459 protein-coding genes, 9 tRNA genes and 6 pseudogenes (1 of these 474 cut by a window edge) are annotated in these 461,373 nt (G+C 39.6%); 187 read left to right on the top strand and 287 right to left on the bottom strand.

The annotated features are described in order from the left end of the window. Positions 1-769: 769 nt before the first annotated feature. The 16 genes from NYR17_RS04205 to mobA form a co-directional block, all read right to left on the bottom strand. Positions 770-946, bottom strand: coding sequence for a hypothetical protein (locus NYR17_RS04205; RefSeq protein WP_302506653.1), 177 nt, complete (start codon positions 944-946; stop codon positions 770-772). Positions 947-962: 16 nt separating this feature from the next. Next, positions 963-1,472 (bottom strand): hypothetical protein, encoded by a 510-nt coding sequence (locus tag NYR17_RS04200; RefSeq protein WP_302506652.1) that lies wholly within the window; start codon positions 1,470-1,472, stop codon positions 963-965. Then, on the bottom strand, positions 1,454-1,663 hold the full coding sequence (locus NYR17_RS04195) for a hypothetical protein (RefSeq protein WP_302506650.1): 210 nt from the start codon (positions 1,661-1,663) through the stop codon (positions 1,454-1,456). The genes NYR17_RS04200 and NYR17_RS04195 overlap by 19 nt, the downstream gene beginning before the upstream one ends. Continuing rightward, positions 1,656-2,105 (bottom strand): hypothetical protein, encoded by a 450-nt coding sequence (locus NYR17_RS04190; RefSeq protein WP_302506649.1) that lies wholly within the window; start codon positions 2,103-2,105, stop codon positions 1,656-1,658. Before NYR17_RS04190 ends, NYR17_RS04195 begins: the two co-directional genes overlap by 8 nt. Before the next feature lie 98 nt (positions 2,106-2,203). Beyond that, entirely contained in the window at positions 2,204-2,536 is a 333-nt protein-coding gene (locus NYR17_RS04185; RefSeq protein WP_302506647.1) for a hypothetical protein, read from the bottom strand. Continuing rightward, the gene (locus tag NYR17_RS04180) at positions 2,518-2,829 is read right to left on the bottom strand and encodes a hypothetical protein (RefSeq protein ID WP_302506645.1); all 312 of its coding nucleotides are present in this window, start codon (positions 2,827-2,829) and stop codon (positions 2,518-2,520) included. The genes NYR17_RS04185 and NYR17_RS04180 overlap by 19 nt, the downstream gene beginning before the upstream one ends. Before the next feature lie 311 nt (positions 2,830-3,140). Then, on the bottom strand, positions 3,141-3,383 hold the full coding sequence (locus NYR17_RS04175) for a hypothetical protein (protein ID WP_302506643.1): 243 nt from the start codon (positions 3,381-3,383) through the stop codon (positions 3,141-3,143). Then, positions 3,384-6,776: a hypothetical protein gene (locus NYR17_RS04170; protein ID WP_302506642.1), complete on the bottom strand. Its 3,393-nt coding sequence runs from the start codon at positions 6,774-6,776 to the stop codon at positions 3,384-3,386. Positions 6,777-6,854: 78 nt separating this feature from the next. Beyond that, a complete protein-coding gene (locus NYR17_RS04165) occupies positions 6,855-7,835 on the bottom strand; it encodes a hypothetical protein (RefSeq protein WP_302506640.1) in 981 nt (326 codons plus the stop codon). After that, entirely contained in the window at positions 7,819-9,726 is a 1,908-nt protein-coding gene (locus tag NYR17_RS04160) for a hypothetical protein (protein ID WP_302506639.1), read from the bottom strand. The genes NYR17_RS04165 and NYR17_RS04160 overlap by 17 nt, the downstream gene beginning before the upstream one ends. A gap of 64 nt (positions 9,727-9,790) precedes the next feature. Beyond that, positions 9,791-10,189, bottom strand: a complete 399-nt coding sequence (locus NYR17_RS04155) for a fibronectin type III domain-containing protein (protein ID WP_302506637.1) — start codon at positions 10,187-10,189, stop codon at positions 9,791-9,793. Further along, entirely contained in the window at positions 10,170-11,015 is an 846-nt protein-coding gene (locus NYR17_RS04150) for a hypothetical protein (protein ID WP_302506635.1), read from the bottom strand. Before NYR17_RS04150 ends, NYR17_RS04155 begins: the two co-directional genes overlap by 20 nt. A gap of 42 nt (positions 11,016-11,057) precedes the next feature. Beyond that, positions 11,058-15,740, bottom strand: coding sequence for a hypothetical protein (locus NYR17_RS04145; RefSeq protein WP_302506634.1), 4,683 nt, complete (start codon positions 15,738-15,740; stop codon positions 11,058-11,060). Between the two features lie 127 nt (positions 15,741-15,867). Next, the gene (mobC, locus tag NYR17_RS04140; RefSeq protein ID WP_302506632.1) at positions 15,868-17,865 is read right to left on the bottom strand and encodes a conjugal transfer protein MobC; all 1,998 of its coding nucleotides are present in this window, start codon (positions 17,863-17,865) and stop codon (positions 15,868-15,870) included. Positions 17,866-17,908: 43 nt separating this feature from the next. After that, positions 17,909-19,195, bottom strand: a complete 1,287-nt coding sequence (gene mobB, locus NYR17_RS04135) for a conjugal transfer protein MobB (protein WP_302506630.1) — start codon at positions 19,193-19,195, stop codon at positions 17,909-17,911. A gap of 5 nt (positions 19,196-19,200) precedes the next feature. Beyond that, positions 19,201-19,629 (bottom strand): conjugal transfer protein MobA, encoded by a 429-nt coding sequence (gene mobA, locus NYR17_RS04130; RefSeq protein ID WP_302506629.1) that lies wholly within the window; start codon positions 19,627-19,629, stop codon positions 19,201-19,203. Positions 19,630-20,268: 639 nt separating this feature from the next. Between mobA and NYR17_RS04125 the strand changes: the two genes are divergently transcribed. The 19 genes from NYR17_RS04125 to NYR17_RS04035 all read left to right on the top strand — a co-directional run bounded on the left by NYR17_RS04125 (position 20,269) and on the right by NYR17_RS04035 (position 36,402). Further along, entirely contained in the window at positions 20,269-21,030 is a 762-nt protein-coding gene (locus tag NYR17_RS04125) for a ParA family protein (RefSeq protein WP_302506628.1), read from the top strand. After that, the gene (locus NYR17_RS04120) at positions 21,027-21,476 is read left to right on the top strand and encodes a DUF3408 domain-containing protein (RefSeq protein ID WP_302506627.1); all 450 of its coding nucleotides are present in this window, start codon (positions 21,027-21,029) and stop codon (positions 21,474-21,476) included. The genes NYR17_RS04125 and NYR17_RS04120 overlap by 4 nt, the downstream gene beginning before the upstream one ends. Before the next feature lie 3 nt (positions 21,477-21,479). Then, positions 21,480-22,100, top strand: coding sequence for a hypothetical protein (locus NYR17_RS04115; protein WP_302506625.1), 621 nt, complete (start codon positions 21,480-21,482; stop codon positions 22,098-22,100). Between the two features lie 121 nt (positions 22,101-22,221). After that, on the top strand, positions 22,222-25,116 hold the full coding sequence (locus tag NYR17_RS04110; RefSeq protein WP_302506624.1) for an HsdM family class I SAM-dependent methyltransferase: 2,895 nt from the start codon (positions 22,222-22,224) through the stop codon (positions 25,114-25,116). Beyond that, the gene (locus tag NYR17_RS04105) at positions 25,117-25,782 is read left to right on the top strand and encodes a hypothetical protein (RefSeq protein WP_302506623.1); all 666 of its coding nucleotides are present in this window, start codon (positions 25,117-25,119) and stop codon (positions 25,780-25,782) included. A gap of 203 nt (positions 25,783-25,985) precedes the next feature. Further along, the gene (locus tag NYR17_RS04100; protein ID WP_014791693.1) at positions 25,986-26,297 is read left to right on the top strand and encodes a DUF4134 domain-containing protein; all 312 of its coding nucleotides are present in this window, start codon (positions 25,986-25,988) and stop codon (positions 26,295-26,297) included. 11 nt (positions 26,298-26,308) lie between these two features. Next, complete coding sequence (locus tag NYR17_RS04095) at positions 26,309-26,656, top strand: DUF4133 domain-containing protein (RefSeq protein ID WP_302506622.1); 348 nt, start codon at positions 26,309-26,311, stop codon at positions 26,654-26,656. Further along, positions 26,646-29,150, top strand: a complete 2,505-nt coding sequence (locus NYR17_RS04090) for a TraG family conjugative transposon ATPase (RefSeq protein WP_302506621.1) — start codon at positions 26,646-26,648, stop codon at positions 29,148-29,150. Before NYR17_RS04095 ends, NYR17_RS04090 begins: the two co-directional genes overlap by 11 nt. Positions 29,151-29,173: 23 nt before the next feature. Continuing rightward, on the top strand, positions 29,174-29,803 hold the full coding sequence (locus NYR17_RS04085; RefSeq protein ID WP_302506620.1) for a DUF4141 domain-containing protein: 630 nt from the start codon (positions 29,174-29,176) through the stop codon (positions 29,801-29,803). A gap of 48 nt (positions 29,804-29,851) precedes the next feature. Further along, entirely contained in the window at positions 29,852-30,895 is a 1,044-nt protein-coding gene (gene traJ, locus NYR17_RS04080) for a conjugative transposon protein TraJ (protein ID WP_302506987.1), read from the top strand. A 45-nt stretch (positions 30,896-30,940) separates the two neighbouring features. Then, positions 30,941-31,564 carry a conjugative transposon protein TraK gene (traK, locus tag NYR17_RS04075; protein WP_302506619.1) on the top strand — a complete coding sequence of 208 codons (624 nt, stop codon included), beginning with the start codon at positions 30,941-30,943 and terminating at the stop codon, positions 31,562-31,564. A 27-nt stretch (positions 31,565-31,591) separates the two neighbouring features. Continuing rightward, on the top strand, positions 31,592-32,884 hold the full coding sequence (gene traM / locus NYR17_RS04070) for a conjugative transposon protein TraM (protein ID WP_302506618.1): 1,293 nt from the start codon (positions 31,592-31,594) through the stop codon (positions 32,882-32,884). 27 nt (positions 32,885-32,911) lie between these two features. Further along, entirely contained in the window at positions 32,912-33,868 is a 957-nt protein-coding gene (gene traN, locus NYR17_RS04065) for a conjugative transposon protein TraN (RefSeq protein WP_302506616.1), read from the top strand. A 55-nt stretch (positions 33,869-33,923) separates the two neighbouring features. Continuing rightward, positions 33,924-34,439, top strand: coding sequence for a conjugal transfer protein TraO (locus tag NYR17_RS04060; RefSeq protein ID WP_302506614.1), 516 nt, complete (start codon positions 33,924-33,926; stop codon positions 34,437-34,439). 19 nt (positions 34,440-34,458) lie between these two features. Continuing rightward, positions 34,459-34,884, top strand: coding sequence for a DUF3872 domain-containing protein (locus tag NYR17_RS04055; protein ID WP_302506612.1), 426 nt, complete (start codon positions 34,459-34,461; stop codon positions 34,882-34,884). Between the two features lie 182 nt (positions 34,885-35,066). Further along, a complete protein-coding gene (locus NYR17_RS04050) occupies positions 35,067-35,297 on the top strand; it encodes a hypothetical protein (RefSeq protein ID WP_302506611.1) in 231 nt (76 codons plus the stop codon). Then, positions 35,294-35,728, top strand: a complete 435-nt coding sequence (locus NYR17_RS04045) for a PIN domain-containing protein (protein WP_302506610.1) — start codon at positions 35,294-35,296, stop codon at positions 35,726-35,728. The genes NYR17_RS04050 and NYR17_RS04045 overlap by 4 nt, the downstream gene beginning before the upstream one ends. Before the next feature lie 99 nt (positions 35,729-35,827). Further along, complete coding sequence (locus NYR17_RS04040) at positions 35,828-36,118, top strand: helix-turn-helix domain-containing protein (protein WP_302506609.1); 291 nt, start codon at positions 35,828-35,830, stop codon at positions 36,116-36,118. Then, positions 36,118-36,402: a helix-turn-helix domain-containing protein gene (locus tag NYR17_RS04035; protein ID WP_052910108.1), complete on the top strand. Its 285-nt coding sequence runs from the start codon at positions 36,118-36,120 to the stop codon at positions 36,400-36,402. The genes NYR17_RS04040 and NYR17_RS04035 overlap by 1 nt, the downstream gene beginning before the upstream one ends. A 334-nt stretch (positions 36,403-36,736) precedes the next feature. Here NYR17_RS04035 and NYR17_RS04030 read toward each other — a convergent pair whose 3' ends face one another. The 20 genes from NYR17_RS04030 to NYR17_RS03935 form a co-directional block, all read right to left on the bottom strand. After that, a complete protein-coding gene (locus tag NYR17_RS04030; RefSeq protein WP_302506608.1) occupies positions 36,737-37,543 on the bottom strand; it encodes a PRTRC system ThiF family protein in 807 nt (268 codons plus the stop codon). Next, on the bottom strand, positions 37,543-38,265 hold the full coding sequence (locus tag NYR17_RS04025) for a PRTRC system protein B (RefSeq protein ID WP_302506606.1): 723 nt from the start codon (positions 38,263-38,265) through the stop codon (positions 37,543-37,545). Before NYR17_RS04025 ends, NYR17_RS04030 begins: the two co-directional genes overlap by 1 nt. A gap of 4 nt (positions 38,266-38,269) precedes the next feature. Next, entirely contained in the window at positions 38,270-39,412 is a 1,143-nt protein-coding gene (locus NYR17_RS04020) for a hypothetical protein (RefSeq protein ID WP_302506604.1), read from the bottom strand. A gap of 6 nt (positions 39,413-39,418) precedes the next feature. Next, positions 39,419-39,580: a DUF7688 family protein gene (locus NYR17_RS04015; protein ID WP_302506602.1), complete on the bottom strand. Its 162-nt coding sequence runs from the start codon at positions 39,578-39,580 to the stop codon at positions 39,419-39,421. Positions 39,581-39,631: 51 nt separating this feature from the next. After that, positions 39,632-39,850 carry a PRTRC system protein C gene (locus tag NYR17_RS04010; RefSeq protein ID WP_014791671.1) on the bottom strand — a complete coding sequence of 73 codons (219 nt, stop codon included), beginning with the start codon at positions 39,848-39,850 and terminating at the stop codon, positions 39,632-39,634. A gap of 18 nt (positions 39,851-39,868) precedes the next feature. Continuing rightward, positions 39,869-40,387, bottom strand: coding sequence for a PRTRC system protein E (locus tag NYR17_RS04005; RefSeq protein ID WP_302506600.1), 519 nt, complete (start codon positions 40,385-40,387; stop codon positions 39,869-39,871). Positions 40,388-40,399: 12 nt separating this feature from the next. Further along, positions 40,400-41,053: a hypothetical protein gene (locus tag NYR17_RS04000; RefSeq protein ID WP_302506598.1), complete on the bottom strand. Its 654-nt coding sequence runs from the start codon at positions 41,051-41,053 to the stop codon at positions 40,400-40,402. A gap of 7 nt (positions 41,054-41,060) precedes the next feature. Continuing rightward, a complete protein-coding gene (locus NYR17_RS03995; protein ID WP_302506597.1) occupies positions 41,061-41,534 on the bottom strand; it encodes a hypothetical protein in 474 nt (157 codons plus the stop codon). Positions 41,535-41,606: 72 nt separating this feature from the next. Next, positions 41,607-42,680 (bottom strand): DUF932 domain-containing protein, encoded by a 1,074-nt coding sequence (locus NYR17_RS03990; RefSeq protein WP_302506596.1) that lies wholly within the window; start codon positions 42,678-42,680, stop codon positions 41,607-41,609. Between the two features lie 49 nt (positions 42,681-42,729). After that, a complete protein-coding gene (locus NYR17_RS03985) occupies positions 42,730-43,122 on the bottom strand; it encodes a single-stranded DNA-binding protein (protein ID WP_302506595.1) in 393 nt (130 codons plus the stop codon). 31 nt (positions 43,123-43,153) lie between these two features. Continuing rightward, positions 43,154-43,294: a hypothetical protein gene (locus tag NYR17_RS03980; protein ID WP_302506594.1), complete on the bottom strand. Its 141-nt coding sequence runs from the start codon at positions 43,292-43,294 to the stop codon at positions 43,154-43,156. Between the two features lie 500 nt (positions 43,295-43,794). Further along, complete coding sequence (locus NYR17_RS03975; protein ID WP_302506593.1) at positions 43,795-45,057, bottom strand: site-specific integrase; 1,263 nt, start codon at positions 45,055-45,057, stop codon at positions 43,795-43,797. Between the two features lie 549 nt (positions 45,058-45,606). Continuing rightward, on the bottom strand, positions 45,607-45,921 hold the full coding sequence (locus NYR17_RS03970; RefSeq protein ID WP_302506592.1) for a hypothetical protein: 315 nt from the start codon (positions 45,919-45,921) through the stop codon (positions 45,607-45,609). Then, positions 45,908-46,492: an antA/AntB antirepressor family protein gene (locus tag NYR17_RS03965; RefSeq protein WP_302506591.1), complete on the bottom strand. Its 585-nt coding sequence runs from the start codon at positions 46,490-46,492 to the stop codon at positions 45,908-45,910. Before NYR17_RS03965 ends, NYR17_RS03970 begins: the two co-directional genes overlap by 14 nt. A gap of 4 nt (positions 46,493-46,496) precedes the next feature. Further along, the gene (locus NYR17_RS03960; RefSeq protein WP_302506590.1) at positions 46,497-47,984 is read right to left on the bottom strand and encodes a hypothetical protein; all 1,488 of its coding nucleotides are present in this window, start codon (positions 47,982-47,984) and stop codon (positions 46,497-46,499) included. A 14-nt stretch (positions 47,985-47,998) separates the two neighbouring features. Continuing rightward, positions 47,999-48,172 carry a hypothetical protein gene (locus tag NYR17_RS03955; RefSeq protein ID WP_302506587.1) on the bottom strand — a complete coding sequence of 58 codons (174 nt, stop codon included), beginning with the start codon at positions 48,170-48,172 and terminating at the stop codon, positions 47,999-48,001. Further along, positions 48,144-48,431, bottom strand: coding sequence for a hypothetical protein (locus tag NYR17_RS03950; RefSeq protein ID WP_302506585.1), 288 nt, complete (start codon positions 48,429-48,431; stop codon positions 48,144-48,146). Before NYR17_RS03950 ends, NYR17_RS03955 begins: the two co-directional genes overlap by 29 nt. Positions 48,432-48,433: 2 nt before the next feature. Next, positions 48,434-48,739 (bottom strand): helix-turn-helix domain-containing protein, encoded by a 306-nt coding sequence (locus tag NYR17_RS03945; protein ID WP_302506583.1) that lies wholly within the window; start codon positions 48,737-48,739, stop codon positions 48,434-48,436. A 144-nt stretch (positions 48,740-48,883) separates the two neighbouring features. Continuing rightward, positions 48,884-49,738: a hypothetical protein gene (locus NYR17_RS03940; protein WP_302506581.1), complete on the bottom strand. Its 855-nt coding sequence runs from the start codon at positions 49,736-49,738 to the stop codon at positions 48,884-48,886. Positions 49,739-49,751: 13 nt separating this feature from the next. Next, positions 49,752-50,489: a tyrosine-type recombinase/integrase gene (locus NYR17_RS03935; protein ID WP_302506579.1), complete on the bottom strand. Its 738-nt coding sequence runs from the start codon at positions 50,487-50,489 to the stop codon at positions 49,752-49,754. 78 nt (positions 50,490-50,567) lie between these two features. Here NYR17_RS03935 and NYR17_RS03930 point away from each other — a divergent pair, with 78 nt between their 5' ends. Next, on the top strand, positions 50,568-51,446 hold the full coding sequence (locus tag NYR17_RS03930) for an IS982 family transposase (RefSeq protein WP_302506578.1): 879 nt from the start codon (positions 50,568-50,570) through the stop codon (positions 51,444-51,446). Here NYR17_RS03930 and NYR17_RS03925 read toward each other — a convergent pair. From NYR17_RS03925 to NYR17_RS03910, 4 genes are all read right to left on the bottom strand, one after another. After that, positions 51,427-52,044, bottom strand: coding sequence for a phage integrase SAM-like domain-containing protein (locus tag NYR17_RS03925; protein ID WP_302506576.1), 618 nt, complete (start codon positions 52,042-52,044; stop codon positions 51,427-51,429). The two genes, NYR17_RS03930 and NYR17_RS03925, sit on opposite strands and share 20 nt — an antisense overlap. Positions 52,045-52,631: 587 nt before the next feature. Next, on the bottom strand, positions 52,632-53,696 hold the full coding sequence (locus NYR17_RS03920; protein WP_302506575.1) for an McrC family protein: 1,065 nt from the start codon (positions 53,694-53,696) through the stop codon (positions 52,632-52,634). 11 nt (positions 53,697-53,707) lie between these two features. Continuing rightward, positions 53,708-53,893 carry a hypothetical protein gene (locus NYR17_RS03915; protein ID WP_302506573.1) on the bottom strand — a complete coding sequence of 62 codons (186 nt, stop codon included), beginning with the start codon at positions 53,891-53,893 and terminating at the stop codon, positions 53,708-53,710. Continuing rightward, the gene (locus NYR17_RS03910; RefSeq protein WP_302506571.1) at positions 53,880-55,607 is read right to left on the bottom strand and encodes an McrB family protein; all 1,728 of its coding nucleotides are present in this window, start codon (positions 55,605-55,607) and stop codon (positions 53,880-53,882) included. Before NYR17_RS03910 ends, NYR17_RS03915 begins: the two co-directional genes overlap by 14 nt. A 157-nt stretch (positions 55,608-55,764) precedes the next feature. On the opposite strand from NYR17_RS03910, the gene NYR17_RS03905 reads away from it, so the two are divergent. The 5 genes from NYR17_RS03905 to NYR17_RS03885 all read left to right on the top strand — a co-directional run bounded on the left by NYR17_RS03905 (position 55,765) and on the right by NYR17_RS03885 (position 59,988). Continuing rightward, entirely contained in the window at positions 55,765-56,613 is an 849-nt protein-coding gene (locus NYR17_RS03905; RefSeq protein WP_302506570.1) for a helix-turn-helix domain-containing protein, read from the top strand. A gap of 160 nt (positions 56,614-56,773) precedes the next feature. Further along, positions 56,774-57,694, top strand: coding sequence for an alpha/beta hydrolase (locus NYR17_RS03900; protein WP_302506568.1), 921 nt, complete (start codon positions 56,774-56,776; stop codon positions 57,692-57,694). 102 nt (positions 57,695-57,796) lie between these two features. Next, the gene (locus NYR17_RS03895; protein WP_302506567.1) at positions 57,797-58,432 is read left to right on the top strand and encodes an NAD(P)H-binding protein; all 636 of its coding nucleotides are present in this window, start codon (positions 57,797-57,799) and stop codon (positions 58,430-58,432) included. A 2-nt stretch (positions 58,433-58,434) separates the two neighbouring features. Beyond that, a complete protein-coding gene (locus tag NYR17_RS03890; protein WP_302506565.1) occupies positions 58,435-59,061 on the top strand; it encodes a flavodoxin family protein in 627 nt (208 codons plus the stop codon). A 27-nt stretch (positions 59,062-59,088) separates the two neighbouring features. Continuing rightward, entirely contained in the window at positions 59,089-59,988 is a 900-nt protein-coding gene (locus NYR17_RS03885) for an MBL fold metallo-hydrolase (RefSeq protein ID WP_302506564.1), read from the top strand. A gap of 97 nt (positions 59,989-60,085) precedes the next feature. Here the strand turns inward: NYR17_RS03885 and NYR17_RS03880 are convergent. Together NYR17_RS03880 and mce are read right to left on the bottom strand one after the other, a co-directional pair. After that, positions 60,086-60,159: transfer RNA gene (locus NYR17_RS03880), tRNA-Ile, on the bottom strand. Between the two features lie 67 nt (positions 60,160-60,226). Then, entirely contained in the window at positions 60,227-60,622 is a 396-nt protein-coding gene (gene mce, locus NYR17_RS03875; protein WP_302506562.1) for a methylmalonyl-CoA epimerase, read from the bottom strand. 110 nt (positions 60,623-60,732) lie between these two features. Between mce and NYR17_RS03870 the strand changes: the two genes are divergently transcribed. The 3 genes from NYR17_RS03870 to NYR17_RS03860 all read left to right on the top strand — a co-directional run bounded on the left by NYR17_RS03870 (position 60,733) and on the right by NYR17_RS03860 (position 63,458). Continuing rightward, complete coding sequence (locus NYR17_RS03870) at positions 60,733-61,092, top strand: ribosome-binding factor A (protein ID WP_302506561.1); 360 nt, start codon at positions 60,733-60,735, stop codon at positions 61,090-61,092. Positions 61,093-61,098: 6 nt separating this feature from the next. Then, positions 61,099-62,304, top strand: a complete 1,206-nt coding sequence (locus NYR17_RS03865) for an ABC transporter permease (RefSeq protein ID WP_302506559.1) — start codon at positions 61,099-61,101, stop codon at positions 62,302-62,304. Between the two features lie 92 nt (positions 62,305-62,396). Then, positions 62,397-63,458 (top strand): endonuclease, encoded by a 1,062-nt coding sequence (locus NYR17_RS03860; protein WP_302506558.1) that lies wholly within the window; start codon positions 62,397-62,399, stop codon positions 63,456-63,458. A gap of 172 nt (positions 63,459-63,630) precedes the next feature. Here the strand turns inward: NYR17_RS03860 and odhB are convergent, their stop codons facing one another. From odhB to rsmA, 17 genes are all read right to left on the bottom strand, one after another. Beyond that, a complete protein-coding gene (gene odhB / locus NYR17_RS03855; protein ID WP_302506557.1) occupies positions 63,631-64,863 on the bottom strand; it encodes a 2-oxoglutarate dehydrogenase complex dihydrolipoyllysine-residue succinyltransferase in 1,233 nt (410 codons plus the stop codon). A gap of 14 nt (positions 64,864-64,877) precedes the next feature. Then, the gene (locus NYR17_RS03850; RefSeq protein WP_302506556.1) at positions 64,878-65,465 is read right to left on the bottom strand and encodes a hypothetical protein; all 588 of its coding nucleotides are present in this window, start codon (positions 65,463-65,465) and stop codon (positions 64,878-64,880) included. 7 nt (positions 65,466-65,472) lie between these two features. Then, on the bottom strand, positions 65,473-68,268 hold the full coding sequence (locus NYR17_RS03845) for a 2-oxoglutarate dehydrogenase E1 component (RefSeq protein WP_302506554.1): 2,796 nt from the start codon (positions 68,266-68,268) through the stop codon (positions 65,473-65,475). 108 nt (positions 68,269-68,376) lie between these two features. Further along, positions 68,377-69,348 (bottom strand): polyketide cyclase, encoded by a 972-nt coding sequence (locus NYR17_RS03840; RefSeq protein ID WP_302506552.1) that lies wholly within the window; start codon positions 69,346-69,348, stop codon positions 68,377-68,379. 75 nt (positions 69,349-69,423) lie between these two features. Then, positions 69,424-69,708, bottom strand: a complete 285-nt coding sequence (locus NYR17_RS03835; RefSeq protein ID WP_302506550.1) for an ATP-dependent Clp protease adaptor ClpS — start codon at positions 69,706-69,708, stop codon at positions 69,424-69,426. A gap of 9 nt (positions 69,709-69,717) precedes the next feature. After that, positions 69,718-71,070: a hemolysin family protein gene (locus NYR17_RS03830; RefSeq protein WP_302506548.1), complete on the bottom strand. Its 1,353-nt coding sequence runs from the start codon at positions 71,068-71,070 to the stop codon at positions 69,718-69,720. A 146-nt stretch (positions 71,071-71,216) separates the two neighbouring features. Next, positions 71,217-72,089, bottom strand: a complete 873-nt coding sequence (gene atpG, locus NYR17_RS03825) for an ATP synthase F1 subunit gamma (RefSeq protein ID WP_302506547.1) — start codon at positions 72,087-72,089, stop codon at positions 71,217-71,219. 71 nt (positions 72,090-72,160) lie between these two features. Beyond that, positions 72,161-73,738: a F0F1 ATP synthase subunit alpha gene (gene atpA, locus NYR17_RS03820; RefSeq protein WP_302506546.1), complete on the bottom strand. Its 1,578-nt coding sequence runs from the start codon at positions 73,736-73,738 to the stop codon at positions 72,161-72,163. 17 nt (positions 73,739-73,755) lie between these two features. Continuing rightward, positions 73,756-74,295, bottom strand: a complete 540-nt coding sequence (gene atpH / locus NYR17_RS03815) for an ATP synthase F1 subunit delta (protein ID WP_302506545.1) — start codon at positions 74,293-74,295, stop codon at positions 73,756-73,758. An 11-nt stretch (positions 74,296-74,306) separates the two neighbouring features. Continuing rightward, positions 74,307-74,801, bottom strand: coding sequence for a F0F1 ATP synthase subunit B (locus NYR17_RS03810; protein ID WP_302506544.1), 495 nt, complete (start codon positions 74,799-74,801; stop codon positions 74,307-74,309). Between the two features lie 115 nt (positions 74,802-74,916). Continuing rightward, a complete protein-coding gene (gene atpE / locus NYR17_RS03805) occupies positions 74,917-75,126 on the bottom strand; it encodes an ATP synthase F0 subunit C (protein ID WP_004919949.1) in 210 nt (69 codons plus the stop codon). A gap of 46 nt (positions 75,127-75,172) precedes the next feature. Then, positions 75,173-76,234, bottom strand: coding sequence for a F0F1 ATP synthase subunit A (atpB, locus tag NYR17_RS03800; RefSeq protein WP_302506986.1), 1,062 nt, complete (start codon positions 76,232-76,234; stop codon positions 75,173-75,175). A 71-nt stretch (positions 76,235-76,305) separates the two neighbouring features. After that, positions 76,306-76,677 carry a hypothetical protein gene (locus tag NYR17_RS03795; protein ID WP_302506498.1) on the bottom strand — a complete coding sequence of 124 codons (372 nt, stop codon included), beginning with the start codon at positions 76,675-76,677 and terminating at the stop codon, positions 76,306-76,308. Positions 76,678-76,693: 16 nt separating this feature from the next. Next, positions 76,694-77,635 carry an NAD(P)H-dependent flavin oxidoreductase gene (locus NYR17_RS03790; protein ID WP_302506497.1) on the bottom strand — a complete coding sequence of 314 codons (942 nt, stop codon included), beginning with the start codon at positions 77,633-77,635 and terminating at the stop codon, positions 76,694-76,696. A 7-nt stretch (positions 77,636-77,642) separates the two neighbouring features. Beyond that, entirely contained in the window at positions 77,643-78,416 is a 774-nt protein-coding gene (locus NYR17_RS03785; protein WP_302506496.1) for a DUF3108 domain-containing protein, read from the bottom strand. Positions 78,417-78,544: 128 nt separating this feature from the next. Then, positions 78,545-79,894 carry a magnesium transporter gene (mgtE, locus tag NYR17_RS03780; RefSeq protein WP_302506495.1) on the bottom strand — a complete coding sequence of 450 codons (1,350 nt, stop codon included), beginning with the start codon at positions 79,892-79,894 and terminating at the stop codon, positions 78,545-78,547. Positions 79,895-79,918: 24 nt separating this feature from the next. Further along, positions 79,919-80,707: a 16S rRNA (adenine(1518)-N(6)/adenine(1519)-N(6))-dimethyltransferase RsmA gene (rsmA, locus tag NYR17_RS03775; protein ID WP_302506494.1), complete on the bottom strand. Its 789-nt coding sequence runs from the start codon at positions 80,705-80,707 to the stop codon at positions 79,919-79,921. Positions 80,708-80,805: 98 nt separating this feature from the next. Between rsmA and NYR17_RS03770 the strand changes: the two genes are divergently transcribed. The 7 genes from NYR17_RS03770 to rluF all read left to right on the top strand — a co-directional run bounded on the left by NYR17_RS03770 (position 80,806) and on the right by rluF (position 85,001). After that, positions 80,806-81,705, top strand: coding sequence for a cell division protein FtsX (locus NYR17_RS03770; RefSeq protein WP_302506493.1), 900 nt, complete (start codon positions 80,806-80,808; stop codon positions 81,703-81,705). A 5-nt stretch (positions 81,706-81,710) separates the two neighbouring features. After that, positions 81,711-81,986, top strand: a complete 276-nt coding sequence (locus NYR17_RS03765; protein WP_302506492.1) for a DUF3098 domain-containing protein — start codon at positions 81,711-81,713, stop codon at positions 81,984-81,986. A 72-nt stretch (positions 81,987-82,058) separates the two neighbouring features. Beyond that, entirely contained in the window at positions 82,059-82,874 is an 816-nt protein-coding gene (locus NYR17_RS03760) for an undecaprenyl-diphosphate phosphatase (RefSeq protein ID WP_302506491.1), read from the top strand. 3 nt (positions 82,875-82,877) lie between these two features. Then, a complete protein-coding gene (locus NYR17_RS03755) occupies positions 82,878-83,036 on the top strand; it encodes a hypothetical protein (protein ID WP_302506490.1) in 159 nt (52 codons plus the stop codon). Beyond that, positions 83,033-83,719, top strand: coding sequence for a tRNA pseudouridine(55) synthase TruB (truB, locus tag NYR17_RS03750; RefSeq protein WP_302506489.1), 687 nt, complete (start codon positions 83,033-83,035; stop codon positions 83,717-83,719). Before NYR17_RS03755 ends, truB begins: the two co-directional genes overlap by 4 nt. Positions 83,720-83,724: 5 nt before the next feature. Next, positions 83,725-84,270, top strand: coding sequence for a hypothetical protein (locus NYR17_RS03745; RefSeq protein ID WP_302506487.1), 546 nt, complete (start codon positions 83,725-83,727; stop codon positions 84,268-84,270). Positions 84,271-84,275: 5 nt separating this feature from the next. Continuing rightward, positions 84,276-85,001 (top strand): 23S rRNA pseudouridine(2604) synthase RluF, encoded by a 726-nt coding sequence (gene rluF, locus NYR17_RS03740; protein ID WP_302506486.1) that lies wholly within the window; start codon positions 84,276-84,278, stop codon positions 84,999-85,001. Here rluF and NYR17_RS03735 read toward each other — a convergent pair. Further along, positions 84,998-85,441, bottom strand: a complete 444-nt coding sequence (locus tag NYR17_RS03735; RefSeq protein ID WP_302506985.1) for a phosphohydrolase — start codon at positions 85,439-85,441, stop codon at positions 84,998-85,000. The two genes, rluF and NYR17_RS03735, sit on opposite strands and share 4 nt — an antisense overlap. 174 nt (positions 85,442-85,615) lie before the next feature. Here NYR17_RS03735 and uvrA point away from each other — a divergent pair, with 174 nt between their 5' ends. Continuing rightward, on the top strand, positions 85,616-88,390 hold the full coding sequence (gene uvrA / locus NYR17_RS03730) for an excinuclease ABC subunit UvrA (protein WP_302506485.1): 2,775 nt from the start codon (positions 85,616-85,618) through the stop codon (positions 88,388-88,390). Between the two features lie 94 nt (positions 88,391-88,484). Here the strand turns inward: uvrA and NYR17_RS03725 are convergent, their stop codons facing one another. From NYR17_RS03725 to NYR17_RS03715, 3 genes are all read right to left on the bottom strand, one after another. Continuing rightward, complete coding sequence (locus NYR17_RS03725; RefSeq protein ID WP_302506483.1) at positions 88,485-89,024, bottom strand: IS1096 element passenger TnpR family protein; 540 nt, start codon at positions 89,022-89,024, stop codon at positions 88,485-88,487. A 98-nt stretch (positions 89,025-89,122) separates the two neighbouring features. After that, positions 89,123-90,142, bottom strand: a complete 1,020-nt coding sequence (locus tag NYR17_RS03720) for a sensor histidine kinase (RefSeq protein ID WP_302506481.1) — start codon at positions 90,140-90,142, stop codon at positions 89,123-89,125. 12 nt (positions 90,143-90,154) lie between these two features. Next, a complete protein-coding gene (locus tag NYR17_RS03715; RefSeq protein WP_302506480.1) occupies positions 90,155-90,832 on the bottom strand; it encodes a response regulator transcription factor in 678 nt (225 codons plus the stop codon). A 201-nt stretch (positions 90,833-91,033) separates the two neighbouring features. Here NYR17_RS03715 and NYR17_RS03710 point away from each other — a divergent pair, with 201 nt between their 5' ends. Both NYR17_RS03710 and NYR17_RS03705 read left to right on the top strand, forming a co-directional pair. Further along, positions 91,034-93,640, top strand: a complete 2,607-nt coding sequence (locus tag NYR17_RS03710) for a TonB-dependent receptor plug domain-containing protein (RefSeq protein WP_302506479.1) — start codon at positions 91,034-91,036, stop codon at positions 93,638-93,640. 26 nt (positions 93,641-93,666) lie between these two features. Next, entirely contained in the window at positions 93,667-94,890 is a 1,224-nt protein-coding gene (locus tag NYR17_RS03705) for a hypothetical protein (RefSeq protein ID WP_302506477.1), read from the top strand. A 47-nt stretch (positions 94,891-94,937) separates the two neighbouring features. On the opposite strand, the gene NYR17_RS03700 is transcribed toward NYR17_RS03705, so the two are convergent. The 10 genes from NYR17_RS03700 to NYR17_RS03655 all read right to left on the bottom strand — a co-directional run bounded on the left by NYR17_RS03700 (position 94,938) and on the right by NYR17_RS03655 (position 108,877). After that, positions 94,938-95,882, bottom strand: a complete 945-nt coding sequence (locus NYR17_RS03700; protein WP_302506476.1) for a hypothetical protein — start codon at positions 95,880-95,882, stop codon at positions 94,938-94,940. A gap of 18 nt (positions 95,883-95,900) precedes the next feature. Then, positions 95,901-97,958: a TonB-dependent receptor gene (locus tag NYR17_RS03695; RefSeq protein ID WP_302506475.1), complete on the bottom strand. Its 2,058-nt coding sequence runs from the start codon at positions 97,956-97,958 to the stop codon at positions 95,901-95,903. Positions 97,959-98,609: 651 nt separating this feature from the next. Next, positions 98,610-99,644 carry an NAD(P)/FAD-dependent oxidoreductase gene (locus tag NYR17_RS03690; protein ID WP_302506474.1) on the bottom strand — a complete coding sequence of 345 codons (1,035 nt, stop codon included), beginning with the start codon at positions 99,642-99,644 and terminating at the stop codon, positions 98,610-98,612. A gap of 84 nt (positions 99,645-99,728) precedes the next feature. Next, positions 99,729-100,643, bottom strand: coding sequence for a gliding motility protein GldN (gene gldN, locus NYR17_RS03685; RefSeq protein ID WP_302506473.1), 915 nt, complete (start codon positions 100,641-100,643; stop codon positions 99,729-99,731). A gap of 111 nt (positions 100,644-100,754) precedes the next feature. Next, positions 100,755-102,305, bottom strand: coding sequence for a gliding motility protein GldM (gldM, locus tag NYR17_RS03680; RefSeq protein WP_302506472.1), 1,551 nt, complete (start codon positions 102,303-102,305; stop codon positions 100,755-100,757). Positions 102,306-102,361: 56 nt separating this feature from the next. Beyond that, positions 102,362-103,045 (bottom strand): gliding motility protein GldL, encoded by a 684-nt coding sequence (gene gldL, locus NYR17_RS03675; RefSeq protein WP_302506471.1) that lies wholly within the window; start codon positions 103,043-103,045, stop codon positions 102,362-102,364. A gap of 50 nt (positions 103,046-103,095) precedes the next feature. Further along, positions 103,096-104,508 carry a gliding motility lipoprotein GldK gene (gene gldK, locus NYR17_RS03670; RefSeq protein ID WP_302506470.1) on the bottom strand — a complete coding sequence of 471 codons (1,413 nt, stop codon included), beginning with the start codon at positions 104,506-104,508 and terminating at the stop codon, positions 103,096-103,098. Positions 104,509-104,725: 217 nt separating this feature from the next. Beyond that, on the bottom strand, positions 104,726-106,579 hold the full coding sequence (gene glmS / locus NYR17_RS03665) for a glutamine--fructose-6-phosphate transaminase (isomerizing) (RefSeq protein WP_302506469.1): 1,854 nt from the start codon (positions 106,577-106,579) through the stop codon (positions 104,726-104,728). A gap of 6 nt (positions 106,580-106,585) precedes the next feature. Continuing rightward, complete coding sequence (locus NYR17_RS03660; RefSeq protein WP_302506468.1) at positions 106,586-108,088, bottom strand: DUF4270 domain-containing protein; 1,503 nt, start codon at positions 108,086-108,088, stop codon at positions 106,586-106,588. 18 nt (positions 108,089-108,106) lie between these two features. Beyond that, positions 108,107-108,877 (bottom strand): glycogen/starch synthase, encoded by a 771-nt coding sequence (locus tag NYR17_RS03655; protein ID WP_302506467.1) that lies wholly within the window; start codon positions 108,875-108,877, stop codon positions 108,107-108,109. Positions 108,878-108,989: 112 nt separating this feature from the next. Here NYR17_RS03655 and panC point away from each other — a divergent pair, with 112 nt between their 5' ends. After that, a complete protein-coding gene (gene panC, locus NYR17_RS03650; protein WP_302506466.1) occupies positions 108,990-109,838 on the top strand; it encodes a pantoate--beta-alanine ligase in 849 nt (282 codons plus the stop codon). Between the two features lie 89 nt (positions 109,839-109,927). Here panC and NYR17_RS03645 read toward each other — a convergent pair. The 3 genes from NYR17_RS03645 to NYR17_RS03635 all read right to left on the bottom strand — a co-directional run bounded on the left by NYR17_RS03645 (position 109,928) and on the right by NYR17_RS03635 (position 110,183). Then, a tRNA-Lys gene (locus NYR17_RS03645) sits at positions 109,928-110,000 on the bottom strand. 19 nt (positions 110,001-110,019) lie between these two features. Next, positions 110,020-110,102, bottom strand: a tRNA-Leu gene (locus tag NYR17_RS03640). A gap of 8 nt (positions 110,103-110,110) precedes the next feature. Further along, a tRNA-Lys gene (locus NYR17_RS03635) sits at positions 110,111-110,183 on the bottom strand. Between the two features lie 103 nt (positions 110,184-110,286). Here NYR17_RS03635 and NYR17_RS03630 point away from each other — a divergent pair. Beyond that, a complete protein-coding gene (locus NYR17_RS03630; protein ID WP_302506984.1) occupies positions 110,287-110,814 on the top strand; it encodes a shikimate kinase in 528 nt (175 codons plus the stop codon). Here the strand turns inward: NYR17_RS03630 and NYR17_RS03625 are convergent. Further along, positions 110,783-111,217, bottom strand: coding sequence for an RNA-binding S4 domain-containing protein (locus NYR17_RS03625; protein ID WP_302506465.1), 435 nt, complete (start codon positions 111,215-111,217; stop codon positions 110,783-110,785). The genes NYR17_RS03630 and NYR17_RS03625 overlap by 32 nt on opposite strands. A 90-nt stretch (positions 111,218-111,307) precedes the next feature. Here NYR17_RS03625 and NYR17_RS03620 point away from each other — a divergent pair, with 90 nt between their 5' ends. Further along, on the top strand, positions 111,308-112,024 hold the full coding sequence (locus tag NYR17_RS03620) for a hypothetical protein (protein WP_302506463.1): 717 nt from the start codon (positions 111,308-111,310) through the stop codon (positions 112,022-112,024). Positions 112,025-112,059: 35 nt separating this feature from the next. Here NYR17_RS03620 and recG read toward each other — a convergent pair whose 3' ends face one another. Next, the gene (recG, locus tag NYR17_RS03615; protein ID WP_302506462.1) at positions 112,060-114,150 is read right to left on the bottom strand and encodes an ATP-dependent DNA helicase RecG; all 2,091 of its coding nucleotides are present in this window, start codon (positions 114,148-114,150) and stop codon (positions 112,060-112,062) included. Between the two features lie 182 nt (positions 114,151-114,332). Here recG and NYR17_RS03610 point away from each other — a divergent pair, with 182 nt between their 5' ends. Continuing rightward, entirely contained in the window at positions 114,333-115,250 is a 918-nt protein-coding gene (locus NYR17_RS03610) for a J domain-containing protein (RefSeq protein WP_302506460.1), read from the top strand. A 3-nt stretch (positions 115,251-115,253) separates the two neighbouring features. Then, the gene (locus NYR17_RS03605) at positions 115,254-115,541 is read left to right on the top strand and encodes a chaperone modulator CbpM (protein ID WP_302506459.1); all 288 of its coding nucleotides are present in this window, start codon (positions 115,254-115,256) and stop codon (positions 115,539-115,541) included. A gap of 81 nt (positions 115,542-115,622) precedes the next feature. Here the strand turns inward: NYR17_RS03605 and NYR17_RS03600 are convergent, their stop codons facing one another. The 9 genes from NYR17_RS03600 to NYR17_RS03560 form a co-directional block, all read right to left on the bottom strand. Further along, complete coding sequence (locus tag NYR17_RS03600) at positions 115,623-116,672, bottom strand: glucokinase (RefSeq protein ID WP_302506458.1); 1,050 nt, start codon at positions 116,670-116,672, stop codon at positions 115,623-115,625. Between the two features lie 102 nt (positions 116,673-116,774). Beyond that, positions 116,775-118,142, bottom strand: a complete 1,368-nt coding sequence (locus tag NYR17_RS03595) for a peptidylprolyl isomerase (RefSeq protein ID WP_302506457.1) — start codon at positions 118,140-118,142, stop codon at positions 116,775-116,777. A gap of 86 nt (positions 118,143-118,228) precedes the next feature. Continuing rightward, positions 118,229-119,149: a PfkB family carbohydrate kinase gene (locus tag NYR17_RS03590; RefSeq protein ID WP_302506456.1), complete on the bottom strand. Its 921-nt coding sequence runs from the start codon at positions 119,147-119,149 to the stop codon at positions 118,229-118,231. 43 nt (positions 119,150-119,192) lie between these two features. Next, a complete protein-coding gene (gldD, locus tag NYR17_RS03585) occupies positions 119,193-119,753 on the bottom strand; it encodes a gliding motility lipoprotein GldD (protein ID WP_302506454.1) in 561 nt (186 codons plus the stop codon). A 71-nt stretch (positions 119,754-119,824) separates the two neighbouring features. Continuing rightward, positions 119,825-120,478, bottom strand: coding sequence for a ComF family protein (locus NYR17_RS03580; protein WP_302506452.1), 654 nt, complete (start codon positions 120,476-120,478; stop codon positions 119,825-119,827). Between the two features lie 55 nt (positions 120,479-120,533). Next, positions 120,534-120,604: transfer RNA gene (locus tag NYR17_RS03575), tRNA-Cys, on the bottom strand. Between the two features lie 63 nt (positions 120,605-120,667). Next, positions 120,668-121,261, bottom strand: a complete 594-nt coding sequence (locus tag NYR17_RS03570; protein ID WP_302506451.1) for a hypothetical protein — start codon at positions 121,259-121,261, stop codon at positions 120,668-120,670. 26 nt (positions 121,262-121,287) lie between these two features. Further along, positions 121,288-121,953 (bottom strand): HD domain-containing protein, encoded by a 666-nt coding sequence (locus tag NYR17_RS03565; protein ID WP_302506450.1) that lies wholly within the window; start codon positions 121,951-121,953, stop codon positions 121,288-121,290. 57 nt (positions 121,954-122,010) lie between these two features. Beyond that, entirely contained in the window at positions 122,011-125,154 is a 3,144-nt protein-coding gene (locus NYR17_RS03560) for a UvrD-helicase domain-containing protein (protein ID WP_302506982.1), read from the bottom strand. A 111-nt stretch (positions 125,155-125,265) separates the two neighbouring features. On the opposite strand from NYR17_RS03560, the gene NYR17_RS03555 reads away from it, so the two are divergent. Further along, positions 125,266-126,093, top strand: coding sequence for a TerC family protein (locus NYR17_RS03555; RefSeq protein ID WP_302506448.1), 828 nt, complete (start codon positions 125,266-125,268; stop codon positions 126,091-126,093). A gap of 172 nt (positions 126,094-126,265) precedes the next feature. Here NYR17_RS03555 and NYR17_RS03550 read toward each other — a convergent pair whose 3' ends face one another. From NYR17_RS03550 to NYR17_RS03525, 6 genes are all read right to left on the bottom strand, one after another. Further along, the gene (locus tag NYR17_RS03550) at positions 126,266-127,651 is read right to left on the bottom strand and encodes a hypothetical protein (RefSeq protein ID WP_302506446.1); all 1,386 of its coding nucleotides are present in this window, start codon (positions 127,649-127,651) and stop codon (positions 126,266-126,268) included. A 19-nt stretch (positions 127,652-127,670) separates the two neighbouring features. Continuing rightward, positions 127,671-127,880 (bottom strand): hypothetical protein, encoded by a 210-nt coding sequence (locus NYR17_RS03545; protein ID WP_302506444.1) that lies wholly within the window; start codon positions 127,878-127,880, stop codon positions 127,671-127,673. Positions 127,881-127,884: 4 nt separating this feature from the next. Further along, on the bottom strand, positions 127,885-128,367 hold the full coding sequence (locus NYR17_RS03540) for a hypothetical protein (protein WP_302506442.1): 483 nt from the start codon (positions 128,365-128,367) through the stop codon (positions 127,885-127,887). Between the two features lie 70 nt (positions 128,368-128,437). Next, positions 128,438-129,412, bottom strand: a complete 975-nt coding sequence (locus tag NYR17_RS03535) for a DNA-processing protein DprA (RefSeq protein WP_302506441.1) — start codon at positions 129,410-129,412, stop codon at positions 128,438-128,440. A 12-nt stretch (positions 129,413-129,424) separates the two neighbouring features. Next, a complete protein-coding gene (locus NYR17_RS03530) occupies positions 129,425-131,179 on the bottom strand; it encodes an HAD hydrolase-like protein (RefSeq protein WP_302506440.1) in 1,755 nt (584 codons plus the stop codon). 11 nt (positions 131,180-131,190) lie between these two features. After that, the gene (locus tag NYR17_RS03525) at positions 131,191-131,556 is read right to left on the bottom strand and encodes a hypothetical protein (RefSeq protein WP_302506439.1); all 366 of its coding nucleotides are present in this window, start codon (positions 131,554-131,556) and stop codon (positions 131,191-131,193) included. 93 nt (positions 131,557-131,649) lie between these two features. On the opposite strand from NYR17_RS03525, the gene NYR17_RS03520 reads away from it, so the two are divergent. Further along, the gene (locus NYR17_RS03520) at positions 131,650-131,874 is read left to right on the top strand and encodes a helix-turn-helix domain-containing protein (RefSeq protein WP_302506438.1); all 225 of its coding nucleotides are present in this window, start codon (positions 131,650-131,652) and stop codon (positions 131,872-131,874) included. Between the two features lie 249 nt (positions 131,875-132,123). On the opposite strand, the gene NYR17_RS03515 is transcribed toward NYR17_RS03520, so the two are convergent. After that, positions 132,124-132,196 (bottom strand) — tRNA-Met (locus NYR17_RS03515). Between the two features lie 181 nt (positions 132,197-132,377). On the opposite strand from NYR17_RS03515, the gene NYR17_RS03510 reads away from it, so the two are divergent. From NYR17_RS03510 to NYR17_RS03490, 5 genes are all read left to right on the top strand, one after another. Next, positions 132,378-132,743, top strand: coding sequence for a BlaI/MecI/CopY family transcriptional regulator (locus NYR17_RS03510; RefSeq protein WP_302506437.1), 366 nt, complete (start codon positions 132,378-132,380; stop codon positions 132,741-132,743). Between the two features lie 2 nt (positions 132,744-132,745). Further along, positions 132,746-134,434 (top strand): M56 family metallopeptidase, encoded by a 1,689-nt coding sequence (locus tag NYR17_RS03505; protein ID WP_302506436.1) that lies wholly within the window; start codon positions 132,746-132,748, stop codon positions 134,432-134,434. Between the two features lie 12 nt (positions 134,435-134,446). Further along, positions 134,447-134,659 (top strand): hypothetical protein, encoded by a 213-nt coding sequence (locus NYR17_RS03500; protein WP_302506434.1) that lies wholly within the window; start codon positions 134,447-134,449, stop codon positions 134,657-134,659. Next, entirely contained in the window at positions 134,608-135,309 is a 702-nt protein-coding gene (locus tag NYR17_RS03495; RefSeq protein ID WP_367997964.1) for a GLPGLI family protein, read from the top strand. The genes NYR17_RS03500 and NYR17_RS03495 overlap by 52 nt, the downstream gene beginning before the upstream one ends. A 63-nt stretch (positions 135,310-135,372) precedes the next feature. Beyond that, positions 135,373-135,750, top strand: a complete 378-nt coding sequence (locus NYR17_RS03490; protein ID WP_302506432.1) for a hypothetical protein — start codon at positions 135,373-135,375, stop codon at positions 135,748-135,750. Between the two features lie 63 nt (positions 135,751-135,813). Here the strand turns inward: NYR17_RS03490 and NYR17_RS03485 are convergent, their stop codons facing one another. From NYR17_RS03485 to NYR17_RS03470, 4 genes are all read right to left on the bottom strand, one after another. Then, positions 135,814-137,403 (bottom strand): peptide chain release factor 3, encoded by a 1,590-nt coding sequence (locus NYR17_RS03485; RefSeq protein ID WP_302506431.1) that lies wholly within the window; start codon positions 137,401-137,403, stop codon positions 135,814-135,816. 226 nt (positions 137,404-137,629) lie between these two features. Then, positions 137,630-137,703 (bottom strand) — tRNA-Arg (locus tag NYR17_RS03480). Between the two features lie 27 nt (positions 137,704-137,730). Then, positions 137,731-137,805, bottom strand: a tRNA-Pro gene (locus tag NYR17_RS03475). Between the two features lie 17 nt (positions 137,806-137,822). Further along, positions 137,823-137,907 (bottom strand) — tRNA-Ser (locus NYR17_RS03470). Between the two features lie 130 nt (positions 137,908-138,037). Between NYR17_RS03470 and NYR17_RS03465 the strand changes: the two genes are divergently transcribed. Next, a complete protein-coding gene (locus NYR17_RS03465; RefSeq protein WP_302506429.1) occupies positions 138,038-139,072 on the top strand; it encodes an N-acetylmuramoyl-L-alanine amidase in 1,035 nt (344 codons plus the stop codon). An 83-nt stretch (positions 139,073-139,155) separates the two neighbouring features. Next, complete coding sequence (locus tag NYR17_RS03460; RefSeq protein WP_302506980.1) at positions 139,156-142,038, top strand: M16 family metallopeptidase; 2,883 nt, start codon at positions 139,156-139,158, stop codon at positions 142,036-142,038. Between the two features lie 67 nt (positions 142,039-142,105). On the opposite strand, the gene acs is transcribed toward NYR17_RS03460, so the two are convergent. From acs to NYR17_RS03440, 4 genes are all read right to left on the bottom strand, one after another. After that, on the bottom strand, positions 142,106-144,013 hold the full coding sequence (gene acs / locus NYR17_RS03455) for an acetate--CoA ligase (protein WP_302506427.1): 1,908 nt from the start codon (positions 144,011-144,013) through the stop codon (positions 142,106-142,108). A gap of 230 nt (positions 144,014-144,243) precedes the next feature. Continuing rightward, on the bottom strand, positions 144,244-144,393 hold the full coding sequence (locus NYR17_RS03450; protein WP_302506424.1) for a hypothetical protein: 150 nt from the start codon (positions 144,391-144,393) through the stop codon (positions 144,244-144,246). Next, positions 144,362-144,718 (bottom strand): hypothetical protein, encoded by a 357-nt coding sequence (locus NYR17_RS03445; RefSeq protein WP_302506423.1) that lies wholly within the window; start codon positions 144,716-144,718, stop codon positions 144,362-144,364. Before NYR17_RS03445 ends, NYR17_RS03450 begins: the two co-directional genes overlap by 32 nt. 18 nt (positions 144,719-144,736) lie before the next feature. Beyond that, positions 144,737-145,630, bottom strand: coding sequence for a hypothetical protein (locus tag NYR17_RS03440; RefSeq protein WP_302506422.1), 894 nt, complete (start codon positions 145,628-145,630; stop codon positions 144,737-144,739). A 382-nt stretch (positions 145,631-146,012) separates the two neighbouring features. Between NYR17_RS03440 and NYR17_RS03435 the strand changes: the two genes are divergently transcribed. From NYR17_RS03435 to NYR17_RS03415, 5 genes are read left to right on the top strand one after another with little or no spacing between them, the layout of a single operon-like run. Further along, positions 146,013-146,939 carry an aspartate carbamoyltransferase catalytic subunit gene (locus NYR17_RS03435; RefSeq protein ID WP_302506420.1) on the top strand — a complete coding sequence of 309 codons (927 nt, stop codon included), beginning with the start codon at positions 146,013-146,015 and terminating at the stop codon, positions 146,937-146,939. Between the two features lie 6 nt (positions 146,940-146,945). Beyond that, positions 146,946-148,034 (top strand): glutamine-hydrolyzing carbamoyl-phosphate synthase small subunit, encoded by a 1,089-nt coding sequence (carA, locus tag NYR17_RS03430; RefSeq protein ID WP_302506418.1) that lies wholly within the window; start codon positions 146,946-146,948, stop codon positions 148,032-148,034. Between the two features lie 13 nt (positions 148,035-148,047). Continuing rightward, positions 148,048-148,809, top strand: a complete 762-nt coding sequence (locus NYR17_RS03425; RefSeq protein WP_302506417.1) for a hypothetical protein — start codon at positions 148,048-148,050, stop codon at positions 148,807-148,809. Positions 148,810-148,814: 5 nt separating this feature from the next. Beyond that, positions 148,815-149,507, top strand: coding sequence for a hypothetical protein (locus NYR17_RS03420; protein WP_302506415.1), 693 nt, complete (start codon positions 148,815-148,817; stop codon positions 149,505-149,507). Beyond that, positions 149,494-149,811: a hypothetical protein gene (locus NYR17_RS03415; protein ID WP_302506413.1), complete on the top strand. Its 318-nt coding sequence runs from the start codon at positions 149,494-149,496 to the stop codon at positions 149,809-149,811. The genes NYR17_RS03420 and NYR17_RS03415 overlap by 14 nt, the downstream gene beginning before the upstream one ends. On the opposite strand, the gene NYR17_RS03410 is transcribed toward NYR17_RS03415, so the two are convergent. Continuing rightward, positions 149,792-150,154, bottom strand: a complete 363-nt coding sequence (locus NYR17_RS03410; protein WP_302506411.1) for a hypothetical protein — start codon at positions 150,152-150,154, stop codon at positions 149,792-149,794. The two genes, NYR17_RS03415 and NYR17_RS03410, sit on opposite strands and share 20 nt — an antisense overlap. 55 nt (positions 150,155-150,209) lie before the next feature. Here NYR17_RS03410 and NYR17_RS03405 point away from each other — a divergent pair, with 55 nt between their 5' ends. The 10 genes from NYR17_RS03405 to NYR17_RS03360 all read left to right on the top strand — a co-directional run bounded on the left by NYR17_RS03405 (position 150,210) and on the right by NYR17_RS03360 (position 162,679). Continuing rightward, positions 150,210-150,887, top strand: a complete 678-nt coding sequence (locus NYR17_RS03405; RefSeq protein ID WP_302506410.1) for a DUF6261 family protein — start codon at positions 150,210-150,212, stop codon at positions 150,885-150,887. Between the two features lie 148 nt (positions 150,888-151,035). Then, positions 151,036-154,215, top strand: a complete 3,180-nt coding sequence (carB, locus tag NYR17_RS03400) for a carbamoyl-phosphate synthase large subunit (RefSeq protein ID WP_302506409.1) — start codon at positions 151,036-151,038, stop codon at positions 154,213-154,215. A gap of 381 nt (positions 154,216-154,596) precedes the next feature. Further along, positions 154,597-155,433, top strand: coding sequence for an energy transducer TonB (locus NYR17_RS03395; protein WP_302506408.1), 837 nt, complete (start codon positions 154,597-154,599; stop codon positions 155,431-155,433). Positions 155,434-155,599: 166 nt separating this feature from the next. After that, positions 155,600-156,388: a ParA family protein gene (locus NYR17_RS03390; protein ID WP_302506406.1), complete on the top strand. Its 789-nt coding sequence runs from the start codon at positions 155,600-155,602 to the stop codon at positions 156,386-156,388. 10 nt (positions 156,389-156,398) lie between these two features. Further along, positions 156,399-157,289: a ParB/RepB/Spo0J family partition protein gene (locus tag NYR17_RS03385; RefSeq protein ID WP_302506405.1), complete on the top strand. Its 891-nt coding sequence runs from the start codon at positions 156,399-156,401 to the stop codon at positions 157,287-157,289. 1 nt (position 157,290) lies between these two features. Further along, complete coding sequence (locus tag NYR17_RS03380; RefSeq protein ID WP_302506404.1) at positions 157,291-157,884, top strand: DUF5683 domain-containing protein; 594 nt, start codon at positions 157,291-157,293, stop codon at positions 157,882-157,884. A gap of 162 nt (positions 157,885-158,046) precedes the next feature. Then, positions 158,047-158,745, top strand: coding sequence for a 4-hydroxy-tetrahydrodipicolinate reductase (dapB, locus tag NYR17_RS03375; protein WP_302506403.1), 699 nt, complete (start codon positions 158,047-158,049; stop codon positions 158,743-158,745). 22 nt (positions 158,746-158,767) lie between these two features. Continuing rightward, positions 158,768-160,381, top strand: a complete 1,614-nt coding sequence (gene lepB, locus NYR17_RS03370; protein ID WP_302506401.1) for a signal peptidase I — start codon at positions 158,768-158,770, stop codon at positions 160,379-160,381. Next, the gene (locus tag NYR17_RS03365) at positions 160,381-160,995 is read left to right on the top strand and encodes a WbqC family protein (RefSeq protein WP_302506400.1); all 615 of its coding nucleotides are present in this window, start codon (positions 160,381-160,383) and stop codon (positions 160,993-160,995) included. Before lepB ends, NYR17_RS03365 begins: the two co-directional genes overlap by 1 nt. Position 160,996: 1 nt before the next feature. After that, positions 160,997-162,679 (top strand): S8 family serine peptidase, encoded by a 1,683-nt coding sequence (locus tag NYR17_RS03360; RefSeq protein WP_302506399.1) that lies wholly within the window; start codon positions 160,997-160,999, stop codon positions 162,677-162,679. Between the two features lie 76 nt (positions 162,680-162,755). Here the strand turns inward: NYR17_RS03360 and ppk2 (NYR17_RS03355) are convergent, their stop codons facing one another. Together ppk2 (NYR17_RS03355) and ppk2 (NYR17_RS03350) are read right to left on the bottom strand one after the other, a co-directional pair. Then, positions 162,756-163,559 (bottom strand): polyphosphate kinase 2, encoded by an 804-nt coding sequence (ppk2, locus tag NYR17_RS03355; RefSeq protein ID WP_302506397.1) that lies wholly within the window; start codon positions 163,557-163,559, stop codon positions 162,756-162,758. Positions 163,560-163,574: 15 nt separating this feature from the next. Beyond that, complete coding sequence (gene ppk2 / locus NYR17_RS03350) at positions 163,575-164,429, bottom strand: polyphosphate kinase 2 (RefSeq protein WP_302506396.1); 855 nt, start codon at positions 164,427-164,429, stop codon at positions 163,575-163,577. A gap of 278 nt (positions 164,430-164,707) precedes the next feature. Here ppk2 (NYR17_RS03350) and NYR17_RS03345 point away from each other — a divergent pair, with 278 nt between their 5' ends. The 5 genes from NYR17_RS03345 to NYR17_RS03325 all read left to right on the top strand — a co-directional run bounded on the left by NYR17_RS03345 (position 164,708) and on the right by NYR17_RS03325 (position 168,905). Further along, the gene (locus tag NYR17_RS03345; RefSeq protein ID WP_302506395.1) at positions 164,708-165,037 is read left to right on the top strand and encodes a PadR family transcriptional regulator; all 330 of its coding nucleotides are present in this window, start codon (positions 164,708-164,710) and stop codon (positions 165,035-165,037) included. A 17-nt stretch (positions 165,038-165,054) separates the two neighbouring features. After that, entirely contained in the window at positions 165,055-166,704 is a 1,650-nt protein-coding gene (locus NYR17_RS03340) for a PspC domain-containing protein (RefSeq protein WP_302506393.1), read from the top strand. A gap of 200 nt (positions 166,705-166,904) precedes the next feature. After that, a complete protein-coding gene (locus NYR17_RS03335; RefSeq protein ID WP_302506392.1) occupies positions 166,905-167,477 on the top strand; it encodes a 1-acyl-sn-glycerol-3-phosphate acyltransferase in 573 nt (190 codons plus the stop codon). An 18-nt stretch (positions 167,478-167,495) separates the two neighbouring features. Next, positions 167,496-167,918 carry a PaaI family thioesterase gene (locus NYR17_RS03330; protein WP_302506390.1) on the top strand — a complete coding sequence of 141 codons (423 nt, stop codon included), beginning with the start codon at positions 167,496-167,498 and terminating at the stop codon, positions 167,916-167,918. Further along, the gene (locus NYR17_RS03325; protein ID WP_302506388.1) at positions 167,919-168,905 is read left to right on the top strand and encodes a chorismate-binding protein; all 987 of its coding nucleotides are present in this window, start codon (positions 167,919-167,921) and stop codon (positions 168,903-168,905) included. On the opposite strand, the gene NYR17_RS03320 is transcribed toward NYR17_RS03325, so the two are convergent. From NYR17_RS03320 to NYR17_RS03310, 3 genes are all read right to left on the bottom strand, one after another. Continuing rightward, a complete protein-coding gene (locus NYR17_RS03320) occupies positions 168,872-169,390 on the bottom strand; it encodes a GNAT family N-acetyltransferase (RefSeq protein WP_302506386.1) in 519 nt (172 codons plus the stop codon). The two genes, NYR17_RS03325 and NYR17_RS03320, sit on opposite strands and share 34 nt — an antisense overlap. 99 nt (positions 169,391-169,489) lie before the next feature. Next, a complete protein-coding gene (gene rpsA, locus NYR17_RS03315) occupies positions 169,490-171,271 on the bottom strand; it encodes a 30S ribosomal protein S1 (protein WP_302506384.1) in 1,782 nt (593 codons plus the stop codon). A 269-nt stretch (positions 171,272-171,540) separates the two neighbouring features. Further along, positions 171,541-172,200: a YceI family protein gene (locus NYR17_RS03310; protein ID WP_302506383.1), complete on the bottom strand. Its 660-nt coding sequence runs from the start codon at positions 172,198-172,200 to the stop codon at positions 171,541-171,543. A gap of 141 nt (positions 172,201-172,341) precedes the next feature. Between NYR17_RS03310 and ligA the strand changes: the two genes are divergently transcribed. Further along, a complete protein-coding gene (gene ligA, locus NYR17_RS03305; protein WP_302506381.1) occupies positions 172,342-174,354 on the top strand; it encodes an NAD-dependent DNA ligase LigA in 2,013 nt (670 codons plus the stop codon). Between the two features lie 57 nt (positions 174,355-174,411). Here ligA and NYR17_RS03300 read toward each other — a convergent pair whose 3' ends face one another. The 3 genes from NYR17_RS03300 to NYR17_RS03290 all read right to left on the bottom strand — a co-directional run bounded on the left by NYR17_RS03300 (position 174,412) and on the right by NYR17_RS03290 (position 177,794). Further along, complete coding sequence (locus NYR17_RS03300) at positions 174,412-175,824, bottom strand: alkaline phosphatase (protein ID WP_302506379.1); 1,413 nt, start codon at positions 175,822-175,824, stop codon at positions 174,412-174,414. A 101-nt stretch (positions 175,825-175,925) separates the two neighbouring features. Continuing rightward, positions 175,926-176,837 (bottom strand): geranylgeranylglycerol-phosphate geranylgeranyltransferase, encoded by a 912-nt coding sequence (locus tag NYR17_RS03295; RefSeq protein ID WP_302506377.1) that lies wholly within the window; start codon positions 176,835-176,837, stop codon positions 175,926-175,928. A 30-nt stretch (positions 176,838-176,867) separates the two neighbouring features. After that, positions 176,868-177,794, bottom strand: a complete 927-nt coding sequence (locus NYR17_RS03290) for a mevalonate kinase family protein (RefSeq protein WP_302506375.1) — start codon at positions 177,792-177,794, stop codon at positions 176,868-176,870. 247 nt (positions 177,795-178,041) lie between these two features. Between NYR17_RS03290 and NYR17_RS03285 the strand changes: the two genes are divergently transcribed. From NYR17_RS03285 to NYR17_RS03270, 4 genes are all read left to right on the top strand, one after another. After that, positions 178,042-179,355, top strand: coding sequence for a M16 family metallopeptidase (locus NYR17_RS03285; RefSeq protein ID WP_302506374.1), 1,314 nt, complete (start codon positions 178,042-178,044; stop codon positions 179,353-179,355). 14 nt (positions 179,356-179,369) lie between these two features. Beyond that, the gene (locus NYR17_RS03280) at positions 179,370-181,412 is read left to right on the top strand and encodes a M16 family metallopeptidase (protein WP_302506372.1); all 2,043 of its coding nucleotides are present in this window, start codon (positions 179,370-179,372) and stop codon (positions 181,410-181,412) included. A 242-nt stretch (positions 181,413-181,654) separates the two neighbouring features. Continuing rightward, positions 181,655-182,272, top strand: coding sequence for a hypothetical protein (locus tag NYR17_RS03275; RefSeq protein ID WP_302506370.1), 618 nt, complete (start codon positions 181,655-181,657; stop codon positions 182,270-182,272). Positions 182,273-182,342: 70 nt separating this feature from the next. Then, complete coding sequence (locus NYR17_RS03270; RefSeq protein ID WP_302506369.1) at positions 182,343-182,756, top strand: SRPBCC family protein; 414 nt, start codon at positions 182,343-182,345, stop codon at positions 182,754-182,756. A 52-nt stretch (positions 182,757-182,808) separates the two neighbouring features. On the opposite strand, the gene hemL is transcribed toward NYR17_RS03270, so the two are convergent. The 4 genes from hemL to NYR17_RS03250 form a co-directional block, all read right to left on the bottom strand. Next, on the bottom strand, positions 182,809-184,089 hold the full coding sequence (gene hemL / locus NYR17_RS03265) for a glutamate-1-semialdehyde 2,1-aminomutase (RefSeq protein ID WP_302506368.1): 1,281 nt from the start codon (positions 184,087-184,089) through the stop codon (positions 182,809-182,811). Positions 184,090-184,165: 76 nt separating this feature from the next. Continuing rightward, positions 184,166-185,239 carry a glucosaminidase domain-containing protein gene (locus tag NYR17_RS03260; protein ID WP_302506367.1) on the bottom strand — a complete coding sequence of 358 codons (1,074 nt, stop codon included), beginning with the start codon at positions 185,237-185,239 and terminating at the stop codon, positions 184,166-184,168. A gap of 40 nt (positions 185,240-185,279) precedes the next feature. Beyond that, positions 185,280-186,215: a 1-aminocyclopropane-1-carboxylate deaminase/D-cysteine desulfhydrase gene (locus tag NYR17_RS03255; protein ID WP_302506366.1), complete on the bottom strand. Its 936-nt coding sequence runs from the start codon at positions 186,213-186,215 to the stop codon at positions 185,280-185,282. Then, positions 186,194-186,517: a hypothetical protein gene (locus tag NYR17_RS03250; protein ID WP_302506365.1), complete on the bottom strand. Its 324-nt coding sequence runs from the start codon at positions 186,515-186,517 to the stop codon at positions 186,194-186,196. The genes NYR17_RS03255 and NYR17_RS03250 overlap by 22 nt, the downstream gene beginning before the upstream one ends. Before the next feature lie 45 nt (positions 186,518-186,562). On the opposite strand from NYR17_RS03250, the gene NYR17_RS03245 reads away from it, so the two are divergent. Then, the gene (locus NYR17_RS03245) at positions 186,563-186,733 is read left to right on the top strand and encodes a DUF5522 domain-containing protein (RefSeq protein WP_302506363.1); all 171 of its coding nucleotides are present in this window, start codon (positions 186,563-186,565) and stop codon (positions 186,731-186,733) included. A 6-nt stretch (positions 186,734-186,739) separates the two neighbouring features. Further along, positions 186,740-187,264 (top strand): DUF4136 domain-containing protein, encoded by a 525-nt coding sequence (locus NYR17_RS03240; RefSeq protein ID WP_302506361.1) that lies wholly within the window; start codon positions 186,740-186,742, stop codon positions 187,262-187,264. A 57-nt stretch (positions 187,265-187,321) separates the two neighbouring features. On the opposite strand, the gene NYR17_RS03235 is transcribed toward NYR17_RS03240, so the two are convergent. From NYR17_RS03235 to NYR17_RS03220, 4 genes are all read right to left on the bottom strand, one after another. Then, the gene (locus NYR17_RS03235) at positions 187,322-187,669 is read right to left on the bottom strand and encodes a hypothetical protein (RefSeq protein WP_302506360.1); all 348 of its coding nucleotides are present in this window, start codon (positions 187,667-187,669) and stop codon (positions 187,322-187,324) included. 12 nt (positions 187,670-187,681) lie between these two features. Continuing rightward, positions 187,682-188,041 carry a hypothetical protein gene (locus NYR17_RS03230; RefSeq protein WP_302506358.1) on the bottom strand — a complete coding sequence of 120 codons (360 nt, stop codon included), beginning with the start codon at positions 188,039-188,041 and terminating at the stop codon, positions 187,682-187,684. 127 nt (positions 188,042-188,168) lie between these two features. Further along, on the bottom strand, positions 188,169-190,070 hold the full coding sequence (dnaK, locus tag NYR17_RS03225; RefSeq protein WP_302506357.1) for a molecular chaperone DnaK: 1,902 nt from the start codon (positions 190,068-190,070) through the stop codon (positions 188,169-188,171). Positions 190,071-190,257: 187 nt separating this feature from the next. Next, entirely contained in the window at positions 190,258-190,659 is a 402-nt protein-coding gene (locus NYR17_RS03220; RefSeq protein WP_302506356.1) for a c-type cytochrome, read from the bottom strand. Positions 190,660-190,785: 126 nt separating this feature from the next. Here NYR17_RS03220 and NYR17_RS03215 point away from each other — a divergent pair, with 126 nt between their 5' ends. Genes NYR17_RS03215 through NYR17_RS03185 form a run of 7 tightly spaced genes read left to right on the top strand, consistent with a single transcriptional unit; the run spans position 190,786 to position 197,154 of the window. Then, the gene (locus NYR17_RS03215; RefSeq protein ID WP_302506355.1) at positions 190,786-191,286 is read left to right on the top strand and encodes a c-type cytochrome; all 501 of its coding nucleotides are present in this window, start codon (positions 190,786-190,788) and stop codon (positions 191,284-191,286) included. A 25-nt stretch (positions 191,287-191,311) separates the two neighbouring features. Further along, positions 191,312-193,315 (top strand): Sec-dependent nitrous-oxide reductase, encoded by a 2,004-nt coding sequence (gene nosZ / locus NYR17_RS03210; protein WP_302506354.1) that lies wholly within the window; start codon positions 191,312-191,314, stop codon positions 193,313-193,315. A gap of 51 nt (positions 193,316-193,366) precedes the next feature. Continuing rightward, positions 193,367-193,942 (top strand): hypothetical protein, encoded by a 576-nt coding sequence (locus tag NYR17_RS03205; RefSeq protein ID WP_302506352.1) that lies wholly within the window; start codon positions 193,367-193,369, stop codon positions 193,940-193,942. 33 nt (positions 193,943-193,975) lie between these two features. Further along, the gene (locus tag NYR17_RS03200) at positions 193,976-194,389 is read left to right on the top strand and encodes a nitrous oxide reductase accessory protein NosL (RefSeq protein WP_302506350.1); all 414 of its coding nucleotides are present in this window, start codon (positions 193,976-193,978) and stop codon (positions 194,387-194,389) included. Positions 194,390-194,404: 15 nt separating this feature from the next. Next, positions 194,405-195,655: a nitrous oxide reductase family maturation protein NosD gene (locus NYR17_RS03195; RefSeq protein WP_302506348.1), complete on the top strand. Its 1,251-nt coding sequence runs from the start codon at positions 194,405-194,407 to the stop codon at positions 195,653-195,655. Between the two features lie 22 nt (positions 195,656-195,677). Beyond that, positions 195,678-196,394 carry an ABC transporter ATP-binding protein gene (locus tag NYR17_RS03190; protein WP_302506346.1) on the top strand — a complete coding sequence of 239 codons (717 nt, stop codon included), beginning with the start codon at positions 195,678-195,680 and terminating at the stop codon, positions 196,392-196,394. Continuing rightward, positions 196,387-197,154, top strand: a complete 768-nt coding sequence (locus NYR17_RS03185; RefSeq protein ID WP_302506345.1) for an ABC transporter permease subunit — start codon at positions 196,387-196,389, stop codon at positions 197,152-197,154. Before NYR17_RS03190 ends, NYR17_RS03185 begins: the two co-directional genes overlap by 8 nt. 2 nt (positions 197,155-197,156) lie before the next feature. Here the strand turns inward: NYR17_RS03185 and argS are convergent, their stop codons facing one another. The 3 genes from argS to NYR17_RS03170 form a co-directional block, all read right to left on the bottom strand. Next, positions 197,157-198,920: an arginine--tRNA ligase gene (argS, locus tag NYR17_RS03180; RefSeq protein WP_302506343.1), complete on the bottom strand. Its 1,764-nt coding sequence runs from the start codon at positions 198,918-198,920 to the stop codon at positions 197,157-197,159. Between the two features lie 84 nt (positions 198,921-199,004). Next, a complete protein-coding gene (locus NYR17_RS03175; protein WP_302506341.1) occupies positions 199,005-200,504 on the bottom strand; it encodes a SusD/RagB family nutrient-binding outer membrane lipoprotein in 1,500 nt (499 codons plus the stop codon). An 18-nt stretch (positions 200,505-200,522) separates the two neighbouring features. Then, complete coding sequence (locus tag NYR17_RS03170; RefSeq protein ID WP_302506340.1) at positions 200,523-203,513, bottom strand: SusC/RagA family TonB-linked outer membrane protein; 2,991 nt, start codon at positions 203,511-203,513, stop codon at positions 200,523-200,525. 122 nt (positions 203,514-203,635) lie between these two features. Between NYR17_RS03170 and NYR17_RS03165 the strand changes: the two genes are divergently transcribed. The 4 genes from NYR17_RS03165 (at position 203,636) to NYR17_RS03150 (ending at position 208,152) form a co-directional block, all read left to right on the top strand. Continuing rightward, positions 203,636-204,220 (top strand): ribonuclease HII, encoded by a 585-nt coding sequence (locus NYR17_RS03165; RefSeq protein ID WP_302506338.1) that lies wholly within the window; start codon positions 203,636-203,638, stop codon positions 204,218-204,220. 108 nt (positions 204,221-204,328) lie between these two features. Next, a complete protein-coding gene (gene lpxK, locus NYR17_RS03160) occupies positions 204,329-205,354 on the top strand; it encodes a tetraacyldisaccharide 4'-kinase (RefSeq protein WP_302506336.1) in 1,026 nt (341 codons plus the stop codon). After that, positions 205,338-206,150, top strand: coding sequence for a purine-nucleoside phosphorylase (locus NYR17_RS03155; protein ID WP_302506334.1), 813 nt, complete (start codon positions 205,338-205,340; stop codon positions 206,148-206,150). Before lpxK ends, NYR17_RS03155 begins: the two co-directional genes overlap by 17 nt. Positions 206,151-206,229: 79 nt before the next feature. After that, the gene (locus NYR17_RS03150) at positions 206,230-208,152 is read left to right on the top strand and encodes an ABC-F family ATP-binding cassette domain-containing protein (protein ID WP_302506333.1); all 1,923 of its coding nucleotides are present in this window, start codon (positions 206,230-206,232) and stop codon (positions 208,150-208,152) included. Between the two features lie 13 nt (positions 208,153-208,165). Here NYR17_RS03150 and NYR17_RS03145 read toward each other — a convergent pair whose 3' ends face one another. From NYR17_RS03145 to NYR17_RS03120, 6 genes are read right to left on the bottom strand one after another with little or no spacing between them, the layout of a single operon-like run. Then, positions 208,166-209,401: a 3-phosphoshikimate 1-carboxyvinyltransferase gene (locus NYR17_RS03145; RefSeq protein WP_438826607.1), complete on the bottom strand. Its 1,236-nt coding sequence runs from the start codon at positions 209,399-209,401 to the stop codon at positions 208,166-208,168. Beyond that, on the bottom strand, positions 209,398-209,724 hold the full coding sequence (locus tag NYR17_RS03140) for a nucleotide pyrophosphohydrolase (protein WP_302506978.1): 327 nt from the start codon (positions 209,722-209,724) through the stop codon (positions 209,398-209,400). The genes NYR17_RS03145 and NYR17_RS03140 overlap by 4 nt, the downstream gene beginning before the upstream one ends. A gap of 17 nt (positions 209,725-209,741) precedes the next feature. Beyond that, the gene (gene hemW / locus NYR17_RS03135) at positions 209,742-210,866 is read right to left on the bottom strand and encodes a radical SAM family heme chaperone HemW (protein WP_302506332.1); all 1,125 of its coding nucleotides are present in this window, start codon (positions 210,864-210,866) and stop codon (positions 209,742-209,744) included. A gap of 9 nt (positions 210,867-210,875) precedes the next feature. Continuing rightward, the gene (locus tag NYR17_RS03130; RefSeq protein WP_302506330.1) at positions 210,876-211,829 is read right to left on the bottom strand and encodes a PorP/SprF family type IX secretion system membrane protein; all 954 of its coding nucleotides are present in this window, start codon (positions 211,827-211,829) and stop codon (positions 210,876-210,878) included. Positions 211,830-211,863: 34 nt separating this feature from the next. Next, a complete protein-coding gene (locus tag NYR17_RS03125) occupies positions 211,864-212,922 on the bottom strand; it encodes an RluA family pseudouridine synthase (protein ID WP_302506328.1) in 1,059 nt (352 codons plus the stop codon). A 27-nt stretch (positions 212,923-212,949) separates the two neighbouring features. Continuing rightward, positions 212,950-214,002: a PASTA domain-containing protein gene (locus tag NYR17_RS03120; RefSeq protein WP_302506327.1), complete on the bottom strand. Its 1,053-nt coding sequence runs from the start codon at positions 214,000-214,002 to the stop codon at positions 212,950-212,952. Positions 214,003-214,154: 152 nt separating this feature from the next. Here NYR17_RS03120 and NYR17_RS03115 point away from each other — a divergent pair, with 152 nt between their 5' ends. The 8 genes from NYR17_RS03115 (at position 214,155) to gcvP (ending at position 222,698) form a co-directional block, all read left to right on the top strand. Next, entirely contained in the window at positions 214,155-214,586 is a 432-nt protein-coding gene (locus tag NYR17_RS03115; protein ID WP_302506326.1) for a hypothetical protein, read from the top strand. An 84-nt stretch (positions 214,587-214,670) separates the two neighbouring features. Then, a complete protein-coding gene (locus tag NYR17_RS03110) occupies positions 214,671-215,483 on the top strand; it encodes an MbnP family protein (RefSeq protein ID WP_302506325.1) in 813 nt (270 codons plus the stop codon). A gap of 74 nt (positions 215,484-215,557) precedes the next feature. Beyond that, the gene (locus NYR17_RS03105) at positions 215,558-216,601 is read left to right on the top strand and encodes a cytochrome-c peroxidase (RefSeq protein WP_302506324.1); all 1,044 of its coding nucleotides are present in this window, start codon (positions 215,558-215,560) and stop codon (positions 216,599-216,601) included. Positions 216,602-216,611: 10 nt separating this feature from the next. Next, positions 216,612-217,592, top strand: a complete 981-nt coding sequence (locus tag NYR17_RS03100; RefSeq protein ID WP_302506322.1) for a hypothetical protein — start codon at positions 216,612-216,614, stop codon at positions 217,590-217,592. An 80-nt stretch (positions 217,593-217,672) separates the two neighbouring features. Next, a complete protein-coding gene (gene tpx / locus NYR17_RS03095) occupies positions 217,673-218,173 on the top strand; it encodes a thiol peroxidase (protein WP_302506321.1) in 501 nt (166 codons plus the stop codon). A gap of 47 nt (positions 218,174-218,220) precedes the next feature. Then, positions 218,221-218,850 (top strand): NAD(P)H-binding protein, encoded by a 630-nt coding sequence (locus NYR17_RS03090; RefSeq protein ID WP_302506320.1) that lies wholly within the window; start codon positions 218,221-218,223, stop codon positions 218,848-218,850. Positions 218,851-218,864: 14 nt separating this feature from the next. Next, a complete protein-coding gene (locus NYR17_RS03085; RefSeq protein ID WP_302506319.1) occupies positions 218,865-219,545 on the top strand; it encodes a J domain-containing protein in 681 nt (226 codons plus the stop codon). A gap of 294 nt (positions 219,546-219,839) precedes the next feature. Continuing rightward, entirely contained in the window at positions 219,840-222,698 is a 2,859-nt protein-coding gene (gcvP, locus tag NYR17_RS03080; RefSeq protein ID WP_302506318.1) for an aminomethyl-transferring glycine dehydrogenase, read from the top strand. A gap of 107 nt (positions 222,699-222,805) precedes the next feature. On the opposite strand, the pseudogene NYR17_RS03075 reads toward gcvP, so the two are convergent. From NYR17_RS03075 to NYR17_RS03065, 3 genes and pseudogenes are all read right to left on the bottom strand, one after another. Next, a pseudogene (locus tag NYR17_RS03075) lies at positions 222,806-223,114 on the bottom strand (DJ-1/PfpI family protein); the annotation flags it as partial. A 12-nt stretch (positions 223,115-223,126) separates the two neighbouring features. Then, positions 223,127-223,495 carry a hypothetical protein gene (locus NYR17_RS03070; RefSeq protein ID WP_302506317.1) on the bottom strand — a complete coding sequence of 123 codons (369 nt, stop codon included), beginning with the start codon at positions 223,493-223,495 and terminating at the stop codon, positions 223,127-223,129. 177 nt (positions 223,496-223,672) lie between these two features. Then, the gene (locus tag NYR17_RS03065) at positions 223,673-224,827 is read right to left on the bottom strand and encodes an OmpA family protein (RefSeq protein WP_302506316.1); all 1,155 of its coding nucleotides are present in this window, start codon (positions 224,825-224,827) and stop codon (positions 223,673-223,675) included. A gap of 238 nt (positions 224,828-225,065) precedes the next feature. Between NYR17_RS03065 and NYR17_RS03060 the strand changes: the two genes are divergently transcribed. The 4 genes from NYR17_RS03060 (at position 225,066) to NYR17_RS03045 (ending at position 228,060) form a co-directional block, all read left to right on the top strand. Then, positions 225,066-226,196, top strand: coding sequence for an acyl-CoA dehydrogenase family protein (locus NYR17_RS03060; protein WP_302506977.1), 1,131 nt, complete (start codon positions 225,066-225,068; stop codon positions 226,194-226,196). A gap of 96 nt (positions 226,197-226,292) precedes the next feature. Next, positions 226,293-226,763 (top strand): nucleoside triphosphate pyrophosphohydrolase family protein, encoded by a 471-nt coding sequence (locus NYR17_RS03055; RefSeq protein WP_302506315.1) that lies wholly within the window; start codon positions 226,293-226,295, stop codon positions 226,761-226,763. An 11-nt stretch (positions 226,764-226,774) separates the two neighbouring features. After that, complete coding sequence (locus tag NYR17_RS03050) at positions 226,775-227,449, top strand: thioredoxin (RefSeq protein ID WP_302506313.1); 675 nt, start codon at positions 226,775-226,777, stop codon at positions 227,447-227,449. Further along, positions 227,446-228,060, top strand: coding sequence for a DUF4230 domain-containing protein (locus tag NYR17_RS03045; RefSeq protein ID WP_302506311.1), 615 nt, complete (start codon positions 227,446-227,448; stop codon positions 228,058-228,060). Before NYR17_RS03050 ends, NYR17_RS03045 begins: the two co-directional genes overlap by 4 nt. 46 nt (positions 228,061-228,106) lie before the next feature. On the opposite strand, the gene rimM is transcribed toward NYR17_RS03045, so the two are convergent. The 4 genes from rimM to truA all read right to left on the bottom strand — a co-directional run bounded on the left by rimM (position 228,107) and on the right by truA (position 231,791). Beyond that, on the bottom strand, positions 228,107-228,628 hold the full coding sequence (gene rimM / locus NYR17_RS03040; RefSeq protein ID WP_302506309.1) for a ribosome maturation factor RimM: 522 nt from the start codon (positions 228,626-228,628) through the stop codon (positions 228,107-228,109). Positions 228,629-228,642: 14 nt separating this feature from the next. After that, on the bottom strand, positions 228,643-229,194 hold the full coding sequence (locus tag NYR17_RS03035; RefSeq protein WP_302506308.1) for a 30S ribosomal protein S16: 552 nt from the start codon (positions 229,192-229,194) through the stop codon (positions 228,643-228,645). Between the two features lie 96 nt (positions 229,195-229,290). Beyond that, a complete protein-coding gene (locus NYR17_RS03030) occupies positions 229,291-231,030 on the bottom strand; it encodes an ABC transporter ATP-binding protein (RefSeq protein WP_302506307.1) in 1,740 nt (579 codons plus the stop codon). A gap of 5 nt (positions 231,031-231,035) precedes the next feature. Beyond that, entirely contained in the window at positions 231,036-231,791 is a 756-nt protein-coding gene (gene truA / locus NYR17_RS03025; protein WP_302506306.1) for a tRNA pseudouridine(38-40) synthase TruA, read from the bottom strand. A gap of 200 nt (positions 231,792-231,991) precedes the next feature. On the opposite strand from truA, the gene NYR17_RS03020 reads away from it, so the two are divergent. Beyond that, positions 231,992-232,486, top strand: a complete 495-nt coding sequence (locus NYR17_RS03020; protein WP_302506305.1) for a metallophosphoesterase family protein — start codon at positions 231,992-231,994, stop codon at positions 232,484-232,486. Further along, positions 232,483-232,971, top strand: coding sequence for a Smr/MutS family protein (locus tag NYR17_RS03015; RefSeq protein WP_302506303.1), 489 nt, complete (start codon positions 232,483-232,485; stop codon positions 232,969-232,971). The genes NYR17_RS03020 and NYR17_RS03015 overlap by 4 nt, the downstream gene beginning before the upstream one ends. Positions 232,972-233,510: 539 nt before the next feature. Here the strand turns inward: NYR17_RS03015 and fmt are convergent. The 3 genes from fmt to ribB form a co-directional block, all read right to left on the bottom strand. Next, on the bottom strand, positions 233,511-234,461 hold the full coding sequence (gene fmt / locus NYR17_RS03010; protein ID WP_302506301.1) for a methionyl-tRNA formyltransferase: 951 nt from the start codon (positions 234,459-234,461) through the stop codon (positions 233,511-233,513). Then, a complete protein-coding gene (locus NYR17_RS03005) occupies positions 234,458-236,362 on the bottom strand; it encodes a RecQ family ATP-dependent DNA helicase (RefSeq protein ID WP_302506299.1) in 1,905 nt (634 codons plus the stop codon). Before NYR17_RS03005 ends, fmt begins: the two co-directional genes overlap by 4 nt. Before the next feature lie 66 nt (positions 236,363-236,428). After that, positions 236,429-237,550, bottom strand: coding sequence for a 3,4-dihydroxy-2-butanone-4-phosphate synthase (gene ribB / locus NYR17_RS03000; protein WP_302506298.1), 1,122 nt, complete (start codon positions 237,548-237,550; stop codon positions 236,429-236,431). 180 nt (positions 237,551-237,730) lie between these two features. On the opposite strand from ribB, the gene mfd reads away from it, so the two are divergent. From mfd to NYR17_RS02970, 6 genes are all read left to right on the top strand, one after another. Next, positions 237,731-241,090, top strand: a complete 3,360-nt coding sequence (gene mfd / locus NYR17_RS02995; RefSeq protein ID WP_302506976.1) for a transcription-repair coupling factor — start codon at positions 237,731-237,733, stop codon at positions 241,088-241,090. Positions 241,091-241,283: 193 nt separating this feature from the next. Continuing rightward, positions 241,284-241,724, top strand: coding sequence for a hypothetical protein (locus NYR17_RS02990; protein WP_302506297.1), 441 nt, complete (start codon positions 241,284-241,286; stop codon positions 241,722-241,724). Further along, positions 241,672-242,673 carry a methylmalonyl Co-A mutase-associated GTPase MeaB gene (gene meaB, locus NYR17_RS02985; protein WP_302506296.1) on the top strand — a complete coding sequence of 334 codons (1,002 nt, stop codon included), beginning with the start codon at positions 241,672-241,674 and terminating at the stop codon, positions 242,671-242,673. Before NYR17_RS02990 ends, meaB begins: the two co-directional genes overlap by 53 nt. Before the next feature lie 84 nt (positions 242,674-242,757). After that, on the top strand, positions 242,758-244,173 hold the full coding sequence (rlmD, locus tag NYR17_RS02980; protein WP_302506295.1) for a 23S rRNA (uracil(1939)-C(5))-methyltransferase RlmD: 1,416 nt from the start codon (positions 242,758-242,760) through the stop codon (positions 244,171-244,173). 3 nt (positions 244,174-244,176) lie between these two features. Then, entirely contained in the window at positions 244,177-244,665 is a 489-nt protein-coding gene (locus NYR17_RS02975; protein WP_302506294.1) for a DUF6452 family protein, read from the top strand. Next, positions 244,631-245,290, top strand: coding sequence for a DUF6048 family protein (locus tag NYR17_RS02970; protein ID WP_302506975.1), 660 nt, complete (start codon positions 244,631-244,633; stop codon positions 245,288-245,290). Before NYR17_RS02975 ends, NYR17_RS02970 begins: the two co-directional genes overlap by 35 nt. Here the strand turns inward: NYR17_RS02970 and coaE are convergent. From coaE to lpxB, 4 genes are read right to left on the bottom strand one after another with little or no spacing between them, the layout of a single operon-like run. Further along, positions 245,273-245,878 (bottom strand): dephospho-CoA kinase, encoded by a 606-nt coding sequence (coaE, locus tag NYR17_RS02965; RefSeq protein ID WP_302506293.1) that lies wholly within the window; start codon positions 245,876-245,878, stop codon positions 245,273-245,275. The two genes, NYR17_RS02970 and coaE, sit on opposite strands and share 18 nt — an antisense overlap. Positions 245,879-245,921: 43 nt before the next feature. Continuing rightward, the gene (locus tag NYR17_RS02960) at positions 245,922-246,788 is read right to left on the bottom strand and encodes an MBL fold metallo-hydrolase (RefSeq protein ID WP_302506292.1); all 867 of its coding nucleotides are present in this window, start codon (positions 246,786-246,788) and stop codon (positions 245,922-245,924) included. Positions 246,789-246,841: 53 nt separating this feature from the next. Then, complete coding sequence (gene ruvB / locus NYR17_RS02955; protein WP_302506974.1) at positions 246,842-247,864, bottom strand: Holliday junction branch migration DNA helicase RuvB; 1,023 nt, start codon at positions 247,862-247,864, stop codon at positions 246,842-246,844. 37 nt (positions 247,865-247,901) lie between these two features. After that, complete coding sequence (gene lpxB / locus NYR17_RS02950; protein WP_302506291.1) at positions 247,902-249,044, bottom strand: lipid-A-disaccharide synthase; 1,143 nt, start codon at positions 249,042-249,044, stop codon at positions 247,902-247,904. A gap of 447 nt (positions 249,045-249,491) precedes the next feature. Between lpxB and NYR17_RS02945 the strand changes: the two genes are divergently transcribed. Next, entirely contained in the window at positions 249,492-250,004 is a 513-nt protein-coding gene (locus tag NYR17_RS02945; RefSeq protein WP_302506290.1) for a DUF2480 family protein, read from the top strand. 78 nt (positions 250,005-250,082) lie between these two features. Beyond that, the gene (locus NYR17_RS02940) at positions 250,083-250,721 is read left to right on the top strand and encodes a DUF937 domain-containing protein (RefSeq protein ID WP_302506289.1); all 639 of its coding nucleotides are present in this window, start codon (positions 250,083-250,085) and stop codon (positions 250,719-250,721) included. Between the two features lie 91 nt (positions 250,722-250,812). Here NYR17_RS02940 and NYR17_RS02935 read toward each other — a convergent pair whose 3' ends face one another. The 4 genes from NYR17_RS02935 to NYR17_RS02920 form a co-directional block, all read right to left on the bottom strand. Further along, positions 250,813-252,009 carry an aminopeptidase C gene (locus tag NYR17_RS02935; protein WP_302506288.1) on the bottom strand — a complete coding sequence of 399 codons (1,197 nt, stop codon included), beginning with the start codon at positions 252,007-252,009 and terminating at the stop codon, positions 250,813-250,815. A 26-nt stretch (positions 252,010-252,035) separates the two neighbouring features. After that, complete coding sequence (locus NYR17_RS02930) at positions 252,036-252,887, bottom strand: diacylglycerol/lipid kinase family protein (RefSeq protein ID WP_302506973.1); 852 nt, start codon at positions 252,885-252,887, stop codon at positions 252,036-252,038. A 133-nt stretch (positions 252,888-253,020) separates the two neighbouring features. Continuing rightward, positions 253,021-253,401 (bottom strand): septal ring lytic transglycosylase RlpA family protein, encoded by a 381-nt coding sequence (locus NYR17_RS02925; RefSeq protein ID WP_302506287.1) that lies wholly within the window; start codon positions 253,399-253,401, stop codon positions 253,021-253,023. 312 nt (positions 253,402-253,713) lie between these two features. Then, positions 253,714-255,048, bottom strand: coding sequence for a trigger factor (locus NYR17_RS02920; RefSeq protein WP_302506285.1), 1,335 nt, complete (start codon positions 255,046-255,048; stop codon positions 253,714-253,716). A 258-nt stretch (positions 255,049-255,306) separates the two neighbouring features. Here NYR17_RS02920 and NYR17_RS02915 point away from each other — a divergent pair, with 258 nt between their 5' ends. Next, a complete protein-coding gene (locus tag NYR17_RS02915) occupies positions 255,307-257,340 on the top strand; it encodes a TonB-dependent receptor family protein (RefSeq protein WP_302506283.1) in 2,034 nt (677 codons plus the stop codon). A gap of 97 nt (positions 257,341-257,437) precedes the next feature. Here NYR17_RS02915 and NYR17_RS02910 read toward each other — a convergent pair whose 3' ends face one another. From NYR17_RS02910 to NYR17_RS02825, 18 genes are all read right to left on the bottom strand, one after another. Then, positions 257,438-258,289, bottom strand: coding sequence for a hypothetical protein (locus tag NYR17_RS02910; protein WP_302506282.1), 852 nt, complete (start codon positions 258,287-258,289; stop codon positions 257,438-257,440). A 125-nt stretch (positions 258,290-258,414) separates the two neighbouring features. Then, positions 258,415-259,797, bottom strand: coding sequence for an NADH-quinone oxidoreductase subunit N (locus NYR17_RS02905; protein WP_302506280.1), 1,383 nt, complete (start codon positions 259,795-259,797; stop codon positions 258,415-258,417). A 22-nt stretch (positions 259,798-259,819) separates the two neighbouring features. Beyond that, positions 259,820-261,304: a complex I subunit 4 family protein gene (locus NYR17_RS02900; protein ID WP_302506279.1), complete on the bottom strand. Its 1,485-nt coding sequence runs from the start codon at positions 261,302-261,304 to the stop codon at positions 259,820-259,822. A 4-nt stretch (positions 261,305-261,308) separates the two neighbouring features. Beyond that, positions 261,309-263,198, bottom strand: coding sequence for an NADH-quinone oxidoreductase subunit L (nuoL, locus tag NYR17_RS02895; RefSeq protein WP_302506277.1), 1,890 nt, complete (start codon positions 263,196-263,198; stop codon positions 261,309-261,311). 7 nt (positions 263,199-263,205) lie between these two features. Next, entirely contained in the window at positions 263,206-263,535 is a 330-nt protein-coding gene (gene nuoK / locus NYR17_RS02890; protein ID WP_302506274.1) for an NADH-quinone oxidoreductase subunit NuoK, read from the bottom strand. Between the two features lie 5 nt (positions 263,536-263,540). Next, entirely contained in the window at positions 263,541-264,038 is a 498-nt protein-coding gene (locus NYR17_RS02885) for an NADH-quinone oxidoreductase subunit J family protein (protein ID WP_302506272.1), read from the bottom strand. Between the two features lie 4 nt (positions 264,039-264,042). After that, positions 264,043-264,573: a NuoI/complex I 23 kDa subunit family protein gene (locus tag NYR17_RS02880; protein ID WP_302506271.1), complete on the bottom strand. Its 531-nt coding sequence runs from the start codon at positions 264,571-264,573 to the stop codon at positions 264,043-264,045. Between the two features lie 65 nt (positions 264,574-264,638). Further along, complete coding sequence (gene nuoH / locus NYR17_RS02875) at positions 264,639-265,706, bottom strand: NADH-quinone oxidoreductase subunit NuoH (RefSeq protein ID WP_302506269.1); 1,068 nt, start codon at positions 265,704-265,706, stop codon at positions 264,639-264,641. Between the two features lie 2 nt (positions 265,707-265,708). Continuing rightward, positions 265,709-266,740: a 2Fe-2S iron-sulfur cluster-binding protein gene (locus NYR17_RS02870; RefSeq protein ID WP_302506267.1), complete on the bottom strand. Its 1,032-nt coding sequence runs from the start codon at positions 266,738-266,740 to the stop codon at positions 265,709-265,711. 71 nt (positions 266,741-266,811) lie between these two features. Beyond that, positions 266,812-267,639, bottom strand: coding sequence for a hypothetical protein (locus tag NYR17_RS02865; RefSeq protein WP_302506266.1), 828 nt, complete (start codon positions 267,637-267,639; stop codon positions 266,812-266,814). A 16-nt stretch (positions 267,640-267,655) separates the two neighbouring features. Next, on the bottom strand, positions 267,656-269,017 hold the full coding sequence (gene nuoF, locus NYR17_RS02860; protein ID WP_302506265.1) for an NADH-quinone oxidoreductase subunit NuoF: 1,362 nt from the start codon (positions 269,015-269,017) through the stop codon (positions 267,656-267,658). A gap of 13 nt (positions 269,018-269,030) precedes the next feature. Then, positions 269,031-269,540, bottom strand: a complete 510-nt coding sequence (locus NYR17_RS02855; protein ID WP_302506263.1) for an NADH-quinone oxidoreductase subunit NuoE family protein — start codon at positions 269,538-269,540, stop codon at positions 269,031-269,033. An 86-nt stretch (positions 269,541-269,626) separates the two neighbouring features. Then, positions 269,627-270,850: an NADH-quinone oxidoreductase subunit D gene (locus tag NYR17_RS02850; RefSeq protein WP_302506262.1), complete on the bottom strand. Its 1,224-nt coding sequence runs from the start codon at positions 270,848-270,850 to the stop codon at positions 269,627-269,629. A 63-nt stretch (positions 270,851-270,913) separates the two neighbouring features. Next, on the bottom strand, positions 270,914-271,408 hold the full coding sequence (locus NYR17_RS02845; RefSeq protein ID WP_302506261.1) for an NADH-quinone oxidoreductase subunit C: 495 nt from the start codon (positions 271,406-271,408) through the stop codon (positions 270,914-270,916). Positions 271,409-271,475: 67 nt separating this feature from the next. Then, entirely contained in the window at positions 271,476-272,030 is a 555-nt protein-coding gene (locus NYR17_RS02840; RefSeq protein ID WP_302506259.1) for an NADH-quinone oxidoreductase subunit B, read from the bottom strand. A gap of 17 nt (positions 272,031-272,047) precedes the next feature. Beyond that, a complete protein-coding gene (locus NYR17_RS02835) occupies positions 272,048-272,413 on the bottom strand; it encodes an NADH-quinone oxidoreductase subunit A (protein ID WP_302506258.1) in 366 nt (121 codons plus the stop codon). 169 nt (positions 272,414-272,582) lie between these two features. Next, complete coding sequence (locus tag NYR17_RS02830) at positions 272,583-272,759, bottom strand: hypothetical protein (protein ID WP_302506257.1); 177 nt, start codon at positions 272,757-272,759, stop codon at positions 272,583-272,585. Positions 272,760-272,763: 4 nt separating this feature from the next. Beyond that, a complete protein-coding gene (locus tag NYR17_RS02825) occupies positions 272,764-273,888 on the bottom strand; it encodes a GTP cyclohydrolase (protein WP_302506255.1) in 1,125 nt (374 codons plus the stop codon). 91 nt (positions 273,889-273,979) lie between these two features. Here NYR17_RS02825 and NYR17_RS02820 point away from each other — a divergent pair, with 91 nt between their 5' ends. Beyond that, on the top strand, positions 273,980-274,666 hold the full coding sequence (locus NYR17_RS02820) for a zinc metallopeptidase (RefSeq protein ID WP_302506254.1): 687 nt from the start codon (positions 273,980-273,982) through the stop codon (positions 274,664-274,666). A 167-nt stretch (positions 274,667-274,833) separates the two neighbouring features. Here the strand turns inward: NYR17_RS02820 and NYR17_RS02815 are convergent, their stop codons facing one another. Continuing rightward, on the bottom strand, positions 274,834-275,439 hold the full coding sequence (locus tag NYR17_RS02815; protein WP_302506253.1) for an IMPACT family protein: 606 nt from the start codon (positions 275,437-275,439) through the stop codon (positions 274,834-274,836). 3 nt (positions 275,440-275,442) lie between these two features. Continuing rightward, positions 275,443-276,474, bottom strand: coding sequence for a bifunctional diaminohydroxyphosphoribosylaminopyrimidine deaminase/5-amino-6-(5-phosphoribosylamino)uracil reductase RibD (gene ribD / locus NYR17_RS02810; protein WP_302506252.1), 1,032 nt, complete (start codon positions 276,472-276,474; stop codon positions 275,443-275,445). A 297-nt stretch (positions 276,475-276,771) separates the two neighbouring features. Between ribD and NYR17_RS02805 the strand changes: the two genes are divergently transcribed. The 10 genes from NYR17_RS02805 (at position 276,772) to NYR17_RS02760 (ending at position 290,634) form a co-directional block, all read left to right on the top strand. Further along, positions 276,772-279,897: a SusC/RagA family TonB-linked outer membrane protein gene (locus tag NYR17_RS02805; protein WP_302506972.1), complete on the top strand. Its 3,126-nt coding sequence runs from the start codon at positions 276,772-276,774 to the stop codon at positions 279,895-279,897. A gap of 15 nt (positions 279,898-279,912) precedes the next feature. Next, positions 279,913-281,394 (top strand): RagB/SusD family nutrient uptake outer membrane protein, encoded by a 1,482-nt coding sequence (locus NYR17_RS02800; RefSeq protein ID WP_302506251.1) that lies wholly within the window; start codon positions 279,913-279,915, stop codon positions 281,392-281,394. 7 nt (positions 281,395-281,401) lie between these two features. After that, complete coding sequence (locus NYR17_RS02795) at positions 281,402-282,316, top strand: putative zinc-binding metallopeptidase (protein WP_302506249.1); 915 nt, start codon at positions 281,402-281,404, stop codon at positions 282,314-282,316. Then, positions 282,313-283,224 (top strand): DUF4302 domain-containing protein, encoded by a 912-nt coding sequence (locus NYR17_RS02790; protein WP_302506248.1) that lies wholly within the window; start codon positions 282,313-282,315, stop codon positions 283,222-283,224. The genes NYR17_RS02795 and NYR17_RS02790 overlap by 4 nt, the downstream gene beginning before the upstream one ends. Positions 283,225-283,236: 12 nt before the next feature. After that, complete coding sequence (locus NYR17_RS02785; protein WP_302506247.1) at positions 283,237-283,839, top strand: hypothetical protein; 603 nt, start codon at positions 283,237-283,239, stop codon at positions 283,837-283,839. Positions 283,840-283,854: 15 nt separating this feature from the next. Beyond that, entirely contained in the window at positions 283,855-285,021 is a 1,167-nt protein-coding gene (locus NYR17_RS02780) for a DUF4856 domain-containing protein (protein WP_302506245.1), read from the top strand. Positions 285,022-285,057: 36 nt separating this feature from the next. After that, positions 285,058-285,825, top strand: a complete 768-nt coding sequence (locus tag NYR17_RS02775) for a T9SS type A sorting domain-containing protein (RefSeq protein ID WP_302506244.1) — start codon at positions 285,058-285,060, stop codon at positions 285,823-285,825. An 85-nt stretch (positions 285,826-285,910) separates the two neighbouring features. Further along, the gene (locus NYR17_RS02770; RefSeq protein WP_302506243.1) at positions 285,911-287,080 is read left to right on the top strand and encodes an imelysin family protein; all 1,170 of its coding nucleotides are present in this window, start codon (positions 285,911-285,913) and stop codon (positions 287,078-287,080) included. Further along, entirely contained in the window at positions 287,070-288,440 is a 1,371-nt protein-coding gene (locus NYR17_RS02765) for an HTTM domain-containing protein (protein WP_302506242.1), read from the top strand. The genes NYR17_RS02770 and NYR17_RS02765 overlap by 11 nt, the downstream gene beginning before the upstream one ends. Beyond that, positions 288,373-290,634 (top strand): TonB-dependent receptor family protein, encoded by a 2,262-nt coding sequence (locus NYR17_RS02760; protein WP_302506241.1) that lies wholly within the window; start codon positions 288,373-288,375, stop codon positions 290,632-290,634. The genes NYR17_RS02765 and NYR17_RS02760 overlap by 68 nt, the downstream gene beginning before the upstream one ends. A gap of 52 nt (positions 290,635-290,686) precedes the next feature. On the opposite strand, the gene NYR17_RS02755 is transcribed toward NYR17_RS02760, so the two are convergent. The 6 genes from NYR17_RS02755 to ruvX all read right to left on the bottom strand — a co-directional run bounded on the left by NYR17_RS02755 (position 290,687) and on the right by ruvX (position 295,607). Beyond that, positions 290,687-292,507, bottom strand: coding sequence for a DUF349 domain-containing protein (locus NYR17_RS02755; protein ID WP_302506240.1), 1,821 nt, complete (start codon positions 292,505-292,507; stop codon positions 290,687-290,689). Between the two features lie 78 nt (positions 292,508-292,585). Further along, complete coding sequence (locus NYR17_RS02750) at positions 292,586-293,308, bottom strand: shikimate dehydrogenase family protein (RefSeq protein ID WP_302506238.1); 723 nt, start codon at positions 293,306-293,308, stop codon at positions 292,586-292,588. A gap of 40 nt (positions 293,309-293,348) precedes the next feature. Then, complete coding sequence (gene mazG / locus NYR17_RS02745; RefSeq protein ID WP_302506971.1) at positions 293,349-294,119, bottom strand: nucleoside triphosphate pyrophosphohydrolase; 771 nt, start codon at positions 294,117-294,119, stop codon at positions 293,349-293,351. A 55-nt stretch (positions 294,120-294,174) separates the two neighbouring features. Next, entirely contained in the window at positions 294,175-294,597 is a 423-nt protein-coding gene (locus tag NYR17_RS02740; RefSeq protein WP_302506237.1) for a DUF5606 family protein, read from the bottom strand. A 27-nt stretch (positions 294,598-294,624) separates the two neighbouring features. Then, positions 294,625-295,197, bottom strand: a complete 573-nt coding sequence (gene def / locus NYR17_RS02735; protein ID WP_302506235.1) for a peptide deformylase — start codon at positions 295,195-295,197, stop codon at positions 294,625-294,627. Beyond that, complete coding sequence (gene ruvX, locus NYR17_RS02730) at positions 295,194-295,607, bottom strand: Holliday junction resolvase RuvX (protein WP_302506233.1); 414 nt, start codon at positions 295,605-295,607, stop codon at positions 295,194-295,196. Before ruvX ends, def begins: the two co-directional genes overlap by 4 nt. Positions 295,608-295,810: 203 nt before the next feature. On the opposite strand from ruvX, the gene mtaB reads away from it, so the two are divergent. The 4 genes from mtaB (at position 295,811) to NYR17_RS02710 (ending at position 299,985) form a co-directional block, all read left to right on the top strand. After that, a complete protein-coding gene (mtaB, locus tag NYR17_RS02725; RefSeq protein ID WP_302506232.1) occupies positions 295,811-297,160 on the top strand; it encodes a tRNA (N(6)-L-threonylcarbamoyladenosine(37)-C(2))-methylthiotransferase MtaB in 1,350 nt (449 codons plus the stop codon). A gap of 190 nt (positions 297,161-297,350) precedes the next feature. Next, a complete protein-coding gene (pfkA, locus tag NYR17_RS02720) occupies positions 297,351-298,337 on the top strand; it encodes a 6-phosphofructokinase (protein ID WP_302506231.1) in 987 nt (328 codons plus the stop codon). A gap of 102 nt (positions 298,338-298,439) precedes the next feature. Continuing rightward, positions 298,440-299,444: a type I glyceraldehyde-3-phosphate dehydrogenase gene (gap, locus tag NYR17_RS02715; RefSeq protein ID WP_302506229.1), complete on the top strand. Its 1,005-nt coding sequence runs from the start codon at positions 298,440-298,442 to the stop codon at positions 299,442-299,444. A 97-nt stretch (positions 299,445-299,541) separates the two neighbouring features. Further along, entirely contained in the window at positions 299,542-299,985 is a 444-nt protein-coding gene (locus NYR17_RS02710) for a copper resistance protein CopD (protein ID WP_302506228.1), read from the top strand. Here the strand turns inward: NYR17_RS02710 and NYR17_RS02705 are convergent. The 27 genes and pseudogenes from NYR17_RS02705 to NYR17_RS02575 all read right to left on the bottom strand — a co-directional run bounded on the left by NYR17_RS02705 (position 299,980) and on the right by NYR17_RS02575 (position 321,608). After that, a complete protein-coding gene (locus NYR17_RS02705; RefSeq protein WP_302506227.1) occupies positions 299,980-300,543 on the bottom strand; it encodes a phosphatase PAP2 family protein in 564 nt (187 codons plus the stop codon). The genes NYR17_RS02710 and NYR17_RS02705 overlap by 6 nt on opposite strands. Before the next feature lies 1 nt (position 300,544). Continuing rightward, positions 300,545-300,904 carry a Sec-independent protein translocase subunit TatA/TatB gene (locus NYR17_RS02700; protein ID WP_302506226.1) on the bottom strand — a complete coding sequence of 120 codons (360 nt, stop codon included), beginning with the start codon at positions 300,902-300,904 and terminating at the stop codon, positions 300,545-300,547. Between the two features lie 42 nt (positions 300,905-300,946). Continuing rightward, a complete protein-coding gene (locus tag NYR17_RS02695) occupies positions 300,947-302,164 on the bottom strand; it encodes a TCR/Tet family MFS transporter (protein WP_302506225.1) in 1,218 nt (405 codons plus the stop codon). 147 nt (positions 302,165-302,311) lie between these two features. Further along, positions 302,312-302,968, bottom strand: coding sequence for a hypothetical protein (locus tag NYR17_RS02690; protein ID WP_302506224.1), 657 nt, complete (start codon positions 302,966-302,968; stop codon positions 302,312-302,314). 356 nt (positions 302,969-303,324) lie between these two features. Continuing rightward, positions 303,325-305,535 (bottom strand): multicopper oxidase family protein, encoded by a 2,211-nt coding sequence (locus NYR17_RS02685; protein WP_302506223.1) that lies wholly within the window; start codon positions 305,533-305,535, stop codon positions 303,325-303,327. Between the two features lie 13 nt (positions 305,536-305,548). Then, on the bottom strand, positions 305,549-306,262 hold the full coding sequence (locus NYR17_RS02680) for a heavy-metal-associated domain-containing protein (protein WP_018674570.1): 714 nt from the start codon (positions 306,260-306,262) through the stop codon (positions 305,549-305,551). A 51-nt stretch (positions 306,263-306,313) separates the two neighbouring features. Further along, complete coding sequence (locus NYR17_RS02675; RefSeq protein ID WP_018674569.1) at positions 306,314-307,147, bottom strand: DUF3347 domain-containing protein; 834 nt, start codon at positions 307,145-307,147, stop codon at positions 306,314-306,316. 455 nt (positions 307,148-307,602) lie between these two features. Further along, positions 307,603-308,647: pseudogene (locus NYR17_RS02670) on the bottom strand (transposase). Between the two features lie 173 nt (positions 308,648-308,820). Then, positions 308,821-309,321, bottom strand: a complete 501-nt coding sequence (locus tag NYR17_RS02665; protein ID WP_302506221.1) for a GNAT family N-acetyltransferase — start codon at positions 309,319-309,321, stop codon at positions 308,821-308,823. A gap of 227 nt (positions 309,322-309,548) precedes the next feature. Further along, positions 309,549-310,152, bottom strand: a pseudogene (locus NYR17_RS02660) (transposase). A 161-nt stretch (positions 310,153-310,313) separates the two neighbouring features. Next, complete coding sequence (locus NYR17_RS02655; protein WP_302506219.1) at positions 310,314-310,913, bottom strand: GNAT family N-acetyltransferase; 600 nt, start codon at positions 310,911-310,913, stop codon at positions 310,314-310,316. Positions 310,914-311,130: 217 nt separating this feature from the next. After that, on the bottom strand, positions 311,131-311,784 hold the full coding sequence (locus tag NYR17_RS02650) for a hypothetical protein (protein WP_302506217.1): 654 nt from the start codon (positions 311,782-311,784) through the stop codon (positions 311,131-311,133). A gap of 65 nt (positions 311,785-311,849) precedes the next feature. Continuing rightward, complete coding sequence (locus NYR17_RS02645; RefSeq protein WP_367997962.1) at positions 311,850-312,176, bottom strand: hypothetical protein; 327 nt, start codon at positions 312,174-312,176, stop codon at positions 311,850-311,852. A gap of 147 nt (positions 312,177-312,323) precedes the next feature. Beyond that, the gene (locus tag NYR17_RS02640; protein WP_302506211.1) at positions 312,324-312,434 is read right to left on the bottom strand and encodes an RHS repeat-associated core domain-containing protein; all 111 of its coding nucleotides are present in this window, start codon (positions 312,432-312,434) and stop codon (positions 312,324-312,326) included. An 84-nt stretch (positions 312,435-312,518) separates the two neighbouring features. After that, the gene (locus NYR17_RS02635) at positions 312,519-312,983 is read right to left on the bottom strand and encodes an Imm50 family immunity protein (RefSeq protein WP_302506210.1); all 465 of its coding nucleotides are present in this window, start codon (positions 312,981-312,983) and stop codon (positions 312,519-312,521) included. Between the two features lie 69 nt (positions 312,984-313,052). After that, the gene (locus NYR17_RS02630; RefSeq protein WP_302506209.1) at positions 313,053-313,484 is read right to left on the bottom strand and encodes an SMI1/KNR4 family protein; all 432 of its coding nucleotides are present in this window, start codon (positions 313,482-313,484) and stop codon (positions 313,053-313,055) included. Between the two features lie 80 nt (positions 313,485-313,564). Then, complete coding sequence (locus NYR17_RS02625) at positions 313,565-313,921, bottom strand: hypothetical protein (RefSeq protein ID WP_153827956.1); 357 nt, start codon at positions 313,919-313,921, stop codon at positions 313,565-313,567. A 272-nt stretch (positions 313,922-314,193) separates the two neighbouring features. Then, entirely contained in the window at positions 314,194-314,646 is a 453-nt protein-coding gene (locus NYR17_RS02620) for a hypothetical protein (protein ID WP_302506208.1), read from the bottom strand. Between the two features lie 182 nt (positions 314,647-314,828). Continuing rightward, positions 314,829-315,113: a hypothetical protein gene (locus tag NYR17_RS02615; protein ID WP_302506207.1), complete on the bottom strand. Its 285-nt coding sequence runs from the start codon at positions 315,111-315,113 to the stop codon at positions 314,829-314,831. An 87-nt stretch (positions 315,114-315,200) separates the two neighbouring features. Next, positions 315,201-315,428: a hypothetical protein gene (locus NYR17_RS02610; protein WP_302506206.1), complete on the bottom strand. Its 228-nt coding sequence runs from the start codon at positions 315,426-315,428 to the stop codon at positions 315,201-315,203. A gap of 28 nt (positions 315,429-315,456) precedes the next feature. Then, a complete protein-coding gene (gene arsB, locus NYR17_RS02605; protein ID WP_302506204.1) occupies positions 315,457-316,458 on the bottom strand; it encodes an ACR3 family arsenite efflux transporter in 1,002 nt (333 codons plus the stop codon). 3 nt (positions 316,459-316,461) lie between these two features. Continuing rightward, a complete protein-coding gene (gene arsC / locus NYR17_RS02600) occupies positions 316,462-316,866 on the bottom strand; it encodes an arsenate reductase (glutaredoxin) (RefSeq protein WP_047977621.1) in 405 nt (134 codons plus the stop codon). A gap of 24 nt (positions 316,867-316,890) precedes the next feature. Beyond that, positions 316,891-317,307 (bottom strand): hypothetical protein, encoded by a 417-nt coding sequence (locus tag NYR17_RS02595; RefSeq protein WP_302506201.1) that lies wholly within the window; start codon positions 317,305-317,307, stop codon positions 316,891-316,893. Positions 317,308-317,340: 33 nt separating this feature from the next. Further along, positions 317,341-317,760 carry a tetratricopeptide repeat protein gene (locus NYR17_RS02590; protein WP_302506200.1) on the bottom strand — a complete coding sequence of 140 codons (420 nt, stop codon included), beginning with the start codon at positions 317,758-317,760 and terminating at the stop codon, positions 317,341-317,343. 400 nt (positions 317,761-318,160) lie between these two features. Beyond that, positions 318,161-319,639, bottom strand: a complete 1,479-nt coding sequence (locus tag NYR17_RS02585; protein WP_302506199.1) for an MFS transporter — start codon at positions 319,637-319,639, stop codon at positions 318,161-318,163. A gap of 114 nt (positions 319,640-319,753) precedes the next feature. Then, positions 319,754-320,932: an acetyl-CoA C-acyltransferase gene (locus NYR17_RS02580; RefSeq protein ID WP_302506198.1), complete on the bottom strand. Its 1,179-nt coding sequence runs from the start codon at positions 320,930-320,932 to the stop codon at positions 319,754-319,756. A gap of 106 nt (positions 320,933-321,038) precedes the next feature. Continuing rightward, positions 321,039-321,608, bottom strand: coding sequence for a YceI family protein (locus NYR17_RS02575; protein ID WP_302506196.1), 570 nt, complete (start codon positions 321,606-321,608; stop codon positions 321,039-321,041). 144 nt (positions 321,609-321,752) lie between these two features. Here NYR17_RS02575 and NYR17_RS02570 point away from each other — a divergent pair, with 144 nt between their 5' ends. Further along, complete coding sequence (locus tag NYR17_RS02570) at positions 321,753-322,235, top strand: Lrp/AsnC family transcriptional regulator (protein WP_302506195.1); 483 nt, start codon at positions 321,753-321,755, stop codon at positions 322,233-322,235. Between the two features lie 12 nt (positions 322,236-322,247). Then, positions 322,248-323,570, top strand: a complete 1,323-nt coding sequence (gene mgtE / locus NYR17_RS02565) for a magnesium transporter (protein ID WP_302506194.1) — start codon at positions 322,248-322,250, stop codon at positions 323,568-323,570. A 9-nt stretch (positions 323,571-323,579) separates the two neighbouring features. Here the strand turns inward: mgtE (NYR17_RS02565) and NYR17_RS02560 are convergent, their stop codons facing one another. The 5 genes from NYR17_RS02560 to NYR17_RS02540 form a co-directional block, all read right to left on the bottom strand. Then, positions 323,580-324,815, bottom strand: coding sequence for a 3-deoxy-D-manno-octulosonic acid transferase (locus tag NYR17_RS02560; protein WP_302506193.1), 1,236 nt, complete (start codon positions 324,813-324,815; stop codon positions 323,580-323,582). Between the two features lie 78 nt (positions 324,816-324,893). After that, on the bottom strand, positions 324,894-325,277 hold the full coding sequence (locus tag NYR17_RS02555) for a DUF1648 domain-containing protein (RefSeq protein WP_302506192.1): 384 nt from the start codon (positions 325,275-325,277) through the stop codon (positions 324,894-324,896). Then, positions 325,277-325,996, bottom strand: a complete 720-nt coding sequence (locus tag NYR17_RS02550; protein WP_302506191.1) for a C40 family peptidase — start codon at positions 325,994-325,996, stop codon at positions 325,277-325,279. Before NYR17_RS02550 ends, NYR17_RS02555 begins: the two co-directional genes overlap by 1 nt. A gap of 3 nt (positions 325,997-325,999) precedes the next feature. Next, positions 326,000-326,647 (bottom strand): O-methyltransferase, encoded by a 648-nt coding sequence (locus tag NYR17_RS02545; RefSeq protein ID WP_302506190.1) that lies wholly within the window; start codon positions 326,645-326,647, stop codon positions 326,000-326,002. A gap of 104 nt (positions 326,648-326,751) precedes the next feature. Continuing rightward, positions 326,752-327,588, bottom strand: coding sequence for an OmpA family protein (locus NYR17_RS02540; RefSeq protein WP_302506189.1), 837 nt, complete (start codon positions 327,586-327,588; stop codon positions 326,752-326,754). Between the two features lie 172 nt (positions 327,589-327,760). On the opposite strand from NYR17_RS02540, the gene tilS reads away from it, so the two are divergent. The 3 genes from tilS to NYR17_RS02525 all read left to right on the top strand — a co-directional run bounded on the left by tilS (position 327,761) and on the right by NYR17_RS02525 (position 332,031). Next, positions 327,761-329,056 carry a tRNA lysidine(34) synthetase TilS gene (tilS, locus tag NYR17_RS02535; protein WP_302506186.1) on the top strand — a complete coding sequence of 432 codons (1,296 nt, stop codon included), beginning with the start codon at positions 327,761-327,763 and terminating at the stop codon, positions 329,054-329,056. Between the two features lie 6 nt (positions 329,057-329,062). Beyond that, positions 329,063-331,147: a protein-disulfide reductase DsbD family protein gene (locus NYR17_RS02530; RefSeq protein WP_302506185.1), complete on the top strand. Its 2,085-nt coding sequence runs from the start codon at positions 329,063-329,065 to the stop codon at positions 331,145-331,147. Between the two features lie 128 nt (positions 331,148-331,275). Continuing rightward, complete coding sequence (locus NYR17_RS02525; RefSeq protein ID WP_302506183.1) at positions 331,276-332,031, top strand: alpha/beta fold hydrolase; 756 nt, start codon at positions 331,276-331,278, stop codon at positions 332,029-332,031. 1 nt (position 332,032) lies between these two features. Here NYR17_RS02525 and NYR17_RS02520 read toward each other — a convergent pair whose 3' ends face one another. The 8 genes from NYR17_RS02520 to NYR17_RS02485 all read right to left on the bottom strand — a co-directional run bounded on the left by NYR17_RS02520 (position 332,033) and on the right by NYR17_RS02485 (position 340,867). Beyond that, positions 332,033-332,776 carry a sulfite exporter TauE/SafE family protein gene (locus NYR17_RS02520; RefSeq protein ID WP_302506182.1) on the bottom strand — a complete coding sequence of 248 codons (744 nt, stop codon included), beginning with the start codon at positions 332,774-332,776 and terminating at the stop codon, positions 332,033-332,035. Continuing rightward, positions 332,767-333,225 carry a FixH family protein gene (locus NYR17_RS02515; RefSeq protein WP_302506181.1) on the bottom strand — a complete coding sequence of 153 codons (459 nt, stop codon included), beginning with the start codon at positions 333,223-333,225 and terminating at the stop codon, positions 332,767-332,769. Before NYR17_RS02515 ends, NYR17_RS02520 begins: the two co-directional genes overlap by 10 nt. 47 nt (positions 333,226-333,272) lie before the next feature. Next, complete coding sequence (ccoG, locus tag NYR17_RS02510) at positions 333,273-334,715, bottom strand: cytochrome c oxidase accessory protein CcoG (RefSeq protein WP_302506179.1); 1,443 nt, start codon at positions 334,713-334,715, stop codon at positions 333,273-333,275. A 51-nt stretch (positions 334,716-334,766) separates the two neighbouring features. Beyond that, positions 334,767-335,645 (bottom strand): cbb3-type cytochrome c oxidase N-terminal domain-containing protein, encoded by an 879-nt coding sequence (locus NYR17_RS02505; protein ID WP_302506178.1) that lies wholly within the window; start codon positions 335,643-335,645, stop codon positions 334,767-334,769. Between the two features lie 13 nt (positions 335,646-335,658). Then, the gene (locus NYR17_RS02500; RefSeq protein WP_302506177.1) at positions 335,659-335,850 is read right to left on the bottom strand and encodes a CcoQ/FixQ family Cbb3-type cytochrome c oxidase assembly chaperone; all 192 of its coding nucleotides are present in this window, start codon (positions 335,848-335,850) and stop codon (positions 335,659-335,661) included. A 29-nt stretch (positions 335,851-335,879) separates the two neighbouring features. After that, complete coding sequence (ccoN, locus tag NYR17_RS02495) at positions 335,880-338,159, bottom strand: cytochrome-c oxidase, cbb3-type subunit I (RefSeq protein ID WP_302506176.1); 2,280 nt, start codon at positions 338,157-338,159, stop codon at positions 335,880-335,882. A gap of 5 nt (positions 338,160-338,164) precedes the next feature. Continuing rightward, positions 338,165-338,353, bottom strand: a complete 189-nt coding sequence (gene ccoS, locus NYR17_RS02490; RefSeq protein WP_302506175.1) for a cbb3-type cytochrome oxidase assembly protein CcoS — start codon at positions 338,351-338,353, stop codon at positions 338,165-338,167. A gap of 120 nt (positions 338,354-338,473) precedes the next feature. Next, positions 338,474-340,867 carry a heavy metal translocating P-type ATPase gene (locus NYR17_RS02485; RefSeq protein WP_302506174.1) on the bottom strand — a complete coding sequence of 798 codons (2,394 nt, stop codon included), beginning with the start codon at positions 340,865-340,867 and terminating at the stop codon, positions 338,474-338,476. 88 nt (positions 340,868-340,955) lie between these two features. Here NYR17_RS02485 and NYR17_RS02480 point away from each other — a divergent pair, with 88 nt between their 5' ends. The 4 genes from NYR17_RS02480 to NYR17_RS02465 all read left to right on the top strand — a co-directional run bounded on the left by NYR17_RS02480 (position 340,956) and on the right by NYR17_RS02465 (position 343,655). Next, complete coding sequence (locus tag NYR17_RS02480) at positions 340,956-341,669, top strand: Crp/Fnr family transcriptional regulator (protein WP_302506173.1); 714 nt, start codon at positions 340,956-340,958, stop codon at positions 341,667-341,669. Between the two features lie 54 nt (positions 341,670-341,723). Then, a complete protein-coding gene (panB, locus tag NYR17_RS02475; protein ID WP_302506170.1) occupies positions 341,724-342,539 on the top strand; it encodes a 3-methyl-2-oxobutanoate hydroxymethyltransferase in 816 nt (271 codons plus the stop codon). A 93-nt stretch (positions 342,540-342,632) separates the two neighbouring features. After that, positions 342,633-342,959, top strand: coding sequence for a hypothetical protein (locus NYR17_RS02470; RefSeq protein ID WP_302506169.1), 327 nt, complete (start codon positions 342,633-342,635; stop codon positions 342,957-342,959). A 6-nt stretch (positions 342,960-342,965) separates the two neighbouring features. Then, positions 342,966-343,655 (top strand): RluA family pseudouridine synthase, encoded by a 690-nt coding sequence (locus NYR17_RS02465; protein WP_302506168.1) that lies wholly within the window; start codon positions 342,966-342,968, stop codon positions 343,653-343,655. Positions 343,656-344,563: 908 nt separating this feature from the next. Here the strand turns inward: NYR17_RS02465 and rpsB are convergent. From rpsB to rplM, 3 genes are all read right to left on the bottom strand, one after another. Next, positions 344,564-345,319, bottom strand: a complete 756-nt coding sequence (gene rpsB / locus NYR17_RS02460) for a 30S ribosomal protein S2 (protein ID WP_302506166.1) — start codon at positions 345,317-345,319, stop codon at positions 344,564-344,566. A gap of 155 nt (positions 345,320-345,474) precedes the next feature. Continuing rightward, a complete protein-coding gene (gene rpsI / locus NYR17_RS02455; RefSeq protein WP_302506165.1) occupies positions 345,475-345,861 on the bottom strand; it encodes a 30S ribosomal protein S9 in 387 nt (128 codons plus the stop codon). Between the two features lie 5 nt (positions 345,862-345,866). Continuing rightward, a complete protein-coding gene (gene rplM, locus NYR17_RS02450) occupies positions 345,867-346,322 on the bottom strand; it encodes a 50S ribosomal protein L13 (RefSeq protein WP_302506164.1) in 456 nt (151 codons plus the stop codon). A 236-nt stretch (positions 346,323-346,558) separates the two neighbouring features. Between rplM and uvrB the strand changes: the two genes are divergently transcribed. The 4 genes from uvrB to NYR17_RS02430 all read left to right on the top strand — a co-directional run bounded on the left by uvrB (position 346,559) and on the right by NYR17_RS02430 (position 351,863). Continuing rightward, positions 346,559-348,559: an excinuclease ABC subunit UvrB gene (gene uvrB / locus NYR17_RS02445; RefSeq protein WP_302506163.1), complete on the top strand. Its 2,001-nt coding sequence runs from the start codon at positions 346,559-346,561 to the stop codon at positions 348,557-348,559. Positions 348,560-348,621: 62 nt separating this feature from the next. Beyond that, positions 348,622-350,274: a DNA repair protein RecN gene (gene recN / locus NYR17_RS02440; RefSeq protein WP_302506162.1), complete on the top strand. Its 1,653-nt coding sequence runs from the start codon at positions 348,622-348,624 to the stop codon at positions 350,272-350,274. Positions 350,275-350,295: 21 nt separating this feature from the next. Continuing rightward, a complete protein-coding gene (locus tag NYR17_RS02435) occupies positions 350,296-350,910 on the top strand; it encodes a MarC family protein (protein WP_302506161.1) in 615 nt (204 codons plus the stop codon). A gap of 17 nt (positions 350,911-350,927) precedes the next feature. After that, positions 350,928-351,863, top strand: a complete 936-nt coding sequence (locus NYR17_RS02430; RefSeq protein WP_302506160.1) for a Dyp-type peroxidase — start codon at positions 350,928-350,930, stop codon at positions 351,861-351,863. A 59-nt stretch (positions 351,864-351,922) separates the two neighbouring features. Here NYR17_RS02430 and NYR17_RS02425 read toward each other — a convergent pair whose 3' ends face one another. Then, positions 351,923-352,933, bottom strand: coding sequence for a DHH family phosphoesterase (locus NYR17_RS02425; protein ID WP_302506159.1), 1,011 nt, complete (start codon positions 352,931-352,933; stop codon positions 351,923-351,925). Positions 352,934-353,106: 173 nt separating this feature from the next. Between NYR17_RS02425 and rpmH the strand changes: the two genes are divergently transcribed. Together rpmH and NYR17_RS02415 are read left to right on the top strand one after the other, a co-directional pair. Continuing rightward, on the top strand, positions 353,107-353,262 hold the full coding sequence (gene rpmH / locus NYR17_RS02420) for a 50S ribosomal protein L34 (protein WP_004917131.1): 156 nt from the start codon (positions 353,107-353,109) through the stop codon (positions 353,260-353,262). 164 nt (positions 353,263-353,426) lie between these two features. Then, positions 353,427-354,137 carry a cell division ATP-binding protein FtsE gene (locus NYR17_RS02415; protein WP_302506152.1) on the top strand — a complete coding sequence of 237 codons (711 nt, stop codon included), beginning with the start codon at positions 353,427-353,429 and terminating at the stop codon, positions 354,135-354,137. A gap of 1 nt (position 354,138) precedes the next feature. On the opposite strand, the gene NYR17_RS02410 is transcribed toward NYR17_RS02415, so the two are convergent. From NYR17_RS02410 to NYR17_RS02400, 3 genes are read right to left on the bottom strand one after another with little or no spacing between them, the layout of a single operon-like run. Beyond that, the gene (locus NYR17_RS02410; protein WP_302506151.1) at positions 354,139-354,855 is read right to left on the bottom strand and encodes a tRNA1(Val) (adenine(37)-N6)-methyltransferase; all 717 of its coding nucleotides are present in this window, start codon (positions 354,853-354,855) and stop codon (positions 354,139-354,141) included. Continuing rightward, entirely contained in the window at positions 354,842-356,299 is a 1,458-nt protein-coding gene (locus NYR17_RS02405) for a sensor histidine kinase (RefSeq protein WP_302506150.1), read from the bottom strand. The genes NYR17_RS02410 and NYR17_RS02405 overlap by 14 nt, the downstream gene beginning before the upstream one ends. Before the next feature lie 6 nt (positions 356,300-356,305). Next, positions 356,306-356,884, bottom strand: coding sequence for a riboflavin synthase (locus NYR17_RS02400; protein ID WP_302506148.1), 579 nt, complete (start codon positions 356,882-356,884; stop codon positions 356,306-356,308). A 69-nt stretch (positions 356,885-356,953) separates the two neighbouring features. Here NYR17_RS02400 and pdxA point away from each other — a divergent pair, with 69 nt between their 5' ends. From pdxA to NYR17_RS02350, 10 genes are all read left to right on the top strand, one after another. Further along, a complete protein-coding gene (gene pdxA, locus NYR17_RS02395) occupies positions 356,954-358,042 on the top strand; it encodes a 4-hydroxythreonine-4-phosphate dehydrogenase PdxA (RefSeq protein WP_302506146.1) in 1,089 nt (362 codons plus the stop codon). 86 nt (positions 358,043-358,128) lie between these two features. Continuing rightward, complete coding sequence (locus NYR17_RS02390) at positions 358,129-358,668, top strand: YceD family protein (protein WP_302506145.1); 540 nt, start codon at positions 358,129-358,131, stop codon at positions 358,666-358,668. A 33-nt stretch (positions 358,669-358,701) separates the two neighbouring features. Beyond that, positions 358,702-358,905 carry a 50S ribosomal protein L32 gene (gene rpmF / locus NYR17_RS02385; RefSeq protein ID WP_302506143.1) on the top strand — a complete coding sequence of 68 codons (204 nt, stop codon included), beginning with the start codon at positions 358,702-358,704 and terminating at the stop codon, positions 358,903-358,905. 99 nt (positions 358,906-359,004) lie between these two features. Further along, the gene (accB, locus tag NYR17_RS02380) at positions 359,005-359,490 is read left to right on the top strand and encodes an acetyl-CoA carboxylase biotin carboxyl carrier protein (RefSeq protein ID WP_302506140.1); all 486 of its coding nucleotides are present in this window, start codon (positions 359,005-359,007) and stop codon (positions 359,488-359,490) included. A gap of 63 nt (positions 359,491-359,553) precedes the next feature. After that, a complete protein-coding gene (gene accC, locus NYR17_RS02375) occupies positions 359,554-360,909 on the top strand; it encodes an acetyl-CoA carboxylase biotin carboxylase subunit (protein WP_302506139.1) in 1,356 nt (451 codons plus the stop codon). A gap of 167 nt (positions 360,910-361,076) precedes the next feature. Continuing rightward, on the top strand, positions 361,077-362,330 hold the full coding sequence (gene rocD, locus NYR17_RS02370) for an ornithine--oxo-acid transaminase (protein ID WP_302506138.1): 1,254 nt from the start codon (positions 361,077-361,079) through the stop codon (positions 362,328-362,330). Beyond that, complete coding sequence (locus NYR17_RS02365) at positions 362,331-363,152, top strand: DUF5672 family protein (RefSeq protein ID WP_302506137.1); 822 nt, start codon at positions 362,331-362,333, stop codon at positions 363,150-363,152. It abuts the gene before it with no gap. Continuing rightward, on the top strand, positions 363,142-364,140 hold the full coding sequence (locus tag NYR17_RS02360) for a hypothetical protein (protein ID WP_302506135.1): 999 nt from the start codon (positions 363,142-363,144) through the stop codon (positions 364,138-364,140). The genes NYR17_RS02365 and NYR17_RS02360 overlap by 11 nt, the downstream gene beginning before the upstream one ends. Then, complete coding sequence (locus NYR17_RS02355) at positions 364,137-365,099, top strand: hypothetical protein (protein WP_302506134.1); 963 nt, start codon at positions 364,137-364,139, stop codon at positions 365,097-365,099. The genes NYR17_RS02360 and NYR17_RS02355 overlap by 4 nt, the downstream gene beginning before the upstream one ends. A gap of 7 nt (positions 365,100-365,106) precedes the next feature. Continuing rightward, positions 365,107-366,138, top strand: a complete 1,032-nt coding sequence (locus NYR17_RS02350; protein WP_302506133.1) for a glycosyltransferase — start codon at positions 365,107-365,109, stop codon at positions 366,136-366,138. Here NYR17_RS02350 and NYR17_RS02345 read toward each other — a convergent pair. Further along, a complete protein-coding gene (locus NYR17_RS02345) occupies positions 366,135-367,070 on the bottom strand; it encodes a glycosyl transferase family 90 (protein ID WP_302506132.1) in 936 nt (311 codons plus the stop codon). The genes NYR17_RS02350 and NYR17_RS02345 overlap by 4 nt on opposite strands. Positions 367,071-367,076: 6 nt before the next feature. Continuing rightward, a complete protein-coding gene (locus NYR17_RS02340) occupies positions 367,077-367,418 on the bottom strand; it encodes a phosphomannose isomerase type II C-terminal cupin domain (protein WP_302506131.1) in 342 nt (113 codons plus the stop codon). A gap of 113 nt (positions 367,419-367,531) precedes the next feature. Between NYR17_RS02340 and gltX the strand changes: the two genes are divergently transcribed. Further along, the gene (gltX, locus tag NYR17_RS02335) at positions 367,532-369,043 is read left to right on the top strand and encodes a glutamate--tRNA ligase (RefSeq protein WP_302506130.1); all 1,512 of its coding nucleotides are present in this window, start codon (positions 367,532-367,534) and stop codon (positions 369,041-369,043) included. Between the two features lie 69 nt (positions 369,044-369,112). Then, positions 369,113-370,069 carry an acetyl-CoA carboxylase carboxyltransferase subunit alpha gene (locus NYR17_RS02330; protein WP_302506129.1) on the top strand — a complete coding sequence of 319 codons (957 nt, stop codon included), beginning with the start codon at positions 369,113-369,115 and terminating at the stop codon, positions 370,067-370,069. Positions 370,070-370,144: 75 nt separating this feature from the next. Here NYR17_RS02330 and NYR17_RS02325 read toward each other — a convergent pair whose 3' ends face one another. The 8 genes from NYR17_RS02325 to NYR17_RS02290 all read right to left on the bottom strand — a co-directional run bounded on the left by NYR17_RS02325 (position 370,145) and on the right by NYR17_RS02290 (position 378,103). Next, positions 370,145-370,615: a DUF6702 family protein gene (locus NYR17_RS02325; RefSeq protein ID WP_302506128.1), complete on the bottom strand. Its 471-nt coding sequence runs from the start codon at positions 370,613-370,615 to the stop codon at positions 370,145-370,147. Between the two features lie 44 nt (positions 370,616-370,659). Beyond that, on the bottom strand, positions 370,660-371,388 hold the full coding sequence (locus NYR17_RS02320) for a TIGR00730 family Rossman fold protein (RefSeq protein ID WP_302506127.1): 729 nt from the start codon (positions 371,386-371,388) through the stop codon (positions 370,660-370,662). Continuing rightward, the gene (locus NYR17_RS02315; RefSeq protein WP_302506126.1) at positions 371,385-372,098 is read right to left on the bottom strand and encodes a nucleotidyltransferase family protein; all 714 of its coding nucleotides are present in this window, start codon (positions 372,096-372,098) and stop codon (positions 371,385-371,387) included. Before NYR17_RS02315 ends, NYR17_RS02320 begins: the two co-directional genes overlap by 4 nt. Then, positions 372,095-373,294 carry a bifunctional phosphopantothenoylcysteine decarboxylase/phosphopantothenate--cysteine ligase CoaBC gene (gene coaBC / locus NYR17_RS02310; protein WP_302506124.1) on the bottom strand — a complete coding sequence of 400 codons (1,200 nt, stop codon included), beginning with the start codon at positions 373,292-373,294 and terminating at the stop codon, positions 372,095-372,097. The genes NYR17_RS02315 and coaBC overlap by 4 nt, the downstream gene beginning before the upstream one ends. Positions 373,295-373,405: 111 nt before the next feature. Further along, the gene (locus NYR17_RS02305) at positions 373,406-373,729 is read right to left on the bottom strand and encodes a DNA-directed RNA polymerase subunit omega (protein ID WP_302506122.1); all 324 of its coding nucleotides are present in this window, start codon (positions 373,727-373,729) and stop codon (positions 373,406-373,408) included. 66 nt (positions 373,730-373,795) lie between these two features. Beyond that, entirely contained in the window at positions 373,796-374,680 is an 885-nt protein-coding gene (locus NYR17_RS02300; protein ID WP_302506121.1) for an outer membrane protein assembly factor BamD, read from the bottom strand. Between the two features lie 105 nt (positions 374,681-374,785). Beyond that, on the bottom strand, positions 374,786-377,176 hold the full coding sequence (gene lon / locus NYR17_RS02295; protein ID WP_302506119.1) for an endopeptidase La: 2,391 nt from the start codon (positions 377,174-377,176) through the stop codon (positions 374,786-374,788). Positions 377,177-377,773: 597 nt separating this feature from the next. Further along, positions 377,774-378,103, bottom strand: a complete 330-nt coding sequence (locus tag NYR17_RS02290) for a hypothetical protein (RefSeq protein WP_302506117.1) — start codon at positions 378,101-378,103, stop codon at positions 377,774-377,776. Positions 378,104-378,217: 114 nt separating this feature from the next. Here NYR17_RS02290 and NYR17_RS02285 point away from each other — a divergent pair, with 114 nt between their 5' ends. Next, positions 378,218-381,502, top strand: a complete 3,285-nt coding sequence (locus tag NYR17_RS02285) for a methylmalonyl-CoA mutase family protein (protein ID WP_438826606.1) — start codon at positions 378,218-378,220, stop codon at positions 381,500-381,502. Positions 381,503-381,723: 221 nt separating this feature from the next. Here the strand turns inward: NYR17_RS02285 and NYR17_RS02280 are convergent, their stop codons facing one another. Genes NYR17_RS02280 through NYR17_RS02270 form a run of 3 tightly spaced genes read right to left on the bottom strand, consistent with a single transcriptional unit; the run spans position 381,724 to position 383,390 of the window. Next, complete coding sequence (locus NYR17_RS02280) at positions 381,724-382,404, bottom strand: hypothetical protein (RefSeq protein ID WP_302506116.1); 681 nt, start codon at positions 382,402-382,404, stop codon at positions 381,724-381,726. Continuing rightward, positions 382,401-383,012 (bottom strand): hypothetical protein, encoded by a 612-nt coding sequence (locus NYR17_RS02275; RefSeq protein WP_302506114.1) that lies wholly within the window; start codon positions 383,010-383,012, stop codon positions 382,401-382,403. The genes NYR17_RS02280 and NYR17_RS02275 overlap by 4 nt, the downstream gene beginning before the upstream one ends. Before the next feature lie 27 nt (positions 383,013-383,039). Then, on the bottom strand, positions 383,040-383,390 hold the full coding sequence (locus NYR17_RS02270) for a PadR family transcriptional regulator (protein WP_302506113.1): 351 nt from the start codon (positions 383,388-383,390) through the stop codon (positions 383,040-383,042). A 159-nt stretch (positions 383,391-383,549) separates the two neighbouring features. Between NYR17_RS02270 and ruvC the strand changes: the two genes are divergently transcribed. Continuing rightward, positions 383,550-384,104 carry a crossover junction endodeoxyribonuclease RuvC gene (ruvC, locus tag NYR17_RS02265; RefSeq protein WP_302506111.1) on the top strand — a complete coding sequence of 185 codons (555 nt, stop codon included), beginning with the start codon at positions 383,550-383,552 and terminating at the stop codon, positions 384,102-384,104. A 93-nt stretch (positions 384,105-384,197) separates the two neighbouring features. Here the strand turns inward: ruvC and guaB are convergent, their stop codons facing one another. Both guaB and tsf read right to left on the bottom strand, forming a co-directional pair. After that, entirely contained in the window at positions 384,198-385,658 is a 1,461-nt protein-coding gene (gene guaB / locus NYR17_RS02260) for an IMP dehydrogenase (protein WP_302506110.1), read from the bottom strand. Positions 385,659-385,763: 105 nt separating this feature from the next. Next, entirely contained in the window at positions 385,764-386,732 is a 969-nt protein-coding gene (gene tsf, locus NYR17_RS02255; protein ID WP_302506109.1) for a translation elongation factor Ts, read from the bottom strand. A 135-nt stretch (positions 386,733-386,867) separates the two neighbouring features. On the opposite strand from tsf, the gene NYR17_RS02250 reads away from it, so the two are divergent. Continuing rightward, entirely contained in the window at positions 386,868-387,437 is a 570-nt protein-coding gene (locus tag NYR17_RS02250) for a DUF6759 domain-containing protein (RefSeq protein ID WP_302506108.1), read from the top strand. A 2-nt stretch (positions 387,438-387,439) separates the two neighbouring features. On the opposite strand, the gene NYR17_RS02245 is transcribed toward NYR17_RS02250, so the two are convergent. Then, positions 387,440-388,063, bottom strand: coding sequence for a TetR/AcrR family transcriptional regulator (locus tag NYR17_RS02245; RefSeq protein WP_302506107.1), 624 nt, complete (start codon positions 388,061-388,063; stop codon positions 387,440-387,442). An 83-nt stretch (positions 388,064-388,146) separates the two neighbouring features. Then, positions 388,147-388,467: a DUF4286 family protein gene (locus NYR17_RS02240; RefSeq protein ID WP_302506106.1), complete on the bottom strand. Its 321-nt coding sequence runs from the start codon at positions 388,465-388,467 to the stop codon at positions 388,147-388,149. A 159-nt stretch (positions 388,468-388,626) separates the two neighbouring features. On the opposite strand from NYR17_RS02240, the gene NYR17_RS02235 reads away from it, so the two are divergent. The 3 genes from NYR17_RS02235 to thiL all read left to right on the top strand — a co-directional run bounded on the left by NYR17_RS02235 (position 388,627) and on the right by thiL (position 391,214). After that, positions 388,627-389,535 carry a DUF3078 domain-containing protein gene (locus tag NYR17_RS02235; protein ID WP_302506105.1) on the top strand — a complete coding sequence of 303 codons (909 nt, stop codon included), beginning with the start codon at positions 388,627-388,629 and terminating at the stop codon, positions 389,533-389,535. A gap of 114 nt (positions 389,536-389,649) precedes the next feature. After that, a complete protein-coding gene (locus NYR17_RS02230; RefSeq protein ID WP_302506104.1) occupies positions 389,650-390,147 on the top strand; it encodes an acyl-CoA thioesterase in 498 nt (165 codons plus the stop codon). Positions 390,148-390,155: 8 nt separating this feature from the next. After that, the gene (gene thiL, locus NYR17_RS02225; protein ID WP_302506103.1) at positions 390,156-391,214 is read left to right on the top strand and encodes a thiamine-phosphate kinase; all 1,059 of its coding nucleotides are present in this window, start codon (positions 390,156-390,158) and stop codon (positions 391,212-391,214) included. Between the two features lie 221 nt (positions 391,215-391,435). Here the strand turns inward: thiL and NYR17_RS02220 are convergent, their stop codons facing one another. The 3 genes from NYR17_RS02220 to NYR17_RS02210 form a co-directional block, all read right to left on the bottom strand. Beyond that, positions 391,436-392,416 carry a pyruvate dehydrogenase complex E1 component subunit beta gene (locus NYR17_RS02220; protein WP_302506101.1) on the bottom strand — a complete coding sequence of 327 codons (981 nt, stop codon included), beginning with the start codon at positions 392,414-392,416 and terminating at the stop codon, positions 391,436-391,438. Between the two features lie 136 nt (positions 392,417-392,552). Further along, positions 392,553-392,972: a DUF2147 domain-containing protein gene (locus tag NYR17_RS02215; protein WP_302506100.1), complete on the bottom strand. Its 420-nt coding sequence runs from the start codon at positions 392,970-392,972 to the stop codon at positions 392,553-392,555. 162 nt (positions 392,973-393,134) lie between these two features. Continuing rightward, entirely contained in the window at positions 393,135-395,057 is a 1,923-nt protein-coding gene (locus NYR17_RS02210) for an LTA synthase family protein (protein ID WP_302506099.1), read from the bottom strand. A gap of 114 nt (positions 395,058-395,171) precedes the next feature. Here NYR17_RS02210 and NYR17_RS02205 point away from each other — a divergent pair, with 114 nt between their 5' ends. From NYR17_RS02205 to NYR17_RS02190, 4 genes are read left to right on the top strand one after another with little or no spacing between them, the layout of a single operon-like run. Then, positions 395,172-395,876 carry a CDP-alcohol phosphatidyltransferase family protein gene (locus tag NYR17_RS02205; RefSeq protein WP_302506098.1) on the top strand — a complete coding sequence of 235 codons (705 nt, stop codon included), beginning with the start codon at positions 395,172-395,174 and terminating at the stop codon, positions 395,874-395,876. Between the two features lie 24 nt (positions 395,877-395,900). Next, the gene (locus NYR17_RS02200) at positions 395,901-396,665 is read left to right on the top strand and encodes a 3'-5' exonuclease (RefSeq protein WP_302506096.1); all 765 of its coding nucleotides are present in this window, start codon (positions 395,901-395,903) and stop codon (positions 396,663-396,665) included. 35 nt (positions 396,666-396,700) lie between these two features. Then, on the top strand, positions 396,701-397,306 hold the full coding sequence (locus NYR17_RS02195; protein WP_302506095.1) for a fumarylacetoacetate hydrolase family protein: 606 nt from the start codon (positions 396,701-396,703) through the stop codon (positions 397,304-397,306). A gap of 58 nt (positions 397,307-397,364) precedes the next feature. Continuing rightward, the gene (locus NYR17_RS02190) at positions 397,365-397,802 is read left to right on the top strand and encodes a universal stress protein (RefSeq protein WP_302506092.1); all 438 of its coding nucleotides are present in this window, start codon (positions 397,365-397,367) and stop codon (positions 397,800-397,802) included. A 76-nt stretch (positions 397,803-397,878) separates the two neighbouring features. Here the strand turns inward: NYR17_RS02190 and NYR17_RS02185 are convergent, their stop codons facing one another. Next, positions 397,879-398,112 (bottom strand): DUF6341 family protein, encoded by a 234-nt coding sequence (locus tag NYR17_RS02185; RefSeq protein WP_302506089.1) that lies wholly within the window; start codon positions 398,110-398,112, stop codon positions 397,879-397,881. Positions 398,113-398,155: 43 nt separating this feature from the next. On the opposite strand from NYR17_RS02185, the gene NYR17_RS02180 reads away from it, so the two are divergent. From NYR17_RS02180 to NYR17_RS02170, 3 genes are all read left to right on the top strand, one after another. After that, positions 398,156-399,076 carry a DUF6427 family protein gene (locus NYR17_RS02180; RefSeq protein WP_302506087.1) on the top strand — a complete coding sequence of 307 codons (921 nt, stop codon included), beginning with the start codon at positions 398,156-398,158 and terminating at the stop codon, positions 399,074-399,076. Then, on the top strand, positions 399,073-399,657 hold the full coding sequence (locus tag NYR17_RS02175) for a DUF3109 family protein (RefSeq protein WP_302506086.1): 585 nt from the start codon (positions 399,073-399,075) through the stop codon (positions 399,655-399,657). The genes NYR17_RS02180 and NYR17_RS02175 overlap by 4 nt, the downstream gene beginning before the upstream one ends. A 107-nt stretch (positions 399,658-399,764) precedes the next feature. Further along, positions 399,765-400,331 (top strand): DUF2892 domain-containing protein, encoded by a 567-nt coding sequence (locus tag NYR17_RS02170; RefSeq protein WP_302506084.1) that lies wholly within the window; start codon positions 399,765-399,767, stop codon positions 400,329-400,331. 63 nt (positions 400,332-400,394) lie between these two features. On the opposite strand, the gene NYR17_RS02165 is transcribed toward NYR17_RS02170, so the two are convergent. Continuing rightward, positions 400,395-400,772 (bottom strand): DUF1573 domain-containing protein, encoded by a 378-nt coding sequence (locus NYR17_RS02165; protein WP_302506082.1) that lies wholly within the window; start codon positions 400,770-400,772, stop codon positions 400,395-400,397. A gap of 121 nt (positions 400,773-400,893) precedes the next feature. On the opposite strand from NYR17_RS02165, the gene NYR17_RS02160 reads away from it, so the two are divergent. The 8 genes from NYR17_RS02160 (at position 400,894) to NYR17_RS02125 (ending at position 411,000) form a co-directional block, all read left to right on the top strand. Next, positions 400,894-403,509, top strand: coding sequence for a valine--tRNA ligase (locus NYR17_RS02160; protein WP_302506080.1), 2,616 nt, complete (start codon positions 400,894-400,896; stop codon positions 403,507-403,509). 49 nt (positions 403,510-403,558) lie between these two features. Continuing rightward, positions 403,559-404,200 (top strand): DUF4241 domain-containing protein, encoded by a 642-nt coding sequence (locus tag NYR17_RS02155; RefSeq protein ID WP_302506078.1) that lies wholly within the window; start codon positions 403,559-403,561, stop codon positions 404,198-404,200. 17 nt (positions 404,201-404,217) lie between these two features. After that, positions 404,218-405,117, top strand: a complete 900-nt coding sequence (locus tag NYR17_RS02150; RefSeq protein WP_302506077.1) for a ribokinase — start codon at positions 404,218-404,220, stop codon at positions 405,115-405,117. Positions 405,118-405,128: 11 nt separating this feature from the next. Further along, complete coding sequence (locus tag NYR17_RS02145; protein WP_302506969.1) at positions 405,129-406,124, top strand: acyl transferase; 996 nt, start codon at positions 405,129-405,131, stop codon at positions 406,122-406,124. A 100-nt stretch (positions 406,125-406,224) separates the two neighbouring features. Then, the gene (trmB, locus tag NYR17_RS02140) at positions 406,225-406,902 is read left to right on the top strand and encodes a tRNA (guanosine(46)-N7)-methyltransferase TrmB (protein WP_302506075.1); all 678 of its coding nucleotides are present in this window, start codon (positions 406,225-406,227) and stop codon (positions 406,900-406,902) included. A gap of 315 nt (positions 406,903-407,217) precedes the next feature. Continuing rightward, positions 407,218-407,796: a GLPGLI family protein gene (locus NYR17_RS02135; protein WP_302506074.1), complete on the top strand. Its 579-nt coding sequence runs from the start codon at positions 407,218-407,220 to the stop codon at positions 407,794-407,796. Further along, complete coding sequence (locus tag NYR17_RS02130; RefSeq protein WP_302506073.1) at positions 407,789-408,478, top strand: GLPGLI family protein; 690 nt, start codon at positions 407,789-407,791, stop codon at positions 408,476-408,478. The genes NYR17_RS02135 and NYR17_RS02130 overlap by 8 nt, the downstream gene beginning before the upstream one ends. A gap of 68 nt (positions 408,479-408,546) precedes the next feature. Continuing rightward, a complete protein-coding gene (locus NYR17_RS02125) occupies positions 408,547-411,000 on the top strand; it encodes a hypothetical protein (RefSeq protein WP_302506072.1) in 2,454 nt (817 codons plus the stop codon). A gap of 274 nt (positions 411,001-411,274) precedes the next feature. On the opposite strand, the gene NYR17_RS02120 is transcribed toward NYR17_RS02125, so the two are convergent. Further along, on the bottom strand, positions 411,275-413,545 hold the full coding sequence (locus tag NYR17_RS02120) for an aconitate hydratase (protein WP_302506070.1): 2,271 nt from the start codon (positions 413,543-413,545) through the stop codon (positions 411,275-411,277). Positions 413,546-413,948: 403 nt separating this feature from the next. On the opposite strand from NYR17_RS02120, the gene NYR17_RS02115 reads away from it, so the two are divergent. The 3 genes from NYR17_RS02115 (at position 413,949) to NYR17_RS02105 (ending at position 417,334) form a co-directional block, all read left to right on the top strand. Continuing rightward, the gene (locus NYR17_RS02115; RefSeq protein ID WP_302506068.1) at positions 413,949-416,063 is read left to right on the top strand and encodes a TonB-dependent receptor; all 2,115 of its coding nucleotides are present in this window, start codon (positions 413,949-413,951) and stop codon (positions 416,061-416,063) included. A 149-nt stretch (positions 416,064-416,212) separates the two neighbouring features. Then, positions 416,213-416,707 carry an RNA polymerase sigma factor gene (locus tag NYR17_RS02110; RefSeq protein ID WP_302506066.1) on the top strand — a complete coding sequence of 165 codons (495 nt, stop codon included), beginning with the start codon at positions 416,213-416,215 and terminating at the stop codon, positions 416,705-416,707. A 6-nt stretch (positions 416,708-416,713) separates the two neighbouring features. Further along, positions 416,714-417,334, top strand: coding sequence for a hypothetical protein (locus NYR17_RS02105; RefSeq protein WP_302506064.1), 621 nt, complete (start codon positions 416,714-416,716; stop codon positions 417,332-417,334). A gap of 15 nt (positions 417,335-417,349) precedes the next feature. On the opposite strand, the gene NYR17_RS02100 is transcribed toward NYR17_RS02105, so the two are convergent. From NYR17_RS02100 to recJ, 3 genes are read right to left on the bottom strand one after another with little or no spacing between them, the layout of a single operon-like run. Then, positions 417,350-417,691: a DUF3817 domain-containing protein gene (locus NYR17_RS02100; RefSeq protein ID WP_302506063.1), complete on the bottom strand. Its 342-nt coding sequence runs from the start codon at positions 417,689-417,691 to the stop codon at positions 417,350-417,352. Between the two features lie 21 nt (positions 417,692-417,712). Then, entirely contained in the window at positions 417,713-418,297 is a 585-nt protein-coding gene (nadD, locus tag NYR17_RS02095) for a nicotinate (nicotinamide) nucleotide adenylyltransferase (protein WP_302506062.1), read from the bottom strand. Between the two features lie 9 nt (positions 418,298-418,306). Next, the gene (recJ, locus tag NYR17_RS02090) at positions 418,307-420,022 is read right to left on the bottom strand and encodes a single-stranded-DNA-specific exonuclease RecJ (RefSeq protein ID WP_302506061.1); all 1,716 of its coding nucleotides are present in this window, start codon (positions 420,020-420,022) and stop codon (positions 418,307-418,309) included. A gap of 108 nt (positions 420,023-420,130) precedes the next feature. Here recJ and NYR17_RS02085 point away from each other — a divergent pair, with 108 nt between their 5' ends. The 5 genes and pseudogenes from NYR17_RS02085 (at position 420,131) to NYR17_RS02065 (ending at position 429,253) form a co-directional block, all read left to right on the top strand. Continuing rightward, complete coding sequence (locus tag NYR17_RS02085; protein ID WP_302506059.1) at positions 420,131-420,748, top strand: TetR/AcrR family transcriptional regulator; 618 nt, start codon at positions 420,131-420,133, stop codon at positions 420,746-420,748. Between the two features lie 4 nt (positions 420,749-420,752). Beyond that, a complete protein-coding gene (locus NYR17_RS02080) occupies positions 420,753-422,102 on the top strand; it encodes a TolC family protein (protein WP_302506058.1) in 1,350 nt (449 codons plus the stop codon). A gap of 22 nt (positions 422,103-422,124) precedes the next feature. After that, entirely contained in the window at positions 422,125-423,189 is a 1,065-nt protein-coding gene (locus tag NYR17_RS02075) for an efflux RND transporter periplasmic adaptor subunit (RefSeq protein ID WP_302506057.1), read from the top strand. A 43-nt stretch (positions 423,190-423,232) separates the two neighbouring features. Then, positions 423,233-426,390: pseudogene (locus NYR17_RS02070) on the top strand (efflux RND transporter permease subunit). Between the two features lie 637 nt (positions 426,391-427,027). Continuing rightward, the gene (locus tag NYR17_RS02065) at positions 427,028-429,253 is read left to right on the top strand and encodes an outer membrane beta-barrel family protein (RefSeq protein WP_302506056.1); all 2,226 of its coding nucleotides are present in this window, start codon (positions 427,028-427,030) and stop codon (positions 429,251-429,253) included. 75 nt (positions 429,254-429,328) lie between these two features. Here the strand turns inward: NYR17_RS02065 and NYR17_RS02060 are convergent, their stop codons facing one another. From NYR17_RS02060 to NYR17_RS01870, 39 genes and pseudogenes are all read right to left on the bottom strand, one after another. Further along, positions 429,329-430,243 carry a dimethylarginine dimethylaminohydrolase family protein gene (locus NYR17_RS02060; RefSeq protein ID WP_302506055.1) on the bottom strand — a complete coding sequence of 305 codons (915 nt, stop codon included), beginning with the start codon at positions 430,241-430,243 and terminating at the stop codon, positions 429,329-429,331. 99 nt (positions 430,244-430,342) lie between these two features. Next, entirely contained in the window at positions 430,343-431,629 is a 1,287-nt protein-coding gene (locus NYR17_RS02055; protein ID WP_302506054.1) for a citrate synthase, read from the bottom strand. 483 nt (positions 431,630-432,112) lie between these two features. Continuing rightward, entirely contained in the window at positions 432,113-432,865 is a 753-nt protein-coding gene (locus NYR17_RS02050) for a hypothetical protein (RefSeq protein WP_302506053.1), read from the bottom strand. Positions 432,866-432,937: 72 nt separating this feature from the next. Beyond that, complete coding sequence (locus NYR17_RS02045) at positions 432,938-435,961, bottom strand: alpha/beta hydrolase (RefSeq protein WP_302506052.1); 3,024 nt, start codon at positions 435,959-435,961, stop codon at positions 432,938-432,940. Between the two features lie 4 nt (positions 435,962-435,965). Further along, entirely contained in the window at positions 435,966-436,562 is a 597-nt protein-coding gene (locus NYR17_RS02040; protein ID WP_302506050.1) for a hypothetical protein, read from the bottom strand. 24 nt (positions 436,563-436,586) lie between these two features. Beyond that, the gene (locus tag NYR17_RS02035; RefSeq protein ID WP_302506049.1) at positions 436,587-437,180 is read right to left on the bottom strand and encodes a DUF6252 family protein; all 594 of its coding nucleotides are present in this window, start codon (positions 437,178-437,180) and stop codon (positions 436,587-436,589) included. Positions 437,181-437,198: 18 nt separating this feature from the next. Further along, a complete protein-coding gene (locus NYR17_RS02030) occupies positions 437,199-437,753 on the bottom strand; it encodes a hypothetical protein (RefSeq protein ID WP_302506048.1) in 555 nt (184 codons plus the stop codon). A 256-nt stretch (positions 437,754-438,009) separates the two neighbouring features. Then, entirely contained in the window at positions 438,010-439,302 is a 1,293-nt protein-coding gene (gene eno, locus NYR17_RS02025) for a phosphopyruvate hydratase (protein WP_302506047.1), read from the bottom strand. Between the two features lie 173 nt (positions 439,303-439,475). After that, the gene (gene rplQ / locus NYR17_RS02020) at positions 439,476-439,970 is read right to left on the bottom strand and encodes a 50S ribosomal protein L17 (RefSeq protein ID WP_302506046.1); all 495 of its coding nucleotides are present in this window, start codon (positions 439,968-439,970) and stop codon (positions 439,476-439,478) included. Between the two features lie 9 nt (positions 439,971-439,979). After that, positions 439,980-440,975: a DNA-directed RNA polymerase subunit alpha gene (locus NYR17_RS02015; RefSeq protein WP_302506045.1), complete on the bottom strand. Its 996-nt coding sequence runs from the start codon at positions 440,973-440,975 to the stop codon at positions 439,980-439,982. Between the two features lie 28 nt (positions 440,976-441,003). After that, on the bottom strand, positions 441,004-441,612 hold the full coding sequence (gene rpsD / locus NYR17_RS02010; protein ID WP_302506044.1) for a 30S ribosomal protein S4: 609 nt from the start codon (positions 441,610-441,612) through the stop codon (positions 441,004-441,006). Positions 441,613-441,667: 55 nt separating this feature from the next. After that, positions 441,668-442,057, bottom strand: coding sequence for a 30S ribosomal protein S11 (rpsK, locus tag NYR17_RS02005; RefSeq protein ID WP_018675391.1), 390 nt, complete (start codon positions 442,055-442,057; stop codon positions 441,668-441,670). Between the two features lie 12 nt (positions 442,058-442,069). Further along, a pseudogene (gene rpsM / locus NYR17_RS02000) lies at positions 442,070-442,448 on the bottom strand (30S ribosomal protein S13). A gap of 17 nt (positions 442,449-442,465) precedes the next feature. After that, positions 442,466-442,583 (bottom strand): annotated as a pseudogene (ykgO, locus tag NYR17_RS01995) (type B 50S ribosomal protein L36). A 47-nt stretch (positions 442,584-442,630) separates the two neighbouring features. Beyond that, positions 442,631-442,846, bottom strand: a complete 216-nt coding sequence (gene infA, locus NYR17_RS01990) for a translation initiation factor IF-1 (RefSeq protein WP_052911416.1) — start codon at positions 442,844-442,846, stop codon at positions 442,631-442,633. 15 nt (positions 442,847-442,861) lie between these two features. Continuing rightward, complete coding sequence (gene secY, locus NYR17_RS01985; protein WP_302506041.1) at positions 442,862-444,238, bottom strand: preprotein translocase subunit SecY; 1,377 nt, start codon at positions 444,236-444,238, stop codon at positions 442,862-442,864. Between the two features lie 8 nt (positions 444,239-444,246). After that, complete coding sequence (gene rplO, locus NYR17_RS01980; protein WP_302506039.1) at positions 444,247-444,696, bottom strand: 50S ribosomal protein L15; 450 nt, start codon at positions 444,694-444,696, stop codon at positions 444,247-444,249. Between the two features lie 87 nt (positions 444,697-444,783). Then, the gene (gene rpmD, locus NYR17_RS01975; RefSeq protein WP_302506036.1) at positions 444,784-444,960 is read right to left on the bottom strand and encodes a 50S ribosomal protein L30; all 177 of its coding nucleotides are present in this window, start codon (positions 444,958-444,960) and stop codon (positions 444,784-444,786) included. Positions 444,961-444,971: 11 nt separating this feature from the next. Then, positions 444,972-445,493 (bottom strand): 30S ribosomal protein S5, encoded by a 522-nt coding sequence (rpsE, locus tag NYR17_RS01970; RefSeq protein ID WP_302506033.1) that lies wholly within the window; start codon positions 445,491-445,493, stop codon positions 444,972-444,974. A 13-nt stretch (positions 445,494-445,506) separates the two neighbouring features. Beyond that, positions 445,507-445,860, bottom strand: a complete 354-nt coding sequence (gene rplR, locus NYR17_RS01965) for a 50S ribosomal protein L18 (protein ID WP_302506031.1) — start codon at positions 445,858-445,860, stop codon at positions 445,507-445,509. A gap of 11 nt (positions 445,861-445,871) precedes the next feature. After that, positions 445,872-446,417, bottom strand: coding sequence for a 50S ribosomal protein L6 (rplF, locus tag NYR17_RS01960; protein ID WP_302506030.1), 546 nt, complete (start codon positions 446,415-446,417; stop codon positions 445,872-445,874). A gap of 18 nt (positions 446,418-446,435) precedes the next feature. Beyond that, positions 446,436-446,834 (bottom strand): 30S ribosomal protein S8, encoded by a 399-nt coding sequence (gene rpsH, locus NYR17_RS01955; RefSeq protein WP_302506028.1) that lies wholly within the window; start codon positions 446,832-446,834, stop codon positions 446,436-446,438. A 135-nt stretch (positions 446,835-446,969) separates the two neighbouring features. Further along, positions 446,970-447,239, bottom strand: coding sequence for a 30S ribosomal protein S14 (rpsN, locus tag NYR17_RS01950; RefSeq protein ID WP_004917337.1), 270 nt, complete (start codon positions 447,237-447,239; stop codon positions 446,970-446,972). 2 nt (positions 447,240-447,241) lie between these two features. After that, positions 447,242-447,793 (bottom strand): 50S ribosomal protein L5, encoded by a 552-nt coding sequence (gene rplE / locus NYR17_RS01945; RefSeq protein WP_302506027.1) that lies wholly within the window; start codon positions 447,791-447,793, stop codon positions 447,242-447,244. 9 nt (positions 447,794-447,802) lie between these two features. Then, a complete protein-coding gene (rplX, locus tag NYR17_RS01940) occupies positions 447,803-448,123 on the bottom strand; it encodes a 50S ribosomal protein L24 (protein ID WP_302506025.1) in 321 nt (106 codons plus the stop codon). A 20-nt stretch (positions 448,124-448,143) separates the two neighbouring features. Beyond that, positions 448,144-448,512, bottom strand: coding sequence for a 50S ribosomal protein L14 (gene rplN, locus NYR17_RS01935; protein ID WP_004917332.1), 369 nt, complete (start codon positions 448,510-448,512; stop codon positions 448,144-448,146). After that, positions 448,512-448,769 carry a 30S ribosomal protein S17 gene (gene rpsQ, locus NYR17_RS01930; RefSeq protein WP_302506966.1) on the bottom strand — a complete coding sequence of 86 codons (258 nt, stop codon included), beginning with the start codon at positions 448,767-448,769 and terminating at the stop codon, positions 448,512-448,514. The genes rplN and rpsQ overlap by 1 nt, the downstream gene beginning before the upstream one ends. Positions 448,770-448,781: 12 nt before the next feature. Next, complete coding sequence (rpmC, locus tag NYR17_RS01925) at positions 448,782-448,967, bottom strand: 50S ribosomal protein L29 (protein WP_302506012.1); 186 nt, start codon at positions 448,965-448,967, stop codon at positions 448,782-448,784. 12 nt (positions 448,968-448,979) lie between these two features. Further along, complete coding sequence (rplP, locus tag NYR17_RS01920) at positions 448,980-449,405, bottom strand: 50S ribosomal protein L16 (RefSeq protein WP_302506011.1); 426 nt, start codon at positions 449,403-449,405, stop codon at positions 448,980-448,982. A 111-nt stretch (positions 449,406-449,516) separates the two neighbouring features. Beyond that, positions 449,517-450,209 (bottom strand): 30S ribosomal protein S3, encoded by a 693-nt coding sequence (rpsC, locus tag NYR17_RS01915; protein ID WP_302506010.1) that lies wholly within the window; start codon positions 450,207-450,209, stop codon positions 449,517-449,519. 7 nt (positions 450,210-450,216) lie between these two features. Then, a complete protein-coding gene (gene rplV, locus NYR17_RS01910; protein ID WP_302506009.1) occupies positions 450,217-450,621 on the bottom strand; it encodes a 50S ribosomal protein L22 in 405 nt (134 codons plus the stop codon). 5 nt (positions 450,622-450,626) lie between these two features. After that, complete coding sequence (rpsS, locus tag NYR17_RS01905) at positions 450,627-450,905, bottom strand: 30S ribosomal protein S19 (protein ID WP_302506008.1); 279 nt, start codon at positions 450,903-450,905, stop codon at positions 450,627-450,629. Between the two features lie 2 nt (positions 450,906-450,907). Then, entirely contained in the window at positions 450,908-451,729 is an 822-nt protein-coding gene (rplB, locus tag NYR17_RS01900; protein ID WP_302506007.1) for a 50S ribosomal protein L2, read from the bottom strand. Positions 451,730-451,745: 16 nt separating this feature from the next. Next, positions 451,746-452,036, bottom strand: coding sequence for a 50S ribosomal protein L23 (gene rplW / locus NYR17_RS01895; RefSeq protein ID WP_302506006.1), 291 nt, complete (start codon positions 452,034-452,036; stop codon positions 451,746-451,748). A 3-nt stretch (positions 452,037-452,039) separates the two neighbouring features. Continuing rightward, positions 452,040-452,669, bottom strand: coding sequence for a 50S ribosomal protein L4 (gene rplD / locus NYR17_RS01890; protein WP_302506005.1), 630 nt, complete (start codon positions 452,667-452,669; stop codon positions 452,040-452,042). Continuing rightward, on the bottom strand, positions 452,660-453,286 hold the full coding sequence (gene rplC, locus NYR17_RS01885) for a 50S ribosomal protein L3 (protein ID WP_302506004.1): 627 nt from the start codon (positions 453,284-453,286) through the stop codon (positions 452,660-452,662). The genes rplD and rplC overlap by 10 nt, the downstream gene beginning before the upstream one ends. 217 nt (positions 453,287-453,503) lie before the next feature. Continuing rightward, positions 453,504-454,325: a GLPGLI family protein gene (locus NYR17_RS01880; protein ID WP_302506003.1), complete on the bottom strand. Its 822-nt coding sequence runs from the start codon at positions 454,323-454,325 to the stop codon at positions 453,504-453,506. 81 nt (positions 454,326-454,406) lie between these two features. Further along, positions 454,407-454,655 (bottom strand): hypothetical protein, encoded by a 249-nt coding sequence (locus NYR17_RS01875; protein ID WP_302506002.1) that lies wholly within the window; start codon positions 454,653-454,655, stop codon positions 454,407-454,409. Positions 454,656-455,265: 610 nt separating this feature from the next. Next, on the bottom strand, positions 455,266-455,730 hold the full coding sequence (locus tag NYR17_RS01870) for a hypothetical protein (protein WP_302506001.1): 465 nt from the start codon (positions 455,728-455,730) through the stop codon (positions 455,266-455,268). A gap of 310 nt (positions 455,731-456,040) precedes the next feature. Here NYR17_RS01870 and NYR17_RS01865 point away from each other — a divergent pair, with 310 nt between their 5' ends. Next, positions 456,041-456,472, top strand: a complete 432-nt coding sequence (locus NYR17_RS01865; RefSeq protein ID WP_302506000.1) for an OsmC family protein — start codon at positions 456,041-456,043, stop codon at positions 456,470-456,472. 74 nt (positions 456,473-456,546) lie between these two features. On the opposite strand, the gene NYR17_RS01860 is transcribed toward NYR17_RS01865, so the two are convergent. The 3 genes from NYR17_RS01860 to smpB form a co-directional block, all read right to left on the bottom strand. Further along, positions 456,547-457,287, bottom strand: coding sequence for a YebC/PmpR family DNA-binding transcriptional regulator (locus NYR17_RS01860; protein WP_302505999.1), 741 nt, complete (start codon positions 457,285-457,287; stop codon positions 456,547-456,549). Between the two features lie 96 nt (positions 457,288-457,383). Continuing rightward, the gene (locus NYR17_RS01855) at positions 457,384-458,829 is read right to left on the bottom strand and encodes an OmpA family protein (RefSeq protein ID WP_302505998.1); all 1,446 of its coding nucleotides are present in this window, start codon (positions 458,827-458,829) and stop codon (positions 457,384-457,386) included. A 77-nt stretch (positions 458,830-458,906) separates the two neighbouring features. Beyond that, positions 458,907-459,365, bottom strand: a complete 459-nt coding sequence (smpB, locus tag NYR17_RS01850) for an SsrA-binding protein SmpB (protein WP_302505997.1) — start codon at positions 459,363-459,365, stop codon at positions 458,907-458,909. Between the two features lie 114 nt (positions 459,366-459,479). Here smpB and NYR17_RS01845 point away from each other — a divergent pair, with 114 nt between their 5' ends. Together NYR17_RS01845 and ctlX are read left to right on the top strand one after the other, a co-directional pair. Beyond that, positions 459,480-461,105, top strand: a complete 1,626-nt coding sequence (locus NYR17_RS01845) for an ABC-F family ATP-binding cassette domain-containing protein (protein WP_302505996.1) — start codon at positions 459,480-459,482, stop codon at positions 461,103-461,105. 34 nt (positions 461,106-461,139) lie between these two features. Next, positions 461,140-461,373, top strand: the beginning of a protein-coding gene (gene ctlX, locus NYR17_RS01840) for a citrulline utilization hydrolase CtlX (protein WP_302505995.1). 687 nt of this gene lie beyond the right edge of the window; only the first 234 of its 921 coding nucleotides appear in the window; its start codon is at positions 461,140-461,142; its stop codon lies beyond the right edge, outside the window.

Raw genomic sequence — 461,373 nt, 5'->3', positions numbered from 1 at the left:
GTCTTCTATTCCTACGAGCCATTTTTTGATAAATTCGCAACAAAATGCGTTCCTACTTGCAATTTTTCTATCCCTACTGGGCAAAGTTGGGCTCCTACTGGGCATTCTTCTATTCCTACGAGCCATTCTTGTGTTCCTACTGGGCATTCTTCTATTCCTACGAGCCGTTTTTGCGTTCCTACGAGGCAAAGTTACGTTCCTACGAGCCATTCTTTGATAAATTCGTAACAAAATGCGATTTTTATTGTGATTTTTCTATTTCTACAAAGCAAAGGCGGAGAGCCGAGTGCATAGCGTGTTTTTTAATTGTGAAGCATACTCATAGTTAAATTTGGCAAGCTGATTTGGGGGACATTATATGATTCTCCATATCCCGTGTATATATACGTTTTCAACTTCTTTGGTTCCATCTGTATTGAAAAATATTATGTAAATATTACTTTTATTTTTGAGAGAATAACAACTAAAACATAAACTTTTAGCCCCTTCATTGTATATAATTTTTTCTCCCCATTTTTTTGTATTAATAATTTTTAATCTCAGATTCTCTAAATTAGAGATTGATAAATTAATATCGCCGAACAACTCTCTTAAATCATTATAATTACAGATTTGTTTAAGATTTTTATCCGCACCAATACTAAGTTGTAAATTAAAATTTTCGATTTCAATGTTTATAATGTTCTCGATTAATCCATTATGTATGTTTAACGAATAGTCAATTGGAAAAAAACATTTTTGCCATTTATTTTTGCTTGTTTTATTTCAACTACTTCCATACACCATTAATTAATTTTAGTTCTTTCCATTGTCCATTCTCAAATTTCCATTTTTCTAATATTTCAATATTCTCAGGTATTTGATGAAAACCTTTGGATGATTTTATTTGAGTTGCACCTCCTAGTTCTTCAAACCAAGGAGCTGCTTCTCCATATTGAAATTTCAAATCAGTTGGAGCATTTTTAATCTGAAATTTCTAAATACAGTTTTCTTTTAAGTTCTTCCGAAAGCTCTATTTCCCAAATACCGTGTACATAAAGTTGCGGATTTCTCCTACTCTCACCATCATCAAAATAATATATTATAATAAAATAATTATTTGCTACACTCGATTTTTTAAGGGATAAGGTTGCTATTAATTTATCTTTTTTTAACTCAAATGAAGCAGAAGGATAATTAAAATCTTTATCAAAAAATAAATCAAATTTCTTACAAAATTCTTCTACCTCATTATAGGTAAAATGCTCCCAGTAAATTCTTTTAGTAATTACTTCTTGAAAATCTCCAAATATTCCAATAGTAATATCCTCATTATTACTTTTAACTTTAATCAATGTCTCAAAAGAATAATCTCTCATTTCTTCATTTCCGTTAAGAAATTTTTTCACTGATGTTTTAAGAAATTTTCCCCATCTCTTTATATATTGAAATGTGGTTATTTCTTCTATAACTTTTATTTGATCTTTATCCATTTCCCATCCTTATATTCTAATTGTTCTATTATTTCTATATACTTTCTAATTCTTACATCATTAAAATCAATAGTTGATCTTACTTGGTCTCCTAATCCTTGTCTTCCAAACCAAGGGGCAGCTTCTCCATATTGAAATTTCAAATCAGTTGGAGCATTCGATTTTATATAATCCTTATTTGTTTCAATCATTTTGATCTACTAAAATATTAAATCCATAATTCTGTTTTATCAGGTTATTTATTCTTAGAATATTTGACATATCATTATTTAACTTTTTTAATTCTATATACTTTATATTAATTTTCTCTATTAATCTTTTAGGTATAATCCAGTCATTTTTTAATTTATTGTACACATATTTATATTTAAAATAGAAAAGAATAAAACCCAATAAATAAGTATAGTCTTCAAGAGTTAAGTTTATATCTTCCAGTATTTTAATAAAATCAGTATTAACTTGAGTATATAAAGTATCCTCATTATTTTCTAATCCAAAATTTAACATATCCATATATGTTGCAGTGATGTCATGTTCACCAAAATCTCTATCTAAAACAAAATATTTGCCTTTTCCTAATAAAAAATTCTTGGTTTCTCCGTTTAGTATTGATTCTTTGTAGGGATTCATCATTTTATATTTATATCATTGTTGTGTGAAAAATTTTCAGAATTAGCAATCACAGCATCTAACTTACCGTTTGGTAATCTGCCCCGCTGAATTCAACACATTTAACACATCTCGTTTTCAATTATTCGTTTTTTTATCAAATTAAAAATTAAACGGAAATTGGCTTCATTTGGCTGAAGAATTTTTTGGTTTTCAGATAAATTTAAATCCATTTCTTCCCCATTAATTTTAAACATACTTTCTAAATACCCTCTTTCACATCCTAGCAAAACGGTTACATTTTTATATTCATACATTTGAGCATAATAATAATACCCCATATTTTTTGAATCAATAAGTTTGAACTTAGGTAACTCCGAGCTAAAAAGCTTCTTAATTAACTCCATACCAAAATCAGGAGCTATTTTTTCATTATTTACCATATTACTTCCCATAAATTTGAATTTATTTTTTCAATTTTTTTTGCTTTTAAATTATTTTTAATATAATCAACCTCCCTTAACATAAATCCAGTTGCTTTATATGGATCATGTGAATAATAAAATTTACATCCAATCGATTTTTGTTCATCTAAAAATTGTTTATTAATTTTCCACATTTCATCATCATTCATAACAATTTTATAGGCTTCATCCCAACCGTCAGAACCTAAATCGAAATATGTGTAATCATCGCCTGCTCTTTTGATATATGAAGTTTCACCACCACCATCATATTTACCTAGCATTACCTGCTTATTTCCCTTTGAATTCGTTTTGGTTGCTCTGATTACATAATTATCAATTTGTTGTTGTGAAAAATGAGCAGAAGTTGTTTTAGTTTCATTTACTAAATCATCTAAAACTTGTTCTTGCTTATTTAGATTTTCTTTTGCAACATTATCTAATTCATCATATTCACCTAAGGATTTAGAGCGACTAAAATTCGATTTAAATTTTATATAAGAATCTTTTAATAAACTCCTTACCCCTTTATTTTCTTGTAAAAGCTTTTTAGTTTGGCTGGGTAAATTCTTGGCAAACTTGTTGTCTCAAAAAATTAGTCAAATATTATTCTTGTACCTATTTTTTTTATGCTGTCATTTTCAATAAAATTTATAATTCTTTTTTTTATATCTTTTGATAGACTGGTTGATTTTTCAAATACTATTAAATCAACATAAAAAGTAGGAGGAGAGAATATCAATTCTCCCGTAACTCTTATTGAAGTATTTATAAAATCATCACTATAATGTATGATTATTTCTCCTCTTGAAATGATAGAGTAAGTAATTATTTCCATTTATTTCTTGAATATTATTGTTTCTTTCATTGTTTCAGGATCAATCGTGGTTATCTTGGTTACATTAGGATTTTGTTTAAGTCTAGGAAGTTCTACTGTTTCCCAAATATTCCCTGGTCGTAAATTTTTACCCAAAACAGCTCTTACTTCGCCTGATACTTGTGTAGCGTATAAAGCACTTACATCTTCCCAAATTTTCACTGTGACAGGGTTACTAGCATCCCAAATTGGCATATCAATATTATATTTTGCTAATAATCCTTCTAAGGTATTACCACCTTTACTTTGGGCAATTTCAAGAGCCATATCCATTACTCCGTCCCCTTTTGATGTTCTACCAGACCAAAAGAAGGCACCATTTTTATCTGTTTTTAAGAATCGAGATATTTCAGCGGGAGTGTTAAATTCTCTTAAAACCTTGTCGCTTAATTGCCCCAAAATAGTACCTTGCTCCTCAATCGCTTTTCTAACTTCTGAATTAATATAAGATTCAGGAGATTTATACTTCGTAATAAGACTATTCCACTCCAAATATTTAGCAGAAAGTAAATTTACTTTATCACTTTTCTGTAATAAATTTGGTAATTTTTTTGCAAAGTTATAGCCTCCCTTGGCTAAATTTTTAAGACCAATAATGCTCATTGCATCGTTATAGACTTTTATGGCTTTGCCATAATTAGAATTTACATCAATAATTTCTGTATTTACGGCAATGTTCCCTGCAGCTCCTACGACTTCAGCCAAAGCCCAAGCACGGCGTACCCAGTGTACTTTGGTTGCTAATGCTGTGCCACCACTTAGAGCTATTGTAGCTACATCCAATGTAGTGATAATACCTTTTTGTAATAAGTCTTGAAATTTTTTCTCAGAGTAATAATGCAAAAATATAGCAGGAACAATATAGTAATTCGCAGTATCTCCCACTCCTACCAATGACTCTTGTACAATGTCTATCTGGTTATCTGGTATGTATACCAACACAGGTGCCAATGGAGAGACTTCTCCTATTTTTTCAACATCTCTTCCGCTTACAGTAGATGCCGTGCCATAGTTAGTGTAAGTATAAGATATTCGCTTTTCTCTATTGTAAATAATTACGGTATTACTAGTGCTATCATATTCACCCCTTTGGTAATAACTTACATAATCAGAAAAAAACAAATGTTGTTGAAACTTTCCTTCTTTAGGTTCCAATAACAAAATTCTACTAAAAATTTGCTCGTTACTCGTATTTCCTATTTCTCGGAAAATTTTTTCATTAAAAGATGTATTTTCTTCCATTTTTTTATACATCTTCAAAAGCAGATTTATAAAACCTGTGTAGTTATTTCCGTCCCAAAAGAATATAGAGTGATCGTCAAGACCATTTATAAGATTATTGAAAACCCCTTTTTCTTCTTGTAAAAAATTGATGAATTTACCAAGATCCTCTACTTTTATCTGTGAAATAATTCGTAAAAGAGCTTTTTCTTTTGCCTCTTTAATGGAATCGTTATCTGCTAAAATTTTGAGTAACTTTTCTATTTCCTCATAAGTCAGATTTTTTAACGAACAAATATCTACACTATTTATAGTTTCTACAATTAAATCTGAATTTTTAGAATTTTCTAAGATTCTATTATGTCCTTTATTTATTTGAGAGACATCTTTGCCAACACATGTATCTTCTAAATTTTGAGTGTTTACAGAATTATTTGCTATACAAGGAATTTTTTCCTTATATACTATTTTCCCTGCGTCTTTTACATTGGCTATATCAAAACCTTTTTTATCTTTTATATAATCCCAAGTAGTTGAATAGGTCTTATTATAACCACACTTACCATAATTCCAAAATAGTGTAATAGATGGATTTTTGTTCTTTTCACTTTGAGAAAGATAAATAATTGATAAAGGTTTAGAAATACCATCTGTATAATATCCTGGGGTCCCGCCATTGCTCTTCCAATAATACTCAGAACAGTCATTTTCATTCTTGCAAACATAAATACCATGTACAGCTCCATTAGGTTTTTTTATACTTCCTGAAATATAAATATTTGAACCTGAAAATTTAAATGGCTCCCAATTAGGTGTCAAATGTATTTCATCAAACTCCCCCTGCTCTTGCCCTTGGAAGGCATAAATCTTAAACTTAGGGTCGTTTACTTGTTTCCAGTCTGGGTATATAAAATTTGTGTTGGTGGTATTGTAGTCCATAAGGTTTTTCACCTCTCCTTGGGCTACATTCTTAAACTCCTTAAATGGGTGCTCTAACCGCAAGGCTCCGTGCCCTAGCTCGTGTGCTATGGTTCTTGCCTGTTGGTCATACACAAAACCAAACTGCCCACCCAATCGCATATAGCCGGCTTGTCCATTGGAAGATGGTCTATCCGTTACAAATATGTAATACGCCAAATCTACTCCTCGCTGCTGTTTGTAGGCTTCAATTACCTTATTTTGTGCAGGGCTGTAGCTAGACAAATCCCCAAAGACATCTTCCGAAGGTAATTTTCCATTTACTAAATAAGGCGTAATGTCAAAGGCTTCTTTAACGCTAATATCTACATCTATAGCTATTTTCTTATAGATATCTTTTACTTTCTGTATTTGGTTTCTGGATATACTTACTCCTGTCGTTGGAACGAGGTTTAGCTTAATTGTCTTAGGTGAGATATGAACTAAATTAAACGCTCCAGCTACTTGGTATTTATCTCCTTGCTTAATGATTGCTTGTACTTGTTCTGTAGCATAGCTGTATAAGCCTTTTAAAGTCAATCTATAATCATTTCCTACTTTTTTGGCATCTATCGGTACACCTTTAGAAGTTTTGAATATTAAACTATCCGCAGATATACTATTATCTGTAATCTCCACGCTTGCAATAAAGGGTTCCGTCTTTTTGTTTTCTACAGCTTTGAATGGAATTACTTTTCCGTTAAGCTTTTTATAATCACTATTCAATGCTTTTGCAGGCTGGTCAAAAGCGTATTTGGAATCACTACTGTTTTTAAAAGTTACTCTAATGCCTTCAGCTGTGATAGTCGTTGCATTTCCTTTAGCATCTACTCCGGCGGTATTTTGTGGGGTAGAAGCTCCGCCTTGAGCCATCTTTCCTGCTTGGGTAACATTGCCCTCTTCACTCACTGCCCAAACCTTTCCGTCTTTGTCGATAAAGGTATAATCTTTTCCGCCTGGTAGTACCTCTTGGCTGTCTTCTCCTGAACCTCTGTCGCTTTCATTACCTGCACCTGCATCGCCTATGATGATGATTCTTTTGGTTTTTTCATCATATTTTATTCCTTTGATGGTGTAGTTTACATTGGCAGATTGTAAATCTTGGGTAACAATCTCCTGAGCATAACCAAAAGTTATACTGAATATTAAAAATAATATGTATAGGAGGTTTTTCAAAACTATGATTATTTTCTTAGCTCCAACAAATTTAATAGATAACCAAAAGGGACAATATGAAGCAGAGTGTTTTTATTTTTATTTAATAGATTGAAAGTGTTTAATTACTTTATTATAGTCTGGTTTACCTTGGGTTTTAAAGGCTTTTTCTTCAAGGGGGAATGAAGTTAATTCTCTAAACGCATCTTCTTTTAATAACGGTAAATCTTTGTTTTGAGTTGTTATTTCTGCTTTTTCAAAAAAATCAACATAATAGGTTACAGGGCATTTTAACACTTTAAGTAGTAGTTTCGTTTTTAAGTTTTTATTGTAATATAATTTTCTGGCAAATAGATAGTCATCATAATTTAATTTTCCAGAATATAATGCTTCTGTAAAATATTTTTCAAATTTTTGCTGAGCTTCACGGTCATTCATTTCTATCAAAATTTTATTCCTGTAACTGGTCGGGGCAATATCATCCCAGTTTTCTTTTACAAAATTCCTTACTTCCTCCCATTGTGTAGGGTATAGAAAATCCACAATTTTCTTTTTCTCAAAATTCATATTACTATTCATAATATACTCTTGTTCAATCTTCAATCGATTTGCAACAGCAGATGCAAAAACTGTTTTAAAAATAGTGGGCGTACTTTCTATACTGTCTGTTAATTTTTTTAATCTCTTTGAACTACATTCATCACAAACATACCATTTTAAATAATTTCTTGTAAACTGCAATGAATCAAAATTCTTTTTAGATATATCTTTTCTAAATTTGTCTTCAAACTCCTTTATTCGCTGCCTTTTGTAGGCTTTTATATCCAAAAGACCGAGCAGTGATTTTTTTAATTCTACATCATTGCGGATAGAATCGTAAGAGGGAAAATCCCGTCTATTGACATAATCACCGATGGCAGAATAAGTACCCTTTTTTAACTTATCGTATGCCTCAAAAATATTGTTGTATTTTGCTATGGTATCTTTCATTTGGCGGATGGTATATTTCTTTATTTGAGCTGTTGAAATAATGGGGAAAATTACCAATATTAGGAATGAAATTCTAGTTTTTTTTCTCATTGTGTTTCTCTTTATTTTTATGATTTTTTATTGCTTTTTTCATTTGATATTCAAACCAAGACTTTCGTTTAATATTATAATCCATAAAGTTATTTTGTGTTTGAGATTGCGGAATCTTAATTGGAGTACCTTCTTTCCATGTATGCTCTAAGCCAAGCCAATGCCCCATTTCATGAGCAGTGGCATCATCTGCAGGATCTTTATATTTGAATAAAACTCCACCTTCATTACCTGTATAGTGAAAACCACCTAATTCGCCTCCATCTGGTAAAGTTACACTCCTATTGATAATAAAGAAATAGTCTTCTCCATCAATAATAGTATTTTCTTTTTGATATTCTTGTTTTAGTAGAGTTAATAATTCTGCACCTTCCTTACTCGTGTTTTTATAATTAGTAAGTAATGAATCTAGTTGTTTTCCTAATTTTTCATTTTTACTTAAATCCATTTTATAAGTAGGTTTGTCAATAAAATTAAAGAATAACTGATTCATAGATTTAGTTTTTAAAAAATTAAAAATCTGATTATCAGATACATTTCTATAATTATCTTTCCCCCATTTCACATATATTAATTGTAATTTTTTTTCTTCAACTGGATAACAATATAACTTAACTTTGCCGATAACTTTATTTTTAAACTTTGCATTTATATACATAGGAGGGTCATTATCATTCATAGTCGATAATGGTTTTACTTCTAAAAATGAATTATTTATATTAGTTTTATCAATCACAGCATTTGTTATTTCGACTCCCTCTCTTCTGTTTTCCATTTCTAATTCTATTTTAAAATTGCTATTATTTTTCACTTCATCCGGAAGTCCTTTTATCTTCATTTTTAGTTTCGCAATCTTATCTTTTCCTACAGCAACTACCGGTATATGATAATCTTTGATGCTAGATAGTAGTTCATAATTTTTCCTTACATTACTATTTTTTATAAATTCATCATCAAACAAAAAAGATTGGTCGTAGTCGTTAGGTAAACTAAATGACAAGACTGGTATCTTATAAAAATTGATTTTTAAATTTGCTATCTTTTTTCCTTCTTTTTTTATTTCTAATTTGTAGGTTTTATTTGATAAATCTTTATTTTGGATTACCACATTTACCAAATTTTTGCCTTTTGCTATTTCTTTTTTATCAAAAATCCAAACCAAGTCACCTTTTAAGCTTATTGTGTCAGATTCAGCTGTTTTAACAGAAATATTTAAGTCTTCCCCATCAAGCATCGCATTTATCATAGCACCGTTTTGATATTTATCTTCCTCATAAATAAATTTTATATTTTTATTTATTCCGCCGCTACTACCAAAAATATTTTTTATATTTTCTAAATCATTACTTCTATCGTTACCTGACTTACAGGTAACTTTCCCCTCTTCGTCGACAGCCCAAACATTGCCTTTGGCATCGGTAAGGGTATAATCTTTGCCGCCTGGCAACACATCTTGGCTGTCTTCTCCTGAACCTCTGTCGCTTTCATTACCTGCACCTGCATCGCCTATGATGATGATTCTTTTGGTTTTTTCATCATATTTTATTCCTTTGATGGTGTAGTTTAACGTAATGTCTTTTACTCCTTCATCTCCAAAGAGTTCTCCTATGCCTTCTGATACAAATGATATGGCACTTTCATTCGCATCATACGTAGTCTCCACCACACCGCTTATCAGTTGTTTATCGGTATTTAGTTTAATATTATTAAAGACTACTTTTATTTTGGCATCTCCTAAATAGGGCACTTGTATATAGCCTTCTCCGCTGTAAATGCCATTGCTACCCTGTGCTGATAGTACTGTTACTGGAAAATCTCCTGCCATAAAGACTTCATTGGTTCCTAATGCGGTTTGCAATGGGGCTTTATTGGTAAGATCTATAGATGGCATTACACCACACTGGTATTTACTACTTTCTTTTTCTTCGCTATCTGTTGTAAAATATTGTATCGCACTATACGCATATGCATTGCCAGAAGTCTCTCCCCTCTAGCGGTGAAGGGTTAAAATTCTGTAGATTTCCGCAAACTGTTCCTATTCTGTATTCATATTCAGTCTGATTTTCTAAGCCTGTGAGTATATATTTGGTCTGGTAACTTTCTTCGGTTTGCCAATCCGTATTGCTGTCTCTCTTTCGGTATTGTATACTGTATAATCCCGAGGGCTGTCCGGGCATTGTCCAACTAAGCTCCACGCGTCCTCTACCTGCATTTTTTGCCATTAAAAATGTAGGCACCTTACAATCTTCTACATAATCAAAATAAAATATCTCGGAGAGCCCATTGTTTTTATACACTCCATTATCTTCGGTAGGATTTGCGCCAACTACTGGATTACCGCTTACTGCTTGCACCTGCCAAGCATAGCGTTTCCCCTGGAATTAAACGCGTTTTCTCGGGACTATAATATAAACTTGTTGCATAAGTTTTTTCTTTCCATAATATAGGAGAGGATAAAAATCCAGCTACAGGACTGCGTCCTGCATCCCATAGTTCTTTTAAAATGAATATATAATGGGTATTGGGGGCGACTTGCCTTGGCATCCATTGAAATACGATTCCTTTGCTGCCTACGATATCGCCCTCAACTTGTACTTTTTCTGCATTCTGAGGGAGATTGAGTAGAGGAGGCTCATATTGTGTTAAATAGGCCTGTGCACAAGTCTTTGCGGAAAGATTGTGCTTGGTATAATAATCGTATGCCTGAAAGCAAAATTGATAAATTCCTTCTGGTAAAGTTTGTGCATATTGTGAAGCATTTAAGCCTGCTAAATTCTGCAACTCAAACAGAGATCTTAAATCAACATTGGTCAGCGTTATATTACTGCCTGGATACAGCGTAAAAGGAGACATCCCAGATACAAAACTTTGGCTAGTGGCTATAGGAACTGCGCCTAACGAACTTTCTAAGCTAAACTTTATGCCCGTGGGGTGTTGTGCCTCCTGCAAGTCTGTCATCATGACTTGTAAGCGCAACTTTGTCTGCGTACTTGTAGCATATTCACTCAGCTTTAAACTATAGGGTGGCAACAAGACTGGTACCATCTTTACAGGGTATTGTTGAGCCTTCAGTACCAATGGCTGAAAGGCTAACAAAAAACTAAAAATAATTGGAATAATTTTTTTAGGTATTCTAGCGTAGTTTCCCACTTGTTTTATATAATGATATAGTTTCTGCATTATAGGCTGTATTAAATTAATATATTTCTCCAATTTTTCACCTTATTTGTAATTATAGTAAAAAATCTGTTCAGTTCCTTTCTGATTTCCAGGTAATATGTAGCTTGCTTTTACCCCGTATTTTGTTTTTGGGATTATTCCATAATTCGATTCCAATAAAGCATTAATTCCTTCCGGTCTTTGAATTGAAGGTATCTCAATATATTTAGAGGCTGCTTTTGACACAATTTCATACCAGTCTGATTTATAATACTCAAAAAGATTATAAGCATAAGGAAATGTCTCTTTCAGCAAATAAAAGCCTTTGTCTGATTCTAAATAATGTAGATACGAAGTATAGATTGAGAAACCTTTAATCGGTGGAATTCCCGCAATATCTGAACTATTACTCTCCCGATTTAATGTAAGCCCTTCTAGTGGATAAGAATCATAAATGAGCGTTTTAAATTTATTGGCAAAGGCGTCGTTCATTAAAGCTGAAAGCTCTATCAAAGGTTTGTTGCCAGTATATTTTGTTCCTACGAGTTCTGCAATATCAAAATACTCCTCTGCATTCATATTATTCTGTAAACTCACTACGTCTGAGCTAATATGTTTCCAAAGAGGTGTAAAGTTTAACTTGGCTAATTTTTCTTTGAAAGTATTATATCTACTAGTCCTGAAGTTATAAGATAATCTTTCTATTCTTCCATCTTTAGAAATATTTTGTGCTGCTTTTGTGGTTATTTCTGTGCTAATGGAAGTCCCCTCTTTATCTAGGGTATTTTCTTTAGTTAGCTTTTTTATTTCGTTTTTATTTTCAGTTTGTTGGCTGTTATTTGCTATGATTGCAAAAGAAATATTTTGTTTTTTAGATAATTTAGGAACGGCAAAGCTTACCATATTATCTGACGTATTGTAATCAAAATCACTATTTAGAATCGTTTCTTTGTTTTTAAATTCGATAGAAGTCTTCCAAACAGGATCATCAAATAAATAATCTTGCCCTCTTTTTAGTTTTATATATCCTCTGTTAGTCTCTCCTGTGTAGTAATTTTCTTGTTCTACAACTGGATAAGCATACTCAATATTGCTCAGAGGGATTGTATTGGGGGCTGTCCCCGTAGTGAATTCTCTCTCTTCTATTTCAATAGCTTTTTTCCCGTTCACCATGACCACGTTATACATCCCTGATTTTTTCTCCACAAAACTTACTTGTGCTATAGCTTTTAATTTTTTATTAGGAGGAAGTACTTCTTCTGACACGAAGTTGGCTATGTCTTTAGCGTTTGGATATTCTATTTTTCCTCTTATTTCCTTTCCTTGTTCATCTACGATGGTCATTTTATCCAATATAATCTTGTAGGTATGATCTCCATCATCTTCTGGTATAATGATAGGCTCATCAACTTTGAAAGCAAAAGTCGCTTGAGGAATGGCAAAAACATCCACATCGGTAGCATTTTTTGAAGGGGTAAGGTCGGTAATTATTTTCATTCCATCTAAAACAGTGGCATTTTCTAACTTACATTCTTCTCCAAATTCTAACTTAAATCTAAAGTTTCCTTTTACTAATCCTCCCAAAAGGTTATAATGTCCTCCTAGATAACCTCTCGCCCAAAAAGGATTTGGCCCCCTTGCTTGTAAAAGGGTTGCTGCCCCAGCTTTAATAATAGGGATTTTTTTCTTCACAAACCATAGTTTTATTTTTATCCCTAATTCTCCTTGTAAATAAGCGTAAGCCTGCCCATTAGCATACCATCCATGTATCCCTATTTGGTGCCCACCTCTGTTCGTACATTTTGCCTCTTGACCATAATTCTTAAGCATGATATCTGTCCCTAAACCTGCTTGAAAACGAGCATAAAGGAACAATGCGGTCATATCCCCTGTATCAAACTTAAAATGAGAACCGAAAGCAAAACCTTTTCCTTCTCCAAGTTGATTCAGGTTTTTCATATAATCTATATCGTTTAATTGTAAACCTAAAATTTGAGCTACTTCTGCTGGTGGTGGCGGACTCCCTGGTATATGATTTCCTACCATGAAGTAACTACCTGATCGCACAAAAAATTTATCAAAGCCTACTTTGAGACCAATCATGTCATTAGGTGTTCCTATATGCAAATACCAATCATTTGGAGCAACATGTAAGACTGCATTGCCCGCTCTTCCGTTTTGTCCTATTCCAGCGATTACACCATTGGCTACATTTATATAGACATCTAAGTTGGCGTGAAATACACTATTATTGAAGTCGTAGTTCATGGCCAGCTTTGCATAAATATTTCCTTTAATATCTTCTGTTAGTGGGTATTGCTCATCAACATCTTGAATGTCTAAAAAGGTTTTTATATGATTCTCATTTTTTATATTATCTATAAACCTACTATTATTTATCCAGCTCCTAAATTTATTTTGCACGGTAGGTAATGGACCTCCAGAAGGAATAAGAGAAGATAAATCACTCATAATCGTTGCCTCTCCTATGAACCCTATATTAGCAAGCCCTCCATTGGCATTTGTAGTGATGTTAAATCCAGCCATAAAAGAAGCTACATCCTTATCCTTAACGGCTCCGTATACGCCTGCTCTTAATGCAACGCCCACAGATTCATCGGGAGTCATTACCAACGCCCTATCACTATACAACAAACTCATCTCCTTATCTGGAACCATCCTATAAAATGCCCCACCTGTAAATCCAGTTATCTTAACGGTAGCTCCCGTGGGAATATTCAGGTTATCTACACTTCCCTCAAATCCCCAATATCTAAAAGTACTATACCCAAAAATGGCATTAACTCCAACTTCTGCATCCTGTAACGACTTTATTTTAGCATTTAAAAAGGCTTTAAAGCCTTTTCCGTACAAGGGATCTTTGGACATAAACTCCAAGGTTCCCGATACAGTAGCGACCCCAATATCTACATTTCTTAAAGCAAATTTTGAAAGACTTAAACCGTCATACTCCCATCTTTGACGATTGTCCTCAGTAATGATAGCTCCGTTAATTTGCAAACCTCCTGAAGCTGAAAAACGCTTTTCTTGTAATCCTACACTAACTTCAAAACCTAAGTTTGCATAGTTTTTATCGGCCTCTATATATATTTTTTTTATGCTTGCCGGAAATCCTGCTAATTTTTGCTCTCCCTCTACACCAAAATATTTAGCCGTGATAAAAGGCATTTCTGTTTGCAGTGTTAGACTTTCGAACTTAATCCCTTTAAATCCTACATCATATTTATCTGTGGAATCCGGACTTTTTTCTGAAGCTTCCGCATTAGCTTGAATACTCATCGTTCCGTTTAGTATCGCTTTAGGGTAGAACCTTCGATTTCTAACCTGCATCTCAATAGAAGAGCCAGGAGCTATAATTGCTTTTGCTTTCCATATATCAAACTCTAATTGATTTATGGTGCTAACAGATATTAAATACTCGTCTTCTGTTATCACTCCTTCATACCCTAAATAATTGGACGAATCATCAGAGTTGGGACGAAGTTTTTGAACGGGTAATTGTATTTTTCCTTTTAAATCTGCCCCTACAATTCTAGAGGCTGCTAAATCTACTCCTATCTTATCTACTGAATAACGCCAAGCGTTTTCTCTACTTGTGATACCTTTCTCTAAAGAAATTACATTATTGGCAGAGAAACTGCCGGAAACTCCATAAGAATCTACTATTAAATTCTGAGCTTGAAAAGAAACTCGCCTATCTATATGTTCTTCATCTTTAAATTCTTGTGGAAGTCCTACATATAAAGATTTTATAAACAATCCCCTCCATGATGATTTACCTGCAATTAAATAGCCATTCCTCTCATAATATTCAGGAAATACAACATTGGGATCTGTACGTAAATCACTTAAATCTAAAACTGCATTATTGACTAAAAATGAAAAAAAACCTCTATCTTGTTTCTTTATTTGTGAGGTTATTGCAAAAGGGGTTAAGCTTACATTCACAAGTAGATCATTCCAATCACTTGCTTTTATCAAAAAATCACCACGAACACGTTGAGTTTTTCCATTTGAACCTATTTCTGGTAAAATATTCCCATTGTCATCTAATGGAACCAATATATTTCTAGAAATTTGTAAATTCCCTTTAAGAGACAATTCTTTTATCCCATAACAATCTATTGTTACATAACTATTACTATTCTCACTCTCTCCATTGGTTTTGTTAAGCCTGCCTCCCTCTATAGTAAGTAGCCATTTTTTCTGATTAAATGGAATATATACATCCCCCAAAAGCGATAACTTAGTATCTCCAATTATTCTGCCCTCATAAGATAGTTTGACATTTTCCGCTCCAAAATAAAGTACATTTTTCCCTCCTTCTAGCCCTCTTTGTGGCGTAATTACTCGTGCGTATATGTTTATTAAAGCATATTCTGGCGTAAATTTTGCCTTTGTCACAACCAACCCATACTCTGTATTTGATTTCCTCTCTCTAATTCCAATTGGAAACTCAGTTAATTCATTGGGATTGATTTTACTAATATACCTGCCTTCTTTGTCTATTTCCTCAAAAGCCCCCATGGCTTTCCCTTTTTCTTTCTCTAAACTTGGATCTTTTGAATAGGTTAAAATGTTATCAAATAAATCAGATTTTTCTTTAAATGATTCTATATTATTCCTTTCAGGAAATGAACTAATTGAATCTCTTATAATACTTCCTCCAAATAAATTTGAAACGAAAAATTGGATTAATAATACCGAGAGTAGAATTTTTTGCATAATTAGCACCTGTTTGTTGTGATTTTTTTATAAAAATCTCTAGAGTGCTAATGTAATCTTATTTTTCAGGAAAACAATTTTTTTAACATTTAATTTCCATGTATTCATAGTCTTATAGATAATCGTTTTATGTATCCTTCTCAATCAAATGTTGTAAATTAGGATCATTAGCAATTCTCTCCATTTCACTTTCTACAAGGGTTACAATATCGGCTTTGATTTGCTTGTAATTCGCTTCTACCTGCTGTTTCATTTCTTCATCACTGAATGATAAAATATCAGGTATTTTCTTATAAGCCTTTGTTTCTTTGGCTACCTTTTCATTATCTACTACAATTTGGGCGTGGAATATCTTTTGGTCAATACGCTGGTCGAAGTTATCCGATACCGAACCAACAAACATCCCTTGCGTAAGGTTGGATATTTTACTGGGCGGGATTAAACTATCCATTTGTGTACTAATCGAGGTGGATTTATCACTACGGTTAATCGTCATACTTTGGCGTTTTTGCAGAACTTTACCGAAACGCTCAGACAAGGTTTTCGCGGTTTCGCCGACGACTTGTCCGCTAAAAATATTACCTACTGTATTTTGGATTACCTTACTTTCTTTATCCCCATAATCGCGAGTAAGCTGCGAGAAGTCTTGGAAACCTAAACAAACGGCTACTTTGTTACTCCTTGCGGTGGCAATTAGGTTATCTAGTCCACGAAAATAAATCGTAGGCAGCTCATCAATGATTACAGACGATTTTAACTGCCCCTTTTTGTTGATAAGTTTTACAATCCTGGAATTGTATAAACCTAAGGCTGCTGAATAGATATTTTGTCTATCAGGATTATTCCCTACGCACAAAATTTTAGGCTCTTTCGGGTTGTTAATGTCTAATGAAAAATCATCGCCCGTCATTACCCAATACAATTGTGGTGAAATCATTCTTGATAAAGGGATTTTTGCACTCGCTATCTGTCCTTGTAACTGGTCTTGGGCTCCGCCTTGCCAAGCGTCCATAAAAGGTGATAAATAGTTTTCCAATTCGGTGTAGGAAGTTAAAATCGTAAAGATGTCTGCATAGGGTTTATTAAGTAATTCAATGGCGTGTGGAAAGGTGCAATACTTACCATTTTCATAGATTTTCAAAAACCAAATGATAGCCGCTAATAAAATGATAGGCGATTCAACAAAGAAATCCCCCTGTTTCTGTATCCAAGTTCGGTTAAGGTTGAGCATAATCGTATAAGCACTCTCATACGCATCGGATATATCCGTCATAAATTGAGGATTGATGGGATTACAGCGGTGGCTCTTACGAGGGTCATCGAAGTTTATGACATAAAATTGGGGCTTAACTTCGTATTTATCTAAATGTTTTAATAAATGGTTATAGGCAATCGTAGAAAGGTCATCAAATTTAAAATCGTAGATATACATTGAAAAGCCTTTTTCGATTTGTTGCTTGATATAATTGTTTACAATGGCATAGGACTTACCCGAACCAGGTGTTCCCAAAACAATCGTTGCACGAAAAGGGTTAATGACATTGATCCAGCCCTCGTTCCATTGTTGGTTGTAATAAAATTTTGTGGGTAGATTTACCGAAAACTCATTTTCCATGAGTTGTGTTTCTTGCATAAAGGATTCGTTCTCGATATTGAAAACATCTTCCATAAGGTTGCTTTTCAATAATCGGCTCATCCAAGCTCCAGCCATAAGTAGCGATATAAATCCAGCGGAAGTAGTCAATATATAGAGTATGGCTCGAACGCTAAAAGACAGAGGCAAATTCAAAATCCAAAAATTACCAAAGAATAGCAAAATACCACACGCCAAAGCGATATGAATTTGTCGCCAAGTGATTTTTTCATCTTTTACGCCTTTGGTACCCAAGCAACTTAATGCTAATAATATAACCGAAAATATTTTCGTATACAGTTGATGATTAAACAAGCCTGGATGTTTTTGAAAGTTCTGCAATACCTTATTGACAATACTTAATGTCCAGCCTTGCCGTTCAAAAAAGCCATAACAATACCAATAGAGGTGCATTAGCACCACAATAACACTTACGGCACGCATCATCTGCATTATTTTTGCCAAGCCTCTTAAATCGTCTTCGTTTTGCATTTTTATATAGATTTTAAAGATTAAAAAATGATTGATTGAAAAATTATTTTTTTCGTTGTTTAACTTTCTTTTTCTTACGCCTCATTCGATTGATAAAGGCTTCTTCTTCGTAATCAACTCCTTGCTCTTCGGGTAAAAGACTAAACAACGCCCTAATCGTTGGGTAATCGTACTCATACTCGTAATAGGTGGTTTCTTGATAATCGTTATCATTTAAAATTACCTCTGTATCTGCGCCATTCGGATTGAATTGTTGTGAATGGTTTTCGGGTGTGGTCTGCTGCTGTTCTTGTTGGGTAAAATGTTTATGAAAGAAATTAGCGGAAAGGTCTTTCCCCAATCGTGAACCATTCCAAACGCAACGGGAATTATGGTCGATAAAAGTTACTCCATATAATTTGCCTTGGTCGTTCTCACGAAAAACCACCGATATTTTATGCGGTATTAAAGCCTTTCTAAATTCTGCCTTGCTTTGGGTTGTTTTTAAAACGTTTTTAATATGCTGTTTAAGCGATGATTTATCCTGCTTTTTTAAGTGAGGCTTGTGCTTTTCCATTTGCTTTTCTAATGATGGAAGTCCCGCCTTTTTACCAAATAATGAGGATTTAAAGGGATTGCTCGCCTTTTCTCCGTTTTCATCCAAAGCAAAATACACCAATCCTCTCCGATGTTCTCCGTGTAATTCGCCTTCCACTTTTTCGGTGCCAATATTCAACAGCTGGAGCAAGGCGGTATATTCTCCCAGACTTTGAAATTGATAATACTGAGGGATATAACGAACAATAGAAGCCAACTGACTTTTGAGGTCTGCCTTGCGATAATCCACAGGTTGAAATAAGACTTTGTCTTCTCCTTCCTTTTTATCTAAGGCGGATTGCAACCCAAACTTTTCTTCTAATGCACGACACACTCGCATTGATTTTCGTTTCTCAAAAGCATCATTGATTTTTTTGCCCTGTTCATCTACGCAAACAGAAACAATATGAATATGCGTTCTTTCAATATCTGTATGTTTAAATACCACAAAAGGCTGATTGCCATATCCCATTTCTTGCATATATTCGGCAGCAATTTCTTTGAAATCTTGATCTGAAACTTCATCTTTTGGGTCAGGATTGATAGAAATGTGTAGGATTGGTTTTTCAGTTTTTTGATTGGCTACTAAATATGGTTCAAACGAACGAGCCAAAACAGAAGTATCCCATTGACCATCCAAAGGATGTATCATATGATGTGTGTGTAGAATATTGCCATTATCATCTTCCACTTTTTCATAATTGTACAAAAGCACTCCCAAAAGATTACTCCCTCTTCCAATTTTTGCCACCATATCACTCAGCTTTTTAAGTGTTTTTGTTCAAAGTTTTGCGTAATCTGTTTGATTTCTTCACTTAAAGCCACTAACTTTTTGGTCTGTTCTTCGAGTTTAAAAAGGTATGCCCCTGCCTTTTTTTCTGAAAAATGGCGGTAAAGTATCTTGACAATCTGGTTATAATTGACGCCTATTTTCCTAAATTGAGCGTTTAATTCGGTGAGTTTGGTATAAAAATCAATGGCAGTTTTATCAATTTTTACCGTTTTAATTTCTCTACTGAACAAAACCGAAGTGATAAAATGTGATTTTACCTTCAAGCCTGATTGCTCAAATAAGGCTAAAAACTTTGCGTTTTCTTCCTCATTCAATCGAAATACATAGCGATGACTGCGGGGATTTAATTTCTCCGGACGACCGCCTTGTGGTAGTTGCTTATTATCTTTTTCCATTTTATATCCATTTTAATATTAAAAAATCCGACTTCGGAGGAATTTTAGCCTCCTGCAGGGACAAGTTGGTTTTGAGTGCCGAAATAGGTTTTCGGTGCCTCAAAACACAACTTGCTCTGTTCGGGTGAACAGAAAACACTCACTATCGTTCGTGTTGTGAATAGCCTTTATTTTTGGTAAAAAGACCCTGTCTTTTTTAAAGGCTACCTATTATTCTGTTTCCATAGCAAAACAACGGATAAACAATGGGCTAACAATGATTTTTTAAGTGCCATAAAACGCCATAGAATGCCAATAAATACCGCCTATTTCAACCATATTCCTATTTGATGTTCCTTTGTGCGTACAAATGTATGTGCATACCTACATAGCTACCTACTTACGCAGGTAAGTATATGCGTAAATAAGTACATAAGTGAGTATGTATATCTATAAATCGGTATGTATTCAACTATGTAGATATGAATGTATAGATGTAGGTAAATGTATAAGTACTTATGTATTCAATTACATAAGTACGAATGTACCTAAATACAGATGTATATGAGTAAGTAAATATGTATGTGTATAGATAGATATGTCTGCATATAAGTATATAGATAAGTAAGAACATAAATTAAATATCCATTAAAAATGAGTATGAAAAAAGAACCCAAATTTGTCAGCTTTGCCACTCAAAAGGGCGGTGTAGGAAAAACTACTTTTACGATTTTAGTCGCCAGCTTGCTCCATTATCGAATGGGCTATAATGTAGTAGTATTCGATTGTGATTACCCACAGCATAGTATCAGCAATTTAAGAGAGCAAGATTTAAAAATCGTGATGCAGAATGAACATTTTAAACAGAAAGCTCACGAGCAATTCAGTACGATTAACAAAAAAGCCTATCCGATTATCACTTGCCAATCCAATGAGGCGATTCAAAAGGCAGATGAGTTTATCAACGAAACGCCTTATGATATTGATGTAGTGCTATTTGATATGCCGGGAACGGTTAATACCGCAGGAATCCTGACCGTTTTGTCCCATATCAATCATATTTTTGCGCCCATCACTGCCGATAGGGTGGTGATTGAAAGTACCCTTAGTTTTACAGAAGTACTTTCCAATATCATTGCTAAAAATATGGAGAGTGCTATACAAACCGTGCATTTGTTTTGGAACCAAGTCGATGGACGAGAAAAATCGCCATTGTATAAAATCTACGAAAATGTTATTGCAGAATTGAATTTGTCTATGATGCAGAGTTTTATCTCGGACAGCAAACGCTTCCGAAAAGATGGAAGTGGTAATCAGAAGTATGTATTTCGTTCCACCTTAATGCCTGCGGACGAACGACTCATGAGTGGTTGCCACTTGGATGATTTTATTAAGGAATTTGTAAAAATAATAGAAGTATGAGCAAGAAAAGAAATCCTATCAACGAAAGCGAGTTAATGGAGCTAATGGCAGGAAAAAGAGAGGAGATATCAGTTGTAAAAGATTCGGCTAAAACATCAGAGCCAATTAAAGATGAGATTGTTTCAGATAACGAAACTCAGAACATAGAACCTGCAAATATGCTCAAGCCTGAACAAAAGGCATCAACATCTACAAGGCTTAAGAAAACAGATGTAGAAACCTATGAAAGTTTGTTTTTTAGGTCTGGAGAAACTTCAGCAAGAAATGGAAAATCAGTGTATATCCGCCCCGAGTTTCATCGCAGGATTGTTCAAATAGTACAGGTAATTGGAGAGGACAAAATATCTATTTACAATTATCTCGATAACCTGTTAGAAGAACATTTTAATCGCTATGAAAAAGAAATTAAAAAAGCATTTAAAGACAAGTATAAACCAATATTTTAAGTTATGGAAAAGATTATTATTATCCTGTTGTTTATCATCATATTCTTTCTATTATGGGAAAGAAATTTTTTAAGACCCAAAAATAAAACTTCCAATCCCAAAAGTGGGAGTCCCCCAAAACCTAAAAAGGGAGAGTCTTATACAGTGATAGGTAAGAGTAAATTTGTTGCTCCCAAAGTTGATGAGCCAGCGAAAGAAACTACAGAGCCATCATCTTCAAACGAGGAATCTGTAAAGGTACAGCCGGAACCTAAAAAAACTTCTATTCCTGCACAAATTCCTGAAGAGGAACTGGAAGCGATATTTAGCAAAGAACTCAATGAAGACGAGGAAGAGGACCTCCGAGCGATGCGTACCCCCGAAGAAGACGATGATTTTGCTACGGGACTATCTTTTGAGGAATTAGCACAGGTAGAGCCTTTGTTCACAAAGAAAGAATTGGATAAAGAGGAAGAACAACAGGCTACCTCAATAGCCAAAAAACTCAGTGATACCGAATTACTAAACGAAATTGAAAAAGTATTACCACAAGCCAAAAAACGAGTTTCTGAACTATTAGATAGGGACTTAAAAAGTCCTCCTACAAAAGGTAAAGAGGACTTTGATATTGAGGATTTTGTGTGAGAGAAATATTAAAAGTAGATTTTTTTGAAAGTAGAGTATATAAATTAATCAAAAAAAATAAGTAGGAAAGAAGTATTTTCGTAAATTTGTCAAATATTTTAAACTGAGTAAATATTTTAAAATGATTAAAAACAGTTGTAATTTTCATCAATTGATAGCAAATCTTGGATTTGCTATGAGTGATGATTGTCTGTTTTTGGTAGAGGACATCAACTGTAACAAATCTCAAGTTAAATTTCATCTAGAAAAAGCTAATGAATTAGAAGCTTCGGCAGTTTATTTTAGAAAACAACTTAATGGAAGTTATAAACCTCAAGTATATTTATTTGATTTTACAGATCGTAATTTCGATCAATCAATGGAGGATGACTTGGCTAAAATTCAAACAAATATTTGGAGTAGTGGTGAAGTTCCATTAGCCTGCTTCTTTTACAATACAGAAATAAAGATTATTGATTGTACAAAACATATAACAGAAGATTATAAGCCAAAGTATTTAATAGAAAAACTTAAACTAACAGGTAGAGTTCATAAGTTATATAACGAACAATTTGCTATAAAAATAAAAAGTGGAATTTTTTGGGAGGAAGAAGAACTAAAAAATAAGTTTAAATTCCAAAATTCTGCTTATGATAAGTTGATTGACAATATTCGTTATGTGTCAAAAAAACTAACAACTGAGTTTACTACTATTTCAACTGAAATAGTTAATAAAATAATAGTTCAATCTATCCTAATAAAATATTTAGAGGAAACAATTGATGATAATGGTAATAAACTCTTATCGAAAAAGTATTTCCAGAAATATAATAAAGCATCATCCTTTAATGATGTTTTAAGGCAAGAAGGTAAATTTGTTGAACTTCTTTCGGATTTAAATCATAATTTCAACGGAAATGTTTTTAAATGGGAAAAAGAAGAGCAAAATCAACTAAAAAAAGTAGACTTATCTTTAATAGCAGATTTATTAAATACTGACAAAACAGACTTAGATTCAAAACAACTTGAATTAGGTTTTCCAAATTGGAGATATTTTGAATTTAAACAAATTCCTGTGGAATTAATTAGTCGCTTATATGAAGAGTTTTTAGCAGAGAATAAACAAGACAAAGGATTATATTATACTCCCTTGCATTTAGCAAAATTATTGATTGATGAATGCATTCCATTAAAAAAATATAAGGACTTTAATTTAAAGGAATACACAATTTTAGATCCTGCTTGCGGTTCGGGAATTTTTTTGGTAGTGGCTTTTAAGAGATTAGTGCAGATATGGCGACTCCAAAACAATATGAAGACTCCAAATATTAATGTTTTAAAGTCAATATTGAGAAATATTTACGGCGTTGATAAAGAAGAGCAAGCGGTACGGCTAGCATCGTTCAGTTTAAGTTTGGCTTTATGTAATGAATTAAATCCTTTAACGATTTTAAATGAATTGAAATTTGATGATTTAACGAAAACGAATTTAATTCATTCCGATTTTTTTGAATGTAGAGTCATTGAAGATAAAAAGTTCAATTTAGTAATTGGCAATCCTCCTTATGTTAGGGGAGGTACAAAAGATTTTAAAAAAAACACTACCAAATTTATTCAAAAAGAGATAGAAATTCCAAACAATCAAATCGCTTTGAAGTTTTTAGGTGATTCATACTCTTTCTTAAAGAAGGGGGGATTGCAATGTCTATTGGTAAAGTCTTCAGGAATACTATATAATACTGGATCAAGATTTTACCTAGAAACATTGCTTACAGAAACAAATGTTGTCCAAATATTAGATTTTACGGCTCTTGCAAGAAATAGATCATTATGGGACAACAAGAAAGTTTCTTTCTCTGTTGATGGGAAAAAGAAAGAAACTCCTCTAGAAGTGGAGACTGCTGCTGTTTTTATCAAAGAAGGAAAACCTAATTTTTCAAGAAACATATTACATTTAACCTTCAGAAGAACAAAAGCTACTAAAGAGCGAATAATTTTTGAAATAGATGACTATGACTTACATTTTGTAAATCGTCAAACTGCAATAAGTAATAAATTTATTTGGAAAAATAATCTATTAGGAGGAGGAAGAATAAAACAAATAATTGAAAAATTGTCTAACACAAAAAAAATAGAAGAATTTTTTAAAAATTATGGGATTTATGGGGAAGGAGCTGGAGGTGCTAAATCTTTACATAATGATGCTTTTTTAGGAGATAAAATAGAATCATCTTTTATAACACAACAGTATATATCATCTTTCGAAGGACTAAAAGAAAAAGAAGTTTACAAATATCCTAACTTTTTAATTAAAGAAAATATTGAATTACCTTTTTCATATAATGATAAACAAATAAAATTTTCAAATGAAATTGTTGGTTTTTATTCATCTGAAGAACAAAGGTTAAGACAATTAACATCTTATTTTGAAAACAATATTGATGTTTTGAAATTCTACAATATATGTACAAGTGGAAAATTACTTGTTTATAAAAATACAGCTTGTAAACAAGAAGATATATTAAATCTTCCTTTTGATTTTAATATAAATCTTTTATTATCCGAAATGGATAACAAAATCATTAGTGAAGTTAATAATATAATGCAAATGTTTCTTAGAAATGGAGAAAATTCAAAAGCCTTACAACCAATAAAACAGCATAATCTACTATCAATTATCTCAAATTATGGGGCTGAATTTTCACGAGCCTTAAATGCCATCTATCAAAACAAAAACCGCAAATTTAGATTATCTGATGTTGTTCAGTTAAAAAATTCATTAATAGCAACTGTTTTTAAGTACGATAATGAAAATATAGACCCAAAATTTGGCAACGATTTGTCCGAATTAGATATTCAAGGGCTTACAACTAATGATATTTCAGCTCATCTATCGGTAAATAGGATAATAAAATTATACCCTCAAAAAGATACCATTGTTTTTGTGAAACCAAATCAATATAGGTATTGGCTTTCATTAACGGCTTACCGAGATGCAGATAAATGTTTTTCAGATTTTTCAAATGCAGGTTTCTAGATGATAGCAGAAGAATACTCAAATATAAGTTCTCCTCTTTTTTTGACTGGTCAAAAAGATAGAACTATTGATTTTATTAATCAATGTCTTAAAAAATCTTGTAAGGCTTTTAAAAAGGCATTAAGCCAATCAAATTTAGCTCTACCTCTAAATGAAAACAAATATACACAAATATATGTAGAACAAGTAGAGGTTTTTATAAAATCACATCCTAATATTGGAGTAAAAAACCAATATTCAGATACATTCTTTGGAACGAAAGGTATTCCTGATTTTTATTTTCATAAAGTAGAGGAAGGGGTTCATAATAAGCCAATAATTGTATGGGAAGTAAAAATATTATCAAATTCTTTTGGGAAGAAACGAGAAAAAGAGTATGTAATTGGTGATAACAATAATGGAGGAATTGAACGTTTTAAAAATGAAAAACATGGAAAAGGATTGCCTGAATGTGGTTTACTTGGGTTTGTGCAGGATAAAGACTTTAATTATTGGCATAATACAATAAATAGTTGGATTATAGATTTATCAAAAACTAATGATATTTGGAAAGAAGATGAAATATTAAGTATGATAGAGCATAATAATGAATTCTGTACCTTTAGATCATTTGCACACAGGAGTAGTGATAAAGTTCACTTAATTCATTTATGGATTTTGTTATAAAGTAAATCTTTAATCTTTTTCCCATATCTCTTACTATCATAAATGTAATGAAGTTTTTGGTTCTCTGGCCTTTTTCTTACATAAAGTTCCCCCCCCTTATAAACCAGCCATTCCCCGCCAGCAAATTCCAAAACAAGCCAAAAGTATAATCGTTAAGAGTGTGCCTATACATTTGTGTTATAAATTTTAAAAAGCACAAAAAAATGGCAAAACAAACGTTCTTAAAAACAAGCTTAATGATTGCTTTGTTTTTAACTTCTTTTAGCCTTTTTGCCCAGCAGGGCAATGGCGTAGGTGGTATCAACGAAGCCACCAAAATGGTAACCTCTTATTTCGACCCCGCTACCAAACTTATCTATGCGATTGGTGCAGTGGTTGGACTAATCGGTGGCGTGAAAGTCTACAACAAATTCTCTAACGGAGATCCTGATACAAGTAAAACCGCCGCTTCGTGGTTTGGGGCTTGTATCTTTTTGATTGTAGCCGCTACCATTCTAAGGTCTTTCTTTTTATAAACGATAGTCCTATGGAAAGAAAGAAAAAGAATTTTGCCATCAATAAAGGCATCGGCAGAACGGTAGAGTTCAAAGGACTCAAAGCTCAATATCTGTTTATTTTCGCAGGTGGTTTATTGGGTGTCCTGCTACTTACGATGATACTCTATATCGTGGGCGTAAGTCCTTACATTACCATTGGTCTCGGTGTCCTATTGGCGGGGTTAGTCATCTGGCAGACTTTTTCGCTGAACCGAAAATATGGCGAACACGGCTTAATGAAAATAGCCGCCAATAGAAGACATCCTAAATTCCTTATCCACCGAAAGGCTGTCCATCGATTTATCCAACCTACTAATTCCCATACCCATGAGAAATAAATCCAAAACAGCAACATTGGAGAGTAAATTTCCTTTGTTAGCCATTGAAGAGGCTTGTGTGCTATCCAAAGAAGCCGATATTAGTATCGGCTTTGAGATAGCCCTCCCAGAATTATTTACAATTTCTTCTAATGATTACGACAATCTACACTCAATATGGCATAAAGCCATCAAAGTATTACCTGATTATTGCATTGTCCATAAACAAGACTGGTTTACCAAAGAAAACTACGAACCTAATATTCAAAAAGAAAATCTAAGTTTTTTGACGCGTTCATACGAAAGACATTTTAATGAACGCCCTTTTCTAAATCATCGTTGCTATCTATTCATAACACAAACCACAGAAAAGAGAATGCAAACCCAAAGTAACTTTTCCTCTCTTTGCAAAGGGCATTTTCTTCCAAAACAAGTAACTCAAAAGGAACATTTCACTCGCTTTTTAGAAGCCGTTGCACAATTTGAACGCATCTTGAATGATAGTGGATTTCTAAAACTCACTCGATTGACCGAAAAAGACTACATCGGCGATAAAAACTCCAAAGGCTTATGGGAACGCTATTTTAGTTTAACCCCAGACACCCATCAAAGTTTACAAGACATTTGTCTATCGGCAGAAGAGATGCGTATCGGTAATCAACGCCTATGTTTACACACCTTATCCGATACAGAAGATTTACCCGCCAAAGTATCCCCTGATAGTCGCTACGAAGGCTTATCAACTGATAGAAGCGACTGCCGGCTGTCTTTTGCCAGTCCAGTCGGTTTGTTATTGAGTTGCAACCATATTTATAATCAATACCTTTTTATTGATAATTCAGAAAAGAATTTACAACGATTTGAGAAATCCGCTCGGAACATGCACTCCTTAGCTCGGTATAGCCGTGCCAATCAAATCAATAAGCAATGGATTGATAATTATCTCAATCAAGCCCATTCTTTTGGTTTAACCTCTATTCGAGCGCATTTTAATGTCATGGCGTGGTCGGATAATCCACAGGAACTCCGCAAGATCAAAAATGATTGCGGTAGTGCTTTAGCTGCTATGGAATGTAAACCCCATCATAATACGGTTGATGTTGCCACTTTGTATTGGGCGGGTATTCCTGGAAATGCTGCGGATTTTCCGAGTGAGGAAAGTTTTTATACTTTTATTGAACCCGCACTGTGTTTCTTTACACAAGAAACGAATTACCATAGTTCGCCTAGTCCATTTGGCATCAAAATGTCGGATAGACTTACGGGTAAACCTATCCATTTGGACATCTCGGATTTTCCGATGAAAAAAGGAATTATTACCAACCGAAACAAATTTGTTCTCGGTCCTTCAGGAAGTGGTAAGTCCTTTTTTACCAATCATATGGTACGCCAGTATTACGAGCAAGGCACACACGTATTGATGGTAGATACAGGAAATTCTTACCAAGGTATTTGTGAACTGATTAACGCTAAAACCAAAGGTACAGACGGCGTGTATTTTACATATACCGAAGACAATCCGATTGCTTTTAATCCTTTTTATACGGACGATAATGTATTCGATATAGAAAAAAGGGAAAGTATCAAAACCCTCATTATGACCCTTTGGAAACGCGAAGACGAACCCGCAAGGCGTTCAGAAGAAGTAGCACTATCTAATGCGGTTAATCTCTATATCCAATACATCAAAGATGCCCCAGAGCATCAACCTTGCTTCAATGGTTTTTATGAGTTTGTAAAAAAAGATTATCGACTAGTCTTAGAAAAAAAGAATGTCCGAGAAAAGGATTTTGACTTGATGAACTTTTTGAATGTTTTAGAACCGTATTACAAAGGTGGCGAGTACGACTATCTTTTAAATTCGGACAAAGAAATGGATTTGCTCAATAAACGATTTATCGTTTTTGAAATTGATGCCATTAAAGACCACCCGATATTGTTTCCTGTCGTTACCATTATCATTATGGAAGTCTTTATCAATAAAATGCGAAGACTCCAAGGCATTCGCAAAATGATATTGATTGAAGAGTCTTGGAAAGCCATTGCCAAAGAGGGAATGGCAGAGTATATTAAGTATCTGTTTAAAACCGTTCGTAAATACTTTGGTGAAGCCGTAATTGTAACGCAAGAAGTGGACGATATTATTCACTCTCCGATTGTCAAAGAAAGTATCATCAATAACTCGGATTGTAAGATACTACTCGACCAAAGAAAGTATATGAACAAGTTTGAGGATATTCAAAGAATGCTCGGACTTACGGAAAAAGAAAAATCTCAAATTCTTTCGATTAATCAAAATAACGCCCCCAACCGATTGTATAAAGAAGTGTGGATAGGCTTAGGCGGTACGCATTCGGCGGTCTACGCCACGGAGGTAAGCCCCGAAGAATATTTAGCCTATACGACCGAAGAGTCCGAGAAATACGAACTCATGCAATTGACTAAAAAACTTGATGGCAACTTAGAGTTGGCCATTCGCCAAAAGGCACAAGAGAGACGAGAAGAACTTTATTAATGTAACCCCTAAATTTTAAATAAATGAAACGATTTATTATTAGCACATTAGCCGTTTTAGGAATCGGCACCAGTGTATCGGTAAATGCCCAATGGGTGGTAAGCGACCCTGGGAACTTAGCTCAAAGTATTGTGAACACAGCTCAAGAAATCGTACAGACTTCTTCAACCGCTACCAATACCCTTAAAAACTTCAAGGAAGTAGAAAAAGTGTACAAGCAAGGAAAGAAATACTACGATGCCTTAAAGCAAGTAAAAGCCATTGTGAAAGACGCACGAAAGGTTAGAGAAACCGTCTTAATGGTCGGCGATATTTCCGAAATCTATGTAACCAACTTTAAAAAGATGACCCAAGACCCCAATTTTAGTCCTGATGAATTAGAAGCCATTGCTTTTGGGTATTCTCAATTATTGGAAGAGAGTTCAGGCTTACTAAATGATTTAAAGAAAATCATCAATGCCACTTCGCTTTCTATGAATGATAAAGAGCGAATGGATATTATTGACCAAGTCTATAAAGAAGTCAAGGAATATCATAGCCTTATTCGTTATTACACGAAAAAAAACATATCGGTAAGTTATCTAAGAGCAAAAAAGAAAAATGAAACCAAACGCGTATTGGATTTATACGGAACAGAATCTAGGTATTGGTAATTCATTCTTATTTATTCACTACATAATTCTATACACATGCTATTAACCATTGATTTTACCAACCTACACGAGATGCTTCGCAATCTCTATGATGAGATGATGCCATTGGCTTCTCAGATGAGTTCCGTGGCTCGTGGGATTGCTGGACTAGGTGCTTTATTTTATATCGCTATGCGTGTCTGGCAATCCTTAGCACGAGCGGAACCTATTGATGTTTATCCGATGCTTCGCCCTTTTGCCATTGGACTAGCCATTATGTTTTTCCCGACCATTGTATTGGGAACTCTCAATACAGTTTTAAGCCCTATCGTAACGGGAACCCATAGCATATTGGAAGGGCAAACTTTAAACCTAAACGAGCTACAAGAGCAAAAAGATAAGCTGGAGCAAGAAGCCATGCGCCGAAATCCTGAAACCTCTTACCTAGTCGATGACGAAGAGTTTGATAAAAAGTTAGAAGAATTAGGCTGGTCGCCCAAGGATTTAGCTACTACGGGAGCCATGTATGCTGAAAGAAGTATGTATAAATTAGGCCAGCAAATAAAAAATATGTTCCGAGAATTATTAGAAATTCTTTTTCAAGCCGCTGCTTTAGTGATTGATACGATACGCACCTTTTTTCTGGTCGTCCTTTCTATCCTCGGACCGATCGCCTTTGCTTTTTCCGTTTGGGATGGGTTTCAATCCACCATGAGCCAATGGTTTACAAGATATATCAGTGTTTATTTATGGTTACCTATATCAGACTTATTCAGTGCCTTGCTTGCTAAAATGCAAACCTTAATACTTGCTAATGATATTGAGCAATTATCCGACCCCAATTTTATTCCTGACACTTCGAATACTGTTTATATCATTTTTATGATTATCGGTATCGTAGGATATTTCACCATTCCATCAGTAGCTGGTTGGGTGGTTCAAGCGGGAGGTATGGGCAACTTGGGGAGAAATATCAACCAAACGGCGCAAAAAGCTGGAAACATTGCCTCCGCAGGGGCTGGAGCCGCCGCAGGATATGTCGCAGGAAAACTCTTTAACAGAGGAGGAGGCGATGATCACGATAAAAATACAGAGGGGAATTTAGAAACCTAATGACTTTATCTCTTTCAAAATTATAAACTCAAACAGTAGTAAATTATGGAATTTAAAATTTTAAGAAACATTGAAACAGGATTTAAACAAATCCGAATGTATGCGATTATTTTTGCCGGTATGTGTTTAATCATCACGCTTTTCTCCATTGGTTACGCCTATTATTTTATGGAACAACAACGGAAGAAAATCTATGTTCTGGATAACGGGAAATCTCTCATTTTAGCCCTTTCACAAGATGCTAAGCAAAACCGCCCCGTAGAAGCCCGTGAGCATATTAGAAGATTTCACGAGTTCTTTTTCAATATCGCACCCGATAAAGCCGCTATTGAAAGCAATATGAAAAGAGCCTTTTTCTTAGCCGACAAAACCGCTTTCAACTATTACAATGATTTAGCCGAAAAAGGCTATTACAACCGTATTATCTCCGGGAATATCCGACAAAGAATACAAGTGGACAGTATTGTCTGTGATTTTGACCATTACCCTTATCAGGTACAGACTTATGCCAAGCAATACATCACTCGAGCCAGTAATATAACCGAGAGAAAATTAGTAACCGCTTGTCAATTGGTTAATTCTGTTCGTTCGGATAATAATCCCCAAGGCTTTATCATGGAGCAATTTCGAGTTATAAAAAAAGAAGATGTGCAAACCGTCGAACGCTAATTTAATCACCATTAAAAATAAAATCGTATGGAAGAGAATAAAACCAATCAAGAAGAGCCAGAGAAATTCAGTGTGCTACTTACAGATGAAGAGCAACAGGCACAAGAAGAACAGGAAGAAGCGCAAAGAGAAGAAAACCGAAAACAGCTCAAAAAATGGTTCATTTTTGCTTTGATGGGCTTGGCTTTCTTAGGCTGTATGTATCTATTGTTCTTTATGGGGAACGAATCTGAGGATAAGTTAAAGGGGGAGCAAGACCTTATCCCCGAACCTACGGAAATTTCACTTCCCGAAGATAAGGGGGAAGCCTACGAGCAAGACCTTTTAGAGCAAAAGCGTGAAGAAAAGCAAATGGCAATGCAGTCTTTAGGAGATTTTTCGCAAAGTGTACCTCCAGAAGATGATCCCATAAATGCGTCTATGACCTCTTACCAAAAAGTTCATAGAAACTTAGATGATTTTTACAGGGAGGATTCTGATGAGGAAAAAAAACAAATGCAAGAAGAAATCGACCAGCTTAAAAAACAACTGACAGCTCCCAAGCCCCAAGACCCTTTGGAAACTCAAATGAAACTTATGGAGCGTTCCTATCAACTGGCGAACAAATACAGTTTACAACAAGATAAACCAGAAATTTCTGATGAAACCTCTGAAACAAAAGCCAACGACAATGCCTATATAGGGAGTGATAAAGAAGCTCATATTACACCCGTATATAGCGTTTCTAATAAGGTCGTCAGCCAACTTCCAAGAGCCTTATCCGATGAGAAATTATTAGAAAATTGGGTACAACAGAACCAAAGAGGTTTTCATTCTATGGAAAGCCAAAAGGAAGAAAAGCCAATGCTAAAAAATAGTATTAAAGCGTGCATTCACACCGAACAATACATTGATAAAAATAATCGTATTCCTTTACGGCTTTTAGAGCCTATCCGCGTGGCTGGAATGGTTCTGCCCAAAGGTACGCTTTTGACCGCAATGGCAAAGATGGGCGAAGGAAGACTGTTGTTAGACATTCGTTCATTGGAGTATCAAGGGCGTATCGTTCCCGTATCGGTAACTGCCTACGACTTAGATGGACAAAGGGGACTTTATATCCCTTATACACCTGGTGCCAATGCTTTTCGTGAAGTCGCTGCTGGACTCAGTCAATCTTCTGGAACCAATTATACTTTTAGCTCTTCTGCCAAAGACCAAATTGTATCTGAAGTCGGAAAGGGGGTATTACAAGGCACAAGTTCGTACCTATCCAAAAAGATCGCTCAGCCTAAAATCAAAGTAAAGGCAGGGTATCAAGTTTTATTAGTTTCAAAACCTTAATTCATTCATTCAAAAAATTTAATATCTATGAAATCATTACACCCATTTTTAATCTCCATTTTCTCTCTAACAGTAGGAAATGTCAATGCACAAACAGAAACGCCAAACCTCGAAACGGATAGTATCTATTATGAAAATGATACAATCTCTGAAACTAAAGTGTCAGAACCTGTAACACCAGGAAAAATTGAACCTTATTTTTTAGAAGTGGCTTACGACAAAACAACGCATTTGATATTCCCTTCACCCATCACTTATGTAGATTTAGGAAGCGAAAACCTCATTGCCGACAAAGCCCAAAATTCGGAAAATGTTCTGCGTGTGAAAGCCACAACCCCCGACTTTCATCCCGCAACCAATTTATCCGTAATTACCCAAGACGGTCGTTTTTACCATTTTGATATTTTCTATAATGAAAATCCTTCGGTAACAACCATGGATTTTAAACGCATTATGAACGAGTATAATATTGAAGATTTTAGTACAAAAACGGATATTTTATTTACGGATATTGGAAACCAATCGCCTGCGGTGGCTCAACTCATTATGGAATCTATTTATCAGCAAAAACGAAACTTTATCAAGCATATCGGTTCTAAAAATGCAGGTATTCAGTTCTTACTTAGAGGAATCTATGTTTATCAGGGAAAATTATACTTTGATATGCGTATGAAAAATCAAAGTAGCCTGCCTTATCAGGTGGATTTTATCACTTTTAAAATCGTCGATAAATCCATAGGAAAAAAGGAAGTCGCCCAAGAAATCCCTATCCAAGCTTTACGCACCTATCATGAACTACAAAGAGTAGAAGCCAAAAGTAAAGCCAATGCCGTGTATATGCTAGAGCAATTGACCTTAGATGATGACAAATTACTCAAGGTAGAAATCTTTGAGAAAAACGGCAGTCGCTATCAGTCTTTTACCATTGGTAATGAAGACTTAATTTACGCAAGAGAGATACAACAATTCAATTTAAAACTATAACACGATGAAAAAATTATTATTAGTGATATGTGGTTGGCTTGGAGGGATCAGTCTGTTGAACGCTCAACGACTATTCCCTGGGCAACAAGGATTGGAGGCAAGTGTGAACTTGCTTCCAACTTCCTTGAAACTTGATACCAAAGCCTATGATATTCGATTAGGTTATGTTCGCTATACCCATGAGGGGGATTATTGGCAATTTGGAGTGGCTTATACTCGTAATGTGTATACCTATCGAGAGCAGGATTTACCCATTGAAACCTTTACTGCCGAAGGCGGTTACTCGCTAAGCCTTATTGGGAACAGTAGCAGAAGTGTATCGCTCAATGTTGGATTAAGTGGCGTGGTAGGCTACGAACTCATCAATCAAGGAAATCACACACTATTCGATGGTGCGGTCATCAATAATAAAGATGCTGTGGTTTATGGTGGATTAGCAAGGCTACGTTTAGAGCGTTACCTGGTAGGAGATCTACTTATTTTCCTGCAAGGGCAAACCCAAATGCTATGGAGTACACAACGAGAGCAACTGCGTCCGCATATAGGATTAGGATTTAGAATGACTTTATAAACTTTTAAAAATCAAAGAAATGAAATATTTTGTAAAAATTAGTATTGCAATGATAATCTTGTTAGGGCTTATGGCTTGTGAAGACAGACTGGAGATACAAACTCATTTTCCTTTTGAAGTCAAAACAATGCCTGTACCGAAGGATATTCAGCGAGGGCAAACGATAGAAATTCGTTGTCAAATCGTATCAGAACAAAAGTACAAAGATGAAACTTATACTTTGCGGTACTTTCAGTTTGAAGGTGATGGAACGCTGCAATTTGCCAACCAAGAGCCTTTCTTACCGAATGATACTTATGTAATCCCTGACCGAACTTTTAGATTGTATTATACTTCCCAATCTAACAATACACAAAGTTTTGAGGTTTGGATTGCCGATAGCAAAGGCAAAGAACAAAAACTGAGTTTTGAGTTTAATGCGAAGAAAGAGGAGAAAACGGAATAGAAATAATAGTCGTATATTTGCACCAACAGAACCCACCTGCATACCATAAGAACTGCTTGTGGGTCATTTTTTGCAATTCATCAATTTAGATTTCCTAAGTTACCATTAGTGAGTGTAATATTTTTCAATTTCTTGTTTTTTATAGAAAATCTTTTTTATCTTTGTTGAAAGATTTATCTGTTATGTCTAAAATACTAACCATAGAAGTGAACCCAAATACAAAAAAAGGAAAAGCCTTTTTGGAGATAGTTGATTTGTTTAGAAATCAATCAGGGGTTAAGGTGGTTAATATTGACCAAGAAATTCCTACAAAAACGACACAAAGCAAGGCTTCTTTTATAGAAAAAATCTCACAAGAAACCAATAGAAAATTAACCAAAAGGTTACTCGCAGAACATAATATTGTACTATGATTGTTATCACCGATAGTAATATTTTTTATAGTGCTATTATTGCTCCAAAGGGTAAAATTGCCAGTATTTTAAGAGAAAAAAGAACGATTCAATTTACCGCTCCTTCTTACTTGATTGAAGAAATTAAAGAACATGCACAAGATATTGCAGATTATCTAAAAATAAGCAAAAAAGAGGTGTTGGCAATTTTCCAAAATTTACTGGAAAATGTATCTGTTATAGGCACAAAAGAAATTCCTCAAAAGGATATTCTAAAAGCCGTAGATATTGTTAAGGATATTGATATAGATGATGTCTTTTTTGTTGCATTACACCTACACACACATCATAAAATATGGACGGGAGATAAGGAACTCATAAAAGGGTTGAAATTAAAAGGCTATGATATTTGTATCACCACCGAAGAGTTAAGCCAACACACCTATAAGTAATATAGCCCTTTCCAAAAACTGCCACCCACTTCCAAAAGCGACCGCCTTTACTTCACCGAATTGCATTCAAAGTATCTTCGCTAAAAAAGATACCAAATTATGGAGGTGATAGTTATTGAAAAAAAAATATTTGAACAAATCAATCAAAAATTAGGGGACTTACTCAAACAAACAAAGTCCGTAGTAGAAACACATCAAGCCATTTGTCAAAACAAAAAATGGCTGGATACACAAGAGGTCTGTCAATTGTTGGGTATCAGCAAACGCACCCTCCAAAACTATAAAGACCGAAATTTAATACCCTATTCATACATCAATCGAAAAAACTACTACAAGCGTAGTGATGTGCTGGAGTTATTAGAAAATCAAACTGCAAAAACTGAAATCTAATGGAACTCTATACAGAACAAACGGAAGAAATGGCTTCTTACCAAAAGCAAATACAAGAGCTTAATGAATATGTGAAGTTTTTGTTAGAGCATTTTAAACCTGTATTTAATGGGGAAATTTATTTATCTGGAAAAGAATTGTGTGAATTATTGCATATAAGCCAAAGAACCCTCCAACAATATAGAGATGATGGCTTTTTGCCTTACATTCAAATTGAGGGTAAAATTTTGTACAAAGAGAGCGATGTACTAAAAATATTAGAGAATAACTATAAGGCAATATAACGATTATCCAAAAGTTTACGAATTGTTTTTTTAGCATCAATGATTATAAGGCATTGAATATTCAAAAACCGACCGCTAATCCATTTCTAAGGTGGGGCTTTTTTTTGCTTCTTTTTCTTTGCCTCAGAAAGAAAAAGAAGTCCGCAAAAAATCTCAAGCGTTTTGCTTATGGAGAGTCGTACTTGTACGGTGTTATAAGCCATAGGCTTGTATCCTTTGGTTCTGTTCAAAAAAGTATTTAAAGAAATGAGGAGTGTAGCGATAAACCTGCGTTAGCAGAGATTTATCGATTAGCGACGAATGTATGCAAAGTCTTTTTTGAACCGCCCTTGCCTTACAATGGCAAAGGCTGAGTGCGGTAGTCCTTTAAATTCAAAAAGAAACCTCTGTGTTTTACAAATCCATTGCGAAACATACCCCAAAATAAAGAAGTACCCATTTGAGCAAGGGTTGAGTTAATAAACAAATCTTGCTTGTGTAAAGCCTCTGCAAGTGAACAACTCGGCGTGTCGTCTGTTTCTTCGGATTGCTTTAATAAGTCGGCAAATTCATCGGTAATAAAAGGGAGTTTCTCAATGGTTTTATATTTCTTTGACTTTGGCTGTGAGTGTTTTCCAATGGTGGATAAAATCACTTGTCCTGTTTGCTGGCTGTTTCCAAAATCAAACCAATATCTTGGTTGGTTGCCTTGAAAACGACTACTATTTTCTGAACAATCCTTTATAATGTCCGCAATTTCAAAGCGTGATGAAACACTATCGACACAAGTGATATATAAATTGCTGACAAGCTCGTGAGAATTGTTTTTCTGATAATCCTTTGCAAATTTAATAGTTTTTGCTTTCCAATTCGTGCCAAAAAATCGGTTTACCCTATTGATTAAAGCAATGGATTTGTACATACCCACCTCGCTCTCGGCAAAAAGTTGTCTGCCTAAATTGGCTTGACTAATCGTATCATTGTCCCATAATGTTAAGGCAAATCCTGCGTGTCCTAATTGCACCAAAGCGTGGTGCATTCTACCCAAAGCGGTTAAAACTTGCGAACCTGTGCCACCTGCACCAATCAAGTTAATACTAATAGGGTTCGTCGCATTGATAAGACTATTATCTGTGTAATGTATTTTATCTCTTGTATCCATTATAAAATATCTTTTAGAGTTTTATTATTTTCTTTCAATTCTTTGTTTGGGAATGGCTTTTCCGTATCGATAAGGCTTTTCCAAATATTGGTTATATTTCTCTTTGTTGGGCAATAATTGTCTAACAAATGGCTAAAATAACTTTCAAAAAAATAGGTTTCCCATAATTGCATAAATTCCTCCAATGAGGTTGATTTTTCAATATCTATACTTACACTCCCCATACATACATTAGCATTTTCGTAAACATTAAAAAAAGGCGCATAATACAATTTTGTATGTTCTTGAGGTCTGCGGTTAGACTTTAAAGCGTATATACTTAAACTTTGCTTGGTGGCTTTCCAAAGTAAAGGAGGAGTATAAGCCGTTCCGCTTTGCATTCCTAACCTTTCCACAAAATATAGGGTTCTCTTTTGTGCTTTGGTGTACCATATCAAACTCCCTTTTTCGCTTGGATTAATGTGCAGTACATTGGTGGGAATTACGCCTTTTGGCTTTAAAAATGTTTTATTTCTTTCCTCTTTGGTTGTTAAGGCTTTTGATAGTCGTTCGCTTTCTCGCACACTTAGAGGATGGGCATTCATCATCCTGCCTTGCTCATCAATATCAAAATGTTCGATATAGCAATTATTGTTTGTTGTATTCTTATAGACTACAAAGGCGGATTTTGGATAGTATGGTGTATTTATATCTTCTGTTAATTCTCTTATTTGTGTATTCATATTTTTAAAATTGATGTATTAAACGATATAGTTTTGGGATGCTATTAAATATTTGATTTTCAAAACAAAAATTTCGTTTACGCTCAAACTCTGTATTAAACTCTGCGTTAAAATCTCTACGGATAGTTGGTTCAATTTGTTCAGAATATTCGTTTAAAAAATTATTTACTATTTCCACAATTTGGTCAAATATCCAATCATCACAATTGGATATAAATCCGATATACTTATCTATGGTTATTGTATCATAATCATCGTGTTTTTGGGGATTATAATTGTCGTATCTGAAAATATTTTCCTTTGGATAAGTTTTGTAAAGTGTATAAATTTCTTCTGCAAAATTTTTAAATTCTTTTTCGTGGGAGGTCTTTGGCTTAAATTGATTAAGTCGGTGTTTGAAAAAATATAAATTCTTTTCATTCATAATCTTATGATAGATTATTTTCCCTATATACTTAGTTTGTTTTAATTTGGCTAATTCTTGTTCTCGTTCTTCAATATCGTAAAAATCTTCCTTTAGCCAGTCTTCCAATATATCATAATGATACCCTAAAAAGTCGCTTTCTTCAGTATAATAAGGTAGATTTATCACTCGCAAATAATAAGAATATACCGATAATAATAAGTTTGCTAATTGCTTATTTTTTCCGCTTTTGAGTAAAAAATATAATGGTTCAATAGGGATATAAAACAAAGTCATACCAGTATTATAAACTTCTGAAACCGACAAATAACAACCTTTTTGTGGGTGTTTAAAAAGGTGTAGTTTTATATCATTTTCTTGCTTTATCTGTTTTAATTGTTCTTCTGCATCTTTGAAAGCCAAATGAATATTCTTTGGATAGGGGTAATGTTCACTTTTTGTGGGGGTAAATTTGTAATAATGAGCAAGTTTAGAAAGGGAATTATAAAACTCCCTTTCATTAATTTCTATATATTTAGGTGAAAAAATATTTCTTAAAATAGCATTGGCACTTGCTCTTTGGGGACGCTTTTTTGCTTGTCTTTCTGTACCTCGTTTTGGTCTTTGGCTCGGTGTACCCATTCCAAAAACTCCGCCAGTTGTTGGCACAATTGTTCGTTGCGTTGTGTGTTCTTGGGTAGGTATAAATTTCCCTTGATGATATGTTTGTTTTGCATAATTCATTTTGTTTTATTTGATTGTTCCTTTTTTAATAAATTTCTTGTCTATGTAAAGTTGGATTTCTCCTTTTTTAAAGCCTTGATTTAAGGCTATATACTCGATATAATCGCCTTGAAAATTCTCGCCTATAAGGTTTTTAAAAATTACCCTAATCGCTGTTTTAATATCCATTGTCCGTTTTGGTGGATTTCTGCTCTGTCTTTTGTTTCCATAACTTAATGTTTAGCCTTTTGTTCCCATTACACTCTCAAATCTATAAACCACGCTATCTTCTACAATTTGAGGGGCAGACACTTTCGAGGTGGTAAGTATCGGATATTGATTGCTGTAAAAATTTAATACCGCATCGACACTCCATTGTGGATTAGGGTCTGCCAGTTCAATTTCTTGTCCGTTATCTTTAAGTTTAAATACTCTTTGTAGTTCTGTTGCTAATAACATAATCTCTGTTTTTTAAGTTTAATCTATTTCAAATAAATTCGGCTGAAACAATGCTGAAAGTTCCTTTCTTCGCTTTCTAATCTTTTCAGCCTGTTCGGGATATTCTTCTACACTGGGCAATTTCATCCATGCTTCTCTCGGTTTTTCTTGCTTAGCGAGTTCCTCTACCTTATCCATTAGTTCTTTGTATTTCTTGGCTCGTTTTTCTTTCTCTTTCTTTTCCCTGTCTGCTTTTTCTTTTTCCATTGCGGATTGCTTTTTGGCTCTTTCCTGTGCTTTTAGATAACTTTCCATATTTACCATAAGTTTTGATGTACTTTCAAGCGGTTGCACTATGGTAGCAAAAAATTGCTCGTCTAACTCTTCGGCTGTTCCTTTGATTGTTAGCGGTGGGATAAGGTTCTTCGCCTTATCGCCACACGCATCATTGTTTAATAAGACGGATATTACTATGTTTTCAGTCTCTTTTCTAATGGTTAGATGGAGTGTTCCCTCTATTTCTAATCCTGCTATTTGTTTAAAAAAATTTGTGTTCATTGTTCTTAAAATTTAATTGATTACTTTAGCTATTGAATATCCTTTGTCTGTGAATTGGTAATCTTCTTCCGCAAACATTTGTATGATATATTCATCAGCGGTTAGCCTTTCGTATTCTTTTTGCAATTCTTTGTATAGATATTGGTTTAAATCATCTAAGACACTTTCTGTCCATTTCAATAGTTTTTCAATTTGATATGCAATGTGTGGATATTCCTTATCATTATTTCTAAAAGTGTATTCCCAATCAAAATGTAGATAATAGTATCGGTGTTTATTATAGGTCTTAAAAGATAGGTCTATATATCCGCGTTTGATAAGCTCAAGCACTCTTTTATCCATATCCAATCTATCAAAATCAAATGCTTGGTTAGGGGCATAATCTTTCCATTTTTCTTCTCTAACGGCTTGTATGAAATTGCTTATATCAAGTATATTACACGCAAAACTACTTCCGTCGCCTTGAGAATAAAATCCACTAAAAAAGATTTCAAACGGATTTATATCTATTTCCAATTTTGAGCATATCTTCATAAAATCAAAATAAGTGTCTTGCCACCAACTTGTGGTATTAACTTCTTTGTGTCGGTACTCTCTCAATACTTTTTCTTGTACCTCTGTTTCTAATTCTTCATATTTATAGATTGATATCGTAATTTTTTCCATTGCTACTCTATTTTGTGTTGTTTATTCTATCTTCTAAAAGAATATCTAAGATTTCCCATTCGCTTTGATATATTTCATCTGCAAAAGTGTAAGTACCATCATCTTCATTCCATTGATACTGCTCAAAATCTTCATCTTCTAAATTATACTCTATGAGAGTCCCCTCTTTATAAATTGCTTGTCCGTATATTAAGTTCCCTAACTCTTCATACTCGTGTACAAAATCTGTGATACCCACCTTTTGGGCTATCTTGCGGACTTCTTCAAGGTTTGGTACCCACTTGGTTTCATATCTATAGATGCCCTCGCCTTGTTTGTCCACACTGAAAAAGTAGGTGTTTCCCTCCTTGATAAAGTTAGGTAGTTGTCCGCACTCCTCTTGCTGTTCCTTGTCAATCATCTTTTGAAAGATAGTATCTACCTCTTGGATTTGTTTTTCCGTTCCCTCAAAAGTCACTATATTACTGCACCAATTTGCCATTGTCTTGTAGTTTTATAAAGGCGGTTATGTTATATAACCGCCTTGGGGTTAGTATTTAATCTATTTTCGCTCTTAATTGTAATTAAACATATCCGCTCCGTGTTCTGCATATACGCTACAAAGGTCAAAGGCTTTTTGTCCTCGGCTTTGTGCTGTTCCGCCCATTACTAGGGATTTTAATTTGCTTTCTTCATCTCGGTAATTACATACATTTTGATAGTACCCAGTAACGGCGTTGTATGCTCCAAACAAAGTTCCTTTGGTAGTTTCCATTTGTTGGCTCTCACTTAATTGAGCATACATAAATGCGTCTTCTACGCTGTTTTTAAACATACTTGACAAGCCTTGGCTATTCCCTTTCTTTAGATGTTCTAATGTCTCCTTGTTCGGACACAATGCCAATTCTATTAACTTTCGCACTTCTCGGTCGTTTACTCGGATTTTTGCCCACTCGTTAAAGGTTCCCTCTAATCGGTTACTTAATTTATTAGCCAATCCCATTACCTTGTGTGCGTTGGCTAATCGCTGTTTTGCTCCTGAGGTATGGCGAATACGAATAACATTATTCATATTTTTAAATGCTGCATTTAATGTATTCTGACACACTATTCGAATAGGGGTAAAGGCGGCGGTGATACTTCCGCTTCCGTCGTGACTTGTGGTTAAGAAAATATACTTTTCCGTTACATCATCGCCGTTCCCCACTCGGATATAATCGGGTAATTTGGCTGTGATAAATATGCGTTCGCCTTTGCCTAATGCTCCTGCGGTTTCGTACAATATTCCATCGCCTCCTCCGACAATTTCATCAAAAAAGGCAAATGCCTCTTGGTTTTGTACGACTTGATAATCTTTACCCACTACGCCCAAAACCTCATTAGTATCCTCTCGCATCGTGGCAAAGGCGTTCGGCACTTCGATTTCACTGTCGTAAAACTCTATCCCCTGTTCGGTGGTTATGAGCCCTTTGCCTTTGGTGTATAAAGGCTCTTTGCTGACTTCAAAATTCAATCCTGCGTATTGTATGGCTTCTTTACTCGTTGGATGTTCACTTACGATTTGTCCCAATCCGTGCCACGCTTTTTCCTTTACACTGAAAAAACTATACTTCCCTGTTCTGCTGTTGTAATTAATGTTATGTGCCATTGTTCTAAAATTTTAAATGTTCCTAATTTGTTTTTTGTTATTCTGTTTATTAAAATGGTAAATCGTCTTCGGTTTCATCAATCGGTTGTGGCGTTATTACGCTCTTTCCGTTGCTGGTTTCCGTGCTTTGTCTTTGTCCACTTGCGTGTAACTTAATTTTTGAGGTATGAAAATTAAGCCCTGCTTTGGGGGCGCCGTCCTTGCCTAGCCACGCCCTCGCACTTACTCGCCCTGTGAGTTCCACTAATGCTCCTTTGGTAAGTATTTTAGCTACATTGGCTCCTTGCCAATACGCACAATCAAAAAAAGCGGTCTGCTGTATGTCTTCGCCCTGCTTGTTACGATAGTGGTCGTTTACGGCAATTGAAAAGTTTACTACCTTTCTGTCGTTAGGAAGTGCTTTCACTTCTGCATCTCTTGTTAATCGTCCTGTAATGTTCATCTTATTTAATTTTTAAAATTGATACTGCTTGTTAAATACTCATTCTCTCACAATCTGCCCACGCTTTGCTCTCTTGAGAGGTGGTGATGATTTTTTTTATTATTCGGTAATGAGAGGAAGAGCGGTTTCGTTTTAAATCCATTACTAATAAATCTACTTTTGTATGTTTCATATTGACCTTTTTTTTATTCGTTTAAAGAGTCGGAATATGCTGGTTTCGTTTCGAGGGCTTATAAAAAGTAGTGTTTAGCCTCTGCAAGGTTTTTCAGAAAAATACGCTCCTTGGAGGAAGATTTTTTTTGAAAACCCCAGGGCTTGACCTTGTAAAGGCGTTTAGAACACGGAGATACTTTTGCCCTTCGACTACGAAAAACCGCATTTCGACCATTTTATACCCGCGAAAAAAGGTGGAAATAGAAATCCTAATACAAAAGACAAGCATTAGGTAAATGGAGCCCATCGAAACGCTAAGCTCTGTATCGATTAACGAATATTTTTACCATTAGATAATGGTTTACTTCTAAATAAAATTACCGCTACAAAACAGGGAAGAAAGGGAATGTTTTGTAGCGGTAGTTTGGGTAAGTATAAAATTCTTAGTAGTTCTTTGGAGAGGGTTTTTCACAGAAAAATCATAGCCAATGGGCTACAAGAATTAAAAAAAAGCGGAGCCTAATGATAGTGAACGGACAGATTCTGGAGTTTTTGAGCGGCTATTTCCATGTCCTTACTGATTTTTGCACTGGTAATTTTGGCATAAATCTCCGTGGTATGAATATGTTTATGTCCTAGCATTTTACTGATACTTTCTATCGGAATATCCTCCGTAAGCATTAAGGTGGCAAAACTATGTCTTGCCCAGTGAAAAGTAATCGGCTTCTCTCGAAAAATACTACATTCATTCATGATTTTTTTGATGTATTTATTACAAGTAGTATTACTTGGAACAGGGAGTAAAGCGCCATTTTTGCCTAAACCTTCATACTTCTTTAAAATCATCTTGGGTATTTCTAATAATCGAACATTACACGCTATCTTTGACTTTTGTCGGCGTTTGACCAGCCATTGATTCCCATCAAAAAAATGTTGCTTGTGGCTTTGATTCAATTGCTTGATGTCTATATAGGCAAAGCCTGTAAAACAACTAAATAAAAATAAATCTCTTATTAATTCTAATTTGTCTCTTTCCCTTTTTGTGAAGTCTTGAGATGCTCTATAGTTTATGATTTTTTCTATTTCCGCTTTCAATAAATATCCCCTGTCCTTAGACTTTAGAGTGTTTTTATAATGACGAAAAGGGTCTATCAAAAGTAAATCTTCATTGATGGCTCTTTTAATGGTTCGCAAAAGCGGCCCCATATTACCGTAAATACTATTGTGATCTAAGCCTTTTTCGATCCTAAGATACGAATCATAATCATCTATAAAGGTTCTATCCAATTCTATCAAGTCTATATCCTCTCTGTAAAGTTTTTCTTTGAGAAATGACGCTAGATTTGCATACGCAGATTTATGCGTATTATAACTTGCCCGTGCTCTTAATTTTTTATCTACTTTAAGGGCAAAATCTTTGAGTAAGCCTTGGAAACATTTGAGCAAAGTATTGTCTGAATGCTCTCTGCCTAAATATCGGTCTTTTACTTTCTTGGCTGTTACATAGCCCTCATATTTGAGCATTTCGCTATAAATGTTCTGAATATCGTTTTCAATGGCTTTTAATTTCTTATTAATCTGTTTAGCTTCATGGGTTTTTCCACAGACCTTACTATTCTGTAAATCCAGTGAAGGGGATAAGCCTAACTTCGTGGAAAAGGGTTCGTTTTTTCCGTTAATGGTAATTCTTGCCATGATGGGAAGTGTGCCATCGGCTTTAGGACTTTTTCTTTTTAGGTAAAACAATACCGTAAAGGTTGTTCTTTGCGTTTTTTTCATCATTCTATAATTTGGGGTTACTAAATTAATTTCTATTGAGTAACAATGAAAGATGAAATATCATGCAAAGCACTGAAATATAGCCTCTTCTATAAAAAACTTTGAATGCTTATCAAGTAACTGATAAGTAACTCAACTTTGTCTTTTTAAGGCTAATTTCAGTGATTCTCTGTCGGCAAGTTAGAGGTAAACAAATAATTAATTCACTACTTCATAGATAGTTACGTTTTTTTACCTATTTTTGCTTTTTGGTTAATTGTTTTATTTAATCAGAAATAAAACGGTAGAAAATGGAAATAAACCGAAAATATTACAACGCACCTCAACGGAGTAGCTTTAACGCATTATTTTTTATCAAAATATACATATACCCCCCTCCTGCAAAATCATTGTTAAAAAGCTCCTTTGTATGCAAATAGAGGCAAAATATAGCGATTTTGGTCGTCGTCTCCCTCAAAATTGAGGCTTTTTAGCTTAAAAACTTGGTGCATAGCGTATTTTTTCAAAATAATTGTTTTTATTTTCTTTTTTCTTCTATTTCTACCCATTTTTTTATGCAATTTCGCTTATTTCCTCATCTAACTGCTTGATATACTGGGTTAAACTTATTAACTCTTTAGCTGTAATTTCGGGGCGGTCGGCTTTGTTTTCCAGTCGTTGCCTTAGGTTAATAAGCCTTTGCCGTCTGTCGGCTTGGGCTTGTAGTCTTAACCTCTCATATTTCCCCGCCGTTTTCTCATTTACACCCGCCAAATTTCCGCTTTCTTTTTGATTGTGTCCCTTTGCTCTACTCTCGCAATAAGTGGCAAAATTTAGCCTTGTTTGGGCTTCGCTGGGTCTCCCGCCCTTTTTCTTAGTTGTTTCCATATTCTTCAAAGTTAAAAGTTAGTTGTATGTATTCTATCTGTTTTATAGTGCTTTGTGCTTGTTTTATTCGTTCCCTATGCTTTCGGGCTTGGCGGTTTAGCTCTCGGCGTTGTAGCCTTATGGCTTCTAAACTTCGGTAAGCTTCCAGTTCGGCTAATAACTCTGTTTGTATTAGCTCTGTTTTTTGCTTGGCTACCTTTTCGCAATGGAGGAAATAACGGCGAACGCTTTCCCCCTGTGTGGTGTTAGTCATCATTGCTAAACGCTTTGCAAAATCCAAAGTTAAAACGAAGTCCCGAGCCTTTGAGCGGTTGCGGTATTGGTTGGGTTTATATTCTAACGGCATTACTTCGTTAAGGTCTGAGGTATTAACTCGTTGCATTTGACGAGTTAAGGGTATATAATCCTCTCCCTCTATTGCCCACCGATTACCTAAAATGTTTCTTTTTACCCAATGGGTATAATTACTTTCATCAAGTCCTAAACCTCTGTAAAGTTGTGAGCATTGCACGGCTTGTCTCCCGTCCGCCGTTTTGGTCAGTGCCAACAGCTGAAAATTTGTTTTTGTCATTTTGTTATAATTTTTGTTTGTTAATGTTTGTTATTTCCTTTATCAATCGTTTTGCCCTTAGCGTGGTAAAGCACACGGGCGGGGCGGTTTTATTGTCCGTTATGAGGACTTTTACTATTTGCCTAATCCATTCAGCGGGGGCGTTTATTTCGCTTTGGCTGAGGTGGTCGGCGTATTGCATTCCGTCCGCTTTGTAGATAACCAACAAAGGGAGGTCTAAGCCTTTGAGTTTCGGGAGTAGCTTTTTTAGTTCCCTTAATTCGTTGGCTCTTTGCTTTTGCCTTGCTTGGGTTCTCCGCTTCCCGTTATGGTGGTTCTTACATTTCAACCCGCAAAATTTGGCGGAGGCTTTTTTATTTTTCAGTTCTTTTTTGCAATTCATACAAATAGATTTTTTCGGCTTTTTTTTCTTACTTTTTTCTTTTCTATCATTAAGTATTTTTTTACTTGTATTTTCTAACAAATAAGTATTAGAATTATTAACCTGTATTAACCCTTTATCTAAATGGTTAAATCGTTCCCTTTTTTGATTTTCCAAAGGTTGCACACTCTCAGAAATTCCGAACGCATTTTTTAACTTATTCCATTTGGTTAAATCGTTCCCTTTTTCGGGGGTGCTTTCCGTTGCAAGTTTTAGGCACTGGGAATAAATAAGCTCGTTAATTATTGCCTTTGTATCGTTTCCGTTTCCATACTTTGCCCTTAACTTGCTTAGCGTTTGCCGTGCCGTGTGGTATTGCTTTTTATTTAGGTCTATCCAGTAAAGCGGATTAAAGGAATACAAGTATTTTTTTTGCTGGTGGGCTTTCATTAGCTTGTATTTTAGCCCTTTTTCCAAATAGACTATATCACGCCACACGCTTAGCAATATCCCCGATAAACCCGCCCAAACGCTCTTATTTTGGAGGTCTGCAAGTGTTTTTATTTCTAAGTTTTTCACAAACGCCATTTTTTTAACGCCAATCTCAAACCTCATAAGCTGGGAGGGTTTGCCCGTTTGCTGGTGTCCTTTATCGTATATTTTTACCATATATTGCTGGAAATCAAAGACCAACCCTAAGCCTTTGCCCTTTTCGGTATATTGTCCGAAAGTATGTTTTTTGTAAGCTTTGATATTCTCCAATACCTCCCGAACTGGGACGGGTAGCGAAACATTTACGCCGAACTCAAACCCTCTTAAAATCGCATTATTTGGCTTTATTTTCAAATCGTCCGCCAACTGGTCGCAAGTGGTTAAAAAGTCGCTATAATCATAGTCAAAGGCGTTATTTTCCCCATTATTGAAATACTTAGGGAACGACCCTCTAAGATTGCAGAAAGTCCCCGTATTACCCGAGATAATAGACAAACGCAAACCCTTTAAATCAGCATATTTGTTATTATGCGGTATTTCCCCAGTGGATAAATCCGCCCACGAACGAAACGACAAATTTTTATTATTTGTCCAGTCGCTGGGGTTGAGGTTGCACAATATTTTTACGCCGTCTATCATCTCGGGGCTGGGGTTTATTCTGTTTCTAATTCTATGGTTAAAAATTCTTCTAATACCTTTTGCAATTCGGCTATTTTTAGCCTTATTATTGCTTCATAAATAGGACTTTGTAAGTCCTTAGATACTTCCCATAATACGGGTAATTCGTCCAGTAGTTTTTTAATCGTTTCGGCGTTCGTTGTCTTCATATTGTGGGTAGTTCATTACTCGGTTATGGTTGTACTCGTCTGCTCTTTGCTGGGCGGTTTCTATCACTTCGGAAGTCCCACGCCCGTAGAGATGAAAAACATTGCTAAATATTTCGCTTTCTATTTCCTCTCTTTGCTGTTTGAGGGCTTTTAGCTTTCTTTCGGTTTCCTCTATATCGTGGCTTAGAGTTCTTGACATTTTACCTAACTGGATAAGGCGGGGCGTTCTTTCCTTTAAAAATTGTGTGTAATGTTTCATTTTTATTTGTTTTTAAATGGGTTAGTAGGGTTATTGTTAATGGTTGCCATTACTTCGGCTTCTTTGTATCGTATGCGGTTGCCTATTCGGTAAGCTTTTAAAAGTCCCTTTTTTGTCCAGTCGTGGAGCGTTGGGAGGGTTATTTTTAAAAGTTCTGCGACATCGCCACGGGTTAAAAGTTTTTCGGAGGTATCGGCTGAGGTTTCCGCCTTTGCCTCTTTTTCTGTTAGTGCATTAGTTAGCGTGTCCAATTTTTCTGCGAGGGTGGTTATATCTAACCCGTTGACCTCAATTTTAATAGCTGTCATATTTTTGCTGTTTTTTATTTTCTTGGGACAAAGGTTAAAAATGATAAAGCACGAAAAAACCCCTAAAAAAATTTAGGGGCAAATTTTTAGGGGCGTATAAAAATCCTATAAATAAAGGCTTTGGCTGATGTTTTAGTATTAAATTTATTTTTTTGTTTTTGTGGTTTTTTCTTTTAAAAAAGTTATCCAATCTTTTAATAATACTTCGGTATTTTCGCAATATTTAGCCCGTCCGTCCGACACTTTTAGATTTATATTATCTGCGAGGGTGGTTTTTGCAGGGGCGTTCTCAAATAAAGCTAATATTTGGGTTTGAAAATCTGAGGCGTTACCCTCAATAATTCCACGGTTAAATAGTACGCCAAACAAAGTGCCTAAGGTCTGTTTATTAGAGTTCCATTTAAACGGCTTTTTAGGAATAATCGGAGCAAACGGCTGAGGTTCGGGCGGTTGCTGGTCGCTTATCTTATTTATTTTTAATTGTAAGCAATCAAAAATAATAGCGTTTATTTCGTCTCTTAATAGTAAATCAGCTATACCCTCGTCTAAAATATCCTTATGAAGTGTATGTTTTTGGTCTATTAGATAACAAATAGCCTCATATATATCTGTTTCCGCCTTTTTATCTGCTTCTTTTAATTTATCATCTAAATAAATTTGCAATTCCGTTTCTCTTTTTATTGAAGTCCAAACATCAACGCCAAAAAATAGGCTTTCATTTCTACCAGCTTCTATATAATCTGAAAAGTGGTCAAAATATTTGCCCCATTCTTCGGGGGTGGGTTCTCGGTGTCTATTAGCATTCTCCCAAACACCCTCTTTTTTTTTCGCCCATTTCCTCAGTTCTTCCCGCTTTTGTATAATATCGGGGTTATAAAACGCCTTTTCTAAGTTTATATAAGTTTCATTAAATATTTGCATTGAGTAGCTGGGGGACGAATATTTATTATCTTTTTTAACACCCTCGTTATTTCTGTAAATTTCCCTAATATCTATCATCTTTAAATATCTTTTAAATTACTTTTAAAACTGGTTTTAATCCTTTTTCTTCGGCGCTTCGTTTGTAGAAGTTTCGTAATACCTCTGCATTTTCTGAGGCTGTTTTTTTGATATAATTCAAAAACATTGCTTCGGTTGTGTGTCCTGTAATCGCCATAATAACGGGGGTGGGTATTTGCCCATATAGATTAGTAGCAAATGAACGCCTACAAATATGGGAGGTCATCAGCTCGTATTTTGGGTAAAATCCCGACACTTTGCGGGTCGTTCCCTTATCGTCTATGATTTCCATTTTTGCCCCTTTGGTCGGCTCATCAAAACCTATTATTTGCCCTATCTCTTTTATATACTTATTAAATTTTTGGTCGCTTATTGCTTTCGGGAGGTTGCCCCCTCTCTTTTCCAGTGTGTGGGCTATTTGCTCATTTATAGGAATTTCGGCTATTTTACCCATCTTTTTAGCTTGTATTCTTATCGTATCATCTTTGATATGGGACAAGTCTAAACGCATAAAGTCGCTAACCCTTAGCCCTGTATTTAGCCCTATTATGAGTAAATCTCGGGCATTGTCTAATCTCGGGTTATCTCCAAAATCATAATTAAATATTTGGTCTATTTCCTTAGTGGTCAAATAAATATAGTCTGTTTGCTCTTTTGGCTTTACAAATTCTTTATGCTTGTAGTCTTTGGATACTGGTAACCCCTCAAAATCAATACTTCCACAAAAGAATTTTATATGCCCCTTGTGCATTTAGGAAAAAAAATAAAAAAAGATTGTTCATTCGACTAAAAAGTCGTATATTTAATTAGTTATCAATTGATTAAATACATGAACAATCTTATACAAAACTACAAAATTATTTTGAAAGAACTGAAAGAAACTTGCAAAAATATTCCTACTAAAAAGAAAATCCGAAAACCGAAATTGTCTGATATGGAATTAGTGGCACTGAATATTACCGCAGAATATATGTCAATAAACTCTGAGCTTCAGCTATTTAGATGCATCGCTGGAACAGAATTAGACAGCAAAATAGAAAGAAGCGTTTACAACAAAAGAAAACGAAAACTTTTTTCATACATCGAAAAAATAAGGAAGACCCTAAGTGAAAAATTCTCAGATTTTACCGATGTTTTTATCGTAGATTCAACCCCTATTGAAATTTGTAAAGTGAGTAGAGCCCATCGTTCCGCCATCTGCTCCACTGATGAAATACACCCCTCATTTGGGTATTGTGCTGCCAAAAAATCAAAGTATTTTGGGTACAAACTTCATGCGGTTTGCGACAAAAATGGCATCTTTCATTCCTTTGATTTTACACCTGCTAATGTCCATGATGTCAACTACCTGAAAGACATCAAAGAAGACTTTAAAAACTGTGAGTTAATCGGGGATAGAGGCTATATCAGCAAGGAAATTCAACTGGATTTATTTAACTGTTCTAACATCAATTTATCCGTTCCGATGCGGAAAAACCAGCATGATTTTATAGCGTTTCCAAAAGTCAAATCAAGAATTAGAAAACGTATTGAGACGAATTTTTCCCAGCTGTGCGGACAGTTTTTAATGGGCATCAACTTAGCCAAAACTTTTCAGGGATTCATTACAAGAATACTGTCAAAAATCACTTCTTTTACCATGATTCAGTATCTCAATTTTTTCGTATTCAAGAGAGATTTGAACAAAATTAAAGTGAATTTGTGCTAAATGCACAACGGGGTTTTATATATTTTATGATATTCCCTATTGTATTTTCTGAGAGTTTTTTAATATCTCTGCAATACCCTACAAAATCCCAGTAAAAAGATAATGTAATATCGGAGTGTTTTAAATTCGTCTTTTTGTAAGCTTCATAATCTAACAAATGGTTTAGCATTGTTTGATATGCTAAAATAGTGCGGGGGCTTAGCTTTTTACCTCTGTTCAGCTTATTAGGGGCGTTCTCTACAAACTTTTTAACCCATTCCACAAAATACACTTTTTCGGGTTGGCTATCATCTACACGATTAAAGAAAATAGCAACTTTCTTTTTTAGCCATTCTGCATTTATTGTTATCTCGCTATTAAATTCAATATTATAGGTTTCTGTTATATACTTTTTTAACTCTAACAATTTTGTATTTATAAAATCTTTGTCTATTGCCTCTACTTTATTTTTTACTTTTTCGTTTTTGCTATCCCAGTAGTTGTAATTTATCTGCACCCCCGTTGAGGTGGTTAAATCTATCTTTTTACTTTCCCAAAGCCTAATATAAATTTTTGATATTGGATTTTTTCGCTTTTTTATAAAAAATAGCACTTTCATAGCTTTAAAACTTTATGCGAATTTACAAAAAATCCCGAATATGTCCCGAAAAAACTTTAATTTATCTTTATTTTACTTTATTTCTCTTTTCTTTTAATACCCCTTAAATACTGGCTTTAACCCCTACAAACAAAGATAATTATAACGAATTTCATAAAATAGGATTTCGTCCCTGTGGGTCTACAAACATCACTGATAATCAATAGATTACAAGTATTGAGAACTAAAAAAAGACTATTGAAATTTCAATAGTCTTTTTTTTTGCATTTAACATTCTCCTTTTTCCAGCCATCTTCTGAGCTTTAAATCTTATTTTAAAAAATCCTCTCTGTGCTCTGCAAACAACCTGAAATAGGATTTCATATTTTCTAACTCATACCACTTGGAGACGGTTGCAGGCTCTGCATCCAAATTATAATTACCCAAACGAAAAAACTCAACATCAACACAAGGACAAAAGCCATTTCAATAATATGAGTAAAAACTTGAATATACTCAAAACATATTAAATTACAACAATCAAGAGTATAAAATATTATATTATGGTTTTAAAATATCCTTTTTTAATTTATTTTCATTCTCTATCATTAAAGAGATTCATTAAAATTATTTATTTTTTGTGGTATAGCCAATCCTATCTTTCTTAAGACACCTTTAGTTTTTTCAATTCTGTATTCCTCAAAGAAATGTTCATCTTTATTTGGAAAAGCTAAGAAACCTTTTAAGGAATTAAAACGATACATATAAGATATGGTTTTATAATAAATATTTATAGCTCTTTCGGAGTTTTCGTAATAAGATTGATGCTTTTCAAGTGGAATATATTTGGCATCTCCTACGATAACAGGATCAAAATGACTAACAAAATCAGGATAAATAGATTGAACTTTATTTTCAAAAAGATAATATTTATTTTTTCCTGTTTTATTTTCTGGATGTATAAAATTATCTTTCAAAACCGTATTCAAATACTCTTCCCAAAGCCAAGCCCCATCAAATAAAAGTCCATAAACCTTATCTTTTCTATTTCCATAAGTGATTTTCTCTTGCTTTAAAATTTTAATACAAATGCTTTGAAGTTGAGCATATTCCGTAAAATAAGGATGAACATTTATCTTTCGGTTGGCTAATATAATTTTATTTCGGATATTTCTATTGTACGACTTTTGTGTAACATAAATAAATTGATTTACAATACTATTAATTTCTTTATTTTTAAAAATATGAGAACCTAATGGGTGAGATTTTATATATTCTATTGTATGTCTTATCAACTGAGTTAAATTATTATCATAACTATATTCCCATAGATTATAGGCTATTTTTCCATTAAACGGAATGTTTTTTATCAAATGTCTTTTCATATCAAGGCTTCCTTTCATTTTAGCCTCATTATATCTATTGTATTGATACACTTTAAACATCCCTTGGCTGTAAGCTTTTCTAAGATAATAGGAAAACATATAGATTAAAAAGTTCCAAATATTTTCCTGATTTGTATTTTGATCAAAATCTAAAATATTTATTGACAGTACTTTTTGCAACATATAATGCAAAAAATAATCTTTTCCATCTTGGTTCGCAAACCTTGAAGCTATGACTAATCGTGAATCATTAACCCCTAAAAATCCCATAATATTAAAAGTTTTCAATTTATCTTTATCTAAAAAAAAACACAGGAATTCTGAATATCATCTCCATATTCTCCCCAATAAGATGGAAAAATAAGAAGTTCAGGATTTTCTTTTTGAAGCGTTTTTAATGGTTGGTTTGCGATAATAGATAAATCTTCTAATTTTACATCTTCCAAATCAAAAGCAACACCGCCATTATTATCAGTTGTTCTCATTTTGATGATAAGCTTCTTTTAATTCTTTTATTTTTTGTTCCATATCTGGCATTCCACGGAGGTATTCCTTTAATAGAGATTCAATTTTATAGTTCCAAATATGATCAACATCTTCCCGAGGATTACCATTAGTATCTAAAAAATAAGCGGCACCAATATGAAATGAAGAACTTAATTCATCAATATTTGAAATTTTATTATTTAGATTCTCCATTCTTACTCTAATGGATTCTGGTAACTTCATATTTTTCGCGCTTTCTTCTGCGGTTACTTCTTTCCAGATAAATCGCCTTCGCATAGCAAAATCAAATGTTTCAACACTTCTATCAATATCATTCATCGTTCCGATAATATACACATTATGAGGAACAAAAAAGCCGTTTTTAAAAACATCACCTTCACTAATAAGGTTTGAATACTGTGTTTTAACAGTCCCTATTTCTCCTCTATAATTGGGATCAATAGAGTAAAACAATTCTCCAAAAATTTTTGAAACATCTCCTCTATTAATTTCATCGATAAGAAAAACATATTTTTTATCACGATTTTCTAAAGCTTTTTTACAAAAAGTTTTAAAAACACCATCTTTTAATGCGAAACCCAATGGACCATTATGACTTGAAAAGCTGGGGCGGAGTCCTTCCACAAAATCAGTATAATCATAAGATGGATGAAACTGTACAAAACCTAATTGCTCCGAAACTTTTATATCTTCTGTTTCAATTATCTGTTTCGCAATGGTTTTAGCTAAAAAAGTCTTGCCCGTACCTGGCGCACCCACAAGAACCAAATTTTTATTTTCTTCAAGTAATTTTATATACTCCTCTATCATTTCTTTTTCTTTATGAAATTTGACAAAACCATAAAATCTATCAAAAAATTCTTTCAAACAATCATTCGGGTTTTTATTATCATAAATGCCTAATTCTTCTAAGCTTTTAGAAAGCACTATTTTATTTTTCTCACCTTGTGTTAAACAGAGTTCAGAAATACGGCTTTTATCTTCATTCCATTTTGCTCTAATATTATACCATGTGCCTTCCCACTGCAAATAGCATCTTTTACTTGTATATTCTCCGTTTAGAGCTGGATTAATCGATATATTGATTTTATAACCATCATACATATTCCAATCTTTAATTTGTGATTGTATCTGTTGATCTCCCGTACCCGTTTGTATAAATTGGCCATCAACTTCATATTTCATTATATATTTCTTATATCCTCTAATTTTATTATCTTTTGTTTGCATCCATTCCAAATAGGCAACAAAATATTCTAAGAGTTTTTTAAATTTCACATTATTATCATTCATATTATTAAATATAAAAATTTCAAAAATTGCTTTTGCTAATTCTGGCTTTAATGTCCATTGAAAAAGTCCATTAGGAAGGTTCTTTCCATCCATTGTAATTATCCAATACGCAGGCGTATCATCTATATTTTTAATCTCAAATCGATTTAATCTTTTCTGAACAGCCTTAGAAAAATTTATAATCGTTCTGTTAATAGACTGTGGATGAACGCCATATTTTTCCCCAAGATATTTACAGGTAGAGCTATGCCGTGGTTCTTTATAAAATTTAAGCAAAATATCTATATAGTTTTCTCTCGCTACAGAATTATCTTGGAGAATCTCTCTCCATTCTTCGGTTGAAATAGAAATATCGCGAACATATTCTCCGTTGACTATTTCAAGTCTTTTATACTGCATAATTGATTTTGGGCTCAATATACTAAAAAATTATACTTACTAAATGGAGTCGCCCTCCTACCAATCTGTAAAATATTTCATTTTTTCCGTAAAACATCCCCCTAAATCCCAAGACTATATTCTAATTTTGTATATTTACCGAAAACAGAGTTTTGGAATGAGCAAAATATACAACATACCATCTTTTCTGAAGTACCTCAACATCAAGGGCACTAACAACGATATGATACAAGTGGTTCATTATGATGAGCATTCTGATATTTTACTAAAATCGCCACCTGTTCAAATTGGTTTTTATCTGTTGGCATTAAAAGAAAATATAGAAGTACAATCTCCCATTGAGCATATGTCAGATTCTTATCTTTTTCTCAATAAACCTGGAGATTTCATAGAATGGGATTTACAAAATCCTTTTTCTGGATACGCTATTTTTATCAACCAAAAGCTATTGAACAAAACAGACCAAGAAATTTCTTTTGCCGATTATCACAGGCACGAAGCCTTATTTTTAACCACGGAAGAAAAAGAAATTTTATACGATTTATTCAAAAAAGCTCACCAAGAGTACAAAAAAGAGAACACACCGAAGGAAATATTGGCTTCCTACACCTCGCTTATTCTGTCTTATACACAAATTTACTACGAGCGTCAATTTGAAGCCCGAAGCCAAGTATACAACAAAGTGGTGGCTGATTTTTACCAACAGTTGGACACTTTCCTCAATAACCCCAATGGACTGTCAGAACTACCATCAGTAGCCTATTTCGCGGAAAAAGCCAACCTCTCTACCAACTATTTCGGGGACTTGATTAAACATTTCACGGGCACTCCGCCAATGGGGCACATCCACGAAGGAATTATACAATTAGCAAAAAATAAATTACGACATACCGAGCTATCCATAAGCGAAATTGCGTACAGTTTAGGCTTTGATTACCCCACTTATTTCACGAGATTCTTTCGGCAGAAGACTGGCATTTCGCCTAAAGCTTTTAGAAATCAATAATATATTTGAAGCTCACACCCCGCCTTTTTTATCCTTTTTGACCTCCAATATCAATCAGTAAAATATTTCGTTATTAAAGTAATCTGTTTTCGTTTTTATCCTTTGGGACGATGTAATTTTGTAGTATCAAAAAAGTTTAAACCATAAAAAAGAAAATAGTATGTCACAGCAAAAAATCAACTTTCAAAACAGCAACAATAGAAACATTACGATGTCAGCCGTTATCAATTTCCCTGAAGGATTTAACGAAGGTAAAAAATATCCAGCCATCGTGGTTTCGCATCCTGGAGGAGGTGTAAAAGAGCAAACCGCTGGATTGTACGCAAAGAAATTAGCAGAACAAGGCTTTGTAACCATCGCTTATGATGCTTCTTATCAGGGCGAAAGCACTGGAGAGCCTCGCCAGTTGGAAAATCCATACATCCGTACAGAAGATGTAAGCGCGGTAATCGATTATTTAACAACATTGCCTTATGTGGATACGGAGAACATCGGTGCTATGGGCATTTGCGCAGGAGCAGGCTATACTGCCAACGCAGCCATCAACGACCATAGAATTAAAGCCGTAGGGATCGTTAGCGCTGTTAATATCGGTTCAATGTTCCGTAATGGTTGGGAAAACAATGTGAAAGATGCCGATGCAATGCCTTATTTATTAGCGGGTGCCAACGCAAGAACCGCAGATATGAAAAGTGATAACCAAACTATGCCTTTAGCGCCAATGAAAGAAGAAGATGCCCCGAACGAAGAGTTAAGAGAGGCTTGGGAATATTACCACACCAATCGCTGCCAATCCCCAACAGCCCCAGGCTGGACGACCCTGAGAAGCCTTACACAAATCATCACTTATGATGCTTACAACAAGGCGGAAGCCTTTTTCACACAGCCTTTATTAGCCATTGTAGGAAGCGTTGCTGGCAGTGCTTGGATGAGTGACGACCTTATAGAGCGCGCCGCATCCACAGACAAAAGAAAATATATCGTAGAAGGCGCCAACCATATGACCTTATATGATAGCGAAAAAGAAGTGAATGAAGCCGCAGGGCAATTAGCGCTATTCTTTAAAGAGAAATTAGCGTAATCATTTCATTTAAATCGTCATCAACTGATAATAATCAATTCTGGTATATACGGCGACAATGCTGTATATACCTTTTTATAACTATATTATAACCAATATCATATGAAAAAGAAAGTTTTAATCCTCGGAGCCAACGGTGCTATAGCCAACCATGTTATAGAATTTCTCTTAAAAGATGAAAACATAGAGCTTACATTATTTGCAAGAAGCACTGTCCACATCAAATCTTTTGAAGCCTCTGCAAAAATTATCAAAGGCGATGTTTTAAACCCTAACGACTTGAACAACGCGGTTAAAGGGCAAGATATCGTCTACGCCAACCTTGCGGATGCGGTGGATCAAATGGCAAAAGAAATCGTATTGGCAATGGATACTCATAATGTAAAACGCTTAATATTTGTCACCTCTTTGGGCATTTACAAAGAAGTCGCAGGCAAATTCGGAGAATGGAACGAAAGAATGATCGGTTCCGCTTTAATCCCGTACCGCAAAGCCGCCGACATCATCGAAAAATCAGATTTAGACTATACTATTGTGCGCCCTTCTTGGCTAACCAACAACGATGAAACCGAATACGAAACCACGCAAAAAGGAGAACCTTTCAGAGGTACAGAAGTAGCAAGAAAAGCGGTAGCGGCATATATTTCAAACCTTATTGAAAACCCTCAAACCGACATCAAAGCCAGCGTTGGCGTCAATAAACCTGGCGTTTATGGCGATAAACCCGCTTTCTATTAAGAATGAAAAAATACAAAAAGATGCTTTGGATTGCTTTGGGGAGCGCCCTACTTTCGGCTTTAGGATTTGCGGCAACCATCGTCGGCATAGACAGCTATCAATATCAGCGAAACCAAAAAATCATTCAATCATTGAATGCCAACTACGATGCCAGCAATACATTGGTGGTTTTCTTTTCAAGGTCGGGCAACACGGAACTCATGGCGAGAAAAATTGCCGAAATCAAAAAAGCCCATATTGTTCCCATACAATCTGAAAGGGATAAAATTGGTGTTAGAGGTTGGCTAGAAGCTTTAATAGACGCAAGAGAAACCACAGCCGAAATCAGTCCTACAAAAATAGATTTATCCGCATATGACACCATTTATATAGGTTCACCAATATGGCTGTATAGCCCTGCACCACAGGTTTTTGAGTTCACCAAACAGAACGATTTCACAGGTAAAAAAGTGATTTTATTCAACTCAATGAACAGCAAATTTGAACAGCGGTATATTGATGATTTCAAGCGCATTATAGAACAAAATGGCGGCACTTTTGAAAAACACCTCTACATCATTCGTGGTAGAATGACACAACAGATGAGCACTGATGACTTCTTAAAAGAAGTAGAAAATAAATTAAAATAAATCACTTTTTTAACAAAAAAATAAATTATGAGTTTACAGGTTATAAAATCAAAAATTGGAAACGCTGAGATTCTCCAAATCGTAGAATGCGAAATTGGGGAAATGGTTAATGCATTGCTCCCTGACGCAACACCAGAAAATGTGAAGACAATTGAGTGGCTAAAACCGCCATATCGTACTGAAAACTTTGGCTTAGCAGCAAACTCACAGTGTTTTATTGTGAAAATCAACTCAAGAATTTTAGTTGTTGATACCTGCATTGGGAATGATAAAAATTTGATTGATGTTCCTGCATGGCAATTTTTTCAATTTAAATTTATAGAAACATTAGAAGCCATAGGTCTTGATAGAAATGCCGTGACCGATGTGCTGTGCACCCATTTACACATAGACCACATCGGCTGGAATACCTATCTGAAAGACGGTAAATGGCACCCCACTTTTCCAAATGCTAAATACCATTTTGCAAAAGACGAATATAATTATTGGAAAGATTATAGTAAGAATGACACCGCCACCGCAATCGCTTACGAAGAAAGCATAACCCCGGTAGTAGATGCAAAACTCGTCAATTATATTGCCACAGATGAAAACTTGGGAGATGGCATTTCCGTATTCCCCACACCAGGGCACACCCATTCACACATTAGTGTAAAAATTGAAGCTGGAGATGAAACATTCATCATTGGTGGCGATATGGCGCACCACCCGTGTCAATTTGCCCATCCAGAATGGTCATTGTCGGCGGACGCCGACCAAAAGCAACCCGCAAAGACAAGAAGAAAAGTTTTTGCAGAATTATCTGGCACGCCAGTATTATTCGCAGGGTCACATTTTAAATCTCCTTCATTTGGCTTAATAACCAAAGACGAAAATGGCGAATTTATCTTCAATGGAATTTCTAAAGAAATCAATCAAGATAAATAAGATTATAATTTCAAAGCAAAAAACTTGTTATAAAAAAAACATATCCGAATATTCCTTGAAAAGCACAAAAAAAATCGCCCTAAAATAGGGCGATTTGTGGTCCCACCTGGGCTCGAACCAGGGACCACCTGATTATGAGTCAGGTGCTCTAACCAACTGAGCTATAGGACCTCAAAATTCAGTGGTTAAATTTTGTGATTGCAAAAATAAGACTTTTTTTTGACCTACCAAATTTTTTTCACCTTTCTTGGCACAGCTCCACCAAAATACCATTGGTCGATTTAGGATGTAGAAACACAATCCATTTATTATCAGCACCTTGTTTCGGTACTTCGGAAATAAACTCAAAGCCCTCGCCTTTCAACCTTTGGATTTCCGCTTCAATATCCTCCACCCCTAAGGCTATATGATGAATGCCCTCGCCTCTTTTTTCTATAAATTTTGAAATAGGACTTTCGGAATTCGTTGCTTCTAATAATTCTATTTTTGTGTCTCCTAATTGATAAAAAGAAGTCGTAACCCCTTCTTCAGCCACGGATTCGTGTTTATCGTGAGGTTTTCCTAATAACTTCTTAAAAATATTATCTGATGCAGCAAGAGATTTCACCGCGATACCTAAATGCTCTATTTTCATAATTTTTACTTTTGATCCTCATCAATGCTACTCTTATTTCATCGCAAAACACAATGATTATAAAAATGATGATGATTTTTTCATACAAAAATACTAAATTTGCATCAGTTATGGAAAGTAATAGACAGCGAAAAATAGCCCAAATTATACAAGAAGACTTCTCTGAATTGTTTAGAAAACAAGCCGCAGAGAGCCAAAAACAATTCCTCATTTCGGTTTCTGATGTGAAGGTGACCGCCGATTTAGGCATTGCAAAAATCTACCTTAGCATCTTCCCACAGGAGTATAGAACGCCGATTATGAAAGAGATAGAAGCCAATAAATCTCAATACCGAAATTTTATCGGCAAGAAAATGGCGCACCAAGTTAGGGTAATTCCGCAACTTAATTTTTATCTGGACACCACCTTAGACGATGTGGAGCGCATAGAAAAGGAACTCAAAGGCGAAGGCGATAATCCTCAACTCTAACCTCCATTGAACGCCACGGCATTTCATATTGCAAAACGCTACCTCCTATCCAAAAAAGGCAGCCAAGCGGTCAGCTTTATTACGGGCTTGGCGGCATTGGCAATGATGGTGGCGGTTGCTGCCATGTTCATCATTATTTCCGTTTTTTCTGGGTTAGAGGAGATGAACCAAAGTTTAATCGAAAACCTACACGCCGATTTAACTTTAAGTAGTAAAAAGGGCAAAACTTTGCCTAATATCCAAAAAATCACCCAAACATTAGCTCAACAAAAAGAAATTTCTCATTTCTCTAAAACTATTGAAGAGAAAGCCTATTTAGATTATAATAATGTAGGAGAAATTGCCTATTTAAGAGGCGTAGATTCCGCCTATACGATGGTCAATCCTATTCACAACAGTGTTTTTTTCGGTCAATATCCTTCTTTTGAATTTAAAAACGAAGTGGTTTTAGAAAATGGATTAGACAACCGACTTTCCATTCCTGTAGGCTCTACGCAAGATTATGCCCAATTATTTATGCCCAAGGCTGGCAAAGGCATCATTTCCAAAGAATCTGATATTTTTAATAAAAAAGAAGTTTATATTACTGGCGTTTTCAACGGCAAAGACCAACTGAACAATTACATTATTGCCCCCATAGAGCTCGCCCAAGAACTTTTGGACCTGCCTAAACACAGCGCTTATCAGATTGTGATCAAGTTAGTGCCCAACGCCAACCCCGACGATGTAAAAAATGAATTAGAGCAAAAACTGGGAGGCGCAATCAAAATCACCACCAAAGAGGAAGAAAATGCCGCCTTCTGGAAGATGATTAACACGGAAAAATTGATGATTTATCTCATCTTTGCTTTGGTTATTTTCATCACTACTTTTAATCTCGCAGGTGCCATTATCATTTTACAATTGGATAAAAAAGAGCAATCCAAAACCCTGATTTCTTTAGGATTAACGGTGGCTAATATCAGGAAAATTTATTTCTATACAGGCTTGCTCATCGTGCTGTTTGGCGTCCTTTTCGGGCTGATAATAGGGAGTTTAATATGTTTTATCCAAATGCAAACAGGCATTTTTAAAGCCAGCGAAGTTCTACCATTTCCTGTAAAAATAGAACTTAAAAATTATCTCATTGTAGCACTAACCGCCTTGATTTTCGGTGGTGGTATTTCGTACTTTTTCTCCAAAACGAAAAAAGAATATTTTTCTAATTTTTAAATTTTTAATCGAGAAAGTCTTATCTTTGTCTATCAAAATAAGGCGCCCACAAGTGCTTTATCTTAACTTTTGAACTTTAAAAATTAACACGGATGAAAAAAATCAATTATTTATTAGCGCTGATGTTCGGAGCCTTGGCGTTAGCACAAGGTCCCGATGGCTATTATGAGGGCACTGACAATCTTAGCGGTTTTAATCTAAAAACCAAACTAAGCGAAATCATAACGCAAGGACATAGAGATAAAGGTTACGGTGGTCTCTGGACGGTTTATAAAACTTCGGATCTTGACCGTTATTATGAGAACGATAATAGCATTTTAGACATTTATTCTGAAAATCCTGCAGGAAAAGATGCTTATTTTTATGAGCCAGGGGATAAACAATGTGGAAATTATAATAAGGAAAGCGATTGCTATAACAGGGAGCATATTGTTCCACAGAGTTTATTTAATAAAAAATCGCCAATGCGAAACGACCCTCATTTTATTGTTCCTACAGATGGTTATGTGAACGCAAAAAGAGGAGATTTCCCTTTTGGAGAAGTCGGTAATGCAACTTGGACCTCTAAAAATGGTTCTAAATTAGGTAAAAATAAAACTCCAGGATTTGGCGGAACGGTATTTGAGCCTATTGATGAATTTAAAGGCGATGTTGCCAGAATGATTTTCTATTTTGTTACCCGATATGAGAAAGAAATGCCTGCCCTTAAATTTAAAAGTGGAGATATTTTGGATCCTTACGAAAAACGAGGTATCACCAATTGGGAGCTTCAAGTTTTGTTAAAATGGCATCAAAACGACCCTGTAAGCCCAAGAGAGATTGACAGAAATAATGCCATCTATGCATTTCAATTTAACAGAAACCCTTATATAGACCACCCTGAGTGGGTAGAAAAAATTTGGGGAAAATCATCACTACCAACGGATGAAGTGGCTGTAGAAAGCAAAACTCAAATTTTGGTTTATCCTAACCCTACCAAAAATGGAATGATTTTCATCAAAAATTGGAAAGATTATTCTAAAATTGATGTGTTCAATGTCAACGGTCAGAAAGTGCTCTCCCAACCATCAGCAGAGCAAATTCATGTGAATTTACCGAAAGGCGTTTATATCTTGAAAGCCGACCAAAATTCCACTAAATTGATTGTAGAATAATTTGAAAAATAACTTTATAACAAAATCTCCATTTCTATACAGAATGGAGGTTTTTATTTTTCTCATTTTTAGCTGAAGAAAGTGATGCGGTAAAGCTAATACTTTTCCCCAATAAAAAACCTCGCTCTAAACGAGCAAGGTTTTATTTTTATCCTATTGATTATCAGAATAATTAGAGTTCTAAACCTCTTCTTTCATCTCCGCCTAAAAGGAATTCTACAGGATTGTCAATCGCTTCTTTTACAGCAACCAAGAATCCTACAGACTCTCTACCATCGATAATTCTATGGTCGTAAGATAGCGCCACATACATCATCGGGCGGATTACCACTTGCCCATCTACAGCCACTGGTCTCTGGATAATGTTATGCATTCCCAAAATAGCCGACTGCGGCGGGTTGATAATTGGTGTAGAAAGCATAGAGCCAAACACCCCTCCATTGGTAATGGTAAAGGTACCGCCAGTCATCTCGTCTACGGTAATTTTTCCGTTTCTCGCTTTGTCTGCCAATTCTTTAATTTTGGCTTCTACGCCACGGAAAGACATTGTTTCTGCATTTCTAAGCACTGGCACCATTAAACCTTTCGGTCCTGACACCGCCACAGAAATATCGCAGAAATCGTAAGAGATCATTTGGTTACCATCTATCATAGAGTTGACCTCTGGATACATCTGAAGCGCTCTGGTAACAGCTTTCGTAAAGAAAGACATAAAACCAAGCCCCACGCCGTGTTTCGCTGCAAATTCTTCTTTGTATTGTTTTCTAATTCTAAAGATTTCGCTCATATCCACCTCGTTAAAAGTGGTGAGCATAGCGGTTTCATTTTTTACAGAAACCAATCTTTGGGCTAATTTTCTTCTCAGTGAAGATAATTTTGTGGTTTTAGAACCTCTGGAACCTGTGGTATCATTAACAGAGCCCATAGCCGCTACGCTGGCTTTTTCAGCATCATCTTTGGTAATTCTACCATCTCTACCGCTGCCTTGCACCTGCGCAGGATTAACGCCTTTTTCATCTAAAATTTTCTTTGCCGCTGGCGAAGGCGTTCCTGTCGCATAAGTCGCCGCTGCAGGAGTTTCTGTTTTTGGCGCTTCCACTTTTGGTTCTTCTTTTTTCTCTTCTTTTGGAGTCTCTTCGGTTTTAGCACCGCCTTCTGGCTTAGCGGCACTCATATCGATTAAGCAAACCACTTGTCCTACCTCTACCACATCGCCTTCTTCCGCTTTTAGGGTAATGATACCACTCTCTTCAGCTGGAAGTTCTAAGGTCGCCTTATCCGAATCTACTTCGGCAATAGGTTGGTCTTTTTCTACATAATCTCCATCTTGAACAAGCCAAGTGGCTATTTCTACTTCTGTAATAGATTCCCCTGGTGAGGGTACTTTCATTTCTAATATTGACATATTGAGGGTGTTTTTTATTTATTATTAACTATTTTTAAATGAGTCCATACTTCTTTCGGAAGTATTTTTTGTAATAATGAAGCGGGGGCTTGGTCGGTCAGTAAGAACTTCCATGCGGCTCCATCTTGTGATAATGCCACGGCTTCTATCTTAGATTGAACCAAGATTTGGTGGTGGGTATCATCATATTTTACATTTTCTTTACCGAATTTTCTTTCAAAAAAAGGTAAAATTTCATCTTTATTTTTTATAATCTGAGCATCTAAAATCTCCAAATTTAAACCTTGATTAGCGCTGAGGATACGGTACTTATCACCCTGTTTTTCAAAATCAAAATCTTGGATGTTGATTGCCATGGGGATCTGCATTACCGTTTTAAATTTTCTATTATTAAATAGTTTTTCCATAGACTCTACCAATTGTTTTTTAGGGTAAATCCTGAGGATGGCCTCTGGGGTATAACGGTCTATTGCTTCTGCATACTTCTGTTCTATCAACAATTGATGATAGTTTTCAAACTGGCTTATGAGTTCAGCATTTTTATTCTGAGCGCAAGCCATAGAACAACAGATTAAAAGCAGGAAATAAACTATCTTTTTCATCTTTCCTCTATGCGGTTACAGGTCTTTTGGTCGGTTCATCATTGGTATTAAATACCTTGTTGATGACTGCCGTTTGGTTGATTTCAAACTTCTTATGGCTACCTGGTGCTGGTGTACCACTTGCTACTGGGGAAATCACTTGAACATCTTGATTTCTAAAATTTCTCAAGATATAGCTCCAAGCGCCCATATTCTCTGGCTCTTCTTGTGCCCAAATGAAATCTTTTCTCTGATTATATTTATCTAATATCTCGTTGATTTTAGTTTCATCTAATGGGTAAAGTTGCTCCAATCTTACCAATGCCACTTTTTCATCATTGATTTCTTCTTTTTTCGCCAATAAATCGTAGTAGATTTTTCCAGAACAGAACACCAATCTTTCCACTTTGGCAGGGTCGGCGCTCGCATCATCTATCACGGGTTGGAAGGTTCCTTCGGCTAAATCTTCAATTTTAGAAACCACTTTCGGGTGTCTTAGTAGAGATTTTGGCGTCATCACCACCAATGGCTTTCTGAATGGTAATTTCATCTGTCTTCTCAACAAATGGAAATAGTTGGCAGGTACTGTACAATTCGCTACGAAAATATTATTGTTGGCACAAAGGGTTAAAAAGCGCTCCAACCTCGCTGATGAGTGCTCTGCCCCTTGCCCTTCGGAACCGTGAGGAAGTAACATCACCAAGCCATTTTGGATTTTCCATTTCTCTTCTGCCGCTACTAAATATTGGTCTACAATAATCTGTGCGCCATTCACGAAATCTCCAAATTGCGCCTCCCAGATGGTCAGCGTATCAGGCGATGCCATAGCATAACCATAATCAAAGCCTAAAACGGCATATTCCGAAAGCAACGAGTTATAAATATGGAACTGTCCGCCATTTTCTATATGCTGGAGCGGCGTATATTCCTCCTCAGCATCTTCGGTTTTTAGCACGGCGTGGCGGTGAGAGAATGTCCCACGCTCCACATCTTCGCCCGAAATACGCACATTATAGCCCTCGGCGAGGAGTGTTGCATAAGCTAAAAGCTCTGCCATAGCCCAGTCTAAGTTGTTTTCATCAATCATCTTAAGCCTTTGGTCAAACAATCTGGTGATTTTTCTAATAAAGGCTTTATCTTTTGGTAATGATGATATTTGTACCGCTAAGGCTTTCAGTTTTTCTGTATCAAACTGAGTATCAATAGCATTTAAAACTTTATTTCTGGTGGTTGGGTCTAAATATTTCGTCCAAACCTCTTTCATAAAGACATCTAAAGTGTTTTTAGCAATCTCCTTAGAGGCATCAAAATTTTCATCAAGTAAGGCTTTAAACTCCACCTCCATCGCTTTCATTTTCTCATTAGAAACGATGCCTTCTTTGATGAGAGTTTCTTTATAAATTTCCCTTGGATTAGGGTGTTTCGCTATAGCGCTATAGAGTTTAGGCTGGGTAAAACGCGGCTCATCGCCTTCGTTGTGTCCGTATTTTCTGTAGCCTAAAAGGTCAATGTACACATCTTTTCCAAAAGCAGCGCGATAATCAGCAGCAAATCTAATGGCGTGCACCACCGCTTCCACATCATCATCGTTCACATGCATCACTGGGGAATCCGTTACTTTGGCAATATCGGTACAATATGTGGACGATCTTGCATCTAAATAATTGGTGGTAAAACCGACTTGGTTGTTCACCACAATATGAACGGTACCACCTGTTTTATAGCCATCTAAGGTCATCATCTGCGCTATTTCGTAAACGATACCTTGCCCTGCAATAGCGGCATCTCCATGGATCACAATCGGTAAAACTTTGTTAAAGTCATTATGGTAAGTATGGTCTACTTTGGCTCTGGTAATCCCTTCCACTAAAGCCGCCACCGTTTCTAAATGCGATGGGTTAGGCGTTAGGTTGATAATTACCTCCTCGCCAGAAGCGGTTTTTATTTTTTTGGTAGATCCTAAGTGGTATTTTACATCGCCAGAGAATACATCTTCCTCAAACTCTTTGCCTTCAAACTCGGAGAAAATCTGCTTGTAAGATTTCCCGAAAATGTTGGTCAGCACATTAAGACGCCCACGGTGTGCCATTCCTAAAACCACCTCGTCTACGCCGTGTTTAGAGGCTCTACTGATCAGTTGGTCTAAAGCTGGAATAAGCGACTCGCCGCCTTCTAAAGAGAAACGCTTCTGCCCTACAAACTTGGTGTGCAGGTAGTTTTCAAAAGCGACAGCTTGGTTGAGTTTGGATAAAATCTCCACTTTTTCATCAGAGGAAAGCTGTGGATGGTTTTCGTTTTGAGAAATCCAATTTCGGATAAAATCTCTTTCCGCAATGTTTCTGATGTGCATATATTCTACCCCAATAGAATCGCAATAAATGCGCTGTAGATGCTTAATAATATCTGCAAGCGTTGCAGCGGCAGGCATTCCTGTTTGGGTGGCAGAGTTAAATTTGGTGTCTAAATCTGCCTTAGAGAGTCCAAAATTCTCTATATCCAGCGTAGGTTCATAGGTTCTTCTTTCCCTTACTGGATTGGTTTTGGTGAAAAGATGTCCTCGGGTTCTGTACGCTTCTATTAAATTAACGACTTTAAACTCTTTGCTGATATCATCTGGGATGGCCTGAACGGCTGATACATTAGGGTTCTGGTTAACGGCTTCTACAAAAGAATCCTCCTCCCCAAAGTTCTCCAAAGCGAAGTCATACCCTTGAAAAAAAGCCTTCCAAGAAGGCTCTAAGCTATCTGGGTATTTTAAATATTGCTGGTACATACTATCGATCAAGTGAGTATGGGCAGCATTAAGAAATGAAAATTTATCCATTACGACAGATTATCTGTTTAAAATTGATTGTGTTATATATTGCCACAAATGTATTAAAAAATTTTTATTCTATAAAACCTTAGTTTTCATTTTTAAATTTCCTTAAAATTAGTGCGATACTGGGAGTGCCAACTTCAACAAAACTGGGGCATTTTCCTGCGGCGGTTCTATAAAAGTTTCTTGTAAAAGCCCTGTTTTCAGGCTATCTGCGGTGGCTTTCTTCAGAAGTTTGTTGATGCTCTGCACACGCCCTTCATAATTGCCCTTGTAATACATCACATAAAGTTGAGAGGCTGGCAGCTGCTGGTAGGTAAAATTATTGTCGGTAATTTCCTCCCGTTTAGAAAGCGGCACGCCATAAAAATAGCTCACTTCTTTATTATTAAAGCTTTTGGCAGGCGTAATAAGCACTGGAATTCCAAACTCATCTTCTCTTTTTCCTAAATCATTATTGATGTAATTAAGGAGTTTATGATGATTTTTAACAATGTTTTTAAACAACTGGGATTTAGATTTGTTCTGCGCCGTAGAGTTGATGCCCACTAAAACGGCTGGTTCTTGTTGCTCCACCATTAGGCTATCGTATTTTATTTTGGCATTAATTTCGGCTCTATCCACCTTATTATTGAGTAGATTTTTTAAATTTTCCATACTCTTATCCACCAAATCTTCAAAATTATCTGCCGAGAACAGATTAACATAGCGTTTCAGCAATGGCATTTTTGGGGTATTCACCAGCCAGATAACCTCTGTGGCATTGCCTTTGGGTAGGAGCTTGACATCAATTTTTAGTGGAATATTAGAATCAGGATTAAAAAACTCGTATTTTAAAGTTTGGTTAGGATTCTCATACCTTAGGAAAACCATCCCGATGCCCCGCTTAGCCTCCACAAAATTCATAGAAGCGCCTTGACCTTCGTAAGGGATAAAATATTCAAATTTAAGCTGTGGATTTTCTACAAAATAGGCATTCCAACGCGTCATATTTTGAAAATTATTGAACTGTGGATAGACTTTTTCCAAAGGATAATCTATAGTTCTCTCTATTCTGAACGATTTGCTTTCATCTACAAAAAGCATAGAAATAGCATAACATACCGCAAGAAAAATGCCGATTATGAGACTTATTTTTAGCCAGCGCATCTTATCATTGAATTAAATAATTTCACTGGACAGCCCACGAGAAAGCAATTTTTTATGCATCGGTTCTATGAACTCCAGCGCTCCTGTTTTTACGGTGCATTTGCCTTTGTAATGGATTAAAAAGGTGCATTGTTCCGCCTGTTCCAAGGTGTGTTCGCAGATTTCCACCAAACAATCTATCACGAAATCAAAAGTATTGAAATCGTCATTATGAAGCACCAGCTTGTGCTGCGGCGCCGTATGCTCTAAAACCTCTATCTCCTCTTGAGTTTCTCTCTGTAGATTCTGAAATTTCATCGTTTATTATTATGCTTGTTGGTCGGCTTCTTCCGTGTCTTCGGCTGGCGTTTCATTGTAAGTTAATTCCACCAACTCTACACTTTTATTGTTCATTTTGAGGATTTTAAAGTGATAGTGGTCAAAATCAAACTCTTGGTTTTCCTCTGGAATTTCCTCCAAATGATGCAAGATAAACCCTGCCAAAGTATTAAACTCGCCCTCTTCTGGGAGCGGTTCTGGCAGATACTCATTGATTTCCTCCAAAGGTTGCGTGGCTTTTACCCAATAGATATTATCGCCTACTTTTTCCACTAATTTTTCTTCCTCATCTTCCTCATCTTGAATCTCGCCCACCAATTCTTCTAAAATATCTTCTAAAGTGATGATGCCTTCCGTACCGCCAAATTCATCAATCACAATGGCGATGTGCTGTTTTTTCAACTGGAAACTCTTCAAAAGATCAGAGATTTTCTTGCTCCCTACCACAAAATAAGCCTCCCGAAGGAAATTCCGAAGGTCATCGTGGGTTAAATTCCCTTTGGCTTTTATGTAAGCCCTGATGATTTCTTTGGTGTAAAAAATCCCGATAATCTTATCAATAGACTCCTCATAGACAGGGATACGGGAGTAACCGCTCTCCATAATGGTCTCGATAATCTCTTCCACCGTATCATCAATATCAATGGTTTGGATATTCTGGCGAGGCACCATAATCTGTTTTGCCGAATGGTCTGTAAAGTCAAAGGCATTTTTGATGATTTCGTAATTTTCTTCCTCTATCTCTCCACTGTCTGCACTTTGTTTTACCAATAATTGTAACTCTTCGGTGGAATGGATCTCGTGCTCCGAGGCAGGATTGATTTTAATCAACCTAAGGAAGGCGTTAGAAATGGAGTTCATCAACCAGATAAACGGTCGGAAGATGTTGTAGAACAATTTAAGCGGCGCTGCAATGAAGAGCGTGGTAGGCTCGGATTTTCTTATCGCGATAGATTTCGGTACCAATTCTCCGAAAACAATATGCATCACGGTGATGATCAGGAAACTCAGCACCACAGAAATGGTGGTGACCGTAGCGGCTGCCACCTTCATATCAAAATACTGGAAGGCATTTTCTATAATATGATGTAGGGCGCTCTCTCCCACCCAACCTAAGGCTAACGATGATAAGGTGATACCCAGCTGCGTGGCGGAAAGATAAGCATCTAAATTTTTGATAATACTCTCGGCTTGCTTTGCCATGGTATGACCTTCTGCAGCTTTAATTTGAATTTGGGAATAGCGTACTTTAACGATTGAGAATTCTGCGGCCACAAAAAAGCCATTGAGGAGTACTAAAAATACGGCTATAAGAATCTTGACTAAACTGTCGGGGTCCATTTATTTTATTTAAAAAACATAATTGCTGCAAAGATAATTAAATTTTTAAAACCACCCTATTGCAAACCGAAAAAATAAAAAAGCACCACTTTTCGTAGTGCTTTTTCTTATTTTTTAGCCTTTTTAAGGGTTACGAAAGGCTTGGGTTATCCATTTTTAAGTGCCTCGGCACCAGAAACGATTTCTAAAATTTCATTGGTAATGGCGGCTTGTCTGGCTTTGTTATAGAAAATAACCAAATCATTTTTAAGCGCTTGGGCGTTATCTGTTGCCTTATGCATTGCCGTCATACGCGCGCCGTGTTCAGAAGCTACAGAATCTAAAACCGCTTTATAAACCTGAGTTTTAATTGATTTCGGGATGAGAACATCTAAAATCTCGTTTCTACTCGGCTCAAAAAGGTAATCTACCTCTACTGTTGACTCTTTTTCATCACTTTCTTTGATGGAAATAGGGAGTAATTTTTCGGTTTGAACTTTCTGAGTGGCAGCGTTTAAAAACTGGTTATAAATCAAATAAACTTCATCAAACTTAGCCTCGCGGAAGTCTTTCATTACGCCATAAACAATATGGTTGGCTACTGCCTCAAAGCTGAGATTATCAAAAATATGGCTCTGATTGCTGTACGGCGTTCTGGTTTTTCTTACGGCATCAAAGACTTTTTTACCTACCGTCATAATCTCAACTTGCTTATCAGAATTTTTTGCCAATTGCTGGTTAAGTTCTTTGATAACGGAAGAGTTGAATGCGCCTGCCAAACCTCTATTAGAAGTAATTGCAATATAAAGTATTCTCTTAACCTCTCTTTTTTTAGCGTAGATGGACACTTTATCTGGGTCTGAGCTGGTGTTCACATTTTCTATGATTTCCTGCAATTTTTCAGAATAAGGTCTCAGCATCGTGATGGCATCTTGTGCTTTTTTGAGTTTCGCTGCGGAAACCATTTTCATCGCACTGGTAATCTGCATCGTAGAAGAGATGGAAGCGATTCGTCCTCGTATTTCTTTTAAATTTGCCATTTCTTATTCAATATTCTAAAACTAAGGTTTAGGCTGACTGGTGCGCCTTCCTAAACCTTAATTATTTATTCTTAGTTATATTTAGCCGCTAAATCATTCGCTGCACCTTTAAGCACATCGGTAATTTCATCATTGATTTTACCTGATTTAATCTGCGCCATAGTCTCTGGGTGCTTGGTTCTTAGGAATTCTACATATTCCTTCATAAACTCTTTAACCTTGTTTACTGGTACATTTCTCAATAAGTTTTCTGTACCAGCGTAAATCATTGCCACTTGGCTATCTACTGGAAGCGGAGAGTTAACTGGCTGTTTTAAGATTTCCACATTCTTCTCCCCTTTGGTAATTACGGCTAATGTGGCTGCATCTAAGTCTGAACCGAATTTAGCGAAAGCTTCTAATTCTTTGTACTGAGCTTGGTCTAACTTCAAAGTTCCTGATACCTTTTTCATAGACTTGATCTGCGCATTTCCCCCTACTCTGGATACGGAAATCCCCACATTGATGGCTGGACGCACCCCAGAGTTGAATAAATCTGACTCTAAGAAAATCTGCCCATCGGTAATTGAAATCACATTGGTTGGGATATATGCAGAGACATCCCCCGCTTGTGTTTCAATAATTGGAAGTGCCGTTAATGAACCGCCACCTTTTACCATTGGTTTTAATGATTCTGGTAAGTCGTTCATTTGTTTTGCAATTTCATCATCAGCGATGACTTTTGCTGCTCTTTCCAACAATCTGGAGTGAAGGTAGAATACATCCCCAGGGTAAGCCTCACGGCCTGGTGGTCTTCTTAATAAGAGTGATAACTCACGGTAAGCCACTGCTTGTTTAGATAAATCATCATAGATGATGAGCGCTGGGCGCCCTGTATCACGGAAATATTCCCCAATAGCGGCACCTGCCATAGGCGCATATACCTGCATTGGTGAAGGGTCTGAAGCGTTAGCTGCCACCACTACGGTGTAAGCCATAGCGCCTTTATCTTCTAATGTTTTTACGATTTGTGCTACGGTAGAACCTTTCTGACCTACAGCTACATAGATACAAAATACAGGCTCTCCAGCTTCATAGAATTCTTTTTGGTTGAGGATGGTGTCAATCGCTACGGTTGTTTTACCAGTTTGGCGGTCACCAATAATCAACTCTCTTTGCCCTCTCCCGATTGGAATCATAGAGTCTACGGCAACAATCCCTGTTTGGAGTGGCTCATTTACGGGTTGTCTAAAAATAACCCCTGGTGCTTTTCTTTCCAAAGGCATTTCATAAAGCTCACCACCGATAGGTCCTTTACCATCGATAGGGTTACCCAAAGTGTCTACCACTCTACCCAGCATACCTTCGCCTACTTTGATAGAGGAAATTCTATTGGTTCTTCTTACGGTATCGCCTTCTCTTACGGCTTTAGACTCGCCTAAAAGTGCCACCCCTACATTGTCTTCTTCAAGGTTAAGCACGATACCTTCTATACCACTTTCAAACTTTACAAGCTCGCCGTATTGTACATTTTCAAGTCCATATACGCGTGCGATACCATCTCCAATCTGAAGTACTGTTCCTACTTCTTCTACATTAGATTGGGTATCAAAGTTTGCTAATTGCTGTTTTAAAATTGCAGATACTTCTGCTGGATTTATTTCTGCCATTGTATGGTTATTTTTACTTAATTTAGTTGAAATTCTTTTTTCATTTGGATCAATTTAGACCTTACTGAAGTGTCCAATTGCTGGTCGCCCACCCTTAGAATATAGCCTCCTAAAAGTTCTGGCTTAATGATGACTTTTAAATCTGGTGTATTCTGGGAGTGTACCAAGTTAGAAGCCTTAAGGATTTTATCAATATTATCCTGAGAAAGCGGTGCTGCTGTGGTTAGGGTAACCCGCTGCACGCCGTTTAAATCTTCTACCTTATTGATAAACTCTTGGGCTATACCTTTTAAATGATTCTCTCTACCGTGTTTAATCACGAGGAAAATAAGCTTCTGGCTGGCAGGTGCTAAACCTTGGAACACCTGTTTTGCCACTTCTGTTTTTTTCTTATAATCAATGAACGGGGTTTGGAAAAAACGATTGAGCTCTTTACTCTCGTTCATAATCTTAACCACCGCTTTCATATCCGCAAAAACAGTAGAAGTCTGCTGGGTCTCTTGGGTAAAATCCAAAAGCCCTTTGGCGTATCTTTTTGCTACTTTAGATGTCAGCATAAGAGATGGGATTAGTTAAGATTAGATTGGTTTAACATTTTTTCTACCAAAGCATTTTGAGCCTCGTTGTTATCCAATTTTTGTTTAAGGATAGACTCTGCAATGTTAAGTGATAACGCACCCACTTGGCTTTTAATGTCTGCCATAGCTGCAGATTTTTCTGCTTCTATAGACTGCTTAGCCGCTGCAATCATCTTATCTCCTTCCACTTTCGCTGCGTCTTTAGCTTCGTTAACGATGCGGTCTTTAATCTCTCTCGCCTCTTTTAATATGGCATCTCTTTCCACCTTAGCTTCGCGGATGATTCTCTCATTATCGGCTTTGAGCTGCTCCATTTCTTTTTTAGCCAATTTAGCTTGGTTGAGCGCATCAATAATAGAAGTCTCTCTATCATTAACCGTTTTAAGAATAGGTTTCCAAGCAAATGCGGAAAGCAATCCTACAAGGATAAGAAAAACGACTAAGGTCCATATGAGGTTACCTTCTGAGGGAATTAGTAAATCCATTTTATAATATTTGTAATATAAGTTAAACGCCTAAATAGTTGAGTTAAATTGTAAAAAACTCTTTTTTAAGAAAAGCGGACAGACCAACCGTCTGCACGCTTTTCAAATGATAATACTATCCGTTACCAAGTAAAGCAACTACGATACCGAATAGACCTGCACCCTCGATAAGAGCGGCAGCGATAATCATTGCAGTCTGGATTTTTCCTGATTGTTCTGGCTGTCTTGCAATAGCGTCCATTGCGTGACCACCGATTTTACCAATTCCTAATCCTACACCAAGAACTGCTAAACCAGCTCCGATTGCTGCGATACTACCTGTCATAATTTAAAATTTAAAAGGTTTATAATAATTTAACTTGTTTTTATTTTTAATGATGCCCCTCTTCTACCGCCATACCGATAAACAATGCCGTGAGCAATGTAAAGATATAAGCCTGTAGCGCTGCCACTAACAATTCTAATGTGTTGATAAACAGCGTAAGTAAAATAGAAACTGGAGCGATAGCATAAGTCCCCATAATAAAAATAAGGGAAATCAAACTCAAAATAACGATGTGCCCTGCCGTCATATTCGCAAAAAGACGAATCATCAATGCGAAAGGCTTAGTAAACATCCCTAAAATTTCAACAGGAACCAAGATGATGTAAACCAAAACCTTACCTGCCCACGGCATATTGCTGCCCAGTGGGTCAAAAATATGCGACCAATACACCTTTCTACCGCTAAAAGTCACGATAACGAAAGTCAGCACAGAAAGCACCATCGTAAAGGCGATATTCCCCGATACATTGGCAGAACCTGGCACCAAGCCTAAAAGATTCACAATCCAAATGAACAAGAATAAAGTCACCAAATATGGTGTATATTTAAGGTATTTTTTAGTTCCAATATTTTCTAAAGCAATGTCATCTCTTACAAACAATACCAGCGGCTCCAAAAATTTAGCCACACCCTTAGGCACGCCATTTTCGGTATAGCTGGATTTCATCATCATTGCTAAAATGAATAAAATAAGCGCTGCAACAATCATCTGCACCACTATTTTCGTGATAGAGAAATCTAACGGAGTCTCGTTGGTTGGGTGTCCATCGTGCATATGCAGCGTCCCTTCAGCATCCGTTTTGTAGATTTTATTATGGTAAATTTTGTAATACTGACCGTCAATGTTTGCCACTTGATCTTCAGCGTGACCAAAGTGAGAAGAAGAAAAAACTTTAAGACCATTGTCCCACAAAATCACGGGTAGTGAGAACCCAATATGGCGCTCTCCCTCGCCCCAAAGATGCCAACTGTGAGAGTCCGCAATGTGGTGCATAATATCTGGCACAGGGTCATACTTCTCTCCTGCTTGTTTCGGTTCTGTAGAGGAGGCACTCGCCAAGCCCATCATAAAAACAGTCAAAAATAAAATAATTCTTCTGAAGTACATTTTCTTCATTTTATAGTTTGTGCAAAAGTATGAAATAGATTTTATATAGTCAAATTTCAAAAAATTATTTTTTATGATTTTTGTTTGGTCTTCGTTGCCGTATGTATCAACCTGATTATCAAAGCCGTTTCCAAGAAAAGATAAAACAAATAGAGCAATATCGCTGGCATTAGCACCGTTTTCACCTCTGGAAATTGGTAAAATAGAAATAAAAACGCTCCCATTTTGATGATTAAAAAAGTGAGGTACACCAACCCCATCATTTCTCGTTTAAAAAAGCCAGTGGCACCCACCGACACCAATCCTAAAAAATGAATAAAAGCGATGAGAAATTGTAATTTAATCGGAAATAAAAACCCTATCCACGCCAAAATCCCCGTGGCGATGGCAAAAACCACCCAATAAATCAGAATGGAAATGAGCAATGTTGGAGCGTATTTCATCGTTTCAAAAATAAGACTACAAGGTTAAATTTTCACAAGAGACGGCATTAAACTCTTGGATTAAACGCTCAAAAACCTCAGCCACAGGGAGCACCTCATCTATCAATGCTGAGACCTGCCCTATTTCTAACTCGCCTTCCTCTAAATCGCCCTCAAACATACCTCTTTTGGCTCTGGCACGCCCCAAAGTAGCCTTTAGAGCCTCCACATCTCTACCATTTTGATATAAAGCTTCCAAATCATAGAAGAATTTATTTTTGAGAAGCCTTACTGGCGCTAACTCCTTTAAAGTCAACTGTGTATCTCCTTCCTTGGCTTCCACTATTTTTTGTTTAAAATGATCGTGGGCGCTGGCTTCCGTGGTGGCAGCAAACCGTGAGCCGATCTGAACGCCATCAGCGCCTAAAATCATTGCGGCTTTCATCTGTGCGCCAGTGGCTATTCCACCAGCGGCAATCAGCGGTAAATCAATATGTCGCCGCACATTCGGTACCAAGCAAAAAGTCGTGGTTTCATCTCGCCCATTGTGACCGCCAGCCTCAAAACCCTCTACCACCACGGCATCTACACCCGCTTCTTGGCATTTATAAGCAAACTTAAGCGAAGACACAATATGCGTGACTTTCAAACCTTCTTTTTGTAGCGTCTCGGTATAAGTTTTAGGGTTTCCAGCGGAAGTGAATACGATCTTCACTCCTTCTTCTAAAATAATTTGAATAATTTCATCTAAATTAGGGTAAAGCATCGGTACATTAACCCCGAAAGGCTTATTGGTGGCTTGTTTACACTTTTGGATATGCTCCCTAAGCACATCAGGATACATACTCCCCGCACCGATGAGCCCCAGCCCGCCACAATTAGAAACGGCAGACGCCAAACGCCAACCGCTGTGCCAAATCATCCCACCTTGGATAATCGGATATTGGATTTGAAATAATTCTGAAACTCTACGGCTCATCTTTATTTTATTTTTTAAAGTTAAGTGGATATTTTACATTTTGATATTGGTCTAAACTGGCTTTTAGAGAGCCCACCGCCAACTCGGCTTTTATTTCTACAGGAATGTGGTTGGCATCATTGGTTACCCACATGGTAACGCCTTCTTTGTCTTTAAACACGCGCCCACTCATCACCGAAGGGATAATTTTTAAACAAGCCACCTTTCCAAATTTTGTTTTTTTAACCTCCGTGCCTGCCACACGCAACTGAAACGGAAAGAGTTCATCATCAATCCAAATATTCATTTTAAGCACACGCCCAATCTTTAAATCTTCTGGCGCTTGGCTTCGCAAATAATAAAACGCCGAAAGCATATCTTGCACACCTACCACGGTTTTAATGGTTTTGGAGCCGTTGGCTGGTGTTTTTTTATCGGTAAGGATTAAAGTCTGTTGGTCATGATTAAACACGGTTTCTAAATGCTGTCGGTAGCTGCCTTCGCGCACATTTCTCACATAGAAACTCGGCAAACCAGTGCTGATGTTGATAAAACTTTCATACACATCTTCCACCTTAAAAAACGCCTTTACAGCGCCTGTAGTATAGCCGTTGCCCTTCACATAAAAATGAGGACTGCCTTTGTAATTGGTTTCGGTCACATTGAGCGTGGCATAGCCTGCATTGAGCGGTCCGTAGTGGATGCGGTATTTCAGAAATTCGCCAGATTTAATGTTATTAACCTGCCCTAATAGCGCCATCCATCCGAAGATGCTGAATAATATGAATAAGATTTTTTTCATTGTTTTAAAATTTAATCTACGCCGCTGATGGTTGCAAAATACTTGCCAGATCCCAAAAGTCTCAAAAAACTCAGGATTTCTACAACAGCTCAAGTTAAAATTGAACGGGCTAAAAATACTAAATATTCTTAGATATGCAAAAGCATTTTTGCAATTCCGAAATATATTAAAACGCCCAAAATGTCATTAGAAGTGGTGATGAAGGGACCCGTGGCAATAGCAGGATCTATTTTATTCTTATTCAGCACGATAGGCACAATAGTTCCAATTACTGCCGCTACCAAAATCACCGCCAATAGTGAGATAGAAATCGCGATGGAGACCATCATTTCGTGGTGATTGATAAAGAGGTTGAAGCTCAGAATAATCATCGCCAAGATAACACCCGATGCCGCAGAAACGCTCACTTCTTTAATCAAAGTTTTAAAGGTGTCTTTGCCCAGCGTATCATTGGCTAAGCCTTGCACAATAATCGCTGAGGCTTGCACGCCAATATTCCCTGCGGTAGCGGCAATCAGCGGCACAAAGAACATTAAAGCAGGAACCGTTTGCAGTGCATTCTGGTTGCCTTGGAGCACCTGCGAGCCAATTAAACCACCCACCATTCCGATAAAAAGCCACGGCAAACGGGCTTTGGTTAAAGAAAAAATGGTATCCGTAGAGTCCACATCTCGGGAAATCCCCGATGCCAACTGGTAGTCTTTTTCGGCTTCCTCTGTGATGAAGTCAATCACATCATCTATGGTAATGCGCCCCACCAAATTGCCGCGAGCATCTACCACAGGCACCTCAAACAAATCGTATTTTTGCATAAAACGCGCCACCTCTTCCGCTGTATCTGTATCCATCACCGAGCGGATTTTAGGGTTATAAACCTCCGAAACTTTAGTAGAAGATGCCGTGGTCAAGAGTTTTTTAAGGCTCAACAGACCCAAAAGTTTATCATGATCATCCACCACATAGATGGAATAGACCTCGTCTAAATCTTCGGCTTGCTTTCGCATTTCCTTTACCGCTGCGATAATGGACAGGTTTTGATTGACCTTGACCAACTCCGTTGCCATCAGTCCGCCCGCTTCATCTTCATCATACCTTAATAAATCTACGATGCTCTGGGCGTGCTCTTCATCATCCAAGTGCTTAATCACCTCAGATTGCTGATGTTCAGGGAGTTCCGAGATGATATCTGCAGCATCATCAGAATCTATTTCGTTGATGATTTCATCGGCAATTTCTTGCGTAGAAAGCCCTTTCAGGAAGTGTTTTCGTTCATCTTCATCAATTTCCAAAAGCACCTCTGCGGACTTTTCATTGTCCATTAAATCATAGACCAAATGCTGTTCTTCATCATCTAAATCTTCAAAAATCGCCGCAATATCTGGCGCTTCCAAATCGGATAGAAGGAGGCTGATTTCTTTGGCGTTTTTCTCTTTAATGAATTTTTTAAGTAGGTCTTTGGTGGCGTGGGTATCTATCAACTTACGGATTTTTTAGGTTAGCATTTATGATGACGACAAAGCGTTTTTCCAGTCCAAAGTAAAAGCAATAAAATCTTCTACGCTGAGCTCTTCCGCACGCAAAGATAAAAAATTATGATTTAATAAAGACTCTGGAATGCCCAAAGGTTTCAGTGCATTGCTAAGTTTCTTTCGCCTTTGGTTAAATCCAGCCTTCACGATTTGTTTAAATAAAGCCTCATTCCCTGCCAAGCCTGCCTTGGGATTTCTTACCATTCTAATCACCCCAGATTTAACCTTTGGTGGCGGTGTGAAAACATTTTCGTGAACGGTGAAAAGGTAGCTGACTTCATAATATGCCTGCACCAAAACCGACAAAATACCATAGCTCTTGGTCCGAGGCACCGCCGCCACGCGCTCTGCCACTTCTTTTTGGAACATCCCCACCATTTCTGGAATCACCGTGTAATGGTCTATAATTTTGAATAAAATCTGTGATGATATATTATAAGGAAAGTTCCCGATGATGCCGAGTGGTTGCCCTCCGCCAAGGTCCTCCAATGGCGCTTTTAGGAAATCGCCCACAAAGTTTTGGTCGCTCAGTGCTTCTGGATAATGGTTTTTTAAATAAGCAATAGACTCTTGATCTATCTCTGCCAAAAGGACTTTGGCGGCATTTTGTTTCAGCAAATATTTGGTGAGCACTCCCATCCCTGGTCCTACTTCTAAAACCGAATGGATATGGTCTAAATGCAGAGCATTGACGATTTTAGCTGCAATATTTTCATCATTGAGAAAGTGTTGCCCAAGGTATTTTTTGGCTTTTACAGTCAAGGTAATTTATTTTTATGATTTAATTAACATTGATTTTCGGATAATCTGTGGCAAATTTCGGAAGATTTTTTCTATTTTTGACGAAAAATTTTACTTTAATGGCGAAGACAGTAGACGACTTTAACAAAAAAAGACTGAGATCCAGCAATATTACCGTAGCAATCAGTATTGCTTTGGTCTTGTTTTTAGTGGGACTTTTCGGGCTGATACTCATCAATGCACAGAAATATTCGGACTATATTAAGGAGCAACTGGTGGTTAATGCATTTTTTTCTGAAAATTATGATGCTAAGGATTCCCTCAAAATCGCGAAGCAAGAGCAAGAATCTATTAAAGCCATCCAAGCCTTGCCTTTTGTTAAGAAAACCACTTATATTTCTCGAGCTCAAGCCGCCCAAGAGGCTAAAAAAAGTATGGGCATAGACACCGATGCTTTGTTTGAGGAAAACATCTTCCCGCCCTCTGTAGAAGTGGCGCTAAAGCCTGATTATGTATCGCCAGAACAGATCAACCATGTGGTAGAAGAGCTCTCCAAAGTACCTGGCGTAGTGGAGGTTAAAAACAACAGCGATTTAATGATTGATGTTTACAACAACCTCAACCGCATTCTCACTTGGATTCTCGCGTTCTCCTTGGTCTTCTTGGTTTTAGCCATCGTCCTGATTAACAACTCCATTAGGCTAAAGATATTTTCTAAACGCTTCATCATCAAAACGATGCAGTTGGTGGGCGCTAAGCGGCGGTTTATCCTCAAACCGTTCATTATAGAAGCCGTAGTTTTAGGGCTTGTGGGAGCGGTTTTAGGACTCTTAGCCTTGTTTGGCGTGTGGTATTATTTTACCAACCAGATCGGCACACCATTCGTGCAAGACTTTGACCAATATTTACAACTGATCGGCATTGTGTTTGCTGTGGGCATTTTAATTACCGTACTCAGCACTATTTTTGCCACTTGGAGGTTCCTCCGCTCTAATATTGATGATTTATATTATTCTTAATTCCGATGAAAAACAACAACAACCCACCTCAAAAAGAGGTACAGAATACTTTTTATTTCGGCAAGAAAAATTATTATTTGATGCTTTTGGGCTTGCTTCAGATCATTTTAGGCTTTGTACTGATGATGGGCTATGGTGCTAATACCACGCCAGATGGTCATTTTGATGCCCAATATTGGAATGAAGATATTTTTTCTATCCGCCGCATTCGCATAGCTCCGCTCTTAGTAGTTACAGGATTTATCACCCAAGTGGTGGCGATTTTAAAAAGAAAATCTTAACACTTTAATAAACATCAAAACCTAATCAACCTCTCCAAAAGGTTGATTTTTTAACTTCATAATTAATTGAAAATGAATTTTTTAGAAGCCATTATTATCGCTATTATTGAAGGACTTACGGAATATTTGCCCGTATCTTCTACCGCCCATATGATTTTCACGAGTTCCATTTTTGGCATCCAAGAAGATGAATTTGTGAAGATGTTCCAAGTTTCCATTCAGTTTGGCGCTATTTTAGCCGTTATTTTAGTCTATTGGAAGAAGTTTTTTGATTTCAAAAATTTCAATTTTTATATCAAATTGGCGTGTGCCGTAGTGCCCGCCTTGGTATTGGGCAAATTATTTGATGATAAAATAGATGCCATATTGGGCAATCCTATTCCTATCGCCGTGGTGTTGGTCATTGGCGGGGTGGTTCTCCTCTTTATCGACCGTGTGTTTAAAAATCCTAAAATTTTCTCGGAGAAAGACATCAGCATCAAAAAAGCCGTTACCATAGGCTTTTGGCAATGCTTAGCGATGATGCCTGGCACCAGCCGAAGCGCCGCTTCCATCATTGGAGGGATGCAACAAAAACTCTCCAGAGAGGCTGCCGCAGAATTTTCATTTTTCTTAGCCGTTCCCACTATGCTCGCCGTTACCGTTTATTCTATTTTTGTAAAAGAGTGGGACTACCAAGGCGTTAAGCAACAAGGCTACGAAATGCTGATGCAAGGCGACAACCTCCAGCTTTTTCTTATCGGAAATGCGGTGGCGTTCATCGTGGCTGTTATCGCGATTAAATTCTTTATTGAAGTGATTAAAAAGTACGGTTTCAAGCCGTGGGGCTGGTATCGGATTATTGTAGGGCTGGCATTGTTGGCTTATTTCATTATCATAAAAAATTAAAAAATGATGAATGCTAAAACCGCCTTTCTCAACAAAAACGATAATGCCGTAGCCACTATTTTTGCACCTTACCAAAGGGAAAACAGTAGTAGAGGGCGATATTTAGACCGCATCCTCAAAGATCAAGGGCTCCAAAACGAGATAAAGCCATATGAACTATGAATTTAGAAGACCTACAAGCTGGACAGATCCTCCTGATTGACAAGCCCTTAGACTGGACTTCTTTCCAAGCGGTGAATAAAATTAAATTCGGTATTAAAAGGGCGTTTAAAATCAAAAAAATTAAAATAGGACACGCAGGAACGCTGGACCCCAGAGCCACAGGGCTTCTCATTGTTTGCACGGGCAAAGCCACCAAACAAATTCCGCAAATACAAGATGCCCCCAAGGAATACATCGCGGAAATTAAACTAGGCGCCCAAACTGCTTCTTACGACACCGAGGAGCCTGAAATCCATCATCAGCCCATAGACCACCTAACGGCGGAAATGATAGAAAATGCCATCTTGAGTTTCGTGGGGGAAATTGAGCAAACGCCGCCCATTTTTTCCGCTATCAAGATAGATGGTGAGCGCGCTTACCACTTAGCGAGAGCAGGCGAAACCGTTAAAATGAAATCCCGAAAAACTACCATTCATTATATTAAAGACCTCAGCATCGCCTTGCCATTGGTGCGTTTTACCGTAGGTTGCGCCAAGGGCACTTACATCCGAAGTTTGGCACACGATATTGGACAGAAATTAGGAGTGGGCGCCTATCTCACCAACCTCAGACGCACTAAAATTGGGGAATATCATATCTCCGATGCCAATACCAATTATCTTGATAAAGATTTTAAATTCTAAATAATATGATCAAAAAATTATCTTTTTTAATGTTTATTGGAGTTTACAGCTTAGGATTTTCACAAATTAAAAAAGGCGAAAGGCTCAAACCGATGATTAACATCAGCACTTTTGCGGCGCTCAATTTAGAAACCCTCAAAAAAGAAAGGGATTATTCCAGCAGCTATAATCCTAATTATCAATTCGGTATAGAGACAGAAACTGGTTATCAATTGCTGTCTTGGTGGGCGGTCTCTGGTGGCGTTAGATACCATTATATGGAGCCTCGTTTTCATCTTTTGTCTTATACTTTGGGGTCTTATTTTTTTGTAACGCCCACCGAGGATTTGAGTTTTGGCTACATCAACCTAAAATATGGTCAGCAGTTTAACCAATCTCTCATCAATAATGCGCAATTCATACATTTAGGCGCTGGACAAATTGACATTTCGGAAACTCGCCCACATTTGGCTCAAAAATTAGAAGTCTTTATTGAAAATCATCAACTGATAGATTCTCATTGGTTTATTGGGATTTCCTATGGTATTACCCTCTACCGCAACAAAAACTAATCGCAATGGCTGAAAAAATTAGAATCAATAAATACTTATCCGAGGTGGGTTATTGCTCCAGAAGAGAAGCCGACCGTTTATTAGAACAAGGGCGAATTACCATCAATGGGCAACAACCAGAACTGGGCACCAAGGTATCTGATGAAGATGAAATTAAAGTAGATGGACAGCGCATCAGAGAGCCTCAGGAACAGCCCGTGTACATCGCGTTTAATAAGCCCATCGGCATTGTATGTACCACCGACACCAAGCGAGAGAAAAATAATATTATAGACTACATCCGCCATCCCAAAAGGATTTTTCCAATCGGAAGGTTGGACAAACCCAGCGAGGGCTTAATTCTACTCACTTCTGATGGCGACATTGTCAATAAAATATTGCGCGCCAGAAACAACCACGAGAAAGAATATTTGGTCCGCGTGAACAAACCTATTACGCCTCAATTTTTAGAAAAAATGCGAAATGGCGTGCCTATTCTGGGCACGATAACCCGAAAATGCGAGGTAGAAAAAATTGATGAAATGCAGTTTAGAATTGTCCTCACCCAAGGGCTCAATCGGCAAATACGGCGGATGTGCGAATATTTGGACTACGAGGTCAAAAAACTCAAACGCCTTAGGATTATGAACATCTACTTAGACCTGCCTGTGGGGCAATGGCGCGACCTTACCGAGAAAGAACTAACAGAACTTCAGCGCTTATTAAAAGACTCCGCAAAAACAACGGATTAGTATTTTTCCGTAAGGTAGCGGTAAGCTTTCAGGTATTTATTGAACCTTTTGAGGTCTTTTTCTGTCAGTGGGCGGTTCACTCTGCGCAAATCCATATTATCCGTTAAATCATTGATTTTCACAGCAATTGCCAGCGATGATTGTTCTATCCGTTTGATAAAATCATCGTAATTCTCATCAGGATTGATTTTTGACAAACAGTCTATGGCGTGCAGAATAGGCTCTGGGAAACCTTGCCCCCGAAGATAATTGAGATCATACTCTGGGCAATCTTCCACCACATCGTGGAGGACTCCCACAATTTTTTCATCCAAAGTTTTGCCGTAGTTCATCACCCGCATCACATGAGAAATGTAGGGCGCTTTATATTTATCCGTCTGCCCACGGTGGGCGTTTTGGGCAATGCGTATGGCGCGGTGCAGTAGTTCTTCTTTATGCATCATAAGGTTAAAATTGTCATCAGCTCAACCCATCTCTAACACCGATGATTTGAACCATACAAAGGTAAATAAAATTGATTGTAGAAAGCAAATGATCAAAATTAAACTTCTTTAAATCTCGGATTTTGCTCAATTAAAATATCATCCTTATTTTTGTAGGCTTATTTGCTCGCTATGGATATTAAAAATCATATTTTCGTAAAAAACGCCCACCTCAACAACCTCAAAAACATTGATGTGCTGATTCCTAAAAACCAACTCGTAGTGATCACTGGAGTTTCTGGGAGTGGCAAGTCATCGCTCGCTTTTGATACCATCTATGCCGAAGGACAAAGGCGCTATGTGGAGAGTTTGAGTTCCTATGCGCGACAGTTTTTGGGGCGTTTAGAAAAACCTAAAATTGATGATATTAAAGGGTTGGCGCCTTCCATAGCCATACAGCAAAAAGTAATTTCCTCCAACCCACGCTCCACGGTGGGCACTTCTACCGAGGTGTACGATTACCTCAAACTACTGTTCGCCAGAGTGGGCAAAACTTATTCGCCGATTTCTGGAGAAGAGGTAAAAAAAGACACCGTAACCGATGTGATCCATTATATAGAGCAACATCCCAAAATTAACTTTCAGCTCTCGGCGCCTTTGGAATATAGCGTTTCGGATTTTGCACAAACGCTCAATAGCCTTAAAGTTTCTGGTTTTACACGCTTGGAAATCAATGGCAACCTTGCGGAAATTGAAGATTTGGAGAGCTTTAATTTTCAACCCGAAGCGGGGATGAATATTCAGTTGGTCATAGACCGTTTTGCCTATGAAGATGATGAGCATTTTCTGCAACGGCTGGCGGACTCTATCCAAACGGCGTTCTATGAAGGTAGAGGACATTGCCTCCTCAAAAATACAGATACTGGCGAAGTGAAGGCTTTTTCTAACCAGTTTGAGTTAGATGACATTTCGTTTTTGGAGCCTAATGTTCATTTTTTCAGTTTTAACAATCCTTATGGCGCCTGCCCTACTTGCGAGGGTTATGGCAAGGTCATCGGCATTGATGAAGATTTGGTGATTCCTAATAAAAACCTCTCCGTTTATGAAGATGCCGTGGCTTGCTGGAAAGGCGATAGTATGCGAGAATGGAAGTTAAAATTCATTAAACAAGCTCAAGATTTCCCCGTTCACAAACCTTATTATCAGCTGACCAAAGAGCAAAAACAATGGCTCTGGCGTGGCACTGGCAAGCGGAATTTCCCTTCCATTGACAACTTTTTTAGGATGTTGGAGGAGAACCTTTACAAAATTCAGTACCGCGTGATGCTCTCTCGCTACCGAGGAAAAACCACCTGCCCAGACTGCGAAGGACTTAGGCTCCGCAAAGAAACCGAGTGGGTGAAAATTGATGGGCACAACATCCAATCTATGATTGAGTTGCCGTTAGATGAGCTATTGCCTTTAGTTCAAAATCTAAAACTCAGCACTTATGAACAAGAGGTTGCCAAGCGCCTCCTCTACGAAATTACATCAAGGTTAGAGTTTTTGCTTAAAGTTGGGTTGGGTTACCTTACCCTCAACCGAACTTCCAACACGCTTTCTGGCGGCGAGAGTCAAAGGATCAACTTAGCCACCAGCTTGGGCAGTTCTTTGGTGGGCTCCATTTATATTTTAGATGAACCTTCCATTGGGCTACACTCCAGAGATACCGAAAATCTTATAGAAGTGCTCAAACAGCTTCGAGATTTGGGCAACACCGTTATTGTAGTAGAGCACGATGAGGACATTATGAAAGCTGCCGACTATATTATAGACATCGGTCCTGAGGCGGGCTATTTAGGCGGAGAATTGGTTTTCGCAGGTGATTTTAAAGCACTCAAAAATTCCAATAGCCTCACGGCGGAATACCTCACAGGGCGATTACAAATAGAAGTGCCCACCCAAAGGCGAAAGACAAAATCTTTCATCCAAATAAAAGGCGCAAGGCAGAACAACCTCAAAAATATTGATGTAGAAATTCCACTGGAAAATCTGGTGGTCATTTCTGGGGTTTCTGGCTCTGGCAAATCTACTTTAATGAAAAATATCCTCACCAACGAGGTTCAAATTCAGTTGGGGCAAGGTGGCAAAAAAGGCGATTATGACAGCGTTACTTTTCCGAAATCGCTCGTTCAGCATATAGAACTTATCGACCAAAATCCGATTGGGAAATCCTCTCGCTCCAACCCTGTAACTTATCTAAAAGCCTATGATGATATTCGGGATATTTTCTCCAAACAGCGCTCTGCAAAGGCGATGGGGCTACAGCCTAAGCATTTTTCATTTAATGTAGATGGCGGCCGCTGTGATGAGTGTAAAGGCGAGGGCGTGATTACCATTTCTATGCAGTTTATGGCGGATATAGAGCTGGAATGTGAACAATGCAAAGGCACGCGTTTTAAACCCGAGGTTTTAGAAGTTAAATTTGATGAGAAAAACATCGCTGATGTGCTAAATATGACGGTAGACGAAGCCATCCGTTTCTTTAGCGATAATGAACAGCCCAAAGTGGTTACCAAGCTGAAACCGCTTCAAGATGTGGGCTTAGGTTATCTTAAATTGGGACAAAGCTCCTCCACGCTTTCTGGCGGCGAGGCTCAGCGGGTTAAGTTGGCATCGTTTTTAGTGAAAGGGCACCATACAGACAAAACGCTTTTCATTTTTGATGAGCCTTCCACAGGCTTGCACTTCCACGATATTAAAAAGCTACTGACTTCGCTACAAGCGCTGGTAGAATTGGGGCATTCTGTAATTGTGATAGAGCATCAACCTGATATTATCAAATCCGCAGATTGGATTATAGACATCGGCCCTGAGGCTGGAAAACATGGCGGTAAAGTAGTTTTTGCAGGTACTCCAGAGGAATTGGCAAAGAATAAAATCTCAAAAACCGCCCCTTATATCGCTGAAAAATTAAATGAAAATTAAGTTTTTTCTCTCTTTCATTGTATTTTAATCATCAAAAAAGCCAACCGTAAATTTGCGGTTGGCTTTTTTGATTTTCAAGTATTCTTTATTGATTTTAGTAATAATCTTCGGTATCAAAACCATCATCAAAGCCTTCTTCGGCATCAAAATGGTCTTCTTCATCAAAGCCATCTTCAAACTCATCAAAATCATCAGTCATCATAATATGGGACGGTTTATCCGAAGATTTTGTAGGGGCTTTTAGTGGCATATTGCCATATCTAAACACCGTAATAGGGTAATTAACGGCAGGTTTTTCTTTCACATTTTCTAACAGCTCACAGTAGAATTCCCATAGATCAATAAAGCCGTATTTGAACAGCATTTTGCTACCTTTTTCGGGAAAAGCCTCGGTAATATAGATGTCAGACATAATCTCGCCATCGCCATCATCAGACATATCTTCTAAAGGAATGGCATTAAGCTCTGACCAATCTTCATCTGAAAAATAGAACGATGACAGCTCATCGCCTTGTAGGCTAAAAGCGCTTTTGATGCCGTTGTGCAAATTCCAAAGCGTTTGCTTCCCTCTGATTTCAATGTCCCTGAATACATTCTCCTTCGTGTCTAAAATAACTCTGATTTTACAAACCATAATCCTTAATAATTCTGCTTAAATTTCGTTTTCTAAAAATTTTCAGCAAATATAAAACAAATGAAATAGCAAGGAAATTTTTTTATTACTTTTTTTGTTTATGCTCGGTCCAATGAAAATATAAAACGTGTGCCTGACAGGTAACGGCTCTGCACTTCTATATTCTGACCGTGGGCTTCTAAGATGTGTTTCACAATGGCTAAGCCCAGCCCTGAGCCTCCTGCCCTTCTGTTTCGGCTGCTCTCCACGCGGTAGAAGCGCTCAAAAATACGAGGTAAAACCTCTGGCTTAATACCCATTCCGTTGTCTTTTACTTCTATCATCACCTTTTGTCCTTCCCCATTTACGCTGACTTCTATTTTGGCTTCATCTCGGTTGGCGTAGTATATTGCATTGGAAATCAGGTTGATGAGCACTTGTAGAATTTTTTGCTTATCGGCGAGAACCATCGTGGGTGCGGTATTTTTTAAGATGAGTTTGGCTTCCTTTTTTTCGGCTTCTATGTCCAATAAATCAAACACCTCTCGGATAACGGCATTAATTTCAAAAACGGTGTAATTGAGGGTGATTTCGCCCATCTCTAAGCGGTTGATCATATCTAAATCTAACACGATATTGAGCAACCTTTCAATGGATTGATTGACACGCTGCAAGTATTTATCTCTGATGTTTAGATCCTCCACACCACCATCTATCAGGGTTTCCACATAACTTTGAATGGAGAACAGCGGCGTTTTCAGTTCGTGGGAAACATTTCCAATGTACTCTTTCCGATATTGCTCCATCGCCTTCATCATATCTATTTCTGTGGTGGCTTTTTCATTAAGCCCAGAGATGCGCTCGCTGAGTTCTTTAAAGTTCATTTCCTCGCCTTGGGTGGCTATTTCATCAGGTAAAATGTGGGACATTTGTTTGATTTTCTTTCGCCCATAAGACTGGAATAAATAGTTGACCACGCCATAATTGAGCAAGAACATCACGAGGAGTGCCAGTGCCATCATATAGCGTTTTTCCATGGTCCAGCGGTAGGTGTTCAGGTATTCAAATAGGAAAACCACGCCCACCATGGTCAGGGTGAGGAAAAAAGCGGCTAAAAGGCTAAGCGTATTGGGTTTCATAGAATTTTTGGGCTACAGCGTGAGTTTATAGCCTACACCTTTTAATGTTTGTATGATTTTAGAGCCTAATTTTTCTCTGAGCCTGCGGATATGGACATCTATGGTGCGCTCTCCTACCACCACATCATTCCCCCAAACTTTTTCTAAAATCTCCTCTCTTTTAAAGACTTTATCGGTATTAGAAGCCAAGAGGGAGAGCAAATCAAACTCTTTTTTAGGCAGGATAAACTGCTGCCCATCTTTGGTCACACGGAAGCTATCTCTATCGATTTTTAAACTCCCCAAAGTTTGGATTCTGTTCTGGTGTTCCACTTTTTGGGTCAAGTTCATCAGGGCGTTAATTTTGGAAATAAGCACCTTGGGTTTTATCTGTTTGATGATGTAATCGTTAGCCCCCGCCTCATAGCCTGCAAGCTGGGAAAATTCCTCGCCACGCGCTGAAAGAAACACGATTAAGGTATGTTCCAGCCCACTGATTTTCCGTAAATCTTGGCAGGTTTCTATGCCATCTTTCTCGGGCATCATCACATCTAATAAGATAAGATGTGGCTGCATTTTTTTAGCTTTCTCTATGCCTTCTAATCCGTTATTCGCCACCTCTACGGCGTAGCCTTCTTTCTTCAAGTTATAAGAAATAACCTCCAAAATATCGGGTTCATCATCGATGAGGAGAATTTTTTTACCTTTCATTGATTCATTTTATGATTAGCCAAAAATACTATTTTTTTCCGACTGTCTGATGCTGCATCTCGGTTTTTAACATTAAGTTCATATAGCCCCAAATCCGTTAAACATTTTTTAAAATAAAGTTCATTTTTATGAAACAAGGTTTATGGCAGAAGTGCTGTTATTTTGCAGCAACCAAAAAATAAATCTGAAAAAAGAATCTCAATGAAAACGCATCAGTTAAGCCTTGCCGCCTTATTTTTATGCTCCTCCACAGGAGTATTATGGGGGCAAGAAGTCAGAAAAGACAGTTTAAAACAGGAAAAAACCATACAAAGCGTACAGATCACAGCCTCCACCAATAAGAAAACCGAAAAAGCGATTTTACAAGCCATCAAAAAATCCAATGTGCAGGTGCAAGCCATCGGTGCGGAGGAAATCTCTCGGAAGGGTATTTCTAATGTGGAACAGAGCTTAACCAAAATCACAGGGATTACCACTGTGGAGGGTAAAGGGCTCTTTGTGAGAGGGTTAGAAGAGAGATATAACACACTACTCATCAACGGGTTAGGTTCGCCATCTAATAATCCCTTCCAAAAAATCATCGCGCTGAAACAGTTCCCTACCGATGTGGTGGGCAAGCTGAACATCTACAAAACCTTTAATGCCGATTTGTATGCGGATTTTGCGGGTGCCACCTTTGATATAGAAACGCTGACTTTTGAAAAACCTTTTACCAAAGTAGAATTCAGCATTGGTATAGATACGCAATCTACGCTAAAAGATGGTTTTAAAATCAGCCAAAATGCCAATACTTTTAACGGCTATTTAGGGCTCAATGCTCGGGATAGACAGCTGCCACAGGAGGTTAAGGGCTACCGACCTTCCAACTTTATATTTAATGCGCAACAGAGTGTGCACGCCTTTAAAGACAGCTGGAATGTAGACCAAATTAAACCGCTACCGAATTCGGAGATTTCATTTACTACGGCACAGCGGCTGAGCACCAAGGGCGGCAAGTTGGGCTTACTCCTCTCCCTAAGCCAAGGGCAACAGTACCAATATCAGGAAGGCGAAAGCAACCTTTTGCAATTCTCTGGCTCCAGCATTGTTTACAACAATAAACTTATCAAAAAGGAATACGAGTACGAAACCCAATCTTCCGTGCTTTTGGGCTTAGACTACCACACGAAGAAAACCCATATTTTGCTCAATGGTATTTTTCTACAAAACAGCATCAATATGATCCAAGATCATTTTGGATACATAGACCAAGGCAACTCTGGGGAAGGACTTTTTAGAGTCAATCAGCAAGATATTTCCAGATTTTTAGATTTGCAACTTATCGGCTCTCAAAAATTGGGAGAGCGCCACCAGCTCAAAGCGGGCATCAGTTGGGTAAATAATGTGTATCAGCAACCCGATAGGAAGATTTTTTCAGGAAATCCATCAGCGCAGAACTCAGAGCTCATCAGTTTAAGTTACGGCGGTAACAACCTCATTAGACAGTATTTAGATGTTAATGGCAAAAATTATCTTTCGGCATTGGCAGAATATCAGCTGAAATTAGGGCAGAAAAATGAAAAAAACGCCTACCCTATTGTCCTGACCTTGGGCTATAACGGCTGTATGGACAGGCGGAGCACTTCTTATCGCTTTATCTATTCGGTGTATGATATCAATGCGCAACCTTCGGACAGAACTGTACTCATCAACCCAGATACGCCGCAAGCCACCTTTGACCAATCGGCAACCCAAGGCGCTTTCTACTACCGCGAAGGCTCTACTTCTGTATACCGAAATCATATGTATCAATTTGTGAATGCAGGTTACCTAAGCTTCCACTACAAGCCTTCCGAAACTTGGGATATCCTTTTGGGCGGTAGATTGGAGCATAATATCAACCTCACGCGGTATAAAGAGCTCGCCCAGTCGTTCAACAGCCCTTACCTTAATTTGAGTAGAAATCAGTATTATTTTCTGCCCTCTTTATCGGTGAAGAAGGAACTCACGGCACAGTCTAACCTCAGATTGGCATTGAGCAAAACCTTAACCAGACCCGTTCTTATAGAATATATGCCCATCACTTACATCAACCCAAATAACGAAAATATTTTAGGAAATCCACATCTTCAAAATAGTGAAAACTACAATTTGGATTTAAAATATGAGATTTTCCCATCTAAAGAGGAAATGCTGGCTGTGGGTGTTTTCGGTAAGAGAATAGTCCACGCCATAGAAAAATCTTATACCGCTTCTGCCAATTCCGATGGGCAGACCATTACCTTTTTTAATGCACAACACGCCGATGTAGCGGGTGTGGAAATAGAAACGCTATTGAACCTTAGCCGAATTTCGGAAAGCCTTAGCAATTTTTCTTTCGGATTTAATACCACCCTGATGTATACCAATGTGGAACGCAGCGCAGAAGAAATGAGCCAAGAATCTGACCGACAGAAAACGCTCAAAAGAGGACTACAAGGCGCCGCACCGTGGAGCATCAATGCGGATTTAAAATATCAAACCAAAAACCGTAACAACCTGCCACAAACCCTCTCTTTGGTGTACCAAGTTTCTGGTTCTAAAATCCATACATTGGGTTCTATCGGGATAGACCATGTGTATGAAAGACCGATGCATCAGCTGGATTTGGTGTATCAAAAAACCTTTTCTCAACAATGGAAAGCCAAATTGAGCGTGCTCAACATCCTCAACAATCAGTACCGATTAGAATATGGCGACAACAGCGATGTACCTGTGAAAGCCAACCTTATCCATACCAATTATATGAAAGGTACACGCTTTAACCTTTCATTAGAATACACATTTTAAACCTTAAACTATTAAAAATTATAAAAATGAAACATTCTTTTTTAAGCCTTTATGCCTTAAGTTTGGCTTTAACTCTGAGCTCTTGTACCGTGGAAATTCGAGAAGATCAAGACATTGCCACTCAAAATCAAAACCCTACGCCACCTTCATCAGAAGGGATCATGCAAGGTTCGGGGACTTTATCAGGTACCATTACCAAAGATTTGCTCATCAAAAAAGGAAATTATCAGTTGGAAGGTGTTGTAAAAGTTACCGATGGCGTAACGCTCACCATAGAAGCTGGCGCTAAATTCACGGCTAATTCTGCTATGGGCAGTAGCTTGGTGATTTTGCAAGGGGCAAAAATCAATGCGCAAGGCACTGCCGAGCAACCGATTGTTTTTACCTCTGACCACCAAACGCCAGGCGATTGGGGCGGTATAACACTCTATGGCAAAGCTCCTATTATGGCGAGCAATGGCGCTACCACCGCTATTTCTGAAGATGGCAACAACCTTTCCTATGGCGGTAACGACCCTGCCGACAGTTCTGGCGTAATGAAATTTGTTCGCGTGGAATATGGTGGCAAAAAAATCGGCGATGGCAAATCAGAAACCAACTCTATGACTTTTTACGCCGTAGGGGCAAGCACTGTTTTGGAAAACTTGGTATCCTACAAAGGCACCGATGATGGCTATGAGTTTTTTGGCGGTACCGTAAGTGCTAACAATTTGGTTTCTTACGGTAATTTTGATGACGCTTTTGACTGGCAAGATGGTTGGGCTGGACTTAACAATACCAATTGGTATGCTTATCAAACTAAAATCGGGAATTTTGGAATGGAAATAGAAGCCTCTGCCAACAAAGACAACACGGCGCCGAAAATCAATGGCATTACCCTCATTAGAGAAGCCAATACCACACCTGAAAAAGAGGGTTCTGCAGAAATTTCTGCCATTCAATTTAAAAAACAAGGTTCTGGAATTTTTAAAAATGTGTATATTAATGGCTATCAAGATATGGGCGGACAGAAAGCTTATGCGGTGCTTATTCAAGATGAAGACACTCAGAAAAATCAAGTGGAAAGCGGTAAAATTAGCGTATCACCGATCCAAGTGCTTCATTCCTCCCACCCCGATACTTGGGGCTATGCATTTGGTTTTAATCAGCCTAAAGCCATCACCCAAGATCCTAATGTGACCAAAGTAAAAATGGTTAGCGGTGCGTGGGCTATCGTAGATGGTGTAGACCTCCTAAAAGGACTTCAATAGTTCTTCCTTTTTCTATTTATAAGTTTTTTAAAAGCACTGGTGCTCGTTTATAACCAAAAAGGGCTGCCCTCTGGGTCTAACTCAAAAATTAAATTATACATTTCTTCTATCTCTTCTACCGTAGCATTAAACGCGGCGGCGGCATCTGGGAAGAAATAATCTCTTTTCAGCTCTTCTGTTTCTTGTAAATTGATACTGGAATAAATATTCACAGGAATTTCCAAAGATAAATCCGAAGCCGAAAAAAATGAATTGACTTTATCATTAAAATGATATGGCTGATTGGTATTTTTATTCAGTTTGTTGTCTACTTTAAAATGAGCTAAGACCACTTTTAAATTAAATTTTTGATAATATGTATTACTAGGGATAGTAATGTACCCCTTAAGTCCTATCGGATCTTTTGCCGAAGGATTACTGGCATCCCATTGGCGTTTCCTGATTTTCACCTCATCAGATTTAGGATTATAATCTTGGTCATAAGGGTCTGTATCACGGTAAACATAATTAAAAAGGTAAGGCTTGGTGGGGTCCTTTCGGCTCCCTGCTTTGGTCGCGACTACATCTTGAGCATAGAAAAAATGCTGATGAATTTTTGCCATATCGCCATCTACAAATTCATGATTCATCAACTCTCCTTTGTTATTATAATAATTGATAATCAATGCATAAGAGTTACCACCTAAAAAATAAATCGGCTGATCTGTATCTGCCACCACATTCCCTTCTTTATTATAAGAGAAAGTGATTTTTTGGGTTCGTTTAAAATATTTAATATGGTCAGGATAATCTGGATCGCCGTGAAAGGTTTCACCGTGTAAATGGCCTTCTTTAAAGATAAACTCCACTTTTGCCCACTCGCCATGACCTTTGTCAGTCACTTCATTAGAGGGTGTTACTGGGTGATCATCTCTGTTGCAAGATTGTAATCCTAAAGTTAGCGCTATTAAAAATATAGCCCAAAGTTGTGGTAAAGAAATGTTTCTTTTCATAGTTAAAAATATTTATAGTTAAAAATTGATTGTCATTTTCAGTTGAATATCTAAGCCTCTACCGTGTGCAAAATATTTAAAATGATCGGTATAACTTTTATACAATTGATTGGTTAAATTATTCACTTTCAGAAGAATAAAGCAAGTTTTGTTTTGATGATAATAAAACTCACTCCCCAGTTGTAGCCCTAATAAATGGTAAGCACTGGGCGGTGTGTCCGTAAGATCTTGCTGAGGATCAAACCGATGCTGCTCTGCATAATAACGATGGTTGAGAGAAATATAAAACTGTTTCATTATAGAATTCGGCACATACCATAGAATTTCTTGATAAGTTGACAATGGCGGAACCATCGGTAAATAACCTTTTGTTATTACATCATTGGCTATAGTTAATGCAGCATTAGCATTGTATTCCAAAATAGTTGTAGGTTGCCATTTCACAGTAATATCGCCACCTCGGAACAAGGCTTGGGTTTGCACCATATTAAATATAAAAGCTGGACCAGAAAACAATTGTTTATATTGCCTCTGTGGCTTGGTATAAATATAGTTTTTAATCGGTTGAACAAAAGCTGATATTCCAAATGAAAATTTAGGAATTTGATATTCTAATTTATTCGTCCATTTAAGCCCTCTTTCCGATTTTAAATCAGTATTGCCCACATAATAAATGGGCAAGCCGTGCTCCTTTCCATTAACATAAAGTTCGTAGGGTTCTGGGCTTCGCCACGCCATTCCTAAATCTGTTAGATAATGCCAATGTTGGTTGAACTGATAGTCTAAAACTACATCATAGGAAAAATTAGAGAATGATTTTTGCCCACCATACAAATCACCTAACCAATTATAGCCCAATGCATTAGTAGATCTATAATCATACCTCATTCCTAATGATGCCTTCCATTTATTTTTTTGAAAATCTGATATTATATAAGCTCCATAATTATGTAATTTATAATTAGGAATAGTTGGTGCCACCCCTGTTCCTGCCTTATTATAATTATTTTGATTGAGGTACTGCACCCCCATTTTCGTAGAAAAATTTGGTTTTTGGTAGAGCCAAGCACCCTCCAAATGATGGGATTCTAAAACTAAATCTTGGGTAGGAATAGAAGTTCTATCCCCTCGCCTGATTTCAAATTCCTTTCTTAAATTCTTCTGAAAATGGTACTTAAGTTCTACTTTATGTTGGGTATTGAACTGAATTTGTCCTGTGTAATTCAATACCCAATGCTCCACATTTTGCTTAGGCGCTTGGATTTGATATGAAAAAGGCAGTGTTTCCGTTGGTTGCCCCAAAAGAATTCTATCCTGTAACTCATCGGTATTACCTGTTGAAGCGCCATAAAAAACACCATTCTGTGCGGTCAGTTTAGACAAGGCGATTTTACTTTGAAACCCATTTGACCGATACCCCAACGTAGCGGCGGTGTTGTGCTGATAAATCCCCGTATTATTAACATAATAATCCCTTGTTTTATAATCGCCAGCCCGTTGATAACTTTGCTGAACTTGCCACGCCCACCGATTTTTGAAACTTCCTTGGAGCGTCGCATTGAGCATTGTTCTTCCATCGTTGGAACTCCCTGCAAGCCCTACACTACCTTTCAATTTTTGAGTATAAGACCATTTTTTGGGCTCCAATAAAATAACGCCTCCCAAAGCCCCCGCACCGTATTGAACGCTTTTAGCACCTTTAATAATTTTGATATGTTGAAACTCAGAAACATCAGCATCTATGCTATGCTGGTCAGACCAATCTTGCCCTAACAACTTTACACCATCCGCTACCACCAAAATTCTATTATTTTTTAATCCTTCAATAATGGGTTTAGAAATTTGGGCACCAGACTGAACCATTTCGATCCCTGGAGTATGGCTAATGGCATCTGCTAAAGAGCCACCGACATAGGTTTTGGCAATATTATTATGATGCGTAATATTCCCTATTGGCATACCTTTGCCAATACGAATGGTATCTATGGTTTTAGTTTTTATATCCGTTTTTTGGGAGAAAACTACCAAAGGCATACAAAGCCCTAACCACAACAACATTTGTTTATTTTTATTCACAATGTAACTGTTTAAATTATGAAATATCTAAAATAGAAATCTCATTATTATCGAGAAAAATCAAGTAGAAAATTGAAATACAATATATTAAGATAATGTATTAAAATATCTTGAATATAAAGTATTTTTCAATTTTAAGTATAAATCAATAAAAAAATCTAAGCTATAGGCGGACCCCTATATTGAGTATAAGAAATATAAGATTTAAAGTAATCATTTGAACCATACAATACTTTTTTTTCAATTTTACAATCAAAAAAACATAATGGTTCTAAATATTCTGGAAGAATATAAGGTGAGAAACAAAATACATCTTTATGGTACTCATGTTTGCTAAAATGTGAATCATGATGGCATTTCCCTAACAAACAATCATCAACATTCGTCTCTTCACTCAGTTGGCAGTGTTCAATTGTATTATGTGATGATGTAGTAGGCAACATAGCGCTGTAGCACACCAAACGAAGTAGTGCTAGAGCGAACACAACCCAATACAATCTAAAAAGCGATTTTTTATCTGTCATAAAATAACGGCACAAATATACACATTTCGTTATTTAATCAAAATGAAATAGAGCTTAAAATAAAATTTATAATATAAATCTCTCAATATGAATATTTTATTTTTTAACTGAAATTATACAGCCAAAACTAAAACCGTTGCCATAGCACCTCTTTGGGTAATGGTTGTTGGTATTCTATAAACCGATAAAGCCATTCCGAAAAATAGCAACCGTTCAAAACGCCTCTGGCGCCCAATCCATTGAACACATAGAGTTGCGGAAAGTCCTGATGAGCCCCTAAAAGCGGTCGGCGATCTTTTACCGTGGGTCTAAAACCATAATGGACAGCGGTGATGCGATAATCGTGAGGATAAATGGCTTCTAAGCCAGATTTTAGCTGTGCCACGGCGGTTTCATCAATGTCTTGCGAGGTCGCCTCACGGTCGTAGGTACCGCCATAATAATAACCGCCCTGACTTAGTGGAAATAAAAAATGTTTCTTCTTAATCGTCTCCGCCGAAGGTAGCTGTGTGGAAAGTTCAAGGCTCAAATGATGCCCTTTGTTGGCGTGAACCGCGATATTTTTAAAATAAGGATTTTCCAAAACGCCCATTCCTTCTGCAAAAATGAGATGCCGATAATGAAAGCCTTCATAAGTTTGAGCTTCTGGATTAAGTTTTTCATAATCAAAAGCCGCTTCAACTAAATATTGTTTATTTTTAAGATAATCTAAAAATATGCTAAAAAATTGTGAAACATTCAACCTCGCTGATTGCCAAACTTCACCCGTGCCAAAGGGATTTTCTATGCCTTCCAAAGTTTTAAAATCAGGATTGAGGAAAGGTTGCAATTCTGGATGCTTGGCACGCTTTTTTAGCCATAATTCTTTCTCTTTTTCATCGTGGAAAATACGATGGATAGGCTCTTCAATAAGAAAATCTTCATGGAGATAAGTTTTCATTTCTCCCAAAGTTTGCCGAAGTTGGTCTAATTGCTCTTGTGCTTTCCAAAAGGTCGTAAATTTCTTTAAAACCACAGGATTAACAATACCTGCCGACACTTGCGAAGCGCCTTTTTTCCCCGAAGAGTAAAGCTTAAAACTATGTTGGTTTTTGATGAGCTGATGGGCAAAAAACAAAGCCGCATAACCATCTCCCACAATGATATAATCTACATTTTCCATTTGAAACTGGTGTTAATTTAGCAAAAAACCCTAAGAAAAGCCTCAGGGTTTTAGATATCAAAAAGTTATGAATTTAAAAAATGATTAGTAATTCCACATATCATTTTCCATTTCCAAAATTTGGTTTTTAATCCTGTCGCTTTCTTCTAACTGCGCTTCGGCATCGTTAGGGATGTAATCTTTAATCACACCATTCCCCATACCATTTTCAGATTTATAGATAATAGAAGAAAATCTTCTGGCATTCAGAATATCATCAAAACTGATGTCTGACGATAAATTTTTGTTATTGAAAACCGTGGCGTTGGCTGTGATTTCTCTGGCATCTGGATAGAATACCCAGAAAAGATCAATCAGTTCTTCTTTATCTGCGAACTGCTGCCCCATGGTCTGTGGATCTGGTCCCATAGCTGCGATGCCCAACAAACGGTATTTCATCTGTCCATCTCTACGGTCTATGTACCACATCCCTTTGATTTTAAGCAACTTAACTTGATCAGATTTCGTTTCAAAAACATCGGTTCCAGCTTTTTTATCTTCCTCAGAGATGGTCTCACCGCTATTGATTTTATCGATCAACCAATCCGAAGTTACCACACGGCTCATTCTTTGCTGAATTTGCTCTGGAGAAAGCCTTACTGTAAATATTTCATCATCATAAACTTCTTTAATTTTACCGCTATTGATGCCATCTAACAACAACTGATAAAGGGATTTATTCTGAGAAACCAAACCATCAGAATTATAATAAAATGGCTGATTGATTTTCTCATTCATATCAATAATCTCCCAAACCACCATACTTCTAAGGATGTCTTTATCTTCTATAAAGCCGTAGTTTAGAGGCTCCACACGCGTAGAAACGATGGAATCTCCTACTTTCTCTTTATTTTCTTCTCTCAATCGGCGGAATTCCTCTGGAGATTTGGCATTCAGAATATTCTGTGCCCATGTAAAACCAGAAGCCAATAGCAAAGTGCTTAAAATGATTTTTTTCATCTGTATCTATAATTTTTTAAGCGGTACAAAACCTCCATAGTCAGATCTCCATAGAGATTTTATACGCTGCTTTAATTTTATTTTTACCTTCCGTGCCTTCTGGCACTTGTTTTATTGTACATTGATCACCACAGGTGAAATGTTTTTCAGCATTTGTCCTCCTAAGCCAGAAGCCGTTGCCTGAATATCATAAACATAGACCACATCTCCCGCTCTTAGGTTAGCCGTTTGTCCCGCAATAGAGCTTAGATTATTCCCACTCACAAAAGCGGCGGCTTTACCTGGTACTTTCACACGGAAGCCCGTTACAGTGAAGCTCACAGGGAACTCAAAATCTGGAATAGCTGCCGATACCGTTTGGTTCTTAATAGAACTTGCTGGCATAGACACCACATTTTGCCCTCTAATTTGCCCCTGAGGTGCAGGCACACTCTTCACACGGAAAGGGAATGTCGCCGTAGTAGCTTTACCATTCGGTAAAGTTCCAGAAACGGTAATATTGACCATATTCCCAGCGCCTGGGCGAATCACCCATTTGCCTCTACCTCCAGAAACCGAAGCTCCTGCTGCAGAGAGTTTAACCGCAGAATTATCTACGCCCAACATCGTGGCAGAAACGGGGTTATCTACACCGCGATAAAGGACATTCATTTTATCCGCAGATACCACTGCACCGCTTTGTAGCGCTACTTCTTTAGGCCCTGCTATTACACGATATGAGTGAGAAAACGGCAGTTTAATTTCTTTATTGTTGGCATCTAAAAACTTGATTTCGCCATTGAATGTAAAATCACCTACCGAGCTGGTATTGAGCGCCTTAAATCCTTGACCATTCGCTGTTCTATCTACACCAGAAATGGTCATTCCAGGTACAGAACTGGCATAGGTGCCCACCACCACTTTCGCTTCCGCTTTGTCGCCTTGTAAGATAACCGTTGGTGCAGCTACAATGGCTTCAAAAGCGTTGAACTTGATATCGGCATCTACTTTTTCTTTCAACATATTGGCTAACGCATCTGACTGCAAGTTTCGAGCTTCAGACTGGATCACCTCTAAATTGGCTAATGCTGCCACCAATGGTTGGTTATAAAATTTAGACAACAACCAATCTTTACCTCTTACTTTATCCGTGTTGAAAGAGGTGTTGGCTCTCTCTATAATCGCTTTGTTTTGAGCATTTTTAGGGAAAATCTGGAGTGTGGTTTTCTTCACATCTTCCATTAAAGATTTTAATGTTGCTGCATTTTTGCTTGGGCTATTTTCATTCGCTTTATCGAAGAAATAGAGCGTAGAAGCATCTGTATTGTTTAAAGCATTGAAATTAAAATCTTGATTGCCCTTCTCCTCACCTGCAAATTTTTGCATTTCTAACTTTGAACCTTCAATGAATTTCACCAAAGCATCTAGCTTGATTTTCAGTTGTTTATACTGTTCATAAGGTTGAGAGAAAGAGTCTGGAGAGTTTTCTGCTTTCTGCTGAAGGGTTTCTTCAAATATTTTATTTTTAGACTGCGTCAGTAGCGTGCTCTCTCTTAATGAGTCTTTGGTATCATTATAAGAGCGGATGATTTCCTGGTTAATCTGCATTGCCAACATTGCAATGAAGACCAAATACATCAGGTTAATCATCTTCTGACGCGGAGATAATTTTTCTTTTGCCATTTTAGTTTCTTTGGGTTAAAAAATTAAATTTAAAAACTGTGATTGAAAAGAAAAAATTACCCTTTCATCGCATTGAGCATACCGCCATACACTCTGTTCAAGTGGTTAAGATTAGAAGTCAATCCGTCTAATTCTTGGTTAAACTTCTCTGACTGCTCTGCTGATTTCTTTAAATCTGCCACATATTTCTGGTGGTAGTCCGCTTGAGATTTGCCATGCTCTAATTGTAATGCATACAAAGCATTGATGCTCTCTAAATGGCTGGCTGCCAATGTTAATTGGTCGCTATATTTTTGGGTAGAAGCCGTTACATCTACCGTTTGGTTAATTTGATCAACAGAAGACGAGAATTTATCAATCCCTGATTTTAGTTTTTCAAATAATTGAACATCTAATCTGGCTTCTGACAGCATTTGGTCTAATTTTTCAGAAAGCGAAACTTCTAATTTTTTCACTTCTTCCGTTTGTGCTGCTAAATTTTTTCTTGGTTTAGGTTGAGCATTAGGATCTATCAACTCTGGATATACATTTTCCCAAGCATATTTTTCCTCTTCTGCTGGTGGATTAAAGGCATATAATAAGAAAATTAAAGCCTCGGTAATCAAACCTGCACCTAAAATCCAATTGGGGTTAACCAGTCCGCCCAAAGTGGTATGCGTCATTTTAAAAAACGCCCCTAAAATAACGATTGAAGCCCCTATAGAATAGATAAAGTTCAATGTTTTGTCGCTTAATTTCATAATGTTAAAAAGTTATTGTTGTTGATTGATATGTGTTGTCTTTTAATTTCTTATTTTGATTTCCTTTTAAATCTTGCTGTTCCTTCTGGGATATCTTGTACCGTTCTAAACCCGATATAACTTCTCGCAGAGTCTTTTCTTTCCCAATCTCTGTAGCCCGTCATTAGCAAGTAGCCTACATCTTTCCAAGAGCCACCACGCACAGATTTTTTAGTATCACGATAGGCTTGTGTTGATAGATAAGGGTTGAGCGTAGATGAAAACTGATAGGTGGAATTGTTGTACGGAGATTCTGTCCATTCTGCCACATTCCCTGCCATATCGTAAAGCCCAAAACCATTTTTAGAGAAAGATTTTACAGGCGCGGTATAGGTATAAGTTCCTTTTTTCTCATCTTCTATATAGTTTCCTCTTTTCGGTTTGAAGTTGGCTAAATAACAACCTCTATCATCCATTAAATAAGGACCTCCCCACGGATAAGTAGCGTTCTCTTTGCCTCCTCTGGCAGCGTATTCCCACTCGGCTTCGGTAGGTAAGCGGAATGCCATAGGCGTTATTTTTCTTTTCTTAGATTTTTTGCTATCATCTCTTTTAGCCTTAGTTTTATAGTCGCAGAATGCTCTTGCTTGATCCCAAGTCACGCCTACCACTGGATAATTTTTATAAGCTTGATGCCAAAAATACCCATCATATAAAGGTTCATTATAAGCATAGTTGAAGTCTTTCATCCACACAGTCGTATCTGGATATACCGCGATGCTTTCTTTTTTGAGGTAGTTGGTGCTTCTCTTGCCGTCTTTTACCGCAGATTCCATATCTTCCCACTGATAAGCGTATTTTAATTTACGCGTGTCTATCAATCTTTCGTTGTTAATACGTTCTGCTGGTGGTAAATATAACGACTCTATCACCTCTGCATATTGCACATCAGGATAGTCGGAAGTGTTCCATTTTAAAGGTACGCTCCAGTCCAAACGCTTAGATTCATTATAACCATCTCTGCCGCCTTGAGATTCTAAATATTCTTGGTAAGCATTTGCATTGCCATCTTTTTTAGCCAGATAAGCATAATCCGAAATCCCAGTACCATTACCCCCACCAGAGGTTACATCTCCTGCCGCTTCGGCTAAGAGTGTTCTCGCGATGGAATCCCGAACATAGTTGATAAATAATCTGTACTGCGCATTAGTCACCTCCGTTTCATCCATAAAGAAAGAAGAAACGGTTACGGTTTTTAGAGGTGCTTTTTCTGGCATATTGGTGTAATCCATATCCGCCATACCCATTACAAAAGAACCACCAGGAATAGCCACCATACCATAAGGGCGCTCCGCCACAAAAGACTTAGACTTACCTTTTGGGATTAAATCCCCCTTGGTGTCAGGTTTTCCAGAAGATTTTCGCCCTCGAGAACACGATACCGCCAACGATGCGGAAAGAAGTACTAAAAATATTTTTTTCATCCGATGATGTTTATTTATTATGATAGATTTTATCTTATTAATACGCTTTATTTTCAGCGTGTAAAGATAAGTATTTTTTTTAATTTAAAAAATCTATTTTCTATTTGCTAAACGATATTTTACGCTAAATATTTTTTCTAACTAAAAAAATAGGCTTTTATTCCTTCTGAACAACAAGGTCAGCAAAAAATAAAAGCCTATCTGTATTAAAATAAATTTATTCTACAGTAACAGATTTCGCCAAGTTTCTCGGCTGGTCTACATTGGCACCTCTATATACAGCGATGTAGTACGCCAACAATTGCAACGGTACCGATGCTACAATCGGTGAGTAACATTCCGATGTTTCTGGGATTTCTATCACATAATCTGCCATAGAAGCCACTTGCTCGTCGCCTTTGGTTACCACAGCGATCACCTTCCCTTTTCGGGCTTTAATTTCCTGAACATTGCTCACCACTTTATCATAATGCTTATTTTTAGGCGCAATGATAACGATAGGCATATTTTCATCTATTAAGGCGATAGGACCGTGTTTCATCTCGGCGGCTGGGTAGCCTTCGGCGTGGATGTACGAAATCTCTTTCAATTTTAAAGCGCCCTCTAACGCCGCTGGGAAGTTGTAGCCTCTTCCTAAATATAAAAAGTTGGTCGCTTCCACAAAATCTTTGGAAATTTCCTTCACATAATCGTTGGTATCCGCTAAAACTTCTTCTATTTTTTTCGGTAAAGCATCTAATTCGGTAATCAATCTCATAAACTCCTGATTGCCAATATTGCCGTTGTGTTTTCCTAATTTTAAAGCGATAAGGGTCAAAATGGTCAATTGCGCCGTGAATGCCTTAGTGGATGCCACGCCAATTTCTGGACCTGCGTGGGTGTAAGACCCTGCATCTGAAAATCTGGCGATGGAAGAATCCACCACATTACAAATTCCATAAATAAAGGCACCTTTTTTCTTCGCCATTTTAATGGCTTCCATCGTATCTGCCGTTTCCCCTGACTGAGAAATAGCGATCACCACATCTTTATCCGTGATGATGGGGTTTCTGTATCTAAACTCTGATGCATACTCCACTTCTACGGGGATTCTGGCAAATTCTTCAATGAGATATTCTCCAATCAAACCTGCGTGCCAAGAGGTACCACAAGCGATAATGATGATGCGGTTGGCGTGGGTCAGTTTTTCTAAATGATCCCAAATTCCTGCCATTTTAATGATGCCCTCATCTACCAACAAACGCCCTCTCATCGTGTCGTGGATGGATTTTGGTTGTTCAAAAATTTCTTTAAGCATAAAATGCTCGTAGCCTCCTTTTTCAATTTGCTCAAGGTTGAGTTTAAGCTCTTGGATGGCGGGGTCTATTTTAGAATTGTCTTTAATGGTGCGGATTTCCACGCCTTTGTCTAAAGAAATGGTAGCGATGTGCCCTTCCTCTAAATAAATGGCTTCTTTGGTAAATTCCACAAACGGCGAAGCATCTGATGCGATAAAATATTCTCTATCGCCCAAGCCAATCGCCAAAGGAGAACCTAAACGCGCCGCCACCAAAAGGTTGGGATGATCTTTGTGCATCACGGTAATCGCATAGGCGCCATACACTTCGTTTAATGCATAACGCACGGCTTCAGAAAACTCTAAATCTGGGCGAGTATCGGTAAAATATTGAATTAAATTCACTAAAACCTCCGTATCCGTTTCGGACTGGAAAGTGTAGCCTTTTTCGGTGAGCATGGTTTTAATGGTGTCGTAGTTTTCAATAATTCCATTGTGTACCAATGCCACTTTTCCGTTATTAGAAATGTGCGGATGCGAATTTACATCGCTCGGCACGCCGTGTGTTGCCCATCGGGTATGCCCCATTCCGATATGCGAGGTATTTCTCAAATCTTCAGAAATAGCCACCAAATCTGAAACTTTACCTTTGGTTTTCTTAACTTCAAAGAGTTCTTGCGGCGTTTCTAACACCACCCCAGCACTATCATAACCACGGTATTCTAATCTTTTAAGTCCATTGATTACGATTTCATAAGCATCTCTATGCCCTGTGTATCCTACTATTCCACACATAATGTTTTATTTTTTAGCGTAAATGATATTAAGTTTTACTTTGTTGGTATCCGTTGTTTTAGAGCCTACTAAAACCAAACGCTGTGGCGCATAAGCTCTCGTATTGTAATTTTGACCTAATAAAAGCCCTTGGTTACTATAAATATAGTCTCCGATGTTGAGAACTAAATCTCTATTTTCGGCTTCTTTTTCTATGATGTTTTTTAAAGTCTGCGTAATGCTAAGATCATAATAGGCTGGATTTTTATCCAAATCATAAGATTTAATCAAACTGAAACCTCCTAAGCTGGAAAATGCCGCCATATCTGATAAAAACTCATTCAAATTAGCATATTTAACTAAAAATCTCGATGGTTTTTCATATGAATTGCTCCAAACGCTGGCATCGGTATAGAATCTTATTTTGGCTGATAGAATCCCTATTTTATCCTCTTTATATTGTTTTTTAATTTCCGAAATGGTTGCGGCAGGAATTTTCAGAACTGCCCCTGCTCCACCCATCCCTTGGAGGTACAAACGCTCATCGCCTTGGGTTTCATCAATGTTGTTCATTGCGGTTTGATAAGCCGTAGGACGCTGATAATCAATTTGGTTAAAATGCACATTCCCCGAGCCTAAATTAAACTGATACAAAGCCGCCGTTTTGGTGGTGGTTCCATTATTGGTCACATCGTGAGAGTAATACATTTTAATGGTCACATTGTTTGGCGAAAAGTTAAAAATATAGCCATCATTCTCGGCAACAGAAATTTTAACCCCTTTAAAATATCTGATAAAACTCGCCACATCTTGAAGATCAGCGCTGTTGTGTTGGTCTACAATTTTAGTTTGAAAAAAGTTCGTATTCAGAGGAATTCTTATCGCCTCATCTCGGCTAAACACCTCTTTTCCTTCTGTTTTAGAAGTGATTTTAACAGAGTTTACCTTTCCGTTAAACTCATAAGAACCCAATTCCGTACCTGTATTAACTCTAAAATCAGAATAATATTTTTTATCCGTTGAGTAGAGAAAATCATTCACTTCATGGACTTTAAGGGTAATTTTTTGCGTTTTACCGTATTTTTTAACAGGGTAAGTGGTCACCACTTTTTTAACATCTTCGCCGTTGAATTTTGCGTTTTCATCGGTTACTGTGGTGGCAGAATCCGAAACATAATTCGGTTTAATTTCTAAAGTCACCGAATCTACCTTGGCATTAACGCCAAAATCTGGGCTATAACTGCTGAGCCTTACTTGGGTCACATAATCGGATTTTTGAAGTCCAAAATTAGACTCATCAAAAGCGCCCAAAGTGGCTTGTGTGAGCTTAGAAGCATCAGATTGTATGGTATCGTGATGGTTTAAATGATAAGCCACCACATCATAACTCTGGGTAGCGCCATCGGTGGTATTATCCACAAAAAACTGTGTTCCTAAGTTATCCGCATCGGACTCACAATTCACTAAGACCAAACTTCCAAAACCTGCTATCAGCAATGGTTTCAAAACTTTTTTTATGTTCTCTATCATTGATTTTTAAATGTATTTTTAGTAAATAGTTCCCATTTCTTCTGGGTTAATGTACTCTTTTTGTGTGGCTTTAGCCTTCTCAAATCTGGAATAAAGCTCATCCACAAGGAATTCATCGCCTTTCACGATGATATCTACCAAGTTCATTCCTTCTTCTATAAAGCTATGAGTACTTGGTGACTTGAGCGCTTTCACTTTAGACATATTGTCAAATTTAAACTTCTCTAAAATGCTCGTTGCCAGCTGTAAATCATCTTCATTATAAACGGAAAGCACAAATTGGGTATCATCAAAATAAGAATCATTCTTATAATAATGCTTGAGGTAAATTGGAACGAAAGCCGACATCCAGCCGTTCAGGTGCACCACATCTGGCACCCAGTTGAGTTTTTTAATCGTTTCTATCACCCCTCTTGCGAAGAACATCGCCCGTTCATCATTATCTTCATACGGCTGCCCATCTTCGTCTTGGTAATCAAATTTTCTTTTAAAATAATCCTCGTTATCAATAAAATACACCTGCAGGCGTTCTCCAGGTAACGAAGCGACTTTGATAATTAAAGGTTGGTCTAAATCATTGATAATAATATTCATACCAGAAAGGCGGATCACTTCGTGCAGTTGGAATTTCCTCTCGCTAATGTAGCCAAAACGCGGCATAAATACACGAACATCATTACCCTCATTATACATTGTAAGTGCCATTTTGTTTACCGCCATAGACATCGTCGTATCTTCGTGATAAGGAAACATCTCTGTGGTAACATATAAAATTCTCTTATTTGGCATAATTTGTTTTTTTGTCTTTTTTTGAAAAAGATTGTTATTATGCAAAAATACAAAATTTTAAACTAATAAAATGGTATTAACATTTTTTTATAATTTTGGCGAAACAAATTTTATGAAAATATTACGCAATAAAACCGCCTTAGCCGCCTATATTTCGGAAGCTAAAGCCTCAAAAAAAAGCATTGGGTTCGCCCCAACTATGGGCGCCCTGCACCAAGGTCACCTCTCGCTATACGAAGCCGCAAGACCTGAAAACGACTTGGTGATTTCCTCCATTTTCGTGAATCCCACCCAGTTCAACAACCCTGAAGATTTAGAAAAATATCCCAGAACCATAGAGGAAGACCTCAAAAAATTAGAAGATTCTGGCTTGGTAGATGCCGTTTATATCCCAGAAATTTCCGACATTTACCCAGAAAAAGCCGTAGCGAAATCTTACGATTTTGACGGATTAGAGCAAGAAATGGAAGGCAAAATGCGCCCTGGACACTTTGATGGCGTGGGCACCGTGGTGGAAAGTTTATTCTCGCAAGTGCAACCCGACCGTGCTTATTTTGGCGAAAAAGATTACCAACAATTGGAAATCATCAAAAAATTGGTAGAAAAACAAAACTTACCCATCCAAATTTACGGCGTTCCTATTTATAGAGAAGCCAACGGATTGGCAATGAGCTCCAGAAACCAAAGACTTTCCGCCACCGAAAGAGCGGAAGCCAGTATTATTTTTCAAACCTTAACCCAAGTTAAAAACGACTTTAAAACCCTGAGTATTCCAGAGATTAAACAAAAAGTAGAGGCTATTTTTAAAGCTCAACCCCAATTTGATTTGGAATATTTCCTTATCGCTGATGAGGCTACTTTAAAAGAAGTACAAACCACAGAACCCCACCGAAATTATAGAGCTTTCATCGTAGTGAATGTGGGTGGCGTGCGGCTCATAGACAATATGCCTTTATCATAAAAAAAATCAAAAGCCTTCCGAGATGGAAGGCCTTTGAACACCAAATCACAAAATATTAATATGAAAAAAATTTACTTTTCAGCAAATCGTGACTCGGCTGGGATTCGAACCCAGGACCCATACATTAAAAGTGTATTGCTCTACCAGCTGAGCTACCGAGTCGGTTGTGATTTTTTCTGTGTGCCTGCGACTGGATTCGAACCAGCACATCCTTAGGATACCACCCCCTCAAGATGGCGTGTCTACCAATTTCACCACACAGGCTTCAATAGTGACTCGGCTGGGATTCGAACCCAGGACCCATACATTAAAAGTGTATTGCTCTACCAGCTGAGCTACCGAGTCTTACTCCAGAACTGTGATATTTTATCCGTTCCAAAAGTGGTGCAAAGATACAGATTTTTTTGTTATCTCAAAATTTTTCTGCAATTTTGTTTAAAAATATATGATGATTATTTCCCTATTAGGCTATATGGGCAGCGGTAAAAGCCACATTTCCAAATTATTAAGCCAAAAAATCAATTTTGAATTTTTAGATTTAGATGCTTATATTTCTCAAGATTTTGGGGCACCACTCCCCGAAATTTTCGCCCAAAAAAGTGAAATTTTCTTTAGAAAATTAGAAAAAGAAGCCTTAGAAACGGTGCTCACCAAGCCCAAAGATTTGGTTTTGAGCCTCGGTGGTGGCACGCCTGTCTATTATAATAATATAGAAACCATCAATCGGCACTCTGTGAGCATCTATCTGCGGACTTCCGTTGGCACCCTTGCCCAAAGGTTAGCGCAAGAAAAAGCGCAGCGCCCACTGATCGCCCGCCTTGCAGATGAAGACCTCTCCGAGTTCATCGCGAAACATCTTTTTGAGCGACAGCCTTATTATAGCCAGGCTCAAATCATCATAGATACGGATGGCAAAACGCCAGAAACCATCGTTCAAGACATCATCAATCTTCTTCCTCTAAAAGTGGAGCATTAAAGAAATCGTCCCAGTCATCATCGTTAAATGTGGCGTCTTCCCCTGCCATAAACTCGGACATCTCTCTGCGGTCTTTTTTGGTGGGGCGCCCTTCGCCTTTTTGGCGGTAATAATCTTGGGACATTTTCCGTAATTTAAGGAGTTCATATTGCTCTTTATCGGTCATATCCTTAATGTGAAGCGGCACCAACTTAGCCCCTATCCTACTTTTAGGAATCTGAATAACCTTAATTTTATAATCAATTTGATTTTTTCTAATCTTAATTTCATCACCTTCTACCACCTCCTTAGAGGGCTTTGCAAGCTGTTCTCCCACCCAAACGCGGTTCTTTTTAATCTCTTCCGTAGCGATACTTCTGGTCTTAAAAAAGCGAACACTCCACAAAAATTTATCTATTCTCATATTTTATTTCTATTTTTGCTGTCGGAACAAAACAATTGAATGGGCAATTTAGCAAATTGTATTCTAATAAACAAAGATTTCAGTTAAAGTATGAAAAAGAATATTTTATTTAGCCTCTTGGCTTTAAGTCTAGCTACAACAGCTTGTAGAAAAGATGATAACAATACGGTGGAAACGGTGGAAATCGGTACTCAGAACGATTACGACACCCAAGCCATCCAGCAATTTCTTAAAGATAACTATTTTGATAGCAAAGGGAAAATCGTGGCTTTTAAAGAAGATGATACCGCTGATGACAACGAAAAACCGCTCTCTGACTACAACCCACAAACTTTGGCTAATGGTACTGTTTACATCATCAACCCGAATGCGCAACCTGCCGCAGGCAAAACCATTTTGGAGAATGATAGCATCAGCCTAATGCACAAAACCATCACTTACACGGCAACCAATGAAAACGGTGTGATCAAATTGAGGAGCGCTTATCCTTTCTTTGATACCGTAGATAACAGCGGCGTTCCACAGGATGATCCTTCTTTTTATTATGTAAAAAAATCGGTTTTAGAAAAATCTGGGAAAACTCGGGGTTATTACGAGATAGAAGGGTTTAAAGAAGCATTGCAAAAATTCACCAGTTTTGATCAAGAGTCTGATGCCCCTTACCATATGCAAGGCGTGATTATTGTGCCTTCCAGAGCGGCATTTGCCCGTGATCCTCATTTTAATTATGTAGGCTATTCTCTGAATGACAGAACTTTTGTGTTCAACTTCCAAGTTTATAAAGCTAGCCCACGAATTTCGGACTAATTGTTAAAACTTAATACTATAATTATGGAGTGAAATCAACTGATTTTGCTCCATTTATTTTTACCCTTATACTGACTTAAATAATAGGCTCTCAGCGCCTGATGTTGAGGCTGTTGAAGGTGTGGATCTTGCACCAACAAGGCATTGACCACCATTTGTGCTTGTTTGATGACGGGTGCATCTTGGGTTAAATTCAGCTTTTTAAAATCCACAATACCACTCTGTTGCGTGCCCAAAATATCCCCAGGCCCCCGAAGCTCCATATCCACCTCCGAAATTCTAAAACCATCATTGGTTTCGCACATCGTTTTGATGCGTTTTCGGGCATCGGCAGAGAGTTGGTCTGTGGTCATCAAGATGCAATAACTTTGCTCAGCACCGCGCCCCACACGCCCACGCAACTGATGCAGCTGCGAAAGCCCAAACTTCTCCGCACTCTCTATCACCATCACCGAGGCATTGGGCACATTCACGCCCACTTCGATCACCGTAGTCGCTACCATAATTTGTGCTTTCCCCGAAGCGAAATATTGCATAGCATCATCTTTTTCCTGAGACTTCATTTTACCGTGGAGCATCACCGTTTCGTATTCTTTAAAGAATTCCATCACCTGCTCTAAACCTTCCATCAGATTTTTATAATCCAAAGTTTCGGACTCTTCTATCAGAGGATAAACAAAGTAAATTTGTCGCCCTTTTTTAATTTCATCTTTGGCAAATTGATACACCGAAAGACGGTCTTTTTCCCGGCGATGAGCGGTAATAATAGGCTTGCGCCCCACAGGGAGTTCATCAATCACCGAGACCTCTAAATCCGAATAAAAACTCATCGCCAAAGTCCGTGGAATGGGCGTTGCCGTCATAATCAAAATATGCGGTGGGATTTTATTTTTACCCCAAAGTTTCGCCCGCTGCGCCACGCCAAAACGGTGTTGCTCATCAATAATTGCCAAACCTAAATTTTTGAACTGCACCACATCTTCCAAAATGGCATGAGTACCAATCAAAATGGATAAAGCACCGCTCTCCAACTTTTGATGAATGTCCTTCCGTTCCGAGGTTTTAGTGGAGCCCGTAAGCAACTTCACCTCTATATTTGTTTTTTCCAAAAGCGCCTTTATGCCGTTATAATGTTGCTGTGCCAAGATTTCTGTGGGTGCCATTAGACACGCCTGAGCGCCATTATCCAGCGCCAAAAGCATAGAAAGTAGCGCCACCATAGTTTTACCAGAGCCCACATCGCCTTGGAGAAGGCGGTTCATCTGTATAGGCTTTTTCATATCGTTTCGGATTTCTTTGAGTACGCGCTTTTGGGCTTGGGTGAGATCAAACGGCAAATAATTTTGGTAAAAATGATTGAAAATATCGCCTACCTTAGGGAAAGGAATGCCCACAGTATTGGTTTTTTGAAACTGTTTTTTAAGCCCATACCCCAACTGAAAAAAGAAGGCTTCCTCAAATTTTATGCGACGCTCTGCCTCTTTAATCATTGGCTGATTTTTAGGGAAATGAATAGAATAATACGCCTCCAAACGCGGCATCAGCTTTAATGATGATAAAACAGATTCTGGAATATTCTCGTACATCAAACTCGGCAAATGCTTCAGTACTTCTGCTATGATTTGTTGGAAAAATCGGTTGCTAATGCCGCGTTTGGTCAATTTCTCACTGCCAGAATAAACGGGAAGCAAACTGCCATTTAGGGCTTTTTTTTCATCTATTTCTATCTCTGGATGCGGCATAGAGAACACCCCATTGAACCAATTAACCTTGCCAAAAATATACAATTCTTTGTTGATGGGTAACTGGGCAATCATCCATTTAGAATACCGGAACCACACCAACTCCAGCGTACCTGTGGCATCTATAAATTTTGCAGATAAGCGTTTTTGTCCTTTGCCATATGCGATTTCCTTCATCTCCACGATGCGCCCTTTCAGTTGAATTTCAGCTTCCATAGCTTTATGCAGCTCCGCCACGGTATAAACACGGCTTTTATCCAAATATCGAATGGGGTAAAACTGCAGCAAATCTTCTACTGTAGCAATACCCAGCGTATTTTTTATCCATTTGGCACGCTCTGCGCCCACGCCTTTCAAAAACTCTATGGAAGTCTCTAAATTCAATATTTTTTATCCCTTTTAAATGAAACCGCTAAAATAAGCATTTTAATAAAAATAAAGGAAATTGAAGTGGTTTTGAGGGAAGATGAAACCTTATTTTTTCATTACTTTTACCTTAATGTTAAGATGAGAGCTTTGCTTTTCTAATCCATTTTATGTAACTTTGAACCATTATTACAAAAACCATGGCGTATATAGACTATTATAAAATTTTGGGACTTGAGAAAACAGCCTCTCAAGACGACATCAAAAAAGCCTACCGAAAATTAGCCCGAAAGTACCACCCAGACCTCAATCCGAATGATAAAGAGGCGGAGAAAAGATTTAAGGAAATCAACGAGGCTAATGAGGTGCTGAGCAACCCCGAAAATCGTAAAAAGTACGATAAATACGGCGAACACTGGAAACACGGCGAGGAGTACGAAAAAGCCCAGCAACAACAGCAACAATACCAAAACTATAGCAAACAAGGCTTCTCTGGTGCTGACTTTGGCGACCAAGGGGATTTTTCGGACTTCTTCCAAAGTATGTTTGGCGGCGGCGCTGGTGGTGCTGGTTTTGGGCGCAGTAGCCGAGGGCGTGCTTCGGGGAAATTTAAGGGGCAAGACATCTCCGCAGAACTGACCCTCACGCTGAAAGAAGCCGCAGAAAAGCATCAACGGACTTTTGAAATCAACGGTAAAAAGGTGCGCATCACCATTCCAGCGGGCGTATATGAAGGGCTTCAAATCAAGCTTAAAAACTATGGTCACGAAGGCATCAACGGCGGTCCTAATGGGGATTTATACATCACTTTCCACATTACCGAAGATGCCCAGTTTAAGCGCGTGGGCAATGATTTATACACCACGGCAGACATTGACCTATATACGGCGCTCCTCGGTGGTGAGGTCATCGTGAATACCCTCAGCGGTAGCGTGAGCCTGAAAGTAAAACCTGAAACGCAAAACGGCACCAAAGTCCGTCTAAAAGGCAAAGGTTTCCCTGTGTACAAGCAAGATGATCAGGCGGGAGATTTATTCGTTACTTATCATGTGGTCCTGCCGACGCACCTCAGCGAGAAGCAAAAAGAATTAGTAAAAGAACTCAAAAATACACCTTAAATCATGAAAGATAGAATTTCTGCACAAGAATGTGTACAATTATACCAAATAGACCTTCATTTCATTGAGGCGTTGGAAGATTCTGGACTTATCCAACCCTTGGTGGAGGACAACATCAAATACATCATTTATGAGGATTTATCGGCATTAGAACGCTTTGCCAACTGGCATTATGATTTGGAAATCAATATGGCAGGCTTAGAGGTTATCCATCATTTATTGCAAAAAATAGAATCCCTACAAACCCAAAACCACCGCTTGCGTGTAGGGTTTACAGATGTGGCTTTATAAGCATTGCTTTTTCATATAGTGAATAAAAAATCCCTCGTTATTTCTGATAATGAGGGATTTTGTTTGATATAAAATGTCGTTCTACTGGGCATAAGCGCCATAATACGCCGCTCCCAATAGGGTAGTATTTTTGTTTTTCAATAAATAAATAGGCGTGGTATTGAGCACATTTTCCATTTTATCGCTAATGGTAAAAGTTTCGTAGAATTGAGGCTGTCTTAGCAAGTGCTCCAGCTGGTTGGCAAGGCTCCCTGTGATGATGAGCCCTCCTGTGGCTTTCAGCTTCAGTACTAAATTACTCGCCTCCCGAGCGACCAGCTCCACAAAGGTTTCTATCGCGAGTTTGCAAGCTCTATTTTCTCCACTGAGCCCTGCTTCTATAATGACCTCGTGGCGGCGTGGCGTGTTGTTGATTTTCTCCGTTAAAGCCATTGGAACCTCTTGGCGCCTTACATCTCTAATAAAACGGAAGAGATTGAACATCCCCTCGTTAGAAAGTACAGACTCCCAACTCACGATGCCATAGATGGCTTTTAGAAACTGGTATAAATCCAACTCGTGGTCGGCGCGCGGTGCAAACTCTGAGTGCCCACCCTCCGTGGCGAAAGGTCTTAAGCAAGCGCCGTCCCAAAACAAACCCGCCTCGCCCAAGCCTCTGCCTGGGGCTAATATAGCGACATTGCCTTTATTTTTGGTTTTAACCTCGTGGATGATGCTAAAATCTTCTTCCTCTACGCCTGTCAAGCCATAAGCTGTCGCCTCCAAATCATTAATGAGAAAGACTTCACGAACGCCAGTTTTCTCTCGGATGATGTTCACATCTAAATCAAAAGGCAGGTTGTCGGTGGAGCATTTATTGTCTATCACAGGACCTGGCACTGCCACGACAATGCGCTCTGGTTGCTCCTGCTGACTGTCTTTTAAAAATTGGTTGAAAATTTCACTAAACAGACCATATTCTGGTGTGGAATACTCATTTTGGTATTTTAGATTGAGCTGCCCTGCCACCATAGTATAGAATGCGATGCGGGTTTTATTTTGCTTCACATTAGCCGCTACCAAGCTGATATTCTGGTTTTCTTGCTTCGCTCTCCTTGGAAAATGGAGTGGAAATTGATTTTGAAAAGGCATATCTAAACTGTTTTAAAGTGAGGTTTCAAATATAATAGTTTATTTTGTTTTATGAAAATAAAAAATCCTTTCTTTTGAAGAAAGGATTTTTATATGCGGTTTTTATTTTACCAAAGATTGTTTATTCCAATCGGTTTTAAACTGACAATCTTTGTATCTATTGTCAATAGAAATGAAAGTGTCAGGAAGTTTCTGCGCAATCCATTTTTCTACAATATCGCCTTTTTTACGCTCCAATGCATAGGCTTTGATGCGCTCATAATCCGTGCTTAGATCTAAGGTATGGCTTGGGATTTCTTCCACAATTTTAATGATGCTCACCTCCTTTTTATCTGGCGTGGTGTTGTCCTCAAACGCATCGGTAATGTCATCTTTTTTAAGCCCTGTAATCTGGTAGCTGTAAGTGGTTGGCAGTTCTAACTTCTCCAATTTATCGGAGCCGTTTCTGTCTGCAATAACACCAGCATTAAACTTCGTGGCTTTATCATCAGAATACTTATAAGCTGCTTCTTTAAAGGTGATTTTGCCATCTAAAATCTGCTGTCTGATGTCATTGAGTTCCTTTTTAGTCTCGGCAATTTCTTCGGCGTTAGGTTCGGCTTTTAGCAAAATGTGTCGGGCATCGTAGTTGTTACCGCTCTTTTTTACCAACTGGATCAGGTGATAACCAAACTCGGATTCTACAGGTTTAGAGATTTCGCCCTCCTGTAAATTGAGCGCTGCTGCTTCAAATGACTTCACCATCGTTCCTTTAGAAATATTTTTATAAAGTCCGCCATTGGCTGCAGAACCTGGATCTTCGGAGTAAATTCTCGCCATCTGCTCAAAGCTCTCGCCGTTCTCTATATCTTTTTTAATTTGGTTGAGTTTATCGATAAGCTGCTGCTGATGTTCCTTAGATAACTTAGGCTTAATGCTGATTTTCGCTAAGGTCACCTCATCTTTTACCACAGGCAGTTGGCTTTTAAAAGTGTTGTAAAAATCCGTTACCTCGTTAGGCGTTACATTAACCCCTTGGGTAATTCTTCTGTATTTTTCTTGTCCGTAATATTGATCAGAATCAATTTGCTCTATGGCGGCTTTCATCTCATAAGAAGTTCGGAATTTATACGCCTCCAATAAGGCTTTTTCCGATGGAAACTGGGAGAGCAATTGCTGGTATTTGCCTTCGGCTTGCTTCTTGATCGCCTCCGATTGGTTTTCAATCAAAGTATCTCTTTTAGCCTCGTAGATGAGGAGTTTATTGTTGAGCATACTCTCTAAAAACTCGCAGCGGTTTACGGCTTTGGCGCCTTGTTGCTTGGCGTAGTTTTCTTGCTGTTCTATATCCGATTCTAAGACAATCTCATTGCCCACCACCGCAGCGATGCCATCTACCAACTGCCCAGGTTTCAACTGAGCACTAAGCGGCGAACTCAAAAGAGCCCAAACAAAGACCATCCAAGTGGTTATTTTATAGGTATGATTCATAAGGTATATATTTCTATGTTGCAAAAATATCATTTATAATAGATTTTACTGCATTATTTATTATAATTATTTCTTAAAATTTGGGTTTAAAACTGAATTTCAAAAGCGGTGAGCTGTTTAAACTCTTGGATTCTATTTTTGAGCATACGCTCGTTAATCTCCACCAAACGCTCCGTTCCAAATTTCTCTACCGTGTAAGAGGCAATGGCAGAGCCCACAATCAGTGCTGTTTTCATATTCTCAAAACTGAAATCTTGGGTCTTGGCTAAATGCGCTGCAAAGCCTCCCGCAAAGGAATCTCCCGCGCCCGTAGGGTCAAAAACCTCCTCCAAAGGCAGTGCTGGAATGGCAAAAACCTGATGTTCATCAAATAATAATGCGCCGTGCTCGCCTTTTTTGATAATCACAAAAGTAGGCCCCATTTGCAGGATTTTCTGGGCGGCTTTCACTAAGGAATATTCCCCTGAAAGTTGGCGGGCTTCCTCATCATTGATGCAGATAATATCCGTCTGCGCAATCATCTCCAAAAGCTGTTCCCAAGTGTGTTTCATCCAGAAATTCATCGTGTCTAAAATCACCATTTTGGGGCGTTGTTTCATTTTATTGAGTACCGATAGCTGCACGCTGGGGTGTAGATTACCGAGCAAAAGCACTTCGGCATCTTTGGCAACTTCTGGCACTTTGGGATCAAAGTTTTCCAAAACATTCAGCTCTGTGGCTACGGTATCTCTGGCATTCAAGTCGTTATGGTATTTACCAGACCAGAAAAAAGTTTTGCCTTCTTTGATGATTTCTACCCCATCGGTATTGATGTTTCTGTCTCTCATCATTTGTAGGCAATCTGGCGGAAAATCCCCACCCACCACGGATACCAAGCATACGCTGCTCTCCACCACGGAAGAGGCTAAACCGATATATGTGGCGGCACCACCCAGGGTTTTGTCCGTCTTGCCAAATGGCGTCTCTATGGCATCAAAAGCGATGGTACCTACTGCTAAAAGTTTCATAATGAAGGTTCTATATTTGTATTTTTGAAATCTATAAACAGGATTATTTCCATTGAAAAGTTTCTATTAAATGGTGTAAATCTCTTTTAATATAATCTACCGCAGGCGCCAGAGAATCAGGCTTTGGGCGGGTATTGAAGTACAAATTCCCAGTCACGAAATGCCGCGTGCTATCGGTCACAAAAAACTGAATGTTAGACGCCGTTTCTCCCTTTAACTCGTAGAAGTTTCCATAGACTTTTTTCTCTGGATAGCTGAAGGACTGCGTTTCTATCGCTGAGGCTTTGATGGTATGCTCATACACCATTTTTTCGGCTTCTTTTAGATGAAGGATAAAGTCGTTTTTAATTGGGAAATAAGTGAGGAACACATTGGCTTTCATCTTCGGATAAGACAGATTGTACCAACAAGGGCGCTGTTTTGCTGGGGTTATGGTGGCAAAAGTAGCGTATTCAAAAGTATAATTGCACGGATTTTGGAAAGTTTGATACCGAGGCTGGGGATATTCTAATCTCAACTCCCCTTTAGGTTTAGGGGTTACCGTGTCCTGACATTGGATTAAAAAAAGTAAACTCCCTAACACAAAAAATACTTTCCTAAACATGGTGCAAATATAATGCTTTTTTTGAGATACAAAGCCCTAAAATCAATCCGTGTTAAGCGAAACACCAGCGTTTATTCATCTACTGCCAAAACCAAAATGCTCAGCTGATAATCGGTGCCGTTTAAAAGTGCCTCAGCGGCATTTTTCATTGTGGAGCCTGTGGTATAAACATCATCAATAACGAGCAAATGCTGGACTTCTGGCGGCTGATCCAAAGAAAACAAATTGGTGAGGGCTTTGCGGTGGGTTTGGTCTTTTTTGGCTTGTGGCTTAGAGTAAAAATTGCGCTTCAAAGCCTGTGGCAGGTGGGGCACTTGCCATAATTCCGAAAGGGTATCCGCCAACAGATGCAGCTGATTATAGCCTCTTTGCCTTTGTTTTTTAGGGTGTAGTGGAATGGTAACAATCGCCTCAATATCTTTGGGTTCCATACGCTCGGCTATTTCATAAGCAAACCAACGCCCCAGTCGCGACATACCGTGGTATTTCAGTTGGTGTATCAATTTCCGAGAAAGCCCTATTTTTTGATAATACATCAATGCATAGGCATTATGAAGCGGTATTTGTTCCGCACACCTTTCGTAGAGGAGGTTACGGTCACCAAAAGTATCGTGAGTAAATGGGACTTGAAATGTACACGCCCAGCATATGACCGCCTCTGGCTCTATCATCCGCTGGCAGCCTATACATCGGTTAGGGAATATGACATCTAAAATTCTACGCATCACCCTACAAAAATAAAAAAAATCTCACACTAATCTAAGTATGAGATTTTTATTGAGGTTCCGAGCGGATTCGAACCGCTGTACAAGGTTTTGCAGACCTCTGCCTAACCGCTCGGCCACGGAACCTTATTAAGCGGTTGCAAATATAGGGATTTTATTTTATTTAGAAAACATTAGCGCTTATATTTTTTATTTTTTGTGTCTAAAAAATAAAATCATATTGATTAAGATGATTAAAAAACTGAAGATTACCACCACGGCATGGCGGTTATTCTCTTGTTTATGTAAGTCTATTTGGCGCTTGGCTATGGTGGATAATTTGGTGCTTTGGTTGAGGTAATGGTTGGCTTCTATATAGCGGTCTTCATTTTTATTGAGTACCATATGTTGGGTATAATACGCCAATGTCTTCCCCGAAAACCCGACCAACCAAAACTCATCAGATTGTTTCATCGGTAGATAAGCCACTCTATAATGCTCTGGGCGGATGTTTCCCCAATGTTCTACATGATACACCGCTTGCTGGCGTTCATCTTCCCCCACCTCTATGCTATAAAAATCCAAAGTCTGTGGATGCTTGTTCACAATCTGTATGGCTAAGCCCTCGCCAGTAGGCTGCAATAGGCTCTGCTTAACCAACCAATAGCCATAAAAAGCCAATGCCACGATGGTCACCAGGTTTCTATAAATCAGCAGCCGTCCCTTAAAATAAGTTCGCCCCAAAATAGAGGCTGGAAGGCCGAGCAATAATAATATCAATATAATAAAAGCTAATTGTTCCATAGATTGTGTTTAGGTGGTTATATGGGTTATATGGTGGCATCTTTGGCGTGCCATTCTTCATTAAAATCTTGTAAAAACTGGAGCATCTTTTGATGCCTTTTTTCCGCAATAGCTTGGGCGGTTGGCGTTTGCATCATCTCTTTTAATAAGAGTAACTTTTCATAAAAATGATTGATGGTGGTGCTTTTAGATTGCTGATAAGTGGCTTTATCAAAAGTGGTTTGTGGCGGAATTTCGGGATCGTGAATAGGGTTATTTCTATGCCCACCAAAATGAAAAGCTCGGGCAATGCCAATAGCACCAATAGCATCTAAGCGGTCGGCATCTTGTACAATTTTGAACTCTATAGGGAGCTCTGTTGGCTGCTGCTTGAGGTTCCTAAACGAAAGATGTTTCACAATGAACAACACCTGCTGAATCAGGTCTTCCGCTACCGCTTGACTGATAAGGTACGCACGGATCAGGCGCGGTGCCACGGTTTCGTCTCCGTGATGAAATTTGGCATCTGCTACATCGTGCAAAAGCGCGGCAATAGCGACCACCAAAGGATCTCCACCTTCCTGCTCCACTAAGCGACAAGCCATCTGATACACGCGCTCCGTGTGATGCCAATCGTGGGCGGCATCTGCATTTTCCAATTGCTCCTGTACCCAAGTTTTGGTATTTTCAATTAAAAAAGTGGCGTTGATCATTTGCTATTTTTAACCTATTTTCATCGGCAAAATTACGAAATTAAAAGCCAGCCTTCATTACAAATATAAAATTTCTGTGCCCGCTACAGTCTTCCCCAGCTGCTCCAGCACGGTCTTATAAAAAGCAATCTGCTGTTCATCTTTGGATTTGGGCGCTCCAGTTTTAAAATCAATGATATAGTACACGCCGTGGCGCTTCACAATGCGGTCAGGGCGGTAGAACTCGCCGTGGTAAAGGATGTCGCGCTCGTTAATGACCTCCTCCACCGCTTCATCAAAATACATTTGATATTTCGGATTTGCCAACACGGCTTTTATTTTTTCAGCAACTTCTTGGTAAACCGCCGTACTAATAGTGCCCTCTATCCAGTACGATTTCAGGACTTTCTCTACATCTTCCGCCGTGTTGATTTTCGCTAAAACATCGTGGATAAAAATCCCTTGTTTGACTTTTTCGTTTCTGGCTTGGTAGCTTTTAGAGGGCGTAGCCACGCGGATGTTATGCGGTTGTTTTTCGCGGTTGGCAAAGATTTTAATGCTCTGGCGTGTGACTTTCTCGGGGGCAGATTTAGGGAAAATTTGCTTTCTAAACGAGCCGTTTTCTTCTGGAAAAACATCAAACACCGCCTCTGATGGCGAAAACTGTTGCACAAAATCTAAGATTTCCAACTTATTGCTCTCTGGTTTGCTCGGCTTTTGGAGGTATAAAAACAGCTGCTCCACAGGTCGCGTGGTTGCCACATATTGCACACAAAAGCGGTCTATTTTATTTTTATAAGTATTCTCATCTGAAAACTGTTGCAGCGCCTCATCATAAGGCACCAAATCTTTATTAAATTGGTTTAAATTCACGGATTTTAGTTGAGGGTAATCCACCGCAAACCAATCATTAAAACGGCTATCCTCATTGGCATTTTTCATCGGAAGGAAGACTACAGGGAACTCTAAACCTTTGGCAGCGTGAATGGTCAGCATCTTGATGGCATCTATATTCTCCGAAGCTTGCACCGAGGTTTTGGAAATTTCCTCATCCCAATATTTTATGAAATCGTTGAGGTTTTTGCCTCCATTTTGGGTAAATGCATAGACTTCTTCCAAGAAATTAAGCAAATAATCCGTCTCTTTATCTTGCCACGCACAAACCTTGAGCAAATGCTCTATTTTGTTGTATAAATTAAGCACTGGCAAGTGGTTCGGCTGAAAATCTAAGCCATAATAGCGCTTCAGGTTTTCTAAAATATCCTGCCGAGAGCTGCCCTCTAACAACTTAAAAATGTCTTCTGTAAAATGCTGAATTCTAATGCGCCCCAAACTGTTGAGGTGGTACAACATTTCCACCAAATATTGCGTATTTTTCTCTTCGTTTTCCCAGCGGAGGTAGGCTATAACGGCTAAAATCGTTTTTGATAAATCCAGCGTGAGCCCTTTCTCAGAAATGGTTTTGATGTAAGTTTCTCTGCCTTGATATTGGATTTTCTCTCGCCCCAAACGCAGAGAAAGTTCTTGGATTTCCTTTTTCGTGCGGCAGAGAATGCAAATATCCTGAAGCGAAAAGCCATTAGCCACGCATTCCTTAATATCTTCATACATCTGCGCTGCCACTTGATCAAAAAACACCTCATTCGCGCGGTCGTAGTCCACCAAATTGACCTTTACTCTGCCCAAAATATCAGTGTTGTGCGCCTGCTGTTGCCCCTGCTCCGAGAAGAGCAAACGGTGTTTTTCTTCCGCCAAATCTTGCGCCATATAGGCATAAAGTTGGTTGTTAAATTCCACGATATGCTTGGCACTCCGCCAGTTAACGCCCAGATTTTCTAAATGAAGCGGCACGCCCACTTTTTCATTTCTGTTGATGATGTCCAACATCTGTTCGCTATCTCCCCCTCGGAAGCGGTAAATGCTCTGTTTAGGGTCGCCCACGAGGGTAAAACTATGGTCTTCAGAATAAATAGTGTGGTCCCGAAGCGGCAACATATTCTCCCACTGCAGCTGAGAAGTGTCCTGAAATTCATCAAAAAAATAATGCTGAAAACGGGTGCCTATCTTTTCATAAATGAACGCCGAGGGCTCATCTTTCAAGTTTTCTTTGATGAGAATATTGAACTTAGAAAGCAACACCAAATCATCTTCTGCCTCTATTAAAGCCAACTGCTCGCCAATTTCTTTATTGATTTTAAGCGGCAACAATTCTTTCAATATTTTCTTTTTCTTTTCTACCTCTACATAATTTTTAATCAGTGTGGTTCTGAGGTCTAACAATTGCGGCAAAAGTGCCTCCACAGCGGATTTCACCGCCTCATCTTTAGATGCTGTACCTTTCTGATAACGAATCATCGCTGCCGCCTCATCTTTCGGAAATGGAAAATCGGATCTTTCGCCTTGGTTAAACCGCTGCACCTCTCTAAAAAAAGCGCCCAAACTGGATTTCTGCCCACCATAAAAGTCGCCAGCGTTGAGGTTTTGCTTCTGTATCTCGTCTAATGCTTGGTTGGCGATGCGCTCTTGCTCTTCTTTCGCTGTCTGAATTTCGTTTCGGAGTTGCTCTTTGAGGTGTTCATAAGCCGTCCAATCAAAATTTTCGTTTTGTTTAAGTGCTTCATAATGAACATCACTCACGAAGGTTTTCGCCCGTTCATAAAGGGTTTGATTGACATTGATGCGCTCCTCATTATCCAAATTATAATTGACAAAATCCATAAAAGCTTCGGACACTTGGCTATCCTCCCCAATTTGGTCTAAAAGCTGCTCCACGGCTTCTATAAGATACGGTTCATTATTGATTTCCAAATTGAAATTTTGCGCCAAGCCCAATTCGTAGGAAAAATGCCGCACCAATTTAGAGTTAAATTTATCTATCGTACTGATATTGAGCACAGAATAATGATGCAAAATATAATCTAAAACCCGCTGTGCTCTTTGGTGTAGGTCTTCTAACGATAATTTAATGCCTTGATGATTCAGGTAATTTTGGATGGCTTTAAGTTCTGTATTTTCTTTAAAATCGAGGTGAGTAAAGCTTTCTAACCAAGATAAAATCCGCTCCTTCATCTCGTTGGCTGCCTTGTTGGTAAAGGTGAGCGCCAAAATATGCTTAATCTCTTGCTCGTGAGGTGTTCTTAGACATAGCGCCAGCACACGCATTGCCAATGTGTAGGTTTTTCCAGAGCCCGCCGAAGCACTGATGGCATTATAAGAGTACATCATAATAGAGTGGTTGAAAAAAGTTGCAATTTAATCATTATTTCTTTCAATAAAAAATCGTTGGGTATCTGCATAAACTTTTCTATTTTTGTGGCTTCATACTTTATATTTATGGATTTTTTGAATGTTTTTGCATCCGCTGATGCTTGGGTAGCCTTGCTGACCCTTACTTTTTTGGAAATCGTTCTCGGGATAGACAATATTGTGTTTATTTCTATCATTTCAAATAAAATAAAGCCCGAAGACCAACGCAAAGCCCGAAATATGGGACTAATCCTCGCGATGGTGTTTAGGATTTTATTGCTTTTTGGTATAAAATGGGTGGTGAGCCTTAATAATGAGCTGTTTCACATCAATTTTTCGTGGTTCCACGGCAGCATTACAGGGCAGAGTTTGATTATCTTTGCGGGAGGTTTGTTCTTGCTTTATAAATCTGTTTCCGAGATTCATCATAAATTAGAGGGCGAGGAGGAAATGAGCGTCCAGACTTCTAAAACGACCACGCTGGGCTCTGCGGTGGCACAAATAGCGGCACTGAACTTGGTGTTTTCCTTTGATAGTATCCTCACCGCCATCGGTTTGGTGAGCTTTACGGAGTATGGCGAAGTGGGCGCTTTGAGCATTATGATCCTTGCCGTGGTGGTTTCCATTGTGATTATGATGGCGTTCGCGGGTCCTGTAAGTCAGTTTGTTAACCGCCACCCTACCATTCAAATTTTGGGGCTTTCTTTCTTGATTCTCATCGGAGTAATGCTCTTAGCGGAAGCCTCTCATCTTGGGCATTTTTCGTTATTTGGACAAGAGGTTGGCGTGATCCCAAAAGGCTATTTATATTTTGCTATATTCTTCTCCTTAGGAGTGGAATTTATCAATATGAAGCTTAGAAAAAATAGCAATCCGATAAAACTACACAACTCCGAAAAAATAGATCAATTATAGTTTATTTTATCATCTTTATAAAAAATAGGCGCTTCACTTCGGTAAAGCGCCTATTTTTTGGTTTTAGTAGTGGTTTTTAAATATGACAAGCTGTGAACATTAGACATAAAAAAATCAGTGTATACTATTGATACACCGATAGTTGCTATCTATTTTATCATCAGTAAATTTTCTAATCACTTAAGTAAATGGAAAAATCATCATCGTCGTTATCATCATCGTCATTATCATAAATTTTTGCTAAGTTCATTTGCTCTTTTAAGTACACATTAAGCAATGTAAAATATTCTGCTGGTGGTGGAAGTTTAGATGACAACGCCCGATCTATCCAATAGTACATCTCCATAAAAACCTCCATATAAGTTCTACTAATTGCCTCTTTTTTAACATAATAATCTTTCCTGCCACCTTCTACCCATTTTTTCCAATATGAAAAATTACAGCAATAGATGCCGTGCTGAAATAGATCTCGCGTCTCAGAAATCCAGTAATCGAGTTCATCAGGTTTACCTTTGATCTTTTTTAAACTTTTTAATGCATTAACATAATTTTTTTTATAAAAAAGAAATGATTCTCTAAATTCACATTTAATCAATCCATCAAAATCAGCATCGTTATATGAGATTTCTTCAAGAGCTGAATGAAATTTCCTGTCAGTCTCTTCAAAATACTCCCATTCTTCTATGCTTTTTATTTTACCTTCAACATAAAACACCTTGCTTAAAACTTGGTTATCTTCATTAAAAGTGACTTGAGTAACTTCTGTCAAAATCCCATTTTCCCAAGTTTTCTCTGCTATAACATTGCCCGCATTATCATATTCGTAATCATAAACCACAATGGTATTTTTTTTAACATCTATAGCATCAAATCTATAATAGCTGATTTTCTGCCCTTTATCATTATAAGCGATTTCCTCAGCATAAAGATATGACTCAAACTCACGATCTTCGTTAATCAAAACGCCATTTTTATCATAAAAAAAGTACCACCAGTCAATTTCTTCTGTTTTTCCAAAATCGTAAATTTTTATTCTATATTTTGAATCTATTTGATTTTGTTCATTATAATTTAATCGCACCTCTATTTTATAATCTTGCGTAATTTCTTCATAATATTTAATACAATTACCTACATTATCATACTCATAAGGGTACTCTATTCGCAACGGCTCACCAACCGAAGAGTTGATGTCTTCTATTTTTTTAACGGGTTGATCATTTTCATTATAAACCATTTGAAGGAACTTCTCTTCATAAAAATCATTATTTTCATCATCTTTGCTAACCATAATCTCTTCTACAAGAGCACCTTTTTTATTATAGGTTTTAGCGGTAACACTATAGTAACTTCCTTTCTGTGTTTTGACTAATTCTCCATTTTCTTTGCTATAGTCTATTTCCGTTTTTTCTATGAGCACACCACTTTCATTATAGATTAACTCTGATATCAAATTATCATTTTTTGAAAATATTCTACTACATGATAAAAATAGTTTATTATTTACTGCACTAACCTCATAGATATTTTTTTGCTTGAATTTTTTATTTTTATTCATTTTCACCTATAATTAAATTTTACGATTTTCTCATTATTTTCCACCAAATGTATTTAATAATATAATAGACATTCAGCGCCACTGTCCCCACGATGATAATAGGCAACAAAACCACAAATAACCAATAGTTGATTTCCGTGTAGCCCATTCCAAAAAGCCCTCCCAAATAGTGAAGAAATACCACGCAAATTCCAAACAATCCTTTGAATATATTTTCAATGAGTTCCATTATTCTATTTTTTATTGGATTTATTTTTTCTTTCCTTGAAATATTTAAAGAATTTCCTATTTGCCCAAAAGGATAAACCTAAAAACAAAGGAACTAATATACAGTAAATCAATATGTTGATAGAAGTATAGGAAATCCCCGTGGATTGGCTTAAATCGATTAAACCGTACATCACGAAATCAAACCATTTTTGAGTATGCGCCTTAAATTCTGGACTTCTCTGTGCTAATGGTGGCTTTTTGTAAATCACATAAACCGACTCTGTTGCAGTGTTTTGGTACACTTTAATATCGCTGGTAGAGAGCACCACAGGGTACTTTTTGTAAATTTCCTCTTTTTGATTTTGAGGCAAATGTTCTGGTAAATAATTGGTCGTGGCATCATAACTTATTTTGGCAAAAAGAATGAGAATACTGAAACTCAACCCATAAAGCCACCTTTTATAATAAGGGCTAATATGAAATTTCTTGCTGATTCTGTATATCATCACAGGCAAAGCTATAAGGCACAGAATGATTAAAAGGGGATAGAGGAACATAGGAAAATTGTTATGCTAATTAGAAAAGACTGGTCTGTTGATAATTGTTTTTATCGGTTATATTTTCTATCATTTTATCGATACTTTTTTTCGTTAGCCTTTTTGTATTTCCCTCTTCAAGCAATTGTCTATTGAGATCAAACATTGGATTCTGTTCATCGGTTTGGGCGTTGTACATTACATATCTTGGTATTCCATATTTTTTAGCATCACCCATTGCTAATCGGGCACCGCTATCTAATTTTTTTTCTTGAATATTCCAACGCTCGCCAGAATCCTGTGCATAACTTGCAATAAGGATAATCGTATCACAAAACAAGGCTTGCAGACGGTCTCTTTCTACATAACGCGTGGTCAACTCTCGAGAGTTACTGAAATCTTCATAATATTCTGAAATTAGAAGCCCGCCTTCTTCTACTATCTGGAATGCTAAACCTTTATTCCTTGCTGGCAAAATATTATGGATAGGACTGGGCAATATTGCCACTGTTTTACCCCCTTCCAACGCTTGAATATGCGCCACACTATCGCACCCAAATGCCAACCCACTAACAATAGTTGCCTCCCTCTCCACCAATTCTGCCACAATCTTTTTTTCTCTCTCTACGATTTCCTCATCTGGATTGAGCAACCCAATTACTGTAATATTTTTATTATCAAGACTTAATAAATCTAAATTTCCTTTGTAAAACAGATAAACAGGGCGATCACTTTCTTTTACATTGCCTCTATATTGAGGAAAATCATTATCACCGATAGCTACAACGCCGTCTAAACTCTCTTCTATTTTCTCTAACTTGGCGGCTATCTGTTGCTTTACAGATTCAAAATCATCTACGCTAATTTCTTCGCTTTCCTTTGATTTTTGGTTGATGAGCGTTACCATTTCTTCCACGCTTTCATTCCCTTTTATGTGCTTTACAATCCAAGCTCTACCAATCCCCTTAAAGGTTTTCAGAGCCAAGATATTGAGTGCATTTTCTGTGTATTTCATTTTTTATACATTTTAAGTATAGCTATACGTTTTTCCGACGGCATAAAAATACACTTTTTTTGCTCCTTTATCCAACAATGCCTGTATAGCATCTTCATCTATATTTGATGTCTTAGTATAGACATCATCAATTAGCAAAATCGTCTTTCCAATCACTTGATCCGAAATATAACAAGTATCTTTTGTTATGCCTACATAAGGAGATTCTCCTTCAATTATACGGTTATCTAAATGAGTTGTTTGTGTGGTTGTATGTCTTACTATATATTTTGTTCCGTCTTCAAACCCATCTAATTTATTGGCTACATCTGAAACTATCTGTCTAAACAATAACTGATCTTTTCTATATACAGCTCCTTCTTTAGCTCTTGGCACTACACAAACTACCAAATCTACCACCTCTCCTTCTATTTGTTTTATTTCTTTTATTATTTCAAACAAATCTTTGTATAAAAGATTATAAAGTCTTTTACAGGCAGTTGCCAAGTAGTATTTATGTTTATGTTCAGGTTTACACCCTTCATCATTTTTCAAAGTCCAAATAAGATGTTCTATTCTACCTTCTGTTAAATATGGCTTAAACTTAGCTTCTTTCTTACTTCCAAAATAATATTGATGAAAAAAGGCTTGAACCTCCGATTTTAAAAAAGGATTAGATTCTATTTTAAATTCTTTTACACCATCAACGAGCACCCTATATATTGTTCCCTCAGGTTGCTTGCTTTCTCCCTCTTTTGAAAAAAAGTCAACTCTTTCTTGTATATCTAATTTACATCCTTCTTTATCTTCCAAGATCCTCTTAAGTATTTCATCATCAATTTCTATTCTTACTTTTTTCTTATCATATTGATAAATCAACATTTTATTCGTTGATTCTTTAAAAATACCGTCCCATATTTGCTTTATATTTTCTCTACTATTTTTTCCTATCTGTATTTTCTTTATTTCATACCTTATCCCTATAGGACATGTTTTTTCTCCATCTTGATTTGGAATATAGCAAGTCTCCCGTTGTATTGACAAACCGCACCCTTCTTTATTTTCCAAAATCCTCTTGAGAACTTCGTCTTCAATTTCTATCCTTAATTTTCTCTCATTATTTTGATAAATCAACATTTTATCAGTTGATTCTTTAAAAATACCTCCTCCTATTTCTTTTATATTTTCTTTATCAACCTTTATATTAATATGTTCAATACCTGCCTCTCTTGCCTTTTGTATTTCCTCTTCATCATCTTCAAAAGCAATTACCTCTTTACCACTAATATTTAAACTTTTTAATGCATTTTTATATTTATTTTCATTCATTTCCTTATCTTCATAAAAAAACATATGATCAAAATAAGAGGTTAACTTATGGTATTCCAAAACTTCCATACCTCTTTTTCTTCGGCAATTACTAACCAAAACAATTGTATTCGTTTTTGAAAATCGTTTAAGAATATCAACATTTTCTTCTATTTTTTTGGTGTACTCTATGTACTCTTTTTCTATTTTCTGCTTATGTATAACTATATCCTTATCTCCAAAACTATTTCTATCAGTTCTTGGCTCTCCAAAAGATATTAAATGATTAAAATAATCAACACTATATCCAAAGTATGCACGACCATCTTTTCCTCCACACCAAGGATTAATATGTATTCCTTTCTTGGTTTCAATTATATATTTCCAAGCAAATTGGTAAGCTATCCAATTAGCAAAATCTGTATCAACCAAAGTTCCATCTAAATCAAAAAAAAGTATTTTATCTGCTGTTATTTTCATATTTCGCAATTTTAATCTAAATTCCAATAAACATCATTGATAACATCAGGATCATCTGTCCCTGCTATATCAGACCACATTTCTCTATCACTATAATATCTGTAATCATCATAGCTCCAATCATAATTAACATAATCTTCTTCAAAATCTTCATAAAGTTCTTCTTCAACTGATAATCTATCCTCTAAAATATGGATATTACCTAAGGCTTGAATCTCTTTATAGTTTAATAACTCACCATCAACACTCACATTGTCTATTTCTTCAATGAACCATTCAAGATAGTTTTTATCTTCCTTTGCTACTTCCAATAAGGTTTTTCCTTTATATCTGCCAAATTCTATTGGAGTGTTTATTCCATAAATCTTATATTTCATAACTTTATTTTTTTATTAAAACTTAAATCTTGCCATATATGGCATTTAAACCTACAAATGTAGTTAATATTTTTGACTTGTCAAATAAGTCAAGTGGAAAAATCTCACATTCTCAAGCTTGTTGGTAAAAACATCAAGACCATTAGAAAGTCCAAAGGGCTTTCTCAGGTAGATCTTGTGGGAAGAATGCAAGGCGAAATAGACCCTACTAACATTTCCAGAATAGAAGCAGGGCGCACCAACCCTACCCTTTTTACCCTTTTTAGATTAGCAGAAGCTTTAGAAATCAACATTAAAGAACTGATAGATATAAAATAGCAGAGTTATATGGTGTATTATAAGGGATATTTTTTCAAGAATCATCATTCATAATTCCTTAAAAAAGCCAATTTACGGCATATTCTAATAAAAAATCTCATTAACAAAAAAAGAAAACCAAAAACTTGATTTTCTTTCACCAACTCAACCTTAAAATAGTATTTTGTGTGTATCCTACTCGCTAAAATAACGATTTTTAGACATAAAAAAATCGGTGTATGCTATTGATACACCGATGGTTATACTTAGTAGCGGGGACACGACTCGAACGTGCGACCTCCGGGTTATGAGCCCGACGAGCTACCTACTGCTCTACCCCGCGGTATTGTGGTGCAAAGATACAACTTTTTTTATTAACTCCAAATCTTTACACCTCTTTTTTCTTTAATGAAAGTTTTTAAACTGATAATCAGTGCATTAAATACAAAATTTTAAAATAACTAAGAAAATAGTTGTATATATCCATTTTTATTGTAACTTTGCTTCACTAAAAGATTAGTGATATGAAAAAAGTAAAACAATTAACCAAAGCCGAAGACCAAGTAATGCGCTATTTATGGAAAATCAAAAAGGGGTTTCTCAAAGATATTTTGGAACTTTATGACGAGCCCAAACCGCACAGCAACACGGTCTCCACCATCTTGAAAGTCCTTACAGAAAAGGGATTCGTGGACTATGAAGTCTATGGCAGACAGCACGAATATTACCCTCTCATCTCGCAAAAAGATTATAGCGAACGGACTTTTAGCGGACTTATTCAAAATTATTTTGGGGGTTCTTATAAAGATGCCGTTTCCTTCCTGATTGAAGAAAACAAAATGTCCATCCAAGACTTAGAACTCCTCCTTAACGAACTGAAAAACAACTAACTATGGAAACCTTATATATCTACGCCCTCAAGAGCATCGTTTGTTCTGGCGTGCTGCTTTCTTATTATTTTATCTTCCTGAAAGACAAGACTTTCCACCATTATAATCGGTTTTTCCTATTATTTTCGGTGGTGATGAGTTTGCTTCTTCCATTGCTGAAAATCAGCTATTTCACGGTGGAAGTCAGCCCCCAGTTGTTCTATCTCATCAATGGAGAAAAATCTTCCGTTGCCCAACCTGAAACACCGAGTTTTAATTTATTTAATTTAATAATTATAAGCGTATTAAGTTTAGTTAGTTTATTTTTATTATATCGGTTATTGGCAGGAATTTGGCAAATTCAAAAGCTGAAAAAGCAATGCCAAAAAGAAGAAATCCACGGGGTTTCATTCTACCACACTACACGCCAAGATGCTCCGTTTTCATTTTTCAAAAATCTGTTTTGGAAAGAAGACATTTCCCTGCAATCGCCTGTGGGACAGATGATTTTCAAACACGAAATCGTTCACATTACCCAAGGACATTCTTGGGACAAGCTCTTTATTTCTTTGGTGCAAGTGGTATTTTGGTTCAATCCGATGTTCTACTTCATCAAAAAAGAACTCCACCTAATCCACGAGTATTTAGCGGACAAAAAATCCATCGAACAGTCTAATACTAAGGCGTTTGCAGAAATGCTCCTCGCCAGTCATTTTTCCTCTCATGCGGCACATCTTGCCAATCCATTTTTCTCTTCTCACATTAAAAAACGCCTCACTATGCTTAAAAAATCCAACACCTCGTTCGCTTATCTTCGGAAAGCCGCCACGCTACCTTTAATTTTTATTTTAGTTTTTGCCTACGCGGTCAATACGAAAAATAAAGAAATCAAAGACTTTAATAACACTGTAAATCAGTTAGTTGAACAACAAAATCAAACTCAAAAGAATACCATCGTTCCTGCCAATATTGCACAAGATACCACTAAAAAAACTTTGCCTTTATTGGAAAATCAGGATCAAAACACTTCACAACAATCTAAAAATGAAACGAATAAAGATTTAGGTTGGTCTTTAAACAGCGATAAACTTAACGATGCCGTGGTAAAACTGACCCAAAATGCCGAAAATATAGAAAATTACATCAATTCTGATGATTTTCAAGCTCAATTAAAAGACATAGAAAAAATAGCGAAAGAAGCCGAAGGACAATATCTATTGGCTGAAAAGGAGCTGAAAAAGGCATTAGCCCAATATGATTCCTTAGAGTTAAAATTAAATTCCAAAAATTTTAAAATCAAATTACGACAAACAGAAAAAGCCGCCCAACAAGCCAGAGAAGCTGGAAAGCAAGCCGAAAAAGAGGCACAAGAAATCAGAAAAACAGTCAATTCTAAAGCGTTTCAACAGCAAGTCCAGCAAGCCAAAGAAGCGGCGAAATACGCTAAAAAAGAAGCCGAGAAAGCCAAAAAGGAACTCAAAGCGGAATTGAAACAGCTCAACCTTGATTTTCTTGAGGGAAAAAATACCATCATCATCAACAAAAGTGATAAAGATCAACCAACCAAAACCAAAGAATACACCTATTTACTCAACGGTAACCCTACCAATTTAAAAACTATTCAACAATTACAGTCTAAAGACATTAAAGTTATCAATATAACAGACAGAAAAGATAAAAGAGAAATCAGTATAACCACGAAATCAAAATAATTCCAAAATATTATGAAAACTTTATTTAAAATCCTATTATTTTTAGGATTAACCCAAATTAACGCTCAAAATCAGCGATTGATTTACGAAGCCAAATTCGTAACGGATTCCGCCCAGCACGCCAACCCCGAAGTGGAAATGATGTATTTAGACATCACCCCGAAAAAGTCTGTATTCTATTCCTACAACCGCTTCAAACAGGATTCCCTCATCCAACACAAATAGAATCTCAACTGAACGGGTCTTCCATAAAAAACATTTCGCTCACTACACCGAAATCCAAAAAGGCGAAAATTAGCTATATTATAGAGAAAATTACCCCTGAATATCAAATTTTTTATTACGATAAAATCGGGGTGGATTCCTATAAAGTTGCCGATGACCGCCAGCTCCAATGGCATATTTTGCCCGAAAAAGAAAAAATTGGCGAGTGGGAAACGCAAAAAGCCAGCCTTCATTTTGGCGGCAGACAATGGACGGCGTGGTTCTCCACCGAAATTCCCATCCCCGATGGACCGTATAAATTCCACAGTTTGCCTGGCATCATCGTTAAAATAGAAGATGCGAAAAAAGATTTTTCTTTTGAACTGAAAGGCATCAATCCACGCCTCGCTTCGGTGCCAGATTTATTGTCAAAATCTTATGTTAGCGTGAGCCAAGCGCAGTTTAAAAAGCTCTTTTTGGAAAACAGAGAAGACCCGACAAAATCGTTCCGAAACCTGATGAACGCCTCGGCGGGCTCTCAAATTACTCTCATAACCAAAGATGGACAATCCCTTTCGGCAAAAGAATTGATGCGACAGCAAACGGCAAAAATCAAGCAAAATCTCAAAAATAAAAACATTTATATAGAGCAAGATTGGCTGGAAAAATAAACGCTTTGCATTTTTTTGCACGGTATTTGTATGAGATAAGGCGGATTAAAAAACTTTAAAATTATGTCAGATAAAAAATTAGCGGGTCTTTGGATAGACCATGAAAAGGCAGTTGTTGTAAAAAATCATAACGGACAAGAGGTGTCTGAGTTCAAAGTAACCGAGCACCTAAAAGCCCACCACCAAGGTGGAAATTCCAACGAAAATGCAGCTCACAACGCCGAACAAACCAACAGAACTAAATTTTTTAAAGAGATAGAAAAAGCCATTACCAATAGCGTGGAGCTCTACATCACAGGGCCTGGCATCTCTCAAGAGGAGTTGAAAAACTACTTGGCAGACACTGCGCAATACAAAAATCTTAAAATGTCTTTGGGCACCTCTACCGACTCCAGTGACGCTTCGGTTTTAGAGGAAGTAAAAGTCCACTACGGCGCATAAAAAAGTTTGAGTTTGATTGATTTTTCCATAAAAATAGGCTACCGTAAAAAGTAGCCTGTTTTTTTATGATTTAAACTCACTGATGAAGTGGAGTTTTACATTCGGAAATTTCTCCTGTGTCATTGTTATGGTAAAGGAAGAATCCGCCAAGAACACCAATTGATTGTATTTATCCCGAGCCAGAAAACGCTGTTTCAGCTTGGCAAATTCTTTAAACTCTTCAGATTTTTCATCTGCCTCTACCCAGCACGCTTTGTGGATGTTGATAGGCTCGTAAGAACATTTAGCGCCATACTCGTGCTCCAGTCGGTATTGGATCACTTCATACTGCAGAGCGCCCACCGTACCGATGATTTTTCTACCATTCATCTCTAAAGTAAACAGCTGCGCCACACCTTCGTCCATCAGCTGGTCTATACCTTTGGCCAGTTGCTTCGCCTTCAGTGGATCCGTATTATTGATGTATCTAAAATGCTCTGGCGAAAAGCTTGGAATGCCTTTAAACTGTAGCTTTTCACCTGCGGTCAGCGTATCTCCGATTCGGAAATTCCCCGTATCGTGCAAGCCCACGATATCCCCAGGGAAGCTCTCATCTACCACCTCTTTTTTATCCGCAAAAAAGGCATTTGGCGATGAAAATTTCATTTTTTTATTCTCCCTTACCAAAAGGTAATTTTCGTTTCTTTTAAAAGTCCCTGATACAATTTTCACAAAAGCCAAGCGGTCTCTGTGCTTAGGGTCCATATTGGCGTGGATTTTAAAGACAAAGCCTGTAAAATTCTTCTCATCAGGTTCCACCAAACGGATATCAGACTCTTTGGGCTGAGGCATCGGCGCGATGTCTATAAAGGCATCTAAAAGTTCCCTCACCCCAAAATTATTCAGCGCCGAACCGAAAAATACGGGCTGTTGCTCGCCCTTCATATAAAGGGCTCTATCAAACTCTGGATAAACGGTTTCTATCAACTCCAATTCCTCACGGAGCCTTGTGGCAGCGCGCTCTCCAATAGCTTGGTCAATGGCTTCATCTTGAATATCATCAAAAGTGATACTCTCTCCTACTTTTTGTTTTTTTTCTTCTAAAAAGAGCTGGATATTTCTCTCCCAGATATTATAAATCCCCTGAAAATCAGCGCCCATCCCTATCGGCAATGATAAAGGCACCACGCTAAGCCCCAGTTTTTGTTCTACCTCATCTAATAAGTCAAAAGCGTCTTTACCCTCTCGGTCTAACTTATTGATAAACACGAGCATTGGAATATTCCGCATTCTACAAACTTGCACCAATTTTTCGGTTTGCTCCTCCACCCCTTTCGCCACATCAATCACCACGATCACGGAATCTACCGCTGTGAGCGTTCTATAAGTATCTTCGGCAAAATCTTTGTGCCCTGGAGTATCCAAAATATTGATTTTATGGCCTCTATACTCAAATGCCAAAACCGAAGTCGCTACGGAAATCCCTCTTTGTCGCTCTATTTCCATAAAGTCTGAGGTGGCGCCTTTCTTTATTTTATTAGATTTTACAGCTCCAGCCTCCTGTATCGCCCCTCCGAAGAGCAATAATTTCTCCGTTAAAGTGGTTTTACCCGCATCTGGGTGGGAGATGATGCCAAAGGTTTTTCTTTTCGCTATTTCTTGTTGTAGTGACATTTTAAGGTTTTTTAAGTTTGCAAAAATAAGGATTTTATACACAATATCCACTTAAAAAATAAAGCGCTTCAAAATATAAAGATGACTTTATTATAAAATCTATCCGAAGAATAAGAGGTATTGAAAATGATAAGAAAAATATGAAAATACTATTTTAATTGATGCTTGAAAGAGATAGAAAGCAAAGGGTATAAAAACAAAAAACCGCCTGATAATAGGCGGTCTGTGAGCGCGCCAGGATTCGAACCTGGGACCGTCTGCTTAGAAGGCAGATGCTCTATCCAGCTGAGCTACGCACCCTAAAAAAATAAATAGGTTATGAAAAAGTCGGGGCGGCAGGATTCGAACCTGCGACCTCCTGGTCCCAAACCAGGCGCGATGACCGGACTACGCTACGCCCCGAATATTGTACTGAGTTGCGGAGGGTATGGGATTCGAACCCATGCGACCCTTGCGAGCCGACAGTTTAGCAAACTGCTCCGTTAACCACTCCGGCAACCCTCCTTGATTTTTTAACTATCGTCTGCTCTGTAATTGCGAGTGCAAATATAGAACGTTTTTTTTTAACTACCAAAAAAATTACAAAAAAATTTATGTTTATCTTTGGGCTTTTAATTTTTAAAATATAAAAACAATGCATAAAACACTATTTATCATAGGTTTAGGACTCATCACCATTTCTTGTGGTTCTCAAAAAAATGTAGTCCATCAACAGGCAACCCCTAAAAAAACACCTGCAAACACCACGACCACATCAAAACCAACGCCTACAAAAACCGAAAATACGGCAAACATCAGCCAAAACAGTGGCGGCAATGCACCTTTTTTCTATAAACAAAACATTGGCGACCTTAGCAAAAATGACAATACCATCAGCTGGGGCTCCGTGGTTTCTGCCCACCCGAAAGGCTACCAAGTTTCGCTTCAAAACTTTCCGTCTGTGGCGCAGAATTTTAGACAGCGCTACCTTATTCTGCATTACACAGCTTTAGATAATGATGCTTCGGTAAGGGTTTTAACGCAAAGAGGCGTGAGCGCCCACTATCTGGTGAGCGATTTTCAGGATCATGAAATCTGGCAGCTGGTAGATGAAAATAAAAGAGCCTACCACGCTGGCATCAGTTATTGGCGCAACACCACGGGAATGAACGACAACTCTATCGGCATTGAGATTGTGAACCGAGGCTACACCGCAGATGCCGAAGGCAACAAACAGTTTTATCCATTCCCTGAGCATCAATTTAGAAAAGTGGCAGCACTGGTAAAAGATATTGTTACGCGCTACAACATCCCACCAACGCAGATACTCGCACACTCGGACATCGCGCCGACCAGAAAGCAAGACCCAGGACCTTTCTTCCCTTGGAAAAGGCTCTATGATGAATATCAAATCGGGATGTGGTACGATGCCGATACCATGCAAAATTTCTACGCCACCGCCACCAGCGATATTGATTACAACTACGATAGCCCTTCTTTCATCTTTAAAGTGCAAACGGCTTTCAAAGATTTTGGCTATAATATAACGCCTACGGGCAACTGGGATGATACTTCTAAAAAGGTAATAGAAGCCTTCCAATACCACTTCCGCCCAGAAAGATGCGATGGCATTTTAGATCCAGAAACTTGGGCTATTCTGCAAGCCTTATCAGTAAAATATCCTAAATAAATCAGCATTAACTTGAATAAAAAGGTATAAAAATGAAAAAAATCATCACAACCATTGCGATTACTTTAATGATTAACCACGCTATGCAAGCACAGAAATATAACGAAATACAGCATCAAGATGCGCACGGACACACCTACACCACCGTGTCTAACGATGCCAACGGCGTGAGGATATACACCCTGAAAAATGGGCTTAAAATCTTCCTCGCTAAAAATAACGATGCCCCAAGAATCCAAACCTATATCCCTGTGAGAACGGGCAGTAATAACGACCCCCAAGACAACACAGGACTTGCTCACTATCTGGAGCATATGATGTTCAAGGGTACTTCCAAAATAGGTACGCAAGATTGGAAAAAAGAGCAAGAACTCCTCAACCAAATTTCGGATTTATACGAGCAACACAAAGCCGAGCCAAACCCTGAAAAGAAAAAAGAAATCTATAAAAAGATAGACCAAACCTCTCAAGAAGCGTCTAAATACGCCATTGCCAACGAGTACGACAAGGCGATTTCTTCCCTCGGTGCCTCGGGGACCAACGCCCACACTTGGTTAGATGAAACGGTTTACAAAAACAACATCCCCTCCAACGAGTTAGAAAAATGGTTCAAAATAGAAGGCGAGCGTTTTTCGGAACTGGTGCTTAGGCTCTTCCACACCGAGTTAGAGGCGGTTTATGAGGAATTTAACCGCGCCCAAGATAACGATTTCAGATTGGTCAACTACGAGTTGATGGACGCCCTCTTCCCCAACCACCCCAACGGACAACAGACCACTATTGGAAAATCGGAGCACCTTAAAAACCCTTCTATGAAGGCGATACACCAATATTTCAATGATTACTATGTGCCAAACAATTACGCCTTAGTGCTGGTGGGAGATTTAGATTTTGATAAAACCATTGCCTTAGCGGAACAGTATTTTGGGCAATTTCAATACAAAGCCTTACCTCAAAAGCAAGCTGTCAAAGAGCAACCGCTCACCCATATCATCAAAAGAGTGGTAAAAAGCCCTACAGCACCGCGTTTACAAATGGCATGGCGCACGGCAGACTACGGCACTAAGGACTCCAGATTGGCGGAATTATGCGCACAAATTTTGTCTAATAACGGAGAGGCAGGGCTCATAGACCTTAACATCAATCAAAAGCAAAAAGCCCTAAGAGCCTCGGCTTTCAACTCACCGTTTAAGCAATATGGTTATTTTTCAATGGTAATTGTCCCTAAAGAAGGGCAAAGCCTTGATGATGCCAAACAGCTCCTTTTAGACCAAATTCAGTTGTTGAAAAAAGGCGACTTCCCTGATTGGATGCTCCCTGCCATCATCAACGATATGAAGAAAAGCAACCTCAAACGCTTGGAAACTGCCGATGGCTTGGCCACCACCCTCTATGATGCCTACATTAAAAACCGAACTTGGGAGCAAGAATTAGAGGAAATTGAAAACTATGAACAGCTGACCAAAGCCGATGTGGTGCAGTTTGCCAACCATTTTTTCAAAGATAATTATGCCGTAGTTTATAAGGAAAAAGGCACCAATGATAAATTGGTAAGGGTAGAAAATCCAGGCATCACGCCTATACAGCTCAACCGCGAGGCACAATCGCCGTTCCTTAGTAGCATCCTCAATGAGAAAACGGATGAGATAAAGCCTGAATTTGTAGATTTTAAGAAAGAAATCCACACAGAAAATAGCCACGGCATAAAAATCAATTTCGTTAAGAATATCAAAAATAACTTAGCGCAAATGAACTATATTTTCCCTTTCGGCAATGATAACGATAAGGAATGGGGCATCGCGTTACAGTTATTTGAATATTTAGGCACACCACAATACAGCCCTGAAGCATTAAAACAGGAATTTTTTAAAATCGGTATCAGTTATAATATTCGTGTGGGCACAGACCGTATCTACATCAGCCTCAGCGGATTAGAAGAAAACATCCCGCAAGGTATCGCCTTAATGAACCAATGGCTCAGCACCGCAAAAGCCGATGAATCGATTTATAAAGAAATGGTGCGTACCACATTAGAAGCCAGAGAATTAAGCAAAAAAGATAAAAATAGAATTATGCAAGCGCTGACCAATTACGCCAAATATGGTAAAGACTCGCGCTTTAGAGATGTGGTGAGCGAGGCGCGTTTAAAAGCGGCTACCGCAGAGGAATTCACGCAGAAAATCCATAGCCTTTTGGATTATAACTATGAAATTTTCTTCTATGGGCAGAATTTAGATGCCTTTAAACAAGCGATGCCTCAGAACGGTTTAGCCAAAACAGAAAATCAAAAAACCTTAACGCCACCAGCGCCAAAAATCTATCCAGAACCTCAAACGGTGGGCAAAGTCTATTTCATCAATTACGATATGGTGCAAATGGAAATGAGCAAAGTGGGAAGAGGCGAAATTATTAACCCTCAGCAATTTGGCGCCATCAGCGTTTTCAATGAATATTTTGGTAGAGGCTTATCTTCTATCGTCTTCCAAGAAATCCGCGAAGCCCGTTCTCTGGCTTATTCGGCGTATGTTTCTTATGCGTATCCTGCGGAGTTAGGCAAACACGATTATGTCACCAACTACATCGGAACACAAGCCAATAAGTTGCCGCAAGCCATCAGCGCTATGAACGAGTTAATGGATAAATTGCCACAAATCCCTGCGCAATTTAACAATGCTAAAAACGCCGCTTTGAAGCAAATTGCCACGCAAAGAATTACCAGACAAAACCTCTTTTTCACCTATCAAACGATGAAAAAATGGGGCGTAGATTACGATATCCGAAAAGATATTTACCGAGAAATAGAAGCGCTGTCATTAGACCGCCTCACACAATTTTATCAAAAAGAAGTGCAGCCAATACAGTACAACACCGCAATCATAGGTAAAAAAGAAAACTTGGATATGAAGGCAGTCAACCAACTGGGAGATTTTGTAGAACTCAGCATTGATGAAGCTTTTGGATATTAAAATCCAACTTTTATCTCATAAAAAACAGGCTATCCATAGGATAGCCTGTTTTGATTTTTAGTCACACTTACAGCCTTCCCTCTTTAATTTCCTCTATAATTTCTGGATTGAGGAGCGTGGAGGTATCGCCGAAGCTACTGAAATCGCCTTCTGCAATTTTACGGAGAATACGGCGCATAATTTTGCCACTTCGGGTCTTAGGCAACGCCGATACAAACTGAATTTTGTCCAATTTGGCAATAGGCCCAATGGTGTCCGTAATCAGGTGGTTAATTTCCTTGCGAAGGTTCTCTTTATCACGACTTTCGCCAGTATCTTTCAGAATCACATAGCCATAGAGGGCATTGCCTTTTACCTCATGAGGATAACCCACAATTGCCGATTCTGCCACGGCTGGATGGAGATTGATGCTGTCCTCAATCGGAGCGGTACCGAGGTTATGCCCAGAAACGATGATCACATCATCTACCCGACCTGTTATTCGGTAATAGCCCACCTCATCTCGCAATGCGCCATCGCCCGTAAAATATTTCCCTGGAAATGCCGAAAAATAAGTCTGCACATAGCGCTCGTGGTCGCCCCAAATCGTGCGGGCAATTCCTGGCCATGGAAAACGGATACACAAACTTCCATCTACCTGATTTCCTGTAATTTCATTGCGCTTGTCATCCATCAATACAGGTTGAATGCCTGGCAGCGGCAGCGTGGCATAAGTTGGTTTGGTGGGCGTAGCGAAAGGAATTGGCGAAATCATAATACCACCTGTTTCCGTTTGCCACCAAGTATCTACAATCGGGCATTTTTTCTTGCCCACATGGTCGTTATACCAATGCCAAGCCTCATCGTTAATCGGTTCTCCCACCGAGCCTATCACACGGAGACTGGACAAATCGTGCTTCTCTACCCATTCCGAAGATTCTTTCGCCAAGGAACGGATGGCGGTCGGTGCGGTATAAAATTGGGTAACTTTGTGCTTCTCTACCACTTTCCAAAAGCGGTCTGGCTGCGGATAAGTCGGCACCCCCTCAAAAATTACAGTGGTCGCCCCATTGGCAAGCGGTCCATAAAGAATGTAGGAATGCCCTGTGATCCAACCGATATCCGCCGTGCACCAATAGACATCATTTTCTTTGTAATTGAAGACATTTTTAAAGGTATAAGCGGAATAAACCATATAGCCTGCGCAGGTGTGCAGCATCCCCTTTGGTTTGCCCGTAGACCCCGATGTATAAAGGATAAACAGCGGATCTTCGGCATCCATAATCTGCGGAATATTATCCACGGGAGCCGCCTCGTAGAGCGGTGCCAACCACGCATCTCTGCCTTCTTTCATCTCCACCTCGTTGTGGGTGCGTTTTACCACGAGGATTTTCTCCACGGTAGGCGTATTTTGAGCCGCTTCATCAATGATACTCTTCAGGTTCAATACTTTATTGCCACGGTAGCTGCCATCAGAACAGATGATCATTTTCGCCTCGCAATCATTAACGCGAGAAGCCACGGCAGATGCCGAAAACCCTGCAAAAATCACCGAATGTATAGCGCCAATTCTAGCACACGCCAACATACACACCGCCAATTCTGGAATCATTGGGAGGTAAATGCATACACGGTCGCCCTTGCCAATGCCCTGTTCACGGAGGACATTCGCCATTTTCCCCACACGCTCATAGAGGTCTTGATAAGTGATGTATTGCGTAGGCTCTTGTGGATCGTTGGGTTCCCAAATGATGGCATTTTTCTGCCCTCGCTCCGACAAATGTCGGTCAATGCAATTTTTAGTAATGTTGAGTTTTGCCCCTTTGAACCACTTGATTTTTGCTTTATTCATATCGTAATCCAGCACTTTACTCCAGCGCTGGTACCACACGAAGTTCTCGTCTGCAATTTTATCCCAAAACTTTTTAGGATTTTTAATTGATTTCTTATAAATTTTAAAATACTCTGGTAGGTTTTCAATATAATACTGACTCATTTTGATTTAATTTTATACAATACAGATAAAACACTCCAAATTTAGTATTTTTTTTGGAACCTGAAAGTTTTTAAACCAAATTCCATAAAAAACCTGTTTTCAGCCATATGCCAAAAACAGTTTTGTCTTTTTTCCTTAGTTATTAAGATGTTACATACTAATCGTCTTCCATACATAATCGTCACTTTGCTGAACGCATCCTTCAAAGTGGCTATTGTTGTCATCATCTTTTACATAGCGAATAGAGCCAGCATTGTAATCCGTGCAATCCATTGTATCCGATGGGGTTCCGACTTTATCGCACCACGCACATCGAGCTGAGCTTGCGTATAATTGAGATAATCGTCCTCAATTTTGAGGTTTTTCGCCTGATTGGTCATAATTTTGAGCAAATTCGCCAATTACAGCCTGTCCATTCACTTGCAAAATAGCATCACTGGTAGTTTTATAAAAAGAATCGATATTGATGCCCACCATTCCAGATTGTAGCACGGCAAACACATCAGAACGCTGCGCGTGAGATGGTTCCGAGATCTCAATACCGCCCGAATTCCAATAGCCATTTCCCACAACAAAAAGCGGTGCCATAGTGCCATAACCAGAGGAAGCCACATAGGAAGTTATCGGATTTTTCAACGCCATTCCTCGCCTTGCCGATCTTCGGAGTGCCTCTGTATCTTTGTCTAACAAGCACATATTGAACATTCCTACCACCGTTTCGTTTTAAAAATCAGCGTGTAAGGATTCACCCAACGCCGTGGTATTTTTCATCAAAGTGGTATTTAAGAAACCATTGACCAAAGAATTTTCGCCTTTGGCTCGGTTCGCCGTTCCGAAAGCCGTGGTATTGGCATTAGATGCGATATTATACAAACCTTTGTTCAACGAATAATCACCAGAAGCGCCCGCCTCGTTAAAGGGAAAATAAGAATCACGCTCTGTAATGTCCATTTTAATATCGGAGAAAAATTTATCGTAATCATAGATTTTTTCGCCAGTATCTTGGCTGTATTCCGTAACGGTGACCTTTTCGGTTTCATCATCTGGATTTTCGGGAATTGTGGAAAGAAAAGATAAATCCGTAGCGTATCGCCCAGTGGGAGCGTATTCTCGGTTCGGTGCACCGATGTATCGCCAGCCTTTTTTGGTTACAGGTTCACCGTTGACTACCACTTGTGAGCTCACTTCTTCCAAGCCTTTTCGGTGGAACACATTGCCCGTGAGGAACATTCCTTCGTCTGCTTCGTAAATGCTACCGCCCCCTGTTGGTGCATCGGAATCCATGATTTTCTTCCAAGATTTAGTGTTGAAATCCCAATAATAAAAGCCTTTGGCGTTAATATTAGCATAAGCCCTTGTTTGGTCACCAGCGTTGCTAAATCCTGCCGATACAAAGACCAACAATGAGTTTTGTGCCTCGCCAATGCCATTGTTTCCCGTCATCATTTTCACTGCCTCTGCGGTCAAACGAGGAATGAGAATTCCCTTAGCGGTATCGTTTTCGGTGGTGTTGACCTCCAGCGTCGCATTAGGATCCGTGGTATTGATGCCCACACGCCCCGATTGTGCATAAAATACTGTGGGCAAAACTAAGGCAAAGAATAAAGATTTTTTCATCTATTGTATATTAAAGGTTATATTTATTACGATATGATTTCATTATTTATAACATTCCACTGGTACTACAAAAAAAACATAAAAATATCACCAAATTACATTTTTAAATATTTTAAATTAAGATTTTTTTGTATTAAATAAACAATATTTAGCCATTATTTTTAAAAATTGTAAATTTATAAATTTTAATTAAACTTTGGAAACTTTAAAAACATTTGTGCAATTAAAAAAAATATTCTACTTTTGTCGGCAATGCTAAGCGGTGAAAACATAAAACCATTACAAAAGGGAGATTTTTACTTTCTCACGATATTATTTTTCCTCAAACGAAGCCTTTTAGGCTTCGTTTTTTTTATGCTAACCTTTTTAAATTTAAAACCATATGCTAACCATCTCTGGACTTTCGGAACAAGACCTCTTGACTTTACTGAACAGCGCCCAAGCCTTTGCGGAAGGGCAATCAGCGCAGTGCCAACAGCCTATTTATGCCGCTAATCTCTTTTTTGAAAACAGCACACGCACCAAAACCAGCTTTGATATAGCAGAGCGGAAATTAGGACTTCAGGTCATCCCGTTTGATGTAGCCACCAGCTCGGTGAACAAAGGCGAATCCCTCTACGACACGGTAAAAACCATGGAAAGCATTGGGGTGAATATCGTGGTCATTCGCCATGCCGAAGATGCCTATTATAAAAACCTCAAAAACATTAACATTCCCATCATTAACGGTGGCGATGGCAAGGGCAACCACCCCTCGCAGTGTCTGTTGGATCTGTTGACCATCCATCAAGAGTTCGGGAAGTTCAAGGGGCTGAAGGTCGGTATTGTGGGCGATGTCAAACACAGCCGTGTCGCCAACTCCAACGCCGAAGCCCTGCGGAAATTAGGCGCCAAGGTCTACTTTTCTGGGCCGGAAGATTGGTTTGATGAGGCGGAGTTTATCAACGGCACCTACCTCGCTATAGAAGATTTAATCAAAGAGGTTGATGTCTTGATGCTCCTGCGCATTCAGCACGAAAGGCACGGCGAAAAGATGAAACTTACCCTCAAAAAATACCACCAAAACTACGGCCTCACCAAAGAAAGAGAGCAAAAGATGAAACCCCACGCCATCATTATGCACCCAGCGCCCATCAACCGAGGCGTGGAGATAGATTCCGACTTGGTGGAGTGCCCACGCTCTCGTATTTTCAAACAAATGCAGAACGGCGTTTTCGCCAGAATGGCAATTTTGAAACAAGCCTTAGAACAGCACGGCTTTACCTTTACAACCACTCAACCTTCAACCCATATAACTAATAAAAAGTAACGCGATATGAAAAAGAAACTCATTTTAGAAACAGGCGAAATATTCCACGGCACAGGCTTTGGCAACACGGAAGCCACCACAGGAGAAGTGGTCTTCAATACAGGGATGACGGGCTATCAGGAGCTCCTGACCGACCCCTCGTACTGCGACCAGATTGTATGTATGACCTACCCGCTCATCGGGAATTATGGCATTAACAGGGACGATTATGAATGCATAGAGCCCTCCATCAAAGGGCTCATAGTGAAAGAAGTTTGCGACTTCCCGTCCAACTTCCGTGCGCAGATGTCCTTAGAGGAGTTCTTCACGAAAAAAGGCTTGGTGGGCATTGCTGGGGTAGACACTCGGAAGCTCACCAGAATATTACGAAACCAAGGCGTAGTCAAAGGCAGAATTGTGGATGCCGATGCAGACGAAACCGCCATCATTGCAGAGCTAAAAGCCCAAAACCTCAGCACCGACCAGATTAAAAAGGTCTCCACCAAAACCCCATTTGCTGCCCCAGGGCGAGGCTTCAAGGTGGTCTTGATCGATTTCGGGGCTAAGTTGGGCATCATCCGAGAGCTATCACAGCGCAACTGCGACATCACCGTGGTTTCTCACGATACCACCGCCGAGGAAATCCTGATGATGGCTCCAGATGGCATTATGCTCTCCAATGGACCTGGCGATCCGCAAGATGTTCCCCACGCCCATCAGACGGTACGCCAACTTTTGGGCAAAGTCCCTATTTTCGGGATCTGTATGGGGCACCAAGTCATCGGTTTGGCGTGTGGCGCTAAGACTTTCAAGCTTAAATTTGGGCACCGTGGCGGCAACCACCCCGTGTTAGACCTCCGCACGCAGAAAGTGGCGATCACCTCCCAAAATCACGGCTATGCCATAGACCAAGACAGTCTTGCCCACACAGATTTAGAGGAAACCCACATCGCTCTAAACGACAGAACCAACGAGGGTGTGCGCCACAAAATACACCCGTGCTTCTCCGTGCAGTATCACCCCGAAGCCAGCCCAGGCCCCGAAGATGCCAACTACCTTTTTGATGAATTTATTGAGATGATGGCGACCTTTAAAACCGCTCAACCCTCCGTTTAAAATCTCAACCCTAATGAAACCGATCTTACTCCTCGCCCTGCTCTATTGTTTTGGACTGATGAAAGCTCAGTTTAGTGATGATTTTAATGAAAACAACCTGCACGGCTATCAGTTGAAAGGGCTGGTAAAAACCGTGAAGCAAACCCGAATCCTCCACCATGATGCAACGGATGAGAGCGAGGAGATGATCTTGGAGTTCAACGCCAATGGGCAACTTTTGAAGAAGACAGAAATCTCAACTCAGGGCAAGACGCGCACCACCAAATACTTTTATCAAGGTAATAGGGTCAAACTGGAGATCTCCGGAGATCCCGAACTGAGATACTACCTCTATGACCAAAATGGGCGCCCCCGCCTCATCACGGAAACAACCTATGCCGGAATGCAATGGGTCTATCTCTACGATGCAGAGGGGCGCGTAGCCAAAATAAAAATCTATAATATTAGGAATAATGTCTCCGTTTTAATGTCTCCGGAATTCAAGTATAACGCTCAAGGGCAGCTCATCAGCCAAATTGACCACACTGACTATACGCAAACGCCGCAAAGTAGGTCTGAATATCAATATAACGCGGAAGGATTGGTCAGCCAAGAGACCGCTTACCCAATGACCGTAGAAGATGGAGAGCCCCGATTCTTTGATCCTACAACTTTCACTTATAAATACCAATATCAGCCCGAAAGTTCCCCAGGAAATTGGTCTAAACTCACCATCAGCCAAAATGGAAACCCCATAAACACCCTCCTAAGAGAATACACCTATTATCAAAAATAAACCTTATGAACGCCCGCCTGTCCCTTTTATTCCTCTGTATCATTGGATTGCTCAGTGCCCAGCATTATAAAAACGACCGCCAAACCAAAAACTTCAAAGACAAGGTCAAAACCGTTACTACCACCACTTCCACCATCGGTAAAAATGGCAAAATAACGAAAAAAAACACCTCGCAAGAGACCTTCTCTCTCAATGGCGATATAGAAACCCTTAAATTAGATGGTAAGACCTACCACTATAAATATCAATACAACGAAAAGGGGCAGAAATACGCCGCCGCATTATTAGATGAGGGTGAAAACAATCCAAACAATGTCTCTACTTTTATTTATGATGACTCCAGCAACCGCATCATTGAGTATTTAGATATAAAACGGTGGTTCATTAACATCAACACCTTTGATGAACACGGCACACTAACGGCAACCACACTGTACAACATCCCCGAAAACAAAGAGATCACCACGCTAATGCATTACAATGCCCACGGCGATATAGAGCGCATCTCCGTAGAGCAAACCAGTACCAACATCGACACAAAGCACCAGTCCATACAACAAACCACCGCCCCCGTGCAGCACTACACTTTCAAATACACCAACTACGATGCCCACGGCAACTGGACCGAATGCATCACCTATTTAGATAATAAGAAAGTAGAAACCATCCAACGCCAAATGACCTATGATGAAGACTAAACCCCACCAGATGACAGCACCCCTCCACCACCACGCTCTCCTCAACCTCGCCAACAGGCTATCCCCAGCGATGAAATATCCCAACCATTTCAGCAACCACCCTTCCCACCGAGGAGACAGCCAGCTCTTAACATTGGGGAGAAAATCCAGCCCTGCGATAAGCACTATTAACCCATTATTGAGCGTTTTATTTTTCAGAAATTTTATTTATATTTACCTCAAAAAAGAAACCACCGCACGGGATATCGCCAACGCCCACCCAAAGCCCAAGCATCAAGATGAAATCAAAATAGTTCAATCCTAAAAACCACCAGCGCCCTATGGAAACACCACCTTTTTACCCCCAGAACCACCGCCACACTCCATTGACAATCCCAATGGACTTCAAAAGTGAGTGTCCAGCGGTGTTGACAGCCCCAATGGACTTTAAAAGTGAGTGTCCAGCCGTGTTGACAGTCCCAACGGGCTTCAAAAGTGAGCGTCCAGCCGTGTTGACAGCCCCAATGGACTTCAAAAGTGAGCGTCCAGCCGTGTTGACAGTCCCAATGGACTTCAAAAGTGAGTGTCCAGCCGTGTTGACAGCCCCAAATGACTTTAAAAATTATGCGGACCGCATCGGGACAGCTCCCTGAATACACCAGGAACATCGGCACGCTATGAAACAGCAATAAAATTTAATAAAATCTATTAAAAATTAAGAAAATGATAAACATAACGAATTTAAGAACGATCAGATTGATGGAGTTCTACCAAGTGATGAGTTCCGTGCAGACTTTTTTAGCACAAGCCAATCTCCAAAATCCCAAACTCCAAGCGCTAATCACCGAGTTTGATACCCAGTTTGCCGCTTTAGACCAAGCACTAAAGCCGCTCAGCAAGAGCGAGTTCACAGAGCAAATAAGCGAGTTAGATGCCTTGCGAGACCGCTATTTCATGGGGCTGTACAGCCACGCCAAAGTCTTTGCCACCCACCCAGAGGAAGCGCAACAGAAGGCGGCCAAAGCCCTCATTTTGGTCATTGAGAAATACGGCAAAAACATCCAGTCCAAGCCCCTCCAAGAGGAAACAGGAATCCTCTCTAATCTCTTAGAAGATCTCTCCCAGAGCCCTTATGCAGAGGCGGTACAGACTATGGGCGCTACGGCGTGGACCACTGCCATTGCGGCAGCCAACAACCAGCTCATCAGCCTCTATAACCAGCGTACGGAACAGAAGGGCGCCATAGAAATCGGTAGGTCTAAGCAAGCCAGAAAGGAGATGCAGGAAGTTTTTAAGCAACTCGTGCAGACCATCAACGCCCTCATCGTGATTGAAGGCGATACTGAATACCAGAACCTCGTGAACAACATCAACACCACCATTAAACAAGCGCTTTTATAAAAGCAAAAACCAAGCAAGATGAGCGCTCCCCCTCAGCACCACACGCCCAAGGCTCGCACGGCAACCTTTACCGCTGTACAGCCTTTGGCAACGGTGGCAGAGCCTGCGCCCCACATTCAAAAATAAAACCTCTTATATAGCAAAGACAATGAAAAGAACAGATATCAAAACCATTTTAGTCATCGGCAGCGGACCCATCATCATTGGGCAAGCCGCAGAGTTTGATTACTCCGGAACACAGGCCTGCCTCTCCCTGAAAGAAGAAGGCTACCGCGTGATCCTCATCAACTCTAACCCCGCAACCATTATGACGGATGTAGAAATTGCCGATAAGGTTTATATAGAACCCATATCGTTACCGTTTGTGAGCCAAATCATTCGCAAAGAAAGACCCGACGCCCTCCTCCCTACACTGGGCGGACAGACAGGGCTCAATATGGCGGTAGAACTGCAGAAATCTGGCATCTTAGAAGAATACGGCGTGGAGGTTTTAGGCACCAAGCTCTCTGCCATTAACCAAGCGGAAGACCGTGACCTCTTCCGTGCCTTGATGAACGACTTGGGGGAGCCTGTTCCAGAGTCGGACATTGTGAATACCGTAGAAGGCGCTTTAGAATTTGCCGAACGCATTGGCTATCCGGTTATCGTTCGCCCTGCCTTTACCATGGGTGGCACTGGCGGCGGTATTGCAGCCACCGAAACCGAGCTGAAAGAAATCGCCGAGTTAGGATTGAAGTATTCCCCAGTAACGCAATGCCTCATCGAGAAATCTATTGCGGGTTATAAGGAGATAGAATACGAGGTGATGAGAGATGCCAATGACAACGCCATAGTGGTCTGCAATATGGAAAACATAGACCCCGTAGGTGTGCACACTGGAGACTCTATTGTAGTGGCGCCTTCCCAAACGCTGTCCGATAGAGAGTACCAACTCCTGAGAAATGCCTCTCTAAAAATCATCAGAGCCTTAGGTATAGAGGGCGGTTGTAATGTCCAGCTGGCATTAGACCCACATTCTTTTAATTATTATATCATTGAAGTTAATCCACGCGTGTCCCGCTCTTCCGCCTTAGCGAGTAAAGCCACGGGCTACCCTATCGCCAAGATTGCAGCCAAAATCGCTGTAGGTTTAACCTTAGATGAAATTATGAACCCTGTAACTGGCAAAACTTACGCTTGCTTTGAGCCTGCGCTGGACTATGTAGTGACCAAAATCCCTCGCTTTCCGTTTGATAAGTTTGAAACCGCCGACCGCAGACTCTCCACCCAGATGAAAGCTACAGGCGAAGTGATGGCGATAGGGCGCAACTTTGAGGAATCCCTACAAAAAGCCATCCGTTCTTTAGAGACGGGCATCCGCCACTTAGGGTTAAAGACCAAACAAGCCCAAGCCCTCACCAATGAGGAGATAGAACGCCGCATTAAAATCTGTGATGATGAGCGCCTGTTCATCATCGGCGAAGCATTACGCCGTGGCTACGACTGGCAACAGATTGTGGAGTGGAGTAAGATAGACCCCTTCTTCATCTGGAAGCTTAAAAAACTGGTGGACTACGAGAACACCATCACCGAGAACCCTTTTAACCCAGAAATCTTAAGGGAAGCTAAGCGTTTGGGCTTTTCCGACATCAACATCGCTCATCTTTGGAGCTGTAGCCAGCGCGAAGTCTTTCAGTTCAGAAAAGATAATGGCATAATGCCTGTGTACAAGATGGTGGACACCTGCGCCGCAGAGTTCGAGAGCGAAACCCCGTACTTTTACGGCACCTATGAGGAAGAAAATGAAAGCATCGTCTCCGATAAAGAGAAGATTATTGTGCTGGGCTCTGGGCCTATCCGCATTGGTCAAGGCGTAGAGTTTGACTATGCTACGGTTCATTCCGTTTGGGCTATTAAAGAAATGGGCTACGAAGCGATCATCATCAATAACAACCCCGAAACAGTTTCCACCGACTTTTCCATTTCGGATAAGCTCTACTTTGACCCCCTCACGGAGGAAGATGTGATGAACATCATTACCTTAGAACAGCCCAAGGGGGTTATCGTTCAGTTTGGAGGGCAGACCGCCATCAATTTAGCGGATAAATTAGCCGCCCACGGTGTGCAGATTTTAGGCACCTCGCTGGAAGACTTAGACCGCGCCGAAAACCGAGATAAATTTGAAAAAGCCCTTCAAGAATTGGGCATCCCGCAGCCTGTCGGCAAGACTTCCATTTCCAAAGAAGAAGCCATCAGCATAGCGAACGGCATCGGCTACCCTGTGTTGGTACGCCCCAGCTATGTGCTTGGCGGTAGAGCGATGGAGATTGTCTATAACGAGAAAGAACTCGCCCATTATATGGAGAATGCCGTGGAAGCCAGCCCTGAGCATCCTGTCCTCATCGATAAATATATGGTGGGCAAAGAGGTGGAAGTAGATGCCATCTCCGATGGAGAAACGGTGGTTATCCCTGGGATTATGGAACACATAGAGCGCGCAGGCATCCACTCGGGAGATTCCATCGCCGTCTATCCACCACAGAACATCAACGAGAAATGCCTCCACGATTTGGTGGAATATACCCAGCGCCTCGCCAAAGGACTGAATGTAATCGGACTGATGAACATTCAATATGTGCTCTTTGAGAACGAAGTTTATGTGATAGAGGTTAATCCTCGTTCCTCCAGAACGGTACCTTTCTTGTCTAAAATCACCGATGTTCCTATGGCAAACCTCGCCACCAAAGCGATATTAGGACAGAAGCTGAAAGACTTAGGCTATACCAGTGGCTTGGTTCCTGAGAAAGAGGGGGTCTTTGTCAAAGTGCCTGTTTTCTCCTTTTCTAAACTGACCAAGGTGGATATTTCCCTCGGACCAGAGATGAAATCTACCGGCGAGGTGATGGGCAAAGATTCTACCTTAGAAAAAGCCCTCTACAAGGGTATGATTGCCGCTGGACGCAAGGTTCCGACCCACGGCTCTATCCTCTTCACCGTTGCCGACAAGCACAAAGATGAAGCTGCCGTTTTCGCTAAGCGTTTCCACGAGGTGGGCTTTAGAATCTGGGCAACAGAAGGCACTGCCAAGCACTTTGAGCAACACGGCATCCCGTGCAAGGTGGGGTATAAAATCGGTGAGGAAGAGGTGAACCTCATCGACCTGATTCAAAAAGGGAAAGTGCAATATGTGGTCAATACCATGACGAAAGGTAAGCAATCGGAACGCGATGGCTTCCAAATCCGCCGTATGTCCGTAGAAAATGGCGTGCCATGCCTCACCTCCATGGACACCGTAGAAGCCATTTTAAAAGTGATAGAAAGTATGAGTTTCCAAATGCAAGCTATGTAAAAAACAGAAACGAATAAATCAATGGGGAGTTTGGGGGAACAATATTGTTCCCCTAACCTTTTGTGCCCACATCACTATAAAATATGGATTGATCATTCGGTTTAACCATTGCTATATCACAACGGCAGAAATTGGCATTGGTATTTTCAATATTATTTTTGTCTTTTTATTTTTCTAAAGAAAATGGCGTAATATAGGCTATTTTAAACCCATTTTCATCATCAAAAAGTAAGGGGAAAATTAAAAACATCATCATTTTGAAAATTAAACTCTGCATTATGGCAAGATAGTTGATGGTTCGTAATTACTTTTTGCAAAAAGCTACCAAAACTAATAATCATTTGTGTAGTTAATTAGGTTTTAATTTTAAATTTCTAACAAATGATAACATTTTTCCAAAAACAAAACGAGCAACAGCAATTAGATGACATTCTATTTGCGCATAAAAACAAAGCCTATGGCGCCTATGCCCTACGCCACGATGCGGATTATTTTCTCCAAAAAGCGCTCATCACTGGGGTAGCTCTATTTGGTGCTGTGGTTGGCGTATCCACTTTGTATCTTCAGAAATCTACGGCACACCACCAAGCGCCAGAACCTGTGAACATCAGGCTGAAAGCCATCTCCATAGAGGAGCCCAAAGTGGTCATGCCGCCAGTTGTAAAGCCGCAAGCTCCAGCCTCTGCGGTAAAAGTGAAAACCATAGATTACCGCGTGCCAGAACCCACCCGAAACGCAGTGATAGAAAAACCGCTACCTAAAGTCAAGGCGCTGAACACGGCTGCCATTGGCACCACCAACAGCGAGGGCTTAATCCCTAAAACCAACATAACGCCTGTGGTTCCAACGCCACCAACAGGACCTGTCACAGCGCCAACCTCAACAGCAACGCCACAACCCACCAACCAAGTGGCAACCAAAGTAGATGTGGAGGCAGAGTTTATCGGCGGTATCAATCGTTTTAGGGCGCAGGTGGCAGAAAACTTTGACCAAGAGGATTTCTCTGGGGAAGAGGGCATCATCAGCGCTACTGTTACTTTCATCGTGGAGAAAGATGGTAGCCTCTCCGCTGTAAAAGCCGAAGGACAGAACAAAGCCTTTAATGCAGAAGCTGAGCGCGCCATTAAAAAAATTAAAGGCAAGTGGCAACCTGCCAAAATTAACGGTCAGGCGGTGCGTTCGTACTTTAAACTCCCTGTTTCTATGCAGTTTGAGTAACGCATTCTGCTGACCCCATTGATAAAGTTATCCACAATAGCATTAAAATTGTGGATAATTTTTTTGAAGCGTAATGCATTAACCTTTAATAATTTAACATATTTTTATATTTTGAAAATTTACACAACATTAAAAAAATTGTATTTTTGAAAATTAAATAGAAAATATGGGTAAAATCATCGGTGTAGCGAACCAAAAAGGAGGGGTAGGAAAAACCACCACTTCTGTTAATTTAGCCGCCGCCTTGGGCGTTTTAGAGAAAAAAGTGTTGATTATAGATGCAGATCCTCAAGCCAATGCCACCTCTGGACTTGGTGTAGAAGAGGTGCAACTCTCCACTTATAACCTATTGGAACACCACGCCACGGCTAAAGAATGTATCGTCAAGACCACTTCGCCAAACTTAGACATCATCCCTTCTCATATTGATTTGGTGGGGGCAGAGATAGAACTGGTGGACAAGGAAGAGCGTGAGCATATGCTCAAAAAAGCCCTGCAAGAAGTGAAAGATGATTATGATTTCATCATTATAGATTGTGCGCCCAGCTTAGGCATTATCACTGTGAATGCCCTCACGGCTGCAGATTCTGTGATTATCCCTATCCAATGTGAATATTATGCTTTGGAAGGTTTGGGTAAGCTCCTCAACACCATTAAAAATGTGGAAAGCACCCATAACCCAGATTTAGATATTGAAGGTTTATTATTAACGATGTACGATGCCCGCCTCAGGCTCTCTAACCAAGTGGTGGAAGAGGTTAACACCTATTTTCCAGATATGGTTTTTGAAACCGTTATCAATAGAAACGTGCGTTTGAGTGAAGCCCCAAGTTTTGGTGAAAGCATCTTAATGTACGATGCCGAGAGCAAAGGCGCCATACAATATATTCAGTTGGCAGAAGAAGTCTTACTCAAAAACGAAACCACCGTTAATTCAACCGACCCTAAACGCTAAACAACACGCTATGAGAAAGAAAAATACCGCGATGGGCAGAGGGCTCAATGCGATACTCAATGCAGAGAAAAAAGCCACCATCAACACGGCTAATGATGAAGGTGCCGAGCAAATTATGGGAAGCATCGTGGAAATCAATATAGAAGATATCTACCCCAACCCCAACCAGCCCAGAACTTATTTTGATGAAGAAGCCCTAAAAAACCTCTCCCAATCCATTAAAAACCTTGGGGTGATACAACCCATTACCCTTAGAAAAGATGGCGACCGATTTGAAATTATCTCAGGAGAGCGGCGTTACCGAGCCTCGCAGATGGCAGGGCTCAAGACCATTCCAGCATATATCCGTTTGGTTAATGACCAAGAACTGCTGGAAATGGCTTTGGTGGAGAACATCCAGCGGGAAGATTTAGATGCGATAGAAGTGGCACTGACCTACCAGCGCCTTTTAGAAGAAATCGGGATGACACAGGAAAACCTAAGCACCAGAATCGGCAAAGACCGCAGCACCATTACCAATGCGCTAAGACTCCTCAAGCTAAATCCAGAGGTACAAAATGCCATTAGAAGCGGACAAATTTCGGCGGGGCACGGCAGGAGCATCATCAGCCTTCAAGATGAGGTGCTGCAACAAGAACTTTTTGAGAAAATCATCAAAGAACAGCTGAATGTTCGCCAAGCGGAAGCGGCGGCTACAGCGCTCAAAAATCCTAAAACTCCTGCGGCTAAGAAAATTAACGAATTGCCCAACCACCTTAGAAAAACCCAGAAATCACTTTCGGATTTATTGGATATTAAAGTGGATATTAAGGCTTCTGCCAACGGAAAAAAAGGAAAAATAGTCCTTGATTTTAACAACGAAGAAGAACTGGAACGCATACTCAACGCTTTTGAAAAATAATATGATGTACCACCTAAGGCTTGGCTTTTTCCTCACGCTATTTTTTATTTTGGGCTTCTCGCAAGAGGCGACCAAGGATAGCCTATCTACAGCGCCAGAGGTGGCATTAGTACAGTCCATTGAGGAACTCAACGCTGCGCCTAAAAAAGTCTACAACCCTACGCTGGCAGGGCTTTACTCCGCAGTGCTCCCTGGCTTAGGGCAATATTATAATAAGAAATATTGGAAAATCCCTATCGTGTGGGGCGCCATAGGCACGGGTGTAGGCATCGCCTTGTGGAATCAGAAATATTATACCAGATATAGAAATGCCTTTATCGCAGAGCTCAACCACCAGCCACACGAGTTTTCGGGCATTAGTGGTGTAGATGCGCGCGTGCTGGGCAATCAGCAAAACCGAATGAAGCGCCAAAGGGATTACGCCATTGCGATTACAGCGGGCATTTATTTGCTCAACATCATAGATGCGGTGGTAGATGCCCATTTGCACGAGCAAAGGAACGACCCTGAACTCGCCATTGCGCCGAGTATGGTGGGCGACCCTTGGGGGCTGGAGCCTCAGAAAGTGGGACTTTCGCTCCGCTATCAGTTCTAAGGCGGCAAGATGAATGAGGCGGTATGGTGGTGCGTAAGGGATAGAGGCGGCATCCTTTTTTGAGGAGGAACGACGAAAAAAAGATAGAGCCGAAAGCCCGACCCGAGCGGTGGGCATAGCTTCGGCAAGGGGTACGCCCTAAATATTATAAATAATAAAATTATGAAGATAGCATTAGTTGGCTACGGAAAAATGGGGAAAATTATTGATGATATCGCAACGAAAAGAGGTCATCAGATTGTGGCAAGGCTCCGCGAAACGCCTACTGCCCAAAACCTCAACCACCCTGATCTTGTGATTGAGTTTTCTAACCCCGAAGTGGCTTTTCAGAATATTAAAAACTGCTTAGAACTGGGGATTCCTGTGGTCTGCGGTACTACAGGCTGGCTGCAGCGCAAAGCCGAGATTGAAGCGATTGTGACCACGCACCAAACGGCGTTTCTCTACGGCTCTAATTTTAGCCTTGGGGTTAATCTTTTCTTTGCTCTCAACGAGCGCTTGGCTACGCTGATGAAGGACTTTAGCGCCTACCAATGTCAACTGGAGGAAATCCACCATACGCATAAAAAAGATGCACCCAGTGGCACCGCCATCACGCTGGCAGAAGGCGTTATCCAACATTCTGACTACAAAGATTGGGTGCTGGGCGATACGGAAGGTCAGCACTTAGGCATCCACGCGATTAGGAAAGATGAGGTGCCTGGCACGCATAGCGTTTTCTACCGCTCTACGGTGGATGAGATTGAAATTAAACACACGGCATTCAGTAGAGATGGTTTTGCCTTGGGTGCGGTAGTTGCTGCGGAGTGGCTACTCGGTAAAAAAGGCAATTATAGCATTCAAGATGTCTTATTCAACTAAGTTTTATTGATAAAAATTGATTATGGATTATATTTTAAAATATTCTTTTTATGTTCTCATCGCCTCGGTGTTATTGGGCGTTTCCACTTGGAAGTTATTCAAAAAAATGGGGCAAAATCCGATTTTTGCGTTTATTCCTTTCTATAATTATTATATTATTCTGAAGGAAACCCAACATCCAAAATGGTGGGCAGCTCTCTCCTACTTGCCTATTGTAGGTCCAATTATGATGTCTGTTTTTCATCTCTTTTTGGTTCGGAAATTTGGAAAGACTTCTACCCTACAACAGGTGTTAACGGTTGTTTTCCCTTTTATCTACCTTGCTATTATCAATTATAGCAAAGATACAGAGGTGAAGACAGAAGAGACTTTCTACATCAGCGAGGAGGAAAAAGAAAACCAAAAGAAGGAAACTTTTTTGGGTTCTATCACTTTTGCGGTGGTCTTTGCAACCATTATCCACACCTTTATTACACAACCCTTCGGGATTCCTACGGGCTCTATGGAGCGTACTCTTTTGGTGGGGGATTTTCTTTTTGTGAATAAACTGAACTACGGTTATAGAATGCCGATGCGCCCCGTGGCACTTCCCTTTTTACAAGGTACTATTATGGATACAGGGCAAAAAGGCAATCCCAAAGATGATCCCAAATCTTATGTAGATGCCATAAAATTGCCTTATCTGCGTTTACCAGGTTGGGAGAGCGTCCAGCGAAACGACATTGTAGTTTTTAACTACCCTCAAGATTCTGTGCACGCTGCCATAGACCGAAAAGATGCTTATGTAAAACGCTGCGTAGCGGTAGGTCACGATGTTGTGGAAATGAAGCAAGGGCGACTTTGGGTGAATGGTAAACCTGAACAAATGATGGGCGACCAAGAGGTGCAATACGCCTACCTTGTCTACACCACAGAACCGATTGATGTGAATGCGCTTTGGAAACGATTGGGCTATTTGCCACTTCAAGAACATACGACAGATCAAGGTTTTGTTTATCAGTTTCAAGGTTTAACGGAGGCTTTGCTTAACGATATTAAGGAGCTACCAGGCTTTGTACAAGCGGAAGAAATACTTTCGCCAAAGGGAGAAAAAGCCATTTCTTACTTCAACCCACAGCATACCAAAATAGACACTGCCAACACCATTTTTCCTATCAACAAAGATTGGAACCAAGATTGGTATGGTCCTCTTAAAATCCCTAAAAAAGGAGATGTGGTTACCCTCAACGAAGAGACATTACCTGAATACCAGTGGATTATCTCGGAATATGAGCATAACCACTTGGAGCATAAAAATGGGAAAATCTACATCAATGGGCAAGAAACCAACCAATACACCATCAAACAAAATTACTATTTTATGATGGGGGACAACCGTGATGCCTCTTTAGATGCGCGCTTTTTCGGCTTTGTACCAGAGGAAAACATCATTGGAAAACCGATGTTCACTTGGATGAGTCTCCAAGGCGTGTTTGACCAAGGACCTAAAAAAATCCGCTGGGATAGAATGTTTAAAGCCACCAACACTGGCGAACAGCAAAAAACTTCATATTGGTGGATTGCCGCCTTGGTGCTGATTTTATTCTTCGGTTGGGAGTATTTTGTAAAATTATTTAAAAACAAGAAAGACGACTAATGAAGCTTTTGCCCCTATTCTACTTGCCACCGATTTCGTGGTGGTCAGAATTTCTTAGTGACGACGAGGTTACCTTAGAGCAATGCGAGCATTTTCCTAAGCAAACCTATCGGAACAGAACCAACATTTATGGTGCTAATGGCGTGCTCACGCTTAGCATTCCCATTCGGCATAATGGGAAGAGAGCGCTACGAGAAATAGAAATTTCTAAAAACGAAAGGTGGGAAGCGCTGCATTGGAAATCCATCAAAATTGCTTACCAGACTTCTCCCTATTTTGAGTTTTACGAAGATCAACTGAAAGCCATTTTTGAGTTTGAAGACAGCCATTTGGTGCCTTTCAACCTGAATGCCATCAGCATTATTCAATCCATATTGAAGACAGAGAAGTCTTTTGTACTCAGCCAGACTTATGAAAATCCTATCACAAGCGAAGATTTTAGATTGGCTTTCTCCGCAAAAAAACCTTCCGAATATGAGATGCCCGCTTATTATCAAATTTTTTCGGACAAGTTGGGCTTCATTAAAGACCTTTCTATTATAGACCTGATCTGTAACAAAGGCCCAGAATCTGCGACTTATATAAAACAAGTAAAACATATCAATAGTAAATAACATGAAGAAAATCATTATTGCAGCTTTATTTTTAGTTGGTTTTCAAACCGCTTTTTCTCAAGAGCAGCACGACAGAGATACGGAAACTTGGTATCATAAAGATTTTAAAGCCACCAATGTTTATGGCGTAAACACACAAAATGCATATAAATTTTTAGAGTCTAAAGGTTTAAAACCGCACACCGTAGTGGTTGGCGTTTTGGACAGCGGCGTGGAAGTTGACCACCCAGGGCTCATCAAAAATATGTGGAAAAACCCAAATGAAGTGCCGAACAATGGTATAGATGACGACCACAATGGCTATGTAGATGATATCTACGGTTGGAACTTCATCGGTGGTAAAAACGGTGATGTAGATGTGGATAATATGGAGGTAACCCGCGTGGTGAGAAAATACCAACCTATTTTTGAAGGCGAAGATTCCGCAAAAAATAAAACCAACCAAAGCCAAATGCCAGAGGAGTTCCAAATGTATATGAAAGCCAAAGAACTCTTCAACAAAAAAAGTGTAGAAGCCAAACAAAATGCCGAATATTACAAACTACTCTACAGCAAAATCCCTTCAATAGTAGGGCTTTTAGGCGATAAAACTTTAACTCCAGAAAACTTGGCAACCCTAAAACCTAACAGCCAAGAAGAAGCGATGTATCTTCAAATCTTAAACCAAATGGCGCAGAGCGAAGAGCTTAAAGGGAAGGATGCCAAAGCGCTACAAGCCTCATTAGAAGAGGAGATTAAGGGCGCTTTAGATTATTATGGTCCACAAGCACAGCAATACGATTTAAACTTTGACACCAGAAAAGAAATCGTGGGAGATGATGTGGATAATTACGATGAAAAAAACTACGGTAACAACCACTACGAGGGTCCAGATGCCAAGCACGGCACCCATGTGGCTGGGATTATCGCTGGGCTTCCACAAGGAGATGAAGTGCAGTATGGCGTGGCTTCCAAAGTGGCAAAAATAATGACCGTGAGAGCCGTTCCTAACGGTGATGAAAGAGATAAAGATGTCGCCAACGCCATCCGCTATGCCGTGGATAATGGTGCTAAAATTTTAAATATGAGCTTCGGAAAGCCTATTTCTCCAGGGAAAAAACAGGTTTGGGATGCTATAAAATATGCTCAAAACAAAGGCGTGCTTTTGGTAAAAGCGGCAGGTAACGATAATGAAAACATCGGAGAACACACCTATTACCCAACGAATTTCCTGACTCCTACTGATGAAAAGCCATTCGTGGATAATATGATTGTAGTGGGCGCCAGCACTAACGATAACGATTTCCTAAGAGCGGGCTTCTCCAACTATAATGGTAAAATGGTAGATGTTTTTGCACCAGGGGAAAAAATCTATTCTACCGTGCCAGATGCTCAATATGAATACCTGCAAGGGACCTCTATGGCATCTCCAGTAGTGGCGGGTGCTGCGGCTGTGCTTTTAGCCTATATGCCGAACCTTACGCCAGCACAAATTATAGAATCTTTGGTGAAAACCGCCAACAAGTCTACCGTAAATGCAATGATAGACTCTAACACCAACAACCGCTTTGATTTAATCTCTGTGGCAGGTGGCGTTATAGACGCTTATAAAGCGGCAGAATATGCCTATACACACTTTTACAAAGGTGAAAAATCTACCGCAAAAGCTAAAAAACAAATCCATCGCAAAAGAGTGAGAAAATAATTTTTAGCCAACTATGTTCATTAAAAAAGATGATTGGAGACATTTCCAATCATCTTTTTTATTTATGAGCTTATGTTTAATCTAAACTTTGACTTTGCACCAATTCGGTGTTTTTAGGCTCATAGGGCATTTGTTGCAAGATGTACTCCAAAGCTTCTATCCTCGCCTTAGATTTTTTATTGGCTTTTAAAATCTTCCAAGGTGCAAAATCTGTATCAGACACATCAAACATTTTTTCTTTGTATTCCGTGTAAACCTCCCAAAGTTCTAAAGCTTTGGCATCTACAGGGCTGTATTTCCACTTTTTAAGCGGATCATCAATGATCTCTGCAAAGCGCTTGGCTTGCTCCTCCTTAGAGATGGAAAAATAAAGCTTGAGAATATAAATGCCAGAATTCACGAGCATTTTTTCAAATTCATTCACTTGAGACATAAAAATCTCGTATTCTTGTGGTGTGCAGAAGCCATTAACAGGCTCTACCACAGCGCGGTTGTACCAGCTTCTATCAAAGAAAACAATCTCTCCCGCCTTAGGCAGCTGGCTGATGTAGCGCTGGAAATACCACTGTCCTTGCTCCACTTCGTTGGGTCTTGGCAAAGCCACCACGCGGTGTTCACGCGGGTTGAGGTGCTCGGTAATCCGCCGTATGGCGCCACCTTTCCCTGCGGCATCTCGCCCCTCAAAGAGGATCACCACTTTCTGTTGATTTTCTACCACCCAATTTTGCATTTTGATGAGTTCCTCTTGCAAACTGGCGAGCCTTTTATCATATTTTAAAGTCCAGAGGGCTTTTTCTGGGTTGAGGGTTTCATTTTGCAATAGGGCGTAAAGTCCTTTTTTGGTGCTGAGTTTTTTAAACTCTTTATCTGTTAATTTCATTCTCTTATTTTTAGGTTAAAAATCAATCTGTTTTATCATTCTAAAATACCGCTGAACGATGCTTGGATCAGGGTTTAATGATACTTGGCTATCGTCTTTGCCCTCATAGTTGAACTGGCTGAGAACATACCGAATAGCTTCTAAACGGGCACGCTTTTTATTATCAGATTTTACCACCACCCAAGGCGAAAAGGCGTTGTGCGTTCTGGAAAACATTTGATTTTTATACTGCGTAAATTCATCCCAAAGCTCCTGCCCTTTTTCATCCACTGGGCTGTATTTCCATTTTTTAAGTGGATTTTGCAAACGGCTTTCAAAGCGGGCTTGTTGCTCCTCCTTGCTCACCGAGAACCAAAATTTAATCAGATGAGTGCCTGCCTCGTAGAGCATATGCTCAAATTCTGGCACCTGCACCATAAATGCCTCGTATTGTTCTGGCGTACAGAAGCCCATCACAGGCTCTACCACCGCACGGTTGTACCAACTTCTATCAAAGAAGACAATCTCGCCTGCGTTGGGTAGTTCTTTAACATACCTGCGGAAATACCACTGCCCACGCTCCACATCGGTTGGTTTATTGAGGGCAACGATGCGCATAGCCCGCGGGTTAAGGTGTTCCGCAAAACGCTTGATGGTACCTCCTTTCCCCGAGGCATCACGACCTTCAAAGATGATGGCGACTTTTTTGCCTTGATTTTTTATCCAGTTTTGGAGGTTCACCAACTCGGCTTGTAGGCGTTTGAGCTCATCTTCGTACTCTATTTTCTCTATAAGAGCCGCTATTTTAGGGTCTTCGGCTTGATGCTCTTCAAGGTAAAGCATCAGTTCTTGCTTGGTTTTGATTTTCTCTAAATCGGATTGTTTTATCATAAGTTGATCATTTTAAAATCTTGTATAAAGTTACGGTATTTTTAGAATACAACGCTCTTTTTAGGAACTGATATTTTACATATTATCGTTATTTTTAGCCTCCTTTCCCTTTGATTTGACTAAAATACAGAAAGATTACAAAATCAAAACTAAAAATAATTAAATTGATAATCAACACAATACATAAAACAAGAAAATAAATTACTACTTTGTATTGCAATGTAATTATTTATTTTCATATCTTTGCAAAGTAAATTTTAAACCAAAAACTAATTACAATGAACACAGAAAATGCAAAAGCCCAAATGAGAAAGGGAATTTTGGAGTTCTGTATTCTGAGCCTGATCAGCCAAAAAGAAATGTATGTTTCGGATTTAATGACATCGCTCAAAGATGCAAACTTTGATGTGGTAGAAGGTACCCTCTACCCCCTTTTAACGAGATTGAAAAATGGAGAATTCCTCGCCTACCGATGGGAAGAATCTACGGGAGGACCGCCCAGAAAATACTACCGCCTGACAGAAAAAGGTGGAGTATTCTTGGAGGAACTCCGCAGCACTTGGCTGGAACTCATCCACTCTGTTAATTTAATTACTGAAAAACAATAACCTTAAAAACTTTCATTATGAACAAAACGATTACCATAGCTTTAGCGGGATTTTCCTTCACCATAGAAGAGCATGCCTACATTAAACTAAGCGACTACCTCAACGCGCTCAGAAACACGCTTCCGCAAGAGGAAGCCGATGAGGTAATGTACGATATAGAAAGCCGTATTGTAGAGATTTTTAGAGAGTCCCTCGGAAAACGCGAGGTGATTTATGATGCGGATGTGGAGCATGTGATTGCCCTCATCGGAAAGCCTGAACAAATTGAAGAACAAGAGGAAACTTACAGCAATACCGCAAATCCTAAGGTGGCAAAGCAACTTTTTAGAGATCCTGAACGCAAGAAAATTGCAGGGGTTTGCGCTGGTTTAGCCGCTTATTTTGGAATGGAGATTACCATTATGCGCTTAATTTGGGTGGTTTTATTCCTCTGTCTATACGCCTTGCCGTATAGCAACCCTGGGTTTCTCTTGTTAATCTATGGTTTGTTATGGCTGATCCTTCCGAAAGCCGTTACAGCATCAGATTTTTTAAAAATGAGAGGCGAGCCTCTTAACTTTGACAACCTTAAAAACGAGTCCAGTAAAATTGCTAAAATTGCGACAGACTCCTCACGGCGCATCACCGAGATTTACAACGATAAAAGACAGGTGATTACAGAAACAGGGAACAGTTTTACTAATATATTGCGCTACCTTTTAGGGTCTTTTTTAGGGGTTTTTAGTTTGATATTGTTCTTTGCTGCCTTTGCTATTTTTACCGCATTTTTCACCACAAGCCATGTCTCAGTGCCTGGATACCTCGGTTTTATCTTTTTAGATGGTCCGATTAAATATCCTACGCTCATCAGTGCGTTTCTTACGCCGCTCATCCCTGCCTTGATATTGCTTTTCCTAACGATTAAGCTATTCTCGCCAAAAACTCAGCTTAAATACGTCACTTACATCATTGGCGTATTGGGTTTTATATGGATCATCTTGGCAATTTACTTGGGTATCAGCTTCTCGGAGCACACCCTTGCCTATAGCTCAGAAAATGAGGAAACGGAAAATATCGCCATCAATACCCCATCAGACAGCTTGTGGATTGGCACCAATAAAGTGGCTATTCCATCGAACTTTAAACAACGCTGGGGCTCCATCTACACCGATGATAAGACCTCGGTTTATTTCGAATCTTATCCGTATGTTTATGTGACTACCACCCAAAAAGATGTTGCGCCTTACCTCATTGTGAAGAAGGAAGCCTCGGGCTATAACCAACCGATTAAGATGAAAATTCCTATCAAAATTGAAGATAATAAAATCTTGCTCCCCAACTACATCAGCTACGGTTATCAGGACCGCAAGCGCCTGCACAAGGTAAAATATGAACTGGTAGTTCCAGAGCGCTATCGTGTTCTAAAAATAGACCACAGCGACCTTCGGATTATTCAGAAAAATAAAAATGAAAAGCACGATGATGATCAAGATGACGATGACACCAGCGTTTCTATCAACATCAATGGGAACCAAATTGAAACCTCTTCTGATGGAGATTCTGTGAGCATCAACGGTAAAAAATATTCTTCTGATGAAGCCGATAAAGTTTGGGAACAACTCGCTCCTTCTAAAAAGGAAGAAATTAAAAATATTTCCATCAAAATCAATAAAAACAATAAAAAATAAACGCTAATGGAAGTTTTTTTTAACTTCAAATGAGCGGATTAACATAAAAAATATTCAATATGATTTACACTATTTTAGAAATATTAAGTCGGTGGATAGATTGGTGTTGGTCTTTATTTTAGCCGTTTATAGATAAAATAGTATATTTGCAGACAGCCTTTTGTTTTGGGCTGTCTGTTTTTTTAATTTAAACAAAGACAATGAAGAAAATATTAGCCAAAATCATCTTGAAAATTATAGGTTGGAAGGTCGTTTTAGACGGCGATGTGAACAACTTAGACCGTTGTATTTTAGTGGTGGCACCACACACCCATAACTCCGAATATATACTGGGCAACTTGGCTTACTGGCTCTTGGATAAACCTCTGAAAATCATCATTAAAGATGACCATACCAAAGCGTGGTACGGCGGTTTGATTAAAGCTTTGGGCGGCATCGGGATTGATAGAAGCCAGCGGAACGACTTGGTCAATTTCGTAGCGAAACAGTTCGAAAAGGAAGATTTTTCTTTGGTTATCACGCCAGAAGGCACCAGAAGCCGCGTGTCTAAATGGCGCAAAGGCTTTTATCATATGGCACTCACTGCCCGCGTGCCCATCGTGATGGCGGCAGGCGATTTTAAAACCAAAACCATTTATTTGGGTCGGAAAATTCCATTAGAAACCTTGGAAACCGCCTCTTACGAAGAGATTCTTAAAATCATCAGCGACTATTTTGTAGAGCGGGATATCCACCCCAAAATCCCTGAAAACTGGAATCCTAACATTCAATAAAACCAAGACTTAATCACTATGGATGCGAATAAAAGAGAAGAGATTTTACACTTTCTCAACCATTGGGGAGATGCCCATATGGGCAAATTTTTGGATATTGTTTTCACCGAAGTAACGGAAGATAGCCTTACCGCCACAATGCCTGTAACACCGAAAGTTCATCAACCTTTTGGGCTCCTGCACGGTGGCGCCAGCTGTGTTTTGGCAGAAACTTTGGGTTCGTGCCTGTCTAATATCCACCTTGACCAAGAGAAATACTACGCCGTAGGCACCAATATCAACTCTAACCACCTGAAATCCAAGCGATATGGCACTGTAATTGGCACGGCTAAATTCATCAGAAAAGGAAAAACAATGCATGTGTCTGAGATAGAAATCCGCGATGAACGCGGCGACCTCATCAACTATACCACAATGACCAACAATGTATTAGCCAAATAAATGAACGCTATTTTTTACCGATTGCCCCACACTTCTACCCTATTTATGCAGCAACCCAGTGATGAAATTGGCGTTCAGTTTTACGATTTTGATGGCAAAGCACAGTATCATTTTTATGGCGAACCTACGGAAATTTCCGCCAAAGTACTGCGCAATCTCGATTTAGAAATTTATCTTTTAGACCGCCTCAGCGAGGAAGAAGGCATTACCGCCCAAGAATACGAGCAAAAAATACAAGAAGTCATTGCGTTTATTAAAGAACACCACCTTGCCAAATTGGTGATTTCCAGAGAGAAAAAAATATTTTTTCATCATAAAACCATCAGCCTTACCCACACATTTCTTGAGCTATGTCAGGCTTTTCCACAAGCTTTGGTGTATCTTTTTATCCAAGATGGGGGGTGCTGGATTGGTGCTACACCTGAAATTTTAGGACAGTATAATATTGAACAACAGCGCTTCCAAACGATGAGCTTAGCTGGCACCCTACCCCTCAACGAAGCGTGGTCCGATAAGGAAATTGAAGAGCAACAAGCCGTTACCGACTATATTAAAAACCAGTTGGCGCCCTTTTCTTCAGATATTCAGGTTTCGGAAACTTATAGTATGAAAAGTGGCAGCATCAAACATCTCAGAAACGATTTTGAGCTCTCTGTGCCGCCTCAGCAAGTGGAGGAACTGATTAAAACCCTGCACCCTACGCCCGCGGTCTGTGGTATGCCAAAAGATTTTTGCAAACAGAGTATTTTAAACTTTGAAACCCACCAGCGGCAGCTCTATACGGGCTATATCAAAATACAGCACCATGGTAACATCTATGCCTTTGTAAACCTCAGGTGTGCTCGAGTTTTTCAGAATGGGCTTATCGCTTATGTGGGGGGTGGCATTACCGCTAAAAGCCTTCCTGCAAAGGAATGGGAAGAAACGGAGCTCAAATCTATGGCGATTGGCTCTCATTTGTTTTTTTCCCTATCAAGAATTTTCTGAAAAGCCTTTCTGGAACTGCCTCTAAAATAAACTTCGCCGCAGTAAACATAACCTAACACCTTAAAAATGTGCAACATAGAGGCGTTGTCATAATTGGTATCTATTTTAATGCTCGTGATGCTTTGCCCTTTCGCCCAATCTTCTACCCACAACAGCACTGTTTTCGCTAAGCCTAAGCCTAAATAATCCTCGTGCACCACCAACCAATGCACCGCAATATAAGGCTCTACAGTCAGCCACGCGCCATTTTCTATAGCTTCATAAGCGGGTTCGTGGGGCATAAGCGCACAATAAGCCACCACCTGATGCTGGTGCTTGAGCACATAGCCGAAACCTTGTGCAACATCGTGCTCTACGGTTTCTAAATTGGGATAGCCGTCTTGCCATTGTTGGCTTCCTTCTTCTTTTCTCTTTAAAATACCTTGCTGGAGCAAAGCCCAAATATCGGCGGTATCTTTGGGTGTGGCTAATTTTAAGTTGATCATTTTATGAGGGTTTATTTTCTTCAAAAATAAAAAATCCGCTCCAAAAATCAATTTTGAAGCGGATTGCATATGAAATCAAAAAATTGAAAAAATTAAGGATTACTTACCTTCTTCCATTTTCTTTTTTAATTCAGCTAAAGCGTCAATATCGCCTAAAGTCGCTCTCTCTTCAGATGCAGAAGATTTAGCCGCAGCTTCTTTCACTGCTTTTTTCTCTTCTTCACGGAAAAGTCCTGTGTGAGAAACCACAACTCTCTTGAACTCTTTGTTGAACTCAATCACTTTAAATTCAGCTTCTTCCCCTTTTTTGATTTTAGAACCATCTTCTTTTTCTAATAATCTTGATGGGCAGAACGCTTCTACTTCAGCATCTTCAAATTTCACTTGAGCACCTTTGTCAAATACTTCAGCCGCTACACCTGTGTGTACTGTACCTTCTGCATATTTGGTTTCAAATTTATCCCAAGGGTTTTCTGTAAGTTGCTTGTGTCCTAAAGATAATCTTCTGGCTTCTACATCTAACTCTAATACTACTACATCTAACTTATCGCCTACGTTGCAGAATTCTGATGGATGCTTGATTTTCTTAGTCCAAGAAAGATCAGAGATGTAGATTAACCCATCAATACCTTCTTCTAACTCTACGAATACACCGAAGTTAGTGAAGTTTCTTACTGTACCTGTGTGCTTAGAGCCTACTGGGTATTTATCTTGGATGTTTGTCCATGGATCTTCAGTAAGTTGCTTCATACCGAGGGAGATTTTTCTTTCCTCTTTGTCTAAAGTTAAGACTTGAGCTTCTACCTCGTCTCCTACTTTCACGAAATCTCCAGCACTTCTTAAATGTGTGCTCCAAGACATTTCTGAAACATGGATTAGTCCTTCTACACCTGGCGCTACTTCTACGAAAGCACCATAGTCAGCCAATACCACTACTTTACCTTTCACTTTGTCTCCCACCTTCATATTTTCATCTAAAGCATCCCAAGGGTGAGCTTCTAATTGCTTCATACCCAATTGGATTCTTGTTTTATCTTCATCAAAGTCTAAGATTACCACTTTTACAGTCTGTCCGTCTTCTAAGATTTCTGTTGGGTGGTTTACTCTTGACCAAGAAAGGTCTGTAATGTGTACTAAACCATCTACACCGCCTAAGTCAATGAATACCCCGTAAGAAGTGATGTTCTTAACAGTACCTTCAAGCACTTGACCTTTTTCTAACTGAGCGATGATTTCTTTTTTCTGATCTTCAATATCCGCTTCAATAAGCGCTTTGTGAGATACTACCACATTTTTGAACTCTGGGTTGATTTTTACTACCTTGAATTCCATTGTTTTACCCACATATTGATCGTAATCTTTAATAGGCTTCACATCAATCTGAGAACCAGGTAAGAACGCTTCAATACCGAATACATCTACAATCATACCACCTTTGGTTCTTGATTTTACGAATCCGTTCACCACTTCTCCACTTTCGTGGTATTGGTTCACTTTATCCCAAGCTTTGAGGGTTCTGGCTTTTTTGTGAGAAAGTTGTAGCTGTCCGCTTTTATCTTCTCTTTTATCCACCATCACTTCCACTTCGTCACCTACTTTAAGTCCTGGGTTGTAGCGGAATTCGTTAAGAGAAATCACACCTTCTGACTTGAAGTCAATATCTACAATAGCCTCTTTGTCGGTTAATCTTACCACTTTACCTACGATCACATCATCCTCGGCTAAGTCGCTTAAAGAACCTTTGTAGATTTCTTCTAATTCTTGTTTTTCGCTTCTGTCCTCTGCGTTGAGACCTGATTCGTAAGAATCCCAATCAAAGTTTTCAGGTGCTACATTTTGGTTCATTAGAACCTCTTCTTGTTGTTTTGTCTGTTCTGACATAATAAAAAATTTGTATCCAAAACGGCTATTCTATGGGCTAAAACGAAGAATACGCTTTGAAGTTGGTTAATTTAATAAGTTTTTGCTTTCGCCCAAATTCTCGTAAAAAGCTCGGCAAAGATACAACTTTTTTATCTTCTAACCATATGATTTTAAAAGTTTTTAATGCTTTTTCACGGGGTTAAAAACAAGGCGTTTCGCAATGCCTATTGAAGATAAAAAATCACGACCGTAGCCGTGATTTTGGAATTTAGAAAAGTCTATATTTCTTATTTTTTCTCCACTGCATCTATGCTCACTTGTAAGGTCACTTCATCTTTAATCACTCCATTCTGAACTGGCATTTGGAATTTCACACCAAAGTCTTCTCTATTGATATCGGTTGGCTCAGTTTTGATGCTCACTTTGCCATCTTCCACCTTCACATTGGCTTTAAATTGTACTGGCTTGGTGATGCCTTTTATGGTTAAATTACCGTCTAAAAGCGTATTATAATCGCCTTCTGCCTGTGGCGTTACTTTGGTAATTTCATAAGATGCGGTCGGGAATTTTTCTACTTCAAAGAAGTCTCCGCTCTTTAAGTGTCCATCTAATTTCGCTGATTTTTCTGCATCATCAGCAAGATCTTTATTCGCTAAAGAGGTGATGTCAGCCACAAATTTTCCGCTTTCTAATGCGCCATCTTTCACGGTCAGCTCACCGCTTTCAAATTTAATTTCTCCAAAATGGCTGGTGTTTTCAGATTTTACCACTTTGTAGCCTTTCCACTCTATTTTACTATTTACAGTGTCTATGGCGTAGGCTTGACCATCGGCAGTAGTGGTTACCTCGTTGCTTTCACTCGTTAGCGGTTTGTCTTTTCCACAAGATACCAGCGTTAATGTTGCCAGCCCAAAGGCAAGGGCTAAACTAAAAATGTTTTTCTTCATTGTATTTAATGATTTAAAATTATTGGGCTAAGATAATGATTTTTTTCTTAACTTGCTCAATCTTCGCACAACCGCTTCGTGAAGTAAAACTTTGTGAGCCATAAAAAATGCTTAAATTTGTGTCCTCTATAACCCAACAGTATGACAACAGACATCCAGAAACGCATACAAGAGCTGAGCCAGCGCCTCCATCAGCACAATTATCAGTATTATATATTAGACCAACCCACCATTTCTGATTTTGAGTTTGATGCTTTATTGAAGGAACTCCAAGATTTGGAAGCGCAATATCCTGAATTTTTGGATCCCAACTCACCGACACAGCGTGTGGGCGGCGGCATTACCAAGCATTTCCCAACGGTAACCCACGAGTTTAGAATGTATTCTCTGGATAATTCTTATGATTTTGATGATTTAGAAGACTGGCAAAAGCGCTTAGAGAAAACTCTGGAAACCTCACAAATCAGCTATGTGGCGGAACTCAAATACGATGGCGCTTCTATCTCCATTCTGTATCAAAATGGGCAACTTCAACAGGCGGTTACCCGTGGCGATGGGCTTCAGGGCGATGATATCACTGCAAATGTGAAAACCATCTCTGATATTCCGCTAAAACTCCACGGCGATTTCCCTGATCAGTTCTACATCCGTGGCGAAATCTACCTCACCAAAAAGCAATTTGCAGAAATCAACAAAGGTAGAGAGGAAGAAGGCTTGGAACCCTTTATGAACCCACGAAATACGGCTTCGGGGAGCCTTAAAATGCAAGATAGCCGAGAGGTAAGGCGCAGAAAACTCTCTGCCGTACTCTACCAAGCGGTCAGCACTGCCGACCTCGCTGCCACGCATTGGGAACTTTTACAACAGACCCAATCTTGGGGCTTTAAGGTCTCTCAGCACGCCCAACTTTGCCAAAATATAGAAGAAGTAAAAGCCTTCATCAACCATTGGGAGCACCAGCGCCACCATTTGGATTTTGAGATTGATGGCATCGTGATCAAAGTGAATGATTTCAAGCAACAACAGCAATTGGGCTATACTGCCAAATCGCCGCGCTGGGCTATGGCATATAAATTTAAAGCCGAAAAAGTGGAAACACAGCTGGAATCCATTGCCTACCAAGTGGGCAGAACGGGTGCCATAACGCCTGTTGCCAATCTGAAACCTGTGCTTTTAGCTGGAACGGTGGTCAAGCGGGCATCTCTACACAATGAGGACATCATCAAAAAACTCAACCTCCACCACCACGATTTTGTGTATGTAGAAAAAGGCGGCGAGATTATTCCTAAAATCGTGGGTGTTAATTTAGATAAAAGAACCCCACAAAGCCAAGAGGTTCAATACATTACCCACTGTCCAGAATGCGGAACGCCATTGGTAAAAATAGAAGACCAAGCCATCCATTATTGCCCTAACGAAGAGCACTGCCCTCCGCAGGTTATCGGCAAGATGATACATTATGTCTCCCGAAAAGCCCTCAACATTGAAAACTTGGGTGCCGAGACCATAGAGCAACTCTACCACGCTGGGCTCATCAAAAATGTGGCAGATTTTTATACTTTAACGAAACCTCAACTCTTGCCTTTGGAGCGTATGGCTGAAAAATCGGCGCAGAACATCTTAGACGGCATTGAAAAATCTAAAAATATTCCTTTTGAAAAAGTACTCTACGGCTTAGGCATCAAGCATATCGGCGAAACCGTTGCCAAGAAATTGGTCAAAAATTTCCCTTCCATAGAAGTACTACAAGCTGCCAGCGTGGAAGACCTTGTAGAAGTGGAAGACATCGGGGTAAAGATTGCAGAAAGTTTGGTGGATTACCTCAAAAATCCTGAGCATATTCTCCTCCTCCAACGGCTCAAAGAATACGGCGTACAGCTGGAAAAACAAGAAACGGAAACCGTTTTAGACAGCGAGGTTTTAGATGGTAAAACTTTCCTCTTCACAGGGAAATTATCCCTATTCACACGGGAACAAGCCGAAGCGATGGTGGAGCGCCACGGCGGCAAAAATATTTCTGCCGTTTCCAAAAACTTAAACTATTTGGTGGTCGGCGAGAAAGCGGGTAGCAAACTCAAAAAAGCGCAAGCTTTGGGCAGTGTCATTATTTTAGATGAACAGAGTTTCCTTGATATGATCGTCGCTCAGGAGTAGAAAAACAAAACGGACCGAATGATTTTCAGTCCGTTTTTTTATGGTATGCTATTTTTCTTAAAAACGATTTTCCACCTCGGCGGCATCCAATAAAAACTGGTGAATGTCAGTGTTTCTCATCAGAGGTTTTAGGCGCTCACTGCCTGGTCCGAACATCGCTAATTCTGTATAATCCGAAGAGTGGTCCATACTAATCCACCCCACAGAAGTATAGGCTTTCTGCATCTCGGACAAGAGTTTGAAAGGCAAATGCCTTGGGTTGTAGAGCCCATCTTCCTTGTGCGCCGTAGAATAATAGGATAGAATTTCTTTGGCTTGCTCATCTGTCAGTGGCATTTCTCCACAAGCCTCTGCCACACGATTTTTGATAAAGCTAAGGCTACTGTCTGGCTTTATCCCTTGTAGAATCCACTCGTTAGACTGCGTGAATTTCTGCACATGGTCAAAATTATCGTTACAAGCTTTTCCGTAAATCAGCCCTGGGTTGGCATTACCATGGTCAGAAGTGATGACCACCAAAGTATTGCCATCTTGCTTCGCGAAATCGGTCACCACTTTTACGGCTTCATCAAACGCCAATTGGTCGTATAACAACGCGGCGATATCATTGCCATGTGCTGCCCAGTCCACCTTTCCGCCCTCTACTTGCATCACGAAACCTTGCGGATGGTCTTTCATCAGCTCTATCCCTTTGGCTGCCATTTCGGCTAAAGTTGGGATCTTTTGCGTTAATTCCTCACTGTGGTTTCTATCCACGGAATACGGCAAAGCTTCTTCATCAAAAGTTCCTAAAATAGGTTGATTTTTAGGTGCTGATAGCATTTCCTCTCTGTTTTTAACCACAGAATATCCCTTTTGTTTAAAGGTTTGAAATACATCTTTTTTATCCTTTCGGTCAGCGGCATCAAAGTATTTCTTACCACCGCCCAAGAACACATCAAAGCCCAACTGAGCGTAATCCGAGGCGATGCCTTCCATAGCGCTTCTCTTTTTAGAAGTGGTAGAAAATCCCGCTGGCGTTGCGTGGTTAACGGGCACTGTGGTCACGCAGCCCACCTTTTTGCCTGCTTTTTTGAATTTCTGGAGAATCGGCATATTTTCTTTGCCATCTGGACTGATGTTCAGGCTGCCGTTATTCACACGCACGCCACCGCCCCAAGAGGAACTCGCCGCCGCAGAATCGGTTACGATAGAGTTAGCCGATGCCATATCCATCACGGCGCGCTGTACCAAATTATTTTCGTACAAGCCCAGCCAGTTGGAGGCTCGCCCTAATTTTCTTCGGGAATAAATATCCGCCATATGCAGCGTTCCTGCACTCATCCCATCGCTGACCATAAAGATGATATTTTTGGCTTTTTTACCTTTAAATTCCTCTTCTATCGTGTTGGCTTTTACACTAAATGGACTCAGGAGCATTCCTCCCAAAGTGGCTATAGAGCCTGTTTTCAAGAAATCGCGTCTTCTCATATGATTTTACTTTATGCAAAGATAGAGTTTATCTTTTAATATTTGGTTTTGATTAAAGTTAAAATTTACATCTTTTAATGTTAAAAATCAGTGGATATCGGCTAAAAACGCTCATAAACGCCATTGAGAAACATACAGCCCACGCCAATAAAAATCCAGATTTTGAGCCAGTTGATGAGCAATACCACTTTGATCGGCTTTGAAAATAAGAGCTTGATGCCCATCAGCACAAAAACGCCGATGGACGCCATAAAGTAATATTTCAAAAAATAACTGTGCCGAACATAGGTCACCACCACGCCCGCCGCCCCAGCATTCATCATCATTAAAAAGAAAAGGACAATGCGGGTCACTTTACTGCCAAAAACGATGGGTAAAGTTTGGTAACCGAAGAGGAAATCGGCTCTGCGTGTGGTATAATCTTTCAGAATGTCTATCATCAACAAGGTTAAAAATAGGAAGACCGCCATCCAAAATAGCTTATAAGAAAAGTATTGATAATATACCAACAAGCCAAAAAATGGATACAACGACAGCGATACATAAACCCCATGGTTGACCACCACCCAGCGGCTCAGTTTATGGCTATAAAACCAAATCAGAAATTGATAAATCAGGAAAAAAATAAATATCCGTGACGATAGCAAATACGCCATCCCCAACGATAAGACATTCAGCAATAAATAGGAATACAGAATGTATTTTTGCTTAATAAATGACTGTAAATAAGAGCGAAACGGTCGGGTCAGGCGGTCTTTTTCTCGGTCATAAAACTGGTTAATCAGCCCCCCTGCCGCTATGGATAGCACGGAACACAGGATAATGCCGTGCACTTTATAATCAAAAACGAAACTCCGAAGACTCTCCTCTTGGTTGAATAAAAAAAAGGTGGAAACATAGAGCGTTAGCGTATAAAAAATCAGCCCCAGCGCCCTTGCACTCAGCAAAAAGCCCACCACTTGGGATTGTCTATACGAAAGCCAAGAATATTGAGGTTGTTTTTTAGCGTTCATCGTTCGCTTTCACACGCGGAAAAAAGGATATTAAAAGCGATAAATCACTTCTTTTTTAAAGCCTTCCAGCATTTTTTCGGCTTGTTCATAATCTTGGGTAAAGCCTAAAATATAGCCTCCGCCTCCGCTGCCACAGAGTTTAAGATAATAAGAATTGGTATCCAAACCTTTCTTCCAAATATTAAAAATACTCTCTGGAATCATCGGGCGAAAATGCTCATATGCCCAATGTGATAACTTTCTGAGGTTTTTAAAAAACGGATTCATATCTTTTTTCAAAAAAGCCTCTATACACGCGTTATTGTAGCGGATAAATTCCTCTTTTAGCGTTTTTCTGAAGCCATCATTTTTCAATTTCTCAAAGAAAATTTGCACCATAGGCCCTGTCTCCCCTACCGTTCCAGAATCGATTAGGAAAATCGCTCCTTTGCCCTGTTGAGCCTCTGGAAGCGCTACTTTATCCACATTTTCTTTATTTTCAATGAGAATAGGCAAGTTCATATAGCAAATCAACGGGTCTATACCAGAACTCTTGCCATGGAAATAGCTTTCTAAAGTTCCGAAAACCTGTTTCAAATGCTTTAAATCTGATTTGCTAATCTGTTCTGGTTCGTATTTGGTAATGGAATAGCGCTCAAAAATGGCAGCCACCAAGGCGCCAGAACTCCCCACGCCATACCCCTGTGGAATGTTAGAATCAAAGAACAAACCCGCTTCTATATCGTGTTTTAGTGCGGCAACATCCAACTGAAAAGCCGTTGGTAAATCTAAGGTTTCTAAATATTCGGCGTATTGCAAAAGAGAAGCGTTGGACTTCTGTTCAAAGTCCGAACTTAAATCTGAAAATTTCAGTGTTCCCTTATAAAAACTGTAAGGCACCGTGAGCCCCTGTGAGTTTTCTATAATGCCATATTCTCCGAAGAGCAATATTTTGGCATAGAATAAAGGATTCGCCATTCCATATTGATTTTGGTAAGGCAAAGATACAATTTTTATTGAAACCGACCATCAATCCATTTAAAAACATGATAGTTTTCTATCGGTTAAAACTTTATTTTTATAAAACTTTAACTTTTTTGTCCTAAAAAACTCAATATTTATCCTTAAATTTGTCTATTCTTCTTCAACACATAAAAGTGTAACAATTTTTGATGATGAGAAGACTAATGAAAACAGTAATAATTTTTTAAATACCTTATATATAATGAGAAAAAGACTTTTTCCTTTGGCTGTGGCTTCCTTAATGGGGGCGTGGCTGAGTGCTCAACAAATTAAATTTGAGGAATATGACCTCCCTAACGGGCTGCATGTGATTTTGCACCAAGATCCATCGGTGCCAGTGGTTACCACTTCTGTGATGTACCATGTGGGCGCCAAAGATGAACAAGAGGGCAGAACGGGTTTTGCTCACTTTTTTGAACACCTTCTTTTCGAGGGAACGCCCAACATCAAGCGCGGCGATTGGTTTAAAGTGGTTACCTCAAACGGTGGTTCTAACAATGCTAATACCACTGGCGACCGCACCTATTACTACGAAACTTTCCCTTCTAACAACGAACAATTGGGGCTTTGGATGGAAGCCGAAAGAATGCGCCACCCTGTGATTAACCAAATTGGTGTGGATACCCAAAGAGAGGTGGTAAAAGAGGAAAAAAGACTCAGAATGGACAACCAACCGTATGGAAATCTGTTTGATAGCATCTTAAAAGCCCTGTTCAAAAACCACCCGTACAAAGGCACCACCATCGGTTCTATGGAAGACCTTAATTCGGCGAAGTTAGAGGAGTTCCAAAATTTCTTCAAAAAATACTATGTACCGAATAACGCTACTTTGGTTGTAGCAGGCAACATCAACCCTGAGCAAACCAAAAAATGGATTAGCGAATATTACGGTTCTATCCCAAAAGGCGCTGCCATCACCAGAAATTTCCCGAAAGAAACGCCGATTACCAAGCAAGAAGAGGTAACGGTTTATGATAACAACATCCAAATTCCAGCCTATATTTTTGCGTACAGAACGCCTTCTAATAAGGACAGAGATGCCTATGTTTTGGATATGCTCGGCACTTACCTCAGCGGCGGAAAATCTTCGGTATTGTACAAAAAATTAGTTGATGAGGAGAAAAAAGCCCTCCAAGTGCAAGTGGCAAATATCGGTATGGAGGATTATAGCGTATTTGCGTTTTTCGCGATCCCAATGGGCGACAACTCTGTAGCGACTTTTGAGAAAGACATTGATGCCGAAATCAAGAAGTTACAAACCACGCTCATCTCAGAAAAAGACTATCAGAAACTTCTCAATCAGTATGAAAATCAGTTTGTAAACGCTAATTCTACCATTGAGGGCATTGCGCATTCCTTAGCGGATAGTTATGTATTAAAAGGCGATACCAACCTCATCAACAAGGAGTTAGACATCTACCGCTCTATTACCAGAGAAGATCTGAGAGCCGCTGCCCAAAAATACTTGAACAGCAACCAAAGAATCATCATCAATTATCTACCATCTAAAAAATAATTTCCATTTTCGTTATGAAACAGATCAAATATATCGCAGTAGCATTTTTAATTTCAGGGATGTTTTCTGCACAAAAAATAGACCTCAATGCGATGCCCAAACCGGGACCTACGCCTACAATCAACATCGCCCAGCCTAAGACTTTCACCCTTGCCAACGGCCTTACCGTGATGGTGGTGGAGAACAACAAACTCCCAAGAGTCAATATGAGCCTCAGCATGGACAGACCGCCTGTGTACGAGGGCGACATTGTGGGCGTGAGCAGCATTATGGCGGATCAATTGGGCAAAGGCACCAAGACGCTCAGCAAGGAAGAATTTAATTCAAAAATAGATTTTTTAGGCGCTACGCTCCGTTTCAGTGATGCAGGGGCATCTGCCAATACACTGTCTAAATATTTCCCAGAAGTCCTCGCATTGATGGGCGATGCCATGATCAATCCTAAATTTTCGGCAGAGGAAGTTCAAACTTCCAAAGAGCGTAGTTTAGAAGGCCTAAAATCTGAGGAAAAGAACGCCAGTGCTATTGCGAACAAGGTTTCTAATGCCTTAATCTACGGTAAAAATACCGCGCGTGGCGAGTTTGAAACTCCAGAAACCATCAACAAAATACAACCGAAAGATGTAGAAAATTTCTACAAAAAATACTATGCTCCAGACAATGCTTACCTCGTGATTGTGGGCGATGTGGACTTTGAAACAGTTAAAAAACAAGTAGAAAAAACTTTCGGAAAGTGGAAAAAATCAGGGGTAAAAATCCCGATGCCACAGCCTGCACAGAATGTTGCCAAAACGGAAATCAATTTGGTTGATGTGCCGAATGCCGTGCAATCCATCATCCAAGTGGGCAATATCTCTACGCTAAAAATGAAAGATCCGCTCTATTTTGCAGGGGCTATGGCGAATTATATTTTAGGTGGCGGCGGCGAGGCGCGTTTATTTATGAACCTTCGTGAGAAAAACGGCTTCACTTATGGTGCTTATTCTTCGCTGTCTACGGGTAAATATTCTCCTCATTTTGAGGCTGAAGCCAGCGTGAGAAACGAGGTGACCGACAAAGCCGTTACCGAATTTATGAACGAGCTGAAAGGCATCGCTACCGTTACGCCAGAGGAATTAGAGCGTACCAAAGCGAAGATGAAAGGCAGCTTTATTATGTCTTTGGAGAAGCCAGAAACCATCGCCAGATTTGCTTTACAACAAAAAGTGCAAGATTTGCCTGCCAATTTCTACACCAATTACTTAAAATCCATCGACCAAGTGAGCGCGGCGGATATTTCTAAAGTGGTGAAAGCCAACATTCTCCCTAACCAATCGAGAATTTTTATCGCTGGGAAAGCCTCAGAAATTGCCGAAGGTTTAGAAAAATTGGGCTATCCTGTAAAATATTTTGATGCCAATGCCAACCCTACCGCCAAACCAGAAGCGAAGAAAATTGCAGCAGATGTGAGCGTGGAGAGCATTGCCAAAAATTACATCACCGCCATTGGAGGACAAGAAAAAGTGGCGAAAATCAACAGCTTGACTACCGTTGCCAAAGCGACCGTACAAGGTATGCCAATGGAACTCACCTTGATTTCAGGGAAAGGCGGTAAAAGTTTGATGGAGCTCAAAATGATGGGCAACACGCTACAAAAAATAGTGTTTGACGGCAAAGATGGCTATATGGAAGCGCAAGGTCAAAAAATACCAATGCCTGAGGAAGCGAAAAAAGAAGCAGCTAAAAAGACCGAAATCTTTCCAGAACTCGCTTTCAAAAATGGTGCTGGCTATGAACTGAAAGGCATAGAAAACATCAATAATGAAGAGGCATATGCCGTAAAACATGGCGATACCACTTATTTCTATAGCGTGAAAACAGGGCTTAAAGTTGGTGAAAATCAAACGCAAAAAATGGGTGACCAAGAAATGGTAATCCCGACCGTTTACTCTGATTATCGTGAAGTGGAAGGCGTAAAATTGCCATTTAAAATCACCCAAAATATGGGTGGCACCGATCTTAATTTTGAAGTGCAACGCTACGACATCAACAAAGCCATCGCTACCGATTTTAAATAATCCGTAGCTGTGGATTGAAGTTTAGAAGTTTTAATTGCCGCCCGCCCCAAAATTGGGGCGGGCGGATTTTTTGTGGGGGATTAGCTAAAGAAATTCTGTATTTTAAACTTGATTACAACTAAAAAAATTTAAATATTTACAACAAACCTAGCTTAAAAAACATTAGATATTTATTTAATCAAAAGTATTTTTCACTATAATTTCATATATTTGTATTCTAATTAATTTTAATAAAAAATGATATGACAATCACTGAACTTATAACTATAACAACTTCTATATCTGGAATAGTAGGTAGTATTCCAAGTATTCTAAAACTTCCATTTATTTCTAACCTTCTAAATCCACAGAAGAATAAAAAGAGTAAAATAAAAGAGCTTGACATAGAAAAGTTGAGCCATTTTACCTCTAAAGATTTTCAAGAAGAGTTTATTAACCCTACGATGGAAGAAAATATCTTCTATGAACTTACAGAGATTAATACCAATCAAAAGCTTATCCGTAGTTATTGTCAATTTAAAAATAAATTAGGTAAAAGTTTTACATGGCAAAATATAAAGAATGCCAAGCAGTATTTAAAATCTGACAAAAATAATAACATCACCATTGAAGTACCTAAAATACATATCATGGTTAAAAACATTTCGTTAATTTGTGCTTTTATATTAATATTTGCAAGCTTATTTTTAACTATATACATTTCAAATATAGAAACATCAAAAAACATCAAAACAATAGCTTTTCTAATATTTAATGCTATCCTTTATCTTTCATTGGCTTCATTTATTTTATGGGGTATAGCTCCAATTATAACAGCTCAGAGAATAAAGCAAAGAATAAATAATTTAGAGAAAAATTAGAATTTTTCAGGCTACCTCTCCTCCCCCACTTTTTCATTATCTTTGTGGCGAATTTTAAAATTTTACCCTTATGGAGCTTGAAAAAATTACGATAAGCACAGAGGTCAATAAGCCTCTGGCGCAGGTTTGGGCGTATTATACCGAACCTCAACATATTACCCAATGGAACTTTGCGGATGAGAGTTGGCACTGCCCCTCTGCCACTAATGATTTGCGGGTGGGCGGCACTTACCAAACGCGTATGGAAGCCAAAGATGGCAGCATGGGCTTTGACTTTACAGCCACCTATACCGCGCTAAAACTTTTGGAAAGTTTCACTTATGAATTTGGTGGTCGGGAGGCTACTGTGACCTTTGAAGCGGTAGAACATGGCACGCGGCTCACACTCAGCTTTGACCCTGAAACCGAGCACCCCATAGAAATGCAAAGGCAAGGTTGGCAAGCCATTTTAAATCACTTTAAACAATATGCCGAAGCACAATAAATCGTATCGCTAAAAAAATCCCTCCTTATATAATAAAGAGGGATTTTTTATTCTAATATTCTAAACTTCTTACCGCTTCCAGGGTTTGGTCTATTTCTTTATCCGTAATAGCTGAAGAGATAAACCAAGTCTCGTAGCCGCTTGGCGGCAGATAAACGCCACGCTCTAAAAGATGATGAAAAAAGGTATTAAACAACGAGTGATTGGCTTTTTGAGCCTCATCAAAGTTGGACACTCGGTTGGTGTGGAAAAACACAGACATCATAGAGCCTTTGCGGTTGATGCGGTGGGCAATGCCTTTTTCATTCAATATTTTTCCGATTTCAAAATCTAAAGTTTCTGTGGTTTTACTGAGGTTGGCATAAAAGTCTGGCGTTTCCTTGATCAGCTTTAGAGTGGTCAAGCCTGCCCGCATTGCAATAGGATTGCCGCTGAGCGTTCCCGCCTGATATACCGCCCCTTTTGGTGCCAAGCTATCCATAATTTCTTGTCTTCCTGCAAAGGCGCCCACTGGCATACCGCCGCCAATCACCTTGCCATAAGTCACCAAATCGGCTCTTACGCCATAGACCTCTTGTGCCCCACCAAAAGCCAAGCGGAAGCCTGTCATCACCTCATCAAAGATGAGAAGACTGCCGTTTTCATCACAAATGCTTCTCAGATTTTGTAGAAAATCATTCTCCGGCAATACGCAGCCCATATTCCCTGCCACAGGTTCTATAATCACAGCGGCAATCTGCCCTTCATTAAGGCGGAAGAGGTCTTGCACTTGCTCCCAATCGTTATACCGCGCCAATAGGGTATCTTGCGCCGTGCCCTGCGTAACGCCTGGCGAATTAGGGTTGCCAAAAGTCGCCGCACCACTGCCCGCTTTAATCAAAAACGAATCCGAATGCCCATGGTAACAGCCTTCAAACTTGATGATTTTATCTCGTCCTGTATAGCCTCGTGCCAAGCGGATAGCACTCATACAAGCCTCAGTTCCTGAAGAAACCATTCTAATTTGGTCGATATTCGGGACATTTTCGGTGATGAATTTTGCAATTTCGGTTTCCAATTCGGTAGGGGTACCAAAGGAAAAACCTTTGTCGGCTTGCTTTTTTACTTCCTCCAACACCACAGGATGCGTGTGCCCCAAAATGGCTGGCCCCCACGAGTTGATGTAGTCAATATAAGTTCTGTCATCTGCATCGGTAAGGTAGGCGCCTTGGGCAGATTTCATAAAAATAGGCGTGCCACCCACCGATTTAAACGCGCGCACAGGGGAATTAACGCCCCCTGGAATGTATTGTTTGGCTTCTTGGAACAAAGCGCTACTTCTTTGGTATAGCATAATTTTTTGTTTTAAAAAATGTGAAAATCCTCAGCGAAAATAGATGCCACCGTCAGGATTTTCTATTTTGATGAAATTAGTTTCTCGGTTTTTTAGATTGCAGATAAATCACTTGCCCTTGCTGTGGCTCTTCGCCGACTTCCATTCTGTTTTTGCGGTATAACTTATTCAGTTTGATGCCAAATTTTTGAGCAATAAGATGCATGGTATCGCCTGCCGCAGCTCTATAAGTCGCTACATTTCCTGATGAATTTTTGGATTCTAAAAATAGAATATCATTGGTTTTTAGTCGGTTATTGGTGAGTTCATTCCACTTGGTCAGGCGTCCTTCTCTCACATCAAACTTTTTAGCGATGTACGCCAAATCGGTATCTGTAGGGATGATGATGTATTTAAGTCCGCCGTTAGGATGCCTTTTCACCGTAATGTTATTGAGCAATGCCAATTTCTCTTTCCGTAATTGTTCCGCTGTTTTTTGTTGCTCTGCGTAGGAGGTTTGCTTGTACGGCACAATAACCGTTACAGGATCTTTTGGAGTTTTGGTAGAAGTTGGGTTGGTGCGGTTGCCTGATAATTTCGCCATAAACTCAGTATCGTTATTGAGTTCTGGATAGAGTTTCAGCACGGTATACAGCACCTCGTTAGAGTTGGTATTATCAAACTCGTAGAGTCTATATTTTTCTATCCTATCGATTAAAATATAAGCATAGCGAGGGTTGGTGGCATAGCCTGCTTTCTTCAAACCATGTGCCCAAGCGCGATAATCTTTGGGGTTGAGTTTAAATAAATTGACATAATACTTTCTGAAAGCCAAAAATTTAGAGTGGTCTTCATACGATTGTTTAGGGTCATCATACACACGGAAACACTCGTTGGGCGCATCATCTGTGTGGCGCATAGTTCTGCCTGTCCAGTCTTCTTTACATTTAATCCCAAAATGGTTGTTGCCCTCTTGTGCCAAGCGCGATTGTCCGCCACCCGTTTCTAAAAGTCCTTGTGCCAAAGTGATGCTCGCAGGGATTTTATATTTCTCCATCTCCTCCACGGCATAAGCGGCAAAACGCTGGATGTATTGGTCATCTGTAGCCCAAGTTTGAGCTGGTATTTTTGAAAGTGCTACAAGGGCACACGCTACCAAAAATTTCTTCATAATAATGATTTAATAAAGTTCTACGGTGTAGATTTTTACCTTATAATTGAATATTGATTAAGTTTCTATTTTGTTTCTTCAGCATCTTATTGGCACCGATAATCCCTTGCAAGCCACCAGTATGAAACGCCAAAATACGGCTCCCTTCTGGAAATTTATTTTGCGCAATCATCTGGAGTAGCTGCATCATCATTTTTCCTGTGTATATCGGATCCAAAGGCTGTTGATAGTCTTGATAAAATCCATTGATAAAATCCACCAACGCCACCGATATTTTCCCATAGCCAGCGCCAAAAGCATCAATGAGCGTGGTGTTCTCTCGCCCACTCCAAGTTTTCACTTGCGCCTCTAAAGAGGTATCATTAACCACCTTAAACCCCAAAACTTGCTGATGCGGTGCTGCATATTTTGACAAGCCTGCCACCGTGCCGCCCGTGCCTACCGCTGTGCAAAGATAATCAAAAGTTTTGGTTTCTTCATTGAGCATATGCTGAATGCCCTGCACTCCCAACGCATTAGAGCCTCCTTCGGGGATGATGAGCGCTTCGGGGAAGTCTTTTTTTAGGAGCTCTGTATAAGCCGCCTTATCTCGGTAGGTGGTTCTACTCACGCATTGGAAGCGCATACCATCTGCATACGCCTTAGCTAATGTGGGGTTATCCTGCCACTGGGTTGCCCATTCCTCGCCTCTAATAATACCAATAGTCGGAATCTTGAGCAAGCGCCCGAGCGCCGCCGTAGCCGCAATATGGTTAGAAAAAGCCCCACCAAAAGTGATGAGCAAAGGATGCTTAGGCTTTTGGTGAAGATAATAATGGATATTATGCCACAATTTCCAAAATTTGTTCCCTGAAATTTCTGGATGCACCCTATCTTCCCGTTTAATATAAAGCGCCACCGATGAATGTTCTAATGGGATAGAAATGAGAGGTCGGTCGGGTAAATTTGCAAGGTTTAATAGTTCCAAAACGCCCAAAATTTTCTTTGTTTAAGGTAATTCATTCGGTGTTCATTGGCGTAGGCTTCACGCTCAAAACGGATATTCCTATAAGCTTTATACGGATTTTTATACCTGAACCACAGCACATAAAACTCCACCACATACCATAAATAAAAGAACACAATGCCCAATTCTAACTGCTGCCTCAGGTGGATTTTCTCATGGTTGATGAGCACTTTATTCCCTCTATCCGCAGTATTTCTCAAAAAAATAAAGGGGAATAGTGTAATTCCGTTAATTTTTGTATTTTTAAGCCAACTTTGGCATACTATGATCATCTCTCGTCTAATGTTTTGACAAAGATAAAAATTTAACTTATACCAATGAAAGACATCAAAGAAAATGAAGATTTTTATTATAACGAACAGGGCTATAAGGTGTTTACGGAAAAGTTCCACCTGAAGCGTGGCTACTGTTGCAAAAACGGCTGCAAACACTGTCCCTACGGCTATGATAAAAAGACAGACACTTTTAAAACAAAACCCTTAAAATAAAAAATTATGAAAAAATTATTGTTTTTAGCTTTGGCTGCCAGCACGCTGAGCATCAGTTCTTGTAGCTCTTTTAATGTCAAAACTGACTATTCCGAAACGGCAGCTTTTGCGCAGTATAAAACTTATGCTCTTCGCACCGATGATTTAAAACTCAACGATTTAGACAAAGACCGCGTAACGAGTGAAATCTCAAAACAGCTTTCTCAGAAAGGGTTGAGCGTTAGTACCTCGCCAGATTTAATTATCAACCTTAAAGCTTCTCATAAAAAAATAGAAGATGTGAACAGCACCAATCCTTATGGCGTTTGGGGTTGGGGCTCACCGTGGGGCTGGGGCGTAGGTGTCCAGCGGACTTGGGTTTCTAACTATAATGTGGGCGGGCTGACCATTGATTTTATTGATGCTAAAACGCAAAAATTGGTTTGGCAAGGCATCGGCAGTGGCATCCAAGTGGATAACCCTAAATCTAAGCAAAAGCAAATCCCTCAACTTATTTCGGAAATATTGAGCCATTATCCGCCTCAAAAATAATCCAAAACAATGAAGCTAAGACCACTACTGAACGGTGGTCTTTTTTATGCTCTCAACTTAAAAACTAAGCACCGACCAAGTATAAAGCACCTGAAAAATAAAGAAAACTATCGCGATCAAAGTTTCCTTCCAAGGGCTGATGGTAAGGCTTTCGTGGAGAATATGAAGGTAGGCTTTGAGGTGTTTGAAAAAAACAATGAGGGAAATAAAACCGACGATAAACACACAAATACCCAATGCAATTTGCTGATTTTCATTTCCTGTAACACTTTGAGTTGCCTTTAAAAGGTCTGTAATATCCACAGAACCACCGATAAACATCATCGAAATAATCAAAAGGAAAAATGGCGTCACCGAATAAATAGAGGCATAGATGAAAGAAAATAACAGCTTTTTATACGCCATTGTGTTCACTTACTATTTTAACATCTTGTTTACCAACAAACTAAATACCACAGAAGTGAAATTATTGAGCAAGAAAATAACGAGAATTTTCTCCGTAATCGTCAGCTGGCTGAGTTTCCCAAAGATGCCTTGATTTTTGTTTAAATCCATTAAAATAAACGATACAAACACCGATGTATAAACGGAAAGCTTGATGGGCGACAGGTAATGCGTAAACTGTTCGTCTTCCTCTTTGTCCATTTCTTGATGTGTGTAGTCATAACAGAATGAGGATTTTGTGAAAATTTTATAAATCGTTATCGGGATTAAAATTACATCGATAATAATGCGAATGCATAACTTTTCAAAACTGTCTACTATTTTTTCTAACATCGTTATTTTCTTTTTACAACGACAAAGATAACCTCTTTTTGGTAATTTTTTGTTTTCCTATGAAAAAATACAAAAAACAGCCGCCCCAGTTTCCTGAGGCGGCCATTCAATTATAATGAAAGCAAAATTATTTTACTTCTTCAAAATCGGCGTCTTGTACATCATCTGCATCGTTAGCGTTGCCTGCTCCTGCGTTGCCACCCATATCAGCAGCTCCTTGAGCATCAGCTTGAGCTTTGTACATCTCTTCAGACGCTGCCATCCATGCAGCATCTAAGGCTTCAGATTTGGTTTTTATAGCTTCCATATCTTTGGCTTCAAATGCGGTTTTAAGCTCTGCCACTGCAGTTTCAATCGCTGATTTTTTATCGGCAGAAATTTTATCTCCAAATTCTTTCAATTGCTTTTCAGTTTGGAAGATTTGTCCATCTGCTTTGTTGATTAAATCGGCTTCTTCTTTTCTCTTAGCATCTGCTGCAGAGTTTTCCTGTGCTTCTTTCTTCATTCTTTCAATCTCCTCATCAGAAAGTCCTGAAGAAGCTTGGATTTTGATGGATTGTTCCTTACCTGTTCCTTTATCTTTTGCAGATACGCTGAGGATTCCGTTGGCATCAATATCAAAGGTTACTTCAATCTGAGGCACACCTCTTGGCGCTGGTGGAATGTCGGTAAGTTCAAATCTACCAATCTCTTTGTTATCGTTAAACATTGGTCTCTCCCCTTGTCCTACGCGGATACTTACGGCAGGTTGGTTGTCTGCTGCGGTAGAGAAAACTTCGGATTTTTTAGTTGGAATGGTGGTATTGGCCTCAATCAATTTGGTGAATACGCTACCCATTGTTTCAATACCTAATGATAATGGCGTAACATCAAGAAGCAATACATCTTTTACATCTCCTGTTAATACCCCACCTTGGATGGCAGCACCTATAGCCACTACCTCATCTGGGTTAACACCTTTAGAAGGTTTTTTGCCGAAGAATTTTTCTACTTCTTCTTGGATGATTGGAATTCTGGTAGAACCACCTACTAAAATCACCTCATCAATATCCGAAGTGGATAATCCTGCATCTTGGAGGGCTTTTTTACAAGGCTCCATCGAACGCTTCACTAAGTCGGCAGAGAGTTGTTCAAATTTAGCTCTAGTTAATGTTTTCACTAAGTGCTTAGGTCCAGAAGCTGTAGCCGTGATGTATGGCAAGTTGATTTCTGTCTGTGCCGAAGATGATAATTCTATTTTGGCTTTTTCTGCGGCTTCTTTTAATCTTTGTAATGCGATAGGATCGGCTTTTAAGTCTACCCCTTCTTCGTTTTTAAATTCAGAAGCCAACCAATCGATGATCACATCATCAAAATCATCACCCCCTAAGTGGGTATCTCCGTTGGTTGATAATACTTCAAATACGCCATCTCCTAACTCTAAGATTGAGATGTCAAAAGTACCACCACCTAAGTCATAAACTGCAATTTTTTGGTCTTTGTGAGATTTATCTAAACCGTAAGCCAAAGCTGCAGCGGTAGGCTCATTGATGATTCTTTCCACTTTAAGACCTGCAATCTCTCCAGCATCTTTGGTGGCTTGTCTTTGTTCATCGTTAAAGTAAGCTGGCACGGTAATTACCGCTCTTGTTACTTCTTGCCCGAGGTAATCTTCTGCTGTTTTCTTCATTTTTTGAAGAATCATTGCGGAGATTTCTTGCGGGGTATATTCTCTATCGTTAATTTTTACCTTTACAGAATCGTTAGGTCCTTCTACCACTTGATAAGGCACTCTGGCTACCTCGGCAGCGTCGTTTTTAAAGTGAGTTCCTATAAATCTTTTGATAGAATATACTGTATTTTTAGGGTTGGTAACCGCTTGTCTTTTCGCAGGGTCACCTACTTTTCTTTCACCATCTTCTGTAAATGCTACGATAGATGGCGTTGTTCTTTTACCTTCTGCGTTAGGGATTACTACAGGGTCTTTCCCTTCCATCACAGCCACACAAGAGTTGGTGGTTCCAAGGTCTATTCCAATAATTTTACTCATATCTGTTATAATTTATTTTTATTTGTTAATATTATTTTTAATGTTTTACGCTTGCAAATTCACCAAGAATATGCCACATTTATTTTTATGCCAAAATGTCAGTTTCTTTTTTTTCAGAACGAAAAAAAGCGCCACATCTCAGATGCCGCGCCTTCGGTTTATAATTTAATTCATCATATATTGGTCTCTACTTTTTCTTCAAAGATAAGATGTATTCCACCATTTTCTTTGCGTTCTCTTTGCTCAATCCAGCGTGTGGACTCATTGGCACCTCGCCCCAGTTGCCTTGTCCACCATTGATGATTTTGTCTGCCAACATATCCACATCTGCCTCAGTGTATTTATTGGCAACCTCTTCATAAGACGGTCCCACAAGTTTCGTGTCTGTCTTATGGCAACCCAAACAGTCGGCGCCTTCTATCAGTTTAAGTCCCTCATCTTTACCACTTGCCGCCTCATCATTCTGAGCGGTGGCTTTGGGCTCTTCTAACATCACATTGGTTTCTGCCTCTTGTGCAGGTTCTCCTTTTTTCTCGGAACAAGCGATTAGGCTCAACCCTAAACAGCTTGCAAGCATTATTTTTTTCATCTTAAATTTTATTTATTTTTCGTGATAGCAAAGTTCGGAAAAACATTCTATACCGTTTATGATTGCAGTCATAAACCTTTGGGTTTCTATCTTTCTAATTTTGTATCAAAATAAAATTGAACAAAAATGAAACACTTAAAATTATTCGCAATTTTTGCTTTCACAGCAATGATGATCTCTTGCGGTGGTGATAAAAAAACAGAAGACACCACTTCTTCTGAAACCACAACAGAAGCCACCGAGAGCACTGAAAATACCGCCACTACAGATGGCGCCTACGACCCTAAAAGAGGTTTAGGAAAATATGACGCCTCTAATGTAGATGTTAGTACTTTTAACGCTAATATGGCAGCTGAGGGCAAAAGCATCTCTGATGTTAAATGCGCCTCTTGCCACAAAACCACTACCGAAAAGTTAGTAGGACCAGGCTGGAAAGGCGTTACTGAAAGACATACACCGTATTGGATTATGAACTTCATCACCAATCCAGATCCGATGATTGACCAAGATCCAGAGGTACAAAAACAATTGGAAATCTGTTTGGTAAGAATGCCAAACCAAGGCTTAGATGAGAAAGAAGCCCGCAGCATTTTGGAGTATATGAGAGAAATTGATGGTGTTAAATAATATATCCTGAAAAATTTTATGTCTTATGAAAAATATATATAAACATTTAGGTGTGGCTGTTTTAGCCTCTTCCTTAGCGCTTACAGGCTGTAAGCCAAAAGGAACCGAAAGCGCCGTAAGTGGCGATGCTGCCGAGAAAGTCTATGTGGCTCCCGGTAAGTATGACGAGTTTTATAACTTCGTGAGTGGTGGTTTTAACGGACAAATGGGCGTTTATGGCTTGCCTTCTGGAAGATTGCTCAAAGTTGTTCCTATTTTCTCCCAAAATCCAGAAAATGGTTATGGCTACAGCGAGGAAACCAAGCCAATGCTCCAAACTTCGCACGGTTTTATCCCTTGGGATGACCAGCACCACTTAGAACTCTCCCAAACCAAAGGCGAGGTAGATGGCAGATGGATTTTTGCTAACGCCAACAACACGCCGCGTGTGGCAAGAATAGACTTAAAAACCTTCCGCACGGTAGAAATTTTGGAACTTCCGAACTCTGCGGGTAACCACTCATCACCATTTATTACAGAAAATACAGAGTATGTGGTAGCGGGAACGCGTTTTGCGGTGCCAACGGATGATGCTAATGGCGATGTGCCAATCAACTCTTTCAAACAAAACTTTAAAGGCGTGATTTCCTTCATTGGGGTTAATCCTGAATCTGGAGATATGGACCTTTCATTCCAAATAGAAGCGCCAGGGGTTAACTTTGACTTATCCCACGCTGGAAAAGGAAAATCACACGGCTGGTTCTTCTTCTCTTGCTATAACTCTGAGCAAGCCAACACTTTATTAGAAGTAAACGCCTCTCAGAATGATAAAGACTTCATTATGGCAGTCAATTGGAAAAAAGCCGAGGAGTACCTAAAAGCGGGCAAAGGTAGAAAAGTGAAAACACAGTTTGCACACAATAAATTCAATGAATCTACACAAACTGCCACTTCTACTATGGAGCAAGAGGTAACCGTACTTTCTGCCAAAGAATTGAAGGACCTTTGCTATATGATCCCTTGCCCGAAATCTCCACACGGTTGTGATGTAGACCCAACGGGAGAATACATCATCGGTTCTGGAAAATTGGCAGCACTCATCCCAGTGTTTAGCTTTGATAAAATCCAAAAAGCCATTGCCAATAAAGATTTCTCTGGCGAGTATGATGGCGTGCCTGTTATTAAATATGAATCTGCACTACACGGCGAAGTTCAGAAACCAGGTTTAGGTCCATTACACACCGAGTTTGATGGTAAAGGTAATGCTTACACCTCTATGTTCGTGTCTTCCGAAGTGGTAAAATGGAACATCAAAGAGTGTAAAGTTTTAGACAGACAGCCTACTTTCTACTCTGTAGGACACTTGATGATCCCTGGCGGGGACACTGCAAAACCTTATGGCAAATACTTAGTGGCTTATAACAAAATTACTAAGGATAGATATTTACCAACAGGTCCAGAGCTCACCCAATCAGCGCAGCTCTATGACATCAGCGGTGATAAGATGAAGTTACTTTTAGACTTCCCAACCTTTGGAGAGCCGCACTACGCACAGGCAGCACCAGGAGAATTGATTAGCAAAAATCAGTTGAAATTCTACAACATTGCTGACAATAAAAACCCTTACGCTACCAAAGGCGAGGCTGAAAGTAAAGTGGTGAGAGAAGGCAACAAAGTTCATGTTTATGCGACTTCTATCCGTTCTCACTTTGCACCAGATAATATTGAAGGTATCCGCGTAGGTGATGAAGTTTACTTCCACATTACCAACTTAGAACAAGACTGGGATGTGCCACACGGTTTCGCTATCAAAGGGGCTGAAAATGCCGAGCTATTGATTATGCCAGGTGAAACCTGCACGCTCAAATGGGTGCCTAAAAAAGCTGGAATGTATCCAATGTACTGCACCGACTTCTGTTCTGCACTACACCAAGAGATGCAAGGCTATGTGCGAGTATCCCCTGCGGGTAGCAACACGCCGCTCATCTACAGCTTAAACAACAAAAATGACAATGCAACTGGCCCTGTAAAAACAGGAAGTTCTAACTAATCCATCAAAAAGGGCAGTTTAACCACTGCCCTTTATAAATTTAAGTCGCTTATGAAACCTATTGTTCTAAAACCTATAAGCCGAGTTCTCCTCGCGGTGTGCGGTGTAGCGCTCCTCGCTTCTATCTTTGTACCAATTTGGGCTATTTACTTAGAAGCACCACAGTACCCAGAAGGGCTGTCTATGTTCCTGCACGCCAATAAAATCACGGGAGATGTAGACATCATCAATGGGCTTAACCACTACATCGGGATGCGGAAAATCCATCAAGATGATTTCTGGGAGTTTAAAATTATGCCTTATGCCTTAGGCTTCTTTAGCCTCCTTTGCTTTATTGCCGCTTTTGTTAATAAAAAAAGCCTACTGACCCTCACTTGCATTTTATTTCTTATTTTTGGGGTCGCTTTTATGGTTGATTTTTGGCTTTGGGAGTATGATTATGGGCATAATTTAGACCCTAATGCTGCCATTGTAGTTCCAGGAATGGCGTACCAACCTCCTTTATTTGGCTTTAAACAATTGCTTAATTTTGGAGCTTATTCTTACCCTGACCTTGGCGGTTGGATGATGATTGCTGCGGCAGGCATTTTAATGCTCCTAACCATTTACGAATGGCGAAGAAAATAAAAAACACAATAAATTTTTAAAATCTTATCAAAAATGAAACGACACACAATCCTATCCATAGCCTCTCTATTCGCTTTAAGTTTAACCGCTTGCACCCAAGAAGGTCCACAGCCTATCCAATTTGGAAAAGATGATTGCGACCACTGTAAAATGACGATTACAGAAGACAGCTTCGCTACGGAATTGGTAACAGACAAAGGGCGCGTTTATAAATTTGACGATTTAAGTTGTATGGAGGCTTATGAGAAAGAGCACCCTGAACACGCCGAGAAAGCCCACCTCTATGTTTCTGACTTTTTAGATAAAAAACTGATTCCGCTGGAAACGGCAACGCTCATCTCTGGTGGCGAGATTAAAAGCCCAATGAATGGGAACACTGCCGCTTTCTCAGACTCTCAAAAAGCCGAAGAATACGCCCAAAAACTTAATGCTCAACTTCTCCCTTAATCTTGCCACGCCCCTATGAAATATTTGCTCGTTTGGTGTTTGCTCTGCGTTACTTTTTTTGATGCCAAAATTCGGCGTGTAGGTGCTGGCGAGGCTTATACCAGCATCAAGGAAGCCATTGCCCAAGCCCATAGTGGAGATACCATTTGGGTGACCCAAGGGGTTTATAAAGAGGGCAACATCAGCATTGATAAACCCTTAACGCTCATCGGCGAAAACCGCCCTATATTAGATGGCGAAATGAAGTACGAAATTCTATCTTTTAGAGCCAATCGGATTCATTTAAAAGGGTTTAAAATCATCAATTCTGGAGAAGACGAGGTAGAAAACATCGGTGCGATTAGGCTCTACGATAGCCATTATTCCAGCATTGTAGATAATATTTTTGAGAACAATTATTTCGGTATCTACATCCAGCGCGGCTACCGTTGCCTTATCCAGCACAACCGCTTTACCTCTACCCGAGCTACCTCCCAAGAACGCAGCGGCGATGGCATCCACGCGTGGGTAAGCGCTGAGCTTTGGATTAAAGACAACTATGTCTCTGGCTACAAAGATGGCATTTATTTAGAAAAAGTCATCAATTCTTACATTTATCATAATGTATCTTACAAAAATCTACGCTACGGACTGCATTTTATGTTCTCTGATAACAATGTGTATGTTCGCAATGTATTTCGCAATAATAACGCAGGCGTGGCGGTCATGTACAGCAAAAATGTGGGAATGGCGTACAACCTCTTCAGCGATAATTGGGGCGATGCCGCCTATGGGCTCCTCCTCAAAGATATTTCGTTCAGTAAAATCAAACACAACACTTTCCGAAGCAATACCACCGCTGTGCTGATGGATGGCGCCACCAAAATAGACCTTCAAAATAATGCATTTGAAAACAATGGTTGGGGCTTAAAAATTAATGCCAACTGTATGGAAAACAGGATTTTTACCAATAATTTCATCAACAACACCTTTGATGTTGGCACCAATGGCACGATGGTGATGAACACCTTTAAACACAACTATTGGGACAAATATGAGGGTTATGATTTGGACAAAAACCGCATTGGCGATGTGCCTTATCATCCGCTCAGTTGGTATGCGGTACTAACGGAAAAAAATCCATCGGTGATGTTGCTCTATCGTACTTTTTTCGTGGAGCTTCTCAACAAAATTGAAAAATTCATCCCCAGCTTAACGCCAGAAAACTTCGTTGATGAAGCGCCAATGATGCGAAAAAATACCCTAAAAATGAAAAACAGCGCTTAAAAGTGTAATTTTATAATGTTCTATGATTCATATTCAAAATTTAACCAAAAAGTTTCATCGTTTTACTGCCTTAAAGGACATCAACCTTGATTTTAAAAAGGGAGAATCCATAGCGCTCATCGGTCCTAATGGTTGTGGCAAAACCACGCTCATCAAGTCTATTCTGGGGCTTAATGTGGTGGAGCAAGGCAGCATCTCCGTTAATGGAAAAAGCGTGATGGAGGACTATCACTACCGTGAGCAAATTGGGTATATGCCTCAGATTGGGCGCTATCCTGAAAATATGAGCATTGGGCAGACCATACAAATGATCCAGTCTATACGGAATGTGCCCAAAGCGCAACTGGATACCGAACTGATGGATGCCTATGAGCTAGAACAACTTTTTGACAAGAAAATGAGCACGCTCTCTGGCGGTACCACACAAAAAGTGAGCGCCGTGCTGGCGTTTATGTTCAACCCCAATATTGTGATTTTAGATGAACCTACGGCAGGCTTAGACCCTCTGGCGGCAGAAATTCTGAAACAAAAAATCATCAAAGAAAAAAATAACGGGAAGTTGATCATCATTACCTCGCACCTCCTCAGTGAGTTAGAGGACATCATTACCCAAATTGTATTTATGAATGAAGGGCAAGTGATGGTGCACCAGTCCGTGGAACAACTGAAAGTAGAAACTGGGCAAGCCACCATCTCCGAAGCTATTACCACCATCTTAAAAAAAATGAAGTATGCATAAAACCGCGAAATTCATCGTCTTAGATATTCTAAAAAACAAAGTGATCATCGCCTATGCTTTGGTCTTATTTTTAATCTCTTGGGTGGTCCTCGGTTTAGAGACTAACCCTTCCAAAGCGACACTGAGCCTACTCAATGTGATGCTCTTGGTGGTGCCTTTGGTCAGTTTAATGTTTTCCACCATTTATGTTTATAACAGTAGCCAGTTTATAGAACTGCTCCTCAGCCAGCCTGTGCCAAGGAGTAGAATTTGGATTGGAATTTTTGTGGGGCTTTCTTCTGCCCTTGTTATGGCGTTTCTGATCGGTTGTGCGTTGCCTATTTTCCTGTATGCCTCGCTGAGTACAGGTTTATCTTTGGTGCTTAGTGGCTGTTTTCTTTCGGTGATTTTCACTTCATTAGCGATGTTGGCTGCTATTTCCACCAAAGATCGAGCGAAAGGTGTAGGACTCGCTATTTTCTTATGGCTATTCTTTGGCCTCCTTTATGATGGCTTTTTATTGGTCTTGATGTTCCAATTTGCCGACTACCCTATTGAAGGCATTATGGCGACCTTGGCAGCCCTGAACCCCATAGGGTTATCTCGCATTTTTGTGTTATTGCAATTAGATGTTTCGGCTATGCTGGGCTACACGGGTGCCATTTTCAAACAAATCTTTGGTAGCGGCGGTGGAATGGGCATTTCTTTACTTATTTTGAGCCTGTGGGCATTGGCACCATTTTTATACAGCCTCATTCAGTTCAACAAGAAAAATTTATAGCCTTACATTCTATTCACCACGCCGATACCTAATAGAGACAAGCCTTTTTTAATGGTTTTTCCCGTGAGCGCCGATAATTGCAAACGGAATTGTTTCAGTGCCTGATCCTCTTGAATGAGAATAGGATTATTCTGATAGAAGGCATTGTAGGCTTTCACCAAATCATAAATGTAATTGGCTAAATGGGCAGGGCTAAGGGCTTCTGCTGCTTTCGTAATTACGGGTTTAAAGTTCGCCAATTGCAGCACGAGCTCTTTCTCAAAGGCGTTCATTTCCACTGTGTTGGCAATTTCCTGTGGTTGGAAGTTGGCTTTCTCCAACAGCGATTGTATTCTGGCGTAGGTGTATTGGATGAAAGGTCCTGTATTGCCATTAAAATCAATGCTTTCGGCTGGATTGAAGAGCATTTTTTTCTTAGGATCTACTTTTAGCATAAAGTATTTTAAGGCGCCTAAGCCTACCGTTTCATAAGATTGCTCTTTTTCCTCCTCGCTTAGAGATTCCATTTTGCCTAATTCTTGGGCTTTCTCTTTGGCTGTGAGGTACATTTCCTGCATTAAATCATCGGCATCTACCACGGTGCCTTCACGAGATTTCATTTTGCCGTGCGGCAACTCCACCATTCCATAAGAGAGGTGGTACAAATGCTCTGCCCACGGATAGCCTAATTTTTTCAAAATTTTGAATAAAACTTGAAAGTGGTAATCTTGCTCATTGCCCACGGTATAAATGAGTTGCTGAATATCATTATTTTTAAAGCGCTCCACGGCGGTGCCCAAATCTTGGGTCATATAAACCGAAGTGCCATCTGCACGGAGCAAAAGCTTTTGGTCTAAGCCTTCCTCGGTGAGGTCGCACCACACAGAACCGTCTTCTTTTTTGTAAAATACGCCCTTGTCCAGCCCTTCTTGGATGACATCTTTACCCAAAATATAGGTGTTGCTCTCGTACTGGATTTGGTCAAAATCTACGCCCAATCTGCGGTAAGTTTCGCCGAAACCAGCATAAACCCATTGGTTCATCATCTGCCAAAGCGCTCTTACATCGGCATTCTCTTGCTCCCAGTCTAAAAGCATTTTCTGCGCTTCCACAAAAATAGGCGCTTGCTTTTTGGCTTCTTCTTCAGAAAGTCCGCTGTCTGTGAGTGTTTTGATTTCTTTTTTATACTCTTGATCGAATTTCACATAGTAATTTCCCACCAATTTGTCACCTTTGGTATGGGCGGTTTCTGGGGTTTCGCCATTTCCAAATTTCTCCCACGCCAGCATTGACTTACAGATGTGAATGCCTCGGTCGTTCACAATTTGGGTTTTTATCACCCGATAGCCGTCTTCTTTTAAAATCTGTGCCACGGCATACCCCAACAATATATTTCTAATATGCCCCAAATGCAATGGTTTATTGGTATTCGGCGAGGAATATTCCACCATAATGGTTTCATTTTTAGGGCTTAGCGTGTCAAAATTTTGCTCCACGCCTTGTAGCATTTTCACAAAATATTCTGGCTTGATGCTTAAATTCAAAAACCCTTTAACGACATTAAAATTGGATACGGCATCATTCTCGGCTTGTAGTTGCGCGCCTATTTCTTGCCCTAAGGCATCTGGGCTTTTTTTAAGTTGTTTAACCAAAGGGAAAATAACCACTGTAAAATCGCCTTCAAATGGGGTTTTGTTTTCTTGTACTTCCAATTTAACCTCTGGCAATTGGTAATTTTTCTCGATGAGTTCTGAAATATGTTGCTGCAACTGTGCCTTAATGTCCATAGTCTAAATTTTTAAAATGCAAATATACGGAAAATAAAAAACCACCCCGAAGGGTGGCGTAATATGAATGTATAAAAAACTTATTTAGTAAATATCCCAGAATATTTTTGAAGATACTTTATCACCACCAGACAGTTTATTGGCTGCGGCAGTTACATTGGCTTTATTCAAAAGATATTCTTGGTCTGAATACTTCATTCTCACAGGAACTGATTCTACTGCAGAGTTAGCTGGATTTTTAAATTGTGGATAATCCAATCTTCTCGAAAAATTCCAAGATTGGTATCCTCTATTGAACATTGCAATCCATGCTTGCTCTCCAATTGATTTTTTCCAATCTGCTCCCAATGGGTTATTGGCTACATAATTATCCGCAGAACCAGCATCTACACCATATTCTTCCATAGAGGCTTTAATGGCTTTTGCGAATAAATCTTCTTTTGTTCCTCCCACAGAGTAACCTCTTGCTGCTGCTTCAGCTTTAAGGAAGCTAATTTCTGTGAAATCCAATAGGTACCCTGGTTCATTTTCGCCAGAGATGGCGGATGTGAAGTGGGAAAAGTTAGCAAATGAGTTGTTAGCGCCATATTTACCTCCTTTATAATCTCCACCTACTGTGGTAAACCAAACGGCTCTTCTTGGATCATCCTTACCATTCATTACATCTACTAAAACATCAGATGGGATAAAGTCATTTCTACCTGATGCTACTACATCTAAGTAAACTGGGTTAGCAAATATACCTGAAGGGAATGCCGATAAACCAAAGTTATCATCTTTACCTTCAAAAAGTCCCGCTTGGAAAGCTTCTTCTGCTTTTTGCTTAGATAGCGCAGGGTTTTTGTCTGCAATATTCAATGCTAATTTGAACTTAAGAGAGTTGCCCATTTTTTTCCATTTGGCCATATCTCCACCGTAGATAATATCTTCTGTGTAAGAACTTGCAGAACTATTGATATTAGCAATTGCGGCATCTATTCTCTTGAATAAATCATTATAAATCTCTTCAGCATCATCATACTTAGGCGAAATATACTGTGGATTTCTATCTTTAGTTGATAGTTTTAGAGCATCTGAATAAGGAATATCTCCATAAGTATCTACTAAGTTAGCCCAAGTATAAACACTGATCAATTCTATAATCGCTTTTCTATTATTAACCTCGGCATCAGATAATCTCTCTTTCGATTTTTCCTCTGCTAAGAAAACCTCTGCATCTCTTAATGCTGATAATACCCCTGGAGAGTTAACCGCTCCAGAAGACGAAGACATTAAATAATTATAGTGGTTTCTTGGAATGGGTCTTGTTACCATATCATAATTAGACTCGTCTACATAAGTGGTCTGCGCCCATTGTTGTGTGAAAAAACGATAGATATTTCTATTAACATTAGTTGTAAGTAACTGAGATAACAATGACTGCTCTGCACTTGCCACCAAATTACCTGATGGAATTACTGTCGGTTTCTTAGGGTCTACATTAAGCGCTGTGATATCACTCTCACAAGATACCAATGTAGAAGACAAAGTGGTCCCTAATAGAGCGATCCCCAACAAACTTGATATTTTTATTATATTTTTCATTGTACTATTTTTAATTTTTTAGAATTTTAATGTTATATCTACGCCGATATCTCTAGTAGTTGGGAGTACCCCTACAGAATTACCTTTAGATCTTAAACCTCCTCCTGTACCAGCTTCTGGGTCTGCATAAGGAAGGTTTTTATGGATAATCCATAAGTTTCTACCTACAATTGAGATTTTAGCATCATTGATAAAGGTATTGCTCAACAAAGATTTAGGTAGTTGGTAACCAATGCTGGCTTCTCTCAGCTTAACATACGAAGCGTCATAAACGAATCTCTTGTTCGGCATTCTTCTATATCCATCCACATTACCAAACTGATTAGCGCCTATAGTTGCTGTTGTGTTCACTTGTCCATTCGGGTTTACACCTTCCCAAACCACACCTTTGGTTCTGTAATCTCCAACAGCGGTTTCTTCATAAAGTCCAGTGGCTAAACCATAGTACATATCGGTAGAGAACACATCGCCGCCTTTTTTCACATCAATAAGGAAGCTTACAGATAAGCCTTTGTACTTAAAGCTGTTTCTCACACCTCCTGTCCAATCAGGGTTGATGTTACCTATGACTTTATTAGATTCTTTATAATAGCGTCCACTTTTAGGATCTATTATTTTATTACCGTTAGCATCGTATTTATAATCTGTTCCTTCTAACACCCCAAATGGTTGTCCCACTCTGGCATTAAGGCTTACCCCACCTTGGTAAGAACCTAATAGATAGTTGTCTATTCCAGGGTATAAATCTACAACTTGGTTTTTATTCTTCGCCCAGTTAACATCAATATCCCAACGGAAATCTTTGGTTCTAACTGGTGTTCCGTTCAATTGGATTTCTATACCTTCGTTATTGATTTGACCTGCATTAATCAACATACTTCTGTAACCTGAACCTGAAGCTATTGATACATCTATAATTTGGTCAAAAGTTCTGGTTTTATAGTAAGCGATATCAAAGCCTAATCTATTTTTAAAGAACTGAACTTCCATCCCTGTTTCAAATTCTTTAGAACGCTCTGGTCTCAAGTCCGCATTCGCTAAGAAAGAAGGTTGGTTGAATAACCCTGTTCCATTAAACACCCCTCTTACGCTATATGTGTTTTGGAGTTTATATGGTGTAGTAGAAGAACCTACCTCTGCATAGTTGGCTCTCACTTTCCAGAAGCTTAACCAAGATGGTTTTACTAATTCTGATAGGATTACCGTACCTGTAATAGATGGGTAACCATAAACATTATTTCCTTTTGGTAAGTTAGAACTCTTATCTACTCTATAAGTAGCATCTACGAATAATGTTTTCTTAAAATCAAATGATGCTGTAGCGTAAGCACCTGCTGTTACATATTTTGCAGAGCTTTCTACCGCTGGCAATACTTGACCTGCAGAGTTAGAGATAGCATATAAACCTGGTGCTACTAAGCCGCCTTCTGTAGATTGGTAAATATTATCATAACTATTTCTTCTCACATTACCTCCGAATACCCCTGTAACACCAAGGTCTGAAGTAATATTGAATTTATAGTTAGCAAATACATCAATATTGGTTTCTGATGAATTTCTATTTCCTCTTGCGTATCCAGAAGTTACATTCGCCCCAGAAGTACCGAAGCTTTGTGGTAAAGTACCTAATGCCAATCTTTCTTCGTACAACATTGTTAAATAGTCGTGAGACACTTTAGCGGTTACTCCAAAGTTTTTGCTCACATCGTATTTTAACTGTGCGTAGCTAAAGCTTCTTACTCTGTCATCAGACTGGTAACTTTGATAACGCTGGAAATAAGGGTTGTTCCAGAACTCTGGTCTTCCATCTGCTGCAGATTTTCTATTCCATGTGATGTTCTTACCATCGCTTTTATTATAAGCATCTTGGAGTGCTTTTATATCCACATTGGTTTGCCACCATTGTCTAAAATTGGTAACAATATTATCAGAATACCCCGTTTCATTTCTACCCACTGTATTTTGTAAAGTCAAGGTAGAGTAAACCGTAGCGGTAAGTTTATCATTTAATGCATAATTAAACTTAGCCGATAATGAATTTTTCTTTAATGTAGAGTTCGGCAACAGTCCATTAGATAACATATTGGTATAGTTCAAACTAATGTTGCTGTTCTTGTCTCCTTTATCTATACCAATAGAGTTTACCGTTGTAATTGGAGTTTCAAAGAAAGTAATTGGTCCATTTTTAGCCGCCACCCACGGTGTTGGTTTACCATAGTTAGGGGAATTAGGATCATAAGAATCCCACTGCCATACCAATAAGTTAGGATCAAACTCTCTACCATAAGAAGCATCTTCAGTGAAAGGAACCTCAAGCTCTCCATTAGTTGTGTAATTAAAATATTGTTTATGATCTGGTCCATAATAAGGTCCATACCCTGCACCGTATCTCGTTTGGTATTTAGGGAAAGTAGACTTATCGATAAAGCCCATATTGATGGAAGACTGAAGGGTAACGCCCCAGCTATCATCTTTACCTCTACCGTTTTTAGTCGTAATCACGATAACCCCGTTACTCCCTCTCTCACCGTATAATGCAGAAGCGGCAGCACCTTTCAAGACATTCATAGACTCAATATCCTCCTGATTGATATCCGAAAGGAAGTTACCATAGTCAAATTGTCCAGAATAAGTTGAGTTATTCACTGGAGAACCATCAATAACAATAAGTGGGGCACTATTTCCTGTAATAGATTTAAAACCTCTAATCATAAGGTTAGAAGATCCACCAAAGTTATTATTCGTATTCACCTGTAAACCAGCTACTTTACCAGATAGTAAAGAAGCGACATTTCCCGTATTCGTTGTCCCTGAAGTTAGCGCTTCCGCTTTCACTTCTGTAGAAGCATAACCGAGAGATTTCTTCTCTCTCTTAATCCCTAAGGCAGTAATTACCACCTTATCGATGTCTTTAGTTTTAACAGTATCTGTCTTCGTTTTTTGTGCATCTACAGTCACAAAAGTAGAAGATAGAACCACCGCTAAAACGCTTGTTGTCAATTTCTTCATATCAAAATAAATTTTTCATTGGGACAAGTTTATAACATTTTATTAATATATGCAAATTAAATGTTAAAAAATACTAAATTTGCAGATATAATAATATACAAGCACATAAACCAAGCAATTTTATGAATTTAATAAATAAATGGACTGAAAATTATATAGAAGCTGGTTGTGATGAAGTAGGCAGAGGTTGTCTCTGTGGTCCCGTGGTTGCCGCTGCCGTTATTTTAGATGCCGATATTGAACAAAACCTCATCAACGATTCTAAAAAACTCAACTTCAAAACCCGAAACGCTTTAGATCAATACATTAAAGAACACGCTTTAGACTATTCCATTGCTGAACTCCCACCAGCCTTTATTGATGAGTATAATATCCTCAACGCCAGCATCCACGCAATGCACTTGGCATTAGACCAATTGAAGATCCGCCCAGAGCTCATTTTAGTAGATGGCAACCGCTTTAAGCCTTATCCTTTTATTCCCCACCAGTGCATTATCAAAGGAGATTCCAAAGTGCTTTCCATTGCTGCCGCTTCCATTTTGGCTAAAAATTACAGAGACCGCCTGATGATCAACCTCCACGAAGAATTCCCAGAATACGGCTGGAATAAAAACTTTGGCTATGCCACGCGCCAGCACCGCGAAGCCCTCAAACGCTATGGTCCCACCATACACCACAGGCAGTCGTTTAGGCTCAACTATGATTAAAATCAACCTGAAAAAAGGCATCGTTTTCCTTTAATTTTACCCTTTATCAAAGTCCTTTATGCTACAAAAATCACTATCTTTGCAGCCGTAAAACGCTAACAGGACTCTATGAAAAGATGGTATCTCTACCCTTTCTCTTTACTATATTATATAGGAAGTGCTTTTAGAAACTTAATGTACGATTGGGGCTTATTCCGCTCCACGCCATTCCGCACGCCTATCATCAATGTAGGCAACCTCTCTGTGGGCGGCAGCGGCAAATCTCCAATGGTCATGTATTTAGCCGATTTGTTATCCAAATACTTCCGCACGGGCGTACTCTCACGAGGCTATGGGCGAACCACAAAGGGCTATGGCATCGTGAACTATGACAGCAACTACAAAACCGTGGGCGACGAGGCAATGCAACTTTTCCAAAGGTTCAAAAACCGTTTTGTTATTGGGGTTTGTGAGGACAGGGTCTTCGGCGCTAAGAAAATCATTACCGATATGGATTTAGATGTCCTTATTTTAGATGATGCCTACCAGCACCGCCGCATTAAAGCAGGGCTCAACATCTTGATGACGGATTATAACGATCCTTATTTTAAAGACCACCTTCTCCCCGCAGGAGATTTAAGGGAAAGCCGCAGTGGGATGAAGCGCGCACAAATCATTATGGTTTCCAAGTGCCCAGCCGATATTACCGAAGAGAAAAAACAATATTACCGCTCGCGGATTAAGCCGCAGCCACATCAGAAGGTCTTTTTCTCCACCATCAACTATGATGAAATGGTGGTTTCTCAAACCAAATCTCTGCCTGATAACAATTTAGCCTATTACGATATTTTAGTGATTACAGGCATTGCCAATCCTGATAGTTTCACCAAACATTTGCATCGTTTTAGCAAGAAAGTCAAGCATTTAAAGTTTAAAGACCACCACAACTTTACCGATGCCGACATCAAAAAAATAAGAGAAGAATATAAAAAGTTAGGCGATTACAAGCTCATCTTAACCACAGAAAAAGACTACGCAAGGCTAAAAACCTTTGAGTCTCTCAAAGACCATTTGTTCTATTGGCCTATCCATGTAGAAATAGATAAAATACAAGAGTTTAACGAAATGATAATCAATTATGTTAGAAAAATTTAAAGAAACCGCAGCATTCATCAAAAATATTATTGGTGATACCCCAGATTTTGCCATTGTTTTAGGCTCTGGCTTAGGGCAGTTAAAAGATGAAGTAGAAGCCATACACATCTTAGACTACAAGGACATTCCCAACTTCCCGCAGACCACAGTGGCTGGGCACGGCGGCAAGCTGATTTATGGCATTTTAGAAGGCAAAAAAGTCCTTATGATGAGTGGAAGATTCCACTATTACGAGGGCTATTCTATGGAAACTGTGACCTTCCCGTTCCGTGTATTTCATTTAATGGGTATTAAAAATCTCATCGTTTCCAATGCTTCTGGCGGCGTTAATCCGAACTTTAAAGTTGCCGATGTGATGCTGATAGAAGACCACATCAATATGATGCCTGAGCACCCACTAAGAGGCAAAAACATCGATGAGTTAGGACCTCGTTTTGTGGATATGAGCGAGCCTTATAACAAAAAAATGCTCAGCATTGCCGAAGAAGTGGCTGCCGAAAACCAAATTACAGTTCACCGCGGCGTTTATGTTGGCTTGCAAGGCCCTACCTTTGAAACGCCTGCAGAATACGGAATGGTAAGAGCCATCGGTGGAGATGCCGTGGGGATGAGCACCGTACCAGAAGTTATCGTTGCCAAGCACCAAGGGATGGATGTTTTCGGAATTTCCATCATTACCGATTTGGGCGGACCAGAAATCGCGTTTAATGTTTCTCACGATGAAGTGTTAGCCGCTGCCAACAAAGCGATGCCGAATGTCATCACCATTGTTAAAGGCTTGGTGAAAAATTACTAAACACCACAATAAAAGGTGAGAAAATACCGCATTTTGCCATTTTCTCACCTTATTTTTTTCATTTTTAAAATCAAAATCAATGCTTTCAGTTCAAGGTTTAGGCTTGCATCACTCGGGGAACTACCTCTTCCGCGATGTTAATTTCACAATAAAAAAAGACGACAAAATAGGGCTTGTAGGGAAAAATGGCGCTGGAAAATCTACCCTCCTCAAAATGCTCTCTGGCGAAATCAACTTCTTCGAAGGCGAGGTGACCACCGAAGGCAGCATCAGCATTGGATTTCTCAAGCAAGATTTAGATTTTGTAAAAGGCAGAACCGTTTGGGAAGAAACGATGCAAGCTTTTGAACAAATCAACGCGATGAAGGCAGAGTTAGAAGAGGTCAACCACCAGCTCGCCACCCGCACAGATTACGAAAGCGATGCCTACCACCAGCTCATCCATAGGATGACGGAGCTCAACGACTTGCTCCACCACCACGACGCCTACAATCTGGAAGGCGACACCGAAAAAGTCCTTTTAGGTTTAGGTTTTAAAGCCGAAGATTTTCAAAAAATTACCGATGAATTTTCTGGCGGCTGGCGGATGCGCATAGAACTCGCCAAACTTTTATTACAAAAAAATGACCTCCTACTTTTAGATGAGCCCACCAACCATTTGGATATGGAATCCATCATTTGGTTAGAAAACTTTTTGAAAGATTATTCTGGCGCCATCGTCTTAGTCAGCCACGATAAACAGTTTATGACTGCCGTGTGCAACCGTACTTTTGACATCAACAATAAAAAAATAGACGACTATAAAGCCAACTACACGCAATATTTGGAACTTCGCAAGGAGCGAAAGGAGAAGTTGGAACAAGCCAAGAAAAACCAAGATGCCGAGATTAAACAACTGGAAGACAACATCAACCGTTTCCGTGCTAAGGCTTCCAAAGCGGCATTCGCTCAATCTCTGATGAAGAAATTGGAAAAAATAGAGCGCATAGAGATCGACCAAGAAGATGTTTCTAAATTTAACATTCGGTTTGTGCAGTCCATTATCCCTGGGAAAGTTATTTTTGAAGCCGAAAATTTAGGAAAAACCTATGGCAACAAGCAAGTTTTTGATGGCGTGGATTTCTTTGTACAGCGTGGACAAAAAATAGCGCTCCTTGGGCAAAATGGACAAGGTAAAACCACCCTCGCTAAAATTTTAGCTGGCGAAATTAAAGACTATACAGGCAGTTGGACTTTGGGGCATAATGTGAACATCGGCTATTTTGCTCAAAATCAAGAAGAAGTACTGACCTCCAACAAAACCGTGTTAGAAGAAGCCGAAGATGCCGCCACCGAAGAAACCCGCCCAAGGGTAAGGGATTTGTTAGGCAGTTTCCTCTTCCAAGGTGATGCCGTAAATAAAAAAGTAAAAGTACTCTCTGGTGGAGAGCGGAACCGTTTGGCACTCTGCAAGTTACTCCTTCGCCCATTCAACACCCTGATTATGGACGAACCCACCAACCACTTGGACATTCAGTCTAAAGAAATCATCAAATTGGCACTGCAGAATTTTGAAGGCACCGTGATTGTCATCTCCCACGACAGAGAGTTCCTACAAGGGCTTTGCAACAAAATTTTTGAGTTCCGAGATGGGCAGATGAAAGAATTTTTAGGCAGCATAGATGAATATTTGGAGTACCGAGAAAAAGAAAGCATCCGAGAGGTTTCCATTGAAAAATCCAAGCTTTCACCTAAGCCTGAGCCTACTGAAAAAGCGACACCTCAACAAGCTTCAACCTCGTCAAATTTCATCAGCAAAGAGCAAAAAAATCTTCAAAACAAAATCAAAAAAGTAGAAGAGAAAATTGCCGATTACGAGAAAGAAATTGCCGAGCTGGAAGCTCTTTTTGCCAAAACCAACCCTCAGGAAGAAGAATTGCAAAAATACCAAAGCCTACAAACCGAGTTAGAAGGCATTATGGCAGAATGGGAAAGCCTTTCCGAAGCTTTGGAACAATTTTAATGCGCGCTTAAGCCTATTTTTCCTTTAAAACGGCATCAAAATCTTGCCAAAAACGAGGATACGATTTTTCTACCACCTCGGGGTCTTCTATTTTCAGCGGTGCCACCAAGGCATAAGGCGCAAAACTCATCGCCATACGATGGTCGTGGTAGGTTTTAATCTCAGGGCAAAGCTCTGGCGTAGTGAAAGCCAGCGTTTTAATCGCATCGGCAGAAATTGCCGTTTTCACACCGATTTTCCTAAGTTCATTCTGAAGCGCCACCAGTCGGTCAGTTTCTTTCACTTTTAAAGTGGCTAAGCCCGTAATTTCAAATGGAATTTTGAGTGCTGCCGCCGTTACACAAAGGGTTTGCGCAATGTCGGGACAGTCATTCATATCCAAGCGGATCAACTCTGGAAACTGAAAATCAGGCTGTGGCTCTAATCGGATTTGGTGATGGGGCTCAAACTGGGTTTTGATACCAAAATAAGTGTGATAAAGTTGGGCTAAAACAGCATCGCCTTGTTTAGAATGGGCTTTAAAACTCCCTAAACGAACGGAGTGGCGCCCAATCGCTGCCAATGAATAAAAATACGATGCCGAGCTCCAATCGCTCTCCACCTCTTCAACCGAAATTTTCGGTGCTGATGGCATCGGCTCCACTTGAATGCTCTGACCCCTCCACTCGTTTTTGATGCCCAAATCCGAGAGCATTTGGAGGGTCATTTCTAAGTAAGGGCGAGAGGTGATTTCGCCTTGTAGATTTAAACGAAGCCCCTGCGGCAAGCGCCCACCAATCAGCAATAAAGCGCTAATAAACTGCGATGAAATAGAGGCGGAGATGGTCACTTCGGACTTCATCAGCGTTTTGCCTTTGATTTTTAATGGTGGATAGCCTTCGTTTTCCAAATAGGTGATGTCTGCGCCCAGCATTCTTAGTGCTTCTACCAGCGGTGCTATGGGGCGTTGTTTCATCCGAGAAGAGCCTGTGAGAAGGGTTTCCTTGCCTTCTTGTATTGCAAAATAAGCCGTGAGAAAACGCATAGCGGTTCCTGCGTGATGAATATCCACCTCGGGGGTATGGTTTTCTAAAGCTTGTTTTAATAGATGTGTATCTTGGGCATCAGAGGCGTTTTTAATCTCAAAATGAGGATATAATTTTTGCAAAATCAGCAAGCGGTTGGTCTCACTTTTAGAGCCTGAAATTTGGATTTTAGGGCAAGAGTTCTCTGTCCACTGGCGAAGTTTGAGGGTTTTGGTTTTCATCATTTAAGTTTAAGATTTTGAGCGTGGCGCTCGGCATCACGTTGGGTTTTAAGTTTCATTTTTTGGTCAAAAGCCGCTTGTAAATCGGTACCCGTTTGGTTGGCTAAACACAGCGTAACAAAGAGAACATCTGCCAATTCTTCGCCTAAATTTTTGGCTTGGTCAGAGGGCTTTTCGCTCTGTTCTCCGTATCTCCGAGCGATGATTCTCGCCACCTCGCCTACTTCTTCTGTAAGAATCGCCATATTGGTCAGCTCATTAAAATATCTGACACCAATGGTCTTAATCCACTCATCTACTTGCTGTTGTAGTTTTGTTATTTCCATCATAATATCAATCAAAATTAAGGTAACACAAATAAATCTGCCGCTATGCCATCTGCCATAAACCAATGCCGCTCTGGAATGATCAATCGGTCATCTTTTATTTCCAAAATGCCTGCGCTGAGTTTTTCATTGAGGTTTCTCTGAAATTCTGCATTTTCTATCATTAGAAATTGCCTTAAAGCCTTCATATCTACGCCCCAAATGGTTCTGAGCCCAATCATCAATCGTTCGTTAAATTGCTCGTATTCGGATAATATTTCGGTTTCCAAAGGGCGTTGATTTTCGGCTAAACTTTTGAGGTATAAGCTGTTATTTGCCACATTCCAAGCGCGTTGCTCCGCACCATTATAAGAATGCGCCGAAGGTCCTATTCCTAAATAAGGCTGATACTGCCAATACGCCGTGTTGTGCTTAGAATAAAAATCAGGTTGCGCGAAATTGGAAATTTCATAATGGATGAAACCTGCCGCTTTTAACCGCTCTGAGAGGTAATGAAACGCTTCATTCTGAAAGTCTTCTTTTGGTGCAGGCACTTGGGCTTTGGCGATCCAACTTTGGAGCGCTGTTTTTGCTTCCACCGTGAGGGCATAAGATGAAATATGAGGCACCTGCAAGGCGATCGCCATTTCTAAATTTTTTCGCCAAATAGCCATATCAGAAGTAGGACTGCCGTAGATTAAATCAATACTAACATTCTCAAAACCTGTATCTTGCGCTCGTTTTATAGAAGCTTCGGCTTGGCTGGCATTGTGGACTCTGTTCATCAGTTTTAAATCAGCATCAAAGAAACTTTGAGTTCCTATACTCAACCGATTGACCTCCGTATGTGCCAAAGCTTTTAAATATTCTGGCGATAAATCATCAGGGTTGGCTTCTAAGGTGATTTCTATATCAGGCTTAAAATCATAATATTTTAGTACCTCATCTATCAACTGTTGAATTTCTGCAATCGTAAGAATAGAAGGCGTGCCGCCACCAAAATAAAGGCTGGAAATCTCAGACATCGGCAATTCTCCCGCCCTTAGCATCAGTTCTTTTTTCAATGCCAAAAGGAGGTCTTCTTTTTGTCTCAAAGAAGTGGAAAAATGGAAATTACAATAACTGCACTTCTGCTTACAGAACGGGATATGAATGTAAACCACCTGCTAATTTTAACGGTAACGGAAGCCCCGAGGGTTGATGAAATTCTCAAACGCATAGCCTATACTCAGCATAAAACTATTGCCGCCAAATGCTGCCACCTGCGATAGGTTAAAATTATACGCTGCCCCAAAAGTAAAACGGCTGAACCGAGCTTTGATGATTGGAGAAAATGCCAGCTGCTCACTACCAGTTACAGATTTTGCCGTCCGATAGCTGATGCCCCCTGCAAAATAATCTTCATCTTGTTGAAACCTCGCCATAAGGTTTAGATCTACCAAGCGAGAAGAATTGGTATTCAGATTGACCAAAACCGAAGGCTCTAATGCCAGCACCTCTGTAAACGCCCAGCGATACCCGCCTTGAATAAAAAATTTGGTTGGCGAAGGCTCTATCCCATTAACGATGGCTTTTTGGTTGCTCAGCGGAATATCTACCACGGCAGCACTTCCAAAAAAGCCTTTGTAGGTGGCTTGCATCCCAATATTAGAATAGGCGATAAAAGCGCCATTGCTGTTGCTTTGCAAAAGTGGATCGCCGCTGTCTTTAGGATTGAGCTGTGATAAATCCACATTGGTATTGTATAAATTAACACTGGTACCGAAGGAAAATTGGTCTTGACGCCCGTCCTCATCACTCAGTGGAATAAAATACGAAACCCCAAACGCAATGCCATTGGCAGAAATAGGACCGTTCTGGTCTCTAAAAAAATAAGCACCGCCCCCCACTCGATCAAAAATATTGGCATGAACGCCTACAGACTGAACATTAGGAGATTCGCTGAATTTGGTAAATTGCTTTTGATAATTGGCATTGAGTACCACATCATCAGACTCGCCGAAATGAGCTGGATTGAACAAATAGGCGCCATCTAATAAATATTGCTGGTAATACGGAACGGCTTCTTGGGCTTTAAATGCTATAAAACCTAAAAATCCTAATATCAATGTTAGCTTTGTTTTCATCTTTTCAAGGTGTTTTTTTGTTATTCGCCTTTTTTTAATCACGGCCTAAATAGGTGCGCCACTTGTCCACCGCTTGTTGCATATCCTGCGGCATAGGACTTTCAAAGTACAACTCCTTTTTGGTGGTAGGGTGTACAAAGCCCAAAGTGTGCGCGTGCAGGGCGTGCCTTGGTAGAACTTCAAACACATTCCGAACAAATTGCTTATACTTCGGTAGGTTAATGCCTCTTAATATCTGATGCCCTTCATAGCGTTCATCGTTAAAAAGCGTATGACCAATGTGCTTGAAATGGGCTCTAATTTGATGCGTTCTTCCTGTTTCCAGCTTACACTCTACCCAAGTCATATATTTAAAGCGTTCTAAAACTTTGTAATGGGTAACGGCGTGCTTGCCATGGCTGCCATCTTCAAAAACTGCCATCTGCATTCTATTTTTAAGGTGCCGCCCAATATGCCCTCTAATGGTGCCTTCATCTTCTTGGAGATTGCCCCAAACAAACGCCCAATAAAGGCGCTTGGTGGTACGCTCAAAAAATTGTTTCGCTAAGAAACTCATCGCATACTCGTTCTTGGCAATCACCAAAAGTCCCGAGGTATCCTTATCAATCCGATGCACCAGCCCCACTCTGTCTAAATCGGTTTTGAGTCCATTCTTTTCAAAATGATACGCCAAGGCATTCACCAAAGTGCCATCCCAATTGCCAAACCCAGGGTGCACCACCATTCCAGCTTCTTTATCCACCACCAGAACATCATCATCTTCATAAACGATATTCAGCGGAATATCTTGTGGGATAATCACATTTTCTCTCGGCGGATGGGTCAGCAACACCGAAATATGATCCCCTGGTTTTACTCTATAATTTTGTTTTACGGGAACGCCATTAACCACCACATTGCCCGCTCTACAGGTTTGCGAAATTTTATTCCGAGAAGAGTTTTGCCTAAAAATGAGGAGATATTTATCTATCCTTAGCGGTTCTTGTTTTTTATCCACCACCAAGTTGAGATGCTCGTACAAACCGCCATCTTCTTCGTTTTGGTCATCTGTCCACGGCGCTTCGGTCTCAAAATCGTTATAATCTTCTGCCATATGTTTCCGCTGATTGTAATAGCGTTTTTATTCTATGATGATTTTCTTTGCTTTAGGTTTTTCTTCCGCTTTAGCCTTTGGTGCTGGCTTTTCTGCGGCAGGCTTGGTTTCTGGAGCTTTAGGTTTTGGAGCTTCTTTTTTCTCTGGCTGAGGCGCTGGTGCTGGCTTAGGCTTTGGTGTCTCTTCCGTAGTAGGCTCTATATTTTTTGGTTTTTGTGGCACTACCACAGGCTCCGAAGGCGTATAAATAGGCTCTTCGTACACAGGCGACACAGGCTCTGTCCGCACTCTATACACTTGATCCAGCTCATTGATTTTGTTTTGCATCTCTGCCAAAGTTTTCTTGGTTGCCCAGATATCAACCTGCATTCCTTGGTCTCTTAGAGCGCCTGGTGCTGGGTCTTGGTAATAAACTATATCACTATCATCATTATCACCATCTTCGTGCTCCACTAATCCTAAAGCAAAGTAGTTTTGCTCTATCACTTGCTTGGCTTGCGCTACGGTCATTCCCACCACATTAGGCACGGCAATATTACGCCTTGGTCCTGTACCGATTACCAAATCAATTACCGAAAATCTCGGTAAGGTAACGCCTGGTTTTAGTGGTGTGCCATTGTATTTCATCCCAATGATGGCATCAGGCTGAATGCTCGGCTCATAGATGGTATCGCCTATTTTTAGTCCTACCCTTTCCAACTGGACAAATGCGGTGTTTTTGTATCGGTTGAGGACATCTGGCACGGTCACTGGCGCCCAAGTTCTCGGGTTCACTCTCAGCCTTACAGAGCGGCTTTCCTTCACGCGAGAGCCCGCCGATGGATACACCTGCAATACTTGGAAGGCTTTATACTTAGGGTCATATTTTCCGCTGTCTATTTCATAGTCTAAGCCTGCATCATCTAAAACTTTAATGGCATTGTGCATAGACATATTGACCACATTAGGCACTGGGACTTCTTTACCATGGTCGGTATGGACTTCTAACCAACGGAAGGTCAACCACACTAAACCGATCAGCACGCCTATGGCAATCACTAAATTAAGTAAAACTTTCCAGTGGAAAAGAGATTTAAACATAACTTTCTATATTAAAAAACTAAGAGCAAAGATAATACTTTCTATTGAAGTAGCCCTAATGATGTTCAAAATAAGCCTTATCATTTATCATTAGTAACGGCAAACTAAGCCTTACCAAGGGACCATCAACTGATTTTTATCATTCAAGGATTATGATTAGAATCATATTCTATTGGGCAGAATACTTATACCTTTGGGATATGAAAAAATGGTTTGGTATAGGGATGTCTCTTTTGGTACTTTTGCTCGCTTTGCAGCAGAGTATCATCATCCTTCATTTCAAACTTAACCAAGATTTTATAGAGCAAAATTATTGCATCAACAAAGCACGCCCACAGCTCAACTGCCACGGTAAGTGTCAATTAGAAAAGGAACTCAAAAACACCACTGAACCTACTTCTGTGCAAGGTTTTAGCCTTTATGAGCCTATCGTATTTCCGCCCATCTCGGCAGAATATACCCCACCAATATTACGAATTTTCTATACGCCGCTCCCTAAAACGGCATATTCCGAAAAGTTAAAATTACAAACCTTTATCCGCGAAACTCTGCGTCCGCCTACGGTTTCATTTGTTTTTTCTTAGATGCCATCAGCGTTCTACATTTAAAATGATAGAAGCGGTTGGTCTTATTTTATTAAACGATTCAACTTTAAAATTAAAAAAACAATGAAAAAATATATGATGCTGTGGGTTGCCATAGCCAGTTTATTCGTGATATCTTGTAACCGTGATAGCGAACCAGAAATCAAATCTAACGAACACAACAACCTAACTCTTAAATTTGAAAACATCTATAATCAACAAGCGATGGCTGGGCTCAGCGGAACTTATACTTCCAAAGCTGGACAGACATTCAAATTTCAAACTTTAAAATACATCATCAGCGATGTTACCCTCATCAAATCTGATGGTTCCGAATTCAAATACCACCATTTAGACCCTGACCAAGGCGCCTACATTATAGACCAAAGCGAAGCCAGCACCACCCATAATTTTGTTTTAAAAGACATTCCAGCTGGAGATTATAAAGCTGTGCGCTTTGGGTTGGGCATTGCGCCTGAAGCCTTTGTTTTAGGTGAAAATAAGCAAGCGACATTTTGGGACAAAGCCAAAAAAGCAGGAATGGGCTGGTCTTGGGCTTCAGGTTATAAATTCGTGAATTTAGAAGGCGTTTACGGTCAAGATTTAAGCCAACATTTTAAAATCCATATCGGAAACATCGGTAATCCCGAGGTTTCTAAAACTCCGAATGTCTATAAAATCGTTCAGTTAGATTTGCCACAAACCGCAAAAGTTCGACAAGAAATAGCGCCAAAAATCCATATTATGGCAGATGTTTACCAGGCTTTGAGCGGCAAACACAGCATTACCCTCAGCCCAGACAACCACGAGGGTATGCACCCAAGCAAAACCATTGTGCAACAGGTTTCAGAAAACCTTGCGGAGATGTTCCATGTAGACCATGTACATAACGATTAACCTTTTTAGTTGAACCTCTAAGCCAAAGGGAGGCGCCAACACGGCTTTCCTTTGGCTTCTTATCTTTTTAAACAATGAAATCTTATTATCTTGCCATTCTTATGGTTTTTGGGATACTTTGGGCGTGCCGAAATGATGATAACACCGCTCAACTCCCTATAGATCAGCCTTATCATCTGGCATTGCCTTCCCATTTTCCTGCGGTGCAATATGCATTAAAAGACAACCCGCCCACCCAATATGGCGTGGCATTAGGCAAAAAACTCTTCTACGATGGACGCTTAGCCAAAGACAATGCCGTGGCATGTGCTTTTTGCCATATTCAAGAGAATGCCTTTACCCACCACGGACACAGCGTAAGCCACGGCGTGGAAGGTCGCGAAGGCATCAGAAATGCACCGCCCATACAAAATATGATTTTCCTAAAACGCTATATGTGGGACGGCTCTGTAACACAGTTAGATATGCAGCCCATCATCCCCATTTCTACCCACGAGGAAATGGATGAAACCATAGAAAATATCATCATCAAAATAAAAGATGATACCGAATATCAGCGGTTGTTTTCCATTGTTTATGGTGATAAAAACATCACGGCAGAGCGCATTTTAAAGTCTATTACGCAGTTTATGGCGACTTTAATTTCTGCCAACAGCAAATACGACCGTGTGATACGCCACGAAAGCGAATTCACCCCAGAGGAAGCCCAAGGTTACGCGGTTTTTCAGAATAAATGTGCCAGCTGTCACACCACAGCGCTCTTTACCGATGAAAGTTTCCGAAATACAGGCATTCCCTACAACCCAATAACCCAAGATGAAGGCAGAAAAAGGGTAACAGGCAAAGCGGAAGATTTTCTAAAATTCCGAGTGCCGAGTTTGAGAAATGTAGCCTACACTGCGCCTTATACGCACGATGGCAGGTTCTACACCCTAAAAGCCTTGTTGGATTTCTACGATAGCGGTATGGAGGATCAACCCAACTTAGACCCCGAGTTCAGAAAATACCCTGGGCGTGTGGGCATCCGCCTTTCCGAAGCTGAGAAACAGCAACTTATCAAGTTTTTAAATACCCTTAGTGACCCTCAATTTATTAGCAACCCTAATTTTTCAGAATAATATGAAACTTATGAAAACAAAATCTCAATTTCAACATTTATCCCCAATGAACCGTCTTTTCACCCTATGGCTATTAATTTTAATGCCTACCCTATTTTTTGCCAAAGACCGCGATAGCCTCAGCGGGCGCCCAGCATTTACGGCACCTTCTCTTCTCTTAGATGATGATTGTGATGCTTGTGGTTGCTCCGTGGGTAGCGCTTCTTCTGGGTTTGAGAGCATTCTAAATCCGCAGTTTATCGGTATCAAGTATTTGCACCAAACTTACGCCTCTAAAGCCAATGTTTTAGATGCGGATTACAACATCCCTGAGCATTATAATACCGTGCAGCTCTGGAGCAGAATTCCTGTCGCTTCAAAAATAGACCTCTACGCCAGCCTGCCTTATCACTTTCATCAGCGAGAAACCACGCCTCAACAGACGCTTTCTGGCATTGGAGATTTGTCCACTTCTGTTATTTATAAAATTGCATTGGATAGCGCACAAGTCCACCGCCTTCATATTGGCGCAGGCGTTAAAATCCCGATCGCTAAATTTGATGAAGCCTCGGCGCAGTCGTACAATCCGAGTTTCCAAAGGGGAACAGGCAGCTGGGATTATTCCGCTATTCTCAACTATACTTTCCTCCGCGAACAGTGGGCGCTGGCATTCTCTACAGACTACACCTTTAAAACCCAGAATAAAAAATACTACCGCTTCGGCGACCAGTGGAACACCTCATTAACAGGTTATTACATTCATAATTTTCAAAATTTTACCCTATCACCGAGGTTGGGTATTGCAACAGAAAAATACCTCCCAAATGTACAAGTCGGCGAGAAAATTCCGCATACGGGTGGCTACATCGTTTTAAGTAAAATAGGCGCCGAGGTGGCATTTAAACGCTTTAATATTGGGGTAGAAAGCCAACTTCCGCTCAAATCTGCGCTGTCTGATGGTTATGTTCGCATCCGAAACCGACATTCTCTCTATGTGAATTTCAATCTGTAGCCAAAGGCTCTGGGCACCGCTATTTTGTGTTTTAATTTTTTATCCTTACCTTTGGTTAAATTTTAAAATACAAAACCATAATGGCAACCATTACATTAAAAGGAAACGAAGTACATACCTTGGGCGAGCTGCCTGCAAAAGGGGCAGAATTAAAAGATTTCACTTTGGTTAATGCAGATTTAGCCGAGAAAAAACTCAGCGATTTTGCGGGTAAAAAGAAGATTCTCAACATCTTCCCAAGTGTAGACACTGGCGTTTGTGCCGCCTCTGCAAGGAAATTTAATGTGGAAGCATCACAATTAGACAACACGGTGGTGATTAACATTTCTAAAGATTTACCTTTCGCCTTAGGAAGATTTTGCGCGGCAGAAGGCTTGGACAATGTAGAAACACTTTCGGATTTTAGAGGACACTTTGGCGAAGATTATGAGGTAACCCTAAAAGATTCTCCGCTAAAAGGTTTGCTCAGTAGAGCAGTCATCGTTACCGATGAAAACAACCAAGTGATTTACACAGAACAAGTGCCAGAAATCACCCAAGAACCTAACTACGAACAAGCTTTGGCAGCTTTAAAAGCTTAAAAAACACCCATCGCCTCCCCGCGAGGCGATTTTTTTATGGATTGATAATGAAAAAAGCAATAGTAATTGGCGGAACGGGCGCCACAGGCAAAAGCCTCCTCAAAATATTAGCGCAATCTCCCACTTATACTGAAATCCGTGCTTTGGTGAGAACGCCCAAAACTGAAATAGACCCACGCATCCAGCAAGTACAGGTAGACTTCAATCATTTGAATGAATACCGTGATGCCATTTTTGGCGATGTGGCTTTTTCGTGCTTGGGAACAACGCTAAAAGCCGCAGGAAGCCAAGAAGCACAATGGAAAGTGGATTATGAATACCAGTTGGAATTTGCCAAAATAGCCAAGCAACAAGGCGTTTCCACCTTTGTTTTAATGTCTTCTAAAATGGCTAATGCACAGTCTTCTAATTTCTATGTGAAGATGAAAGGGCAGTTGGAAGATGCCATCACCGCTTTGGATTTCCCTACCCTTATCATATTAAGACCCAGCCTTTTACTCCGACCAAACACCGACCGTTTTGGCGAAAAAGTATCGGCAGCACTACTCAAAATTCTCAATAGCATTGGACTTTTTAAAGCCTATCAACCCGTGCGTGTAGAAAGGGTGGCACAAGTGATGGTAGACGCCGCCAGCACCTATCACCACGGCGTTCATATTATAGAACCTGTTGTATAAACCGCTGTTTTTCTATGAAAAATTATTATTATTTTTTAGGGATCAAAGAAAATGCAACTTCGGAAGACATTAAAAAAGCCTACCGAAAACTTTCGCTGAAATACCACCCTGATAAGAATGATAATGATGTATTTTTCGCAGAACGCTTTAAGGAAGTGCAAGAGGCTTACGAAACGCTTTCTCAACCCGAAACAAGAAAAATCTATGACCAAAATTTGGCTCAAGCACAGCGTTTCACTTATTCTAATCTACCACCTTATATTAAAAGCTTTCAGTCCAATAAAATACGCGCCAAGAAAGGCGAAGAAATCATCCTATCGTGGCAAACTCAGAACGCCGATTTGGTTAAAATAATGCCATTTGGATTAGAAAAATCGTATGGTGAGCGGCGGTTTAAAATCACGGAATTTGATAGCAAAGGCGAGTTTCACCTCCTACTGAATGCCACCAATACTAAACTCCACAAAACGGTGGCTAAAGCCATTGTCATTAAAGAACTTAGCGGTGAATCCGTACCAGAAACGCCTAAAAACCCGCAACAGACGGTTTATTTCACCTATAAAAAAACGAAAAAACGCCAACCTTTACCCTTTTTGGTGAAATTCCAATGGGCACCGCCCATATGGTTATGGGTATTTATTTTAGCTGTTTTGGTTTATAGCCTCATCACTGCCCTACGGCATTTTTTAAGCTAACTTAAGCCGACCTGGACATTTTTTGCAGCGCTTGCCTTTTTTGAATTTTTTACAGCATTTTTTCTTTCCACAAAACAATTCTGGCTGGGCACTTCCTGCATACACAGAGGGCAACGGTGGTACTTTAAATGGTATTACACTAGCCTTCATAAGGCAAAGATAATACAATTTATAATAATTACAAATAAAAATAAATTTTATTCGTGGTAAAAAATTAAAAATTCAAATTGTGGTATATGCTAAAAAGTTGTAAATTTACGAACTTAAAAACGAGAAAAAATCTAATTAAAAAATATGAATACACAAGCGTTTGTTAATCGCCACATTAGTATCAATGAAGAAGACCAGAAGGCTATGCTTCAAAAAATAGGCGTTGCCTCTATGGAAGAGCTCATCTCTCAGACCATTCCTGCAGAAATACGGACAGAAAAAGAACTAAGCATTTCGGAACCTTTATCAGAGTACGAAATGCTTTTGCATTCTAAGGAGCTGGCAGCCAAAAATCATTTGTTTGACACTTATATTGGCTTCGGTTATTATAACACCATACTCCCTTCTCCCATCCAAAGAAATATTTTTGAAAATCCCAGCTGGTACACGGCTTATACACCTTACCAAGCCGAAATAGCCCAAGGGAGATTAGAGGCTTTGCTCAACTTCCAAACGGTAGCGGCAGAACTCTCTGGATTTCCGCTCTCTAACGCTTCTCTTTTAGATGAAGGTACCGCCGCTGCAGAAGCTATGCATATGTTTTTTGAAAGCCGAACTAAGGAGCAAAAAAAGAACGATGCATGCCATTTCTTCGTTTCAGATTTGGTATTCCCGCAGACCATTGCCGTATTAAAAACTAAGGCGGAAGGCTTGGGCATCACCATCGTTATCGGCAACCACGAAACGCAAGCCATAGATGAGCAGTTTTTTGGGGCTTTATTGCAATACCCAGGGAAAAACGGCGCCGTGATAGACTATACCGATACCATTGCGCAATACAAAGAGAAAAACCTGCAAGTGGCTGTCGCTTGTGATCCTTTGGCATTGGTTAAATTAAAATCGCCTGCCGCTATGGGGGCAGATTGCGCTGTGGGAACTACACAACGCTTCGGTATTCCTATGGGCTATGGCGGACCTCACGCGGCATTTTTCACTTGTAAAGAAGTTTATAAAAGAGATATTCCAGGGCGAATTATTGGGGTTTCGCAAGATATGTACGGCAAAAGAGCCCTCAGAATGGCGCTCCAAACCAGAGAACAGCACATCAAGAGAGAAAAAGCCACTTCTAACATCTGTACAGCGCAAGTTTTATTAGCCGTAATGGCGGGGATGTACTGCGTTTATCACGGTCCTCAGGGATTAGCCAATATTGCTAATCGCATTCATTATAAAGCCAATGCCGTAGCAGAAGCACTTAAAATTTTAGGCTATGATGTGGTGGAAGAACCAACTTTTGATACGGTTAAAATCCAACTCAGTGAAGAGGAAAAACAAGCCTTAATGATGCTGATGAGAGGTCAAAATATCAACCTTAATTATTTTACAGAAGGGATTGTCAGCCTTTCCATCGATGAAACATCCATTGAACCTAAACTCCAAAAATTGGTAGATGCTTTTGCTAATTTCAAAGCCAAACAAAGCTTTAAAATCAACATTAAAGAAGAAAATACCATTCCTCAATCTCTATTGAGAACAGATGAAATTCTTAAAGAGGAAGTTTTCAATAAATACCATACGGAAACAGAACTGATGCGCTACATCAAGCGTTTGGAAAGAAAGGATTTATCCCTCACCCAATCGATGATTTCCTTAGGTTCTTGTACGATGAAGCTCAATGCAGCTACAGAAATGTTGCCTTTATCTTGGGCAGAATGGGGCGCTGTGCATCCTTTCGTGCCAACAGAGCAAGCGGGCGGTTACCAACTGATGATTAAAGAATTAGAGAAAGACTTAGCCGAAATTACAGGCTTTGCGGGGACTTCTCTACAGCCTAACTCTGGCGCACAAGGCGAATATGCAGGGCTAATGGTCATTAGAGAATACCATAAATCTAAAGGCGAAGGGCATAGAAATATCATCCTTATACCACAGTCGGCGCACGGCACTAACCCAGCTTCTGCAGTGATGGCAGGAATGAAAGTGGTGGTGGTAAAAAATCTTGAAAACGGAGAAATAGACTTTGAAGATTTAAAAGCCAAAGCAGAGCAACACAGCGAAAATCTGTCTGCGGTTATGATTACCTACCCCTCTACTTATGGATTTTTTGATCAAAATATCAAAGCCATTACCCAGCTGATCCACGACCACGGCGGACAAGTCTATATGGATGGCGCCAATATGAACGCTCAAGTAGGCTACACCAGTCCTGGTATCATCGGTGCTGATGTTTGCCACTTGAATTTACACAAAACCTTTGCTATTCCTCACGGCGGCGGCGGTCCTGGTGTAGGTCCCATCTGCGTAGCCGAGCATTTGGTTCCGTTTTTACCTTCTAACCCTAATATTAAGGTAGGCAGTGCCGAAGCCATCGATGCGATTTCTTCCGCACCATACGGCTCTGCATTGGTACAGAACATTTCTTATGCCTACATCAAAATGTTAGGGACCGAGGGGCTTAAAAAAGCGACAGAACACGCCATATTAAATGCTAATTATTTAAAAGATGTGCTAAAAGAGCATTACCCTATTCTCTACTCTAACCAGCATGGGCGCGTGGCTCACGAGTGTATTGTAGACTTTAGACCATTCAAAGCCTTGGGTATTGAGGTGGCAGACATCGCCAAACGATTGATGGACTACGGCTTCCACGCACCTACGGTGAGTTTCCCTGTGGCAGGCACCTTGATGATTGAGCCTACGGAATCCGAAAGTAAAGAAGAATTAGATCGCTTTGCCGAAGCATTAATTTCCATCAAAAAAGAGATTGATGAAATTGCAGAAGGTAAAGCCGATGCTAAAAATAATGTTCTCAAAAATGCACCACACACAGAGCAAGTGGTCATTTCTGATGCTTGGGATAAGCCTTATAGCCGAGAAAAAGCCGCCTACCCTCTGGATTGGGTGAGAGAGCATAAATTCTTCGCTTCTGTATCTCGCGTAGATGAAGCCTATGGCGATAGAAATTTGGTCTGCACCTGCGAACCGATAGAAAGTTATATGTAACGATGACTTCATTTTAATAAAAAATCCGTATTCAAAAGAGTACGGATTTTTTTTTTGATTATCGGAATATTTCGCTTTTTATTGATAAAAAATTGAAGTGGGAAATCTTATTTTTCTAATTCCTTAGCGAGTACTTTTGCCATTTCTTTTGAGCTAAATGGATTTTGCCCTGTGATGAGGTTGCCATCTACCACCACCTGAGAAGTCATCGGAATAAAGGCTTTTTTATAAATAACGCCTCTGGTTTTCAATTCGGCTTCTAAGTTGAATGGTACTTCTTTTTTTCTTCTGGCAATACTTTCCTCAAACCAATCAAAACCAGTGAGTTTTTTATCTTTAATAAGATAATTGCCATCGGACATCTTGACATTCAATAACCCACCGACACCGTGGCAAATGGCTGCCACTTTCTTGCCGCTTTCATATTGTTAAGCGATGATACTCTGCAAGGTTTTATCATTCGGGAAATCATACATCGTGGCGTGACCGCCCGCCAAATAAACGCAATCAAAAGATTCGTTTTCTACCGAAGCTAAACTTTTAGAATGGTTGAGTTCCGCCATAAAATCTTGATTTTCATAATAATCTTTTGTGATTTTATCCAGCACCAAAGGCTTTAAACTTTCTGGATCAATAGGGACTTTGCCGCCTTTGGGACTGGCAATTGTTACTTCCCAATTTTTTTCTTTTGCTGTATGGTAAATATGTGTGAGTTCACTCAGCCACAAGCCTGTTTCTAAGCCACTGGTATAATGCGCAACATTGGTTACAACCAAGAGAAGCTTTTTTCTATTCATCGTATTTTATTTAGTGCAAAATTAGTTTAATTTTTTAGAATTAAAGCCGTAGATTTTAATCGTTAAAGTAAAAGTTTTCACAAAGAAAAAAAATAACCATAAAAAAGTTCGGCTATCCTTGGATAGCCGAACTTTGCTTTATATTATGATAAAGTCTAATCTTATTATATCATCAAATTAGAAGCTGAATGTTACTCTTCTTGCTAACTGACGAGCATCTGCAGTTCTTTGGTTGATAGATTTATCTTCACCAAGACCTTTTGCAGAAATTCTTGAAGCATCAATTCCAGCTGCAACTAACAATTGTTTTACATTATTAGCTCTTCTTTCTGATAATCTTTGGTTATAGCTATCGCTACCTAATTCATCAGCGTAACCAACTAATTTGATTGTTGCAGAAGGATTTTCTTTTAAGTACTTAATAACAAACTCATTAGCCCACATAGAACCTGCTTGCGGACGGTCTACATTGAAATCAAAGTAAACGCTTACATAACCATTTTTGATAAGGTCAGCCGCGATGTCTCCTGAAGGAGATTCTGCGTTGTAACCTTTCTTAGCGTAGTTAGCTTCAAGGTAAGATTCTACAGCATCTGGTACATTGTTACCGTTCTCATCACGAACTGTATTTTTAAGTTGCTGTACATCATTTTCAAGTTGAGTTAATCTCTCTTCAAAATCGTTTTTAACTACTGGCTCTACATACCAATCGGCGTGCTTTTCAGCTTTACCTAAAGCAATGCTAAGACCTGCAGTCGCTGTGAATTTAACTCCTTGGATACCTCTTCTTGTTGTTTGAGAATAAGTATCAAAAGTGTTTTGCTGTCTTCCATTAAGATAAACAGAACCATCAGCAAATAAAGTTACTCTCTCAGAAAGTTTGATTTGAGGAGAGATACCAGCCACACCAAATGCGATTTGATCATCACTTTTTAAGTTATCACTGCTTAATCTTCCGTAACCGAAACCTGCGTGTGTTAATAAACCTAAGCTTGAAGTCCAAGTTTCAAAGTTTAATACGCGCCCAAGGTTAACATAACCTTGTAAGTTCACATTCCAAAGTGAAGATTCAAAAGTTTTTTTGCTATCGTCGCTATTTTTAAAGCTATCGTAACCTCCACCTAAACGGATACCAACTTTGTTGCTGAACATATAACGGATACCTCCATCCACAGTCCAAAAACTTGGTGTAGAAGTAAAACTTCCTGAAGACATCTGCGCTACAGGCTTGTTTACACCACCATTAACATCAATTGACCACTTGTTGTAATCTTGAGCTTGGCTGCTAAGTCCTACTAAAACTAAAGCCAAAGCTGCTAATTGCTTTTTCATAAATGAGTATTTTTTAAATATTTATGTTGCAAAATTAATAAATTATTTTAACCCCACAAACTTTAATTATTTTATTTTTGTAAATAAAAAAAACAATCAATATCAAAACCTTATAACAAAACCCATTCTATATTACTGATAAACTACTATTTACAGATTTAAAATTATTTTACCACAAAAAACTTCTTTTATTTAAATAATTTATTTATATTTGGGGCAAATAAATTTAATTGTAATGATGAACACAGAAAACTTAAAAATGATCGCCGAGACTGCTCGTGATTTTGCTGAAAAAAATATCCGCCCCAATATTATGGAATGGGATGAAAGCCAAACTTTCCCTGTGGAGCTCTTCCATCAGTTAGGAGAAATGGGCTTTATGGGCATCGTGGTTCCTGAAGAATACGGTGGCTCTGGACTTTCCTATCACGAATATGTGGCTATCATTGATGAGATTTCTCAAGTAGATCCTTCCATTGGGCTTTCTGTTGCCGCACACAACTCCCTATGTACCAACCATATATACGAATTCGGAAACGAAGAACAAAGAAAAAAATGGCTCCCTAAATTGGCTTCTGGTCAAGTGATAGGCGCTTGGGGATTAACCGAGCACAATACTGGCTCTGATGCTGGTGGAATGAACACCACCGCTGTAAAAGATGGCGATGAATGGGTCATTAACGGGGCTAAAAATTTCATTACACACGCTATTTCGGGAGATATTGCCGTGGTGATGACCAGAACGGGAGAAAAAAACACCTCTAATAATGCCACCGCTTTTGTTTTAGAAAAAGGAATGCCAGGCTTTACCTCTGGTAAAAAGGAAAATAAATTAGGAATGCGCGCCTCAGAAACGGCTGAACTTATCTTTGACCAAGTTAGAGTACCTGATTCTCATCGTTTAGGGCAAGTGGGCGAAGGTTTTAAACAAGCACTTAAAATTTTAGATGGCGGTAGAATTTCCATTGCAGCACTGAGTTTAGGTATTGCCAAAGGCGCCTACAAAGCCGCTTTAAAATACGCCAAAGAAAGACATCAATTTGGAAAAGCCATTGCTAACTTCCAAGCCATTAACTTTATGTTAGCCGATATGGCAACGGAAATTGATGCCGCAGAACTCTTGATCCATAGAGCCGCCACCATGAAAAATGCTAAACAAAAAATGACCAAAGAAGGCGCTATGGCAAAACTATACGCTTCCGAAGCTTGTGTAAGAATTGCCAATAACGCTTTACAAATTTTCGGCGGATATGGTTATACCAAAGACTTCCCTGCCGAAAAATATTATAGAGATGCCAAGCTCTGTACCATTGGCGAGGGCACTTCCGAAATTCAGAAATTGGTGATCGGTAGAGAGATTACAAAATAGTCTCAAATCCTCCAAAATGATAAATTATTAAGGCACCGAAAGATTTTATTCGGTGCTTTTTTTTATCTTTGTTGAAATTTTTAAGAGAAACACAGAATGGAGCAATTAGATAGCCTCAACCAGGTGGCAGAATTTCATAAAACTTTTAATGCCCCTATTTTAGACACGCCGCAAATCCCTTCTCCATCGAGATGCGAACTGCGGGTAAGCCTATTACAAGAAGAACTCAACGAACTAAAGCAAGCCATAGAAGACCAAAATATCGTGGAGGTGGCAGATGCCCTTTGTGATTTACAATATGTCCTCAGCGGTGCCGTTTTAGAATTCGGTTTGGGGGAAAAATTTGTAGAATTATTTAACGAAGTGCAACGCTCTAATATGTCCAAAGCTTGTGATGATGAGCAACAAGCCCAAGAAACTGTAGAGTTTTATAAAAACACCAAAGGCGAAGATGCCTATTATGAAAAATCAGGAGACAAATATAATGTACACCGCAGCAGCGACCATAAAGTACTCAAAAACAAATATTACTCTCCTGCCGATTTAAAATCCATTTTAGAACCATAATTAATACCACAATGATAAAAAAAATCAACCACATTATCGTACTGACCATTATTTTCTCTGCACTATTTTCTTGTGGCGTAAGTGAAAAAGTAGTGGTTAACAGACAAGTTAATTCCGAAAAAGACGGCAAAATTTTATTAGGACAACAGACACTCAGCCAGTTTCAAAAAGAACCTTTTAAAACTTGGTATGATGAAAGTTACGCCAACTACGATTCCGACAAAACCACATTGGCAATGCTCGGGAAATCGCTAAACAAATACAACCTTAAAGTCTTTGTAGGCACTTGGTGCGAGGACAGCCACAGAGAATTCCCAAGGCTGATTAAAATTTTGGAAGAGCTCAAATATCCTATGAGCAAAATGAAAATCATCGCCCTAAGTAGAAGAATGGAATCTCCTGAAAGCGAAGAACTCACTTACCACATCAACCGAGTGCCCACCATCGTTATAGAGCGCTATGGCAAGGAGGTTGGCAGAATTACCGAATATCCAGAATCTGGTTTCTTAGAGCAAGATTTATACAATATTGTGAAGCAAGATGGCGGCATCAAAACCAAAAAAGCCAAAGCTAAGAAGGAAAAAAAACCTAAAAAAGAGAAAAAAGTAAAGGAAAAGAAAGAAAAGAAACCGCGCGAAAAGAAAACCAAAAAGAAGAAAAAATCAAAATCTAATACAGAAAATTGAAAAATATAAAATACATCATCGGATTTATTTCTGGTGCTTTACTAATGCTCCTCATCTTTTTTGCTTGGCGCGGCATAACCGCAAAAGCTGAAGATGAGGTGGTTAGTGATTATTACCTCATCAACAATCAAATTTCTAAGATGAATAAATTGGTGGTGGTAGAGCAAGATTTCTCCAGCCTACAGCGCACCAGTATCAAATCCGAACTCTTGGGAAGCCGCTATCTGCCCGTATCTGAGAAGAAAATATTAACACTCACCAAAACCAACGCACAGGTCAGCTACAACCTCTCCCAGATGAAAATAGAAGTGGACAGCACGAATAAAAAACTCATCATCAAAGCCCTACCAGAGCCTAAAATCAAGATTACACCGAGTGTGGAAATCCAATCTATGGACGACTCGTTCTTTGACCGATTTGATGAAAAAGATTTGAAAAAAATCACGGAAAATGCGAAACAGCAAGCCTATAAAAGCGTAGATCAAAAGCAACTCATCGCGCTAAGCAAGACCCAATTACTTAAAAACCTCAACGAGATTTTTGTCCTCACTAAAGCACTCCATTACACGATTGTTGATGAAACCCAAAGCATCCCATCTCATCTTTATTAAATCTTTATCAATAAAAAAAATAAGGAAAATTTAAAAATTTAGAGATTTATTCAAAAATCTCTAATAAACCTTCCGGTAGGTTCATCGTAATTTGGTGGTTTTCTCGGTCTACAGAGGTTATCCAATCTTTAATAATCGGGATAATCACTTCCTTTCCATCCCGATCTAAAATGAAATAATGCTGTGCCGTTTGGTCGTTAATTGCCTTTATAGTACCACACAAATGCCCATTTTCATCATAAATTTCAAAGCCTAATACCTCGTGATAGTAAAACTGTTTTCCTGTGAGCGGCGGCAGTGTAGAAAGTGGCAAGAACACGGATTTTCCCAAGCACTGATCCACCAAAGCCTCGGTGGCATTTTTGAAAAGAATAATCTTAGTATCCGCTTTTTGCCATTGTTGTTTTTCAATAAAAAAAGGAACCAATAATCCGTTGATTTCAACGAATATTGATTCCAATTTTTGATAAAATTCGGGTTGATCTGTATCTAATTTCAAGATAACATTCCCCGAAAGACCGTGCTTACGAGTGATTTTGCCAAGGAAATAGCAATCTTCTTTTCGCATCGATTGTTGTTTTTTTAAGCCTCTGGAGCCTCTTCTGCAGGAGCTTCGCCTTGCTCTTCTACTGCTGGTTCTTCAGCCGCTGCCTCAGCTTCTGCTGCCGCCTTAGCTTCTTCTTCAGCTTGTTTTTTAGCGTTTAATCTGGCTTCGTTTACTTTTTCCTCTGCCTCTAAAGCTGCTTTTTTAGCCTCTTCTTTAGATTTAGCTAAGCTGTCTTTTTTACCTTGAATTCTGGCTTCTTTCTCTTCTAACCAAGCGTTAAATCTTCTTTCCGCTTCAGCTTCATCAAAAGCACCTTTGGCTACACCACCTTGTAAGTGTTTTTTGTAAAGGGCTCCTTTGTAAGAAAGAATTGCTCTGGCAGTATCCGTAGGTTGAGCACCTTTGTTTAGCCATTCTACAGAAGCATCTACATCTAATTCTATAATAGCTGGGTTAGCTACAGGATTGTAAATTCCTAATTTTTGGATAAATTTACCATCTCTTTTAGCTCTGGCATCCGCTACTACGATGTGATAAAAAGGCTTTCCTTTTTTACCGTGTCTTTGTAATCTAATTTTTACTGACATATTTGATTGTTTTTATGGGAACTCGTCCCTGTTAATATTTAAGGCTGCAAAGATAATTTTTTTTTATCTATTCTACAACATACCGCAATTATTTTTTTATTTAAGCTGAGAGCGGTACAGCAGAGCATAATAACCGCCTTGAGCCAACAGCTCTTGGTGCGTTCCTGTTTCCACGATTTTCCCCTTATCCATCACGATTATTTTATCCGCATTCACAATGGTGGAAAGTCGGTGAGCTATAATAATAGAAGTTCTATCTTGGGTAATTTTCTCCGTGGCTTTTTGGATAAGCTTTTCACTCTCGTGGTCTATGGAAGAGGTCGCTTCATCTAAAATTAAAATTTTAGGGTGACTTAAATACGCTCTTAAAAACGATAACAACTGCCGCTGTCCCAAAGAGATAGAAGATCCTCGCTCACTCACCATATACTGATAACCGCCTGGCAAGCTCTCTATAAACTGGTCAACCTCTATTTCCTTCGCTACTTTTTTTATTTGCTCTAAGGTAATACTTTCATCACCCAAGGTTAAGTTTTCAAAAATAGAACCGTGGAAGAGGAATACATCTTGCAAAACTACGCCAATATGTTGCCTAAGACTATACAAATCATAATCTCTGAGGTCTACCCCATCTAACAAAATCTTCCCAGAATTAACATCATAAAAGCGTGTAATCAGGCTGATAATGGTAGATTTACCCGCACCTGTTGCCCCTACAATCGCTACCGTTTCGCCAGGGTTGACTTTAAAGCTGATGCCCTTTAGAACCTCCTGTTTATCATCATACGCAAAGTGAACTTCCTTAAAATCAATCGCGCCTTTTACATCGGTTAAGATTTTAGTCCCATGGTTAGGCATTTCTTCATTTTGGTCTATCACGCCCAGTACCCGCTCTGCACCTACCAATCCACGCTGTATATTATTAAAGCGGTCAGCAATCTGCCGAAGCGGTCGGATGAGCATACTTACAAACTGAATAAAAGCAATTACCTCCCCTGGCGTTGCATTTTGCTTATAGAGGGCATTATACCCTGCATAGAACAGGATTAACCCAATAAACACCGAGGAAATCAACTCCACCACAGGGAAGAACAGCGAGAAATAAAACACCGTTTTTAGGAGCGCCGCTTTCAGCTGCCCATTGATGGCATCAAACTTCTTAAACTCCGCCTCCTGCCGATTAAACACTTGGATAATGGACATTCCCGATAGCCGTTCCTGTACAAATGAATTTTGAGTCGCCGTCCACTGGCGCTCATCGCCGAAGGTTTTCTTTAATTTCTTTTGAAAAAACCGCGTGATGAGCATCATCAATGGTAAAATCGCTAAAGCCACAAAGCTCAGGTGCGTGTTCACATTAAACATCGCGACCAAAACCATAATAATACGGAGCACATCGCCAAACACCATTAAAAAACCATCGGTATAAACGGTAGCTATGGTTTCCACATCGCCTACGGCACGAGTGACCAGTTGCCCAATCGCAGTTTTATCAAAAAACGAAACCTTAAAATAAATCAGCTTATGGTAGAGGCGCTCGCGGATATCCCGCATCACATTCTGAGAGATGTAATTAGACAAAAACACCAAAAAGAAATTGAGAAAAGTCTCTGCCACCACCAGACCTATTAGCCAATAGACATCGTGGAGGAGTAGCGTGTTGTCTTTCCGCTGCATAATATCATAATCCACCACATTTTTGGTTAAAATAGGGCGATAGGTAGATATCACAGCCAAAATAATAGAAATCAGTAGCGCTAAAACAAACCAACGCTTAAATTTCATTCCGATAAAAAAGAGCCGTTTAATCAGCTGCCAAGTATTTTGTTTTTTCATCTTGTTTAATCTTCTATAATGAGGGCTTGCTCCCACGGATAACCTACATCTACCAAGAACAAACCTTGTGCAGGTGCCGAAACGCCTGCCGAGTTTCTATATTTCGCTTGAATAATGCCGTGCAAATCTTCGGGGGCTATCTTACCACTGCCGATATCCACCATAGTCCCCACAATAGCGCGCACCATATTCCTCAAAAACCGATTGGCAGAGATGGTAAATACCAAGTGGCGACCTTCTTGCGTCCATTCCGCTTTATAGATTTTGCAGAGGTTGGTCTTCACATCAGTGTTGAGTTTAGAGAAACTCGTAAAATCTTCGTACTCAAAGAGGATGGCACACGCAGCATTCATCCGCTCGATGGAAAGCCCGCGGCGCCAGTAGCTCCACGCCGAATTCTGGCTAAAAGGGTCTTTATCTAAGGCGATGTAATATTGATAAGTGCGGTAGGTGGCATCAAACCTCGCGTGGAAATCATCTCTCACACGGAACAAACGGTGGATGGCAATATCTGGAGGCAAGAAGGCATTGAGCCGCATAGGCAGCGCAGGGTCTAAGGCAAAATCCACATCAAAATGGGCAAACATCTTCCGTGCGTGTACCCCTGTATCCGTTCTGCCTGCACCTGTGGTTTTCACCGCCGTTCTTAGAATGGTGGATAGCGCCCGCTCCAGCTCTTCCTGCACAGAAATCTGCTGTGGCTGCCGCTGGTAACCAAAATAATGCTGTCCGTTATAAGAAAATTCTATACAATATCTCACTGCCCTATGCGCTTAATAATGAAGTTGCAAAAGTCGGAAAAATATATGGATTTAAAAGGCGTTTCTCCAAAAAAGATGAAGCACCCCACGCCCACCCTCTACCCCAAAGCCCCATTTCAAACGGGTTTTTATCCGCTTTAAAATCACTTTAAAACCACTCAGATGTTCATCGTTCAAAAAAAATCTCCTAAATTAGCCCCGTGAAAAATATCTTACTCCTTTCTGACACCCACAGCCACCTTGATGAGAGGATCCTCGCCTATGCCCAAGAAGCAGATGAAATCTGGCATTGCGGTGATTTTGGCAACCTGCAAGTGGTAGATACTTTGGCTCAAATAAAACCCCTGCGAGGCGTGTATGGCAACATAGATGGCGCAGACATTCGGAAGCAATTTCCAGAGGTGGCACACTTCCGCTGTGAGGAGGTGGAGGTCCTGATGATCCACATTGGCGGCTATCCACAGCGCTACACTCCATTGACAAAAAAGAGCATCAGCGAGTACCGCCCCCAGCTGTTCATCAGCGGGCATTCCCACATCCTGAAAGCGATGTATGACCACACCAACCAGCTCCTCCACCTCAACCCTGGTGCTGCAGGACAACAGGGCTGGCACCAGATGAGAACGATGATGCGCTTCCGCATTGAGGGCAAAGACATCAACAATTTAGAAATTATAGAACTCGGAAAGAAATGAAAATAGGAGACACCGTTGCCGTGATTGATGAACCTCTGGTGGGCACCATTAGCGCCATACACCACGACCAAATCACCCTGATAGATGCCGAAGGCTTTGCCCACCGCTACCCCAAGCACCTTCTGGTGCCTCACCAAGATGTGTACGACCAAGCGCCCATTATCCCAAAGGCGGAGCCCCAGCCCACACGCCCTAAAAAAACCAAAAAGCATCTGGTCTTAGACCTTCATTTTGACCAACTGGTGGAGCATCCACAAAACTACGACAGTTTTGAACGCCTACTGATCCAAAGGGAGAAATTAGAGGACACCTTAGAGTTCTGCCGCACCCACAGAATCAAAAAACTGGAAATCATCCACGGTATCGGCGATGGCGTGCTCCAGAAAATGGTCTACGAAGTCCTCCGCAACAAAACCGATATAGAGTTTGACGATGGCGGTTTCTTCTACCACCAGCAAGGCTCTGTTTGGGTGGAATGGCGCTAACCTCCAACAATAATGAAGCACCCCTAAAAACCTCGCGCTTCCCCTCAACCTTTTCCATCAGAATACATTTTTATCAATAAAAACTCAGTTTTATTGATAAAAACCACTATAAAATCAGCGGGACAGCTTCCCGACATATTCAGGAAACTGTCCCGTTGCGAGCCGCATAATTTTTAAACTCATTTGGGACTGTCAACACCGCTGGACACTCACTTTTAAACTCAGTTGGGACCGTCAACACCGCTGGACGCTTACTTTTAAACTCATTTGGAACTATCAACACCGCTGGACACTTACTTTTAAACTCATTTGGAACTATCAACACCGCTGGACACTTACTTTTAAACTCATTTGAGGCTGTCAACACCGCTGGACACTCACTTTTGAAACCCATTGAGGCTATCAACACCGCTGGACACTTACTTTTGAAGCTTGTTGAGACTGTCAACACGGCTGGACACTCAGTTTTATGATTAAAACAAAGCTTTCCTCAAAAAAATATCCTTTAATTAAGATAAATTAGGGCTATTGCGCTGCCTTTACGCTAAGCTGATGTGGGTATCCTCTTGAAAACCGTTAAGAAAATCCTTCACGGGCATTCGTTTCTTGCCTTGCAGCTGCACTTCTTCTGGGATATAGATGCCATCTTTCACAAAAATTTTGAATTGATGCTTGCTGCGCTCCACAGTCCCCACGGCGCGGCTGTGTTCGGTAGGCTCAAAGTGTCCGCGGTAGATTTTCAGGGTCTTTGCCTCCTCGCCGATGTTCACGGTGGTAAAGGCGGCAGGGTAAGGCGACAGCCCACGGATGAAGTTGTAAATCTCTCGCCCTGAGGCTCGCCAGTTGATTCTGGTATCTTCCTTGAAAATCTTAAAGGCGTTCTTCGGCACTGCCACATCGGGCTGTGGTGTCTCCGTGATGGTATTTTCAGCAATTCTGTCCAGTGTTTCCACCACCAAATCTGCGCCGATGAGCATCAGGCGGTCGTGGAGGCTGCCTGCATCTTCATCAGCCCCTATAGGGGTAGATTTTTGAAGGAGGAGGTTGCCCTCATCTATTTTCTCATTGATGTAGAAAGTGGTCACGCCTGTGGTGGTCTCGCCGTTGATAATCGCGAAATTGATAGGCGCTGCCCCACGGTAATCTGGGAGCAACGAGGCGTGGAGGTTAAAGGTGCCCAAGCGCGGCATCTGGAACAAGATTTTAGGCATCATCCTAAATGCCACCACCACGAAAATATCGGCATCCCAAGCCTTAACTGCCTCTAAAAATTGAGGGTCACGGAGTTTCTCTGGCTGGAGGATGGGCAATTGCTCTGCCTCGGCGTATTGTTTCACTGGGGAGGCTTGGATTTTCTGCCCCCTGCCGCTGGCTTTATCCATTACGGTCACTACGCCCACCACTTGGTGGCGTGAACAGTGGATGGCTTCTAAACTTTTCTGTGCAAATTCTGGCGTTCCAAAAAAAACGACTTTCAACGGTTGGCTCATGGGTTGAGTGTGTAGGTTTTATAGTTTAACATTTTTATTTTTCCTTCGTTAAGGAGTTTGATCAGGTCTCTCAACAGCTGGGGGCTATCGATCTGCGGCAGGGCAGCGGCTAACTCTAATAAAGTCTGCGGGCGCTCCGCCAAAAGGAGCAATGCAGGGTGCTGAACTTCCTCTTGCTGGTACTGGCGGTTGAGACATACGGAACAATGACCGCAATTTTGTGCAGTGGCTTCGCCAAAGTAGGATAAAATGAGTTGCATCTTGCAGCGGTCTCGGTTTTGGATGAAGTATTTCATCTCTTCCCACTTCTGGACTTTGTTCCTTTGGATTTCAAAGAACAGATGCCACCACTTGCCCCCAAAGCTCTGTTCATCGCGAGGGATTAAAAACTTAATGCTCCCCGCTCCGCCATCTATATAATGGACAAATCCTCTCTTCTTTAAACTCTGCAGATGTTCTTTAAGTTGTGCCGCAGGCATATGGAGTTTTTGGGCTAATGCCTCCTCACGGAAATACACCTTGTGGGTGGAGAAACCGGATAAATTCCGAAGCAAAGTTTCTATAAAATAGGCATCGCTCTTGGGTAGGAGTTCAAAATCTGAGACCTCAATGGTCAGCTCCACAGAGGATTTGGACTGGCGCGCATTATAATAAATAATCTCTTGGTTGTGGAGGAAGGTCAAGATGTTATTGAGCATCGGCAATGGTGCACGGGTAACCCTCTGCCAACTTTGAATGTTGAACTGAAAGGTGCCTTCTGCCTGTTCATAGTCCGCAATTTGGAATAAAGAATACAGATAAGACACGGCTTTTTTAAAGAAGTCTCGGCTGGGAATCTGTTGGTACAATACCCCATCAAACCTTGATATTTCATCTTCCGACCAAAGCAATACCGCAAAAGAAGGCTGTCCATCTCGCCCTGCGCGCCCTATTTCTTGGTAATAATTCTCAAGAGAGGTGGGCGGCGAGAAGTGGATCACAAAACGCACATCCTCCTTATCTATCCCCATACCAAAAGCATTGGTTGCCACCAGCACACGGTTGGGGAGGGTGAGCCATTCGGCTTGTTTTCGGTTCTTATCCTGCAGCGAGAGCCCTGCGTGGTAGTAATCTACCTGCGACAAGCCGCTGTGATTAAGGTATTCGGAGAGTTGCTCTGCTTGCTTCCTCGTAGCGGTGTAGATGATGCCCGTGGCAGGGTTATTTTTGAGTAAATGGAAGACCCGAGCGTATTTATCCACCGTGGCTTCTGTATAAATGCTGATGTTGTCTCGCTTAAAACTCTTCTGGAAGATCTGGGGGCTCTGTAGCCCTAACTTGGTTTTGATGTCTTCCACCACCTTGGGCGTGGCTGTAGCGGTGAGCGCCAGCACGGGCTGACCGCTCAACTTGTCTTTCCTAAATGCTTCTATATTCTGATAACTCGGGCGGAAGTCTTGCCCCCATTCTGAGATACAGTGCGCCTCATCTACGGCTAAAAAGGAGATTTGCATCTCCTCCACTTTACTGAGGAACACCATATTCTTCAGTCGCTCTGGAGAAACAAATAAGATTTTGGTAATCCCCTCTATGCAACGGGCATAGATGGTTTCGGCTTCGTCTTCCTCTAATTCGGAACTGAGGTATTCGGCTTCTATGCCTCTTTGTTTGAGCTGTCCCACTTGGTCTTTCATCAGCGCCAATAGCGGCGAGACCACCAGACAGGTGCCCTCTAATACCAAAGCGGGCAGTTGATAACAAAGCGACTTGCCTCCTCCTGTTGGGAGTAGCGCCAAGGTGTCTCGGTGGTTTAAAATGGAGAAAATAATGTCTTTCTGGGCATCGCGGAAGGTGCTATAACCCCAAAAATGAGCTAAAGTATCCTCAATAAGGGTTGATATTTGCTGTCGCGTATAGGGCATCTCTCAATTAAAGTCTATCATTAAGCACAAAACATAGCGAAAACCGAGCTGGAAGGGCTCTTGGGATTAAAGTTGCACCATTTCCGTCACCTCCACATCATAACCAGATATGACGGGTTTCTGTTGTGGGTTCTGGGTTATCACTCTAAATTTGGTAATGCCCAAATGCTTCAAAATCTGGGTACCCACGCCGTATTCCATATAGTTAGCCGACAACGTAGGGCGCTGCACCTGGCCATCTTGGTAGTCTAAAAACTGTTGGAGCTTGCGCATCGTATGCTCGGCATTAGAGACATTATTGATGAAAATAATAGCGCCCTTGCCTGCCTCGTTAATCATATCGGTCACTTTTTTGAGTAGTGGTTTTTCCCCTGAAATCAGTCGGCTAAGGACATCAAAATAGGCGCTGGAACTCTGCACTCTGACCAATATAGGCTCATCTTCTGTCCACTCTCCTTTGGTAAAGGCAAAATGGATTTGCTCGGTATGTTTTTCTTGGAATGCGTGGAATGTGAAGTTGCCATAGATGGTCTCCACCTCGCGTTCTTCTATCTTATGAACCAGATCGCCTTTTCTGAGGCGGTATTCTATTAAATCTTCTATAGAAATGATTTTGAGCTGATGCTTTTTCGCGAGCTCTACCAACTGAGGGAGACGCGCCATAGAACCGTCATCATTCATAATCTCGCAGATAACGCCTCCTTCTTTAAGCCCTGCCAACTTGGTAAGGTCTATCGCCGCTTCGGTGTGGCCCGCTCTTTTGAGTACGCCTCCTTTTTTGGCTCTTAGTGGGAAGATGTGCCCAGGTTTCATAAAGGCGGTAGGCTTGGTGTTTTCATTCATCAGTGCCAAAATGGTTTTGGCTCTGTCGCTGGCAGAAATCCCTGTGGAAACGCCCTCGCCCAATAAATCTACGGAAACGGTAAATGCGGTTTCCTTAGGGTCGCTACTCCGCGTGACCATAATATCCAGCCCCAACTCATCACAGCGCTCTTCGGGTAGTGGTGTGCAGATTAAACCACGGCCATATGTGGACATAAAGTTGATAATCTCTGGGGTGGTCAGCTCCGCTGCCGAAAGGAAATCGCCTTCGTTCTCGCGGTTTTCATCATCTACTACAATGATGATTTTCCCGTTTTTTAGGTCTTCTAAAGCTTCTGGAATGGTATTGAGTTGGATCTCTGACATTATTGGTATGGTTTTAATGAAGGACAAAGATAATATTTTTTTTGAGACCTACCGCGTTATTAGGTTGCAATCCTCACTCATTTTTCATCTTAAAAAAAGTCTTATCTTTGCCCTATATAACGCTATGGGAAATCCCTATCAGCGTGTTTTTTTGTTGATAATAGACCGTAAGTGTACGCCATGAATCTACAATCGATCAATACCACCCTACTCCCCCAACTTCTGAAACGCCAGTTTGGGGCTTCCATCTTCCAAGCATTGGCACAGCACCAGCATATTACTGTGAAGGGCGCTGCAGGCTCTACGCCAAGCCTTATTGCGGCAGAGGCTTTTTTGAGTTTAAACCAAACCATCGTCCTCCTTACCGATGATAAGGAAGACGCCCACTACATCACCACGGAAATGGAGGAACTCTTGGGAGAACACCAAGTGCTTTATTTCCCTGCCACCCATCTGGAGCCTTACCAAATAGAGAAAACGCAAAATGCCAATTTGGTCCTGAGAACAGAGGTGCTCAACCAACTCAACACCTCCAAAACGCCACGGTGTATTGTTGCCCACTACTCGGCGCTGACCGAAAAAGTGCTGAAGAAGGAAGATTTTAAAGCCATTTCTCATCATATCAAAGTGGGTGACCAACTGGATTTTGATTTTACGGAGGAGCTTCTGCATCAGTTTAACTTCCAGTTGACAGATTTTGTCTCTGAACCTGGAGAATTTGCCGTGAGGGGCGGTATTGTAGATGTGTTTTCTTACGCTAACGACCGACCTTATCGCATCACCTTTTTTGGCAACGAGGTGGAGAGCATCAAAACTTTTGATATTGAAAGCCAACTCTCGATAGAGAAAGTGGACAGCCTGCAATTGGTCTCTAATATGAGCTACGCCATACAAGGCAGCAAGGTTTCGCTGTTAGAAATTTTGCCGAAAGACAGCCTTATCGTCACTAAAAATGCATACTTAGGGCTGAACTACATTCGGGATTTTTATCAGAAGGCGGAAGTCCGTTTTTCTCAATTCGGCGAGGGGATCCAGCGACAAAAACCAGAGGAATTATTTGTGTCTGATGAGGCGTTTTTTAATCAATACCAAAACTTTAGCACGGTTGATTTTACCGCACAGTCTTTGCAGCTGCCACAAGCCCCCCACCTTGAATTAAAACAAACGCCCCAACCCAGTTTCAACAAAAATTTTGAGCTCCTTATCGAGAACCTGAAAGAGCAACAGCAACAGGATTACGAGATTTGGATTTCTTTCGCTACAGATAAGCAAAAAGACCGTTTGCAGAGTATCTTTGAGGATTTGGGACAGTCTATTCACTTTCAATTCTTTAAATCTGAACTCCACGAAGGCTTGATCGACCACGAGAGCAAAATCTTGATCTATACCGACCACCAGATTTTTGACCGCTACCAGCGCTATCAGCCTAAAAATGCCTTTGCCAAATCTGAACAACTGACCCTCAAAGACCTGATGTCCCTCAAAGTAGGCGACTACATTACCCATATTGATTACGGCATCGGGAAGTTTTTAGGCTTGGTTAAAGTGAACAATGGCGATAAGGTCCAAGAGTGTTTTAAACTCACTTATAAAAACGGAGATTTGCTCTATGTGAGCATCCACGCCCTACACAAAATATCCAAATACAACGGTCCCGAGGGCAGAGAGGTGGTGCTTTCCAAAATAGGTTCTCCAGCGTGGAAAAACTTAAAAAACAAGACCAAAGCCAAGGTAAAACAGCTCGCTTTTGATTTGATAAAACTCTATGCCAAAAGAAAAACTGCCAAAGGCTTTGCGTATATGCCAGATACCTACCTCCAGAACGAGTTGGAAGCCAGCTTCATCTACGAAGACACGCCAGACCAAGAAAAAGCAACGCTGGATGTAAAAAAAGATATGGAAGCCGAAACCATTATGGATCGTTTGGTCTGCGGCGATGTAGGCTTTGGAAAAACCGAAGTGGCGATAAGAGCCGCCTTTAAAGCCGCTACAGATGGCAAGCAAGTGGCAGTGCTGGTGCCTACCACCATTTTGGCATTTCAGCATTACAGAAGTTTTGTGGAACGGCTTAAGGATTTCCCTGTCAACATTTCTTACCTCAACCGCTTCCGTACGGCTAAGCAAAAAAGGGAAACATTGGAACAGTTAGAAGCGGGGAAAATAGACATCATCATCGGTACGCATCAGCTGGCATCGGAGAAGGTAAAATTCAAAGATTTGGGGCTTCTCATTATAGATGAGGAGCATAAATTTGGAGTTTCCGTAAAGGATAAACTCAAAACGATGAAAGCCAATATAGACACCCTCACGCTTACCGCCACGCCCATCCCAAGAACGCTACAATTCTCGCTGATGGCAGCGCGGGATTTATCCGTTATCAAAACACCTCCACCCAACCGCCAACCTGTGGAAACTCAGCTCATCGGCTTTAATGAAGCCACGATAAGAGATGCCATTTCCTACGAACTGCAACGCGATGGGCAGGTGTATTTCATCAACAATAGGATAGAAAATCTAAAAGACATCGCAGGGCTTATCCAGCGTTTGGTGCCAGATGCCCGCGTGATTACAGGGCACGGACAAATGGATGGCAAGCAGTTGGAGCAAAATATTTTAGACTTTATGGAAGGTAAATATGATGTTCTGGTCTCCACCACCATTGTAGAAAGTGGCGTAGATGTTCCGAATGCCAACACCATTTTCATCAATGATGCTCAGCGCTTCGGTATGGCAGACCTCCACCAGATGCGTGGGCGCGTGGGGCGGAGCAATAGAAAGGCGTTCTGTTACCTCATCACACCGCCGTTTGATATGATGACTTCCGATGCTCGCAAACGCTTGGAAGCCATAGAGCAATTTTCCGACTTAGGCAGCGGTTTCCAAATCGCGATGAAGGATTTAGAAATCCGTGGTGCTGGGGATTTGCTGGGTGCCGAGCAAAGTGGCTTCATCAACGAAATGGGCTTTGAGGCGTATCAAAAAATTATGCAAGAAGCCTTAGAAGAGCTTCAGAGCGACCCTGAATTTGATACCCTTTTTGAAAGTGAAAACGACCGCAAAAAGCTCTTCAAATCTCAGAAAGAGGTCAATATAGATACCGATTTAGAACTGATGCTGCCAGATGCCTATGTGAGTAGTATAGAAGAGCGCCTAAGTCTTTATCAAAAGTTAGCTGACATTACCCAACCAGAGGCGTTACAGCAATTTGAGTATGAACTTAACGACCGCTTTGGTCCTCTCCCAGAAGAGGCTCAGAATTTGCTGAAATCAGTGCGGTTAAAATGGTTGGCGGCAGACATTGGCTTTGAAAAAATCGTGATGAAGAATGGGGTATTCTTAGGCTACTTCCCAAGTCATCCGCAGGATAAATTTTATCAAAGTGAGAAGTTTCATCACATCATCAACTATCTTAGCCAAAATCCGCAAGATGCTGCCCTCAAAGAAAAACACACAGCCGAAGGCACCCAACTGATGATGAGAAAAGAGCATCTGCATAATATAGATGAGGTAAATACCTTGCTGCAAAATATTTTAAAATAGAAAAAACTTCCCTAAAATGTCGCAGAAATAATGTTTTTTCAATCATAAAACCTATATTTGTGAATCACAATTTATTGATTCACATTTTAAAATTTGAGATTTTTATAAAACAGAAGACCGAAGGTCAATAGGCAATCAAAAAGGAAGAAAAATTGTTGTATAAAGTGACGACAATTGCTAAAATAGAAATGATATGATTCTAATCAAACGAAGTATTTTTCCATTATCAAAAATTGATGTCAAACTAAATGATTTAACTTTTAGTTTGAAACCCAATGAGTCTAAATCGTTGGAGATCAATCATCAAGAAATAAAAACTATTGATATAGAAATCAGTAATCAATGGATAACAAATAAAGAAACGATACCTTTTAATGATCATTCTACCATAAAAATTGTTAGCGCAATACCAGATTTATATTATCTGTTGGGCGGAGGTATCAGCATTTTATTATGTGTATTGCTTTTCTTAGGGTTGGTATCGCCTTTATGGTTAGTTGTTAGTTTTATTTACATTCTACCGCTCATTTACTATAGCTTTTTTGCGAAAAAAAAATATTTTAAAGTTTATCATAATCACTATGCCCACCATTTCCACAGAGGTTTTAGTACAAGGGATTTTAAACGGCGATAAAAGGCTCCTGAGCAAAGCCATTACCCTTGTAGAAAGTAAAAAAACGGAACACCAGCAACAGGCAGAAGGCTTGCTCAGACAAATTCTGCCCCATACTGGGCGCTCGGTTCGCCTTGGGATTACAGGAGTGCCAGGCGCTGGTAAATCCACTTTTATCGAGAGTTTTGGGCAATACGCCATTCGGCAGGGTCAAAAGGTAGCGGTTTTAGCCATAGACCCCAGTTCTTCTCGCACCAAAGGAAGTATTTTGGGCGATAAAACCCGTATGGAAGAGCTGGCACGAGAGCCCCACGCCTTTATCCGCCCTACGCCCAGTTCTGGATTTTTAGGCGGCGTAGCCAATACCACTTTTGAAACGATGCTCCTCTGCGAAGCCGCTGGCTATGATATGATCCTCATAGAAACCGTTGGTGTAGGGCAATCCGAGACGCTGGTGGCAGACATCACCGATGTTTTTTTATTTTTAAAAATCATTGGTGGTGGTGATGAATTGCAGGGCATCAAACGCGGTATTATGGAAATGGTAGACCTTATTTTCATCAACAAAGTGAATGACGAAAATCGCCAAAAAGCTAAAAATACCAAGCTGGAATTATCTCGGGCATTGCAATTTCTTCCGCCCAAAGAACCACAATGGAAAGTCCCTATTTTATTAGGTTCGGCGCTCCACCACGAGGGCATAGCAGAAGTTTATAACCAAATCCAAGATTATATCCAATTCAAAAAAGACCACAACCGATGGCAACTGAGCCGCCAACAACAAGCCGAAAAACGCTTTGATTACTGGGTGCAGAATTATATTTTAGCCCAAACCCAACAATCGCACGCCTTGGCAGAGCAATACGCCACGCATAAAAACAAAGTCTACCAGCTCCACGCCAACCCCAGCACAGAAGCCAAAGCCTTTGTGGCACAGCTTTTAAAGACCAATCCCAAAACCGAAGAATAAACGGAAGGCAAAATAGGGCTTCATTTTAAATTTATAAATCTTATTTTTGCAGCCTCATCGGTTATCAATTTATTACAAATACTTATGTCTAAACGAAGAAAAAATATCATCTTAGAAAACATCCAACTGACCACCGCAGGCGCCAAAGGCGTAACCATCGGGAAAACAGAAGCTGGGAAAACGGTGCTCGTTTCTGGAGCTGTACCTGGTGATGTGGTTAGAGCCAGAGTTAAAAAATCCAAAAAACAATATGATGAAGCCGAAGTTTTAGACATTATAGAACCTTCCAAAGACCGTGTGGCGCCTGTGTGCATCCACTTTGGTGTGTGCGGTGGCTGCAAGTGGCAAAACCTCTCTTACAGCAAACAGTTAGAGTTTAAACAAAACGAAGTACTGAACAACTTGAAGAGAATTGGCGGAATAGAAAATTTTGAAACCCTGCCTATTTTAGGCTCAGAGGAGGTTTATTTTTACCGAAACAAAATGGAGTTTTCATTCTCCAATGCCCGATGGCTCACGGCAGAAGAAATTGCCGAAGACCAAGCCATTACCCACAAAAATGCCTTAGGATTTCATATTCCTGGGATGTGGAGTAAAATCCTTGATCTTAAAGAATGCTATCTCCAAGAAGCCCCTTCTAACGACATCAGATTAGCGGTAAAGCAATACGCTGATGCCCACAACTTAGCCTTTTTTGATGTGAAAAATCAAGAGGGTTTCCTGCGAACTTTGATGCTGCGCCAAAACTCAAAAGGCGAATGGATGGTACTGTTCCAAATCTACAGAGAGGAAACCGAGCATAGAATAGCCTTGTTTGATTTTCTCCTCCAGAAGTTCCCACAGATTAAAACTTTGGTCTATACCATCAACCCCAAATCTAACGATTCTATTTATGATTTAGACATTATCCCATATTATGGCGATGGCTTTTTGGTGGAAGAAATGGACGGCTTAGAGTTTAAAATCGGGCCTAAATCATTTTTCCAAACCAACTACCAACAGGCGCTCAATCTGTATAGGAAAACTTTAGAATTCGCTGATTTAAAAGGTGATGAAGTGGTGTACGACCTCTACACAGGCACGGGCACCATTGCGCAATTTGTTGCGAGGAATGCCAAGCAGGTAATTGGGATAGAGTCTGTGCCAGAGGCCATTGCTGCCGCCAAAGAGCACGCCCAACATAACGGGCTCCACAACTGCACTTTCTATTGTGGCGATATGAAGGATATTTTTACCGATGAATTCCTTGCTCAGCATCCTAAAGCGGATGTCCTCATCACCGACCCGCCTCGCGATGGTATGCACGCCAAAGTGGTGGAGCAAATTTTAAAATTAGCACCAGAGAAAATTGTTTATGTGAGCTGCAACTCCGCCACCCAAGCGCGAGATTTAGCTCTGATGAAACATCAATACCGCGTGGAGAAAATCCTTCCTGTGGATATGTTCCCACAAACGCATCATATTGAAAATATTGCACTCCTCACCAAAATCAATTCTTAAATTATGGCTATCACGCGTTATTTATGGCTACTCCTACTCAGCATAGCGCTCATCTCTTGTAATAGTGATGATGATATTTGCGACAAAGGTTTGGGTACGCCAAGGCTTAAAATCAAGTTTAAAACGGAGAATAATAAACTCTACCAGCCCGATACGCTCCTTATTGGCGTACAGCTGACCGATGCCGATACCATTAAAACCGTTGTATCTGCCATAAAACCTGACTCTGTGCTGGTTCCCCTCCGTGTAGATGAGCAACCGTATACCGACCTTTATATCAGAACTCAACCCAATAATCCTTCCGAAAAAACGGCTGTCGTACGGATTCATTACACGCCAAAATCAGAATATGTATCGCCAGCGTGTGGCATCAGGCGCTTGTATGAGCAAGTCTCTGCCAGCGTACAGCAAGCCGCCGCCGTAAAAAATGTAGAAACCAATGCAACCTCCATCAACAATGAAAACCAAACGCCTATTTACCTTATTTTTTAGCCTCGCCCTCTTTGGATTTTATGCCGCACAGCAGATAGATTCCACGAAAGCCCATTGGCGCTATCAGCCTAATTTTATGGTGGGGATTGATGTTTTGGGTGCTGGTGTTTCTGCCTTTTCGGAACAGAAAAAAGTGCAGTTTTTCATCAGTTCTACCATTAAAAAGAGGCTCAATGCTGTGATAGAAGGCGGTTTTGCTAAACTTCATTATGATAAAAATGCCTATTTAGCCGATGCCAAAGGTTATTTCGGGAAATTGGGTGCATTTTATATGATGAGCATAGACCACGAAAATCCTAAAAATGGATTTTATGCCGGTGGAAAGTTGGCAGGAAGTTTCTATCAACAGGAATATTTTTCTGTCCCTACCAAAGGCGCCGAGGGGCAGGTTTATTCTACGGCATTTCCGCAGTCTGGGCAGTCTTCTTATTGGGTGGAAGCCTTATTGGGCGGCAGAGTTGCTTTATTTAACACCTCTTTTTTCATTGATGTGAATGTGCAGCCTCGCTATTTATTCTATACCACCAAACAAGATGAACTCTTTCCGATGATCGTCCCAGGATTTGGTAAAAGTTCCACACGCTTTAATATGGGCGTATCGTGGAGTTTAGCCTATGCCTTCTAAATCTTGTACTAAATCTTGGATAGTGGCTTCCGTTTCGGTGTGTAAATCTTCTAAACTGCCATTATTATAAATCACGAAATCGGCGCGGTTAATTTTTTCGGCTTCTGGCATCTGTTGGAGGATAATGGCTTCTACCTCGCGGTAAGTTTTATTATCCCGATCCATCACACGCTTGATGCGGAGACTTTGCTCTGCGGTAACCAATATGGTTTTATCACAAAACCGATCTAAACCCAACTCAAATAACAGAGCGGTTTCTTTAAAAATGAAAGGTGCCGTTTGCTGAGCCACCCAAGCCTCAAAATTTTCCCTTACCGCAGGATGAATCAGTTGATTGAGCTTCTCAAGTTGTGCAGTATCTTCAAAAACCTGTGTAGCCACCCATTTTCTATTGTAGTTGCCTTGTTCATCGTAGGCATTTTCACCTAATAAGGCGATAATTTTCGCTTTAAGTTGAGGGTCGGTATTGACTAAAATTTTAGCTCGGCTATCGGAATTATACACTGGATACCCCATCTGTTCTATCCACTCGGCAACGGTGGTTTTCCCTGAACCAATACCGCCTGTGATGCCTATTTGCTTTTTCATACTTTGAAATTCATAATCAAGTGAAGCCTTATCGTGCGGCGTGCTAATACCCAAACACTTCATTAAAGCTGAAAGTTTGGTCTAATCTAATGCCTTTTTCTGTTTGCTTTAAACTCGCTAATTCGTGGTGGGCATCGTGCTCGAAGAAAAGGAGGTAATCGTTAGCCACGCATTGTTTTAGGAATTTGTCTTTTTCTTCCATTGTGAGGAGCGGGCGGGTGTCATAACCCATCACATAAACCAACGGAATATGCCCCACGGTAGGGATTAAATCCGCTGCGAAAACGATGGTTTTATCTTGATATTTTAGCACAGGGAGCATCTGTTTTTCGGTGTGGCCATCTACAAAGATGATGTCCATTTTTAAATCTGGCGCGAAACCATAATTGCCATTTTTCGGTAGATTTACAAAGTCCAATTGCCCACTCTCTTGTATCGGCAAAATGTTTTCTTTTAAAAATGAAGCTTTTTCTCTTGGATTGGGATGCACTGCCCAGTCCCAATGGTTTTCATTAGTCCAGAATTTTGCATTTTTAAAGGCGGGACGGTAGCCCGTGCGGTCGTCATTCCATTCAATAGCACCGCCGCAATGGTCAAAATGAAGGTGGGTTAGAAAGACATCGGTAATATCTTCTCGTACGAAACCGTATTTCTTTAGGTTTTTATCCAAAGAATCATCGCCCCAAAGGGAATAGTGACCAAAGAATTTCTCGTCCTGCTTATCGCCCAAACCGCAATCTACCAAGATGAGTTTTTTGCCATCTTCGATGAGGAGGGAGCGCATCCCCAGTTCAATGAGGTTGCGTTCATCAGCAGGGTTGGTTTTCTGCCAAATGGATTTAGGGACTACGCCAAACATCGCGCCGCCATCTAACTTAAATTTTCCACATTGTATAGGGTATAGTTTCATAATTTTGGGGTTTTAAAGTTCATTTAAAAAAGATAAATTGGGCTCTATCATTGTTAAAACAACTCGCCTAAATTTTTGGGTTGGCTGAGGTTTAGGTGGCGGTAGGCTTTTTCTGTAACCTCCCTACCACGGGGCGTTCTGATGATAAAACCTTCTTGGATAAGAAAGGGTTCATAGACCTCTTCCAGCGTTTCGGCATTCTCGCCAATGGAAGTGGCTAAAGCAGAGATGCCCACAGGTCTGCCTTTAAAATTCTCAATCATCACACGCATAATTTTATTGTCCATATCATCTAAGCCGTACTCGTCTACATTGAGGGAATTAAGGGCGAATTTCGCAATTGCCATATTGATGGTGCCGTTGCCTTTAATCTCGGCAAAGTCCCTCACTCGGCGGAGTAATGCATTGGCAATTCTGGGCGTACCACGGCTCCTGCGGGCGATTTCTAACGCGGCATCTTCCTCAATGGGAACGCCCAAAACTCTGGCGCTGCGCTCTACAATCATCCCTAAAAGTTCTACCGTGTAATATTCTAACCGAGACTGGATGCCAAATCTGGCGAGCATCGGTTTGGTGAGCATTCCGCTTCTGGTGGTGGCGCCCACTAAGGTAAAAGGATTGAGTCCAATTTGCACAGAGCGCGCATTGGGCCCCGTTTCCAGCATAATGTCTATTTTATAATCCTCCATTGCGGAATAAAGATATTCCTCCACCACAGGCGACAGTCGGTGGATTTCATCAATGAAAAGAACATCGTTTTCCTCTAAGTTGGTGAGCAAGCCTGCCAAGCTCCCTGGTTTGTCCAACACAGGTCCCGAGGTTACCTTAAAACCGACCCCTAATTCATTAGCGATGATGTGGGCTAAGGTGGTTTTACCCAAACCTGGCGGACCGTGCAACAAGGTGTGATCCAGCGCGGCACCTCTATTTTTGGCGGCTGCCACAAAGACTTCTAAATTGTCTAAAGTACGCCGCTGCCCTGCAAAATCCTGAAAACTCTGCGGACGAATTTTTTCTTCTTGAAGAAGCTCTTCTTTTGAAAAATGATCCTTATCGGGGTGTAAAAAATCTGGCATAGTCTGATTAACTTGGTTCAAAGATAGGGATTTTTTGTTATTCTGCGGTGTCTCTGGAGCGATGAAATTGGTGTTTTTCAGCGGTGGCTACAATGATTTGTGCGGCTTTTTCGCTGGCGCCGTGGTCGCCGAGGCGGTGTTTAAGCTCGACATAATCGGCTAAAATCTGTTGGCGGTTGTCGTGTAAAACTTTGTGTAGCTCTCGCACTAAATTGGAGGTATTCAATTCATCTTGAATCAGTTCTGTTACCACAGGTTTATCCATAATAAGATTGACCAAAGAGATATATTTGATGTGCTTAACCAAGCGCTTGGCAATCAGGTAGGAAATTTTGCTGCCACGGTAACAAACCACCTCTGGAATATTGAGCAAGGCGGTTTCCAAAGTGGCGGTGCCAGAGGTTACCAATGCCGCCTCGGAACAGCGGAGCACATCATAAGTTTGGTTAGAAACCAAGTGGACATCGGCATCTATATAAGGCGCATAGAAGTCTGGCGAAAGGCTGGGTGCTCCTGCAATAACGAATTGATAATCTGGAAAGTGCGGAATAACAGAGCGCATAACTTCCAACATTTTTTTGACCTCCTGCGCTCTGGAACCTGGCAACAGCGCAATGATTTTGCGGTGGTCTAAGCCTGCCTTTTTCTTAAATTCTTGAGGATTGACCTCGGGGAGGTTCTGAAGGGCATCTAACAAAGGATGTCCCACGAAATGTGCTTCTATATGGTGTTTTTTATAAAAATCTTTCTCAAAAGGGAGAATCACAAGCATCTCATCTACATATTTTTTGATGGTCTTTACCCTACCCTCTTTCCACGCCCAAAGTTGTGGCGAAATATAATACACGATTTTTATGCCCAAAGCTTTAGCATAGCGCGCAATCCGCAGGTTGAAACCTGGATAATCAATCAAAACGAGAACATCAGGAGCATAGGCTTTGACGTCTTGCTTGGCGGTTTTGATATTTCTCAAAATAGTGCCAAGGTTCTGCACCACTTCTACAAAGCCCATAAAGGCTAAATCTCTATAATGCTTAACGATGCTGCCGCCCTGCGCCGCCATTAAATCGCCGCCCCAAAATCTAAACTCTGCATTGGGATCTTTTTGTTTGATGGCTTTCATAAGGTTGCTGCCGTGCAAATCGCCAGAGGCCTCTCCTGCAATGAGATAGTATTTCATAATACCGTGCTTTAATTAAAGTACAAACTTAGCGGTAAAATTTCAGTTATGAAAATATGAAGTCGCGTTATTTTGATTATATTTGTGGGAATTATTAAATTATAAACTATACCACATCAAAAACGACTTAACACCCTGTTTCAAAAAATGCGCCTCAGAGTGATATTAGCTTTTTAATTGAAAACTTTAAGTGTATTAAATGATATTGAGTATAATGGAGCGCCCAAAATAGGATGATAAAATCATGATTTTAGATGTTGATGATAAAGTATCAAAGTTTTTTCTACCAACTTCGGATTAAAAAATAAGCATACAATCCCTCAAAATCGGTCTAAAAGTCGGAAGCGTGTACTATTTGGCAGAGGAATGATGCAACATTAAAGCTGATATTATTTTGGTTTAGATTTTGGTGGAAAACGAACCATAAAAAATAATTTTGAAAACTTTATGGAAAATGAACCGTTAGAAATTAGAAATAGAGTGGCAGAAAGTGGCTTGATCAATTTTGATTTGTCCGCCCTTGTTCCTCAAGGTCAGCGCATTGGCATTGATTTAAAGGATTTCCTGTATGAAGGCTTAATTTTGAAAGAAAAAGACTTCCGTGAGCAAGTTAAAAACCTCAATCTCGAGGAATACCGAGGCGCTTGGGTGCACATTTATAACTCGGCAGATGCTATTGTGCCGCTTTGGGCTTATTTCTTACTCACCGCCCAACTCACAGGCGTGGCGCAGAAAGTCGTGTACGGCAGTAGGCAAGATTTAGAATGTCTACTGATGCACGATGCCCTCGGAGCGTATGATTTTTCCACGCTGGAGAACCAACGCGTTTTGGTCAAGGGCTGCACGGATACCTTTATCCCTGAAAATGCTTATGTGGAATTGGTGGAAAAGCTGCAACCCATCGTTAAATCTTTGATGTTTGGGGAGGCGTGTAGCCAAGTACCGATTTTTAAAAAGTAAATATTTGGTGCTGATGGCATTCATATCGGAATGATTATTGTTAGTACCACTGCGATTAAAATTTGAAATATTAATATTATGAGTTTATTAGACCTTATCACGGGCAGCACAGGCTCCCAAGTGGCTGAAAAAGCGGAAAGCAAATTCGGCATTAGTAGAAACCAAATGATAGCGCTATTGGCGGTTGCCACACCCGTTATCATCAGTTATTTAAGAAATAAATCTAAAAACGCCCAAGAGGCGGAAGCCCTGAACCAAGCGCTGGATAAAGACCACGATGGCAGCATCCTCAGCGATGCCTCTCAGCTGGAAAGTAGACAAGATGAAGGCAACAGTATTCTCAGCCATATCTTCGGGAATAAAAAGAACGAAGTGGAGACCGAGATTTCTCAAAATACAGGCATTTCTTTGGATAAAGTAGGTCCTATTTTAGCTATGTTAGCCCCTGTGATTATGGGCTACATCGGAAAGCAAAAAAGAGAAAACCAAGTGAACTCCAGCAGTGGTCTATCCGATTTGTTAGGGAATATTTTAGGGCAAAAATCATCTGATGGCAGCCATTCCCTCAACGATTTGTTGGATAGCGTTTTAGGTGGAAATACCTCTTCTGGTGGTGGCTTAGGCGATTTGCTCAGCAATGTTTTGGGTGGACAGTCTAAAGATAAAAACAGCGGTGGTTTAGGGAGCATTTTAGGAAATTTGCTCGGTGGTAAATAATGAATGATCACCATAAAATCTCCATTCAAGTTGGATATTTTCAATAAAAAAGCCTCCCATAAAAGGAGGCTTTATCATTAATTCTATTGAATTATAAACCAATATTATTATTGATTTTAAATTTCTTAACGATATTTTTAGGAATTCCATCTTTGTGGAGTAAAATCGCTGTAGATTTGTATAATACATATGGTTTGGTCACATAGATATAACCATCAAAATCGTTGGTTACGCCCCAAGAGTTCTTTACCATATAGTATTCTTTGCCTGTTTGGTCTTTCGCCAACCCCACGATTTGCATTCCATGGTCATCCGTAGTGGTCAGATTGTTAAGCGCTTCCTGGCGCATCTCCTCCGTGATTTTTTTATCAGGCTTCGGACCTTTAAAAAGTTCCTTTTTGGTTGCCGCATTGATATGGTCTAAATCTAAATCTGGAACATAAGCCACACCATTAGCATAAGAGAAATAAGGCTCCGAAACATCAGTCGCCCAGCCCACCGTATAGCCATTTTTAAGCGCGTGGTCTATAATGGTGGTCAGATCTTCCATCGGAACATTCCAGCTGGAAGCGTGGCTCCAATTGTCTGGAATAGGCACCACAAATCTCTCATAATAAGGATAATCTCGGTAAGAAGAAATTTCCACATAATCTTCTGGTACAATGCCCACCACCTCTTTAGCAAAAGATTTCGGCGTGTATTTTTTACCTTTATAAGTGAAAGAAGTTGGGTATTTTCCTAAATAACTGTCCAGCATCGCATCAATATTATCTAACCAATTGGCGGATAATTTTTTACCTGGATTTTTAGTATAAGTGTCCAACATCGCTTTAATGACCGCTTGCATTTCGGCAAAGTTGTTTCTGGTTTGTCCCTCTTTCAGCCCTGTATAAGCCTCCTGCGGCACAGCGCCATATTTTTGATACATATGAATCACATCGTGGAGCTCTCCACCATCTCCCCAAGAAATGGCACCATCATTCAACACATAGAGCTTCGCTTTGTCGTGGTAAGAATTTCTCGCGGTAAAGATTTCCGCTAAATCCACAGGCTCTTTGCCCATTCTGATCATCTCTGATTCTAAAAAAGAATTCCCAGAATAGCTCCAGCAAGTTCCTGATGAACCTTGGTCTTTTACCGAAGTAACGCCATTTTCTTTAATGGTGGTAAACTGGAAGTCTGGATTTTCGGATTTGTTGTTTTTAAGGCTATTCACTAAGCCATCTTGCGCCCAGAACAATGTTCCCGTTGCAAAAAATGCCACTAAGGCTAATTTTGATTTTCTCATAAAATAAAGTATTTTTTGATCTAATATTAAACTAAAATTTTTAAACTCTGCGGTAAAATTTGTACCTCTACTGGCGAGGCTATTGGCGTATATTCCCCATCTAAATGCCAATCTTGACCATCGGTATGGAAACGAAGCGCTGGCACCGACCAATATTTAACATAGCGGTTTTCTTTCAATGATTTTGAAAATAAGCGAGCAGCAAAAATCCCTGAATACCACAGCGGAAATTTTTTAATCAGCGCTATTTCTAACAGCCCATCAGCATCGGAGGCTTGGGGCGCAATATACGCATTATTCCCAAACTGCCGCGTGTTGGCGACATTCAGCATCAGATATTCGCCGTTATAAGGTTGGTGTTCGGCATCATCAAAGCTGATTTTAATGGGTTTATACTTAAAAAAAGTGCGGATGCAAACTTTTATATAATTCAAAAAACCTCGGCTGGTTTTCTCAAAATCTTTGGCTACAGCGCCATCAAAACCGAGCCCCGAAACATTGATAGAAAAGTGATTGTTGATTTTAAAGGTATCTATGGTTTTGCTTTGGGCTCTTTTGATTTTGTTGATCAGGTGATCCACTTTTTTATCAAAATTCATCTCGTTGGCAAAGCCGTTGCCAGAACCTGCGGGATAAATTCCTAAAATTTTATCGGTATGGATCAGGTGCTGGGCAATGCTGGAAATGGTGCCATCTCCGCCCATCGCGATGAATATATCCGTATCCGCCATATGCTGGGCGATAAACTGGCGTGTCCCCTCCAAAGATTCCGAAATATAATAATGGGCTTCGGGCATTTTCTCTTGGCACTGTGCTAAGAAGTGCTGGTACTGCCCCTTTGCCGAAAAAGGATTGATAATGAAAGCCACATTTTGCATAGACACAAAAGTAAAACATTTTTTGAGAACAGCCGTATTTTCTACGATTTATTTGCGAATATTGGTGGCTATATTGATAAAAAAACTGTTTTCGTCAAAAAACAGTTTCTATAAAAATCTATGGATTGGTGGTTTAATCTTCTTGCCCTATCACGCGATAAGTAATCGGCATAGTGCCTCTTTTGTGGTTTCCTATGGCGTTAAAGGCTGCTTTGCTCAGGTCAAACGAGCGTCCTTTGGCATAAGGTCCTCTATCGTTCACTTTTACCACGACACTTTTCCCTGTCCTCAGGTTGGTAATTTCTACCAAGGTACCGAATGGTAATCTTTTGTTGGCAGCGGTTAGCTCTGTATTATCAAAAATCTCTCCGCTGGCGGTTTTTCTACCATTGAACTTGTCGTGATAGTAGGAAGCATAAGTGGTGCCCGCTAAATTAGACTCGCTGTTTTTAAACGAATATAATCCTCCGAAAGAAATCATCATTATGATTACGAGAATGGCTCTTTTCATCATTTTGAATTTTTTTTGTTTTGTTTTTTACGAGGGCAAATTTATACTGAACCTCTTAGCCGACCATATCAAAACGTTAAAAAATGTTAATTTTATCTTAAATAAATCTTAATAAAGTCGTCTATTAACCTAAACACGGGGGATAGCAAGAACTGTTAAAAAGTGTTAAAAAAAAACTTAAAATGTTAATGTTATTAAGAAAAATACGCAAAAAAACACCTCCGAATTAAACTCAACACTTTTATTACCAATAACTTAGTATAAAAAAACAAGCCTCTAAAAATAGAGGCTCATTTTTTATATTTCTGTGGGAAATTATTTCTGTAATTCCTTTAAAAAATCTTCGTGAGAGATTTTAGTTTCTTTCTTTTTGGCTTTCTCTAAAATAACATCTTTTAGTTTTGCCATAGCTACTTCAGAAGAAATTTGTCTTACTTGCTCTTGGTTTTTGAGCATTTCTACCGCATATTTCTGGATTTCCTCATCAGAAAGGTGGTGGATACCATAAATTGCCAACTGATTTCTCACCAATTGCTCCGCTTGGCTGAGCACATCAGCATAGTCAATGGTAATTTCGTTTTCGTTCATCAACTTACCTTCAATAATTTGGTATTTCAGTTGATTTTTCTCCGCTTCTAAGATTTCTTTAGCCTGAGCTTCGTTAGCGATATTAGCATTGGTAAACATTAACCATTTTACTAAAAACGCCTCTGGCAACTGCACTTCTTGCTTTTCGGTAATTTGCTCTAAAATTTTATTCACGAAGTGAACATCCGCATTTTGCTGGAAGTATTCATCTAATTCTGATTTTACTTTAGCTTTAAGCTCATCTTCAGATTTTACAGTGTCTTTACCATAAACATTGTCAAAAAGCTCTTGGTTAAGCTCTGCCAATTTAAGTTTGTAGATGTCTTTCACTGTAACCTCTACCTCGTTGTGGTGTAGGTGCTCCGCCTCTTCTTTAGAGAAGCCTAAAACTTTTGCCAACTCCTCATCTTTTACTAAATCTTCTTTAGAGATTTTGATAGATTCGTCTTTTTTAAGTTTTTTAACCAAATCAAAAGCGGCTTTATTCTCTGCGTTGATCACCACATTTTTCGGTGCGTGGTGGTGCTCGCCTTCGGCATCTTCTTCTACTACTTGCTTCACTTCTAAAGCGATGTAAGAATCTTTAGTGGCTTTTTCCTGCGGTTCTCTTTCAGCAAATCTCTTCTGCATATTCTCTATGCTGGTGCTGATTTCCTTATCAGAAGCCTCTATTTGGAAATGTGGCGCTTCGTATTGTGCTAAATCAATGCTGAATTCTGGTTCAAAACCGATTTCAAACGGAAGCTCTATTTGTTCTTGGTTGGTATCTAACTCCTCTACTGGCACAGGCACAGGCTGCCCTACCAATCTGAGTTTATTTTCTGTAATGTAGTTATTAAGCCCTTCAGAAACTTGCTTGTTGATTTCCTCATAGGTTAATCCAGCTTCGTACTGTCTGCGGATCATCCCAAGTGGAGCCTTTCCTTTTCTAAAGCCAGGAATCGTGGCATTTTTAGCATAGTTAATCAATTGCTTTTCAACTTTGTCTTTATAATCTTTTTTATCCAAAGTTACCGTAAGCAATGCGCTTACTTCATCGTGATTTTTACTCGTAACCTTCATTAATTGAATTTTTTTAGAAGGCAAAAATAAGAAATTTTATGCTTTTATCAGAATTTAATTTCAAAAAATTAAGTTTTCTGTTTTTTATAATTAAAAAGATGATTTTCAAAGGCATTAAAAAACCTATAATACCGAGAATACGGCAGTGGTGAAGGGTTTTAAACGGTATTCTTTTTTTAATGATATATTTCAGTAGGTTATTAGATTTTATTTATTCTAAATTACGCTATCTTTGTGCACAAATTAAAAATTAAACTTATGAATAAAAAAACTGTTATTATTGCTGTGCTTTTAGGGAGCATCGGGAGTAATGCCATGGCTCAACAAACCAAGGATACCATTAAAAATAAAAACTTGGAGGAAGTGGTGATTACCGCAACGGGCGTCAAAGAAAAAATTAAAAACTATGCTGGTTCTGTGAATACCGTCACAGCGAAAACCTTCAAAGAATTGGGCATACAAACCCTCGGCGATGCGATGAGATTGGTGCCTGGTGCTAATTTTGTAGATGAAGATGGCAGAGGGCTAAAACCGAGTATTGGCTTGAGAGGCTTAGACCCTGGGCGTTCATCAGCGCTACTGACTTTGGTAGATGGCAAAATGCCCTTGGGCGAGAGTTACAGCTCGCTGAGTGAATATACTATGGTGCCTGCCGCATCCGTAGAGCGGATAGAGATTATCCGTGGTGCCTCGCCAGTGCTTTATGGCGGCGGTGCTATTGGCGGCGTGATGAACATCATCACCAAAAATGGAGCCTACGAACCTTATAAAAGAATCTACGCCGCTTATGGCAATTATAACGCGCTCAACTTAGGTGCAGAAGCTGGTGGCGGTTCTAAAACTTTCAACTATTACATCGGTTACAACCGCCGACAAGGCGATGGTTCAAGAGAGAAAAACTCTAAATTCCATACCGATGATGTGACCCTCTCTTTGGCGGCAAGACCTGATGAACAGAACGAATTGAAGTTTTATTTTAGTGCTTTTTGGGAAAACTCTGAAACTCCAGGTGGGCTTAATGCACAAGAATACACCCAAAACCCAAGGCAATCTTTAGCCGTGCACGATCATGATGAGTTCCTTGCCAAGAGAATGATGGCTAACCTGACCTATACCAGACACCTCAACACGACCAATAGCCTTTCTGCCGTGCTGTATGGTGGCTATTTCCAAAGAGATTGGTGGATAGGCTCGGCTTATCCTACCGAAAATAAAAATGCAGGAATGCTCCGCAACATCCCTTCTTTCGGAGTTTATATTGATTATAAAAATACAGACCAAGTCTGGGGACTTAAAAACAATTTCCTGGCTGGACTAAGATACCACACCGATATTTACCGCAACAAAAGCGTAGATGGCGCCACTAATGAAGCCCGCTCTGGCGTGCTACAATCTGGCAACGAAAGCAATACCAATGTTTATGAAGCCTATCTTTATAATCAGCTCTACCTTCGTACAGATTTAATTCTGAGCCCTGGGGTGCGCTATACTTATGTGGATTATGCCACCAATGACCTCAAATCTGGATTGCAAACCAAAGCCAATAGTGATAGTTTCATCTACTCGTTAGGGTTGGTTTATCAAGGGGTTAAAAATTCCGAATTTTATACTACAGTGTCTAAAGGTTATCAGCCGCCGCAATCTTCCAGCGCCACCAATCCTAAAGTGGTAGCTTCGGGGAAATTCTTAAAGCCTGAAACTTCTAATAATTTTGAAGTGGGGGTAAGAACGCGCCCAACGGAATGGCTCAGCCTGAACTTAACGGGATATTTAATTTATTTCAATGATAAAATTGTAACGATAGATGGGCTAAGACAAAATGCTGGAAAGAGCTTCCACAGAGGTATAGAAGCCGAAATTAAAGTAAAACCAACGCCGCAATTTTCGTTCTATGTGAATACCGCCATCCAAAAAGCGACTTTCTCTAACGGAGATTTTAAAGGCAATACCTTGCCATATGCACCTAATTTTACCATTACTCCTGGTGCGAAGTTCCAAACGCCACTCGGCAAGGGGGAACTGATCATCAACCTCTATGATGCCTATACTTCTAAGCAATATACGGATAATGCGAACACTTGGGAAGGCAGTCCCAATGGTAATATTGGGAAAATCCCGGGGTACAATATCTTAAGTGGTAGCATCAATTATAATATCAACCATCTCAATTTCAACTTTAATATGCTCAATATTTTGGATAGAGAATATTACACCAAGCGCTATCCGTATTGGGGTGGCATTATGCCAAGCTCTGACCGCACCTTCTCCTTTGGTGTAGGTTATCAGTTTTAGGATTAAAGGTGATATTTTTAAACCCCACCGCGGCTCAAACTTTCGTTTGAGCCGCGGTGATTTTTGTATTTGTTTTATAATATGAGTGAAAATATTTTTATTGATATTCTATTTTAAATATATCATCTTTATGATAATCTGTATATTTTCCTTTAGAAAGATCTGTCATTTCTGAAGGATAACCTTTTTCATTGTATATAATTTCTCTTTTACGATCCTCATAATATTCTCCATCCCTATACTCTCGAGTATTTATAATATTATGAGGATAAGATAAGAGCCCATTGATATTATATTCAGCATAAGATAGTCGGTTTAAGCCCGTTACATTTTTAAATATAGATTTCTGATTATCATAAGCTATTTCCAAAGTTTCTGATCTCCTTATTGTATCTGCTGGGTATTCTTTTCTTTCTATGTAATTACCAACACTTTTTATGACTTGCTGTTGTGCGTTTAGCGTATATTCATAAGTTCCTGTTTCATAGTAGTTCTGCCCACCATTATACCTTTCTACCCTATTATAAGTAATGTTAACCATATTATTCTGTGGTATGGTATAAGTATACTCTATAAATAGAGAATAAGGTTTTGAATATTGTATTCCCTTCTCTACTCTTAATTCTTTTGTTAAATTACCTTTATCATCATATTCAAATGTAACTGTTTGCAAGAAATTAGAATTATCTTTAATCCGCCCTTCTATTGATTTAATCCTATTACCTTGATAAGTGAATGTTTGAACAAAATCATGATTATCTTCCACTTTTTCTAAATGGTTTCCATTATAAGATAGGTTATATTCTGTAATTTCATCTATAAAACCATCATTACCATAAGAAGTTTGAGTTAGTTTAATTGGCAGTAACCGATTTCGTAGTTCTTCTTCTGTTCCCCTACAAGAAATGGCTACGACTGCCAATAACGAGAATAAAATCACTTTTTTCATTTCTTGATTTTTTATTATTTTGGCAAAGATAAGTGTTTTTATGATAAAAAACGCTGCGAGATGCCTCAAACAAAAAAAGCAAAGAATTTATCTTTGCTTTTTCTATTCTATTTAAATGGTATTTTTTAAATATTAAATAACATCACGAAAGTATCTGGAGCCACGCCCAACGCAATAATGAGCGCTATAATCACCACCGATACGATGTTATAAGTTAGGCTGACTTTTTCACTGGTTTTGAAAGTGCTTTCTTTATAAAAGAACATCACGATAATCAACCTAAGGTAGTACGCAATACTCAGCGCAGAGCCAATCACCGCAATGATGACCAATAGCGTAACGCCGCCTGAAATGGCTTGGCTAAACAAATTAAACTTCGCGATAAACCCTGCAGTTAGCGGAATACCCGCCATAGATAATAAAGAAATCGCGGCTACCACTGCCAGCAGAGGCTCTGTTTTGGCAAGACCGTTGAAGGCTTCGTATGAGGTTTCTCTTTTGAGTTTTTCCACCCAAATGAGGCACATAAATACCCCTACCGTAGCCAGTGAGTAAGCCAATAAGTAGAACGCCAAAATATTGGCAGAAGCACTATTAAAACCAAAGAATATTAAAGCCAAATAGCTAGCGTGAGACACCGATGAATACGCCAACATCCGCTTGGCGTTGGACTGCACCAACCCTAATAAGTTGGCTAAAATCAGTGTGATGATGATCAGCGCTGCCATAACATCTGCCCAGATAGGGAAGCTGCCTAAAAATCCTAAAGTGAATACTTTATACAACGCGTAGAATGCGGATATTTTAACTACCGAAGCCATAAACGCCGTGACCAACGAAGGCGCCCCTTGGTACACATCTGGGCTCCACATATGGAACGGTGCCAAAGATACTTTAAAAGTCATCGCCACGAGCATCATCAAAATACCTAAAACAAACATTTTGTTTCCGCCGTAATTCACGCTATACAGATGGATAATATCCATATCAAAACTTCCTGTGCTGCCGTAGATTAAGGCAATTCCTAAAAGAAGAAAGCCTGTAGCAAAAGCCCCCATAAGGAAATATTTCATAGAGGCTTCTATGGAGCGGAGATTCGTTTTGGCACTGCCCGCTAGCACATAAAGCGGAATGGACAAAATTTCTACCCCCAAAAAGAGCATGACCAAATTTTGAAATCCAAATAAAATAACACCTCCACAGAGCGAGAATAGCATCAGTGCATAGAGTTCGGATTGATGGCTTCTATGGTTGCTGAACGCAAAGCCTCCTATAAAAAATATTAAAATGGTAATCCCAATGCTGATTTTACTGAAAAGTGCAGCAGTGGCATCAAATTGATACATCGCTTGGTATTTCTCAAAGAAAGAACACTCGGGCAAATAGCTCACATATAAAGCCAATGCTAAACCGATAATGCCCACATACCGTGCATATTTGCCTTGATTAAAAACGCCTGTAAATAAAGCGGCAACCGCCGTGATAAATATAATCGTTAAAACACTCATTTTTTCTTAAATTATCTTATTACTAATAGACCATTGCTGCATAAACGAACTTCAATGACGCCTGTACCATTTCTATAATGCCTGCTGGGAAGATCCCCAAGGCAATCACAAATACCGCAAGAATTGCCAATACCGAAAACTCTACCGCCGAGAGATCTTTGGCTTGTGCTAAAACTTCTGCATCACCTTCTCCAAACATCGTTTTTCCGTATAATCTTAACAGATAAACAGCGGCTAAAATGATGGTAAGCCCAGAAATAATCGCGGCTAAAACATTATAATCAAACACCGATTTAAGGAGGATAAACTCACCGATGAAACCATTGGTCAGCGGCACCGCCATAGAACCTAAAAGTATGATCATAAACAATACGGCAAATTTAGGCGCTACCCTTGCCAGCCCGCCCATTTGGCGTATATCTCGGGTGCTAAATCGTTTCATTAGAATATCGGCGCAGTAGAATAAGCCCACCACATTGATCCCGTGAGCGAAGGTTTGCACCAAAGCCCCCTCAGCACCTTCATAGGTAAAAGTACCATTGAGGGTAAGGAGCGCCGAAGCAAAAATCCCTGCCACCATCAGCCCCACATGCGATAGTGAGGAATAAGCGATAATGCGCTTCACATCGTTATTGACAATCGCAATTAGGGCACCGTAGATAATACCACAAATGGCTAATGCCAACACGATTTTCCCAGATACGCCCAATAAAGCTTCTGGAACGATTGGTAATAAATATCTTAAAATCCCGAATATCGCCATTTTTAGCATAATCCCAGACAGCAACATAGAGCCCTGCGTAGGTGCATAGGTATAAGTGTCTGGTTGCCAAGTGTGAAACGGAAATACAGGTAATTTAACCGCAAATGCCATAAAAATCAACCAAAAAATGAAAGTTTGTTGCTCTGCACTAAGCGTTGCGTAATATAAATCTTGAACCGTAAAAGAATCCGCATAATTATAAAGATACACCAAGCCGACCAACATCAACAATGAGCCTGAGAAGGTATAAACAAAGAACTTAGTGGTGACTTTTATGCGTTGGTCTTCTTGCCCCCAAAGTCCGCAAATGAGCCAAATTGGGATAAGGGTAGCCTCCCAGAAGATGTAGAACAATAGTCCATCTAATGCTGTAAACACACCGATTAACCCAAACTGCATCAACAGAATGAGGGCATAGAATGTATTTCTGTACGGTGTTTTTTCATTAAATGATGAAAGGATCACCACAGGCACTAAAATATTGGTGAGCAATACCAACAACATTCCCATACCATCAATCCCGAAATAAAGGCTACTCCGCAAGAATGCACTCCATTCATAACGAAATTGGTACTGCAACTCTCCGCCAAGCGTATCTGAGAAATTAAACTGGCATAGCATCATAGCGGAAATTACCAGCTGAGCCAAGGCGACCAATAGTGCCAAGTATTTGCTCTGCGTGCCCTTCCATGCGAAAACCAATCCTGAACCTACAAGAGGTAATAATAACAATGATAACAACATTATATTATAGAACTAAAAAGTTAATAATTAAAATAATCCCTATGGCTAAAGACATCACGAAAACATAAGCTTCTACATTTCCATTCTGTATTTTCTTAAACAATCGACCAGAACCTATGGCGCCTAAGCCTACGCCGTTCACCAAGCGGTCTATCAATTCTTTATCAAAAACTGAAGAGGCTTTACCTAAAATCTCCACAGGCTTTACAACCACCATATGATAGATTTCATCAATGTAAAGTTTATGCTCTGATAGTTTTTCCCAACCGCTATAATGCGCCTGTGGTTGTTTTTTCTTCACCACATAAAGGTATCTTACGCCAATCCATACCAAAATGAACATCAGTACTGTTAAGCCCAATAGCACCATCTCTCTACCGAAAGGAACTTCTTCCAAATGCGGTAGATTAACATAAAGGCGCTCTAACCAATGGTGTAAAAACTGGAACTTGCCGTGTCCAATAAAATGAGGCAAATTAATAAAGCCGCCCACCACAGAAAGCACAGCCAAAATCATCAATGGTAAAGTCATATTGAGTGGACTTTCGTGTAGGTGGTGCTTTTGTTCCTCGGTGCCTCTAAACTCGCCGTGAAAAGTGAGATAATAAAGTCTGAACATATAAGTTGCCGTAAGTGCCGCAATAATGAATAGCACAAACCAAAAAATAGGATTTTTGGCAAAAGCAGAAACTAAAATTTCATCTTTAGAAATCATCCCTGAGAATAGCGGCATCCCCGAAATGGCTAATGTTCCGATGAGGAAAGTCGCGTGGGTCACTGGAATGTATTTTTTCAGCCCACCCATAAAACGCATATCTTGCTCGCCGCCCATCGCATGGATTACAGAACCAGAGCCTAAGAATAATAATGCTTTGAAAAACGCGTGCGTCATCAAGTGGAATATCGCGGCAGTGTAAGCGCCTACGCCTAAAGCCACAAACATAAAACCTAACTGAGATACCGTAGAATAGGCTAAGACTTTTTTAATATCGTTTTGTCTTAATGCAATGAATGCTGCAACGGCAGCAGTAACTAAGGCTACGATTAAAATCACATTCATCGTGGTTGGCGCCAAAGTGTATAAGAAGTTAGAACGCACAATGAGGTAAATCCCTGCCGTAACCATCGTAGCGGCGTGGATGAGTGCGGAAACAGGCGTTGGCCCTGCCATAGCATCTGGCAACCAAGTGAATAGCGGCAACTGCGCCGACTTCCCTACAGCACCAATGAATAAACTCAAAGTGATAAAGGTGATGATGGCGCCATCTGCCTCAAATAACGACGCGTTTTGCGCTACACTAAGATAATCTACCGCGTGGGTATAATGTGCCAGCATAAAAATCCCGATGAGTAGACCTAAGTCCCCAATACGGTTCATAATGAAAGCCTTTCTTGCCGCTTTGCCATAGTCTTCGTTTTTATACCAAAAACCTATCAAAAGGTAAGAGCAAAGCCCTACGCCTTCCCAACCGATGAATAAAATCAAGTAGTTGCTCCCCATCACCAATAGTAACATTGAGAAGATGAAAAGGTTGAGATAGGTAAAGAATTTATAAAAACCAGCATCGTGACTCATATAACCAATAGAATAAAGGTGGATCAAAGAGCCAATCCCTGTAATGATCATCATCATCATCAATGATAATTGGTCAATCTGAAAGCCAAAATCAACTGAGATGCCATTCACTCTAAACCATTCAAAGGCTTTTACGACCAACGCTGGCGTGTCTGCACTAAACTGCGTGAACAGATATGCCGAAAGTAAAAACGATACAAATACGACAGCCGTAGCCAGACCGCCTACCACTATCTTTGGTAACTTTTTCCCTAATAATCCGTTGATTAAAAAACCTACCAAAGGAAAAAGAACAATTGCATAAACGATATTTTCCATATTTCTTTTATCCTTTTAATTTATTTAAAATACTAATATCCACAGACTTGGTATTTCTGTACATCATAGTGATAATGGCCAAACCTACCGCCACTTCTGCCGCGGCAACCACCATAATAAAGAATACCAACATCTGCCCATGGGCGTCTCCATAATAAGTAGAAAATGCTACCAATAAGAGATTTACAGAATTGAGCATCAGCTCTACGCAGCCCAGAATAATAATGGCATTTTTTCTTAACAAAACGCCTAAAACACCCAAACAGAATAAAAATAACGATAGAACGATAAAATATTCTAATGGGATATGCTGTACAAAAGTATTGATTTCGTTCATCTCTCTTATAAATCTTTTTTACCAATAAGCACTGCCCCCACAATCCCAGAAAGGATCAGGATTGAAGCCAATTCAAACGGAAGTACATATTCATTAAACAATAATTGACCTAAGTTTTTGGTCAGCCCTACGCCTTGCGCCACCTCTGCGATCACCAATTGGTTGCTGCTATAGCCTCGGAAAAAACCTAAAAATCCAACCAATAAAAGCCCTGCCGAGAATACCCCTGCCACCTTCATCAGGTTGTGTTTTTTACCTTCATCTTGAGATTTCAAGTTCAACATCATTAGCACATATAGGAACAAAACCATAATGGCTCCCGCATACACGATGATCTGTACAATGCCTAAAAACTGAGCATTGAGCAAGATATAAAGCCCCGCTATGGAGAAAAAAGTAATCACCAAAGACAATATGCTATACAGTGGATTTTTAGAGGCTACGAAATAAATAGCACTCACCACCGCTAATCCAGATATGATATAAAAAATAGCTAACTCCATAGTATTAGTGATAAGATTTTTTTTGTCGTTCTGTAATGTCTATTCTATGGTTCACATCTTCCAAAAGTTTGTCTTTACCATAGATGAATAGGGCGCGGTTAGGCTCTGCATCTACCAATCTATCCGTTAGATAAATGGCAGATTTAGGGCAGGCATCTTCGCACATACCGCAGAAAATACATCTCAACATATTGATTTCGTAAGTAGAGGCATATTTTTCCTCACGGTAGAGGTTCATTTCCTCTTTGGTACGCTCTGCAGCGGTCATCGTAATCGCTTCCGCAGGGCAAGCCACCGCACAAAGCCCACACGCCGTGCAACGCTCTCTGCCTTGTTCATCTCTTTTCAAAATATGCCGACCCCGCCAAATGGCTGCACGTGGCTTTACTTCTTCTGGATATTGTATGGTATGGTCTTTCTTAAAGAAATGCTTCAGCGTGATGCTCATCCCCTTAGCAATTGCGGGGATATAGACTTTCTCTGCCAAAGTCATCTTCTTGTTAGAAACCACTTTTGAACGATTGGTTAATTTCATCAGATTTATAATATTTTCATTGAGATCCCACTCTGGGGCATCTTTTTTCTCTCTTTTATTAAAAATTAAGCATTAGCAAAGGCTAAAATGACAGCGCCTGTGACCAATAGATTAACTAAAGCCAAAGGAATTAGCGTTTTCCAACCTAAATGCATCAGTTGGTCGTATCTAAATCTCGGTAGAGTCCATCGGATCCACATAAAGACAAAAATACCAAAAAAGGCTTTGGATAAAAAGGCGATTACACTTAAAACCCCTGCGATATTTTCACCATAGTTGGTAGTAACCCACTCTATACCAGGGTAGTTGTATCCACCGAAGAATAAAACCACCATCAAGGCATTAGAGATGAACATATTCACATATTCTCCAAACATATAAAGCCCTAATTTCATCGCGGAATATTCCGTCATAAACCCTGCCACCAGCTCTGCTTCGCACTCTGGAAGGTCAAAAGGGTGGCGGTTACACTCTGCCAACGCCGCTACAAAAAATACCAAAAATGCCACAGGCTGATAGAAAATATTCCAGTTCATCCCTGAAACTTCGGGAAGAATACCCCAAATTTGCCCTGAGGCTTGCGCTTCGGTAATGACTTTTAAGTCTAATGAACCCGCCATCATAATGATGGAAAGTAGTGCCAGCCCCATCGCCAATTCATAAGAAATCATCTGCGAAGAAGCACGGATCGCACCAATAAGCGAGTATTTATTATTAGAAGCCCAGCCACCAATCATAATGCCATAAACCCCAATGGATACCATACCGATCAGGTAAAGCACACCAACATCTACATTGGCAACTTGGAGGTCAAAAGAATGTCCTGCAATATTTAAACTCTTGCCCCAAGGGATCACCGCCCCTGTAATCAACGAGATAAACATCACTAAACCAGGGCCTAAGATAAAGAGGAATTTTTCCGCATTTCGTGGGATAAAATCTTCTTTAAAGAAGAACTTACCACCATCTGCCAGCGGCTGTAAAAGTCCCAAAGGTCCTGTTCTGTTAGGTCCCATTCTGTCTTGCATTAGTGCGGCTACTTTTCTTTCTGCCCAAGTAGAATATGCGGCTACTGTAAGGGATAAGATGAAAAGAGAAACGACTAATATCAGTTTAAAAGTTAGTAAATCCATAACTATTGTTCTTCATCTTTTATTTTAGGTTCTACTCTTTTTTCATCTTTGGTGCTGACCTCCTTGGCTGACTCATAGTCAATTAGCTCATAAGAATTGGTCTTTTTATCGTAATGATTTAATGAAATCACCGAGTGTCTACTGATGTGTCTTGGACCTTCTACATTCCAATATTTAAGGTCTTTTCTGTGGAAGCGGCAATCGTTACAGATGAACTCTTCCACTTCGCCGTACTCATCTTTTCTGGCTGTTACACGGATAATTTCATCACCTTTCATCCAAAGCACCGCCTTACCGCTACATTTGTCGCACTGGCAAGTGGCATTCATCGGTTTAGTAAACCATACTCTGCTGGCAAAGCGCGAAGTTTTATCCGTAAGCGCACCCACAGGGCATACATCTATCACATTGCCGATAAACTCATGGTCTAAGGCTTTATTGAGGTAAGTTGAAATTTCGGCATGGTCACCACGGAATAAAATGCCGTGCTCCCGCTCATCGGTCAACTGGTTGGCAGCCAATACGCATCTGGCGCAAAGGATACAGCGGTTCATATTCAATTTAATATAAGGACCGATGTCTTCTGGTTCAAAAGTTCTTCTTTCAAACTCTGTTCTGGTATTTTCCACGCCGTGCTCGTAGCCTAAATCTTGGAGGTGGCACTCGCCCGCTTGGTCACAGATAGGACAGTCTAATGGGTGGTTAACCAATAAGAATTCCGTAACGGCTTTTCGTGCCTCTTGGGTTCTCTCAGAGGTTAAGTTCTTCACTTCCATACCATCCATTACGGTTGTACGGCAACTCGCCACCAATTTCGGCATTGGGCGAGGGTCTGCATCAGAACCTTTGGACACCTCTACGAGGCAAGTACGGCACCGCCCACCACTGGTTTCCAACTTGCTATAATAGCACATTGCAGGGGGCACAGATTTCCCTCCGATTTGTCTTGCAGCCTCCAAAATACTCGTTCCTGGTGCTACCTCGGTGGTTTGTCCGTCTATGGTTATTTTAAATTTTTTAATCTCTTCGCTCATATCGTTAATGATTAGTCTTCGTGAAAAGACTTTTTATTATTGTTGATAAAACTTACTCTCGCTATTATTTCCTATTTTAATTTTCTGGTATTAAAAACATAGCCTATACCAAAATTAACCTGCCCAAAGGCGAAATCTTGGCTCGCCACATCGGCATTATTTAATGTGGTTTTGATGTCTGGCATATTGATGTAACCGTATTTCGCTTCTATCCTCGCGATAAGGTGTTTCCAAAATACAATATTTAAATTGGCTCTTACATCAGCACCAAAGCCTGCAATATGAAACCTATCGCTTCTCTCATTACCAAATAATTTGGCATTGGTTTTAGGGTAAAGCACACCTACGCCGCCGCCATATGCCCAATAGATATCCACATTTTTATTCGTTAATATTGGTTGGTATTTTTCTAAACCAGCATTCACATAGTTGAGACCATCGGTATGCTCAAAAGTGAGAAATTGCTCATCGGATAAATTGACTTTTCCATTCTGAACATAAACAGCATAAGGATTGGCAATCTTTCCGCTAAAATCTACCGTTTGGTCTTGGTCCATCACATATTTCATATGGTCTACTGCCAAAACGATGGCTAAATTGTCCTTGATAAAGTAGCCAATCCGCGTATTGGTCTGAGGAATGGTTACCCTTAGTGGATGAAAATAGTCTCTAAAACTGAAATCCGTGGGTCTATCATGAGCCACCACATGGTGCAGCTGGAAATCATAGCCTTCGCCTTTAAAGCGAATATCTGATGCGGTATAAGCTGCTCTATTCCAACCCCAGAATAATAAAACCGTTCCCTTGCGGAAAGGGTTTCTCACTTCTGAGTTTTGCTGCGCATTCATCATCCCCATGGTGAGGATAAGAGCCATCATATATACAATTCTGCTTTTCACCTTCCTCTTCGTTTTTTTAAGATAGCGTTTCTTCTTTCAATGGAATAGGGTCTGCATAGTTCCCCAATCCGTATTTTTGGGTTTTGGCTAATTCTGGATTTTTCACATACCATTCAAACTCATCTCTAAAATGGCGAATGGCTGCTGCTACTGGCCACGCCGCTGCATCTCCTAACGGGCAGATGGTGTTACCTTCAATTTTCCGCTGAATATCCCATAGCAAATCAATATCGGACATTTCGCCTTCGCCAGCCACTATTTTTTTCAGTATGCGGTACATCCAGCCTGTGCCCTCTCGGCAAGGGGTACACTGTCCGCAACTTTCGTGGTTGTAAAAACGCGCCAAAGTCATCGTATGCTCTACCACGGATTGGTCTTCATCTAAAACGATGAAACCACCAGACCCCATCATAGTTCCCGTAGCGAAACCGCCTTCTGAAAGGGATTCATAGTTCATATATCGTGGTTTGCCATCAATGGTTCTTAGCAATAAGTTGGCAGGAACAATCGGTACGGAGCTTCCTCCAGGAATACACGCCTTTAAGCGCTTACCATTCGGGATACCACCACAATATTCATCAGAATAGATAAATTCTTCTACCGTGATGGTCATATCAATCTCGTAAACCCCTGGCTTATTGATGTTTCCGCAAGCGGAAATGAGTTTAGTCCCTGTGGAACGCCCTACGCCAATTTTGGCATACTCGGCACCTGTAATGTTGATAATCGGTACTACCGCGGCGATGGACTCCACATTATTCACCACCGTTGGTCTTTCCCATAAGCCTTTAACCGCTGGGAATGGTGGTTTCAATCTCGGATTTCCTCTCTTGCCTTCCAAAGATTCTAATAGGGCGGTTTCCTCTCCGCAGATGTATGCTCCTGCTCCTCTTTGGACATAAATTTCCAAATCAAAGCCTGAGCCTAAAATATTTTTCCCTAAAAATCCTGCTTTTTTAGCTTCCGCAATGGCTTCCTCTAAAATATCTGGAATCCACGCGTACTCCCCACGGATGTAGATGTAAGAAGTGTTAGAGCCCAAGCAATAAGATGAAATGAGCATCCCCTCGATTAAAAGATGTGGGATAAACTCCATTAAATAACGGTCTTTGAAGGTTCCAGGTTCAGACTCATCGGCATTAACCACCAAGTGTCTTGGCACGCCTTCGGGTTTCGCTAAGAAACTCCACTTGAGCCCTGTTGGGAAGCCCGCGCCACCACGCCCTCTCAGTCCAGAAGTTTTTACCTCTTCTAAGATTTCTTCAGGGGTCATTTTCAAGGCTTTTTCTGCTGCTTGATAGCCGCCTTGTTTGCGGTATACATCAAAATAGCGAATGCCTTCTATATGTGCGTCTTTAAGTAAAAGTTTTTTACTCATTGTCCTTAATAATTTAGTCTATAGCGATGGCTCCTTGGCGACAAAGCTCAAGGATTTCATCTACTTTTTCTTTGGTTAGATGTTCGTGATAAAATTTACCCAACTGCATCATTGGAGCATAGCCACACGCGCCCAAGCATTCGGCTGGTTTTAGTGTGAATAGCCCATCTTCCGTGGTTTCGCCGTCTTTAATGTTGAGGGTTTCACGGATATGGTTGAGGATATCTTCGCTGCCGTTGAGCATACAAGGTCCTGTTCTGCAGACTTCCAGCACATACTTCCCTACGGGTTTCATATTGAACATCGTGTAGAAAGTTGCCACTTCATAAACTTCTATCGGCTTAATGCTGAGTAATTCTGCTACATAATCCATCACGGGAACCGATAGCCACCCACCGAATTCTTTCTGTGCCAAATGCAATACTGGAATCAGTGCCGACTTCTGTCTGCCTTCTGGATACCTTGCCATAATCTGGTGTACCTTTTCTAAGGCTTCTGGCTTAAAAGCAATTGTTTCGCTCATTTTTTTATCTATTTTAGATTGATGGAGTTTTTTTGATATTAAACTTCCCTATTTACAATCTATTTTATTATTTTATTTTCAATTTTCTAAGCGTCTAATTCTCCTGCGATCACATTCATACTACTCATTGTAATAATGGCATCGGAAATCATAGAGCCTTTGATCATCTCTGGATACGCTTGGTAATAAATAAAGCACGGTCTTCTGAAATGAAGTCTGTACGGGGTACGCCCACCATCACTAATCAGATAGAAGCCTAACTCACCGTTACCGCCTTCTACGCAGTTGTAAACCTCACCTTTTGGAATTTCTTGCTCTCCCATCACTATTTTAAAGTGATAAATCAGGGCTTCCATTTTGGTGTAAACATCGGCTTTTTCTGGCAAATAAAAATCTGGAACATCTGCGTGATAATCTCCTTCTGGAAGGTTTTCGTAGGCATTTTTTACCAATTTATAACTTTCCCAAATTTCCTGCTGTCTTACCATAAATCTATCGTAAGTATCTCCCGCTGTGCCTATTGGAATGATGAAATCAAAATCATCATACGAAGAATAAGGCTGTGCCACACGAACATCATAATCTACCCCTGCCGCACGCAAGTTGGGACCTGTAAAGCTATAGCTCAAAGCCCGCTCCGCAGAAATGGCACCTGCGCCAATGGTTCTGTCCATAAAGATTCTGTTGCGCTCCATCAGGTCACAAAATTCTTGAAATCTTTTTGGGAAATTTTTGATGAAATCTTTAATCAACTCGTGGAATTTTGGGGAGAAATCTCTTTCAAAACCGCCAATTCTACCGATGTTGGTGGTCATTCTGGCGCCACAAACTTGTTCATACATTTCGTAGATGCGCTCTCTGTCTTGGAACACATAAGTAAAGCCCGTTAAGGCCCCTGTATCTACGCCAATTACGCCATTGCACACCAAATGGTCGGCAATTCTTGCCAGTTCCATAATGATAATCCGCATATAATCAACGCGTTTAGGCACTTGGCAACCGATGAGTTTTTCCACTGTCATATGCCAACCGAAATTGTTAATCGGTGCCGAACAGTAGTTCAAACGGTCGGTTAGGGTAGTGATTTGAGCATAATTTCTACGCTCTGATATTTTCTCAAACGCTCTATGAATATAGCCTACCGTTTGCTCAGAATGCAGAATACGCTCGCCGTCCATCGTTAAGATATTTTGGAAAATACCGTGCGTGGCGGGGTGCGTAGGTCCTAAATTGAGGGTATAAAGTTGCCCATCAATCTGTTCATTACTTTCGTAATGCTGGAGTATATTGGATAATTCGTTATCTTTCATTGTTTAGTCTTTGATGATGATATTTGACTTTCAACCTTATAATAAGGTATCAAAATCAAGTGCTTATCTTCCAAACATTTTATCGTCTTTATCTTCTCTGGTGCCGTCTTCCAATCGGTATTCCTTTAACATTGGATGATAGCCCAGCTCGGTATCATTGAGGATCACTCTTAAATCTGGATGCCCTCTAAACTTAATGCCGTAGAAATCAAAAGTTTCTCGTTCCATCCAATTGGCTCCAGCATACAAATCTGTGATGGAATCTACCTCTGGCTCCTCTATCGGCATAAAGGTTTTAAGCCTTACTCTTGCATTGGTTTTCATATTATGCAAGTGATACACCACGCCGAGCTCCTTCCCCTTAACCGCTGGATAGTGCAATCCACAAATATCGGTCAGAAAATGAAACTCCAATGAGGAATCCTTAAGGTGATGAATCACTTTTTTGATGTCCTTTCTCTCTATTTCTAAAGTTAGAAAACCATACGGCTCCGAGGCATTCAATAACGCCTCTGGGAACTCTCTGCGGATGGCTTCTAAAATAAAATTGTTGTTCATAAATTTTTAGTTTGATAATGCGAAATGTAGCCCTTTTTCATCAGGCAATCCTCATATTATCTGTATGTTATTTAACATCATAACTTTCTAATAAAGCCTTATATTCAGGCATATCTCGGCGCCTTAGGCTTTCGCTTTCTGCCAAGGCTTGCACTTGCATAAAGCCTTCTAAAATTTGCTCTGGCCTCGGCGGACACCCTGGTACATAGACATCTACAGGAATCACTCTATCAATCCCTTGGAGCACAGAGTAAGTATCAAAAATACCGCCGCTGCTGGCACAAGCTCCCACGGCAATTACCCATTTAGGCTCTGCCATCTGCGTGTAAACTTGCTTTAATACAGGGGCTAATTTTTTAGAGATAGTCCCGCAAACCAATAGGCAATCGGCTTGTCTTGGGGAGAAAGACATTCTTTCCGCACCGAACCTTGCTAAGTCGTAAGTTGGCATCATCATCGCCATAAATTCAATACCACAGCAAGAGGTGGCAAATGGCAATGGCCAAAGCGAATAGGACCGCGCCATCCCTATCAAACTGCTCAATTTAGTTGCAAAAAAGCCCTCTCCAGAATAGCCTGGAGGTGCTGGTGCATCTGTTTTTATCGTAGGTGTATTAGACATTTTCTTAATTTTTATGATTATTTATCCCAATCCAAAGCGCCACGCTTCAGCACATAGAAAAATCCGATGAAAAAGACCGCAACAAAGGTGAGCACCGCTAAAAATCCTTCTATACCGAATTCTCTAAAATTAACCGCGTAAGGATAAAAGAATACAATTTCTATATCAAACAACACGAATAAAATAGCGGTAAGAAAGTACTTTACCGAAAACGGTGTGCGGGCATCGCCCTCGTGGTCTATACCACATTCAAAGGCATCATCTTTTACGCCACCATTCAAGCGTGGACCTAAATAATGCGATGCCACCAAAGACACCAGCACAAAACCCAGCCCCACGGCGGCTTGTATCAGAATTGGAATGTAATTATCTGGAATATTCATCTTAAGTTATTCTTTGACTTGCAAAACTAATAAAATTATACGCTAAAACCACAATGCCAGCTGCAATTTTCATTCCTTAAAAACCAGCATTAGCCCAATTTAGAATTATTTTAAATAATAGACTTGCGTTTTGGATATTTCTAAACCTCCAAATGCTTGGCACTCCTTTTTACTTTTTCAACTTTTTTAAAATCACCAAGGCTAAATAAGCCAAATAGAGAAACAACAAACTGGAAAACAAGATGTTAATCAACGTGTTTAGCCGTTCGTTATCGGTTTTAAAAAATAAATTATAGCCCACAAACAGGAGGATGAGCGCCATATAAATGTAAAGTTGCTTTTTCATAAGGCTAAATATCTAATGCATAAGTGCGTCTTCGTTTATGGTTAACAGGGGCATAATCTTGCCACAACAGCTGGATGCTCTTATTGTCCTCCAACTCTGGATTGGTTTCTAAAAACTTGACGCCTTTCTTTTTAAAAACCTTATAAATTTCTTCAAAAATAATGGAAGTAACGCCACGACGCTGGTAATCCGGACGAATGCCAATCAGATAAAAATTGGCTCTATCGTTCCGTTTTCCAGCTCTTAGAAAATGCCACCACCCGAATGGAAAAAGTTTGCCATTGGCTTTTTGCAACGCCTTAGAATAAGAAGGCATCGTAATGGCAAAAGCGATTAAATCTTGATGCTCATCTTCTATACAAATAATATAATCCTTGTCTATAAAACCGAAATATTTCTCTTTATAAGTCTGAATTTGCTCCGCCGAAATGGGCGTGTAGGTGGACAGATTTTTGTAAGTCTCGTCTAAAAGTTTAAACATAGGCTCTACTAGAGGTAATATTTCTTTTTTATTATTGAAATTCAGAACTTTAAGCTTATATTTCTCTGCAATCAATCGGCTAAATTTAGTCACCTTTTCTGGCAGTGTATCAGGGAATTGAATTTCAAACTCCACCCATTCTTTCTCTTTTTTAAGCCCTAATTTTTCTAAATATTCAGGGTAATAAGCGTAGTTGTAAAGTCCAATCATCGTTGCCAAGCGATCAAAACCCAAAGTGAGCATTCCCGCTTTATCTAAATTGGTAAAACCCATAGGGCCTTCTATTTTAGGCAGATTTTTGGCTTTGGCAACCTCTACTGCTTTATCGATTAGCGCTTGAGCCACCTCAATATCTTCAATAAAATCTAACCACCCAAAGCGCAACTTTTTAATGCCTAATTCTTCGGCTTCTTTATGATTAACGATTAAAGCGATGCGCCCCACCACCTCATTATTTTTATAGGCGAGGTATTGCTCCGCCTCCGAATACGCCAGCGCTGGATTTTCCTGAGCATTCCACACATTCTTTTCATCTTTGATTAACGGCGGTACATAGTACGGATGCTGATGATAAAGCCGATTGGGAAATTGAATAAACGACATTAAATCTGCCTCGCTCGCTACTTTTCTAATCTCAATACCTGACATATTTACACAATTTTACCCTGCAAATATACTATAAAAATGTTTGGCATATTTTTTTCTTATACCGAAATCTACCAAAACATTATTTAAAAATATGGGAACTTATTATATCATTTTAGGAGGCATCTTGCTTTTAAGTTGGCTGGTTTCATCTCAATTAAAATCAAAATTTGAACATTATTCTAAAGTCCACCTTGCCAACGGAATGTCTGGGAAGGAAGTGGCAGAAAAAATGCTTCGGGATCACGGCATCCACGATGTACAAGTGATTTCCACACCGGGGCAACTGACCGACCACTACAACCCGATGAACAAAACCGTGAACCTTTCTGAGGCGGTTTATATGCAACGCAATGCCGCCGCTGCCGCTGTAGCCGCCCACGAATGTGGACACGCCGTGCAACACGCTGTGGGATATTCTATGCTGCAACTGCGCTCCAAAATGGTTCCGATTGTGAACATCGCTTCACGGCTCAACCAATTTATCCTAATGGCAGGCATCGCGGTGATGGTATCCAGCGGCAATAAAACCCTATTGGCGATTGGAGTGCTTTTGTTTGCGCTGACCACCTTGTTCGCGTTCATCACGCTCCCTGTGGAGTACGATGCCAGCAACCGTGCTTTAAAGTGGTTAAAATCAACCCACACGGTAACGCCAGAAGAATATACAGGCTCCGCCGATGCCCTCAAATGGGCTGCCAGAACTTATGTGGTGGCTGCGGTGGGCTCTCTCGCTCAGTTGATTTATTTTGCATCAATGTTGAGCAATAGACGAGATTAACTTTAATCGTATCCTATTGATAATCATAACCGTTTTAATTTTGATTGAAACGGTTGTTTTTGATAATGAAGCATTTTATTTTAGGTTGAAAATACGCCTCAATTTCAGTATTAAACCAAAGGATTACGCTCATCAATATTTTTAAAATTTTAAATTCAGAGAAAACATCACTTCACGACATAGCGCACCTGATGTATATTAGATAATTGCTCGAGCAAAGCCTCTTGTTTCACTTTTTTAACTTTAGCTCTGATTTGGCAATTTTCGGCAGCGCTAAAATCTAAAATCTGGGCTTCGTATTTGTTGAGATGGGTAAAAATCACATTCTGAAGATGAAAGGGAAAATCAACCACGATGTCGTTTTCCAATTCTTTGGTGATCACCTTGGCTTGATCCAGTGTGAGCTTTGCAGATTCTTTATAAATCTTCACCAAACCGCCAACCCCCAGCTTAACCCCGCCATAATAGCGTACCACCACGAGCAAAATATTGGTTAAATTGCGAGAAAGCAGTTGGTTATATATCGGCAAGCCTGCACTCCCCGAGGGCTCGCCATCATCGTTGGCACGGTAGTTTTCGCCATCTAAACCCAGCCGAAAAGCATAGCAATGGTGCGTGGCTTTGGGATGCTCGCTTTTGACTTTGTTGAGCGCCTCCTTGACCTCATCTTCCGTAGCCACAGGATAAGCAAAACCCAAAAACTTACTTCCTTTTTCCTTTAAAAGCGTGTCTTCAATCGGTTGTTCTATGGTCTGATAGCTGTACTCTGCCATTGGTTAAAAAGTATGATTTTTATAAAACATTAGCTGATTATTTCTGATATTCAGCATTTTATCTGCAAATTCACAATTTAAAATTGGTTCTGGTGTGCCATTTTCTAAAATCAAATCTTGGTTTTTAATATGCCAAGCCTCATCCCAAAGATGGGCTTCTATGAACAGTTGCAAAATTTGCCTGCCACCCTCCACCAACACCGATTGAACCCCCAAACGATGAAGGCTTTCCATCAAATCTGAAATGGCATTTTCTTTCCTGATTTTAACCCAACTTAGGTGCTCTTCCACCTTTTCTTGATGTTGATTGAAAATAATGGTTTCGGCTTCTTTATTAAAAATAGCGTAGTGCGGCGGCACTTTCAAATCAAAATCTAACAACAGTCGTATCGGATTTTGCCCTGCGTAATGGCGGGTGGTCAAGCTCGGATTGTCATTGAGCGCCGTTCTACTGCCCACCAAAATAGCTTGTTCCTCAGCGCGTTTTTTATGCACCCACTGCGACACCAACGGATTAGAAATTGCCACTGGTGCAAAATTTCGGTCAATAAACCCGTCTCGCGAAGAAGCCCATTTTAAAGTAATAAAAGGGCGTTTTTTCTCGTGAAAAGTTAAAAACCGCTTGTTGAGCGCTCGGCATTCTTTCTCCAACACGCCAGAAACCACCTCTATGCCTGCGGCTTCTATCATCGCCTTGCCTTTGCCACTGACTTTTTCGTGGGGGTCCAAAGTGCCTATCACCACTTTTTTAAATCCAACCTCTATGATTTTCAGGGCACAAGGTGGTGTTTTCCCAAAATGAGAACACGGCTCCAAAGACACATAAATGGTGGATTCTGGCAAAAGTTCTGGTTGCGCCACCGAACGAATGGCATTGATTTCCGCATGAGGCTCGCCTGCACGATGGTGGTAGCCCTCGCCAATAATCCGACCTTGGTGCACAATAACCGCACCCACCATTGGATTAGGGGAAGTCTTGCCTTGGGCTTTTTCCGCCAACTCTATACAACGCTTGATGTAAACCTCGTGATTCAAAAAAAAGTGTTTTTTTTAATTATGATGTACAAAGATAATTCAAAACTCCCCCAAAATGAAAATTTTAGTATGGGAAATTGGGATATTTCAAATATAACACATATCTATCCCTTTGATTTTTAGTTTTTTTTCAATCCCCCCTAAGTTCAATTTTATAACAAAAACCTTATTTAGAATAAATACTGATAAATATCATTTTATTATTTTAGACTTAGTAAAAATAAAATTTTTATTTTTGCGAAAAATAATAGATTGAAAACAAAACTAACCATTTACAAGAAAGTTCTACCACTTTCGGTGGTTTTCTTTTTACACCAGCATTATGATGCGCAAAAAGACAGTGCAAAAAGTAAAGACATTGAGGAGGTGGTGCTTACAGGATACACCAAAGTTAAAAACCGTGTATTTACAGGCTCTGCGCTCCAAGTGAAGCTCAAAGACATTAAGTTAGATGGCGTTCCTGATATTTCCAGAATGTTGGAAGGGCGCGTGGCAGGGCTTAATATCCAGAATGTGACGGGGAGCTTTGGTGCAGCACCGAGAATCAACATCCGTGGAGGCGCTTCCATTACAGGGAATGTACAGCCACTCTGGGTCGTAGATGGTGCCGTTTATGAAGATATTGTTAGCCTCACTTTAGACCAATTGGTTTCTGGTGATGCCGTTACGCTAATCAGCTCTGCCATTGCTGGGCTCAATCCATCTGATATTGAAGATATACAAGTGCTGAAAGATGCTTCTGCAACTTCTATGTACGGTGCAAGGGCACTCAACGGCGTTATTGTCATCAGCACCAAATCTGGGCGCCGAAATACGCCTAATAAAATTTCTTACAGCTTCGAGCAAACTTATAGAAATATCCCTTCTTACCAAGATTTTGATTTGCTCAACTCACAAGAAACAATGTCTATCTACCGAGAAATGGAGAAAAAAGGCTATTTCTCTATGGATAAAGCTTATTATGGCAGGAGGGCTGGCGTTTATTATCAAATGTACCACGCGCTCAATTCTTATAACCCCAATACTGGGCAATTCGCTTTGGAAAACACTGAAGAAGCCAGACTGAATTTCCTTAGACAGTACGAATACGCAAACACAGATTGGTTTAAGCATTTATTCCGCATTACGCCTACCCAAAACCACACCCTTAGTTTTTCTGGTGGGGGTAAAAATACAGCCACTTATGCTTCCATCGGATTTTTTAACGATGCTGGCTGGGCTATTACTGATGAAGTGAAAAGGCTGACCGCTAATCTCAAAAATACTTTTTATCTCAGCCCAAAACTCAAAATAGATATAGCCGCCCAAGGGAACATCCGAAAGCAGAAAGCGGCTGGCTCTTTCTCACAACGGAAAAATACCACGATAGGAAGTTTTGAAAGAGATTTTGACATCAATCCTTTTTCTTATGCACTCAATACCAGCCGAACGCTTAGAGCCAAAGATGCCGAAGGTCATTTAGAGTTTTATAGAAACAACTGGGCACCTTTTAATATTCTCAATGAATACCAAAACAACTATATGAATATCAATGTTTTGGATTTAAAAATACAAACAGAATTAGAATATAAAATCACTCCACAGTTGAAAGGAAATTTTTTAGCCGTTGCCAGAAAAGCCCAAACCCAATCTCAACACTACATTAAAGAAAATTCTAATGTCGTAATGGCTTTCCGAGCAAATGAAAATGCCAAAGTGGCAGCAGAGAATATTTACCTCTTTAAAGACCCTGATCATCCTTTAGCACAGCCGCAGTCAGCGCTACCTAATGGCGGTATTTTTAACCAAACGGATAACAGTTTAGAAAGTTATTTGGTAAGGACTTCTTTGGATTATGATTACCGCTGGGGCTCTCATGATTTAAAGTTATTTGGCTTCGGAGAATTGAGATATGCCGATAGAACCACCACCCCATTCCAAGGCTATGGTATTCAGTATGATAGAGGCAACCAAATCTATACCTCGCCGCTGATTTTCCAAAAACTTAGTCTTGATAATACCGATTATTTCGGTCTGATGATGAGGCGCGATCGTGGCGTAACTTTCTCAACCAATGCCACTTATGCTTATCAAAATAAATATGTTCTGAATGCGGTTGCCAATTACGAAGGCTCCAACATCGCGGGGAAAGGCAGCAAAACGAGATGGCTACCGACTTGGAATGTGGGCGCCAAATGGAACATCCACAAAGAAAATTTCCTCCAAAATACCGCTTGGCTTAATACTTTGGCTCTGCGCTCCAGTTACGGTCTCACTGCCAAGATGAATGAAAATGCCATCAACTCGTTAGCGGTGTTTCAAAGCGGTATTACCAACCGATATGATGTTAAATTAAGAGAAAATGAACTCAACATTCTCCATTTAGAAAACCGAGATTTAACTTGGGAAAAAATGTACGAGTGGAATATCGGGGTAGATTTAGGGCTCTTCAACCACCGTTTGAACACCACGGTAGATGTATATTCCAGAAAATCTTTTGATTTAATTGATTTGGTCAGAACCTCGGGTATCGGTGGACAGTATTATAAATATGCCAACTTTGGCGATATGGAAACCCAAGGGATTGAGTGGACACTGAACACCACCAACATCAGCACCGAGCATTTTCAATGGAAAACTAACCTTAGTTTAAGTTATTATCAACAGAAAATCACACGACTACTCAACAATCCCAATACTTTTGATTTAGTGGCAGGCACAGGGCGTGGTAATGTGGTGGGCTATGCCAGAGGGGCTTTATTTTCGTTTGATTTTAAGGGCTTAGACGCTCAAGGTTTGCCTACTTTTAACTTTGGTGACTATCCGTTCCAAGGGACAGATGCCTATCAAAATATCTCAGGAGCGGACTTTGCAGATACCAATTATTCATTATCTTATTTAAAGTACAATGGCAATATAGAGCCCAACTTCACGGGTGGTTTTTCTAATCGTTTTCAATACAAAAACTTTGATTTCTCGTTCTTTATCACCTTCCAAGCGGGGAACAAAATCCGACTGCAACCTACCTATGATGCCGCCTATGGCGACCTTAATGTTTTCTCAAAATACTACTACGACCGCTGGCTCAACCCTGGTGACGAGGCTAAAACCAATGTGCCCACCATTCCTTCTCAAGATTTAATTGCCCTCATTGGGAAGGAGAATATAGAGAAGGCTTATAATACCTATAATTACTCGCAACTTAGGGTGGCAGATGGCAGTTTCATCAGAATGAAAAATATTTCCTTAGGTTATACCATTCCAGAGAAAACCAGCCAGTCTTGGGGACTTTCCTCATTATCATTTAGATTTCAAGTGACCAATCCTTTTTTAATCTATTCGGATAAAAACCTGAGAGGTCAAGACCCTGAATTTTATCGTGTAGGCGGCGTTTCTCTACCGATGACCAAACAGTATTCACTTAGCATCAACCTTGTATTTTAAATTTAACCAAGACCAATGAAAAAGACTTTATTTTTAATATTACTCACCACAATTTTCATCGGCTGTAATCGGTATTTAGATGAAGTACCAGATGCACAGCTGGATATTGAAATTGACTCCGAAGACAAAATAGCGGAGCTCCTAACTGCTGCTTATCCTAAGGCGAGTTATTTCCCTTTTTTAGAAGCGATGAGCGATAATGCGGAGCGTGTAGATGGCGGCATTGTAACCCAACTCAATAGCGCCATGTACCATTGGCAAGATTTTGAGCAAGAGGATTTAGACACGCCGCTCAATTATTGGAATGATGCTTATAGAGGCATTGCCCAAGCCAACCATGCTTTGGAATACCTCAAAAAGATAACGCCAAAGACTTCAAAAACCAAAGCTCTTTATGGCGAGGCCTTTTTGATTAGAGCCTATCTCCACTTTATGTTGGTTAATATTTGGGCAGAGCCATATAGCCCTGGCAGCACCGCCTTAGGTATTCCTTATGTTACCCAACCTGAAAAAAATGCTTTTCCTCCGTACAAAAGATTAAGTGTAGAAGAGGTTTACCAACGGATAGAGGAAGATTTGCTCTTAGGCATTGCAGCATTAGACGACCAATATTATAAGGTTCCGAAATACCATTTTACCAAAAAATCTGCCTATGCTTTTGCAGCGAGGTTCTACCTCTATAAAGGCGATTGGGAAAAGGTTCTGGCATATTCTAACTATGTTTTAGAAGACAATCCGAGGGCGCTCATCAGAGATTGGGCGAATAAATATGAGAAACTCAATACCACGCCAGATTTAATTCCGCAAGTCTATTCTTCCGTAGATGAGCCTGCCAATTTGCTTATGACCACCACACAATCTCGGTGGAAACGAGATTTAGCCCGACTAAAATATGCCATGGGCGAAGGGCTTAAAAAAGACCTTTTTACCAGCTTTGCACCTAAATATTCTGCCTCGTTTTGGTATTGGAATCTGACCCAAGGTAGCACTACAGGCAACCGCTTTATCAATAAATTTACGGAACTCCAAAACTTCCAAGAAACAGGTAGCAACCCGAGGGAAGTTTATATTCCTAATATTTTGTTCACAACAGATGAGGTATTGCTCAACCGTGCTGAAGCCTACACGATGCTCAAAAGATACGATGAAGCCGTGAATGATATTCTGACTTTTATGAGTCTTAAATCGCAGAAAACATTCATCAAAGATGAGCTACTGGTGGCCTTTCAAAATGGGCAAGAGAACTATACGCCGTTCTATCCGCTGACCTTTTATCAAGGTTCATTAGTCAATGCTATAGCTGAACTCAGAAGGCGAGAGTTTGTCCACGAAGGGCTCCGCTGGTTTGACATCAAACGCTTCTATCTCACCGTGAATAGAAACCAAGCTGGCGATGCTTATGACCTCAACAAAATCCTGAGAAAAGAAGATAAAAGAAAACTTTTACAAATTCCGCTACAAGCTCAAAAACTGGGCTTAGAGCCTAATCCAAGATAAAACCATTATGAAACAACATACCCTATTACCCATTTTTGTTTTTTCGTTATTGTTGTGTGCGTGTAACTCTCGCGAGGAACTTAGCACAGAGTCCGTTCTCATCAGTGAGATTAAACACACCGATAGCTTAGACCAATGGCTCTACCAGACCTATACTAAGCCTTATAATATTGAGGTAAAATACCGCTGGGATGCCAACGCCACAGGGCTCACACAGACCACCACTCCACCTACACGTGAACAAGTAGAGCCCGCTATGCAAGCCGTCAATCTACTTTGGATTGAGGTTTATAAAAAGTTAGTAGGAGAAGATTTTTTAAAGCGCTATGCTCCAAAGGAAATCTATCTCTATGGTGGGAAAAACTTAGATTCAGAAGGTTATGAGCAAATTAAAAGCACTCACGCGCCCTTACAAATGCCTTTATTTAAAATCAATGATTTCAAAAAATCAGATTCGACTTCTGTAGCCCAAGTGATGAGAATGGTGCATCACCACTTTGCCAAAGCGCTCATTCAGCAAAAACCTTTCGATAAGGAGGCGTTTTCTCAACTCAACTTTTATGCGTATAACACCAACTGGGGCAAACATGATATCAATGAACTATACCATTTGACTACTCGTGCTTCGGATTTTGGGTATTATAGCCTCTTGGCTGCCAGAGGGAGCGTGGAAGAAGATTTTGCAGAGACCGTAAGCGCTATGCTCTGTAGTAGCAAGCAAGATATCGACGAAATGATCGAAGGCTATGCAGGCTACGCCAATCCTTATGACCCTGAGGATAAAGAGCGCGCCAGAAAAGCTGTGAAAACCTTAAATGCTAAACGGGCGTTTGTTATCAAATACTTTAAAGATAATTTTGACCTTAATTTCAATAGGCTACAGTTTGAAAGTGTGGCACAACTTAAAACTTATTTAAAATGAAAATTTATATCAGCTATATTCTCGGTTTGGTTTTAATGCTACAGTCGTGTAGAGATAAAGACCAGTTTACTTTTAAAGAAAGTCCTTCGCATAGAACGCAAGCGACTATCAATGCCTTGCGTACAGATTTGGTGAGTGCAACACACGGCTGGCTAATCACTTATTTCCCAGAAACCGACTCGCTTAAATTCTCAGATCCAGTTAAGAATATTAAAACTTCTGACTATTCAGTAATTTTTATTGACAAAAAATTTGGAAAAGGAGGATATCAATTTTATGCTAAATTTAATAATAACGGAACAGTAGAAATGTTATCAGACTATAATTATGATAGTGCTACTAATCTTAAAACCAGTGATTTTGAAATAAAGCAAAATACCTATACAGAGCTTAGTTTTGTCACTTATAATTACATCCACCAGCTTCTAAAAAGTGATTTTCTATTTTGGAAAAAAGATTCACAAGGGCGGCTTTTTTTTAGAACGAATAATTATATAGAACAAGGTAAAGAGTATATTGTACTATCTAAAAGAGAGGTGGCACACCCAACACCGAAAGAACAGATGTACCAAACCTTCTACCAAAAATTGAGTTTTGAGCAACTGAATAATCCCAAGTTAGTCATCAAAAATAAAGCGGGTGATATAGAATACGAAAGTAATATACAAACCAGAAAAATAAGTCCTGAAAATAGATATACTGTGTTTATTAAAAACTGGCAACCTACCCTTTATAAAAGTTCTTATTACTCGGCGCTGGGCTCTGGCTATATGCCCACCGAAAATGGACTACTCTTCTATCCTGGCATCAAACTAAAAGATGGGGTCGTATTCAGAAATTTCATTAAAAATGGTAATGCCTACTATGCCTCAGTAGAAGGCTATACTGCAGAAATCATCAACTCTTAAAAAATGAAGAAAATGAAAAATATAAGCCTCTTTCTTAGCATCGGATTTTTATTTTTCGGTTGTAATGAGCGCGTCCAAGATCTCCCAGATGAGGATTACAACACTCTATTCCCTAATAAAGGAAAAATAGATGTGCCTGATATTGACTACATCAATATGGTACCTTCTATATGTGATCCTAAAGAAAATGAATTGAACTTTCAATACCCTGGAGTAGATATCTCTGGACCTCATAGAGAGTATACTGTTACCCTAAAATACAGCTTTTCAGAAGAGCATCTTGATCATTATAACTATAGTCGCTCATTATTTGATATCAAATATATAACACCAGAGAAAACCTTAGCCACGCTAAGAAGCTATAATGAAAATGGACAACCTGCACAAATAGAAAATGGACAAACCTATGAGATTCAGTTCAAAGTAAAGTCTGGCTATCCGCTCTATTTATCCGTGGATGGTGCAGGCTATGATGTATTTAAAATGAACGCCAGCATTCAAGCAAAATCTGATGATGGTATTGTAGTTACACCTATTTTAAAGTATGAAACTTCATTATATACTGATGGTTATAGCGAGCTTGCCCCTTATTGTGAAAAAATTATTTTACCTTAAAAAATTAATTATATTATGAAAAATAAACTTATTATCTCTACTTTACTTTCTACCCTTGTCCTTTCATCTTGCTCCAGAGGTAGTAGCGCAGATGAACAGCCCACTTCTGCGGTTACGCCACATACCCCTCCCATTTCATACGATTATCAATTCTCCAGAGAAGATATCTCTACCGTGGATTTGGAAGAAGGTAAGTTACTCATCGACCAATTTTATTGGTTAGACAACAGAATGAAAAGCAGCAGTTCTTTTTCAAGAGAAAAATATCAAGAGAAAATGCATTTTGGGAAAAGTATAGAAGATATCACCGCTCAATCTATAGGATATTACCTTAAAAATGAAACAATAAAAGCGCAAGTTAAAAAAGATATAGATCATTATTTTGAGGACTTAGAGCTTATAGCAAATGCGAATCAAGAAGCTAATAAAGGCATAGCAGGTTGGATTGGTTATGAAGAAGAAAGACGTTATGTGAATAGTTATGGAGAGGAAACAGGTCAAGTGCTACAGAAAGCCTTAATGGGATTGACATTATTAGATAGAATCAATAATCATCACCTGAGCGATGAAGTTTTAAATAATGTAAAACTTCAAAAAGATAATTCTGACTTGGTATTGGTTCCAGGAAAAAAATATACCGAATTAGAACATCATTGGGATATGGCATTTGCTTATTTGGGAAAAGAAAATTCAGTATTCAAACCATTGTTTATCGCTAACTATTTAGAAAAAGAAACTAAAGATATGCCATTTCTCAAAGGCATAGATGAGCGTGTTTATAAAGCTTACTTTTTAGGCAGAAAAGCCATCGCGGAGAAAAATTATACTGAAATGAACCAACAAGCTGCCATCATCAAAAAGGAGCTCAACACACTTTTTGCCGCCAGAGCTATTTATTATCTCAAAAAAGCCATTCCTGATTTAAAAGAAGATCCAAGAAATGCATTCCACGGATTATCTGAGGCTTACGGCTTTATCTATGCCCTTAATGCTACTCTAAAAAACGATAATACGCCTTATTTAAACCATTCTGAAATTCAGCAGTTACTTTCTGATCTTAGAGGTACTGATGGATTCTGGGAGATTGATCGATTGGCTGCAGACTCCAAAACCAAAGGCTCTCTACTCTATACCGCTCAAACTATTGCGACGGCGTATGGCTTTAACTTAAACGAAATTTAACTTTTATCAACCTATTTTTAAAACCAGTGTTATATTATGAAAAAATTATTATTAGTACCGAGTTTATTGATGGCATTACCTCTATTCTCACAAAACCTCATCACCAACCCCAGCTTAGAAGAATGGAACAGTGATTGGTATTTGGGACAACAGTCTTTCTATCCTACCACATGGGGAAAAGCTGATGCCATCCAATCATCTGACAATCCACAAGATGGGAGCTATTGTGCAGAGCTAAAATTAGGAAAAAGTCTTCGTTTTAAAAGTAAAACAGGAATCCAAGGTAATCAAAAATACATCCTCTCTTTCTATATTCACGATACCAATCCCGATAGAAATATTGTTTATAGACTGACTTGGCTAGATAGTTCTGGTTATTCTTTAACCTCTGATACTGATGTCATGGAACGGAACCAAGATGGATGGATAAAAATAGAAAGAGAAATGACTGCTCCTCATAATGCCGTGGGGTTCACTCTTAACATCAATACCAATGGTGGAAGTAGCGCCAATGATATTAACGGCTCTATGAAAGTAGACCTATTTAGTTTTGAGAAAAAAGGCAATATGGGCGTTCGTGAAATTTCCGCTAAAGAAGCCCTAATGGTTGTACAAAATAAAGTTTTGCACCTCACCACGGCTCAGAAATCAACACTGAAAATCATCAACCTTAATGGGCAGACATTAAAAACTCAAACCGTTAATGGTACTGAAAAAATAGACCTCAACACATTGCCTAAAGGCATGTACATCATTACTTTAGAAAATCAGAAGGGTTTCTATTCTAAAAAAATAACTCTTTAATCAAAACCATTAAATAATTTTTAAACCATAGCCACACCACAGCCTTGATTTTCCTCAGGGCTGTAGTGGCTTAAATATTACTCTTATGATAAAATACTTTAAAATCTCCTTATTACTCGGTTTTTTCTTATGGCTCAGCTCGTGTGGCGGCAGTGATAGTGGCTCTGGGAGTGAAGGCAACGGCTCTGGCACCACAGATGGTTTTGATAGAACCGCTATGCTAACCCATTGGATAGATCATTTTTTTATCCCTTATACCCAAGATTTTGCCCAAACCGCAGAAACTTTAGAAGAAAAAATCAAGATTTTTACTGAAACTCCCAACTCTGCCAACCTTAATGCGGCAAGAGTAGCCCTCAACAAGGCTTATGAAGCTTATCAATACATTGGATTTTATCGTTTTGGAAAGGCTGAGGATATCAATTTTCAATACCGCCTCAACACCTATCCGACCAATGTAGAGAACATCAAACAAAACGCCATTGCAAAAGACTATGAATTCCGTAAGCTTTCCAAAATTAGCGGTGGGCAAATTGCCCAAGGTCTTCCTGCGATAGACTACCTCATCAATGGATTTGGCAATTCTGATGAGGCGATTATCTCACACTTCACCAATGATGCCAATGCGCCTGCCTATCATGCTTATATACAAGCGCTTTCTAAGGAAATCCTAAAATCTTCAACAGAAGTTTTATCCGATTTGAAAGCCACACGCACGCAGTTCATCAACAATACGGGCAGCAGTGCTTCGGGTAGCATTAGCTTGGTGGTTAATGCCTATGTTCAATATTATGAGAAAAACCTCCGTGCTGGGAAAATCGGCTATCCTTCGGGGATTCTAACCCCAATGTATATGCAACAAAGTGAGGCGCCTAAGCCAGAATTGGTAGAAAGTCAATTTTCGCCGCAGTACAACCGTTCCTATGCACTCTTAGGCACCCAAGCGATGCAAAATTTCTTCCAAGGTAAGGGCAAAGATGGCGCTCAAGGTCCTTCGCTACAGCAATACATAGACTATATGAGCAACAAAATCAACCAAAATAAAACCTTAGCAAAGGACATTAACACCCAGTTTGATTATGCTAAAACAGCGATTGGAGCGCTAAAACCTAACTTTAAAGAGCAAATAGCCACGGACATCAACCCAATGAAAACGGCCTATGGACAGCTTCAGAATAATATTCCTAAGCTCAAAGTAGATATGGCACAAGTTCTTAACATCACGATTTCTTATATGGACACAGATGGTGACTAAAAGCTTGATACATAAAGTTTTATTCCAACCTGTAAGTGCTTGTATATTGAGCACTTATAGGTTATTTTTTGGCGTACTGATGTTGGTCAGCATTGGACGATTTTTCGCTTATGGCTGGATTGATAGCCTCTATATTCAGCCGAAATTTTTCTTCAGTTATTACAGTTTTGAATGGATAAAACCCTTAGGTATCTACACTTACGCCCTCTTTATTTTAGCGGGTATTTTTGCTTTTTTGGTGATGATAGGGCTTTGGTACCGCTTTGCCATCATCGGATTTTTCCTCAGCTTCACTTATATAGAGCTAATGGACAAAACCAACTATCTCAACCATTATTACTTCATCAGTATTCTAAGCTTTCTGATGATTTTTTTGCCGATGAATGCTGCCTTTTCCATTGATGCCGAACGCCATCCACAATACCGAAAACAATGGGTGCCAGCTTGGACGGTTAATGCTATCAAACTTTTAGTGGCTATCGTTTACTTTTATGCTGGGCTTTGCAAACTCAACTCGGATTGGTTGCTCCACGCAATGCCGCTGAAAATATGGCTTTCCTCAAAATTTCACCTACCGCTAATCGGTCCTTTGTTAGACCAAAATGCCACCGCTTTTGTATTCGCGTGGGCTGGAGCGCTCTACGATCTCTGCATTCCCTTTCTACTGTGGCATAAAAAAACACGACCTTGGGCTTTTCTAAGTGTGGTGGTGTTCCATACGCTTACTTGGATTTTGTTCCCTATTGGCATTTTTCCTTTTGTGATGATGTTTGGCGCTACCATTTATTTCTCTCCTGAATGGCATCAAAAACTATGGGCAAACCTCTACCGCAGCCTTAATCTCAATCCTAAAAAATACGAAAATCAGAAAATTTATCATCTGCCAAAAATTTTAAAGCGCCCTATTGCTGTGATTTTAACCTTTTTTTTCACAGTACAAATTTTATTGCCGTGGCGCTACCTCCTCTACCCTAACGAGTTGTTCTGGACAGAGGAAGGTTTTAGATTCTCTTGGCGCGTGATGCTCATGGAAAAAACAGGCTATGCCGAATTTAAAGTGTACAACCCTAAAACCAAAGAAACTTATATTGTAGAAAACTCTGATTTTCTTACACCTACCCAAGAAAAACAAATGGCTTTTCAGCCCGATTTCATCCTGCAATATGCCCACTTCCTCAAAGCTTATTTTGAAAAAAAAGGTGTGGAAAATCCTCAAGTTTTCGCAGAGGTATATGTGGCGCTCAATGGGCGAAAAAGTCAATTATATATTAACCCTAATGTAGATTTAGCAAATGAAAAAGAATCTTTCCTCCCTAAACACTGGATTTTACCGTTTAAAGATCGCATCAAAGGCTTGTAGCATAGCGCTATGCGTGGCGCCGTTATTTTTATATGCCCAAGAGCAAGAGCGCGTCCGCGAGATTAAAGAGGTGCAACTCATCAAAAATAAATTAGAAGCCTTTGAAAACCGTAAACTTCGTGAGGTAGAGCAAACCAGCATCTTCGCGGCTAAGAAAACCGAGGTTATTTTAATGGATGTGAAAATCGTGAATAAAGCCCTAAATAACCCTCGGCAAATCTTCTCACAAGTGGCAGGTGTGAATGTTTTTGACAGCAATGATGGCGGGTTGCAACTCAATATTGGCGGGCGTGGTCTCAACCCCAACCGCTCGGCTAATTTTAACACACGCCAAAACGGCTATGATATTAGCGCCGATGTTTTGGGCTACCCCGAAAGTTATTATACGCCTCCCGCTGAAGCACTGGAGGAAATACAAATTGTGCGAGGCGCCGCTTCGTTACAATATGGTACTCAGTTCGGAGGATTGATGAATTTTAAGCTCAAATCGCCAGAGAAAAATAAACCGATAGAACTCATCAGCAGGAATACTTATGCCAGTTTTAATACCCATACCACTTTTAATTCTCTAAGTGGTACCGTGAGCAAATTAGGCTACTATACCTTTTTTAATTATAAACAAGGCGATGGTTTCCAAGCCAATTCTGATTATAATTCCCGAAACTTTTATCTGCATTTGGATTATGCGCTTTCGGATAAAACAACAGCTTCCGCAGAGATCACGAAGTTCAATTACCTTGCCCACCAACCTGGCGGATTGACCGATGCACAATTTCATCAAGACCCTTACCAAAGCCAAAGAACCCGAAATTGGTTCCATGTGGATTGGAATCTTTATAACTTGAAACTTAACCACAAATTTTCTAAAACTTCGGTTTTTAATTTGAATGCTTTTGGGCTAAATGCATCCAGATATTCTTTGGGATATCGCCCTTCCAAGGTCGCCCATCCAGATTATGATGGTGCCGTTCGGGATTTAATTACTGGCGATTTTAAAAATTGGGGTGTAGAAGCCAGATTTCTCAAGCAGTATGGCAAGAAGAACCATGCTTTCCTCATCGGTGGTAAATATTATCGTGCCAATAATAGCGGTCGCCAAGGTCCTGGTAGCACAGGCATTGGTCCTGATTTTAACTTTGATGAGCAGAATATTAACTATTTTTTTCAATCAGATTACCGCTATCCTAACCAAAATTTAGCATTTTTCTCAGAAAACATCATCAAATTGGGTGAGTATTGGTCTGTGGTGCCTGGCATCCGCTGGGAGTGGATACAAACGGGCAGCCAAGGAGCTTATCAGCGGATTATTGAGGATAATGCAGGCAATGTAATTTTCAATAAAACCTTTAACGAAGAGGAGCAGCGCCAGCGAAATTTCTTTTTGTTTGGTTTAGGGGTTTCGTATAAGCCTCTTAAAGCTTTTGAAGCCTATGCAAACCTTTCTCAAAACTACCGTTCGGTGACTTTTAGTGATATTCGCGTGGAGAATAACTCGCAAGTGGTGGATCCTAATATTCAAGATGAAACAGGCTATACTGGCGACATCGGGATAAGAGGTAACTGGATGAATAATATTTCTTATGATATTAACCTCTTTGGGCTTTGGTACAATAACCGCATTGATAATGTGTTCCGCAAACGCGAGGGTTTATTTTCTGATGTTGCCAAAGTAAGAACCAATGTAGGAGCGGCATTTATTGCAGGGTTAGAATCCCTTATAGACTTTAACCTCAACAAAATATTGCTCCATAACGCCGAAAATTGGAAGTGGAACTTGTTCCTAAATACCGCTATTACCCATTCGGAATATACCAAATCCGAAATCCCTGGAATTAAAGGCAATCGTGTGGAATATGTTCCAAAAGTGAACCTCAAATCTGGGCTTTCCATTGGATATAAAAATTTCTTGGGCAGCCTGCTACACAGCTATATGAGCGAGCAATTTACCAGTGCTACCAATGAGCCGACAGACCCTAACGACCATATTTGGGGTATCCGTGGGAGTATTCCCGCGTATCAAATTGTAGATGCTTCACTATCTTACCGCTGGTCTTCACGTTTCAAAATAGAAATGGGCGTAAACAACCTGCTCAACGAGGTTTATTTCACGCGGCGTGCCACTGGCTATCCTGGTCCTGGGATTATTCCATCAGCACCAAGACAATACTACCTCACAATGGAAATTAAATGGTAATTGATAATCCCGCCGCCTTAGTTTAAGCGGCGGGATTTATTTTAGGCTCAATCTACCCTCCTGTAATCATTTGGTGTAAGGTGTTCTTAAGGCTTTCTAATTGCTGTTTTTTATCGTCTATTTTAGCGAAAGTTTCTTTTAATAGAGGGTTGTCTCTGGTTGGGTTGCTAAAGAAGGAAAGGTTGTTTTCTAACTTGACAATCTCTGCCTCTAAGTCCATAATTTGGTTTCTCAGTTTGCGTGCCTTATCGGTGACTTGAGATTCAGAAAGCCCTTCCTCTTTCAGGTCGTACTCATTGAGGTTGTTGAGTTTTAGTTTTAGTTTTAGGGTTCTGTTAAACTCCGAATTGATGCCTATTTTGTCTCTCGGCACCTTGCCAATAGCGTTCCACTGATTTTTAATGTTCTCTATTTTTTCTAAGCTGCCCTCGGATTGCTCTATGGCTTTCAGCTCATCAAGGAGGGCTTTTTTCTGTCTAAAATTGGCATTCCAGTCGTCGCCTGCGGCATCGCTTTTGGTGCGGTATTGCTCAAAGAAATAATTGCAAGCCTCCCTAAACGCATCCCAAACTTTATTGGCTTGATTTCTTGGCACATGTCCAATATTTTGCCAATCTTTTTGCAGTTTTTTGAATAAAGGCACCATAGTCTCCCAATCTTCAGAATTTTTATTATCCTGCGCCACTTTAATCAATTGATATTTAGCTTCTAAATTCTTAATCTGCACCGATTTCAAATTCTTATAATACTGATTTTTAGCGGTATTAAAAGCCCTTACGCTTTGTTTAAAATCTGTCCAGTTTTGAGTAGAAAGTTTTTTGGGCACATTGCCTAACTTTAAAAATTCCTCTCGGAGCGCCTCCATTTTCTTAATTGCCTTTTGCCAATAATTATGATTAGGCTCTTTTTCTGGTGTTACCAAAGCTTTAATCTGTGCTATAATCGCGTTTTTCTTAGCTAAATTATCCTGCTGCTCGGCATCTATCTGTGCGTATAATTCTGCTTTTCTATCGTGGATTTTATCCGATATTTGTCTAAATTCTTGCCAAGTAGGCTCTCTAAATTCCTCTGCAACAGGCACTGCCTCTTCGCGCCAAAGCTTATGTAAATATTGCAATTCGTTGAGAGCTTGTTGCACCTTAGGCTCCTCCAAAAGCTCATAAGCCCGAGCGATGATGTGTTTTCTCTTTTCTAAATTATGGGCATACTCCTGCTCACGATATTCTTTGTTAAGATCCAGCATTTCATAAAACCCATTGAGGTGATGATAATAATTGTTATTCAGCAACTTAAACTCTGATTTTGCCACCTTGCCCGCATTCGCCCACGCTTCTTTAATCTCTCTAATCGCTTTAAATAGATTGGTGCCAGGCTCCGTATTGGTGTACAGATTTTTCAACTTTTCAATGATGCCTTGCCGAACTTCTAAATTATGCTGATGTTCCTCTGCCTGCTGCCGATGGAAAGTCTCTTGCTTTTCTTTAAAAATATGAATGAGTGCAGAAAATTTAGACTGCAAAGGATGCTCATAATGAAACACTTCCGAAGAGCCGCTATTATCGTGGGCTTCTTTTTGGGCTTCCACCTCTTCCTCTATTTTCTCCGCGATGCTTTTTCTCAAGGCATTAAATTTTTGCCCTTCCTCTCCTGCATTTTCTAAATTGATTAAACGCTCCAAAGCATCTACCAAATCCTTCAACGAATGTTGCTGATATTGATCTTCTTCGTGCTCATCTGTGTGGGTTTCAGCCTCATACAGCGTTTCTTCAGCGGGTACCAATTCTGGGGCTGAAGGTTGCTGTTTTTCATTTTCATTAGGAGCTTCTAAATTATTAAGTTGCTCATTATCAGCGTTTATAGAATCATTATTCATCGTGGTGTAATTTTAAAAAGTTAAATATCTGCGGCGGACTTTTGCGTCCATTTATGCTGGCACTAAATTAAAGGTTTTTTATTCTAAATTCCAAATTTCCCAAGCTTTTTCTGCCTGCTGCTCCAACATTAAGAGTCCATTGGCGGTTTTGGCGCCTTTTTGTGCTGCATTTTTTAGAAACTGCGTTTGTTCTGGATTGTAGATTAAATCTATGGCTAAATGTTGGTCAGAAACGCCCTCCAACGGTAGCGGCAATGTGTCTTCTACATTCGGGAAAGTGCCTACTGGCGTGCATTGGATTAAAATAGGATGGTCTTTGATGACAGCAGCGTCCAAATTCTCAAAAGTCAGTTCCCCCGCTCTGGAAACCACCTGATAAGGGATATTCTTTTGGTTAAGGACATACTTAACCGCTTGTGCAGCACCGCCATCGCCAAAGATTAAAGCGCTATGATGGTGCGGTTTCTGGTGTAAATTCAAGGTTTTTTCAAAGCCAAAAGCATCGGTATTATAGCCGATTTTCTTGCCCTCAACAACCGCTACGGTATTCACGGCGCCAATAGCTTCCGCCTCTGCACTCAGCGCATCTAAATACTTTATAATCTGAACTTTATACGGAATAGTCACATTAAAACCCACCAAATGAGGTCGTTGAAATAAAGTTTCTACTTCCGCAATATCCTTTATATCAAAAATGGAATAATCTACCGTTTTGATGAGTAATTTCCTAAATTTAGCCTCAAAATATTTCTTAGAAAATGAATACGAAATATTTCGTCCTATTAAACCTAATTGTTTCATAGTCAATTGTTTTTTGATCATCATTGGTGATGGTAGCGCTCTATTGGCTGTTTTGCTTGGCTTCGTTCCAAAGGGCATCCAAAGCTTCTATGGAGAGATTTTCTAAAGGTTGGTTCCGCTGCGCTGCCAACTTTTCCATCATTTGAAAACGGTGAATAAATTTCTGATTGGTACGCTCCAACGCCGTATCTGGATTGATGCCCACCTGCCGCGCATAGTTGATCAGCGAGAAGAGTACATCTCCAAATTCCATTTCTTTTTGGTCTGCGGTGGTGGCTTGCAAAAACTCCGTGCATTCTTCTTGAACCTTTTCCCAAGCGGCTTCTTGATTAGGGAAATCAAAGCCGATACCCTTCACTTTGTCTTGGATTCTATATGCCTTAATCAGCGAGGGTAAGCCCTTGGGCACGCCTGACAAAATGGAAGTATTGCCTTCTTTCAGTTTCAGTTTTTCCCAATTTTGTTTTACCGTTTCTTCATCGTTGGCTTCCACATTGCCGTAGATGTGGGGGTGTCTAAATATCAGTTTCTCGTTCAAGGATTTTATAACATCGCCGATATCAAAACTGCCTTTTTCCGAGCCTATTTTAGCATAAAAAACCAAATGCAGCAAAACATCGCCCAACTCTTTTTTTATTTCATCTAAATCTTCGGCTAACAGCGCATCCGAAAGTTCATACACCTCTTCCAAGGTGAGGTGCCGCAGGCTTTGTAGGGTTTGTTTTTTGTCCCAAGGGCACTGGGCTCTCAGGTCGTCCATAATGGTTAGGAGGTTATCAAAATATTTGAGTTGCTGGGTTCTGGTGTTCATCATCCAATGCTTAAAAAAAACTTTGCCAAATAGATTAGCAAAGTTTTATCGGTTTTTATTGTTCTTCTGCTGGAGTTTCTTCTTTTACAAAACTCTCTGGTGTGATGTAGCCCGCCTTATGAAGGAGGTTGTACCACTGGGCTAATTTTCTAATATCCGAAATATAAACGCGCTCTGTATCATAATTCGGTAAGGTTTTGAGCATAAAAGCTCTCAGTTCTTCATCAGTAGATTTATGGTTGATGGTGGCTTTATAATCTTCATTTTTAGCGATATTTTCCATCACTTCAAACAATGGCACTTCTCTATCAAAGCTAAACATCGCGATGTTATCCAACAAGCTAACTTGGCTGGAATTAGAGATGCTGATTTTCTTTTTTGTGGTAATATCTTCCACGATAAAGCCGTTTCTCAACTGAGAGACCAAACGATAAAGCCCTGGCTTACCCGAGATTGAAATTATTTTTTCTAACTGCATATCTGTTATATATTTTTAGTTTATTATTTATTTAGGAAATCTCATTTTATAATTCACCTGCACCTCGCCATTAGAGATTTTGCTGAGCTTGCCTTTCACCAATTTTTTCTTTAGTGCAGAGAGTTTATCGGTGAAGAGAATACCCTCTATATGGTCGTACTCGTGCTGGATCACGCGGGCTCTGATGTCTGAATAAGTTTCCGTATGTTTTTGGAAATTTTCATCATAATACTCTATCACAATGGTGTCTTTCCTTTTAACATCTTCCCGAACTTCTGGTATGGAGAGGCAACCTTCGTTAAACTTCCACTCTTCGCCAGATTCCTCTAAAATTTTAGCATTGATGAATACTTTTTTAAAATCTTTAAGTTCATCCGCAATATCGGCGTAATCTTCATCTTCTGCCAATGGCGATACATCTACCACAAACAGCCGAATATCTAAACCTATCTGCGGTGCAGCAAGTCCTATGCCATGAGCGCCTACCATCGTATCATACATATTTGCGATCAACTCTTTAAGCTGCGGATAATCTGGCGAAATAGCCTTGCCTTTCTTTCTAAGAATAGGGTCGCCATAGGCTCTTATTGGTAAAATCATTTTTTCTGTTCTAAAAAATTTTGTAAAATTATGGTGGCACTTACCTGATCTATCAATCCTTTATTTTGTTTTTGCTTCTTACTTTTTCCACTTTGGCTGATAAAAAACGAAGCCATTTTAGAAGTAAACCGCTCATCTAACCTATGGATTTCTACCTTCGGAAATGCCGTTTTATATTCTTCTAAAAAAGACAAAATATCGGTTTCTATTTCAGACACTTGCCCTCTTAAATCTATGGGATAGCCGACCACTACAGCCTCCACCTGATGCTGACTTTGATAATTTTTAAGAAAATCCATCAGTTGCGGAGTTTCTACGGTAGTTAGTCCGCTGGCTATCAGCTTCATATCATCTGTTATCGCTATGCCTGTGCGCCGTTTGCCGTAGTCTATACCCAAAATCTGTCCCATAAAAGATGCAAATTTAATAAATTTTTGAGAAAACGCTATTTTCTATTGCCAAATTTTGGATTTAATCCCCGCTATTCAATTTCAGAATTTAAAGTTCCCTTTATGCTGTGCGCTTTTGCCTTAATTCCCTTCAATAAAAAAGACCTGCAAGTCCGTTTTTTGAGTTCTACAAAAAATCCTTAAATTTGCAAACTTATTTTCTTATGGCAACGACAACCTCAAAAACAGCGGCATACCACACTTTAGGATGCAAGCTCAACTTCGCGGAAACCTCCACCATCGCCAGACAACTGACAGGTGCAGGGTACGAAAAAGTCAGTTTTGATGAACCAGCAAATGTCTACATCATCAACACTTGTTCTGTTACCGAAAATGCGGATAGAGAGTGCAAGCTCCATGTAAAAAGAGCTATGAAAGCCAATCCTGATGGTTTGGTGGTAATTGTGGGGTGCTATGCCCAGCTGAAACCTGAGGAAATTTCTAAAATAGAAGGCGTAGATTTGGTTCTTGGCGCTAAGGAAAAGTTCAACATTCTCAGTTATTTAGAAGATTTGGAGAAAACCGAGCACGAAGGTATTGTCCATTCTTGCGAGATTGAAGAAACCGATTTCTTCATCGGCTCCTACTCTATTGGCGATAGAACGCGCGCCTTTCTGAAGGTGCAAGACGGCTGCGATTATAAATGCACCTACTGCACCATTCCTTTGGCGAGAGGAATTTCTCGGTCTGATACCATTGAAAATATCATCAAAAATGCTCAAGAAATTGCACAAAAAGACATCAAGGAAATTGTACTGACAGGCGTGAACATTGGAGATTATGGCAAAGGCGAATTTGGCAATAAAAAACACGAGCATACCTTTTTAGACCTCATCACAGCATTAGACCAAGTGCAAGGCATTGAGCGGATTAGGATTTCTTCCATTGAGCCCAACTTACTCAAAGATGAAAGCATAGATTTGGTGGCTCAAAGTCAGCGCTTTGTACCTCATTTCCATATTCCGCTGCAGTCTGGGAGCGATGATTTATTGAAAAAAATGAAACGCCGCTACTTGACTCCACTTTACCAAAATCGGATAGAAAAAATAAAATCTGTGCTGCCAAATGCTGCCATTGGCGTAGATGTGATTGTGGGCTTCCCTGGGGAAACGGAAGAGAAGTTTTTAGAAACTTATCACTTCCTCAACGCGTTGCCTATTACCTACCTCCACACCTTTACCTACTCCGAGCGAGAAAATACAGAAGCCGCCCAGATGGAAGGCGTGGTGCCCATTCCTGAAAGGAAAAAAAGAAATAAAATGCTCCGGATCCTTTCCGAGAAGAAGAAAATGGCATTTTATCAATCTCAATTAGGGAAAACCTTGCCTATTCTTTGGGAACACGAGAATAAAAACGGAATGATGTATGGCTTCACCGAGAATTATGTTCGTGTGAAAAAGCCTTTCCAAACTGAGTCTGCTAACCAAATAGAACACCTCAAACTCTATAAAATAGAAGATGACGGCACCGTTTCTGTCTCTCCTGCCTTTGATGATTTTCTGAATAAAATCTAAAATTGAGGCTATTCAAAGCGTCGGTCTCTACCCTATCAGGTAAAAATTGAAGAATAGAAGATTTTTTCAACACGATGTGGAAAAATTTCAAAGCGCAATACCTCATCTACCACCGCAATAGCACGGTAAAAAATCACCTTGAAAAATCCAATAAAAAGTCGTAATTTTGCTATGAAAAATCAGTAGAATTATGTCAGAATCCAAATTAAAAAAAATAGGTGTGCTTACCTCAGGTGGCGATGCGCCTGGGATGAATGCCGCCATCCGCGCTGTGGTAAGAACCGCCCACTATTATAATATAGAATGTGTAGGCATTAGAGAAGGTTATAATGGACTGATGGAGGGCAACCTTATTGCTATGGGACCTCGCTCGGTAAAAAACATCATCAACCAAGGGGGTACCATTCTAAAATCGGCGCGTTCTACTGCATTTAGAACGGTAGAAGGTCGCCAGCAAGCTTATGAACAATGCGTGAAACACGGCATCAATGCCTTGGTTTGCATCGGTGGGGACGGCACTTTCACGGGGGCTAAAATCTTCAGCGAAGAGCACGGCATTAAGGTGATTGGCGTTCCTGGCACCATTGACAATGATATTTTCGGCACAGACTTCACGATCGGTTATGATACCGCCCTCAATACTGCCATAGATGCCATTGACAAAATCCGAGACACGGCGACTTCGCACAATCGGGTGTTTTTTGTAGAGGTAATGGGGCGAGATGCTGGTTTTATCGCGCTCAATAGTGGCATTGCCTCGGGCGCTATTGACATCCTTATCCCTGAGCGCAAGGACAGCATAGAGGATATGTTTCAAAATTTTTATACCGCACAGAAACGCGGCAAAAGTTCCTCCATCGTGGTGGTGGCAGAGGGCGAAAAGCTGGCTTCTACCTACGAATTAGCAGAGAAAACCAAAGCCGAATTCCCTGATTATGATATTAGAGTGACCATTTTAGGACACATCCAAAGAGGAGGCACGCCAAGTTGTGCCGACAGAGTGCTGGCAAGCCGCTTAGGTTATGGCGCTGTGGAGGGACTTAGAAAAGGCTTAACCAATGTAATGGCGGGCATCAGAGCCAATCAATTGGTATTTACGCCGATAGAAGACGCCATAAAAAAACACAACGAAATCAATCAAGATTTAATCAAGCTTTCGGAAATTTTAGCGATGTAAAACTGTGGGATACAGAAAAAAATCGTATCTTTAAACCCGAAAAAACGAGCATCCTCCGCAAGGAAAAAACAGAAAATTAAAACAACTATAAATATTTTAAAAATGTCAAAAATTAAAGTAGGAATTAACGGTTTTGGTAGAATTGGTAGATTAGTATTCAGAGCCATGACCGAGAGAGACAACATCGAAGTGGTAGGCATCAACGACCTCATCACTGCAGAGTATATGGCTTATATGCTTAAATATGACTCTGTACACGGGGCTTTCAAAGGCGAAGTTTCTGTGCAAGGAAATGATTTGGTGGTGAATGGTAAAAAAATCAGAGTAACTGCTGAAAAAGACCCTAACAACCTTAAATGGAACGAAGTTGGTGCTGAGTACATCGTGGAATCTACTGGTTTATTTTTAACCAAAGAAAAAGCGGAAGCTCACCTGAACGCGGGTGCTAAAAAAGTGATCCTTTCGGCGCCGTCTAAAGATGATACGCCAATGTTTGTGATGGGGGTTAACCACAAAGAATTGACTGACGATATTAAAATCTTATCTAACGCCTCTTGCACCACCAACTGTTTAGCGCCTTTGGCAAAAGTGGTTCACGATAACTTCGGTATTGTAGAAGGTTTAATGACGACCGTACACGCCACTACCGCTACTCAGAAAACCGTAGATGGTCCTTCAATGAAAGACTGGAGAGGTGGGCGTTCTGCGCTAAACAACATCATCCCTTCTTCTACAGGTGCAGCCAAAGCGGTTGGAAAAGTGATCCCTTCTCTTAACGGTAAACTTACTGGGATGTCTTTCCGTGTACCTACAGCCGATGTTTCTGTGGTAGACCTTACCGTGAGATTGGAAAAAGCCACTTCTTACGATGAAATCTGCGCTGCAATGAAAGCCGCTTCTGAAGGCGAATTAAAAGGTATTTTAGGTTACACTGAAGATGATGTGGTTTCTCAAGATTTCGTAGGAGAGAAGAGAACTTCTGTATTTGACAAAGGTGCAGGGATTATGCTATCTCCAAACTTTGTGAAATTAGTGTCTTGGTATGATAATGAAATGGGGTACTCTAATAAATTGGTAGATTTATTGGTACATGCCGCTTCTTTATAAGCATTCCTTTTTCAATAACAATCAAAACCACTTCTTGATTAGGAGTGGTTTTTTTCTTAAAACAGAATTTCTTTTTATCTTCGCATAAAATTACGCTATGTCTCATCATTTATTGCTTATTTTTCATCTGATAGGCGCCGCCATTTGGGTGGGCGGACATTTGGTCTTAACCTTAGGCATCCTCCCCGAAGTATTGCGAAAAAAATCGCCAGAGTTATTGCTCAACTTTGAGAGGAAATATGAGAAAATAGGAATGCCCGCGCTTGTCGTGATGGTCATCACAGGCGTATGGATGGCATATCAATTTGGGCAAGGCATCAGCACTTGGTTCCATTTTTCTAACCCGATAGAAACCGTGATTTCCATTAAATTGCTCTTGCTCTTCAGTACGGTATTATTTGCTCTAAGTGCTAATTTATGGGTATTACCGAAGCTCAGTGCTAAGACTTTACCGCTGATGGCATTTCACATCATCTCCGTGACTATTATTGGTGTTTGTATGCTGATTTTAGGGAGTTTTGTGCGCTATGGCGGTTTATAGAATAGGCTTTTGATGCACCACTTTCTTGGCTAAAGTCGCAAAAAACCCGCCCAGCAAGTAGCCCACAGCGGCACCAAAAAGGATATCCAACGGAAAGTGAACGCCCAAATAAATTCGGCTATAAGACACAAAACCTGCCCACAGCAACACTAACAACGAAAAATAACGCCATTTTTTTGAAAACAATGCCGACATAAAACTGGCGATAAAAAAAGTATTAGAGGCATGGGCAGAGTAAAAGCCGTAAGCGCCGCCACACTGCACCTCTCGCACCAAACCTTCTAAACTAAGGTCTTGGCACGGCCGCAACCTATGAACTCCTATTTTGAAAATATTCGCCAACTGGTCAGAAACCACCAGTCCCAACGCGATAAACAACAAGATATAAAGCACCGAACGGCGGTTAAAATGTTTTAAAATCAAGTATAAAAAAATAAAATACAGCGGTAGCCAAGTGAGCTTCCCAGAAACTATAGTCCAAAACGCATCAAAATAAGGGTTCCCTAAGCCATTAAGAAACAAAAAAATGGATTGGTCTAAATGGATAATCTCTTGCATACTAACGGCTTACTGGACCTTCATAAGTCTCATCTTCTAACGGCGATATTTTAGGCGCATCGGTGTTTCCTGTACCCTCCACATTGATGTCTTTGGTCGCTTTGGTGAGTTCATTTTTAATATCGTTCATAGGATTGACCTCCTGTACAGATTGCTTGACTTGCTCTATTTCCTTTTTAATTTCGGAGACAGGGTTATCGGTTTCTTTCATAATTTCGGTTTTAATGTCTTCCATTGCGGATTTCATCTTCCGTACGCCTTGCCCCAATTCCCTCGCGATTTGTGGTATTTTTTTAGGTCCAAACAGCACCACAATCACCAGTGCAATCATTAACATTTCGCTAAAACTAAAATCTCCCATAACACGAAATTATAAAACTTTAATACTAAATACGGCACAAAATTACCGTTTATTTTTCTGAAATACATAATATACCACCACGATACTCACCGTTATCAGTAAAAATCCGAGGAAAAACGGCGCTCCAGGGAACTGAAAAGGCGCTTCGCTGTGGGTAAAATAATAAAAGACATTGGTCATCAGCGGTGGCCCAATAATGCTGGTCAAGCTAATCATACTGGTTAGCGCCCCTTGGAGGTCGCCCTGTTCATTGGCTGGCACCTGTGCCGAAATAACCGACTGCAACGAAGGTCCTGCAATACCCCCTAAACAATAAATAAAGAGTATGGCAAACATCATCCAGCTTTGCCCCGCAAATGCGAACAGCAACATCCCTAAACCATACATCATAATGCCATAGAGAATGCTCCGCTGGTTGCCCAATTTTGGGTTGATTTTTCTCAAAAGGACGCCTTGGACTAATGCTGTGAGGGCGCCCATAACGCCTAAGGAAATGCCCACCGTGGTTTCGTTCCAATGGAAACGGTACATTCCAAAATAAGCCCAATTGGTCTGCACGGCGTGCCCTGCAATGTAGATTAAAAACCAAGCCGAAAAGAGCCCCAAAAGCTCTGGATATTTTTTCAGTTGCAATAAAGAACCGATGGGGTTGGCACGCTTCCAATTGAACGCCCGCCGATTTTCCACCGAAAGGCTTTCTGGCAACACAAAATAACCATACACAAAATTGATTAAACACAAGATCCCCGCGGCAAAAAAAGGCACCCTTGCGCCATACTGCCCCAGCACACCGCCCAGCACAGGCCCTATAATAAAGCCCAAACCGAAGGCGGCACCAATCATCCCAAAGTTTTTGGAGCGGTCTTCTTCGGTGCTGATGTCCGCGATGTAGGCACTCGCTGTGGTAACGCTGGCGCCTGTAATCCCTGACAAAATACGCCCCACAAACAGCCACATAATGGTAGGTGCCCACGCTTGAAGGAAGAAATTTGCTGAAAAGCCCAAGAGCGAAAACAAAATAACGGGTCGCCGCCCATAGCGGTCACTCAAATTCCCTAAAACGGAGGCGAAAATAAACTGCATTACGGCATAAACAAAACTCAACCAACCGCCATACTGAGAGGCTTGGCTAATATCTCCGTGGATCAGTTCCTCTATCAACTTCGGGACAACGGGAATGATAATCCCCCACCCCGTAATATCAATAAGTAAAGTGATAAAAATAAAGCCTATGGCTGCAGATTTCTTTGACCGATGCATAACGGGGCAAAACTACAAAAATATTAAGATATGGTTTGGATATTTTTGGGGGGAATTTATCCTCTCTGCCATAAAGTGGGGTTAAAGCGCTTCCTACCTCTCTAAAAAAAATCCTAAAACGATGATGTTTCAGGATTTTCTTGGGGGTTAGCTTCTTACAAACTTGCCGATGCTTTCCATTAGTTGAGGGCGGTCGTCTAAGGCGATTTGGGCTACGGCGTAAAACTCCCGAACCCAATCGGATAGGTCGGCAAAGGCTTTGTTTTTCTGTTGGGTAGCGTTTTGGTTTTCGCCTTTTTCTTTTTCGTACTTAGCGCGTAGGGTTTCTACTTTTTCAATTTGTGCGACTTGGGTATCTACAGCTTCTTTGTTGATTTTAAACTTTTCTAATAAGGGTTTGGCTTCACTGTGGCTTTGGGCTTGCTGGTAAAAGGTTTTGATTTCTTGCATTGCTTTTAGGTAAGCGGCGGATAGGCTGCCATCGAGGGCGAGGGTTTTCCAAAGTTCGGGCTTTTTCATTAGGGCGACTTTGGCTACTTTTCGATGCTTGCTGTAGGCTTTCTTTAGGGTACTAAACGCATCGGAAAATTGGGCGTAGGCTTCTTTTTCTTCAGCGGTTTCTTGTTTGTTTTGGTCGTAGAGTTGTTGTGTGTGGTCGAATAGTGCTTTGCCTTCGGCGATTTTGGCATCGTCGTAGCCGTAGTCTGCCAATTCGGTTTTTAAGTCTTGTACCTCCTCTAAATTGGTAAATAAAACTCGGTAGTTTTCGAGGTACTGTAGTTCTGATAATTTTCTTGTTCTCATAGGATTTGGTTTTTAAAATTAGTATTGATGTAAATTTATGAAAAAAATTTAATATTTACTATAAACACACCTATTTCTATATTATTCTGAGTCGTTCTTGCATTACTCCGAGCCATTCTTGTGTTGCTCCGAGCCATTCTTGTGTTGCTCCGAGTCGTTCTTGTGTTGCTCCGAGTCGTTCTTGTGTTGCTCCGAGTCGTTCTTATGTTGCTCCGAGTCGTTCTTGCATTGCTCCGAGTCGTTCTTGTGTTGCTCCGAGTCGTTCTTGCATTGCTCCGATTTGTTTATATATGTCCACAGATGATTGTAGAAAAAAGGTCTCCTGTTTGAGAGACCTTTTTTGTTTATTATATTTTCTAATAAGTGAAAGTTGCCCCTATACCGACTCCCATATCACTATCGTAATGTGTAGAGAGAGCAATGTTTCGGGTTATGATGTATTTGAAACTTGACATATATTCTTTGTCAGTATTTAGCATAAATGCCCATCTTAATCTTGGCGTAATTGGTATATCTTCTCGCTTTAGTTGGAAACGGATTTTCCCATCTTGGAATATCTCTCCTTGTAGGGTTATCAGCCAAGGCAAGATATATTCAGCTCCAATGCTTATTACGGCTCGTTGGTCTTTTGTATTGGCTTGACCGAATATATTCTTTTCGACTTCTCCGTCTTGTTTTCTGTATCTCCAATCAAAGCCAATGAATGGCATAAAGAATTGATTTTTGCCTATATACCGACCGATGTGTGTTTCTACTTCAAATCCGTGTTCTTTGTGATAGCCTAATCTCCATTCTGTACCTATACTCCAACGGGTATTTTGTATCATCATCATTCCATCGTTGCCATTGGTAGCAAAATCATTTTCAAACATAAAGTGAAATGGATTGCTTTCTTTTTGTAGTTTTTTATAAGCCCATTTTTTGTCGGGCAGATATGGGTTAGGTGCTTGGTCTTGGTAGGTAAATACTCTATTCATTCCTGACATCATGTGGTATAGGATATGGCAGTGAAAAAACCAATCGCCTTCTAAGTTTGCATTGAATTCAATAGTATCTGTTTCCATTGGTAGTATGTCTAAAACATTTTTGAGTGGTGCGTAGTCTCCTTGTCCATTGAGTAATCTAAAATCATGACCGTGTAGGTGCATAGGGTGTCGCATCATAGAATTATTATATAGTATGATTCTTACATTTTCTCCTTTCTTAATTAGTATTTTGTCTGATTCGGAAAGGACTTTATTATCCATACTCCATACATACCGATTCATATTTCCTGTTAATTCAAATCGTAATTCTCTTACGGGGGCATTTTTAGGAAGTGTGGTTGGGTTGGTGGCTTTTAGCATTCCGTAGTTTAAGGTGATGATATTTTCTGAGTTTTTGTGTGTATGGCTCGTGTGTTTTGATTTTTTTGTTGTTATCTCGGGGTACATCACGGTGTTCATATCCATTTTCTGATTACTCATATTCATTCCCATATCGTCCATACTGCCATCTAAATTCATCATATTATTCATCATTTTCATACCTTCAAAGTAATTGAGCTTTGGAAGTCTGTTTTCTAATTGGATTTTGCCGTTTCCGAGATAGATTGATGCAGAACCTGTACGGTCTTCGGGTGTAGCAAGAAGTTCGTAGGCTAAGCCCTCTTTTGGAATAGTAACTATAATGTCATAGGTTTCGGATACTCCAATGATGAGTCGGTCTACATCTATTGGCTCTACATCATTCCCGTCATTGGCTACTACTGTTATTTTACCTCCTGCATAGGTAAGCCAAAAGTATGATGATGCTCCTGCGTTAGCTATACGAAGTCGTACTTTATCTCCACTTTTTAGGTGTGATAGCCTGCTTTGCTTTAGTCCATTTATTAGAAAGGCATCATAATATACATCGCTTACATCCATTGCTAACATTCGTTTCCATTCGTTTTCTAATTTTGTTTTGAAGTGTCCTGCTTTTATTGCTTCTGAGTAGCTTTGTACAGAGCCTTTTTTAATTCCTCCCCAATCGTTGGCATTGTGTAGCATTCTATGTACATTTTCGGGTTTGATGTCTGTCCATTCACTTAAGATTATGGGAACTTGTGGTAAGTCATCGATTCCTTTTCTAAAGGTTGGGTCGCTTTCCCTTTTCTTTAATATTAGTGAGCCGTACATGCCTAATTGTTCTTGCATTCCACTATGGCTGTGATACCAATGTGTGCCATTTTGGGTGATGGGGAAACGATAGGTAAATGTATGGTTGGGTTCAATAGGCATTTGTGTAAGGTAGGGTACGCCATCTTCTTTATTTGGGACATATAAGCCGTGCCAATGTAAGGAAGTACTTTCTTTTAGTTGATTGTGTACTACGATTTCTGCAATATCTCCTTCTGTAAAGGTGAGAGTAGGCATTGGAATTTGTCCGTTTACTGCAATTGCTCTTTTTTCTACACCTGAATAATTAACGATGGTGTCTGTAACTGTTAGTTCATAACGCACTACATTTTGCGCGTAAATGTTAGTGGTTATCATCAATAGTAGCAATACTATTGATAGTATTCTTTTATGTGCTTTATTATTCATTTTACTTTTATTTTTAGGTTAATTGAAATAACATGTATGCACTCATTACAATCATAAGTCCATCTTCAATTACTGTAATGGTACTCATAGGAAGATTGAAAACAGCTCCTAAACAAGCGCATTGAATTTTTTTCTTATCTAATAAAGATTGTACTACTCCTATAATACTTATAAGCATAATGATAAGCGCACTGCTATTGGTAATTATGGGGTTAAAATCAATAAGATAGGCAACTCCTAAGAGTAATTCTATGAAAGCATAGATATATGCCCAAATGGGAATTTTTTTTGCGACAATATCATACATCTGATAAGTATTGGCAAAGTCTTTTAGGTTTAACATTTTGAAGAAAGAAAAAACTAAAAAGAATCCTGCCATAAAATGACGCATCCATTCTAACGAGTCAATATTTTTGTTTTTGAGCTGAATGAGTAAAGTAACTCCAAAAATATAGGCAAAAATGAGTAGTATTGGTTTGTAAGTTTGTAACCATGATTTTACTTCTTCTGCTTTCTCTTTATGTTCTTCCGCAATGATATTGTATTTCGGTGCTAAACTTTCTTTTAATTTTGCCAATGGTATATGTTTGTCCATTGTAATAGTTGCTAAATTTTTTTCTTTGGATACTTCTACAGATATTACATTTTCTACCATTAACAAAGCTGATTTTACTTTAGCCTCACAACTTTCGCAGGTCATACCTGTAATTTTATATGTATGTTTCATTGTTTTTTGTTTTAGAGTAGGCGAAATGACCTTTCATTTCGCCCTCATTGTCTATTTGATTGTTTCTACTGTTTCTCCACATCTAAGCATTGTATTCCCATAATAGGGGTTTTGAATTACTTTTTCTGTGCTTAACCAATTTGCTCCTTTGCCTTTATTTGCCATAGGACAATGCTGATGATAGACGGGTACTTCATATTTTGCAGTCTTTAGCAATGAATATATATCATCTGAAAGTGAGATGAAGTGTATCCTCTGTGTTTGTATATCTTTGCTATTAGCTATACTTTTTGTCTGTGTCTTTAAGGCTTCCATTACTTTCATCCAAACTTTATGTATATCTGTTTGTAATTCACTCATTTTTATACTTTCTAATGATTTTCCTAATTCTTTAGCCTTAATGGACACTAATTCTTTATCTGATTCTATAAGGGCGTCTTTCAAATTGAAATAATTATCAAACACTGCTTTCAAATCATTCTGTTTGATATTTTTCTTCTCTGAATGGTGCTCTGAGTGATTTGAATTATTGTAACTAAAGTTTTTTGCACGATTGTATTGGCAACAGTTTGGTAAATTGTCATAAGCCTGATTGGGTGACAGAAATTGCTCGTTATCATACCCTGATAAAGCAATTCTTTTTAATATTTCGCTCTCATTTGTTTTTAAACTGTCATAGGAAATAGTAGCTATTTTGGTTTCTTTGTTCCAATCTATAAAGATTTCTCTCTTTTTATTTCCTGCTTTTTCTATTCTGCTTTTACACATTTCACAATTTCCATAAACTTTTACAGTTGTTGTCTTTTTATTTTTTATATTTTGTGCATAGCATACTGCGTTGGATAGCATTAGTAATGCTACCAAAGATTTAATTATTGGTTTCATTTTTTTAATTTTAAAATTATTATATAAGTTATTGTCTACAAATGAAGATTTATTTGTAGTGAACAGGATATACCTATGGCTGTATAGATAGGTTTTAACTTATATTTTGGGTGGTTGCCAAATGGGAAGATAAACAGGTTTAGGCATATTATTGTGATATGCCCAATTTGTTTCTTTTGTATAAATAACTACCGAGTTTAAAGGGGTAGTAAAATTGTTAATAGGGATAGAAATATTTACCGATGCAGGACAATGACAATTATTATTACAACTGCCATTACAATGGTTTGTGTTGTTATCATTATCGTGCGAATCACAAGATTGTTTGTTAGCTGATTCGCTGGAATTTATATGACACGGAATTTCACTTTTAGTTGGAGTAATATTATTACATGCCGATAACCTATTCAAAGGAATAGTCATTAGAAAAATTATAAGTATGTAATATATTTTTTTCATAAAAGCGGGACAAAGGTACAACTTTTATTCAAATAACCAAGTGGCAGCATCGACCATTTCTTAGTGGCTTCTTTTATAGAGAGATATACCGACTTCATAACCGCCTCATCGGTAGGGAAAGACATCTTATTTTTGGTGTATTTTAGTTCACAATATTTATTATTTTATAGGTGTTCATGAATGCTTTGCATTTCGGATTTTTCCGTTCAGATTTTCAATTAAATTGGTGGTATAAATAATTTTTCGGATTTCTAAAGGAAAGTCGAAAAATACGGTGAGTTCGTCCCAGTTATCTCGCCAAGATTTTACGGCATAAGCGTATTTACCCTCCCATTTTTTAGCAAAGCCCTCCAAAGCTGCCTTGGCAGCCTCTCGGTTGGGGGCGGTGTAAATGAGTTTCATATCTTGGGTAAAGGCTTTTCTGTCCTTCCAAACCACATATTTGCAAGCATTCCTAATTTGTTCATTTGTCTTTATTTTTTTCAAAGGTATTCACGAATGCTTCGCATTTGGTGCACTACGCATATTTGAGTTTGTGACTGTGGGAATGCCGAACTAATGGTCTGAGTAAATCCATTTAAATTATCGGTGGCGGTAATGAGGATATCCTCCACTCCACGAGCCTTTAAATCGGTCAATAGTAGAGACTTGAAAATCATCAATCTCACTGATTTGTTCTTCAATATCACTTACGCTCATCCCTTTGGCATATAAAGAAATAATCACATTTTCCAAGCCTTCGGCTATATTACGCCTTTTAGGAACTAGCATAGGTTGAAAACTTCCCTCTCTATCTCTAGGGACTTGAATTTGATCTTCTCCAAAGGAAGTTTTTATAGTTTCTTTACCATACCCGTTGCGGTAGTTCCCATCTTTGGTTTTCTCGTGTTTTTCATTGTCTAAATGAGCGTCAAGCTCTGCCGAAAGCATATGCTCTATGGCTTTCTTGTGCAGCTCTTTGAAGAATGAGTTTAGCTCTTCTCCATTCTTGAAGGACTTATAAAATTCCTTACTGTTTAAAAGTTCATTTTTGTCAATCATATCTAATCATATTTAAAATTGCAAATTAAGTTAAAAAGAGGTTTTGAAAACTAGTTTTCAAAACCTCTTTTTAACTTACACAGTTTATGAGATGCTACCAGCGAAAAAAATGTCAATTTAAAAGCAGGAATTTTCGTGCCGAAAATTCCAACCACAATTGAATATATACCATGTTACCTGAGGGTTTTCTTATAATCTTTTCTATAAATTCTCATGTTAAGTGCGGTCCAACTTTTGCCATTTATTGTTCTTTTTAATGATTTATTAGGATTAATTACGAAACCAGCTTTTTCATACGATTTTATGGCAGGCTTATTCCAATCGAAAACATTTAGTTCTGCAAATTCCATGTCCGTTTTTTGAAAGCCGAAATCCAATAGTTTCTCGGTTAATAATTTTCCATAGCCTTTTCCTCGATTTTCGTTATCAATTAAAATTCGTCCCAAAGCAAATGAGTTTTTAGTGAAATAAATTTCGGCGTGTCCAATTATATCGTCTTTATTTTTTACTGTAAATGCAAATCTATTTTTATCCTCTAACGATTCCAAAATTTGTGATTTAGTAAGAGGAAAAGTGAATTTCGGACCGGCAAATTGCATCAAATCTTCAGCATTATCAATCCAAGAGATTAATTTTTCAATATTTTCTTCCTTAAATTTTTGAATTTCTATCATATCACAAACTATTTGGATAAACTTGCAGGTAACGCACAAATATACACAATTACCACCTATATCCAAACAAACAGCCAATTTGTTTATTGTTAGAGTAATAAATAGAAAATAGTTTTATGTATTTTAGATTATTAAGTTATGAAAAATGAATGATGACCACTGAAAAATCAATCCTCAGTAGACACTATCCCATAAAGTGTGTAAGTTAAAAAGAGAGACTTAAGTTTTTAGAGTCTGAGTCTTTGGTCAAATATAAGCATAAATTGGTTTAAAACCAACCCCCAATTCTTAATAGGCATCGACCATTTCTTAGTGGCTTCTCTTATAGAGAGATATACTGACTTCATAACCGCCTCATCGGTAGGGAAAGACATCTTATTTTTGGTGTATTTTAGTTCACAATATTTATTATTTTATAGGTGTTCATGAATGCTTTGCATTTGGTGCACTACGCATATTTGAGTTTGTGACTGTGGGAATACCGAACTAATGGTCTGAGTAAATCCATTTAAATTATCGGTAGCGGTAATGAGGATATCCTCCACTCCCCGAGCCTTTAAATCGGTCAATACACTCATCCCTTTGGCATATAAAGAAATAATCACATTCTCCAAAGGAAGTTTTTATAGTTTTTTTACCATACCCGTTGCGGTAGTTACCATCTTTGGTTTTATGGTGTTTTTCATTGTTTAAATGAGCGTCAAGTTCTGCCGATAGCATATGTTCTATGGCTTTCTTGTGCAGTTCTTTGAAGAAAGAGTTTAGGTCTTCTCCATTCTTGAAGGACTTATAAAATTCCTTACTGTTTAAAAGTTCATTTTTGTCAATCATATCTAATCATATTTAAAATTGCAAATTAAGTTAAAAGAGGTTTTGAAAACTAGTTTTCAAAACCTCTTTTAACTTACACAGTTTATGGGATACTGCCAAACTTTCATATCTCAAATTCAGATTTATGTACTTATTAGACCTTCAAGAAAAAATATTGAAGATTAATTCCTCATTCCTATTTTATTTCTTAATTTCTCTTTCTCACAAAAGTTCCACTCATTTTTTAAAATACTCAGAATCATGCTATCTCTTCTGGTTCCGTCGGGTTTATACATATGACTTCTAAGGACACCTTCTTCTGTGCAACCGAGGCTTTTAATAGCATTTATACTTCTAATATTATCTTTGTCGGCTCGAAATTGAATCCTTTCCATTTCCAATACCTCAAAAGCGAACTCTAACAATAAATATTTGCAGTTTTTGTTGAGCCCAGTTCCTTGAAAGTCTTTGCCGTACCAAGTGAAACCTATATCACATGTTTTGTGAACAAAATTGATATCATAAAATCTTGTGCATCCCGCATAAGTCTGGCTTAGCTTGTCATAAACGCTGAAAGCATAAGAGATTCCCTTTTCTCTATCCGCTATGGCTTTTGCGATGTATGCGGTTAGTTTTTCTATGGTGTTGAGTCTGCTTAAGGTGTAATTCCATAATTCGGGTTCGTTAATGGCGATGTTCGCTAGATTGTTTGTATCTTCTATAGCTAAAGGTTTTAGCAATACTCTTGAGTTTTCTAAGTGAAATTCTTTTTGTAAATCCATTATTTCCATTGTTTGATTAGAAAATTTGTAACATTTTGGTGACTGATGTTGTTCTCTATTTCTTTGGTTAAGTGAATTAGCAAATCACAGTGGATGTCTATGATTGGAGGTTTCATCTTTTACTTCTATAAGTTATTTTATTACTCCAATGGGTTTTTATTAAAAAAAGACCTTTGCAAAGATATGAAAGGTCTTTTAAATGGGTTTTAAATAGTTTTTAACTTCTTACAAATTTGGCGACGCTCTCTAACAACTGCGGGCGGTCTTCTAATGCGATTTTGGCAATGCTGTAAAACTCTTTTACCCATTTTTCTAAATCGGCAAAGGCGGCGTTTTTCCGCTTGGTGGCATCTTGGTTTTCGCCCTTCTCTTGGGTGTAGGTGGCGTAGGCTTTTTGTGTTTTTTCTAATTGTGTGATTTGGGCATTTACGCTGTCTTCTGTCACTTTCAGCCTATTGAGTGGGCTTAGCAAAGTGCTGTCGTCTTTCAGGCTGCGGTAGAAGGTGCTGACCTCGTCTAATAGGTTTGCCATCTGGCGGGAGCTCTGCCCCTTAATGCGGAGGTTTTTAAGGATTTCGGGCTGGTCTTTGTAGATGATTTTTGCCTTTTTGCGGTCGGTTTTGTAGGTGTTGAGGAGCTGCTCTAAGGCGGCGGTAAACTGTGCGTAGGCGGTGGTCTCCTCCTGCCCTTCTTTAATGTTTTCCTGATAGACTTCTTTCGCTTTGTTGTAGAGGGTTTTGCCTTTTTGCACTTCGGTATCGTCATAACCGTATTCTGCGAGTTGGGTTTTTAATTCGGCTTGGGTACTAAGGTTTTCAAAGAGAATGCCGTAGTCTTGCAGGGTCTGTTGGTTGGAAAAGTACTTTTTCATAAGATTAGATTTTTATAATTGATTGTGTAAATATACTGATTTTTATCACACCAGCCACAGATTTATTAAAACTTTCTTATTGCTTTTAGGGTTTTCCCTGTTGCAGTTGGGTTTTCCCCCATTGCAATTCTATTTTTCCCTGTTGCAGTTGCGTTTTTACCCTTTACAATTGGGTTTTCCCCCGTTACAATTCTATTTTTCCCTGTTGCAGTTGGGTTTCCCCCTATTACAATTCTATTTTTACCCTTTACAGTTGGGTTTCCCCCCATTGCAATTCTATTTTTACCCTTTACAGTTGGGTTTCCCCCCATTGCAATTCTATTTTTACCCTTTACAGTTGGGCTTTTCTCTACTGATAGGCTGTTTTTGTGGGTTGCATTGGGGTGGACGATGTTATTTTTTTAGCGATGTTATTTTTTTTCTCTGCATATAATACCACTTCTTTTACTAACAATCTTCTCTTTAAAACAGCAATTTTATTTTTTAAAATCTTTGACATTTTTAGAAAACGGCAACTTCTTAATGTCTTTTACCTCCATTCAACCCAACCCACTCACTCGAAATATAATTTCCACTTCAGGATCATAATACCGAAAACGATTATACGCCAGCCCACTTTCCTCATCGTAATATTGCCCTGCGAATAACATTTGTGGGTCAAACGGCGTAGTTAGATTATGTAATTTTAAAAGAGCTAATATTGGGCAACATAATCCAACCTATGTACTTGTTTTTTAATTTATACTTTCTTCAATATTAATGAATTCTGGAGTTATATTGTCAATGAAGTAAAAATTAGATTCACATATTATGTTTATCTCATCACCTTTAAGACTCATTTTTACTACATTTTCATCAACATTAATGTTCAATGTTCCCATTTTATTAAATAAATTATTTCCATATATATTAATACAGCTCACATCCGAAAAGCTTAATTGCATACTTATTGCATTAAAGTCTTTATCATTCCATTTGTTTGGGAACACTGGTGGGATATTTAAAATATGGAATAATATTGTTAATGTATAGTCATAACATAAAATTTTGTGTAAGTAGATTTCATTTACATCAATGTTTCCATTAAACATATGAATTATTTTTTCTTTACCTATTGCTTTTTCAAACCATTTCATATTTCTATTCTCAATAATTATAATATTCTGAAATTCCAAGAAAACTTTTGTTCCTATATCCATCACCTGTAATCGGATCACTCGAAATATAGTTCCCACTTCAGGGTCATAATACTTAAAACGGTTAGTAATTTATAAAGATTGTTGAAATAACTCTTCAAGATTACTATAAAGTTTTTCAATAGTGAAATTATCATGATAGAAAATAAAAATTTCTCCATTTGGATGCATTAAAATAGGGTTTCCTGAACCATCATCAGAAATGGCATATAGGTTTTTGAGGAAGTTGTTATGCTGAGAATATTCATTCCATAAGTAAATCGTCTGATCTACAACATTTTCATTGCCTACAACGCTAGAGTTTGTTGTAGAAGATATTGAATAAATATCAATTCCAGCACTTGAACCGCCATATTTTTCTAGAAAATATATGTAATCTGAATTAAATTTTATCCCTAAGTTATTTTGAGCAGAAATAATATCGGCTTCTTTAACAGGTGTACCTTTTAAATTCTGATTTTTATTAAAATATTTTTCTAATCTAGCAATTGTTTCTAAATTCATAAGACTTCTCCTCTTTTTACTAATTCTTCTTTTGCTTTTGGATTATAATATCGAAATCGGCTATACGCTAAGCCGCTTTCTTAATTTTCTAAGCTTAAATTACCTAGTTTCCACTCTTCTAGTATTTGTCTTGCATCTGATGCTAGAATTCCAGAACCAGAACCTATATCTTCAAGTTTTTTTTGGCTAAGTTCAGAATACTTTTCACTAAACAATAAATAACTTGCAGCCCAACTTATAACAGAGCTAGAGCTATCATTTAATAAGCATTGTAAATCATCTAATTTATTTTCTGAAAGAAGAAACTCTTTTGCCTTTTGTATTTCTTTATAACTTTTATTAACAACCTTATATTCTCCTGTTAGAGTTGCTTTCCCATGTAGTTCCGCATTTTTTTTAAATGCGATAATTGCTTGTTCTATATTTTTGAATTTCATTTGTTATCCTTTTTAAAATTTCCAACCATTCACTTTTGTTCGCATTTAAGAATACTTTTAAATCAAATAAAGTTAAATCATGTTTCATTTTATATTTATTCCTAACTCTTTTGCTACTTTTGAACAATTTATACGTGGTTTATTTTTCATATATGACTATTGTTCATCATTACATGTAATCCAATTTGAATTCTTCGCTTTCCTCCTCCAGGTTTTGGAATGTCAAATTCATAAATTTTACCTGTCTACAATATTGCTATCAATGGTTTGTTTTATATGCCTAAATCAAAAATTTCTAATAATTTGGGAGCTATTTTTTTGATCATAGCTTTAAAAGTTGCTTGATCTTTTTCTGTTAAAGCATCACTTTCGGATAAATTATCAATTTGCTTAAAAAGATCAGCGACTATTAACCATTTATATATGTCAAAATCAAGATTTATGAAATTAGAAAAGGATACATTTTCAGCATCATGGTTATAATAATAAATTTCTTGATTTTCTTTATCAAATAGCCATAAATCACCTTGGCCTGTAGTGGCAAAAACAAAAAATCTATTTGAATAATTACCCATTAATTCTTTATATTGATAATACTCATTATAATTTGTAAAAATAAAATCACTAGATAATTCTTTTCCATTAAAGAAATCATATATTTCATCAGGTTTAGAAAATTTATTTAATCTCCCATTAGATATTTCTTCAATACTATGAATTACCATGTTTAACCTCCGCATTTTTTTATAATTGAAGAATTATAATCATTAATTCCAGATTTTTTAGCTATCTTATCTAAATGTTTTTCTATCATTTTTCCTGCTCTTTCCTTTCCTATTTTTTGTAATCTATTTTCATTTTTTCTAAGCCAATTATCCCAATGTCTGTTCCATTCTTGTCCTAGTGGCTAGTATTTGTATGTAATCCAATTTGAATTCTTATCATCTCTATAGGCACTCCATCCTAAAGGTAAAGTGTGAAGTTCATTAATCGTTTTATCAAGATCTACGATCTCTTTTAGTCCAACAATAACGACATCATTTTCTGTAATATCTTCTGATGAATCTAAGAATTGCCACATTTCATCATCACTATCATGAAAAACGCGAGTAATATCCATTTTTCTTGATAATATATTTTTTGTTGTAATAACTGCCACATTTGGGTCATCATTAAATAACCATTTTTGCATAACCTCTCCTATTTATTTTTTTGATACAAAAATTTTAACTTCTTCAGTGGTCATTATATCCATTTTTACTCCAATTATTAACGAAAGTTATTTTTTGTTTTTGGAATAAAATTCCCAGTATTTTTTATCAAATTCTTGGAAAGCTCGTTTTTTTCCTTGCTCATAAGCGATAGAGAAATATTTCATGGCTTCATCATATTCTTTAAGTTCATAACAAACTCGCCCCATTTGAATATACTCATAAGAATCATACTGGGCAGTATCATTATTTAAGCCTTCTAAAGCCCATTCTTTAGCTTCTATATAGCGTTCCATTTGAAAATAAGTTTCAGACGGCACATCGTTATTTTACCTGCCGATTAAGCCACCACACTAGCGAGAGCACCACAGGCACTTCCACCAGCACACCGACCACCGTTGCCAATGCCGCCCCCGAGTGCAAACCAAACAAAGAAATTGCCACCGCCACCGCTAATTCAAAAAAATTACTCGTGCCAATCAAGCACGCAGGGGCGGAAATTTCGTGTGGTAATTTGAGCCATTTTGCCAAAACGTGAGCCAAGGCAAAAATGCCGTAAGTCTGTGCCAGCAAGGGAATGGCAATCAGCAAAATAATCAAGGGATTGGCAATAATGGTTTGGGCTTGAAAGGCGAATAGCAACACCACCGTCAAAATCAAACCCATAATAGAAAAAGGTTTCAGGCTGCCTGAAAATTGTGCCACCGATTTACCCGATTTTTGTAAATAAGAGCGGGTAAACCACCCAGCCAGCAAGGGCAACAGCACATACAAAATCGTGCTTAAAATCAAGGTATTCCACGGAATTTCTATGTCGCTTACGCCGAGCAATACGCCTGCAATCGGAGCATACGCCACAATCATAATCAAATCATTGACCGAAACCTGCACCAAAGTGTAATTGGGGTCGCCTTTGACCAGTTGCGACCACACAAACACCATTGCCGTGCACGGTGCCACGCCCAGCAAAATCATGCCGGCAATGTATTCTTGTGCCGACTGTGCGTCCACCCAACCTGCAAAAAACACCCGAAAAAACAACCAGCCGAACACCGCCATCGTAAACGGCTTGACCAACCAGTTGATAAACAAGGTTAAAAACAAGCCCTTTGGTTTTTTGCCCACGTCTTTGATTGCCGACCAATCAATCTGAATCATCATCGGGTAAATCATCAGCCAAATCAGTATCGCCACAGGCAAATTCACATGAGCCACTTCCAAAGATGCAACCCATTGAAATACATTGGGAAACCAAACACCCAAAACCACGCCCAGCATAATCGCCAACGCCACCCAAAGGCTTAAAAAACGTTCAAACAACCCCATGATTTACTCCTTATGATTAATAATTTCGCCGTCTTCTTTGACAAACGGGATCGCAAAAGGCGGTAAAAATGCCAAAACTGTTTCGGACGGACGGCATAATTTCACGCCTTTTTCGCTCACCACAATCGGACGATTGATTAAAATCGGTTCACGAAGCATGGCGGAAATGAGTTCGTCATCGCTTAACTTTTCGTTTTGCAAACCAAGCGTTTCATACGGCACTACATTCGTCCTAAGTAACTGGCGGGGCGTGATGCCCATGCGTTTGATTAAATTACGCAAAGTCGTTTCACTTGGCGGATTTTTCAAATATTCAATCACTTGTGGCTCAATACCAGCGTGGCGGATGAGTGCCAGCACATTGCGTGAAGTACCGCAGTTTGGGTTGTGATAAATGGTAATGTTCATAGTTACTTCAATTATTAACGAAATTTATTTTTTGTTTTTGGAATAAAATTCCCAGTATTTTTTATCAAATTCTTGGAAAGCTCGTTTTTTTCCTCGCTCATAAGCAATGGAAAAATATTTCATGGCTTCATCATATTCTTTAAGTTCATAACAAACTCGACCCATTTGAATATACTCATATGAAGAATAGGGGCTTTGAGCTCTACCTGTAAGCATTCCTTTTTCTGCCCATAATTTAGCTTTTCTATAATCAGCCAAATCCATCAGCTCTTCAAATATGCAATATATAATTAATTCTGCAAGTTGTTCAGGTTGATTAAATTTGGGTTCTGGTAATTGTTCCCAAGATTGAATGAAATGTTGTAATCGGTCTTTGGAATTTTCAATATTTCCTATTTCTTGCAGTTTTGATACAAAAATTTTAACTTCTTCAGTGGTCATTATAGCCATTTTTACTCCAATTATTAACGAAATTTATTTTTTGTTTTTGGAATAAAATTCCCAGTATTTTTTATCAAACTCTTTAAAAGCTCGTTTTTTTCCTCGCTCATAAGCGATAGAGAAATATTTCATGGCTTCATCATATTCTTTAAGTTCATAACAAACTCGACCCATCTGGAAATACTCATAAGCACCAGTTTCAGCTGTATCATTATTGAGAGCCTCAATAGCCCATTCCTTTGCTTTTACATAATCCTTTTTATCAAAATAAACACCAAAAATACAATCAATTAGCCAGTTGGATAATTGTCTTGGTTGTTTGTTTTTTGGATTGGGTAAAGTATTCCATAAATCTAAATAAATAGATAAAGATTTATCTATGTCTGTGTTTTCTAACAAATTGGCGTTTTCAATTTTTTTTATATATTCATTTACAGTTTGTTCAACTAGCATATGCTGTATCCTTATCTTAATGAGGGTAAATAGGTTTCTTGAATTTTTGCACCTTAGGAACGATTAATTGAATAATATTCAAGATAATAATTATCTGAATTTTTCATCCAATTTCTGACTTCAAGGGATCTAGCTCCATATTAACGACCAACAGAGTTCCACCAGCTTACAGCATCTATAAAAAAGAAGAGTACCCAGCAAATCCAAAAAATTTTCATAATTTAGGTGTGTGCGAAGTTTAAACAAACCACAATTTTACAACTTTTTTTTCAAAAAATGGGCGTTTGGGGCGTAAAAAATTTAAAAAATATTCTTTTCTAAAATGCTCTTTATTTTTAAGTTGTTGTATTTCAGTATTTTTTAGGTATCTAAACTTTCATTTGTGCAAAGCAGAACCCCACTACTCCGCCTTCTTTTCCTTTAAAAATCGGATAAAGAATAAGCCCAAGGCAAAGAATATAACCATAGAGAACGCTGCATAGCGCATATTATTAAAATGCTCTATCAGCGTGGCGAAAATGAAAGTCCCCAAAATAATAGCCAACTTTTCTAAAACATCATAAAAGCTGAAATAAGTGGTGTTCTCCATACCATCTTCGGGCAATAATTTGGAGTAAGTAGAGCGGGACATCGCCTGCAATCCGCCCATCACCAAGCCAATAATCCCAGCAATGCCATAAAACTGATACTCCACATTCGAGTTCTCTTTATTGAGAAAATACGCCGAAAGACAAGCCACAATCCATAAACCGACCGCTATGGAAATCACATTTTTATTGCCAATTCGTTTGGATAATTTTGAGAAAAACACTGCCCCCACAATCGCTTCTATCTGAATGACCAATAGGGTTAATATGAGTTTATCTTGGGCTAAGTTAATTTCGCTCTTCCCGAATAAAGTCGCCATAAGGAAAATAGTCTGCATCCCCACGCTATAAAAGAAGAAACTCGTTAAGAAATACTTTAAATTAGGCGTATGGAAGAGCTTAGCTCCTACTTTGTAAAGTTCCCTAAAACTCTCTTTAATAATCTCTTTATAAAAAAGTAAATTCTCCCTCAGTACTACCCAGAAACCGCCATTATTTTTATGGCTTTTAAACACATTTTGAATGTTTAGAAGCACCAAATCCTTCGGCAATTGATCTTTAACCAAACCAAAAGTAGGCAGATGTTTAAAGGTATAATATGAAAATCCGAACCACCAAGCTCCCGTGAGCAAGAAGCTAAGCCTTGTCATCAACAGCGCTTGTTTAGGCGTTTCTGCAAGCACTTGGATCAGCACCAAACAAATTACCACCAAAATCACCGAACCGATATAACCATACACATAACCTCTGGCAGAGAGCGCATCTTGGCGGTCTGGCGTGGCAATATCTGGCAAAAAGGAATTGTAAAACACCAAGCTCCCCCAAAAACCAACACTGGCGGTAATGCTAAATAGCAAGCCTAAAAACACCGTATTCATATTCGTAAAGAGCGCCAAGCCCATACAAGAAGTAGCGCCTAAATAACAGAAAAATTGTAAAAACGACTTTTTATTGCCTATCGTATCTGCCAAAGAGGACAAAATAGGCGATAGCAACACCACAATAATAAACGAAACGGTGAGGGAATAGCCATAAATGGCATCTGGATGATAAGTATCGCCAAAGATGGAAATGCTATGCCTCACGGGCACTTTTATCCAATCTTTGGTCTGGCTTACATACTCGTTTTTCTCATAAACCGTGGTGATGATGCTGTAATAAATCGGGAAAATGGTGGAGGTAATCACCAATGAATAAACCGAGTTTGCCCAGTCGTAAACCGCCCAAGCCCGCATCACTTTCGGATTGTTTTTAATATTGAGATTTTTTTTATTTTCGGTGGTTGTTGCCATAGTGACCTATTTTTAAACGCACAAATATAAAAAAACCATTAAGAACTTAGTCGCTTTTTTTGATCAGCCCTTAATGGTTTCTAAGTTTTTTCTCTGTTAGATTTTTATCAAAAGTTAAACACGCTCGATAACCACGGCAGAGGCGCCTCCACCACCGTTACAGATGGCTGCCGCTCCTATTTTGCCTTGGTTCTGCGCTAAAACATTGATCAAGGTCACCAAAATCCGAGAGCCAGAGCTGCCCAGAGGATGCCCCAATGCAACTGCACCACCGTTCACATTCACTTTGGCAGGGTCTAAACCTAAGATTTTATTATTCGCTAAGCCTACCACAGAAAAAGCCTCGTTAAATTCAAAGAAATCTACCTCATCTTGGCTGATTCCCGCTTTGGCTAAGGCTTTCGGCAAAGCTTTGGCTGGCGCTGTAGTAAACCATTCTGGCTCTTGTGCAGCATCGGCATAGCCTAAAATCTTCGCTAATGGTTTAAGCCCCAAAGCTTCCATTTTTTCTTTAGACATCAGGATTAAGGCAGAGGCGCCATCGTTAAGCGTAGAAGCATTGGCTGCCGTTACCGTGCCGTTTTCTCGTTGGAATACCGTTGGCAGCGTAGGAATTCTATCAAAATTAACATTGGTGTATTCCTCATCTTCTGTCATAATTTTAGGCTCGCCTTTTCTCTGCGGAATGGCTACAGGCACCACTTCTTCTTTAAATTTGCCCTCTTGCCACGCTTGGGCTGCCCTTTTATAGGACTCTATCGCAAATTGGTCTTGATCTTCTCTGGAAAAATGGTATTCGGTGGCACATTTTTCTGCACACACGCCCATATGGACTTTATTATAAACATCGGTCAAGCCGTCTAAAACCATACCATCTAACATTTTAACATCGCCTAACTTTACCGCTTGGCGCGCGTGGTAGTAGTGCGGTACAGAGCTCATATTCTCCATTCCTCCTGCCACTACAATCTCAGCATCTCCACTTTTAATGGCTTGGGCTGCCATCATCACAGCTTTCATCCCCGATGCGCAAACTTTGTTGATGGTGGTGCACGGCGTATCTTTGGAAAGTCCCGCGCCTAATGCCGCCTGTCTCGCTGGTGCTTGCCCCTCGCCCGCTTGGAGCACATTGCCCATATAAACCTCATCTACGAGGCTTGGCTCTAAGTTGATTTTTTCTAATGCGCCCTTAATGGCTGTAGCGCCCAAAGCGGTAGCTGGCACGCTGGCTAAACTTCCTAAAAAACTCCCCATTGGGGTTCTTACTGCAGATACTATAAATACTTCTTTCATTTTTATCGGTTTTAATGCTTGTTATTTACTTTAAATTTCACTTTGCCAAAATACAAAAAAAAATACACTTTTCGGAGTGTATTTTTTTTGATCACCATAGCGTGGATTATTTAGCTGTAAGGCTCACTTGCAAGTCTATATCATCTTTAATCACCACATCTTTCATTGTAGATTGGTAAGCGATGCCCCACTTCTGTCTATCGATAGAGAATTTTTCTGATACCAAAGTTAATACTCCATCAGTCACTTTAACCTGCGCTGGGAAGCTCACTTGGTTGGTTTTTCCTTTTAAAGTCAATTGCCCTATGATGGTATAATTGCCATTTTGGCTGGTTTTCTTCAAATGGGTGATTTTAAATAATCCTGTAGGATATTTTTCTACCTCAAAAAAATCTCCGTTTTTAAGGTGTCCGTTGAGTTTCGCTTGATACTCGCCAGAAAGGTCTGTAGCGTTGATAGAAGTCATATCCAGCACGAAAGTTCCGCCTGCCAATTGGTTATTTTTGAGTATAACGGTACCGTTTTTTAAATTTAAAGTACCATAGTGAGAGGAAGCCTCTGTTTTAGCCACTTTGTAGCCCCACCAATTGATTTCTGACTGGGTCACTTTTAGATTTTTAGTTTGAGCGAACACCAAACCGCCCATCAATACGAATAATAATGCTAATTTTTTCATTGTTTTGATTTTTAAATTACGGTTGCAAAGATAAACTTTACCGCCATACTTACGCATTAACATAGGTCAATAAAAAATAGAATGGTGTTTAATCTATAGTTTTCACTAATTTTGCAGCGACAATTCCGCTCTTAAATCCAAATAATGAAAACAGACGCCATAGATATCGCCATATTAAAAGAACTCATCCAAGATAGTAGCCAAAGCGTAAAGGAAATCGCTGCCAAAGTGAATTTATCCGTAACGCCCGTGCACGATAGAATCAAGAAAATGAAGAAATCAGGGCTTATTGCAGGCTCTACGGTCTTGTTAAATCTCGATAAAATAGGCTATACTATGGTGGCATATCTCCAAATAAAACTGGTAAAACACGGCGAGGACATCTTTGAAGAGTTTAAAGAAAAAATACTCCAATTTGATGAAGTTTTAGAAGCTACCTTTACCATCGGGGATTATGATGTGATGCTCAAACTCCTCCTCAAAGATATGCAGCATTACGAAGAATTTATTCTGAGGAAAATCTCAAAATTAGGCATCATCGCTACGGTAAAAAGTAGTTTCTCCATCAATTACATCACAGAAAACCAACACTTGGTCAACGCAAAACAGTTTTCTAAAATCTTATAACGCCCTTATTTTATGAACGCCATTCCCCTCCAAGACCAACACCCCGCAGACATCGCCGAGCAACTCTCCGCCTTAGATACCAAAAGCCGAAACCTCTCTTTCCTGATGCTCTCTGGCGAGTTAAAATCTGATGTTTTCCCTTATTTTGATGCCGCCACGCAGCAAGACATCGTGAAATCCTTAGGGGATGAAGACTTTGCCGAGGTGCTGAATAACTTAGACCCCGATGATAGAACCGCCATTTTGGAGAGCTTTCCAGACCGCCTAATCAAGCATTCTGTGAACCTCCTCAACGATAAAGAGAAGGAAACCGCCCTCAACCTCATCGGTTATGATAAAGACTGCATCGCTCGGCTGATGACCCCGCAATATGTGCAAGCCAAAGCCGACTGGACAGTGCAACAGGTGCTGGATTACATTAAAATCTATGGTAAAAATGCCGAAACGCTTACCTATATTTATGTAGTAGACCATCAGCACAAACTCATTGATGATTTAAAGATTGGGCAACTCCTAATGGCGGATTATAGCACTCAACTTTCTGAGTTGATGGATGGCGTTTTTGTGAGCATAGCGACCACCACTTCCATAGAAGACAGTTTTCATATTTTTGAAAAGTACGACCGCTCCTCACTGCCCATCACTACCGCAAATGGCACGCTGGTGGGCATTGTGACCTTTGATGATATTATCGATAAAATACAAGCGCGAGACACTGAGGACATTCAGAAATTTGGTGGTGTAGAGGGGTTAGATTTGTCTTATACCCAAACGCCGTGGCTCACTCTGGTGAAAAAACGCGCTGGCTGGCTGATCATCCTTTTTTTAGGCGAAATGCTTACCGCCTCCGCTATGGGCTACTTTGATGATGAGATAGAAAAAGCCGTGGTGCTGGCGCTTTTTGTACCGCTAATTATTTCCAGTGGCGGAAACTCAGGCTCTCAAGCCGCCTCGCTGATTATCCGTGCGATGGCGCTCCAAGAACTAAAACTCAAAGATTGGTGGTATGTAATGCGCAAGGAGATTTTCTCTGGGCTCTTGCTCGGCGTTATTTTGGGGAGCATCGGCTTTTTGAGGATTGTCATTTGGCAGAAAACAGGCATCTATGATTATGGCGTTTATTGGGTTTCAGTGGCAATGGCGGTCTCCTTATCATTGGTGTTCATTGTGCTTTGGGGAACGCTTTCGGGCTCGCTAATTCCGTTTTTATTGAGAAAATTAGGCTTAGACCCTGCCACGGCATCGGCACCATTTGTTGCCACCTTGGTTGATGTTACTGGTTTGGTAATTTATTTCTCCGTTGCCGCCATATTCCTAAGTGGGAAATTGCTTTAAAAAAATGTGCTAAAACCATTGCTGAACTTTCGCCATCACCACCTGCGTGGCACTTGGAGCTTGGCGCATCCAAACCTCGGCATTTTGTCCCATAGTTTTCATTTTCTGGGGATTTTGGAGCAATGATAAAATGAATGCGGCACACAGCTGTTCATCAGCAAATGACTGTCCGCCGCCTGCCGCAATCAGCGCATCTGCCTCTGGATTTTTTTGATAATGGTTCCCAAATAAAACAGGAACACCATAGACCGCCGCCTCCAAAATATTATGCAACCCCGCCGAATGGAAACCACCGCCCACCACCGCAATATCAGCATAGGCATACAAACGCGAAAGCCAGCCAATACTGTCTATCATCAACACTGATTCTGATTTTATTTTATCACGATCTTGCTCTATTTCCGAATACAATAATGCCTCTGGAAATCGCTTTTTCAACGATGAAATATGGCTCAAGTCGTGTGGCGCTATGATGATTTTCGCTTTTGTAGAACCCGCAATCGTTTGGGCGATGCTTTCTTCTGTTTCCCAAGCACTACCGAACACCACCAATGGCAAATTCCCTTTAAATTCCGTAATATAAGGCACTGAAGAAGCTTGGACTTTGATGGCTTTCACCCGATCAAAACGCGTATCTCCTGACACCGAAGATTGCGCCAAGCCCAAACTTTCGGCTAAATTTTTAGAAACCTCCGTTTGATGAAAAAACCAATCTACATAGCGTTTTAAGGCTTGCACCATCCACTGACCATAAGGCTTAAAAAACACCTGCGAAGGATAAAACAACGCCGAAACAACGAATATTTTGACTTTTTTATGATGTAAAATCTCCAAAAGATGATACCAATAATCATACTTTACCGTGAAAAAAATATCGGTATGGAAGGCTTCTACAAAGGTTTTCATCTTCTTTTTTTGGTCTATTGGCAAATAGCACAAGGCATCCGCTATCGTTTTTTTCTTTGCCATCTGTTCATATCCTGATGGCGAGAAAAAAGTGACCAAAATTTTATGGTTGGGAAACCGCTGTTTCATCGCCTCTAATACGGGTAAGCCTTGCTCATACTCGCCTAAGCTGGCGGCGTGCATCCAAATCACACGGTCATTAGGCTGAAAGGCGGTTTTCACAATGGAAAGACTTTGCTGTCTGCCTACCCAACCTTGGCGTAATTTAGCATTAAAAAACCGCCCTATATAAAATCCCAAGGCAAGCAACTGAACAAAAACAGAGTACAAAAACTTCAAAATCAATTATTTATAAAAATAAGAAATAGCCATATAGACCAATGGAATTACCATAAGCAAAACAATGAATAGCACTGCTCATTTTTTATATTTTTGGTAATGATTTACAGACATCATTTTGAAAATCACATAAAACAAACCAAAGAGAGTCAACAGTAAAAATCGGTGCATCATCTCTGCGAGGCAGTATTGTATCGCTTCATTTTCTGGGGTAATCGGCACGATATAATTGGCGGAACTTGGATCCTTAAACAATACATGATTCAACAAATAAGTCACCACTGCCAATATTGGGGGTAAGAAAATCATCGCCTTAGAGCCCCACGCATCAGGCTCCAAGTCTATCCCAAAATGAGTTGGAATTTTCTTTGGTAACCGTGGATAAACCTTAATAGATGCTATGACCAAATAGGTTAAAATAGCGATATTGAGAATATCTAAAATCGTTAATATTATCATCATTATAATATCGATTTGATAAATCTGAGTTTATGCGTATGTTTGTTTTGCTCTTGATTGAAAATTCCGATAGAATCCAGCGCATCAATCCTAACTTTACCGTGGGCATGGATAATTTTTTGCTGGTCTAACATCAATCCCACATGGGTAATTTTACCTTCTTCATTTTCAAAAAATGCCAAATCTCCCGCCTGCGATTCCTCTATAAAATCCAAAACCCGACCTTCTTCCGCTTGCTGATAGGCATCGCGAGGGAGATTGATGCCGTGCACCTTATAAACCACTTGGATAAAACCACTGCAATCTATTCCAAAAAAACTACGCCCCCCCCACAGATAAGGCACATTGAGAAACTGCTCTGCCACCGTGGCTATCTGGCTTCGGAGGTTGTTGCTCTCCACAGAAATGGCATCATCTACCTGCAGCTCTGAGCCCATAGAAAGGAGCATCTGCTGTCCGTTTTCTAATGCACAGACCTTAAATGGCTGCTGCAATGGTTGCGTTTTCCGCTGCAGAAAAGCCTCTTCCGAAAGTGGGCGCAGTTGTTTCACATCTACCCAGCCCTCATAGCCATCTATATGCATTTTAATTTTTCGCCAATTGCCGTGCATTTCTATAATTTCCGCCGATTCTCCGTAGAGCATTTGGGTAACTATTTCGGCTTTATCAGAAGGCTCGGCACGCACAGGCACCACCGAAACTTGTGCTATTACTTTATCCATTATTTATTTTTTTCGGGCTAAATTTAAACCATCTCGCAAAGGTAAGATTAGATTTTCAAAATCACGATCTTGAGCCAACATTTCGTTGAGTTTTTTGATGTTTTGCGTTGATTTTTGCTTCGGTTGCTCTTCTAAAACCTTGCCATACCAAAGGACATTATCAAACATCAACACGCCACCAGAGTGCAATAGCGGCTTTACCAAAGTATAATAATTGGTGTAGTTTTCTTTATCCGCATCTATAAAAACCAAATCATAAACCGTTTCCGTTTTGGAGAGGTAGTCCATCGCGTTTTCTAACCTGAACTCTATCTGATGCTGATAAGGGCTTTCGTTAAAATATTTTTGAGGCAGATAGGCTAAATCTTCGTTGATGTCCAAAGTAACCAATCGCCCTGTGGGAGCCAAACCTTCGGCTAAGCAAAGCGTAGCGTAACCTGTAAAAGTTCCTATTTCTAAAATAGACTGCGGCATTAAAATTTTTGAAATGATGCTGAGCAACCGCCCTTGCTGATAGCCCGAAATCATATGGGGTTGCGTGGTTTTTTGGTAAGTCTCTCGCCTTAATCGCCTTAGAATATCGGGTTCTTGGGAGGCGTGGCGCTCTAAATATCTATCCATTTCGGGACATTGCTCTTCAAAAAAACTCATAAATTATGGGGTTTGAAAGTAACAAATATAAGGCATTTTTTTCAACTAAAAAACCCCGCAATAAGGCGAGCCCTGCGAGGTTTTCTATGATTGTAATCAGTAATTTATTTTTTAACTGGAGCGATGTCCATCAACTTCATAAACTCGTCTAATTTCGGCATAATAATGATTTCCGTTCTACGGTTTTCAGCACGCCCAGACACGCTCATATTGGTGGTTTTAGGATTGTACTCGCTGCGCCCACCTGCGGTAATTCTGGATGGATCTACGCCAAACTGCGTTTGTAAAATCTTAGCAACCGCCGTGGCTCTAAGCGCTGATAAATCCCAATTGTCCTTCGGCAAGTTAGAAGAGTTAAGCGGCACATTATCCGTGTTTCCTTCTATCAATACTGAATATTTATCGTAATCATTGATGACTTTGGCTACTTTTCCTAACACCTCTTGGGCAGCTGGTAATACATTGTAATCTCCTGATTTATAAAGCATTTTATCAGACAAAGAAATCATCACCACGCCTTTGAGCACCTTCACTTGTACATCTTGATCGGCAACATTATCCAATGAGCGTTTTAATTTATTAGAAAGTGCCAAGTTTAAGCTGTCGTTTCTGGCATTGGTGGAAATCAGTTGCTTGATGTAAGCATTAGAAGCGTTAATCTCGCCCACCAATTTATCAATATTGGCAGAAGATTTACCACTATTAGAAAGGCACGCATCTAAGGAAGATTTTAGCGCTTCATTTTGTTTGTTGAGGAGGTCATTTTGGCTGGAAAGTCCTGCATTGGCGGCTTTCAAATCCTGAATCTCCCGCTGGCGTTCTGCAGCACCCTCTAAACAGTTTTTATAGTTAAGGTTGAGTGCATCATATTGCTTCTGGCTGACACACGAAGCCATCGTTAAAGCCATTGCTCCTATGGCGAAAATCTTGGTCAATTTCATTTAAATCAGTTTTAAATTATTATTCTTTAAGACAAACAAAGATAACAAAATATCTGAAACCACCTTTTAATTTTAACGAAGATTAACAATTTTAGGGGAGATTATGAGATGAAAGGTACTAAAAAAGGAGGCTTGCACATCCGTTTTTCCAAAAAACCTTATCTTTGTACCAATGCTTTTGGAGGATATTTTTTTGAGGAATATAAAAGCCGTGATGCCACAGCCAGAGGTGGCTCGGTTTTTAGTGGCGGTGAGCGGCGGCGTGGATTCTATGTGTCTTCTTTACCTTTTTAAGAAATTCAATTTTGATATTGAAGTGGCGCATATCAACTATCATTTGAGGGGGCAAGATTCTATTGATGATGAACAACTGGTTGCAAAATTTTGCTCTGAAAACCAAATTCCGTTTCATCTTTACACCGTTACCGAACGCGACCAAAAGCCTGATGGCTCTATCCAAGTATGGGCAAGGACGCTGCGGTATCGTTTTTTTAGAGAGACCATGGCAGCGCGCCAACTGGACTACCTCTGCACGGCGCATCATCTGAACGATCAGCTGGAAACTTTCCTCATCAACCTATCGCGAGGCAGCGGCATCAAAGGTTTAGCCGGTATTCCTAACGATGAACACCACATCATTAGACCGCTTTTAGATTTCTGTAAATCAGAAATTTACGAATATGCCACACAGCATCAAATTCCTTATCGTGAGGATATTTCTAACCAAAAAAACGACTACCTCAGGAATTTTATCCGAAACGAAATTACGCCTCAATTACTCAAAACCAACACGCAATTTCTTCAAAATTTTAACAAAAGTCTCCATCTCCTTGGTGAAACTCAGGATTTTATCCAAAGCCAGGTGGCGGTCTTATTAGAACAACTGACTTTAAAACAAACCGAGACCGTGCGGATCCTCAACCGAGCTGCTTTCACCGAAACTTCGGAATTTCTACAATATCAAATCCTTAGTGCTTGGGGTTTCCGCGATAGAAAAGAGTACGCCAAATTTTTCAATGCTGAGACAGGGAAACGCTTTATTTCTGACTCTCACATCATTATTGTGAATAGAAATGAGTTGCTCATCACCAGCAAAAATGCCCTATCCGCCGAAAATGATGAAATTATTTTGGAGGTTACGGCGGCGCAACACATTCGGCTTAGCGACTACATCACGCTCCCCGAACCAATAAATTTAGACTGGTTTTTTGATGCACAAGCCCTCTCATTGCCATTAAAATTGAGGCAAAAAAAAGAGGGAGATTTCTTCTACCCCAAAGGGATGAAGGGCAAAAAAAAGCTATCCAAGTTTTTTAAAGACGAAAAATTGTCTATTTTAGCAAAATCAAAAATATGGCTTCTCTGCGATGCCGAAGACCGCATATTGGGCGTGATTCCCTTTCGGCAAGATGGCAGATGGGCTTATGAAAGCAATGATAAACAGAACATTAGAATTTTTTATAAGTAAAACAGTATGAAAATTAAGTCTTTTTTAGTCTTAATATGGACTTTGCTGAGTGTGAGTATTTTTGCACAAATTAAAGACCCCGTTAAGTTTAAATTCACCGTTAATGATTTAGGAAATCAACAATACGAAGCCATTCTCACCGCTACTCTTGAAAAAGATTGGCATATTTATTCCAAAGATTTACCAGAAGATAGCGGCATCCCTACGGAAATGAAAATTTCAGGCGATAATATTCAGCCTGTGGGGCAAGTGGTGGAAGTCGGCAAAAAGCACGATGAATTCTCAGAAGCTTTTGGCGCCAGAATTGTCTATTACTCTAACACCGTGGCTTTTAAGCAAAAATTTAAACTTAAAGATACCTCCAAAGCCTCTGATGTAGCGGCGGAAATCACTTATCAAACCTGTAACGATAGAATTTGCCTTGCACCAAATACCTTAGAATTTGAGCAAATTGTAAAGCCTCAAAATGCAGCGACAGAAACCACGCAAACGCCAGAAGCCACCACCGCTGAAACACCAGAAGAAGCCACGCCAACCACAAAAGAAACCGATACTATTTCATCAGAAGTTATGGCACCAGTTTCTCCCGAAGCCACGGCTCCCGCATTGCAAGAAGGTTTAAAAATCAGCACTTTAGACCCTAAAAATCCGTTAACAGATTGTGGCATTACCACCGAAGCGGAAAGTTCTAACCACTGGTGGATTTTAGTTTTAGGTTTTATTGGTGGGCTGATCGCATTGCTTACGCCGTGCGTATTTCCGATGATTCCGCTTACGGTTTCATTCTTTACCAAAGGGAGCGCCAACAAAGCCAAAGGCAAAAGAGATGCTCTAATTTATGGTTTCTTTATTTTAGCCATATTTGTGCTGTTGAGTGTGCCTTTTCATATTATTGATGGAATTTCTGGTAATATTTTCAACGATATTTCCACGAATGTATGGCTCAACTTAGCCTTTTTTGCGATATTCCTATTTTTTGCGCTTAGTTTTTTCGGTTATTATGATATTACCCTGCCGAGCTGGATTGCCAATAAATCTTCCAAAGCCGAAGATGCCGGCGGATATATTGGTATTTTCTTTATGGCACTCACTTTGGTGATTGTTTCATTCTCTTGTACAGGTCCTATTTTAGGGAGCTTGTTGGGGAGCGCCGTTTCTGGCTCTAACGATGTACCGATGTTGCTCACCTTCGCTTTGGCTGGCTTTGGCTTGGCTTGGGCGATTGTTTTTGGCGCATTGGCTTTATTCCCTCAAGCCTTACAATCTTTGCCAAAATCAGGCGGTTGGATGAACACTGTAAAAGTGGTTTTAGGCTTTATCGAACTCGCATTAGCGCTTAAATTTTTATCCAAAGCGGATTTAGTATCCAAAACTTTCCTCCTCAAAAGAGAACTTTTTGTAGGACTTTGGATTTTAATTGCGATAGGCTTAGTACTTTATTTATTTGGAAAAATAAGATTTCCACACGATGATAAAAACCCTAGAATCTCCACTACAAGAAAAATTTTAGGCGTCTTGGGCATCGGTTTTGTTATTTATCTTATCCAAGGGCTATTCCCATCAGAACGCCCTAAATTACAGCTCCTCAGCGGAATTTTGCCACCTATCAATGTGAGTTATTTCCACCAAGAGGAAGACGGCATTTTAGGAATGCATCCGCAGCATAATTATTTTGATGCCATAGCTTTGGCGCAAAAGGAACATAAACCTGTGCTGATTGACTTTACAGGTTATGGCTGTGAAAACTGTAGAAAAATGGAAGAGTTTGTATGGAGCGAGCCCGATATTCTGCCTCTTCTTCAGAACGAAGTGATTTTAGCTTCGCTCTATGTGGATGACAAAGAGGAACTCCCTGAAAAAGAACAAACTAAAATAGATATGGGCGGCGGACAAAAGAAAAAAATCAAAACCATCGGCGACCGCTGGAGTTTGTTTCAACAGGTTAATTTTAACAATAACTCGCAGCCGCACTATGTGCTGGTAACGCCCGAGGGCAAGGTGATCAACCGCCCTGTCTCTGGCTATATGCCGAAAGAAGATTTTAAACAATTTTTAGATTGCGGCATCCGTTGGTTTAAAAATCAACCTTAAATATTAAAAAAGAGCCTGCCTGCCAAAGAGGAATAGGCTCTTTTCTTTTTTATCAAACCGCCATTTTGGAGAGGTTTGGCACGATTTAATTTTAACGAAAACCATTCATCATTTAATTGATTATTAAAATGTTACATCACGAAATAGTTGGCAACGGCAGTCAGGTTTTAGTCCTTCTCCACGGTTTTATGGAAAGTACAAAAATTTGGGATTTTATGGAAGATTATCTTTCCGAAGCGTTTAAAATTGTAAAAATAGATTTGCCAGGTCACGGACAGTCACCGCTATACCACAGCACTAATACGATGGCTTTTATGGCGGAAGAAGTTAAAAAATGTACCGATAGTTTAGGGATTTCTCAATTTCATCTCTTGGGGCATTCTATGGGCGGTTATGTGAGTTTAGCCTTTGCAGAAAAATACCCTGAAAGCCTAAAAAGTTTGACCTTATTTTTCTCTACTTTCCTCCCTGATGATGAGGAGAAAAAGGAGCAAAGACGGAAAAGTTTTAGAATTATTTTAGAAAATTTTAAAGCCTATGTGAATGCTGGGATGCCTGCACTATTCAATCCGAGTGAGAAGGTTCAACTTCAAGATAAAATAGAAATAGCCACACAAATTGCCCTCAATACTTCGCCAGAAGGGGCTCTTGCTGCGGTAAAAGGAATGATAGAGCGAGAAAATACATGCGCTATTTTAGAACAATTGGAGGCTAAAATTATCCTTATTGCTGGGCAATATGACCAAGCCGTAAAAACAGAACAAACGCTAAAAGAGCTTCCACAAAGGGCTTCGGTGAAATCTTATGTTTTAGATTGTGGTCATAATGGGCATTGGGAAAAGCCTCAAATTTGTGCCGCCATTCTGAATGAAGAGTTGCTATAAATCAATGGCAACTCGGTGCAGCCTTGTGCTGGTGATGAGCAGGTGTGGTTTGATGGATTTGCAATGCTTCTTTTTTCGGTGAAATGTAGGGAATTCCAACCTCCATTCCCCTAAGAATCAGGAGACTACCTAAAACAAACATCATAAAAGGAACGGCTTTGAGGATTTTATTTCTCACTGCCATATTGAGCATACTGCCCAGCCAAACTGTTGCGAACATAAAAGGAAAAGTGCCCAAACCAAATAACACCATAAACCACGCGCCTTGCCACACACCACCTGCAGATAAAGAAGCGGTGAGCGCCATATAAACCATTCCACAAGGCAGAAGCCCATTGAGCATCCCTGTAAGAAAACGAGAAGAATAATCGGTTTTTGAGAGTAATTTCCCTAAGTTGATTTTCACTTTTAAAAGTAATGCCGTAAGCCACGGAATGCGTTGTGCAAAATCGCCAGAGTTAAAAGAGAAAAATGCCATCATCAGCAATAATACCCCCGCTATAATGGTGAGCCCACTTTGGAAACCTGCCAGCTGAAAGCCCTCGCCTACCAAGCCTAAAATACCGCCCAAAATAGCATAAGTGAAGATCCGCCCCAGTTGGTAAGTGGTATTTTGTAAATGAAAATGCAGCTGTTGGCTTTTAGACAAGCCTAATGACAGCGCAATGGGACCGCACATCCCTATACAGTGAAATCCTGTGGTAAATCCTAAAGTTAATGCCGCTAAAACGAGTGTTATTTCCATTCCAAATCGTAGTCTACTTGGTAGTCTTTGCCCTCTTTAGTCCACATCAGTTTAAGGATATAGCCGCCTTTTACCAAAACTTTATTAGGGATAATAAAGGCATTATGAGCATCTAAAGTGATGTCTTTTTTAACATCTAACCTCTGATCTTCTATGCGGTAGAGGATAAATTTCATCTTAGAGTTCTGGTTATTGATGTCTTTTGGAAATGTGATTTTTACGCCCTCTGGCAGTGCCTCGTATTGTGGAATTTCTTGTAAAGTTGCGGCGTTATTTTTAGCGTCTATTACGGTTTGATAAGCCAACTCGTCTTCGTAATAGTTATCAGAAACCAACTCCGAGTTTTGTTGTCCATGCGAGAACACAAAAATGAGATATAATATAAACAAAATAAACGATGCCAAAGCCACTACAACGCCGTGTCCCCAAGTGAATTTAAAATTTTTCATACGATGATTTGGTTAAAAATACGCTTCAATCAAAAGACTTCGTGATGCTAAAACTGCAACTTAAACTCGCCCTCAAAGTAGGTTTCGTAAGAGGTAATCAGGTTGCCTTTTTCATCATAAACCCCGATCACCAAGTTTTGTTTTTGATTTTTAATTTCAGATTTCGGGAAGCTGATATTGACCGTTCCCTTGATCATCTTGTCGCGTTTTAACGTGATTTTTGCGCCATCGCTATAAGTGATTTTACCGTGCTGAGGCTCTAAAACTTTAAAGGTAACCACGCGGTCTTTATTCGATTTATTGAGCAATGTATAGTTGTAGGTATTCACAATCTCATTACCACTGATGAAAAAAGTACTCCCCGGAGGTTTGATGAATTTGGCTTCCATAGCGCCTCGGCTGTAGAGCAATCCTCCTAAGAAAATCACCAACGCCGTAAGAAGCACCGTGTAAGCCTTCATTCTTGAAGTGAATTTGAATTTTCTGCCTTGTTCTATTTCATCTTCTGTAGCGTAACGGATGAGTCCTTTTGGCAAGCCTACTTTCTCCATTACCTCGTTACAAGCATCAATACAAGCGGTACAGTTGATGCACTCTAACTGTTGCCCATTTCTAATATCAATCCCTGTAGGACAAACCACCACGCACTGATTACAGTCTATACAATCGCCTTTGCCTTCGGCTTTTCGGTCTTCATTTTTACGCCATTTAGAGCGGTTTTCGCCTCGTTTAAAATCATAATAAACATTGATGGTTTGCTTGTCGATAAGCACACCTTGCAGCCTTCCGTAAGGGCAAACCAAAGTACATACCTGTTCTCTAAACCACGCAAAAACCAAGTAAAAAGCCCCTGTGAAGAGCAACATCACAATAAAATTGGTAGGATGCTCGGCAGGTCCTTCTTCCATAATTCGCAGCACCTCATCTTTGCCCACAATATACATAAACATAAAGTGGGTTACCACCAAAGAAATAACGGCATAGATGCTCCATTTGAGCAATCTTTTACGAATTTTCTCGGCATTCCAAGGTTGTTGGTCTAATTTGATTTGCTTATTTCTGTCGCCTTCTATCCAATATTCTATTTTTCGGAATACGCCTTCCATAAAGATGGTTTGAGGACAAATCCACCCGCAGAAAATTCTACCGAAAACCACCGTAAACACGATGATAAAGACAATAGAAGTCACGGCACCCAAAGCTAAGATATAGAAATCTTGCGGATAAAATGGCTGCCCAAAGATAAAGAATTCTCTATCTAAGATATTGATGAGTAGAAAAGGATTTCCATTGATGGTCACAAATGGAAGCGTAAAAAAAACGGCTAATAAAAAAATACTCACATAGTCCCTATAGTTGGTATACTTTCCTTTGGGCTTTCTTGGAAATACCCATTTGCGTTTCCCTGTGTTGTCCATTGTCCCCACAGAATCTCGGAAGGTTGTTGCCTCTATAACGGTACTCGGATTTTGTACTTTTTTATCAGCCATTTTATACTATTGTTCTTTATTTTCAGAAAATCTGAAAAAATAATGTTGATTTTATTTTTCCCAATTTACCAAATCACCTTGTGGTGCGGCACCACCTTGTGCTTGTGTAATTGGCGCTTGCTCTTGGTTAATGTGGTACACATAAGCGGCTACTTTTTCAATATCAAAGCCAGTAAGTACCCCATTTTTACCCCAAGCTTGCATGGTAGGGTTGTTAGGCGACCCATTTTCCACCATATGGAACACTTCTTTAAATAAAGTTTTTTCCGTGTGGTTAATCCAATATTTATCGGTAAGGTTAGGACCTATCCCTCCTTTACCACCATCACCGTGGCAAGAAACACAGTTGGTTTTGAAAATCTGCTCACCTTCGGCAATGTTATCTGCGGAATAAACTGCATTATCAATTGTTGGCGGCGGCGTGTCTTTCATCCACTGTTCTATGCTGGCAATTTGCTCTTTGTGCTCTACTTCGTACTCTTTGTCTGGGTGTGCAAAGTCTGTAAATGAGAAGGCCACCATATAAACTACCAAATAGATAAAACCTAAGTAGAATAAACCTACCCACCATTTTGGCAATTGGTTATCTAACTCCATAATGCCATCAAAACCGTGGTCTATCAAGATGTCTTTTTCTTCTTTTCCAGATTGTTTTTTGAAGGCACTATCCCACTGTCTTTTCCAGTAAGGGATTTTCTTCTCTGCTAAATACGCTTTTTTCTCTTCGTCAGAAAGTTTTGCAAACTTCTGATTTTCAATCAAATCACCGATAGCATTGTGGATTAACGCTAAGATGATACTGATCACTACCGTACCCCAAAAATAAGGCGATGCGATAAATGAAGTATTCTGTACGAACATATAGTACACTATAAACAAGATAGTCAAGATTACTATAATGTTCAAATAAACGGGCGTTCTTTGTTTCATAATATCTTTATTTTTAGAACTTATTCTGCTTTTCTTGATCATCTAAAGGAGCATTGGCTTCATCTTCGTAGTATTTTTTCGGCTTGCTCATCACATAGTAAACCACAAGACCAAAAAACAAGATGAATAATAACAGTGCTAATGTCTGATAAAAGCCTGTACCTTCTGAATTAGAGAGGATATCTTTAAAATTCTGTGGTATCATAATAATGCTCCTTTAGAGATGATTTATAATTATTTAATACTTGCGGTTTTAACATCCGTTGTCTTAATGTCTGTACCTAATCTCTGTAGGTAAGCAATTAAAGCCACGATTTCTCTCTTCTCAAGCGGTACAAACTCAGCGCCTTCTTTGGCTTTTCTTTCTTCAAAGGCTGTTTTCACATCGGCAGCTTCAGAATAAATTCTGCTCACGATGCCTTCCGCTTGGTGATCCATCCACGCATCTACGGTGTCTATCTCTGCTTTAGTATAAGGAACATCAAAGACATTCTTCATCAACTCTACTTTAGCTTTAGTCTGAGAGCGGTCTAAAGTATTCGCAATAAGCCATGGATATCTCGGCATAATAGAACCTGCAGAAGTAGCTCTTGGGTTAAGCATATGCTTGAAGTGCCAAGAATCTGGGTTTTTACCACCTTCTCTCTGTAAGTCTGGTCCTGTTCTCTTAGACCCCCAAAGGAATGGTCTATCATAAACGAACTCTCCAGCTTTAGAATATTGTCCATTTTTACCGTTAAATCTCACCACCTCATCACGGAATGGTCTAATCATCTGCGAGTGACAAGCGTTACAACCTTCTCTAATGTAGATATCTCTACCTTCTAATTCTAACGGAGTATAAGGTTTAACCGAAGAAATAGTTGGTACATTATCTTTCACAGTAAGCGTTGGTAAAATCTCTACCATACCTCCAATTGCCAATACTAAGAAAGACAATACAGTAAGGTAAAGTGGCATTCTTTCAATCCAAAGGTGTACAGATTCGCCTTGTTTTCTGGCATCACCGATTTTAGGTAATGCAGGGGCTTCCGCTGGTACTTCTTTTTGGAATGAACCTTTTCTCACGGTAGCAATAACATTCACCACCATTAAAATAGCTCCTGAAATATAGAATAAACCACCGATAAATCTCATCCAATAGTAAGGGATAATGGCAGTAACGGTATCTAACCAGTTTTTGTAAACCAAAGTTCCATCTGGGTTAAATTGTTTCCACATTAAACCTTGGGTAAATCCAGCGATGTATAATGGCACCGCATAGAAGATAATCCCTAATGTACCCAACCAGAAGTGCCAGTTGGCTAATTTAACAGACCATAGTTTGGTTCTCCACATAATTGGCACTAAGTAGTAAATCATACCGAACGCCATAAAGCCGTTCCAACCTAAGGCACCAATGTGTACGTGACCAATAACCCAGTCTGTAAAGTGTCCAATTTTATTTAAAGTTTTAGTGGCTAATAATGGACCTTCAAAGGTTGCCATACCATAGCAAGTTACCGCCACAACAAAGAATTTCAAAATAGGATTTTCTCTCACCTTATCCCAAGCCCCTCTTAAGGTAAGAAGACCGTTGAGCATCCCCCCCCAAGATGGTGCAATCAATGCGATAGAGAACCCTGTTCCTAAAGCTTGTGCCCAAGCTGGCAGTGAGGTATATTGTAAGTGGTGAGGTCCAGCCCAGATATAAACAAAGATCAAAGACCAGAAGTGAATAATAGATAATTTGTAAGAGAATACTGGTCTATCTGCCGCTTTCGGTAAGAAGTAATACATCAAACCTAATACTGGCGTTGTAAGGAAGAACGCCACAGCATTGTGTCCATACCACCATTGTACCAAGGCATCTTTCACCCCTGCATAAGCGGAATAAGACTTCCAACCGGTAAAGGTTAATGGCACCTCTAAGTTATTGAAGACATGGAGCATGGTAATCCCCACCCAAGTCCCAATGTAGAACCATATGGCTACATAAAGGTGTCTTACTCTTCTCTTCGCGATGGTTCCGAACATATTGATACCAAAGATAATCCAAACCACAGCGATTAAGATATCAATTGGCCACTCGTGTTCGGCATATTCCTTAGAGGTGTTAATCCCCATAAAGAAAGTAATCACGACTGAAACAATCATAATCTGCCATCCCCAGAAGTTAATCCAAGAAAGTGTATCGCTATACATTCTTGTTTTTAACAACCTCGGCAGCGAGTAATAAACGCCCGCAAAAATGGCATTACCTACAAAGGCAAAAATAACTGCACTGGTGTGTAGCATTCTGATTCTACCAAACCCGAAAGCCCCTTGGGTATTGATGAGCCCTTGTAAATCACCACTCTTTAAACTGGCGATGGTAGGGTCATCGGTACCGAATAAAAACTCTGGGAGTTCTGGATAGAAAAGCATAAGTGCCGCTGTAAGCCCCAACAAAAATCCAACTATACCAAAGGTAATAGTGGCGTAGAGGAAAGCACGCACAATGCTGTTGTCATAACTAAACTTTTGTGTTTCCATATTAACTAATCACTTTTATTATTTTCTTCTTCTTGTTCCTGTGTAGGTTCTTTAATTTCATCATCTAACAAGATGCGTACTGCTGGAGATTCATCATCTTCAAACTGCCCTCGCTTAGCGCCGATAATAAAAATTATCAGAAAAATAACCGCCAACGAGACGCTGCATATCACCATTAAATAGATTATCTCCATCAGACCACAAAGGTAAAACTAAATTGCCCTCAAAATTAAGGAAATTATACTGACTTAAATCAGAAAGTGTTAAATTTTGTTAATTTATAACCTTTCTAAATAAGACTTTTTTATCTAAAATCAATGCCGTTTGAAGTATTTTAGGCTTAATAACCAAGTAGATACGGAGGTAAAAACCACTACACTAATAGAACTCAGCGGCATCAGAATGGCAGCCACCAGCGGCGATAAATGTCCCGTTACCGCAAAGCCCAAGCCTACGATATTGTACAAAATACTAATCACAAAAGTGAGTTTAACCACACTAATGGCTGCTTGGCTCATCGCTAAATCATCTGGGATAAAATCCATATTTTTTCCGTCCATAATCACATCCGAAGATGGCGTAAAAGCATTGGTATCATCCGCCACGGCAATCCCCACATTGCTCTGTTTAAGCGCGCCCGCATCATTAAGCCCATCGCCGAGCATCGCTACTATTTTACCTTGATTTTGTAAAGATTGAATGTACTCCAGCTTCTCCTCTGGTGATTGGTTGAACCGCAGCGCTACCGCTTGGGGAATAATTCGTTTCAAAGTTGCTTCTTCGGAAGCATTATCCCCACTCAAAATATGGATTTCATATTGAGATAAGCGCTGACACATCTCCGCAAGCCCTGCCCTATACTCATTTCTAAAAATATAACGCCCTAAAAACACCTCATCTTTACTAATGAACACCGCCGTCTCCAAACCCGCCGATGCTGTTCCCACAAACCGTGCCGAGCCGATCTTATAAAGATGCCCCCGAACTTTGGCTTGGTAGCCTTGCCCTGCCGTTTCTTGAAAATTGGAAATCGGGAAATAATCATCAGTAATAGTAATGAAGTCGTAGAGGTATTTAGACAACGGATGGTTGGAATTCTTTAATAAAGTTTTGATATTTTTTAAATCAAACTCTTTTAAAGCGGTGCCTTCATAAGTGATATTGGACTTCTTATTATAAGTAATGGTTCCTGTTTTATCAAAAACCAAAGTATTGACTTTCGCTAAGCGCTCTATGGTAAGGGCATCTTTTACATAAAACTTCTTCCGCCCTAAAATCCGCATCATATGCCCAAAGGCAAACGGCGCCGAAAGTGCCAGCGCACACGGACACGCCACAATGAGCACTGCCGAAACCACTTGGAACACTTTATCTGAATCTGCCCAATACCAATAACTCCCCGCCACCAAAGTAATCCCCAAAATGATGAATGTAAAATATCGGCTGATGTAATTGGTTAAGCTGTCCAGCCCTGTGTCCTTCTGCCGAAAGGCTTCCTTGTTCCACAATTGCGTTAGGTAGCTTTGGTTCACTGTTTTTATCACTTCCAGCTCCAGTGCGGTGCCTTGTTGCCTTGCCCCTGCATAAATTTTGTCGCCAGGCTTTTTAGGTATGGTGGCAGATTCTCCCGTGATGAAGCTGTTATCAATATTCCCCTCCCCGCTGATTAAAATGGCATCCACAGGGATAATTTCTTGGTTTCTTACCAAAATACGGTCGCCCACTTGGATTTCTGAAAGGAGAATGTTCTTTTGTTCCTTATTAAAATCAATCTTGGTAACGGCTATCGGATAGAACGATTTATAATCTCGGTCATAAGATAAGGCGGTGTAGGTTCGTTTTTGGAAAAATTTACCCAAAAGCATAAAGAATAACAACCCACAGAGGGTATCAAAATAGCCTGGACCGTAATCTGTGGTCACCTCATAAACACTCCGCCCAAAAAGCACCAAAATCCCGAGGACAATAGGCACATCAATATTCACGATTTTATGCTTAAGGCCATACCACGCCGATTTATAATAATCCGATGCCGAATAAACCACCACAGGAATGGACAACAACAGCGTTAGAAATCTAAAAAACGGCGCCAACTCGTTAATCCAATAGTCGTTTTCTTTGGTGATCCAAGAAAAGTATTCTGGGAGGGCAAACATCATCGCATTTCCGAAGGCAAACCCCGCTATGGACAACTTAATCACCAGATCTCGCTCCCCAGTGCGGTCTATTTCTTTCTTCTCGGTGGTCTCTAAGTTGATCACGGGCTTATAGCCTAAATCCGCTAAGAAGTAAGCCAGCTCGCTGAGCTTCAATTGATGATGATTGAAGGATATTTGCAAGGTCTTTTGTGTAAAGTTAGCCTGCGAGTATCTAATTTCTGGGTGTAATTCCTTTAAACTTTCTAAAAGCCAAATACAAGAGGAACAGTGGATCACAGGAATTTTAAAGGTAACCAGCGTAGAATTACCCTCGGAGAAGTCCACAATTTTATCAAAAATCTCAGGCGTATCTAAATAATCAAACTGTGTGGTGCCATCTGCATTAGGGCGCACGCCCGCTTTCTTATTTAGGCTATAGAAATTGTCCATTTTATGCAAGATAAGTATCTCATACACAGACTTACAGCCATTACAACAGAAGACTTTATCATCAAAAGAAATCCGTTCCTTTTCTATAGATTGTCCACAGTGAAAGCAAGTTTCTGACATTACACATTGGGTTTAATGCACAAAAATATGATAAAAAACTTTGTCCTACACATTAAAAAATAGTATTTTTGCTGATAAATATCACGCTATGTCGGTTGAGAAACAATTAGAAATCGAGAAAAAGTTCCAAGAAGTTTTTAATGATGAGTTTTTCCAAAACCATCTAAATTCCGAAGATTATCATAAATATCTTAAGTCTAAGAAAATCCTAAACTTTGCCAAAGGTGATGTTCTTTTTGATGATGGCGAGCCTCCTAAGGGCGTTTATTTCATAGAGAAAGGGAATGCCAAACTTTCTAAATCTGGCGTTTATGGCAAAGACCAAATCCTTAGAATTATTAAGAAAGGCGATATTATAGGCTACCGCTCCTTGCTCTGCAACGAGAATTTTCAAGCCAAAGCCGAAGCGATGACCGATCTGAAAGTCGCTTTTGTCCCTTCCGAGGTCTTCCTCCAACTTTTGGAAGCCGATTCCAGACTTTCTTTTATGATGCTCCAGAAAATTGCGTATGAACTGGGCGAATCTTCTAACACCATTACCTTCTTAGCGCAGAAAACCGTCCGCGAAAGACTGGCAGAAATCCTACTTCTTTTAGAATTGAAAATCGGGACGGACCCCGAGGGCTTCATTAAAATCTCTCTAACGCGCGAGGAAATCGCGAACTTGATTGGTACGGCTACCGAGAGCGCTATTAGACTCATCTCCGAGTTTAAAAACGACCACCTAATCGAGGTTGAGGGCAGAAATATTAAAATTATTAACCACGATAAACTTAAAAAATTAGGGCATGTGTTGCTCTAAGCCTTTTTAATTTCCATTTTTTCATTTTTTATTCCTATTAAGACAAAAATAACGATGTCTGTACATTCCGATATTAAAAAAATAACCACCGAGACGCTCCGCCAAATGAAGTTTCGGAAGGAAAAAATCACTATGCTTACCGCTTATGACTTCACTACGGCTAAAATGGTGGATGCGGGCGGTGTAGATGCCATTTTGGTGGGTGATTCCGCCGCCAATGTGATGGCTGGGCACGAAACAACGCTGCCTATTACCTTAGACCAGATGATCTACCACGCACAGTCGGTGATCCGTGGGGTTCAGCGGGCATTGGTGGTGGTGGATTTGCCATTTGGAACTTACCAGAGTAATGCCGACAAAGCGCTGGAGTCTGCCATCAGAATTATGAAGGAAGCCGAAGCCCACGCCATCAAATTAGAGGGTGGCGAGGAGGTTGCCAAGTCCATCAAGAAGATTGTGCACGCGGGGATCCCTGTTATGGGGCATTTGGGGCTTACGCCGCAGTCCATCTATCAGTTCGGGACCTATAAGGTGAGGGCTAAAGAGGAAGCGGAGGCTGAAAAACTCATCCGCGATGCTCAATTGCTGGAAGAGTTGGGCTGTTTTGCTTTGGTTTTGGAAAAAATCCCTGCGGCACTGGCTCAAACGGTGTCTGAGAAGGTCAATATCCCAACGATAGGCATTGGCGCGGGGGCTGGCTGCGATGGTCAGGTGCTGGTTTATCAAGATATGGTGGGAATGAACCAAGGTTTCTCGCCGAAGTTCCTCCGCCGCTACTTAGACCTCTACAATGAAATCACGGGGGCGGTGGCTCAGTATGTGCAGGATGTAAAAACGCAAAATTTCCCTAACGAAAGTGAGAGTTACTAAGTTATTACGCCTATTTTTAGGGTTATTCCTTACCTTTTTTAGGTTATTCCGCTCTAAAAATGCATTGTTTTAATAAAAGAAACGATTATTTTTATGAATAAGAAGATTGTTTTAAAGAACTTACAGCTTATTTTTTCAGTTTTAACTTTAATTTGCTTGGTTATCGGTTGGGTTAAGCCGTTCTCGGAGGCGGTTAATGACTTGTTGCGTAACCAAGTTTTCTATATTTTTATGGGCATCACCTTTATGCTCGTTGGGTTGCAGTACAAGAAGCCTTTGCTAAGGTATTGGATTGTTATTTCTGGTGTTTTGGTGGTGGTTGGGAAGCTGTTGCCTTCGGTTCCGTACCTTACGGCGGTGGGATTGCTGTGCTGCATTATTCCTTCTTTCATTTTTAGAAATAAAACGCATCAAATTTAGTTGATTATGGAGGGTATTGCCAATCAAATTGTGTACGAGGACAATCATTTGCTCATCATCAATAAAAAAGCGGGGCAATTGGTGCAAGGTGATAAGACGGGCGATACCTCTTTGCTGGAATTGTTGAAGGATTTCATAAAAGTGAGGGATAACAAGCCTGGAAATGTGTTCTTGGGCTTGGTGCATAGGATAGACCGCCCGACTTCTGGCTTGGTTATCTATGCGAAGACTTCAAAAGCGCTGTCCCGACTGACGCAAATGATTAAAAAGAGGGAGATTGTGAAGACTTATTGGGCGATTACGCCTAAGGAACCGCTGCCACGCACGCAACGCTTGGTGCATTACCTTAAAAAGAATGAAAAAAATAATAAAGCGATTGTATTCCCTAAGGCTACGGCGGGGGCTAAGGAGGCGGCGCTGACTTACCGCATTATCCAAGCGCTAACGCACTATCTTCTTCTGGAAATTGACTTGGAAACGGGGCGACATCATCAAATCCGTGCCCAGTTGGCGAAGATTGGCGTTCCTATTAAGGGGGATCTAAAGTATGGCGCCCCTCGTTCTAATGCTGACGGCGGTATTTCTCTCCACGCCCGAAAGCTGGTGTTTGTCCACCCTGTTACGAAAGCCGAAATGGAAATTATAGCGCCTGTTCCTCCCCACGATGCCCTTTGGGCAGCCTGCGAGAGCCTTTAATTTGTGTTTGGCTCTGTTATTACTGGGGTGATGTCTATTATTCCGCTGTTTTGAGTTTCTATTTTTCTGATGTTATCCATTATTTTTAGAGTTTTTATGGGCTTTTGGGTGGTGTTGGGGGTTATTTTAGTGGTGTAATTGGTTATTTGTTAGATTTCGGTGGGTGTTTTGGAGATTGATTTTATTATTTTATTCAATTGATTGTGTATTCCGTTGTGAATATTATATATTCCGCCCTTAATCTTTGATATTCCGCCCTCAAAAAACATTTTCCGTTGAATTTGGTCTTTATTCCGCCTAAAATAATGGACATTCCGCCCTTGTTTTTTGATTTTCCGCTATTCTTTTTGGTTATTCCGCTATTCTTTTTGGTTATTCCGCTATTTTTGAGGGTTATTTTGTTGGTTTTTATAAGTATTCTACCTGCTTGGATGATTGTTTTACTGGCTTTGATATTAGCTTTGCTTGGATTGGTTATTGTTTTGAAAGGCTTGGGTTTTATTCTGATATTGGGAGACTTTATTTCATTAAAAATGATAAAGGTTGATAAGGTTTTGGTGGTGGTTCCGTAGGGCGTTGAGGGCGTTATGGTTTTGGTGGTTCTTATTTTTAATTGAAGGAATGGGTGGGTTATTGTGGTGGGTGGCTTTAATCTTATTTTGTTTTTATTTTATGATTGTAATCATAAAGTATATGGTTGCGGCGTGCTAAATTTGTTGTGTAAAATGATCCACACGGGTATCATAAGGAATAATGGTGAGATACCATTGGTTTCTTTTTACCATAATACTATTGTTTGAAAAGAGGGTGCTGCTATTGCAGTGCCCTTTTTCTGTGTTTGGTGGGTATGAAAAAAGCTTAGCGAAATCAATCCGCTAAGCTTCTCCTTATTATTATGAAAAAAATGATTATGCGTCAAAATCGGCGTCTTTCTCGGCAGAAACTTTGGTATCTTCTTTAGATTTTTCTTTTTCTGCTTTTCTTTGAGATTGACCTTCTTTAATGGCGTCTGATACTTGTGATAAAATCATATCAATCGATTTAGAAGCGTCATCGTTCCCTGGGATTACATAATCCACTTTTCTTGGGTCAGAGTTGGTATCAACAATAGCGAATACTGGGATACCTAATTTTTTAGCTTCTGTTACCGCGATGTGCTCTCTCATAATATCCACTACGAATAAAGCTGATGGAAGACGCACCATATCTGCGATAGAGCCTAAGTTCTTCTCTAAGTTCGCTCTTTGTCTGTCTACTTGAAGTCTTTCTTTTTTAGAAAGGGTTTCAAATGTGCCGTCTTTTTTCATTTTATCGATAGCGTTCATCTTCTTCACCGCTTTTCTGATGGTTACGAAGTTGGTGAGCATACCGCCTGGCCATCTTTCTGTAATGTACGGCATATTAAGTTCTGAGGCGTGCTTAGCAACGATCTCTTTCGCTTGCTTTTTAGTGGCTACGAAAAGGACTTTTCTACCTGCAGAGGTTATTTTCTCTAAGGCTTGGCAAGCTTCTTCTAACTTAACTGCTGTTTTATGTAAATCAATAATGTGAATACCGTTTTTCTCCATAAAGATGTATGGAGCCATATTAGGATTCCACTTTCTGGTCATATGTCCGAAGTGAACACCTGCCTCTAAGAGGTCTTTTACATTTATTTTTGCCATTGTATTTCTTATTTGTTAGTTTACTTTCCGCTTTTTTGCAATCAACTATTTCTTAAGATGGGAGAAATGTTTGGATGCTAAACATAACGGGCAATTGGTTTTTGCTATGGGGTTTAAAAAAGGTTTTTAATCTCCATAAGCTGGTATATAAAATATTAACGCTTAGAGAATTGGAATTTCTTTCTCGCTTTTTTCTGTCCTGGTTTCTTTCTTTCCACCATTCTTGCGTCTCTTGTAAGAAGTCCGTGAGGTTTTAGTACCGTTCTGAACTCTTCGTTGATTTCGCATAGTGCACGAGAGATTCCTAATCTAATGGCTTCTGCCTGTCCTGTAATACCGCCACCGAAGACATTTACGGTAACATCATACTGGTCTGCAGTTTCTGTAAGTAAAAAAGGTTGGTTAACTTTATATACCAAAACATCTGTACCAAAGTAGTTTTTAAGTTCTTTACCATTGATGGTGATGTTCCCAGTCCCTGGTTTTACATAAACTCTGGCTACCGAAGTTTTTCTTCTTCCTATTTTGTGTACTATAGACATATTACTTATTTGAATTCGTTAATGTTGATTACTTTAGGTTGCTGCGCTTCGTGCTTATGCTCTGTACCTTCGTATAGGTAAAGGTTTTTGAAGATAGCCGCACCTAATCTGTTTTTAGGCAACATACCTTTTACAGATTTTTCTAAAATTCTAAGGCTATTTTTCTTTTTAAGCTCTTCAGCGGTCATAGACTTTTGTCCACCAGGGTACCCTGTATGCCAAATGTAAGTCTTGTCTTTCCACTTGTTTCCTGAAAGTTCTACTTTCCCAGCGTTCAAAACGATGACATTATCTCCACAATCTACATGTGGGGTAAAGTTCGCTTTGTGCTTACCTCTCAAAATCTTCGCAACTTTAGACGCTAAACGCCCTAATGGTTGCCCGGCAGCATCTACCACAACCCATTCTTTATTAGCGGTAGCCTTGTTTGCCGATACTGTCTTGTAACTTAATGTATTCACAATTTATCGTTTACGATTAAACATAATTTTCCCCTCTAAGGGTCTGCAAAGGTAAGAATATTTTTTGAATTGAAAAACTTATCCTTATAAAAATATAAAATCATCATCTACACTATGGCAATTCTCGTGGAACGCCCGCTTTATTGATGGGGAATTGATACCTTCTCTCCTCCACCGAACCTCATCATCATCTCTATAAGGTTATTTTATTCATCTATTGTTTGTATCTTTGCTTTATGAAATTTAATCTACAATCTGAGTACCAACCCACAGGCGACCAGCCTCAAGCTATAGAAAAATTAGTGCGCGGCGTGGAAAGTGGCGAGAAATACCAAACCCTCCTCGGTGTAACGGGGTCTGGGAAAACTTTTACCATTGCCAACCTCGTGAATGAGGTACAGCGCCCCACCATTGTTTTAGCCCATAATAAAACACTGGCAGCACAGTTATTTATGGAGTTTAAGGAGTTTTTTCCTCATAATGCGGTAGAATATTTCGTTTCTTATTATGATTATTACCAACCCGAGGCTTATATAGCCAGCACTGGGACTTATATAGAGAAAGATTTATCCATTAACGAAGAGGTAGAGAAACTGCGACTCTCCGCCACCACCAGTCTATTATCGGGGCGTAGAGATGTTTTGGTTGTGGCTTCGGTGTCGTGTATTTATGGTATTGGGAACCCTACGGAATTCAACAAATCCCTCATTGAGTTGGAGCTCAACACCTCACTTTCTCGCACGGATTTCCTTCATCAGTTGGTTAATGCCCTTTATTCTCGGTCTATCAACGAGTTTGCACGAGGCACTTTCCGTGTCACAGGAGATGTGGTAGATGTGTTCCCTGCCTATGCGGATAACGCCATTAGAGTCCGGTTTTTTGGTAATGTGATTGATAGAATCCAAAGTTTTGATCCTATTACAGGCAATGTAATGTCAGATTTTGACAAAATCAACATTTATCCCGCCACCCTTTTTGTTACTTCAAAAGAAACAATGCTCAATGCCATACGCCAAATTCAGGACGATATGGTCAAGCAAGTAGAATTTTTTAACTCCATCGGGAAGCCTTTAGAAGCCAAAAGACTCCAAGAGCGCACCGAATTGGATTTAGAAATGATAAAAGAACTGGGCTACTGTTCGGGGATAGAGAACTACTCTCGTTATTTAGATGGCAGAGCGCCAGGCTCTCGCCCTTTCTGCCTTTTGGATTATTTTCCTAAGGATTATTTAATGGTGATTGATGAAAGCCATGTGACCGTGCCCCAAGTGCACGCCATGTACGGCGGCGACCGAAGCCGAAAGGAAAGTTTGGTAGAATACGGTTTTAGACTCCCTGCCGCTATGGACAACCGCCCTTTAAAATTTGAAGAATTTGAGACAATGCAAAACCAAGTCATTTATGTCTCTGCCACCCCCGCCGACTACGAATTAGAAAAAACAGAAGGCGAATACATAGAGCAAATCATCCGACCCACAGGACTTTTAGACCCAGTTATAGAAGTCCGCCCTACCCTCAACCAAATTGATGATTTAATAGAAGAAATTCAAAAACGCGCCGAGGTGGATGAGCGGGTACTCGTGACCACTCTCACTAAAAAAATGGCGGAAGAGCTGACCAAATATTTCACCAAATTTGGCATCAGAACGCGGTACATCCACTCCGATGTGGATACCTTGGAGCGGATTCAAATTATGCAAGACCTCAGAACAGGGCTTTTTGATGTTTTGGTGGGCGTTAACCTTTTAAGAGAGGGCTTAGACCTTCCAGAGGTTTCCCTCGTTGCGATTTTAGATGCTGATAAAGAAGGGATGCTGCGCTCTCGACGTTCTATGATACAGACCGTAGGGCGCGCCGCAAGGAACATCAATGGTAAAGCCATTATGTACGCCGACAAAATCACCAAATCTATGCAGGCGACTTTAGATGAAACCAACTACCGCCGAGAGAAACAGATGCAATACAACCAAGAGCACGGTATAGTGCCTCAGCCTCTCAATAAGAAAATATCCGATGCCTTGGTGGGGCGTGCTCAAGATTTCCCAAAACCAGAATACACCCAAAAAGAAATTTTAAAACAAGTGGCAGAAACCCAAGCCCAGTACGGCAAAACGGTAGATATAGAAGCCATCATCCAAGAGAAACAACAGCAAATGGAAGCCGCCGCCAAACAGTTAGACTTCATCTTAGCCGCCCGACTAAGAGATGAAATAAAAGCCCTAAAAGGCGAAGCATAATCACCTTGGCAAGCATTATTTTTCATTTTTTTAACCTATAGATTTTATATAAATTTGCAGCAATGTTATCAAGAATTTTTATACAAAACTTTGCACTTATAGAGCGTTTAGACATTCCGCTGCACCGCGGTTTGCAGGTCATCACAGGGGAAACAGGCGCTGGTAAATCTATTATTCTGGGTGCGCTAAGGCTCATTATGGGCGAGAGAGCCGACCTGAAAACCTTAGCCAATGCCGAACAAAAAAGCATTGTGGAGGCCGAATTTGAAATCAACAATGGCTTTCAAGATTTTTTTTCTACCCACGATTTAGACTTTGAAAATCCAACCATCATCCGAAGGGAAATTCTCCCCAGCGGTAAATCTCGGGCGTTTGTCAATGATGTTCCTGTCACGCTGGACACCCTAAAAGAACTCTCGGCACAGCTGATAGACATTCACTCGCAGTTTGAAACCTCACAATTATTTTCTGAGGCGTATCAGTTTGGCATCATCGATGGTATCGCTAAAAATCAGGGGCTTATCCAAGAATACCAAGTTCTATTCTCTGAGTTTACACAACTGAAACGAGATTTGGCAAAATACCAAAATCAACTGGCAGAAGGGCTTAAAGAAAAGGATTATCAAGAGTTTCTCCTCGCAGAGTTAGAGGAAATAGACCTTGAAAACATCGATTTTGAAGACCTTAAAAATCAGCTTTCCGTTCAAGAAAATGCTGGCGAAGTATCGGAAGTTTTAGCCGAAATCAGCCAACGCTTTAACCAAGAAGGTTTAGGCGTTTTGGAAGGGCTACACCACATTAAAAGTTTAATTTATAAAATCGCGGAGGTCTCACCACAATTGGAAAGCCTTAGCGAGCGCTTGGACTCCGCTTACGAGGAAATCAAGGACATTGCCTACGAAATAGACAGCACGGCAGAAAACATCCAAATTGATGCTTTTCTTTTGGAAGAACTTACGCAGAAAGTGAACGCCATCAATGCGCTGCAAGCCAAACATCAAGTCTATTCTGTATCGGAATTGATTGACATCAAAAACACCTTAGCCGCCTCTCAAAACCAGTTGGAAGACTTAGAATTTAAAATCAGCGAGGCGGAAAAACAACTGGCATCACAGGAAGAAAACCTCAGCCAGTTGGCGACCACACTTTCCGCTCAACGTGCGGCTGCCATTCCGAAGTTTGTTACTGAAATAGAGCAACTCCTCAAACAATTGGGTTTAGAAAAAGCCAAAATAGAGGTAGAACTCACGGAGGTACCGCAGTTTCATCTGTTGGGAAAGGACAAAATAGCCATCCTCTTCCAAGCCAATACAGGATTTCCGCTTAAGCCTATCCAGACGGCTATTTCTGGTGGAGAGCGCTCGCGCGTGATGCTCGCCATCAAAAAGATTATGGCAGAAAATACCGCCCTGCCAACCCTTATTTTAGATGAGATAGACACGGGCGTTTCTGGAAAAGTCGCGGAGGAAATCGGTTTTGTGATGAAAGCGATGGCGGAGACTATGCAGCTCATCGTGATCACGCATTTGGCACAAGTGGCTGCCAAGGGCGATGATAATTATAAAGTTGTGAAGCAAGATGTGGCGGGCAAAACGCAGTCTAACATCCTACCACTTTCTGAGGAGGAGAAGTTGCAGGAAATTGCCCAATTGCTCTCTGGAAGCAAGATTACCGCTGCCGCTTTAGAACAAGCCAAAGAACTAATACAATCTTAACTTCATCAAAAATAAATAATTATGAACGACATTCTAACTTTCTCATTATCCGTATTTACAGGGCTTATCGCGATGATGAACCCTATTGCTAACATCCCCGCTTTTTTAGGCTTGGTGGGCAATTATCCTGCCGATAAACAAGCTGCCATCGCGAAGAAAGCCTGTATTGTGGCTTTTGTGATTTTGGTGGGTTTTGTTCTCTTGGGGAAATTTATTTTTTCCATTTTTGGGATTACCATCCCTGCGTTCAAAATTACTGGCGGTTTACTGATTTTCAAAATCGGTTTTGATATGCTGCAGTCCAAGTCTTCTAACATCAAAAATACAGGAGACACGCCGCCTGTGGTAGACAGCAACATCGCTATTTCTCCTTTAGCCATTCCGCTTCTGGCAGGCCCTGGCACCATTGTTACCGCTATGGATTTTGTTTCTAACACCACTTTTACCCACCTGATTGTAGTTGCTGTGGTGAGTTTGGTGGTCATCATTATCAATTATTTTTCCCTACGCTCTGGAGATTTCATCGTAGCGAAATTAGGGCATAATGTCATCAGCGTTTTAGATAAAATAATGGGGCTTATATTAGCCATTATGGGGACTGGAATGGTGATTGCCGGTATTAAATTAGCATTTTAAATCAAAAAAATAATCTTATGAGTACAGTTTCTCAAAATGTAACCGATTACCCGAATAAAAATACCATTTTTATGGTTTGGCAACTTAAAGAAGGAACGCCATACCAAGAAGCGTTTCAAAATTTATGCACGCTGGTAATCAACCTTAACAACTCCACCTCTACCCGATTTCCTAACGGTAATGTCAGTTGCGTGCTGGGCATCGGTGCGGAAGCGTGGCAGAAACTCCAACTGCCTACGCCACTACCCAAAGAGCTGAAACCGTTTGAGGAAATCAAAGGTAACCCTTATACCGCGGTGGCTACCCCTGGTGATTTACACCTCCACCTAAGAGCAGATTCTACGAGCCTTTGTTTTGATATGGCGATGGAAATTACCAAACTCCTCACCCCCGTTGCGGAGTGTATTGTAGATGTGCAAGGCTTTAGATATTGGGATGGACGCTCTATTTTAGGCTTCGTAGATGGCACCGAGAATCCCAAAGGTGAAGACCGAGATTTCTTTGCGAAAGTGGGTGCAGAGGACCCTGAATATCAAGGTGGAAGTTATCTTTTTGTTCAAAAATACCTGCACAATATGTTGGCGTGGGACAGCCTTTCCATAGAAGAACAAGAGAAAGTGATTGGGCGCAGCAAACAGAACGATATTGAGATGTCTGATGAGGTCAAGCCGACTAACTCGCACATCGCCCTAACCAATATAGAAGGCGACAACGGCGAGGAACTGAAAGTTATCCGAGATAATATGCCATTCGGGAACCCTGCCAAAGGCGAGGTGGGTACTTATTTTATTGCTTATGCCAATACTTTTAGCACGGTACAAAAGATGCTGGAGCATATGTTCATCGGCGACCCAGTAGGCAACTACGACCGCATTTTGGACTTCAGCACCGCCCAAACAGGCACGCTCTTCTTTGTCCCTACGCTGGATATGTTAGAAGATTTTGCAGAGTAGAAATAAAAAAAAGGAGCTATCAATCAGCTCCTTTTATTTTTTTGATCAAAAATTAAATTCTAAAAAGTAAAATCCTCACGCTCTACGCATTCTTTAAAATCTTCTATCGTTTCTTCTATCGTTTTATAGTATTTGCCACCTGCAGCATTGATGTGCCCACCTCCATTAAAATATTGGCGCGCCAGTTGGTTCACATCTACATCGCCTTTGCTTCTGAATGATATTTTGATAAAATCTTCATATAAATCTTCCATAAAAAACGCCGCCATCTTAGTTCCCAAAATGCTCAATCCATAATTGACAAAACCATCTGTATCGCCTTTTTGGAAGCCGTAAGCTTTCAGTTCCTCACGCTTGAGCCAAATTATCGCTACTTCACCATTTTTTACCAATTCTATACGCCCCAGCACCAATGCTAAAAGCTGTAGTCTGGACAGAGAATTGGTATCCCAAGTGTTGGAAGAAATGGTTGCAGGGTCGGCGCCGTGTTCTATTAAATGGGCAATAATCCTGTGAGTGGTAGCACTGGTAGAGCGGAATCTAAAACCGCCTGTATCCGTCATAATCCCAGTGTAGAGACAGCTCGCTACCTCTTGGTTAACCCGATCTACACCGCCCAGCGCTTCAATAAAATGGTATACCATCTGCGATGTGGCAGGGATGGAAGTATCAGAATAAACAAAATCAAACGCATCTGGCTGTTGGTGGTGGTCTATGAGCACTTTTACGGCTTTGGTTGCTGCCACCCACTCGCCCACTGCACCAATTCTGGAAAGGGTGTTAAAATCTAAGCAAAATACCACATCTGCGTGGCGAATCAGCTCTGAAGATTTTTTCTTCTTCCATTCCGCTACTGTAATTTTTTTTGCCTCTGGCATCCATTTTAGAAATTTCGGAAAATCGTTGGGGACAATCACTTCCGCCTCTATATCCAGTGTTCGTAGGAAGTGTTTAAGCCCAAGGCTGGAGCCTATAGCATCACCATCTGGGTTATAATGGGTGATGATGACCACCTTGCTCTGCGGTACTAATAATGATTTTATCGTTGAAATTTCTTGAGGTGTAAACATTTGAATCTGGTTTATTTTGGGGCAACAAAGATACAGCAAAGCCGACAGAAAAAAGAAGAATTGTAAATAAAAAAGAAAAAACTAAAAATAAGTTTGTAGGTTTTAAAAATTATCCTATCTTTGCAATCTGAAAATTAAGAAGTATAATTACTGACCTATAATATAAGACTGTAATGAAAAGAACATTCCAACCATCAGAGAGAAAGAAAAGAAATAAGCACGGTTTCCGTGAAAGAATGTCAACGCCAAACGGAAGACGCGTGTTAGCGGCAAGAAGAGCCAAAGGTAGAAAAAGACTTACTGTAAGTGTATCTCGCGCTAAGAGATAAGATTGATTATACCCTAAAAAACTAAAGTGCTTGGAAATAAAATCATTTCTGAGCATTTTTTGTTGTTAAAATTTGCCAAAAAACGCTCTACTTCAAAAGTTTTTCTTATTTTTGAATCTCCAAAAAGGATCGTTTTTTAATCAACTCAATATAGCACGATAACAATGTCACAACACAACCACGAGGAAGAGAGCATCATCACGCTAAGGAATGCTAAAATTGTTCAGAAAAACTTTACTGTTTTAGATGATGTCAATTTGGATATCAAAAAAGGTCGCTTCTGTTACCTCATCGGGAAAACAGGCTCTGGTAAAAGCTCCCTATTAAAAGTTCTCTACGGTCATCTTCCACTAAAAGAAGGGCGTGGCAATGTGGTCGGCTTTGATTTAGCCACCTTAAGAACTTCCGATATTCCTAATTTGAGAAGAAAACTCGGTATTGTATTCCAAGATTTCCAACTCCTTACCGACCGAAATGTGGAGAAAAATCTACTTTTCGTTCTGAAAGCCACAGGCTGGAGCGACAAAAAGAAAATGGAAGACCGAATTAACGAGGTGCTTTCCAGCGTGGGTATGAAGACCAAAAAGCATAAAATGCCTCACGAACTCTCTGGTGGCGAGCAACAGCGTATTGCTATCGCGAGAGCTCTTCTGAACCACCCTTCACTGATTTTAGCCGATGAACCAACAGGGAATTTAGACCCCGAAACTTCCAATGATATTATGACGCTACTGAAGCAAGTGGCACAAGAAAATAACGCCACCGTTGTGATGGCGACCCACGATTATCATATGATACAGAACTTCCCTGGCGAGGCGATCCGCTGCAACCGAGGCAAAGTCTCCGTGCTGGATACGGCGGAACTTTTTGAATAATTTAAGATGTTTTAAAGCAATGGAAATCCCGCGTGGCTTCCAAATATTGGTCCGAGTATTGTCTCGGGCTTTTTTCTATCACAAAATGTTCAGTCATCAAGGATTGCGGTTGTTTTGAAAATTCCAAAATAACCCTTTTAATTTTTGAGGCGGTTTCAATGCCTTTAATCAAAACTTCACTCTGGAGATAGAGCTTATTTACAGAGGCTTTTCGCTCAAAATCGGTTTTAAAATCGGCAGGAATAATCACACTCAGCACACCATCATCGGATAATATCCGCGCTGAATTTTGCAATAAATCATCAAAGTCTAAAGCCGTTTTTTGCCTTGCCAAGACATCTTTTTCGGAAGCATTGGGTTCAAAATACGGTGGATTACACACGATGAAATCAAACCTCTGTGGTGGATTAAAAGCCTTAAAATCAACCTCTATTGCCTTCAATCTCAAATGATAAGGGCTATTTTGAAAATTAAGTTGTGCCAAAGCCACCGCCTCTGGATTAACATCTATTGCGGTAATTTCCGCCTCTGGGAAACGCTGTGCCAACATTAAAGCCACCACGCCTGTCCCCGTTCCAATTTCCAACAACTGCCCTCGGCAAGAACGAGTTGCCAACCCCAAAGCACCCAACAACACGGCATCTGTCCCCACACGAAACACCGCCGCAGATTGCTGGATGGCAAATTCTTTAAACTGAAATGGTTTAAGCGGACGCATTTTTCGGAAGGTTGATGATAAATTTCGTACCTCTGCCCACCTGCGTTTTGACCTCTATGGAACCTTGATAATCTTCAATCATTTTCTTAACCATAGTCAAACCTAAGCCCATTCCACTGTTTTTAGAAGTGAAATTAGGTTCAAAAATATGGTTGATTTTGTCCTCCGTGATGCCCGTACCATTGTCCTCCACCGTAATTCTCACTTGGCTGTGTCTATTTTCCAAATCAACATTGATGATGAGTTGGCGCGCCTCGTGCTCCGCTTGGATGGCATTGGTGATTAGATTGTTCAAAATCCGTGTAAAATAAGTTTTGTCCATCTGATAAAGCACCGCTGGTTGGTTGGCGTGGAAAAAGATATTCCTATCATCAAACAAAGTGATGATGTTCTTGATTTCTTCATTGAGGTTGAGCTGTTCATCTTCCCTCTTCGGTAGTTTGGCAAACTCTGAAAACGCCGTGGCCACCTTAGAAATAATATCAATCTGACTGATGATAGACTCGCTTAATTCCTTCACTTTGGTCTCGGCTTCGGGGTCTTGAGGATTGAATTTTCGTTCAAAATTTTGCATTAAAAGTTTCATTGGCGTGAGTGGATTTTTCACCTCGTGGGCTACCTGCTTCGCCATCTCTCGCCATGCGGTTTCCTTTTCAATATGAGACAGCCTCTCCTTTTGTCCATCAATCTGCAACACCAAATTATTATACGATTTTATCAAAATCCCCAACTCATCTCTTCGGTTATACTTAATAGGCGTTAACTCCCTATTAAACAAACTAATACGCTTGATACTTTCTGAAATTTCCGTTAAATTCCTCGTGATTCTTTTAGAAATTATCCAGCTCAAAAGGACACTGGTAAAAATCAGGATCACATTAAAAATCAAAATATTACTAAGGTAATCCTCCAAAACATCACGATAAAGGCTGGCGCTGTGGTAAGAAGGGTAATATACCACGCCTATGGGCTCAAAAATGTTGTTTTTCAGTAAGATATAAGAGGACACCACCGCTCTGCCCTGTTGCGCATCATAGGTTTTAATGTCTATTCTGGAATCCGATTTAAGGACTTGCAAAAGCGTTTTGGTAGGAATTTCCTTTTGCTTGATCAAATCTGGCGTTTTGTTAGAGAGCAAAAAATGCCCATCTAAAGTATAAATGACAATATCGTGTTTGTTGATATCCGCAATTTCTTTGATTTTATTCCTCAGTACCTCTTTTAGGTTTTGTGGCGTTACGCTATCTCGGCTCACGGCATAGTCCAAAGAGGCGGTCAGAATTTCTGCCGTTTTCTGCATTTCTATCTTGTTCTGCGTCTGCGTAGCCCTACTTATTATAATATAATAGATAAAAGCCGAGCCCAGCATACTGAGCACGCAAATGGATAAAAACCCGAAGAATATTCGGTTTCTGATGCTGAAACTTTTATAGGTTTTAGGCATAATAGATTACCTTTGAAGCAATTTCGCGATGTATTTTCCGATAATATCAAACTCTAAATTCACGCGGTCTCCTGGTTTTAAATATTGTAAATTCGTGAACGACCAAGTGTATGGAATAATAGCAACCGTAAAAGATTTCGGCTCGCTCTTCGCCACGGTAAGGCTAATGCCATTAACAGTGATAGAGCCCTGTGGCACGGTCACAAAATCAGCATCATAGTCAATGGTGATGAGGTGGCTGCCTTCCTTTTCCTCAATAGTCCTCACCGTACCGATGCCATCAATATGCCCCTGCACCATATGTCCATCTAAACGCCCATTCATCTGCATACAGCGCTCCAGATTGACCACCGTTCCCTCTTGCCAACTGCCCAAATTGGTTTTTTTGAGCGTTTCATCTATCGCAGTAACACGGTATTGATGCCCTTCTACCGCCACCACCGTAAGGCAACAGCCATTATGTGCCAAACTTTGGTCTATTTTTAATTCTGAACTGAATGGGCAGCTCAAAGCAAAGTGGATATTGGCTTCCTCGCGCTCTATTTTCTCTACTTTTCCTACCGCTTCTACAATTCCTGTAAACATATTATTTTTTTTAATTAAATTTGTAACTTTAGAAAACAAAGATAAGCAATAAAAAGATACGAATACAAAATGAGTTCTAAGCACCATAAACCACGGGTAGGCATTTCCGTAGGCGACTACAACGGCATAGGCCCGGAGATTATCCTGAAAACATTAAAGGATAAAGCCATTACCGATTTTTTTACACCGATTATTTTTGGCTCTGGCAAATTATTTTCTTACCAAAAAAACATTTTTAAAATCCAAGCCAACTTTAATTATATCCAAAACCCCAGCGAAGCCGCAGCAGGGAAAATCAACATCGTTAATCTATGGAAAGACAATGTTAATGTAGAATTGGGCGTTCCTACCGAAGAATCCACACGAATGGCAATAGACTCTTTAGTAGCCACCACCAAAGCCTTAAAACAAGGCGAAATAGACCTAATGGTCACAGCGCCCATCAACAAAGATGAGATGCTAAAACAAGGTTTTAAACACGCAGGACACACGGGCTTTTTAGAAGAACAATTTGGAAAAAAAGGCTTGATGTTTTTAGTAACGCCACAACTGAAAGTGGCAGTTTCTACACACCATATTCCCATTTCCGAAGTGGCACAAAGCATCAATAAAGATAAGATTATCAGCCAAATTCGAACTTTAAACCAAACTTTAAAGGAAGATTTCTGCATTGAAAGACCTAAAATTGCAGTCTTGGGGCTTAACCCCCACGCTGGAGATGGTGGTGCCATTGGTCAAGAGGAAATAAACATCATCATTCCTGCCATTAATGCCTGCTTTGATGAGGGCATTTTAGCCTTCGGTCCTTATCCTGCCGATAGTTTCTTCCAACCTGAAAAATATATGGCGTTTGATGCTGTGCTCGCTATGTACCACGACCAAGGTCTTACGCCTTTTAAAACCATTGCGTATGAAGAGGGCGTTAATTACACCGCGGGCTTGCCTTTCATCAGAACCTCCCCAGATCATGGCACGGCGTATGATATTGCAGGGAAAAACAAAGCCGACCACACCTCGTTTGAGGAGGCAGTTTTTACAGGGATTAAAATTTTTCAAAATAGAAAAGAGTACCAAGAGTTGATGAAAAATAGGCTGGTTCCTAAAAATTCAAAAGCTATTGTAGATGTAGATGAAGACCTGCCAGAAGAGGAAGATTAACCACCACAAAATCTAATTTTATTGAAGATACCAAAAATAGATTTTGTTATATAAAAAAAATAACTTATTTTTGCAAACCATTTTTTATGGAAAATTTTAAAGCATTTGATATCAGTTTCTCAGGCTTAAAAAATGGAAAACATTCATTTGAGTTTGAAATAGATAACGCGTTTTTTGAATTATTTGGGACAGAGGTAGATTTTGACCATCCGAAAATTACTGCAGAAGTTGTATTGGATAAACACAGCTCTTTTTTAGAGTTTTTCATTAGCATTTCTGGTCAGGTAGATTTGGTTTGCGACATCAGCGGCGAGGTTTTTTCTCAGCCTACCCAGCACAGCATCAAGGTGTTGGTTAAATTTGGAGAAACTTACAATGAGCTTGATGATGAGGTGATTACCATACCATCTTCGGATTATCAATTTAATGTCGCTCAGCTGATTTATGAAGCGGTGATCCTCTCCATCCCGATGAAAAAAATAGCGCCCAATGTAGAGGAAAATGAGGAGTATGAGGCACTATTAGAACGCTATAGTCCTAAATTTGAAGAAGAGAAAGTGATAGAAAATGAGGAGGAAATGGACCCACGATGGGCGGCCCTCCAGAAATTGAAAAATAAGAATTAAAAATAAAATTTAGATAATCAAAAAATAGTAATAATGGCACATCCTAAAAGAAGACAGTCGGCTACAAGAAGAGATAAAAGAAGAACCCACTACAAGGCGGTAGTTCCTCAGTTAGCTAAAGATGCTACTACAGGCGAAATGCACCTCTACCACAGAGCGCATTGGCACGAAGGAAAACTTTACTATAGAGGTAAAGTTGTAATGGAAAAAGAAGTAGAAACTACAGAAGAAAACTAATCTCTGTAGATTAAAAAAATTATTTTATGCATAAAAACCACTCTTTTTTTTTGGATTGAGTGGTTTTTGTTGTTATATTTGAACATTAAAAATAAAGCTATGGATTTAAAAGATTTACAGAACCTCATTAAATTCGTTTCCAAATCGGAAGTATCAGAGGTTAAATACAAAACCAAAGATTACGAAATCAATATTAAAAACCCAAGTGCTCACACGGCAAGTGGCGTTACTTATGTACAGCAAGCCCATCCTGCAGCACAACCAGCGGCACCCATTACTCAACCTACTGAGACCACTCCTGCCGCACCAAGCACAGAAGCCCCTAAAGCGGATGATGACAGCAAATATGTAGCGATCAAATCTCCAATGATTGGGACTTTCTACAGAAAACCAGCGCCAGACAAAGAAGTTTTCGTGAATGTAGGCGATAGCGTAACCGAAGGTAAAGTGGTCTGCGTGATAGAAGCGATGAAGCTTTTCAACCAAATAGAGAGTGAAATCAGCGGAAAAATCGTGAAGATTTTAGTAGATGATGCTACCCCTGTAGAATACGACCAACCGCTGTTCTTAGTGGACCCATCATAAAACCTTAATGGTTAAAAATCAATCATTTAACACGAGGTTCATCTCAGTCAAATTGATTAAATTATGTTCAAAAAAATATTGATAGCCAACCGTGGAGAGATCGCTATGCGCATCCTGCGGACTTGTAGAGAAATGGGCATCAAGACCGTAGCGATATATTCTACAGCGGACAAAGACAGTTTGCATGTTCGTTTCGCTGATGAAGCCGTTTGCATCGGTCCACCAGCCAGTAAAGATTCTTATTTGAGTATTCCTAATATTTTGGCGGCGGCGGAAATTACCAATGCTGATGCCATCCATCCTGGTTATGGTTTCTTGTCTGAAAATGCCAATTTCTCCAGAATATGTCAAAAAAATAACATCAAATTTATTGGAGCTACGCCAGAGCAAATTGAGCGTATGGGCGACAAAGCCACTGCCAAAGCTACGATGAAAGAAGCGGGCATCCCCTGCGTTCCTGGTTCTGATGGCTTAATCGACTCTTACGAAGAAGCCGCTAAAATCGCCGAAGAAATTGGCTACCCCGTGATGATTAAAGCCACTGCGGGCGGCGGCGGAAAAGGAATGAGAGCCGTATGGAAAGCGGAAGACCTCAAAGACCATTGGGAATCTGCCATTCAGGAAGCCGTTGCGGCGTTCGGGAATGGGGGAATGTATATGGAAAAACTCATTGAAGAGCCTCGCCATATTGAAATACAAATCGCTGGAGACCAGTATGGTAAAGCCTGCCATCTCTCCGAGAGAGATTGCTCCGTGCAAAGAAGAAACCAAAAATTGACCGAAGAAACACCTTCGCCATTTATGACGGAAGAACTTCGTGAAAAAATGGGTGAAGCTGCAGTAAAAGCCGCAGAATACATCGGTTATGAAGGTGTCGGCACCATTGAATTCTTGGTAGACAAGCACAGAAATTTCTACTTTATGGAGATGAATACCCGTATCCAAGTAGAGCACCCTATCACAGAGCAAGTTATTGATTATGACTTGATTAGAGAGCAAATTCTCTTGGCGGCAGGTACGCCAATTTCTGGAATTAACCACTACCCAAAACTGCACTCTATAGAATGCCGTATCAATGCGGAAGACCCTTTCAATGATTTCCGTCCAAGTCCTGGTAAAATTACAGGGCTTAACATCCCTGGGGGTCACGGCGTGCGCGTGGATACGCATGTTTATTCGGGCTACACCATTCCTTCCAATTATGATTCTATGATTGCCAAGCTCATTACCACGGCTCAAACGCGAGAAGAAGCCATTGCCAAGATGAAAAGAGCGCTGGAAGAGTTTTATATTGAAGGTATTAAAACCACGGTGCCGTTCCACCGCCAACTGATGGACGACCCAGACTTTGTAGAAGGAAACTATACTACCAAGTTTATGGAAAGTTTCAAAATGAATAAAGATTACGAAAATATGTAACCCATTCTTTAAAAAATAAAATCAACCTCCTCTAAAAATAAAAATTTAGGGGAGGTTTTTCTATCTAAAAGCAATAAAAAACGCGTATTTAGCCGCTATAAAATAGAATTTTAGTTTAATTTTTCATAAATTTGCCATCATACAAAAACGAAAAAAAATAATCAATTATGTCGCAATCAACAGATTTAAAAACCGCACAATATTATATTGACTTAGAAGACCAGCACGGCGCCCACAATTATCACCCACTACCCGTAGTCTTAGACCGTGGCGAAGGCGTTTATGTTTGGGATGTGGAAGGCAAGAAATATTACGATTTCCTTTCCGCCTATTCCGCTGTTAATCAAGGACATTCGCATCCTAAAATCGTGAAAGCATTGGTAGAGCAAGCCCAGCAATTGGCGCTGACTTCCCGAGCGTTTTACAACTCAAAATTAGGTCTTTATGAAGAGAAAATTACCCAACTTTTAGGCTTTGACAAGGTGCTTCCGATGAACTCTGGCGCCGAAGCCGTAGAAACTGCCATCAAATTGGCAAGAAAGTGGGCATACGAAGTGAAAGGCATTAAAGGTAACCAAGCGAAAATCATCGTTTGCGAAAATAACTTCCACGGCCGTACCACCACCATCGTTTCATTTTCTAACGACCCTGATGCTCACAACAATTACGGCCCATTTACGCCTGGTTTTGTGCGCATTCCGTATGATGATATTGAGGCTTTAAAAGAAGTTTTAGAGCAAGAAGGCGACCATATTGCTGCCTTTTTGGTGGAGCCTATCCAAGGCGAGGCGGGCGTTTATGTGCCTACCGAAGGCTTTTTGAAGAAAGCCCAAGAACTCTGCCACCAGCATCAAGTTTTATTCATCGCTGATGAAGTGCAAACGGGTATCGCCAGAACGGGAAAACTCATCGCTTGCCACCACGAGGGCGTGCAGCCTGATATTTTGGTTTTAGGGAAAGCGCTTTCTGGCGGGATGTACCCTGTGTCTGCCGTTTTAGCCAACAATGAGGTGATGAATGTGATCCACCCTGGGCAGCACGGCTCTACTTTTGGCGGTAATCCATTGGCGTGCGCTGTGGCTATTGCGGCTTTAGATGTGGTAGAAGAGGAACAATTATCCGAAAAAGCCGAGCGTTTAGGGCAAATTTTCCGTGCCGAAATTCAGAAAATCATTGCTAAGACGGATTTGGTTTATCAAGTGCGAGGCAAAGGTTTGCTCAATGCTATTCTCATCAACGACAGCGAGGACAGCCCTACCGCGTGGAATCTCTGTTTAGATTTAGCAAAAAATGGATTGCTTGCCAAGCCTACACACGGCAACATTATCCGCCTTGCACCGCCGCTCGTGATCACCGAAGACCAACTGATGGACTGCGTAGCCATCATCGAAAAAACCATTTTGGAGTTTAATAGATCATAAATGATTGATATTATCATACCTATCTATAAGGAAAACCCCAATAACTTGGAAACTATTTCTATTACACAAACTTTTCGTGTTTTGGATAGGTATGATATTTTCTTTGTCCACCCACGGGGATTGGATATTTCGTTTTATAAAAAGCAATTTCCTCAAGGTTTATTTCATTCTTTTGATGATCATTTTTTTTGCAACATCCTTGGGTATAATGAATTGATGCTCAGTAAGCTATTTTATAATCAATTTCAAAAGCAATATATTTTAATCTGTCAGCCCGATGCTTTTTTGTTCAAAGATGATTTGGACTATTGGGTAGACCAAGGTTATGATTATGTTGGTGCGCCTTGGCTCAGAAGTCGGCAAAATATACCTTATTTAAAAAAACTTTGGGACAATACACTGTATTTCTTAAAAAGCAGCATCAATTATCAAAACAATGGTAAATCTCAAAAAAACAAATCATTATTATACAACGAAGTAGGCAATGGTGGACTATCTTTAAGAAATAGGAATAAATGCCTTGATGTGATTCATCAATTAGAAAGTGTGGTTCGTATTTACCTTAAACCTGAAAATGCATCTCAAAAATTTTATGCTGAAGATGTTTTTTTTAGCGTAGAACCCTCGCGCCACGGCATTTCATTCTCTAAACCAGACTATAAAAAAGCATGTCTATTTGCTATTGAAAACAAACAGGAAATGGCAATGAAATGGAATCAAAACGCTTTACCTTTCGGATGCCACCGTTGGGATAAAGAGCTTCATTTTTGGAAAAAATACATTGAGGCTTATGGATATAATTTAGATGAATATGAAAAATAAGTTTCAAGGTAAAAGCATTATTTTAGGGGTTCCTCATCATTTTGGGCTCCCACATTGCTTTATCAAAAACTTAGAATATCTTGGCTTTAAAGTCTTTTGCGTGCCTCATGACGAGAAGGCTAAACATAGGCTAACTTGGAAAGATAAAGCCCAGCATGGGATTAAAAAATTTCTTTTTAACAACCCTTTACACAAGCCTGAAAAAATTGCCAAACTACAATCCGAAGCACAGTTAAAACTACTCCACTCTTTCCCTAAGGTGGATTATGCTTTGGTTATTCGTCCAGATTTATTTTCAAAAACGGTGCTTCAGAAAATATCAGAACAAGCTTCTTTTTCAGCTGGTTATCAGTGGGATGGTATGTCGCGATTTCCTTTAGTCGCTTCCAGAATTCCTTTTTTTGATCAATTCTATGTCTTTGACCAAGAAGATGTAAAAAAACATACTGGCAATCAGCACATTACTAATTTTTATTTTGATTATCTGCCAAAATCTGCCCCCATCCAGCAAGATGTTTTCTTTATTGGCACTTATATGAAAGACAGGATGCAGCCTTTGGCTCAGCTATCTCAAATACTAAAAGATGAAAATTTGAGTTTATCTATAAAGGTGGTTTGCCATTCTCAGTCTAAAACTCAGCCGTACCAAGATACACCAATCCAATTTATCCCAAACGGAGAGTCTTTTGAGACTGCGCTGAAGCAAAGTATCGCCTCTAATGTATTAATTGATATGGAAAATACAGCGCACAAAGGTTTATCATTCCGATGTTTTGAAGCGGTTGGATTTTCTAAAAAACTGATTACCAATAATGCATTAGTTAAAAATTATGATTTTTATGATAAAAAAAACATCTTTGTATTAGAGGACTCTTGGGATATTCATGGTCTTGTGGCTTTTCTACAAGAACCTTATCAACCCAAGCCAGAAATAGCACAACAGTATAGCTTTTCCTCTTGGATTTCAAAGATTTTAGCAGCGAAATGAAAGAAATTTTATTTATAGCACCTGATTATTATGGCTTTAATGAAGTCGTACACGCTGGATTTAAACAATATAGCGGTATGGAGGTTACCCATACTATAAGCGCTTATACACAGCCATATCAATATAAAAATTTCTTAGAGCGTGCCGAAAATTTTTTCATGAAATTATTTCTCAATAGAAATCTTAAAAACGAAAAACAATATGCTGAATTAAGGCAAATCATCAATAATTCTAAATTTTATGATCAAATTATTATCAACCGCCCAGATACGCTCTCTACAGCAGATTTAATTAAACTAAAACAGAAAACCAATACACTAAAAGCTTTTTTTTGGGATAGCATAGACAAAATAAAAACTGAGGCTGAAACGATTTCTTATTTTGACGTTTGCTATAGTTTTGATGCTGAAGATTGTAAAAAATATGGTTTTCATAAAAATCATAACTTTTTCTTCGCAGATCCTTCTGACGCCCCTCCTATTTATGATATGCTATTTTGGGGGACAGAAGATAGCCGTGTAGATAAACTCATTCTAATATTGAACCATCTGAATGCTCAGGGGCATCTCGCAAGGGCGATTCTCTATAATAATAAGATTAAAAAAGATGAAGTTCATCCCAAATCTCCCTATATTACTAGAACCCAACAGCTCGTTCCTTTTTCGGAATCTTATAAGGTGAGCCGCCAAGCAAAAATCTTAATAGATCTTGCTCAAAATCAACAAAGAGGATTGTCTTTTCGTCCCTTTGAGGCGATGGGTATGCAAAAAAAACTAATCACTGATAACGCTAATATTTTAAGTTATGATTTTTATAATCCTAAAAATATTTGCTTAATAAACCCTAATCATATTATGATTCCTAATGATTTTTTAACCACACCTTATGAGCCACTACAAGACGAAATTCGCCAGAAATATACACTCAAAAGTTGGATTCAAAATTTAATTGCGAATTAAAAAAACTATGAAAAAAATTTATTTCTTTTCACCATCTAATTTAAAACCGACTGGTGGAGTTAAACAAATCTACCGCCAAGTTGATATTTTAAACCAACTTCAGTATGATGCTTCAGTATTATTAAAGAAGAAAAGTAAAAAAGCCAACCAGTGGTATTTTAATAAAAAAATAGTTTATAATTATAATTTTTTTGAAAAAGTTTTAAATACTTTAACCAACAATAATATTTCTAAAAAAATAAAGAAACAAATAAAAAAATTCACAGATACTCCTATAGAAAAAGATAGCATCATCGTGATGCCTGAAATCTATGGTAGCCAAATGCACCACGCTCTTGATAATAGGAAATTTGTAATTTTTAATCAAAATTGTTATTATACTTTTAATCACTATCACTTTTCTTATTCTAAAGATAATCCATATCTAGACAAGAACTGTTTAGGCGTAATTGTAGCATCTCAAGATGCTTATGAATACTTAAATTATGTATTTCCAGAAGTGAATATTCAGAAGATAACGCTTGGTATTGACGATAAAATTTTCAATTATTCAGAAAAAAAGCGAAAGAAAATTTGCTATATGCCAAGAAAATTATCTGAAGACTCTGAGCAGGTTATCGTTATTTTAAAAGCAAAAGCTATAATAGAAGGCTGGGAATTATGCGCTATTGATGATATGGAAGAGCACGAAGTAGCAAAGCACCTCAAAGAATCTATATTATTTTTATCTTTTAATCATAGAGAAGGCTTTGGGCTTCCGCCTGTAGAAGCTATGGCGTGCGGATGCTATGTAATAGGTTACCGTGGACAAGCTGGAAAAGAATATCTAAACCCTGAATTTTCACAACCTGTTGCAGATGGAGATATTATCAGTTTTGTAAAAGAGATTGAAAAGACCATTCAAACTTTCAACGAAAAACCTTCACATATATTAGATATGGGCAAAAAAGCCTCTGAATATATACGATCTACATATAGCCTAAAACACGAAATAGAAACCACCCAAACCGCTTGGGAAAACCTTTTGCGCCAGCTTTAGCCCGCAACATTCTGAAAATATTTCTCTAAAACCAGAAGACTGCAAAGTTTCTCTACATCAGGGTTCCAAAATTGTTGGCAGTGCTGGTGGGCGTTTCCTATGATTTCTAAACAAAGTTCAGGGTGGGCAGTGTAATATTCCAACTGTGCTTCTAAATCAGAATAATCTGGTTTGAGTTCAATATAATGCTTTCCTCCCTCCAAAGTTCCCTCCATAAACCAAGTTTCCACCGTGGGTTTCGGCATAACCGCTATAGAGTTAGAAGACATCACCCATTTCAAATTGGTTGCTACATCATTGCCTTGCAAACTCAAAATAAATTTATAATCCAAATGCTCTTTGATGGGCATTTTAGGCTTAATCCATTCCTTCCGACCGCCATTGGTATTGGTTTGTCCCAAATCACAAAGCGGATGGTTAAAATAAGCCGCATAAAAATCATAGCGGTGCTGCTGAGCAATAGCCCCACGCCCTACCAATTGGTTTTTCTTAGATTGAAAAGGCTGATCCCCCCGTATCCACACGAAATGCCGAGCTTTATCCAAATTCAGCAAAATGCTATTCTGGTTATTCTCCACAATGGGACGACTTTTCACAATGCTCGGTGTAGGCGGCACATTTACGACATCGCCAAAAACACAGTCTAAAAATAAATTTTCATCAAAATACCGAGCGTATTCATAAGTATCAAAATAATAAGCCTTCGGCGATTGAGGGCGTTTTAAATCTCTGATTTGCATCTGCTTTTGTATTGCCAAAAGCTCAGAGAGTTGATTATAATAATCTACACGCTGTTTTATTTTTTCTAATTCTTTATCAGAAAAAGAGGCGGACAGATCAGAAATAATAGAGTGAGCTTGGGGAGCACGCCATAGAAATCGGGCGTAGTTTTGTAAATAGTATAGTGGTTTATTCTTTTTATCTATCCTCATTCAGCATTATTTTCGAGCGTAATCATCTTGAAGCCTCACAATATCATCTTCCCCAAAATAAGTTCCCGTCTGCACTTCTATAAAGATGAGCACCTCATCGCCAATATTCTCAATACGATGTTTAGCCCCCAGCGGAATTAAAACCGTTTGGCTGTATTCATAGACCGTTTCTATATCATCTAATGTCACCTTAGCCGTTCCTTGCACTATGGTCCACGCCTCTTGCCTTTTGTTATGGTATTGGTAAGACAGCCGCTTCCCTGGCAATACCTCCACGCGTTTTAGTTTATAATGTGGCTCATCTGCCAAAACAAAATATTTCCCCCAAGGTCTTTCTCCTATTTCCATAAATACTATTTTAGTCAAACAGCAAAATTATAAATTTTTAATCATTTAAAAAACCTTTATTTTCTGTAAATTTGCCATTCTAAAAGATTTTAATTCAATTAAAAATTTCTCTTATGGAAAAAGTACGCGTTCGTTTTGCGCCCAGCCCTACGGGAGCCCTACACTTAGGGGGCGTAAGAACAGCATTATATGACTATCTTTTCGCTAAACACAACGGTGGCGATTTCGTGCTAAGAATAGAAGATACAGATACCGCAAGATATGTAGAAGGCGCCGAAGATTATATTATGGAAGCCTTGGAATGGTCCGGCATCATCCCTGATGAAAGCCCAAAACACGGCGGTCCTTACGGTCCATACAGACAGTCCGAAAGGCGAGACATCTACGACCGATATATCCAAGAAATCCTGAAAACAGACTATGCCTACATCGCTTTTGATACGCCTGAGGAGTTGGATGCCATTCGGAAAGCGTATGAAGCCCGAGGTAAGGTTTTTGCTTACAACCATATCACCAGAAATCAACTTAAAAACAGCCTTAGCCTGTCGCCCGAAGAGGTAGAAGATTTATTGGCTAAAAAAACACCTTTTGTGGTGAGATTTAAAATGCCAATTGATAGAACGCTCAACTTAGAAGACCTTATTCGAGGCAAGTTTAGCGTGAATACCAACGATTTAGATGATAAAGTTTTGGTAAAGCACGATGGTATGCCCACCTACCATTTCGCCAATATCATAGATGACCACGAGATGAAAATCACCCATGTGATCCGCGGCGAAGAATGGCTGCCTTCTATGGCACTCCACACCCTTCTTTATGAAGCTATGGGCTGGACACCGCCGCAATTTGCCCATCTTTCACTCATTTTAAAACCTGAGGGCAAAGGCAAATTAAGCAAAAGAGATGGTGCCAAATTCGGGTTCCCTGTGTTTCCATTAGATTTTAAAGACCCTGAAAGCGGCGAAATTTGGAAAGGCTACCGCGAGTCTGGCTACTTCCCTGAAGCCTTTATCAATATGGTGGCACTATTGGGCTGGACACCTGCCGACAATAAAGAAATCCTGTCGCTCCAAGAGATGATTGACGAGTTTGACCTCCATAAAGTCCACAAAGCGGGTGCCAGATTTAGTTTAGACAAAGCCCGTTGGTTCAATCATCAGTATTTACAAAAAAAATCTGATGCCGAACTTCTTACTGATTTAAAGGCGCTCAACCTTATTCCCGATAAGTTTTCTGATGATACTTTATTGAAAATCATCGCACTAATGAAAGAGCGCGCCACTTTCGTAAAAGACATTTATGATGAAGGGGTATTTTTCTTTGAAGCCCCAACTTCTTACGATGAAAAAGCCGTAAAAAAAGCGTGGAAAGAAGATACATCAAGCATTATAAATGCTTTGGCAGACGCCTTAGAAAACGTTGATTTCCAAACGGCTGATGCTATTAAAAATACACTCCACGACTTTGCTACAGCTCAAAATTTAGGTATGGGCAAAGTGATGATGCCGCTTAGATTGGCTTTGGTGGGTGAGTTAAAAGGTCCTGACATTCCAGACTTAATGGCGATTATTGGTAAAGATGCCAGCCTCAGTAGAATACGCCATATTTTAGAAGTTCTCGGTTAAATTTTATCGGTACAAACTTTCATTTCTGAAAAAATTTACTAAATTTGGAACTTTATTAGATATTAAACAATGGAATATTTAGATTTTGAAACCCCAATAAAAGAGCTGATGGAACAATATGAAAAATGTTCCTTAGTCGGCGAAGAGAGCGGTGTTGATATGAAAACGGCGTGCAGCCAGATAGAAGATAAAATCATTGAAAAGAAGAAAGAAATCTACGGCAAACTCACGCCATGGCAACGGGTGCAACTTTCTCGTCACCCTGACCGCCCATACACGCTGGACTACATTAAAGGTATTGCGGATAAAGACAGTTTTATAGAGCTACACGGTGATAGAAACTTTGCTGATGATGCCGCTATGGTAGGCGGTTTAGCCAAAATAGATGGACACTCGGTAATGTTTATCGGCACGCAGAAAGGGCGAACCACCAAGGAGCGCCAGCACCGCAGATTTGGGATGAGCAATCCTGAAGGCTACAGAAAAGCCCTAAGGCTGATGAAGTTGGCAGAAAAATTCCGAATCCCTGTCATCACACTGATTGACACACCTGGGGCTTACCCTGGTTTAGAAGCCGAAGAAAGAGGTCAAGGCGAGGCGATTGCCAGAAACATCTACGAAATGTGCCAACTCAAAACGCCTATTTTTTGCTATATCATTGGCGAAGGTGCCAGTGGTGGCGCTTTGGGCATTGGTGTGGGGAACAAGGTTTATATGATGGAAAACTCTTGGTATTCCGTGATTTCTCCAGAGAACTGTTCGGCTATTTTATGGCGAAATTGGGATCACAAAGAAGAAGCCGCTTCTACAATGAAACTCACCGCTCAAGATTCTCTTAAAGAGAAGATTATTGATGGTATTATAGAAGAGCCGCTGGGTGGTGCCCACTATGATCCAAGCGTGGCTTTCAGCAATATGAAAACTTCTATCCTCAACAATATCAAAGCGTTTAGCAAGTTTTCAGGCAAAGAATTAGAAACCCAAAGACAAGATAAATTCATCGCGATGGGGCAATACAAAGGTTAATCCCTCATCGTATATCTCAAAAAAAATGCTGTTCAGATGATGTGAACAGCATTTTTTATTTTAGTCTTTTTTGTTTTAGAAAGAAACCTCGTTGGTCTCGTTTCCTTTGGTAAAGGTCATATTCTTTTGGTTACCTTTATAGGAAATATTAACCAAATTCAACTGTTTAGGGTAGGCTTCCATTAAGATAGAATTTTTAATTTTCAGCGTACTGATGGAGGCTACATTCTCCACTTCGTAGTACACCCAAACGCTCTCTCCACTCACTTGGCTTCCTGTAAAAGTAATTTTTTGCGGATTTCCGTTGATGGTTACCGCCACCTTACTGTTGATGTATTTCTTCACTTCAGCTTCAAAAGCTGCCGTTCTGGAATCTATTTTAATAGCATCAGAAACCTGCGAAGTGTTGAGTTTTGTCGTGAATTTCAGCGTCTGACTACCATCGATGTAGTCCACCTTAGTCATCGTAGAATAAAAATCTTTTACGCTAAAACTCATCATCACTAATAAAGATAAAACTCCGAATATACTTAAAAACTTTTTCATTGTATTAAAATTTTAGGTTGATTAAATTTCAAGAATTATGCCAATTAGAAATTAACGCTAATGGCGTACTTTTCATAAAATGCCTTAATATGGGCTACGGCATCATCTGCACTATCCACCACACGGAAGAGATTCAGGTCTTCTTCAGAAATCAAATGGTTTTCTAAAAGGGTGTTTTTAAACCAATCCAAAAGCCCGCTCCAAAATTGAGAGCCCACCAAAACGATAGGGAAACGCCCAATTTTATGCGTTTGTATCAGGGTTAAAGCTTCCATCAACTCATCTAAAGTCCCGAAGCCGCCTGGCATCACAATAAAGCCTTGGGAGTACTTCACAAACATCACTTTCCGCACGAAAAAATAATCAAAAGACATATTAAAATGCCGACTGATATAGGGGTTAAAGTGCTGTTCAAAAGGCAATTCTATATTGAGTCCTATGGATTTTCCTTGATTTTCAAAAGCGCCTTTATTGCCTGCTTCCATAATCCCTGGACCACCGCCTGTGATGATGCCAAAGCCTAAATCCGTGATTTTCTTCGCGATTTCTACTGCCATTTGATAATAATAATCCTCTGGTTTTAACCTTGCAGAGCCAAAAATGGACACACACGGCCCAGATTTCACCATTGCTTCGTAGCCGTTGACCAGCTCTGCCATTACTTTAAAAACCATCCAGCTGTCTCTGGTGATGCTTTCATCCCAAGTTTTAGGGCGAAAACTATCGCTCAGCCTATGGTCAAAAGGGTTGTTTTGTTCTTCTTCTGTTTTCATAAAAAATATTTTTCAGCTTTTTTTATTGATTCTGGTTTGCCTACATCAATCAACCTCGCTTGATGCTCATAGCCGACGATGCTGCGCTCCCCCATAAGGTCTAAATATTCCTCTATAATGGAGAATTTGCCTTGTCTTGATATTTTAGAAAAAATCTGGTTAGACATACAATGTATACCACTGAATGCCAACTCTTTAAGTGTATATTCTAATGAAACCAAGCGCTCTTCTCCTGTGTTTTTATTCCGCCAGCCGCAGAGAGTTTGGCTTTCATCAAACAATAATTTTCTAGAGCTCTCCCGATCCGAAACCGCCAACGACACCATTTTCCCTGATGCCAAATGGCTATCTATCAATTTTTGAATATTGAGGTCGGTTAAGATGTCAGCATTCATCACTAAAAAATGAGGCTCTTCAATGAGAAAAGGCTTTGCAAAGCATAATCCGCCGCCTGTTTCTCGTAAGAAATCCCGCTCATCAGAAATGGAAATTCGTGCCCCAAAATGATGGTTCGCCGATAGAAAATCTATAATCTGTTCGCCAAAATGGTGGATATTGATCACAAAATCTTGGATACCGAAGGATTGCAAAAATCGGATATTCCGCTCTAATAACGGCACGCCATTCACTCGTGCTAACGCCTTAGGATGTTGATCTGTAAAGGGTTTTAGGCGCGTGCCCTTTCCCGCTGCAAAGATGAGTGCTTTCATTGTTGTTCTTGGGTTTTCACGATAAATTGGAGAATATCCTTCGCCACTTCTGTTTTAGATTTAAGCTCAAAAGTTTGACGGTCTTCGGCGGTTAATATCGTAATTTTATTGGTATTTGATTTGAAGCCTGCCCCTGCATCTCTTAACGAATTGAGGACAATCATATCTAAATTTTTGTTCTGCAACTTGGCTTTGGCATTGGCTTCTTCATTCTGTGTTTCTAAGGCAAAACCGACCAAAAATTGGTGTTTTTTCTGCATCCCCATCGTTTTTAGAATATCGGGATTTTTCACCAATTCTATTTGAAGGGTTTCATCATTTTTCTTGATTTTTTCTTTGGCAACCACCTTGGGAGCGTAGTCAGCCACCGCCGCACTGGCAATTGCAACATCCATCTGAGGGTAAAATTCTAAAACTTTCTCCAGCATTTCTTTTGCGGAAGTTACCCTATGAAGCGCAACCTGCGGATGCTGAATTTGCTCCGTCGTAGGTCCTGAAATTAAAACCACCTCTGCACCCCAATCTGCGGCGGTCTTTGCCAACGCAAACCCCATTTTCCCCGAGGAATGGTTGCCAATAAAGCGCACAGGGTCTATAGCCTCATAGGTGGGTCCTGCAGTAATGAGGATTTTTTTCCCCCTAAGCAGTTGATTTTGATTAAAAAATTGATGAATGGCTTGGAATATGGTTGTAGGCTCTGCCAAGCGCCCCTCGCCCACCAGACCGCTAGCTAACTCGCCGTGTTCTGCAGGGATAATATGGTGTCCATACGATTTTGCCAAGGCTAAATTCCGTTGAGTAGAAGGGTGGGCATACATATCCAAATCCATTGCTGGGGCGATAAACACGGGACATTTGGCGGAGAGATAAGTGGCAACCGCCAAGTTATCACAAATGCCATTGACCATTTTTGCCAGCGTGTTTGCCGTGCAAGGTGCCACGAGCATCACATCTGCCCAAAGCCCCAAATCCACATGGTTGTTCCACTGATGATCAGCGGTAACCAAATCCGTAAGCACTGGATTTTTAGACAACGCCGATAAAGTCAGCGGCGAGGTAAAGTACGTGGCATCAGGCGTCATCACCACTTTCACCTCAGCTTTGGCTTTGATGAAATCCCGCACCAGCGTGTTGATTTTATACGCGGCAATGCCTGCTGAAACGGCAATTAAGATTTTTTTCCCTTCAAGACTCATAGTCATCAGAATTTAAGACTTACGAATATAAATGATTTTTTTGAAACTGAGAAATCTCAACAAAAAAAACCGCTATACAGCGGCTTTATATTATTGTAGTAGAGGCATTTCTTAAGCTCTACCCTCTTCTTTTCTAAAATAAATCTCGTTATCCATCCATTCTTTAATGGCGATAGAAGTCGGTTTAGGAAGTTTTTCGTAGAGTTTAGAAATTTCTATTTGCTCTCTGTTTTCGAATACCTCTTCCAAAGTGGCATTGTGTACCGCAAACTCATCTAATTTATTATGAAGTTCGGTGCGAATTTCAGCATTGATCTGCTCCGCTCTTTTTCCCATAATCACGATGGCTTCGTAGATAGAGCCTACTTTTTCTTCTATCTTATCTCTATTATAAGTAATGGTATTGTTTTCTGCTTTGGTATCTTTAACACTCATTTCAGCTGGGTATTTATTCGGTTTTAGTTTGCAAAGATATAGATTTCTTTGGAATTTTTAAAACCTCTATTCAGATTTATTTTCTTTTCCGCGTTTTTCTTTTTGTTTCGCCTCGTAATCGGCTTTGCGTTTTTCCACTTGCTGCTCTAATTTCTCAAAGTGGGTTTTCTCGGTCTCCAACTGCGCTCTCAACTTCTGCGCCGATTTAGACATCTCCGTATCTGGATAATCCTTCTCCACTTGGTAGGTGTAGGCTATAGCGCTCTCCAAACGCTCTTTTTTAAGTTCAAATTTAGAATCTATCGCTATTTTGGCTTTTGCCTGCATCAGATAGTTTTCTATTTTAGGTCTTAACTTGGTGGATGGGAAATCGTTGAGGACATTTTCAAAGCTGATAATTGCCGCTTTATATTCTAACATTTTGTAGTATTGGCGGGCGTTTTCATAGGCTTTGAACTCTAATTTATAAGTCAACTCTTCAATTAAATCATTGATGTTTTTTGCTCTCTCAGAATTCGGATATTGATTGAGAAAATTCTGCAATTCTGTAATCGCCAACTCTGTGCTGCTTTGGTCTAAATTATACTCCAAAGAGCCTTGATAATAGCAAATTGCCGACATATACGCGGCTTCTTCCTTCCTTGGATCGTTCGCCAGCGCGCTATTGACCGCAAATTTCTTGAACTGATGCCCTGCCAAGCGGTATTGCTTATCATAATAGTTGGCGTATGCGGATTTAAAAAGCACATCCGAAGCCTCATCTGTCCCCGAAACCAAATTCTGCGCACGCTCATAGAGCGCCAGTGCTTCCTTCCATTTCTTCTTCGCGTACATATCGTTCGCTGCGGTCAAGATCACATCTTTGTCTGCGCTTTTCATCGCCATATCATATTGTTTATTACAAGAAAAAGCGATGGCTGCTACAGCTATTGTCAGAATATATTTCTTCATTATAAAATCTTAATCGATGCAAAAATAAAACTTTTTTATCAAAACCCGCTTTTTTATCTAACTTTAACATTGTTTTAGAAAAAAAACGATAACCTGCCTTCCTTTTTATGGCGCTATGGCGAGGTCTATCACTTCTTTCATACGGCTTACATAATGGATTTTGAGGTTTTTAAGATAATCCCCTTGGATGTCTTGCACATCTTTTCGGTTTTCTTCGCAGAGGATGACCTCTTTAATGCCTGCCCTCACGGCTGCCAGCAATTTTTCTTTTATGCCGCCCACAGGCAAAACCTTCCCACGGAGGGTAATTTCGCCCGTCATTGCTAAATGAGATTTCACTTTCTTGTTCAGAAAACTGGACACCATAGAAGTGAGCATCGTGATGCCTGCCGAAGGTCCATCTTTAGGCGTAGCCCCTTCTGGAATGTGGAGGTGGACATTATGCTGCGCAATGGTCTCTTGGTCTATGCCGAGTTCTGCGTGTTTGGCTTTAATGTATTCTAAAGCAATGGTAGCAGATTCCTTCATCACATTCCCCAAGTTACCCGTCATGGTAAGTTGCCCTTTGCCTTTGGACAGAATACTTTCTATAAAGAGAATATCGCCGCCCACACTGGTCCACGCCAAGCCTGTCACCACCCCTGGGGCATCTACCATTTCCGAAAGGTTTTTCTTCAGCGGAACGCCCAAAATCTGATCTACCGTAGCGATAGAAATATTAGGCTGATATGCTTTCTCCATCGTGATTTGTAGCGCCACCCAACGGGCTATTTTAGCGATACATTTCTCCAAATTCCTTACACCGCTCTCTCTGGTGTGGGCTTCTATAATATGTTTTAGCGCGGAGGTATTTAGTTTTAGTTGATGACTTGTTAAGCCGTTTTCTTCCAATTGCTTTTTGAGCAAATGGCGTTTGGCAATTTCTACTTTCTCCTCTAAGGTATAGCCCGAAAGTTGGATGATTTCCATTCGGTCTAATAGAGGTTGCTGAATGGTACTCAGCGTGTTTGCCGTAGCGATGAACATCACCTTAGACAGGTCATAACCGATTTCTAAAAAGTTATCATAGAAACTGTGGTTTTGCTCTGGGTCTAAGACCTCCAACAACGCAGACGATGGGTCGCCGTGAACGCCCTGACCTATTTTATCAATTTCATCTAAAACCACCACGGGGTTAGAAGTTCCCGCTTTCTTTATCGATTGTAAAATCCGCCCTGCCATAGCGCCGATATAGGTTTTGCGGTGACCACGGATTTCGCTTTCATCGTACAAACCGCCCAAAGAAATACGGATGTACTCGCGCCCCAAAGCCTCTGCAATAGACTTCCCTAAGGAGGTTTTACCCACCCCTGGAGGCCCCACAAGGCAAAGAATTGGCGACTTCATATTGTTTTTAAGTTTGAGCACCGCTATATGCTCCAAAATTCGCTTCTTGATGTCCTCCATACCAAAGTGCGCTCTGTTCAGCACTGTTTCTGCCTTCGGAATGTTAAAAACATCTTTAGAATAACGCTCCCAAGGCAAATCTGTGAAGAAATCTAAGTAATTCCGCTGCACATTATAGTCTGGCGAATGCGGATTTTGCCTGTTCAAACGGTTAATTTCCCTTTGAAAATGCTGCTCTACCTCATCATTCCATTTGATTTTTTTGGCTTTTTCTTTCAGTTCTTCGGCATCGTTTTCTGCACCGCCGCCCAGCTCTTCTTGTATGGTTTTAATCTGTTGATTGAGGAAATACTCGCGCTGGTGCTTGTCCATTTCCTTAGAGGTTTTTTGGTGGATTAAGTTCCGAAGTTCTAATTTCCGAAACTCATCAAACAGCATCTCGTAGCATTTTTTAGCCCGAGTTTTGGTGCTTTTGGTTTCCAGCAAAGTTTGCTTAGCCTCCGCCGAAAATCGGGCATTGGCACAAATAAAATTAAGCAACTCCTCGTGGTTTTCTATATTGGTAATCGCAAAGCGGGCAGAGTTCGGGATCTGCGGGTCTAAATCCACAATCTTAATGGCTACCGACTTAATGTTCTCTATAATCGCCTCAAACTCTTCTCTATTTTTAGATTGGCTTTCTTTGAGTTTGTCTATCTCCGCTAAAAAATAAGGCTCCTGCGCTACCAATTCTTTCAGTTTAAAACGCCCTACGCCTCGCATAATAGCCGTGATATTACCATCAGGGAGTTTCACAATTTTCAGCACCTGAGCGGTCGTGCCCACGCGGTAGAGGTCTTTCTCGGTAGGGTTCTGTTCCTTGCTATTTTTTTGAGATAAAATACCGATGGTCTCGTTATTTTGCTGCGCTTCTTGGAGCAATTTAATGGATTTCTCACGACCTGCGGTAATGGGCATAATAACGCCTGGGAACATCACCATATCCCGAACGGGCAAAATGGGAAATAGATTTTGGTTTTCTTTCTCGGATTTGGCGTGAATCTCTTCGGTAACAAAGCTGAAACCCTCGTCTAACATCCCGTCGAAAGAAATATCTTCTATATCAATCATAATTTTATCAATTCTAAAAATGGTTCACTTGGAGCGGACAATGTGTCAGTTTTCGTTGCCAAAAAGAGGCAAATCTGTCCGCACCAACCTCTTTATTAAGGTTTTTCAATGAGCCAGTATAAGCGCCAATTCTTGTGCCAAGCTTTTTAGATTTTGATGAAAACCTTACCTTTTATTAAAGGAACAGCATCGCCCTTTCAATCCATAGTGAAGAAAAGCTGCGTTCTCCCCTGCCCTTCTTCAGCTCAACCGCTGTCCCATAACCGATTGAGTGTTAATTCCCACTACAAGTTACCACAAAAAAAATATTGGTTTAAATTGGACACCTCTCAATTGAAATCTCATTAAAAAGAAGCCGATTCCTCTCACCGAGAACCCAAGCTCAGTTTCAGAGGTAGAATCATCGGTAATAAAGGCACTGGCAAATTGGAAGCCATCTCACCGTTACAAGGCAATTATTGCCAATGGGACTTTCCAAATTCAGCGGAAATAATAGATGCAAAAAAAGACTTTCCTTTACCGAAAAAGTCTTTTTTTTATTTTGTCAATCTTGGTTGAGTGCTGATGCCTCGCTTTGGTTAAATGCCAAAATGCGGATTACCGGCGTAAACTTTTGGAACTTCTAAAGCTCGCCAAAAGGAAATAAGCCACAAAGACCATAGAAAACCGCAGCAGCGAAGGCACTGCCACCTCAAAATCGAAAAAGATAAAGCCTATAATCAGCAAAATTGCCATCCCCAAAAATGAGTATGCCAGCTTTTTAGGCAGGCTGTAATCTGGTCTATCCAGAAAGTACGCCAAGCCCCACGCCAAGCCAAATGCCGCAGCGTAATACAACGCCACCGCCCACGGCTGCTCAGCCCAATAATAATTGGCTAAAAAACTCAAAACGCCAATCCCCAATGCATATGCTATCGCTTTTTTCATCGTCATTTAAATTAAAGCGCCACAAAGATAAGGTTTTTAACATTAAGAATTTTAGCCCCTCATATTCAAAAGTTTAAAAACATTTTTCTATATTTGGAAAAAATACCACCCACTATGGAAAACAAATACCAACCTCGGCATAAAGTGCGTGTTGTTACGGCGGCAGCGTTGTTTGATGGACACGATGCGGCGATCAATATTATGCGGCGCGTGATTCAAGGGACGGGTTGCGAGGTCATCCACCTCGGGCACGATAAATCGGCGGAAGAAGTGGTCAACTGCGCCATTCAGGAAGATGCCAACGCCATTGCCCTCACCTCCTACCAAGGCGGACACAACGAGTATTTTAAATATATTTATGACCTACTTCAGGAAAAAGGTATGCCGCAAATCAAGATTTTTGGCGGCGGCGGCGGCGTGATCCTCCCCGAGGAAATCAAAACCCTGATGGACTATGGCATCTGCCGCATTTATTCCCCTGATGATGGGCGAGAAATGGGCTTGCAGGGAATGATTGATGATTTGGTGCAGCGGTCAGATTTTGCCACTGGCAACCAAATTACCGTGAAAGCGTTGGACAATATTTCCTTTAACGACCACAAAAGCATCGCCCAAGTGATTTCTGCCGTGGAAAATTATTCCACCGAAAAACCTGAACTCATCGCAGAAATCCAACGCCGAGCCACCGCTCAAGACGCCTCGCAGCGCATTCCTATCGTAGGAATTACAGGAACGGGCGGCGCAGGAAAATCCTCCCTTACCGATGAGTTGGTACGGCGTTTTCTCCGTTCTAACCCTGATAAAACCTTGGCTATCATCTCCATAGACCCTTCCAAAAAGAAAACAGGCGGTGCATTGTTGGGCGACAGAATTCGGATGAATGCCATCCACGATCCTCGCATCTATATGCGGTCTATGGCGACTCGGGAAACCAATGTTTCGGTGTCGCCGTATGTGCAAACCGCTATTCAAGTGCTGAAATTAGCCCAGCCCGACCTCATCATTTTGGAAACCTCAGGCATTGGGCAAAGTGGTTCGGAAATTGCCGATATCGCCGACCTTTCAATGTATGTGATGACGCCAGAATATGGGGCTGCCACTCAGTTGGAAAAGATTGATATGTTGGATTTTGCCGACCTCATCGCCCTCAATAAATCCGATAAACGGGGCGCCCAAGATGCCCTAAACGCCGTGCGGAAACAGTACCAGCGCAATCATCTTCTTTGGGAACAAAGTTTAGAAGCGATGCCTGTTTTTGCCACCAAAGCCAGCCAGTTTAATGATATTGGCACCACAGAATTGTTTAACGCTTTGGTAGAACAGCTCAACCAACGCTTTGAGACACTGTATTTTGACCCTTATTCGGAGCAAATTGTGCAAGAAGAAGCCGTAATTATTCCGCCCAACCGAGTGCGGTATCTCTCTGAAATTGTGGAAAATAACCACCGTTATGACCAAAAAATTGCCGAGCAAGCCGATATCGCCAGAAAAATGTACCACATCCAAGGGGTGAAAAACTTTTTGCAAAACACAGATTTTGAGCCACTTCAGCAAGAATATAAAAAATTAGAAAAGGAACTTTTACAAGAAAATATAGATTTCCTCAACCATTGGGAAGACACAAAAAACCAGCTCTCTGCCGATACTTTTTCTTATTTTGTGCGAGGCAAAGAAATCAAAGTGGAAACCAAAACCACCTCTTTGGCACACCTTAAAATCCCCAAAATTGCCTTGCCTAAATTCCACGATTGGAGTGATTTAATCCATTGGAAAGGGCAAGAGAATCTCCCTGGCAGTTTCCCTTATACGGCTGGAATTTATCCATTTAAGCGGACGGGCGAAGATCCTACCCGAATGTTTGCGGGCGAAGGCGGCCCCGAGCGTACCAACCGCCGTTTTCACTATGTATCTGCCGAGATGCCTGCCAAAAGGCTCTCCACAGCGTTTGATTCCGTAACGCTCTATGGGCAAGACCCTGCGCTGCCACCTGATATTTACGGTAAAATTGGGAATGCGGGTGTGTCCATCGCAACTTTGGATGATGCCAAAAAGCTCTATTCAGGCTTTGATTTGGTCAGTCCGCTCACTTCGGTTTCTATGACCATCAACGGGCCAGCCCCGATGCTTTTGGCGTTTTTTATGAATGCCGCCATTGACCAAAATGTGGAAAAATTCATCCAAAATTCCCCAGAAAAAGCCCAATACGAAGCCAAAATAGAGCAACTTCTCCAAGAGAAATTTGATACCAAAAATCTCCCAAGACCGCAGTATCACGGCGATTTGCCAGCCTCCAACAATGGCTTAGGTTTGATGCTTTTGGGGCTCACAGGCGATGAAATCATCAGTGCGGAGGATTATGCACGCATCAAGGCGGAGACCATCGCTACGGTGCGGGGTACGGTGCAGGCGGACATTTTAAAAGAAGACCAAGCTCAGAATACTTGCATCTTCTCCACCGAATTTGCCCTGCGGTTGATGGGCGATGTGCAGGCGTATTTTATCCAAGAAAAAGTGCGAAATTTCTACTCCGTGTCCATCTCGGGCTACCATATTGCGGAGGCGGGTGCCAATCCGATTTCGCAGCTGGCATTTACCCTTGCCAACGGCTTTACTTATGTGGAATATTATCTGGCGAGAGGAATGAATATCAACGACTTTACGCCCAATCTGTCGTTCTTTTTCTCCAATGGTATAGACCCAGAATATGCGGTGATTGGGCGTGTGGCACGGCGGATTTGGGCAAAAGCGATGAAGGAAAAATACGGTGCCGATGAGCGTTCGCAGATGTTGATATACCACATCCAGACTTCGGGGCGATCTTTGCACGCACAAGAGATTGATTTTAACGACATCAGAACCACGCTCCAAGCGCTGTATGCCATCTATGACAACTGTAACTCCTTGCATACCAACGCATACAATGAAGCCATCACCACACCTACCGAACAATCAGTGCGGCGCGCCATGGCGATACAGCTCATCATCAACAAAGAATTGGGCTTAGCCAAAAACGAAAATCCGTTGCAAGGTTCGTTCATCATTGAGGAATTAACCGACTTGGTGGAAGAGGCGGTCTATGCTGAATTTGAACGCATTACCGAGCGTGGCGGCGTGCTGGGCGCTATGGAAACGATGTACCAACGCTCCAAAATTCAGGAGGAAAGTATGCACTACGAGTGGCTGAAACACACGGGCGAATATCCGATTATCGGCGTGAATACTTTCTTGGGCAAAGATGGCTCTCCAACGGTGCTCCCCGGCGAAGTGATCCGCTCCACGGAGGAGGAAAAACAGCTTCAAATTAAAAATTTAGAGGTCTTCCACGCGAGTAGCCGTACGCTCAGAGGCTTGGCTCCAACGCCTCCAACAAGCCGCCATCAACCAAAGCAACCTCTTTGAAACGATGATGGAAGCGGTAAAATATTGCTCCTTAGGGCAAATCACCAACGCCCTATTCGAAGTCGGCGGTAAATATATACGGAATATGTAGGGGGAAAGGATTTTTAAATTTGATTTTATAACCGTAAAAAGATTATATAACTATCACTCCATGATCTTTTTCATCAAAAATAAAAGCCAAAGTTAAAAAACTTTGGCTTTTTGTCTCATCAAATTAACCTCTATTGAGGTGAGTAATACCGTTGGATTTTGCGCAGTTCTTTCACATAATAATGTTGGACAAACATCGTTTGGAGGCACAGATAATTAAAATAGCCACCAACCAATATACTCATCAAAAATTGCCCTGTGGAATAATCTGTAAGACCAAGACTATCATTAAAAAAGTAAGCCCACAACACCCAAAGAGCGCCTAAATAAGAAAAAGAATGAACCACCAAACCATCATATACCGTTAGTGGTTTGACCTTATATTGCTTTTTGATTTTCAATGCTTTTCTATTTTTCATCCACATAATGAAGGTTATGCACATCATCACAACTAATTCGATTTGAAACCAAACTATTGCATTAAAATAAAGGGTAACCATATAAAATACGATGGCTAATATGGTGAGCGGAAAGACTTTCCGTAAGATGTTCCACATGGCTTGCTTTTGATATTTTATCATCAGCGGCGAGATATCATCTGCACTATAAAACACATTATAAATCATTTTCAAATCCTTAAGCCACACGGATTTTGTACGGCTAAGCGCTTCAGCAAAGGATAGGTCTTGCGCCTTCATCATCTCGCCAACTTGGGTAACAAAATGGTCTTCTACCTCCAACAGAACATCAAGAGAAAGCCTTCTGGATAAGAGGTATTGCCTAATCTCGGAAAGTTGTTCTGGGGTCATCATAGTTGTATTTTATTTTTTCTGATGAGATAAAACAAAAGTTGCATTTGTATCATCGCATTGAGGATGAAAAAGAAATCTCGCACCCAATATTTAAGAAAGCCATAGTAGGTATAAAATGAAGAATAATAAGCTACAAAACTGATCAATAGCGAGACAAAAACAGTCCGCAGCACCAAAGGATTGACATTCAGTTCTATCAAAGTAAAAAGTTTAATTTTCTCAAAAATCAAGGCATAGAGGAGCATCAGCCCCCATACTCCCACGATCACCATAGAGAGCCAGTCCCACTGGTAATAGCGAGTAACCAAGATGAGCAAAGCGGCTATACAAAGGGCTCTCCCCAATATTTGGTTGAGCAACATTTTAATACTGTCCACTTCTATTTTCGGTACTTTTTTGGGAAACAATGAGTCTATACGAACAGGACTCAGATCGTCCTGCCATTTGATTTTCGTGTACAAAAAAGCCTCTTGAAAGGATTGCCCTGCCTCCATCTGTGTGGTTATTTCTTGCGAAAAATGGTCGGTAATTTCGTTTAACATCAACCGAGAAACTTTTTTATACTTTAAATAATTTTTGATTTGAATAATTTGATCTATATTTAACATCACAATTTTATTTTTGATAATGACCACTTATTTCAACAGCAACAAAGCATTGATTTTCAGATTAAAAATAGTATTAAGATTAAAAATATAACTTTTCATCTCTGCCTCCTCTTGTGCTTGCTGTCGCTTGCCTTTGCTGGTTAAGAAATAATATTTCCTGTCCCTACCGTTGATGTGCTGCACCTCAGATTCTATAATGCCCTCTTGCTCCAATTTATGAAGAATGGGATAAAGTGCCCCTTCCGTCATCTCTAAATGCCCTTGGGTCAGTTCCTTAGCACGCTGAGTCATCTGATAACCATACATTTTAACCTCCTGAGCCAACAGTTTCAAAATAATATTTTTGAGCGTTCCTTTATAAAGTGTATTTTTTTTCATTGCTTTACTGATTTATACCTTGCAAATATATGCATAATTTTCTTATGTATTATGTTTTTAGGTATTTTTATTTTAAAAAATTTTTAAAGCCTATGATTTTACAGTTGCTGATGTGGCTTGGCGTTTTGCCCACTCGTGATTATTATCTATTTTTGTAGGGTGAAAGTAGAAAAAATTATTCTTGGGATAGACCCTGGTACCACGGTAATGGGGTTCGGCATTATCTCTGTGCTGGACAACCGAATGCAGCTGGTATCCATCCACGAGTTGATTCTCAAAAAATACCCCAACCACGAAACGAAATTAAAGTATATTTTTGAGCGCACCTTAGCCCTCATCGATGAGTTTCACCCTGATGAAGTGGCGTTAGAAGCGCCTTTTTATGGCAAAAATGTACAGAGTATGCTCAAATTAGGACGCGCCCAAGGTGTCGCTATGGCTGCCAGCCTCTACCGAGATATTCCGATTACTGAATATTCGCCGAAGAAAATAAAAATGGCGATTACAGGCAATGGCAACGCCAGCAAAGAGCAAGTGGCAGGGATGCTTAAAAATTTGCTTTCCTTAAAGGAATTTCCAACCAAATATTTAGATGCCTCCGATGGTTTAGCCGTGGCGGTCTGCCATCATTTTAACTCTGGAAAACCCAATACCGAAAAAAGTTACTCCAGCTGGGATAGTTTTCTCAAACAAAACCCTGATCGGATAAAATAAACCTAAAAATCTGCTGTGTGATTTCATAAAAAAATCCGTTTCAGAAAACTCTTAAAACGGATTTTAGTTTTTTTATTATTGATTTACCATATTTTACAAAGAATAATTAGGGGCTTCTTGGGTAATAATAACATCGTGAGGATGAGATTCTTTAAGCCCGCTTCCCGTAATTTTAACCATTTTGGAATCCTCTTGCAAAGTCCTAATATCGGCAGCGCCACAGTAGCCCATTCCTGCACGAAGTCCGCCTGTGAGCTGGAAAACCACATCTTCCAACTTGCCTTTGTGCGGTACACGACCTTCAATGCCTTCGGGTACGAATTTTTTGGCTTCGCTTTGGAAATAGCGCTCTTTGCCCCCACGCTTCATCGCGGCTAAACTGCCCATACCTTGGTAAGATTTAAACTTTCGCCCTTGGAAGATGATCTCCTCCCCTGGTGCCTCATCAGTTCCCGCAAAAAGAGAGCCGAGCATCACGGCATTGGCACCGCTGGCAATGGCTTTCACGATGTCGCCAGAAAGCTTAATCCCGCCGTCCGCTATTACCGCTACATTTTTTTCTTTGGCGTATTCATACACATTATAAATAGCGGAAAGTTGCGGCACGCCCACACCTGCCACCACTCGGGTAGTACAGATGGAACCTGGTCCCACGCCCACTTTTAGAACATTGGCTCCTGCCTCTATTAAATCTTTTGCAGCTTCTGCTGTGACGATATTTCCGCCCACGATGTCCAAATTTGGGAAGGCAGTTCTAATCTCTTTGATTTTGTCCAAAACGCCTTTGGAATGTCCGTGTGCAGAGTCTATCGCGATGATATCCACGCCCGCTTCTACCAACGCAGACACGCGCGCCATAGTATCCTCGCCAACGCCAACGCCTGCCCCCACGATAAGTCTGCCATTTTGGTCCTTGTTCGCGTTAGGATATTCTAACTGATTGTCAATATCTTTAATGGTGATGAGCCCTACCAACTTAAAATCTTGATCTACGATAGGGAGTTTCTCCACACGGTTTTCCAGCAAAATATTTTTTGCGGTTTCCAGCGTGGTATTTTGGTCAGAAGTAACCAAATGGTCTTTGGTCATCAGGTCTTCCACCTTCATTTCTAAATTTTCTTGGTACTTCACATCTCTATTGGTAATGATGCCGATGAGCTTATGTTCCTCATCTACCACAGGTAACCCCGAGATTTTATATTTCGCCATCAGCTCTTTGGCTTCCCGCAGCGTGTGGTTTTTAGAGAGGGTTACAGGATCCGAAATCATACCATTTTCGGAGCGTTTCACCTTGTTCACTTGGGCGGCTTGCTCCTCTATGGTCATATTTTTATGGATGAATCCTAAACCTCCCACTCGGGCGAGGGCAATGGCTAAATCGGCTTCGGTAACGGTGTCCATAGCGGCGGAAACGATAGGCACATTGAGCGTGATTTTGTCCGTTAAGCGTGATTTTAGGGAAACTTGGTTGGGCAGTACCTCTGAGAAGGCGGGCACTAAGAGCACATCATCAAAAGTGATGGCGGTTTCTACAATTTTGTCGTGTATAGGCATAGCACTTTCTTTGCAAAAATAGGTTATTTTATCTGAACTTACAAATATCATAGGATAATAAAAAAGCCTCGCGGTGAGGCAAGGCTTTTTATTTCGTAGTGGTGCTTAGAGGCTAACTCTTCTAAACCCGATAATTTCTACATCGTCTCCGAAAGTTTTCACATACTCGGCTACTTTTTTGCTATCATCCTTGATGAAGTTTTGGTCTAATAGCGCTTTTTCTTGGTCTAATGAGGTATTATCACTGATGAATCTCTGGATCTTACCTGGAATGATTTTATCCCAAATTTGTTCTGGCTTACCTTCAGCTTTAAGTTCTGCTTTGGCATCTTCTTCTGCTTGCTTAAGCACTTCTTCTGTTAATTGTGCGTAAGAGATGTATTTTGGTACATTTTTAAGCGGCTTGCCTAAACGCGCCAATTCTTCGTTATCCTTCTCTATTACAGCAATACGAGCTTCAGTTTCGCTGGCGATGAAGGCAGGATCAAAATCTTTGTAAGATAGAGTATCTGCTCCCATAGAAGCCACCTGCATAGAGATATCTTTGGCTAATTCTGCAGCGTGGTCAAACTTCTTAGATAATGCTGTAATGGCAGCAATTTTGTTCCCCACATGGATGTAAGCGCCTAAATATGGACCTTGGATGGTTTCAAAAGCACCGATTTCTATTTTCTCTCCGATAACGCCTGTTTGCTCTATCAATTTCTCTGCTACGGTCATACCGTGGAAGTCAGAGGCTAAGAATTCTTCTTTATTAGCATAGTTGAGGGCTTGTTCTGCCAATTCGTGTGCTAATACTACGAAGGCTTCGTTTTTCGCTACAAAATCGGTTTCGCAGTTTAAAGCGATGATAGCCCCTAAGGTATTATCTTCGTTCACTTTAGCGATTACAGCACCTTCAGAAGATTCTCTATCTGCTCTATTAGCGGCTACTTTTTGTCCTTTTTTTCTAAGGATTTCAATGGCTTTATCAAAATCTCCTTCAGCTTCTACTAAAGCTTTTTTGCAGTCCATCATCCCTGCTCCTGTAATGTTTCTTAGTTTCGCTACATCTGCGGCAACTGGTGTATACATAATATTTTAATTTTTGATTTTTAAATGTGTATTTTTGTGGGCTTCATTTTTTCCCGTGCAAAGATAATAATTTTAATACAAACTAAAAATAGACTTTCAGCGTTTATAGTTTTAAACCCTACTTTTAATTTCAAAATGAATGTTCTTAAACTCTTTTCAATAACCTTTCTTATGCTGAGCTCTACGCTGTTGGCACAATCCCAATATACCGCGGCAGAAGTGGCTCAATCTTCGGACATTAGAGTGATTGCTAATTTTATTAAATATAACCCTAACCACCCTGATACGCCTAAATTCAAGGCTAAGCTTTACCATTTGCTCAATGGTGGTTCTTCGGGGAGTGTTGCCTCATCACCTCGTGCTGCGGCGCCCATTAAAAGCCGTGTGCCTGCGTCCTCCAAAGCGGCAGCGCCTGTGGATTCCAAAACGCAAAAAACGGTGGATCTACTCAACCATCTTTTCAGTAGTGAAAAAGAATACTCCAAAGAAGCTTATATCCTGATTACCAACCGTTCGCAGTGTAACATTGTGGTGCATATTTCGGGAAAACGCAACTATCATCTGGAAGTTTTAGCGCAGAATTCTAATTTTATACAAGTGGACAAGGGCAATTATACGCTATCGGCAGATATTTGCCACGCCCAATACCGCTCTGCTAAGACCATCAACCGAGATACAGAAATTATTCTGAACAATCAGCCTTAGTTTTATTCGTACTCATAGCCCAAAAGGGAAAAGAGCATACATTTAAGGTAATGGTCTAATTTTTTCTCCAATGCTGGCAGGTAGGCTTTGCCTTTGGGGAGGTAGTTTTCATAAAAAAATTGGTTTCTGATGGTAAAAACAATGGTGCCAATGAGGCTTGCCAACATTTCTTCTGGCTTTGCCATTTTTTTGAAATCGCCTGTAATCACGCCCTGCTCTATGGCTTCTTTTAGCCGATGAATGCAGAGGTCATAAAAGTCTTTTAAAAACACCGCTAAATTGGAGTTAAACTGCATCTCTTGCGTAACAAAGCCATGAAAATAGCTGAATTTAAGGATATGCCGAACGATAAAAGTAATCATCTCCGAAATCTGAACTGGCGGCGCAGACTTGGCAATGGTCTGGGTAAATAGGCTAAAAATCTCGCGGGTTTTCTCTACTCTATAGCGGTAGAGCGCCACCATCATCTTTTCCTTAGAACCGAAATAATAGGAAATCATTGCCACATTAACCTTGGCATTTTTAGCAATTTCCCTTACAGAAGTGGCATCAAAGCCTTTTTCTGCAATCAAGGCTTCGGCAGCATTAAGGATGTTGATTTGTTTCTCGGTAAAGCTACTTTCCATATCCAGCGTATTTTTACAAAAATAAGCTTTTTCTAAATAAAATAAGGCTTCAAGATGATTTTTACCCTCTTGGTGGTTTTATTTTAAGGATTTTCAAACGCTGCCAAAACTTGAAATTCCGTGCGAGTGCCCACCATAGCCTCCCCGAATTTCTGTTGTCCTTTTTGTCTCAGTGCAGGTGCAAACTCCTGATAATAATGGTCTAAGTCTGTGGCTGTTGCGCAGAAATATTGACAAGTATAAGCACCGTATTTCTCGGTATTTTCAGTTTGGTTTTTTAGAAAAATAGCCTTGTGGAAACACTGCGTAGCCAATACTTCTTGGATGTGTTCGTTTTGCATCCACGCTACAAAATCAGCTTCTGCACTGGGTGCAATGTGTATGGTCACATTATAAATGAGCATTTTTATTAAATATAAAATTGATTTGCAAAAATAAAAATAATACTGCTAACCATCTCTATTAAAAAATATACCGCAAAAAAGCCCACCTGATTTTATTCATTTTACACTTATTTTATTTTTCATATCTTTGCTGCCTTTTAACAATAACACATTACGACAATGAAAAAAACACTTTTGATGGCTTTAGCTTTAGTTGGTACTACGGTTATGGCTCAAGAACAAGGCGTTCCTGCGGATAGCACTAAAAATTGGTCTATCATTGGACAAAACACTTTAATGCTTAACCAAGCGGCTTTCTCTAACTGGGTAGGCGGTGGAGCTAATAATGTAGGTTGGATTGCTGGGACCAACTACAATATGACTTACGAAAAAGGGCAAGACCTTTGGGAAAACATCGTTATTTTAGGCTACGGACAGAATAACACCCAAGGGACTGGAACCAGAAAAACCCAAGACATCATCAACCTTTCTACTAACTATGGTAGAAAGATCGCTAACCACTGGTATGCATCTGCTGGGGCTGGATTACAAACTCAATTTGCTGCTGGTTACGAAGATGGCAACAACCCTAACGCTGCTAAAATCTCCAGCTTTATGGCACCTGGATACCTTATGGTAGGAGCTGGTTTCACTTACAAACCAAACGACAATTTCACGATGACACTACGCCCTGCTAACGCCAGATGGACTTTCGTTTTAGACAAAGACCTTCAGAAAGCGGGTAACTTCGGGTTGAAAAATGATGGAGATTCTTCTCTATTCCAATTCGGGTTCTTAGCTACAGCGGGTTACAAAGTTAAGTTAATGGACAACATCTCCCTCATCAACTCTGCTTCTGTATTCTCTAACTATTTAGACCACCCAGAAAGATTGGTTTTAGGTTACAATGGGACTTTAAACATGAAGATCAACAAATACATCTCTTCTGTCATTACCCTTGACCTCATCTACGACCACAACCAAATCCAGAAAACACAGCTTAAACAAACCCTTGGCGTAGGTTTCGCTTATACCATTGACAATGGTGTAAAACGCTCTGAAGCTAAAGAAAACCAAAGCTGGAAATAAAACACCACGAAAGCCCACGCTTTCCAAAACTCTCTTAGCCTTGCTGAGGGAGTTTTTTATTTTTATCAAATATTGTTATATCTTTGAACATTAAAAATTTAAAATCGATTAGATATGTCCACATTTTACCATAAATTTGAAGTCCGTTGGAGTGATATAGATGCCAACCGCCACCTCGCCAATGCCTCCTATGTTCAGTATTGCGCACAGACCAGAATGGCGTTTATGAATCAGCATAAAATGGGCTTAGCACAACTCAACCGCTGGGGCATAGGTCCTGTGCTCCTCCACGAGCGCTATTCATTTTTTAAAGAAATCTATTCCGACCAGAGCGTCTATGTATCATTAGAAATTTCTGGCGTGTCCGAAGATGCCAGCATTTATAGCTTCGTTCATAAATTCTACTTGCCAGATGGCACCCACTGTGCTACAGCAGAAGTCATAGGCGTTTGGATTGATATGATGTTGAGAAAAACCACCTCGCCGCCAGATGATATTTTAGCGAGCATCACTCCTTATAAAACAGAACACACCAAAGTGCTCACCAAAGAAGACATTAAAAACTTACCTTTTCGCCCAGAAAATATAGACCCTGCCCTATTTCAAAAATAAAAAATCTTATGTTAGAAGAAAAGAAAACCGCCCTCACGCCAGTTTCTCAGTTAGGAGAATTTGGGCTCATCAAACATATCACAGAACATTTTAACCTTAAAAATCCATCTTCTAAATTAGGCGTGGGAGATGATGCCGCCATCATCAACCCCGAAGGGAAGCAAATCGTCATCTCCACCGATGCCTTAGCCGAGGGCGTCCACTTTAATTTAGGCTATGTTCCCTTAAAACATTTGGGGTACAAAGCCATTGTGGTTAACCTCAGCGACATCGCCGCGATGAATGCCACGCCTACCCAAGTTTTGGTATCTATTGCTGCCTCTAACCGCTTTCCAGTAGAAGCTTTTGAGGAACTTTATGCTGGGATGCAGCTCGCTTGTGAGCGCTATGGCGTAGATTTGGTGGGCGGCGATACCACCAGTTCCCAGAGTGGTTTAATCCTCAACATTACCGCCATTGGGCTTGTGGAACAAGACAAAGCCGTAACCCGCAGTAGCGCGCGCCCTAACGATTTATTGGTAACCACTGGAGATTTAGGCGGCGCTTATATGGGGCTTCAGATTTTGGAGCGAGAGCACGCCATTTATCTTGCGCAGCCAGAAATGCAACCCGATATGGAGGGCTACGATTATATTCTGGAACGCCAACTAAAGCCTGAAGCCCGCACCGACATCAAAAAAACTTTGGAAGATTTAGGCGTGCAACCTACCGCTATGATTGACATTTCCGATGGTTTAGCCTCCGAAATTCTGCACCTTTCTGACCAAAGTAAAGTCGGTTTTAGATTATATGAAGACAAAATCCCGATGGATACGCTGACCATTACCACCGCAGATGAGTTTAACCTCAACCCTGCTATGGCAGCCCTAAACGGCGGTGAGGATTATGAACTCCTCTTTACCATCCGCCCAGAGGATTATCAAAATATCCGCAACCACCCTGATTTTACCGTGATTGGGCACGCTACAGAATTAGACCAAGGCAATCATTTGGTACTTCGTGGTAGTGAGCAACTAACGCCCCTCACCGCCCAAGGTTGGGATGCTTACCTCAATAAAAAAACGTAATCACGCGTTTTTATCAAAAAAATATCATATTTGATGGTAAAAATGTCATCATACCATAAAAAAGCTTTCCTAATTTTGGAAAGCTTTTTTGTTTTCTATTGAAACAAAATCGTTCAATAGACTTGATGAAAATACTAAAAATACCTTTATTTCCACCAATAAAAAAATCGGTATGACTCATACAGCCTACCGATTTTAAATATCTCAAAAAAAAACGATTTTTACTTAATGTACATTGCTTTTTTGATTTCCTCTTTTACTTTCTCTAATTTAGGGAACCACTCTGCAAACAACGCCGAAGAATATGGTGCTGGCGCATCTGGCGTGGTTATTCTCTTAATTGGGGCATCTAAATAATCAAACGCTTTTTGTTGTACCATATAGGTAATTTCTGATGATACAGAAGCGAACGGCCAAGCTTCTTCTAAAATTACCAATCTGTTGGTTTTCTTCACTGAGGCAAGCACAGTGTCATAATCCAATGGGCGCACGGTTCTTAGGTCTATCACCTCAACAGAAATGCCTTCTTTTGCTAAATCTTCGGCGGCTTGTAGCGCTAATTTCATAATTTTACCGAAAGATACTAAGGTCACATCTGTCCCTTCTCGTTTAATATCTGCCTTCCCAATTGGGATGTAATATTCCTCTTCTGGAATTTCCATTTTATCGCCATACATTTGCTCAGACTCCATAAAAATCACGGGGTCGTTATCTTGGATGGCAGTTTTCAGTAGTCCTTTGGCATCATGCGGGTTAGAAGGTACCACCACCTTTAGCCCTGGGCAGTTGGCGTACCAACTTTCAAACGCCTGCGAGTGTGTTGCACCCAACTGTCCTGCAGAACCTGTAGGCCCACGGAACACTATTGGAATATTCCACTGTCCGCCACTCATTTGGAGCATTTTGGCGGCATTGTTTACAATTTGATCTATCGCCACTAAGGAGAAATTGAAAGTCATAAATTCTACAATAGGGCGGTTACCGTTCATTGCGGCACCTACGGAAATCCCTGCAAATCCGCCTTCTGCAATAGGAGCATCAATCACTCTTTTGGGTCCAAACTCGTCCAGCATCCCTTTTGAAGCTTTGTAGGCTCCGTTGTATTCTGCAACTTCCTCACCGATAAGGAAGATGGATTCATCTTTACGCATTTCTTCGCTCATCGCCTGAGCAATTACTTCACGAAATGTATATTCTTTCATTATTTTAAGTATTGTATGGTGCAAATTTAGTTATTTTTATTTGAGTAAAAAAATTTTACACGCCCAGTCCTTCTTTACGCAAAAAAGCAATCCCTCCGAAGAGAAATTGCTTGATCATTTTAATTATTTTTTCATTTTAATTGACCTTATGCCAAGTCTGCGTTCTTCCCAATAACGAGATACCAACATATCCGCGCACATTCAACTGATTGCCTTCTCGCTTAACAGAACATTTGTAAACCTTGCCTGTTTTTGGGTCGGTAATGGTGCCACCGTCAAAATCGTTGCCGTCTTTTTTCAAACCTCTAATCACTTCCATACCTAAAATAGGCTGACCTTTTCTGTCATCTTTACAGCTGGAACAATTGGGGTCTGCAGGCGTAATGAGCAACTGAACCACCTTGCCATAATATTTACCATCGTTTTTTTTGAAAATCTCCACGATAGATTTAGCTTTTCCTGTTTCATCATCTATGGTTTTCCATTTGCCCTCTATTTGGGCGTAAGACATCACACTGAATAATAATGCCAATGTGGCGAATGCTATTTTTTTCATTTTTAAATCTTTTTTAAATTCTGGAAGTAAAGATATTAAAATAATCCATATACACCAATATTTCTATCATTATTTTTTACAATTGAGGTTAAATTCTCACTTTGACATTGCTTCCAAGTTTTCATTTTTTCAATCTAAAAACTGTCTTTTTCAACCTTTATTTTAATGCAGTTTTTTATGAATAACCCTGTCCATATAGTCTTGATACCACGCTTTGCAAAGGGTTTTGCCTTGTTCCACTTCTGGAGAATGCAGCGTTGCAATCAGATTATGCTCTAAGCCCAAATCGGTTTTACGATAAACGCCTGTCACCTCTTTGCCATCAAATCTGTAAATGTAATTTCCGATCATCATTTGCTCTTGGATGCCATCAGAATTAACGATAATGGAAGGCGCATCTGGCGTAGCAACCAAGCTCCTGCCCCAACTCCTTATGGGTTGGTGATAGCCAATTAAATCCGCCAAAGTTGGATAGATATCTATCTGTTGTACCGCATCTTCGCGTTTTCCTTTCAATTGGAATTTAGGGTTCGGCGAGAAAAACAAAAGCGGCAGCGCGAATTTATTCATCGCTTTTTCGTATTCCTTATAATAAACCTGGTTGGTATGGTCGCCCGTAATCACAAAAATAGTATTCTTGTACCACGGCTGTTTTTTAGCGGTTTCAAAGTATTTTTTCAACGCATAATCCGTGTACTGGATAGGCTCGTGCATTTCTATAAAACCTTTTTTAAACCGACCTTGGTATTGCGCTGGAATTTTAAATGGATGATGCGAAGATGCCGTAAACACCGTTGCCATAAAGGGTTGCCGCGCTTTTCCTACATTTTTCGCAAAATACTGCAAGAATGGCTCATCCCAAATTGCCCAAATACCATCAAAATCTTGGTCGTTAGCGTATTCGTTTTTGCCATAATAATGCTGAAATCCTAAAATATTTCCAAAACCTTGAAAACCCATAGAACCATTAGGCGCGCCGTGATAAAACGAGGTATCATAACCCAAATCATTGCACACGGAAACAATGGATTGTATCTTCTGATTGGCGTAAGGCGAGCTGGTAAAAGCATCGGTAAGGCTGGGAATTCCAGCTAAAATACTACTCATCCCGTGGATAGACTGTCGCCCATTGGCAAAGGCGTTGGTAAAAATCAAGCTCTCTTGCGCTAAACTGTCTAAAAATGGCGTGTAGGATTCATAATTTTTAATCTTAGTACCTTCATTAAATGCTCCAGAATATTCTCTACCCAAACTCTCCACAATGAAAATCACCAAGTTAGGGCGAGGCTCTGGCACTGGACTATGGTACTGTTTATAAGACTTGATGTTTTCCTTAATATAAGCATCATCTACGAAATGAACTTCCTTAAACGCATTGGTACCAATGGTTCTAAAAAATGAAAATACACTATTCAGCACCACATTCGCTTGCTGTGGGTTGTCCGTGTGCCTATTGGCATCTACCAAATTGATGGGTCTGGTGCTGTGTTTAAAATCGCCTCTGATGCCACCCACCACCAAAACCGCCGTGATGCTCAGCAACACCAAAGAATAACCGATGTAAATGCCCATATTCTGCGGTAGGTTGGGTTTTACCTTAATGCGTTGATAGAGCACTATCCAAGCCGCCATCAGCACGAAAAAACTCACTGACACCAGCGGATTTTGGAGGATAGAAACCCAAAAAACTTTTGCGAGGTTGGTTTCGTGCTCTGCCACACTGAGTACAGCGGAGGTCAATCGGGATTGGCTAAAACGATAATAGATAAAATCGCCGAAATTCATAGCATAAGCCACCGTATTGGTCAGAAAATAGAGCCAAAATAGCATTTTCTGATAGCCCGCTTTCGTATTGACCACCAAAGGTGCCAAACTCAGCAAAATAAACAACGAATTGACATATAAAATCGCGGTGGTATCAAACGCCGTTCCGTAGTAGGCTAACTTCATATACTGCCCACCCGTTAGCGGAAATAAATCTCGGTTAAACCACCAAAACAAAAACCGTGCGCCTTGGTAAAATAAAAACGCTAAAAAAAGACGGTACGCCAATACCGCAATTTCATTAAGCCTAAGCCTTTTCATAATAAATCTTCATCAATAAAAACGGGACAAAGATAATCATTTTCTATACGCTTAGGGATAAAAATATGGCGTGTGCACTCGGGGGTTTCATTTTTACGCCTTATCTTTGCCACTATGAATTTTATCAAAAACAACCTTGCCAACGCTTTTACTTTGGGCAACCTTTTTTCGGGTTGCATTGGCGCTATTCATCTTTTGGCTGGTGATTATCTCACCACAGCTTATTGCATTGTGATTTCTTTGGTTTTAGACTTTTTTGATGGTTTTGTTGCCCGTGCGCTAAAAGCCAACTCTAACCTTGGTGTGCAGCTGGACTCCTTAGCGGATATGGTCAGCTTTGGACTTCTCCCTGGGCTCACGATGTTCACGATGCTAAAAAACAGCGGCATTACGCCAGATTATGGGGCTTATTTAGGGCTATTGATTACGCTATTCTCGTGCTTAAGATTGGCTATCTTCAACATTGATGATGAACAGAAATTTTACTTCAAAGGGCTGAACACGCCCAGCAATACCATCCTTATTTTTGGGCTTTATTTCGCTTATCAGGAACAACAAGCCTTCGCCACTATTGTAGAAAATCCGTGGGTATTGTTGCTCATCACCATCGTTTCCTCTTGGCTGTTGGTTAGCCCCATAAAAATGATGGCGATGAAATTTAAATCCAAAAAATTAAAAGACAACATCCCTGCATTGGTTTTGGTCCTTGGGAGCCTTTTGATTTTAGTTGGGTTGGGCATCATCGGTATTCCGTTGGTAATTTTATATTACATCCTGATTTCCGTGATCGTATTGCCACAAACCAAAACGCCACAATAACCACAAAAAACAACTTTAAAAATCATGAATTTACAACTCCATAAACCACTCTGTATCTTTGACTTAGAGACCACAGGCACCAATATTTCTAAAGATAGAATTGTAGAAATTTGCATTTTAAAAATCCATCCAGATGCCTCTCGCGAGAGCAAAACTTGGCTGGTTAACCCAGAAAGGCATATCCCTGCCGAAGCCGCTGCCATACACGGCATCACAGATGAAATGGTCAAAAATGCACCTACCTTTAAAGCCATAGCACCAAAAATTATGGAAATGCTACACGGCGCCGATTTAGGTGGGTTCAATTCTAACCGTTTTGATGTGCCTCTTTTAGCCGAAGAACTCCTAAGAGCGGGCGTTGATTTTGATTTGAATAAAATTAAATTGGTAGATGCCCAAGTGATTTTCCATAAAATGGAACCGCGCAACCTGAGTGCTGCCTATCAGTTTTATTGTCATAAAACTTTAGAAAATGCCCACTCCGCCGAGGCTGATACCCTCGCCACTTTTGAAATTTTAGATGCCCAAGTGGGAAAATATCCTAATCTTCCCAAAGATATTAACGGACTTAGTGAGTTTTCGTACCATCAGAAATTTGTGGATTTGGCAGGTTTTATCGGTTTGAATCATCACCAGCAAGAGGTGTTTACTTTCGGAAAATACAAAGGGCAGTTGGTGGCTGATATTTTAGAAAAAGACCCTGGTTATTTTGGTTGGGTTCAGAATGCCGACTTTCCGCTATACACCAAAAAAGTGCTGACCAACCTGCAACTCAAAAGGAAATTTTAAGCCGTAGTTATTTTTAAAATCTTAATTTGTCGCTTATGAAAATCATCTGCATCGGAAGAAATTATACGGAACACGCCCAAGAACTGGGCAACGAGGTTCCCGAACAACCCGTTATTTTTATGAAACCAGACACGGCGCTTCTTAAAGGTCAAGATTTCTACATTCCTGAGTTTTCACAAGACATTCATTATGAGCTTGAAGTGGTGCTCAAAATTTCCAAAGGTGGCAAATATATTTTAAAGGAAAATGCGCACAAGCATTTTGAAGACATCGCCTTAGGGATTGACTTTACCGCCAGAGATCTACAAAGTCAGCTCAAAGCCAAAGGGCTCCCTTGGGAGTTAGCCAAAGGTTTTGATGGCTCTGCCGTGGTCAGTCCATTTTTTAATAAAGCGGCATTTGACCTCTCGCAACTTCGTTTCCAACTTCATAAAAATAAAACACTGGTGCAAGAGGGCAGCACGCAACAGATGCTCTTTTCTCCAGAAGACATCATTGCTTTTGCCTCTCAATATTTTACCCTCCGCGTTGGTGATTTAATCTTCACGGGAACTCCAAAAGGCGTGGGTCAAGTAGTGGAGAATGATGTTTTGGAAGGCTATTTAGAAGGGCAAAAGGTTTTGGATATTAGAATTTTATAAAACCCACTGGCGGATTTAGATTTTTTTTGTAACTTTATAGGACAAAAAATACAGCGTTATGACTACGATTATCCTCCCTATCGATTTTGGAGAAACTACTGATTTTTTGGTAGATGCCTCCGTAAAATTTGCTAAAGAAACCAATGGCAGCATTCATCTGATCCATGTGGCACCTTCGGATTTAGGTTTTGCTATTGGAGATATGGGCTTTCAGTATTTCCCAGAGGTTGAAAAAAATGAGATTAAGCAAGAATTATTGCAATTGAACGAGATAGAACAGCGCATTATCTCCCAAGGTGTGAACTGCAGCCATCTTTTAAAACAAGGCATCGCAAAAGACATCATCCTTGATTTTGCTCAAGAAAAAAACGCCGATTATATCGTAATGGGCTCCCACGGCAGAAGTGGTATTTATGATGTTTTTGTAGGCAGTTTAACCAAAGAGCTTACCAAGAGTTCGCCTATTCCTGTATTGGTCATTCCGTGCCATAAATAAGACAAAGTAAGAAAATAACAAAACCCCAGACTCAAAAAAATTAAGTTTGGGGTATCTTTATTTATAAAAAACTCATTTAATCCTCTTTTTTGTAGAGCTCAGGCTCGTAGTAAGGGAATTTTCCTTCCGTAGGAGAGTAATATTCTTTATCTTTATTGTTGCCTAAAACGGCTACTAACACATAGCACCAATAGATAAAAAACGCACAGCCTACTAAGAATAAAATCCAGTTGAGCACATAGCCTGTAGCATCATAGAGGCCAAAAGACCACTTAAATAAACCGCTTAAAAATAACCAGAAAGAAGTCATTGTTTTTCTTTTTTAAATTAACTTTGCACAAAATTATAAAAAAATGTTCAGACTACTCTCAAAAGAGATAAAAATTTTTTCCATCCCTATATATATTGGACTGTTGTTTTTTATGGTCATTAGTTTTAACGCGTTAGATTTCAATATATTAGATGGATTTTCTGGATTATTTAGTTTTGCAGGTATAGCGTTAGGTTATTTTTTATTTAACAAAATTGGGCTCAATTACCATACCCATTTACCGTTTTTCATCTATACTTTTTTGGTTTTTGCGTTCTACACAGGAGATTTGGACATCGGGATTGCCATCAATCTATTCACCAATGCCTTTATTCTCCTCATCCTTACCACCCGAGAGGAACTTTTTAAAAGAAACTATTACCTTATTATAGGCTCGTTATTGGCGGCGGGCTACTTGGTTCTCCCTACCACTTGGGCGATGCTCATTTTCGTGATTACGCACCTTATCGCCACTTCGGATAGAATAGGGCTCAATTTATTCCGATTATTTTTTGGAGCAGCTTTGGTCGTTTTTTCATATTTAGGCGGTATGTATCTCATTGATTTTACAAGTTTTAATGCAGACTATCTCCCATTTATCCCTACGCATTTTCAGAGGCAATTTTACCCTTTATATTTTTTAAGTCCCATTGCGCTACTCCTTATTTATGCCGTGATGAACCACTTTATGCACTTTCACGAAAAAAGCCCACGCAGCCGTTTTAGATATACTTTTATTTTACTTTACACCATTACCCAAGGGATTATCTGCATTTTGTATATGGGCAAAAATTATGAATATTTATTATTTTTAGCACTTCCTATCAGCATTATCCTCAGCAGAGGACTTAGATTTATGCCAAAATATGCAATGCAGGAAATCAGCCTTTGGCTCATCATCATCAGTTTAATCTTATTTAAAATAGATACTTTTTTATCCATTCAACAAATTATCAACTTATGATTCAAATAGAAGACAAAATTATTTCCGAAGATATTTTCACCGAAGAATTTGTGTGCAACCTTAGCCGATGCAAAGGCGCTTGCTGTATAGAAGGCGATGCTGGCGCGCCGTTAGAAGCTTCGGAAACCCATATTTTAGAAGAAATTTATCCTAAAATAAAACCTTTCCTGCGCCCCGAAGGCATAGAAGCGATAGAACAACAAGGCACTTCGGTGGAAGATTTTGAAGGCGATTTGGTTACGCCCCTCATTGATGATAGAGATTGCGCTTATGTGATTTTTGATGAAAATGGCATCACCAAATGCGGCATAGAAAAAGCCTATGAGGCTGGCGTTATCGATTGGCGAAAACCGATTTCGTGCCACCTCTACCCTATCAGAGCCACGGAATATTCCACCTTTACCGCCCTCAACTACCACGAGTGGAATATCTGTTCTGATGCTTGCCAACTCGGCAAAGAGCTCAAAGTGCCCGTGTATCAATTCCTCAAAACGCCACTCATCAGAAAATATGGCGAGGCTTTCTACCAGACCCTTACCGAAGCCGCCGAGGCATATTATAAAGAATTCGGAAAATCTTAATTTAAAAAATTCATAAAACCAAGCAACACGGGCGTGCCAAGATTTCGCTTTAAATTTGACCACTTTAAATATAAGACTTATCTTTGCAACCATCTAAATCATCATCCATGAATAAATATATCAAGTTTATTATTGCAGGGCTTATCATTGCCTTAGGTATCTTTTTAATGTTCAACAGAAATGTAGGCTGGGGGATTGTTTTAATCATCTTATCCGCCATCCCTATTTTGTTATTTTTCAAAAATGAATACATTCTATTAGCACTTTGGCAACTTAGAAAACAAAACATCGCTAAAGCCCAACAATGGCTCAACCGAATTACCAATTATCAAACGCAATTGCACCGCTCTCAGTACGGTTATTACCACTATATGCAAGGGCTCACTTTGGCGCAAGACGAACCCCGAAAAGTAGAACCTCTGATGAAAAAAGCCTTAGAATATGGTCTTAATATGAAACAAGACCGCGCTATGGCAACCCTCAATTTAGCCGCAGGCGCTCTACAAAGAGGGCGCAAGCAAGAGGCGCAAAAACTATTAGAAGAAGCCAAAAGATTAGACTCCGCAGGAATGATGAAAGACCAAATAAAAATGATGAAAGACCAAATAAAAATGCCAACGATGCAGAAACATATGCACAACCCTCATATGAGACAGAGAGGCAAATTTTTCTAAAAAAAAACAAAAACCGCTTAAAAAATTAAGCGGTTTTTTTATTGATATTTTAAATCTTAGGTGCTACTTTTTAGCATTAGGATCTAACACCTCGCCTTGGATCCACACCACGCTTCTGCCCGCCTTAGGATCGTTAGAATACACCTCTATCAATTTCTTAAACGGACTTACAATATTGGTATTATAGCCCACTTTAATTTTGGTTGATTTCCCTGGCATTATAGGCTCTTGGCTCCATTCTGGCGTAGTACATCCGCACGAAGGCTGCACCTTAGAAATCACCAAAGGCTTGTCTCCCGTATTCGTAACGGTAAAAAAGCGGTGACCTTCCGCACCTTTTTCTATTTTGCCATAATCTATGGTCTTTTTATCAAAACTAATGGTCTGAGCCGATGCCATAAAACCTACTGAAAGCATAAGCCCCATCAAAACTGTTTTCATATTCTAAATATTTTTAAAGTTGCAAAGTTATAAAATTCTTATTAAAAGTTCCTTTTCTAATTTTCTTTATGCTATTTTTGCAAAATATAAGCCAAACTGATTTTTCATTAAAGAATAGACCATGCAGATTTCAGAAAAATATAACCCACAAGATACCGAAAAAAAATGGTACCAATACTGGTTAGACCAAAAATATTTCCATTCAGAACCTAACGATAAACCGCCTTATACCATTGTTATTCCGCCGCCTAATGTAACGGGAATTTTGCATATGGGGCATATGCTCAACAACACCATTCAAGATGTACTCATCCGCAGGGCGAGGATGCAAGGCTTCAATGCCTGTTGGGTGCCAGGAACCGACCACGCCTCCATCGCTACGGAAGCCAAAGTGGTGAAAAAACTCAAAGAACAAGGCATCAACAAGGCGGATATCACACGAGAAGAATTCCTTAAACACGCTTGGGACTGGACCCACCAGTATGGCGGCACCATTTTGGAACAGCTCAAAAAACTCGGTTGCTCCTGCGATTGGGACAGAACCCGTTTTACCATGGAAGACCAACTTTCCGAACAGGTTATCCTATCCTTCGTGGATTTATACAATAAAGGACTGATTTACAGAGGTTACCGAATGATCAACTGGGATCCCGAGGCCAAAACCAACATCTCTGATGAAGAGGTGATTTTCAAGGAACAAAACGGAAAATTATACCACCTAAAATACCAAATAGACGGCACAGAGGACTACCTCATTGTAGCCACCACACGCCCTGAAACCATTTTTGGCGATGTAGCACTTTGCGTAAATCCGCACGATGAACGCTACCAAAATCTCATCGGTAAAAAGGCGATCGTTCCTATTGTCAACCGCCAAATTCCGATTATTGCCGATGAATATGTGGATATAGAATTCGGAACGGGCGTCCTCAAAATCACCCCTGCCCACGATACCAACGACTACGAAATTGGGCAAAAACATCAGTTGGAAATCATTGATGCGCTGGATGATGATGCCAAACTCAACCACCACGGCTTGCATTACCAAGGCAAAGACCGTTTTGTGGTGCGTAAAGAAATAGCGAAAGAGCTGGAAACCAAAGGTTTATTAGAAAAATCTGAGGATTATCTCAACAAAGTGGGCACTTCCGAGCGGACTGGTGCGGTGATAGAGCCTAAACTCTCGCAACAGTGGTTTTTGAAGATGGAAAATCTCGCCAAACCTGCGTTAGATGCAGTAATGGAGGGCGATATTACCTTCTATCCAGAGAAATTTAAAAACACCTATAAACATTGGATGGAGAACATCCGAGATTGGAATATTTCGCGCCAATTGTGGTGGGGACAGCAAATTCCTGCCTATTATTTTGGCGAAGGCGAAAACGATTATGTCGTTGCTGAAACCAAAGAAAAAGCCTTAGAACTGGCACGAGAAAAATCGCAGAATCTACAATTGCAACTCACTGATTTAAAGCAAGATGAAGATGCATTAGACACTTGGTTTTCCTCTTGGCTATGGCCAATGTCGGTTTTTAATGGCTTGTTAGACCCTGAAAATAAAGACATTAACTATTATTTCCCAACCACAGATTTGGTGACTGGTCCCGATATTATTTTCTTCTGGGTAGCACGGATGATTATGGCAGGGCTGGAATGGCGTGGGCAAATTCCGTTCAAAAATGTGTATTTCACGGGCATTGTTCGGGATAAGCAAAGACGCAAAATGTCCAAATCTTTGGGCAACTCACCAGACCCCATAGATCTGATTAACCAATATGGCGCAGATAGCGTGCGGATAGGGATTTTGCTGAGTTCTGCCGCAGGGAATGACCTTTTATTTGATGAAGATTTAATGCTCCAAGGGCGAAATTTTGCCACTAAAATCTGGAACGCTTTCCGCCTAATGCAGGGCTGGACCAAAGAAAACAAACCTGCAAGTGCCGTGGAAGAAAAGACCATTGCGTGGTTTAAAAATCAGCTCAACAAAACGATACAAGAGATTGATGAACAGTTTAAAAAATTCCGTATTTCTGATGCCTTGCACCTGATTTACAAACTCATCTGGGACGATTTCTGTTCGTGGTACTTAGAAGCCATCAAGCCGAAATATGGCGAAAGCATCTCGCAAGAGGTCTATGAGCAAAGCATCTTTTATTTTGAAGAATTGATGAAATTGCTGCATCCGTTTATGCCGTTCCTTACCGAAGAATTATGGCAAAACATCGCTGAGAGAACGCCAGAGCAAGCTCTCATCATCACCCAACAGAAGAAAGCAGAAGCGTTTGACAATGCGCTTATTCAAGATTTTGAAACCGCCAAAGAATGGATTTCTGGTGTGAGAAATTATCGCCAAAGCAAAGGCATTTCGCCAAAAGAAAGCGTGGAAATTTACACCAATATTTCGCATTTTGACTTGGATATTTTGGTTAAAAAACTCGCCAATGTGTCCGAAATTCATTACCAAGAGCGGACCCAGCTGCCGAGCTATTCTTTCCTAATTGGCGCCACAGAATTATCCATTCCGCTGAGTGAAAACCTTGACCTCGCGGAAGAAAAAGCCAAAACGGAAGAAGAATTAAAGTACCTCAAAGGCTTCTTAATCTCCGTGGAGAAGAAGTTGTCTAACGAAAAATTTGTCAACGGTGCCCCTGAAAAAGTGGTGGAAATAGAGCGTAAAAAACAAAAAGACGCCCAAGAAAAAATAGCCCTTTTAGAGGAGAAATTAAAAAATTTATAACCCTAAGGCAGACTTTTTCGGTACAATTTTCGTTATAAACTAAAACAAAATGAACCCTATTCAAAATATTGCCAAATTATTTAGCAAAGGTTTCGTAGAACACCCGCTGATCGAGTCTTATGATGCGGGACACCTCCACCTCTCCACGGGGCAGATGGTGGCGTGTGATCCACTCATTACCAATGATATGTTGCCTTTTGAGACGCCTTTTCCCAAGGGCGATTTCCCCATAACGGTACACCGAGAAAAGGACTCGCACTGCATTGCCTATGTGGAGGTGGCTTTTAGCCGAAACCCTACCACGCAATGGCAAATGGCGACCACCGCAGGTCAAGATCCTAAAACGCTGGTGGGCGAGGAAATTTTTGGCTATCCCGTGCAATCAGGAATGGGCTGCCTAATGGATTTAGAAACCCAAACTGACCTCAATGCGCTGGAACAAAGCCTTTTCCAACAAAAAGGCGACGATTTTATGGGGCTCTATGAGGAATTTTTCCATCATCATTTTTTTGATGAAAAAGGCGCCATAGACCAATATGCGCTCCTCACGCCCAACGAGGCTAAAAAAAATAATATTTTTGCCTTTGAAACAGGCTACGGCGAGGGCTTTTATGCCTCCTACATCGGTTATGATGCCACAGGCGCCCCCACCCAACTCATTACAGAATTTATTGAAATTAAAATTGATTAAAACACCCCAAACCAACAATGAAACGTACTTCATATCAACCTAAAATAGTAGTAGTAGGAAGCTCATCTATAGATTTAATACTCAACACACCATTCCACCCAGCACCAGGCGAAACCATTATGGCAGAGTCTTTTGAAAACTTTTTCGGTGGTAAAGGTGTCAACCAAGCCGTGGGAGTTTCTCGGCTGGGCGCCCAAACTTATTTTATCGGCTGTGTGGGAATGGATCCTTATGGACAACAGATTTTACGGCATTTAATTGATGAAGGCATCAATGTAGGTTTTGTAAAAGAAGACTCCAGAAATGAAACTGGAACCGCCTATGTCATCAGTGCTAATGGCGAAAACAGCATCATCGTGGCACCTTCTGCCAACTATTCCCTAAAACCTAAGCACATCCAAAACGCAGAAAAAGTTTTTGATGCCGCAGATTTGGTGCTCACACAATTAGAGCTTTCTGAAGAAACGGTGCTTAAAACCTTAGAACTCTGTAAAAAACACGGCAAAAAATTAGGCATCTACGCCTCTCCAGCCCGCCGATTATCACAAGAGTTGATTGATTACGCCAGCTTTATCGTAGCGAAAACCAATGACTTACCTATTATTTTTGGCGAGAACCACCACGAAACCATTTTGCAAAAATTACCCAATCGCCTTTTCGTAAGAGATGGCATCAACTCCACTATTTACTATGATGGCAACGAGATGAAATACCTCAGAAACGATCCAGAAAACGGTAAAGAAGTGTTTAAAATGGGAGTGGGAGACGCCTTTACATCAGGGTTTGCGGTAGCGCTATGCCACGGCAATACGGTGAATGATTGTGTGAAACTCGGGAATACCATTTCTCTAAAAGTAGCCGAAAAAAGAGGCTCTCAGAAAGGATTACCTCATCTAAAAGACTTGAAATTGGATTAAAATTCTAATCTATTATGAAGATTTTCAACATCCAAACAGCACAAGATTTTGATGCGGCGTGTCTTGAAACCTTTCGCTATCAATATGAAAATGTGACCGTTTATCGGCAGTTTGTTGATTTTCTCAACATCAATCCTGAGCGTGTTTCAGCGGTTGAGGAGATTCCTTTTTTGCCGATTGAGATGTTTAAAAATCATACCGTATTAGACCAAAATAAAACGGCTCATTTCTATTTCCAAAGCTCTGGCACCACGCAGGCTAACCTTTCTAAACACTGGATTGCCGAGGAAAAACTCTACCAAGAAAGCCTTTACAAAAGCTTTGAACATTTTATTGGAAAGCCGCGAAATTTCGTATTTTTAGGGCTTTTGCCCAATTATTTGGAGCGCCAAAACTCCTCTTTGGTATATATGGTGGATTTTCTGATGAAGCAATCTGCACGGGCGGAAAATGGCTATTACCTCTACAACCATTTGGATTTATACCGCTTACTTTTAGAGCTCCAAGCCCAAAAACAACCGACCATTTTGTTTGGAGTTTCCTTTGCGCTATTGGATTATTTGGACACCTTGAAAGCCGAAAATCTGGAAGCACCCAATTTCCCAGAACTCAAAATCATAGAAACGGGTGGAATGAAGGGCAGAAAGGAAGAAATAACCAAAGACGAGTTGCTGTCTATCCTCAAAAAAGCCTTTAAAACCCAGAATATTTTCTCCGAATACTCTATGACGGAGTTGCTTTCTCAAGCCTATTCTTTGGGGGATAATATCTACCAAACGCCAGCGTGGATGCGCATTTTAATCCGCAATACCGAAGATCCTTTTTCTTATGTTGCAGATGGAAAAACAGGTGCTATCAACATTATTGACTTGGCTAATCGCCATTCTTGCAGCTTTATTGCCACCCAAGATTTAGGAAAAATCAACCCGAGGTATCCTTTCGCTTTTGAAGTGTTAGGGCGGATTGACCATTCGGATATTCGGGGGTGTAGCTTGTTGGTTTCTTAAGTTCTAAGCCTTATTTTTGTAAATCTCCATAAGGTTTATGTCGGCTTTTTCTCATAGTCTAAGATTAAATATGTAATTTTGCAACCTAAAAAAATCAATTTTGGGAAAGAATAAATTAGAGCGTTTCGCGGAGAATAAAATATTAGAAAACGTGTACCAGCCCAGCCGAGAGGAAACCCTTTCTGGCTATCCTATGGCAGGAAAATGGCGAGAAAAAGTGTTTAAAAACGACCATCCTATCGTGTTAGAATTGGGCTGTGGCAAGGGCGAATATAGCGTGGGGCTGGCACAGGCATTTCCTGATAAAAATTTTATTGGTGTGGATATTAAAGGGGCGAGATTTTGGTTCGGTGCAAAAGCCGCATTGGCACAAAATCTTCATAATGTGGCTTTTTTAAGAACTAAGATTGAGCTGATTGACCACTGTTTCGCACCAAATGAAGTAGATGAAATTTGGATTACCTTCCCCGATCCACAGATTAAATACCGACGCACCAAGCACCGCCTAACCCACCCTGATTTTCTTGAGCGGTACAAAAAAATCCTAAAGCCAGAGGGCGTCATCCACCTGAAAACGGACTCTGAATTTTTACACGGCTATACTTTGGGCTTGTTGCAAGGTTTGGGGCACGAAATCATCTCCGCTCACCACGATATCTACGGTGCACCTGAATACGACCCCGAAACACCACTCCTCAGAGAGATTAAAACCTATTACGAAGGCCTGTTTTCTTCCAAAGGAAAAACAATTACTTATATTAAATTTAGACTTAAGTGATTTTTAACGGTTATATCCTAAATAATTTTGCATATTAAAATTATTATTTCTATCTTTGCAGAAGTTAACAATTTAATTTTTTTAATTATGAAAAAATTATTATTAGTTAGTTGCAACGCTTGGTGTTGCAGGAATTATGGGTGCAAAAGAGAAAGAAGTAAAGAAAGTTCAAACAGAAGCAAAACATGTAATTGAATGTGAAGCGACAGACTGTGGGAATAACTGTATCAAATTGGATTGTGTAGTTAAAAGACAAAAGTAATCATTCTAATTAATTTAGGGGCATTTGTATGTCCCTAAATTCTTAATTTTATTATGAATAGAATTTTCATTTTAATACTTTTAATAATCGGTTTTGGGGTTAAGGCACAAATCAAAACCTATAAAATTACATTTCAAAAGGTTTATAATCTTGAGGAGTACAAAGATGATAGCCCAGAGCTGCATGAGAGAAGAAAAAATGCAAAAGATTTGTTCTATCTATTGGTTAACGAGAAACACTCTTTATTTGTTCCCGCTAAGGAAGATAATATCAGCAAATTAGAATTTGTGGTAAAAGATTATGATCAAAGTTTTTGTCTTTATCAATATACAGATGGAGAACAATATACAAAGAATGCCAAGGGTATGCACCTCTACACCGATACAGATGAGAGAAAAATAATATTGGGGCATCCGTGTAGAAAGGCCACTTTGGATAATGGGGAATACGCTTACTATGCGGAAGATATTGCTTTACAAGGCACGCCTGCAGAGATGGGGATGATGCCTGGGATGATATTAGATTTCCAATTGATAGAAGCACGATATACCGCAATCGCCATAGAAGAGATAGACCAAGATATAGACATACAGCCGTATATGAAACAATATAAAAAGAAAGCAGATGAGTAAGATTCTATACCTCTTATTGTTTATTTCAACACATTTTTATTATTCACAAAGCATTGTGGTTCAGTACGAAGTTATAATGAAACCCCAAGAAAGTTTTTTGAATAATGAGCAGATTCCTCAATCTGTCAAACAAAATTATTTAGCTTCCATAAAGCAACCTGTTCCTTTTGTTTTACTCGTATCCAACGGTAGGAGTTTTTTTGGATACGGCACCTATAATTTTAAAGAATCTAAAATAGAAAAGCCTTTTTCTAAAAACAGTTTTCAATCTAAAAATGATGAATATTTCAGAAATATAGACTCTGAAGAATTGCTTCAGCTCCAAAGGGATGTCAAGGGGGCTTTTTATGTGGTTTACAAAAACTCATTACCAGAAAATCTACAATCCATCGCTTCAGAAAAAATTGATAATTTTCTTTGTAAAGTATATGAAAGAAAAGATGACCCGACGGTCTATTGGGTGGCAGAAGAAATCCCTGTAAACGCAGGACCTAGTTTCTACTATGGCTTTCCTGGGTTAGTACTAAAAGCGGAGTCATTAGTAAGAACGATCTATGCTACATCAATCAATTTCCTTGATAAAGCTATAGATATTCCATTACCAGATGAAACCTTGAGAAGAGTGTCTGAAGAAGACTTTGTAAAAGAATTAAAATCCAGACCTGCTATTAAAGAACTTTAATGAAATTTTGGCTTACCTGTTTTATTCTTTTTATCTCTAATGTATGTCTAGGGCAGTCAAGCGTACAGATGAGTATTTTAGATGCCAATAATGCTCATGCCGTCTCTTCGGCTACCATAATCTATAAAAGTCAAGGAAAAGAAAAATTTACAACCACCAATCAATCTGGTAAAGCTCTACTTAATAATATAGATATCCCCTCTACTCTGGTGGTGAAACACTGGTCTTATCAAACCAAAACTATTCAATTAGATGAACCGATAAAAGCTCTCGTTTTTAAACTTATGCCTAAAGTTAATGATATAGAGCAAGTCGTTATAAAATCAAGACCAAGAACCGCACGAATTACTCAAGATACCATTAAATTTAATATTAAATCTGTACTCACAGCGTCTGACCAAACTTCAGCAGATGTAATCAAAAAACTGCCTATGATGGAGGTTGATAAAGATGGAAATGTGAGTTACCGAGGAATGCCCATTGACAGAATAGTTATTGATGGTAATGAATTTTTTGGAAAGGTACACAAATTATCTACAGAAAATATAACGGTTAATATGCTGGATGGCATTGAGTTAATTGAAAAATACACTAATATTGACGGTGAAAAAAGTAAAGCCCTTAATTTAAAATTAAAAAACCAGTATAAGAAAAGATTATCGGGTGCATTGGACATTTCTGGAGGTTTTAAAAATAGATTGGCTCTGCACTCTAATTTTTTTAAATTCTATGAAAATGGTAATACTGCACTTATTTTAGATGCCAATAATATTTCAAAATCACAACTATCTGAGGAAGACTATAAACGCTTAAAAGATATCCGAAACAATAATATAAATACCCTTCAACAAGAGATAGAGAATCTCTACAATTTCTCAGAAGAAGACTCAAATTACAGAAAAGAAAATAACGATCAACTTATTGCGCTTCAGCTTAATAAAAAACTAAAACAGAGCCAAATCTATTTATTTAGCGTCGGTAGCTATACTTCATTTCAAACGCTTATTGATAAGAAGATTAATTATTTGGAAGAAGGAAATGATTTTTCAGAAAGCCTTAAGAAAAACTTTAAAAACCTACTCCTTACAACACAATTAAAGATAAAGCAACAAATCGGAGAAAACAGCTATGTAGTATCAACTACAGGCTACATCCCTTCAAGAAATACAGGCGATATTGATTCTGAAAATAGCCAAATTTTATCATCAATTTCGTTTCCTATTACATCCCAATCTAATATCTTCTATCAAAATCTAAGTTTTCATTTACCTTTTAAAAACAATAACGAATTAAAAGCAGATTTTTTATTCTCAAAACAATACTATAATTATGAATTTATTATTGATAAAAGCCCAATCTCTATATTTTCCAATGATCTTACAGAAAATAATTCATTAAACAAGAAGATTTTAGACTTGTCTATCAAATGGAATAAAAACTGGAACAATGGTTTGTTTTTAAAAAATACCGTTTCAATAGGCAATTCTAATGATCGTTTTAATGAATTTGAAAGAAAAGTTCAAGCCCATACAGTGTCTTCTGTCTTTGGGAAAAATGTAGGACAGTTTTGGTGGAATATTGGTTGGGAAGCCATAAATTATTCTTTATACTCTGAAAATCAATTCTATATAAATCCAAAATTAGAACTTAAGTATAATCTGAATACTGATGAAAAACAGAATTTTACATTTTCTTATCAAAAACAACAAAAATTACCAAGCATAGTAAATCTGCTTAACTTTCCTATCATTAAAAATTACAGAGAGATTTTCGCCCCGAGCCTTTTGCCTAAGAATTTTATAAGAGATGAACACCGCCTGACGCTAAGCTATTTTTATGGAGATTTTATAAAACAAAAGTTTTTTTGGCCATACATTAGTCTGAGTATAAAGCCTAAAACGATATCGGAAAATATTGATTTTAAAGAAACGATATCAAAAATCAGTTATAATCTATTTCCTGAAACAAAGGATTTCTACTCAGGCATCAGTTTTGACCATACAATCTTAAAAGGCAAAATAAAATCTAAATGGGATGCCGTCTATACCTACGGCGAGTATTATAGCTCTATTGCAGATCTATGGAACCACCAAAATATTTCCAGCTTTGGGATAAAAAATCAACTTTTAAGCGTTTTTAATAAGAGTAAAATAAATTTTAGCATTTATCAGAAACTTCAAAAAATTTTTGTAAAAAACACAATGAGTGATCATATGACTCAAACCACCTTTGAGGGAATATATACTCTAAATTACCATCTGAAGAAGTGGTCTTTCAATTGGAATTATTATTTTAACTTACTTAATACTAAAAACCAAAGCATTCAATCATTTGGAATGATGAATTTAGAATTATCGTATAAAATAAATGAGAAACTCAGTTGGTATGCACGGGCCAATAATATCTTAAATCTTAATAACTTTTCTATCTATAGTCAGAAATACAATCCAATATATACAGAATTTTCAGAACACGCTGCTCAATCTGGCTATGTCATCGCAGGCTTTAACTATAATTTTTAAGTTTTTTATCTTTCAAGGGCAATAATATGAAATTATATACCCATTTTTTATAATAACTACAATTTTATGAAACTTAATAAATTTAAAATCAATTAACAACCAATACTTTAAATAAACTCCAATAATCTCTATATTAACCTATATTGGAAGAATTATTACATTAAACGGGCAATCAAATTTTTTCATATATATAATACAAAATTCTAAAAAACAAAAACGCCGCTTCAAAAAATTGAAAGCGGCGTTTTCTTTACTAACCATTAAAATCAAATTATTATTTATTTTCTTGCTCTTGCTTAATCAAATTTAAAGCAGAACCTGCTCTAAACCAAGCAATTTGCCCTTCGTTATATGTATGGTTTGCCATAATAGTATCTTTAGAACCATCAGCGTGTACCACTTCAATAGTCAATGGTTTCGCTGGCTCAAAGTCTTGCAAATCTATAAAGTTGAAAGTATCATCTTCTTGGATTTTATCGTAATCAGCCTCATTAGCAAAGGTCAAGGCTAACATACCTTGTTTTTTAAGGTTGGTTTCGTGGATACGCGCGAATGACTTCACCAGTACCGCCATTACACCAAGGTGTCTCGGCTGCATCGCTGCGTGCTCACGAGAAGACCCTTCACCATAGTTGTTATCCCCAACGATAATGGTTTTAACGCCTGCTTTTTTATAAGCTCTCGCTGATGCTGGCACCTCCATATACTCACCATTCAGCTCGTTTTTCACTTTGTTGGTTTCCATATTGTATGCATTAACCGCACCGATAAGGGTATTGTTCGCGATGTTATCCAAATGCCCTCTATACTTCAACCAAGGTCCCGCCATAGAAATGTGGTCGGTTGTACATTTACCATAAGCCTTGATGAGCAACCTCACACCATAGACATTATTACCATCCCACGCTGGGAACGCCTCTAACAACTGAAGACGGTCAGATTCTGGAGAAACAATCACTTCCACCTTAGAACCATCTTCGGCTGGTGCAATGTAACCTGGATCATCTACATCAAAACCTCTTGGAGGCAACTCAAAACCTTGAGGTTCATCTAAAAGAACTTCCTCGCCGTTTTCGTTTTTAAGTTTGTCTTTTCTTGGATCAAAAGTTAAATCTCCAGCGATAGCCAGTGCCGTTACCAACTCTGGCGATGCCACGAAAGCGTAAGTATTAGGGTTACCATCGGCTCTTTTAGAGAAGTTTCTGTTGAACGAGTGTACAATGGTGTTTTTCTCTTGTTTTTCAGCGCCTTCTCTCGCCCACTGACCAATACAAGGACCACAAGCGTTGGCAAATACTTTACCTCCAATTTGATCAAAAGTATCCAAATAGCCGTCTCTTTCCACGGTGTATCTTACTTGCTCAGACCCTGGCGTAATGGTATATTCTGCAGCAACTTTTAGATTTTTTTCTTTGGCTTGTTTCGCTACGGAAGCGGCACGAGAAATATCTTCATAAGAAGAGTTGGTACAAGAGCCAATTAAACCGACCTCTACTTTGGTTGGCCATCCGTTTTTCTCCGCAATTTCTTTCATTTGAGAAATTGGCGTCGCGATGTCTGGAGAGAAAGGGCCGTTCAAATGTGGTTCTAATTCCGAAAGGTTGATTTCTATCACTTGATCGTAATATTGCTCTGGATTTTCATAAACCTCAGCATCAGCACGGAGTACATGCTTGATGGCATCGGCTGCATCAGCTAAATCCGCTCTATCGGTAGAACGCAAGTATTGGCTCATATTTTCATCATAAGCGAAAATAGAAGTCGTGGCACCAATCTCCGCTCCCATATTACAAATAGTTCCTTTACCAGTACAAGAAAGCGCCTCGGCACCTTCGCCAAAATATTCTACAATAGCGCCTGTACCTCCTTTTACCGTAAGGATGCCCGCTACTTTTAGAATCACATCTTTAGGAGCTGTCCAACCGCTTAGTTTACCTGTAAGTTTAATCCCTATCATTTTCGGGAATTTAAGCTCCCAAGGCATTCCTGCCATTACATCTACCGCATCGGCACCACCTACACCAATCGCCACCATCCCGAGACCACCTGCATTTGGCGTGTGGGAGTCGGTTCCAATCATCATCCCACCTGGGAATGCATAGTTTTCTAATACCACTTGGTGGATAATCCCTGCCCCTGGCTTCCAGAAGCCAATGCCGTATTTATTAGACACCGATTGTAGGAATTGGTAAACCTCGTTATTTTTGTTTTCAGCTTCTTGTAAATCTTTATCAGCGCCTACTCTGGCTTGGATCAAGTGGTCTGCGTGCACTGTAGAAGGCACTGCCACTTTGGTTTTTCCAGCTTGCATAAATTGGAGCAATGCCATCTGTGCTGTGGCATCTTGCATCGCTACTCTATCTGGTGCAAAATCTACATAAGATTCTCCTCTTTTAAATGCTTCTGGTTTTTGGCCTTTAAATAAGTGGGCACAAAGAATTTTTTCAGAATAAGTAAGAGGGCGCCCCATAAAGGCTCTGGCTTCGTTTACTCTGTTTTCAAAATCAGTGTAAACGCGCTTAATCATATCTAAGTCAAAAGTCATATTGTGAAGTATTTTATTAACATTTATAAATGATTACAAAAATAAGAAAATTATTTTTTAAAGCCGTGCACTACATTCATTTAGATTGATTATAAATAAGTGTTTCATCCAATGGGCTATGGTCTCCATGATTACACTATCAATTTAACACATCCGCAATATCTGCCTCATTGATAAGGCTTTTATTCTTTTTTAACTAAAAAACTGCGATATTTTTGGTATTTTCATAAATTAGATTATCTTTGCCCTCAAGAAATTAAAGGGGTGCTGTAATAGGCTGAGATTATACCCAATGAACCTATGAACAGGTAATGCTGTTTAGGGAAAGTGTGCCTGCAAAGGCTTTGTATAATGATACCCCTTTTATTCCCACTAAATTTTAAACTCAAAAAAATTTATAAGAATGAAAGGATTTATTTTTTCTGGGCTGTTCATCAGCTCGTTTTACTTGGCACAGCAAATGCCAGTAGATTCCACAAAAACGAAGGACATCGCGGAGATTAAACTCCTCAAAAGATTGCCCGTTTCTAAAACCATCCTAAGCGTAGACAAGGATTTGAGTCACCGTAATTTAGCCGAAGACCTTCCTGTGTTGCTCAAAAACCAGATGTCGGTTATTTCCTCTTCAGATGCGGGGAATGGCGTGGGCTATACAGGTATGAGAATCCGTGGTACAGCGGGCTCTTCCATCAATGTGATGATGAACGGCGTTCCTTATAACGACTCCGAATCGCAGGGAACTTTCTTTGTAGATGTACCAGATTTGGCAAGTACAGCCTCTCAGATTGTTATTCAGCGTGGTGTGGGGACTTCCTCTAATGGGGTTTCTGCCTTCGGTGCCAGCGTGAATGTGATTTCCAAAGCGCCTGCCGATCAGTTTTATGTTAAAACCGATGACAGCTATGGCTCTTTTAACACCTATAAATATTCTGCCGAGCTCAACTCTGGAAAAATCCTCAACAACCGTGTTGCCGTAATGGGACGATACACTAAAATCCACTCTGATGGCTACCGTGACCGCGCCTCATCAAATTTAGATTCCTATAACATCTCTGCCCTTTTTGAGGGAAAAAACACTAAAATCAGAATGTTGGCATTCGGAGGAAAGGAGAAAACTTACCAAGCGTGGTATGGTATAGATGCTGCTACCCTCGCTACAGACCGCACATTCAACCCTTGTGGTGTTTATGAAACCGCCGATGGAAAAATACATTTCTATGACAACGAAACGGACAACTACCGCCAAAACCATTATCAACTCCTATGGCAGCAGGGGCTTTCGCCGAAGTGGCAGTTAGAAACCACCCTCCACTATACTAAGGGCAAGGGCTATTTTGAAAACTATAAAGCCAACAAAAAGTTCAAAAGTTATCTTTTACCTGACCTCATCGTTAATGGCGCTACCATCACACGCGCAGATTTCATCAGAAAAAAATGGTTAAATAACGATTTCTACGGTGTTGTTTCTACGCTTTATGGTAATCTTGAGCAAGTGGATTTGAACTTTGGACTCGTAGCCAATCAATATTACGGCAGACATTATGGCAATGTTTCTGCGGTGCAGTTTAAAGACATCTACGAACACGAATACTACCGCAACCGCTCGCTAAAAAATGAGATTTCTGGGTTTGCAAAAGCTATTGTTAAACTCAACCAATGGGAACTCTTTGGCGATGTTCAGCTTAGAAACATCACCTATGATACCAAAATTATTTTAGACGGCGATGATGAGGCGATAGAAGTGGACAAAAACTGGCTGTTTTTCAATCCTAAAGCGGGCATCAGTTACAAAATTCCGCATGGAAAAGCCTTTTTCTCGTTTGCGGTTGCCAATAGAGAACCTAACCGAGGCGCGCTCCAAAACAATGCGCAAGCACAAGCGGAACGCCTCTACGACTGGGAACTGGGCTTAGAAAAACAGTGGAACGCCATCGCCTTTACCGCCAATGCCTATTATATGAACTATAAAAATCAGTTGGTTTACTCTGGACTCATCAGCAGCACGGGGGATTTCGTTCTTCAGAATGTGCCTAAAAGCCACCGCTTGGGGTTAGAATTGGGCGTTTCTGCACAGCTAAGTCCTAAGGTGCAACTGACTGCCAACACCACTTTAAGCCAAAATAAAGTGAAGCATTTGGATGCTCAAGATGCCCAAGGACTGCCTATCACGCTCAGCAATACCGACATTGCGCTATCTCCTAATTTCATTGGAAATATCGGTTTGAAATTTCAGCCGTTTCAAAACTTTAGCGTAGGTATTAGCGAGCAGTTTGTAGGGTCGCAGTATTTGGACAACACTCAAAACGAGAAATTCCGCATCAATGATTATGCACTGACAGACCTTAGCGCCCAGTACCGCCTTAACCTTAAAAGAACCGAGGTGGATTTTAACCTTCTCATCAATAATGTGTTTGATAAGAAATACATCAGCAATGGTTATGTGTACAGCACAGATCCGTATTATTTCCCTCAGGCAGGCATCAATTTTATGTTCGGTGTAAGCCTCAAATTTCAATAAATCCATATTCTACTTCAATAGAAAGCCCAGCAAAATACTGGGCTTTTTTGGATTAAAAGGCTCTTTTTTAAAGCCAATTTCTTTAATTAAAAAAACTTCCATTGCCCAGTCTTGTAACGAATCTTATTTTTGTACACTAATTAAGAAATATGAGTGCGCGCTTAGAGGCAGATTTTGTGCAGTTATTGAAGGAACACCAGCGTTTGGTACACAAAGTTTGTAGAATATACACCGACCATCCAGAAGACCACGAGGACTTGTTTCAAGACATCGTGATGCAGTTGTGGCACGCCTATCCTCAGTTTCGTGCAGAGGCTAAATTTTCCACTTGGGCGTACCGCGTAGCACTGAACACCGCTATGACCCTCCATCGTAAAAAGAGCAAGCAACCCCGCATAGATACAGAGAAAGAAATTCACCACCTCTTCTCCAAAGCCGACCAAAACCACGATGAAAACGAGAAAATAGACGCCCTCTACCAAGCCATTCACCTCCTCTCCGATATAGAAAAGGCCCTGATTATGCTCTTTTTAGAAGACCATTCTTACCGAGAAATCGGCAATATCTTAGGCATCTCCGAGGGCAATGCCCGCATAAAAATGATGAGAACGCGCGAGAAGTTAAAACAACTGATAAAACCCTAACATCCTATGGACGAACTGGAATTACTGAAAAAAAACTGGGACAATACCTCAGATTTTAAAACCTATACCGAGCAAGAACTCTTTGGGATGCTGAAGAAGAAATCCATCTCTATCGCCCAGTGGGTGCTCATCATTGGGATTTTAGAAATCTCGGCGTGGCAGATTTTAGACCTCGTATTAGAACATTATACCGACCTGAGCACCCCTGATGATATGCCGTGGTTCATCACCGCTTTGGACCTCTTTGCGGTGGTAATGCCCATTGCATTCATTATTTTGTTACTCTTTTTCAACTTTAAAATCCGCTCCGAAGAGAACGCCAAAAAACTGATGCAGCGCATTCTCCTCACCCGAAAAATCGTGGAGTGGTACATTCGGATTTTCCTTTGGCAGACCGCCATTTCCTTTATTATCGCCTATGGTTACCTCGGTTACAATGTCTTATTCGATGGCACCCAAAGTTTCTGGATTAAACTATTGGTGTTCAGCGCTCTAACCCTTTTCACCCTCGCTTTGGCTGGGCTATTCCTTTACATTCTAAGGTATCTTTACCAAAAATTACTCTACGGCAAGCTTCTCAAACAGCTGAAAGCCAACTATGACGAGCTCAACCATTTAGAAGAATAACACCACCGCGGCGGGCTACTCTCGATCTTGGCGCGCCAACTTTTTCTCCACCCAAATGGTAGCAAATGGGAAGAATGCCGATAGCAAGGCGAAGACAAAATCCTCATCATCCCAATGAAAAATCCGCCGTGCAGGGATACAGAGCAACAGATAGAGGGTGAAAAACAAGCCGTGGATATTCCCAATAATAATGATGAACACCGTAGGCAGCACGCCCTCGCTATCGTAGCGCTTCCACACCATCGCGATGCCATAGAGGAGGAAGCAAGAAATAGCCTCTGCAATGCAAACTTGCTTAAACCAACGGATGATTTTCTCGGTTGGATATCGGTTAAAAAAGGCTTCTATTCTGTTCATTATTCTAAGGTAAAACTGAAATTATTGATAAAAACTACTGCCATCTAAATAGGCAAATACCTCTGGCGGCAGCATAGGGCGTACATTTTTATGTGCCTTAATCATCTGCCGAATCTCCGTTGCCGAAAGCTCTATCACGGGCGCCGACACTTGGTGGATGTTCGGATGCTGGGCATAAGGATAATCCGCACTATTGCCATCAAACAGCCTTGGATAAACGATAATCTGGTGTTCACTGACCAATTTTTCTGCATTTTTCCACTTGTGGAGGTGTGCCAAATTGTCCTCGCCCATAATCAGGCTGAAATGATAATCAGGATATTTTTCGTGCAGATACGCCAGCGTGTCTATGGTATAACTGGGCTGTGGCAGGGCAAACTCTATATTAGAAGCCCGCATTTTAGGATAATGCTGAATAGCGAGCTCCACCATCTCTAACCGATTATGGTCTGCCAGTAGAGATTTCTTTTCCTTAAACGGATTCTGTGGGCTTACCACCAGCCAAAGCTCATCCATATCGGTATGCTCAAGGATGTAGTTGGCTAAAATCAAATGCCCGATATGGATTGGGTTAAACGACCCAAAAAACAAGCCTATTTTCTTCATAGTATCTCTTTAATTATCGATGAATACGACATCTTTCACATTAAGGTAGTAGGTCACATTACCCTTCCAATGGTTCTCCTCTAAGGTAAATGCCATATTGAATTTCTTATGTTTAAAATCTTCCAGATATTGTCCCATTTTAAAACCTACACACTCTATATTTCGCCCTGTGGCTGGGTTATGGATGTGGAATTTCACATGGCTGCCATCTTTCCCCATAGACTTGATGTGCCCCACCACTTCCTGCCGTTCCAAAACCAAAATAGGCTTCATATTATGTGGACCAAAAGGCGCCAATTTACGATGAAATTGAAAGAAATCTCGGTTCAGATTTTCTACATCAATCACCGTATCTATGGTGATGGAAGGGCTCTTCTGATGCTCTTGGATGCGTGCCGCCACAACTGCCTCAAAGCGTTGTTTAAACAACTCCAACTTCTCTTTTTCCATAGAAAGCCCTGCCGCAGCGGGGTGTCCTCCAAATTTCAAAAACAAATCCGAGCACTCCTCCAGCGCTTGGTGCACATCAAAATCTGACACAGAGCGCGCAGAAGCCACAATCTCGCCAGCATTGCCATCGGTAAACACCACAGTGGGCTTATAATAAACTTCGGTCAACCGAGAAGCCACAATGCCAATCACGCCTTTATTCCAATCCGAGCCGTAGACCACCGTGGTGGCGTTATCCTCTTGGTGGGTGTCTACCACTTGCTGGAGCGCTGCCGTTGTAGAGCTGAGGTCCATCTCTCGACGGTCGTTATTCAGGCTGATGATGTTTTCCACAATCTCTGTGGCGTGTTTTAAATCTTCAGAAACCATCAGCTCCACCGCTGCCTTGCCGTGCGAAATTCGCCCTGCCGCATTGATTTTAGGGGCAATCTCAAACACGATATTAGAAATGTTAAAAGTGGACAATTTCTCTTTCGGGATGAGGAGCCTTAGCCCAATATTTCTGGTTTTGCGGAGGTGTTTTAAACCTAATTTTGCCAGCAAGCGGTTTTCGCCTTTCATAGAAACAATATCCGCCGCGATGGAAATCGCTAATAAATCGGTCAGTTCAAATAGTTCCGCTTCAGGGATTTTATAAATGGTGTTGAGCCCTTGGCAGAGCTTGAAGCCCACGCCACAGCCCGAAAGTTCCTTAAAAGGATAGCGACAATCTTGGCGTTTGGGGTCTAATACTGCCACAGCTTTGGGGATTTCATCGCCAGGCAAATGGTGATCACAGATGATAAAATCAATGCCTAAACTTTGGGCATAATCCACTTTATCAATCGCCTTAATGCCACAATCCAAAGCAATGATGAGCGACACGCCGTTGGCTTTTGCGTAGTCTATACCTTCTTTAGAAATGCCGTAGCCCTCGCCGTTGCGGTCTGGGATGTAGAAATCCAAATACTTCTTCCCTACAATTTTAGAAAGGTAACGGTACATTAGAGAAACTGCCGTGGTGCCGTCTACATCATAATCGCCGTAGACCAATATATTTTCGCCATTTTCTATGGCTGTAGCAATCCGCTCCACCGCCTTCTGCATATCTGCCATAAGAAACGGATTGTGCATATCTTCTAACTTGGGTTTAAAAAACTCTCGGGCTTTAGGATAATCATCAATCCCTCTAAGCACCAGTATTTTAGACTCCAAAGAGCCATAGCCTATGGAGGATATGAGCCCATCTACTACCTCTTCATCGGGTTCTGTTTTAAAAATCCACTTCTGATTCATAACGAACAAAGGTAATGAAAAAAATAAACGCCCCCAACCCCACCCTTAAAAAACTTGGAAACTTTTTTTGTTTTTTAGTTTTTTTAGTTGTAATTTTGTCGCCGAATTATGAATGACAATACCGCATTTTTAGAAAAAGTATCTGAGCTCTTTTGGGAAAATGGTGCCAAAACCCTCACAATGGACGAGGTCGCCAAGGCATTTTCTATCTCTAAAAAAACACTCTACCAACATTATAAAAACAAGGAAGCCCTATTGGTGGAAGTCCTTATGTTTCGCTTGAAAAAACTTGTGGTGATGCTGAAAGCTGAGGAACAAAAACACCTCAACCCTATCCAACGGATGTTCCTACGGAAATCGGAAATGGAAACCATCTCCAAAAATAACAAAACACTATTCATCAGACAACTCATCAAGTATTACCCCAACATCTACAACCACCATTTGGCGGAAGTGAACCGTGCGGTGTCCGAGATTTTGCTTTCCAACATTGAAAAAGGGCGCGCCGAGGGGCTGTATAGACCAGATTTTGAGGCGAGAATCTACATCAAATATTTATTAGAACTGATGTTCGCCTATGACCGTTCTGCCTTGTTTGAAGACGAGCAAGACATCGGTAGAGAAGCCTATTGCCAAGGTGTGGTAGATTTTTACCTCAACGCCATTGTAACGCCCGCTGGCAAAGCCATCATCAACGAATTGAAACTTAAAAATAACAACATATAAACCCATGAATAAACATTTTAAAATTTTAGGGCTTTTCGCCTTATTGTTCCAAACGGGGCTCTATGCGCAGAACGCCAAGACGCTCACGCTCCCCGAGGCGATAGACTACGCCATAGAGCACAAAGCCGATGCCGAGAAAGCAAGGCTCAACATCCGAAAAGGCGATGCCGAAATTGCGGAAGTGAAAGCCAACGCCTTACCCAAAATCACGGTGAATAGCACCACCAACTACAATCCGCTACTCCAGCAAAATGTTTTGCCAGGCGAAATGTTTGGGCTCCCTGGGCAGAATGTTAAAGTCTCTTTTGGGCAAAAGTGGCAGAGCACCAATATGGTGCAGTTGCAGCAAATCCTCTTCAATCAGTCGGTGTTCACAGGGCTGAAGGCGGCAAAATCTACCAAAGAGTTTTACCTCATCAATGCCCAACTGACCGAGGAACAAATCATCGAAAAGGTGGCAGATGCGTATTACCAAGTTTATCAAGCGCAACAGATGCTCAAAAACCTTAAAGATAATTTGGACATTGCAGAGCAAACCATCAAAATCATCAAAGGGCTGTATGATGCAGGCTTAGCCAAAAAGATAGATTACGACAGAACTTTGGTATCCGTGAATAACTTGAAAGCCAACCAACAACAGCTCATCAACGCTGTACAGTTGAGTGAAAACGCCCTAAAATTTATGATTGGAATGCCTATGGAGCAAGAGATTAGCCTACCAGAAGGCACCTTTGAACCTTCTATTTTGGTGGCGGATAATGCGCCTGATTTCTCCGAAAGAACCGAGCTCAAACTCCTCAACAAACAGGTGGAGCTCCTCAATTGGAAGAAAAAAGCCTCCGAGGCAGAGTATTACCCAACGGCAACGCTTTTAGCCAACTATAGTTGGTTAGGGCAAGGGGCAAAATTCCCATTCTGGCACGGAGAAAAGGACAAAGTTTATTGGTCGGATATGGCGACCGTGGGGCTGAACATCAGCATTCCGATTTTCAACGGCTTCTCTACCAAATCCAAAGTGGAACAAGATAAAATAGAAATAGAAAAAGCCCAAGCCAACCTTAAAGAAACCGAATTGGGGCTCAGCTTAGCCTATCACAACGCCGCTACACAACTGCAAAACGGCTTGATTACCATTAAAAATCAAGAAAATAATGTGCAATTGGCAGAAGAAGTGATGGACAACACCCGCTCTAATTACCAATACGGACTGGCAACGCTGAACGATATTTTGGATGCAGAACGCGATTTAGCCGACGCCAAAAACAACCTTACAAAATCTAAATTAGACTATAAACTTGCCGAGATAGAACTCCTTAAATCTCAAGGCAAACTCAGAACTTTAAACCAGAAATAAAACGATAGATAATAGAACAGATATGAATAAGAAAACTTTATTAAGCATAATCGCGGTAGTGGCTGTAGCCGTAGGTTTCTACTTTATTTTACAAAGAAACAAAGCCAATAACCAAGAGAAGGTGGACATTGTAGCCCAATCCAATAGCGGCAATGGCGCCGTAACCGTGAGAGCTGTACCCGTGAAGAAAGAGTACATCGGCGGAGATTTTAGTGTGAACGGGACTTTCCTTCCGAATAAAAAAGCCGACATCGCTGCGGAAATGGGCGGTCAGCTGGTGGCGCTCTATGTGAAAGAAGGCAGCTATGTGCGTGCAGGACAAGTGATTGCCAAACTAAAAGGCGACAAACTCAATGTGAATGCCAGCAATGCGCAAGCCAACTTAGACCAAGCCCTCTCTGCTCTTAGCCGCTACGAAGCCGCTTATAAAACAGGTGGGGTTACTGCTTTGCAATTAGACCAAGCACGCCTACAAGTGAAAAACGCCCGTGCCCAAGTGCAATCGGCAAATTTACAATCTGGCGATACCAATGTGGTGTCTAAAATCAGTGGGATTGTCAACAAAAAAATGGTGGAACTCGGGAGCGTGATTGGCGCTGGAACTCCGATTGTGGAAGTGGTGGACATCTCTGCCCTTAAACTCAAAGTAGAGGTAGATGAAGCCTTAGTAACACAACTTGCCGTGGGCAACACCGTGCAGATTAAACCAAGCGTGTCTGATGCTACTATTGATGGGAAAATCACTTTCATCGCTCCTGCCTCTAATGGTGCGTTGAAATTCCCAGTAGAAATTACCATTAACAATGCTGGCAGCCACCTCAAAGCTGGAATGTACGCCACAGCCATCTTCAAAACCAGTGGTGCTGGCGATGTGCTAACTTTACCGAGAGAAGCCTTTGTAGGTGGGGTTAGCGATAATTTAGTCTTTGTAGTGAAAGACAATGTAGCCCACCTGACCAAAATCCAAAGTGGTGCCAACTATGGCGACAAAGTGGTAGTAACTGGCGGCCTCAACGCTGGCGATATGGTGGTAACCAGTGGACAAATCAACCTTTCTGATAAAACCAAAGTAAAAGTGTTGAAATAAGCCAACCGCCTTTTTTATAACTCTGAATTTTTTAAAAAACATTATGAAATTAGCAGAAGTATCCATAAAAAGACCCAGCCTTGTGATTGTGATGTTGGCATTGCTCATCATCGGGGGGTTATTCAGCTACAAACAGCTGAGCTATGAGCTGGTACCGAAATTTGAAGTCAAAGTAGTTACCATCTCCACTGTATATCCTGGGGCATCGCCATCGGAGGTAGAGAATACGGTTTCCAAGAAAATAGAAGATGCCGTGTCTTCATTAGAAGGGATTAAAAAACTACAATCCAAATCTTATGAAAACCTGTCGGTGGTTATCGTGCAGTTTAACGAAGGGGTAGATACCGACTACGCCCTGAACGATGCCCAGCGGAAAATCAACGCTATTCGTTCGGATTTGCCAGAAGATGCCAAAGAGCCTTCACTTTCTAAATTCTCCCTCTCAGACCTGCCTATCGTGAGTATGGGGGTAACAGCGAATTTAACCGAAAGCGAACTCTATGACCTTATTGACCAAAAAATTCAACCTGAATTTTCCCGTATCCCTGGGGTGGCACAAGTGAACATCGTAGGGGGACAGGAGCGAGAAATCCGCATCAACTTAGACCAAGCCAAATTAGAAGGTTATGGGCTTACCATTCCACAGATGGTGCAGATCATCTCGGCTTCTAATATGGATTTCCCAACGGGGAACCTCCGCACGCGTACCAACTCTACTTTGATTAGACTTTCAGGGAAAATCACTTCCGTACAACAGCTGAGAGATTTGACCATCGCCTCCAAAGATGGCATCAACATTAAACTTTCTGATGTGGCAGAGGTGCAAGATACCCAAAAGCAAGTGGAAAAAATTGCGAGAATTGACCAGAAAAATACCCTCCTCCTCCAAGTGCAAAAGCAAACCGATGCCAATGCCGTAACGGTGAGTGAGCTGGTACAGAAGAAAATCAAAAGCATAGAGGAGCAATACAAAACCCAAAATGTAAAAGTAGACTTAGCGAATGACACCTCTGTATTTACCCTAAATGCTGCAGATTCCGTAATGCATGACTTGCTGATTGCGGTGGCATTGGTAGCCTTCGTGATGCTCTTCTTCCTCCACAGTTTGCGGAATGCCGTGATTGTGATGGTATCTATCCCAACTTCCCTAATTGCCACTTTTATCGGTATGGCGCTGTTTGGCTTCTCATTAAACTTGATGAGTTTGCTCGCCCTCTCGTTGGTGGTGGGTATCTTGGTAGATGATGCCATTGTGGTGATAGAAAACATCCACCGCCATATGGAAATGGGGAAAAATAAAGTGCGCGCCGCCTATGATGGTTCTAAGGAAATCGGCTTTACTGTAACGGCTATTACCTTGGTCATCGTGGTGGTATTCTTACCGATTGCATTGAGCTCTGGCTTGGTGTCCAACATCATTCGCCAGTTCTGTGTTACCGTAGTTATCGCGACCTTGCTTTCCCTCTTGGTATCCTTTACCGTGGTGCCTTGGCTGTTTTCCAGATACGGAAAATTGGAGCTCATCAGCAAGACCTCTTTCTTTGGAAAAATCATTTATAAATTTGAAGATGGACTCACGCAGTTCACACATTTTATGACGGATTTACTTAAATGGTGCCTAGGGCATAAAATCCTTACTTTCCTGGTTACATTTATCTTATTTGTTAGCTCTATAGCTTTACTCGTAGGTGGGTATATAGGATCAGACTTCTTCCCCTAAAACAGACAAAGGAGAGTTTTTAGTACAAATAGAAATGCCCAAAGATGTATCCATAGAGCAAACTAACTGGATGACGCAGAAGGCAGAGCAGTATCTTGCTAAAAACCCTAATGTAGAAACTCTCATTACTACCGTAGGGCAGTCTAGTAGTGGTATGGGGGCATCTCAGTCTACAGCCTACAAATCTGAAATTAATGTAAAACTTATAGACAAATCTAAAAGAGAAGACCCTAGTGAAATCTTTGCCGCCAAAATCAAAAGAGAACTAGAAAAAGTACTCGTAGGAGCAAAGGTAACCACTGTACCTATGGGGCTTATGGGAGCAGAGGAGGCCCCCCTCCAAATGGTGATCACTGGTAACAGTTTAGAAGAAGCAATGGACTACGCCAAAAAAAGCGGAAGCCAAACTCAAAACCATAGAGGGTGCCAACGAGATTAAACTCAGTGTGGAAGAAGGTAACCCTGAAATTTCCGTTTCCGTAGATCGTGATAGAATGACGGCGCTTGGACTCAATGTGGCTGTGGTAGGGCAAACCCTAAGAACGGCATTTAGTGGAGACACCGATAATAAATTCCGTACAGGGAACAATGAGTATGATATTAACATCATCTTAGATGAAGCCAACCGCAGCAGCATTGATAATGTGCGAAACATCACTTTCATCAATAACCAAGGGCAGAAAATCCAACTTTCTCAATTTGCGACAGTGGATTTCTCTTCGGGACCTGCGTTATTAGAGCGTTATGACCGTTCGCCATCGGTTACAGTACAAGCTCAAACCATTGGTAAAACCACTGGTGGCGTGGCTCAGGAATGGGTAAAAGCTTTAGAATCTGTGGAAAAACCAGCCAGCGTAAAATGGGTTTGGGGCGGTGATATGGAGGACCAAAGCGAAGGTTTTGGTACTTTGGGATACGCCCTCTTGGCAGCCATTATGCTCGTATATATGATTATGGTAATCCTCTATGATGATTTTGTTAAACCATTCATCGTGCTATTCTCTATACCATTATCATTCATCGGTGCACTATGGGCACTAGCCCTCACCAACCAAAGTTTAAACATCTTTACCATTCTTGGTGTGATTATGCTCATTGGGCTCGTAGCAAAAAATGCAATCCTTTTGGTAGATTTTGCTAACCATAGACTAGAACATGGTGAAACCATCACAAATGCCCTAATACAAGCCAACCATGCAAGGCTAAGACCTATCCTAATGACCACTATCGCCATGGTATTTGGTATGCTCCCTATCGCTATGGCATCAGGTGCCGCTTCGGAGATGAATAACGGACTTGCCATCGTCATTATCGGGGGGCTACTCTCCTCTCTATTCCTTACCCTAGTTATTGTGCCAGTAGTGTACTATATCATCGTAAGAATAGAACAAAAATTCTCCAAACACGAGAAAAAAGATTACGACGCTCTAATGGTAGCAGACTACACCCACCTCCACCCAGAAGATGAAATGGAGTTTTAAAAATTCTTTTTAATGGATTGATAAAAAGCTGCCCACAGGGGCAGCTTTTTTTGTAATGGATAGTTGGGGATTTTAAAAAGGAAAAATTCCCCTCTTTAAAAAGAGGGGGAACCGCAGGGCGGGGTGTTTTGTCTGAAGGGTATTTAAATTACCACAGTTGCTAATCTGTGAATTTTTTCCACCCCGCCTTTCAGGCCCCCCCTCCAGAGGAGGGGAATATTCACTATGCTGAGACACTTGATGTGAAAAATAACCTTTCTGCCTCAACAAACATCGTATAAAAACCAACCGCCGCTTGATCACTTCACAAATTTTTCAATCGTTCAACCCTGAATACGCCCCTCTATTTTCATTAAAAAAAGGGTAATGGGTGGTCTTCTCTATTATTGAGGAAAATTTTTTATATTTTTTTTAACACTGACAATCAGCAACTTAATAGATTTTAATAAAAATAATCATTACTTTGTATTGCAAGATAATAATATTTTTACATATCTTTGCAACAGAAATTAATAACCAAAACCAATAAAAACTAATAACCAAAATCTAAAAGAGCCGAAAGACCACTTCAAAAGCTAATAACCAACTTCATTTCGGCTCTTTTTTATTAAAAACTAAACTAAAAAAGTAAAATACCATGAAAAAACTAAGCATTCTCCTCGGAACTTTAGCCTTCGGCTTCACTTTTGCCCAAGAGCAAAAAACAGACACCACGAAAACTAAAAAAATAGAAGAGGTGGTGATTACCCAAAAGTACATTCAACAGAAAGCCGACCGTTTGGTTTATCAAGTATCGGCATCGCCAGTGGCTAAGGGCAACACCGCGATTGATGTTCTCAAAAAAACGCCAACCATTTCTACAACCGATGGTAAGGAATTCAAAATTTTAGGCTCTACCCCCGCCGTTATTTACATCAACGGAAGAAAAGCCAATATGAGCCAAGAGGCACTGTCTCAATTGTTAAAAAATACGCCTTCGGAAAGCATTTTAAAAATAGAAGTGATTGCAACACCTGGTAGTGAATACGCTGTGGAAGGGAATGTAGGCATCATCAACATTGAGCTAAAACGCAGCAAAACAGACCTCTTCAACGGTACGCTAAAAATGGAGAATACGCAAGATTATTATAATAATACGGCTACCAGCCTTAGCCTTAACTACCGTAAAAATAAGCTTGGGCTTAGTGCCAGTGCGGGTTATCAGAAAAACACCAATCATCTGAAAGCATTATTAGATAATGGCAACGCAACCTACAAAACTTCTTCTGAATCTCTGTTTGATAATCCAAGTGAGAAGTCTAACTTTAACCTCATTGCCGACTATGAACTGACTGATAAAAGCCATCTTAATTTTAATTTTTATACCTCGCAGTCGTGGGAGAAAGAGAGTAAAGACCACACCATCAATTATGACTATGTTCACGGCGCCCTGCAGTCCATCAGGCTGACCAAAGGTTTAGGGAACGATAAAGAGCGAAACTATTCTACCTCGCTTTACTATGATTTAAAAACCGATCAACAGGGGAGTTTGCTCAAGCTCAATGTGGCGTACCTCAACTATCATCAACATTTGGAGAAGAATAGTGATTTCTACACCATTGACCAAAATACGCAGGAGGAGCTTCTGAGCCACAGCCTAAGGCAGACCACACCGCAAGCCATCCACAACATATCCAGCAAAGCGGACTATATTTGGAAAATGAAAGATGAAAGCCAGTTGGCATTCGGGGGTTATTTCTCTAACACGAAAACGGATAATGACGCCCTCTACGAAGAGGCTGCCGCACAGCAAGCTTTCATCAAAAATGATGGGTTGAGCAACCATTTTATCTATACCGAAAATATTGGAGCGCTCTATGCCAATTATAGCCGAAATTTTGGCAACCAGCTTTCTACCAAAATAGGGCTTCGCTACGAAACCACCGCCACCAAAGGCGATATAGAGGGCAAAGATGATCCTTATTATCACTTTACCCAAAGGTACAACAACTGGTTACCGTTTGTGAATGTAGCGTATCAAATCAATGACAACCATTCTTTGAGTTACTCTTTTTCCAGCCGTGTGCGCCGCCCTTCGTTTTGGGAAATTAACCCTGTAAGAACCTACACCAGCGAGACCAACTTTATACAGAACAACCCTTTTATGAAAGCCACTACCAGCTATAATCAACGGTTGATGTATATGTTCAGAAATGCTTATTTCTTTAATTTAGGTCATAGCATCAGAAATAATTCTAACACGCAGATCCCACTGCAAAGACAGGTGAATAACAAAACGGAAATCCGCTACATCAGAACCAATTATGGTGATGAGAATGTTCTTACGGCGAGTATAGGAATGCAAAAAGCCTTCTTCAACAATAGATGGATGAACAGCCTAACCCTTACGGGGATTCATAAAAAATTCTCTGGGCAAGTGGATACCGACCCTATTTCTCAAGAAAAGTTTGAACCTTATGTGGTGAGTAGAACTTCCAACTTTTGGGTGCTGAGTATTGATAACCAAGTGGCGCTGAATTCAAGTAAAAACCTGTGGTTAGATGTTGATTACTTCTGGGTTTCTCCTCAAGATATAGAATTAGGTCGGTTAAAAGCCATACAAAATTTAAGTTTGGCATTGAGAAAAAATTGGAACAACTGGACTTTTAAAGTCGCTGCTAATGATATTTTCAGCACCAACTCTAACATCAATATTACGAATGAGCAAGCCAATGGTTATTATAACAATGTTCAACAATATACTTATGAACGCGAATTCTCGGTGTCTATTACTTACAACTTCGGAAATAAAAAGCTGAAAAAAGTAAAAGAGGTGGAGAGTGCCAATAGCGACATCCAAAGCCGCACAGGAAAAGAAAAATAAAACCTCCCTCCCTTAATACAAAAAAAACTTCTCTTAGCGTTATAAGAGAAGTTTTTTATTGGTCTATGGTTGGTGCTAATCTCTCACCAGTGGCATTGTGGAGCATCTGAGTAAGCCACCCATTTTAGAAATTTCTCGGTAAGGAATTTCCTCCACGGTAAGCCCCCACTCTTCTCTTAGGTGCTTGTTCATCCGCGTGAAAGCTTGGTCCGAAACCACCACTTCTGGCGAAATAGAGAAAATGTTCGGGTTCATTGCAAACATCTCTTCCGCAGTGACCTCAAAACAGTTGTCTTTGCCAAAAATATCCCGAATGAGTTCGTAATCTTTCTCTTCCACAAAGCCATCTTTGTAAATAATACACTTGTCCTTGCCCACAGGGTTAAAGGTGCAATCTAAGTGCAAAATACCCTCGTAAGGAACTTTGTCGTTTTTCTTTAAATCAAACTCTAAAATTCTTTTCTTCGGGAAATATTCTTTGAGGATGTCTATGGCGTACTCGTTGGTTCGTGCGGTTTTAAAGTTTCTGTAATCCTCACTAAAACAAGTGCCTATGAATAGGAAATCATTCCAGACAATAACATCTCCGCCCTCTATATGAGCGGTTTCTGGGAGGTTGATGATCTTCCGCCATTCCAATTGTTCAAAGATTTTGCTGTATGCCTCTTGCTCATCGGCGCGGTCTGGGATAAGGTTAGAAAGCACCATTTTATCCTCCACCACAAAGGCAACATCCCTCGCAAATACTTGGTTATAATCTTGGATGACCTCTGGGCGAAAAACCTTGACATCGTATTTTTTGAGTACCGCTTCAAAGGCGTTCATCTCCGAAATAATGTCGGCTTCCACAGGATAAATATCATTCTGAATGGAGTGGTAGGATTTGGCATCATAGCTTTCTTCCAATGTGGGTGCAGCGCCGTTAGACTGCGGCTGCCCCAAAACTACCGACCTTAGCCTGCCTGTTTCGTTTTGTATGTTCAGTTTCATTTGTTGTTAAAATTTTAATCTTGATAAGCGTGTTTCTTTATTACTAAAAAGTTCTCCCCATTGGTTTGGAAAGAACTTTTTAATCTGCATACCCTTAGATTATCTTTCGTTCATTGGTACATAATCTCTCTTGGTAGCGCCTTGGTATACTTGACGAGGTCTTCCGATAGGGTCCCCCATTAAGCGCATTTCTTTCCATTGAGAAATCCATCCTGGGAGTCTTCCTAAGGCGAACATCACGGTAAACATTTCGGTAGGGATGCCTAATGCTCTGTAGATGATGCCAGAATAGAAGTCTACATTTGGATATAATTTTTTGCTTACGAAGTAATCGTCTTCTAAGGCTACTTTTTCTAACTGCATCGCGATGTCTAATGTTTTATCGTGGATGCCGAGTTTGTTTAGAATATCATCTGCTGCTTTTTTGATGATTCTGGCTCTTGGGTCAAAGTTTTTATAAACTCTGTGTCCGAAGCCCATTAAGCGGAAGTTGTCTTCTTTATCTTTGGCTTTTTTCACATATTTTTCTACATCGCCGCCATCTTTTTCGATGAGTTCTAACATTTCAATCACGGCTTGGTTAGCGCCCCCGTGGAGTGGTCCCCAAAGTGCTGAAACCCCCGCAGAAATAGATGCGAAAAGTCCTGTGTGTGCAGAGCCTACCATTCTTACGGTGGAGGTAGAACAGTTTTGCTCGTGGTCTGCGTGGAGGATTAAGAGTTTGTCCAAAGCATCTACCACTACTGGATCCATTTCAAAATCTTGGTTTGGCATACGGAAGCACATTTTGTAGAAGTTCTCTACATAGTTGAGCTTGTTATCGCCGTGGTTGATGGGTAGCCCTTGTTTTTTTCTGTAAGTCCAAGCGGCTAAGTGTGCAAATTTAGCGATGAGCATTTCTGCGGCGTGGTCTAAATCTTCTTTGGATTTAACATCTACCGATTTAGGGTTGAAGGCTGTCAAGGCAGAAGTCAGCGAAGAGAGAACGCCCATAGGGTGCGCAGAACGAGGGAAGGCATCAATGAGTTTCTTCATTTCCTCTGCTACCCAATTGTATTCTTTAATGTTGTTTTCAAATTGTTTGAACTGCTCTTCTGTTGGCAACTCTCCGTGAAGCAATAGATACATCACTTCTGTAAAGTTGGATTTTTCTGCGATCTGCTCTATGGGATAACCTCTATAAAACAATTCGCCTTTGTCTCCATCAAGGAAAGTGATCTCACTGATGGTGGCTCCTGTGTTTTTATAGCCTTTGTCTAAGGTGATTAAGCCTGTTTCGTTTCTTAATTTGGAAATATCTATACCTCTATCTCCTAAGGTGCTGTCTACGATAGGATATTCATACTCTTTTCCATCGTATTTCAAAAATACTTTATTATCTGACATAATTGGATGTGTTTTTTAAGGGTTAGAAAAAATTCGCGATAAAGGTACAAAAAAAATAGCATTAACTACAAACGATTAGTGCTATTGATGGTTTCTATAATGGTTTTATTTTTATGGTCGGGATTTTAATTTGGGGTGAGGTGATGGCTCATTATTGTCAAAAAATTTACTCATTGGGGTGCTATCATATTGTTTTGGTAAGCAAGATTTGGTTTTATGGTTGCCAGAATATAAATTATGACGGTTATAATATTGTTTTGGTTTGGTAAAATATATTTTGTTCTTGATATAATATTGTTTTGGTTTGATAAAATATGTTTTGTTCTTGCTATAATATTGTATGAGTTTGGTAAAATATATTTTTGGTTTGCTTTAATTGTTTTTTCTAATGTAAAAATATCAAAGCATCTTAACGGTATGCTGGGTTAGGATGCTTTGATATGGAGTTAGATGGGTTTAATTGAAATATGGGTTGTTCTCATATTAGGAATAGGAGGTGAATTTAATGTTTGATATGGTTGTGTATTCTGAGGAGGTGGCTCCATAGACGCTTTTAACATATTTTTTGACATTTTGGGCTATGGTGTAGAGTCCTGTTCCGTCTCCATAGAGTATTTGGTTTCTTTCTATCATTTTTTTGTTGAGTTCTGCTTCGGTTTGGTCAACGGCTTGGGTGGCGCTCATTAATGAGGTTTTGTAGGTGTTGAGGTTTTCTATTTTCAGGTCGTCTTCGTTTGGGTTATAGGCGGGGATTGTTGCTAATAGTTGTAGTAGTATACCGAAGTTTTCGGCTTGCTGGGTGTAGGATTGTCTGGATGTGGAGGCTGTTTTTGGTGTTTCTTTGCCTTCTTCTGTGGGTTGTGTTTCTTTCTTTTGTCCGCCCTGAATGAGGCGGTTTAAGGATTTTGCTCTGTCTATTGTTCCCTGCTGTAGTCCTAAAATGGCTAAGTGGTTCATGATTTTTGTGCAGGTGGGTTTTAGGTTTTCAAAGGCGGATTGGCGCTGTGCTATTGCGTTTTTGTTGGCGTTCCGTTTTTCTTCTACTTCGTTGAGTTTTGTGGCTGCGCTGGTGTAAAGGGTTTGCAGGTTGTCTACTTTTAAATTGTCTACTGGTGGGTTGTACTGGGTGTAGACTTTTACTTGTTCTGTAAGTTTTTGTAGGTTGGCTACATTTTTGGCGTGCCCTGTTTCGCTCACGGAGTTTTTGTTTGGTTTTGGGTTTTGTGGATTGTTCATAATATATTGTTTTTTGGGTTATTATACTGCGAATATAATAAAAGCAGATGAAAAATCATCTGCTTTAGGGTTTTATTTTTTAATGAGTGTTTGCTCTACGAGCATTTGTCCATCTTTTATTATTTTAACAAAGTAGCTTCCTGTGGGGAGGTTGGAGAGGCTGAAGTCTTTGCCTGTTTTTTGAATTATGGTGTTCCCTAAGCTGTTGACTACTGTGATATGGTAGGTGCTGCTGAGGGTGCTTTGGGTTAGGTTATGGTCTCCTGGGGTTTGTTTAGGGCACATTGGATCTATTATTCTGATAACGGTGTACTGGTCATTTTGAATTTTTGATACGGTGTAGGTGTAATCACACATACCAGGAGGGGGTGGAGTTATAGTGGTAGCATAGGTAGTGCTGCCACATTTATTTTTAGCGTTTACTTCTAAATCTAAATGCCAGTTGTACCCACGCCCATTTGCAAAGTAAGTATAGCCTGTTCTTATGGCTCCTGTGTCTTTTCTTTTCCAAGTAACATCTGCTGGTGTTAAGCCTTGGTCTTCTAAGGTAGCTTCTTTGTTTAGGGATTTTATATTCTGGACGACATAGTTGGTGTTGCCTTCTTCTGGTTTTGTGTGTATTTGTGGTTTGCCGATCCAGATTTTTTGGGTTATTTTTTGTCCGTTAGTGAAGTTTACATCAACATACCCCAACCCATTTTGTTTTCCTTTAATTTGTACTGTATTTTCTGTATTGCTACCAATAATCTGTAGATTTGGAGAGGTACTCCATGTAAATCTGCTAGGTAAGCTACATGAGTCTGTTGTATTTATGGATACTTGTGTAGTTTCGTTTGCACAAAGTATTTTTTGTGTAGTGGATAATGTAATGTTGGACAAATTAAGATAGGGGGCTTGGTTATTACCTTCTATTTCTTTCATAAGCCAGTTGACTAGTTCATTTGATACCGATACATGCTCCTCGTTTGTTTCTGCGGCAAAATAGGCATCAAAAGGGATTTCTCTATTGCAGAGTAGATTTCTATTGATGTCTGCATTCCAATCAAAATTTGGGTTTTTAAAGGCTAAAGAACTTACTGTGGGGATGAATGCATGATTGGGTCTGTACCCTCTCCACTCTACTCTTTTTAAACTGCTTCTTAATACAGGGTCAAATTCATCTTTTAAAATTCCTTGGGTGTTGAATGTTCCCCCTTGTACTACATCCATAGCGCCTCTGGGGTTAGGGTTGTCCGTCCACCGTCTTACATTAATAATGTTTATCCCACAAGTAAAAGTCATTCCTGTAAGTGGAACGCGACATTTCACTATTTTTGTAAATTTGCCTTCAAAATTAAGTGCAGAAGTATTAGAGGCTGGCAAAGCGTTGTCAACTAAAACTACTGCTTTTAATTTAAATGGTCCAAAGCCTGCCATTTCTAATAGTGTTTGCGCTTCTGAATTTGTTTTTTGCCCTGTGGTAGTTCCGTTGGCAATGGCTATATTCCTTGTCTGTGTGGGAAATCCATTTGAACCTGGTATGCCATTGTTGGTTAGGTTTTGTAAAAATTGTTTACGAAAAGGATGATTGTTGTTTCTTCCTGAATTACTTGAAAGAGAGGTGGGATTAGGATAGCCATCAAGCTGCTCAATAAGCATCTGCCGTGCAGCTGGAGAGAAGAAGTTTTCTCTAAATTTATTAGCTGCTTGTTCTGAGCCTCCTATGGTTCCGAAGAAGAATAAATTGGTCTGTGCTGAAAGTGGAATGTTAGCCCCATGGTGAGGGCTATCAAAACTTACCCATAGCCTTGTATTGTGGGGAATATTATTTTTCTCCATATAGGCTAAGGCATATCTAGAAATAAGCCCTCCCATACTGGGACCTATTAGTATAATTTTTTCTGAACTCCCGTTTTGTTTTAGTTTATCATTTTCTCTTTTAAGAAGCTCTACTACTGCCATCGCATTTCGTTCTATAAAATCTGCGCCATTAGGGAAATTGACCAGAGTAACATCAAAGCCTTTGTTTTGAAGTTTGGTAATGAGGTTTCTTTTATTTGATTCATTCTTTATATCATTAACATAATAATTCATTTGATCATAGAGTTCATCTAATTTTCTACCATCTCCGGGGTCATATCCATCTAAGATAATCACAGGCTTTCTAAGTTGGGGTTGTTTTGAAAAAAATCCTAAACTTCCATTAGTTCCAGGTGTATATCCTGAGTTAGATATTCTATTGTAATAGGTTCTGTACTCTAATGTTCCAGATTTGGCAACAGACTCATTATAGCCTCTAAATGGTGTGGTTTGTGTGATCCCCCTATTCCCTATAAAATCTTCTGCCTCAGCATAAAGTCTGCTATTGGTACTGGCAGCCACGCGCTTATCTTCAAGTTTTACCTCTATACTTTTATGAAATGTTCTGCTGGTTCCGTCTGCAAATTTTAATTTGAAAGAGAGATTTTTGCTGCCCCCAGAGGTATAATTTACCACCAATTTTTGAGCTTGGGCTACAGAGAGTTGTGAGTTGAGGTTTAAATTCCGTATTACCCCGTCACCTAAGTTTAGTTCTATACTTTCAATAGGCGGTAGTGTAGGGTCTTGTGCTATGGTATTGCTGGTAAGTATATAGTTTACCTGAGGGCTTGTAATCTCTGACACTAAGGGGCTTACTAAACAGATCTGAGCTTCTTTAAATGGATTTTTACCTGGTACATTTCTAAAATAGCCTTCCTCAAAAACCAAGTTTGGATCTTCATCTGTACCAAAATCAATGTAGTTGTATTTTAGATTAATCACCCCTATCTGTACTTGATTGTTTTGTAAACTGTTTATAGCATATTCTTGAAGATGATCAGGAGAAACAAAATTAGGCTGATAACTGGCGCGGTACATCTCGCTCCACGACTGGAGAAAATAATCGTAGGAGATACTACTTGGCACCGATGTATTTAGGTCTGAAAAAGAAAATACCCGGTCATAGAGAATAGGTGTAGTCATTTGGTTTTTATCTACATACATCATAAGACTGTCCATCTTTTGTGTATAAGTTTTTTCTTGAGCAAACAGTATGATGCTAAGAAAAAGGGCTGAAAATTTTAAAATTGTTTTCATATTTTTACTTATTAAGAGTTGCTACATTAATATCAAATCTTCCATCGGTAATTTGGATTTTTTCTGATGGATTGTCTTCATTGTAAAGCGTTGCTGAAAAAGTTCCTGAAACTATCGGATAATCATATCTGGTAATGGTAATTAAACCCGAATGGTCTGATGAAAGATATTTTTTATTATCTATTTCATAGAACATTTGAGAAAGCGTTTGGGATGTCCCTGTGCCATTACCATTCGATTGATTTATAGTGAAGTTTCCTGTTTTGTTTTGACTCTGTACATATATATACATTCGCCTTTTTTCTTCAACATTATACAAGCGTATATAATAGCCTGGATTATAATTATTAATGTTAATGTATAATCCATAAACCGTAGGGATTGCAGAAACTCCATTTCTAGGGATTAGTACCTTTCCATTCACTAAACACCCTGCGGTATTAGCTCCGTTTTGGGTAATAGGAGGAAGTTGATTTTGAGGATCTTCCGAGGTTCGTTCTTTGCAAGTAGTAAGCAAGAGACCTACTAACAAGGCTGAAAATAAATGTTTCATAATTTTATTGATTTTATGGGTTTGTGTTTTAAATGGTTGAGTTCTCATCTTGATCTAATTTAGTTGTTAAAGTTAATCAAATTTTTTGTCAAATCTTCCTTCGGTAATATGTACGACATTCCCATCCTCATCAACCGCATCAAACTCAAAAGTTCCTGATATAATTTCATTAGGAATATCTAATCTTGTGATTTTTATTTTACCTGTATAGTCTGGAGATTTAGTATAATAAGCTGGTCCAATAACAGAATGTTGCACATAAAATGCCCCTCCTATATTTTCACCCAAGGGACTATTTATAGGTATAGTGTATTCTTTATTTAATTCTAATTTAATTTTCTTAATTCCCATTTTTATATAACTTTTATTGGATACATTTTTAAACTCTACCCCTATCTTAAAGGTTCCATCACTATAAATTTCCGCTCCAGTTGCACCAACATAAAATCCTCTAGTGCTACTTTTTTTACTCGCTACCCAAACCTTTCCATTCACTAAGCACCCTGCGGTGTTCGCTCCAGACTGGGTGGCTGGTGGTAGGATATTAGGGTCGGGCTCTTTTTCTCTGCAAGTAGTAAGCGAAAGACCTACTAACAAGGCTAAAAATAAATGTTTCATAATTTTATTGATTTTATGGGTTTGTGTTTTAAATGGTTGAGTTCTCATCTTGATCTAATTTAGTTGTTAAAGTTTTATATCAAATCTACCATCTGTTATGACAATAACTTTTTCAGGGAACCTTATCCCTCTTAATTTCCCACTAAATGTACCCGAAGCAATACCTCCCTGAGTAACTTTTGTAAAAATGATCTCGCATTTATAGTTATTATCCGTTCTATAACCATTATCCCTGTATCCAATAAGAAGATTGTTTGAAGGAAAGTCTTTATTGGCAATATCCGTCGTATCTCCGACAATGTATTTTTTGTTGAGCTCTAACCTTTTGTCTGATCTTAAAAAAAGATCAAAGCGCCCTTTATTTACATCGTTCTTTATAGAGCCCATATACAATTTAATTCTAAAAGATTTACCGTCCATTGATGGCTGATAAAAAGACTCTTCTGGAGAGAAATTGTCTTTTTTACTCCTCGCAAAAACAAGTACCTTTCCATTCACTAAACACCCTGCGGTGTTCGCTCCAGACTGGGTGGCTGGTGGTAGGATATTAGGGTCGGGCTCTCTTTCTCTGCAAGTAGTAAGCGAAAAACCTACTAACAAGGCTAAAAATAAATGTTTCATAATTTTATTGATTTTATGGGTTTGTGTTTTAAATGGTTGAGTTCTCATGGTCATAGTGTTCGTTTTGTCATCTTTAAGTTTTACATCAATAATCCATTTAAGTTTTTCAAAAAATCAAATAAGAACTATTATTTTATCAAAACTTTTGGATAAAGATACAATAAAAAATGAATTAGCCTCCATTTAAGCAAAAAAAATAGCATCTATCTTTTGGGATAAATGCTATTGCTGTATTGTTTGTATCGTAAAGGTTTAACTATCTCTTCACTTTAAAGGCGTCCATTCCTGGGAAAATAGCGGTTTCGCCTAAGGCTTCTTCTATTCTGAGGAGTTGGTTGTATTTCGCCATTCTATCTGAACGAGAGGCTGAACCTGTTTTTATCTGTCCGCAGTTCATCGCTACGGCAAGGTCTGCAATGGTGGAGTCCTCAGTTTCGCCCGAACGGTGGGACATTACCGAAGTGTATTTGTTGTGCTGCGCCATCTGTACTGCTGCCATCGTTTCGGATAAGGAGCCAATTTGGTTCACTTTAACTAAAATAGAGTTCGCCACGCCTTCTTTTATCCCTCTGGAAAGGCGTTCTACATTGGTTACGAATAAATCATCACCCACCAATTGTACTCTATCACCTATTTTGTCGGTTAGCATTTTCCAACCTTCCCAGTCGTCTTCGTGCATACCGTCTTCAATGGAGATGATTGGGTATTTCTGCGTTAATTCTGCTAAGTAAGAAACTTGCTCTTCACGGCTTCTGTGTGCACCTTTGTCGCCTTCAAATTTTCTATAATCGTAGGTGCCATCGGTATAAAATTCTGATGAAGCGCAGTCTAATGCCAACATCACATCATCGCCAGGTTTGTAGCCTGCTTTTTCAATGGCTTGGAGTAGGGTGTCCAGCGCATCTTCCGTTCCGTTGAAAGTTGGTGCAAAACCACCCTCATCTCCTACGGCTGTGGAAAGTCCTCTGCCTTTTAATATGGACTTAAGGTTGTGGAAAATTTCGGTTCCTTTTCTCAATGCGTGGGAGAACGAGTCTGCTTTTACTGGCATAATCATAAACTCTTGGAATGCGATAGGGGCATCGGAATGGGAACCTCCATTGATGACATTCATCATCGGCACCGGTAGAGTGTTGGCATTCACGCCACCTACATATTTATAAAGCGGAAGTCTGAGCTCTGTAGCTGCTGCCTTAGCTGCTGCCAAAGATACGCCGAGAATGGCATTGGCGCCTAATTTGCCTTTGTTGGGCGTGCCATCTAAGTCAATCATAATCTGATCGATAAGGTTTTGCTCATACACTGGCAAGCCGATGAGCTCTGGAGCGATGATTTCTCTTACATTTTCTACGGCTTTGGTAACGCCTTTGCCGAGATAATCGGTGCCGCCGTCCCTTAGTTCTACCGCTTCGTGCTCTCCTGTAGATGCCCCCGAAGGTACGGCAGCTCTACCCATAGCACCACTTTCAGTAAATACATCTACTTCTACAGTAGGATTACCACGCGAGTCTAAAATCTGTCTCGCCTCAATGTAAGAAATGTAACTCATTTTTTAATATTTTATCGTTTTTATCCCACAAATTTAGGGAATTATATTGAAAGTAACGCGCTTATTGTAGGTGATTTTTGTTGGGTATCCTCGCTTTTTTATTGGAGGGATAAAACAAGCCCGCTCGGCACCAAAGGTGCCGAGCGGGCTATCTTTAATAAAAAGTAGTGAGACTACTCTTCTGTTTTCTCCTCTGTAGATTCTTCTACTGTTGTAGTTTCTGCTACAGGTGTTTCTTCTTTTTTAGAAGTTGACTTTCTACGGCTTCTTCTTGTTGTTTTCTTTTCAGCCTCGTTAGGGTTGTAAAGTTCGTTGAAGTCAACCAACTCTATCATTGCCATATCCGCAGCATCACCTAATCTGAATCCAGTTTTGATAATTCTGCAGTAGCCACCATTTCTCTCTGCGATTTTTGGGGCTATTGTTCTGAAAAGCTCGCTTACAGCGTATTTGTTTTGCAAGTAAGAAAATACCACTCTTCTGTTGTGTGTTGTATCTTCTTTCGCTTTGGTAAGAAGCGGCTCTATGTACATTCTAAGGGCTTTGGCCTTAGCTACTGTAGTATTGATTCTTTTATGTTCAATTAGGGAACACGCCATATTAGAAAGCATCGCTTTTCTGTGAGGTGCTGTTCTACCTAAGTGATTAAATTTTTTTCCGTGTCTCATTTTTAAGGATTATTTATCAGCGTCCAACTTATATTTACTTACATCAAAACCGAAGTTGAGGCCTTTAGAGTGTACTAATTCTTCAAGCTCCGTTAATGATTTTTTACCGAAATTTCTAAACTTCATCAGATCAGATTTACTGTAAGAAACTAACTCGCCTAAGGTTTCTACTTCTGCAGCTTTTAGGCAGTTAAGGGCTCTTACGGAGAGGTCCATTTCTGAGAGTTTAGTTTTCAATAATTGTCTGGTGTGTAGAGTTTCTTCATCGTACTGGATCGATGCTTTTACGGCCTCAGTTTCCAGAGTAATTCTTTCATCTGAGAATAGCATAAAGTGATAGATCAGTATTTTAGAAGCCTCTATGAGTGCATCTTGTGGAGAGATGGAACCGTCTGTTTCAATATCTAAGATTAGTTTTTCGTAATCCGTTTTTTGCTCTACACGGTAGTTTTCTATGCTGTACTTCACCTTTTTAATTGGGGTGTAGATAGAGTCTATCGCGATAGTACCGAGTGGAGCGTTGTTAGATTTATTTTGTTCAGATGGAACATAACCTCTGCCTTTATTGATGCTAAAAGTCATTTCTAAATTTACATCTTTTGCAAGGTTACAAATTACCAAATCAGGATTTAGAACTTCAAAACCAGAGATGGCCTTCCCTAAGTCTCCTGCGGTAATCTGCTGGAGGTTAGAGAGTTTAGCAGTTACTGTTTCTGCTGGCTGGTTTTCTGCTTTTGCTTTTAGACGCAACTGTTTTAGATTAAGGATAATCTCAGTTACATCTTCTATAACGCCTGGGATGGTGGAAAATTCGTGCTCTACGCCTTCTATTTTTATTGATGTAATAGCATAACCTTCTAGAGAGCTGAGTAAAACTCTTCTCAAAGCGTGTCCGATGGTTAATCCGTACCCTGGCTCTAAAGGTCTAAATTCAAACTGACCTTGGAAGTTGGTAGAGTTCAGGAGGATAACTTTATCGGGTTTTATAAAATTTAAAATTGCCATAGTTTTGGGTTGAGCAAAAATTTGATGATTATTTAGAGTATAATTCGACGATTAACTGTTCTTTGATGTCTTCAGGAATCTGAATTCTTTCAGGTGCACTGGTAAAAGTACCTTCCTTAGTTTCATCATTGAACTGTAACCATTCGTAGTTGACTTTAGAAGCTAAAGCATCTTCTATCACTTCTAAAGACTTAGATTTAGCTCTTACAGAGATTTTATCACCTGCTCTTAGCATATATGAAGGGATGTTCACAATCTCTCCATTCACAGTAATATGTCTGTGAGACACTAATTGTCTGGCTGCTGCTCTTGTTTTAGCGAAGCCTAATCTGTATACTACATTATCTAATCGAGATTCGCAAAGCTGAAGTAAAACTTCACCTGTTACACCTTTGCTGGCGTGCGCTTTTTTAAATAAGTTAGAGAACTGTCTCTCTAAGATGCCGTAGGTATATTTAGCTTTTTGTTTTTCAGCTAACTGTACTGCATATTCGGATTTTTTAGCCCCTCTTCTTTTGTTTGGGCCGTGCTGTCCTGGCGGTTGGTTTCTTCTTTTTTCGAAGTTTTTGTCATCTCCGTAGATTGCAGCACCAAACTTTCTCGCAATCTTAGTTTTAGGTCCAATATATCTTGCCATATTTCTTTAATTATTTGAGTTGAAAGTTAAAAGAACTTTTAACATTGAACTGTGATTATACTCTTCTTCTTTTTGGTGGTCTACATCCGTTATGTGGCATAGGGGTTACATCTACAATCTCGCTAACCTCTATCCCTGAGTTGTGGATAGAACGGATTGCAGATTCTCTACCTGCACCTGGACCTTTCACAAAAACCTTCACTCTTCTGAGTCCAGCTTCGTGTGCTACTGCGGCACAGTTTTCGGCTGCCATCTGAGCGGCGAAAGGGGTGTTCTTTTTAGACCCTCTAAAGCCCATTTTACCTGCGGAAGACCAAGAGATAACCTCTCCGTTTTTATTAGTTAAAGAAATAATGATATTATTAAAAGTTGCTTGGATATGAGCTTCGCCAATCGCTTCAACTTTTACTTTTCTTTTTTTCGTTACTTTAGTTTGTTTTGCCATAATTCTTAACGATTATTTACTTGCCTTCTTCTTGTTAGCAACAGTTTTTCTTTTTCCTTTACGGGTTCTAGAATTATTTTTCGTTCTTTGGCCTCTTAAAGGTAATCCCAGTCTGTGACGTATTCCTCTTTGGCATCCTATGTCCATCAATCTCTTGATGTTCAATTGTACTTCAGAACGCAACTCTCCTTCTACTTTAATGTTGTCAGAGATGTAGTTTCTGATAGCTGCCAATTCATCGTCATTCCATTCGTTGACTTTCTTGTCTCCGCTGATTCCAACGTTCTTCAAAATTTCTGACGCTGTGCTTCTGCCTATTCCGTAGATATAGGTAAGTCCGATCACGCCTCTTTTGTTTTTTTGGTAAATCAATACCTGCAATTCTCGCCATAATTTAATTTTGCTAAATTAGCCTTGTCTTTGTTTAAATTTAGGGTTCTTTTTGTTAATCACATACAGTCTGCCTTTTCTTCTTACGATTTTGCAGTCTGCACTTCTCTTTTTTAATTGATGCTCTTACTTTCATATTTTTTTCTTTATGCTTATACTATACCGTTATAGATAAGCGATGGATTAGTATCTAAATGTAATTCTCCCTTTGGATAAGTCATAGGGTGAAAGTTCTAATTTCACTTTATCCCCTGGTAGGAGTTTGATATAATGCATCCTCATTTTTCCAGAAATGTGGGCTATCAGGATATGTCCATTCTCCAGCTCTACTCTAAACATAGCATTAGATAGTGCTTCCACTATCACGCCATCTTGCTCTATATGTTTCTGTTTTGCCATAGTCTATATACCTTTTTAGTTGGTGGTTCTGGAAAGTTTAGATTTCATTAAACCATCTATATTGTGACTTAACAGATAGGTATTGATCTGTTGTACGGTGTCTAATATAACCCCTACCATAATGAGGAGCGAGGTACCACCGAAGAACAAAGCAAATCTATCTGTCTGCACAAAACTTCCGTGCACTATTGCAGGAAGGACTGCAAAGATAGACAAAAATATTGCACCAGGCAAAGTTATTTTAGATAAAATATCATCTAAATAATCTGCGGTCTCTTTTCCAGGTCTTACTTTTGGGATTAAACCACCGTTTCTTTTCAAATCATCTGCCATTTGGTTTACCGGAATGGTAATGGCGGTATAGAAGAATGAGAAGATGATGATTAAAATCGCAAAGAGGACATTATACTGCCAGCTGAATACATTTTTGAAACCAGCCAAGAAGGTGTTGGTTTCATCAACTTTGGTTAATAGCCCTGGTACAAACATTAACGCTTGTGCAAAGATAATAGGCATCACCCCCGCGGCATTCACTTTGAGAGGGATCCATTGTCTTGCGCCTTGCATTAAGTTTCTGTTGTTACCGCCTCTGGCCTGCGCACGGCTTACATACTGGATTGGGATTTTTCTTACCGCTACGGAGAGAATAATTGCCAATAGCACAACCACGAGCCAGAAGAGTATTTCTACTAAAATCATAATAGATCCTAAGCCTCCTTTGCTGGTTTGTGTGGTCACTTCTTGTATAAATGCCATAGGCAAGTCTGCCAAGATTCCCACCATAATGAGGATAGAAATACCGTTACCAATGCCTTTGTCTGTAATTTTTTCTCCTAACCACATCGCGAATACGGAGCCTGCGACTAAGATCACAATGCTCGGTAGCCAGAACATAATAGAAGATGGTTCTACATAATAGGCAGAGGCAAACTGAGAGTATGGCAAGAATAACCCTGTAATAGAGCCTAAATAAGAAGGCGCCTGTACCAAACACACGGCTATGGTAAGCCAGCGGGTAATTTGGTTAAGGGTATTTCTACCAGATTCTCCGTCTTTCTGAAGTTTTTGTAGGTAAGGAATCGCCATCCCCATCAACTGAACAATGATCGATGCAGAGATATAAGGCATAATCCCTAACGCCATAATGGAAGCACGACTGAACGCACCTCCAGTAAATGACGATAGTAATCCTAATAATCCAGCTCCTTGCTTGCTACCGCCTTGGTTTTGGTATTGCTCTAAGAGCGTACCTACTTCCGTCATATTGATAGCTGGCAGAGAGATAAAGGATGAGAATCTATACACCAATATCATCCCAAGAGTAAAGAGAATTTTTTCCCTAAGCTCTTTAAGGTTCCAAATGTTTTTAAGTGTTTGTATAAATTCTTTCATTGTGTGTATTAAAGAGTAACAGCTTTACCGCCTACTTTGTTAATTAGTTCTTCTGCAGATTTAGTAAACTTATGTGCAGATACAGATACTGCAGATTTAAGCTCACCTCTTCCCATAATCTTGATTAAATCATTTTTAGAAGCTAAGCCATTTTCTACCAATACCTCTTTGGTAATATCTCCAGAGATTCCTTTCGTATCGATAAGGTTCTGAAGCACATCTAAATTGATGGCTCTGTACTCTTTTCTGTTGATATTATTAAATCCGAATTTAGGGAGTCTTCTTTGTAAAGGCATCTGACCTCCTTCAAAACCTATTTTCATAGAGTATCCAGAACGAGATTTTTGTCCTTTGTGCCCTTTTGTGGAAGTACCACCTTTTCCGCTGCCTTGTCCTCTACCAATTCTTTTAGAATTATGTGTAGAACCGCTGGCTGGTTTAATATTATTTAAATTCATTTTTGTTATTGAGATTTGAGATTATCAATGGGAGAACTGAGATTTCAGACGGGGAGCCTAAAACCTCATTTCCCGCATTATGATTTCTTATTTTTGAACTTCTACTAAGTGACTTACTGCCGCTACCATACCTAAGATGGCTGGAGTAGCCTCGTGCTCTACTACTTGGTGTAATTTTTTAAAACCTAAAGCTTCAAGGGTTCTCTTTTGAGTTTTAGTTCTACCAATAGCACTTTTAACTTGTTTTATTTTAATTGTTGCCATTTTTTCAAAAATTAACCGTTAAATACTTTGTTTAATGTTACACCTCTCATTCTTGCAATTTCCTCTGGTCTTCTGATGTCTAATAATGCTTTAAAAGTAGCCTTCACCACATTATGAGGGTTAGAAGAACCTTTAGATTTTGAAAGAATATCATGCACACCTGCAGACTCTAATACCGCTCTTACCGCACCACCCGCGATAAGCCCTGTACCGTGAGAAGCTGGTCTTAAAAAGATGTTTGCCCCTCCATATCTGGCTGTCGTTTCGTGTGGAATAGTGTGGTTGATTACCGGTACTTTCACTAAGTTTTTCTTCGCATCTTCTACGGCTTTAGAAATCGCAGACGCCACTTCTTTAGACTTACCAAGACCGAAACCGATAATACCATCTTCATTCCCTACTACAACAATAGCAGAAAACCCGAATGCTCTACCACCTTTGGTTACTTTGGTTACTCTATTTACCGCTACTAAACGGTCTACTAACTCGAGACCTCCTGGTTTTACTCTTTCTATATTATCTAATCCTAACATAATTTTTTAATTTTTAAAATTTCAAACCTCCTTCTCTGGCACCATCAGCAAGCGCTTTCACTCTACCGTGGTACACGAAACCGTTTCTATCAAATACGACTGTCTCAATCCCTGCAGCTAAAGCTTTTTGAGCAATGGCTTTTCCTACAGCGGTAGAGATTTCTACTTTTGTACCTTTAGCCTCTACGCCTTTTTCTCTTGAAGAAGCTTGTGCTAAAGTTTTTCCTTCTTTATCATCAATAAGCTGAGCATAGATTTCCTTATTACTTTTGAAAACGGATAATCTTGGTGCTGCCTGAGTTCCAGAGATTTTCCCTCTAACTCTTCTTTTTATTCTTAATCTTTTCTGTTCTTTATTTAGTGCCATATTCTTAAATTTTAAGCAGATTTACCAGCTTTTCTTCTAATTTGTTCTCCTACAAATCTTACACCTTTTCCTTTATATGGCTCAGGTTTTCTAAAAGATCTGATTTTAGCAGCTACCATTCCCAATAATTGCTTATCATAAGAAGATAAGGTGATGATTGGGTTTTTACCTTTTTCAGTCAAAGTTTCTACTTGAACCTCTTTCGGAAGTTCTAATACAATACCGTGAGAGAAACCTAAAGCCAACTCAAGTCTTTGTCCTTGATTTGAGGCTCTGTAACCTACCCCCACAAGCTCTAATTTTTTAGTGAAACCTTCTGAAGTTCCCACTACCATATTGTTAATTAGCGCTCTGTAAAGACCGTGTAGAGCTCTGTGCTGTTTAGAATCTGATGGTCTGTTTACTGTAAGCTCGCCACCATTCTGTTCTATAGTAATACCTCCTGTAAGTTCCTGTGATAGTTCTCCTTTAGGACCTTTTACGGTTACTACACCATCTTTTTCGGAGATAGTAACACCAGAAGGGATTGTTATAATTGCTTTACCAATTCTTGACATTTTCCTTTGATTATAATTTTAATATACATAGCAGATTACCTCTCCACCTACTTTCTCTTGTCTCGCTTTTTTATCCGTCATCACCCCTTTAGAAGTGGAGATGATGGCAACGCCTAAACCGTTAAGCACTCTTGGAAGTTCCGCAGAACCTTTGTACTGTCTTAAACCTGGTCTGGAAGCTCTCTGGATAGACTTGATTGCTGGTTTACCCGTTTGCTTGTCGTACTTTAATGCGATTTTGATATTCCCCTGTACAGCGTTGTCTTCAAACTTGTAGTTGAGGATATACCCTTGATCAAATAAGATTTTAGTAATCTCCTTTTTGATTTTTGATGCAGGAATTTCCACCACTTTGTGGCCTGCGCTTTGTGCGTTCCTTACTCTTGTTAGGAAATCTGAAATTGGATCTGTTACCATTTTTCGTTTTTAATTGTTATTGGTTAGTGATAATCAGTATTGATTGAAGAACCGAGATTATAGTGTTGTTATGAAAAACCTCTTGTAATCTTGATTGCTTCAATCAACTTAATTACCTTGATTTGTTAAAAATTATTACCAACTTGCTTTTTTCACTCCAGGAATAAGCCCTTGGTTAGCCATTTCTCTGAAAGTTACTCTGGAGATACCGAAGGTTCTCATATACCCTCTTGGTCTTCCGGTGAGTTTACATCTGTTATGTAATCTTACTGGAGAAGCATTTTTTGGTAATTTTTGTAATGCTTCATAATCTCCTGCTTCTTTTAGAGCTTTTCTTTTAGCAGCATATTTAGCTACTAACGCTTCTCTTTTGCGCTCACGCGCTTTCATTGATTCTTTAGCCATTCTTAGTTCTTTTTAAATGGTAAACCGAAGTGTGTTAATAATGCTTTTGCTTCTTTATCTGTCTTAGCAGATGTTACGAAAGTGATGTCCATCCCTTGGATTTTTTTCACTTTATCGATAACGATCTCTGGGAAGATAATTTGCTCCGTAATACCAAGGTTGTAGTTTCCTCTACCATCAAAACCATCAGCTTTGATACCGTTGAAATCTCTAATTCTTGGTAAAGCAGAAGAGGTTAGTCTATCTAAAAACTCGTACATCTTGTCTGCTCTTAGGGTTACTTTAGCACCGATAGGCATTCCTTTTCTAAGTTTAAACGAAGCTTCGTCTTTTTTAGAAACGGTACCTACAGCTTTCTGCCCAGTAATAGCGGTTAATTCTTCCACTGCGTAGTCTACGATTTTTTTATCCGCAGTAGCAGCTCCTAAACCTTGGGATACAACGATTTTTTCTAATTTAGGCACTTGCATAATAGACTTGTACCCAAATTCTTCCATCATTGCAGGAACAATTTTTTCTTTATATAATTTCTTAGGTCTTGCTATATATTCCATTGTTCTATATTATATAGTTTTACCAGTAGTTTTAGCTACTCTTACTTTTTTATCTCCTTCTATTTTGTAACCTACCTTAGTGGCTTTTCCATTTTCATCGGTTAAAGCTACATTGGAGATATGGATAGAAGCTTCTTTTTCTACAATACCACCTTGAGGGTTAGCCGCAGAGGGTTTGGTGTGCTTTTTTACGATATTCACGCCTGCTACGATCACTCTTGGGTCTTTGCCTTCTTTTTTGATTACTTCAAGTACTTCGCCTTTACTACCTTTATTTTTACCGGTGGTAACGATGACATTATCACCTCTTTTAATTTTAACTTTAGTCATTGTTTTAAAATTTTTAAAAATTAAAGTACTTCAGGGGCTAATGAAATAATCTTCATATATTCCTTATCTCTTAACTCACGCGCTACGGGTCCGAAAACACGCGTTCCTCTCATCTCACCAGCGGCGTTAAGGAGAACGCAAGCGTTATCGTCAAAAGAGATGTAAGAACCATCTTTTCTTCTTACCGCCTTTTTGGTTCTCACCACTACAGCTTTAGAGACTTGTCCTTTTTTAGCATTTCCTGTAGGAGTAGAATCTTTGATGGTCACTACAATTTTATCACCCACAGATGCATATCTTCTTTTGGTACCTCCCAAAACTCTGATTACCAATACTTCTTTAGCACCAGTATTATCAGCTACTTTTAATCTTGATTCTGTTTGTAACATTACTTAGCTCTTTCTATGATTCTTACTAATCTCCATCTTTTGTTTTTGCTTAGAGGTCTGGTTTCTTGGATAAGAACAGTGTCCCCCTCGTTGCACTCGTTGTTTTCATCATGTGCGGTATATTTTTTCGTTTTTAAAACGAACTTACCGTACATCGGATGTTTCATTCTCATAGTCTCACTAACAACAATGGTTTTTTCCATTTTATTGCTCGAAACTACGCCGATTCTTTCTTTTCTTAAATTTCTTTCCATAATAAAATGAAATTCTTATTGTTTGTTAGTTAGTTCAGTTTCAAGTCTTGCGATGTTTCTTCTCAAATCTCTGATTTGGATAGGATTTTCAATAGGGCTAATTTTGTGTGCCAATTTCAGTTTATTGTAAGTGGCTTTAGCTTCTACCAATTGAGATTTTAAATCCTCTACGCTTAGATTTTTAATTTCAGCTTTTTTCATACTTTAATCAGATTATTGAGGTTTAACAAAATCATTAGCTACGATGAACTTAGTAACTACAGGTAGTTTCTGTGCGGCTAATCTAAGTGCTTCTTTAGCTACATCATAAGGAACACCACCTATTTCAAACATGATTTTTCCAGGTTTTACTACGGCTACCCAATATTCTACAGCACCTTTACCTTTACCCATCCTTACTTCGGCTGGTTTTTTGGTTACAGGTTTATCTGGGAATATTTTAATCCATAGTTGTCCTTCTCTTTTCATATATCTGGTTGCAGCGATACGGGCGGCTTCTATCTGTCTTGCAGTAATCCACGCCCCTTCCGTTGCTTTGATACCGAATGTTCCGTAAGCAAGCCTATGACCTCTGTTGGCATTGCCTTTCATTTTCATTTTCTGAACCTTACGGAATTTGGTTCTTCTTGGTTGTAACATAATTTTAAGTATTAGATGTTAGATGTTAGATGTTAGATTGAAAAAAATTAAATTCAGCTCTTGTAACGGAAGATCTAATTTCTAATTTCTATCTTCTAACTCCTAATTAAATTATTTTCTATCTCTTTTTCTTCCAGAAGGTTTTTTCTGTGTGCCTACTAAAGGAGAAAGCTCTCTCTTGCCGTACACTTCACCTTTCATGATCCACACTTTTACCCCCAATCTACCATAGGTAGTATGTGCTTCTGCAATGTGGTAATCTATGTCTGCTCTGAAAGTAGATAATGGAATTCTTCCTTCTTTGAAAGATTCACTTCTTGCCATTTCGGCACCGTTTAATCTTCCTGAGATTTGGATTTTAATCCCTTCTGCTCCCATTCTCATAGCACTAGCGATCGCCATTTTAACAGCTCTTCTGTAAGAGATTCTGTTTTCTATTTGCTTGGCTACGCTATCTGCTACTAAAACGGCATCTAACTCTGGTCTTTTGATTTCAAAGATGTTGATTTGAATATCTTTACCTGTTAGTTTTTTAAGCTCTTCTTTTAGTTTATCTACCTCTTGTCCACCTTTACCAATGATAAGACCTGGTCTTGCTGTGGTAATGGTTACTGTAACGAGTTTAAGCGTTCTTTCTATATAGATTCTGGATACGCCACCTTTAGATAATCTTGCTTCAAGATATCTTCTGATTTTGTAGTCTTCTGCGATTCTGTCGCCATAATCGTTACCACCAAACCAGTTAGAATCCCATCCTCTGATGATACCTAATCTATTACCAATTGGATTTGTTTTCTGTCCCATATCTTGATTATTGATTATCTGTTTTTGAACCTAATACTAATGTTACATGGTTAGATCTTTTTCTAATTCTGTAACCTCTACCTTGTGGTGCAGGGCGCAGTCTTTTTAACTGTCTTGCACTGTCTACATATATTTCCTTTACGAAAAGATTGGCTTCTTCAATATCTGCACCTTCGTTTTTGTTTTGCCAGTTGGCAATGGCAGAAAGAAGGAGTTTTTCTAACTTATTAGAAGCTTCTTTTTTAGAGTATTTAAGGATATATAACGCTTTATCTACATTTTCTCCTCTAATGATATCAGCAACGAGTCTCATTTTTCTTGGAGAAGAAGGGCAATCATTAAGACGGGCTTTTACCACATCTTGATTGGCTACTTTGCGTGCTAATGCACTATCTTGTTTTCTTTTTCCCATAATGATTATCTGCTACCTTTATTTTTATTACCACTATGACCTCTGAAAGATCTTGTTGGAGAAAATTCACCTAATTTATGTCCTACCATATTTTCTGTTACATAAACAGGGATAAAAGATTTCCCGTTGTGTACAGCTATAGTTTGACCTACCATGTCTGGAGAAATCATAGATGCTCTAGACCAAGTTTTAATTACCGTTTTCTTTCCGGATTCTATATTCGCTTGAACTTTTTTCTCTAATGAATAGTGAATAAAAGGTCCTTTTTTAAGTGATCTTGCCATAATTATTTTCTTTTGGATACGATGTAACGGTTAGACACTTTGTTTTTCTTTCTCGTCTTATAACCTTTAGCTGGTTTACCGTTTCTAGATCTTGGATGTCCTCCTGATGATCTACCTTCACCACCACCCATTGGGTGATCTACCGGGTTCATGGCTACCGCTCTTGTTCTTGGTCTTCTGCCGAGCCATCTGCTTCTACCTGCTTTACCAGATACGGTCAATTGGTGGTCAGAGTTAGACACAGAGCCTATCATTGCCATACATTCTACTAAAATCATTCTTGACTCTCCTGAAGGTAATTTTACGATTGCAAATTTACCATCTCTGGAAGTCAATTGTGCTGAAGAACCTGCACTTCTTGCAAGGATAGCGCCTTGTCCAGGCTTAAGTTCTATACAAGAAATCACAGTACCCAAAGGGATGTTTTTCAGTTTCATTGCGTTCCCCACATCTGGAGTTGCAGACTCACCAGAAACTACCGTTTGACCTACTTTAATCCCGTTTGGAGCGATCATATATCTTTTCTCTCCATCGGCATACTCTAATAGAGCGATAAACGCAGTTCTATTCGGATCGTATTCCACAGTTTTTACAGTTGCATTAACATCAAATTTGTTTCTTTTGAAGTCAATAATTCTGTATTTTCTTTTGTGTCCACCTCCAGTGTAACGCATGGTCATCTTACCCGTATTGTTACGACCGCCTTTCTTAGAAAGCCCTACTGTAAGGCTTTTTTCAGGTTTGTTGGTAGTAATCTCTTCAAAATTGTTTACAATTCTGAATCTCTGTCCTGGGGTGATAGGTTTTAATTTTCTAACAGACATTACTATTATTTATTATTTAATTAGTTGCAAAAATATCAATGAATTCACCTTCTACCAGCTGAACCATTGCTTTCTTTAATTTATTGGTCTTCCCTATTTGAAGTCCTTTTTTAGTGTATTTCGCAGAAACTTTAGGCGCATAAATCATGGTTCTTACATCTGCTACCTTTACACCATAAGCCTCTTCTACCGCTTGTTTGATTTGTATTTTGTTCGCTTTAGTATCTACTAAGAAGCTGTAAACACCTCTCAAATCAGATAGATTAGATGCTTTTTCTGAAATAATTGGTTTTATGATTACTGACATGATTTATTTTCTTAAATTTTCTTGAAACTTTTCTACTGCACCTTCTAAGAATACAATTTCTCCAGCGTTCACTAAGTCATAAGAAGAAATCTCGTTAAAAGTTTTCACCTGTGACTTTGGTAAGTTTCTTGAAGAAAGATATACATTCTTATTGGCATCTGCTAAGATAAATAACGATTTTTTACCTGTTAAGCCTAAAGCATTTACTACATTGATAAATTCTTTAGTTTTTGGCGCTTCAAATGAAAAATCTTCTAACACCTTCACGTTATTATCTTTTACTTTTTGAGAAAGCACAGATTTTTTAGCCAATCTCTTAAGCGCTTTGTTAAGCTTAAACCTATAATCTCTTGGTTTTGGTCCAAATACTCTACCTCCACCTTTAAACACAGGAGATTTAATATCACCGTATCTTGCAGAACCAGAACCTTTTTGCTTTTTAAGCTTTTTAGTAGAAGCCGTGATTTCGCTTCTTTCTTTAGCTTTATGCGTTCCTTGTCTTTGTGCAGCAAGGTATTGTTTAATCTCTAAGTAAACTGCGTGTTGGTTAGGCTCTATTCCGAAGATTGCATCATCTAAAGTGATTTTTCTTCCCGTCTCCTTTCCTGATGTATTTAATACTACTAATTCCATTTTCTAATAATTACGTAAGAATTTTTAGCTCCCGGAACAGCCCCTTTTACAACTAAAAGATTTTGTTCTTCATCTACTTTTAACACCTGAAGGTTTTGTACAGTTACCTGCTTACCTCCCATTCTCCCAGCCATTCTTAAGCCTTTGAATACTCTCGATGGGTCAGAACCAGCACCAATAGAACCTGGAGCTCTCAATCTGTTGTGCTGTCCGTGGGTAGCCTGCATTACACCACCAAACCCATGTCTTTTAACAACCCCTTGGAAACCTTTACCTTTAGAAGTTCCTGTAACATCTACATACTCCCCTTCTTTGAAAAGGTTTACCTTTACCTCATCTCCTATTTTAAGCGTGTCTACGAAAGCGTGATAAAATTCCGCTAACTTCGCTTTAGGAGTAGAACCAGCCTTTTTAAAATGACCAGCCAATGCCTTTCCGACATTCTTCTCACTCTTGTCATCGAAACCTAACTGCACGGACTTGTAGCCGTCGTTTTCTACGGTTCTGACCTGTAAAACCGAACATGGACCCGCTTGGATTACCGTACAAGGAATATTCTTCCCAGACTCATCAAATAACGAGGTCATCCCGATTTTTTTTCCAATAATACCTGACATTATTAAAAATTAAATATAATTATTTTACTTATTTTCAACAATTTAAAAAATATCACTGCGCCGATAGCTCATCTATAGGCACACTTCACCCTTAAATTGAGAGTGCAAATATAAAAACTTTTTTTGAACTGACAAACAATAAGTTAAAAAAAATAACAATCCTCCCGAAAGAGGATTGCCCAATTTTAAAAATCAATCCAAAGACATAATAGTGGTCTTATCTAATCCAAATATCATCTTTTTCGATAGGATTATTGTGAACTTTCATAAAATCCCAAACAAATTGATTGATCATTTTATATTTTTGATTATCAGATACTTCACGACCTTCTTTATAGGTTTTATATTTAAACTGGTCGCTATTAACGCCATCTGCCATTTGCATTTTATAACTCGGATTGTCCGCAAATTTTTTCACTTCTTTTAAATATTGCGCTCTATCTTTTAGCAAAGTCGCTTTTGGCAACATCAAGCCCTCTTTTGACTCTTGCAAACCTTCAAGAACAAAATGATAATCGCCATCTGTAGAATACAGCTCTACGACCAAACCTGGCAAATTTTTAAACTTATAAGGCCCCTCGGGCAGAGGAATATCTTTAGAAAACCACGCCACATAATCCCGACCACCGAAAGAAGTGGTAGCTTGTTGGCAGTTCATAGAATCTATGGTTTTATATTCTTTTTTCAGTTTCCATACAGGTTTATTGAGGTCTTCATACTTCACCATATCTTCTTCTATCCTAAGAAAATGGTAAAGTTTGCCCTCTTCTTTTGCGATGATGTAATTAGATGAAATTTTATTGATGTCTATTTTCGCTTTTGCCAAGCTGGCGGGGTCAGACATCATTTTCATATAATTTTGGCTATAAAACGCCGATTGTTTCTCTCTGATTTGTAGAACAAAAAGGTCGTTCTCTACATAGTTTTTATCATTAACATTGGGTTTCATGGTTAATTTATAAAACACATCAATGTTCTGTGCATTCATCATACTGCCTAAGCATAATAGCACGAGAAATAATAAAATTTTGTTTTTCATATTTTTGAATTAATAGTTATTAAGAATAATTTGATAAAAAGTTAAATTCTCTCCAATGCCCCAACTTTAATAAAATAATTGTTAAGCACTTTTTTTATTATTATCACTCATACTTTGAATATTATTTAAATATTCTTTTCTATAGTTAGAAAAATCCGTTTTATTTCTATCCCTAAGAGCTCTAACCATATTGGATAAAGAAATATAGACTCTATCTGTTTCTTCTGTCTTTAACCCTCTTATAAATTCCGCTAACTCTTTAGTTCTCTCATATTGTTCCTTATTCATAGAAACAAACTCCTCTGGCGCGGGTTCCTCCTTATTAATCACACACTTACAAGAAAACCATCTGCATGAGCACAAGCACATCCCCTGCCCACTACATGAACTCAAAAAACAGTCCGCCTCACACCCGCCTCCTAAATTCATTACAGGAGAATATTCTGGAAACTCTGGCAGACCTCCCCCCTTTTGCACTTAAAGTAGTACTAAATAACAATACAACTAATAACTTAAAAAAAATATTTTTTTCATGATAATTTTATTTTTCACCCCATTTATAGCACAACACTATTAAAGAAGATTTGGACATTTTTTCTAAAATTTAATCATCTCCTTAAAAGTAAAAAATAAAAAAACAATTATTTAGAATTTTTCATATTATCAACTGATAGATTCATAAGTACATCAATTGAGCTATCCATACCTAAACTTATTGCTTTCTATAAAATATACTTTCGTAGCAAATATAAAATATTATTTTGAATACACAAAACATTTCACATAAAACTAACCTTTTACAGATGCAATATCTATAGTTTTGTTATTTTAATTTAAGTGACTATAATTTATATCTAAATTTTTATTTTAACAAGACAAAAAAATAAATCACTAAAAAATATAGTGACTTATCTAGTATCTATTTAAAAATAGTATCATTTTACAAACTGCTACAATCTTGCACTTTCACATTTTTGAGGGTTTGCTGTTGCGTACCAACCTCCACTGTTACTTCTGGAAAAGTTCCCACCGTGCACCCTTTGGCATCTGTATAGAAATCGCCATTTTCTGCTACTATTTTAATTTTTTTACCCGAAATCGTATAGGTATCCTCCGCAAACTCCATTTGGTTGAGTGCATATTCTGTATTATTGAGATGCGCCACACCAACATTAGAAACAGTGTTAAAAGTTATAATCGCGTGGTTACCTTGAGTAAAAACCACCTTGTCCGCCGTTTTTTCCGAAGATTGGGCTGGTGTATTCGTAGCATTGACACCTTGATTCTCTTCCGATTCCACCACGGTTACCGTATCTCTTTTTTCTGGAATCACATCCGAAATTTTTTCATTATTCTGACATCCTACCATTGCAAATAAAGCGATGCATAGCAAAAATACTCTCATTTTTATTGATTTTAAAAGGTTAAAATTACAATAAAATTTTGAACCACAAAGAAAAATTCTTTAATTTATTGGGTAATCCGCGCTAATTTTATCAATTTTGAAAGCATTAAACACGATTTAAATTCCCTTTCAAATTTTAATCAATACCAGTTTTACTCTTCTTTATGACGCTTATCAGAAGTGGTTTTTAATTTACTTTTTTCATCTAAGCGAGGAGCCTCCCGCCAAACAGCCCCCTTTTGAATATGTTATCATCTTTATTTTAGAAAATAGTTGTAACTTTACCTTTTATTTTTAAAATTTTAGTTTTATGAAAATTACACTCAATAGACTTAATGATGATTTTCTTTTTGAAGGTCAAAACGCCGCTGGCAACAAAATTCTATTAGACAACACTTCTCAACCTGATGCCAAAGGCGTTTCGCCAATGGAAAGTTTGCTGATGGCAGTGGCAGGCTGCAGCGGCATCGATATGGTGAACATCCTCAAAAAGCAACGCCAAAACATCACGAGCTTTAAAGCCGAAGTGGAGGGCGAACGCATCCCTGAAGATGAAGCCAAACCTTTCAAAAGTATTTTGGTTCACTTTATATTAGAAGGCGATATTGACCTTCAAAAAGCGGAAAAAGCCGCCCAACTATCGTTTGAAAAATATTGCTCCGTGTCTAAAACTTTAGAACCGAAAGTGACCATTAGTTATGAGGTTACCGTGAATGGCACCAAGTTGGTCAAGCCTATTTAACGCGTGGTTTCATCGTGATAAAAAATAAAGCCGTTTCAAAAAGAAGCGGCTTTATCATTGTATTTAAAGCTATTTTATAGCGACTGCATCATCTCATCTGTCATCTCCATATTGTGGAAAACATTCTGCACATCATCATCTTCCTCAAAGCGTTGTAGCATTTTCATATTGGCTTGGAACTGTTCTTCCGAAACCGATTTACTACTGTTAGGAATTCGCTGGAGTTCTGCATTCTGCACCTCTATTCCCAACTCATCTAATTTATGAGAAAGTGAACCAAAGTCCTCAAATGCTGTGGTGATCATCACTTCGCTATCATCAGTATCAATTTCTTCTGCACCGCCATCTATCATTTCCATTTCAAAATCCTCCCAATCCATCGTGATTAAAGATTTATCAATCGTGAAGATTCCCTTTCTGTCAAACAAAAACGAAAGCTCTCCATTTTTACCGAGGTTACCATCAAATTTATTAAAAATAGCCCTTACATTAGCCACAGTTCTGGTTGGATTATTGGTGGTACACTCCACAAAGAAAGCCACACCGCCTTGTCCATAGCCTTCATAGGTCACCTCTTCGTAATTTTCAGCATCTGCGCCACTGGCTTTTTTGATGGCTCTTTCTACATTATCTTTTGGCATATTCGCCCCTTTGGCGTTTTGGATACACCTTCTAAGGGCGGGGTTAGAGTCTGGATCGGGACCTCCAGCTTTTACTGCCAGAGCAATATCCTTCCCGATTTTAGAAAAAGTTTTAGCCATTTTATCCCATCTGGCCATTTTAGAAGCTTTACGATATTCAAATGCGCGTCCCATAATTGATCTTTATTTTTAAGTTACAAAAATAATCATTTTTTATAAAAAAACGCCCTCAATAACTGAGAGCGTTTTTCTTTTATGAGGAAAATTTAATTATTTTCTTCTTCTTTTTGTTGCTTTTTTAGTAGATTTTTTAACTACTTTTTTCTTAACAACTGGAAGGTCAGATTTCTCAAGAGCTTCCCAAGCAGCACCACTTACCGCAGATACTACTACTTTTCTGTCAGCCATTCTTTCAGCGTCAGATGCTGTAGCAGGAACTTTAGCTTCTGTAGCACCTACACCTCTTGATTTTAACTGAGCACCGTTAACACCTCTTGCTTCTAAAGCAGATACTACAGCTGCAGCTCTTTCTCTTGAAAGTTTTAAGTTGTAGTTAGCGTTACCTTTAGCATCAGTGTGACCTGTTACTAAGAAAGTACCACCGTTAGAAGATTTGATGATTTCAGCCGCTTGGTCTAATTTACCGTTAGACTCTGGTCTGATAGAAGCCTTGTTAAAGTTAAAGAAGATACCTTTAAGAGCTCCTGTAGCTTCTAAAGCGAAAGCTTCTTGTGGCTTAGGACATCCTTGGTATTCAGCTAAACCTGGTACATTTGGACATTTATCATCTTTATCAAGAACACCATCTCCATCAGTATCTGGCCAAGGACAACCGTTGTTTTCAGCAGGACCTGCAACATCTACACAAGCATCGTCTTTGTCAAGAACACCATCTCCATCAGTATCTGGCCAAGGACAACCATTGTTATCTACTGGTCCGGCTACATCTGGACAGTTATCATCTTTATCTGGAACGCCATCACCATCAGTATCAGGACATCCTTGGAACTCTACTAAACCTGGAGTATCTGGGCAAAGGTCATCTTTATCAAGTACGCCATCTTTATCTCTATCATTGTTACCAAATCTAAAGTTTAAAGTAGCAGAAGCTTGCCAGAAGTTAGCAATGCTTGAGTTATCTGTTGGTGTAGATACATAGTCTCCTTGGATACCTAAACCAAAGTTTTTAGTTAACCAAATGTTAGTACCTAAACCTGTAGCTAAAGCAAAGTGATTTTTACCGATATTTTCGTTTTTATCATTTACAGCAGCAGCTACACCAGAGTAATCGTGTCTTAAGTAGTTAGCACCTACTCTCACATATGGGTCAAACCATAATTCTTCGTTTCCGAAAAGACCAGCAATTTTAAGCTGAAGACCAAGACCAGTCATCAACATAAATTCTTTGTCCATTCCTACTCTTTTGTTATCAACATTCCCTACGGAAGTTTGCCAGTCGATAACTAAAGCTTTTCCTAAATTTCTCGCCACTGTTAATTTTGAAAGTGGTGGTGTGATTGTATAATTGTTAATATTATACAAATCTTTACCTGAGAACGCTGTTTTAATAACATCTCCTGCATTACCGCCTGCTGCTACATGGTTTACACCGTGAGCACCAACTCCGATTAACCACGGGTTGCTGGTCGTCTGTGCAGACACTGTAGTCGCTACAGCTAATGCTAATGCTGAAATTCCTAATTTTAGATTTTTCATAGAATTAAATGATTAAATAATTGATTATGCAAAATAAATACAAATTTTTCTTTCTGGCAAAGTTTTTTAATTTTTTTTTAACTTTTTTTTATGATACGCTCCAACTGCCTTTTATTATCTCTATCCTTAATGCTCTGTCTTTTATCAAAAAGCTTCTTACCACGGGCTAAAGCGATTTGGAGTTTAGCCTTGCCACGGTCGTTGATATAGAGTTTTAGCGGCACAATGGTATTCCCCACATCTTTCATCTTCTTCTCCCATTTCTCTAACTCTTGCTTGTGGAGGAGCAATTTCCGCTCGCGTTTTATTTTATGATTATAGAAAGTTCCTAATTTATACTCATCTATAGTCATATTGATAATGTACAACTCCCCTTCTATAAACTGACAAAAACTCTCAGTAATAGACGCTTTAGAGGAGCGCAGCGCCTTAATCTCCGTACCCGTGAGCACGATGCCCGCTTCCAACTGATCCAAAATCTCGTATTCAAAACGAGCTCTTTTATTAAGGATGTTTACTGTCTTTTGAATCTTCATCTTTAAAACTCCCTCCAATTTTTATACCAATCTATTTTTTAAGGCTGATATTTGAGATGGGTTACATTATAATTTAAAATTTCTTCTTATTTTTGTGCAAATTTACGAAACTATATGCTTACAGTATCTAACTTATCATTACAATTTGGAAAAAGAGTCCTCTTTGACGAGGTGAATATAAAGTTTACCAAAGGCAATTGCTACGGTATCATCGGTGCCAACGGCGCTGGGAAATCCACTTTTTTAAAAATTCTTAGTGGCAAACAAGACCCTACCACAGGGCATGTATCCTTAGAACCAGGCAAGAGAATGTCCGTCTTAGAGCAAGACCACTTTGCGTACGACCAATACACCGTATTAGAAACCGTACTCCGCGGGAACAAAAAATTATTTGATATTAAAGAAGAAATGGACGCCCTCTACGCCAAGCCTGATTTCTCAGATGAAGACGGCATAAAAGCGGGGGAACTCGGAGTTATCTATGATGAAATGGGCGGCTGGAATGCCGAAGCCGATGCCCAAACCATGCTCTCTAATGTAGGCATTAAAGAAGAAATGCACTACCAAATGATGAGCGAGTTGGAGAACAAAGACAAAGTAAGAGTGCTCTTAGCACAAGCCCTTTTCGGGAATCCTGATGTGCTGATTTTAGATGAGCCTACCAACGACTTAGACATTGATACCATCGCTTGGTTAGAAGATTTCTTAGCCGATTATGAAAACACCGTGATTGTGGTCTCTCACGACCGACACTTCTTAGACACCGTGTGTACGCACATCGGCGATTTAGATTACGCTAAACTCAACCTCTACACAGGTAACTATTCTTATTGGTACCAAGCCTCTCAATTAGCAACCAAGCAAAGAGCTCAAGCCAATAAAAAAGCCGAGGAAAAGAAAAAAGAACTCCAAGAATTCATCGCGAGGTTCTCTTCCAATGTAGCCAAAGCCAAACAAGCCACCGCAAGAAAGAAAATGTTGGATAAACTCAATATTGATGAAATTAAACCAACTTCCAGAAGATACCCTGCTATCATTTTTGAACAAGAGCGAGAGGCGGGCGATCAGATTTTAGAAATTAAAAACTTAGCCAAATCCAAAGATGGCGAGTTATTATTCTCTAACATAGAACTCAACCTGAAAAAAGGCGACAAAGTAGCTGTGCTTTCCAAAAACTCCTTAGCCATTACCGAGTTTTTCCAAATTATCTCTGGCAATGTAGAACCAGACCAAGGTAGCTACCAGTGGGGTGTTACCACTTCGCAGTCTTATATGCCGTTAGACAACACCAATTTCTTCCAAGAAGGCATCAATTTGGTGGATTGGCTAAGACAATTTACTAAAAACGATGAAGAGCGCCACGAAGAATATATGAGAGGATTCCTCGGGAAAATGCTCTTCTCTGGCGATGAAGCCTTGAAATCTGCCACCGTCCTTTCGGGAGGCGAAAAAATGCGCTGTATGTTCAGCCGAATGATGCTCCAAAGAGCCAACATTTTATTATTAGATGAGCCGACCAACCACTTAGATTTGGAGAGCATCACCGCGCTTAACAACTCTTTGGTAGCGTTTAAAGGCACCATTCTATTGGCTTCTCACGACCACGAAATGCTGGAAACCGTGTGTAACCGCGTGATTGAACTCACGCCAAAAGGCATCATTGACCGACAAATGTCTTATGATGAATACCTACAAGACAAAAAAGTAAAAGAGCTGAGAACCCAAATGTACAACGCTTAATTTTTTTAACCTCATCTTTGTTAATATAGAACGAATGCAAGCCACTTCCACCGTTTTAATGATAGAGCCCATCGCTTTTGGCTATAATGCCCAAACGGCTCAGAACAATTATTTTCAAGTCAACTCCGAGGACGCCAGCACCCAAAGCCAAGCCTTAGAGGAATTTCAAAATTTTGTAGCCAAACTTCGGGATAAAGGCATCCAAGTGATTACCGTAAAAGATACCTTAGAACCGCACACGCCAGATTCTATTTTCCCTAACAACTGG

This window comes from Riemerella columbina (genome assembly GCF_030517065.1).
Lineage (GTDB): Bacteria > Bacteroidota > Bacteroidia > Flavobacteriales > Weeksellaceae > Riemerella > Riemerella columbina_A.
This window is presented reverse-complemented; position numbering and strand designations above follow the sequence as displayed.

What these genes read in the sequence shown, in the direction of transcription:
- NYR17_RS04200 (WP_302506652.1), bottom strand. Translation starts at nt 1,472, where the DNA reads ATGGATAAAGATCAAATAAAAGTTATAGAAGAAATAACCACATTTCAA.
- NYR17_RS04195 (WP_302506650.1), bottom strand. Translation starts at nt 1,663, where the DNA reads ATGATTGAAACAAATAAGGATTATATAAAATCGAATGCTCCAACTGAT.
- NYR17_RS04190 (WP_302506649.1), bottom strand. Translation starts at nt 2,105, where the DNA reads ATGATGAATCCCTACAAAGAATCAATACTAAACGGAGAAACCAAGAAT.
- NYR17_RS04185 (WP_302506647.1), bottom strand. Translation starts at nt 2,536, where the DNA reads ATGGGAAGTAATATGGTAAATAATGAAAAAATAGCTCCTGATTTTGGT.
- NYR17_RS04180 (WP_302506645.1), bottom strand. Translation starts at nt 2,829, where the DNA reads ATGCTAGGTAAATATGATGGTGGTGGTGAAACTTCATATATCAAAAGA.
- NYR17_RS04175 (WP_302506643.1), bottom strand. Translation starts at nt 3,383, where the DNA reads ATGGAAATAATTACTTACTCTATCATTTCAAGAGGAGAAATAATCATA.
- NYR17_RS04165 (WP_302506640.1), bottom strand. Translation starts at nt 7,835, where the DNA reads ATGAGAAAAAAAACTAGAATTTCATTCCTAATATTGGTAATTTTCCCC.
- NYR17_RS04160 (WP_302506639.1), bottom strand. Translation starts at nt 9,726, where the DNA reads ATGCCATCTATAGATCTTACCAATAAAGCCCCATTGCAAACCGCATTA.
- NYR17_RS04150 (WP_302506635.1), bottom strand. Translation starts at nt 11,015, where the DNA reads ATGCAGAAACTATATCATTATATAAAACAAGTGGGAAACTACGCTAGA.
- NYR17_RS04145 (WP_302506634.1), bottom strand. Translation starts at nt 15,740, where the DNA reads ATGCAAAAAATTCTACTCTCGGTATTATTAATCCAATTTTTCGTTTCA.
- mobC (WP_302506632.1), bottom strand. Translation starts at nt 17,865, where the DNA reads ATGCAAAACGAAGACGATTTAAGAGGCTTGGCAAAAATAATGCAGATG.
- mobB (WP_302506630.1), bottom strand. Translation starts at nt 19,195, where the DNA reads ATGGTGGCAAAAATTGGAAGAGGGAGTAATCTTTTGGGAGTGCTTTTG.
- mobA (WP_302506629.1), bottom strand. Translation starts at nt 19,629, where the DNA reads ATGGAAAAAGATAATAAGCAACTACCACAAGGCGGTCGTCCGGAGAAA.
- NYR17_RS04125 (WP_302506628.1), top strand. Translation starts at nt 20,269, where the DNA reads ATGAAAAAAGAACCCAAATTTGTCAGCTTTGCCACTCAAAAGGGCGGT.
- NYR17_RS04120 (WP_302506627.1), top strand. Translation starts at nt 21,027, where the DNA reads ATGAGCAAGAAAAGAAATCCTATCAACGAAAGCGAGTTAATGGAGCTA.
- NYR17_RS04115 (WP_302506625.1), top strand. Translation starts at nt 21,480, where the DNA reads ATGGAAAAGATTATTATTATCCTGTTGTTTATCATCATATTCTTTCTA.
- NYR17_RS04110 (WP_302506624.1), top strand. Translation starts at nt 22,222, where the DNA reads ATGATTAAAAACAGTTGTAATTTTCATCAATTGATAGCAAATCTTGGA.
- NYR17_RS04105 (WP_302506623.1), top strand. Translation starts at nt 25,117, where the DNA reads ATGATAGCAGAAGAATACTCAAATATAAGTTCTCCTCTTTTTTTGACT.
- NYR17_RS04100 (WP_014791693.1), top strand. Translation starts at nt 25,986, where the DNA reads ATGGCAAAACAAACGTTCTTAAAAACAAGCTTAATGATTGCTTTGTTT.
- NYR17_RS04095 (WP_302506622.1), top strand. Translation starts at nt 26,309, where the DNA reads ATGGAAAGAAAGAAAAAGAATTTTGCCATCAATAAAGGCATCGGCAGA.
- NYR17_RS04090 (WP_302506621.1), top strand. Translation starts at nt 26,646, where the DNA reads ATGAGAAATAAATCCAAAACAGCAACATTGGAGAGTAAATTTCCTTTG.
- NYR17_RS04085 (WP_302506620.1), top strand. Translation starts at nt 29,174, where the DNA reads ATGAAACGATTTATTATTAGCACATTAGCCGTTTTAGGAATCGGCACC.
- traK (WP_302506619.1), top strand. Translation starts at nt 30,941, where the DNA reads ATGGAATTTAAAATTTTAAGAAACATTGAAACAGGATTTAAACAAATC.
- traM (WP_302506618.1), top strand. Translation starts at nt 31,592, where the DNA reads ATGGAAGAGAATAAAACCAATCAAGAAGAGCCAGAGAAATTCAGTGTG.
- traN (WP_302506616.1), top strand. Translation starts at nt 32,912, where the DNA reads ATGAAATCATTACACCCATTTTTAATCTCCATTTTCTCTCTAACAGTA.
- NYR17_RS04055 (WP_302506612.1), top strand. Translation starts at nt 34,459, where the DNA reads ATGAAATATTTTGTAAAAATTAGTATTGCAATGATAATCTTGTTAGGG.
- NYR17_RS04050 (WP_302506611.1), top strand. Translation starts at nt 35,067, where the DNA reads ATGTCTAAAATACTAACCATAGAAGTGAACCCAAATACAAAAAAAGGA.
- NYR17_RS04045 (WP_302506610.1), top strand. Translation starts at nt 35,294, where the DNA reads ATGATTGTTATCACCGATAGTAATATTTTTTATAGTGCTATTATTGCT.
- NYR17_RS04040 (WP_302506609.1), top strand. Translation starts at nt 35,828, where the DNA reads ATGGAGGTGATAGTTATTGAAAAAAAAATATTTGAACAAATCAATCAA.
- NYR17_RS04035 (WP_052910108.1), top strand. Translation starts at nt 36,118, where the DNA reads ATGGAACTCTATACAGAACAAACGGAAGAAATGGCTTCTTACCAAAAG.
- NYR17_RS04030 (WP_302506608.1), bottom strand. Translation starts at nt 37,543, where the DNA reads ATGGATACAAGAGATAAAATACATTACACAGATAATAGTCTTATCAAT.
- NYR17_RS04025 (WP_302506606.1), bottom strand. Translation starts at nt 38,265, where the DNA reads ATGAATACACAAATAAGAGAATTAACAGAAGATATAAATACACCATAC.
- NYR17_RS04020 (WP_302506604.1), bottom strand. Translation starts at nt 39,412, where the DNA reads ATGAATTATGCAAAACAAACATATCATCAAGGGAAATTTATACCTACC.
- NYR17_RS04015 (WP_302506602.1), bottom strand. Translation starts at nt 39,580, where the DNA reads ATGGATATTAAAACAGCGATTAGGGTAATTTTTAAAAACCTTATAGGC.
- NYR17_RS04010 (WP_014791671.1), bottom strand. Translation starts at nt 39,850, where the DNA reads ATGTTATTAGCAACAGAACTACAAAGAGTATTTAAACTTAAAGATAAC.
- NYR17_RS04005 (WP_302506600.1), bottom strand. Translation starts at nt 40,387, where the DNA reads ATGAACACAAATTTTTTTAAACAAATAGCAGGATTAGAAATAGAGGGA.
- NYR17_RS04000 (WP_302506598.1), bottom strand. Translation starts at nt 41,053, where the DNA reads ATGGAAAAAATTACGATATCAATCTATAAATATGAAGAATTAGAAACA.
- NYR17_RS03995 (WP_302506597.1), bottom strand. Translation starts at nt 41,534, where the DNA reads ATGGCAAATTGGTGCAGTAATATAGTGACTTTTGAGGGAACGGAAAAA.
- NYR17_RS03990 (WP_302506596.1), bottom strand. Translation starts at nt 42,680, where the DNA reads ATGGCACATAACATTAATTACAACAGCAGAACAGGGAAGTATAGTTTT.
- NYR17_RS03985 (WP_302506595.1), bottom strand. Translation starts at nt 43,122, where the DNA reads ATGAACATTACAGGACGATTAACAAGAGATGCAGAAGTGAAAGCACTT.
- NYR17_RS03980 (WP_302506594.1), bottom strand. Translation starts at nt 43,294, where the DNA reads ATGAAACATACAAAAGTAGATTTATTAGTAATGGATTTAAAACGAAAC.
- NYR17_RS03975 (WP_302506593.1), bottom strand. Translation starts at nt 45,057, where the DNA reads ATGATGAAAAAAACGCAAAGAACAACCTTTACGGTATTGTTTTACCTA.
- NYR17_RS03970 (WP_302506592.1), bottom strand. Translation starts at nt 45,921, where the DNA reads ATGGAAACAACTAAGAAAAAGGGCGGGAGACCCAGCGAAGCCCAAACA.
- NYR17_RS03965 (WP_302506591.1), bottom strand. Translation starts at nt 46,492, where the DNA reads ATGACAAAAACAAATTTTCAGCTGTTGGCACTGACCAAAACGGCGGAC.
- NYR17_RS03960 (WP_302506590.1), bottom strand. Translation starts at nt 47,984, where the DNA reads ATGATAGACGGCGTAAAAATATTGTGCAACCTCAACCCCAGCGACTGG.
- NYR17_RS03955 (WP_302506587.1), bottom strand. Translation starts at nt 48,172, where the DNA reads ATGAAGACAACGAACGCCGAAACGATTAAAAAACTACTGGACGAATTA.
- NYR17_RS03950 (WP_302506585.1), bottom strand. Translation starts at nt 48,431, where the DNA reads ATGAAACATTACACACAATTTTTAAAGGAAAGAACGCCCCGCCTTATC.
- NYR17_RS03945 (WP_302506583.1), bottom strand. Translation starts at nt 48,739, where the DNA reads ATGACAGCTATTAAAATTGAGGTCAACGGGTTAGATATAACCACCCTC.
- NYR17_RS03940 (WP_302506581.1), bottom strand. Translation starts at nt 49,738, where the DNA reads ATGATAGATATTAGGGAAATTTACAGAAATAACGAGGGTGTTAAAAAA.
- NYR17_RS03935 (WP_302506579.1), bottom strand. Translation starts at nt 50,489, where the DNA reads ATGCACAAGGGGCATATAAAATTCTTTTGTGGAAGTATTGATTTTGAG.
- NYR17_RS03930 (WP_302506578.1), top strand. Translation starts at nt 50,568, where the DNA reads ATGAACAATCTTATACAAAACTACAAAATTATTTTGAAAGAACTGAAA.
- NYR17_RS03925 (WP_302506576.1), bottom strand. Translation starts at nt 52,044, where the DNA reads ATGAAAGTGCTATTTTTTATAAAAAAGCGAAAAAATCCAATATCAAAA.
- NYR17_RS03915 (WP_302506573.1), bottom strand. Translation starts at nt 53,893, where the DNA reads ATGAGAACAACTGATAATAATGGCGGTGTTGCTTTTGATTTGGAAGAT.
- NYR17_RS03910 (WP_302506571.1), bottom strand. Translation starts at nt 55,607, where the DNA reads ATGCAGTATAAAAGACTTGAAATAGTCAACGGAGAATATGTTCGCGAT.
- NYR17_RS03905 (WP_302506570.1), top strand. Translation starts at nt 55,765, where the DNA reads ATGAGCAAAATATACAACATACCATCTTTTCTGAAGTACCTCAACATC.
- NYR17_RS03900 (WP_302506568.1), top strand. Translation starts at nt 56,774, where the DNA reads ATGTCACAGCAAAAAATCAACTTTCAAAACAGCAACAATAGAAACATT.
- NYR17_RS03895 (WP_302506567.1), top strand. Translation starts at nt 57,797, where the DNA reads ATGAAAAAGAAAGTTTTAATCCTCGGAGCCAACGGTGCTATAGCCAAC.
- NYR17_RS03890 (WP_302506565.1), top strand. Translation starts at nt 58,435, where the DNA reads ATGAAAAAATACAAAAAGATGCTTTGGATTGCTTTGGGGAGCGCCCTA.
- NYR17_RS03885 (WP_302506564.1), top strand. Translation starts at nt 59,089, where the DNA reads ATGAGTTTACAGGTTATAAAATCAAAAATTGGAAACGCTGAGATTCTC.
- mce (WP_302506562.1), bottom strand. Translation starts at nt 60,622, where the DNA reads ATGAAAATAGAGCATTTAGGTATCGCGGTGAAATCTCTTGCTGCATCA.
- NYR17_RS03870 (WP_302506561.1), top strand. Translation starts at nt 60,733, where the DNA reads ATGGAAAGTAATAGACAGCGAAAAATAGCCCAAATTATACAAGAAGAC.
- NYR17_RS03860 (WP_302506558.1), top strand. Translation starts at nt 62,397, where the DNA reads ATGAAAAAAATCAATTATTTATTAGCGCTGATGTTCGGAGCCTTGGCG.
- odhB (WP_302506557.1), bottom strand. Translation starts at nt 64,863, where the DNA reads ATGTCAATATTAGAAATGAAAGTACCCTCACCAGGGGAATCTATTACA.
- NYR17_RS03850 (WP_302506556.1), bottom strand. Translation starts at nt 65,465, where the DNA reads ATGAAAAAGATAGTTTATTTCCTGCTTTTAATCTGTTGTTCTATGGCT.
- NYR17_RS03845 (WP_302506554.1), bottom strand. Translation starts at nt 68,268, where the DNA reads ATGGATAAATTTTCATTTCTTAATGCTGCCCATACTCACTTGATCGAT.
- NYR17_RS03840 (WP_302506552.1), bottom strand. Translation starts at nt 69,348, where the DNA reads ATGCTTTTTGTAGATGAAAGCAAATCGTTCAGAATAGAGAGAACTATA.
- NYR17_RS03835 (WP_302506550.1), bottom strand. Translation starts at nt 69,708, where the DNA reads ATGAAATTTCAGAATCTACAGAGAGAAACTCAAGAGGAGATAGAGGTT.
- NYR17_RS03830 (WP_302506548.1), bottom strand. Translation starts at nt 71,070, where the DNA reads ATGGACCCCGACAGTTTAGTCAAGATTCTTATAGCCGTATTTTTAGTA.
- atpG (WP_302506547.1), bottom strand. Translation starts at nt 72,089, where the DNA reads ATGGCAAATTTAAAAGAAATACGAGGACGAATCGCTTCCATCTCTTCT.
- atpA (WP_302506546.1), bottom strand. Translation starts at nt 73,738, where the DNA reads ATGGCAGAAATAAATCCAGCAGAAGTATCTGCAATTTTAAAACAGCAA.
- atpH (WP_302506545.1), bottom strand. Translation starts at nt 74,295, where the DNA reads ATGCTGACATCTAAAGTAGCAAAAAGATACGCCAAAGGGCTTTTGGAT.
- NYR17_RS03810 (WP_302506544.1), bottom strand. Translation starts at nt 74,801, where the DNA reads ATGGATTTACTAATTCCCTCAGAAGGTAACCTCATATGGACCTTAGTC.
- atpE (WP_004919949.1), bottom strand. Translation starts at nt 75,126, where the DNA reads ATGACAGGTAGTATCGCAGCAATCGGAGCTGGTTTAGCAGTTCTTGGT.
- atpB (WP_302506986.1), bottom strand. Translation starts at nt 76,234, where the DNA reads ATGTACTTCAGAAGAATTATTTTATTTTTGACTGTTTTTATGATGGGC.
- NYR17_RS03795 (WP_302506498.1), bottom strand. Translation starts at nt 76,677, where the DNA reads ATGAAATACGCTCCAACATTGCTCATTTCCATTCTGATTTATTGGGTG.
- NYR17_RS03790 (WP_302506497.1), bottom strand. Translation starts at nt 77,635, where the DNA reads ATGAGCCGTAGAGTTTCAGAATTATTTCAAATCCAATATCCGATTATC.
- NYR17_RS03785 (WP_302506496.1), bottom strand. Translation starts at nt 78,416, where the DNA reads ATGAAAAAAATCTTATTCATATTATTCAGCATCTTCGGATGGATGGCG.
- NYR17_RS03770 (WP_302506493.1), top strand. Translation starts at nt 80,806, where the DNA reads ATGGCGAAGACAGTAGACGACTTTAACAAAAAAAGACTGAGATCCAGC.
- NYR17_RS03765 (WP_302506492.1), top strand. Translation starts at nt 81,711, where the DNA reads ATGAAAAACAACAACAACCCACCTCAAAAAGAGGTACAGAATACTTTT.
- NYR17_RS03760 (WP_302506491.1), top strand. Translation starts at nt 82,059, where the DNA reads ATGAATTTTTTAGAAGCCATTATTATCGCTATTATTGAAGGACTTACG.
- NYR17_RS03755 (WP_302506490.1), top strand. Translation starts at nt 82,878, where the DNA reads ATGATGAATGCTAAAACCGCCTTTCTCAACAAAAACGATAATGCCGTA.
- truB (WP_302506489.1), top strand. Translation starts at nt 83,033, where the DNA reads ATGAATTTAGAAGACCTACAAGCTGGACAGATCCTCCTGATTGACAAG.
- NYR17_RS03745 (WP_302506487.1), top strand. Translation starts at nt 83,725, where the DNA reads ATGATCAAAAAATTATCTTTTTTAATGTTTATTGGAGTTTACAGCTTA.
- rluF (WP_302506486.1), top strand. Translation starts at nt 84,276, where the DNA reads ATGGCTGAAAAAATTAGAATCAATAAATACTTATCCGAGGTGGGTTAT.
- NYR17_RS03735 (WP_302506985.1), bottom strand. Translation starts at nt 85,441, where the DNA reads ATGCATAAAGAAGAACTACTGCACCGCGCCATACGCATTGCCCAAAAC.
- uvrA (WP_302506485.1), top strand. Translation starts at nt 85,616, where the DNA reads ATGGATATTAAAAATCATATTTTCGTAAAAAACGCCCACCTCAACAAC.
- NYR17_RS03725 (WP_302506483.1), bottom strand. Translation starts at nt 89,024, where the DNA reads ATGGTTTGTAAAATCAGAGTTATTTTAGACACGAAGGAGAATGTATTC.
- NYR17_RS03720 (WP_302506481.1), bottom strand. Translation starts at nt 90,142, where the DNA reads ATGAAACCCAATACGCTTAGCCTTTTAGCCGCTTTTTTCCTCACCCTG.
- NYR17_RS03715 (WP_302506480.1), bottom strand. Translation starts at nt 90,832, where the DNA reads ATGAAAGGTAAAAAAATTCTCCTCATCGATGATGAACCCGATATTTTG.
- NYR17_RS03710 (WP_302506479.1), top strand. Translation starts at nt 91,034, where the DNA reads ATGAAAACGCATCAGTTAAGCCTTGCCGCCTTATTTTTATGCTCCTCC.
- NYR17_RS03705 (WP_302506477.1), top strand. Translation starts at nt 93,667, where the DNA reads ATGAAACATTCTTTTTTAAGCCTTTATGCCTTAAGTTTGGCTTTAACT.
- NYR17_RS03700 (WP_302506476.1), bottom strand. Translation starts at nt 95,882, where the DNA reads ATGAAAAGAAACATTTCTTTACCACAACTTTGGGCTATATTTTTAATA.
- NYR17_RS03690 (WP_302506474.1), bottom strand. Translation starts at nt 99,644, where the DNA reads ATGGAAAATGTAGATTATATCATTGTGGGAGATGGTTATGCGGCTTTG.
- gldN (WP_302506473.1), bottom strand. Translation starts at nt 100,643, where the DNA reads ATGAAAAAAATCATTTTAAGCACTTTGCTATTGGCTTCTGGTTTTACA.
- gldM (WP_302506472.1), bottom strand. Translation starts at nt 102,305, where the DNA reads ATGGCAAAAGAAAAATTATCTCCGCGTCAGAAGATGATTAACCTGATG.
- gldL (WP_302506471.1), bottom strand. Translation starts at nt 103,045, where the DNA reads ATGAAATTAAGCGACAAAACATTGAACTTTATCTATTCTATAGGGGCT.
- gldK (WP_302506470.1), bottom strand. Translation starts at nt 104,508, where the DNA reads ATGAAAAAAATATTTTTAGTACTTCTTTCCGCATCGTTGGCGGTATCG.
- glmS (WP_302506469.1), bottom strand. Translation starts at nt 106,579, where the DNA reads ATGTGTGGAATAGTAGGATACACAGGGCATAGAGATGCTTATGAAATC.
- NYR17_RS03660 (WP_302506468.1), bottom strand. Translation starts at nt 108,088, where the DNA reads ATGATAGAGAACATAAAAAAAGTTTTGAAACCATTGCTGATAGCAGGT.
- NYR17_RS03655 (WP_302506467.1), bottom strand. Translation starts at nt 108,877, where the DNA reads ATGCCAAATAAGAGAATTTTATATGTTACCACAGAGATGTTTCCTTAT.
- panC (WP_302506466.1), top strand. Translation starts at nt 108,990, where the DNA reads ATGAAAATATTACGCAATAAAACCGCCTTAGCCGCCTATATTTCGGAA.
- NYR17_RS03630 (WP_302506984.1), top strand. Translation starts at nt 110,287, where the DNA reads ATGATTATTTCCCTATTAGGCTATATGGGCAGCGGTAAAAGCCACATT.
- NYR17_RS03625 (WP_302506465.1), bottom strand. Translation starts at nt 111,217, where the DNA reads ATGAGAATAGATAAATTTTTGTGGAGTGTTCGCTTTTTTAAGACCAGA.
- NYR17_RS03620 (WP_302506463.1), top strand. Translation starts at nt 111,308, where the DNA reads ATGAAAAAGAATATTTTATTTAGCCTCTTGGCTTTAAGTCTAGCTACA.
- NYR17_RS03610 (WP_302506460.1), top strand. Translation starts at nt 114,333, where the DNA reads ATGGCGTATATAGACTATTATAAAATTTTGGGACTTGAGAAAACAGCC.
- NYR17_RS03605 (WP_302506459.1), top strand. Translation starts at nt 115,254, where the DNA reads ATGAAAGATAGAATTTCTGCACAAGAATGTGTACAATTATACCAAATA.
- NYR17_RS03600 (WP_302506458.1), bottom strand. Translation starts at nt 116,672, where the DNA reads ATGCCTTTTCAAAATCAATTTCCACTCCATTTTCCAAGGAGAGCGAAG.
- NYR17_RS03595 (WP_302506457.1), bottom strand. Translation starts at nt 118,142, where the DNA reads ATGAATCATACCTATAAAATAACCACTTGGATGGTCTTTGTTTGGGCT.
- NYR17_RS03590 (WP_302506456.1), bottom strand. Translation starts at nt 119,149, where the DNA reads ATGAAACTTTTAGCAGTAGGTACCATCGCTTTTGATGCCATAGAGACG.
- gldD (WP_302506454.1), bottom strand. Translation starts at nt 119,753, where the DNA reads ATGTTTAGGAAAGTATTTTTTGTGTTAGGGAGTTTACTTTTTTTAATC.
- NYR17_RS03580 (WP_302506452.1), bottom strand. Translation starts at nt 120,478, where the DNA reads ATGCGTAGAATTTTAGATGTCATATTCCCTAACCGATGTATAGGCTGC.
- NYR17_RS03570 (WP_302506451.1), bottom strand. Translation starts at nt 121,261, where the DNA reads ATGGAACAATTAGCTTTTATTATATTGATATTATTATTGCTCGGCCTT.
- NYR17_RS03565 (WP_302506450.1), bottom strand. Translation starts at nt 121,953, where the DNA reads ATGATCAACGCCACTTTTTTAATTGAAAATACCAAAACTTGGGTACAG.
- NYR17_RS03560 (WP_302506982.1), bottom strand. Translation starts at nt 125,154, where the DNA reads ATGTACTCTTATAATGCCATCAGTGCTTCGGCGGGCTCTGGAAAAACC.
- NYR17_RS03555 (WP_302506448.1), top strand. Translation starts at nt 125,266, where the DNA reads ATGGATTTTTTGAATGTTTTTGCATCCGCTGATGCTTGGGTAGCCTTG.
- NYR17_RS03550 (WP_302506446.1), bottom strand. Translation starts at nt 127,651, where the DNA reads ATGAATAAAAATAAAAAATTCAAGCAAAAAAATATCTATGAGGTTAGT.
- NYR17_RS03545 (WP_302506444.1), bottom strand. Translation starts at nt 127,880, where the DNA reads ATGGAACTCATTGAAAATATATTCAAAGGATTGTTTGGAATTTGCGTG.
- NYR17_RS03540 (WP_302506442.1), bottom strand. Translation starts at nt 128,367, where the DNA reads ATGATATACAGAATCAGCAAGAAATTTCATATTAGCCCTTATTATAAA.
- NYR17_RS03535 (WP_302506441.1), bottom strand. Translation starts at nt 129,412, where the DNA reads ATGAAATACACAGAAAATGCACTCAATATCTTGGCTCTGAAAACCTTT.
- NYR17_RS03530 (WP_302506440.1), bottom strand. Translation starts at nt 131,179, where the DNA reads ATGAAAATAACAGCAGATAAAATACTTTTTTTTGATTTAGATGGAACT.
- NYR17_RS03525 (WP_302506439.1), bottom strand. Translation starts at nt 131,556, where the DNA reads ATGAAATATAAGATTTATGGAATAAACACTCCAATAGAATTTGGCAGA.
- NYR17_RS03510 (WP_302506437.1), top strand. Translation starts at nt 132,378, where the DNA reads ATGAAAAAAGTAAAACAATTAACCAAAGCCGAAGACCAAGTAATGCGC.
- NYR17_RS03505 (WP_302506436.1), top strand. Translation starts at nt 132,746, where the DNA reads ATGGAAACCTTATATATCTACGCCCTCAAGAGCATCGTTTGTTCTGGC.
- NYR17_RS03500 (WP_302506434.1), top strand. Translation starts at nt 134,447, where the DNA reads ATGAAAACTTTATTTAAAATCCTATTATTTTTAGGATTAACCCAAATT.
- NYR17_RS03490 (WP_302506432.1), top strand. Translation starts at nt 135,373, where the DNA reads ATGTCAGATAAAAAATTAGCGGGTCTTTGGATAGACCATGAAAAGGCA.
- NYR17_RS03485 (WP_302506431.1), bottom strand. Translation starts at nt 137,403, where the DNA reads ATGTCACTACAACAAGAAATAGCGAAAAGAAAAACCTTTGGCATCATC.
- NYR17_RS03465 (WP_302506429.1), top strand. Translation starts at nt 138,038, where the DNA reads ATGCATAAAACACTATTTATCATAGGTTTAGGACTCATCACCATTTCT.
- NYR17_RS03460 (WP_302506980.1), top strand. Translation starts at nt 139,156, where the DNA reads ATGCAAGCACAGAAATATAACGAAATACAGCATCAAGATGCGCACGGA.
- acs (WP_302506427.1), bottom strand. Translation starts at nt 144,013, where the DNA reads ATGAGTCAGTATTATATTGAAAACCTACCAGAGTATTTTAAAATTTAT.
- NYR17_RS03450 (WP_302506424.1), bottom strand. Translation starts at nt 144,393, where the DNA reads ATGACCAATCAGGCGAAAAACCTCAAAATTGAGGACGATTATCTCAAT.
- NYR17_RS03445 (WP_302506423.1), bottom strand. Translation starts at nt 144,718, where the DNA reads ATGTTCAATATGTGCTTGTTAGACAAAGATACAGAGGCACTCCGAAGA.
- NYR17_RS03440 (WP_302506422.1), bottom strand. Translation starts at nt 145,630, where the DNA reads ATGAAAAAATCTTTATTCTTTGCCTTAGTTTTGCCCACAGTATTTTAT.
- NYR17_RS03435 (WP_302506420.1), top strand. Translation starts at nt 146,013, where the DNA reads ATGCTAACCATCTCTGGACTTTCGGAACAAGACCTCTTGACTTTACTG.
- carA (WP_302506418.1), top strand. Translation starts at nt 146,946, where the DNA reads ATGAAAAAGAAACTCATTTTAGAAACAGGCGAAATATTCCACGGCACA.
- NYR17_RS03425 (WP_302506417.1), top strand. Translation starts at nt 148,048, where the DNA reads ATGAAACCGATCTTACTCCTCGCCCTGCTCTATTGTTTTGGACTGATG.
- NYR17_RS03420 (WP_302506415.1), top strand. Translation starts at nt 148,815, where the DNA reads ATGAACGCCCGCCTGTCCCTTTTATTCCTCTGTATCATTGGATTGCTC.
- NYR17_RS03415 (WP_302506413.1), top strand. Translation starts at nt 149,494, where the DNA reads ATGATGAAGACTAAACCCCACCAGATGACAGCACCCCTCCACCACCAC.
- NYR17_RS03410 (WP_302506411.1), bottom strand. Translation starts at nt 150,154, where the DNA reads ATGTTCCTGGTGTATTCAGGGAGCTGTCCCGATGCGGTCCGCATAATT.
- NYR17_RS03405 (WP_302506410.1), top strand. Translation starts at nt 150,210, where the DNA reads ATGATAAACATAACGAATTTAAGAACGATCAGATTGATGGAGTTCTAC.
- carB (WP_302506409.1), top strand. Translation starts at nt 151,036, where the DNA reads ATGAAAAGAACAGATATCAAAACCATTTTAGTCATCGGCAGCGGACCC.
- NYR17_RS03395 (WP_302506408.1), top strand. Translation starts at nt 154,597, where the DNA reads ATGATAACATTTTTCCAAAAACAAAACGAGCAACAGCAATTAGATGAC.
- NYR17_RS03390 (WP_302506406.1), top strand. Translation starts at nt 155,600, where the DNA reads ATGGGTAAAATCATCGGTGTAGCGAACCAAAAAGGAGGGGTAGGAAAA.
- NYR17_RS03385 (WP_302506405.1), top strand. Translation starts at nt 156,399, where the DNA reads ATGAGAAAGAAAAATACCGCGATGGGCAGAGGGCTCAATGCGATACTC.
- NYR17_RS03380 (WP_302506404.1), top strand. Translation starts at nt 157,291, where the DNA reads ATGATGTACCACCTAAGGCTTGGCTTTTTCCTCACGCTATTTTTTATT.
- dapB (WP_302506403.1), top strand. Translation starts at nt 158,047, where the DNA reads ATGAAGATAGCATTAGTTGGCTACGGAAAAATGGGGAAAATTATTGAT.
- lepB (WP_302506401.1), top strand. Translation starts at nt 158,768, where the DNA reads ATGGATTATATTTTAAAATATTCTTTTTATGTTCTCATCGCCTCGGTG.
- NYR17_RS03365 (WP_302506400.1), top strand. Translation starts at nt 160,381, where the DNA reads ATGAAGCTTTTGCCCCTATTCTACTTGCCACCGATTTCGTGGTGGTCA.
- NYR17_RS03360 (WP_302506399.1), top strand. Translation starts at nt 160,997, where the DNA reads ATGAAGAAAATCATTATTGCAGCTTTATTTTTAGTTGGTTTTCAAACC.
- ppk2 (WP_302506397.1), bottom strand. Translation starts at nt 163,559, where the DNA reads ATGAAATTAACAGATAAAGAGTTTAAAAAACTCAGCACCAAAAAAGGA.
- ppk2 (WP_302506396.1), bottom strand. Translation starts at nt 164,429, where the DNA reads ATGATAAAACAATCCGATTTAGAGAAAATCAAAACCAAGCAAGAACTG.
- NYR17_RS03345 (WP_302506395.1), top strand. Translation starts at nt 164,708, where the DNA reads ATGAACACAGAAAATGCAAAAGCCCAAATGAGAAAGGGAATTTTGGAG.
- NYR17_RS03340 (WP_302506393.1), top strand. Translation starts at nt 165,055, where the DNA reads ATGAACAAAACGATTACCATAGCTTTAGCGGGATTTTCCTTCACCATA.
- NYR17_RS03335 (WP_302506392.1), top strand. Translation starts at nt 166,905, where the DNA reads ATGAAGAAAATATTAGCCAAAATCATCTTGAAAATTATAGGTTGGAAG.
- NYR17_RS03330 (WP_302506390.1), top strand. Translation starts at nt 167,496, where the DNA reads ATGGATGCGAATAAAAGAGAAGAGATTTTACACTTTCTCAACCATTGG.
- NYR17_RS03325 (WP_302506388.1), top strand. Translation starts at nt 167,919, where the DNA reads ATGAACGCTATTTTTTACCGATTGCCCCACACTTCTACCCTATTTATG.
- NYR17_RS03320 (WP_302506386.1), bottom strand. Translation starts at nt 169,390, where the DNA reads ATGATCAACTTAAAATTAGCCACACCCAAAGATACCGCCGATATTTGG.
- rpsA (WP_302506384.1), bottom strand. Translation starts at nt 171,271, where the DNA reads ATGTCAGAACAGACAAAACAACAAGAAGAGGTTCTAATGAACCAAAAT.
- NYR17_RS03310 (WP_302506383.1), bottom strand. Translation starts at nt 172,200, where the DNA reads ATGAAGAAAAACATTTTTAGTTTAGCCCTTGCCTTTGGGCTGGCAACA.
- ligA (WP_302506381.1), top strand. Translation starts at nt 172,342, where the DNA reads ATGACAACAGACATCCAGAAACGCATACAAGAGCTGAGCCAGCGCCTC.
- NYR17_RS03300 (WP_302506379.1), bottom strand. Translation starts at nt 175,824, where the DNA reads ATGAGAAGACGCGATTTCTTGAAAACAGGCTCTATAGCCACTTTGGGA.
- NYR17_RS03295 (WP_302506377.1), bottom strand. Translation starts at nt 176,837, where the DNA reads ATGAACGCTAAAAAACAACCTCAATATTCTTGGCTTTCGTATAGACAA.
- NYR17_RS03290 (WP_302506375.1), bottom strand. Translation starts at nt 177,794, where the DNA reads ATGGCGAATCCTTTATTCTATGCCAAAATATTGCTCTTCGGAGAATAT.
- NYR17_RS03285 (WP_302506374.1), top strand. Translation starts at nt 178,042, where the DNA reads ATGAGAAAAAGACTTTTTCCTTTGGCTGTGGCTTCCTTAATGGGGGCG.
- NYR17_RS03280 (WP_302506372.1), top strand. Translation starts at nt 179,370, where the DNA reads ATGAAACAGATCAAATATATCGCAGTAGCATTTTTAATTTCAGGGATG.
- NYR17_RS03275 (WP_302506370.1), top strand. Translation starts at nt 181,655, where the DNA reads ATGACAATCACTGAACTTATAACTATAACAACTTCTATATCTGGAATA.
- NYR17_RS03270 (WP_302506369.1), top strand. Translation starts at nt 182,343, where the DNA reads ATGGAGCTTGAAAAAATTACGATAAGCACAGAGGTCAATAAGCCTCTG.
- hemL (WP_302506368.1), bottom strand. Translation starts at nt 184,089, where the DNA reads ATGCTATACCAAAGAAGTAGCGCTTTGTTCCAAGAAGCCAAACAATAC.
- NYR17_RS03260 (WP_302506367.1), bottom strand. Translation starts at nt 185,239, where the DNA reads ATGAAGAAATTTTTGGTAGCGTGTGCCCTTGTAGCACTTTCAAAAATA.
- NYR17_RS03250 (WP_302506365.1), bottom strand. Translation starts at nt 186,517, where the DNA reads ATGATCATAGTATGCCAAAGTTGGCTTAAAAATACAAAAATTAACGGA.
- NYR17_RS03245 (WP_302506363.1), top strand. Translation starts at nt 186,563, where the DNA reads ATGAAAGACATCAAAGAAAATGAAGATTTTTATTATAACGAACAGGGC.
- NYR17_RS03240 (WP_302506361.1), top strand. Translation starts at nt 186,740, where the DNA reads ATGAAAAAATTATTGTTTTTAGCTTTGGCTGCCAGCACGCTGAGCATC.
- NYR17_RS03235 (WP_302506360.1), bottom strand. Translation starts at nt 187,669, where the DNA reads ATGGCGTATAAAAAGCTGTTATTTTCTTTCATCTATGCCTCTATTTAT.
- NYR17_RS03230 (WP_302506358.1), bottom strand. Translation starts at nt 188,041, where the DNA reads ATGTTAGAAAAAATAGTAGACAGTTTTGAAAAGTTATGCATTCGCATT.
- dnaK (WP_302506357.1), bottom strand. Translation starts at nt 190,070, where the DNA reads ATGAGTAAAATTATTGGAATAGACCTTGGAACCACCAACTCTTGTGTG.
- NYR17_RS03220 (WP_302506356.1), bottom strand. Translation starts at nt 190,659, where the DNA reads ATGAAAAAAATAATGCTTGCAAGCTGTTTAGGGTTGAGCCTAATCGCT.
- NYR17_RS03215 (WP_302506355.1), top strand. Translation starts at nt 190,786, where the DNA reads ATGAAACACTTAAAATTATTCGCAATTTTTGCTTTCACAGCAATGATG.
- nosZ (WP_302506354.1), top strand. Translation starts at nt 191,312, where the DNA reads ATGAAAAATATATATAAACATTTAGGTGTGGCTGTTTTAGCCTCTTCC.
- NYR17_RS03205 (WP_302506352.1), top strand. Translation starts at nt 193,367, where the DNA reads ATGAAACCTATTGTTCTAAAACCTATAAGCCGAGTTCTCCTCGCGGTG.
- NYR17_RS03200 (WP_302506350.1), top strand. Translation starts at nt 193,976, where the DNA reads ATGAAACGACACACAATCCTATCCATAGCCTCTCTATTCGCTTTAAGT.
- NYR17_RS03195 (WP_302506348.1), top strand. Translation starts at nt 194,405, where the DNA reads ATGAAATATTTGCTCGTTTGGTGTTTGCTCTGCGTTACTTTTTTTGAT.
- NYR17_RS03190 (WP_302506346.1), top strand. Translation starts at nt 195,678, where the DNA reads ATGATTCATATTCAAAATTTAACCAAAAAGTTTCATCGTTTTACTGCC.
- NYR17_RS03185 (WP_302506345.1), top strand. Translation starts at nt 196,387, where the DNA reads ATGCATAAAACCGCGAAATTCATCGTCTTAGATATTCTAAAAAACAAA.
- argS (WP_302506343.1), bottom strand. Translation starts at nt 198,920, where the DNA reads ATGGACATTAAGGCACAGTTGCAGCAACATATTTCAGAACTCATCGAG.
- NYR17_RS03175 (WP_302506341.1), bottom strand. Translation starts at nt 200,504, where the DNA reads ATGAAAAATATAATAAAAATATCAAGTTTGTTGGGGATCGCTCTATTA.
- NYR17_RS03170 (WP_302506340.1), bottom strand. Translation starts at nt 203,513, where the DNA reads ATGAAGAAATTGACAACAAGCGTTTTAGCGGTGGTTCTATCTTCTACT.
- NYR17_RS03165 (WP_302506338.1), top strand. Translation starts at nt 203,636, where the DNA reads ATGAATTTAATAAATAAATGGACTGAAAATTATATAGAAGCTGGTTGT.
- lpxK (WP_302506336.1), top strand. Translation starts at nt 204,329, where the DNA reads ATGAAAAGATGGTATCTCTACCCTTTCTCTTTACTATATTATATAGGA.
- NYR17_RS03155 (WP_302506334.1), top strand. Translation starts at nt 205,338, where the DNA reads ATGTTAGAAAAATTTAAAGAAACCGCAGCATTCATCAAAAATATTATT.
- NYR17_RS03150 (WP_302506333.1), top strand. Translation starts at nt 206,230, where the DNA reads ATGCTTTCAGTTCAAGGTTTAGGCTTGCATCACTCGGGGAACTACCTC.
- NYR17_RS03145 (WP_438826607.1), bottom strand. Translation starts at nt 209,401, where the DNA reads ATGATGAAAACCAAAACCCTCAAACTTCGCCAGTGGACAGAGAACTCT.
- NYR17_RS03140 (WP_302506978.1), bottom strand. Translation starts at nt 209,724, where the DNA reads ATGGAAATAACAAAACTACAACAGCAAGTAGATGAGTGGATTAAGACC.
- NYR17_RS03130 (WP_302506330.1), bottom strand. Translation starts at nt 211,829, where the DNA reads ATGAAAACAAAGCTAACATTGATATTAGGATTTTTAGGTTTTATAGCA.
- NYR17_RS03125 (WP_302506328.1), bottom strand. Translation starts at nt 212,922, where the DNA reads ATGGCAGAAGATTATAACGATTTTGAGACCGAAGCGCCGTGGACAGAT.
- NYR17_RS03120 (WP_302506327.1), bottom strand. Translation starts at nt 214,002, where the DNA reads ATGTTTAAATCTCTTTTCCACTGGAAAGTTTTACTTAATTTAGTGATT.
- NYR17_RS03115 (WP_302506326.1), top strand. Translation starts at nt 214,155, where the DNA reads ATGATTAGAATCATATTCTATTGGGCAGAATACTTATACCTTTGGGAT.
- NYR17_RS03110 (WP_302506325.1), top strand. Translation starts at nt 214,671, where the DNA reads ATGAAAAAATATATGATGCTGTGGGTTGCCATAGCCAGTTTATTCGTG.
- NYR17_RS03105 (WP_302506324.1), top strand. Translation starts at nt 215,558, where the DNA reads ATGAAATCTTATTATCTTGCCATTCTTATGGTTTTTGGGATACTTTGG.
- NYR17_RS03100 (WP_302506322.1), top strand. Translation starts at nt 216,612, where the DNA reads ATGAAAACAAAATCTCAATTTCAACATTTATCCCCAATGAACCGTCTT.
- tpx (WP_302506321.1), top strand. Translation starts at nt 217,673, where the DNA reads ATGGCAACCATTACATTAAAAGGAAACGAAGTACATACCTTGGGCGAG.
- NYR17_RS03090 (WP_302506320.1), top strand. Translation starts at nt 218,221, where the DNA reads ATGAAAAAAGCAATAGTAATTGGCGGAACGGGCGCCACAGGCAAAAGC.
- NYR17_RS03085 (WP_302506319.1), top strand. Translation starts at nt 218,865, where the DNA reads ATGAAAAATTATTATTATTTTTTAGGGATCAAAGAAAATGCAACTTCG.
- gcvP (WP_302506318.1), top strand. Translation starts at nt 219,840, where the DNA reads ATGAATACACAAGCGTTTGTTAATCGCCACATTAGTATCAATGAAGAA.
- NYR17_RS03070 (WP_302506317.1), bottom strand. Translation starts at nt 223,495, where the DNA reads ATGAATAGAAAAAAGCTTCTCTTGGTTGTAACCAATGTTGCGCATTAT.
- NYR17_RS03065 (WP_302506316.1), bottom strand. Translation starts at nt 224,827, where the DNA reads ATGAAAAAGCAATTAGCAGCTTTGGCTTTAGTTTTAGTAGGACTTAGC.
- NYR17_RS03060 (WP_302506977.1), top strand. Translation starts at nt 225,066, where the DNA reads ATGAACACAGAAAACTTAAAAATGATCGCCGAGACTGCTCGTGATTTT.
- NYR17_RS03055 (WP_302506315.1), top strand. Translation starts at nt 226,293, where the DNA reads ATGGAGCAATTAGATAGCCTCAACCAGGTGGCAGAATTTCATAAAACT.
- NYR17_RS03050 (WP_302506313.1), top strand. Translation starts at nt 226,775, where the DNA reads ATGATAAAAAAAATCAACCACATTATCGTACTGACCATTATTTTCTCT.
- rimM (WP_302506309.1), bottom strand. Translation starts at nt 228,628, where the DNA reads ATGCGAAAAGAAGATTGCTATTTCCTTGGCAAAATCACTCGTAAGCAC.
- NYR17_RS03035 (WP_302506308.1), bottom strand. Translation starts at nt 229,194, where the DNA reads ATGTCAGTAAAAATTAGATTACAAAGACACGGTAAAAAAGGAAAGCCT.
- NYR17_RS03030 (WP_302506307.1), bottom strand. Translation starts at nt 231,030, where the DNA reads ATGAAAAAACAAAATACTTGGCAGCTGATTAAACGGCTCTTTTTTATC.
- NYR17_RS03015 (WP_302506303.1), top strand. Translation starts at nt 232,483, where the DNA reads ATGAAAATAGGAGACACCGTTGCCGTGATTGATGAACCTCTGGTGGGC.
- fmt (WP_302506301.1), bottom strand. Translation starts at nt 234,461, where the DNA reads ATGAGCCAACCGTTGAAAGTCGTTTTTTTTGGAACGCCAGAATTTGCA.
- NYR17_RS03005 (WP_302506299.1), bottom strand. Translation starts at nt 236,362, where the DNA reads ATGCCCTATACGCGACAGCAAATATCAACCCTTATTGAGGATACTTTA.
- ribB (WP_302506298.1), bottom strand. Translation starts at nt 237,550, where the DNA reads ATGTCAGAGATCCAACTCAATACCATTCCAGAAGCTTTAGAAGACCTA.
- mfd (WP_302506976.1), top strand. Translation starts at nt 237,731, where the DNA reads ATGAATCTACAATCGATCAATACCACCCTACTCCCCCAACTTCTGAAA.
- NYR17_RS02990 (WP_302506297.1), top strand. Translation starts at nt 241,284, where the DNA reads ATGATTCTAATCAAACGAAGTATTTTTCCATTATCAAAAATTGATGTC.
- meaB (WP_302506296.1), top strand. Translation starts at nt 241,672, where the DNA reads ATGCCCACCATTTCCACAGAGGTTTTAGTACAAGGGATTTTAAACGGC.
- rlmD (WP_302506295.1), top strand. Translation starts at nt 242,758, where the DNA reads ATGTCTAAACGAAGAAAAAATATCATCTTAGAAAACATCCAACTGACC.
- NYR17_RS02975 (WP_302506294.1), top strand. Translation starts at nt 244,177, where the DNA reads ATGGCTATCACGCGTTATTTATGGCTACTCCTACTCAGCATAGCGCTC.
- NYR17_RS02970 (WP_302506975.1), top strand. Translation starts at nt 244,631, where the DNA reads ATGAAAACCAAACGCCTATTTACCTTATTTTTTAGCCTCGCCCTCTTT.
- coaE (WP_302506293.1), bottom strand. Translation starts at nt 245,878, where the DNA reads ATGAAAAAGCAAATAGGCATCACAGGCGGTATTGGTTCAGGGAAAACC.
- NYR17_RS02960 (WP_302506292.1), bottom strand. Translation starts at nt 246,788, where the DNA reads ATGAAACTATACCCTATACAATGTGGAAAATTTAAGTTAGATGGCGGC.
- ruvB (WP_302506974.1), bottom strand. Translation starts at nt 247,864, where the DNA reads ATGCCAGATTTTTTACACCCCGATAAGGATCATTTTTCAAAAGAAGAG.
- lpxB (WP_302506291.1), bottom strand. Translation starts at nt 249,044, where the DNA reads ATGAAATACTATCTCATTGCAGGAGAGGCCTCTGGCGATTTGCACGGC.
- NYR17_RS02945 (WP_302506290.1), top strand. Translation starts at nt 249,492, where the DNA reads ATGGAAAATGAACCGTTAGAAATTAGAAATAGAGTGGCAGAAAGTGGC.
- NYR17_RS02940 (WP_302506289.1), top strand. Translation starts at nt 250,083, where the DNA reads ATGAGTTTATTAGACCTTATCACGGGCAGCACAGGCTCCCAAGTGGCT.
- NYR17_RS02935 (WP_302506288.1), bottom strand. Translation starts at nt 252,009, where the DNA reads ATGAGAAAATCAAAATTAGCCTTAGTGGCATTTTTTGCAACGGGAACA.
- NYR17_RS02930 (WP_302506973.1), bottom strand. Translation starts at nt 252,887, where the DNA reads ATGCAAAATGTGGCTTTCATTATCAATCCTTTTTCGGCAAAGGGGCAG.
- NYR17_RS02925 (WP_302506287.1), bottom strand. Translation starts at nt 253,401, where the DNA reads ATGATGAAAAGAGCCATTCTCGTAATCATAATGATGATTTCTTTCGGA.
- NYR17_RS02920 (WP_302506285.1), bottom strand. Translation starts at nt 255,048, where the DNA reads ATGAAGGTTACGAGTAAAAATCACGATGAAGTAAGCGCATTGCTTACG.
- NYR17_RS02915 (WP_302506283.1), top strand. Translation starts at nt 255,307, where the DNA reads ATGAATAAAAAAACTGTTATTATTGCTGTGCTTTTAGGGAGCATCGGG.
- NYR17_RS02910 (WP_302506282.1), bottom strand. Translation starts at nt 258,289, where the DNA reads ATGAAAAAAGTGATTTTATTCTCGTTATTGGCAGTCGTAGCCATTTCT.
- NYR17_RS02905 (WP_302506280.1), bottom strand. Translation starts at nt 259,797, where the DNA reads ATGAGTGTTTTAACGATTATATTTATCACGGCGGTTGCCGCTTTATTT.
- NYR17_RS02900 (WP_302506279.1), bottom strand. Translation starts at nt 261,304, where the DNA reads ATGTTGTTATCATTGTTATTATTACCTCTTGTAGGTTCAGGATTGGTT.
- nuoL (WP_302506277.1), bottom strand. Translation starts at nt 263,198, where the DNA reads ATGGAAAATATCGTTTATGCAATTGTTCTTTTTCCTTTGGTAGGTTTT.
- nuoK (WP_302506274.1), bottom strand. Translation starts at nt 263,535, where the DNA reads ATGAACGAAATCAATACTTTTGTACAGCATATCCCATTAGAATATTTT.
- NYR17_RS02885 (WP_302506272.1), bottom strand. Translation starts at nt 264,038, where the DNA reads ATGGAGTTAGCTATTTTTTATATCATATCTGGATTAGCGGTGGTGAGT.
- NYR17_RS02880 (WP_302506271.1), bottom strand. Translation starts at nt 264,573, where the DNA reads ATGAAATTAACCAATCGTTCAAAAGTGGTTTCTAACAAGAAGATGACT.
- nuoH (WP_302506269.1), bottom strand. Translation starts at nt 265,706, where the DNA reads ATGGATTTACTAACTTTTAAACTGATATTAGTCGTTTCTCTTTTCATC.
- NYR17_RS02870 (WP_302506267.1), bottom strand. Translation starts at nt 266,740, where the DNA reads ATGAGCGAAGAGATTAAAAAATTTAAAATAACCATAGACGGACAAACC.
- nuoF (WP_302506265.1), bottom strand. Translation starts at nt 269,017, where the DNA reads ATGAGTAAAAAACTTTTACTTAAAGACGCACATATAGAAGGCATTCGC.
- NYR17_RS02855 (WP_302506263.1), bottom strand. Translation starts at nt 269,540, where the DNA reads ATGAGCGAAACAATTGCTTTTAAGCCAGAAGCCTTAGAAAAGGTACAC.
- NYR17_RS02850 (WP_302506262.1), bottom strand. Translation starts at nt 270,850, where the DNA reads ATGAAAGATAACGAATTATCCAATATACTCCAGCATTACGAAAGTAAT.
- NYR17_RS02845 (WP_302506261.1), bottom strand. Translation starts at nt 271,408, where the DNA reads ATGAACAACAATTTTATTTTAGAAGCCATCCGCAGAGAGTTCCCAGAG.
- NYR17_RS02840 (WP_302506259.1), bottom strand. Translation starts at nt 272,030, where the DNA reads ATGTCTAATACACCTACGATAAAAACAGATGCACCAGCACCTCCAGGC.
- NYR17_RS02835 (WP_302506258.1), bottom strand. Translation starts at nt 272,413, where the DNA reads ATGAATATTCCAGATAATTACATTCCAATTCTGATACAAGCCGCCGTG.
- NYR17_RS02830 (WP_302506257.1), bottom strand. Translation starts at nt 272,759, where the DNA reads ATGAAAAAGCAACTTTACATTTATATGGCGCTCATCCTCCTGTTTGTG.
- NYR17_RS02825 (WP_302506255.1), bottom strand. Translation starts at nt 273,888, where the DNA reads ATGTCAGGTATTGAGATTAGAAAAGTAGCGAGCGAGGCAGATTTAATG.
- NYR17_RS02820 (WP_302506254.1), top strand. Translation starts at nt 273,980, where the DNA reads ATGGGAACTTATTATATCATTTTAGGAGGCATCTTGCTTTTAAGTTGG.
- NYR17_RS02815 (WP_302506253.1), bottom strand. Translation starts at nt 275,439, where the DNA reads ATGGCAGAGTACAGCTATCAGACCATAGAACAACCGATTGAAGACACG.
- NYR17_RS02800 (WP_302506251.1), top strand. Translation starts at nt 279,913, where the DNA reads ATGAAAAAGACTTTATTTTTAATATTACTCACCACAATTTTCATCGGC.
- NYR17_RS02795 (WP_302506249.1), top strand. Translation starts at nt 281,402, where the DNA reads ATGAAACAACATACCCTATTACCCATTTTTGTTTTTTCGTTATTGTTG.
- NYR17_RS02790 (WP_302506248.1), top strand. Translation starts at nt 282,313, where the DNA reads ATGAAAATTTATATCAGCTATATTCTCGGTTTGGTTTTAATGCTACAG.
- NYR17_RS02785 (WP_302506247.1), top strand. Translation starts at nt 283,237, where the DNA reads ATGAAAAATATAAGCCTCTTTCTTAGCATCGGATTTTTATTTTTCGGT.
- NYR17_RS02780 (WP_302506245.1), top strand. Translation starts at nt 283,855, where the DNA reads ATGAAAAATAAACTTATTATCTCTACTTTACTTTCTACCCTTGTCCTT.
- NYR17_RS02775 (WP_302506244.1), top strand. Translation starts at nt 285,058, where the DNA reads ATGAAAAAATTATTATTAGTACCGAGTTTATTGATGGCATTACCTCTA.
- NYR17_RS02770 (WP_302506243.1), top strand. Translation starts at nt 285,911, where the DNA reads ATGATAAAATACTTTAAAATCTCCTTATTACTCGGTTTTTTCTTATGG.
- NYR17_RS02765 (WP_302506242.1), top strand. Translation starts at nt 287,070, where the DNA reads ATGGTGACTAAAAGCTTGATACATAAAGTTTTATTCCAACCTGTAAGT.
- NYR17_RS02760 (WP_302506241.1), top strand. Translation starts at nt 288,373, where the DNA reads ATGAAAAAGAATCTTTCCTCCCTAAACACTGGATTTTACCGTTTAAAG.
- NYR17_RS02755 (WP_302506240.1), bottom strand. Translation starts at nt 292,507, where the DNA reads ATGAATAATGATTCTATAAACGCTGATAATGAGCAACTTAATAATTTA.
- NYR17_RS02750 (WP_302506238.1), bottom strand. Translation starts at nt 293,308, where the DNA reads ATGAAACAATTAGGTTTAATAGGACGAAATATTTCGTATTCATTTTCT.
- mazG (WP_302506971.1), bottom strand. Translation starts at nt 294,119, where the DNA reads ATGAACACCAGAACCCAGCAACTCAAATATTTTGATAACCTCCTAACC.
- NYR17_RS02740 (WP_302506237.1), bottom strand. Translation starts at nt 294,597, where the DNA reads ATGCAGTTAGAAAAAATAATTTCAATCTCGGGTAAGCCAGGGCTTTAT.
- def (WP_302506235.1), bottom strand. Translation starts at nt 295,197, where the DNA reads ATGATTTTACCAATAAGAGCCTATGGCGACCCTATTCTTAGAAAGAAA.
- ruvX (WP_302506233.1), bottom strand. Translation starts at nt 295,607, where the DNA reads ATGGGACAGATTTTGGGTATAGACTACGGCAAACGGCGCACAGGCATA.
- mtaB (WP_302506232.1), top strand. Translation starts at nt 295,811, where the DNA reads ATGGCAACGACAACCTCAAAAACAGCGGCATACCACACTTTAGGATGC.
- pfkA (WP_302506231.1), top strand. Translation starts at nt 297,351, where the DNA reads ATGTCAGAATCCAAATTAAAAAAAATAGGTGTGCTTACCTCAGGTGGC.
- gap (WP_302506229.1), top strand. Translation starts at nt 298,440, where the DNA reads ATGTCAAAAATTAAAGTAGGAATTAACGGTTTTGGTAGAATTGGTAGA.
- NYR17_RS02710 (WP_302506228.1), top strand. Translation starts at nt 299,542, where the DNA reads ATGTCTCATCATTTATTGCTTATTTTTCATCTGATAGGCGCCGCCATT.
- NYR17_RS02705 (WP_302506227.1), bottom strand. Translation starts at nt 300,543, where the DNA reads ATGCAAGAGATTATCCATTTAGACCAATCCATTTTTTTGTTTCTTAAT.
- NYR17_RS02700 (WP_302506226.1), bottom strand. Translation starts at nt 300,904, where the DNA reads ATGGGAGATTTTAGTTTTAGCGAAATGTTAATGATTGCACTGGTGATT.
- NYR17_RS02695 (WP_302506225.1), bottom strand. Translation starts at nt 302,164, where the DNA reads ATGCATCGGTCAAAGAAATCTGCAGCCATAGGCTTTATTTTTATCACT.
- NYR17_RS02690 (WP_302506224.1), bottom strand. Translation starts at nt 302,968, where the DNA reads ATGAGAACAAGAAAATTATCAGAACTACAGTACCTCGAAAACTACCGA.
- NYR17_RS02685 (WP_302506223.1), bottom strand. Translation starts at nt 305,535, where the DNA reads ATGAATAATAAAGCACATAAAAGAATACTATCAATAGTATTGCTACTA.
- NYR17_RS02680 (WP_018674570.1), bottom strand. Translation starts at nt 306,262, where the DNA reads ATGAAACATACATATAAAATTACAGGTATGACCTGCGAAAGTTGTGAG.
- NYR17_RS02675 (WP_018674569.1), bottom strand. Translation starts at nt 307,147, where the DNA reads ATGAAACCAATAATTAAATCTTTGGTAGCATTACTAATGCTATCCAAC.
- NYR17_RS02665 (WP_302506221.1), bottom strand. Translation starts at nt 309,321, where the DNA reads ATGATAGAAATTCAAAAATTTAAGGAAGAAAATATTGAAAAATTAATC.
- NYR17_RS02655 (WP_302506219.1), bottom strand. Translation starts at nt 310,913, where the DNA reads ATGGATTTACAAAAAGAATTTCACTTAGAAAACTCAAGAGTATTGCTA.
- NYR17_RS02650 (WP_302506217.1), bottom strand. Translation starts at nt 311,784, where the DNA reads ATGAAAAAGTACTTTTCCAACCAACAGACCCTGCAAGACTACGGCATT.
- NYR17_RS02640 (WP_302506211.1), bottom strand. Translation starts at nt 312,434, where the DNA reads ATGTTATTCGCAGGGCAATATTACGATGAGGAAAGTGGGCTGGCGTAT.
- NYR17_RS02635 (WP_302506210.1), bottom strand. Translation starts at nt 312,983, where the DNA reads ATGGATATAGGAACAAAAGTTTTCTTGGAATTTCAGAATATTATAATT.
- NYR17_RS02630 (WP_302506209.1), bottom strand. Translation starts at nt 313,484, where the DNA reads ATGAATTTAGAAACAATTGCTAGATTAGAAAAATATTTTAATAAAAAT.
- NYR17_RS02625 (WP_153827956.1), bottom strand. Translation starts at nt 313,921, where the DNA reads ATGAAATTCAAAAATATAGAACAAGCAATTATCGCATTTAAAAAAAAT.
- NYR17_RS02620 (WP_302506208.1), bottom strand. Translation starts at nt 314,646, where the DNA reads ATGGTAATTCATAGTATTGAAGAAATATCTAATGGGAGATTAAATAAA.
- NYR17_RS02615 (WP_302506207.1), bottom strand. Translation starts at nt 315,113, where the DNA reads ATGCAAAAATGGTTATTTAATGATGACCCAAATGTGGCAGTTATTACA.
- NYR17_RS02610 (WP_302506206.1), bottom strand. Translation starts at nt 315,428, where the DNA reads ATGGAACGCTATATAGAAGCTAAAGAATGGGCTTTAGAAGGCTTAAAT.
- arsB (WP_302506204.1), bottom strand. Translation starts at nt 316,458, where the DNA reads ATGGGGTTGTTTGAACGTTTTTTAAGCCTTTGGGTGGCGTTGGCGATT.
- arsC (WP_047977621.1), bottom strand. Translation starts at nt 316,866, where the DNA reads ATGAACATTACCATTTATCACAACCCAAACTGCGGTACTTCACGCAAT.
- NYR17_RS02595 (WP_302506201.1), bottom strand. Translation starts at nt 317,307, where the DNA reads ATGACCACTGAAGAAGTTAAAATTTTTGTATCAAAACTGCAAGAAATA.
- NYR17_RS02590 (WP_302506200.1), bottom strand. Translation starts at nt 317,760, where the DNA reads ATGCTAGTTGAACAAACTGTAAATGAATATATAAAAAAAATTGAAAAC.
- NYR17_RS02585 (WP_302506199.1), bottom strand. Translation starts at nt 319,639, where the DNA reads ATGGCAACAACCACCGAAAATAAAAAAAATCTCAATATTAAAAACAAT.
- NYR17_RS02580 (WP_302506198.1), bottom strand. Translation starts at nt 320,932, where the DNA reads ATGAAAGAAGTATTTATAGTATCTGCAGTAAGAACCCCAATGGGGAGT.
- NYR17_RS02575 (WP_302506196.1), bottom strand. Translation starts at nt 321,608, where the DNA reads ATGAAAAAATTAGCATTATTATTCGTATTGATGGGCGGTTTGGTGTTC.
- NYR17_RS02570 (WP_302506195.1), top strand. Translation starts at nt 321,753, where the DNA reads ATGAAAACAGACGCCATAGATATCGCCATATTAAAAGAACTCATCCAA.
- mgtE (WP_302506194.1), top strand. Translation starts at nt 322,248, where the DNA reads ATGAACGCCATTCCCCTCCAAGACCAACACCCCGCAGACATCGCCGAG.
- NYR17_RS02555 (WP_302506192.1), bottom strand. Translation starts at nt 325,277, where the DNA reads ATGATGATAATATTAACGATTTTAGATATTCTCAATATCGCTATTTTA.
- NYR17_RS02550 (WP_302506191.1), bottom strand. Translation starts at nt 325,996, where the DNA reads ATGGATAAAGTAATAGCACAAGTTTCGGTGGTGCCTGTGCGTGCCGAG.
- NYR17_RS02545 (WP_302506190.1), bottom strand. Translation starts at nt 326,647, where the DNA reads ATGAGTTTTTTTGAAGAGCAATGTCCCGAAATGGATAGATATTTAGAG.
- NYR17_RS02540 (WP_302506189.1), bottom strand. Translation starts at nt 327,588, where the DNA reads ATGAAATTGACCAAGATTTTCGCCATAGGAGCAATGGCTTTAACGATG.
- tilS (WP_302506186.1), top strand. Translation starts at nt 327,761, where the DNA reads ATGCTTTTGGAGGATATTTTTTTGAGGAATATAAAAGCCGTGATGCCA.
- NYR17_RS02530 (WP_302506185.1), top strand. Translation starts at nt 329,063, where the DNA reads ATGAAAATTAAGTCTTTTTTAGTCTTAATATGGACTTTGCTGAGTGTG.
- NYR17_RS02525 (WP_302506183.1), top strand. Translation starts at nt 331,276, where the DNA reads ATGTTACATCACGAAATAGTTGGCAACGGCAGTCAGGTTTTAGTCCTT.
- NYR17_RS02520 (WP_302506182.1), bottom strand. Translation starts at nt 332,776, where the DNA reads ATGGAAATAACACTCGTTTTAGCGGCATTAACTTTAGGATTTACCACA.
- NYR17_RS02515 (WP_302506181.1), bottom strand. Translation starts at nt 333,225, where the DNA reads ATGAAAAATTTTAAATTCACTTGGGGACACGGCGTTGTAGTGGCTTTG.
- ccoG (WP_302506179.1), bottom strand. Translation starts at nt 334,715, where the DNA reads ATGGCTGATAAAAAAGTACAAAATCCGAGTACCGTTATAGAGGCAACA.
- NYR17_RS02505 (WP_302506178.1), bottom strand. Translation starts at nt 335,645, where the DNA reads ATGAAACAAAGAACGCCCGTTTATTTGAACATTATAGTAATCTTGACT.
- NYR17_RS02500 (WP_302506177.1), bottom strand. Translation starts at nt 335,850, where the DNA reads ATGATACCACAGAATTTTAAAGATATCCTCTCTAATTCAGAAGGTACA.
- ccoN (WP_302506176.1), bottom strand. Translation starts at nt 338,159, where the DNA reads ATGGAAACACAAAAGTTTAGTTATGACAACAGCATTGTGCGTGCTTTC.
- ccoS (WP_302506175.1), bottom strand. Translation starts at nt 338,353, where the DNA reads ATGGAGATAATCTATTTAATGGTGATATGCAGCGTCTCGTTGGCGGTT.
- NYR17_RS02485 (WP_302506174.1), bottom strand. Translation starts at nt 340,867, where the DNA reads ATGTCAGAAACTTGCTTTCACTGTGGACAATCTATAGAAAAGGAACGG.
- NYR17_RS02480 (WP_302506173.1), top strand. Translation starts at nt 340,956, where the DNA reads ATGTCGGTTGAGAAACAATTAGAAATCGAGAAAAAGTTCCAAGAAGTT.
- panB (WP_302506170.1), top strand. Translation starts at nt 341,724, where the DNA reads ATGTCTGTACATTCCGATATTAAAAAAATAACCACCGAGACGCTCCGC.
- NYR17_RS02470 (WP_302506169.1), top strand. Translation starts at nt 342,633, where the DNA reads ATGAATAAGAAGATTGTTTTAAAGAACTTACAGCTTATTTTTTCAGTT.
- NYR17_RS02465 (WP_302506168.1), top strand. Translation starts at nt 342,966, where the DNA reads ATGGAGGGTATTGCCAATCAAATTGTGTACGAGGACAATCATTTGCTC.
- rpsB (WP_302506166.1), bottom strand. Translation starts at nt 345,319, where the DNA reads ATGGCAAAAATAAATGTAAAAGACCTCTTAGAGGCAGGTGTTCACTTC.
- rpsI (WP_302506165.1), bottom strand. Translation starts at nt 345,861, where the DNA reads ATGTCTATAGTACACAAAATAGGAAGAAGAAAAACTTCGGTAGCCAGA.
- uvrB (WP_302506163.1), top strand. Translation starts at nt 346,559, where the DNA reads ATGAAATTTAATCTACAATCTGAGTACCAACCCACAGGCGACCAGCCT.
- recN (WP_302506162.1), top strand. Translation starts at nt 348,622, where the DNA reads ATGTTATCAAGAATTTTTATACAAAACTTTGCACTTATAGAGCGTTTA.
- NYR17_RS02435 (WP_302506161.1), top strand. Translation starts at nt 350,296, where the DNA reads ATGAACGACATTCTAACTTTCTCATTATCCGTATTTACAGGGCTTATC.
- NYR17_RS02430 (WP_302506160.1), top strand. Translation starts at nt 350,928, where the DNA reads ATGAGTACAGTTTCTCAAAATGTAACCGATTACCCGAATAAAAATACC.
- NYR17_RS02425 (WP_302506159.1), bottom strand. Translation starts at nt 352,933, where the DNA reads ATGTTTACACCTCAAGAAATTTCAACGATAAAATCATTATTAGTACCG.
- rpmH (WP_004917131.1), top strand. Translation starts at nt 353,107, where the DNA reads ATGAAAAGAACATTCCAACCATCAGAGAGAAAGAAAAGAAATAAGCAC.
- NYR17_RS02415 (WP_302506152.1), top strand. Translation starts at nt 353,427, where the DNA reads ATGTCACAACACAACCACGAGGAAGAGAGCATCATCACGCTAAGGAAT.
- NYR17_RS02410 (WP_302506151.1), bottom strand. Translation starts at nt 354,855, where the DNA reads ATGCGTCCGCTTAAACCATTTCAGTTTAAAGAATTTGCCATCCAGCAA.
- NYR17_RS02405 (WP_302506150.1), bottom strand. Translation starts at nt 356,299, where the DNA reads ATGCCTAAAACCTATAAAAGTTTCAGCATCAGAAACCGAATATTCTTC.
- NYR17_RS02400 (WP_302506148.1), bottom strand. Translation starts at nt 356,884, where the DNA reads ATGTTTACAGGAATTGTAGAAGCGGTAGGAAAAGTAGAGAAAATAGAG.
- pdxA (WP_302506146.1), top strand. Translation starts at nt 356,954, where the DNA reads ATGAGTTCTAAGCACCATAAACCACGGGTAGGCATTTCCGTAGGCGAC.
- NYR17_RS02390 (WP_302506145.1), top strand. Translation starts at nt 358,129, where the DNA reads ATGGAAAATTTTAAAGCATTTGATATCAGTTTCTCAGGCTTAAAAAAT.
- rpmF (WP_302506143.1), top strand. Translation starts at nt 358,702, where the DNA reads ATGGCACATCCTAAAAGAAGACAGTCGGCTACAAGAAGAGATAAAAGA.
- accB (WP_302506140.1), top strand. Translation starts at nt 359,005, where the DNA reads ATGGATTTAAAAGATTTACAGAACCTCATTAAATTCGTTTCCAAATCG.
- accC (WP_302506139.1), top strand. Translation starts at nt 359,554, where the DNA reads ATGTTCAAAAAAATATTGATAGCCAACCGTGGAGAGATCGCTATGCGC.
- rocD (WP_302506138.1), top strand. Translation starts at nt 361,077, where the DNA reads ATGTCGCAATCAACAGATTTAAAAACCGCACAATATTATATTGACTTA.
- NYR17_RS02365 (WP_302506137.1), top strand. Translation starts at nt 362,331, where the DNA reads ATGATTGATATTATCATACCTATCTATAAGGAAAACCCCAATAACTTG.
- NYR17_RS02360 (WP_302506135.1), top strand. Translation starts at nt 363,142, where the DNA reads ATGAAAAATAAGTTTCAAGGTAAAAGCATTATTTTAGGGGTTCCTCAT.
- NYR17_RS02355 (WP_302506134.1), top strand. Translation starts at nt 364,137, where the DNA reads ATGAAAGAAATTTTATTTATAGCACCTGATTATTATGGCTTTAATGAA.
- NYR17_RS02350 (WP_302506133.1), top strand. Translation starts at nt 365,107, where the DNA reads ATGAAAAAAATTTATTTCTTTTCACCATCTAATTTAAAACCGACTGGT.
- NYR17_RS02345 (WP_302506132.1), bottom strand. Translation starts at nt 367,070, where the DNA reads ATGAGGATAGATAAAAAGAATAAACCACTATACTATTTACAAAACTAC.
- NYR17_RS02340 (WP_302506131.1), bottom strand. Translation starts at nt 367,418, where the DNA reads ATGGAAATAGGAGAAAGACCTTGGGGGAAATATTTTGTTTTGGCAGAT.
- gltX (WP_302506130.1), top strand. Translation starts at nt 367,532, where the DNA reads ATGGAAAAAGTACGCGTTCGTTTTGCGCCCAGCCCTACGGGAGCCCTA.
- NYR17_RS02330 (WP_302506129.1), top strand. Translation starts at nt 369,113, where the DNA reads ATGGAATATTTAGATTTTGAAACCCCAATAAAAGAGCTGATGGAACAA.
- NYR17_RS02325 (WP_302506128.1), bottom strand. Translation starts at nt 370,615, where the DNA reads ATGAAAAAGTTTTTAAGTATATTCGGAGTTTTATCTTTATTAGTGATG.
- NYR17_RS02320 (WP_302506127.1), bottom strand. Translation starts at nt 371,388, where the DNA reads ATGAAAACAGAAGAAGAACAAAACAACCCTTTTGACCATAGGCTGAGC.
- NYR17_RS02315 (WP_302506126.1), bottom strand. Translation starts at nt 372,098, where the DNA reads ATGAAAGCACTCATCTTTGCAGCGGGAAAGGGCACGCGCCTAAAACCC.
- coaBC (WP_302506124.1), bottom strand. Translation starts at nt 373,294, where the DNA reads ATGAGTCTTGAAGGGAAAAAAATCTTAATTGCCGTTTCAGCAGGCATT.
- NYR17_RS02305 (WP_302506122.1), bottom strand. Translation starts at nt 373,729, where the DNA reads ATGAGTGTTAAAGATACCAAAGCAGAAAACAATACCATTACTTATAAT.
- NYR17_RS02300 (WP_302506121.1), bottom strand. Translation starts at nt 374,680, where the DNA reads ATGAAGAAATATATTCTGACAATAGCTGTAGCAGCCATCGCTTTTTCT.
- lon (WP_302506119.1), bottom strand. Translation starts at nt 377,176, where the DNA reads ATGATTGATATAGAAGATATTTCTTTCGACGGGATGTTAGACGAGGGT.
- NYR17_RS02290 (WP_302506117.1), bottom strand. Translation starts at nt 378,103, where the DNA reads ATGAAAAAAGCGATAGCATATGCATTGGGGATTGGCGTTTTGAGTTTT.
- NYR17_RS02285 (WP_438826606.1), top strand. Translation starts at nt 378,218, where the DNA reads ATGGAAAACAAATACCAACCTCGGCATAAAGTGCGTGTTGTTACGGCG.
- NYR17_RS02280 (WP_302506116.1), bottom strand. Translation starts at nt 382,404, where the DNA reads ATGATGACCCCAGAACAACTTTCCGAGATTAGGCAATACCTCTTATCC.
- NYR17_RS02275 (WP_302506114.1), bottom strand. Translation starts at nt 383,012, where the DNA reads ATGTTAAATATAGATCAAATTATTCAAATCAAAAATTATTTAAAGTAT.
- NYR17_RS02270 (WP_302506113.1), bottom strand. Translation starts at nt 383,390, where the DNA reads ATGAAAAAAAATACACTTTATAAAGGAACGCTCAAAAATATTATTTTG.
- guaB (WP_302506110.1), bottom strand. Translation starts at nt 385,658, where the DNA reads ATGCCTATACACGACAAAATTGTAGAAACCGCCATCACTTTTGATGAT.
- tsf (WP_302506109.1), bottom strand. Translation starts at nt 386,732, where the DNA reads ATGTATACACCAGTTGCCGCAGATGTAGCGAAACTAAGAAACATTACA.
- NYR17_RS02250 (WP_302506108.1), top strand. Translation starts at nt 386,868, where the DNA reads ATGAATGTTCTTAAACTCTTTTCAATAACCTTTCTTATGCTGAGCTCT.
- NYR17_RS02245 (WP_302506107.1), bottom strand. Translation starts at nt 388,063, where the DNA reads ATGGAAAGTAGCTTTACCGAGAAACAAATCAACATCCTTAATGCTGCC.
- NYR17_RS02240 (WP_302506106.1), bottom strand. Translation starts at nt 388,467, where the DNA reads ATGCTCATTTATAATGTGACCATACACATTGCACCCAGTGCAGAAGCT.
- NYR17_RS02235 (WP_302506105.1), top strand. Translation starts at nt 388,627, where the DNA reads ATGAAAAAAACACTTTTGATGGCTTTAGCTTTAGTTGGTACTACGGTT.
- NYR17_RS02230 (WP_302506104.1), top strand. Translation starts at nt 389,650, where the DNA reads ATGTCCACATTTTACCATAAATTTGAAGTCCGTTGGAGTGATATAGAT.
- thiL (WP_302506103.1), top strand. Translation starts at nt 390,156, where the DNA reads ATGTTAGAAGAAAAGAAAACCGCCCTCACGCCAGTTTCTCAGTTAGGA.
- NYR17_RS02220 (WP_302506101.1), bottom strand. Translation starts at nt 392,416, where the DNA reads ATGAAAGAATATACATTTCGTGAAGTAATTGCTCAGGCGATGAGCGAA.
- NYR17_RS02215 (WP_302506100.1), bottom strand. Translation starts at nt 392,972, where the DNA reads ATGAAAAAAATAGCATTCGCCACATTGGCATTATTATTCAGTGTGATG.
- NYR17_RS02210 (WP_302506099.1), bottom strand. Translation starts at nt 395,057, where the DNA reads ATGAAAAGGCTTAGGCTTAATGAAATTGCGGTATTGGCGTACCGTCTT.
- NYR17_RS02205 (WP_302506098.1), top strand. Translation starts at nt 395,172, where the DNA reads ATGAATTTTATCAAAAACAACCTTGCCAACGCTTTTACTTTGGGCAAC.
- NYR17_RS02200 (WP_302506096.1), top strand. Translation starts at nt 395,901, where the DNA reads ATGAATTTACAACTCCATAAACCACTCTGTATCTTTGACTTAGAGACC.
- NYR17_RS02195 (WP_302506095.1), top strand. Translation starts at nt 396,701, where the DNA reads ATGAAAATCATCTGCATCGGAAGAAATTATACGGAACACGCCCAAGAA.
- NYR17_RS02190 (WP_302506092.1), top strand. Translation starts at nt 397,365, where the DNA reads ATGACTACGATTATCCTCCCTATCGATTTTGGAGAAACTACTGATTTT.
- NYR17_RS02185 (WP_302506089.1), bottom strand. Translation starts at nt 398,112, where the DNA reads ATGACTTCTTTCTGGTTATTTTTAAGCGGTTTATTTAAGTGGTCTTTT.
- NYR17_RS02180 (WP_302506087.1), top strand. Translation starts at nt 398,156, where the DNA reads ATGTTCAGACTACTCTCAAAAGAGATAAAAATTTTTTCCATCCCTATA.
- NYR17_RS02175 (WP_302506086.1), top strand. Translation starts at nt 399,073, where the DNA reads ATGATTCAAATAGAAGACAAAATTATTTCCGAAGATATTTTCACCGAA.
- NYR17_RS02170 (WP_302506084.1), top strand. Translation starts at nt 399,765, where the DNA reads ATGAATAAATATATCAAGTTTATTATTGCAGGGCTTATCATTGCCTTA.
- NYR17_RS02165 (WP_302506082.1), bottom strand. Translation starts at nt 400,772, where the DNA reads ATGAAAACAGTTTTGATGGGGCTTATGCTTTCAGTAGGTTTTATGGCA.
- NYR17_RS02160 (WP_302506080.1), top strand. Translation starts at nt 400,894, where the DNA reads ATGCAGATTTCAGAAAAATATAACCCACAAGATACCGAAAAAAAATGG.
- NYR17_RS02155 (WP_302506078.1), top strand. Translation starts at nt 403,559, where the DNA reads ATGAACCCTATTCAAAATATTGCCAAATTATTTAGCAAAGGTTTCGTA.
- NYR17_RS02150 (WP_302506077.1), top strand. Translation starts at nt 404,218, where the DNA reads ATGAAACGTACTTCATATCAACCTAAAATAGTAGTAGTAGGAAGCTCA.
- NYR17_RS02135 (WP_302506074.1), top strand. Translation starts at nt 407,218, where the DNA reads ATGAATAGAATTTTCATTTTAATACTTTTAATAATCGGTTTTGGGGTT.
- NYR17_RS02130 (WP_302506073.1), top strand. Translation starts at nt 407,789, where the DNA reads ATGAGTAAGATTCTATACCTCTTATTGTTTATTTCAACACATTTTTAT.
- NYR17_RS02125 (WP_302506072.1), top strand. Translation starts at nt 408,547, where the DNA reads ATGAGTATTTTAGATGCCAATAATGCTCATGCCGTCTCTTCGGCTACC.
- NYR17_RS02120 (WP_302506070.1), bottom strand. Translation starts at nt 413,545, where the DNA reads ATGACTTTTGACTTAGATATGATTAAGCGCGTTTACACTGATTTTGAA.
- NYR17_RS02115 (WP_302506068.1), top strand. Translation starts at nt 413,949, where the DNA reads ATGAAAGGATTTATTTTTTCTGGGCTGTTCATCAGCTCGTTTTACTTG.
- NYR17_RS02110 (WP_302506066.1), top strand. Translation starts at nt 416,213, where the DNA reads ATGAGTGCGCGCTTAGAGGCAGATTTTGTGCAGTTATTGAAGGAACAC.
- NYR17_RS02105 (WP_302506064.1), top strand. Translation starts at nt 416,714, where the DNA reads ATGGACGAACTGGAATTACTGAAAAAAAACTGGGACAATACCTCAGAT.
- NYR17_RS02100 (WP_302506063.1), bottom strand. Translation starts at nt 417,691, where the DNA reads ATGAACAGAATAGAAGCCTTTTTTAACCGATATCCAACCGAGAAAATC.
- nadD (WP_302506062.1), bottom strand. Translation starts at nt 418,297, where the DNA reads ATGAAGAAAATAGGCTTGTTTTTTGGGTCGTTTAACCCAATCCATATC.
- recJ (WP_302506061.1), bottom strand. Translation starts at nt 420,022, where the DNA reads ATGAATCAGAAGTGGATTTTTAAAACAGAACCCGATGAAGAGGTAGTA.
- NYR17_RS02085 (WP_302506059.1), top strand. Translation starts at nt 420,131, where the DNA reads ATGAATGACAATACCGCATTTTTAGAAAAAGTATCTGAGCTCTTTTGG.
- NYR17_RS02080 (WP_302506058.1), top strand. Translation starts at nt 420,753, where the DNA reads ATGAATAAACATTTTAAAATTTTAGGGCTTTTCGCCTTATTGTTCCAA.
- NYR17_RS02075 (WP_302506057.1), top strand. Translation starts at nt 422,125, where the DNA reads ATGAATAAGAAAACTTTATTAAGCATAATCGCGGTAGTGGCTGTAGCC.
- NYR17_RS02065 (WP_302506056.1), top strand. Translation starts at nt 427,028, where the DNA reads ATGAAAAAACTAAGCATTCTCCTCGGAACTTTAGCCTTCGGCTTCACT.
- NYR17_RS02060 (WP_302506055.1), bottom strand. Translation starts at nt 430,243, where the DNA reads ATGAAACTGAACATACAAAACGAAACAGGCAGGCTAAGGTCGGTAGTT.
- NYR17_RS02055 (WP_302506054.1), bottom strand. Translation starts at nt 431,629, where the DNA reads ATGTCAGATAATAAAGTATTTTTGAAATACGATGGAAAAGAGTATGAA.
- NYR17_RS02050 (WP_302506053.1), bottom strand. Translation starts at nt 432,865, where the DNA reads ATGAACAATCCACAAAACCCAAAACCAAACAAAAACTCCGTGAGCGAA.
- NYR17_RS02045 (WP_302506052.1), bottom strand. Translation starts at nt 435,961, where the DNA reads ATGAAAACAATTTTAAAATTTTCAGCCCTTTTTCTTAGCATCATACTG.
- NYR17_RS02040 (WP_302506050.1), bottom strand. Translation starts at nt 436,562, where the DNA reads ATGAGAACTCAACCATTTAAAACACAAACCCATAAAATCAATAAAATT.
- NYR17_RS02035 (WP_302506049.1), bottom strand. Translation starts at nt 437,180, where the DNA reads ATGAGAACTCAACCATTTAAAACACAAACCCATAAAATCAATAAAATT.
- NYR17_RS02030 (WP_302506048.1), bottom strand. Translation starts at nt 437,753, where the DNA reads ATGAAACATTTATTTTTAGCCTTGTTAGTAGGTTTTTCGCTTACTACT.
- eno (WP_302506047.1), bottom strand. Translation starts at nt 439,302, where the DNA reads ATGAGTTACATTTCTTACATTGAGGCGAGACAGATTTTAGACTCGCGT.
- rplQ (WP_302506046.1), bottom strand. Translation starts at nt 439,970, where the DNA reads ATGAGACACGGAAAAAAATTTAATCACTTAGGTAGAACAGCACCTCAC.
- NYR17_RS02015 (WP_302506045.1), bottom strand. Translation starts at nt 440,975, where the DNA reads ATGGCAATTTTAAATTTTATAAAACCCGATAAAGTTATCCTCCTGAAC.
- rpsD (WP_302506044.1), bottom strand. Translation starts at nt 441,612, where the DNA reads ATGGCAAGATATATTGGACCTAAAACTAAGATTGCGAGAAAGTTTGGT.
- rpsK (WP_018675391.1), bottom strand. Translation starts at nt 442,057, where the DNA reads ATGGCAAAACAAACTAAAGTAACGAAAAAAAGAAAAGTAAAAGTTGAA.
- infA (WP_052911416.1), bottom strand. Translation starts at nt 442,846, where the DNA reads ATGGCAAAACAGAAACATATAGAGCAAGATGGCGTGATAGTGGAAGCA.
- secY (WP_302506041.1), bottom strand. Translation starts at nt 444,238, where the DNA reads ATGAAAGAATTTATACAAACACTTAAAAACATTTGGAACCTTAAAGAG.
- rplO (WP_302506039.1), bottom strand. Translation starts at nt 444,696, where the DNA reads ATGAATTTAAATAATATTAAACCAGCCAGCGGTTCTACACATAATTCT.
- rpmD (WP_302506036.1), bottom strand. Translation starts at nt 444,960, where the DNA reads ATGGCAACAATTAAAATAAAACAAGTTAAAAGTGCTATTGGTAGAACT.
- rpsE (WP_302506033.1), bottom strand. Translation starts at nt 445,493, where the DNA reads ATGTTAGGATTAGATAATATAGAAAGAGTAAAACCAGGAGGTCTCGAG.
- rplR (WP_302506031.1), bottom strand. Translation starts at nt 445,860, where the DNA reads ATGGCACTAAATAAAGAACAGAAAAGATTAAGAATAAAAAGAAGAGTT.
- rplF (WP_302506030.1), bottom strand. Translation starts at nt 446,417, where the DNA reads ATGTCAAGAATTGGTAAAGCAATTATAACAATCCCTTCTGGTGTTACT.
- rpsH (WP_302506028.1), bottom strand. Translation starts at nt 446,834, where the DNA reads ATGGTAACAGATCCAATTTCAGATTTCCTAACAAGAGTAAGGAACGCA.
- rpsN (WP_004917337.1), bottom strand. Translation starts at nt 447,239, where the DNA reads ATGGCTAAAGAATCAATGAAAGCGCGTGAGCGCAAAAGAGAAGCGTTA.
- rplE (WP_302506027.1), bottom strand. Translation starts at nt 447,793, where the DNA reads ATGGAATATATAGCAAGACCTAAGAAATTATATAAAGAAAAAATTGTT.
- rplX (WP_302506025.1), bottom strand. Translation starts at nt 448,123, where the DNA reads ATGACTAAAGTTAAAATTAAAAGAGGTGATAATGTCATCGTTACCACC.
- rplN (WP_004917332.1), bottom strand. Translation starts at nt 448,512, where the DNA reads ATGTTACAAACAGAATCAAGATTAAAAGTAGCTGATAATACTGGTGCT.
- rpmC (WP_302506012.1), bottom strand. Translation starts at nt 448,967, where the DNA reads ATGAAAAAAGCTGAAATTAAAAATCTAAGCGTAGAGGATTTAAAATCT.
- rplP (WP_302506011.1), bottom strand. Translation starts at nt 449,405, where the DNA reads ATGTTACAACCAAGAAGAACCAAATTCCGTAAGGTTCAGAAAATGAAA.
- rpsC (WP_302506010.1), bottom strand. Translation starts at nt 450,209, where the DNA reads ATGGGACAGAAAACAAATCCAATTGGTAATAGATTAGGTATCATCAGA.
- rplV (WP_302506009.1), bottom strand. Translation starts at nt 450,621, where the DNA reads ATGGGAAAAAGAAAACAAGATAGTGCATTAGCACGCAAAGTAGCCAAT.
- rpsS (WP_302506008.1), bottom strand. Translation starts at nt 450,905, where the DNA reads ATGGCAAGATCACTTAAAAAAGGACCTTTTATTCACTATTCATTAGAG.
- rplB (WP_302506007.1), bottom strand. Translation starts at nt 451,729, where the DNA reads ATGTCTGTTAGAAAATTAAAACCTATCACCCCAGGACAGAGATTCAGA.
- rplW (WP_302506006.1), bottom strand. Translation starts at nt 452,036, where the DNA reads ATGTCAGTAATCATAAAACCAATTATTTCAGAAAAAGCATCTAATCTA.
- rplD (WP_302506005.1), bottom strand. Translation starts at nt 452,669, where the DNA reads ATGGAATTAGTAGTATTAAATACATCAGGAAAGGAGACGGGAAGAAAA.
- rplC (WP_302506004.1), bottom strand. Translation starts at nt 453,286, where the DNA reads ATGTCAGGTATTATTGGAAAAAAAATCGGGATGACCTCGTTATTTGAT.
- NYR17_RS01880 (WP_302506003.1), bottom strand. Translation starts at nt 454,325, where the DNA reads ATGAAAAACAAAATTTTATTATTTCTCGTGCTATTATGCTTAGGCAGT.
- NYR17_RS01870 (WP_302506001.1), bottom strand. Translation starts at nt 455,730, where the DNA reads ATGAGAGTATTTTTGCTATGCATCGCTTTATTTGCAATGGTAGGATGT.
- NYR17_RS01865 (WP_302506000.1), top strand. Translation starts at nt 456,041, where the DNA reads ATGAAAATTACACTCAATAGACTTAATGATGATTTTCTTTTTGAAGGT.
- NYR17_RS01860 (WP_302505999.1), bottom strand. Translation starts at nt 457,287, where the DNA reads ATGGGACGCGCATTTGAATATCGTAAAGCTTCTAAAATGGCCAGATGG.
- NYR17_RS01855 (WP_302505998.1), bottom strand. Translation starts at nt 458,829, where the DNA reads ATGAAAAATCTAAAATTAGGAATTTCAGCATTAGCATTAGCTGTAGCG.
- smpB (WP_302505997.1), bottom strand. Translation starts at nt 459,365, where the DNA reads ATGAAGATTCAAAAGACAGTAAACATCCTTAATAAAAGAGCTCGTTTT.
- NYR17_RS01845 (WP_302505996.1), top strand. Translation starts at nt 459,480, where the DNA reads ATGCTTACAGTATCTAACTTATCATTACAATTTGGAAAAAGAGTCCTC.